Here is a 461373-nt window from a genome sequence, read left to right as displayed (position 1 = left end):
GGACTGCCTGAAAACCAAACTGATTATGCAGGTGCATGACGAATTGGTGTTGGAAGTACCCGAAGCCGAACTGGATTTAGTCAAAGAAAAACTGCCGCAGATTATGGCAAAAGTGGACGAAGGGATGTTGAACGTGCCGCTGGTGGCGGAAGTAGGCGTGGGTATGAATTGGGAAGAGGCGCATTGATAAATTATGAATTTATTATTTTGAATAAGAAAGAATTTTTATATGAATGTCTTATTATATGTGGTTATTTATCCTATTTTAGCAATTGCATTATTTTTTATATCAAATTGGTTGGGTAAACATTCTTACTCTCTTGGCTATCATAAAATTGATTTTATCGTAGATAGAGAGGACTCTGCTGCTTTTAATTTTTCTCTAAAGGTACTGACTCCAGCAATTTTTATTATTTTAATATCTGCAATTTTTTATGGTTTTCAATGGGATAGATTTACAGAAAATATTTATCTAATTACGATTTACTCTGTTTTATTAAGATTGTTTATTAATTTGTTTATGGGTAGACTGCATATCCTAGATTGGAAGCTGCAGATATTTTATGCAATCACTATTAGTAGTGTTAGTTATTTTGTATATATGAAGTTAATCTTGCCTAAAAAGCCATTAATCCCAGATTTTAATACTATTTCTAATGAGTTATGGATAATAATTGGTCTATTTATATTTAATATTATAAATAAAATTGAATTGTCTGAAACTAAGAAAAAAGAAAGAATCTCGAAATATATAGCTATTAAATATAAGAATTTCAGTTCCTTGTATGATAAATGCATTCAATCTAATCTTGAAGATGGCTTAGAAAATATTTATAAAAAGGTAGAGATTGCAAAAGAATGGGATACAAACAATAATGATTTTAGAATTAATAATCTTAAGTTTCTTCAATTGGTTGTTTATTCTATAATGATATTTGAAGATTTTAATAGACCAAAGAATGCTAGATTGATTGAAAATTTTGTAGCTAAGCATAGCCCTAGGGAAATAACGCTAGGTATCATGCAGGTGAAAACAGATAAATTAATCACTGATGAACAAAGTATATCGTTAGGTATTGATAAAATAATAAATTCATTTTATGGATATTTAGTTGAATATGCTCAATCAGATTATAACTATTCTAGAGACTGTATAGATTTAATATTAGAAGACTATAATTTGGGTGAGGAATATTCTGGCTCTGTAAAAAATATATGTGATATTTTATCAATAAAAATTCACCAGAAAGACTTTATTTATATATGGTTTGATAATTTAAAGGCTTCAATTTATGAAGAGGGATGATGAGTAAATGTTAGGCCAATAGCCAGTAGCCTCAGATTCAAGAATCTAATCTGTAAACCGAAACCCAAAACCCAAAAACCTCCCAAGGTCGTCTGGAAACTCGAAAATCAGGTTTTCAGACGACCTTTTTATATTCTTTCCACTTCCTGTATTATTCATATTGGTTTAAACACTCTTTCTTGAAAGGTATAAATAATGTCGCCCACTTTAAAATCTGTTCTGACCGCCGGTTTGCTCCTTCTTGGATTTCAAGCCACTGCCCAAGATATTCCGCAAGCGTTTCAAGGAAAATGGGCCGGGAAGTATGAAGGGAAGGTTTCGCCCAAACATGTAAGGGCTTTATGTGCCATGGGTTATGATGAAAACGCTGCTATAGATAATGTCTATGTGTCGGAAGATAGCGGCTTTTATATTGAAATAGATAAAAAATCAATTGAATTAAACGGTTGGGAATGGGGCGCGAAATATACGAAACTGAATTATCGAATTTATTCGCCCGATAAAATTGCAGGTACGGCACGCGTTCGGGAAGAGGAGCCGGAGCAAGGTACGCAGATTTATAACGATAATTTTGAGTTTTCGTTAAACCGAGGCGTGCTGACGCAAAGATTCCGTGATTACTCGACGGACGGCTCAGGCAAAAAAGTTTGGCGGACGCGTACGCTGATGCGTTGCAAATAATATTCGGTAAATCATTGCTTATCTGTTGATGTATTCATGATACATAAAGGAAACATGCTTAAGGCCATCTGAAAATCCTTAAACATTTTCAGACGGCCTTTTTTATGCCGATTCTTTATATTCTATTTGCCGTATGCTTTTATTCTCGGCCTTTTGTCTCTTTTTTTCATGAATAATGTTGCCGGTGTTACAATCGGCATATTCTTATTGTTATCAAACAGGTGTTTTATGCAGTTTTTCGGCCTGCTTATTCCTATTATTATCGGCTATTTTGCTGATGAGATGTTCACCGGCGTGATTATTGGGTCATTGTTTTGGCTGGTTGCTTGGTCAATCGCCAAACAACGCCAAGAAGAGCGTTTGGCTGAATCTGCTACGTCAGGCGACAGGATGCAAAAGCTGGAGCAGGAAATCGAGCTGCTGAAACAGCGTTTGTCGGTGTTGGAGCATGAGGCTGTCCGTGATGAGGCGAAGGTAGGGCAGGGGGTTGAGGTTCGGCCTGTTGCCGATGTTCAGACGGCCTCTGAGCCGCTTCATGTTCGGGTTGAGCCTGAGGCGGAAGCTGCGCCTGTTAAGCAGAAGATTGAAGAGGCGTTTGCTCCTTCTTTTTCTATACCTATTGATCCTGTTTCTGCCAAGGCTTCTGCTTCGCCTGAGCCTGTTGTGGAATCGGAAGTTATTGAAGCGGTTGCTGCTGAACAAGAAGAGCTGCCTAAAGAGGAGGCTGTTGTTGCTTCGATGCCGTCTGAAAGCGAAGAAGCGCCATCGCGTCAATTCGTTATCCATAAAAATCAAGCGGAGGATAGTGGGTACAAGTTTTCCGACAATCCGATTGTCGCTTGGTTCTTGCGTGGCAATCCGTTGTTGAAAACCGGTATTGTGGTGCTGTTCCTCGGCTTGGCGTTTTTGTTGCGCTATGCCTCCGAGCGGGTTCATGTGCCGGTGGAGCTGCGTTATCTGACGGTGGCAGGCGCGGGTTTGGCGGCGGTGGTCGGCGGCTGGAAGCTGCAAAGCCGTAAGCGTGAATATGGCTTAGTGTTGCAGGGTTTCGGCGTGGCAGTCATGTATTTGACGGCCTTGGCGGCGTTGAAGCTGCATCCGCTGCTGCCTGTGTCGGTCGTGTTCGGGCTGATGGTGGCGATGGTTGTGCTGATGGCGTGGCTGGCGGTAAGGCAGAATGCGCAGATTATGGCGCAGGTTGCTTTAATCGGCGGTATGGCCGCGCCTTTGCTGACTTCAGACGGCAGCGGCAATTATTTGGTGCTGTTTTCTTATCTTGCCCTACTCAATGCCGGTGTGGCGGCGATTGCGTGGTTTAAGGCATGGCGTCCGCTGAACCTGACGGGTTTTGCCGCTACTTTTGCCATTGCCGCGCTGTGGGGCATGCGAAGTTATACGCCGCAACATTTTGCCACTACCGAGCCTTTCTTGATTTACCACTGGCTGCTCTATACCTTTATCGCGTATCTGTTCGCACGCCGTAAGTTGACGGAAAACAGTGAAGACAGCGTTACGCCGATTGCCGACAATGCGACTTTGGAGGAGATTGGCAACAGCATTTATACACACGGCCTGCGTGTGCATGTCCTCGACCATACTTTATTGTTTGGCACGATGGCGGCGGCGTTCGGCCTGCAATACCGCATGGTGGAGCATTGGCCGTCTGCAGATGCGCTTTCTGCATTGGGTTTTGCCACTGTGTACGGACTGGCGGCGCTGCTGCTGAAACGTCAGCAGGGGCTGTATATTTTGCGTCAGGCGTTTTTTGCTTTGGCGGTGTTGTTCCTTACTATTGCCGTTCCGCTTTATTTTGAACCGAGCAATACGGTCATTTTGTGGAGTGCAGAATCCGCATTGGTTTATTTCTTCGGTCTGCGCCAACAGCGTCCGCATATCCGTTTGGGTGCGCTGATTGTTTATCTCTTGGCGGCACTGATTCAGCTGGGCAATTATCAGGGCTTTGGCACCGATACCGTTCTGGAAGGGCAGTGGTTTACGACGGTTGTGGTGTTGCTTGGCGGAGCGGCGATTTACTTGCTGTGGTATTTCTCGCGTCGCGAAGGTTCGGCGCAATGGGAAAAATCCGTTCAGACGGCCGTGTTGTCTGCCGCCTTGCTGTACATCTCTATTTTGCCTTTGCTCTTCTTGGCCAACCGCGGCAGCATTGTTGCCCTTTCCGCTTTGGCGGCAGCGTGGGCATTCTGCCGGCGCAAACACGAGCCGAATGTGTTTATCACTTTTGTCTTGGGCAATGTATTGTTCGCCCTGTTGTTGCAAAGCAGCATTATTTATGAATCCAAAGGCTTCCTGACCCATCTGTACCTTATTGCCGCTACGCCTTTGCTGTTTGCGGCTGCCTACGCGCTGCAATATCCGCGCGTGCCGGTTGCAAGCGAAAAGCTGGAAGGAAACGAGGTTTACTTTGCGAAGGTTGCAGGCTGGATCATCCTGCTTACCGCGTTGGCGACAGGCAGCTACGCCCTTTATATGCAATGGACAGGCGAGGAAACCCTGTTTACCCAGTTGTGGCTGTGGCCGATATTTGCCGGCCTGCTGCTGTTTGCCAAACGTCTGAAATGGGAAGAGCTTCTGCAAACCAATTTGGCATTCTTGCCATTGTTTGGCCTGCATTTCCTCTCCTACCATACCGAGCATGCGGTGACAGCCGCCGCAGCCTTGCCGCTTGTGGCCGCTACCGTATTGAACTTCATCATTCTGAACAACTATCCGCGCCATGATCTGTCTTGGTTGCACAAACTCAATATCACGATACTTGGCGTGCTGTGGACGCTTTGGACGGCGCTGTATGTCGGCGAGCGTTTTTATGGCGTTTGGGCGCAGCTCTCGTGGCTTGTCGTGCCTTTGGCGATGTGGATTGTTTTCCATACGCAGCGCCACCGCGAATTTTTCAGACGGCATCAAGCCATTTATCAGCATTTTGCTATGCCGTTGTGCGCCCTTGCTGCTGCTTGTTGGATGCTGTGGACCAACTTCTCCACGCCGTTCCAACCTTCGCCGTTGCCGTATATTCCCGTGCTCAATCCGGTGGAACTCGCATGCGCCGGTATGCTTTGGTTTGCTCTGAAATCCCTGCCCGAAGCCTTGCCGCCCGAGCTTCGCCGTACCACAGCGACCACTGTCGCCGCCTTGGCATTTATGCTGATCAGCGCAGGCGTGATGCGCGTATGGCATTTCTATGACGGCATTACTTGGCGTCTCGACATCATGCTCCAATCCTTCGGCCTGCAAGCCAGCCTCTCCGTCGTTTGGGCAGTAACCGCCATCATCTTGATGGTACTTGGCAACCGCCGCAAACAGCGTTCCTACTGGATGACAGGCGCGACGCTGATGGGCATCGTGGTCGTCAAACTTTTCCTGATCGAGCTTTCCAACAGCGGCGGTATCGAGCGCATTGCCTCCTTCATCATCGTCGGCTTGCTGCTGCTTTTGGTCGGCTGGTTTGCTCCTGTTCCGCCCAAAGCAGAGAATGATGGCGAACCTAAAGCCTGATCATTAATCTCCAAAAGAAAAAGGCCGTCTGAGAAAGCAGCGTTATCTGTTTTCAGACGGCCTTTATTTTTTAGAAGGTACAATCTGCTTTGTTCTGGCATGTCTAATTGTATTGGGTTATGATGCCTTTTAATATGTAAATGGATAAACCGTGGCCGTCTGAAAAAAGAAAACGGGTGCACCCCGAATACCTGCATACCACGCATGATGCGCCCGACAGACTAGCCATGGATGGACACATAAAGATAAAAACCGCTACCGGAGGAGATAGAAAATGCCTAACCGCAATGAGCTTCCCTTAATTTATTCTTGTTCCGGATGTTCAGATGTGGCGCAGCTGGCCAACAACACAGCCGTGGCGCTCGACCATGCCGGAGAATTTGAAATGTCGTGCATTTCCGGCGTAGGCGGCAAAGTCGCGCCGTTGGTACGCAAAGCGCAGTCCGGACGGCCGATGTTGGTTATTGACGGCTGTCATCTGCATTGCGCTAAATCGTGTTTGGAAAATGTGGGCGTTGAAATCCCGGAAGGACATCATGTGAAACTATACGAACTGGGCTACAAAAAACGCTTTGGCAAAAGCTATGACGAAGCTACGGTAGAAGAAGTTTATCAATATGTTTTGACGAAGAAGAGCGATGTATTGAGCAGTTAATAACTTTTAATAACAAAGAATTTAATCAAGAGGAAACAATCCATGGAACAATTATTTATTCCCGGCAGTATTATTGCCGATTATTTTTATCTCGGCCTTTTCCTGCTGGTTGTCGCGTCTTTGATTGCGGGCTATGTCGATGCTATTGCGGGCGGAGCAGGGCTGATTTTGATTCCCGCATTTTTGATGGTAGGTTTACCGCCTCAGGTCGCGTTGGCACAGGAAAAATTGGTGAGTACCATCGGTACGGTGGCTGCGATTAAAAACTTTATGAAGAGCAGTTCGATCGTATGGCATATTGTGCCGGTTGGTATTGTTGCGGCTTTAATTGGGGCATTTGTCGGTGCAAAAGTCATTTTGATTCTTCCGGTGGAAACCATCAATTACATTATTCTTGCGTTTTTGCCCATAGGCTTGCTGGCAACTTTGTTCAAAGGCGTTTTGCTGAAAAAAGAAGACGAGCGTGGCGAGATAAAAAAATCCGTTATCGCCGTATTTTTAACTTGTCTGATTGTTGGTTTTTATGATGGTTTTTTCGGACCGGGCACGGGCAGTATTTTCATCATTGCTTTGTTTGTCATTAACAAATTGTCGTTGTTGCAGGCTTCGGCTACTTCCAAAATTTTCAATTTTGCTTCTAATATCGGGGCATTTGTTGCCTTCTTGATAGCAGGGAAAATGGCGTTCCTAATCGGAATCCCGATGATCTTGGCAAATTTGTTGGGCAATCATTTTGGCAGCCTCCATGCTATAAATTCAAACGGGGAAGTTATTCGTAAGGTTTTGGTCGTAACGGTTTTGCTGATTATCGTTTCAATGGCATATAAGGCTTTTTCGGCTTGATAGGTAGATGTTAATAAAAGGCCGTTTGAAAAATTTTCAGACGGCCTTTATCATTCCAAGCCTTCTAATTTCTACATCTCTTCCAATTTCGCAAACTTGGTATCCAGCTCTTTTACGCCCTGTTTGCCGAAGTTGATGGTCAGTCGGGCGGATTCGCCTTTGTCCACGGCATCGATGATGACGCCGGTGCCGAATTTGGCGTGGCGGACGTTTTGGCCGATGCGGAAGCCTGCGTAGGTTTGCGGCTGTTTGAAGTCTTCAATGATTTTGTCTTTGAATGTGGCGGTTTGGCGCGTGTTGCCGTAGCTGTCGTAGGCCGGTTTTTTGACGGACAGGTAGTGCAATACTTCGGGCGGGATTTCTTCGACGAAGCGGGAGACAATGCCGAATTGGGTTTGTCCGCGCAGCATGCGTTGTTGCGCCATGGTGATGTAGAGGCGTTTGCGGGCGCGGGTGATGGCGACGTACATGAGGCGGCGTTCTTCTTCGAGGCCGCCGCGTTCGGCAAGGCTCATTTCGCTGGGGAAGCGGCCTTCTTCCATGCCGGTGAGGAAGACGGCGTTGAATTCCAAGCCTTTGGCGGCGTGGACGGTCATGAGTTGGACGGCTTTTTCGCCTGCGCCTGCTTGGTTTTCGCCGGATTCGAGGGCGGCGTTGCTTAGGAAGGCGAGGATGGGGAAGGCGGGGTCGTCTGAAATGTTGTCGGGCAGGATTTCGAAGTTGCTGTCTTCGGGTTTGAACTCAATGGCGGCGTTGACGAGTTCGTCGAGGTTGTCGAGGCGGTCTTGGTTGCCGCCTTTTTGGGTTTTGTAGTGTTCGGTCAGTCCGCTGTCTTTGAGGATGCCGACGATGATTTCGTGCAGGGGCAGTTGTCCGACTTGGTTGCGCAGGGCTTCGATGAGGCGGACGAAGGCGGCGACTTTGGCGGTTTTTGCGCCGGCGTTGCAGGCTGCCTGCCAAAGGGTGATGCCTTGTTCGTTTGAGGCCGTCTGAAGGTTTTCGACGGTGCGTGCGCCGATGCCGCGCGGCGGGAAGTTGATGACGCGCAAGAGGGCGTTGTCGTCGTCGGGGTTGACGGCAAGGCGCAGGTAGGCGAGCGCGTGTTTGATTTCTTGGCGTTCGTAAAAGCGCAGTCCGCCGTAGATTTTGTAGGGGATGCCGCTGCGGAACAGGCTTTGTTCGATGACGCGGGATTGGGCGTTGCTGCGGTAGAGGACGGCGATTTCGTCCAAATCCCAGCCTTCGCGTTCAAGGGCTTTGGTTTCGTCCACGATGAATTGGGCTTCTTCGAGGTCGGTAAAGGCGGAGTAGTAGCGGATTTTGTCGCCTGCTTCGGCGTCGGTGCGCAGGTTTTTGCCGAGGCGTTCGTCGTTGTTTTCGATGACGGCGTTGGCGGCGGCGAGAATGTTGCCGACGGAGCGGTAGTTTTGTTCGAGTTTGACGGGCGCGTCGATGTGGAATTCTTCCATTAGCGCGGTCATGTTGCCGACGTTTGCGCCGCGGAAGCGGTAGATGCTTTGGTCGTCGTCGCCGACGGCAAAGACGGCGGCGTGGTTGCCGGCAATCAGTTTCAGCCATGCGTATTGCAGCTTGTTGGTGTCTTGGAACTCGTCAACCAGAATGTGGTTGAAGCGGTTTTGGTAGTGCTGGCGCAGGATTTCGTTGCTTTGCAGCATTTCGTAGCTGCGGAGCATGAGTTCGGCGAAATCGACCACGCCTTCGCGTTGGCAGATTTTGTCGTATTCGGCGTAGCACTCAATCATGCGGCGTGTGTGCGGATCGGGCGCGCTCAAGACGGAAGCGCGCAAGCCGGATTCTTTTTGTGCGTTGATAAAGCCTTGCAGCGAACGCGGCGCGATGATTTCTTCGGCGATGTTGAGGCTTTTGAGCAGGCGTTTGATCAGGGAAAGCTGGTCGCCACTGTCGAGGATTTGAAAGGAAGAGGGCAGGCCTGCGTCGCGGTGGTGCAGGCGCAAAAAGCGGTGGCACAGGCCGTGGAACGTGCCGAGCCACATGGCGCGGACGTTGACGGGAATCATCGCGCCCAAACGGGTCTGCATTTCTTTGGCGGCTTTGTTGGTAAACGTTACCGCCATAATGCTGTGTACGCTGGCTTGTCCGCTTTGCAAAAGCCAGGCGATACGCGTGGTCAGCACGCGCGTTTTGCCGCTGCCCGCGCCTGCCAAAACGAGGGCGGATTGCGGCGGCCAGGTTACGGCGGAGAGTTGTTCGGGGTTTAAGCCTTGCAGGAGGTTGGGGGCGGATTCGTTGGGAAACATGAAAAGGACGTCTGAAAATAAATGGGAATGCGATATTTTAAAGGAAATACAAAAGGCCGTCTGAAAAGATGTTTCAGACGGCCTTTGTGTTGGAAGCCGATTAGAACGGACGTACTTCCAAACCGAACATACGGCGCGCGGTGTTCAGCATTTGGCAGCTGAAGCCCCACTCGTTGTCGTACCATGCGAACACTTTAACCATTTTTCCTGCGGTGACTTTGGTCAGCGTAGAGTCAAATGTGCTGGCTTGGGTAGTGTGGTTGAAATCCATAGAAACCAGCGGCAGGGTATTGTAGGCCAATACGCCTTTCAGACGGCCTTCTTCGGACGCGGCTTTCATCAGCGCGTTGATTTCTTCGGCAGAAGTGTCGCGGCCTGCTTGGAAGCTCAGGTCAACCAGGGAAACGTTGACGGTCGGTACGCGGATGGCGAGGCCGTCGAGTTTGCCTTTCAGGTCCGGCAATACCAAACCGACGGCTTTTGCAGCACCGGTTTTGGTCGGAATCATGTTTTCCACGCCACTACGCGCACGGCGCAGGTCTTTGTGGCGTACGTCGGTTACGGTTTGGTCGTTGGTCAGCGCGTGGATGGTGGTCATCACGCCGTTTACGATACCGATGTTTTCGTTCAACACTTTGGCAACAGGTGCCAGGCAGTTGGTGGTACAAGACGCGTTGGAGATAACGGTCATGTCGTCGGTAATCACGTCGTCGTTTACGCCGTAAACGATGGTTGCGTCAACGTCATCGCCGCCGGGAGCGGAAATCAGCACTTTTTTCGCGCCGCTTTCCAAGTGGATTTTGGCTTTCTCTTTGCTGGTGAACGCACCGGTACATTCCATTACCAGGTCAACGCCCAATTCGCCCCATGGCAATTCGGCCGGGTTGCGGGTAGAGAAGTAAGGGATTTTTTTACCGTCGATGATGAGGTGTTTCTCATCGTGGGAAACTTCAGAGTTGAAGCGGCCGTGAACAGTGTCAAATTTGGTCAAGTGAGCATTGGTTTCGATGCTGCCGCTGGCATTGATGGCAACGATGTCGAGTTGGTCTTGCAGTTTGTAGTCAAAAATAGCGCGCACTACTTGGCGGCCGATACGGCCGTAGCCGTTGATGGCAACTTTGATACCCATGGCTTTTCCTCTTCTTTTGGGTTTGGGTTGTGGAGTGAATGGTGGCAATTATAGCAAAAATGTAGTGCTGTGTAATTAATGTTTTATTGAAATTTTTAGGTTTGATTATTTTTGATTGTAGATGATTAGAGTAGAAATACAGGTTTAAATTTATTGTTATTGTATATTTTTTGAAATTTTATTTTTTATTAATTCTGTTTTTAGTGTTTTATGCTCGTTTTAAATCATGGTAATGAAGAAAACGGGAAGAGGCGGATTGTTTTTGTTTATATTAAACAGAATTTGAGTGTGGCTTTTGATTACAACATACAACAGTGTAATTTTCAGACGGCCCGGGTTTGATGGAGCAAAAGTAAAAGGCCGTCTGAACATTTTTGATGACATGGAATTTAAACGTCTTGGATTCCTGCTCTTCCTTGCCGGATAAGGGGGCGGTTTTTAGCAAAGGGGAAATGGTCGGAGCAAGGGAGGGGGAAAACGGAGGGGTTGTGCGGTGTTTGGGGTTATATAAATTAAGTGTATGAAGGTTTTAGTCGTAGTGTATGAAGATTTTGCTTGTGATTTAAATTCAATACTGACTTGCCAACAGTGTTAAATTTTTTTACGATAAGGTCAGATTATGTTTGCATGGCCATAAGCGGTGCATCCTCTATACCGGATATTATCCTTGTCCGAATATCTACTTTAACCGACCGGCTTGTCCGGCCTGATTCCTAAATATATACGCGCAAGGCTGAACGGCCTTGGCGACACTCGACTTTTAAGAGGTTCATCGTGTCAAATTCTCAATCCAGCGAACGCGCGACGTTTAGCAGTCGCCGCGCCTTTATGTTTGCTGCCATCGGCTCGGCCGTGGGCTTAGGCAACATTTGGCGATTCCCTTACATCGCTTTCGACAACGGCGGCGGTGCTTTCATCCTCCCTTACTTGGTTGCGCTGTTGACGGCAGGTATTCCACTGTTGCTGCTCGACTATGCCATCGGCCACCGTTACCGCGGTTCGCCTCCTTTGGCTTTCCGTCGCCTCGGCCGTTTGTTTGAGCCGATGGGTTGGTGGAACTTCCTGACCAACGTCATCATCTGTATCTACTACGCCGTGATTGTCGGCTGGGCGGCAAGCTATGCCTATTATTCTTTGACTTCGGCATGGGGTGCGGATCCGCAGACCTTCTTCTTCAAAGACTTCCTGCAAATGGCCGATGCCAAAGACTTGGGTTTGGATTTTGTCGGCAAAGTTGCCGGCCCGCTGATTGCCGTCTGGGTGTTTACGCTGGCGATTATGGCTTTGGGCGTACAAAAAGGCGTGGCCGGTGCATCCACATTCTTCATGCCTTTGTTGGTGGTGATGTTTGTCATCATGGTGGGCATTGCCCTGACTCTGCCGGGTGCGGCAAAAGGTTTGGACGCTTTGTTTACGCCTGACTGGAGCCGTTTGGCAGATCCGAAAGTCTGGGTAGCCGCATATGGCCAGATTTTCTTCTCGCTCTCCATCTGCTTCGGCATTATGATTACTTATTCTTCTTACCTGAAGAAAAAAACCGATTTGGGCGGCACAGGCTTGGTTGTCGGCTTTGCCAACAGCAGCTTTGAGTTGCTCGCCGGTATCGGCGTATTCGCAGCATTGGGCTTTATGGCGCACGCGGCAGGCAAGGAAGTCAGCGAAGTGGCATCCAGCGGTATCGGCTTGGCGTTTATCGCGTTCCCGACCATCATCAACCAAGCCCCTATGGGCGCGTTGATCGGCGTGTTGTTCTTTGGCTCGCTGGTGTTTGCCGGTGTAACTTCCATGATTTCCATCGTTGAAGTGATTGTGGCTGCAATTCAAGACAAAATGAACATCGGCCGTGTCAGCGCAACGTTGATTGCAGGCGTGCCAATGGCGATTATTTCTACCTTGCTGTTCGGTACGACCACCGGCCTGCCTGTGTTGGACGTATTGGATAAATTCATCAATACCTACGGCATTGTGGCTTCTGGTTTTGTTTACGTTCTGGCGATTGTCCTGTTGCACAAGCTGCCGGAACTGCGCAATCACTTGAACGCGCTGTCTTCTATCCGTGTCGGTAAAGTTTGGACTGCCAGCGTGGTGGTTACCGTCGCTATGCTCGGCTATATGCTTTATCAAGATACCGCCGGCCTCTTAAAAGAGAATTACAGCGGCTATCCTGACAGCTTCCTCAATATCTTCGGTTGGGGCATGGTCGGCGCTCTCTTGGTATTGTCTGTCCTGCTATCGTTCTTGCCGTGGAAACATGGTCAGAACTTCAACGTCAAAGACGAACATGAACACGAACGTGAAGGAGACGAATAATGAGTACTTCAGCCATTATTATGATGCTTGTCGCATTGATCGTCATTTGGGGCGGATTCATCGTCTCCGTCCTGCGCCTGCCTAAAGAATAAGGTTTGAGCAAATGAAAAGGCCGTCTGAAATTTAAATTTCAGACGGCCTTTCCCGTTAAAAATGGTAAAACGGCCTAAAAAAGAGTAGAATATGCACCGTTTACAACTCTGTGCCTCTCAGTAGGCTTGAATTATGGACCTTCCCAGTTCGCCTTTGAACTTCCCATCTGATACACAACAACAATAATCATCCCGCCGAAATGCCTTCCCGCGTCCGGCGGGCGGAGCATTTATGAGCATCGAACAAACCCCTCCGAATCTCGACAATACCCCCGACAATGATGTGGTAGAAGACCGCATTTCTGACGATCGCATCTCTGACGATATCGACCGCATCCACGCCTTATGCGAAATCCTCGAGCCGTCCTTTGAACAAATCGAAGCCGGTGTGCCGATTGAAGACGAAAGCCTGCGCGACAAGTTTACCGAGCTGACCGTCCTCTTGGCCGAGTTACACCCTGCCGACGTGGCCGCCGTCTTGGAATCCCTGCCACCGCGCGAGCGTAACATCGTTTGGCTTTTGGTTGCTCCTGAAGACGACGGCGAAGTCTTGCTGGAAGTATCCGACTCCGTGCGCGAAATGCTGATCGAGTCCATGGACAAAGACGAGCTGTTGGCCGCCGTCGATGATTTGGACGCAGACGAATTGGCAGAACTGGCAGACGACTTGCCGCACCAAGTGGTGTACGAAGCACTGCAAACGCGTGATGAAGAAGAGCGCGAGCAGGTCAAAGCGGCGATGTCTTACGCAGACAACCAAGTCGGCGCGATTATGGACTTTGAATTGGTCAGCATCCGCGCCGATGTGACGTGTGAGGTCGTGTTGCGTTACTTGCGCCGTTTCGACAGCCTGCCCGACCATACCGACAAGATTTTCGTGGTCGATGAAAACGATGTGTTGCAAGGCGTGCTGCCCATTCGCAAACTCTTGGTCGCCGACCCTGAAGACATGGTGGCAGACGTGATGGCCACCGAAGTCGTGCGCTTCCGTCCGGAAGACGACGTGGAAGAAGCGGCGCAGGCGTTTGAACGTTATGACTTGGTAACTGCGCCGGTTGTCGATGAAAACAAAAAGCTGATCGGCAGGATCACCATTGACGAAATGGTGGACGTGATCCGTGAAGAATCGGAAGCGGATATGTTGAACATGGCGGGTTTGCAGGAAGAGGAAGACTTGTTCGCGCCCGTCTGGGATTCGGTGAAAAACCGCTGGATGTGGCTCGCCATCAACCTGTGTACCGCCTTTATCGCCAGCCGCGTGATTGGTGCATTTGAAGGCAGTATCGAGAAAATCGTCGCACTGGCCGCACTGATGCCCATCGTCGCCGGTATCGGCGGCAACTCCGGCAACCAAACCATCACCATGATCGTCCGCGCCATGGCGATGGGGCAAATGACCAGCACACAGGCAGGCCGCCTGTTGAAAAAAGAAATCGGCGTTGCCCTCGTCAACGGCATTATTTGGGGCACGGTAATGGGCGTGATTTCATGGCTGCTCTATGGCAACATCGGCATCGGTTTGGTCATGGTGGCCGCGATGACCTTGAACCTTTTGCTTGCCGCAACCGTCGGCGTCCTTATCCCCGTCATGATGGACAAAGCCGGACGCGACCCGGCATTGGGCAGCTCAGTGCTGATTACCGCGGTAACCGACTCCGGCGGCTTCCTGATTTTCTTGGGATTGGCGACTGTATTCCTGTTGTAATAGGAAAAAAGGACGTGTTCGATACGTCCTTTTCAAACCGTTTAAAAGGCCGTCTGAAAACAAATATTATTCAGACGGCCTTTCTGATAATATAACAACGAATTATTCCTTTCGGAGCCGTCATGACCTTCCCGCCACTCAAATCCCCCCTGAAATTTTACGCCGTCGTTCCCACTGCCGACTGGGTCGAGCGCATGGTCAAAGCAGGTGCCGACACGGTGCAACTGCGTTGCAAAACCTTGCATGGCGACGAGTTGAAACGCGAAATCGAACGTTGCGTCGCAGCCTGCCAAAACAGTGCAACCCAGCTTTTCATCAACGACCACTGGCGTGAAGCGATTGCCGCAGGTGCATACGGCGTACATCTCGGGCAGGAGGATATGGACACCGCCGACCTCGCCGCTATCGCCGCCGCTGGTTTGCGCTTGGGTTTGAGTACGCACTCCGTCGCCGAACTCGACCGCGCTTTGTCCGTACACCCCAGCTATGTGGCCAGCGGCGCGATTTTCCCGACTACGACCAAACAAATGCCCACCGCCCCGCAAGGTTTGGACAAACTGCGCGAATACGTCAGACAGGCACGCGGCACGCCCGTCGTTGCCATTGGCGGCATCGATTTGAACAATGCCGAAGATGTGCTGGCCACCGGCGTTTCCTCACTCGCCGTCGTCCGCGCCGTGACCGAAGCGGAAAATCCCGAAGCGGTGGTTAAAGCGTTTCAGGCTTTGTGGAATGAATAAGGCCGTCTGAAAATAAGAAGTCTGACAAGAGGAGCAAACATCATGAAGATTATATTGAACAATGAAACCATCACATTAAACGGCACAACCGTTGCCGACCTCATCGCTCAAACCGCGCCGCAAAAACCGTTTGCCGTAGCGGTGAATACCGGATTTGTCGCCAAAGGCGCGTATGCGGAAACGGTTTTGAACGAAAACGACAAAGTGGACATTGTTCGCCCCGTAGTCGGCGGATAAGCGTTTTGTAATCAACAGGTTGGGCATTCGCCCCCGAATTTTGCCTGTTTGAATATCGGGCAGGGTTGCCCGATTGCCTTATGCTTAAAATCTAAAAAACAATACAAAGGAATCCATCATGTTTACCCTATATGGAGAAACTTTCCCTTCACGGCTGCTGCTTGGTACGGCTGCTTATCCGACGCCGGAAATCCTCAAGCAGTCTGTCCAAATCGCGCAACCGGCGATGATTACCGTTTCATTGCGTCGTGCCGGCAGCGGCGGCGAAGCGCACGGGCAGGGTTTTTGGTCGTTGTTGGAGGAAATGGGCGTGCCTGTGTTGCCCAATACCGCAGGCTGTCAAAGCGTGCAAGAAGCTGTGACCACTGCGCAAATGGCGCGTGAAGTGTTTGATACTGATTGGATCAAGCTCGAGCTCATCGGCGATGATGACACGTTGCAGCCCGATGTATTCCAACTGGTCGAAGCGGCGGAAATCCTGATTAAAGACGGCTTCAAAGTGCTGCCTTATTGCACCGAGGATTTGATTGCCTGCCGCCGACTGCTTGACGCAGGCTGTCAGGCGTTGATGCCGTGGGCGGCACCGATTGGCACGGGTCTGGGCGCGGTTCATGCTTATGCGCTGAAAGTCCTGCGCGAACGCCTGCCCGACACGCCGTTGATTATTGATGCGGGTTTGGGTTTGCCTTCGCAGGCGGCGCAAGTGATGGAATGGGGCTTTGACGGCGTGCTGCTGAATACCGCCGTTTCCCGCAGCGGCGATCCGGTCAATATGGCACGCGCTTTTGCGCTTGCGGTCGAGTCGGGCCGTCTGGCTTATGAGGCGGAACCTGTGGAGGCGCGTGAGAAAGCGCGCGCCAGTACGCCGACGGTGGGTCAGCCTTTCTGGCATTCGGCAGAATATTGATAAACATTAGGGCGTGTCGAACACGCCCTTTTTTGTTGGTGAAAACTTGATTTCAGGTTGAACAGAATGTTCAGACGGCCTTGGCCAAAAGCTGTCTCAATGGCTTTAAGATTTGCCATGCCTGCGCTTTGAGTTGCGGCTGCATCAGCAGGCGGGCGGGATGGGGAATGACGAAATGCGGCCGCTCTGCGCACAATTCGTTCATCAACCCGATCATGTCGGGGCTGTCAAAGATTTTGCCGAGAAATAAGACTGCGCGCGCTTGCGAAGCGGTCAGCTCGTTTTGCATTTCGGCAAGCTCGGAGCGGATGTGTTCGGCATCGGGCAGGGCGGTAAACACAGGCGCGGTTTTAACCCATGCGGTTTTATGCGCTTGCTCGGGCTTGAGGCCGATGGCGGCGAGGATATTATCGAGAAGCATGCCGACGTCGCCGCTAAACAGCGTACCGTGCAGGCTGTCTTCGGTGGACGGGCAAATGCTGACCACCATGATTTCAGACGACCTGATGGTTACGTCAAGACGGGGCAGATTGTCTGAATGCGCGGCTTTTTCTGTTTTTGCCGTTGTTTCGGCAATGGCTTTGGGTGCTGCTTCGGGAACGCGGACAGCAGGTTTAGCCGTTTGCGCAGTGGCAATGGCGGCAGTGCGTGCTTGATGTGCACCAGCCGATAAAGTACGCACGGCTTGCGCGGTATCGGCAGCAATGGCTTTGGGGCGGACGGGTGCGGCTGCGGCTTGAGGTGCGGCATGGATGATTTTGGCGTTTTGGTTCAGCCACATCGGGCCCAAGCCCAAGGCTTCGTGCAGGTGCAGGTAGCGGCTGCTTAACATGATTTCTCCATCAATACGGCGTCTTCGCTGCCACCGTCGGGCAGGGCGTAGTAGTTTTTGCGGCGGCCGCAGGTTTGGAAGCCGTGTTTGCGGTAGAGCTGTTGCGCGGTTTCATTGCTTGCGCGGACTTCGAGCAGCAATCGGGTTGCGCCTTGCTGTTGCACTGCGTTTTGCCAGTGTTGCAACAGGACGGACGCAATGCCTTGGCGGCGGTATTCGGGCGCGACGGCAATCAGGTGCAGCTCGGATTCGTCAAACACGGTTTGCCACACGATAAAGCCGGTAATTTGGTGGTCTGCCTGGCTGAGCCAAACGCTGTCAGGATGGTGTTGAACGGCTGATTCAAACTGCTGCGCCGTCCACGGCGAAGGATTGCCTTGGGCGTCGATGGCGGCAAGGGTGGGGCAGTCGGCAAGTACGGCTGGACGCAGGTTCACGGTTTGGCCTTTTGTTGGGCTTGCTCTTGCGCGGTCAGGGCAATTTTGTTGCGGACGTAGAGCAGCTCGGCGTGTGCCGCGTCAGTAGCAAGATAGTGGCTGCTGCGGGCAAGTTTAAGATAGTCGGTGGCGGTCGGCATATCGGCTTGACCGTCAAAAGGCGGTTTGTCGGCGAGGGCAAAGGCGTTACCGATGCCGCCGCTAGGCGTTTTGCCTTCGGGCGTGGCAATAGAGGCGGCTTTGCCAACCGTGTAATCGCTCAAGCGGACGTGGTTTTGCGTATCAAACCATGCGTAGAACACTTCGCCCATGCGCGCATCGGTGGCCGCCAGTACGCAACTGGATGGCGGCAGCAGCGAAGCGGTGGCATCGAGGCAGGGAATGCCGATCATGGGCGTGTCAAACGGCGTGGCCAAACCTTGTGCAACCGCCGCGCCGATACGCAGGCCGGTAAATGCGCCGGGGCCTTGTGCATAAACGATGCAGCCCAAATCGGCGGCAGTAATGCCTGCTTCTTTAAAGAGGCGCTCGATTTGCGGCAGGATTTGTTCGGATTGCTTGGTGCCGACGTTTTCGTGAAACAGGCGGATTTCGCCTTGATGTTCCAATGCAATGGACAGAAAGGATGTGCTGGTGTCGATGGCAAGAGTCGGGCGGTTGTCGGTTGGCATGGTGTTTGTCCGTGTTATGTTCGGGCGCTATGGTGGTAGTGGAAAAAAGGTCGTCTGAAATATTATATTTTCAGACGACCTTTTTCTTATTTTAAAGATTTTTTGGTCAGTAGAATACCCAATCCGACTGTATGTGCGTAGTTAAATATGGCTGCTATAAAGAGTTTATCCATATTGTTATCCTCCTTTCTACTCGATATTGGAGTTGCTAATAAGCTATTTTCGATAAATTTCCCCATGATGATGGATACTGAAAATAATAAAACGAAGCTTAATCCTTCTTCTGTATAAATCAGATTTATTTTACTAACCTCAATGTTGCCTATTGATCAAAAAACCCTTAAAAATTCTTGGTATTATAGCAGAAATTGCACCATAATACAAATGGTTTTTAAGTTTGAGTGAGAAAGTTTAATAAGCTGTGTAAGTAGCAAAGAGGAACAAAGCACTCGGGCGGCGCTTGGGTAAAAATGCCGTTTGCTGCAAAGCTATTCGATAAGTGAACCAAGGTTTCAGGCCGTCTGAAAACGTTTCAGACGGCCTTGTTTTATTTGTCGAGTTTCAATAAAGGCGAACCTGCTTTTTCAACGGCGCGGCGGTAGGCTTCATGCGCTTCGATGCGTTGTAAATAAGTGCGGATATTGGGGTAGTCGGCAAAATCGAAGCGGTCGGCTGCGGCTTGCAGCGGATAGCTCATCATGATGTCGGCACCACTGAGGCTGTTGCCGACCAACCATTTGCGGTTTTCCAATTCGCTGTTGATGTGGGCAAGATGCAGCGCGGCTTGCGGATGGATAAAGCTGCTTTTGATGCTGCCGCTGATTTTGCGGGCAATCGGTTTGACGAAAAACGGCATGGGCGCGCTTTCAATCCGGCGGAACACCAGTCCGAGCAGTAATAACGGCATCAGCGAACCTTCTGCATAATGCAGCCAGCGTTGATATTGCCAGTATTCGCGGCTGCCGCGTTCGGGCATCAGACGGCCGTTGCCGTAGGTTTGAATCAGATAGTCGGTAATCGCGCCGCTTTCCGCCAAGATAAAGCCGTCATCGTCCAATAAAGGCGATTTGCCCAAGGGATGGATGGCTTTGAGTTCGTCAGGGGCGAGCAAAGTGTCGGGATGACGGCGGTAGGTTTGCAGGTGGTAGGGCGTACCGAGGATTTCAAGCAGCCAAACAATGCGCAGGGCGCGGGATTGGTCTAGCGAATGCAGGGTAATCATGAGGGGCTTTAAATATCGGTTTGTTTGAGGCCGTCTATGCTGATTTGGCAGGCATCGGCGTATTTTTGTAGGGTTTTGGCCGGTAATTTGGCGAACACTTCGGGGCGGAAATGCCGACGCAGCTGCCATTTCCATACGCCTGCCGCCATGGCCAAGCCGGTTTCATCATAACGGCAGCGGAACATATGGTAGTACAGCGGCGAATATTCGCCTTTTTCGACGGCTTCGCGCGCGGCCTGCGTTTGGGCATCGAGTTCGCACACTGCCATTTCGGTGGCGTAGGCTTCGTCCTGCCAACCGTTGCTGGTGGCCGCTTCGTAGTGGCCGTCGCGGGTGCCGTAGATGACTTTACGGTGGCCGTGGTAGCTGGTGCTGTTGTCTTGAGGGATGTCGTCAATCTTCATTCAGACGGCCTTTACTGCTTCCAAAAGCATGAAACATGTTGAAAAACGGCCGCTTTCCGGAACGTAACACAGGATTTTTTGGCCGTGTTCGATGGGGAAAGTGCGCAAAAATTCTTCAAGGATGATGTAAATCGAGGCCGAACCCGTGTTGCCCTTGCTGTGCAGATTGGTAAACCATTTTTCCTGCGGAATGTCGAAGCCGATATTTTTCAGGCCGTCTGAAAGGCGGTCGCGGAAAAAGCCGGAAGAGTAGTGTGGCAGGAACCAATCGATTTCTTCGGCGCGGATGCCGTGTTTGGCGGCGATTTGGGAGAGGGGTTTTTCCACTGTATAGCGGACGATATTTTCGTTCAGCAGTTTGACGTCTTGTTTGACCGCCATCAGGCTGTGGCGGCGGCCGTAATCGGCATCGGCGTGTTTCCAGCCTTCAAATACGCCGTCGCGGAATTCTGCGCCGGCATACATGCAGGGCGGCATTTCGTTGGCGTAGGAAAGCAGGTCTATCCAATGGATTTTCAGGCTGAGGCCGTCTGAATTGGGGCGGTCGGACAGATACACCGCGCCTGCGCCGTCAGACAGCATCCAGCGCAAAAAGTCTTTTTCAAACCCGATTTCGGGGGACGCGTTTTCCAGTTTTTTATGGTCGGTTTCGCTTTGGAACACTTCGCCGCGCATGACCGCCGAGGCGTTTTCGGAAGCAACGGAAACTGCATGTGCGTGTTCGCCGGTGCGCACAGCGTTGTAGGCGTGTTTCATCGCCGCCATACCTGCCGCGCATACGCCTGCCATGCTGAACACTTCGCAAGGCGGCATATCCAGCAAACCATGCACCATCACGCCGTGTCCGGGCATGGTTTGGTCGGGATAGGAAGTGGCGCACGCTAGGCTGCCGATGGCTTCGGCAGGAACGCCTTGGGCAAATAAGCCATTGACCGCTTCGGCAGCTAACTCGGCATTGGTATGCGTCGTGCGTCGGCTTTCGGGGTCGATGGCGTAATGGCGCGACAAAATGCCGTTGGAACGCAAAATCATACGGCGCACGCGTGAAGGCACATCGCCTGCCATGCCGAGGACGGCTTCCATTTCGTCATTACCGACGGGGGCATTGGGCAAGAAGGCAGAAACGCGGTTGAGATAAACGTCTTTGAGTGTGTTATTCGATGTCATGATGTGTTTGTCAAAATAATCAACCGATAAACCGCGCCGCGTAGTCGCAGCTTGCAGTCAACGGGATGTGGTGTGTTTCGGCGTATTCCATCAGCGCGCTCACCAGCAGTTTGGCAATGCCGCGATGACGGAAGTTGGGCGAGACCACGGTATGGTTTATGTCCCAGCCGCCGTTGTGTTCGGTATAGCTGATGTAGCCTGCTTCCAAACCGTCAATATCGATTTGAAAGCGACGGCGTTCGGGGTAGTGGATAACTTCGGGCATGGAGTGCTTTCTGTATTTGAGGCCGTCTGAAAAGCAAGACTGTCGTCGGCCGTTGCTGCAAAACATTTTGGTCGTTTTCAGACGGCCTCTGCCAACGTCGGTGCGGCTTCCGGCGTCAAGCCTTAACCGCTTTGGCGAGTGCCGAAGCTGTCAGCATCTGCGTGCCGAACCAGCCCCAATAAATGCGGTGGTGCTTGATTTTGCCGCCTTCCAGTCGCATCACTTCCAAAATATCCACCTGATCGCCGTCGGGCGTCTGGCGCGGGTATTCCCACACCAGCGTATCGCCCGCAACGAAATAGCGGCCGTCCCGATACCAGCGCACCAAATCGTTGGGACGGCGGCGCGTACCTTCCTGTAAAAAACGCAGGATTTCGGCCTTGCCGCACAGGATGCCGCTGTCGGTATTCATAATTGCGGGCACCAGCGGGCTTTCAAATACGGCGTCGTCGGCATACAGCGCAATCAGCGCGTCGGTGTCGCGGTTTTTGGCATATTCGTGCCAGTCGCGGTAAATGCGTTCAAAATCGTCCATATACAGTCTCCTTACAGGTTGCCGCCCGCAATCCGATTCATCCGCCGGAAGGTTGGCCGTAATAATCCGCCAGTTTTTTCAGACGGCCTTTGAGCAGCGGATGCAGCAGTTTTTTCAAAATCACGCTGACAGGTAAAACCACCAAAATCATCGCCAATAAAAATACGATGTAGAAGCACAGCAGCGCACGGCGCAAAAGCGGGGAAATATGGCCTGCCGCCATCAAAAGCTTGCCCCAGACGAAGAAGCTGCGACCGGCAGCGCGTTCACTGAAAATCAGTTTTTCATTGACTGCCACTGCGCCCATGTTTTGAAACAGGGTTTCGTCCAAAGGTTGTTGGTTCAATAGTGTATCGCGCAATTTCGTACCAAACCGCGCCGCATCCGCCAATTCTTCTTCAGCAATGCCGGCGGAGGGCAGAGAGCGGAAATAGCGCTTGTCGCCGGTCAGCATCCATGCGGGCGTGGTAATGAAACTAGCCGCGCTGTTGCAGGCATCGATTTTTACGATGTTGCCGATGAGTTTGGCGCCGTTTTGTTTCAGCAAAGATTTCATTTTTTCCTGCGCGCCCAGCCACATATTGCGGCAGCCGATAAGCGTGATGACCGGTTTGCCGTCCAGCAGCCGGCGCGTTTCTTCACGTTGCAAAAAGGCGGTCATCGGTTGCGAAGGAGAGAGGAACCAAACGGTGTAGGCAATGACCACCACATCGTAATCTTCGGATGGAATTTGCGGCGGCAGAATCGGGGCGGGTTTTAAATGGACGGTTTCAGGAAAGGTATCGAAAAAACGCCAAAACGGCCACGGAAACGGAAATGCCTGCTCCGGTACGATATTGACGCAATCGACCTGTACGCCAGCTGTTTGCAACGGCGCGGCAAAATTTCGCGCCAGGCTGGAGAGCTGCCCCGTTTGCGAGTAATGCACAATCAGCACTTTTTTCATTATCTTCCCTGCAATGAGTAAGTTATGGTTGGTTTGGACGGTATTATATAGTAAACCGACCGGCCTTGAACTTTATTCATATTCAGTATGTTCGCGTAGGTTTCAGCCGATTCGGATGGAAGCGCCGTATTCTGTCGGAATGGGGCGGTAAAGCGGATTTTTATGCCATGCCAACATGAACAAAGGCCGTCTGAAAATTTTCAGACGGCCTTGTGTGGAAATCGGGACGCATGGTCTGGAACGGGATTTGCGCTTAAAGCATACGTTCAAATCGTATAGATAAAAAAATAACCGCTTCAAGGCGGTTGGTGGTGGCCAGAGGCGGAATCGAACCGCCGACACACGGATTTTCAATCCGTTGCTCTACCAACTGAGCTATCTGGCCTTCGCATGTTTCGTTGCGAGATGTGAATTAAACCAAATTTCGTTGCCTTGTGCAAGCGTTTGTAGGCTTTATTTTTGAGGCGGTAAATTAAGATTTTGTTTTGTATTGAATTATTTTTCGTTTTAATTGGCGGTTTTTAGGTTTGCCGGTTTGATTTTCAGACGGCCTAAGATACAATCGGCTTTTTTGCTTTGGATTTATGCCATGCTGTATGTGTTTGTTCGTGATATGTGGGATGTTCTGCGTTTGCGCTATCGTTCGCCGGAGACGTATTTGTATTCGCCTTTGGTGATGGCGGCGGTGTTGCTGCTGTTGGGCGTGGTAAACGCGGCCAGCATGTCGCCTTTGTTTGGCAGTGGCGCGGCGGCAGTGTGCCTGTCGGTGATTTTGGTGATTGTGAAATGGTTGGTGTTGAGCCGCTCGATGCGCAAGGTGCTGCATTATTACGGTGCGCCCCAGCTGCCTTTGTGGGGCTTTATTTTGGTGTCTGAGGCTTTGCTACTGCCGCTGTTGCTGGTGTTGTATGTGCCGGCGTTGGCTGCGTTTGCGCTGCTGTGGCAGGCTTGGGTTTTTGTGGTGCAGGTACGCGGTTTGATGTGGATGGGAAATGCAACGGTAGGCCGTGTTTTGGTGGGCTATCTGTTGTATGGTATCGGCGTGCTGTGTGTGGGTACGGTGATTTTGATGCTGTTTATTGCCGCCGGTTGGTTGGACATGGAAACGTTGAATCAAAACCTGCAGGTGTTGATGTCCGCCCGTAAATAATCAATGGAAATTGGAAGGCCGTCTGAAATGTTCAGACGGCCTTTGTTTTATGTGTTTGTTTCGTGGTCTTGCAGGATTTTTTGATAGACGGGGTCGGGGAGGTAGCGGCCTATCATGTCGCGCCAGCCTTGTGGGCCGACCAAGCCTTTGACCATGGTGGAGGACACTTCGGCTATTTCGCGCGGCGGCATCAGGAAGACGGTGGAGATTTCGGGGGCGATGTCGCTGTTGATGTAGCGCATCGAGCGTTCGTATTCGTAGTCGGCGGAGGAACGGATGCCGCGGACGATGAAATTGGCGTTGGCTTCGCGGGCGTAATCGACCAAAAAGCGGTTTTCAAACACGCTGATGCGGACGTTGGGGAAGGGGTGGGTAATGGCATCGAGCATAGCGCGGCGTTCTTCTATGGTGTAGGTGTTGCGCTTTTCTGGATTGGTGCCGATGGCGACGATGAGTTCGTCAAAGAGGGATTGGGCTTCCTGTATCATCCACAGGTGGCCGAGGGTGGGAGGGTCGAAGCTGCCTGCGTACACGGCACGGCGCGGAGTGGTCGTGGTCATTTGGGGTTGGGAATGGGGTTTGTGTGGCGTTCAGGATAGGGGAGTTTGCCGGTGATGTCAAAAATCAAAAAGGCCGTCTGAAATTTCAGACGGCCTTTGCGGCTTTATCAGTCGTCACCGCTAATAGAGATGAGGATTCTCAAGAGGCTGCTGAAAATGTTGTAGATGGAGATGAAGATGGTCAGCGCTGCGCTGATGTGGCTGTCTTCACCGCCGTCGATAACGGTACGCACCTGCCACATAATCATCAGGGAACTGAAGACAACGAAGCCGGCCGCGATGGTCAGGCTCAGGGCAGGGATGTTGAGGAAGATGTTGGCCACAACGGCAATCATGAGTACGATCGCACCGGCACCGAGGAAGCTGCCGAGTTTGTTCATGTTCATTGTGGTGCGGCGTGCCATAGCGGACATGGTGAAGAATACACCGGCGGTCATGGCGGCGGCCGTACCGACGATTTGCGCGCCGTTGTTAATCGCTAAGGCGTATTGCAACATAGGGCTGATGGCAAGGCCCATGCCGAAAGTGAAGATCATCAACAGGACTACGCCGACGTTGCTGTAACGGTTTTTCTCGATCAGGAAGGTCATGCCGTAGAAGAAGCCGAAGAAGGCGGCCAGGGCAACATAGTATGAACCGAACATGGCGAAAATGTTAAAGCCTGTTTTGGCGGAAAAGAACGCGCCGGCAACGGCAGGAATGAAAGACAGGCCGAGCAGGCGGTAGGTTTTTTGCAGGACGGTATTTTTGGCAACCGAGCCTTGCGAGGTATAGTCGTAAACGTCGTTTTGCATGGCGTTTGCTCCAGTGTGGATTGGAAATGAATGAAATTTGGATTTTAACAGAGAATCATGGGTTTGTATGATTTATCTGTTCTATTTGCCTAATATGCGGGGCAATCGGGAATTTTAAAGGCCGTCTGAAAATCGGGTTTCAGACGGCCTTGGTGTTTAATGCTTATTTAGTAGGCTCTTGCGGAACATAGCCTTGTACGGCATCTGCGCCGTCGCCGAAGAAGTATTGTTCCATCTGCTGAGCGAGGTATTCGCGTGCGCGCGGATCGGCAAGACTTAAGCGGTTTTCGTTGATCAGCATGGTTTGGTGACGGGTCCAAGCCATCCATGCTTCTTGGGAAACGTTTTCAAAAATGCGTTTGCCCAATTCGTTGGGCAGCGGCGGAAATTTCATGCCTTCGGCTTCTTTGCCGAGTTTGACGCAGTGAACCATACGGGTCATGGCGGTTTCCTTATGTGGGGGTTGTAAAGGTTGGTATTTTAGCCGATTGCACGGATAGGGGAAAGCGTGGGTTTCAGACGGCCTGAAACCTTGCTATGATGGTCTTTTCTGTTTATTCAGGCAAAGATTATGAACCGCCTCGATACTGCTCGCCGTTATTCTCTTTTTCTCGCCCGCAACCTTGATTCCGGCAAACTCAAGCCCGAAATCTTCCTGCCCATGCTGGACAAGGTGTTGACTGAATCTGATTTTCAAGCTTTTGCCGATTGGGACAAAATCCGCGCGGAAGAAAACGAGGAAGAATTGGCGCGGCAGTTGCGCGAGTTGCGCCGTTATGTCGTGTCGCAGATTATCGTGCGCGATATCAACCGCATCAGCGATTTGAACGAAGTAACCCGCACGATTACGCTATTTGCCGATTTTGCCGTCAATACCGCATTGGACTTTTCCTACGCCTATTATCAGGACATGTACGGCACGCCGATCGGGCGTTATACCAAATCGCCGCAACATTTGAGCGTGGTGGCGATGGGCAAGGCGGGCGGCTATGAGTTGAACGTGTCTTCCGACATCGATTTGATTTTCATCTATCCCGAATCGGGCGACACCGACGGCAGGCGCGAACGGGGCAATCAGGAGTTTTTCACCAAAGTCGGGCAGAAACTGATTGCGCTGCTGAACGACATTACCGCCGACGGACAGGTGTTCCGCGTCGATATGCGGCTGCGGCCGGACGGCGATTCGGGCGCGCTGGTATTAAGCGAAACCGCGCTGGAGCAATACCTGATTACGCAGGGGCGCGAATGGGAACGCTACGCGTGGTGCAAAGGCCGTGTAGTTACGCCGTATCCGAACGACATCAAATCGCTGGTGCGCCCTTTCGTATTCCGCAAATATCTGGATTACAGCGCGTATGAAGCAATGCGCAACCTGCACCGCCAAATCCGCAGCGAGGTCAGCAAAAAAGGCATGGCGGACAACATCAAACTCGGCGCGGGCGGCATCCGCGAAGTCGAATTTATCGCCCAGATTTTTCAGATGATACGCGGCGGCCAAATGCGTGCGCTGCAATTGAAAGGCACGCAGGAAACGCTGAAGAAACTTGCCGAACTGGGCATCATGCCGTCTGAAAACGTTGAAACCCTGCTTGCCGCCTACCGCTTCCTGCGCGATGTCGAACACCGCCTGCAATACTGGGACGACCAGCAAACCCAAACCCTGCCCACCTCGCCCGAACAGCAGCAACTGCTCGCCGAAAGCATGGGGTTCGACAGCTACGCCGCCTTTTCAGACGACCTCAACGTTCATCGAAACAAAGTCAATCAGTTGTTCAACGAAATTTTGAGCGAACCCGAAGAGCAAACACAGGACAACAGCGAATGGCAATGGGCATGGCAGGATAAACCCGACGAAGAAGAGCGGCAAGGCCGTCTGAAAGAACACGGGTTCGATGCCGAAACCATCGCCGCAAGGCTCGACCAAATCCGAAACGGCCATAAATACCGCCATCTTTCCGTACACGCCCAGCCGCGTTTTGACGCGATTGTGCCGTTGTTGGTACAGGCGGCGGCCGAGCAACCTAATCCGACCGATACATTAATGCGGCTGTTTGACTTCCTCGAAAACATCAGCCGCCGCTCCGCCTATCTCGCTTTCCTCAACGAACATCCGCAAACCTTGGCGCAACTGGCAGAGATTATGAGCCAAAGCTCATGGGTGGCGGCGTATCTGAGCAAATATCCGATTCTGCTGGACGAACTCATCAGCGCGCAGCTTTTGGATACCGCGTTCGACTGGCAAACCCTCGCCGCCGCCCTTTCAAACGACCTCAAAGCCTGCGGCGGCGACACCGAAGCGCAAATGGACACACTGCGCCATTTCCAACATGCCCAAGTCTTCCGCCTCGCCGTTCAGGACCTTGCCGGATTGTGGACGGTAGAATCACTTTCCGACCAGCTCTCCGCCTTGGCCGACACCATCCTCGCCGCCGCCCTGCCGTGCGTGTGGGCGGATATGCCCAAAAAACACCGCGACACGCCGCAATTCGCCATCATCGGCTACGGCAAACTGGGCGGTAAAGAGCTCAGCTATTCCTCCGACCTTGATTTGGTCTATCTTTATGACGACCCACACTCCGACGCAGGCGACGTATACAGCCGCCTCGCCCGCCGCCTGACCAACTGGCTTTCCGCCGCCACCGGCGCAGGCAGCCTCTACGAAACCGACCTGCGCCTGCGCCCCAACGGCGACGCCGGCTTCCTCGCCCACAGCATCGCCGCCTTCGAAAAATACCAGCGCGAAAACGCATGGACGTGGGAACACCAATCCCTCACCCGCGCCCGCTTCATCTGCGGCACACCCGGAATTCAGACGGCCTTCGACCGCATCCGCACCGAAATCCTCACCGCCGAGCGCGACCAAACCGCCTTGGCAGACGAAATCATCGAAATGCGCGAAAAAATGTTCCCCACCCATCCGCCGGTTGACAGCAACGTCAAATACGCGCGCGGCGGCGTGGTTGACGTCGAATTTATCGTCCAATACCTCATCCTTGTCCATGCCCGCCGATATCCGCAACTCTTGGACAACTACGGCAACATCGCCCTGTTGAACATCGCCGCCGACTGCGGCCTCATCGACAAAACCCTCGCAGAACAAAGCCGCACCGCCTACCGCTTCTACCGCCAGCAGCAACACAATACCAAACTGCGCGATGCCAAAAAAACCGAAGTAACGGACGAATTGCTGACCCACTACGGCAATGTGCGAAAACTATGGCAGGAAGTATTCGGAGCAGAAGTGAAGTTCGGATAAGTAGCCATTTATCCGATTAAGGCATACTTTCGGACAAAAAAAATGTTGTTTGGTGAACCTAATAAAAAGGCCGTCTGAAACTTTTCAGACGGCCTTTTATGGTATTTATTCTTCTTCCTCTTCCTGTTCTGCCTCTGCAGGTTTTTCAAGGAAGTTGCCTGCCAACCACAGTAAAGCGCCACTCCGTAATGCCTGCTTTAATCCATAGGGCGGTATCTTCGACCCATTCGTAAATCCAGGCCAAAACTTTTGGTACCGCGTTCATATAATTCAAACCGAATGCCAAATCGATCGCAAATCTTTTCCGCTGTTCTTGAAAGAATGCGAATTTCGGTTTAACTTCGGCATACCGTCTCAACGGTTTAAAATCCTGCGGGATTGGTGTCGAATTTAGAGCTAATCTACGTTAGCCCCAAATATTTTGGAGAATGGCTATTTGTCCAAAACTTTAGCATTGACTAACAAGCGCACCGCTGTACCTTCATAACGCTGGTTCAACCACGCCTGTAAGCGTTCGTGATCTTTGGCAGGCAGAGGCTCCTTAAATTCGAGCGAGACCACGACAATATCGTTACTTATGTCTGCCTGTTTGTTTTGACTGCTTTCAGGCTGCTCCTGTGTAGTGGGTGCCGTTTGCGCTTTCTCCCAAACCAAGCCACGTCCGACAACGATTTTTTCCGCTTCCGGATATTGGGCTTTTAATTCCTTGAGTACCGCAGCATCGTCAGCACCGGCAGTTTTACCTGCAAGCACGGTATCTATGTAGGCTTGTTGCTCTTTCAACTCATTTTGCTGCTGCGCCGAGTTGTTTCGGCTTGCCAGCAATTCTTCGATTTTAGCATCGTCCCCTCCCGCATAGACCACGTTGACCTTCGGCGCTTTCACACCTGACACTTCAAGGCTCTTCACCAATAAGGCAGAAATTTTCTCAGCATTGCCCGTTCCGTTGACAATCAGACCGACCATATTTTCTCTGTGGTTCAAAATCTTACGCAGCACGAAAAAACCTTCCTGTTGCTGTGCGGTGGCAATGGCGGAATTGGCTTTGGTGTTGAAGATCTCCTGACGCACCAGTCCTGATGCCATATAGCCGCTCGGAATCATCACAGCCAGTACGACGGCGGTAATAATGATACTTTGCAACCGGCGTTTAGATTCCGTTACCAACCCCCTGCGCGGCAGCTTGAGCAGCTTGGAAAACAACAAGGTCGAAAAAGCGATGAACACGCAGTTGATGGCAAACAGATAAAAAGCGCCGAAAAAATATTGCCAGTTGCCATGAGCCAGTCCGTAGCCCGCGGTACACAGTGGCGGCATCAATGCGGTCGCAATCGCCACACCCGGTATGGCATTGCCTCCTTCTTTTCGGGTCTGCGCCACAATGCCCGCACTACCGCCGAAGAAGGCAATCAACACATCCCAAAGAGTCGGCTGAGTACGCGCCAAAAGCTCACTTTGCGCCTCTTTAAGCGGGGTTAACAGGAAATACAACGTAGCGGTAATCAAGCTGATGACGACAAATATAATAATATTGCGTGCCGCTTGGCGGATCAGCGTAGTATCGCCGACCGCCAAACCATAACCCATACCGACTATCGGCCCCATCAACGGCGAAATCAACATTGCGCCGATCACTACCGCCGTGCTGTTGACATTCAGACCGATACTCGCCACAGCAATGGCAAATATCAATACCCACATATTGGTTCCGGACACCCGAGTATTGGCACGAATGACGGAATCGATTTTGTCAGGATGAGCTTGGTCATGTGCAAGATTGAACACATCTTGCAACTTGGTCATGGCAACGTTGTCTGCTACTTCCTGTTTTTTACTATTTTCTTGTTCTAGTTCTTGCATGTTCTTACCTTTATGCCGAGGATAAATAAAGTACTGCCCAAGCTTTTCATCATTATTCCTTATAAAATCAAATGGGTGCATCAAAGCCAATCAACAGGTGCAATGAAGCTGAGTGAATGTGAATATGTCAAAAGATGACATTATAGTAGGTTTTATGTAAGGAAGATTTTTTGTTTACGTAGTACTGATTTAGCTTAAGCATGATTTGCAAAAACTGTTCTCATTTTCTGTCGATATTGTGATACAGCAAAACAAGTTCTAAAATATGCTGCTTATTTAGATATTAAAAACAAGGAGAAACTGATGTCTAAGGTTGCGGTACTCGGTGGTGGTCTTTCTGGCCGTCTGATGGCGTTCCAATTGGCAGAACAGGATATTTCGGTCGAGTTGTTTGAGAAAGGTGAACGCAACGGCGAACAAGCCGCCGCTTATGTTGCCGCGGCCATGTTGGCGCCGTCTGCAGAAGCGGTGGAGGCAACGCCCGAAGTCATTCGTTTGGGCAAACAAAGTATTGCGCTTTGGCGCGCGATTGTCGGCCGTCTGAATACGCCGGTGATGATGCAGGAAAACGGCAGCCTGATTGTTTGGCACACGCAGGACAAGCCGCTTTCTGCCGAGTTTGCCCGTCATTTGAAGCGCGGCGGCGTGGCAGAACATGAAACCATACGTTGGAACGCGGATGAAATCGCGGCAAACGAGCCGCAACTGGCCGGGAGGTTTTCAGACGGCCTGTATCTGCCGACGGAAGGGCAGTTGGACGGACGTCAAGTATTGAATGCGCTTGCCGATGCTTTGGAATCAATGAATGTGGCGTGCCATTGGTCGTGCGAACGCGAAGTCGAAGATTTGGCGGCGCAATACGATTGGGTCATCGACTGCCGCGGTTATGGTGCAAAGAGCGCGTGGAACAGGCCGTCTGAAAGCGTTTTGCGCGGCATACGCGGCGAAGTGGCACGCGTTTACGCACCCGAAATCGAGTTGTCCCGCCCCGTGCGTCTGCTGCATCCGCGCTATCCTTTGTATATCGCGCCGAAGGAAAACCATATTTTTGTGATTGGTGCGACCCAAATCGAAAGCGAAAGCCAAGCGCCGGCCAGCGTGCGTTCCGGTTTGGAACTTTTGTCCGCACTGTATGCCGTGCATCCGGCATTTGGCGAGGCAAACCTTTTGGAACTGGCCACCGGCTTGCGCCCGACTTTAAACCACCACAACCCCGAAATCCGCTTCAACCGCGAACGTCGCCTGATTGAAGTCAACGGCCTGTTCCGCCACGGTTTTATGATTTCTCCTGCTGTTACCGGTGCGGCCGTGCGTTTGGCCGGTGCGCTGTTTGCCGGAAGCGACATTCCCGAATCAGACGAAATCAGCGGCTTGCAGTATATCCGCGCCGCAAATTGAAGCCGTGGCGGACGTTGTGCTTGAAAATCGGGCAAATTGTTTGTGAAAGACAGCCACAGGCCGTCTGAAAATGATAAAATCGCCGTCAATTCAATTAACCTTGCGTCTGAAAACCGCATGATGCCGTATTCAGACGCCAAACCAATTTCCTATTTAACGATAAGCACATGACAACCCAAACCCTTTTAATCGAACTTCTCACTGAAGAACTCCCGCCAAAAGCCCTGAATAATTTAGGCAACCACTTCGCCGCTTCTGTTGCCGAAGGCTTGGAAAAAGCGCAACTGATTGACGGCGAAGCCGAATTTACCGCCTACGCCTCGCCGCGCCGTTTGGCCGTTCAAATCAAAAACGTGAAAGCCGTTCAAGCCGATCAGAAAATCGTGAAAAAAGGCCCTGCCGTGGCGAATGCCATGAAAGACGGTGCGCCGACCAAAGCTTTGGAAGGTTTCGCGCGTGGTGCTGGGGCGAAAATCGAAGACTTGACCATCGTCCACGACGGCAAGCAGGATGTGTACGCCTACGAATACGTCCAAACCGGCAAACCGTTGGGTGAACTTTTGGAAGACATTATCAATCAAGCGGTTAAGAAACTGCCGATTCCGAAAGTGATGCGTTGGGGCAGCAGCACGTTTACCTTCGTGCGTCCCGTCCACGGGCTGATTGTGCTGCACGGCAGCAACATCGTAAACGTCAGCGTTTTGGGTCTGCAAAGTGGCAATCAAACCTTGGGACACCGCTTCCTTTCCAACGGAGAAATCGCCATTGAAAACGCCGACAGCTACGCCGCACAAATGCTCGAGCAAGGCAAAGTCGTCGCTTCGTTTACCGAGCGCAAAGCCGCCATTCAGACGGCCTTAAACGAGCAGGCAGGTCGTCTGAAAGCCACCGTAGCCGCCGATGAAGCCCTGTTGGACGAAGTTACCGCGCTGGTCGAATACCCCGTTGTTTTGGAAGCCGGTTTTGAAGAACATTTCCTCGCTGTGCCGCAAGAATGCTTGATTCTGACCATGCAGCAAAACCAAAAATACTTCCCGCTGCTCGACCAAAACGGCAAGCTGATGAACCGCTTCCTGTTGGTCTCCAACCTGCAAACCGAAGACCCGTCGCACATCATCCAGGGCAATGAACGCGTTTTGCGCGCACGCTTGTCTGATGCCGAGTTCTTCTACAAACAAGACCAAAAAGCGACTTTGGAAAGCCGCCTGCCCAAACTGGCGAACGTGGTGTACCACAACAAAATCGGTTCGCAAGCCGAACGCATCGAACGCCTGCAAAGCATCGCCGCCCACATTGCGAAAGCTTTGGACGCGGACGCTGCTGCAGCCGAACGCGCCGCGCGTTTGGCGAAAGCCGACTTGGTTACCGAAATGGTCGGCGAGTTCCCCGAACTGCAAGGCACGATGGGCAAATACTATGCCCGCTTGGACGGCGAAACCAAAGAAATCGCCGAAGCCGTCGAGCAGCACTACCAGCCGCGCTTTGCCGGCGATAGGCTACCTGAAAGTAAAACCGCCACTGCCGTTGCGCTGGCTGATAAACTGGAAACCTTGGTCGGCATTTGGGGCATCGGTCTGATTCCGACCGGCGACAAAGACCCCTACGCCCTGCGCCGCGCCGCCTTGGGTATCCTGCGGATGCTGATGCAGTATGGCTTGGACGTGAACGAGCTGATTCAGACGACCTTCGACAGCTTCCCCAAAGGTTTGCTCAACGAGAAAACGCCGTCTGAAACCACCGACTTCATGCAGGCGCGCCTTGCCGTATTGCTACAAAACGACTATCCGCAAGACATCGTTGCCGCCGTACTCGCCAAACAGCCGAGCCGTTTGGACGATTTGACCGCCAAACTGCAAGCCGTTGCCGCGTTCAAACAACTGCCCGAAGCCGCCGCGCTCGCTGCCGCCAACAAACGCGTGCAAAACCTGCTGAAAAAAGCCGATACCGCGTTGGGCGAAGTCAATGAAAGCCTGCTGCAACAGGACGAAGAAAAAGCCCTGTATGCCGCCGCACAAGGCTTGCAGCCGAAAATCGCCGCCGCTGTTGCCGATGGCAATTTTCAGACGGCCTTGTCCGAACTGGCTTCCGTCAAACCGCAAGTCGATGCCTTCTTCGACGGCGTAATGGTGATGGCGGAAGACCCCGCCGTAAAACAAAACCGTTTGAACTTGCTGAACCGCTTGGCAGAACAAATGAACGCAGTTGCCGACATTGCGCTCTTGAGCGAATAAGGCCGCGTTTTAGTTGACCCTTTTTTCAGGCTGCCCGATGTTTCAGGCAGCCTGAAGTTTTTCGGGCGTATCCCTTGCGTGGCGTTCAAGGGTATAATTCGGCAGATTTGTCGCACGACAAATCGCGCACATAAACAATTTCCCACATTCAAGAGGCAGATTATGAATATCCCAGCCATCCGAACCGCACTCGATGCCGTATTGATTCCCCATACAATGCGCACCTTAGGCAGCGAAAAAGCCGTTACACTCCTTGAAGAACGTTCAGACGGCCTGCATATCGGCCTGAAATTCGCGTTCCCAGTTGCCCATATTGCCGCAGACATTGCTAACGCCCTCCAAGAAGCCGTCATTTCGCATACCGGCGATACCCACATTCACTTGAGTATCGATACCGAAATCGGTACGCATAAAGTTCAACCCGGCGTAGCAACCATCAAAGGCGTGAAAAACATCATCGCTGTTGCATCGGGCAAAGGCGGCGTCGGCAAATCAACGACCACAGCCAACCTTGCCACCGCAATGGCCAGAATGGGCGCGCGCGTCGGCGTACTTGATGCCGACCTGTACGGCCCAAGCCAGCCCACCATGCTCGGCGTGCAAGACCGCAAACCCGATCAACAAAACAAAAAACTCATTCCCGTTGAAGCCGAAAGCGGCATTCAAGTGATGTCCATCGGTTTCCTGGTCGATACCGACCAAGCCGTCGTTTGGCGCGGCCCGATGGTCAGCCAAGCCTTGCAACAGCTGATGTTCCAAAGCGAGTGGGATAATGTCGATTATCTCTTCATCGACCTGCCGCCCGGTACCGGCGATATCCAATTGACCCTGTCGCAAAAAATCCCCGTAACCGGCTCCGTTGTCGTCACCACGCCGCAAGACATCGCCCTGATTGATGCACGCAAAGCCGTGGATATGTTCAACAAAGTCAATATCCCGATTTTGGGTGTTTTGGAAAATATGTCTGTCCATATCTGCTCCAACTGCGGCCATGCCGAAGCAATCTTTGGCGCAGAAGGCGGTAAAAACCTGGCAGAGCGTTTGAACGTACCATTGCTCGGCCAGCTTCCGTTGAGCCTGCCTGTACGCGAAGCCATGGACAGCGGTACATCTTCGGCCTTATTTGAAAACAACCAAACCATCGCCGACATCTACACCGAAGCCGCCTTCCAAATTGCACTGGCCATTGCCGATAAAGGCAAAGACTTCAGCAGCCGCTTCCCGAAAATCGTCGTCGAATAAAAAAGTTTAAAAAAGGTGTTGACAGCTGTGTGCACTATCTCTATAATGCACAGCTTATCGGGTCGTTAGCTCAGTCGGTAGAGCAGCGGACTTTTAATCCGTTGGTCGAGCGTTCGAATCGCTCACGACCCACCAAATATAAAAACCTGCTTTGAAAAAAGCAGGTTTTTTTACGTTTGGATTTTAGGATTTTGTTGAAAATATTTTGTTATTGAAACAATCCATAGCACATCAAGCATCAGGTCGTCTGAAAATATCTTTCAGACGGCCTGAAGTTTTATAGGAATGGTTTTGAGAAATAAGTTTGTCTACCTAGGGCAGACAAACGTTTAAAACCTTACCTGCGTCTGCAACTGCCTACGATAAACCAATACGGCAGCAGTCAGCGTGGCACAAGAGAATGCTGACAGTAAAAGCAGATAACGGCCGATTCCGTCCAGTCCGCTGCGGTTGAGCAGCAGTTCTTGAAAAGCCTTTAAGCCCCAAGCCATTGGGGAAATCCAAGTGAGTTGCTGCATGGTTTCGGGCATGACGTGGGCGGGTACCATAATGCCACCGATTGCCGCCATCAGGATGATGCCGCCGCCGCCGAGGACGACGGCGTGTTCGGTGGATTTGGCGCAGACGCTGACCAAAAGCGCGTAGCCGAGTGCGGCGGCGCTGACGGCGGCGGACAGCAGCGCGTAGGGAACAAGGCTGCCGTTGAGTATGAGGGCGGGCACGCCGATTTCGGGCAGCAGGTAACGGCCGAGCAGCAGCATTCCGACAAACTGAAGCTGGTTAATCAGGAAATAGGGGACGAGTTTGGCGGCAATCAGACCGGATGCGGAGGCGCGGGCGAGACGCAGGCGGGTGATGGTGTTGGTCTGGCGTTCCAGCGCCATGACGTTCGACAGCGGTATCATGATGAAAAACATACCGAAAATCAGCCATGCGGGTACGCTGTGCTGTACGGCGTTGGGTTTTTCCACCGTGCCGCTGCCTGCGCTCAGATAGTGTTCTTCCAGCATTTTTTTATCTAAAAAGGTTTGCACTGCGGCGAATTGTTCGTCGTTTTTTTCATCGACTTTTTTCTGGATGTCTTTGCGGATGGAACGGGGCAGTTTTTTATTGTCGATTTTGATGCCGTCGTTGCTGTCGAAATAGGCGTCCAGCCGCGTTTGGGTGTAATGCTGCTGCAAAACGCCTTTGACCGCCGCCAGCCATGAAGGCTCGGTATCGGGCGGTACATAGATTTGCAAGGCTTTGTTGTCGGCGATTTTGCCGGAAGCGGGGTTCGGGTTGTGCAGCACCAGTTGGAAACGCTTGTCGTGCAGGCCGTTTTGCGCGTCGGTCAGTTTTTCAGACGACATCCGCGTAACATGAATCTGCTCTTTTTCCAGCGCGGCGGCCAGCGCGGTATTGACGTTGTCGTCTGCCGCGCCGACCAGCGCGATGCGGCTGTCGGTGTGCGGATCTTGGTCGCGGCTCAGCGCCAACGACATAATCAGCATGAAGGCGATGGGCATCACAAACAACACGGCCAAACCGTGCAGGTCGCGGCAGAGCAGTTTGAGTTCTTTGAGGAGGGAAGAGGTTGTCATTGTGGATTTTGCTTATCTGTTGCTGGCTCGTCTTTGCGCAGGAAATCAAGGTAAAACGTTTCCAGCGAACCGTGTCCCTGCTGGAAGTAGCGGATTTTCGCTCCGCTTTCTTGCAGGGCGGCGTAAACGGCGGCGGCATCGTATGTGGTTTCCATCATGCCGTGGCTGTCCACTCGCTTAGCACCCAAAGCGGCCAGCGTTTGAGGCGGTAGCGGCGGTTCGACGGTAAAGCGCACGACACCGGTTTGCGTGCTTAAAAGCTCGTCCAAACCGCCGTGATACACCAGTTTGCCATGTTGCAGCAGCGCGATTTTGCCGCAAAGCTGTTCGATTTCCGACAGATAGTGCGAGGTGTAAACCACCGTTACCCCTTGCCGCGTCAAATCCGCCACGCTGTCGAGGATAAAGCGGCGCGACTGCGGGTCGATGCCGACCGTGATTTCGTCAAGGAATACCAGTTGCGGCGTGTTAATCAGACCGATGGCAAAATTCAGACGACGTTTAAGCCCGCCCGAAAGATGCTTCGCCGCCTTGTTTTTGTGGGCGGTCAGGTCGGTCTGTTCCAACAGCGCGTTCAGACGACCTTTGCCGCGCACTTTGTAAAGTGAGGCGAAAAACAGCAGATTGTCCCACACCGAAAGCTGCGGATAAAACGCAAAATCCTGCGGCACCAAACCGATTTTCTGCCGCTCGCTGCGGCTCAACAGGCGCAACGGTTTACCGTCAAACAAAATTTCGCCCTGCCGTACTTCCTGCAAGCCTGCCAAAAGCGACATCAGCGTTGTTTTCCCCGCACCGTTGTGGCCGAGCAGCCCCAAACATTCGCCGTCGGCAATATCGAACGACACATTGTCCAGCGCGGCAGTTTCGGCTTTGGGATAACGGTGGGAGAGGGATTGGATTTGAATCATGGTTTCAGACGACCTTTTCGAGTGATATTTATAGCGCAGCATCCCACAAATAACGGCGCTGGAATTTGCCGTCCTTAAATATAAAGCAGACATCGAAAGGATTGCCGTCCGAACCTTGTCTGCCGAACAGATAAAGTGTCTTATCGCTGTCGCGGTAATAGGCTTCCCATTTTTCATACACATTGCTGCCGCGTGCAGTGGCGGCAAAATCGGGCGAGAACAGTCCTTGCAGTTCGGCAGCGGGAACCGCTTGACCGTTTAGCGTGATGCGTTCAAGCGCGAACACGCTTTTCGGAATGTCGTAGTCTGTACCATAGAAAGGTTTGCCTCGATAGAGCTGCGCGGTGTATTTGTCTTTGTTGATACCCGAGAAATCACTGCGTTTAGGGTGGATGCGGCGGGCAACGATATGTACCTTTTGTCCGTTGCCGGACAAAGTCAGCGTATCGTCGCGACCGGATTGTTCGCGCAGGCGGACGAAGTTTTTGTCGGAGGCGGGAAATATCAGACGGCTGTAATGGATGAAACCGTAGTCTTCTGCGGCAGGTTGTTGCAGCTGGGCAGTACAGAAACTCAGGCTGCCTTCACCGCCGTCACCCAAACATTCCAACGGTGTGCCGTTGGGAATTTTTGCCAAGACTTTGGCATTCAAATTTGGGCTTTTGCGCAAGTTGGTGTGTCCGTCGGCATCATGCACCAAGGCAAAGCCGTTTGGCGGCGCGGCATGGGTTAAGGCGGAACACAATAATAAGACAGTAGCTAGGTAACGCATTTTTAATTTCTTTTAGTTTTCAGACGGCCTGAATGTCAAAATAATCCACGGTAGATTAATCGGGATCGAATAAATCCTGATTATTTCAATAATCCGCGCCACAATGCTTCTTCATTATCCGCAATTTTGCGCAGAAATTCGGCAATGTTGCGGCAACCGTTTTCGGATGGTTTTTTGCACTGTTTCACGCATATTGCTGCGAATTGACGCCATTGGTCGCCGATGGCGGTCATTTGTTCTGAGGCCGTCTGAAATGCAGGTTCGTTGCAGATATGGGCGGCCTGTTCGAGGAAGTAGGCGTAGATGTAGCGGAAACCTGCGCCGCCGGTGCCGATTTCTTCCTGCATCCGTACCAAATGGCCGAGAAACAGTTTTTGGTATTTTGCATTTCGTTTAGTGGGCAGGGCTTCGATGTTTTTTGCCAACGTGCGGATGCCTTTTACGCCGGCGAAAAAAACAGGCGGGAGCATTTGTTTGGCGTTTTTGCGGATGGCTTTGCGGATGATGGCGGGCAAGTCGGCCTGAACTTTTTCAGACGACCTGTCGTTTTCCAGCGTGTACATCATGCCTTTTGCCGCCAATACACCTTTGGCGAAGCGCGCCCGCTGCAAATCTTCGGCGGCGCAGCGCTGCACGGTTTCAAATACGGGGTCGCTGATCAGGTAGTCGCCGCCGTCTTTGCCGTATACCAAGAGATTGTGTGCGTTGAAATGGAAACGCATTTGCGGTGGGAAATACGGCAGCCAGAATACGGAGGTCTGCAAACCCGCCAGCTTGCCCGATGAAAGCGCGGCATCCAGCGCGTCTTGTCCCTTTTGGGCATTGGAAAATTTGCGGACGGACAATTTCAGCCCCAATGCCTTGCAGGTGTTTTTGATGATGCCGCGCGGTGCGATGCGGTAGGAAACCAGCGGCATGCCGTTTAATTTGATCAGCGGCATCCAGACAAATGTCAGTGCGTGGGCAATACCGAAAATCATGGCTTCGTCTAAATTGTGGCCATGGTATTTGAGCAGGGTGGACATCACACCGCTTTCGCAATGGGCGGTATGCTGGTGTGGAAATTCTTGTGTGGTCATAAAGTTATTGGTTTTCGTGCAATGTTTTCAGACGGCCTGATGCGGTCGGAATGGGTTTGTTATTTTGGAAATCAGCGGGCTTCTTTGACCGCTTCCTGCTCAGCTTTGTAGCGGCGCAGAAACTCGATGGCAGCGGCTTTTTCGGCTTCGTTGCCGTATTTGGCATCACGTTGGGCGCGGCGCAGTTCAGCGCGTTCTTTGGCTTCTTCGATTTGGCGCGCTTTGAAGTCTTCGCGGTTGTCGGAGGAGACGAGTTTGTCCTGCTGCGATTGCGCTTTGGCCATGGCTTTGGCAATCAAATCCATGGGGTTGAATGCGGCGCTTGGTGCGGCTGTTTGGGTTTGTGCCTGTGCGGCCTGTTTGGCTTTGACGGCGGCTTCGCGTTGCGCCAGCAGGGCTTTGCGTTCGGCATCATCGCGCTGTTTGCGCGCGGTATGGCGTTCAAAACGGCTTTGCGCGTGTTCGGCGGCGGCAAAGCGGGGTTCGGCAGAGGTGCTGAAACGGCGTGCAGACGGCAGGAAGGGCTGCGATACGGGAACCATGTCGATGCAGTCGACGGGGCAGGGGGGAACGCATAAGCCGCAGCCGGTGCATTCTTCGCTGATGACGGTGTGCATCAGTTTGGATGCGCCCATAATGGCATCGACAGGGCAGGCGCGGATGCAGGCGGTACAGCCGATGCAGACGGCTTCGTCAATCAGGGCTACGGCTTTGATTTGTGTTTTTGCCGGCGCGAGGTAGGGCTTGCCCAATAGGTCGGCAATGTCTTTCATGACGGTTTCCCCACCCGGCGCGCACAGGTTTACCGGCGCTTCTCCTGCCGACAGGGCACGCGCATAGGGTAAGCAGCCTTCATAGCCGCACTCACGGCATTGGGTTTGCGGCAATAGGTGGCTGATGCTTTGGATGGGAATGGTCATCATGGATAGTCAAAATCGAAAAGGCGCATTATATCAGATTGTTGCGTTTGTTTTGGCGAAACCCGCTTTGCTTATTTTAGCGAAACTCTCCACGCTCGTTTTGGTAAACTCGTTACAATCGTTTTGGCGAAACTCGCTACACTCATTTTCAGACGGCCTGAGTCGGGTTTACGTTATAATTTTGAAATGGATTTATTCGGGTAATTAGGAATGACGGCTACACTTTGCCCCTGTCAGTCGGGGCGTGTTTATACGGAATGTTGCGCACCATTTCATGCGCGTGAGGCGGCGGCCTCGACGGCGGAAGAGTTGATGCGTTCGCGTTACAGTGCGTATGTTTTGCAGGAAATCGACTATATCGTGGACACGACTGTCCCTGAGCAGCAGAATTTGTTGGACAAGCAGGATTTGGCGGTATGGAGTAAGCAGACGCAGTGGTCGGGATTGAAGGTTGTCCGTCATGTGCCGTTTGGCAAGCTGCATGCTTTGGTCGAGTTTGAGGCGTATTTTGAAGAGAACGGGCAAACTGAGTGCCATCATGAATTGTCGGCATTTGTGAAAATAGATGGGCGTTGGTACTTTATTGATCCGACCGTTGCTTTGCCGACGATGAAACAGCCTTGTTTGTGCGGTTCGGGCAAAAAGTTTAAGGCGTGTTGCGGACAGTTTTTCAAATAGTAGTGTAAACAGGCCGTCTGAACGTTCAGACGGCCTGAGCGGTTTTTGCAGATAAAAAAAACCATTCATACTAAGGGAGAAGTATGAATGGCCAATACATTGCGGGAAAACGTCTTACTTGCTGCACCGCCCAAAAGGGATGAAAGAGCGGTGTTGTGTCAGCGATTAGTATTCTACCGTTTTTAGTATTAAATGCTGTTAAGAAGTGAAATAATTTCAATAAGTTGCGAGATAATCGTGATTTTTTGAAGATAAACGGTATTTTTACTGATTTTCTCGAATCCATTTCACCCATTGTTGAAACAGTTCAGGTTGCAATGCGGCGATGACGGAACGCTTGAATACATGTTCGCCGCTCCAAAAATCGTCGCCTTCCAAAGTGGTCAGGCAGCCGCCGGCTTCTTCAAAAATCAATGCGCCGGCAGCGTAGTCCCAAAGCTTTTGTCCGCCGTGGATGTAAATATCGTAGCGGCCGCTGGCAAGGTAGCACCAGTCGAGCGTGCTGCTGCCCATGCTGCGGATTGTGCCGAATGGGGCAAGGGTATTCATGCGGCTGGCGAGTTTGCCCGAACGCAGGTATTTGATTTCTACGCCGGCAATGGATTCGTTGAGTTTTTTGTTTTCGGAGCGCAGCGGTAGCGGCGTACCGTTGAGGAATGCGCCTTTGCCGCGTTCGGCATAGAAACATTCGCCGCTGACCGGATTGTAAATCACGCCCAATTCGGCGTGGCCGTTTTTAACCAGTGCGACGGATACGGCAAAATGCGGCAAACCGTTGACGAAGTTGTTTGTGCCGTCGATAGGGTCGACAATCCACAGGCCGTCTGAATGTTCGTTCCACAAACGGGTTTGCTCCTGAACGCTCATCTCCTCGCCCAACATCGGACAATCCTCCAATAAGGGCAGGGCGGCGGCAAAAGCGGTTTGTGCGGCCAAATCTGCTTCACTCAAAACCGAGCCGTCTTCCTTGCGTCGTGACGGCGTGTTCAGAAAACGCGGCATGACTTCGGTTTGGGCGATGTGGCGGACGACTTTCTGTAAACGGTATAGCACGGCGTATCCTTGTTTTTTGCAGTTTTGCGTGACAGTGGATTAAAATTCGGGAAGTTTTCAAATTATAGTGGATGAAATCAAAATCAGGCAGGCAAGTGTATGTCGTCGTCGTGTTTCAATTTCGTTCACGAAAGTTCAAATTATATACATGAATAAAGCAGGAAACCATGCCCCGATTTTATGTTGATTTTGCCTTAAGCCCCGACAGCGTGGTCGAATTGCCCGATAATGTGGTGCGCCATTTGAATGTATTGCGCGTGAAAAACACGGAAGAAATCGTATTGTTCAACGGCAATGGCAAGGCATATCCGGCTTTGCCCGAAGTTTTAGAAAAACGCCGCGCCAGCGTGCGGATTTTGCGTGAAGAGGCAACGGACAATGAATCGCCGCTGAACATTACGTTGGTACAGGCGGTATCCGCCGCCGAGCGCATGGATTTCACTTTACAGAAAAGCGTGGAATTGGGCGTGGCAGAAATTCGTCCTGTCATCAGCGAACGCTGTGTCGTCCGCTTGAGCGGCGAACGTGCAGAAAAGCGGGTAGCGCGTTGGCAGGAAATCGTCGTTTCGGCGTGTGAACAAAGCGGCCGCAATATTGTGCCGAAGGTTTTGCCGCTGACGACTTATGCACAGGCTCTGCAACAGTTGCCGCAGGAAACAACCAAACTGTTAATGAGCTTGAACCGCGCACAAAAACTGAGCGATGTTCGGCCGCAATCCGGCAAAGTCGTGTTTATGGTCGGCCCGGAAGGCGGCTGGACGGAGAAGGAAGAGCAGCAGGCATTTGATGCCGGTTTTCAATCCGTTACGCTTGGCAAACGGGTGTTGCGTACCGAAACCGCCTCACTTGCGACCATTGCCACCATGCAGACGCTTTGGGGCGATTTTGCATAAAGTTCAGGCCGTCTGAAAACGAGCGTAGCGAGTTTCGCTAAAATGAGCTGTTGCTTCAAGAGATAAAAATGGGGGTTTAAAAAATGTCTTACACCTTTACACTGGCCGAGCACGAGCTGGAAGCGGAATTGAAAAAGTTAATCGTGCAAGAGGCCGATAAGGCCGATGATGTGGATATGGATGATTTTACCGACGATGCACTTTTGTTTGGCGATGACAGTCCGGTCAGTTTGGATTCGCTTGATGCGCTGCAAATCAGCGTTGCCTTGCAACAGTATTTCCAAGTGCGCCTGCAGGGCGACCGGATGGTGCGCAAACATATGATGTGCGTACGCGATTTGGCGGCGTTTATCCGTGCGGAGCATGGCGCGTGAGTTGGGTTTGCGGTACGGTGGCCACTTCTGCCTTGAATCCGCAAACGGATTTCAGACGGCCTGATGCGGTGTCTTATACGTTTTTAAACCAACCGCAGCAGGCTGCTTATTTTCGTGCATTCGCAGGCGACAGTTTGGGGCGGAAGGAATTTGCGGATATTGCCGAACAACATTTGCGCCGAGCCGCCGAAAATGCAGGCTGGCCGTCTGAAAGCTGGCATGATGCGCCGGTGTTTATCGGTTCCAGTTCCTATTCCATCTCCGAATATGAAAACCGCCATTTTGCGGGCAATAGGGCGGTAGAAGAACACAATCTGCTTTATCTTGCCGAAGATTTGCGCCGGCGCAGCGGCAATCGGCAGATTTTCAGTTTCGCTACTGCCTGCACTTCATCTGCCCACGCGCTGATTCAGGCGGATAATTGTTTGCGCGACGGGGCGGAGCGTGCCTTTGTGCTTGGTATTGAAAACCTCAACCGGCTGACTTTGCTGCATTTTCACAGTTTGGGTTTGCTGGCCGAACAGTATTGGCCTTTTGGCAGAAACGGTTTGATTTTAGGCGAAGGTGTTGCCGCACTTGCCTTATCTTCCGCTGCTCCCGAATCTTCTTCAGGCCGTCTGAAACTTATCGGACACGCCGCCAATACAGGCAATGACCTGATTCAAAGCAATGGCCAAGCGCAAGAGCAGGTAATGCGCCGTGCGTTAGATATTGCAGGCATCGCTCCTGAAAGTATTGTAGCCGTTAAAACACACGGTATCGGTACGGCTGACAGCGATGCCGCCGAATTGGCCGCACTGGAAAATATATTCGGTACACTGCCGCCTTTGATGGCGTTCAAGCCGCAAATCGGGCACACGCTTGGCGCAACGGCAGCCCTTGAAACAGCCCTGCTTTTATCCGCTTTAAAACAAGGCAGAAGCAACGATTATCAGGGGCGGGAAATTTGTTTTTCCGAATGTGCAGCTTCACAAAAAGGCGGCTTTTTCTGTTTGGCCAATCAGTTTGGTTTTGGCGGCAGCAACACATCTTTGGTATGGCAATGGCAACCGTAAATCCTAATATCCGTATTACCGCCGCCGTGCGTTTTGATACTGATGCCGGCACCGGCGGTAAAATCCTCAAACAAACCTTAAAGCAGCAAAGCGGTATAGATACCCGCCGCCTCAGCCGCTTGAGTTTGATTGCCGCGCTTGGTGCAGGGCAGTTAAAGGAACAAAGCGAAATCCGTTCTGATTGCGCTGTTTTTCTCGGTACACCATTTTCTTCGCCATCCGTATTTGAAAAAATGGCAGACAATGTGCTGAATCATCACGCCGCGATGCCGTTTGACTTTATCGCCAATCTGCACAACTCTCCCGTTTTTCATGCCGCGCAAGCGTTAGGCACGCATGGTGCAACTTTGGTCGTGGCTGCTGACAACAATGTGGATACCTGCTTTCATCCATTATTGCTGGCGATGCAGTCTGTGCAAAATGGCGGACAAGCTGCGGTTGGCTGGGCATATGAACATCAAGCAGCTCATGCCGATACCCATGAAGGCAGTATTTGGATGTTGCTTGAAGCCGGTGCAGAGCAGGGTGTTCCCATTGTGTTGAATGATGAAGTGATGCAGGCTGATAGGCCGTCTGAAAAGCCGCAATATTATTGGCAAAATATCGCCGATTGGATAGAAGAAGTAATGGCGCACGAGGGTAGGAGTGTGAAGAAATATACTTTGGCGTGATCGGCAAATGATTTTAGAGAAAGTATTTGTCTTTTGAATAAATAAGGTTTATGTCATTAAAAAGGCCGTCTGAAAATATTTTCAGACGGCCTTTTTGTATCAAAAACCAATCAACGAGACATCTCACCTTGAATAGCGCGGATATTCGCTTTACGGGCGTTGATGGTACGGGTCAGCTGTTGGATTTTAATCTGCTCGCCTTTTTGTTTGGCCGCATTCAGCTGTGTTTGAAGGCGGGTAATAGCGGCCTGTTCATTGCGTACTTCGGTCTGCAATATCTGTTTGCGGGTTTCTTTAGGGCTTGGCTTAGGAGCCGGCGTAACCACAGGTGCAGTACGGATAACAGGGGCTTTGTATTTGCTGTATGAAGAACTGCGTGATTTGTTCTGACGGTTGCGCAGGGTAATATTAAGGCGCGGATTGGCGGCTTCGGCTGTGTTGGTCACGCTGGTAATCGGTACATTCGGCAGAATTTTGATATCGCTGTCATTATTTCCTTTATCCAGCAAAATGTCAGCTGCCGGTTTGTATGCTTGAGGGAAAGGTGTTGGGACAGTGGTTTTGCCATGTTCTACCGGAGCGGAAGTTGCCGGCGTGCTTGGTTCGGCCGAAGCTGTGGCAATAGGTTTGGCTGCTTGTTCTTCAGATGCGAGGACAACGGCTGTTTTAGTACGGCTGACCTTAGCTTTGCGTCGAGAGGAGGTTTTGGCATAAGTTTTGCCTTTACGCTTAGTCTCGACTTTGGCAGGTGTTTTATCGAGCACTTCATCCTGAGCTGTTACCGCTTGGTTATTTTGGGTAGTTGAAGTTTGCGGCTGAGCTGCCGAGTTCTGAATAATCTCTTGTGGAATTTGGATTGCAGGTACAACAGGTTGAACAGCTGGTGTTTCATTAATAATAGCAATGCCGTCTGAAACTGTTTTCTCGGTAGAAGCAGTAGGTTGGGCTTGTGCGGCAAGCATTACAGGAACAACACTGTTTTCTGTTTGGGTCGCACTAGACTGAGTTTGTACGACAGGAGTTGTATTGCGGACAGTAGTGTCAGCAACATAGTTTTCAGCTTTTATTGTGGGCGGCGCTTCCAGAGTAGGCGTATTGTTGGGAACGATTACGCTGTCCGCAATGGCTTTGTCGGCTGCAACGGTAGGTTGGATTTGTGCTGCGAGCGTTGGAGGAACAATAGTGTTGTCCTCTTGAGCAGCAGTCGTCTGCGTTTGTACGACAGGAGTTGTGTTGTGGACAGTAGTATCAACAACATAGTTTTCAGGTTTTGCAACGGCTGGTGTTTCCAAAACAGGCGTATTGTTGGAAACGATTACGCTGTCTGCAATGGTTTTATTCGTAGGCACAGCTTGTCGAGTTTGTGCCATCGGAATGGAAATAGGTGCGGGAACACCGTATTCATTTCGAGTAACAACGACTGGGGTTTGTACCGCAGGCGTTGCTTGAGAAGTATGAACGTAGTCAGCGGCAGATGCTTTAAATTCTGTTGTTTGTACCGTTTTTAAAACCGGAGTGTCGCCTGGAATCGCAACGACGCTGTTTTCTGTTACATTGTTTGTTTCAACTATGCGACAGGCGTCATTGATCTGATATGAAGCATAAACAGTAATGCCTTCAACATTGCAGACATACTCGGCAGCGTTGGCGGCGGCGGGGAGGGTCAGGCTGAGGGCAATGGCGGTTTTGCAGAAAAACGGTTTCATAAAGGCAATAGAATCAGGTTGTTTGTTTAAAGTGTAATTATACTATGTACACTGTCAGCATCCGCCAACTTATTTTTAGGCGGTGTAAAACTGTGGTTGGAAGGTTGAAAATTGGAATAAAAGGTCTTAAGGCCGTCTGAAACTTGTCATATAAAGTTTCAGACGGCCTTTGCTGTCATTGAGTATTAAGCGTTCAACAGGCTTTCGTCCAATGTCAGCTCTTCGTTTTTATTGACGGCGACTTTGCGTGCCAAAACGTTTTGGGCAATTTCGTGTGCTTCGGCAAGCGAGTGCATCATATAGGTACCGCATTGGTATTCGTTCAACTCGGGGATTTTGCTTTGGTCTTGAACGGTCAAAACATCCTGCATTGAAGCGAGCCATGCGTCGGCCACTTTTTGCTCGTCGGGCGTACCGATGAGGCTCATGTAGAAACCGGTGCGGCAGCCCATCGGGGAAATATCGATGATTTCAACGCCGTTGCCGTTTAAGTGGTCGCGCATAAAGCCTGCGAACAGGTGTTCCAGCGTATGAATGCCTTTTTCGGGCAGGATTTCTTTGTTGGGAATGCAGAAACGCAGGTCAAACACGGTAATGGTGTCGCCTTTGGGCGTGGTCATGGTTTTTGCCACGCGTACGGCAGGGGCGTGCATACGGGTGTGGTCGACTTTGAAACTGTCTAGTAGGGGCATTTGGGTATCCTTTGAGGTAAATAGATTTTTAGCTAGAGATATTTGAAGACTGAATCACAATTCTGCAATCTCAACTGCTTCGCCCGAAGCCGCACTCAGTGCTTCGTTTAAAACGTCGTAGAAATCGCGGCTGTCGCGCGTTGCCAGCCATTTGCCGTTTTGCTCGGCGAAATGGTAGCCGCCGCTTTTGGCGGCAATCCACAATTCTTGGTTGGGCGTGTGGCGGTTGACGATGATTTGCGTGCCGTTTTCGGCTTCGATGGTCAGGACGTTTCCGGCAAACTGGCAGTCGAAATCCCAGCCGTTTTCGTCGATTTGGTCTTCGATGTGTTCGAACAATTCTTCGCTCATGCGGATGAATTCGCTTTCGGTCATCATGGCTTTTTGTGTGGTTTTTGTTTAAGATACCGAATCTTGCCACATTCGTAATGATGAAGAAAGTTTTACTGATGAAATACGGCGTATTTTTTGCAGCGGCAACGGCTCTGCTGCTCTCTGCCTGCGGCTACAAAGGCGATCTCTACCTGCCCAAAGAAGGCGACAAGGCGCACTTCGGCGTGATTCAAACCGGCTTGAAATTCGATACGGCCAAAGAACCGACCACTCAAACCAACGATTAAAAAAGACTTCACAAACATGACTTTATTCTGCGAACAACTCCCTTATACACACCTTGCCGAAGAGTTTGGCACGCCGCTTTATGTGTACAGCAAATCTGCGCTGACCGAGGCATTTGAAAACTACCAAACCGCATTTGCCGCTTTAAATCCGCTTGTCTGCTACGCAGTGAAAGCGAATGGCAACCTGAGCATCATCAAGCACTTTGCTTCTTTGGGGAGCGGTTTTGACATTGTGTCCGGCGGTGAGTTGGCACGTGTTTTAGCGGCAGGCGGCGATGCGGCGAAAACGATTTTTTCCGGTGTGGGTAAGAGTGAAGCAGAAATCGAGTTTGCGCTGAATGCAGGCGTGAAATGCTTCAATATGGAGAGCATTCCCGAAATTGACCGTATTCAGAAAGTTGCCACGCGCTTGGGTAAGGTCGCTCCGGTTTCCCTGCGCGTCAACCCCGATGTCGACGCCAAAACCCACCCTTATATCTCCACCGGCCTGAAAGCCAACAAATTCGGTATTGCCTATGCCGATGCGCTTGAGGCCTATCGTCATGCTTCCCGACAAAGCCATTTGAAAATTGTCGGTATCGACTGCCATATCGGCTCACAACTGACCGACCTCAGCCCGCTTGTCGAAGCCTGCGAACGTATCTTGGCCTTGGTTGACCAATTGGCAGCCGAAGGCATTGTGTTGGAACACTTGGACTTGGGCGGCGGTGTCGGCATTGTTTACCAAGATGAAAATGTGCCTGATTTGGGTGCGTATGCCAAAGAAGTTCAAAAACTGATCGGTACACGCCGTCTGAAACTGGTTCTCGAGCCCGGCCGCAGTTTGGTCGGCAATGCAGGTGCGTTGTTGACGCGCGTCGAATTCGTCAAACATGGCGAAGAGAAAAACTTTGTGATGGTCGATGCGGCGATGAACGATTTGATGCGTCCGGCGCTTTATGATGCCTATCATCACATCGAAGCGGTCGAAACCAAAGACATTGAGCCATTGACGGCCAATATCGTCGGCCCGATTTGCGAAACCGGCGACTTCCTCGGCAAAGACCGCACCATCGCCTGCGAAGAAGGGGATTTGCTGCTTATCCGCAGCGCCGGTGCGTATGGCTCAAGCATGGCGAGCAACTACAACACGCGCAACCGTGCGGCGGAAGTATTGGTTGACGGCAACGAATGCAAACTTATTCGCCAACGTGAAACCATCGAGCAGCAAATGGCCAACGAATTGGCTTGTTTGTAAGGTTTGATTGTTTAAAAGGTCGTCTGAAAGCTTGATAGACTTTCAGACGGCCTTTGTTATGAAAGAAAAGGGCATGTATCCAACACGCCCTTTTTTAGCTGATCAATAATGCGGCGGAATCTCATCGCGCAGGCTGTACGGTTCGCGTTCGCCGTTTGCGCCTTTGTCCTGCATCCGTTGATACAGAAGCCGCAGCTGGCCTTGTTGCAAATCCAAAGCCTGCTGCATCTTGGCGATGGTGTCGTTCAGACTGCCGATTAAATCTTCCTGCAAGGCCGTCTGAATTTCCAGCTCCGTGACGCGGTGTTCCAATTCCCGAATATCGCTCATATTACAGCACCATTGCGGCAATCCAGCCGGCAGCCATCAGCGGGATATTGTAGTGGATAAAAGTCGGGATAACCGAATCGCGGATGTGGTCGTGCTGACCGTCGGCGTTCAAACCCATGGTCGGGCCGAGCGTCGAGTCGGAAGCAGGAGAGCCAGCATCGCCCAGCGCACCGGCCGTGCCGACGATGGCGACGGTCGCCATAGGAGAGAAGCCCAAGCTCATGCACAAAGGCACATAAATCGCGGTAATAATCGGCAAAGTTGAGAAAGACGAGCCGATGCCCATGGTCACCAGCAAGCCGACGCACAACATGGTCAATGCGGCCATGCCTTTATTACCGCCGAACAAAGCCATGCTGTGTTCGACCAAAGGCTGAATCTCGCCAGTTGCGTTCATTACGGCGGCGAAACCTTGAGCCGCAATCATAATAAAGCCGACCATCGCCATCATTTTAATGCCTTCGCCGAACACATCGCTGGCGGCGGAGCGGTTCATCACGCCCAACATCATAAACACGGCAAAGCCCAACATGGCGCCCAATACCAGCGAACCATCGTACAAAAGCTGAATGGCAAAACACACGGCAATCGCCACGGCCGCCACCAAGCTGCGATAGGTTGACGGCTCTTGTTGTTGCACTGCCGCACGGTTGTCTTCCGTGTCGGTGGTATTGTTTTGATAAATACGCGGTTTGCGATAGTGCAAAAAGGCCAGCAGCAAGCCGAATACCATGCCCAAAGCCGGAATCGCCATTGCGTGCATCACATTAATGCCGCTGGTGTCCATGCCTGCCGAGCGGATATTGCCCAACATGATGTCGTTCAAGAAGATGGCGCCGAAACCGTAAGGCAGGAACATATAAGTCGTTACCAAGCCAAACGTAATCACACAGGCCACCAAGCGGCGGTCGAGTTTCAAACGGTTGAACACCAACAGCAGCGGCGGAATAATCATCGGGATAAACGCGATATGAATCGGCACAACGTTTTGGCTCATCACGCCCATGCACAAAATAATCGCCAGCAGCAGCCATTTGACCGCGCCTTCGCCTTTCGCATTGCCTTTGCCGCCGTTGAGCTTGCGGATAATCACGCCGGCGAGCTGTTGCGGTAGACCGGAATGCGTGATGGCCATGGCAAACGCACCGAGCATGGCATAAGACAGTGCGATTTGCGCCCCGCCTTTCAAGCCTTCGTTAAAAACAGGAATAATCCCTTGCTGCACCACATCGCCAGCCGCGTTGGTTACATTCTCCAAAGGCATACCGGCCACCAAGCCGCCGATAAAAGCGCCGACAGCCAAGCTGAGCACCACATGCACGCGCGATAAAGACAGCACAAGCATGATGATGACCGCAATTACAACCGCATTCATATCGTTCTCCGTTGTTCAGACGGCCTGTTATGTAAAAACAGGCAATCATCTGTTTACATATTACAAATAAACATCATAACCCAAGCATGAAGCCTTTGCAAAAAACGGCAGGCCGTCTGAAAACCAGATTATCGACTTTCAGACGGCCTGAAGTGATGTCTTGTATAACGGTTCAATAGGGTATGCGGTTTATCGCTGAGATTAAGATATTCAAAAATAGCCAAAAAACGCGCGCTTCCTATTCTTTGCATATTGTATAAATGTTAAAATCGACATAATGCTCTATTTGGGGTTTGTCGCTGAAACTCAAGCAGTTATTTATAAAATCTAATTCGATAATACACAAATAAAGGAAAGAAGTTATGGATATTCTGACGCGGCTGCACAATCTGCCGCCTTCCCGCTTCCATTACAAACTTTTAGTGTTGGTCGGTATAGGCTGGTTGTTTGATGCCATGGATACAGGCTTGGTGTCGTTTGTATTGCCGGCTTTGGGCAAAGATTGGGCGCTGGCTCCGGCGCAGTTGGGCTGGATTGTCAGCATTGCCTTTGTCGGCATGGCTTTGGGCGCGGTATTCAGCGGCTGGTTGGCAGACAGGTTCGGACGGAAAACCGTTTTTGCCGGCACGATGGTGGTGTACAGCATTGCCACAGGTTTGTGCGCGCTTGCGCCTGATTTGACGGTGTTGCTGGTGTGCCGCTTTTTTGTCGGCGTCGGCTTAGGCGGCCAACTGCCCGTCGCCGTGTCGCTGGTCAGCGAATATGCGCCGCCGAAAGTACGCGGCCGTTTTATTGTGTTGCTGGAAAGCTTTTGGGGCTTGGGCTGGCTCTCGGCCGCGCTGGTGTCTTATTTCTTTATTCCACAAACCGGCTGGCACAGCGCATTTTTATTCGGCGCCTTGCCCCTGTTTTATGTGCCGTTGGTGTTAAAGTTTGTTCCCGAATCCGTGCCTTACCTGCTTTCCCGCGGCAAAACCAACGAAGCGCACCGTTTGGTATCCGCGCTGGAAATACAATCGGGCATCACGCCGCCGACAGAAGCCGTTGCCGCCCCAGCCACCCCGCGCGAACGCATCCGCTTCGTCCAACTTTGGCAACATCCGTTTGCACGGCGTACGCTGATGTTGTGGCTGGTTTGGTTCGGCATCGTGTTTTCGTATTACGGTATTTTCACTTGGTTGCCCAAACTGCTGGTCGAGCAGGGCAATACCGTGGTCAAAACCTTTGAATATGTGCTGGTGATGATTGTTGCGCAACTGCCCGGCTATATTGCCGCCGCGGCTTTGGTGGAAAGAATCGGTCGCAAAGCAACGCTGGCAGGCTTTCTGGCCGCTTGCGCCGTGTGCGCATGGTTTTTCGGGCAAAGCACAACTGCGGCCGAAGTCATGATCTGGGGCAGCCTGATGTCCTTCTTCAACTTGGGTGCATGGGGCGTTTTGTACACCTACACCCCCGAACTCTACCCCTTGCGCTTCCGTGCCTTCGCATCCGGCTGGGCAGGCGCCATCGGCCGCGTCGGCGGCATACTCGCGCCCATGGTAGTGGCGGCAATGGTGGGCAACAGCGGCGGCTTCGGCAATATCTTTATGATGTTTGCACTGGTTATGCTGCTGATTGTGGCGGTAATCTTGGTATTGGGTGAAGAAACCAAAGGCCGTACGCTGGAAGACATCAGTCAATAAAAGGCAGACATAAAACAAAGGCCGTCTGAAAAATATTTTCAGACGGCCTTTGTTTTATTTTGATTATGTAATTTTAATACATTGGTTTTCTGTTCTTATTTTAATATGCGGGGAAAGCGACCAAGAATGGACGTCTTTGGTTGCTTTAGGATAAAATCATTATACTTCAATAAATTAAAATGAATAAATGATAAAGATGCTGTCTGAAAAGTTCAATTATGGTTTGTGATGTAGGTCAAAGCAGAATGTAACTAAATTACTTATAGTTATCGTAGTGAAAATTTATTGACCTTATTGCCACCTTTTATTAAGGAGATACACCATGAACGCATCAGCCGACAACGTCGTCAGCCCAGCCGTAGCCGAGGTAAACAGCCTGGTTGAAAAGGGTTTGCGCTCGTTGGACGAGTTTCGCAAGCTGAATCAGGAGCAGATTGATTATATCGTTGCCAAAGCCTCCATTGCTGCGCTGGACAAACATGGTGTACTCGCCATGCACGCGGTCGAAGAAACGGGACGCGGTGTATTTGAAGATAAGGCGACCAAAAACCTGTTTGCCTGCGAAAACGTCGTGCGCCGCCTGCGCGATTTGAAAACCGTGGGCGTCATCAGTGAAGACGATGTAACCGGCATCACCGAAATCGCCGATCCGGTCGGGGTCGTCTGCGGTATCGTGCCGACCACCAATCCGACTTCCACCACCATTTTCAAATCCCTGATTGCACTGAAAATCCGCAATCCGATTATTTTCTCGTTCCACCCTTCCGCCCAGCAGTGTTCCGCCCACGCCGCCCAAATCGTGCGCGATGCCGCGATTGCCGCCGGCGCGCCGGAAAACTGTATCCAGTGGATTGAAAAACCGTCTATGGAAGGCACTTCCGCGCTGATGAAGCATCCGGGCGTGGCGACGATTTTGGCGACCGGTGGCAATGCGATGGTGGAAGCCGCTTATTCCTGCGGCAAACCCGCGCTCGGCGTCGGGGCGGGCAACGTGCCTGCCTATGTTGAAAAAACGGCAAACATCCAACAGGCGGCACACGACATCGTGATGTCCAAAGCGTTCGACAACGGCATGATTTGCGCCAGCGAACAAGCCGTCATTGCCGACAAAGAGATTTATAAAGAGCTGGTCGAAGAGTTCAAATCCTACGGTGTGTACTTCGCCAACAAAAAAGAAAAAGCCATGCTCGAAGACTTCATCTTCGGCGTTACGGCAAACTGCGCCAACTGCGGCGGCGCGAAACTCAATGCTGCCGTGGTGGGCAAACCGGCGGCGTGGATTGCCGAACAGGCTGGGTTTAAAGTTCCCGAAAAAACCAACATCATCATCGCCGAATGCCGCGAAGTCGGCCCCAACGAGCCGCTGACCCGCGAAAAACTCTCGCCCGTACTGGCAATGCTCAAAGCCGATTCCACCGAACAAGGCTTGCAGTTTGCCGAACAAATGGTCGCCTTTGACGGCTTGGGACACTCCGCCGCCATCCATACCGCTGATCAAGAATTGGCAAAAACCTTCGGCACCCGTGTCAAAGCCCTGCGCGTGATTTGGAACTCGCCTTCCACTTTCGGCGGCATCGGCGACGTGTACAACGCCTTCCTGCCGTCCCTGACCTTGGGCTGCGGCTCTTACGGCAAAAACTCCGTCGGTGGCAACGTCAGCGCAGTCAACCTGTTAAACATCAAAAAAGTAGGCCGTCGGAGAAACAACATGCAATGGTTCAAAGTACCCGCCAAAATCTATTTCGAGCGTGATTCCATCCAATACCTGCAAGACATGAAAGACTGCGAAAAAGTCATGATTGTAACCGACCGTTCGATGGTCGATTTGGGCTTCGTCGATAAAGTGACCCACCAGCTCCACTAACGCAAAAACAAAGTAACCATCCAGCTTTTCACCGATGTCGAAGCCGATCCGAGCGTTCAAACCGTCTATAAAGGCACGGATTTGATGCGCAGCTTCCAGCCCGACACCATCATCGCGCTGGGCGGCGGCTCGCCGATGGACGCGGCAAAAGCCATGTGGCTCTTCTACGAATAGCCCTAAGTCGACTTTGAAGACCTCGTCCAAAAATTCATGGACATCCGCAAACGCGCCTTCCGCTTCCCTGAATTGGGCCGCAAAGCCAAATTCATCGGCATCCCCACCACATCGGGAACAGGCTCCGAAGTAACCCCGTTTACCGTCATCAGCGACGGCGACAAAAAATACCCCATCGCCGACTACTCGCTGACCCCGACCATCGCCATCGTCGATCCCGCGTTTACCATGACCGTCCCCGCCGGCGTAACCGCCGACACCGGTCTGGACGTACTGACCCATGCCGTAGAAGCATACGTTTCCGTGCTCGCCAACGACTTTACCGACGGCCTAGCCCTGCAAGCCATCAAGCTCGTGTTCCAATACCTCGAACGCTCCTACAAACACGGTGCGTCCGATCCCGAAGCGCGCGAGCATATGCACAATGCCTCCACCATCGCAGGCATGGCGTTTGCCAACGCGTTCTTAGGTATCAACCACTCGATGGCACACAAAATCGGCGGCAAATATCACGTTCCGCACGGCCGCGCCAACGCCATCCTGCTGCCGCACGTCATCCGCTACAACGGCACGCGTCCGCAGAAAACCGCCACCTGGCCGAAGTACAACTACTACAAAGCCGACCTGAAATATCAGGAAATCGCCCGTACTTTAGGCCTGCCATGCAGCACACCGGCAGAAGGCGTCGAATCCTTCGCCCGCGCTTGTCATGAACTGGCGGTCAATGTTGGCATCAAAATGTCGTTGAAAGAGCAGGGCATCGATGAGAAAACCTTCCTCGACGGCAGAAAAGAGCTGGCCATGATGTCTTTTGAAGACCAATGTACCCCGGCCAACCCACGCCTCGCTATGGTAGCCGATATGGAAGAAATCCTGACCAAGGCCTATTACGGCGCATAAAATCGGGCAGTTAAAAAGGCCGTCTGAAACCTGAATATAGGGTTTCAGACGGCCTTTTTTTATTCGGCTAAACCTTGTTTTTATCAAAGCAAAGGTTTTCATTTGAATACGATGGTTCAAAAAATATCTTTATGATTTTGATTTAATTGAAAACCTTACGTTTAAATAAAATAACGGTTGGGCTTGAAAGCCAAAATAAAAGGCCGTCTGAAAACCAAGTTTCAAACGGCCTTTATTCGTATGGCTAAACCTTAAAAGCGATTTAGACGACGATATTCACCAAGCGTCCGGGAACGACGATGATTTTCTTCGCAGGCTTGCCTTCCATGAATTTTACTGCGCCTTCGTTGGCAAGGGCGGCTGCTTCGAGGTCGGCTTTGGATGCGTCGGCGGCGACGGTGATTTTGCCGCGCAGTTTGCCGTTGACTTGAACCATGACTTCGATTTCGGATTTGACCAAGGCGGCTTCGTCGACTGTCGGCCAGCCTGCTTCCCACAGTTTCGCGCTGTTCAATTCGCTCCACAGGGTTTCGCAGATGTGCGGCACAATCGGCCACAACAGGCGTACGGCGGCTTCCAATACTTCTTGGACGACGGCGCGGCCTTGTTCGCTGCTGGTGTCGGTTTTGTCGTATTGGTTGAGCAGTTCCATCACGGCGGCGATGGCGGTGTTGAACTGTTGGCGGCGGCCGTAGTCGTCGCTGACTTTGGCGATGGTAGAGTGCAGTTTGTGGCGCAGGTCTTTGAGTTCTTTAGACAAACCGTCTTGGCTGCCTGCAAACGCTTTGACTGCTTCGCCTTGCTTCAAGTATTCGTAAACGGTACGCCACAGGCGGCGCAGGAAGCGGTGTGCGCCTTCGACACCGCTGTCGCTCCATTCGAGGGACTGTTCGGGCGGTGCGGCGAACATCATGAACAGGCGGGCGGTGTCCGCGCCGTAGGCGTTGATCAGTTCTTGCGGATCGACGCCGTTGTTTTTGGACTTAGACATTTTTTCCGTGCCGCTGATGACGACAGGCTGGCCGTCGGCTTTAAGGACGGCTGAAACGGGGCGGCCTTTGTCGTCGAAAGTCAGCTCGACATCGGCAGGGTTGATCCAGTCTTTGCTGCCGTTGGCGTTTTCGCGGTAGTAGGTTTCGCAGACGACCATGCCTTGCGTGAGCAGGCGTTCGAACGGTTCGTCCACGCTGACCAAACCTTCGTCGCGCATCAGTTTGGTGAAGAAACGCGCGTACAAGAGGTGCAGAATCGCGTGTTCGATACCGCCGATGTATTGGTCGACCGCGCCCCAGTATTTCGCGGCTTCAGCCGATACCATGCCTTCTGCGAACTTGGGCGACATGTAGCGGAAGAAATACCAGCTCGATTCCATGAAGGTGTCCATGGTGTCGGTTTCGCGTTTTGCCGCGCCGCCGCATGATGGGCAGGTGGTTTCGTAAAACTCGGGCATTTTTGCCAAAGGCGAACCCATGCCGTCGGGTACGACGTTTTCGGGCAGGACGACGGGCAGTTGGTCGGCTGGGACGGGTACGTCGCCGCATTTTTCGCAATGGACGATGGGAATCGGGCAGCCCCAGTAGCGTTGGCGCGAAATGCCCCAGTCGCGCAGGCGGTATTGGGTTTTCGGTTCGCCTGCATCTTGGCTTTGCAGCTTGGCGGCGATGGCGTCGAAGGCCGTCTGAAAATTCATGCCGTCCAAGTCGCCGCTGTTGACCAATACGCCGTTTTCTTTGTCGCCGTACCATTCTTGCCATTGGTTTGCGTCGAATGCGTTGTCGCCGACGGCAATAACTTGTTTTTTCGGCAGATTGTATTTGGTGGCGAACTCGAAATCGCGTTCGTCGTGCGCCGGTACCGCCATCACCGCGCCATCGCCGTAGCCCCACAATACATAGTTGGCAATCCACACTTCCAGCTTGTCGCCGTTGAGCGGGTTGACGACGTAGCGGCCGGTCGGCACGCCTTTTTTCTCCATCGTCGCCATGTCGGCTTCGGCAACCGAGCCGGCTTTGCATTCGGCGATAAATGCCTGCAATTCGGGTTTGTCGGCGGCTGCGGCGGTTGCCAGCGGATGCTCGGCGGCAACAGCAACATAAGTCGCACCCATTAGCGTGTCGGGACGGGTGGTATAAACTTGCAGGAATTTCGCGTAATCGCCTTCCAAGCCTTGTTTGCTGTCGTCTGAAACAGCAAAGCGCACGGTCATACCGCGAGATTTGCCGATCCAGTTGCGCTGCATGGTTTTGACTTGTTCCGGCCAGTGTTCCAGCTTGTCCAAATCATTGAGCAGCTCTTCGGCGTAATCGGTGATTTTGAAGTAATACATCGGGATTTCGCGTTTTTCGATCAACGCGCCCGAACGCCAGCCGCGACCGTCGATGACTTGCTCGTTGGCAAGGACGGTTTGGTCGACCGGGTCCCAGTTTACCGTGCCGTTTTTGCGATAGACGATGCCTTTTTCAAACAGCTTGGTAAACAGCCATTGTTCCCAGCGGTAGTATTCGGGTTTGCAGGTGGCGACTTCGCGCTCCCAGTCAATTGCAAAACCCAGGCTTTTGAGCTGGGTTTTCATGTATTCGATGTTGTCGTAAGTCCATGCGGCAGGGGCGACGTTGTTTTTCATCGCCGCATTTTCCGCAGGCATACCGAACGCGTCCCAACCCATAGGCTGCATGACGTTGAAGCCGTTTAAAAGTTTGAAGCGGCTTAATACGTCGCCGATGGTGTAGTTGCGCACATGCCCCATGTGCAGCTTGCCACTGGGGTAGGGGAACATGGAGAGGCAGTAGTATTTGGGTTTGGAAGCGTCTTCGGAGACGTTGAAAATACGGGCGTCGTCCCATTTTTTCTGCGCCGCAGGCTCGATGGCGGCGGGTTGATATTGTTCTTGCATGATGTTTCGCTTTATACAAAGGCGTTGGAAAATAAAATCAAACGCAGATTATAGCGGATTCAGAAGCGGATTGCTTGTGTCGTAACATCATGTCAAACCGCTTTGGCATTGTTGTTTCCCGTTTGTTTTGATATGGAAGAATGCAAACAATCAAAAGGCCGTCTGAAAACAGGGTTTCAGACGGCCTGAGTATGAAAGGTTAACGGTAAGTCTGGCAACGGACGGCTTCTTCCTTGCAGAACATTTCCGCGTGCTGGCGGCGGCATTGCTGAATCACATCCAAGCGTGCGCGGCCGCGGTTGACGTTCTCGGCACGGAAGGTGTCGGTAAATGCCGACAACGTACACACGTGAACTTCGTTGTTTCTGCGTGCGGAACGCTCGTCCAAACGCTCGCTCAGTAGGCGGTTTACTTGGGCAGTCAGTTCGGCCACCTGACGCTCCAGTGCCGCAATGCGTTCGCTGTCGGAAGGCGTGGCTTGGACAGCGGCCGCCATCAGCATCAGGCATAAAAAGGAAGCGGTTTTTTTCATCATGGAGGAAAACCTTTCTAGTATAAAACAGCGGTATAGGGTCAAATATTCTTTCACTTTAAGGCCATTATCATGCTTTGACAAGGCGAGGGAGGCCGTCTGAAACAAAATTTTCAGACGGCCTTAAAAATATCGACTTGAGTTTTTTACCTTCCGCCCACATATCCGACCCAGTTCAAACTTATTCAAAACACTATCAAAATTATGAGTACCCAAGATTATTACGAAACCCTTGGTGTTGCCCGCAGCGCTAGCGACGATGAAATCAAAAAAGCCTACCGCAAGCTGGCAATGAAATACCATCCCGACCGCAATCCTGACAACAAAGAAGCGGAAGAAAAATTTAAAGAAGTCCAAAAAGCTTACGATACCTTGTCTGACAAGGAAAAACGTACCATGTACGACCAATACGGTCATGCCGCGTTTGAACAGGGCGCAGGTGCAGGCGGATTCGGTGGCTTTGGCGGTTTCGGTGGCGCGCAAGGCTTCGATTTTTCCGATATTTTCAGCCAAATGTTCGGCGGTGGCGGCAGCGCAGGCGGCCGTCAGCCGGATTACAGCGGCGCGGACTTGCAGGTCGGCATAGAGATTTCGCTTGAAGAAGCCGCCAAAGGCGTGAAAAAACGCATCAACATTCCGACTTATGAAGAATGTGATGTCTGCCACGGTTCAGGTGCCAAACCGGGCACGTCCGCATCGACTTGTTCGACCTGTCACGGCTCAGGTACGGTACACGTCCGCCAAGCCATTTTCCAAATGCAGCAGACTTGTCCGACTTGTCACGGTACAGGCAAAGAAATCAAAGATCCTTGCGTCAAATGCCGTGGCGAAGGCCGCACCAAGACCAGCAAAACGGTTGAAGTCAACATTCCGGCAGGCATCGACGACGGTCAACGCATCCGCTTGAGCGGCGAGGGCGAGCCGGGTCAACACGGCGCACCGGCAGGCGATTTGTACGTCAATGTCCGCGTAAGACAGCACAAAATCTTCGAACGCAACGGCTTGGATCTGCATTGCGAACTGCCGATCAGCTTTGCCATTGCCGCATTGGGTGGCGAAGTCGAAGTGCCGACGTTGGACGGTAAAGTCAAACTGCACATTCCGAAAGAAACGCAAACTGGCCGCCGTATGCGCGTGAAAGGCAAAGGCATCAAGTCTCTGCGCTCCAGCTCAACCGGCGATTTGTACTGCCACATTTTGGTCGAAACGCCGGTCAACTTGACCGATCGTCAGAAAGAGTTGTTGGAAGAATTTGAAAAAATCTCCTCCGGTCTCAATCTCAGCCAAACCCCACGCAAAAAATCGTTTTGGGAAAAAGTGGGCGAAAAAGTAGGCGATTTGTTCTCCGATAATTAATCGCTGTAGAAAGGCCGTCTGAAACCTGTTACATTGGGTTTCAGACGGCCTTTTGTTTTTCTTTTTGTTGCTTCAAGCCATGGTTTACCTTACAATGCGTGCTTCACTCTTACGGGAGTAGCCATTCGGCGCAATGCCGAAACTGTTGTCAACATAATCGGCTTGTGCGGCCGTGGCAGCGGTATCTTCTCTGCTTTATCGGAAGACAGGCAAGACGTAAGCGTTGTCCATACCCTTGCGGGCGGTATGCACAGCGCTTTTTGTTTGCCCGCTTTTCGGTTGAGTATCTTAAATCATGGAAGCTTTTTTCTCCTCGACACTGGGCGTTGCCATTGCCGAAATCGGCGATAAAACGCAATTACTGGCGCTCTTTTTGGCAGCACGTTTTGCCCACAAAAACGCGATTGTTGCCGGTATCTTTATTGCAACCCTGTTGAACCATCTTGTTTCAGCCGCACTTGGTGTCTGGCTGGCATCCGCTATTTCGCCCGAAGTCATGAAATGGGTGGTCGGCGGCAGCTTTATTGCGGTTGGATTATGGCTGCTGTTGCCGGACAAAGACGAAGACCCTGACAGCAAGTGGCTGAAATACGGCGCATTTACGGCAACGGTCGTCCTGTTTTTCTTGGCGGAAATCGGCGATAAAACGCAAATTGCAACAGTTCTTTTGGCGGCAAAATACCAATCTATCCTGCTGGTCGTGGTCGGCAGTATTGCCGGTTTGATGATTGCTTCTGTGCCTGCCGTGTATTTGGGCGAAATGCTGATGCGCAAAATTCCGGCCAAAGCAGTGCGCATTGCTGCGTGTATCTTGTTCTGCCTGCTGGGTATTTTGACCCTGCTTGGCGACGGTATTGTGTTGAAGGCCGTCTGAAATGTGGGACATTGTTTTTGAGCACAAAGACTTTGTGGTCATCAATAAGCCTTGCGGCGTATCGGTGCACAGCGAATCGGAAGAGGATGTTTGCCTGACTGCTTCGCTGGCGCAGCAGCTCGGCGTTGAACGCGTGTGGTTGGTTCACCGTTTGGATAAAGCCACTAGCGGCTTATTGCTGTTTGCGTTAAACCGCGACAGCGCGGCGGCTTTGTCGGCACAGTTTGCCGAGAAAACCGTGCGTAAAATTTATTTGGCACTCGGTACGCACAAGCCGGCGAAAAAGCAGGGCTGGGTGAAAGGCGGTATGGCTCGTTCGCGGCACGGTACATGGAAGCTGACGCGTGACGAGGATAATTTTGCCGTTACCCGTTTCAGCAGCCAAAGCTTGAAGCCCGGTTTGCGCCTGTTTGTGTTGCAACCGTTTACCGGCAAAACCCATCAGCTGCGCGTGGCCATGAAAAGCATAGGCAGTCCGATTTTGGGCGATACGCTGTATGGTGGCGATGAGGCGGAACATCTGTTTCTGCACGCTTGGCGTTTGGTTTTCGACTATCGCGGCGAGCATTTCGATATTCGGGTTGCTCCTGATAAAACATGGCCGTCTGAAATCGATTTGTCGGCGTGTTTGGGTTCGGATGAGTCCGAATAGAAGCAGTGGAGTTTTTGTGTATATTAAAAAAAGGCCGTCTGAAAATTGTTCAGACGGCCTTTTGATTGTTTCAAGTTTACATTTCCAATTCGCTTAAGCCTGGCAAGTCGGCAAAACAGCGGTCGTGAGTAATTTGGCAGAAGTTGTCCAGATAGCCTTTGTTGGCATCTTCCGTACGAATGGCGGCATAAAGTTTGCTTTGCAGGCCGTCTGAAGTGATTTTGCGGTGGACGACGTAGCCTTTTTCCAAATACGGCATAACCGTCCAGTAAGGCAGGGCGGCGATGCCGCGTTTGCTGGCAACCAGTTGGATGATGGCAATGGTCAGTTCGCTGTGGCGGCGCGGCGGATTAATGCCTTTGGGCAACAGCACTTTTTTGGGCAAATCCAGCATTTCGTCGGGGACGGGATAAGTAATCAGGGTTTCGTCGATAAAGTCTTCCGCTTCCCAAACGTCTTTGTCGGCAAGCGGGTGGTCTTCTGCGCAGATGCCGACCATTTCATAGGCAAACAGAGGGTGGTAGCTGATACCGTTGATCGGCTCGGCTTCGGAAACGATGGCAAGGTCGGCACGGTGTTGTAGCAGCAGCCCGACCGGATCGGCTTGGAAGCCGGAAACGATGTCCAATTCAACTTGCGGCCATAACGGGCGGAACTCGCCCATGGCAGGCATCAGCCAGTCAAAGCAGGTGTGGCATTCGACGGCAAGCCTGAGTTCGCCGGCTTCGCCTTCGATAATCCGCACCAAATCACGTTCGGCGGCGGCAACCTGCGGCAACAGCTCGCGCGCCAGTTGCAGCAGGCGCATACCGGCCGGAGTGAAGCGCAAAGGTGTGGATTTACGTTCAAACAACGGCGTTTCGTAATAATTTTCCAAGGTGCGGATTTGGTGCGACAGGGCGGATTGGGTCAGGAAAACTCGTTTGGCGGCAAGGGAAACGCTGCCGGTTTCTTCTAAAGCCAGCAAGGTTTTAAGATGACGCAATTCGATAATAGAGTCCATGTGTTTTCAGACGGTCTGTGGGTAAGGTGGCGTATATTAAAATAATTCATGATGATGTGTAAATAATTAATGTTGGGAATGATTGCTGAAATCGGAATGTAAGAATTTGAGGCATAAACAGATTTTGCGGTTAGAATGCGAAGCTGTTTTTGAAGATAGATATAAGGAGCGGAATATGGCTTTACGCCGCGAAATTCTGGCTTGGTGCGATGAGACATTGCAGGTCGGGCTGTTTAAGGACTATGCGCCCAATGGTTTGCAGGTCGAAGGCAAAGAAGAAATTGCCAAAATCGCCACTTCGGTTACCGCCAGCAAAGCTGCAATCGATTTTGCCGTAGAGCAGGGGGCGGATCTGCTTTTGGTTCACCACGGCATGTTTTGGAAAAGCGAGCCTGTCACGATTACCGGTTGGAAAAAAGCACGAATTGAAACCTTGCTGCACCACCAAATCAATATGGCGGGTTACCACCTGCCGCTGGACGCGCACCCGCAACTGGGCAATAACGCACAGTTGGCCAAGAAACTCGATTGGGTACTCGAAAAACAATTCGGCGAGCAAAATCTGTTGAATATAGGCCGTCTGAAAACCACGCAAACATTGGCGCAGTTGTCTGAACGCATTGAGGCGGTATTCGGCCGCAAGCCGACCGTTATCGGCGATTTTGAACGCGAAATCAAACGTATTGTCTGGTGCAGCGGCGGTGCGCAGGGATTTTTTCAGACGGCCGTAGACGAAGGTGTCGATGCGTATCTGACCGGTGAAATTTCTGAAGCGCAATATCATCTTGCCAATGAAACAGGTGTGGCATTTATCAGCGCCGGCCACCACGCGACAGAACGTTACGGCGTACGCGCCTTAGGCGATGCCGTGGCAGAAAAATTCGGTATCGAAGTGGTTCACTTTGATGAAAACAACCCTGCCTGAGTATTGAGCAATATCATAAAACTTTACCTTATTTTAAATAATGCTTTGAGTATTACAACAAACTAGGTAGAATTACGCTGTTTAATGGCTCGGTATTCCCAAAATTTTAGGACGACTGAATAATGGATAATCAAGAAATCAACAACGGTCGCCGCCGTTTTCTGACACTGGCTACTTGCGGTGCAGGCGGTGTGGCGGCTCTGGGCGTAGCTACGCCTTTCGTGGCCAGCTTCTTCCCATCGGAGAAAGCTAAGGCTGCCGGTGCTGCTGTCGAAGTAGATGTCAGCAAAATCGAAGCAGGCCAAATGCTGACTGCCGAATGGCAGGGTAAACCGATTTGGCTGGTCAACCGCACAGATCAACAGCTCAAAGACTTGAAAAGTTTGGATGGTGCAGTTACAGACCCTAATTCCGAAGTGGATCAGCAACCGGAATACGCTAAAAACGAGCACCGTTCGATCAAGCCGAACCTCCTCGTCGCTATCGGTATCTGTACCCACTTGGGTTGCTCCCCAACTTACCGTCCCGATATTGCTCCCGCCGACTTGGGCGCAGACTGGAAAGGCGGTTTCTTCTGCCCTTGCCACGGTTCGAAATTCGACATTGCAGGCCGAGTATACAAAGGTGTTCCTGCACCGACCAACTTGGTTGTACCGCCTTACAAATATCTGAGCGATACAACTGTTTTGGTGGGCGAAGACTAAAAATAAGGAACGATAATTATGGCAAACCAAACCAATAGCAAAGCAAAAGCATTGTTAGGCTGGATGGATGATCGCTTCCCTCTGTCTAAAATGTGGAATGAGCATTTGGCTCAATACTATGCGCCGAAGAACTTCAACTTCTGGTACTACTTCGGCTCTTTAGCTCTGCTCGTCCTTGTAATTCAAATCGTCAGCGGTATTTTCCTGACCATGAACTACAAACCGGACGGCAACCTTAACGCCTACCATCTGCCTGCTGCCTTTACCGCAGTAGAGTACATCATGCGCGACGTGTCCGGCGGCTGGATTATCCGCTACATGCACTCCACAGGCGCATCTTTCTTCTTCATCGTCGTTTATCTGCACATGTTCCGTGGTCTGATTTACGGCTCGTACAAAAAACCTCGTGAATTGGTGTGGATTTTCGGTTCCCTGATTTTCTTGGCATTGATGGCAGAAGCCTTTATGGGTTACCTGTTGCCTTGGGGTCAAATGTCCTTCTGGGGTGCGCAGGTAATTATTAACCTGTTCTCCGCCATCCCTGTTATCGGTCCTGATTTGTCCACTTGGATTCGTGGTGACTTCAACGTTTCCGACGTTACTCTGAACCGCTTCTTCGCCCTGCACGTTATCGCAGTACCTCTGGTATTGCTCGGCTTGGTCGTGGCTCACATCATCGCCCTGCACGAAGTGGGTTCTAACAACCCTGATGGCGTTGAAATCAAGAAAAACAAAGACGAAAACGGTATCCCACGCGATGGTATTCCATTCCATCCTTACTACACCGTTAAAGACATCTTGGGCGTCGTTGTATTCCTGATTGTCTTCTGTTCTGTGTTGTTCTTTGCACCTGAAGGCGGCGGCTACTTCCTTGAAGCACCAAACTTCGATGCCGCGAATGCGCTGAAAACACCTCCGCACATTGCGCCGGTATGGTACTTCACTCCGTTCTACGCAATTCTGCGTGCGATTCCTTCCTTTGCCGGTACTCAGGTATGGGGCGTAATCGGTATGGGTGCAGCAGTTGTACTGATCGCCTTGTTGCCTTGGTTGGATAAAGGCGAGGTTAAATCTGTCCGCTATCGCGGCCCAATCTTCAAAACTGCGTTGGTTCTGTTCATTATTGCCTTCATCGGTTTGGGTATTTTGGGTGCAATGGTAGCAACTGATACTCGTACTTTGGTTGCACGTATCCTGTCTTTCGTCTACTTTGCATTCTTCTTGGGTATGCCGTTCTATACCAAACTGGATACCAACAAACCAGTTCCTGAACGCGTAACCATGAGCACTACTAAACAAAAAATTATGTTCTTTGTTTATGTCGGTATTACCGTTGTTGGTGCTTACTTGTTTGCAACCAATATCTGATGAGGGCAGCGAAAATGAAACAAACTCTGAAAAACTGGTTTGCTGCCTTATTGCTGGCAGTGCCTATGAGTGCAGCCGTCGCCAGCGGCGGCCATGCAAACTATGAAAAAGTCGATATCGACCTGCGTGACCAAGTCAGCCTGCAGCACGGTGCGCAAATCTTTACAAACTACTGTTTGTCTTGCCACTCTGCAAGCGGTATGCGCTTCAACCGTCTGAAAGACATCGGTTTGACTGAAGATGAAATCAAGAAAAACCTGATGTTTACAACAGACAACGTTGGTGATGTCATGGTAGCGGCAATGGATCCGAAAGATGCCTCCAAATGGTTGGGTGCGCCTCCGCCGGATTTGACCCTGATTGCCCGTTCTAAAGGTGCAGACTATCTGTACGCCTATATGCGCGGCTTCTATAAAGACCCAACTCGTCCGACCGGTTGGAACAATACTGTTTTGGCCGGTGCGAGTATGCCTCACCCATTGTGGGATCAACAAGGTGTTCAAGCCGTTGAGTTGGATGCCAAAGGTCAGCCCGTTATGATTAAAGACGAGCATGGTAACCTGACTCCTAAGTTGTATTGGGAATCTACCGGTCTGCACAGCCGTCGCCTGCCTAACGGTAAAGTAATCCAAAAAGAGTACGATACTTATGTACGCGACTTGGTGAACTACTTGGTGTACATGGGTGAGCCTGCTCAGTTGCAACGCCACCGCATCGGCTACATGGTTCTGGCATTCCTGTTTGCGGTAATGCTGCCATTGGCTTACTTCCTGAAAAAAGAATTCTGGAAAGACGTTCACTAATTCTTTTGAATCAAAAAGGCAAACCTGTTTCAGGTTTGCCTTTTTTGTTTGTGAAATTGGTTTATGCAAAAATAATGTAAATTTTAAAATTACTCAATATAAACAATATGATATGTTAAATTTCTGGATTAAGTGTTTGAAATTATGTATAATTCTGTCTGAATTTTTATAAGGCTTAAGGCCGTCTGAAAAGATTTATCAGGAGTAAAAAATTATGATGACATTGTATTCAGGTATTACTTGTCCATTCAGCCAGCGCTGCCGTTTTGTGCTGTACGAAAAAGGTATGGATTTTGAAATCAAAGATGTGGACGTGTTCAATAAACCTGAAGACTTGGCTTTGATGAATCCGTATAACCAAGTACCGGTTCTGGTTGAGCGTGATTTGATTTTGCACGAATCAAACATTATCAACGAATACATTGACGAGCGTTTCCCTCATCCTCAGTTGATGCCGGGCGATCCTGTTATGCGCGGTCGCGGCCGTTTGGTACTGTACCGTATGGAAAAAGAATTGTTCAGCTTGGTGCAAGTGCTGGAAAACCCTGAATCTACCAATAAAGAACAAGCTAAAGCACGTGAAGCCATTGGCAATGGTTTGACACTGTTGGCGCCGTCTTTTACTAAAAATAAATACATCTTGGGCGATGACTTTTCTATGATTGATGTTGCTTTGTCTCCGCTGTTGTGGCGTTTGGACTATTACGACATCAAACTGGGTAAATCTGCTGCGCCTTTGTTGAAGTACGCTGAACGTATTTTCCAACGCGAAGCCTTTATTGAAGCATTAACGCCGGCTGAAAAAGCCATGCGCCGCTAAAGGACGAACCTATGGCAACTTCAACCAAACCGTATTTGTTGCGTGCTTTGTATGAGTGGTGCTTGGATAATAACCAAACACCGCACATCGTGGCTTGGGTAAATGAACATACCCGTGTGCCGATGCAGTATGTGCGCGATAATGAAATTGTTTTAAATATTGGTCCTACCGCCAGCCATAACTTGAATATCGACAACGAATGGGTCAATTTCTCTGCCCGTTTTTCCGGCGTAGCGCACGAGATTTGGATTCCGGTCGGTCATATTGTCAGTATATTTGGTCGCGAAAGTGGAGAGGGTATGGGTTTTGAGGTAGAACCATATCAGCCTGCTTCTGTTGAAGCTGCGGTGGCCGAAGATACAAAAGCTGAATCTGCGGAAGAAAAACCGAAAAAAGTATTGAAGCTTGTGAAGTAATTAAAAGATAAAAGGCCGTCTGAAATGTTTCAGACGGCCTTTATTGATTAGTTATTGAAATGGCAAAATTAATGAGCAATCAGTTATTAATTAAGCCAAACAAAAAAGCCCTTGTATTTAACAAGAGCTTTTTTGTTTAGTGGTGGAGGTAAGCGGGATCGAACCGCTGACCTCTTGCATGCCATGCAAGCGCTCTACCAACTGAGCTATACCCCCGAAATTTGGTGGCGAATCAGGGATTCGAACCCCGGACACAAGGATTATGATTCCTCTGCTCTAACCGACTGAGCTAATTCGCCGTTTCGTGAAGTCGCTATTATAGTTTTTTTTGAATATTTGGCAAGCGCTAATTTTGATTTTTTTTATTTCTTATTGTTTTTAAAAAATAAAAAGTAGATTGTTAGGTTATAGCTTATGGCAAATATCTCCGTGGCTGAAGCCTGTCCAATCGATATCAATGTCTTTGCCAAAAGCGATGACTTTAAAAAGTTCGCCCATTTCGTGCTGATGTATCAGTTTTTGTACTGCGGCGGCGGCTTGGATATATTCAACCGAATCCGGGCTGCCGATTTGTGCTAGCAGATCGGTGATGCCGAGATTGAGCAGGAAATAAGATTGGGGCAGGTAGCCGATTAAGTCTAAACCTGATTCCGTGCCGGCGCGTGCAATATCGGTGAAATTGACGTGCGCAGTCAAATCGGTCAGGCCGATATTGAAAAATGGGTCGTGGATAGTGTGGTGGCGATAGTGGCCGATGAATGTGCCTTCCTTGCGTTGCGGATGGTAATACTGAGCGGCATCGAAGCCGTAATCGATAAATATCATGCCGCCGCGCTGCAATTTGGCGGCCAGGGTTTGGATAAAGGCATATTGTGCAGGATGCAGCTCGCTTGTGTATGAGGGAAGGGGAGGGAAGTATAAGGCGGCTGTTTGCGTAAGTTCGGCTTGTACCAATGGTCTGATGGCTTCGATTAGCCCGTCATTCTCTAAACTGACGCCGATTTGTTGAAACCTTTCCTCTTGATAAATCAAGCGTTCCACCGGCATGGCATCCAATACTTCGTTGCCGATGATGATGCCGTCAAAGTGTTCTGGTAATGCGGTAAGGTGGATGACTTTTGCTGCTGCTTCGGGAGATGTGTGCTCAATAATATGTTGGCGTTGTCTCTCTGCAAGTTCTGCTGATAACTCAATAATATAGTAATGATTCAGGCCGTCTGAAAGGTCTTGCAAGAGTGTGGCAGCGAGATGACCTGTGCCTGCACCAAATTCGTAGATATTGCCTGCTGTTTGCGGCAGTAATTCGGTAAGTTGTTTGGCAAGGGTTTGTCCGAATAGGGGGGAAAGGGTGGGGGCGGTAATGAAGTCGCCGTCCGTACCGATTTTATGACTGCCTCCGCTGTAATAGCCGTATTGAGGTGTGTAAAGGGCAAGCTCCATAAAACGGGAGAAGGATATCCAGTTTTGATGTTGTTCAATTTCGTTTTTTATGAGCTTGGTCAGGTGTGTTGAAGAGGCTTGTGCATCAGTGGAAGGGAGGGGGAGTTGTGGCTTCATGACTGTTAGATAATGTAAAAAATTTGAATTTGTTTGTATATTATAGCCCCTTGTGAGAGGGGTGGTAATCGGGTATAAAAATACTATATGTAGTATTTTAAAAAAGCAAATAATACTAAATATAGTATTTTATGCTATATGAAATAACCGGCATATCAATTTGTCATGCATTTTTGTATATATAACCTATTGAATTTTAAGTATTTAGTGTTTCATTTCGGATAAAGGGTTGATTTGACCTGATTGCCAAAATTTCTTATAGTGTCGGTTAGTGGGGCATAGTGGGTGAAAGTGGTTACTTTTTCCTAAAAAGTGTTCCGTAGGAGTGAAAACGAAATATTTTAGGAAGGTGGGATTTTTAATCCCACTCTAGTTTTATTTTAATTGAATTTGGGGTGTGATGTGTTTGGCGGTGCTCATGAGTTGAGTATGGACAGTAAAGGGCGGTTGGCGATTCCTGCCAAATTCCGCGATATTTTGCTGCGCCGTTATACGCCTGCAATTGTGGTTACTCTGGATTCTCGAAAAAAATTATTGATGTACCCCGAGCCCGTTTGGGAAGAAAAAGCCGAGCAGATTTTGAAGTTGAAAGTGGCCGGCAATGAGTCTTTGCAACGGTATCAGAATTTACTGCTGCACAATGCGGAGATTTTGGAATGGGACAGCGCCGGACGCGTTTTGATTCCGGCCAATCTGCGCAAACGCGTGGATTTTGAAAAAGAAGTTACTTTGGTTGGCCGTGCAAACCGTATGGAGTTGTGGGGTCGCGAACATTGGGAAGAGGAAATGAATCAGGCTTTGGATATTGATCCTGATGAGTTGGCTTTCCAATTGAGTCAAACGGATTTGCAATTGTGAGTAAAGTTGAAAATTATCAGCATGTTACTGTCTTGTTGCATGAGGCGGTGGATGCGTTGGCAATCCGTGAAGACGGGATTTATGTGGACGGTACGTTCGGTAGGGGAGGGCATTCCCGGCTGATTTTGTCGCGTTTGGGTGAGCAGGGTCGTTTGATTGTTTTTGATAAAGACCCCGAGGCGATTGCGGTAGCTAATGAATTGGCAAAGCAAGATAAGCGCGTCAGTGTCGTACACAATGGTTTTGAAACATTTCAGACGGCCTTGGATGAATTAGGCATCGATAAGATTGATGGTGCGCTTTTTGATTTGGGGATTTCGTCGCCGCAAATTGACGATGGCAGCCGCGGATTCAGTTTCCGCTTTGATGCGCCGTTGGATATGCGGATGGATCCGACTCGCGGGATGTCTGCGGCAGAATGGATTGCAACTGCATCCGAACAGGATTTACACGAGGTAATTAAGAATTATGGTGAAGAGCGGTTTAGTCGCCAGATTGCGCGCGCCATTGTTGCGCAACGCGAGGAGAGTCCCATCGATACAACCCGCAAGCTGGCGCAGCTTGTGGCGCAAAACGTCCGTACTCGTGAGCGCGGACAAGACCCTGCAACGCGCACCTTCCAGGCAGTTCGCATCTTTATTAACCGCGAGCTCGAAGAGGTAGAGGCAGTTTTGCCGCAGGTTGCAGGCCGTCTGAAAGAGGGTGGACGCTTGGCTGTCATTGCGTTCCATTCGCTGGAAGACAGAATTGTGAAGCAGTTTATTAAAAAATATTCGCAACATGCGCCATTGCCCCGTTGGGCGGTGCTTAAGGAAGCGGATTTACCTCAGCCGCCTTTGAAGGCTGTAGGCAAAGCAATCAAACCGGGTTCGACCGAGACTGAAGCCAATCCGCGTGCGCGCAGTGCAGTTTTGCGTGTGGCGGAACGAAGCAGTGGCGAATTTTTGGTTATTGAGTAGGGGATGGCGTCTGAACGCTGTCGTAAGAGATAGTCCTGTTGACAGGCCGTCTGAAAGTTTGAGATGGGTAAGTTGAATATTTTATTGCTGGTTTTGGTGACGGTCTCAGCCTTTGCCGTAGTATTTAAGCAAAACCAGTCCCGTTTGCATTTTATCGAGTTGGATAAGGCACAAAAACGGGAAATTCAGTTGGAACAGGATTACGCGCGCTTGAAATTGGAGCAAGCAAGATTGGCAAACCACAAACTGATTAAAGTGGCGGCCGAAAAGCAACATCTGCTTCCACCGGGTGCGCATAATACGGCTATGCTGGAACGCAAAAAATAAGAATATAGAGCCTTGCATTAGTGCAAGATTTACGGGATTTGATGGCTCACTGAGCAGCTAAGTCATGAGAAGTTCAACATGTTAATTAAGAACGAATATAAACCTCAAATGCTGTCTGGAACAACAAAAACGAAAAAGCCGCTGACAAGTAACGGGCGAATCGGTTTGGTGCTGGGCGCTGTTGCGCTGGCATTTACCGGTCTGTTGGTACGCGGGGTTTATCTGCAAACCAGTCAGCATGAGTTTTTGAAAAATCAGGGCGACCAACGTTTTGTGCGTACGCTTCCGCTGCCGGCATCACGCGGTATGATTACCGACCGCAATGGCGCCACATTGGCTTTGAGTGCGCCTACCGAATCATTGTATGCCATGCCTTCCGGTATGGAAGAAATGCCGACTGCAGAACAATTAGAAAAACTGTCGGCCTTTGCCGATGTGCCTGTTGAAGTTTTGAAAAATAAATTGTCTAAAAAAGACAAAGGCTTTATCTACCTGAAACGTCAACTCAGCTACGAGAAAGCAGAAGAAATCAAAGCATTGGGCATTAAAGGCATCGCATTCCAAAAAGAATTGAAACGCCATTACCCGATGGGCAATCTGTTTGCGCACGTTATCGGTTTTACCAATATCGACGGCAAAGGTCAGGAGGGCTTGGAGCTTTCCCGTGAAGACAGCCTGCGCGGTGAGGATGGTGCGAAAGTCGTATTGCGCGATAATAAAGGCAATATCGTTGACAGTCTCGACTCTCCACGCAACAGCGTGCCTAAAAACGGCCAAGACATGATTTTGTCTTTGGATCAGCGTATTCAAACGCTGGCTTATGACGAGTTGAACAAGGCTGTGGCTTATCACAAAGCCAAAGCGGGTGCGGTTGTGGTATTGGATGCGCAAACCGGCGAGATTTTGGCTTTGGTCAACAGCCCGGCTTACGATCCGAATCAACCGGGTCAGGCCAATAGCGAACAGCGCCGCAACCGCGCCGTAACCGATATGATTGAACCTGGTTCTGCCATGAAGCCGTTTACCATTGCCAAAGCATTGGATTCAGGCAAAGTGGATGCAACCGATACGTTCAACACCCTGCCTTACAAAATCGGTCCGGCTACCGTACAAGATACCCACGTTTATCCTACTTTGGATGTGCGCGGCATTATGCAAAAATCTTCCAACGTCGGTACCAGTAAACTTTCTGCCATGTTTACGCCTAAAGAAATGTACGATTTCTATCACGATTTAGGTGTGGGCGTGCGTATGCACTCAGGCTTTCCTGGCGAGACTGCAGGTTTGTTGAGAAGCTGGCGCAGATGGCAAAAAATCGAACAGGCAACCATGTCTTTCGGTTATGGTCTGCAATTAAGCTTATTGCAATTGGCGCGAGCCTATACTGTCTTGACCCATGACGGCGAATTGTTGCCGGTAAGTTTTGAAAAACAAGCGGTTGCCCCTAAAGGCAAGCGCGTCATCAAAGCCTCTACTGCGAAAAAAGTGCGCGAGTTGATGGTTTCCGTTACTGAAGCCGGCGGTACCGGTACTGCCGGTGCTGTGGATGGTTTCGACGTAGGTGCGAAAACCGGTACGGCGCGTAAACTGGTCAATGGCCGCTATGTGGACAACAAACACGTCGGTACGTTTATCGGCTTTGCTCCGGCTAAAAATCCACGCGTGATCGTGGCCGTTACCATCGACGAACCGACTGCCAACGGCTATTACGGCGGCGTGGTTGCTGGTCCCGTATTCAAAGAAGTCATGAGCGGAAGTTTGAACATCTTGGGCGTTTCCCCGACCAAGCCTTTAAGTAATACCGCTACTGTCAAAGTACCGTCATAATCCAAACAATCAAAGAGATATTGTTTATGTTCAGCAAGTTAACCCCCTTGGCTGAAACCAACTTTCCGCCTCTGCTGTGTGAAAACGCAGCAGGGCGTTTGTTGCATTCAGACAGCCGTCAAATTAAACAAGGTGATATTTTCGTTGCCTGTCAGGGCGAATATACGGACGGCCGCAGTTATATCCCCGCAGCCATTGCCAACGGCGCGGCTTTTGTTTTTTGGGACGACGACGGCAAATTCGCGTGGAATCCCGAATGGAAAGTCCCCAATCAAGGCATCAAAGATTTGAAACACCGTGCCGGCATGTTGGCGGCGCAAGTTTATGGCAATGTTTCAGACGACCTCAAAGTCTGGGGCGTAACCGGCACCAACGGCAAAACCTCCATCACACAATGGCTGGCGCAAGCCACCGATTTGTTGGGAGAAAAAACCGCCATTATCGGCACGGTCGGCAACGGCTTTTGGGGCGCATTGGAAGAAACCACGCACACCACCCCCGCTCCCGTCGATGTCCAAACCCTGCTCTACCGTTTCCGTCAACAAGGCGCAACAGCCGCCGCGATGGAAGTCTCCAGCCACGGTCTTGACCAGTCGCGCGTCAACGGCGTGCCATTCCGCAGCGCAATCTTCACCAACCTCACCCGAGACCACCTCGACTACCACGGCACGATGGAAGCCTATGGTGCCATCAAGTCGCGCCTGTTTTACTGGCACGGCTTGAAACACGCCATTATCAACGTGGATGACGAATACGGCGCAGAACTCATAGGCCGTCTGAAAAAAGACTGCCCCGATTTGGCCGTTTACGGCTACGGCTTCAGCGAACACGCAGACATCCGCATTGTTCATTTCACAGCCTCTTCAGACGGCATGGAAGCCGTATTTCAAACGCCGTGGGGCGAAGGCCGCTGCCGCACGCGCTTGCTCGGACGGTTCAACGCGCAAAACCTCGCCGCCTGCGTTACCTTGCTGTGTGCCAACGGTTATGCACTCAATAACGTTTTGGAAGTGCTGGCAAAAATCCGTCCTGCTTCAGGCCGCATGGATTGCATTATGAACAGCGGCAAACCTTTGGTCGTTGTCGATTATGCACACACGCCGGATGCACTGGAAAAAGCACTCTCTACTTTGCAGGAAATCAAACCGCAGGGCGCGGCCTTATGGTGCGTATTTGGTTGCGGCGGCAATCGAGACCGTGGCAAACGCCCATTGATGGGTGCGGCAGCAGTTCAGGGTGCCGATAAAGTGGTGGTTACCAGCGATAACCCGCGCTTGGAAAATCCGCAAGACATCATCAGCGATATTTTGCCTGCCGTACCCGCGCCCGAATACGTCGAAGCCGACCGCGCCGCAGCTATCCGTTACGCAGTCGAACGCGCCGCCACGAACGACATCATTCTGATTGCCGGTAAAGGGCATGAAAACTATCAGGATGTACAAGGCGTGAAGCACCATTTCTCCGATTTTGAAATCGCAGAAAAAGCATTGGCAGAGCGCGGTTAAGCCATATCGTAAATTTTCAGACGGCCCGAAACCTTAAGGCCGTCTGAAAAAGATTTAAACATATACAATAAAAGCAATACGACACACGCATTACGGCACGTCAGCCATTAAACCCATCACAGTTGTTTGTTTCAGAAGACTTTTTAACAAGGCCGTCTGAACAACAAGGAGACCGATTTGATGCTGAAAATGCCGATAAAAACCTTATTAATCAGTGCAGCCGTAGTTTTATTCGCAGGCTGTACAACCAAACAACTTCCGCGTCCTACTGCAGAAATCGAGCAGTTGAGGGCGCAACAGCCTCCGGTCGAGCAAAGCCTGCCGAATCCTGTTAAAGGCAAGCGTTTTGACGACACTTGGGGCGCGGCGCGCAGTCAGGGGCGCAGGCATGAAGGTGTGGATATTTTTGCTAAGAAAAATACGCCGATACGCAGTACGACGCCCGGTATCGTAACCAAAATTGGGCGCAACCGATTGGGCGGTAAAGTTATCGGTATCCAAGGGCCGGGTGCGTGGCATTACTATGCCCACCTGAATAAATTTGCCCGTATCCGTCTGTATGAACGAGTAAAAGAAGGGCAGGTCATCGGCTATGTCGGTAAAACCGGCAACGCTAGAACCACACCGGCCCACCTGCATTACGGCGTGTATCTGCCGAGCGGCGCGGTGAATCCGTATCCGCTGATTAATCAGAGCAGATAGGCCGTCTGAACAAGATTTGAGAGTATGAACGCAAAGAAATTGGTTAAGGCAACGAATATCGTCGGTATGGTGGCAGTCGTGCTGCTGGTGTACTGGGTGTTCGCGCTGATATTGATTCAAGTTTTCGGACTCAAGGTGTTCCGCGAACACATTACAGAAATTTTCTTGATGAGTATTCTGGGGATTTTTGCTGTGATGGGCGGTACGCTGATGCTGAACATCATGTTGAATCTGACCCGTATTGCCGAGCGAGGACAAGAGGAAGAAAGCAAAGGCGGCCGGAAAACCTTATATTTGTTGTTGGCAGTATTTCCTTTGTTGGCGGCATTGTTGTTCGGTGGCAATTACCTGACAATTCAACAAAAACGCGACATCTTAATCCAATCGTCGGTGCGTATCGTCAAAGACAATCCTGTTCAAATAGATGCGTTGGCTGATTACCGTTTTGACTTGGCGTATATCAGAAAAACGTCGGAAATCCTGGATTTGATGGCTAAAGACAATTCGTCTTTTAAGTCTGCCGTGATTATCGTGCCGGATAAGATCGACAACAAACCGGTTTATCTGGCTTTTTCAGCCGACTCCTCCCGTCTTACCCTGAGTGACGAAGTCGTGCCTGCCACCAATCAGAATGCAGAAGGTAGCGATAATTTTGTCGTGAATCGAAATGGTGAGAAAGTAGCAGTCAAGAAAACGGACTATGTCTATTCCCCGGATTTGAAGGAGCGCGAATACCTGCAAAAAGTATTTGCCAGACAAACCCAGGAAATGCGCTATGAAGCGGAAGACGGTCATTACAGCCTCTGCCACCCTTATCGTAAAAACGGTAAAACCATCATCTTGTGTTTCTCCGATTATCAAGAGTATGGAAAAATCGGTAGTTGAGTGTGGGAAAATCGGTTTCAATAGTACAGGAATACGTCAAGTGAATGATTTACAAGAATTATTGCTGAATAAGTATGTAGAGATTTTAAACAAACCGGAACATCAGAACTTGTTGCGTGCAATTAGCAATAAAGACAATAAATTATCCAATATCCATTTGGGCTTTGTCCCTGAGCATTATGAAAGCGCAGAACATAAAATTCTGATTGTCGGTCGAGAAACACGAAGTTGGTACGATAGCAAGAAATTTGATGAATATCATGCCGAAAATGTAAGGCAACTGATGTCGTTAAGCAAAGATTTTATTTGGCGGAATTTGACTGGGGATTTAAAAAGAAACACAAAAGGAGCAACATTTTTCAATTTCGTCCGTAACGTTGCTAAGCGAAGTGGGAATGAAGGCATCTTGTGGGCTAATATTTTTGCGGTGGACTATAAAACTAAACATCCTAAGCATTCGGATTGGTTCGAAGATATAAAAACACTTTCCTGTAAATTGTTACGTGCCCAAATTGAAATTTTAAAGCCACAGATTATTCTTTTCGTAAGCGGAGACGGCGGCGTAGCGGCGCGGAGGGAGTGCTTTCCTGATTTGTCCGGCTCGGGTCAAGGCATAAACGGCTTGAATAAGGGAAAACTGGAGAAATTTTCTTTTGAAGGTGATAAGGAAATAATATGTTACCGAGCACCTCATCCCAGTACCAGAAATCGAGAAGGAAGGCGCGCTTTAAAGGTGCTCGTCGAAGAGTTGCTGCCTTCTGCCAAAGTGTAAAATGCCTTTGCAACAAAATGTCTGTTTGAAAAAAACAAACGAAAGAAACCATGAAACCACTAGACTTAAATTTCATCTGTCAAACTCTCGGCCTTCCAATGCCGTCTGAAAATCAACCCGTTTCTCGTATTGTTACAGACAGCCGTGATATTCAAGAAGGCGACGTATTTTTCGCGCTTGCCGGTGAGCGCTTTGACGCGCATGACTTTGTTGAAGATGTGTTGGCAGCGGGGGCAACGGCGGTTGTGGTGTCGCGCGAAGATTGTGCGGCTTTGAAAGGCGCGTTGAAGGTTGATGATACGCTTGTGGCTTTGCAAAAACTGGCGAAGGCGTGGCGTGAAAATGTGAATCCGTTTGTCTTTGGTATTACCGGCTCTTCCGGCAAGACGACGGTTAAAGAGATGTTGGCCGGCGTATTGCGTCATCGATTTGGTGATGAAGCTGTGTTGGCGACTACCGGCAATTTCAACAACCATATCGGCTTACCACTGACTTTGTTGAAGTTGAACGAAAAACACCGCTATGCCGTCATTGAAATGGGTATGAACCATTTTGGCGAATTATCTTTGCTGACCAGAATCGCCGGTCCGAATGTTGCTTTGGTCAATAACGCTTTGCGCGCGCATGTCGGTTGCGGTTTTGATGGTGTCGGCGATATTGCCAAAGCCAAAAGTGAAATCTACGAAGGCTTGCTTTCAGACGGCATTGCACTGATTCCGTGCGAAGATGCCAACATCGCTACATTTGAAGCTGCTACTGCACAATTAAACGCTCAGACTTTCGGCGTTGCCAGTGGCGATATCCATGCGGAAAATATTGAGTTGAAACCGTTGTCTTGCGAATTTAATTTGGTGCGTGGCAATGAACGTGTTGCCGTGGTATTGCCAGTCCCCGGCCGTCACAATGTGCATAATGCCGTAGCGACGGCGGCTCTGGCTTTGGCGGCAGGTTTGAGTCTTGCCGAAGTTTCAGACGGCCTGAAAAATTTCAGCAATATCAAAGGCCGTCTGAATATCAAGCAAGGCATTAAAGATGCAACTTTGATTGACGATACTTATAATGCCAACCCCGACAGCATGAAAGCCGCCATTGATGTACTCGCCGCTATGCCCGCGCCGCGTATTTTTGTGATGGGCGACATGGGCGAATTGGGTGAGGATGAGGCCGCAGCCATGCACGCCGAAGTTGGCGCGTATGCACGGGATAAAGGCATCGAGGCCGCATATTTTGTCGGCGACAACAGCGTTGAAGCGGCAGAAACATTTGGCGCGGAAGGTTTGTGGTTTGCAGACAAAGATCCGCTGATTCAAGTGTTGAGCCACAATTTGCCTGAACGCGCTACTGTATTGGTCAAAGGCTCGCGCTTTATGAAGATGGAAGAAGTGGTCGAAGCGTTGGTAGCAACAACCGCGTAAAAGGCCGTCTGAAATATGAAAAAGATTTTTCTATTGGCTGGTTTGCTGATTGCCGCGTTTTATGCTGGAATGAAAGTACAGGCATTTATTTATGAAGATACCTGCTTGGACTTGGGCGGCGGAAAGAATCCTGGAAACTATCCGATTTGCGTGGTAGAGAAATAATCTTACTCAACAAGGCCGTCTGCAATTTCAGACGGCATACCGATTTATTTTTAATTGGGCAATAAGCCCACTGTAACAACAAAAACAAAAAAGGAAGCCCCATGTTTTTATGGCTCGCACATTTCAGTAACTGGTTAACCGGTCTGAATATTTTTCAATACACCACATTCCGTGCCGTGATGGCTGCGCTGACTGCGCTGGTATTTTCATTATTGTTGGGTCCGTGGACCATCCGCAAGCTGACTGCGCTTAAAGTCGGTCAAGCCGTCCGTACTGACGGCCCTCAAACCCACCTGATCAAAAACGGTACGCCAACCATGGGCGGCTCGCTGATTTTGACCGCCATTACCGTGTCCACAATCTTGTGGGGCAACTGGGCAAATCCTTATATCTGGATTCTCTTAGGCGTCCTGCTTGCTACCGGCGCACTCGGTTTTTACGACGACTGGCGCAAAGTGGTTTATAAAGACCCTAACGGCGTGTCTGCCAAATTCAAAATGGTGTGGCAGTCCAGCGTTGCCATCATCGCCGGTTTGGCATTGTTCTACCTTGCGACAAACTCTGCCAACAATATCCTGATTGTTCCCTTCTTCAAACAAGTTGCCTTGCCGCTTGGCGTAGTCGGCTTCTTGGTATTGTCCTACCTGACCATCGTCGGCACATCCAATGCCGTTAACCTGACCGACGGTTTGGACGGTTTGGCCGCATTCCCCGTTGTACTTGTCGCCGCCGGCCTTGCCATCTTTGCTTATGCCAGCGGCCATTCACAATTTGCCCAATACCTGCAATTGCCTTACGTTGCCGGTGCAAACGAAGTGGTGATTTTCTGTACCGCCATGTGTGGCGCCTGTCTCGGCTTTTTGTGGTTTAACGCCTATCCGGCACAAGTCTTTATGGGCGACGTCGGCGCGCTCGCGCTTGGTGCAGCGCTCGGTACCGTTGCCGTCATCATACGCCAAGAATTTGTCCTCGTCATCATGGGCGGCCTGTTTGTTGTTGAAGCCATTTCCGTTATGTTGCAAGTCGGTTGGTACAAACGCACCAAAAAACGCATCTTCCTGATGGCGCCGATTCATCACCATTACGAACAAAAAGGCTGGAAAGAAACCCAAGTCGTCGTCCGCTTCTGGATTATCACCATCGTCTTGGTGCTGATTGGTTTGAGTACCCTCAAAATCCGCTGAACCTATGCCGTCTGAACACCTTTCAGACGGCATTTGAACGCGCAATAAACCTGCGGCGGCAATCTGTCCCGTCCTATCGTTAACCGCGGCTGAAAAACCGCCTCTCACCGAAATAGGAGAGAAAACATGAAACAGACAGTCAAATGGCTTGCAGCCGCCCTGATTGCCTTGGGCTTGAACCAAGCAGTGTGGGCGGATAGCGTACCGAATTTTCAGGAAACGCTCCAAGCTGCGAAGCAAGGGAATGTCGATGCCCAATATAATTTGGGCGTGATGTATGCCATCGGGCAAGACGTCCCTCAAGACGATGCACAGGCAGTGCAGTGGTATCGCAAGGCGGCAGAACAAGGGGATGCCCAAGCCCAAGTTAATTTGGGCCTGATGTATGAACAAGGGCAAGGCGTCCGTCAAGACTATGCCGAAGCGTTCAGATGGTATCGTAAGGCAGCGGAGCAGGGATTAGTCCAAGCCCAATATAATTTGGGTGATATGTATAACCAAGGGCGAGGCGTCCGTCAAGACTATGCCGAAGCGTTCAGATGGTATCGTAAGGCAGCGGAGCAGGGATTAGTCCAAGCCCAAACCGATTTGGGCAATGGGTATGCACAAGGGCAAGGCGTCCGTCAAGACTATGCACAGGCGGTGCAGTGGTATCGCAAGGCGGCAGAACAAGGGTATGCTGGTGCCCAAGTTAATTTGGGCCTGATGTATGAACAAGGGCAAGGCGTCCGTCAAGACTATGCACAGGCAGTGCAGTGGTATCGTAGGGCTGCAGAACAAGGGTATGCTGGTGCCCAAGTTAATTTGGGCCTGATGTATGAACAAGGGCAAGGCGTCCGTCAAGACTATGCACAGGCAGTGCAGTGGTATCGTAGGGCTGCAGAACAAGGGAATGCCGATGCCCAAGTTAATTTGGGTCTGATGTATGCCAACGGGCAAGGAGTCCGTCAAGACTATACACAGGCGGTGCAGTGGTGTCGTAGGGCTGCAGAACAAGGGCATGCTGGTGCCCAATTCAATTTGGGTGTGATGTATGCCGAAGGACGCGGCGTGCGCCAAGACCTTGCGCTCGCTCAAGAATGGTTTGGTAAGGCTTGTCAAAACGGAGACCAAGACGGCTGCGACATTTACCAACGCCTGAAGGCAGGTTATTGAACAGCCCGCGATGCCGTCTGAAAGCGGCTTGAGCAGGAGCGGACATCTTCCTACTCAATATGATTTGTTTTAGGACAAAACCAAAATGACTTTTCAAAATAAAAAAATCCTCGTTGCCGGACTTGGCGGTACGGGTATTTCCATGATTGCCTATCTGCGCAAAAACGGTGCGGAGGTTGCTGCTTATGATGCGGAGCTGAAAGCCGAGCGTGTATTGCAAATCGGTAAGATGTTTGACGGGCTGGTGTTTTACACAGGCCGTCTGAAAGATGCGCTGGACAACGGTTTCGATATTCTGGCGCTCAGCCCCGGTATCAGCGAGCGTCAGCCGGATATCGAGGCGTTCAAGCAAAACGGCGGACGCGTGTTGGGCGACATTGAATTGCTGGCGGACATTGTGAACCGCCGCGGCGACAAGGTGATTGCGATTACCGGCAGCAACGGCAAAACCACGGTAACGAGCCTGGTCGGCTATCTCTGCATCAAGTGCGGGCTGGATACTGTCATCGCTGGCAATATCGGCACGCCGGTTTTGGAGGCAGAATTGCAGCGTGAAGGCAAAAAGGCGGACGTGTGGGTGTTGGAGCTTTCCAGCTTCCAACTGGAAAACACCGAAAGCCTGCGCCCGACTGCGGCGACGGTGCTGAACATTTCCGAAGACCATCTCGACCGCTACGACAACCTGCTCGATTACGCACATACCAAGGATAAGATTTTCCGTGGCGATGGCGTGCAGGTTTTGAATGCGGACGATGCGTTCTGCCGCGCGATGAAGCGTGCCGGACGCGAGGTAAAATGGTTTTCGTTGGAACATAAAGCCGATTTTTGGTTGGAACATGAGACAGGCCGCCTAAAACAAGGCAATGAAGATTTGATTGCCACGCAAGATATCCCGCTGCAAGGTCTGCACAACGCCGCCAACGTCATGGCTGCCGTTGCCTTGTGTGAAGCCGTCGGTTTGCCGCGCGAAGCATTGCTCGAACACGTCAAAACCTTCCAAGGCCTGCCGCACCGCGTCGAAAAAATCGGCGAGAAAAATGGCGTGGTGTTCATCGATGACAGCAAAGGTACGAACGTCGGCGCGACCGCCGCCGCGATTGCCGGTTTGCAAAATCCGCTCTTCGTGATTTTGGGCGGCATGGGCAAAGGGCAGGACTTCACGCCCCTGCGCGACGCGCTTGCCGGCAAGGCAAAAGGCGTGTTCCTGATTGGCGTCGATGCGCCGCAAATCCGCCGCGATTTGGACGGCTGCGGTCTGAATATGACCAACTGCGCCACTTTGGAAGAAGCAGTTCAGACGGCATACGCCCAAGCCGAAGCGGGCGATATTGTGTTGCTCAGCCCTGCCTGTGCGAGCTTTGATATGTTCAAAGGCTATGCACACCGTTCGGAAGTGTTTATCGAAGCGTTCAAAGCTTTGTAAGGCCGTCTGAAAGATGAAAGTCGGGTTGAAAATCGGCTTGGCGACAGTCGTACTTTTGGCTGTCGCTGCTTCGGTGTTTTGGTTTGTCGCGCCGATTCGTTCCACGACAACCGTTACTATGCCAAGCGAAACGCCGTTGCCTGAAGATGCAGTTATCGACAGATTGGTTGTGCATAAAAGCAAACGCACTATGTCGGCGTACTCGCAAGGCAGGCTGCTGAAAACCTATCCCATTTCGTTGGGCAAGCAACCGGTCGGGCATAAACAGTTTGAAGGCGACGGCAAAACGCCCGAAGGAAAATACCGCATCAATGAACGTAATCCCAACAGCGGCTACCATAAAAACCTCGGCGTTTCCTACCCTAACGAAGCCGACAAAGCCTACGCGGCGGCACAAGGCAAAAGCCCGGGCAGGCTGATTAAAATCCACGGCATCAAAAACGGCTGGGGTTCTATCGGCAAAAGGCATCTGCAAAGAGACTGGACCGACGGCTGCATCGCGGTAACGGACGAGGAAATCGACGAACTCTACCGCAGCGTGAAACACAACGCGGAAATTGAGATTTTGCCGTAAGCCTTGTGCGCCATCGCCTCAAAGGTCGTCTGAAAACGTCAAGGCGGTTTCAGACGACCTTTTTACAGCAGCGGCAAACTTGTTCCTTTCCTTTATCCGGTGTGACTGTTTCTTAAAAATTGCCTATGCGGGCAAACGGCGAGGCGGCGGGCAGTCATGCCTGACCGACAAAACGTGTGTTGATCAATCCGAAAGGAAAACCCATGAATTTTCAAGACTACATCCGTTACGATGCCGTCGGTTTGGCAGAGCTGATCCGCAAAAAAGAAGTGTCCGCCGATGAAGTGTTGCAGGCTGCTTTAAACCGCTTGGACGAAGTCAATCCCAAGCTCAATCTGTTGGCGCACGATTTGCGCGAACGCGCGGCGGCGTGGCAGGGGTCGTCTGAAAATGCCGATACGCCGCTGGCGGGCGTGCCGTTTTTGCTCAAAGACCTGCTGGCGGATTGGGAAGGCGCGCCGACATGGTCGGGTTCGCGCATGATGCAGCATTACATTGCCAAGCAAAACAGCGATTTGACTCAAGCCTATCTCGATGCGGGGCTGCGCGTATTCGGCAAAACCACCACGCCCGAATGGGGCGCGTATGCCGTTACCGAAACCGAAATTTACGGCATCACGCGCAATCCGTGGCATTTGGATTACACCGCGGGCGGCAGCAGCGGCGGCGCGGCTGCGGCAGTGGCTTCGGGCGTCGTACCCGCAGCACACGGCAGCGACGGCGGCGGTTCCATCCGCTTACCCGCGCACAACTGCGGCGTGTTCGGGTTGAAACCCACGCGCGGCCGCAGCAGTTACGCGCCGAACGCATCGGAAGCGTGGCAAGGCTTGGTATGCGACCATGTCTTGACCCGCAGCGTGCGCGACAGCGCGGTTTTGCTGGACATCGCCGCCCGAACCCAAGAGCGCGCCCTGTATGCCTGCCCGCCGCCGCCCGAAAACGGTTTTGCAGACAGCCTGAAACAAGAAACAGGTCGTCTGAAAATCGCTTTTTGGAAACAGACATGGTTTGGCGGCGGCAACGACGAAGGCACGGAAGCCGCGTTCGCCCATAGTTTGAAACTGATGCAAGATGCGGGACACGAATTGGAAGAAGCCACGCCCGATTTTGCGCCACCCGAACAGCTCAACCGCGCCGCCCGCGTCATCGTCATGGGCGAAACGGCAAAACTGTTCTACCAATATCAATACGAAACCGGACAAAAACTGCCGCACCGCCTGCTTGAGCCGACAACGTGGGCAATGATTGTGCAGGGTCGGCAAATCAGCGCGGGCGAAATGGCATGGGCGCGCGACGTGATGTTGGCGCAGGAACGTGCCACCAAAGCATTTTTTACGCGCTACGATGTGTTGATGACGCCCGTCTGCCCGCGAACCACGCCGAAAATCGGCGAGATGATGCCGCCGCCCGTCGCACAAAAAGCCATGCGCCTGCTGTGCGGCACGCTGCGCTTGGGTTTCCTGTTGAAAAACAACCTGTTTTTGGAAAAAGAAGCCACTGCCGCGCTGCAATACGTCGGCTATACGTCGCCGCTGAACATGAGCGGCAACCCCGCCATGAGCGTGCCGCTTTACCGGCATCACGGGCTGCCCGTCGGTACCCAGTTCGCCGCCGCACACGGGCGCGAAGACACGCTGCTTAGCCTCGCCGCGCAGTTGGAACAGATACAGCCGTGGGCGGAAATACCGCAGTTGGCTTAGGGTTTGCATTGGATAAAAAGCGGTCTGTATCAGTAAAACGGATTGCATCCTCTATAACAAACTGAAGGAATTTTGTCTTGTCTTTCTACCAACGCTATCTGAACGGCGAATACAGCCAAGTTTATGCCGACATCGCCCGATTGCGGCAAAAAGCCTTTCAACCCGAAGCAGCAGCGGAAATCAATTGCTTGCTTACCGAAACTTTTCGGCGTGTGCTGCACAACGCGCATATCGTCGCGGACACCTTGCCGCAGTTCGGCTATCGGTTCAACCAATGGCGCGATAACGTGATTATGCCGCCCCTGCCTGATGCGGACGAACATATCCGCCGCCTTGTCCAAGCTGTGCAGCCTGTCGGTTTCATTCCCCTTTCGCTGCAATACTTCTACCGGATTGTCGGCGAAATCAACTTTATCTGGAACTATGACGAATATCCTGAAATTATGTGGGAATATGCCGACCCTTTGTGTGTGTACGGCATAGATTTTGTTTTGGAAGAGGTGGAAAACGAAGATAACGAGTGGCTGGAGTGTACCCGAGAATTGCTTGCGGAAAACCCAAAATGCCCGATTGGTTTGCCATTCTCGCCCGATGATTACCACAAAGACAATGTAAGCGGCAGCAGTGCTTATGAAATCGCATTAAGCACCAAGCCAAGTGTGGATGGTAAAGTGCTGTACGCTCCGCAAAATACGCAATTTATCGCGTATCTTCGCCACATTTTCGCCAATGGCGGTTTTGGCAGCGAAGTGGATGCGCCCGAATTTCAAGACTATCTGCAAACCGTATTGCCCAAATTGCTGCCGTTTTAAAGGTAGCCTATAAGGTCGTCTGAAAACATAAAAACGTTTTCAGACGACCTTTTTTGCGTTTGTGATGGGTAGGGGAGGGCGCAAAGAACGCCGGAATCCGACTGTCTTTAAAGAATCTGAATTGTTGCTTTGGCAAGAAACCTTTAGAATGACGTTTTTCTGATTCACGATATTTTTTCAGACGACCTCCGATGTTCCGATTAGGCGGAGGGTCGTCTGAACGCTTTGTTCTGGGGCGGATTTTTTTTCGTCTGCCCGCATACGGATGTTTGTTCATGATTAGTCTTTCCAAACTTCTCGACCGCCCGATTTCTTTGGACGGTCGGAAATTCGATGTGTCACTGTTGTGGATGGTTATTTTGATGACCGCCTTCAGCTTGGTAATGATTTATTCTGCGTCGATTGCCTATGCCGCGTCGGAAGGCGGCAATCAATTTTCTTTTGTCAGCAAGCAGGCGATGTTTGTCGGCGCGAGTGTGTTGGGCTGTCTCGGGCTGTCGCTGTTGAGCATGAGTTTTTGGCGGAAAATCATTCCGTTTTATTTTGCTTTTTCTGCGATTTTGCTGGTGGTGGTGTTGTTTGTCGGCCGTGAAATCAACGGGGCGACGCGTTGGATTCATATCGGGCCGGTCAATCTTCAGCCGACCGAGTTGTTCAAACTGGCGACGGTTTTGTATTTGTCCAGCCTGTTTACGCGACGCGAGGAAGTGTTGCGCAGTATGGACTCTTTGGGTTTGAAACCGCTGTTTGTCGGTTTGTTCAATGCTTTCCTGTGTCCGTTCAGCAAGGAAGCGCGTCAGAAAACTTGGCAGAAGCTGAAGAAGTTTAAAAACATCCTGCTGCCTATCGTGATGATTGCGCTGGGTTTGGTTTTTGTGATGGCGCAACCTGATTTCGGCTCGTTTGTCGTGATTGTGTCGATTACGATGGGTATGCTGTTTTTGGCGGGTTTCCCTTGGAAATATTTTGCCGTATTGGTACTGAGCGTGCTGGCGGGGATGGGTGTGATGATTTTGGCGGCACCCTACCGTATGGCGCGGGTTTCCGCATTTTTGGATCCTTGGGGTGACCCTTTGGGTAAAGGCTATCAGTTGACGCATTCGTTGATGGCGATTGCGCGCGGCGAATGGTTCGGTCAGGGTTTGGGTGCGAGTTTGGAAAAACGCTTCTACCTGCCTGAGGCGCATACCGACTTTATCTTTGCCGTTATCGGCGAAGAATTCGGGTTTGTCGGGATGTGTATTTTGGTGTTCTGCTACGGCTGGCTGGTGATGCGTGCGTTCTCCATCGGTAAGCAGGCGCGTGATTCCGGACTGATGTTCAGCGCGTATGTCGCCAACGGCATCGGTATTTGGATAGGTATTCAAAGTTTCTTCAATATCGGTGTCAATATCGGTATCCTGCCCACCAAAGGTCTGACTTTGCCGTTGATGTCTTACGGCGGTTCGGCGGTTGCCGTTATGCTGGTGTGCGTTACCTTATTGTTGCGTATCGATTATGAAAACCGCAAAAAAATGCGCGGTTACCAAGTGGAGTAAATCATGGGCAGTAAAACTTTCATGTTGATGGCGGGCGGCACCGGCGGCCATATTTTCCCTGCGCTGGCGGTGGCAGATTCATTGCGCGCGCGCGGCCATCATGTGATTTGGCTGGGCAGCGAAGGCTCGATGGAAGAGCGCATCGTGCCGCAATACGACATCCTGCTTGAAACGCTGGCGATTAAAGGCGTGCGCGGCAACGGCATCAAACGCAAGCTGATGCTGCCGTTTACTTTGTATAAAACCGTCCGCGAAGCGCAGCGGATTATCCGCAAACACCGCGTCGAGTGCGTCATCGGTTTCGGCGGTTTTGTTACTTTCCCCGGCGGCTTGGCGGCAAAAATTTCCGGTGTGCCGATTGTGATTCATGAGCAAAACGCCGTAGCCGGTTTATCCAACCGCCAACTGTCGCGTTGGGCAAAACGTGTTTTGTACGCTTTCCCTAAAGCCTTTCAACATGAAGGCGGATTGGTGGGTAACCCTGTCCGTGCCGATATTGCGGCATTGCCTGTTCCTGAAGAACGCTTTGAAAACCGTCAAGGCCGTCTGAAAGTTTTGGTGGTGGGCGGTAGTTTGGGTGCGGATGTGTTGAACAAAACCGTTCCGCAGGCTTTGGCATTGTTGCCTGAGTCTGCCCGTCCGCAAATGTATCATCAGTCCGGCCGCAATAAATTGGGTAACTTGCAGGCGGATTACGATGCGTTGGGTGTGCAGGCCGAGTGCGTCGAATTTATTACCGATATGGTATCTGCCTACCGTGATGCCGATTTGGTGATTTGCCGTGCCGGTGCGCTGACAATTGCCGAGCTGACGGCTGCCGGTTTGGGTGCATTGCTGGTGCCGTATCCGTATGCAGTGGACGACCACCAAACAGCCAATGCGCGCTTTATGGTGCAGGCCGAAGCTGGTTTGCTGTTGCCTCAAACTCAACTGACGGCAGAAAAACTGGCCGAAATCCTTGGCGGCTTGAACCATGAAAAATGCCTGAAATGGGCAAAAAATGCCCGTACGTTGGCGTTGCCGCACAGTGCGGACGATGTGGCGGAAGCCGCCATCGCGTGTACGGCATGATGACATAATGTGATGAACGAAACAGAGGTAGTCTGAAAACCAAGAAACGGGTTTCAGACGATCTTTTTGCAACTTGGCAGCCTTATTGTGCGGGAGTATGATGTAAATAGGAATTTCTCTCATTGGAGGCTGCCATGTCTGCAAAAATCTCTCCCGAAACCGTTTCTGTCCTGTCCAGTACCATGCTGATTCCCCTGTGGGCAAAGGCCGTAGAGCAGGGTAGGGCGCAGCCGCTTTTGCGTGATGACGAAGCCGTGCGGATGTTGGACAAGATTGACTACGACTTCGGCAAGTTTGCCAAAGCCAAAGCATCGCAGGTCGGCTGTTGCGGGCGGGCGAAGCTGTTGGACGATATGACCCGGCACTTTATCGCCGAACATCCCGATGCCGTCGTCGTGCAAATCGGCGCGGGGCTGGATGCGCGTTACGAACGCTTGGGCAAGCCGCGCATTACCACTTGGTATGATTTGGATTTGCCGGAAGTGATTGAAGTGCGGCGCATGCTGCTGCCTGAATCGGACAATCATTATCTGGGCGCGTCCATGTTTGACGAAGCGTGGATGAACACCGTCGCAGCGCACGGCAAACCCGTGTTGCTCGTGATCGAAGGCGTGTTGATGTATTTCGAAGAAACGCAGGTGCAGGACTTTTTCAAACAGGTTGCCCGCCGTCTGCCGCACGCCCAACTTGCCTTCGACACTATCCCCAAAGCCTACATCGGACAAAGCAAACACCACGACGCGCTCGGTAAAATGGACAAACCGCCCGAGTTCCGCTGGGCGATAAGCGGAGTGGACGACATTTTGCGGCTGATGCCGGGTGTGGAAATTATTGAAGAAGCCGGTTTGAGCAGCGTCTGCAAACCGCGTTATCCGTGGCTTTTGCGCCTTTTGTATGCGACCGCGTGGGGACGGCGTAAACTGGATATGCGCTTGATGAGGATACAAGTGCCATCCAGTTGATAAGCACGAGGTCGTCTGAAAACGGTTTTCAGACGACCTTATATTTTGTTTTTGCTGGTGTTTTGGTAGCTGAAATCAAGTTTAAAAATAGGCAAAATAGCAAAGATTCACCGCCAAGTGCCGCCCCTTTTTTACCCATATTGCAACCAATGTGAAATCCTGTATGCCAAAACATCTTTAATTTACAAGAAAACTATGGCGCAGAAGCGGATAGCCCTTTAAAATAACGCCTTTACGCATCGAAAATCCACCGGAACGCAACATTATGATGAAAAATCGAGTCACCAACATCCATTTTGTCGGTATCGGCGGCGTCGGCATGAGCGGTATCGCCGAAGTTTTACACAATTTGGGCTTTAAAGTTTCCGGTTCGGATCAGGCGCGCAATGCCGTTACCGAGCATTTGAGCAGCTTGGGTATTCAAGTTTATCCCGGTCATACCGCCGAACACGTCAATGGTGCGGATGTCGTCGTTACCTCTACCGCCGTCAAAAAAGATAATCCTGAAGTTGTTGCCGCCTTGGAACAGCAGATTCCCGTGATTCCGCGCGCGCTGATGTTGGCAGAATTGATGCGCTTTCGTGACGGCATCGCCATTGCCGGTACGCACGGCAAAACCACGACCACCAGTCTGACCGCCTCCATCCTCGGTGCGGCAGGTCTCGACCCCACTTTCGTGATCGGCGGCAAACTCAATGCCGCAGGTACCAATGCCCGTTTGGGCAAAGGCGAATACATCGTCGCCGAAGCCGACGAGTCCGATGCGTCCTTCCTGCATCTGACCCCGATTATGTCCGTCGTCACCAATATCGACGAAGACCACATGGATACCTACGGACACAGCGTTGAAAAACTGCATCAAGCGTTTGTCGATTTCATCCACCGTATGCCTTTCTACGGCAAAGCGTTTTTGTGTATCGACAGCGAACATGTCCGCGCGATTTTGCCCAAAGTGAGCAAACCTTACGCCACTTACGGCTTAGACGATACCGCCGATATTTACGCGACCGACATCGAAAGCGTCGGCGCGCAAATGAAATTTACCGTTCATGTTCAAATGAAAGGACATGAACAAGCGCCGTTTGAAGTCGTGTTGAACATGCCTGGCAGACACAACGTCCTCAATGCCTTGGCAGCCATCGGCGTGGCTCTGGAAGTCGGCGCATCCGTCGAAGCGATTCAGCGCGGCTTGCTTGGTTTCGAAGGCGTCGGACGCCGTTTCCAAAAATACGGCGAAATCAAGTTGCCCAACGGCGGAACCGCGCTTTTGGTGGACGATTATGGACACCATCCTGTCGAAATGGCGGCGACCCTCTCCGCCGCACGCGGCGCGTATCCGGAAAAACGTTTGGTGCTTGCCTTCCAGCCGCACCGCTATACTCGCACACGCGATTTGTTTGAAGACTTTACCAAAGTCCTCAATACCGTTGATGCGCTGGTGTTGACCGAAGTTTATGCCGCAGGCGAAGAGCCGATTGCCGCAGCCGATTCCCGCGCCTTGGCGCGCGCCATCCGCGTATTGGGTAAACTTGAGCCGATTTACTGCGAAAACGTGGCCGACTTGCCCGAAATGCTGCTGAACGTTTTGCAGGATGGCGATGTCGTTCTGAATATGGGTGCCGGCAGCATTAACCGCGTTCCGTCTGCATTGGTGGAATTGTCGAAACAATCATAATAAACAGGCATATTGGCCTTTGAGGACAGATAGGTCGTCTGAACAATATTCAGACGGCCTGTATCAGTATTTAAGAAAGTGGAAATTATGCAGAATTTTGGCAAAGTGGCCGTGTTGATGGGTGGCTTCTCCAGCGAGCGCGAAGTTTCGCTGGACAGCGGCGCCGCTATTTTAGCTGCCTTGAAAAGCAAAGGCGTCGATGCCCATGCGTTCGACCCTAAAGAAACCCCGTTGTCTGAATTGAAAATACAAGGTTTTCAGACGGCCTTCAATATTCTGCACGGCACTTTCGGCGAAGATGGCGCGATTCAAGGCGCGTTGGAACTGATGGGTATTCCTTACACCGGCAGCGGCGTGGCCGCTTCCGCGCTGGGTATGGACAAATACCGCTGCAAACTGATTTGGCAGGCCGTGGGTTTGCCTGTTCCTGAGTTTGCTGTATTGCATGACGACAGCGACTTTGATGCTGTTGAAGAAAAATTGGGCCTGCCGATGTTTGTGAAACCTGCCGCAGAAGGCAGCAGCGTCGGCGTGGTAAAAGTAAAAGAAAAAGGCTGTCTGAAAAGCGTTTATGAAGAATTGAAACACTTGCAGGGCGAAATCATTGCCGAACGCTTTATCGGCGGTGGCGAGTATTCTTGCCCGGTATTGAACGGCAAAGGCTTGCCGAGCATTCATATTATTCCGGCTACTGAGTTTTACGACTACGAAGCCAAATATAACCGCGACGATACAGTTTATCAATGCCCGTCGGAAGATTTGAGCGAGGCGGAGGAAAACCTGATGCGCGAACTGGCCGTACGTGGCGCGCAGGCGATTGGTGCGGACGGTTGTTCGCGCGTGGACTTCCTAAAAGATACGGACGGTAAGCTGTATCTTTTGGAAATCAATACCTTGCCTGGCATGACCAGCCACAGTTTGGTGCCAAAATCTGCAGCCCATACCGGCGTAGATTTTGCTGATTTATGTATTGAGATTTTGAAGACCGCTCATGTGGGATGATGCAGGCGCACTGGGTCGGCTGACCCGCCGGCTATTGGTGCTGATGACCTTTCTACTGATAGGTTCGGGCATAGCTTGGCTTTACAATTCAAAATATTTCCCTGTGAAACAGATTGCCATTCAGGGTAAGCTGAAATATGCTTCCAACAAAGAATTGCAAACTGTTGCACGAGAGCATATCAGGGGTAATATGTTCCGCGCCGATATTGATTCGGCGCAGGCCGCTTTTCAGGAGTTGCCTTGGATTGACTCGGCAATGGTACGCCGCCGTTTTCCGGAAACAGTGGAAATTATCCTGACCGAGCGCGTACCGGTTGCGCATTGGCGCGCTGGCGGCTTGGTCGACAGTAAGGGCAATGTGTTTGCCGCAAGCCTGAAACAGGACCTGCCTATATTTGAAGGGCAGCAGGGGACAGGCAAAGACATGGTCAAACATTATGCGGACTTTTCCGGTATTTTGAGTCCGTTGAAACTGACCATCAAAGAATTGATCTACACGCCGCGGTCGGCATGGCTGCTTGTATTGAACAACGGCATTACCGTGCGCTTGGGGCGTGAAAACGAAATCAAACGTTTGCAGCAGTTTGCCCAGATTTGGCCATCGCTGCTGCGTAAAAAACAAAGTCGTATCGAGTATGTCGATATGCGTTATAAGGATGGTTTTTCAGTCCGTTACAGGCCGTCTGAAAACCCTTCCGACAGTGAATAGCCGATTAGACGTGAAGCAATCTTGTTTCAAAAATAATCAAACCGTCAGTCAGACAACATAGCGAACGAGCAATTATGGAACAACAACAAAATAAATATATTAGTGCCTTAGACATTGGTACGTCCAAGGTCATCGCCTTAATCGGCGAGATTCGGGAAGATAACGAAATCCACATTGTTGGCTTGGGTCAAAGCCCTTCACGCGGCCTGCGTGCAGGTATGGTGACCAATATTGACGCCACTGCGCAAGCCATTCGTCAGGCGGTAGAAGATGCCGAATTGATGGCAGATACCAAAATTTCCCACGTCGTCACCGGTATTGCCGGTAACCATATCCGCAGCCTGAATTCACAAGGCGTGGTCAAAATTAAAGATGGCGAAGTATCGCAAGCCGACATCGATCGTGCCATCGAAACGGCCAAAGCCATCAATATTCCGCCTGATCATAATATCTTGCATACCGTGGTTCAAGAGTACATCATCGACAACCAGCCAGGCGTGAAAGAGCCTATCGGCATGAGCGGCGTGCGTTTGGATACCCGTGTACACATCATTACCGGTGCGAACACTGCTTTGCAAAATATCCAAAAATGTATCCAACGCTGCGGCCTGCAAATGGATCAAATCATGCTTCAGCCTTTGGCAAGCGGTCACGCCGTTTTGACTGAAGACGAAAAAGATTTGGGCGTGTGCGTCATCGATATCGGTGGCGGTACAACCGACATCGCGGTTTATACCAATGGCGCAATCCGCCATACCGCGGTTATTCCCGTTGCCGGCGATTTGATTACCAAAGACTTGGCGCAAGCCTTGCGTACACCGCACAGTGCAGCCGAGTACATCAAAATCCATTACGGTGCCGCGATTCCGACTATGGACGGCTTGGATGAAATGATTGAAGTTCCTAGCGTTGGCGACCGTCAATCGCGTCAAATTTCACGCCGTGTATTGGCTGAAATCATCGGCCCACGCGTAGAAGAAATTTTGGAATTGACGCTGAACGAATTGCGCCGCTCCGGCTTCCCTGAAGAAGTGCTGACTTCAGGTATCGTTTTGACCGGTGGTGCTTCTATGTTGACCGGTATTGTTGAGTTGGCGGAAGAAGTATTCAACCTGCCGGCGCGTATCGGTGTTCCACAAGAAATGGGCGGCGTATCTGAGCGTATCCGCAATCCACGCTATTCAACCGCCATCGGTCTTTTGCAGGCGGCAAGAGGGGAGGAAGACGGTGCGCCGGTGACAGGTGCCATTGTGGTTCATGATCAGGCTGAAAAAATCAGTCTGTGGGCAAGAATAATGAAATTCGTTAAAGACAATTTCTGATAAAAGTTTTCAGGGCGGACTGTGTAGCAACCGTTTGTCCTGAATATTTAAGTGGAATTAAACGGTTTTAAATAATTGTCAAGTGGATAATTTAAAACTTGTATATTTTCTGTTAAAAAATGTAGTAAAAATATAACGCCGACAGCCGAATGGTAAGAAGATTTTTGCCAGTATCTGGATACTTCTTATATAATACGGATAATAAGTTATTTTTGAACCGTCCTTATAAAGCGGGGCGCGGAGGATTATTGAATGGAATTTGTTTACGACGTAGCAGAATCAGCAACGAGCCCTGCTGTTATTAAAGTTATCGGTTTGGGCGGCGGCGGCTGTAATGCCATTAATAACATGGTTGCCAACACTATTCATGGTGTTGAGTTCATCAGTGCCAATACCGATGCGCAATCATTGGCTAAAAACAATGCGGCTAAACGCATTCAATTGGGTACAAACCTAACTCGCGGTTTGGGTGCCGGTGCAAATCCTGAAATTGGTCGCGCCGCTGCTCAAGAAGATCGCGAAGCCATCGAAGATGCCATCCGCGGTGCAAACATGCTGTTCATCACTACCGGTATGGGTGGCGGCACAGGTACCGGCTCTGCTCCTGTCGTGGCTGAAATCGCTAAAGAAATGGGTATCCTGACCGTTGCGGTTGTAACCCGTCCGTTTGCTTATGAAGGCAAGCGCGTACATATCGCTCAAGCAGGTTTGGAACAGCTCAAAGAGCGCGTCGATTCCCTGATTATTATTCCGAATGACAAATTGATGACTGCCTTGGGCGAAGACGTGACCATGCGTGAAGCTTTCCGTGCAGCAGACAATGTACTGCGTGACGCAGTTGCCGGTATTTCCGAAGTGGTGACTTGCCCTAGCGACATGATCAACTTGGACTTCGCCGACGTGAAAACCGTGATGAGCAATCGCGGTATCGCCATGATGGGTTCAGGTTTCGCGCAAGGTATCGACCGTGCCCGTTTGGCTACCGATCAAGCTATCTCCAGCCCACTCTTGGATAACGTTACTTTGGATGGCGCACGCGGTGTATTGGTAAACATTACCACTGCTCCTGGCTGCCTGAAAATGTCTGAGTTCAACGAGATTATGCGTATAGTCAACCAAAATGCACACCCTGAAGTGGAATGCAAATTTGGTGCTGCCGAAGACGAGAGTATGAGCGAAGACGCTATCCGTATTACCATCATTGCTACTGGCTTGAAAGAAAACGGTACTGACAACCAACTGCGCGCTGCTGCCCGTACCCAACAATTGGTACGCGGTGCGGCAGAAGTGCCTCAAGCTCAAAGCCAAAGCAGTGCTGAAAGTTTGGTTCGTACCAACCGCAATATCCGTTCTATGAATCTGACTGCGGCTGATTTCAGCAACCAGTCTGTACTGGATGACTTTGAAATTCCGGCTATCTTGCGCCGTCAGCAACATACTTCTGATAAATAATCAGGATCATGCATGAAAAGACCTGCCTTAAAGGCGGGTCTTTTTTATTAGCAGAATAAACTTAAGGCCGTCTGAAAGTTTTCAGACGGCCTTAAGTTTTCAAATAAAGCAAATAACAAACTTACCCTTTATTTAGGATCTGTTTGTTTTCGCCCTCACGACGCAACTCTTTGGGCAAGACAAATACAATGCTTTCTTCTGCGCCTTCTCCTTCGCGTATGGTCTCATGTCCCCAATCTTGAATGGTTTGTAAGACTTCTCGAACCAAGACTTCGGGCGCAGATGCACCGGCAGTTACACCGACCTTGGTTTTGTTTTCAAACCATTCTTTTTTCAGATAGGAGGCATTATCGACCATATAGGCATCAACTCCGCGCAATGCGGCTACTTCTCGCAAGCGGTTGCTGTTGGAAGAGTTGGGCGAGCCGACAACAATTACGATATCGCATTCTTCAGCCAATTCTTTAACAGCAGTTTGGCGGTTGGTTGTGGCGTAGCAGATGTCTTCTTTGTGCGGATTGCGGATATTGGGAAAGCGTTGGTTTAAAGCTGCAATGATGTCTTTGGTTTCGTCTATCGATAAAGTGGTTTGGCTGACGTAGGCAAGTTTGTCAGGATTTTTGACGTTCAGTCCGGCTACATCTTCCACTGTCTCAACCAGAAACATTTTGCCCGGAGGTAATTGTCCCATCGTGCCTTCTACTTCGACGTGGCCTTTGTGGCCAATCATGATAATTTCGTAATCTTGCTCATCGAGGCGGGCTACTTCTTTATGGACTTTGGTTACCAGAGGGCAGGTGGCATCAAAAACGCGGAAACCACGTTGCGCCGCTTCTTCCTGTACGGCTTTAGATACGCCGTGAGCCGAGTAAATCAGTGTGGCACCCTTTGGGACATCCGCCAAGTTATCGACAAATACGGCACCTTTTGCCCGCAGATTGTCGACGACGAATTTGTTGTGAACGACCTCATGGCGGACGTAAATAGGCGCGCCGAATTCTTCGAGTGCACGTTCAACAATGCTGATGGCACGGTCAACACCGGCACAGAAGCCGCGGGGATTGGCAAGGATAATGGTTTTTTGAGTCATGTGTGTTCCGTTTTCAGACGGCCTTTGTGTCGTTTGAAGGTGTTTTTTTGTGCAGCAAACCGTCTATTACCAAGCAAACTGCGCCAACGCAGATAAAGCTGTCGGCAATGTTAAATGCAGGGTAGAACCAGTTTTGCCAATAGAAAAGCAGAAAATCGACAACGTGGCCGTGAATCAGACGGTCAACCACATTGCCAATCGCGCCGCCGATAATCATGGCAGCCCCTAGTTTGCCCCAGCGGCCAAACTCATCACGCAAAATGGCACGGGCTAAATACAAGCTGATAACGACGGCCAGACCTAAAAAGAAGAATTTCTGCCAGCCGCCTTGGTCGGCCAAAAAGCTGAATGCCGCGCCTGGATTATAGGCAAGGGTCAGGTCAAAGAAGCCTGGAATGATATTGAGGCGTTCGCCTTCGGTAAAGTGTTTCAAGATTTCCCATTTGCTCAGTTGGTCAAGAATGATGGCAACGAGGGAAAGTAAGAAAAAGGGAATTTTTGCAGAAGAGGATGAACTCATGTTTTCAGACGGCTTATGTAACAAAGGGTTTATTTTACCTGAAAGCAGGCTGGAAGTGTTTACGATGGCATTGACGTCAAGGCCGTCTGAAAATAGAAACGCCGCCACTTGAATGTATCAAAGGGCGGCGTGGTAAGCATGTGCGGGTTTATTGGTTTTTAAGCAATGGGAAGCCCAGTTTCTCGCGACTTTCAACGAATTTTTGAGCAACGATGCGGCTCAGTGCACGAATGCGGCCGATGTAGGTTGCGCGTTCGGTAACAGAAATGGCGCCGCGTGCATCCAAGAGGTTGAACGTATGGCCGGCTTTGAGTACAAGCTCGTAAGCAGGCAGGGCAAGACTGGTGTCTTCAACTGCAAGTAGGCGTTTGGCTTGTTCTTCATAGTCGTTGAATTGGCGCAAGAGCCAATCGGCATCGCTGTATTCGAAATTGTAGGTGGATTGTTCGACTTCGTTTTGATGATAAACGTCGCCGTAAGTGACGATGTTGCCATCAAGAGTTTTTGCCCAAACGAGGTCGTACACATTTTCCACGCCTTGCAGATACATGGCAAGGCGCTCGATACCGTAGGTGATTTCGCCGAGTACAGGGGAGCAGTCGATACCGCCGACTTGTTGGAAGTAGGTGAATTGGGTTACTTCCATGCCGTTGAGCCAAACTTCCCAGCCCAAGCCCCAAGCGCCGAGCGTAGGGTTTTCCCAGTCGTCTTCGACAAAACGGATGTCGTGTACTTTAGGGTCGATACCCAATTCGCGCAGGGAGTCGAGATAGAGGTCTTGAATATTGGCTGGTGCAGGTTTGAGCGCAACTTGGAATTGATAGTAGTGTTGTAGGCGGTTGGGGTTGTCGCCATAGCGGCCGTCTTTGGGGCGGCGGCTGGGTTGAACGTAAGCGGCAAACCAAGGCTCTGGGCCTAACGCGCGCAGGCAGGTGGCTGGATGCGAAGTACCGGCACCGACTTCCATATCGAAAGGTTGGATAACGGTACAGCCTTTGTCTGCCCAGTAGTTTTGTAATTTGAAAATAATTTGTTGGAAGGTGAGCATGGTGGATGGAATAGATTGGAATAAAGAGGGTATTTTACTGTTTTGAGCCTGTTTTGGATAGGCTGAAGGAAGCAGCGCAGTTTATTTGCCGTCCAACAGGTCTGAAAAGGGGTCGTCTTCCGAAGAAACGGTGTATTTTTCTTGTGCCCATTCGCCTAAATCAATGAGTTTGCACCGTTTGCTGCAGAAAGGGCGGTAGGGGCTGTCGGTGTTCCAAACAACTTCTTTGTGGCAGGTCGGACATTTTACAACAGGAGCGGTCATGCAGTTTCTTTCAGTGATTGTGCAATGGATTGATAGTATTGATGCAAGCGGGCAACCTTGATTTTTGCTTCTTCCATGTTATGGGTATTGTCCAATACATCGTCGGCATGCAGCAGTCTGTCACATCGAGAAGCTTGGGTAGCCATGATTTGACGCGTTTGTTCTTTTGAAAAACCATTGCGTTGATGTACGCGTTCGATTTGGACGGACTCTGGAACATCTACAACCAAAATGCGGTCAGTCTCCGCTTTAAATGCCGGATTCTCAATCAAAAGCGGTACATCGACAATGCCGTAGGCGGATGAGGCAAGTTGTTGTTTCTGCTGCTGTATTTTGTTTAAGATTAATGGCAGAAGCAGGTTTTCCAGTTGTTTTTTGGATTGAGGCCGTCTGAAAACTTCTTCCCGTAAAGCCATACGATTCAGACGGCCTTCACTGTCAAAAACCTCATCGCCGAAAAGCTGGCGGATGGCAGGAAGGGCTTCACCGTTTTCAGCGGTCAGTGAACGGCTGATGGCATCGGCATCGATAATGGGTGCGCCAAGTTCGGCAAACATTTGGGCAATAGATGATTTACCGCTACCGATACCGCCGGTCAAGCCTATCCATAATGTCATTATCGGAATCCTGATTGTACGAGCCACCATTGTACCAGTTGGGTAATAGGTGCATTGGCAACCAAAATAATCCATCCTGCTACAGCAAGGCTGGGACCAAAAGCAAAATATTGACCTTTACCGACGCGGGCAATGAGTGCGCCCACCAGTCCGACTAAGGCAGCCATGAAGATCAGAACAGGCAAGATATCTACGCCCAGCCATGCCCCGAGCGCGGCCAAAAGTTTGAAGTCGCCATTGCCCATGCCGATTTTACCGGTCAGAAGTTTATAGACGGCGCATAAAGTATAAAGGCTCATATAGCCTGCGATTGCGCCTAAAACGGCTGAATGCAGGGGTACGAATGTGTCATTCAGATTAAACAGCAGGCCGATCCAGATTAGGGGCTGAGTCAGGCTGTCGGGTAAATATTGTGTATCGGCATCAATAAAGGTCAGCGCAATCAATATGGCAGTCAAAATTAATCCGCCAATAGTTGTACATGACCAGCCGTATTGCCACGCGACAATACCGAATAAGACACTTGTCAGCAGCTCAATCAGCGGATAGCGTATGCCGATAGCGGTTTTGCAGGAGTGGCATTTCCCGCCCAGTAAAACATAGCTGAGGATGGGGATGTTTTGCCAAGGTTTGACTGGGTTTTTGCATTTTGGGCAGCGTGAATTCGGTTTGCACAGATTAAATGGCTGTTTTTCTTCATCTGTCAGCTTGATGCCCAAATGCTCTTTAGAAAATTGTGTCCATTCGCGTTCCATCATTATCGGCGTGCGATAAATGACAACGTTTAGAAAGCTGCCAATCAGCAATCCTAAAATAACGGCTAAAGGAATGGCGAATGGCGCAAGAACGGAGAGGGCGTCGATGGCAGAGTAAATACTATCAAGCATATCAACCTACGACATTACCCAAGTTAAACAGCGGCAGATACATGGCAATCAGCAAGATACCGATGAGCGAACCCAATACCACCATGATGATAGACTCCATCAAGTGAGACAATCGGGAGACGGAGTTGTCTACTTCATCTTCGTAGAATTCGGCAGCTTTGTTCAGCATATCGTCCAAAGAGCCTGACTCTTCGCCGATGGCCGCCATTTGGATCACCATATTGGGGAACATATCCGTACTTTGCATACTGGATGTCAGCGACAGACCTTGGGTTACCTTGGCGCGGATGTCTTGAGTGGCTTCTTCATAGAGAATATTGCCGGATGCGCCTGCAACTGAATCTAATACTTCCACCAAAGGAACGCCGGCTGCGAAGAGGGTGGAAGTCGTACGCGCCCAACGGGCAATGGTTGCTTTACGGACGATGGCGCCAAAAACAGGGAGTCTCAAAATCAGAGCATCGATTCGTTTTTGGAAGGTAGGCGATTTTTCATGGAGTTTGTACAGGCCGAAGGCGGAAACAATCAAAAGGATGATCATAATCCAGCCATAGTCGACGAATAAATCGGACAAGCTCATGACGAGTTGGGTAAGGCTTGGCAGCTCTGCCCCCATATTGGCATAAACTTCTTTAAAGGCAGGCAGTACAAACATCATCATAATGAAGATAAGCGCAATTGCCACCACGATAATGGCAATCGGGTAGGTCAGTGCGGTTTTAACCTTTTTCTTAATGGCTTGCGTTTTTTCTTTATAGACAGCCAGTTTGTCCAATAGGCTTTCCAGTACGCCGCCGGACTCGCCTGCGCTAACCAGATTACAATAAAAGCGGTCGAAATATTTTGGATATTTGGAGAACGATTTACCCAATGCGCTACCTTGTTCGACATCGGAGCGAACCTGCATCAGCATTTCGGTCATGCTCGGATTGGAGTGGCCGCGCGCAACGATTTCAAAAGCCTGCATCAGCGGTAAGCCTGCCTTCATCATCGTTGCCAGTTGGCGGGTGAACACTGTAATGTCTTCTTGGGTAATACGGCGTTTGCGTGCGGTTTTAACTTTGCTGATACGCAAAGGACGAATGCCTCTGCGTTGGAGTTTCTTGCGTGCTTCTTCTTCGTCTTTGGCAACTACTTCACCATGGACAAGACGTTCGGTCTCGGTATTTTTTCCTTCAAAAGTAAAACGCTTGCCTTTGCTTCTTGAGCCGAACAGACTTCTTTTTTGCTCTGCTTGAGCCATGTGTTATCCCTTGTTAGTAAGAAATAAAGCGGACTGTTTCCCCGTGCCGCTTTATTTTAATTTTCGAAAATATGGCAGTTTAGTCATTGGTATGAGCAGTCACTTCTTCCAACGAGGTCAGGCCTTGCATGACTTTCATGAGGCCGGCGCGACGCAAGTCTACCATGCCTTCCTGATAGGCCATGTTCATGATATCAACTTCTGTACCGTTGTTCATAATGACTTTTTGCATTTCATCGCTGACCGGCATGACTTCATAAATACCGACGCGGCCTTTAAAGCCTTTGCCGCGGCAGCTGTCGCAGCCAACCGGGCGGTAGAGTTTCCAATCTTGAGCCAAGTCCGTATCGGTAAAGCCGGCTTTTTTCAATGCCGGAACCGGAGGGCGTTCAACTTCGCGTTTGCAGTTTGGACACAGTCTGCGCAACAGCCTTTGCGCCATAATCAGGCTGACCGAGCTGGCGATATTGAAAGGCGCTACGCCCATGTTCAAAAGGCGGGACAGCGTGGCCGGTGCATTATTGGTATGCAGGGTCGAGAAAACCATGTGGCCGGTTTGGGCGGCTTTAATGGCGATGTCGGCGGTTTCCAAGTCTCGGATCTCACCGACCATAATAATATCAGGATCTTGGCGCAAGAAGGATCGGAGTGCGGCAGCAAAGGTCAGACCTTGTTTCTCATTGACGTTGACTTGGTTGACGCCCGGCAGGTTAATCTCGGCCGGATCCTCGGCCGTCGAAATGTTCACATCTTCCGTGTTCAAAATACTCAGGCAGGTATAGAGTGAAACGGTTTTGCCCGAACCTGTCGGACCGGTAACCAACACCATGCCGTAAGGGCGGTTGATGGCCTCAAGCAGCATTTCTTTTTGGAAAGGCTCTAAGCCGAGCTGGTCGATATTGAGCGATGTACCATCGGAATTTAGGATACGCATTACCACTTTTTCGCCAAACAACGTCGGCAATGTGCTGACACGGAAGTCAATCGGACGGCCGTGTTTATGGAAGGCAATTTGAATTCTGCCGTCTTGCGGAATACGTTTTTCGGAAATATCCAAACGCGCCATCACTTTGATGCGCGATGCCAACTGGCCGCGCACGGCGACAGGAGGCTGTACGACTTCACGCAATTGTCCGTCCACGCGGAAACGAACGCGCGCCATTTGCTCGTAGAATTCAAAGTGGATATCCGATGCGCCCGCGTTCAGGGCATCGGATAAGGTTTTATGGATGAAGCGGGGGATTGGACCATCTTCAGCTTCTTCATTGTCGATATAAAGCGATTGCGATTGCTGCGTTGCTTCATGTTCGTCGTTGATTTCTTTCAGAATGGTGGTCGAACGTTGACCTAGCCATTCCAGCAATGAGCTGAGCTGGTCGTCTGGAACTACTACCAAGTCGACACTTAAACCTGAAGCAAAAGCAATTTTTTGAAATTTTTGGATTTGGGTCGGATCGGATACGGCGAAATAAACCTTGCGTCCGCGTTTGAAAATCGGAATGCAACGGTTTTGCACCATTTGCTCTTCCGTCAGAATGTCGCTGACTACATTATTGCGCGGGTAGTAGCGCAAATCCAAAAGGGGATAGCTGAATACGCGCGCAACCAACTCTCCCAAAGCTTTAGGGGAGATGATGCCGTCTGAAAACAGGTTGGGCAGGATTTCTTTGCCCGATTGTAAAAGGCTGTTGTAATGTTCCGCTTGTTGATTTGAGATGGTCTGGCTTTGAACCAAAACACGCAATAATCCGACACTCATTTTATTTTCCGTTTCTTGTGCAGTTTTCCCTTTAATTTAGAGGAAAGCCGTATTATTTTATCATTATTATGATTAAAGCATATGTTTAATTATGCAAATCTGCTTAAGTTGCAAAGACATGCTTCTGCTTTAATTGTATTTTTATTTCAGACGGCCATTATAAAGCAAGGAGAATAGGCGTTAAACTCGATATTTTTGGATTATGATGAAAAAACAACAATTTTGTCGTATGAATCCAATCAATAACGAAATTATATTTCATGTTGCTATTACTTGTTTGGAGATGGCAGAAAAGGTTGTTTTGATGGACAGACGGTTGGAATTTGAAATATGAAAAGGCCATCTGAAACTGAGCAATCAGGTTTCAGACGGCCTTTTAGCTATTTAAATCCGATAGGATTGATTAGGCTTTGTTTTTCAACCGTCCATGCAACTCCTGCACACTGTACACGCCCAAGTGGTCGCGGCTTTTTGCGCCTTCGCTCATGGCTTCGCCGCCGGCGATGGTGGTGTATTGCGGCACGCGTTGGGTGAGGGAGGTGCGGCGGATGCTGTGGCTGTCGGCGATGGATTGTGCCGAGCTGCTGACGGTGTTGACCACCAGCGCGATTTCGCCGTTTTTAATCGCATCCACGATGTGCGGGCGGCCTTCCTGTACTTTGTTCACCGCCTGCACGATGATGCCGTGCTCTTTCAGGTATTCGGCGGTGCCACGTGTGGCGCAGACGCCGTAACCTAAGGCTTGGAAGTTTTGCGCGGTTTTGACGATGAGCGGTTTGTCTTCGTCGCGCACGGCGAGGAAGATTTTGCCGGTCGGGTTCAGGCGTTCGCCTGCGCCGAGTTGGGCTTTGTAGTAGGCTTCGCCGAAGCTCGCGCCCACGCCCATCACTTCGCCGGTGGAGCGCATTTCCGGGCCGAGGATGGTGTCCACGCCGGGGAATTTGATGAAGGGGAACACGGCTTCTTTAACGGCATAGAAATCGGGAACAACTTCTTTTTCCACGCCTTGCTCTTGCAGGGAAATGCCCGCCATGCAGCGTGCGCCGACTTTGGCGAGCGGCACGCCGGTGGCTTTGGAGACGAAGGGGACGGTACGGCTGGCGCGCGGGTTCACTTCCAACACGAACACCACGCCGTCCTGCACGGCAAACTGTACGTTCATCAGGCCGACCACACCCAGCGCGTAGGCCATGGCTTTGGTTTGGCGGCGGATTTCGTCTTGGATTTCTTCGCTGAGCGAGTAAGGCGGCAGCGAGCAGCCGGAGTCGCCGGAGTGGATGCCTGCCTGCTCGACGTGCTGCATGATGCCGCCGATAACGACGTCTTTGCCGTCTGAAACGCAGTCTACATCGACTTCAATCGCGTTGTTCAGGAAGAAGTCGAGCAACACGGGGCTGTCTTCGGAAACTTGCACGGCTTCGCGCATGTATTTTTGCAGCTCTTCGGCGGAGTGGACGACCTGCATGGCGCGGCCGCCGAGGACGTAAGACGGGCGCACGACCAGCGGATAGCCGATTTCTTCGGCTTTGACGAGCGCTTCTTCTTCGTTGTGGGCGATGCGGTTGGGCGGTTGGCGCAGGCCTAAGTCGTTCAACACTTTTTGGAAGCGTTCGCGGTCTTCGGCGGCGTCGATGCTGTCGGCGGATGTGCCGATGATGTTCACGCCGTTTTCAACCAGCGCGTTGGCGAGTTTGAGCGGGGTTTGACCGCCGTAATGCACAATCACGCCCCACGGGTTTTCGGTGCGGACGATTTCCAACACGTCTTCCAGCGTAAGCGGCTCGAAATACAGGCGGTCGCTGGTGTCGAAGTCGGTGGACACGGTTTCGGGGTTACAGTTGACCATGATGGTTTCAAAGCCCGATTCGCGCAGGGCGAGCGCGGCGTGAACGCAGCAGTAGTCAAACTCGATGCCCTGACCGATACGGTTCGGGCCGCCGCCGAGAATCATCACTTTTTTACGCTCGGAAGGGCGCGCTTCGCATTCCTCTTCGTAAGTGGAATAGAGGTAAGCGGTTTCGGTGGCGAATTCGGCAGCGCAGGTATCGACGCGTTTATAGACGGGATGCAGGTTCAGCGCGTAGCGGTGTTCGCGCACTTCTTTTTCTTTTACGCCCAAAAGCTGCGCGATACGTTTGTCGGAGAAGCCTTTGCGTTTCAAACGGCGTAGGGCGGCGAAATCCAAATCTTGCAGGCAGCCTGCACTTACCTGCTGCTCTTCTTTCACCAAGTCTGCGATTTGCGCCAAGAACCAAGGATCGATGGCGCAGATTTCGTGGATTTCTTCCAGCGTGAAGCCCGCGCGGAACGCGTCTGCCACAAACAGCATACGCTCAGGACCGGGGTTCGCCAGTTCGCGGCGAATTTCCGCTTTGTCTTCGCTGCGCGGATTGAAGCCGCACAAGCCAGTTTCCAAGCCGCGCAAGGCTTTTTGGAAGCTTTCCTGAATGGTGCGGCCCATCGCCATCACTTCGCCCACCGATTTCATCTGCGTGGTCAGGCGGTCGTCTGCGGCAGGGAATTTTTCAAACGCAAAACGCGGGATTTTGGTTACGACATAGTCGATGGAAGGCTCGAACGACGCAGGAGTACGGCCGCCTGTAATGTCGTTGCGCAACTCGTCCAGCGTAAAGCCGACAGCCAGTTTCGCCGCCACTTTCGCAATCGGGAAGCCCGTCGCTTTGGAAGCCAGCGCAGACGAACGGCTCACGCGCGGGTTCATCTCAATCACAATCATCTCGCCGTTTTCAGGGTTCACCGCAAACTGCACGTTCGAGCCGCCCGTGTCCACGCCGATTTCGCGCAATACCGCTAAGCTTGCATTGCGCATGATTTGGTATTCTTTGTCCGTCAGCGTTTGCGCCGGCGCAACCGTAATCGAGTCGCCCGTATGCACGCCCATCGGGTCGAAGTTTTCAATCGAGCAGATGATGATGCAGTTGTCGGCCTTATCGCGCACCACTTCCATTTCGTACTCTTTCCAGCCGAGAACGGACTGCTCAATCAGCAGCTCATGCGTGGGCGACGCATCGAAACCGCGTTCGCAAATCGCCAAAAACTCGTCTTTATTGTAGGCAATACCGCCGCCCGAACCGCCCATGGTGAAAGACGGACGAATCAGCGTCGGGAAGCCGACCTGTTCTTGCGCCGCCAAGGCTTCGTTCATCGTGTGGCAGACAAAAGATTTCGGGCAGGAGAGACCGATTTTTTCCATCGCTTCCTTAAAGCGGCCACGGTCTTCCGCCTTGTCGATGGCGTCTTCCGTCGCGCCGATCAGCTCAACATTGTATTTCGCCAGCACGCCGTTGCGCGCCAAATCCAGCGCACAGTTCAGCGCGGTCTGGCCGCCCATCGTGGGCAGAATCGCATCGGGCCGCTCCTTGGCGATAATCTTCTCCACCGTCTGCCACATAATCGGCTCGATGTAGGTAACATCCGCCATTTCAGGGTCGGTCATAATCGTGGCGGGGTTGGAATTCACCAGAATGACTTTATAGCCTTCTTCACGCAAAGCCTTACAGGCCTGTGCGCCGGAATAGTCAAATTCGCAGGCCTGACCGATAACGATAGGGCCGGCGCCGATGATAAGGATGGATTTTAGGTCGGTACGTTTGGGCATGGGGTGGGTCTCTTTAGGTTGGTTATTCAATATTTATAAGTGGTTTCAATCCGATAAATATATTCTTTGTCGTCAATCCAAACTGTAAACAATTCGTTTGGCTGTATTTTTTTCTCGCCTAAATTAGTATGCCAAATTTCAGTATCGCAGGAACCAAAATTAAATTCACTGGCATCTTTATCTAAAATGAAAGGATAAGTATTTTGTGCTTGTTTATGTTCTCCAAACCATCGTCCTTCAATAATTTTATTATTTTCTAATGCAGTCAGAATAATAAATTTATCTTCATTTTGAGGGCTGGCATTATCCAGCCAAACAGCAGTAATTCTTGAAAATTCCATTTCTCTATCCACAAATATTGAATGACAGAAAGCAAGCGTAGGTTGGGTTGAAAACCCAACACAAACCGCTTAATCATCTAAAAACGTTGGGGTTGGCAACCCAACCTACCTTTGGGGTGTCTGAAATTGATTCTCCATTTTCCCTGCAATCTCAACCCACCGCGTGCGTGCCTTGCGGAACACACCCTACCGATGGGTTCAAAGGCCATCTGAAAAAACGCTTGCGGCGTTTGCTCCACCTGCCTTGCGATAAAGGCTACCTGAAAAATTCCTGCCGTTGATATTTCGGGCATTCTTTTTCAGACGACCTTTTACGTTTTTATTTTGCACATGCCGTCTGAAAACTTCCTTAAAAGCTGGTGAAGAATGTAATCAAGCCCAAAATGATACCGGGGGCGTTTGCCAGCATGACGGGGTAGTCGCGTTTTTCTTTCAAAAAGCCGTAGGCAACCCATAATGTGCAGTTGATGGCGGCGACGAGGGGTTGCAGCGGCGAGCCGGGGTTGCCCGCGAGGTTGTTTTGGATTTGCGGGATATAGGAAACGTACATACCTACGGCGGTCAGGGTGGCGACGACGGAGAGTACGCGCATTTGTTTTTCAGTCATGCTTTTCCTTTCTGATTTGAGGGGTTGGTTTTTCAGACGACGTTTTGTGTTGAGGGGTCGTCTGAATTTTTGTTTTTTATGTTTTGATTTTTATCGGGTTTCAGACGACCTTTGTTGAGTTGAGAGGTCGTCTGAAAAGGCGGTTTATTGTTTTGCCGCTTTCATATTGTCAATGAATTTGTCAAACAGATAGCCGACATCCTGCGGGCCGGGGCTGGCTTCGGGGTGGCCTTGGAAGCAGAACACGGGTTTGTCGGTCAGCTCGATGCCTTGCAAGGTATTGTCGAACAAGGATTTGTGGGTAATGCGTGCGTTGGCGGGCAGGGTGTCGGCATCGACGGCGAAGCCGTGGTTTTGGCTGGTAATGACGACTTTGCCGCTATCCAAATCTTGCACAGGGTGGTTTGCGCCGTGATGGCTGAAGCGCATTTTCAGGGTTTTTGCGCCGATGGCGAGGCTGATGAGCTGGTGTCCCAAGCAAATGCCGAAAATCGGTTTGCCGCTTTCCATCAGTTTTTGTACGGCTTCGATGGCGTAGGTGCAAGGCTCGGGGTCGCCGGGACCGTTGGATAGAAATACGCCGTCAGGATTGAGTGCCAATACGTCTTCCGCGCCGGTTTGCGCCGGAACGACGGTCAGGCGGCAGCCGCGTGCGGCGAGCATACGCAGGATGTTGGTTTTTACGCCGAAATCGTAGGCGACAACGTGGTAAGGCTGTTCGGCAGGGGTAACGAAACCTTTGCCCAATTCCCATTCGCCTTCGGTCCATTCGTAAGTTTCTGTGCAGGAAACTTCTTTTGCCAAGTCTTTGCCGACCATGCTGCCGAATGCGGCGATGAGTTCTTGTGCTTTTTCAACGGTGGCATTTGCACCGGTCAGAATCGCGCCGCCTTGTGCGCCTTTTTCGCGCAGCAGCGTGGTCAGGCGGCGGGTGTCGATGTCGGCGATGGCGACGGTTTTATTGCGTACCAAATAGTCGTGCAGGCTTTCGGAGGCACGGAAGTTGCTGTGCAAGAGCGGCAGGTCGCGGATAATCAAACCTGCGGCGTAAACGCTGCGGCTTTCTTCATCTTCGGCGTTGGTACCGGTATTGCCGATGTGTGGATAGGTAAGGGTAACGATTTGTTTGCAGTAGGAAGGGTCGGTCAGGATTTCCTGATAGCCGGTCATGGAAGTGTTGAACACGACTTCGCCAGAAGTCGAACCTTCGTAACCGATTGATGTGCCGTGAAATACGCTGCCGTCAGCGAGAACGAGAAGAGCCGGAGTGGTCATGATGGAATCCTGTTTGCCTGATGATGGTCGGTTCGAAAAAAATGGGTCAGGCCGTCTGAAAAATAAAAATTGTTTACAAAAAAGACAGCCTTCGGAAATCTCGGCTAAAAAAAAACACGCTCCGCAGCTTTGATTTTGCTGTGTAACGTGCTTTTTCAGACATAGCTGCCTATGCCGTAGAAGCAATGCATTCTACGTCAAAAAGCCATATCGTTCAAGCTGTGTTTTGGCAACGGATTTTCCCTTTACAATCATGAAGTCTGTTTCATTTTCGCCATTGTTCGCCACATTAGACAAAAAAACAGCCCGAACCCCACATAAATGACATCGTAAATGTTAGAATCGCATTCCGAGAAAATAAAAACAACGTCATCATCCGTTAACCGACGATTTTATGAAAAAAGAACGCATTATGAAAAACAAATCTTCACGTTGCCCCGGCTCCATCCGTCCGATGATTTACAACATCGCCTCCGCGCTCGCCTTGATGAGCGGGGTGGCAAATGCCGCAGCAGGCGAGTTCGCCAAAGTCCCACTGTATCTGCAAACTGAATCTAAAATTAATAAACAGCCCGAAGTTAAACACAACATTATGCTGTTTATTGATGATTCAGGTAGTATGGATGAATATATTGGCAGTAAAACCCGTATTCAGATTACAAAGGATGCGTTAAGTAAAGTTTTGGAGGAACATGGTAGTACATTTAACTGGGCATTGCAGACTTTAAATAATAGCGGTGGGAGCGATACTCCTGATGACAAAGGATTTACCATGCCGGCAACTGAGATTGCCAAGAGGGTAAAAAGTATTAAGGCCAAAGGAGGTACGCCGACTACCTCGCGTTATTTCGAGTTGGTCAGTCAAATTGTGATGCCGAATGTGAAATACCGTTGCCAGAAATCATATGTGGTTTTGATGTCTGACGGTGATGCCAATTTGAGCTGTGGTTTGGATAATACAGGATACAAATGGCCTAAGTCTGATTTTAAATATGGGGATTTAAGCCGCTATTCGGATTATTATCGACGAAATATTTCTCTGGAAGAACCAAAGTATAGAGAAGCATATAATTATTTTGGGTATAGGCAGGCGGGTTCTTGTCAGAAGCGGGAATTGGGGGCATATGATACCTCTTGGGATATAGATGATGGCTTAGCTTTCTTCAGTAAAAAACTTGCAGAGCAGGATTTTAAAACCGACGGAACGGATGCTGCAGGTAAAAGCTGGAACGGCGATCCTAAAGATCCTGCGGATTACAGCAAACAACTGGTGCAGACCTTTACCGTAGGCTTCGGGCAAGGTATTTCGCCCTCAGGAAAGAGGTATTTGCAGCTGGCTGCCAGCCGCCCCGAGTATTATTATGAGGCAGATAAACCCGAAAGTTTGTCGAAGGTATTTAACGACATTGTAGAGCAGATTAAATCTGGCACGAAAAATGTGGGTTACGACGATGTTGGTGCGACCGCGCCTGCAACGACCAGCAGCAGCCTGCCTGAGATGTCGGCAGTTATCGGTTTGAAAACAAACTCTTGGAGTAGCCAGATTATTTTCCAAAGATTAGGGAAGGATGGTCGTCGTAGTGAAGAATTGAAGCTGTACCCGTCGTTTGCAAACCGTAAAACCCTGATTAATACGGGTTCAAGTACTTATTTTATTAATAATATTCCCAATAATACTTTAAACAATGCCTATTTTGATATTGCAGATGCAGCTAATGGTAAAAATTCGGATGAATGGCGTGATTTGCTGAATTGGACGGGGCGTATCGGTGATGATAAATCAATACAAGATAAATCAAAAAACACACCGTACAGTCAAGTTTACCGTATTCGGGAAGGTGATCAGCGTGATTTGGGCGATATTTTGGACGGTTCGGTTGCTGCTGTCGGTAAGGACAAGTATAAAGTTGGCAACGATACGATCAAGCGTCAGAAATATATGGTTGCGGCTGCGAATGACGGCATGGTGCATTTGTTCCAAACCTCGTCAGATGCAAATCATCCGTATGAACTGAAAGTCAGCTACATCCCTTCGACAATGGAGCGGGATGTCGCAGATGGTAATAATGTGAAGACGGTTACTTTGGCAAAAGTTTTGAAAAATATTGCCAAAGACAGCTATACGTCGTCTATTACCAATCATGAATATATGGTTAACGGCGGATTTACCTTGCGTCAGACTTCTGAAAATGATACTCAGCGCGTATTTATGTTTGGTGCGATGGGTCAGGGTGGTCGTGGTGCCTATGCCCTGAATATCGGCGGTAATGTAGATAAAGCTACCAAAACAGGTTTGGATGTCACTGATACCGAGTGGAATAAAACAGTTCCATTGTTTGAAACCATCAAAGGTGAGAAAAACACATTGGGCTATACCATTGGTACGCCGCAAATTGGGCGTGTCTCGGTCAGCAGACCTGCCGATAACGGACGTGTAGATATAAAAGAAAACATTCGCTATGCAGGTTTTCTTGCCAGCGGTTATCGTGTTGAAGATAAAGCCGATACGAAAAATGAAACAGCATTGTATGTATATGAAATGCTAGGTAAGGAAGTTGGTACAGGCGATAAGCGTGGTAACGGTACAGGTAAAGCACCGGGCGATTTGTTGAAAAAAATCGAAGTTCAAGACGGTGTAGGCGGTCTGTCCACGCCGACCCTTGTGGACACTGATTTTGATGGTGTAATTGATGTTGCGTATGCGGGCGACCGTGGAGGCAATATGTATCGTTTTGACCTGCGCGGCGAAAAACCGGACAACTGGAAGGTTGTTAAAATCTTTACGGGTTCACCCAGCAAACCGATTACCTCCGCACCTGCCGTTTCACGCCGCAGAGCAAACGAATATGTCGTGATTTTCGGTACGGGCAGTGAGATTTATCAAAATGATCTGACCAATAAAGACAAGCAATCTATTTACGGTATTTATGAAGATTTGACACCGAATCAGACCGTAACCGCTGCTTCCGAAAGTGATTTGCAGCAACAAGAGTTTCGTCCTGAAGAAAAAGGAAAAGAAGGCTATATTTATCTAACTAACAACCAGGTTGCCAAAACCCAAAAAGGTTGGAAAATCGATTTGCGTGATGGTGAACGGGTAAACGTCAAACCGACTATGATCTTGCGTACTGCTGTTGTGACTGTGCGTCGCTATGATTCTGTTACAGAGGAAAAATCTGCAGGTGCCGATGTTTGTTTACCAGCAAGTACGAGCGTGAAAACTGCAGCAAAAACTTCGTTCATTGGTGTGAATGCTGATAATGGAGGTGCATTGAACGCACGCAGCGCGCGTTTTACGCCTGATACCGTTATTCGGAAGCTGGACGGCTTTGGTATGCAATACGCCAATGGTTTGACTCAGGATGGGGTTATCAACTTTACCTTCCTCAATCCGAGCAAATTGGATGATTCCCCTGTGACCGCAGACGGGGATTCAGGTGGTACGGGTACGGATAAAGAGCTTTCTGTTACGTCGAGTACGCCAAATAACAAATGCTTCTCCAATAAAGTAACCCGCAGCCTACTGTTAAATAAGGGTGAGTCTCTGGCAGTTGAGGGTGGTCGTATCTGTGGTTTGAAACGTATCAGCTGGCGCGAGCTGTTTTTCTGATTGGTTCGTGCAAACGAATGAAGACCAAGAGGTCGTCTGAAGCTTGGAAACAGGTTTTCAGACGACCTTTGTTTTATAGTGGATTAACTTTAAACCAGTACGGTATTGCCTCGCCTTGCCATACTATCTGAGACCTTTGCAAAAAAGCCTTTCCCCCAACAGCCGAAACCCAAACACAGATTTTCGGCTGTTTCCCTCCCCAAATCACTCCTGATTTTACCCAAATGCCCCCTTAATCCCCCTTGGATACCTGATTAATCAGGCATCCGGCCGCCTTTTAGGCGGCAACAGGCACACTTAGCCTGTTGGCCGCTTTCAATAGGTTCAAACACATCGCCTTCAGATGGCTTTGCGCACTCACTTTAATCAGCCCGAAATAGGCTGCCCGGGCGTAGCGGAATTTACGGTGCAGCGTACCGAAGCTTTGTTCGACCACATAACGGGTTTTCGACAAATATCGGTTACGTTTGGTTTGCGCTTCCGTCAGCGGACGGTTGCGGTGGGCTTTGCGCATAATGCCGTCTAACAACCGATGGTCTTCCAGATGTTGCCGGTTTTCCGCGCTGTCATAGCCTTTATCGGCATAGACGGTCGTACCTTCGGCTATCCCTTCCAGCAAAGGTGACAGGTGGTTGCACTCATGGGTATTGGCGGGGGTGATGTGCAGTTTCTCGATATAGCCTTCTGCATCGGTACGGGTATGTTGTTTGTAACCGAGTCTGTAGAGGCCGTTTTTCTTTATCCAACGAGCATCGCTGTCTTTACTCGGTGTGGTTTGGCCGCTGACTTGTCCTTCTTCATCGACTTCTATGGCCTGGCGCTGTTTACTGCCGGCGGTCTGAATAATGGTGGCGTCAATGACGGCGGCGGATGCTTTCTCTACTTTTAAGCCTTTTTCGGTCAGTTGGCAGTTGATCAGTTCCAATAATTCGGACAGGGTGTCGTCTTGCGCCAGCCAGTTGCGGTAGCGGCATAAGGTGCTGTAATCGGGGATGCCCAGTTCGTCAAAACGGTAAAACAGGTTGAAATCGATGCGGGTGATGAGGCTGTGCTCGAGTTCGGGATCGGAGAGGCTGTGCCATTGTCCGAGCAGGACGGCTTTGAACATGGACAACAGGGGATAGGCGGGACGGCCGCGGTGGTCTCGGAGGTAACGGGTTCTTTGACGATTCAGGTACTGTTCGATCGGTTGCCAATCAATCACTTGATCCAACTTCAATAGTGGGAAGCGGTCGATGTGTTTGGCGATTATGGCTTGGGCGGTTTGCTGGAAGAAGGTACTCATGGGAAATCCCCTAAATGTCTTGGTGGGAATTTAGGGGATTTTTGGAGAATTTTGCAAAGGTCTCAGGCTGTCTGAAAATATCTTTTCAGACGGCCTTTGATTTAAAGAGAGCCAATCAAGGAGCGCATTGTTAGATGCTGTTTTTAATGATTTTCCTCAGGGTGGACAGTTGTCGGCGGCTGACAGGCAACGGAGTTGGAATATCGAGAATTTTAGCACCCCATGTGGATGCGTATTCGTCGTTTTCGTCATCGTCCAGTCGAATCAGGCTGTCGAGGGTGTGGCGGAAGACGAGGGCATTGCGGTGGATGCGGATGACTTTATCGCCCAGCAATTCTTCCCAGTAAACCAATGTTTTCGGTAATTCGTAGCTGTGGCCGTCGCCGGTAAACAGATAGACGGTTTTGTGTTCCGCCATCAGGTAACGCGCCTGTTGCCATGGGATTTCAACCATGCGTTCGCGGTTGTACACTTTGAAATGGGTGAAACTGTCTGCTTTTTCGCGGTTTTTCTCGATGATGCGGTCAAGCGCGGTTTGCAGGCGGGTCATTTTGATTGGTTTGAGCAGATAGTCTGCGGCAGCCAGCTCAAACGCGCGCAGGGCGTGTTCTTCATAGGCTGTGGTGAATACAATTTCCGGCTGGCGCTTGGCGGTACGCTTAATGCGTTCGACAAACTCGAGACCGTCGATTTCCGGCATGCCGATGTCGGCAAAGACGATGTCGACTTCGTGGACGCTCAGCCACTCCAATGCTGGCATGGCATGGTGAAAGACGTTGAGCAGTACGACATTGCACTCTTCCAATAATACACGTAAGCGTTCTGCTGCTAATACTTCGTCTTCTACAATAATGGCACTTGGCATAGCGGTATTCTTTTTGTTGTATCGTGGGAGATCTGCCGCGTTTTGTCATCCTCAATAACGCGTCAGCCGTATGTTGTTACAACCTTGAAATTATCAGTTTGTGACAATTTTAGGAAATTTTCAAAATATACATGATTTTTCGCTTCTTGGGCATGGTTTGGGATGAATCGGAAGATTACTTACATAATTTTATGAAATATTGTAATACCTAGAGTAATTTTGTTGTAATCGTGCTAATTCAGTCTGTGATAATGGACGATTTTGGGATTTTGTCCATTTGCCAGTGTACCACCGCCCAATCAAGCAATTCCTGCGGACGGTTCACGGTAGGTGCATCGGGTAGGTTGAGGTAGGTTAGGACTTGGCGTAGGAGTTGTTCTTTTTGATTCAAATCCAAAGCCGGGGCAAGGGTTTGTTTCGACCATTTTTGTCCTTGATTGTTGGTCAATAGGGGAAGGTGGGCGTAGGCCGGTGTGGGAACGCCGAGGCATTGTTGCAGATAGATTTGGCGCGGCGTGGAAACGAGCAAGTCCTGACCGCGGACAATATGCGTTATGCCTTGATCGGCATCGTCGGCAACCACGGCAAGCTGATATGCCCAATAGCCGTCGGCACGAAGCAGGACAAAATCGCCGATATCGTGTGCCAGATTTTGTGCGTAATGTCCGACAATGCCGTCTGAAAAACCGATCACGCGATCGGGAACTTGAATGCGCCATGCCGGAGTTTTGTTTTGCGTGTCGGGTCTTTGCTGAGGATTGCGGCAACGGCCGTTATATACAAATCCGTCTGCGCCATGTGTTGCCGCCGCCTGCCAGTCTTTGCGGCTGCAATAGCAGGGATACACCAGCCCGGCTGCTTTGAGGCGGTTGAGGGTGTCTTGATACAGGTCGTAACGGCGGTTTTGATAGGCGACTTCGCCATCCCACTCAAAACCGAAAGCTTCGAGCGTGCGCAAAATGTCGGCAGCGGCGCCGGGCATTTCGCGCGGGGGGTCAAGGTCTTCAATGCGGACCAGCCATTTGCCCTGATGAGCGCGCGCGTCGGCATAGGAAGCGACGGCGGTCAGCAGCGAGCCGATGTGGAGCAGCCCGGTCGGGCTGGGGGCAAAACGTCCTGTGTACATATCTGGTACAGCCCCTTTATTTAAGACTATTAATCAAAGCCATTATCTCATCTTTATTCAGTTCCATCCCGAGCTCTTCAAGCAAGGTTAAATCATATAGGGCATTATATTGCTCTTCGGTAGCTGAATCATCCATAAGAGCAGGCGAGAAAAAATCAAAGGCTCTATCTGCAATTCTCTCATTACTTGCATTTCTACTAACCAGTTTCGTCAATTCTGTATATTTTGAAAAGTTTATGGAAAAATAAAACAGCGAAAAAGTTTTGGTTTCGCTGTTTTTGATTTAATTAGCACTGATAATCTTCAAATTCCCACGAAAAAAAACGAAGTAAATAAGTCAATGACTTTTCCCAAGTTTCTTTTGAACATTCTTTAAGAATTTTCTCAATTTCCGATTTAATAACAGAATGATTAAATTCATTCATAATCATCATACCCGCTCCCCATTTAACCCTTTGATTTTGGAAACAATTATGCAAAATCCATTTAGGAGAGCATATGCGAACAGAAAATATATCTGCAGCATCACTATCATCAGTTCCTATGTCTAAATCAATTCCCACACAAAAATTGTCTTTGATTTCGGGAACGAAATCTTCAAAGGCACAATCGTAAAGATTGATGGCTTTCAATTCTAGGTTAATCATTTTATATTCAATAGTATGGGGAGATACCGGATCCTTAAAAATCAGATCTGAATAAATTTCATTGGGTGAAATGATTTCGAGTGCTTTTGCCATGATTCTATTTCCTTTTGTGTTGGTGGGTAAAGTCGTGCATTAACTTCTTGTTGATTAATATTTTTAGGGCGAATCCTTGATATGCCGCACTGTGTCCGGTCAAAAGGGCGATGCCGTCTGAAAGCCTTTCAGATGGCATCGGGGATGAAAAGTTTAAACCAACGGTGCGAGCAGTTTTTCAAACGCTTCTTCAAACTGTTTCAAACCGTCTTCCTGCAAACGCGCCGCCAAGGTTTCGACATCTATGCCGAGCGCGGCAATTTCGGCGAGCCGCGCCCGTGCTTCGTCCGCGCCTTCGGTCAGCGTGGCTTTGGCCGTGCCGTGGTCGATAAAGGCTTTAAGTGTGGCATCGGGAACGGTGTTGACGGTATGGGCGCCAATCAGGCTGTCAACGTATAAAGTGTCAGGATAGGCAGGGTTTTTCACGCCGGTGGATGCCCATAAAAGTTGCACGCGGTTGGCACCTTTTTCGGTAAGTGCGGCAAATTCGCTGCTGCCGAAGTATTGCGCCCAATCTTGATAGGCGGCTTTGGCCAGCGCGATGGCGACTTTGCCTTTGAGGTGGTCGGGCAGGGTGGCATCCAATGCGGCATCGACACGGGAAATAAAGAAGCTGGCGACAACTTGGATATGGGAAACGTCGTGTCCCGCTTCCAAACGTTTGGCAATGCCGCGCGTGTAGGCCGCATAGGCTTTGAGGGTTTGGGCGCGGGAGAAAAGCAGGGTCAGGTTGACGCTGATGCCGTCTGAAACGAGGGTTTCAAGCGCTTCGATGCCTTCGTCGGTTGCCGGTACTTTAATCATGGCATTTTTACGGCCGATGGCGGCGTGCAGGCGGCGCGCTTCTTCAACCGTACCTTGCGCGTCTTTGGACAATTCAGGCGAAACTTCGAGGCTGACGAAGCCGGTTTTGCCGCCGGTGGATTCGTGTTCGGCAAGGCATACGTCGCAAGCGGCTTGCACATCGGCAACCGCCATGGTTTCGTAGCGTTGTTTCGGGGTTAGGTCTTGTTGTTTGAGCGCGGCTACTTCATCGGCGTACAGCGCGTCTCCGGCAAAGGCTTTTTGGAAAATGGCAGGATTGGAAGTTACGCCACACACACCTTGTTTCAGCATTTCTGCCAACTCGCCGCTTTGTACCAGCGAACGGGAGAGATTGTCCAACCAGATTTGTTGTCCTAATGCTTTAACGTCCGATAAAATAGTCATCTCAGATTCCTTTTACATAATAGGTTTGTTTGTGAAGTGGCGGTAATGCTACGCCGATTCGATGAATTTGAACAGTTTACGGCTGATTAATTTGGGCAAAACAAACCTAAATTCAAGCACGAAAGGTAGCTTTGATGGCGGAAAACACACTTTATCTCGACTGGGCGCGTGATGTATTGAATACGGAAGCCGAAGGTTTGCGTGAAATTGCGGCGGCGTTGGACGACAACTTTGTCCGTGCGGCAGAAGCGTTGTTGCACTGCAAGGGCAGGGTTGTAATTGCCGGCATGGGTAAGTCCGGACACATCGGCCGCAAAATGGCGGCGACCATGGCTTCCACCGGCACGCCTGCGTTTTTCGTCCATCCTGCCGAAGCGGCGCACGGCGATTTGGGCATGATTGTCGATAACGATGTCGTGGTTGCCATTTCCAATTCCGGCGAAAGCGACGAAATTGCGGCGATTATTCCAGCGTTGAAACGCAAAAACATCACGCTTATTTGTATCACTGCCCATCCGACTTCGACCATGGCGCGCCATGCCGATATCCATATTACCGCGGCGGTTTCCAAAGAAGCCTGTCCGCTCGGCCTTGCGCCGACTTCCAGTACGACCGCCGTGATGGCCTTGGGCGATGCTCTGGCGGTGGTATTGCTGCAGGCGCGTGCGTTTACGCCGGATGATTTTGCTTTAAGCCATCCGGCCGGCAGTTTGGGCAAACGCCTGCTGCTGCGCGTGGCGGATATTATGCACAAAGACGAAGCTCTGCCTGCCGTTTTGTTGGGTACACCGTTGAAAGAGGCCATTGTCCGCATGAGTGAAAAAGGTTTGGGCATGTTGGCGGTAACCGATGCCGAAGGCCGTCTGAAAGGCGTATTTACCGATGGCGACTTGCGCCGTCTGTTTCAAGAACGCGACAGCTTTGCCGGTTTGAAAGTGGACGACATTATGCACGCTTCGCCGAAAACCATCTCTGCCGACCGCCTTGCCACCGAAGCTTTGAAAGCCATGCAAAGCGGCCATGTGAACGGTTTGCTGGTGGTCGAAGAAAACGGCGTGCTGATTGGTGCGCTGAACATGCACGATTTATTGATGGCACGAATTGTCTGAAACGACGGCAAAAACGTTTTCAGACGGCCTTATGCTAGAATAGGCCGTCTGAAATAAGGAAACCTTATGCAAAACCTCTCTTCCGACCTGCAACAACGCGCTTTAGGTATCAAACTGCTGATACTGGATGTGGACGGCGTTTTGACCGACGGCCGCATTTTTATCCGCGACAACGGCGAAGAAATCAAATCGTTCCACACTTTGGACGGACACGGTTTGAAAATGCTTCAGGCCAGCGGCGTGCAAACGGCGATTATTACCGGCCGCGATGCGCCTTCCGTCGGTATCCGCGTGAAGCAGCTCGGCATCAACTATTACTTCAAAGGCATTCACGACAAACGTGCCGCCTACGCCCAATTACGCGAACAGGCAGGTGTGGAGGAGCATGAGTGCGCCTTTGTCGGCGACGATGTCGTCGATTTGCCTGTGATGGTGCGTTGCGGATTGGCGGTCGCCGTCCCTGAAGCGCATTGGTTTACGTTGCAATACGCCCATTATGTAACCCGACGTTCCGGCGGCGCAGGCGCGGTGCGTGAAGTGTGCGATTTGATTATGCAGGCGCAAGGTACGCTTGAACCTGCTTTGAAAGAGTATGTACGATGAAAATCAGATGGCGTTACGGAATCGCCTTTCCGCTGGTGTTGGCCGTTTCACTTGGCGCACTGGCGGCGTGGCTCGGCCGCATCAGCGAAGTGCAAGTCGAAGAAGTCGTCCTCAATCCGAATGAGCCGCAATATTCGATGAAAGGCATCAACGGCAAACGTTTTGACCAAGAAGGCCGTCTGAAAGAAAACCTGAGCGCGGTCGATGCCGTCCAATATCCGAATAGCGCGGACGTGCATTTGGACAAACCACATCTTTCGTTTTACCGAGACGGCAGCCTGTTGTACGAAGTCGGCAGCGACAAGGCCGCGTACAATATTCAAAATAAGAAAGTCGTTTTTGAACAGAATGTCGTCTTAAACAAAGCGGCAGATGCCAAGCGTTTGGCCGGCATCGTCAAAACCGAACGTTTGAATGTCGATACCGAAGCGCAATACGCCCATACCGACAGCCCCGTTACTTTCCAATACGGACAGTCCGGCGGTCAGGCAAACGGCATGACTTATGACCACAAAACCGGTTTGCTGAATTTCCCTTCCAAAGTGAAAGCCACAATTTATGATACAAAAAATTTGTAAAACCTTAGCCTTTGTTACCGTTTTTGCCGCCAGCCCGGCCTTTGCCCTGCAAAGCGACAGCAAGCAGTCGATTCAAATCGAAGCCGACCAAGGCTCGCTTGACCAAAACAACCAAAGCACTACCTTTTCCGGCAACGTCATCATCAAACAAGGCACGCTCAATATCCGTGCCGGCAGCGTGACCGTTTCGCGCAACGACAAAAGCGAGCAGTTGATGAAAGCCACCGGCTCGCCCGTCAAATTCAGCCAAGAGTTGGACGGCGGCAAAGGCGTGGTCAACGGCCAAGCCAATACCGTCACGTATTCTTCCGCAGCCAGTCTGGTTACCCTGACCGGCAATGCCAAAGTACAGCGCGGCGGCGATGTGGCCGAAGGTGCGGTCATTACTTACAACACCAAAACCGAGGTTTACACCATCAACGGCAGCGCCAAATCCGGTGTGAAATCCGCCGCCAAATCCGGCCGCGTCAGCGTTGTCATCCGGCCGTCCAGCACGCAGAAAAATAAATAAGAAAACACACGAACAAGGCCGTCTGAAAAAGGTTCAGACGGCCTGAGGTCAATATCGAAAGTCAACAGAATATGAGCGCAAACAACAGCCGTCTTGTGGTTCAAAACCTGCAAAAAAGTTTCAAAAAACGCCAAGTCGTCAAAAGCTTCTCCCTTGAAATCGAAAGCGGCGAAGTCATCGGCCTGCTCGGCCCCAACGGCGCGGGTAAGACCACCAGCTTTTACATGATTGTCGGCCTGATTGCCGCCGATGCAGGCAGCGTGATGCTGGACGGACAAGAGTTGCGCCACCTGCCTATTCACGAACGCGCCCGGCTCGGCGTCGGCTATCTGCCGCAGGAAGCCTCGATTTTCCGCAAAATGACCGTGGAACAAAATATCCGCGCCATTTTGGAAATCAGCATGAAGGACAAAAGCCGCATCGATGCCGAACTTGAAAAACTGTTGGCCGATTTGAACATCGAGCGCCTGCGCAACAACCCTGCGCCGTCGTTGTCCGGTGGCGAACGCCGCCGTGTCGAAATCGCGCGCGTGTTGGCCATGCAGCCGCGTTTCATTTTGTTGGACGAACCTTTTGCCGGCGTTGACCCGATTGCCGTCATCGATATTCAGAAAATTATCGAGTTCCTCAAATCACGCGGTATCGGCGTATTGATTACTGACCACAACGTGCGCGAAACCCTCAGCATCTGCGACCGTGCCTATATCATCAGCGACGGTACTGTACTGGCTTCAGGCAAGCCGGATGATTTGGTCAATAATGAACAAGTCCGTTCGGTTTACTTGGGTGAAAATTTCAAATATTGAATGCATATTTGACGGTAATCGTAAAACCGATTTCACACGAGGCTCTCATTTCAATTGAGGGTAGCTATAAATATTGAAATAATTACTAAGAATACAAATATAATACCGATAACCTAGTTTTTCAGACGGCCCTCCGTACAAAGGCCGTCTGAAAAACTATCCATACACTTCGAAAAAACACTATGTCTTCACTCGTCCTTAAACTCAAACAGACCCAGCAGCTCAACCAGCGGCTGCAGCAGTCTTTGCGCATCTTGCAGATGTCGGGTCTTGAGCTTGAGCGCGAAGTGGAAGACTGGTTGTTAGACAATCCTCTGCTTGAGCGTCCGGAAACCGAAGAGTTTGCCGATAGCGGGCTCAACCGTGCCGTTACCATGCCGCGTGCAGGTCAGCAGTTGAGCGGCGACGATGCCGAAGATATTTGGAGCAACATCGCTGAAGAAGAGGATTTCAAACGCTATCTGCATGCCCAAGTGTGCGAGCATCCGCTCTCGCAAGTGGAAGCGGCTTATGTTCACGTCTTGATTGATTTTTTGGACGAACAAGGCTACCTCACCGACAGTCTCGAAGAAATTATCGATCACACGCCGTTAGAATGGATGCTGGAAGAAGAGGCCCTGCAAAATGCGTTAGATGTATTGCAAACCTTTGATCCCCCCGGCGTGGCGGCGGCGGATTTGACCGAGTCGCTCATGCTGCAGTTAATGCGTTTGCCGGCTTCTCCTGCCCGACAAATGGCCGCGCATTTGGTGCAAAGTTCGCTTCAAGACTTAGGCAAAAACCGCAAACAAAATGTTCTGCGTTTCCGCAAACTCTATCCCGATACCGACAGCGAAACCATAGAAGCCGCGTTCGATATGATTGCCGAGCTCAATCCCTATCCGGCCTACGGTTTCGCCTCTGCCACGCCCACGCCTTATATTCAGCCTGACGTTTGGGTCAAAGAGGGCAAGGATGGCTGGGAAGTCATCAGCAACGAGGCGGCTTGGCCGAAGTTGCGGCTTAATCAGGAATATTGCGACCTGATGAAATCAGCGGAAGAGGGTGCACCGGAGTGGAAGGAAAAAATTAACGAAGCCAAGCAGCGTATTGATTCTTTGGAGCTGCGTAAAAGCACGGTCCTCCGCCTTACCGAGTATATCGTCAAAAATCAGGAAGATTTTTTCATCTTCGGAGAAATCGGCCTGTCGCCAATGCTGATGAAAGATGCCGCTGCCGAATTGGGTTTGGCGGAAAGTACCATCTCGCGCGCCGCCAATCAGAAATATTTGTCTTGCCCGCGCGGCCTGTTTGCGTTACGCTATTTCTTCACACAGGCAGTGAATGCTGATGATGACGGCGAAGGGTTCAGCCAAGGAGCAATCAAAGCCGTATTGAGCCAGCTGATTGAAAGTGAAGACAGCAGCAAACCTTATTCGGACGAGACCCTCGTCAAATTATTAAAACAACGCGGCATTGAAATCGCCAGACGTACAGTTGCAAAATATAGAGAATCATTAGACATACCACCGGCACACAAACGAAAATTTACCGAGTAGATATATTCCGATCCGTTTTGACGGACTAATCAACCGAAGGAGCTGTATCATGAATCTGAAAATCACCGGTCTGAATTTTGATGTTACCGAAGCCATCAAAAACTATGTTTCCGATAAGTTGGCACGAATCAATCGCCACGCCGACAACATCATCTCTGTGACCATTACGCTCTCGGTGGAAAAAGTCAATCAAAAAGCCGAAGCCGATGCGCATCTGGCAGGTAAAGATTTGCACGTTGAAGCGATTGAACAGGATATGTACGCCGCGATTGATGTTTTGATGGACAAACTCGACCGCGCCGTTTTGAAACATAAAGAAAAAAGCGGTGATGTCCGCAGTACTGTCAAACCTGAAGCAGAATAAAATTTTTGTATGATAAAGGCCGTCTGAACATTCAGACGGCCTTTTGTTTTACTAGATGTTTTAGACTGGCAATCTAGTTACTCACTTTTTCGCCATTCCATGGTGCCACTTTAAACAGCAGCAACATGCCCGGTATGCCCAAAGCAAAACACAGCCAGTAGAAATTAAAGTAACCCATCGCTTCAATCAGATAACCTGCCGAAGCATTGATAAATGTACGTGGAACGGCTGACAGGCTGGTAAAGAGGGCTAATTGAGTGGCCGTAAATGCTGGATTGGTTTCACGAGCCATATAGGCAACAAATGCTGCTGTACCTAAACCGACACCCGCTGCTTCTGCACCAATCACGGCTGCAAGCATCATTTGCTCTGTCAGTGTGATGGTTTCAAACTTGCCAAAATTTGCCAACCAGGCAAAGCCTAGAATCGTTACCCATTGCGCCACGCCGAAAACCCATAATGCCCTATTGATACCAAGTTTCAACATCCAAATACCGCCTACAATACCGGCAATGACAGCAGGCCACAGGCCGGCATTTTTGGCAATGAGGCCGATGTCGGTTTTGCTGAAGCCCATGTCCAGATAAAACGGTGTAGCCAAAGAAGTGGCCATGCTGTCGCCCAGTTTGTAGAGAAAGATAAACAGTAATACCAAGATGGCCTGTTTGATTCCTTTGCGGGAGAAGAACTCACTGAAAGGGTCAGAGACTGTTTGGGTAAATGTACGCGACACAGATGGTGGAATGTCAGGCTCTTTAGCTAAAAATAAGGTCATTAGCAGACCGGGCAGCATAAATAGTGCAGTAATGATGAATACGTTGTGCCAAGGCATCAAGTCGGCCAAAATCAAGCTGAGTGAGCCAGGTACCAAAGCAGCAATACGGTAGGCATTGACGTGGATGGAGTTGCCCAAGCCTAATTCTTCATCTGACAAAATTTCGCGGCGAAATGCATCCAATACAATATCTTGGCTGGCAGAGAAAAAGGCGACCACCAACGATAAGCCCATAATTACATATAAATGCTGAGCAGGATTTAGGAAGGCGTAAATGAGCAAGGTCAGCAGTAAACCAATTTGCGTAACCAGCATCCAACCGCGTCGCCGTCCTAAAAAAGGTAATCTGACCAAATCAATGACGGGAGACCAGATAAATTTCCAAGTGAAAGGCAGCCCGATAAGTGCCATCAGGCCGATGGTTTTCAAATCGACATGTTCGCTGCGCAACCATGCCGGAATCAGGTTGATCAGAAAATAAAGCGGCAGCCCCGAAGTGAAGCCTGTAAAGATACAAATCAGCATACTGCGCGAGAAAATCTTGCGCCAAGTGCTGGTTTGGGGTGCGGTGGTCATAGTGGAATCAATAAAAAAGGAAAAAGGATATTGTAGCAAAGATGGGGGATATGGCGAATGAGCTTCTGCTATCTTTATTGAATAAAGGCCGTCTGAAACTTTGACCAATTAAGTTTCAGACGGCCTTTTGTTGGAACAACTGGTTTGGCGGGCAACGGAGACTTCAGGACGGAAGAAGGGTTGCTTGGGTGTATTCATAAAATTGAAGTTAAGAAAGTTTCAGACGATCCCTAGAGATCGTTTGAACGATGAGAAATATCAGTGGTAATTTGTGCCGTCAGTGTAGCCGTTTCCTGATTTGTCCACAGCAAAAGCAGAAATCGGACCGACCGTTACTGTCCCTTTAGGCTGAGTTTCTTGGTAATACTCATATGCTGCAACACCCATACCAGTTGCAGCACCAACAGCAGCACCAATTGTGCCACCGACCATAATAGCTGGTCCGGCAGGAATACTGCCAAAAGCTATACCGACACCCAGACCGATACCTGCACCAATTGATCCTCCTATTTATGCACCATTTGCTCCTCCTTGAAGGATTCTCTCTCCTAAGCCTCCTCCATAAATTAGTTCCAGATCCTAAATGGATAGTTCAATCATGTTATTTTTCCTTTTCAAAAAAATTAGACGTAGAATATTGAGTCAATACACCCAATATGGAAAAAATAATAATAAATCATAAAATCAACATTATCTTCTTGGTAGCTTTCATAAATAAAAACGATCGGTATTGATATACAAATTAAAATATACAGGTACTTTGAAATTACCAGTAACTTATACACAAATTTTGATTTCATAGCCTAGTCTTTCATTTGAATAAAATCTACCCTAATCAACTTTCCAACCAACTTCCTAACTTCTTCATGCTTTCCCTGATTGAAGTTAACCAGTAGATTTTTCAACAATATGTATATTATGTTAAATAATAAATGGTAATTGTCACATTCAAATATTAAGGATAACCTACTTTGAAACTATATCGCTTTGATGCGTAATTCTATAAAAAAACATTGAATTTTCATGTTTTCTATTTATCCAGTATTTTGGAGTTGATAAGTGAGAGCAAAAAACTTTGGAAATCTACGATTCTCCTTCCAACACCTCATCATTTCTCTAGAGAATTTAGGCAAAGGCGATATTGATAACTCATTTCATTAAATGGAACCAAATGAGAATGATTTATTTATAAAATCCTTTTAAATTAATGGGTTACAATAAAAATTAATAAAATAAAATTGACTATTCTCAATAAAATGAGTAAAATTCATCCGCAAATACAAATTTTGTATTGTGATACATCTATTAACCGTATTAAGAAAAGGAGTTAGTTATGCTAAGTAAGTCAATTACAGCAAAATTAAACGAACAAATTAATCTCGAGTTGTATTCATCAAATGTCTATTTGCAAATGAGTGCATGGTGCCATAAACATGGTTATGAAGGCGCTGCAGCATTTTTACTTCGTCATGCCGATGAAGAATTGGAACATATGCAAAAGTTGTTTACTTATGTGAGCGAAACCAGTGGAATGCCTTTGTTAGGTAAAATTGACGCCCCTAAACACGATTACGCTTCATTAAAAGAAGTTTTTGAAACAACACTTGAACACGAAAAACTAGTGACATCTAAAATTAATGAGTTAGTTGAGAGTACTTTTGCAGAAAAGGATTACTCTACTTTTAACTTCTTACAATGGTATGTAGCTGAACAGCATGAAGAAGAAAAATTATTTAACAGTATTGTTGATAAATTCAAACTTCTTGGTGAAAGTGGTACAGCGCTCTACTACATTGATCGTGAATTAAAAACTTTATAAGAATAGGAGAAATAAAATGTTATCAAATAGCGTGATTAAACTATTAAATGATCAAATGAATTTAGAGTTTTATTCTTCTAACTTATATTTACAAATGAGCGCCTGGTGCGAACAACAAGGTTTCGAAGGAGCTGCAAAATTTTTATCAGAGCATGCGGCTGAGGAAATGCAGCATATGCGTAAACTCTTCACTTATTTAAATGAGACCGGCGCATTGGCTATCATCACACAAATTGATGAACCACCTCATCAATTTTCATCATTGAAACAAGTACTTGAATTAACTTATGAACATGAAAAGTTAATTACCTCTAAAATCAATGAATTAGTTGGTAGAACTTTTGAAGAGAAAGACTACTCTGCCTTTAACTTCTTACAATGGTATGTGGCTGAACAACATGAAGAAGAAAAATTATTCAGTGGAATTTTGGATAAATTAAATCTTCTTGGTGAAGATGGTAAAGGTTTGTTCTTAGTTGATAAAGATTTAGGCGCATTAACAACAAACAACTAATCAAGTCTGATGAAAAAGGCTAAGTCATTATCGATTTAGCCTTTTTTTATATCAAAATCTAGCTACTTTTGTCTAAAAGTGCGGTGCTTTAACGGTTCATTCTTACCGCCGATTAGGTTTTGAAATGCCCGTAAGACAGGCAGATATGCTTGTCTTACGGGCATTTTATTTTCAGACGGCCTTCGATCTTGCGTTGCAGTTGCGGTAGAAGGCGATCAGACCGTTGGTGGAGCTGTCGTGTGCAGGCGTGCCGCGTTCGAGTTCGGGTTCGATGGTTTTGGCCAGCTCTTTACCGTATTCCACGCCCCATTGGTCGAAGGGGTTGATACGCCAAATCACGCCTTGAACGAAAGTACGATGTTCGTAAGCAGCCATCAGCATGCCGAGGTTGAAAGGCGTCAGGCTGTCGATGAGTAGGCTGTTGCTCGGACGGTTGCCGGGGAATTCTTTTTGCGGTGCAAGGCGGTCGCGTTCGTCTTGGGGTAGGGCAGCCAATTCGATTTGCACTTCGTCTAAGGTTTTGCCTTTCATCAGCGCTTCGGCTTGGGCGAAGGCATTGGCAACGGTAAAGCGGTGTTGGCGGTGGTTGCCGTAGACTGTGGTCATGGGGACGATGAAGTCGACGGGAATCAGACGCGTGCCTTGGTGCAGAAGCTGGAAGTAGGCATGTTGGCAGTTGACGCCTTCATCGCCGAAGACAATGCCGCCAGTGGTGCAGGAAACGGGTTGGCCGTCTGAAGTACGCTGTTTGCCGAGGCTTTCCATATCGAGCTGGTTGAGCCATGGTGTGAAGAGGCGCATGTTGTGGCTGTATGGGACAACGGTTTGGCCGTCTGAATGTTGGAAGTTGTTGTACCAAACATTGATGAGCGCCATCAGGACGGGAATGTTGCGGCGGAATGGTGTTTCAAAGAAATGGGTATCCATCGCGTGTGCGCCGGCCAGCATTTTGCGGAATGCTTTTTCTCCGACGGCAACCATCAGCGGTAGGCCGATAGGCGACCAGACGGAATAGCGGCCGCCGACCCAGTCGGACATGGCGAAGACTTTGTCGGGGGAGATACCGAAGTTTTGGGCTGCGGCCACATCGGCGGAAATGGCACAGAAGTGTCGGTAGATGCCGGAATCAGGCAAACCTGCATCGCGGTACCAAGTACGCGCAGCGTAGGCATTGAGCAGGGTTTCCGGTGTGCGGAACGATTTGCTGGCAATGCTGAATACGGTGGTTTCGGGGTTGAGGCCGAGAAGGGTTTGGGTCAGGTCGGCATCATCGGAGTTGCTGACAAAGTGGACGCGGATGTTTTGCCAATAGGGTTGCAGCGCCTGTGTGGCCATGCGCGGACCCAAATCGGAGCCGCCGATACCGATGTGAACCAAGTCGGTAATCGCTTTACCGGTAATGCCTGCGTGCGTGCCGTCTAAAAGTTGGCGTGCGAACTCGAGTGCGCGGTTGAGTTCGTGATGAACATTGGGCACGATGTTTTCGCCGTCAACGTAAACAGGTTTGGCATTGGCAGGCAGGCGCAGGGCAGTGTGGAGGACGGCGCGGTGTTCGCTGGTGTTGATTTTTTCACCGCTGCTCATGGCCTGCATATATTGTGGCAAATCGGCTGCTTCGGCCAGTTGGCACAATAAATCTAGGGTGTTTTCATCTAGACGGTTTTTGCTGTAATCAAATAACAAACCGTGCAGAATTTCGTGCATATTGTTGAAACGTTCGGCATCTGCGGCGAAGCGTTCGCGCAGGGTAACGTGTTGAGTATCGGCATGATGGGCTTCCAAGGCCTGCCATGCGTCTGAGTATGCGGACATCTCGTTTCCTTAGTATGTAACGGTAAACAAGCAGGGTATCTATTTTCTGCTTTTTGTAGTTGTTTGTAGTTTAACAAATTTGGACAACTTTTGGGAGGTGGTAGGGGCGGTTTTGTTTAAGAAATGTATGCAAAATGCAATATAAACGGTTGATTATCATCAAGTTTCTGTAAAAAGGGGGGTATGACACCGATGTCTGCTGTGTTATTCTGTGTAACATTATTGAAATCTTGTCGGGGCGGTCCGTAAGATGGCTACAATTTATGATGTCGCTGCTTATGCCGGGGTATCTCCCAAGACGGTCAGTCGGGTGATTAACAGCGATGCGCCGGTCAGTGAGAAAACCCGTTCCAAAGTAGAAACAGCGATTGCTGCTTTGGGCTATATCCCGTCTTCTGCGGCACGGATTATGCGGTCACACCGTTCCGGATTGGTCGGTCTGATTACCGGCGCCATTTCGCGGACAGGCGAGAGTACGGGCGGACACGGCATACCGGATATGTTCTTGATTAAGGGCATTCAGCAGGAGATTCGCGCACAAGGCAAGATTTTGATGATTGCCGACATCGACAACAAGCTGGGGCAGCCCGGTCAGATGGAGCCGCTGATTCGTACCTTTATGGAGCATCGTGCTGAGGGGATTTTATATGTGGCAGGTTTCCATCAGGAAGTATTGCTGCCGGAAGTGCCCAACCGTTGTCCGATGGTGTTGGTCAACTGTTTTGATTCAGTGGGTACGCCGGCGGTTTTGCCGGATGATGAAGCAGGGCAGTATGGCTTGGTGCGCCGGATTATCCAAAGCGGACACAAACGGATTGCTTATGTGACTTTGCAGCCGGGCGTGGAAGTGACGAGATTGAGATTGGCCGGATACCGCCGTGCTTTGGCTGATGCGGATATTATCTTTGATCCTGATTTGGTGCAAACTGGTTATCCTGACTTCAGCAACGACAGCGGGTCTTTGATTTCGGCTATTTTGAAGCTACTGTCTTTGCCGCTTCCGCCGACGGTAATTTGCTGTGGCAACGATGAAATGGCAGTACGAGTGTATGAGATTTTGAGGACGCGCGGCGTGCGAGTTCCCGAGCAAGTTTCGGTTGCCGGCTATGATAACCACAGCGCGATTGCGGAGACGCTGTTTCCGCCGTTGACCAGTACCGAGTTGCCGTATCTGCGCATGGGCGCGATGGCGGCGGATTTGCTGTTTCAACACATTGAACACCCGACCGGTGCGGTTCGGCCAGTCAAGGTCGTTGGGGAAACCATCTGGTGTCAGTCTGTGATTAATAAATAGTTTCAGACGGCCTGAAAATAATAAGCTTTAAACAACACAAACACACATCAAAATAAGATTCATGCAAACGGTCAAAATAAAGGTCGTCTGAAAACGGAGTTGCCTCAGTAAAAAGGGCAGCCCAAATATAATAAAAGCGTCATACTGCTGAAATTGGAGTTTGTTGTTTCCATAGTTTATTACCCAGGAGTAGCCTTCCTATGAAAATCTCCCCACAAGTGGCGATGACACTTCGCCAGATTATGCTGATGAACTTCGGTTTCTTCGGTATTCAATATAGCTTCGGGTTGCAGCAAACTGCGATTAATCCGATTTTCAGCTTTCTTAATCCAGATCCCAGTATATTGCCTTACCTTAATATGGCCGGCCCGGTTACTGGCTTAATCGTACAACCTATTATTGGTGCAATGAGCGACCGAACATGGGTACCGGGATTGGGGCGCCGCCGTCCGTATTTCTTAATTGGTGCGATCGGTTGCAGTTTATGCTTAGTTCTTGTATCCGCACGTTACCGCCTTGTGGATGGCTGTATTGCTGCTGTGGCTCTTGGACATCAGTAACAACACCGCAATGGAACCTTTCCGTGCATTTATTGCCGATACGGTTCCTGAAAATCAGCAATCCACCGGTTTCTTGATGCAGTCTGTGTTTACCGGTTTGGGTATTACCCTTGCTAACATTTCTCTTTATCTCCTTAAACAAGTTGGTTGGTTGAACCAAACTTCTGAAGTGGGTATTCCTTATTGGGTATTCGGCTCATTCTATATTGGTGCGGTTTGCTCTATTGGTTCTGTCCTAGTAACTGTATTAACTACTCCTGAACGTGAACCTTCACCTCAAGAAATGGCAGCAATTAAAGCTCAACCAAAAGGTCCTGTTCATGCCGTCAAAGAGATCTTTAGTGCCATCAAAGAAATGCCCAAACCTTTGTGGCAGCTTGCTTCAGTTTATCTTTTCCAATGGTATGCACTTTTTATTTATTGGCAATATATTTCACACAGTCTTGTTAAATTTGTTTGGGATTCCACCTCTGCTGATAAGGTTGCTTATCAGGAGGCTGTTGCATGGACCGGTTTGGTAAACGGTTTCTACAACGTTGTAACCTTTATCTCCGCCTTCGGCCTGATGTGGATGGTGCGCAAATATGCCGCCAAATATGTTCACGCCTTTGCCGTAACCCTTGCCGCGCTGGCCTTGCTCACCATTCCGCACATCGGCAACAAATACCTGATGTTTGCCCCGATGATTGGTTTCGGTGTCGGTTGGGCAAGTATGATGGGCGTGCCGTTTATGATTGTGGTCGGTTCTATTCCGAAAGAACGTTACGGCGTGTACATGGGTATTGTGAACATGATGATTGTGATTCCAATGCTGATTGAAACCGTATCTTTCGGCTGGGTGTACAAAACCTTCTTGGGTTCAAACCCTGCCAACGCGATGACGTTTGCCGGTGTTTTCCTCGCCATTGCCGCCGCGTTGACCTTAACCATTAAAACTGCGGCTAAACCGGCTACTACAGAATAACGAAGTTTTGATTTAAAACCAAAATGAAAAGGCCGTCTGAAACATGAAATGGTTTCAGACGGCCTTTTTTGTCGAAACGGATTCCATTTGCTGACCTGATTCGGTAAGCCTTATTGTCGCTGCACTACCGTTCATCACTCAAATTGGCTATGACTACCGATTTTGCTTTACAATATCCTTCTTTAATTTATTTCGTTTTACCATCCTGATGACAGAACACATTTCCGCTCCAAGCCCATCTCCTATCGGCGAAGACTACCTGCTGTTAGGTCAGTACGCCGAACGCGCCTATCTCGAATACGCCATGAGCGTGGTCAAAGGCCGCGCGCTGCCTGAAGTTTCAGACGGCCAAAAGCCCGTACAGCGGCGCATTTTGTTTGCCATGCGCGATATGGGTTTGACGGCGGGGGCGAAGCCGGTGAAATCGGCGCGCGTGGTCGGCGAAATTTTGGGTAAATACCACCCGCACGGCGACAGTTCCGCCTATGAGGCGATGGTGCGGATGGCGCAGGATTTTACCTTGCGCTATCCCTTAATCGACGGCATCGGCAACTTCGGTTCGCGCGACGGCGACGGGGCGGCGGCGATGCGTTACACCGAAGCGCGGCTGACGCCGATTGCAGAATTGTTGTTGTCCGAAATCAATCAGGGGACGGTGGATTTTGTGCCGAACTACGACGGCGCATTTGACGAACCGCTGCATCTGCCCGCCCGCCTGCCTATGGTGCTGCTCAACGGCGCGTCGGGCATTGCAGTGGGCATGGCAACCGAAATTCCGTCGCACAATTTGAACGAAGTGACGCAGGCGGCGATTGCGTTGTTGAAAAAGCCGACGCTGGAAACCGCCGACCTGATGCAATATATTCCCGCGCCCGATTTTGCCGGCGGCGGTCAAATCATCACGCCGGCGGACGAATTGCGCCGGATTTACGAAACTGGCAAAGGCAGCGTGCGCGTGCGTGCGCGTTACGAAATCGAGAAGCTGGCGCGCGGACAATGGCGCGTGATTGTGACCGAGCTGCCGCCGAACGCCAATTCTGCCAAAATCCTTGCCGAAATCGAAGAGCAGACCAACCCGAAACCGAAAGCGGGCAAAAAGCAGCTCAACCAAGACCAGCTCAATACCAAAAAGCTGATGCTGGATTTAATCGACCGCGTGCGCGACGAGTCCGACGGCGAACATCCCGTGCGACTGGTGTTCGAGCCGAAATCCAGTCGCATCGATACGGATACCTTCATCAACACGCTGATGGCGCAGACTTCGCTGGAAGGCAATGTGTCGATGAACTTGGTGATGATGGGTTTGGACAACCGCCCCGCGCAGAAAAATCTGAAAACGATTTTGCAGGAATGGCTGGATTTCCGCGTCGTGACTGTAACACGCCGTCTGAAATTCCGTTTGAACCAAGTGGAAAAACGGCTGCACATTCTCGAAGGCCGTCTGAAAGTCTTTCTGCATATCGACGAAGTGATTAAAGTCATCCGCGAATCGGACGACCCGAAAACTGATTTGATGGCGGCGTTCGGGCTGACCGAAATCCAAGCCGAAGACATTTTGGAAATCCGCCTGCGCCAGTTGGCGCGTTTGGAAGGTTTCAAACTCGAAAAAGAATTGAACGAGTTGCGCGAAGAACAAGGCCGTCTGAATATCCTTTTGGGCGACGAGAACGAAAAACGCAAGCTGATTATCAAAGAGATGCAGGCGGACATGAAGCAGTTTGGCGACGCGCGCCGCACGCTGGTGGAAGAAGCCGGACGCGCCGTGCTGACGCAAACCACCGCCGACGAACCCATCACGCTGATTCTGTCGGAAAAAGGCTGGATACGCAGCCGTGCCGGGCACAACCTTGATTTGAGCCAAACCGCCTTCAAAGAAGGCGACCGACTCAAACAAACCCTTGAAGGCCGCACCGTTTTACCCGTCGTCATCCTGGATTCATTGGGCAGGACCTACACCCTCGATGCCGCCGAAATCCCCGGCGGACGCGGCGACGGCGTGCCGGTTTCATCCTTAATCGAGCTGCAAAACGGCGCAAAACCCGTTGCCATGCTCACCGGCCAGCCCGAACAGCACTACCTACTCTCAGGCAGTGGCGGCTACGGCTTCATCGCCAAACTGGGCGATATGGTTGGACGCGTGAAAGCAGGCAAAGTGGTGATGACCGTGGACAGCGGCGAAACCGTCCTGCCGCCCGTTGCCGTCTATGCTTCTTCACTGATTAATCCCGACTGCAAAGTCGTACTGGCCAGCAGCGACCACCGTCTCTTGGCGTTTTCCATCGGCGAGCTCAAAGTCATGCCTAAAGGCCGCGGTTTGCAGCTGATATCGTTGGCCGAGGGTGCATCTTTGGAACACATTATGGTGACGACCTCTCCTGAGTTTACCGTTGTATCGGTCGGCCGACGCGGTGCAGAATATCAGGAAAAACTGCGTATTGCCGATATTGACGGCAAACGCGGTAAAAAAGGCAAGGTATTGGAAATCTCAGGCCATCTGAAAAGTTTGTCCTGAAACAAGAACAAATATATCTAAATAAATTAAATTTATACGGCATTGCATGATAATAAAAAAGGTTCACTTATGAACAGAGCCAATCTTCAAGAACTGGGTAATCTGAGGGAGCGGATTCCCGGTGTAATCAACATTGCCCGAATAGCCATCGTCTTACCGCTTTTGGTTTTGCACGCGTTCAGCAGCTACACAGGCGGCAACCTGATTGGCGTTTCGTTGCCGGACGTTGCGTTTTATATCTGGGTAACGCTGTATTTCTTCCTGATTATGCTCTCCGTGTTCCGTCCGGGCTGGCAGTGGCAGTCTTTGGATTTGCCCAATGCCAGCGCCGTGGTCGACATCACCATGATGATGGTTTTGGTGTATATCTCCGGCGGTACGGCTTCCGGTTTCGGGATTTTGGTTTTGCCGTTTGTTGCTACGTCGTGTCTGCTCAGTTATGGCCATTATCCCATGCTGTATGCAGGTTATACGGCAATGTTGTTTATTTTGAACCTGTTTTTAGACGGCAGTATGCGTTTCGATTCGTTTAATTGGGACGCGAAATCAATGGCGAATTCTTTGATGCTGATCGGCGCAGGCTATCTGGTGGCAATGTTGACATCGTTTGCCGCCCGTTATTTGGAGCAGGCTACAGAGTCCGCCAGCCGCCATCAACTGGCATACCGCCGTATCAGCGGCTTGAACCATTTGGTTTTGAACCGCGTTCAGGAAGCGGTTGTGGTGATTGATGCGACCCAACGCGTGTGGCTGTTTAACAAGCAGGCAAAAATCTATTTCCCCAGTCTGATTATCGATCAGCAGGAAATCGTGTTTGGCGAACTGGTCGCACGCTGGCAGCGTCAACCCGACAAACCTTTTGAAACCGATATCCATATTTTCCAACACGCCATGCACGTCCGTGCCGTTCCGCTGATTCAGGAGCAAACCGAGCTGCTGATGTTGTACGTCCGCTCATTGCGTGAAGTGGCTGCGGAGGCCATGTCCACCAAGCTGACTTCGCTCGGACAGTTGACTGCCAACCTTGCCCACGAAATCCGCAACCCGATGTCCGCCATCCGTCATGCCAGCGATTTGTTGCAAGAGGGCAATGAGGCAGACGCGCTCAAGGCCAAGCTCTACAACATCATCGACAGCAATATCCAACGCATCGACAAGATGTTGGAAGACGTATCCCTGTTTAACAAACGAGACAACATCAGCCGCCAGCCGATTAATCTGATGAAATTCTGGTTGGAGTTCAAGCAGGAATTTACCTTGAACAATCCCGATGCCATCGGCTGTCTGCGCATGAATATGGACGGCAACAATCTGACCGTATTGGTCGATCCTATGCACTTGCAGCAAGTGATGTGGAACTTGTGCAACAATGCGTGGCGACACAGCCGTCAGGACGAAAACGCCATTACCGTCCTTATCCGCCCTAGCGGCAGGATGCATATTTCCATCGTAGTGGCGGACAACGGCAAAGGCGTGCCGCCCGATGTACGAAATCATTTATTCGAGCCGTTTTACACTACCGAAAAACAAGGCACCGGCTTGGGGCTTTACGTCGCACGCGAGTTGGCACACGCCAATATGGGGCAGCTGCATTATCACCCTGAAATGAACGGGTTTGAATTGATTTTACCGAAGGAGCAGGCGCGGGATGAATAAATTGCAAGAGCCGGTTTTGGTTGTCGATGACGAGGCAGACATCCGCGACCTGATGGAAATGACCCTGATGAAAATGGGTCTGCGCGTCGATACTGCGGCTGGTGTTGAAGAAGCCAAAGACAAGCTGGGCAACAACGATTATTCGCTGGTGCTGACCGATATGCGTATGCCCGACGGCTCCGGCCTCGAGGTTGTCCAATACATCGACGAGTTGATGCTCGACACACCCGTCGCCGTGATTACGGCCTTCGGCAATGCCGACCAAGCCGTTGAAGCCTTGAAAGCAGGGGCGTTTGATTATCTGCAAAAACCGATTACGCTGTCGCAGTTGCGATCATTGGTTAAATCGGCAGTATCGGTTTCAGACAATACTGCCGAACCCACGCCGTCTGAAAAAGTCAAATCGCAGCCTGCGCCAGTTTCTGCCGCCCTGTATAAACCCGAACCTCAGCCGGCCAAGCCTGTTGTTACGCCTCCTAAGAGCGTACAGAGTGAATTTAACCGGCCTTTGACTGTTCCGGAAGGACTCAATTCCTTAAAAGAGCGTTTTTCGGCCAGTAACATCAATCCTGCTCTGCAACAAGACGCACCTATATTGGAAGGCGAGGACGATATGCCGCGCCTGTTGGGCACCTCGCCGCAAATGGTCGAAGTGCGCCACCTGATTCGCAGATTGGCCCACAGCCTTGTTCCCGTTTATATCTCCGGCGAGTCCGGTACGGGTAAAGAGCAGGCGGCGCGCACGATTCACGAACTGTCCGACCGTGCCGACAAACCGTTTATTGCCGTCAACTGCGGTGCCATTCCTGAAAACCTGATGGAAAGCGAATTTTTCGGTTACAAAAAAGGCAGCTTTACTGGCGCGGATCAAGACCGTTTAGGTTTTTTCCAACATGCTGACGGCGGCACTTTGTTCCTTGACGAAGTTGCCGATTTGCCCCTTGCCATGCAGGTTAAACTCCTGCGCGCCATTCAAGAAAAAGCCGTGCGCCGTATCGGCGATGCGCGGGAAACTCCTGTGGATGTGCGCATTATTTGTGCAACCCATAAAAACCTCGAAGCCTTGGTTGAAAGCGGCGCATTCCGTCAGGACTTGTATTACCGCCTCAACGTAGTCACCCTGCACATGCCGCCTTTGCGCGAAATGCGCGAAGACTTGGGCGCGCTGATTTTGTATCTGCTATACAAACACCGTCACGGCAATCAAACCTACAAACTCAGCCCGAAAGCCCAAGAAGCCCTGTTGCATTACAGCTATCCCGGCAACTTCCGCGAGTTGGAAAACATCCTCGAACGCGCCGTCGCACTGACGGTCGGCCAAGTGATACAAGTGGATGACTTGCAGATTCAAAACGCCCCACAGGTTAAGGCTGAACGCAGCGGCTTCTCTTTTGACGATATTGCCGAACCTGACGCACGCGAAACTACACTCAATCACAGCCCGATTCCGCCGTTTGATCCGCGGACCATGCAGATACAGGATTACCTCGACCAAGTGGAACGCAGCATCATCGAGCAGGCTTTGCAGCAAACCCGTTACAACCGTACCCAAGCCGCCAAACTTTTGGGCATCAGCTTCCGCTCTATGCGCTACCGCATGGAACGCTTGGACATCAATTAAAACGTTCAGACGGCCTGAGCTTTCAAGGCCGTCTGAAACATAAGCCTTATGTACAAGATTTATTTTGACGAAACTTCATCTACCGAACTTCGCAGCCTTGCCGCGCCTTTCGGGCTGACCGTTATCGACCGGCAGCCTGAAGAAGGCAGTTTCCTTATCGCTGACGAAAGCGGAATCAGCTTGTGCCGCGCCGGTGAAAAAGGCCGTGTCCGCGTTGATTTTGATGGCGGTGCCGCCCATTATCGGCGTACTAAAGGTGGAGGCGAGTTGATTGCCAAAGCCGTTAACCACACTACGCAACCGACTGTCTGGGACGCTACCGGCGGACTGGGGCGCGACAGTTTTGTGCTTGCCTCGTTGGGTTTGAAGGTACACACTTTTGAACAAAATCCCGCCGTTGCCTGTCTACTTTCAGACGGCCTTAATAGGGCAGGGCAAAGTGAAGAGACACGGGAAATTGTCCAACGCATTACTTTGCACTTCGGCAATGCCATTGATTTAATGCAGGAATTGGCAACGCAAAACGGCAGACCCGATGTAGTGTACCTCGACCCGATGTATCCGGAACGCCGCAAAACCGCCGCCATGAAAAAAGAAATGGCTTACTTTCACGACTTGGTCGGCGCAGCTCAAGACGAAGCCGAGTTGTTGGACGCTGCATTGAATACCGCCAAAAAGCGCATTGTCGTCAAACGTCCGCGCTTGGGCGAATTTCTCGACGGGCGCAAACCTGCTTATCAATACACAGGCAAAAGCACGCGTTTTGACGTTTACCTTCCGACAAGGCCGTCTGAAGACTAGAAGCAAACTTGCAACATATCAAAAGAAACCGCCGGCGTTATCAGCGCGGCGGCAAAGTGTGATATAAATACCCTTTCCCAAACTTCATTGGAGCAAACTATCATGGAATTAGTATTCATCCGTCACGGACAAAGCGAATGGAACGCGAAAAACCTTTTCACCGGCTGGCGCGACGTCAAGCTGAGCGAGCAAGGTTTGGCAGAAGCCGCGGCAGCAGGTAAAAAGCTGAAAGAGAAGGGCTATGAGTTCGACATCGCCTTTACCTCCGTTCTGACCCGTGCCATCAAAACCTGTAACATCGTTTTGGAAGAATCCGACCAACTGTTTGTTCCACAAATCAAATCATGGCGCCTGAACGAGCGCCACTACGGCCAGCTGCAAGGTATGGATAAAAAACAAACCGCAGAAAAATACGGCGACGAGCAAGTCCACATCTGGCGCCGCAGCTACGACACCCTGCCTCCGCTGCTGGATCCTAAAGATCTTCACTCCGCCCACAACGACCGCCGCTATGCCAACCTGCCTAGCGATGTCGTACCTGATGGCGAAAACCTCAAAGTTACCCTCGAGCGCGTCCTGCCTTTCTGGGAAGACCAAATCGCTCCGGCCATCTTGAGCGGCAAACGTGTATTGGTTGCGGCACACGGCAACTCCCTGCGCGCTTTGGCCAAACACATCGAGGGCATTTCCGACGAAGATATCATGGGCTTGGAAATCCCAACCGGTCAGCCGCTGGTGTACAAATTGGATGAAAACCTGAAAGTGATTGAAAAATTCTACCTGTAAGGTAAAGGGAAAAAGGACGTGTTGGACACGTCCTTTTTTATATTTGTCTGTTTTGAGGCCGTCTGAAGGCAGTTGATGGCGGGCGACATGAAAAAAGGACGCGTAAAGCGTCCTTTATGGAGATTAAACCCTGTATTACTGGTTTTTCTCGATGATTTCTTTGAGGTGGGGCATAGGGCTGTAACCGCTTTGGCTGCGGCCGTTAGGGAAGACCACGGTCGGCGTGCCGTTGAAGCCGAATTGTTCGCCCAATGAAGTGGTTTCTGCAACAGGGTTTTCGCAGTTTGCTTTGCCGCTTGGGAGTTTGCCTTTGCGCATCCAGTCGATCCATGCCTGAGTCGGATTAGGTTGACACCACAACAGCTCGGCTTTGCGTGCGGCATCAGGGTGCAGGCTTGGAATCGGCATCATGAAGGTATAAATCGTGATGTCGGTCATTTTTTCAAACTCATGCTCCAAGCGTTTGCAGTACGGGCAGTCCGGATCGGAGAAAACAGCGACTTTCAGTTTGCCGTTGCCGCGTACTTCTTTGATGGCTTTGTCCAAAGGCAGGGAAGCGAAGTCGATTTTGTTCAAATCGGCGGCGCGTTCTTCAGTCAGGCTTTGGCGCGTGTTGACGTTGATGAGGTCGCCAACGAGCATATAGTCGCCTTTGGCATCGGTATAGATGATTTGTTTGCCGCTGACGACAACTTCGTAAATGCCTTTAATCGGTGTTTCATTGACGCTCAAAACTTTCAAATCTTGGGCGGCATAGACTTTTTCCAAACGCGCTTTCAAAGAAGCAGCAACGGATTTGTCGGCAGGCGCTTCCGCTTTGGCAGCAGGGGCAGGCGCCGCGTTGGCATTGGATACGGCAGGTTGACCGCATGCCAACAAAGGAAGGACGGTAAACGGTGTTAAGATCTTGATTAACTTGGTTTTCATGCGAGAGACTTGCGTGTGTTGAAAGTAAGGCATTGTATCAAACCTCTGTCATGTCTGCATTGTACTCAGGCTCAAATTATCGTCTGAAAATAGCTTTCGGCTGTTAAAATACGAAAAAATAATTTGATTGTTTGTATGTTCTATCACCGTATTGCCGTAAACGTGCCGCTTTCAGACGGCCTTTTGACTTATTCCCATTCCGAGCCGCTGCCGCAGGGAGCACGGGTGCTTGTGCCTTTTCGCAACAAGACCGTGGTCGGGATTGTGTGGGAAACGGATATTGCGCCCGATATGGATGCGGCGCGGATTTTGAGTATTCAGACGACCTTTTCAGACGAGCCGCCGCTGCCTGAAAACTGGCGTGATTTGCTCTCGTTTACGTCGCGTTATTACCACTATCCGACGGGGCAGGCGGTGTTTGCCGCGCTGCCGCAGGGTTTGAAGGAAACGCGTGCGGTGGAAATGCCGCAGCCGCCGTTGTTTTACGCGCTGAACGAAGCGGGCAGGGCGCAAACGCCGCCGCCGGCGCGGTTTAACAAAAAAGCGGCTTTGTGGGATGCGCTGCTGTCGGGCGGGATGACGATGGCGGCGTTGAAGCAGGTGAACGCGCAGGCGGCGAAGTTAATCGAAGATTGGACGGAACAGGATTGGATTGAAACGACGGAAGCGGCGAAACCTGTATTGAGGTCGTACCACGGGCAGGCTTCGCACTCTGAATTTGTATTAAACGCCGACCAGCAGAAGGCTTCCGATGAAATTCAGACGGCCTTTGGTAAATTTCAGCCGTTTTTGCTGTACGGCATCACCGGCAGCGGCAAGACCGAAGTGTATTTCGATGCGATAGCGAAAGTGTTGGCGCAGGGGCGGCAGGTGTTGTTTCTGTTGCCCGAAATCAACCTCACGCCGCAGCTTTTGAAGCGGGTGGAAGACCGTTTTGCCGACGTGCCGACCGCCGTGTTGCACAGCCAGATGGCGGCAGGCAAGCGCACGCAGGATTATCTGCGCGCGATGTTGGGGCAGGCGCAATTAGTCATCGGCACGCGGCTGGCGGTGTTCACGCCGATGGATGATGTCGGGCTGATTGTGGTCGATGAGGAACACGACGGCTCGTTCAAACAAGACAACGAATTGCGCTACCACGCCCGCGATTTGGCGGTGTGGCGGGCGAAGCAGAGCGGTTGCCCCGTCGTGCTGGGCAGTGCCACGCCCAGCTTGGAGAGCTGGCACAAGGCGCAAAGCGGCGCGTACCGCCTGCTGCAACTGACCGAGCGCGCCCATGCCGCCGCGCAACTGCCGCAAGTGGAGATCCTCAACGTAGGTCGTCTGAAACTCGACAACGGCTTCTCGCCGCAAGCCTTGCAGCTTTTGAAACAGAACTTTGAAGCGGGCGGCATGTCGCTGGTGTACCTCAACCGGCGCGGCTTCGCGCCCGCGCTGTTTTGCGGCGACTGTGGCCATACCTTCGGCTGTCCGAACTGTTCCGCCAAAATGGTGTTGCACCAACGCGCCCGCCAACTGCGCTGCCACCACTGCGACCACCGCGAACCCATCCCGTTCAAATGTCCCGACTGCGGCAACCAAGACCTGACCGCCGTCGGACACGGCACGCAGCGCGTCGAAGAAACCCTGCGCGCCTTCCTGCCTAAGGCAGCCGTCGTCCGTGTCGACAGGGATAGCACGGCGCACAAAAACGATTGGGCGGATTTGTACCGCCGCATCGCCGACAACGAAATCGACATTCTGGTCGGCACGCAGATGCTCGCCAAAGGTCATGATTTTGCGCGGCTCAACCTTGTTATTGTGTTGAATGCCGACGGCAGCCTGTACAGCGCGGACTTTCGCGCGCCGGAAAGGCTGTTCGCCGAGCTGATACAGGTGTCCGGCAGGGCGGGGCGCGCCGACAAACCGGGCAAGGTGCTGATACAGACCCAACTGCCCGAACATCCCGTCTTCGCCGCCGTCAAAGCGCAGGACTACGCCGTGTTTGCCGAAAACGAATTGAACGAACGGCAAATGTTCGCCATGCCGCCCTTCGGTTTTCAGACCGCCATTCGCGCCGACGCGCCGCGTGTTGCCGATGCGATGGAATTTCTCAACGCCGCCAAAGAAACCCTCGCCCCGCTTTTGCCCGAAAGCGTCTCCCAGTTTGGCGCCGCCCCCATGCTGATGGTGCGCCTCGCCGAACGCGAACGCGCGCAAGTTTTCCTCGAATCGACATCCCGACAAGATTTGCACCGCGCCGTGAGTTTGTGGGTGCAGGTGTTGCAGCAAAACCGCGACGGCAAAATCAGATGGTCGGTGGATGTTGATGTGCAAGAGGCTTGATTGAAATGGTTCAATCAATAAGGAAATAAAAGGCCGTCTGAAAATCTGTTTTTCAGACGGCCTTAAGTTTTGAAATCAGTTTAGAAGAATTTTGCAGCGATATAGCCGAGTGCAAGCAGGCTCAAAACGGCGAATACGATAGCCATTGTAAGCAGAAACCGTGTTTTCTTCCTCGCTGCAAGTGCGGCCAGCTCAGGATTTTGGCCTAACTCTTTGCGTAATTGGGATTCCAATTCGGCACGGATTTTTTTGCGCAGTTTTTTCTCTTCCTGCTCACGTTCATATTTGAGCTTGTGGGCAATTTCGGTTTGTTTTTTATGCTCGAAAGAGATTCTTTCCTGCCATTCAATGCGCTTGCGCTGGATGGCAAGCTCATTTTTTTCTGTCAAATCAAAGTGGCAGGTTTTACATTCCTGTGAATCTAGTTCGTCAATAATCGTCATGCAGACGGGGCATTGGATAGGGTCGGGAGTGTTGACTGCCAATACGGCTTCTTCTTCAACCGCTTCCAATTCCATAGCCTGACGGACGATCACGTCCAAACCCAAATAGCCGAAGTAATGCTGCGCATTTTCTCGCTCGTCTTGGGTGCATTTCTCGGCCACAATGGCTTGCGGACGCTCGGCCAAGGCTTGAATCAGGCTCTCAACTTCGTTTTCGGGCAGGTTTTCATACAGGCAGGCATGGATGCGCTCCCTATCTGTGTTCGGCGGATAGGAAACGTATACGTCGAAAAATTTTTCTTGTTTGCTCATTGATATCCCATGAGTATTTCGACTGCGTCAACCAAATGGGTTTGGCCTAAGGTTTTGTTATTGTGTTTGAGCTGTCTTGGCTTATGATACGAGCCAGAACAGAGGCTGCAGTCTCAGGCAGACCAAGTACGGTTTGCCTTTGTGTCGTTAATCGGCTGGACAATAATTTTTTATTTATATGGAAATATGCATGTCCAATGTTATGTCTATTGCAGAGTAAATATTCACGCCCGATATTATAAGGTAAATCTAAAATTGTTTAAAATAAATTCACACAAAAGGCCGTCTGAAGATACAGATGGCCTGTTTTTTGTGGCAAAAACGGACTGTTTATACGGAGAAGGACGAACCGCAACCGCAAGTTGTCTCTGCATTCGGATTGCGGATGACGAATTGAGAACCTTGCAGGCTTTCAGTGTAGTCGATTTCCGCACCAACCAGATATTGGTAGCTCATCGGGTCAACCAAGAACGTCAGGCCGTTTTTCTGGATTTCAAAATCGTCGTCGTTTTTGATTTCATCAAAGGTAAAACCATATTGGAAGCCGGAGCAACCGCCGCCGTTGACGAATACGCGCAATTTCAAATCGGGATTGTTCTCTTCGGCAATCAGGTCGGCAACTTTGGTGCAGCAGCTGTCAGTAAAGATAATAGGGCTTTCGTCTGACATGATGTGATTCCTTTTATATGAATATTTTTACTATTGTCGCGCAAACCGTTAGTCAAGGCAAGTTTGTGCAGACAGGGTCTGCCAGCTTACATGGAGGGCATGGCAGAAATTTCAAGCATCAGTATGTCAGATTTAGATACTTCTGCCAAACCATTCGACACGGCCGATGATGGCAACGTCGTCGGTTGGGTTTTTCAAGTCGATTTCAAAAGTAGGGTAGGCTTCGTTGGCAGAAATGACGTTGACGATGCCGCCGGGTATCAATTGCAGGCGTTTGACCAAAAGGTTTTCATTAAGGCGCAAAACATAGAGGCCGTCGCGCGGCGTGGTTTGGCCGTGGTTGATGAGGATGGTGTCGCCATCATTCAGCACGCCTTCCATCGAGTCGCCTTTGACTGAGATAACGGAAAGGTTTTTGATATCGCGCGTTACATAATTTTCAATCCAATAACGTCGGAACGCCATAGCGAACATCGGCTGTTCGTCGCCGACGAGCTGCCCGTGTCCGGCCGCGGCTTGGATGTCGTAACGCGGTACGAAGACAAATTCGTCTATATCGACAGGGTTGCCCAGTGTGTCGGTTGCCGTGGCTTTTGGGGCTTCGGAATCGGGGAAGGGGAAACCTTCGCCTGTCAAAAGCCAGTCTATGCTACAGCCTTTAAGTTGTTTGATTTTTTTTAGCGTTTCCGATTTCGGCAGGCCGCCTTCGTTCCAGATACGGCTGAATCCGGCGATGGTCATATCGATGTCGGCGGCAATTTTGGCTTGGCGGGCTTCATCTTTCCATAAGAAAGCCAGGCGGTCTTTAAAGGTATCCATGTTTATGCCTTTATGGAGGTATGTTTTTTATATAGTTTGGACGATTTGAGTGTATTTTACCTTAGTTTTTATAAAATTGTAAGAAAAAAATTACTTCATCTAAGAAAAAGTATTGCATATTCTATTTTTTCTTAGTATTATTCGTTTTGTCTTAGATAAATCGATATTTCTAATTTTCTATTCGATTTTTCTTAGTTTAATTTTATTTGGTTTAGTTTTTCTGATTTAAACCTGCTATATGATTATGATGAGAGGTGTGAAATGACTCGTTCGCGTAAAAATACTTTTTGGGTGCTGCTGGCGTTGGTGCTGGGTTTTTTTGCTCTGCCTTTCGGATCTTCGGAGGCGCATGAGGCAGAAGGTAATCTGACGGCTTCGGAATGCGAACGCTTGGGCAGCTTGAGTCTGGATCAGATGGACGGCAGGCTGCTGGCTTTTGCCAAAGAATGCGATATGGTGGAGGCTACCCACGATTGGGAGCAACAGTACGGCAACTTGAATGAAGAAGAAATGCTTGCCGGCGTGGTGTATGAGTAATGTTTGTGAATGAATCGATAAAGGCCGTCTGAACGATCAAAGTTTCAGACGGCCTTGTGTTTTCAATAATGATGGCTTAAGGCATCAATGGTGCATTAGTCAGGCCGGTGGTTTCGGGTAGGTCGAACATGATGTTCATATTCTGCACGGCTTGACCGGCTGCGCCTTTAACCAAGTTGTCGATGACGGAAAGAACAATCCACACATCGTCTTGATCGGGCGCTTTTTGAACGCTGATACGGCAGAGGTTGGCGCCGCGCACGCTGCGGGTTTCAGGGGTCGAACCTGAAGGCAAAATATCGACAAAAGGACTGTCGCGGTAGTATTCGCGCAGCAAGGTTTCAGGATCAGTATGTTCTTGCAGGTGCAGATACAGGGTGGCGTGCATGCCGCGTATCATCGGAACAAGGTGTGGCACGAAAATTAGGCCGTCTGAAACATGGTCTTGCAGTCCGGACAGGGTTTGTCGGATTTCAGGCAAATGGCGGTGGCCTCCGACACCATAGGCTTTGAAGTTGTCGCCTGCTTCGCACAATAGGGCGTGGGTGCTGGCTTTGCGGCCTGCACCGGAAACACCGGATTTACAGTCGGCAATCAGAGGAGCGTTGGCTTTCAGACAGCCAGCCTGAAGCAGCGGCAATAAGGGCAGGGAAACGCAGGTAGGGTAACAACCTGGATTGGCCACCAGCATGGTTTTAGCGATGTCGTCTTTGTGAAGTTCGCACAAACCGTACACTGCTTGGGAAACGAGTTGCGGCGCGGCATGGGTCATTTTGTACCATTTTTCCCATGTGGGGATGTCGCGGATGCGGAAGTCGGCAGACAGGTCAATCACGCGTATGCCTTTTTCCACAAGGGCCGGTGCTTCTTTCATGGCTACGCCGTTGGGTGTAGCGAAGAACACGAGGTCGCAACGGTCAAGTCCGGCATCCTCGGGCGTTTGGAATGAAAGGTCGTGAATGCCGCGCAGGCTGGGGAAGTAGTCGGCAACCGCAATACCGGCTTCGCTTCGGCTGGTGACGGCCGTGACTTCTGTGTTGGGGTGGCTGCTGAGCAGACGTAACAATTCAACGCCTGTGTAACCGGTTGCACCGACGATACCAATTTTAATTTTTGTGGTCATGGTGTGGCTCTTTTGTAGGGGTAACAATGCGTTTGATTATATAGTAATTAATTGCCGTCGGTCAGCGGTGCTTGTGCCAAGCTTTGCAATAGAGGGTTAAACAGGCCGTCTGAAATATGGCATGAATAATATTCGAGAGCAGGTTTCAGACGGCCTGGAAGTTTGGGAAAACGTGGTTTGCGGTTTTATTTGACTATGGCTTTGAGATTAGTGTTTTTTATTTATAGTCAATCTCTTATAAAGATTATAGGCCTCATGTTTTTAAAACCTTGTATATTCCGTCTTTATCCTATTCATACAAATACAAAATAAAAACGCAAAAAAATGCCCCCGGGTTGGAGAACCGGAGGCAAGTATCCAAGGAGTAGCTCTCATCAATAAGAACTAGTTACTTTGTACTATATCTCTTGTTGGGATTGAAAGCAAGTGCTTTGCACATTTTAACATTTAAATAATTTTTTCATTCAAATTCAGAAAGCTATCAAACAGTGCTTGAATCTTGGGTTGGTGGCTGATGCCGATGACCAAAGTATCGGGCAAATGTTGCTTGAGGGTCTGCATCAACATCAGGGCGGATTCATCATCGAGCTGGTTGGTGGCTTCATCTAGGAACAGGATTTGCGGTTTGTGCAGCAGTGCGCGAGCGAGGCTGAGGCGTTGCTGCTCTCCGCCGGAAAGGATGCCGTGCCATTCGTGTGAAGTGTCCAAATCGTTCATCAATGTGCGCAACCGACCCGTGGGGCTGCTTAAGCCTACTTGTTCCAAAATGGTTTGAATCAAATGGTCGTCTTGGCAGGCCGTATAGGGATAGCTGACAGTTTGACGCAATGTGTCCGCAGGCAGGTAAGGGCGTTGCGGGAAAAACAGGCGGCTACCTTCGAGGGAAAAACTGCCGTGGTAATACGGCCATAAACCGGCAAGCACGCGAAGCAGCGTGGATTTGCCGATGCCGCTTCTGCCTTCAAGCAATACCCATTCCGGAGAATGGGCTTGGAGGTGAATATCAGTAAGCAGAGGGCTACCGGTTTGGGTGTGGACGGTAAGGTTTTGCAGGACGACCTTGCCGCTATGATGCGGCAAAGCTGCTTGGTGGGACTGAAGGGAGGGGCTTTTTTGTTCTGCTTGTTCCAAGGCCGTCTGAAAACCGGAGAGGCGTTCGACGACTGCCGCCCATTCGATGAGGCGGCGGTAGGAGTCGGTAAACCAGCCGAAGCTGTCTTGGACGCGGGCAAACGATGTGCGGGTCTGCATCATGTCGCCGAAGGTCATGGTTTTGGCGAGGTACATGGGCAAGGTGGCGAGGATGGGGATGAAGATACTGATGCGGACATAGGTCGCCCAGAAGGTTTCTTGGCGGAATTCGCAGTTGGTGAGCCGCCGCCAGTTGTCGCGGATGCGGAGGTAGCGTTGTTTCAGACGACCTGTTTCGGCTTCGCTGCCGTTGTAGAAGGCGATTTGTTCGGCGTGGTCGCGCACGCGCAGGAGGGCGGCGCGGTAGTCGGCTTCGCGGTGTTGGCGGTCGATGTTGAGGTTTTTGAGTTTGCGGCCGACGAGGTGGGCGATGATGGTGCTGAAGATGGAATAAATCAGTGCAACCCAAACAAGATAGCCGTAAACAGTAATGCTGTATCCGCCGATGTTGAAAGTCTGTACGCCGGAGAGCGTCCACAATACGGCGACGAACGCGCTGAATTTGGCAATATTATTGATGAAGGAGCGAAACAGTCCGATGCTTTTGTCGGCGAGGAGGTAGATGTCTTCGGCGATACGTTGGTCGGGGTTGTCCGGTTCGCCGGTCAGGCGCAGGCGGTAGTGTTTGTGGCCTTCGAGCCAGTTTTTTTGAAATTGCTCGGTCAGGTGGGTACGCCAACGGAAGATGAGGCGTTTTTGCAGCCAGTCGCCGCAGACGATACAGCCGATAACCATCGCCATATAGCCGAGGTATTCGACAATGAGCGAAGGCATAGATGCGCCGTCAAACGCGGCCAGCGCGTCGTAGAAGCGTTTGTCCCATGCGGCAATCCAAACGCTGATGGTGATGGAGAATAGAGTAAACCCTATCAAAACGGCGAGCATCAGCCATTGGAGGCGGCCGTGTGCCCCTGACCAAAAAGGGCGGGCAAGGTAAAAGAATTTTTTGAGGATGTTCATGGATGGTGTGTTGGTACAAATAACGGGAGGTCGTCTGAAAATCTGCATTGGCGGGGTAACGGTATCAGACACGCTATCCGAAACTTTTGTTTCCTGATGGGTTTTAGACGATTGTTTGCAGATGTTCAAATGAAAATACCGATGCTGTCATGTCGGTATGAACGGGCATGACGACAGGGGCAAGAGGTCGTCTGAAAGCCGGATTGTGTTTTCAGACGACCTCGCTTCATACAACGGCTACATCTTCCACTTGAAGTTCAAGGTCACATTGCGCGGCTGTCCGTAGAAATGTCCTTGGTAGGTAGCGCGGTGGGCATAGCTTTCGTAATAGCGTTTGTCGGTCAGGTTGTCGACTTTCAGGCTGAGCTTGGTGTATTTGGAGGGTTCGTATTGTACGGCTGCATGCCAAACGGCGTAACCGCCCAAATATTGTTTCTCTCCGTTCACTACAATCGGGCTGGATTTGCTTTGGACGTTCACACCTCCGCCCACCGTCCATTTGTGCGCCGCACCGGGCAGGCGGTACAGGGTATTGAGGCGGAAGATATGTCGGGGCGTGTGCTGGCTGAAATCGACCCCTCGACCGTTGCGCTCTGCGGTACGCTCGGCAGCGGTGGAGGTATAACGCCTTTTGTTGAAGGTATAGCCCGCAAAAATCTGCCAGTCGTCGGTGATGTTGCCGGCAATTTCGGCATCAATACCGCGGCTTTCCATGCGTACAGGCGTGTAGATGGCGCGGTCGCCGCGTACCCAAGGACGGATATTGCCCGTTGCGAGGTCTTTACCCAACCATGTATCTGTGGGTTGGTTGTGTTTTTCGGTTTGAAACAAGGCGAGGGTGGTGTTCAATTTATTGTTGTTCCACGCGCCTTTCCAGCCGATTTCGTAGCTGTTGCCCATTACAGGCGGCAAGAGCTTGTCATTGATGTCGTAATAATCGCCCGAGTATTTGAAAATGCTGGTGTAACTTGCATATAGGTTTTGTTGCGGGGTGATGTCGTAGGTAATGCCTGCGTAGGGGATGAAACGGCCTTTTTTATAGTGGCTGTCGGGGGTTTTCATCCATGACAGATATTGTGATTGCCGCCAGCGGCTGTAACTTGTACCGAGCAGGATGTGCCATTTGTCGGCAATGTTCAGGCGGGTGGCTATGGTCGCCGTGTGGGTGTCGGGAACGGTTTTACGAATTTCGAGATTGCGGGCCGTGTTCCAATCAGGTTTGGCAATTTCATCACCCGTCCAAGAAAAAACAGGATAGTTGCCATCTTTCAAGGGTGTGCCTCTCCACATATTATCGAATTTTTCTTTGGTGTATTCATAGCCCGCGTAAAACTCATGTTCGCGGCCGAACCAATCAAATTTTCCTTCTAAATCGCTTTGCACAGTCCATTGACTGTTGTTGCGGTCGCTTCTGCCGGTATAACCGTCACTCAATGTGCCTGCGGGCGAAATATTTTGCCGCTGCGGGACGTAACCATATTCGGTAACGGATTTGTTGCGGCGGTAATCAACGGAAGTGGTCAGATTCCAACGATCGCCGAAATAGTGCTTCCATTCGGCGAATATATTGGCTTTTTTGTAATCCGCACGATTCCAGTTCGCACCCAAATAGCTGTCGCGCGGCAATCGTAGGTCGCTGCCGTCGGGATTGGCGGGTAGCCCGAACAGGGAAGGTACATCTTTTTCACGGTGGTACATCGCACTCAACGTCAGCATATCGTTTTCCCCGACTTGCTTGTCGATAACGCCGTAAATGATCCCTTTATTGCCGTCGCTGTTTTTACGCCAGCTTTTGTTTTTTTCAAGTACGGCAACCGCGCGCCCGCGCAAGCCATTGTCGCGGCTGAGGAATCCCGATACATCGGCGGAAGAGCGCAGCGTGCCGAAGCGGTCGGCGGTTGCATCAAATTCAAGCAGCGGCGCAGCGGTCGGGCGTTTGCGGATGGCGTTGATGGTGCCGCCCGGCTCGCTTTGCGCTTTACGCAGACCTGTTGCTCCGCGCACGACTTCGATGCGGTCGTAAAGCGCAGTGTCGGTCAGTTGTTTGGCATCGTGCGGATTGTTGCCGCACATGGTACAGACAGTCGAATTGACACCGTCTTCGCTGATCTGCGCGATGTCGAAGCCTCTGGATTGAAAGCGGGTTTGGAAACCCTGTTTGTAAATATTCAGCCCCGTGGTGGTTTTCAATGCGTCTTCCAGCGTGGTCGCGCCCGAATCGTCCATTTGTTTGCGCGTAATGACGCTGACGGATTGCGGCGTGTCTTTGGGGGAGATCGGCAGGCCGGTGGCGGTGGACATGACCGGCACGGTATAACTGTCGCGCGAAGCAGTACGGCTTTGTCCGGTTACGTTAACGGTGGGCAGGTCAGCATGTTCCGTCTGTTCGGTGGTTTGGGCGGAAAGTTGCAGCGGGACGGCGGCAAGCAGATACGCATAACGAATCGGATGGTTCATTGCAGCTCCTTCAGGTGGGAGTTAAGAGGTTTTTATGGAAAAAGGGGTCGTCTGAAAACTCAAACGGCAGTTTTCAGACGACCCCTTACTTTACAACGATGGCAATTGTTCCCTGTCTGTCAGGAGCAGGTCGGGTAGATTGCTGAATATGACTTAATTATTGTTTTTTTAATTTTGCTACCGCAGACGGACTACATCTTCCACTTCAGGCTGAACACGGCGTTGCGCGGTTCGCCGTAGAAGCTGCCGCTGTTGGCGGCACGGCTGTATTGGTTTTCGTAGTAGCGTTTGTCGGTCAGGTTGTTGACTGCCAGCCCCAGTTGCAGGTTTTTGCTCGGGCGGTATTGGACGTTGGTGTTCCAAATGGTGTAGCCGCCTTGCTTGATGGAACCGTAGGAATTGGCGGTTTTGCTGCTGCTCTTTACCCCCAACCCGACCGTCCATTTGCCGTCATCAATCGGCAGGATATAGCTGGTGTAGAGGCGGAACATATGTTTCGGCGTATGGCTGCTGAAGTTGTAGCCTTTTCGGCGAGATTCAACATTGCCGGTAACGCTGCTGCGGTTGGTGCTGCGGTTGAAGGTGTAGCCTGCGTAAACTTGCCAACGGTCGGTCAGGCTGCCGGAAATTTCGGCGTCCAAGCCGCGGCTGCTTTGGTTGAGCGGTTCCCAATAGGCGTGCGGTTTGGCATTGACGCGTTGGTTGTTGTTGTCTTTGTCGGTGCGGTAGAGGGCGACTGAGGTGTTCAGACGGCCTTCGTTCCATTCGCCTTTCCAGCCGAGTTCGTAGTTGCGTCCCATAATTGGAGGCAGCAGGTTGTCGTTGTAGTCGCGGTTCATCGTTTGTTTGAAGATGGATGTATAGGCAGCGTAAACGCTTTGTTTAGGCGTGATGTCGTAAGTGATGCCGGCATAGGGGATGAAGCGGTTGCGTTTGAGCGAGTCTGATGAACCTGCTACCCCGTCTTTGAGGTTGCGATCCCAATAGAAGTCGCGTTTCCAGCTGGTATAGCGTCCGCCTGCGATGATGTGCAGTTTGTCGGTAGGATTGATGCGCGCGCCCAAACCAAAGGCATGGGTAGTATAACGGCCGTCACCGCCACGGGCTTTGGCTGTGGCGGAATCCCAATCGGGTTTGGCTTTTTCGCTGCCGTTAAAGGCATCTGCGTCATAGGTACTGCTGTCATCAAACCAGCGGTTGCTTGAGTTCACGTTCTCTTTGGAATAGCTGTGCATGAAGAAGAGGTCGTGATTTTGGCCGAAAGCAAAGATGCGGCCGGTCAGGTTGTTTTGGAAAGTGAACTGGCGGTTGCCTGCATCGTAACGGTCGAAGCTGTATGTGGTCCCCAGGCCGTCTGTACCTATGCCGTTACCTGTGCCGCCCAGCGTGTAATATTCTTTTGAACTGGTGTTCTTGCGCCAGTCCAACTTGCTGCTCAGTTTCCAGTTGTCGTTGAAATAATGTTCAAACTCGGTAAAAAGATTGTATTTTTTCAGGCGGGCTTCGTTCCAATCCGCACCCAGATAGCGGCTGCGTTTCCACTCTTTGCCGTCTGCACGCATAGGCAGGCCGTCCGGATCGGGTGTTTCGTTTTGGTTGAGATAGCTTGCGCCCCAGGTAAGTTTGCTGTTGTCGCCAATGTCTTTGTCCATCACACCATACAGAAGGATGTTGCGGCCGCCGGATTGGTCTTTGAAGGTTTTGTTGCCGCCGACCGAGCCGACAAAGCGTCCGCGCAGGCCGTGTTCTTGGCTTAAAGTGCCGGATGCATCAAAAACGCTGTTTACTTTGCCCCATGAGTTTGCCATCAAATCGGCGGAAAGCTGGCGTTTTGCAGTCGGCTTTTTGCGGACGGCGTTTACCGTGCCGCCGGGTTCGTTGTTTGCCTGTGTCAAACCTGCCGCACCGCGCACCACTTCAATGTGGTCGTACATGGCCATATCGGTTGCACTGGTCGGGTCACCGGCCGGGCCGCCTAAGCCGAATCCGCCGGGAGAGCCGAGTTGCGTGGCAATGCCGTCTTCTTCAAACTGTTCGATAAAATAGCCACGCGACATGAAATGCGTGCGTCCGCCGCTTTTGAAAACATTGATACCCGTAGCGTTTTGCAATGCACCTTCTAAGTCGGTAATGCCCTGGTCTTCAATTTGTTTTTTAGTAATGACGCTGACAGATTGGGGAATTTCCCGCGGAGAGAGCACCAGCCCCGTGGTTGAGCGCAGGGCGGATACTGTGTAGCTGTTTTGACTTTCAGTGCGCAAACTTTTGTTTTTACCCACTACGGTAACTTGTTCCACTTCAGCCTGTTGTACCTCTTCGGCAGCTTGTGCGGCTTGGGGTAATGCAGCAAGGCAGAGGGCAAGTGTGCTTAGTTTGAATAGTTTCTTAGAATGATGCATTTTATGAGGTCCTTGATAAAGAAAGGTCTGTTTGTTTTTAAATATTGGCAGCAATATCTGTTTAAATTGAGCCGTTATTTTTTATAAGCCGTTTTGTTTTAAAAATTAAATATAAATCCTAGAATCATTTTATTTGATTCAATTTTAATATTGTCAAACCATCGGGTCAAAAAAAGGTTGCCATCGGAAAGGGAGCCGTTGGCAACGAATGGAGGTGGGAATGCAATGAAAGCTAGATATAAGGGGTAGTGCCAAACTAGCCATAAAGAACTATATCGAAACTGTAAGAAAAAGCAACAACAAGTTATCTGTTGCTTGCAAAGTTTTTTAAACAGCTTGTCCTAAATCAAATTTTTGAGTCATGACTTGTTTAGTTGATGCAGGGATTGGTATTGGTAGCTCTAGTTGAATTGTTTACAGGCCGTCTGAAAATTGCCGGGGTTGTTCGGCTATAATGCTGTTTTGGTTTTTTAAGGCCTTTGCAAAAATACGGTTTCGTTGTTTTAGGCTGAATGTGTACCCGATATGTTTGTAAAGGTCTTAGGGTATGAGGAGAATGAGATGAAGAAAGTTTTGGTGTTGCAACATGGGGATTTGGGCGCTTGCGACTGGTCGGCATTTGGCAGTTTGGTGTCTGCGCCATCAGGGAAGTCGGTGTTGCGTGTGCCGGTTGATGATGATTTTGAATTGACGGACGATATGCGTGCGGCGTTGATTGCGCAGCAGATAGATGGTGCGGTGTTGCCGGATGTGGCTTTTGCTGATTTGGGACTGATTGTCAGCGATATGGATTCGACGCTGATTACGATTGAGTGCGTGGATGAGATTGCGGCCGGTGTCGGGCTGAAAGATCAGGTGGCAGAGATTACGGAGCAGTCGATGCGCGGCGAGCTGGACTTTGAGCAGTCTTTGCGTAAGCGTGTGGCTTTGCTAGCCGGTTTGGACGAGCGCGTGTTGGAAGAGGTGTACGAGAATGTGTTACAGCTATCGCCGGGCGCGGAATTTTTGTTGGAAGAGTGCAAACGGAATGATGTGAAGTTTATGCTGGTGTCGGGCGGATTTACGTTTTTTACGGAACGTCTGCAACAACGCTTGGGCTTGGATTTCCATTTTGCGAATGTGTTGGAAGTGGAAAACGGCAAGCTGACAGGCCGTCTGAAAGGGCGGATTATCGATGCGCAGGCTAAGACGGATTTGTTGCGTGAATACCGTGAGCGTCTGGGTTTGGCTTCGTGGCAGGTGGTGGCGATGGGTGATGGTGCGAACGATATTCCGATGATATTGGAAGCTGGATTCGGCATTGCTTATCGGGCGAAACCGAAAACCGAAGCGAATGCGGATGCGTGTGTGCGCTTTGGTGGTTTGGAGCGGATACGCGGTTGGTTTGCGTAAACCGTTTGAGGGTGTTTGTCAGTCAGGCCGTCTGAACAATCGAGAAACCGGTTTTCAGACGGCCTGATGTTTTATAAGGCGATAAAACGGTAGCCTTCGGCATCAACTTCGAGAATGGAGGCGTAATTATCGCGCCAGTCGCCGAGTACAATGCGGGTGTAATCGGCGTTGCGATGAATGTTTTCGCGGTGGGTATGACCGTGGATGAGCAGGGGCGTGTGGAAGCGTTGGACGGTTTCGTGGGTAAAGGCTGGATTGACGTCCATGATGTCGGCGGTTTTGTGTTGTTTGTCCTGTTTGCTTTGCTTGCGGATTTTGGTGGCGATGTTCAGTCGGAGCGTGAGCGGCAGGAGCAGGAACAGGCGTTGCAGCCATTTTTGATGGACGGTACGGCGGAATTTTTGATAAGAATGGTCGTCGATGCAGAGGGTGTCGCCGTGACAGAGCAGGGTGGGTGTGCCGAACAGGTCGATAACGGCGTACTCGGGCAGTAAGGTCATGCCGGTATCGCGGGTGAAGGCTTTGCCGATAAGGAAGTCGCGGTTGCCATGGATAAAATAGCAGGCAATGCCGCGCTCGGTCAGGCTGCGGATGGTTTGTTTGATGGTTTGAACCAAAGGGCTGTTTTCGTCATCGCCGATCCAAAAATCGAAAAGGTCGCCAAGAATGTATACGGCTTGGGCGTGAACGGCTTTTTCTTGGATAAATTTTTGGAAGAGTGCGGTCAGCTGAGGATGGGAGTCGCTCAGGTGCAAATCGGCGATGAAGTAAATCGGCATGATGATGTGGGGCGTATGGGAAGGGTTTTATTATAACTTGGGTTGTCGCGTTTGGATTTGGGCTTGGTATTTTTCGTTTGTAATGCAGTGATTTTATTGTTTTGATTTGGTGTGATAAAGGCCGTCTGAAACATTTTTTCAGACGGCCTTTGTGGTTTATTGGGCTTTGCCCTGATAGGTGATTTGTTTCAGCGTCTCTTCTTGGTACAAGTCGCTGATGGGGACGGTATAGAAGAATTCGTTGCTGCGGACAAAGCGGTTGACCAAGTCTTTGTCGAGATGGAGGGCGTGGTGCCGCAGTTTGTTTAGGCCTTTGAATATCATGGTGCTCCAACGCATATAGCCGTCTGAATTGGGGCGGATGTCGTTCATGGCATCAAGGGCGAGCAGTTTGCGGTTTTGTTCCTCTTTGTCCAAAGGATGGGAATAGATGCTTTGGAAGTAGAACGGTTGCTCGGAGGGCGGCGGCAGGCTGAGGGAAGACCCTACTTTGCCGATAGGGAAGTCGTCGCTCAGATAATGTATGGTGTGCAAAAACAGATTGCCGCGGCGGTAATCGATTTTGCGCAGGGCTTCGATGGCGGCCAGCGCAGTATGTTGGTGGTCGGGATGCGCATCGATATTGGGGGACGGCGTCACGATAATATCCGGCTGGAACGTTTCTATCAGATAGCCGAGGTTGTCCACCAAGCTGGTCCAAGTCGAGCCGGGCTTGAGGTGTTTCGCCAATGGGGAGGTATTGGCACGGCGGAAAATATCGACGTCGGCCGTATCGATTTTGGTCGATTTAATCTCTTTTTCCGGATTTTGGCGCATGGCGGTCAATGTGCTGTCGAAGTAGCCCAGTTGCAGGATGTTTTCAGACGGCACGCCGGCCAAAAGGGGGACGGTCAGGCTGTTCCAAACACGCATCCGGCCTTTTTGCAGATATTGGGCCTGAGTGTCGCAGTCGCATTTGCCGTAAAGATTACCATAGTGGAAGCTGCCGCCTTCGCTGGCAGTTAAAGTGCAGATCATTGAATTGGCGGCGTGTTTTTCGTACAAACCGTATGCGCTTAATTCGGCATCGTCAGCATGAGGCGCGAGGACAAGGATTTTTTTGCCGTTGAGGTTTTCACGCGGATAAACAGAGAGTTCGATTTCTTGATCGGGCAAGGATAGGTATTTGCCTTCCAAGCGGATGGTTTTGTCGTTGTCAGAGAAGGTATCACTCAGATTGATATAGCGCACGCCTTTTGCGCCGTATTCGAAATATTGCTTCCATTTTCCCTTAGATGAAATGGTTTCAACAAAAGGCAATACCAGCAATCCTGCCCAAGTGGATTTGATACGGAGTTTGGCAATAACGGTATCTTGCCCGCTGATAGTGGCGGGCAAAGTCAGGCTGCCACCCTTGAGGGTAGCATGCGCGGTAGAGGGGAGGGAGGGATAGTTATAGTCTTGGTGTGTGTTGTAGGCAAACTGTTTTTTATGAATAATTGAAGTAATAATAAACAAAGAAACAAAAAAAGTCAGTATCAGCCCCGTTAGTATTAGAAACATAGTCAGGTTCCTTTATTGTATAACAGCTATGATATTGCTTGCGAAGCCTATTTGTTTGTTTTTATTATAAACGGTTAATTTTCACACTCTAACGTCATTAAAGTAAACGTTTAAAATAAAACAGTTTGCGGTTGATTATATATATAAACGACCAAAATGTAGAAAGGCCGTCTGAAAAATTTGAAAGAAATTTCAAATTTTTCAGACGGCCTTGATATTTTAAAGGTTAAGCCGGTAAATTATGCTTCTTTTGTTTCAACTGCTTTCTGACGCAGGCGCAGGCTCAATTCGCGCAGCTGTTTGTCGTCCACCGCATTTGGCGCGTTGGTCAGCAGACATTGGGCGCGTTGGGTTTTCGGGAAGGCAATCACGTCGCGGATGGATTCGGCGCCGGTCATCAGTGTCACCAGACGGTCAAGGCCGAATGCCAAACCGCCGTGCGGAGGCGCGCCGAATTTCAGGTTGTCCAAGAGGAAGCCGAATTTTTCCTGTTGCTCTTCGGGGCTGATTTTCAGCGCGGCAAATACTTTCTCTTGTACGTCTGCGCGGTGGATACGGATAGAGCCGCCGCCGATTTCCCAGCCGTTCAATACCATGTCGTAGGCACGGGCCAAACAGTTTGCAGGGTCGGAAACCATCAGGTCTTCGTGACCTTCTTTAGGCGCGGTAAACGGATGGTGTACGGCAACGTAGCGGTCGGCGTCTTCGTCGTATTCGAACATCGGGAAATCGACAACCCACAAAGGTTTCCATTCGTCCACGAAGTAGCCGTTTTCCGCGCCGTGTTCCAAACCGACTTTGATACGCAAAGCGCCGATGGCTTCGTTCACGACTTTGGTTTTGTCTGCGCCGAAGAAGATGATGTCGCCGTTTTGCGCGCCAGTACGCTCAATGATTTCTTTCAGGGCGTTTTCAGACAGGAATTTCACGATTGGAGATTGCAGGCCGCTGTCTTCGCCGTTGGAAAGGTTGCTGACATCGTTCACTTTGATGTACGCCAAACCTTTCGCGCCGTAGATGCCGACAAATTTGGTGTATTCGTCGATTTCTTTGCGGCTGAATTTCGCGCCGTTAGGTACGCGCAGGGCAACCACGCGGCCGCCTTTCATGTCGGCTGCGCCACGGAAGACTTTGAATTCTTCCGTTTTCATCAGGTCGGTCAGCTCGGTGAATTTCAGGTTGATGCGCATATCGGGTTTGTCGGAGCCGTAGTAGAACATGGCTTCGGAGTAAGGCATACGCGGGAAATCGCCCAAGTCCACGCCCAGCGCGTCTTGGAAGACTTGTTTTGCCATGCCTTCGGTGATGTCCATGATTTCATCCTCGTTCAAGAACGAGGTTTCCAAGTCGATTTGGGTGAATTCGGGCTGGCGGTCGGCACGCAGGTCTTCGTCGCGGAAGCACTTGGTGATTTGGTAGTAACGGTCGAAACCTGCCACCATCAACAGTTGTTTGAACAATTGCGGCGATTGCGGCAGAGCGAAAAACTCGCCCGGATGAACGCGGCTCGGCACGAGATAGTCGCGCGCGCCTTCAGGCGTGGAGCGGGTCAGCATCGGGGTTTCGATGTCGATGAAGCCTTGCGCATCCAGATAACGGCGAACACCCATAGCGACTTGATAACGCAGGCGCAGGTTGCGCTGCATCACCGGACGGCGCAGGTCGATAACGCGGTTGGTCAGGCGAACGTTTTCGCTGATGTTTTCATCGTCGATTTGGAACGGAGGCGTAGCGGCGGCGTTCAACACTTCGATTTCTTTGGCAAGGATTTCGATTTTGCCGGAAATCATTTTGTCGTTGGTCGTGCCTTCGGGACGGTTGCGCACGCGGCCGGTAATGCTCAAAACGTATTCGTTGCGGGCGGAATCGGCAGTGGCAAACGCTCCGGGCGTGTCGGGGTCAATCACGACTTGGACGATGCCTTCGCGGTCGCGCAGGTCGATAAAAATCACACCACCGTGGTCGCGTCGGCGGTGTACCCAGCCTTTGACGGTAACGGTTTGGTCTAAGTATTGCTCGCTGATAAGGCCGCAATAGTTGGTACGCATAAAATCACCTTTTTATATTGTTCAATTTGAAAAAGAAGGAAAGGCCGTCTGAAAAAAGAAGACCTTAATTGTTATGTTTGGTATCACCGTCTTCAGACGGTTTTTGGGCGGGTAGGGCTTTAACCGGTAAGTCGTCCGGCATCACCATGCCCAGCGAAATTACATATTTCAATGCCTGATCCACACTCATGTCCAGCTCGCGAACGTCGCTTTTTTTAACCATGATGTAATAGCCGCCGGTCGGGTTGGGCGTGGTTGGGACGTAAACGGAAATATAGTCGTCATCTTGCGGCAGGCTGCCTTTGAGTTTGTCGGGGATATGGCCGGAAACAAAGGCTATCGTCCAAATGCCCGGTTGCGGAAAGGGAACCAGTACGGGGGTTTTGAACGAGCGGCTGCTGTCGGAGAGCAGGGATTCGGAAACTTTTTTAACGCTGGAGTAGATGGATTTGACGACGGGAATGCGTCCCAAAAGGCTGTCCCACGCGCCGAGAATCCGTCTGCCTAAAACGTTGGCGGCAAATACGCCGGTAACGAACAAGACGATGGTGGCGGCAACAATGCCCAAACCGGGTATGTTGAATCCCCAGAAATGCTGGGGCTGCCAGCTTTCCGGCAATAGGCTGATCAGCCTGTCGGCGGCGGATATGATGTAGGTCATCGCCCAGATGGTTACGGCAATCGGCAACCAAACCAGTACGCCTGTAATCAGGTATTTCTTTAAAGCCTTGGCGATTTTTCCGCTTTCGGCTGCGGCTTCTGTCATCTTTGTTTCATTCCGGCAAGTTTTGCCCAAACTTTGCATTATACGCGTTTGGACGCTAGGAAACGAGTATTTTAAACGAATGGCTTGTTTTGTTGTTTCAGACGGCCGCCTTGATTGCACAGGCCGTCTGAAACAATATGGAGGAATTAGATACCGTCCCAGTCGTTGAACATCAGGCCGAAGCCGATGCCGTTTTGTTTGTGGTTGTAGTCAATCAGGCTTTCGCCGTAGCCGTGGAAACCGCGGACAACGCCTTTGAGTTTGCCTTTAATTGGGAAGGTATAAGCAGCTTCAACGGCACCGCGTCCGCTTTTCGGGTTGTAACGCAGGACGGAATAAACATTTTGTTTGTCATTGAGGCGGTATTGGACTTTCAAGTCGCCGTAGCCCATGTATTTGTTGATGTCCGGATTGTCGTCGTCATCTCCTTTTTGGTCGAAGGCGCGCATCCAAACTCTAGGAATAACGGTCAGCTTGCCCCATTCCATGCCAGACATGGCGTAAACGCGGTTCCATGAGCGGGATTCGGGGCGGCTTTGACCGTTGGACTGGTGAACAAAACCTGCGCCAACCATGCGCAGTTTGCCGCCGAAAGGCAGGTCTGCTTTAACAGGTTGGGTAATGAAGATTTCAGGCTCGTAGTCGGTGTTGCGGAACGGAGCGGATTTGCGGCCTTGGTTGAAGATTTGCCAGTCGGATTTTTGGGTATAGCCAAACCATACGTCGGCACGGGTTTTGAATAAATCTTCGGCAATCTTGCTTTTGAAGGAAACCTGCATTTTGGTTTCGAGGCGTTTCTGCTCGCTGAATTTTTCCTGTGTGGTTACGCCGCGACTGGGGGATTCCGGGTAGTAGTTGGGGCTGCTGTTGTACCAAACGGGCATGAGGTACATAGGATTATGCTCGCGTACGCTCAACAGGCCGCGTGTGTCGTTTTTATCCAAATCGTACATCAGGCTTAAAGGCGCGTAGCTGTCGGCAGTTTCGCTTAATACTTCGTCTGAAATATTCGGATGGATAGGGTTGTCGAATACGATGGCCGCTTCTTTTTTCTCAATGCTCTTGCGGACGCTTTGTTCGAGGTCAACCGGTGTTTTGGCGGTTTCGGTTTGCGCTTGCGGCAGTGGGGATTGAGGGGGGAGTTGCGCCGAGTAGATGTTGTCGTAACACGCCAAACGGGTGGCGTTGTCTTGAATGGTGGTGCAGTGTAGGGCGGCAGTATCGGCGGCGGCCAGTGGGGCGGCGGCAATGAATCCGATACTTAGGGAATGTTTCAACATCTTGTTCATAAGAGTTTCCGTTGTTTTTCAGACGGCCTGATGAAAGGGTAAATGGTTTTATTTAGTCGGTTTGAAGTGTGAATACGGCAATGCCCCTGAAAGGCAAGACCTCAGGGGCATCGTATCAGCTCGATTATCCTGCTTTGATTGTCAGGATTTCCGGCATCTGCGTCAGTATTAAGCCAAAGCTTTTACTTTAGCAGACAGACGGCTTTTATGACGGGCTGCTTTGTTTTTGTGGAATACGCCTTTGTCAGCGATACGGTCGATGACTTTAACGGATTCTTGGTAAACTGCTTGAGCAGCAGCTTTGTCGCCGGCTTCAACTGCTTTCAACACTTTTTTCACAGCGGTACGGAATGCAGTACGCAGGCTGGCGTTGTGGGCGCGTTGTTTAACCGACTGGCGGGCACGTTTGCGGGCTTGTGCGCTGTTTGCCATATTGAATATCTCCTGAAAAATAAATTCTGTAAACGCGCAATTTTAAAGACAGATTTCCTTGTGTGCAAGCTTTTTCTCTATAAACGCGCGCAAATCAGCCGTATTTTGCCCAAAAACGACAGCCGGTGCAACGCTTTTGGGAAAAAGATGATGTTGCTTTGCCTTATTTCAATAAAAATCAGATGGATATTGCTTTTCGTTTGCTTACGTTTCCATTACAATAGCCTAACTCTGCGCCGGGGTGTTTATGGGGTGCAGGGTTTCTTATTTATTGACATTAACCACTCTTTCATCAGGAATCTACCCGTATGAAAAAATCTGTATTAGCCGTATTGGCCGCATTGTCTCTGGCCGCGTGCGGCGGTGGCGAGAAAAAAGCCGAGCAACCTCAAGCAGGCAGCGCGCCTGCTGCCAATGCCGAGGCAGCCGCTACCGATACTTTGAATATTTACAACTGGTCAAACTACGTTGACGAAAGTACAGTCGAAGACTTCAAAAAAGCCAACAATTTGAAGCTGACTTACGATTTGTATGAAAACAACGAAACGCTGGAAGCCAAAATGCTGACCGGCAAATCCGGCTATGACTTGGTTGTGCCCGGTATTGCCTTCCTGCCGCGCCAAATTGAGGCAGGCGCATACCAAAAAATCAATAAGGATCTGATTCCGAACTATAAAAACATCGACCCTGAATTGCTGAAGATGTTGGAAACCGCCGACCCGGGCAATCAATACGCCGTGCCTTACTTCTCCGGCGTGAACACTTTGGCGATTACGGCGAAGGGTAAAGAGCTTTTGGGCGGCAAGCTGCCTGAAAACGGCTGGGATTTGCTGTTCAAACCTGAATACACCAACAAGCTAAAATCTTGCGGCATCGCTTTGTGGGATACCCCTAGCGAAATGTTCCCAATCTTGTTGAACTACTTGGGTAAAGATCCTAAAGGCTCGAATCCTGAAGATTTGAAAGCGGCGGCGGAAGTTTTGAAAACCATCCGTCCTGACGTGAAACGTTTCAGCCCTTCCATCATTGACGAATTGGCGCGCGGCGACATCTGCTTGGCGGCAGGTAACGGCGGCGACTTGAACTTGGCCAAAGCGCGTTCTGAAGAAGTGAAAAACAATGTCGGCATCGAAGTGTTGACTCCGAAAGGCATGGGCTTCTGGATCGAATCTTGGCTGATTCCGGCCGATGCGAAAAACGTCGTCAATGCCCACAAGTACATCAACTACACGCTGGATCCCGAAGTGGCTGCGAAAAACGGTATCGCCGTAACCTTCGCGCCGGCCAGCAAACCTGCACGCGAAAAAATGCCTGCCGAGCTGGTAAATACACGTTCTATTTTCCCGAACGAGCAAGACATGAAAGACGGTTTCGTCATGCCTCAAATGAGCGCAGATGCAAAAAAACTGTCTGTCAACTTGTGGCAGAAAATCAAAGTCGGTTCAAATTAATATTGAGCTGATTGTTTGAAGCGAAGGCCGTCTGAAATTTTTCAGACGGCCTTTTTTGATTTCCCAATCTTTATCGTTTCAAAGCCAAAGTCAATACGCCTGCGGTTACCAAGCCTAAACCTATCCACTCCTGCGTGCTTGGCCGTTCGTCTAAGAAAACGACGGCCATCAGGGCGACTAAGACCAGGCTGAATTTGTCGACGGGTGCGACTTGCGAGGCGTTGCCCAGTTGCAGGGCTTTGAAGTAGGAGAGCCAAGAAGCGCCGGTGGCGAGGCCGGATAGGATGAGGAATGTCCAGTTACGGCCGGTAAAGCCGTTCACGCCCTGCCATTTGCCGGTGTAGGTTAAAAACAATACCAAAGCGGCGAGGATGACCAAGGTGCGGATAAAGGTGGCGAAATCCGAATCTATGCCCTGTAAACCCATTTTGGCGAAAATGGCGGTCAATGAGGCGAAGCCTGCCGATGCCAATGCCCAAAACAGCCATGCGTTGCTGCTCATGTTTTATTCCTTTGTTTTAAATTGTTGACAATATGAATCCGCTTGTTGATGAAATATCGAAATTTTCACTGCGGTTTGTCTTTGGAAAACGCTATAATAGAACTAATATTCTTTTTCTTCCAGCTGTCTTTAATTGTATTGTTTCAGACGGCCTTTCCCTCTCTCAATAAAGGAAAATCATGAGCTTCAAAACCGATGCTGAAATTGCCCAGTCTTCCACCATGCGCCCGATTGATGAAATTGCCGCCAAGCTGGGTTTGAACGTTGACAACATTGAGCCCTATGGTCATTACAAAGCCAAAATCAATCCTGCCGAAGCATTCAAGCTGCCGCAAAAACAAGGCCGTCTGATTTTGGTTACCGCCATTAATCCGACTCCTGCGGGTGAGGGTAAAACCACTGTAACCATCGGTTTGGCGGACGCATTGCGCCATATCGGCAAAGACTCGGTTATCGCTCTGCGCGAGCCTTCTTTGGGTCCGGTGTTCGGCGTTAAAGGCGGCGCGGCGGGCGGCGGCTATGCCCAAGTTTTGCCGATGGAAGACATCAATCTGCACTTTACCGGCGACTTCCACGCCATCGGTGCGGCGAATAACTTGCTTGCCGCCATGCTCGACAACCATATCTACCAAGGCAATGAGTTGAACATCGATCCGAAACGTGTGCTGTGGCGTCGCGTGGTCGATATGAACGATCGTCAGTTGCGCAACATCATCGATGGTATGGGCAAACCTGTTGACGGCGTGATGCGCCCTGACGGCTTTGACATTACCGTTGCTTCCGAAGTGATGGCGGTATTCTGTCTTGCCAAAGACATCAGCGATTTGAAAGAGCGTTTGGGCAACATCCTTGTTGCCTATGCCAAAGATGGCAGCCCTGTTTATGCCAAAGACTTGAAAGCGAATGGCGCGATGGCGGCATTGCTCAAAGATGCGATTAAGCCTAACTTGGTGCAAACCATTGAAGGCACTCCGGCCTTTGTACACGGTGGCCCGTTCGCCAACATCGCCCACGGCTGTAACTCTGTAACGGCCACCCGTTTGGCGAAACACCTTGCCGATTATGCCGTAACCGAAGCAGGCTTCGGCGCGGATTTGGGCGCGGAAAAATTCTGCGACATCAAATGCCGCCTTGCCGGCTTGAAACCCGACGCAGCCGTCGTCGTCGCCACCGTCCGCGCTTTGAAATACAACGGTGGCGTGGAGCGTGCCAACCTCGGCGAAGAAAACCTCGACGCTTTGGCAAAAGGCCTGCCTAATCTGCTGAAACACATTTCCAACCTGAAAAACGTATTCGGCCTGCCTGTGGTGGTTGCCATCAACCGCTTCGTGTCCGACTCCGATACCGAGTTGGCCATGATTGAAAAAGCCTGCGCGGAACACGGCGTCGAAGTTTCTTTGACCGAAGTCTGGGGCAAAGGTGGCGCGGGTGGTGCAGACTTGGCGCATAAAGTCGTCAACGCCATCGAAAATCAACCGAATAACTTTGGCTTTGCCTATGATGTTGAATTGAGCATTAAAGACAAAATCCGTGCGATTGCCCAAAAAGTATACGGCGCGGAAGATGTCGATTTCAGCGCGGAAGCGTCTGCCGAAATCGCTTCACTGGAAAAACTGGGCTTGGACAAAATGCCGGTCTGCATGGCGAAAACCCAATATTCTTTGAGCGACAACGCCAAACTCTTGGGCTGCCCAGAAGGCTTCCGCATTACCGTGCGCGGCATTACCGTTTCTTCCGGTGCGGGCTTCATTGTTGCGTTGTGCGGCAATATGATGAAGATGCCGGGTCTGCCGAAAGTTCCGGCTGCCGAGAAAATTGATGTGGACGCAGAAGGCGTGATTCACGGCTTGTTCTGATTTAGATTGAAATTGAAATAGATAAAGGCCGTCTGAAACCTTGGTTTCAGACGGCCTTTTATGATTTAAGTGAATTTCAACCGGCTTTTTAAGAAATTGAAGAACTTGTCTATCATGCCAAACAACGTATTGCGGTCTTCGCCAAACAATGAAATGCTGCGGTCTTTGCTTATTCTGTCATAAGCGGCAAAAATGGTTTTCAGCTCTTCAGTGGTTAAACGCAGTTGCTTTTCATGCAAGATTCGGCTTAAGAGGGTGACTTCTACTGGGTTTAATTCAGGGAAAAGGTGGCTGAACCACAATTCCATGGTGTATTGGACGGATCGGTTGATTTTGTCTTTTTTTTTGCTTTCTTGAGCTGTGTGTATCCTATAAGACAACAAAGACTCGGGCAGGTTGGCAAAGGTTTTGCCATGTAGGGCGCATTGCACCCACATATGGAAATCGGGCGCGGTTTCTGTCGCGGTGTAGTTTATCTCAAGGTTTTTAATGCTGTCGTGCCGCCACATGGTGGTGGGGTTGAACATGTTTTGGGCGGCAAAGGAGAGAAGGGCTTTAATGTCTTTGTCGAGCAGGGGGAGGTCGCTTAAAATGGGTTCTCTTCCGGTTTGGTCGTTGAAAAAGATGGTGGCTTGGCTGCCGACAATATCGATTTCGGGATGGCTGTCTAAAAACTGAATCTGTTTTTCAAAACGATCCAAGGCGCAAATATCGTCCGCATCCATTCGTGCCACATATTCGACCTCTACGTCTTTGAGCATATCCATGGCAAATTGGCAGGCAAACGGTTCGCCCCCTGTTTTCCGGAAGATGGAAAACCTGCAAACGTGAATCTTTAGCTGCGTAAGCTTCGAGGATTTCGCCGGTTTTATCTGTTGAAGCATCGTTGATGGCGATGACGAAAAAGTTGCGGAATGTTTGATTCAATACCGAATCCAAGCATTCGGGCAAATAAGCTTCGGCACAATAGGTCGGCAAAATAACGGCGAGTTTCATATTTGTTTTGATGTGTTTTGATGTGTGGTCGGTAGAAGATTTTACTATAAATTTCCCAAAAACTAAGGCCGTCTGAAACCTTATTGCCAAGTTTTCAGACGGCCTTAGTGTGAATCCGAGATACGGATTATTTAACGATTTGGTTCAATTCGCCTTTGGCGTATTTGGTTGCCATTTTTTCCAAAGAAATCGGTTTGATTTTGCCGGCTTGGCCTTCGCAACCGAATGCGAGGTAGCGGTCAAGACAGATTTGTTTCATGGCTTCGACGGTTTTGCTCAAGTATTTGCGCGGGTCGAATTCGGATGGGTTTTCTGCCATGAAGCGGCGGATGGCACCGGTAGAGGCGAGACGCAAGTCGGTGTCGATGTTGACTTTGCGCACACCGTGTTTGATGCCTTCGACGATTTCTTCAACCGGTACGCCGTAGGTTTCACCGATTTTGCCGCCGTGTTCGTTGATGACTTTCAGCCATTCTTGCGGAACGGAGCTGGAGCCGTGCATCACGATGTGGGTGTTCGGCAGGGCTTGGTGGATTTCTTTGATGCGGTCGATACGCAATACATCGCCTGTGGGCGGACGGGTAAATTTGTATGCGCCGTGGCTGGTGCCGACGGCAATAGCCAATGCGTCAACGCCGGTATCTTTAACGAAACGTACGGCATCTTCAACGCTGGTCAGCATTTGGTCGTGGGAAAGTTTGCCCACTGCGCCGATGCCGTCTTCCTCGCCGGCTTCGCCGGTTTCCAGGTTGCCCAATACGCCGATTTCGCCTTCAACGGACACGCCGCAAGCATGGGAGAAGTTAACGACGGTACGGGTGGCGTTGACGTTGTATTCGTAAGAAGAAGGGGTTTTGCCGTCTTCCATCAGCGAGCCGTCCATCATTACGGAGGAGAAGCCCAGTTGGATGGAGCGTTGGCACACGTCAGGAGATGCGCCGTGGTCTTGGTGCATTACGACAGGGATGTGCGGGAATTCTTCGACTGCTGCCAAAATCAGATGGCGCAGGAATGGGGCACCTGCGTATTTGCGTGCGCCTGCGGATGCTTGAACGATAACGGGGGCGTTGACTTGGTCGGCCGCCTCCATGATGGCGCGCATCTGTTCGAGGTTGTTAACGTTGAATGCGGGCAGACCGTAGCTGTTTTCGGCTGCATGGTCCAATAATTGGCGCATGGATACGAGTGCCATGAGGAGCTCCTGAGGTAGTGAAGGGTAAATTTATCCGATAAATTATAATGTTTTTTGAAATGAAAGACTACAAGCTGTTACATTGTTTTTATATATTAACGAACAGGGTCTCGGTTTATAATGGCGTAGTATTGAAAACGGGTGTGCAAAATGGATAGGATTTCGGTGACCGCATGTGATAAGCCTTTGTTTCAGACGGCCTTGACGGTGCAGGTGGGCGATGTGAACTATGGCGGCCATCTGGCGAACGATGCGGTGTTGCGTTTGTGCCATGAAGTGCGGATGCGTTGGCTGGCGACGCTGGGTTGGAGCGAAATGGATGCCGGAGGGGCAGGCCTGATTATGGCGGATGCGGCGGTGCAGTATTTGGCGCAAGGTCATCATGGTGATGAGCTATCGGTGGAAATGGGGGCGGCGGGTGTAGCCGGTGTGGGCTTTTCTTTGTTGTACCGTATCCGCAGGATTTCAGACGGCCTTGTGCTGGCGAAAGTGCAGACAGGCATGGTGTGTTTCGATTATGGCAAGCAACGAGTTTGCCGTTTGCCTTCGGCATTGAAAACGGCGTTGGAGGCCGTCTGAAATGGCGGAATCAAACCATTTTGCGCTCCATTTTGAACGCTATCTGAAAACCTTGCTGCAACAAGGTAAGTCGGAGCATACCGTTTCCGCTTATCGGCGCGATTTGAGTGAATTGATGCGCCTGTTGCCCGATAATCTTGAAAATGGCCTGCCGACGCGCCGCGATTTTGTGGCGGTATTGAAAAAGCTGTCGCAAAAGGGCTTGAGCGAAAGCAGCTTGGCGCGGAAATTGTCGGTGTGGCGGCAGTATTGCAGTTGGCTGGTGCAGATAGAAGTCATGGAAAGCGACCCGACATTTAATATGAAAGCGCCGCGCCTGCCCGAACGCCTGCCTAAAGCGCTGCCGCAAGAACCTTTAAACCATATCCTTGACCATGCACCGGTTGATGACGAGTTGGATGTACGCGATAAGGCCATGTTTGAATTGATGTATGGCAGCGGTTTGCGCCTGAGCGAGATACAAGGTTTGAATCTGGACGGTATCGTCTTGGACGAAGGCTGGGTCAGTGTGAGGGGTAAAGGCGGCAAGCAGCGGCAAGTGCCTTTGGTGGCTAAAAGCATTGCGGCATTGCGCGATTATTTGGCGGTGCGTATTGCCAAAGAGGGCGAACAGGCCTTGTTTACCAATAAAAACGGCGGCAGGCTGGGGCAACGTCAAATCCAAAAACGCCTGCAGGCGTGGGCAGTGCGCGTGGGCAGTGCCAGCCATATCTCGCCGCACATGATGCGCCACAGCTATGCAACCCATCTTTTGCAGGCATCGGGCGATATCCGCGCTGTGCAGGAATTGTTGGGACACAGCAATCTTTCTGCTACGCAAGTTTATACAAAGCTGGATTTCGACCATTTGGCGCGCGTTTATGATGAAGCGCACCCAAGGGCGAAACGGAAAAAATAATTTGGTTTGAGTCAGGCCGTCTGAAAGAATGTTTTCAGACGGCCTGATGTTTTATGGATAAAAAATACAGATGATTTGAAACCATTTGAATTTTTATCGGTCTGATGAGGTTTCAATATTAGTCTGATGTGCGGATGGCATAAAGATTGTAAGAGGCGATGGTTTTTGCAATACCGTTTATCTTTTCAGATGACCGCTTGTTTGATAATATTAGTAATGAGAGCTAATATCATATTATGATATGCAGCCTTTAAAACAGCAGGTCTATAAACTTTCTATATAAGCATTAATGCTTATTTTGACTGTAAAACGACTTGCAAACGGGAATTGTTGCTATTAACATAACGGAATTATGGATAAAAAACGAATTTTAACTCCAGCCGTCGTGACTTCCGTTGCGTTGATTCACGTCGGTTTGGTTGCACTTTTATGGCACGCGCACAAACCGCCTCCTGTCGAAATGGCGAATATTGAATTTGTCGATTTGGGCGATTTCGGCGGTGGCGACGGTAGCCCTGAAGGCGAAGGCGCACCTGCCGCCCCCGAGCCTACCCCCGAACAACCAAAACCCAAGCCGAAGCCCAAACCTAAACCTGTCGAGCCGCCCAAACCTGTTATCAAACCTGTGGTAACGAAAAAGGAAAAAGCGGATATCGTACAGCAAAAGGAAAAACCGAAACCTATCGAGAAACCTAAGCCCGAGCCTAAGCCGGAACCTAAACCAGAGCCGAAGCCCGAGCCAAAACCTGAACCAAAACCAGAGCCGAAGGCAGAACCTAAACCATCTCCCAAAGCATCTGAATACTCAGGCAGCAAAACCGGGCCGAATACTGCTGAAAACGGTAAAGGCAACGGCGAAGGCAAAGCCTTGGGCGGAGAAGGAAAAGGCAACGGCGGCGGTACGAAAGGTACAGGCAGCGGCCGTGGTGAAGGCAGCGGATCCGGCAGCGGTGGTGCGAAAGGCGAACATGGTTCCGGTACCGGTGGCGGAGGTGGTGGCAGCGGTACAGGTGCCGGCAGCAGTAAAGGCAATCCTGCAAAAGGAACCTGCCATATTCCAAGACCTCCGTACCCTTCACTATCCACTGAAAATGGTGAAGAAGGCTTGGTTGTTTTGAAAGTCTTGGTTGGTCCCGGCGGTAAAGTGGATTCAATTAGTGTGAATAAATCAAGTGGTTATAGTCGTCTGGATAATGCAGCGCGTAAAGCCGTTAAAGATGGTAGCTGTAATGCAAGCGTTTGGACTGAATTTAAAGTACCTGTCAAATTCACGCTCGAATAAGTATCTAGGCCTAAGCTGATTGATTGGAAAATATATGCTGTTGGGAAATAATTTTAAATGACCCGATAGAAATTTTAATTTTATTTTTAACTTGGAAAAATTATGGATTTAAGTTTAGTTTTCAAATCAGGTGATGTGGTACTGATTGGTGTATTTGTCCTGATGTTGTTGATGAGTGTGGTGACTTGGAGCGTCATTGTGATTCGCTGCATCAAATACCGCAAAGCGAAAAAAGGCAATGCACAGGTAAAAGAGTTGATGCTGAATGCGTTTACGCTGGCTGATGCTGTACAAAAAGCCAAAGCGGTAGAAGCACCGATGAGCCGTGTTGCAGATGAATCTCTGCGCGCATACCAAAACTACCGTCAAACGACAAGCAAATCGCTGATTGACGAATTGCCTTTGAATGAATACTTGGTCGTTCACATCCGTAACAGTTTGACCCAAACCATGCGTCAGTTTGACTACGGTATGACCGCTTTGGCCTCTATCGGTGCAACCGCTCCGTTTATCGGCCTGTTGGGTACGGTTTGGGGTATTTACCATGCCCTGATCGGCATCAGCGAAAGCGGCCAAATGAGCATTGCTGCGGTAGCCGGTCCGATTGGCGAAGCTTTGGTATCGACTGCTGTCGGCCTGTTTGTGGCGATTCCGGCCGTATTGGCGTACAACTTCCTCAATCGCGGTACAAAAACCATCGCGCAAGATATGGATGCATTTGCACATGACCTGCATGTCCGCCTTCTGAACCAAAAGGATTAAACCATGGCTTTCGGATCAATGAATTCCGGCGATGATGCGCCGATGTCGGATATCAACGTTACACCTTTGGTGGACGTGATGCTGGTGTTGCTGATTGTATTTATGATTACCATGCCGGTACTGACCCACTCGATTCCTTTGGAGTTGCCGACTGCTTCGGAAAAAGCGGCAAAAGAGGACAAGCAGCAGCCTAAAGATCCTTTGCGTTTGAGCATTGATGCCAATGGTGCTTATGTCGTTGGCGGTGATTCGGATGCCAAAGTGGATTTGGCAACGGTAACCGCCAAGCTGAAAGAGGCCAAAGCGAAAAACGAAGATGTGATTGTGGCGATTGCGGCGGATAAAGCGGTTGAATACGATTACGTCAACCAAGCCCTGCAAGCGGCACGCGAAGCCGGTATCAGTAAAATCGGTTTTGTAACGGAAACCAAAGCGCAATAATCTTTTGAACACAGTAAAGGCCGTCTGAAATTTGAGTAAAGTTTCAGACGGCCTTTTGTTGTATTTGGTAACTATATGTCCAGGCTGTATAATTAGCGGATTAAATTCAATAATGACAATACAGGAACCGCCATGACAGAAACCATCGAACGCGACAGTATGCAATACGATGTCGTGATTGTCGGCGCAGGCCCGTCGGGTTTGTCCGCCGCCATCAAACTCAAGCAGCTTGCCGAAAAGAATGGACGCGAAATCAGCGTTTGTGTGGTGGAGAAAGGTTCGGAGGCCGGTGCCCACTCGCTTGCCGGTGCTATCATCGATCCGATTTCTTTGAATGAGCTGATTCCTGATTGGAAAGAAAAAGGCGCGCCGCTGACACGCACAGTGACGAAAGACAGGGTTGTGTTCCTGACCAAGAAAAAAGCGTTCAACCTGCCGATTACCCCTAATTTCGACAACCATGCGAACTACATTGCCAGCTTGGGCGAAGTTGTCCGCTGGTTGGCAGAGCAGGCGGAAAATTTAGGCGTGGAAATTTATCCGGGCTTTGCCGCTGCCGAAGTGCTTTATCACGAAGACGGTTCGGTCAAAGGCATTGCGACCGGCAATATGGGCGTGGGTAAAGACGGCAAACCGACCGATTCATTCCAGCTAGGCATGGAGCTTTGGGCGCAGCAAACCATATTTGCCGAAGGCTGTCGCGGCTCGCTTTCCAAGCAAGTCATTGAACAATTCAAGCTCGACCAAAACAGCGAACCGCAAACTTACGGCCTGGGCATTAAAGAAATTTGGGAAGTGCCGTCTGAAAAACATCAGCCCGGTTTGGTCATGCACAGCGCAGGCTGGCCGTTGGACAGCAAAACCTACGGCGGCTCGTTTATTTATCACTTTGACGAAAATAAAGTCGCTGTAGGCTTTGTGGTCGGTTTGGATTATCAAAACCCTTATTTGTCGCCGTTTGAAGAGTTCCAACGTTTCAAAACCCATCCTGAAATCCGCAAAACCTTTGAAGGCGGCCGCCGTATCGCTTATGGTGCGCGTTCGCTGATTGAAGGCGGTTTGCAAAGCCTACCGAAACTCTCGTTTAAAGGCGGCGTTTTGGTCGGCGATGCCGCAGGTTTCCTGAATATGCCGCGCATCAAAGGCATCCATACGGCCATGAAATCCGCCATGCTTGCCGCAGAAGCCGTATTTCCTTTGTTGGAAAACCTCGAAGAAGTGGAAAGCTTCGACAGCGGTAAAGAGGCTACCGATTATCAGCAACGCTTTGAACAAAGCTGGCTGTATCAAGAGCTTTATGCCGCACGCAATGTCCGTCCGTCATTCAAATGGGGCGTTTACCTCGGCTCCGTCTATACCGGTATCGACCAGATGATTTTCAGAGGCAAAGCCCCTTGGACTTTGAAACATCACGGCAAAGACAACGAGCAGCTCAAAAAAGCAGCCGAATGCAAGCCGATTGACTATCCGAAGCCTGATGGCGTATTGACCTTCGACCGTTTGAGCAGCGTTTTTCTTGCCAACCTTGCGCACGAAGAAAACCAGCCCGACCATTTGGTGCTGAAAAATCCGCAGGTCATGATAGAAGTAAACTACAAAGAATACGCCTCGCCTGAAACCCGCTATTGTCCGGCCGGCGTATATGAAATTGTCGAAGAAAACGGCACTCCGCGTCTACAAATCAACGCCGCCAACTGCGTTCACTGCAAAACGTGCGACATCAAAGACCCGACGCAAAACATCACTTGGATTTGTCCCGAAGGCGCGAGCGGACCGAATTACGGCGGAATGTAATTTACTGTTTTAAAGTCAAAACCTAAAGGCCGTCTGAAAAGTTTCAGACGGCCTCTATCCTATTATTTCATCAATGGAAGCATTATGAACACGCACATTTGGCAGGCAGGCCGATTTGAAATTGCCTTAGACAAACCAAAAATCATGGGCATCGTCAATCTGACCCCCGATTCATTTTCCGATGGCGGCACCTATTCGCAAAATGTCCAAATAGCATTGGCACATGCCGAGCAGCTGCTGAAAGACGGTGCGGATATTCTTGATATCGGCGGCGAATCTACCCGTCCGGGTTCGGATGATGTTTCTCTCGAAGAAGAATGGGCCAGGGTGCAGCCGGTTTTGGCGGAAGTGGGCAAGTGGAATGTTCCCGTCAGCTTGGATACGCGCCGTACGGTGATCATGGAAAAAGCCTTGGCGCAAGGCGGCGTCGATATTATCAACGATGTTGCCGCATTGAGTGATGAAGGTGCAGTCGCATTGCTGGCGCAACAGCCGAAGACGGGCGTGTGTCTCATGCACATGCAGGGTTTGCCCAAAACCATGCAGCTGAATCCGCAATATCAAGATGTCGTCGAAGAAGTCGCGCGTTATTTAAAAGCACGCGCGACAGAATGCGTTCAAGCAGGCATTGCCCCTGAACGCATTACGCTAGACCCCGGCTTCGGTTTCGGCAAAAACCTGCAACACAACATCACCCTGATAAAACATTTGCCTGAGTTGATGGACGCAACCGGATTTCCCCTTCTGATCGGCGTATCGCGCAAACGTATGATTGGCGAACTGACAGGCGAACAAGATGCCGCCAAACGCGTACACGGCAGCGTCGCAGCCGCTTTGGCCACAGTGGCTAGAGGCGCGAAAATCATCCGTGTTCACGATGTCAAAGCAACATCGGACGCTTTGAAAGTTTGGGAAGCATTGGGCGTATCGGCATAATGCCCGAATAGAAAACCAACAGGCCGTCTGAAACATTTGCCCGGCATCTTGAACAAGCAACAAGTTATGCTATAATCCGCATCTACTCTTGACGGGTCTGTAGCTCAGGGGTTAGAGCAGGGGACTCATAATCCCTTGGTCGTGGGTTCGAAACCCACCGGACCCACCAAATATTAAAAATGCCCGAGGCTTTTGGCTTCGGGCATTTTTGTATTTATTGGTTTGTGAAGGGTTGGAATATAATGTGAACAACAGCATAAAAATCAACCTATAAAATGGATACAAAAGGTTAAAGCATATTTAGGTAATGCTTTTTTAGGCCGAAATGGGCTTATCACATTGACATCTTTATAGTTGTTGAGGGTAAATTTGATTTTGATTATCAGCCGCCTGAGCCGGGATTGGTATATAACGTTCCCAATTTTGTATTGGAAAAAGACCGTTACGTTGATTGGGAAGATACTTGGCGTACTTTTTAATTAGGAAATAAGTAAATGGCGAGCAGTTACTTTTTGCTTGCTCTGGTCGATATCTTTCTATTATTTTAAAATTAACAATGCTGTTTGAAAATCTTAATTTCAGACGGCATTTTTTATTTTTCCGAGTAATACCACCCTCTATATTGAGAGGCTGATGATTATTTTGATATAGCCGGACTGTTTTTCAGACGGCCTGAAGACTTAATCAACCATTCTGCGTATTTCGTTGATCGGGATACGCGGGGTATAGAGTATGTCGTAGGTTGGTTTGTCCAAAAGATCTTGCAGGGAGTATTGATCTAAATGGTTGAAGAAGGCTTTGATGGCGCCGGTAATGATGCCGGTCAGTCGGCAGGATGGGGTAATGAGGCATTCGTTGTTATCGCCCATGCATTCGACAACCTGCATCGGCTCAAGATGGCGGACGACTGCGCCGATGTTGATTTTTTCTGGAACATCCGCCAAGCGCAAACCGCCACCTTTGCCGCGCACGCTGACCAGAAATCCGCCTTTGACTAATGAGGTAACCACTTTCATCAAATGGCTTTTGGAAATATTGTAAGTCTCGGCAATGGTGCTGATATTGACAAGGGTGTCATCATTGATGGCGGTATAAACCAATACGCGCAATCCGTAATCGGTATGTTGGGTCAGATACATGGCTGGCTCTTTAGATATTTTTATTATATGTCAAAAGCGTAGTACTTGGAGAGGGGCCGTTTGACTTTATGTGGGGTTGGGTTTCATAATATCTGAAACATTTGAATTAATCCAGTTTGATAGACTGTTGCCATTATAACGAACTTATGAAACCCTTGAAACGCCACCCTGCATTAATAGAACTTTCCCGTGAGCATCATGGCTCGCTGTCGTTGTGCGTCCGTCTCCTGCGTACGCCAGAGCAAAGCCATCAAGCGGAGCTGGATCCTCATTTTGCGGAGCTTGAGCCACATTTTTTGGAAGAGGAAACTATGTTTGCGCCGTATTGGGATAAGGTTGATCCGGCGTTGAGGCAGCGTTTTGAAGGTGATCATGCCAAGCTGCGTGCGATGATGGCTCATCCTGAATATATGAATGAATCATGGAATAAGGATTTTGCGGTGACTTTGCGCGATCATGCGCGTTTTGAGGAACGCGAGCTTTTTCCTGCGATTGAACCTTTTTTGCCTTTGCCTGAGAATGTGTAATAGGGAAGGGAATCAATGGCCGTCTGAAAAGTTTCAGACGGCCTCTGTTGCTGTTTTATAATGATATAAAAATTGAAGGAACCACTATGAACGATTTGTTCAAACATCCTGTATGGGCAATGGCCTTCCGCCCGTTTTATTCGTTGGCGGCTTTGTATGGCGCATTGTCTATATTGCTTTGGGGCTTCGGCTATCAGGGTACGCCTGAATTGCCGGGTTTGTATTGGCATGCCCATGAAATGATTTGGGGCTACGCCGGATTGGTTGTCATTGCATTCTTGCTGACCGCGGTGGCAACTTGGACTGGCCAGCCGCCTACACGTGGTAAAGCGTTGGCAGGTTTGACTGCATTTTGGCTGCTTGCGCGTTTGTGTGCGTTTATTCCCGGCTGGGGTGCTACGGCAAGCGGTATATTCGGTACGATCTTTTTCTGGTATGGCGCGGTGTGTATGGCTTTGCCGGTAATCCGTTCTCAAAACAAGCGCAACTATGTTGCCGTATTTGCTATTTTTGTTTTGGGCGGTACCCATTTCGCGTTCCATATGAAAATGCAGCCGTTTGATGCCATTGCGCTAATGACCGGTCTGCAATCCGGTTTGATTATGGTGGCCGGTTTTATCGGTTTGATCGGTATGCGGATTATCTCGTTCTTTACGTCCAAACGTTTGAACGTACCGCAAATTCCCAGCCCTCAATGGGTAGCGCACGCATCGCTTTGGCTGCCTATGCTGGCTGCCATGATGATGGCTCATAACATATTGCCGGAATTGGCTGCTTTGTTCTCTTTTGCTGCCGGTGTGATTTTTACCGTGCAGGTGTACCGCTGGTGGTATAAAGCCGTACTGAAAGAGCCTATGCTTTGGATTTTGTTTGCCGGCTATCTGTTTACAGGCTTGGGCTTGATTGCTGTCGGTATTTCTTATTGGATTTCAAGTTTCCTGAATTTGGGCGTACACCTTATCGGCGTTGGCGGTATCGGCGTGCTGACTTTGGGCATGATGGCACGAACTGCGCTTGGCCATACCGGCAACTCTATTTATCCGCCGCCTAAAGTGGTTCCTGTCGCCTTTTGGCTGATGATTGCCGCAACGGTTATCCGTGTTTTGGCTACCTTTGTGAGCGGTACGGCATACATACACAGTATCCGTTGCTCCGCCGCCTTGTTTGCCGTATCTCTGCTGTTGTATGCATGGAAATATATTCCTTGGCTGATCCGTCCGCGTTCGGATGGTCGTCCGGGTTAATGGTTTGGCAAAATGAAAAGGCCGTCTGAAAAGTTTCAGACGGCCTTTATTTATTGATAACAAAAAAGCCTTTCAAAGTATGAAAGGCTTTTATTGAAACTATGGCCTCGCCAACAGGAATCGAACCTGTATTTTACGCTTAGGAGGCATACGTTCTATCCGTTGAACTATGGCGAGGCGTTAAAGGAGGGGATTTTAAACCTTTCCGGCAACAAAAGACAATAAGCCGGCGGCAATCAGAGGGCCGACCGGAATACCGCCGACAAAGGCAACACCGATGACTGTGCCGATTAATAATCCGGTTACCAAAACAGGCTGTTCGCTCATCAATGGAACGCCGCGTCCGGCAAGCCAAGCGACGAAGATGCCGATAAGGACGGCGGCAATCATTTTGAAATTGAGAAACTCGGACAGCGGCGGAATCTGTATTTTGCCAGAAACCAGCGGACTCAATACGCCGATGGTCAGTATAATGATGCCCACTTGCAAGCCGTGTTTTTCCACGAAGGGAATGTATTGTGACAAAGCGGTTTGCTGCATCAACAATAAGACGGCCGCCGAAATCGTAATCGAGTTGTTGTTGCTGACAACGCCTAAAAAAATCAGGGTAACCAGAAACAAAGGGACAAAGCTGAAATTCATTGGATTAATATACTCGGGCCAAGGATTCTTTTGCCAGTTGGATCATGGCTTCTTTGACTTCGCTGTCAGGCAACACGTTCAATGAAGCGATGGCTTTGTCGACGGCTTTTTTTGCCTCGGAAATCGAATACGGCAAAGCGTCTGAGTTGACGACATAGTCGTGGATTTTTTCAAAATAACTGCGGTCGGCATTTTCCAAAGCGTGGCGCACATCGTTTGCTGCCTGCTCGGAACCGTTTCTCATCAGGTAAATCAATGGCAGGGTAGGTTTGCCTTCTGCCAAATCGTCACCGACGTTTTTGCCGATTTCTTCGGTTTCGCCAGAATAGTCCAATACATCGTCAATGATTTGGAAAGCCGTACCGACATACATGCCGTAGTCTTTCAAGGCTTGCTCGTGTTCAGGGGAAGCCTTGCCCAAAATTGCGCCGACTTGCGCGGCCGCTTCAAACAGTTTTGCTGTTTTGTATTGGATAACTTGGACGTATTGCTCTTCGGTAATATCCGTATTGCCGATGTTCATCAGCTGCATGACTTCGCCTTCGGCGATGATGTTGGTCGCGTCTGCCATCACTTCCAAAATACGCATGCTGCCCGAACCAACCATCAGTTGGAAAGCGCGTGTATATAGGAAGTCGCCGACCAAAACAGCCGCCGCGTTGCCGAAGAGGTTGTTTGCCGTTTTACGGCCGCGGCGCAACTCGCTTTCATCGACGACATCGTCGTGCAGGAGGGTGGAGGTGTGGATGAATTCCACCATTGCTGCCAGCGAGTACAGTTTTTCATCGTCATGCCCGACTGCTTTGCCTGCCAAAATGGTAATAATCGGACGCAGGCGCTTACCGCCCGCGCTGATGATGTATGTGCCGATTTGCGAAATTAGTGCAACATCGGATTGAACAGCTTGGTTGATGACCGCATTAACTTTGGCAAGGTCATCGGGCAGGTGGCGTTGGAAGTAAGGCAGGTTTTCGAGCATAAAACATTCTCTGTTGATAAAAAGGAGCGGGGCTCCAATGAATCTGTTTAAACCCGTACATTCGGTCGGGGTAATAACGTTGCATTTAAAGATATCAGCAATCCAGCGCGTGATTATATCAGTTAAAAAGCATGCAACATATCTTTCAGACGGCCTTTTCACTTGTAAATAAAATAAATTTTGACAAAACAGGCAAATAGAAATAGAATAGCTCGTTTCGCACATGGTGTGCGGAAAGTTAACCTAATTCTCATGGAGTTGAGTATGTACGCGGTCGTAAAAACCGGCGGTAAACAATATAAAGTTTCCGTTGGCGAAAAATTGAAAGTAGAACAGATACCAGCCGAACTCGACAGCCAAATCGAACTGACTGAAGTTTTGATGATTGCTGACGGCGAATCTGTAAAAGTAGGCTCACCTTTTATCGAAGGCGCAAAAGTAACAGCTAAAGTCGTTGCTCATGGTCGTGGCGAGAAAGTACGCATTTTCAAAATGCGTCGTCGCAAACACTACCAAAAACGCCAAGGCCATCGCCAAAATTTCACCCAAATCGAAATCGTGGCAATCGCCTAATTTCAAGTAAGTTCAGGAGTATTACAAATGGCAAGTAAAAAAGCAGGCGGTAGCACCCGCAACGGTCGCGATTCAGAAGCCAAACGCTTGGGCGTTAAAGCCTACGGCAACGAGCTGATTCCGGCAGGCTCTATCATCGTTCGTCAACGTGGTACTAAATTCCACGCAGGTGACAACGTAGGCATGGGCAAAGACCACACTTTGTTTGCTAAAGTCGACGGTTACGTTGAATTCAAAACCAAAGGCGCGCTGAACCGTAAAACCGTCAGCATCCGTCCTTACACCGGTTCTGAAGAATAATCGTTTTACGATTGAAAGCCGCATTCCTTTTCGGAATGCGGTTTTTGTTTGTCAGACTATTTTGTCTGTTGGATAAAATCTGTATGTCGTGAAGCTTGATTTATATTAAGGTCAAAGTAAAAACGTGCTTACAATCGATAGTCTTTGTTTTATTCTATCGACTCTTTCTATACAATCTATTAAATGCCTTTGATTTACCCTCCTGTAGCTAAACACAGTAAACTTAAGGCCGTCTGAAAAAATCCGTATCAGTTGAATACAAGGAATTCCTCCCATGAGCTTACACAGTGATATTCTCGTCGTCGGCGCAGGCCCTGCCGGATTAAGTTTTGCCGCAGAGTTGGCCGGAAGCAGTTTGAACATAACCCTGATTGAAAGAAGTCCTTTAGAAGTGTTGCAAAATCCGCCGTATGACGGCCGTGAAATCGCACTGACGCATCTGTCGCGTGAAATCATGCAGCGATTGGGGATGTGGGATTTGATTCCAAAAGACGAAATTTATCCTTTGCGCGATGCTAAAGTGTTGAACGGTCATTCCGATTACCAGCTCCACTTCCCGCAACCGACTCAGGCGCGCGGCGAGCCTGCGGACTGCTTGGGCTATTTGATCTCCAACCACAATATCCGCAAAGCCGCTTATGAAGTCGTGTCCAAATTGGACAACGTCAAAATCCTGACCGGCACCAATGTTAAAGAAGTTAAAACTTCTGACAATGAGGCGCAAGTTATTTTGGAAAGCGGCGAAGTATTGACCGGCCGTCTGTTGTTGGCCGCCGATAGTCGCTTCTCGCAAACGCGCCGTCAACTGGGCATTTCTTCAGATATGCACGATTACAGCCGCACCATGTTTGTGTGCCGCATGAAGCATACTCTGTCCAACCTGCATACCGCATATGAATGCTTCCACTACGGCCGCACCATTGCGTTACTGCCTTTGGAAGAACACTTGACCAATACCGTGATTACGGTGGACAGCGATAAAGCCGAAACGATTAAAAACATGTCGCCGGAAGAATTGGCAGCCAGCGTGAAAGAGCAACTCAAAGGCCGTTTGGGCGATATGGAATTGGTCAGCACTATTCACAATTATCCTTTGGTCGGTATGATTGCCCAACGTTTCTATGGCAAACGCAGCGCATTAATCGGCGATGCCGCAGTCGGTATGCATCCGGTTACTGCGCACGGTTTCAACTTGGGTCTGGCAAGTGCCGATCTTTTGGCTAAATTGGTGCTCGAAGCCGAGCAACGCGGTCAGGATATTGGTGCGAAGAGTCTGCTGGAAAAATACAGCACCAAGCATATGTTCCATGCCCATCCGATTTACCACGGCACTAATATGCTGCTGAAACTCTTTACCAATGAAACTGCTCCGGCGAAACTGCTGCGCGGTTTGGTATTGCGTGCAAGTAATAACTTCCCACCGCTGAAAAAACTGATTACCAAACAATTGACCGGTTAATTGTTTAAAACATAAAAGGCCGTCTGAACGATTAAAGTTTCAGACGGCCTTGTTTTTTATCTACTGCTTATTTGGCTAAAACTGATTCGGGCATTTCTTGACGGACGTTTAAGGAAGTCAGCTTTTTGGTCAAGATGCTCAATACGATGCCGTAGGCAGGCAGGAAGAAGAGGGTGCAGATGGCGAGTTTGAACAGATAATCGACAAATGCGATGCCCTGCCAGTTTGCCGCCATAAATTCATCGTTGCTCGCATAAAAGGCAACGGCGAAAAACACCAGCGTGTCCAAAGCGTTGCCGACAACGGTGGAAGCAGTAGGGGCAATCCACCATGATTTCAGACGGCGTAATCTGTTGAACACAAAAATATCGAGGATTTGCCCGAGCGCATAGGCGGAAAAGCTGGCCAATGCGATACGGCCGACGAAGGTGTTAAATTCAGTTAAAGATGCCCAGCCTGTCCAGTTGCCCTCATGAAAGAGGACGGAGAAGACGTAAGAGAGCAGCAGGGCAGGGAACATCACCCAAAAAATAATCCGTCTCGCCAACGGTGCGCCGAAAATGCGCACGGTCAGGTCGGTAGCGAGGAAGATAAAGGGAAAGGAAAATGCGCCCCAAGTGGTAAAGATACCGAAAATTTGAAAGGGGAACTGCACCAGATAGTTGCTGGCGGCAATAATAAAAATATGGAAAAGCACCAGCCAGAAGAGCGCTTTCTTCTGCTGTGCGGCGGTAAATTCGTACATGGAAATCTTTCGGAGTTTTTCAGACGGCATGAGGCCTTGCGAGACCGTGCAATAGAGAAAGTCTTGCAATGAAAAGGGCGTTAGGCCGTCTGAATAGGATTATTGTGCATCGTGCTCAAACAGGCGTTTGCGTGCCAAAGCTTCAAACTCTGTGCCTGCTTTGCCGTAGTTGGCAAACGGGTGAATGGCGATGCCGCCGCGCGGTGTGAATTCGCCGAATACTTCGATGTATTTCGGATCCATCAGGGCGATGAGGTCTTTCATGATGATGTTGACGCAGTCTTCATGGAAGTCGCCGTGGTTGCGGAAGCTGAAGAGATAGAGTTTCAGGGATTTGCTTTCCACCATTTTGATATGGGGGATGTAGCGGATGTAGATGGTGGCAAAGTCGGGCTGGCCGGTCATCGGGCAGAGGCTGGTGAACTCGGGGCAGACGAATTTGACGAAATAGTCGTTGTCGGGATGTTTGTTGTCGAACGCTTCCAAAATTTCAGGCGCGTATTCGCTCGGGTATTGGGTTTTCTGGTTGCCCAAAAGGGAGATGCCTTGCAGCTCTTCGTTGTTGCGGGACATGAGGTTTCCTTAGTTTTTTAATGTGGGAGGTTTTCGAACCACGGGGTGCGGATTGTAATATAAATTGCATGGCTTGTGCGGATTTTATAGCGATGAATCAGCAAGATAGGTTTCAGACGGCCTGTTTTGTATTTTATGAAACCTGTTTTCCGCTTTACAATAGCAGCCAATCAACAGGCCGTCTGAAAGTATTTGTATGTCTTTAGCCCAACCCAAACGTATTCTGATCATCAAATTGCGCCATCATAGCGATGTGCTTTTGAGCACGCCGGTGGTCGATGCGCTGAAAACCCGTTTCCCCGATTGCGAAATCGATATGCTGGTGTATGCCGGTACGGGGCAGCTGATTGCCGATAATCCGCAGATTGCGCAGATTTTTACCATTGATCGAAATTGGAAGAAGCTGGGTGTACTCAAGCAGTTGGCGTGTGAGAAAAATCTTTTGTCTAAGCTAAAGGTGCGCGATTATGACTGGGCTTTCAACCTGTCCGACCAATGGCGCGCGGCAATAATCGCCAAACTGTGCGCCCGTTGCAGCGTGGGTTTGGACTGCATCAAGCGCGACGGTTTCTGGTGGCGTTTCTGTCATGATTTTATCAACCATGAGCTTGATACCAGCCATCATATCGTTGAAAACCAGTTGAATATCCTCGCGCCGCTTATCCAGCCGGAAGACGTGGCCGATGCGAAGGTACGCCTTTGGGTGGCACAAGATGCAAGGGAAAGCATGCGGCAGAAATTGCGTGAGCAGGGTTGGAGCGGCGAAGATTATGTGTTGCTGCACCCGGGTGCGCGTTGGCATTTCAAATGTTGGGAAGACGGCAAAAACGCCGCTATCGTACAGCTTCTGCTCAACAGCGGACAGAATGTCGTATTGACTGCTTCTCACAACACTGTCGAGCAATACATGCTTCAGGAAATTATAGGCCGTCTGAATATTCCGGAAGGCAGAAAAGTATATGTGCTGTCCGGATGCTTGAGTCTGCGTGAATTGGCCGCGGCCATTGAGGGCGCCAAGCTGTTTGTCGGTGTCGATTCCGCACCGATGCACATCGCCGCAGCTTTGGATAAACCGCAAATCGCTTTGTTTGGCGCGTCATGGGTGGATAAATGGCGTCCGTATTCCGAGCAGGCGGAAGTCATTTATGCCGGCGATTATGCCGAACTGCCTCACCCTGATAGTATCGACACCAACGATCCGACACGTCTGTTGAAAGCGATTCCGTTGCAGGATGTATGGGACAAAATTTCTGCCAAATTGGAGGCATTGGAGGCTTAACACCGCTTACCACGATCCATTAAACGTTTTAGCTTTGCGCCAAAATGCCCATTTGGAACGGCGGCCGATTTCCAGCGTGCCGCCGTTTTCGCCGTCTGTAGCAATGCACACGGTTTTCAGACGGCCTGAAGCGAGTGCGTCCCATAAAGGCGCAAACCAACGGGTTTCCCAGCTTTCCAAAATATCTTTGTATGCCCAAACATCGCCTGTCTGTAAGGTGGAAACCAAGTCGTCCAAAAAGATAAGGCCGTCTGAAACCGCATTGCCTGTTTCTTGAACCATCTCAAACCAAGCCTTCAAATCATACGGCGCATCGAGTTTGGGCGTATCCGAAAAACGCGCCCATGCGCTGTCTGAAGCGACGATATCCGCAGACTGTGTACCGTCCGCATCATTCCACAGCCACAAACCGTTGATTTCCGGCAATCCTTGTTGTTCACGCGCTTGGTTAATCGGATGCGTGTGGAGAAACATTTGGATTTCCGTCTGCATGGCCAACCAAGACACCGCATCCTTGCCGTGCGCCTGACCGTCCATTTCCGGCTGCCCGCACACATCCAAAACACATTCTGCGCCCCAATCTTCAATCTTCGGCATACTGAGCAGCCACATACTTTCGCAAAGCGGCTCGAATTGCCAATCTTTAGCTTGATAAAACGCCGACAAATCCGCACATAACCGTTGCGCCTCCTCTTTTTGGATGCCGATAAACTCGCCGCTGATAATGTTGACATGGTGCATGCCCATCTGTTGCCAAACCGGAGAGGCAAAAGCGGCTGTGCGGTTTGGGCTTGTGTGGCGTAAACGTTGCACTTGGGTAATGAGGCTGCCGCTCCACAAATGGCGGCCGTAAAATTCAGACGGCCTGAGTGTTTCTTTGCGTAATATGCCGTAACGCAAAAGACGGTTAAAAGCAGGTAAGGCAAACGCAGGAACGGATTCGTCGGCAAAACGGTTGAGCGAGGGGAGGGCGAGGGTCAGCTTCATAAGCGCAAATAGATAGGAAAACCGTTATTTTACGCGACAAATGATGTGTTTCGGAACCTTGCCTTTACACCCTGAAAAAGAGCCGTTCAGACGGCCGGTTTGGAAAAAACGGGCTGTCATGCTAGAATGCGTGGCGTAAATTTCAGAAAAACAGGGTGTAAATCAACACAATAGCCCTGATAATAACGTCAATCTCAAACACGACCTCATTCATTCCGAATGAAAACCTGATTTTCAGATCGGAAAAAAGACTCAAAGTCCTTTATCCCCAAAACTGTTTAAACCAGCAGGCGGTCGCAGCAGGCCGGATGTGCCGGCATTCTGCAAACTTTAAAAAAACAGACCGCCCCATTAAGGATAACGCGTGATTAAAAACAAATATTCCACTCGATTCAAAGCAACCCTCTTAGCGTTTCTGCTGCCGGCTTCAGGCATCATGACCGCATACGCCATTACCGACCCTCAACCAGCACATACCGATTTCAAAGTCGAGCGTATTTCCGAAGAGCTGCCTGCCGTTTATGTGGAAACCAATACCTATCAATCCAGCTATTGGGTGCAAGAAGTTGTCCAAGCCGGCGACTCTTTGGCAGACGTTTTGACGCGCATGGGTGTCAACCAAGAAGACATCAAGCAAATCATGGCGAAAAACAATGCCAACCTCGACATGAAAAACCTGCGGACCAACCAATCCGTCAATATCCGCATCGACTCTTCAGGCCAAGTGACCGACGTTCAATTCTTTACCGATGAAGAATTGGAACGCAACTTGGTGGCTTTGGAAAAAGTCAAAGGCAAATGGCGCATTTCCAATGCTGAAATCGACATGAAAACCATGCCGACCCTGCGTTCCGTGCAAATCCGCACATCCGCCATCGGCGATATGCTCCGTGCTGAAATCCCTTCCGAGGTGTATATCCAGCTCAAAGAAATCTTTGCCGATTCATTCAATATGAGCGACTTGGGCGAAGGCGATACCGTGCGTCTTTTGTACAACAGCATGTATTTCCGCGGCCAGCAAATGGCGGTCGGCGATATTTTGGCGGCTGAAGTGGTTAAAGACGGCAAAACCTACCAAGCCTATTATTACAGCCAAGGCAAAGGCGACGAAGAAAGCGGTAGCTACTACGACCAAAACGGTAAGTCCCTGCAACAAAAAGAAGGCTTTAATACCGAGCCTGTTGCGTACACGCGCATTTCTTCCCCGTTCGGCTACCGTGTCCACCCAGTCCTGCATACCGTCCGTATGCACACCGGTATCGACTATGCTGCGCCGACCGGTACGCCGATTAAGGCCGCTGCCGACGGTGAAGTGATTTTCAAAGGTTGGAAAGGCGGCTACGGCAATACCGTGATGATCCGCCATGCCAACGGTGTGGAAACCCTGTACGGCCACATGAGCGCGTTCAGCCCTGCCGACGGCAGAGTCCGTGCCGGCGAAGTGATTGGTTTTGTGGGTACAACCGGCCGTTCGACCGGCCCACACCTGCACTACGAAGCACGCGTCAACGGCCAGCCGGTCAATCCGACTACCGTCGCTCTGCCGACGCCGAAATTGACCCCGACCAATATGGCCGCGTTCCGCAAACAGCAAAAAGATGCCAGCACGATGTTGTCTGCCATCCGCTCTTTGCCGGTTTCCGTAGCGCAGTTGGATTAAATAAGATAAAGGCCGTCTGAATAAGGTTTCTTTCAGACGGCCTTTCCTATTAAAATCGATACCCTCATCAAGCCCACGTTTACTCAGAGAAAACTTATGTCTGCTTATCAGCCCATTATCCAATCCCTGCTTGATACCGACCTGTACAAATTCACCATGCTGCAAGTCGTGTTGCACCAATTCCCGCAAACCCACAGCCTCTACGAATTCCGTTGCCGCAACAAAGAGATGGTGTATCCGCTGGCCGATATTCAAGAAGACTTGGAACGCGAACTTGACTCCCTGTGCCAGCTGCGCTTTACCCATGACGAACTCGACTATCTGCGCAGCCTGCGCTTTATCAAAAGCGACTTTGTCGATTATCTCGAACTTTTCCAACTCCAACGCCGCTTCGTTCAAGTCAGTCCTGACGATCAAGGCCGTCTGAACATCCGCATCGAAGGCCCGATGATACAGGCGATGTTCTTCGAGATTTTCATTCTTGCCATCGTCAACGAACTCTATTTCCGCCGCTTGGAAACGCCTGCCGTCATCGAAGAAGGCGAGCGCCGTTTGCAGGCCAAAGCGCAACAGCTAAAAGAAATTGCGGCTACACAAAATCCAAATGATCCGCCGTTTCTTATTTCCGATTTCGGCACGCGCCGTCGCTACACCCTCGCATGGCAGGAACACGTTATCCGCACCTTGCTGGAAGCTGCTCCCGATATCGTGCGTGGTACCAGCAACGTTTATCTGGCCAAAAAACTCGGCATCACACCCATCGGCACCATGGCGCACGAGTTCCTCCAAGCCTTCCAAGCCTTGGACGTACGTTTGCGCAATTTCCAAAAAGCCGCGCTGGAAAGCTGGGTACACGAATACCGCGGCGACCTCGGTATCGCCCTGACCGACGTGGTCGGCATGGATGCCTTCTTGCGCGACTTCGACCTGTACTTCGCCAAACTCTTCGACGGCCTGCGCCACGATAGCGGCGATCCTTATGTTTGGGGCGATAAAGCCTACGAGCATTACAAAAAACTCAAAATCGACAGCCGCACCAAAATGCTGACCTTTTCAGACGGCCTCGATATTGAGCGTTCATGGGCGTTGCACCAATACTTCAAAGACCGTTTCAAAACCAGTTTCGGTATCGGTACCAACCTGACCAACGACTTGGGACACACACCTTTAAACATTGTTTTGAAACTTGTCGAGTGTAACGGCCAATCCGTCGCCAAGCTCTCCGACTCCCCGGGCAAAACCATGACCACCAACAACACCTTCCTCGCTTACCTGCGCCAAGTGTTTGACGTACCGGAGCCGGAAGAGAAAGCCTAAAAAAACAAAGGCCGTCTGAAATGTTCAGACGGCCTTTTAAATTAATCCATATCGCTTTCAGGTAATTCTGCCGAACCCATGCGGCGCAGGATGATATTGGTTTTGTTGTGCATCCGTTTGCTCTTAGGGTGGTCTGCGTAAAACAGCGGAGCAGGAACGCGTGCCGTAAGCTTGGCGGCTTGTTGGCGGGTGAGGGCGGAGGCAGGTTTTTTGTAGAAATACTGGGATGCCGCTTCCGCGCCGAATACGCCGTAGTGCCATTCGATTGAGTTCAGATACAGCTCAAAAATGCGGTCTTTGTCGGTAACCGCTTCCATCATCGCCGTAATCGCCGCTTCTTCGCCTTTGCGGATGTAGCTGCGGCTTTCGTTGAGAAACAGGTTTTTCGCCAGTTGCTGGCTGATGGTCGAACCGCCGGCTTTGACTTCGCCGCTTTGTTTATTGCGTTTCATGGCGTATTTGATGCCGTTCCAGTCAAAGCCGCTGTGTTCGGCAAAGTTGGCGTCTTCGGAAGCAATCAGGGCTTTTTTGAGGTTGACGGAAATTTGGTCGTAAGGCACCCAGCGGTAATCCAGCTCGACATCGCGGCCTTCTTTTGCAAACTGGCTCATGCGCATGGACATGAAGGCGGTTTTGCTGGGCGCGACGGCGCGGTAGGTAATGATGTTGCCGTACACATAAGCGTTGAAGAAAATGAAGATGCCGATGGGCAGGGCAATCAGCCATTTGATGATGCGGAACATGGTTACAGGGCTTTCATGTATTCGATAACGGGGCGGATATCGGGTGTAAATCCGCGCCAAATATGGTAGGAGGCGGCAGCCTGACCGACCAGCATGCCCAGGCCGTCTGAAACTTCGGCCGCGCCATTACTTTGGGCAAAGTTCAAAAACGCCTGTGCCGCTTCGCTGTAAACCATATCGTAGGCAAGGCGGCAGTTGCGGAAAATTTCAGGGCTGACGGCAGGAAGCTGACCGCTCAAGCCGCCGGACGTGCCGTTGATGATGATATCAAAACCGCCGTTCAAATCCGCCATCGGGACGGCTTCAATGCCGAAAAGCTGCGCCAATTCCTCGGCTTTGGCGTGGGTACGGTTGGTAATGACGATACGGGCAGGGCGGTGTTCTTTCAAAACTGGAATCACGCCGCGCACCGCGCCGCCTGCGCCCAAAAGCAAAATGGTTTTGCCTTCGATGGCAATGTTTTTGACCTGCGTGATGTCGTTGGCCAAACCGATACCGTCGGTGTTGTCGCCGCGTATTCTGCCGTCTTCCAACCACACCAGCGTATTGACCGCGCCGGCAGCCAAAGCGCGGTCGGAATGCTCGTCCGCCAGCGCAAAAGCTTCCTGCTTGAACGGAACGGTTACATTCGCACCTTGCCCGCCCTCGGCACGAAACGCCGCAACAGCCTCGGCAAAACCGCCGATTTCGGCACAAATGCGCCCATATGTGATGGCCACGCCTTCCTGCAGCGCAAACTGCTGATGGATTTGCGGCGATTTGCTGTGTGCGACGGGATTACCGAAAACGGCGTAACGCGGAGTGTTGTTCATAAAACGGGTCTGAAAAAACAAAAGAAAAGAGTGCTTATTATAGCGGTCTTTATGTTAAGAAAGCGTAATGTAAAATTGTTGACAATTAAACAGTCTGAAACTATATTTCATTGCGTAAAAACGGGTGCCCTGATGTATTTCAGACGGCCTTACCGTGGTAGAATAACAACTTAAACCCATTCCCTCAGGAGCTGAAGATGTCCATCAAAGACGCTGTAAAACTGATTGAAGAAAGCGAAGCCCGCTTCGTAGATTTGCGCTTTACCGATACCAAAGGCAAGCAGCACCACTTTACCATCCCCACCCGCATCGTCCTCGACGATCCCGAAGAATGGTTCGAAAACGGTCAAGCGTTTGACGGTTCGTCCATCGGCGGTTGGAAAGGTATTCAGGCTTCAGATATGCAGTTGCGTCCCGATGCGTCTACAGCCTTCGTCGATCCTTTCTACGACGATACCACCGTTGTCTTTACCTGCGATGTCATCGATCCGGCCGACGGCCAAGGCTATGACCGCGATCCTCGCTCTATCGCACGTCGCGCCGAAGCTTACTTGAAATCTTCCGGTATCGGCGACACCGCCTATTTCGGTCCCGAGCCTGAATTCTTCGTTTTTGACGGCGTAGAATTTGAAACCGATATGCACAAAACCCGTTACGAAATCACTTCCGAAAGCGGTGCATGGTCAAGCGGCCTGCACATGGACGGTCAAAACACCGGCCACCGTCCGACCGTCAAAGGCGGTTACGCACCTGTTGCGCCGATTGACTGCGGCCAAGACCTGCGTTCTGCCATGGTCAATGTTTTGGAAGAACTCGGCATCGAAGTGGAAGTCCATCACGCCGAAGTCGGTACCGGCAGCCAAATGGAAATCGGTACCCGTTTCGCCACTTTGGTTAAACGTGCCGACCAAACCCAAGACATGAAATATGTGATTCAAAACGTTGCCCACAACTTCGGTAAAACCGCCACCTTCATGCCTAAACCCATCATGGGCGACAACGGCAGCGGTATGCACGTTCACCAATCCATTTGGAAAGACGGTCAAAACCTGTTCTCAGGCGACGGCTATGCCGGTTTGTCCGATACCGCCCTTTATTACATCGGCGGCATCATCAAACATGCCAAAGCACTGAACGCGATTACCAATCCGTCCACCAACTCCTACAAACGCCTCGTGCCGCACTTTGAAGCGCCGACCAAACTGGCATATTCCGCCAAAAACCGTTCCGCTTCCATCCGCATTCCGTCTGTGAACAGCAGCAAAGCACGCCGTATCGAAGCGCGTTTCCCTGATCCGACCGCCAACCCATACTTGGCATTTGCCGCTTTGTTGATGGCCGGTTTGGACGGTATTCAAAACAAAATCCATCCGGGCGACCCTGCCGATAAAAACCTGTACGACCTGCCTCCGGAAGAAGATGCATTGGTGCCTACCGTTTGCGCTTCTTTGGAAGAAGCACTGGCCGCCCTCAAAGCCGACCACGAATTCCTCCTGCGCGGCGGCGTGTTCAGCAAAGACTGGATCGACAGCTACATTGCCTTTAAAGAGGAAGATGTCCGCCGTATCCGCATGGCGCCGCATCCGCTGGAATTTGAAATGTATTACAGCCTGTAAAACAGCTGAGGCATTTTAAATAGGAAATCAAAGGCCGTTTGAAACTGGATTTAAAGTTTCAGACGGCCTTTAGGCTTGGAATAGATAGGGCGATTGAATTAGGTATGATAGCGAGCAGCAATGAATCATGCCGTTTGAAGCCTTTATGGAATCGTTGCCTTGTGTTAAATTGTACTAACGGAATCATTTAATCAAAAAGGTTGGGCAAAATGAATAAGATAATTGGTTTGGCCATTGCTGCGGTATTTGGTTTGAGCGCGTGCAGTAATTTAGATCACAAAACCGCACACGAGGTAATGTCGATTTCCAATGACCGTATTTTAAAAGAAGACCGCAGCTTTAACATCACAGGCAGCTCTCGAATATATATCAGCCCATTGGCTGAAGCTGTATTGGCAGATGAAAAGGTGGAAAAGAAAGCCGAAGCGAAAGCAAAGGATGCCAAAGCCAAAGAGGGGGAGGCGGCATCCTCTATGAAGGTTGCTCAAGAAGACGACGCTGCTTTGAAGCAGGAGTTTTCTGAACGAGAAGAGGCTGAGTTCCGCAATGCAATGCTTGATGCCTTGCCGGATGGCAATATCGCACAAGTTGCCGTTGATTATCTGGATAAATATCCTGCCATATCCAGTTACATGGAAGGGGTTCATCTGAATTATGAGTCGGCAGTTGATTTGTCAACGCGTCAATTTGAGATGATTCCTGAATTGGTCATCAACAACCACAATGAAAAACTTAGTATCAAACTTCCTATGAAGTTAGATGCGGAAAAATGGGAAATTTATGTTGATCTGCCTGCCAGCGTGTCTGCCATTGTTAATGTGTACACTGATGAGAAAATCGGCAAACGTTTGATTAAAGAACCTTTAAAAGTGAGTTTGAAAGAAATCGGTGATTCGAAACACATGCCTTTTGATCATATTGCAGAGGCGGGAGTACGTGCTTTTTTGAGTGCCAATAAGGCTATGCCTGCCGATGCATATGTATTTAAAGAAATGGATGCCTTTGGTAAGGCAAACCATGCACGCTATCGTGTACGTCATGTCATGAAACCGGAGTATGATTCTGTCGTAATGAAGGCAATGGCTAAGGCTTTTGATGAAGAATTGTCGAAATTACAGAAAACGCCTCAACCAGGGTCAACAGAAGAAGATTATAAAAATGCGCGGGAATTTTTCAGTATGTCTGTCAACATAAGTGATAACCAGCCACTTAGCTTCCAGCGGATATTCGGTAACAATCTTGTTGTCGACTATTATCTCGACCGCAAAGGCCGCATGTTGGCTTCCCGCATGTATATGCAAATCAACGGCACACATAAGGCCATTAATATTATCGGCGACAGTGTGTACAGCAATTACGGCAAACCAGTCTTCAAATTGAATCCGCAAGGTAAGGGCATTACTTGGAAAGAGCTGAAAGAGTTTTTCAGTTCGAATAAAAAAGAAGACGATTAAAGCCTCAGGCCGTCTGAAAGGATATTTTCTGTTTTCAGACGGCATGTTTGATAAGGAAAACCATGTTTGCAAATTTTGATTTAGGCGTATTTCTGCTGGCAGTATTGCCCGTGTTGTTGGCCATTACCGTGCGCGAAGTGGCACGCGGTTATACGGCGCGGTATTGGGGCGACCATACCGGCGAGCAGTTTGGGCGTTTGACCCTCAATCCGCTGCCGCATATCGATCCTGTCGGTACGATTGTCGTGCCGCTGGTGTGTCTGATGATAGGCAGTTTTCTGTTCGGCTGGGCGCGTCCTATGCCCATCGATTCGCGCAATTTCCGCGATCCGCGCCGTGCGTGGCGTTGGGTGTCGATTTCAGGTCCGATTGCCAATCTGATTTTGGCGTTCTTTTGGGGCTTTGTCGTCGTATTTTCCGCGTATGTGCCTGAGTCTTATCAAGCGCCATTGGTGCAGATGGCTGGTTACGGCGTGATGGTGAACTCGATTTGGGTCGCGTTCAGCCTGATTCCGATTTTGCCTTGGGACGGCGGTATTTTTATCGATACCTTTCTCAACGCCAAACAGTCCATGCAGTTCCGTAAAATCGAGCCATACGGCACATGGATTATCCTGATCCTGTTGTTTACCGGCCTGCTGGCCAAACTGATTTGGCCGATTATCGCCATGATTCAGGCCGCAGTGCAGATGGTTGTTATGCTGTTTATTTAAATATTGTGGCTGAAAAGGCCGTCTGAAACTCAGTTCCAGACGGCCTTTTTCATTGTGCAACATGTAAATACGATTGGAAAAATTGCTTAAGAATTGTACAATTTCAGCCCTTTCAACTTGGCGCACACATCATGCACATCGGCGGCTATTTCATTGACAACCCCATCGCACTTGCCCCTATGGCAGGCATTACGGACAAACCGTTCCGCCGGATTTGCCGCGAGTTTGGCGCAGGGTGGGCGGTATGCGAAATGCTGACCAGCGATCCGAGCTTGCGCCATACCAAAAAAACCTTGCGCCGCAGCGATTTTGAAGGCGAGGGTGGAGTTGTGGCCGTGCAGATTGCCGGCAGCGATCCGCAGCAGATGGCAGAAGCCGCACGTTACAACATCGGCTTAGGTGCGCAGGTGATTGACATCAATATGGGCTGCCCGGCCAAAAAAGTCTGCAACGTGCAGGCAGGCAGTGCGTTGATGCAAAACGAGCCTTTAGTTGCCGAAATCTTGGAAGCCGTTGTCAACGCGGTGGACGTACCCGTTACCCTCAAAACCCGTTTGGGCTGGCACGACGAACATCAAAACTTGCCGACCATCGCCAAAATTGCCGAAGAATCAGGCATTGCAGCCCTTGCCATCCACGGACGCACGCGCACGCAGATGTACAAAGGCGAAGCGCGTTACGAACTGATTGCCGAAACCAAAGGCCGTCTGAACATTCCCGTTTGGGTCAACGGCGATATTACTTCGCCGCAAAAAGCCGCCGCCGTCCTCAAACAAACCGTTGCCGACGGCATCATGATAGGGCGCGGCGCACAAGGCAGGCCGTGGCTTTTCCGTGATTTAAAACATTACGCCGAACACGGCGTTTTACCGCCGGCCTTGAGCTTGGCAGAATGCAACGCCACCATTTTGAACCACATCCGCGCCATGCATGAATTTTATGGCGAAATTGCCGGCGTGCGCATCGCCCGCAAACACATCGGCTGGTATATCGATGAAATGCCCGACGGCGAACAAACATGCGGGGAAATCAACCGCTTGGATAGCGCCGCGGCACAATACGACACCCTTGCCGCCTATCTTGAGACGCTTTTAGAGAAAACCGACCGTTGGGTATGCCACTATCGGGAAGGCTAAAGAGTTTCAGACGGCCTTATCATTTAAAAACAAATCCAAAGAAAGACATCACGATGAATCAAACGACGACTGACATTGCGCAATGTATTGAACAAAACTTACGACAATACTTCAAAGACTTGGATGGTACGGAACCTTGCGGCGTGTACGATATGGTGTTGCACCAAGTCGAAAAACCGATGCTGATTTGCGTGATGGAACAATGCGGCGGCAACCAATCTAAAGCGGCGGTTATTTTGGGGTTAAACCGCAATACCTTGCGCAAAAAGCTGCAGCAGCATGGTTTGTTGTAATAGGGAGGATAGGACGGACATTTCTGCCTGCCTATAATGAAAGAACCGGCCATGTCATTTATCCATTAGTTAGATATTTTTGGATTTGCTGACACAATCAAAATAAAAACAGCTTGAAAAGGCTTCAGGCCGTCTGAAAGCCAGAGAAGAAACGATTAATTTTTTACCATGAGTTGAACCATGCTTTACCAAATACTCGCACTGTTAATCTGGGGCAGCTCGTTTATCGCTGCCAAGTATTCCTACGAGATGCTCGACCCGACGCTGATGGTTGAGGCGCGGCTGTTGATTGCCGCGTTGATGGTGCTGCCGTCGTGCCGCCGTCATTTAGGTAGGATTCCGCGGAGCGAATGGAAGCCGTTGTTGTGGATTTCCTTTGTCAACTACGTTGTCGTTTTGATGCTCCAGTTTATCGGTTTGAAATATACATCCGCTGCCAGCGCGGTTACCATGGTGGGGTTGGAGCCTTTACTGGTGGTCTTTGTCGGTCATTTCTTCTTCAACGACAAAGCCAAACTTTACCACTGGATTTGCTGCGCGGTGGCGTTTGCCGGCGTGGGCATGATGGTAATGGGCGGTGCAGAAGAGGGCGGTACGATTGACTGGTTCGGCTGTCTGTTGATTTTGCTTGCGGGATTGGGTTTTGCAGGCGTGATACGTCCGAGCCAGCAGATGATTGCCCGTATCGGTGCGCCCGCATTTACCGCAGCTTCCATGGCGGTGGCGGCGGTGTTGTGTCTGCCGTTTTCGCTGGTGTTGGCAGACAGCTATCAAATCAACTGGTCATGGGGCGGTACGCTATCGATTTTGTATATGGGGATTGGCTGTAGTTGGCTTGCCTATCTGTTGTGGAACAAAGGCATGAACACAGTCCCTGCCAACGTCTCCGGTCTGCTGATTTCGCTTGAGCCTGTCATTGGCGTTATCATGGCGGTGTTAATTTTGGGCGAACATTTAAGTGCTATGTCTGCGATGGGCATTACCGTCGTTATTGTGTCCACTTTTGTCGCCGGTATGTTGGCGCATGTCAGCAACAAACACAAGAATGCCGTCTGAAAACGGTTTCAGACGGCCTGAAGTAAGCAGTATCTTTTTTCAATAAGACATTTGGGGAAAATTTCTATGAAACGCATTATCTCTCTGCTTTTGCTCGCCTGCCCTGTCTTGGCGTCGGCTGCACCCGATAGCGACAAAGCCGCCGTACAGGCCGTCATTGCCAAGTATTACAACCGACCGCTTGCCGCGCACAAATGCCAGCTTACCGAGCCGCCGAAAGACAGTGAGACAGCATCTGACAATATTATGTATTGCATGAAACCTGTTGCCGACCATACCGTAACGCGCAACGGCAAAGTCACGCGCTATGTGTTGTACACAGGTTTTGCCTACGATATGCAACAAAAAGTAAAACAGGACGCGCATGCTTCTTCGGGTCTGGCAGAATTGTTTATTTTGGAGAAAGCAGACGGTAAGTGGGCAATCAAACAACATGGAAGCGATGAAATTGGCGCATGGGGGGATGTGCCGGAGAATAAGGATTGGCGGTTTGTCCAGATGGGTGAGCAAAACTGGGGCTACACTGTCGAATCAGGTTATACAGGTCAGGGTGAAACGACAACCGGAGAAAATTTCCTGTTTACCGATAATAGCAACCGTGTCCGTAAAAGCTTAATTATCAACGGTAACGATAACGGCGCATATTACGGCAATTGCGATGAATATAAAGGGCGTGAAAAACGAAACTGCAAAGACAGATATACCAGTCTGGAAGCCAAAATCGCTTTTGACAAAAGCCGTCCTGCCGTATCCGGCGTATGGGCGTTGACTGCAAAACTCAGCGGCGTATCAGGAAAGAAAAATTATAAAAATCAAAAATATATTTTCCCTTATAACGGCAAAACCCACGTCGCCCCCAAAAATTATCCCTTAGGCGGACAATAGTTCTCTTAAAAAGCGCTTTTATCAAACCATTACTACCTCAAGTCAAATTCCGTGAAAGAAACGCATAAACTTTGGGCCGCACTCATCATTACCGGCATTATCGGCGGCATGGTCGGCATTGTATTAACTGAAATCATGCATACGATTCAACATCTTGCCTATGGTTATGGTTCAGACGGCCTATACGTTTCATTCCGCGAGGGCGTATCGCAGGCAAGTCCTGCGCGGCGTATCGGCGTGATGACCTTTTGCGGCGTGGTGGTCGGTTTGGGGTGGTGCTTGCTCAAACGCTACGGCAGGCCGCAACCGAGCATTAAAGCCGTGGTTAAAAATCCGCTTGCCGGCTTTCCGTTGTTTGAAACCGTCAGCCATGCCCTGTTGCAAATCATTACCGTCGGGCTTGGCTCGCCGCTCGGCCGTGAAGTTGCACCGCGCGAAATGACCGCCGCCTTTGCTTCAGTCGGTGTCAACCGTTTCGGGTTGAGCGAAGATGATGCAAGGCTGGTTATTGCCTGCGCTTCGGGTGCAGGTTTGGCGGCTGTGTATAACGTACCGCTCGCGTCCACACTTTTCATCCTCGAAGTCATGCTGGGCTTGTGGACGCAGCAAGCCGTCGCCGCCGCATTGCTGACTTCAGTCATCGCCACCGCCGTCGCGCGCATCGGTTTGGGCGACGTGCAGCAATATCATCCGACCAACCTTTCCATCAACACCTCATTACTTTGGTTTTCCGCCATCATCGGCCCGATACTGGGCGCAACCGCCGTCTTTTTCCAGCGTACCGCCCAAAAGTTTCCCCTCATTAAACGCGACAATGTCAAAATCATTCCCTTGGCTGTCTGTATGTTTGCACTCATCGGCGTAATTTCCATTTGGTTTCCCGAAATTTTGGGCAACGGCAAAGCAGGCAACCAACTGACCTTTGGCGGCTTGACCGACTGGCAACACAGCCTTGAGCTGACCGCCGTCAAATGGCTGGTTGTCTTAATGGCGCTGGCGGCAGGCGCATACGGCGGCCTGATTACCCCGTCCATGATGCTCGGTAGTACCATCGCCTTTGCCGCTGCCGCCGCGTGGAACAGTGTTTTTCCTGAAATGTCCTCTGAAAGCGCGGCCATTGTCGGCGCCGCCGTTTTCCTCGGTGTTTCCCTCAAAATGCCCCTGACCGCCATAGCCTTTATTTTGGAGCTAACCTACGCCCCCGTTGCCTTACTCATGCCATTATGCACAGGCATGGTAGGCGCAGTATGGGTAGCAAAGAAAATGGGATTTAAATAGGCAAAAGCAAAAGGCCGTCTGAAACCAAGTTTCAGACGGCCTTTTACAATAAAATTGTTAACAATATTTGCAAAAACCTACTGCCAAAAATGCGAAACTGGGGGATAATACCGCCCTGAAAATTCATCTCATACTGATTAAACCTTCAACAAAGGAAATCCAAATGTCTTCCATCAAACGCGCCCTGATCAGCCTATCCGACAAGACAGGCGCAGTCGAATTTGCCCAAACCTTGACCAAGCTCGGTGTTGAAATCCTCTCTACCGGAGGTACAGCAAAGCTCTTGGCTGATGCAGGCGTTCCCGTTATCGAAGTTGCCGACTATACCGGCTTCCCCGAAATGCTCGACGGCCGCGTGAAAACGCTGCACCCGAAAATCCACGGCGGTATTTTGGGTCGGCGCGATTTGGGCGAACACGTCGCCAAGATGGAAGAGCACGGCATTGGCAACATCGACCTCGTGTGCGTCAACCTCTACCCCTTCGCCGCCACCATCGCCAAACCAAACTGCACGCTGGAAGACGCGATTGAAAACATCGACATCGGCGGCCCGACCATGGTGCGCTCTGCCGCGAAAAACTGGAAACACGTCGCCATCGTTACCGATACCGCCGATTTCCCGGCCATCGCCGCCGAAATGGAAGCCAACGGCGGCGCATTGAGCGACAAAACCCGTTTCAACCTCTCACGCAAAGCATTCAGCCATACCGCCCAATACGACGGCATGATTTCCAACTACCTGACCTCGCTTTCAGACGACGTCTTGAGCGGCCAGCCCCAAATCGGCGAATTCCCGAGCCAGTTCAACCAAAGCTGGATTAAAGTGCAAGACATGCGCTACGGCGAAAACCCGCACCAACGCGCCGCGTTCTACCGCGATATTTGCCCCGCAGCAGGCAGCCTTTCCGCCTACCAACAACTGCAAGGCAAAGAATTGTCGTACAACAACATCGCCGATGCCGATGCCGCTTGGGAAGCTGTCAAATCCTTTGACGCGCCGGCCTGCGTGATCGTGAAACACGCCAATCCGTGCGGCGTAGCCATCGCCTCCAATACCTTGGATGCCTATAAACTCGCCTACGCTACCGACACCACCAGCGCATTCGGCGGCATCATCGCCTTCAACCGCGAAGTGGATGGCGAAACCGTCAAACAAATTACCGACAACCAATTTATGGAAGTCCTGATGGCGCCGAAGTTTACCGCAGAAGCCCTCGAAATCGCCGCCGCCAAGAAAAACGTGCGCGTATTGGAAGTGCCGCTTGAAGCAGGTGCCAACCGCTTTGAACTCAAACGCGTCGGCGGCGGACTATTGGTACAAACCCCCGACATCCACCGCATCATCCGCGCCGATTTGAAAGTCGTCTCCAAACGCCAACCGACCGAGCAGGAATGGAACGATTTGCTGTTCGTCTGGAACGTCGCCAAATACGTCAAATCCAACGCCATCGTGTTCGGCAAAGGCGGTCAAACCTACGGCATCGGCGCAGGCCAAATGAGCCGCGTGGACAGCACCCGCATCGCCGCCCGAAAAGCGCAGGACGCAGGTTTAGACTTAAACGGCGCATGCGCCGCCTCCGATGCCTTCTTCCCATTCCGCGACGGCGTGGACGTCATCGCCGAACAGGGCATCAAAGCCATCATCCATCCGGCAGGCTCCATGCGCGACCAAGAAGTCTTTGACGCAGCGGACGAACACGGTATCGCTATGGTGGTAACCGGCATTCGCCATTTCCGCCACTAATAAGCTGATATAAAATAAAGGCCGTCTGAAAACAAAGTTTCAATATCGTGAAACCCGTTTTCAGACGGCCTTCTTCAATCATCAAACAATTTAGCGGTCTAACTGTAAATCAGGATAAAACAACCAAGCCCCAGCCAGTCGGATTAATACGGCAACACAACGTCGCCCAAGCCTAAAACTAACCCACTCAGAGAAAAAATATGAAACACATCCTCCTCATCCTAACCCTCGCCACACTCACCGCCTGCGCCTTCAGCCATACCGGCGGCTACGGCTATGCCGGCAACAACGGCGCTTCCGCAGGCGTGACCCAAACATTCCGTTGGTAAGGCCGCCTGAAAACAACACAGTTTCTACAATAGAAAACAAACAAATCCCAAACGTAAAGGCAAGTTTTACACTTGCCTTTTTAATCTTATCTATCGGCTCAATAGCGCATAAATTCGTATCATTTATTCACCATTTATATGTTAAAAAACGTTAAAGGCCGTCTGAAAACAGGCTATGCAAAGCTTTTACACGTTTTAAATCAACTTTCAATACAAAATTCATTAATTATCTAAATAAAAGCCGACATCCAAATCTATCACTAAAATATCCTATTCGTATAATATTTAATAATCATTTCTGTTTAAAAATATTAAGTGAAATCATATTGTTATAAAAGCGTTTAAAAAGCAACAAGTAAATCTAACCGGCATGACCGTTGAAGTCGAAAAAATAACACTTTATCGGAAGAGTCAATTTACGAAACCAAAAGCATATAAAATTTGAGTCAGGATTCCGAATGCATTGAAAGAAGCTAACAAAAAGTGACTTGTTAAGAAACAAGCTGACAAAAAAACGGCACATCGTTTCCCAAACTTCACAAGCTTCCCAAAATGTATCAGCATAAAATCCCATAAAACAGGCTTTTAGCTGTTATTCGGCCGAATGGAGACTTTGGGCACGGGAATTGCATACGAGAGATTACGACGTAAAACCGCATAAAGGGGAGACTCTGAAGTGCGGCATATATATGGACAAGCAGTTTATGGTCGAGCAACACGTCCCAAAAGAAATCAAACCCCTTACAGGAAAATCGATATGAATAAAGTCTTTAAAGTTATTTGGAACCACTCGACCCAGACATGGACTGCGGTTTCTGAAATCAGCCATGCACACGGCAAAAAATCCGCTTCCGACAAGCGTAAAGCCGTAGCTGCTGTAGTTGCAGTGGCAGGTGCCTTAATGGCTTCTAGTGCTGCTCAAGCAGGTGCAGAATTGGGTGGTGGTAGCGCAACAGGTACAAATGCAGTTGCGGTTGGAGCGGCCTCAAAAGCAACCGGTACAGCCTCTTTTGCTGGTGGTACATCAGCTAATGCTGCTGGTGTAAGCTCTGTTGCGGTCGGTGGTTCTATGACTGCGGCTGAAGCTGCTCAAGCAGTTGGTAATAACTCTATTGCAGTAGGTTTTAAATCAAGTGCTTCTCAAACTGCTGACATTGCAGTAGGTTATAACGCTAAAGCTAATGGTACTTCTACTGGTTCTGATGGCGACGGCGTAGTAAATAATGCCGGTTCTGCAATGGCGATTGGTACCGACTCTCAAGCAACCGGTATCGTAGCAACTGCCATCGGTCAACGTTCTCAAGCCCTGGCAAACGGCGCGGTAGCATTGGGTGGCGACGCTCAAGCCAAACAAGGTTCTGACGTAGCAATCGGTCGCGGTTCTGTAGCCGACGGTATTTCTGCTTCTGCATTCGGTCCTGCTGCTCAAGCAACTGGTAAATACGCAGTGGCTTTGGGCGTACAAAGCCAAGCCACTTCAGAACAAGCCATCGCATTGGGTCGCCTCTCTCAAGCTAACGGCAAGTTTGCAACTGCTCTGGGTAACGGTGCTCAAGCAACAGCCCAAAACACTCTGGCTTTGGGTACAGAAGCTAAATCTACTATCGAAAACAGCGTAGCCCTGGGTAACGGCTCTACAACCAGCGCATTCGTACCTACTAACACTGCTACTGTTGGCAGCTACACTTACAGCGGCTTCGCAGGCGCAACCAGCGGCTTGGGCAACGGTGCAGTATTGTCTGTAGGTTCTGCAGGTAACGAACGTCAAATCCAAAACGTTGCCGCAGGTCGTATCAATGCAACTTCTACCGATGCAATCAACGGCTCTCAATTGTTTGCCGTAGCAAACCGCATCGAAAACCTGAATCCGTTTGTATTCTCAGGCCACAATGGCAGCGGTAGCTCACCTGCTGAAGGTACATTCAAATACAATCCAAATTCAACAAACAATCCTCTGAAACTGATCGCTGGTCACGGTTTGACAATGACCTCAAACGGCACTAACGAATACACCCTGAGCGTAGTAGGTGGTGGTGCTAAAGGCGAAAAAGGTGACACCGGCGCTACTGGCGCAACCGGCGAAAAAGGTGAAAAAGGTGAAAAAGGTGACACCGGCGCTACTGGCGCAACCGGCGAAAAAGGTGATACCGGCGCCGCTGGCGAAAAAGGTGACACTGGCGCAGCCGGCGCTAAAGGCGACAAAGGCGACAAAGGCGACAAAGGCGACAAAGGCGACAAAGGCGACAAAGGCGACAAAGGCGACAAAGGCGACAAAGGCGACAAAGGCGACAAAGGCGACAAAGGTGACAAAGGCGACAAAGGTGACAAAGGCGACAAAGGTGACCAAGGTGTAGCCGGCGCTACTGGCGCAACCGGCGACAAAGGCGAAAAAGGTGATACCGGCGCTACTGGCGCAACTGGTGCTACTGGCGCTACTGGCGCTACCGGTGCAACTGGTGCTACTGGTGCTACCGGCGCTACCGGCGCAACTGGTGCTACCGGCGCAACTGGTGCTACCGGCGCAACCGGTGCTAAAGGCGATACCGGTGCTACTGGTGCTAAAGGTGATACCGGTGCTACTGGTGCTAAAGGTGATACCGGTGCAACCGGCGACAAAGGCGAAAAAGGTGACACCGGCGTAACCGGCGCAACTGGTGCTAAAGGCGATACCGGTGCTACTGGTGCAACTGGTGCAACTGGTGCAACTGGTGCTACTGGTGCTACTGGTGCTACTGGTGCTAAAGGTGATACCGGTGCTACTGGTGCCAAAGGTGATACCGGTGCTACTGGTGCAACTGGTGCTACCGGTGCTACCGGTGCTAAAGGTGATACCGGTGCAACTGGTGCTACCGGCGCAACCGGCGCAACTGGCGCTACCGGCGCAACTGGTGCTACCGGCGCAACCGGTGCTAAAGGTGATACTGGTGCTACTGGTGCTAAAGGTGATACCGGTGCAACTGGTGCTACCGGCGCAACCGGCGCAACTGGCGCTACCGGCGCAACTGGTGCTACTGGCGCAACCGGCGCAACTGGTGCAACTGGCGCAACTGGTGCTAAAGGTGATACCGGTGCTACCGGTGCTACCGGCGCAACTGGTGCTACTGGCGCAACTGGTGCTAAAGGTGATACCGGTGCAACTGGTGCTAAAGGCGATACCGGTGCAACTGGTGCTACCGGTGCTACCGGCGCAACTGGTGCTACCGGTGCAACTGGTGCTAAAGGCGATACCGGTGCTACTGGCGCTACCGGTGCTACTGGCGCTACCGGTGCTACTGGCGCAACTGGTGCTACTGGCGCAACTGGTGCTACTGGCGCAACTGGTGCTACCGGCGCAACCGGCGCAACTGGTGCAACTGGTGCAACTGGCGCAACTGGTGCTAAAGGTGATACCGGTGCTACCGGTGCTACCGGCGCTACTGGCGCAACTGGTGCTAAAGGTGATACCGGTGCAACTGGTGCTAAAGGCGATACCGGTGCTAAAGGCGATACCGGTGCTAAAGGCGATACCGGTGCTACCGGCGCAACTGGTGCTACCGGTGCTACCGGTGCTAAAGGTGATACCGGTGCTAAAGGCGATACCGGCGCAACTGGTGCTAAAGGCGATACTGGTGCAACTGGTGCTAAAGGCGATACCGGTGCTACCGGTGCAACTGGTGCTACCGGTGCTACCGGTGCTAAAGGTGATACCGGTGCTAAAGGCGATACCGGCGCAACTGGTGCTAAAGGCGATACTGGTGCAACTGGTGCTAAAGGCGATACCGGTGCTACCGGTGCAACTGGTGCTAAAGGCGATACCGGTGCTAAAGGTGATACCGGTGCTAAAGGTGATACCGGTGCTACTGGCGACAAAGGTGAAAAAGGTGACACCGGCGTAACCGGTGCAACTGGTGCTAAAGGCGATACCGGTGCAACTGGTGCTAAAGGCGATACCGGTGCTACTGGTGCTAAAGGCGATACCGGTGCTACTGGCGCTACCGGTGCTACCGGTGCAACCGGTGCAACTGGTGCTAAAGGCGATACCGGTGCTACTGGCGCTACCGGTGCTACTGGCGCTACCGGTGCTACTGGCGCAACTGGTGCTACTGGCGCAACTGGTGCTACCGGCGCAACTGGCGCAACCGGCGCTACTGGCGCAACTGGTGCTACTGGTGCAACCGGCGCAACTGGCGCAACTGGCGCAACTGGTGCAACTGGTGCAACTGGTGCAACTGGCGCAACTGGCGCAACTGGTGCTAAAGGTGATACCGGTGCTACCGGTGCTACCGGTGCTACCGGCGCAACTGGTGCTACTGGCGCAACTGGTGCTAAAGGTGATACCGGTGCAACTGGTGCTACTGGCGCAACCGGCGCAACTGGCGCAACCGGCGCAACTGGCGCAACCGGCGCTACCGGCGCAACTGGCGCAACCGGCGCAACTGGCGCAACCGGCGCAACTGGCGCAACTGGTGCTACCGGTGCTACTGGCGCTACTGGCGCAACTGGTGCTACTGGCGCAACTGGCGCTACCGGTGCAACTGGTGCTAAAGGCGATACCGGTGCAACTGGTGCTAAAGGCGATACCGGTGCTACTGGTGCTAAAGGCGATACCGGTGCTACTGGCGCTACCGGTGCTACCGGTGCTACCGGTGCTACCGGCGCAACTGGTGCTACCGGTGCAACTGGTGCTAAAGGCGATACCGGTGCTACTGGTGCAACTGGTGCCAAAGGTGATACCGGTGAAAACGGTAAGTCTGCTGAAGGTAAAGTTGAGCGTGATGAAGCTAAAGGTACTTCTACCATTACTATCAACAACTTCGATAAAGACGGTAAAGTCATCTCTACTACTACCGCAACCGTGAAAGACGGTAAAGACGGTAAAGATGCTGATGGCACCTTCGGTCTGGTTGACGAGACTGGTACTACTGACGGCTCTATCTCCAAAAAACTGAATAACACTATTCAGATTAAAGGTGATGCGGGTACTAAAGTTCAAGTATTTGACAAAGCAACCGGTAAGACTTCAGAGAAAGAAGTTCAAAACATCTTCGTTAAGAAAGACGGCGATGCGCTGAAAGCCAGCTTGAACCCTGATCTGACCGTTAACAGTGTTACTACTAATGAACTGAAGGCAGGTCCTGTAACCATCAACAAAGATGGTATCGATGCCGGCAACACTACTATTAAAAATGTTGCTCCAGGTAAGAACGGTACCGATGCGGTTAACGTTGACCAGCTGAACCAAAAATTCGGCGATGTGAACAGCAGTGTGAACAAGGTTGACAACAACGCCCGCGCAGGTGTGGCTCAAGCTCTGGCTACTGCCGGTCTGCCACAAGCTTACTTGCCAGGTAAGAGCATGCTGGCTATCGGTGGCAGTCACTACCGCGGTGAAACCGGTTACGCTGTCGGCCTCTCTAGCATTTCCGATGGTGGTCACTGGATCATCAAAGGTACTGCTTCCGGCAACTCACGTGGTCACTTCGGTGCTACCGTAGCAGTTGGTTACCAATGGTAATCTGACTTTCAGACGGCCTGAAAAGGCCGTCTGAAAAGACGAAGTAAAGTAAATGCGGCCTAATTTAGGTCGCATTTTTTTATGCTTAGATTATGTGTTGGTTTTATTCGATGAATTAATCGTTATAGTAGCTAAAGAGAAATGAATATATCTTTAGCAATCTGTTGCAATGTAAAAGGCCGTCTTAAACATCATTTGATGTTTCAGACGGCCTTTCATTTATTCACACTATACGCCATTAATCCCAAATATTTGCGCGTTCTACTTCTTTCCATGCGTCTAGAATCAGGCTGCCGTCGTTGTCTTTTAGCAAGGTGGCATCTGAGAGCATACGGCGCCAAGTGCGGGCATTTTTTAGGCCGTGCATTAAGCCTAGTGCATGGCGGACGATATGGCGTAGGATGGTACCGCGCTCTGAGGCGATTTGTTCGCGGCTGTATGCGTATAGCCAAGCTGCTAAATCTGCGTATTGGATTGGTGCGTGTGTGTTGTTGTAAAACAGTGCATCCCAATCGCGCATCAGCATCGGATTGTGATAAGCCTCGCGCCCGATCATGACGCCGTCGACAAATTTCAGATGTTCGGCGATTTCTTCATTGGTGGTGATGCCGCCGTTAATCAAAATTTCTAAGTCGGGGAACTCTTGTTTCAAACGGTAGACGTATTCATATTTGAGTGGCGGAACTTCACGGTTTTCTTTCGGGGATAAACCGTCCAGCCAAGCATTACGCGCATGGACGATAAATGTGCGGCAGGCTGTTTTTTCACGAAGCGTGCCTACAAAATCTGCCACGACTTGATATTCTGTTTGTCTATCTACGCCGATGCGGTGTTTGACTGTTACCGGAATTTCAACTACATCCTGCATCGCGTTCAAACAATCTGCCACCAAATCTACATCATTCATCAGGCAAGCGCCGAAAGCGCCTTTTTGTACGCGTGGGCTGGGGCAGCCGCAATTTAGGTTGACTTCATTATAGCCATATGTCTCAGCCGCTTTGGCAGCGATTGCCAAGTCATGCGGATCTGAGCCGCCAAGCTGTAAAGCTACCGGTTGCTCGCCTTCGTTGAAACTCAAGAAGCGGTCTTTATCTCCGTAAACCACCGCGCCTGAATTGACCATTTCGCTATAAAGCCAAGCATTGCGTGTAATTTGTCGCGCCATAAAGCGATAGTGTCTGTCTGTCCAATCGAGCATGGGTGCGACAGACAAGCGGCGGGAAGGCAGGGAAGAAGCAGACATTGAGATGACTTTCAAACAAAATAACGCATTATATAGTGTATTAAATTGACTTTCGATATCGGCCGGTAAATCAAAATGATATATAAGGTATCACTGGGTGCAGCTGTGTTGTAGCTGAGGCTAAATCCATTCATAGTGGTGGAAATCCAATATTCAGACGGCCAAATAAGTTTTAAAATGTCAAACAACAAACCATTAGAATGATAAGGAAAAAAAACATGGCACAATTTTTCGCCATCCATCCCGATAATCCCCAAGACCGCCTCATCAAACAAGCCGCCGATATTGTCCGCAGTGGCGGCGTTATCGTTTACCCTACGGATTCCTGCTATGCGCTAGGTTGCAAACTCGGCGACAAAAACGCGATGGAGCGCATTCTCACGATTCGCAAAATCGATCAAAAACACCATCTGACCCTGATGTGTGCCGATTTGAGCGAATTGGGTACTTACGCCAAAGTAGATAATGCCCAATTCCGCCAGCTTAAAGCAGCTACGCCCGGCAGCTACACCTTTATCCTGCAGGCAACCAAAGAAGTACCGAATCGCACGCTTCACCCCAAGCGCAAAACCATCGGCCTGCGTGTTCCCGATAACGCCACCGCCTTGGCACTTTTGCAAGAGTTGGGTGAACCTATTTTAAGTTGCACCCTCATGCTGCCCGAAGACGACGAGCCATTGACCGATCCATACGAAATCCGAGACCGTCTTGAGCATGCTGTTGATTTGGTTATTGATGGCGGCTGGTGCGGTACTGAGCCGACGACGGTTATCGATATGACCGATGGTACTGAGCTGATTCGTCAAGGCAAGGGCGATATTGCCGTATTCGGCTTGTAAAACCATTTGTAGAAACTAGTAGCGTTGTTTACAGTATTTCCAGGAGAATACTGAAACATGAACATGCACAAAAACACCCGTCTCACCCCGCACCACCGCCAAGCCATTTGGCTGGCCTACACGCAGGGGAAGGAAAGCGTAACCTCCCTGGCACGCCGCTACCAAGTCAGCCGCGTCACCATTTACCGCGCACTTAAAGCCGCAAGGGGCAGACTGCTCAAACCCCAAACCAGTACCAACAACCGTTTCAAACAGGCAAAGTACGGAATGAAACGCCTGGCCAAGGTAGAACGCGGCATTCAGGAAAAACTCAAAAGGCAGGCCAAACGCTACAATAAATCCTACCCCGGAGAGCTGGTACATCTCGACACCGAACGGCTGCCGCTGCTCAAAGGACAGAAAGCCACCGGCAAACGAGTTTACCTGTTTGTCGCCATCGACGATTTCTCAAGGGAGCTATACGCCGCCATTTTGCCAGACAAAACCGCAGACAGTGCCGCCAAGTTTCTGACTGGACACCTGATTGATCCCTGCCCATACCTGATTGAGTGCGTTTACTCCGACAACGGTACGGAATATAAAGGCTCGGCCAACCATGCTTTCGGTGTAGCCTGTTATGAGAACGGGATTGGTCAAAAGTTTACCCGGATTGCCCGTCCGCAGACCAACGGTAAGGCGGAACGGGTTATCCGCACCCTGATGGAGATGTGGCATGAGAAACAGTTGTTTGACAGTCCGGAACACCGGCGAAAGGAGTTGTGCCGCTTTGTTAATTTCTATAACACTGTGAAGCCGCACCGCAGTTTGAACGGCGATACGCCGTTTGAGGTTTTGCAGGCTTATTTTTCTCAACCTGTGGTGTAAACAACGCAACGTTTTCCTACAGCCTGTTTTATGCAGGCTCTTTTTTTATTCTTATTCACTATCCTCAACGAAAATTAATTTAAGCGTTGATATATAAAAAGGCCGTCTGAAACCAATCGGTTTCAGACGGCCTTTAGTCTATCTATCCTTATTGCCAAATTACAATAAGGTTAACAGACAAGCTTTATTTTTCATTCAGAATCTTACCGACAATCTCGCCCACATCTTTGGACAAACCTTCTTGTGCATGGATGCGTTGCAACTCTTTGGTCATAACGGCTTTGCGGTTGGCTTCCAATTTGTTGCAGATGTTGAAAGCCTGCACCAATCGGGCGGCAACTTGCGGATTAAAGCGGTCGATTTCCATCACTTTATCAGCAACAAAACGGTATCCACTACCATCTTCTGCATGGAAGTGCGGAATATTACGACTGAAGCTCATCAATAAAGAACGGGCCTTATTTGGATTTTCAATACTGAACTTAGGATGATTCAAGGCCGTCTGAACTTGCTGTAAAGTATCTTTGCGGCGACTTGAGGCAATCAGAGCAAAATATTTGTCCATTACCAAAGCATCATCGGCAAATTTATCGGCAAATTGTGTCAACAAACGATCGCGGATTTCGCTTTCATTGCTGTTAATTGCGGATAAGATACCCCATTCGTGGGTCATGTTTTGCGCCATTGCTTCGTAATTCTCCGCAACGTGTTCGATATGCGCAGCGTCAGCACGAAGGATAAATGCCCTGCAAGCATTACGCAAAGTACGCCATCCGGCCAATTCCGGACTGTATTCATAACGAACAGCGGCATCAGCTTGGTTTTCTTGCTCGGCAGCTTGACGGTTCAGTTCGCGCCATTGAGGCAGGAACTTGACGGCAACGGCATTGAGCAAGGCTTCACGCGCCTGATGAACCTGAATCGGATCAATATTTTCTTCTTCCGCCCATACATCGGTTTCAGACGGCATTTGCAGCAAAATGGCACGGAATGCCGGATCAAAGTCACCGGAAACCACTAAAGCCCAAGCGTCCATCAATGCTTTGTGTTCCGGCAAAGGTCGGCCTTCCGCCAATGCCTGACGGTTGGCGTTAATGGCGCGATGATACAGGGTTTGAGCAGCCTCCCAACGGGCAAACTCATTTTCATCTGCCGCCAGTAAAGTGGCCAATTCTTGCTCGCTGTACGGATAGTTCAGGGTAACCGGTGCAGAGAAGTCACGCAGCAAAGATGGGATAACCGGCTCATTAACGCCGCCCAACACAAAAGTCTGCTCGGCCTCGGTCAATACCAAAACCGCCTCTTTCACCCGTTTGCCTTGATATTCAAACTCAACCGCTTCGCCTTTTTCGTTCAGCAAACCGGTTTTAACCGGAATCATCATCGGCTGTTTGTCCGCCATATCGGGCGTGGCCGGAATAGTTTGTTTGATGGTCAATTCAAACGCACCATCTTTCAGACGGCCTTGAGCATCTAAAACCGGCGTACCGGCTTGGCTGTACCACAAGGCGAACTGATCAAGATTGATACCGTTTGCGTCTGCCATTGCGGCACGGAAATCATCACAAGTCACAGCCTGTCCGTCGTGGCGTTGGAAATACAACTTCATGCCTTTTTGGAAGCCCTCTTCCCCGAGCAAGGTGTGATACATACGCACTACTTCCGCACCTTTTTCATAGACGGTCATGGTGTAGAAGTTGTTCATCTCTTCATAGCTGGCCGGGCGAACAGGATGCGCAGTCGGGCCCGCATCTTCAGGGAATTGGAACAGGCGCAGCATACGGACATTGTCGATACGGCGTACCACGCGGCTGGCTCGGTCGCCGGAAAACTCTTGATCGCGGAATACGGTCAAACCTTCTTTCAGCGACAATTGGAACCAATCGCGGCAGGTCACGCGGTTGCCCGTCCAGTTGTGGAAATATTCGTGGCCGACAACAGATTCGATGCCTTCAAAGTCGGTATCGGTCGCGGTACGGCTGTTGGCCAGCACAAACTTGGTGTTGAAAATATTCAAACCTTTGTTTTCCATCGCACCCATATTGAAATCGCCCACGGCAACGACCATGAAAATATCCAAGTCGTATTCCAAACCGAAGCGTGTCTCGTCCCATTTCATCGCATTTTTCAACGATTCCACGGCAAAACCGACTTTAGGTTTGTCTGTCTCCGTGGTGTAAAACTCGATTTTGACCTTACGGCCGCTCATGGTCGTAAAATAATCTTCCGTTACCGCCAAATCGCCTGCCACCAAAGCAAAGAGATAGCTCGGTTTGGCAAACGGGTCTTCCCATTTCACCCAATGACGGCCGTCTGAAAACTCGCCGCCATCGATTTTATTGCCGTTAGACAGCAACACAGGATAGCGTTTTTTATCTGCAACGATAGTGGTGGTAAATTTAGACATGACATCCGGACGGTCGATGTAAAACGTAATTTTGCGGAAACCTTCCGGTTCGCATTGGGTAAACAGGTTACCGCCGGAAGCATACAGACCCATCAGCGATTTGTTCTCAGCCGGTAGAATTTCAGTTTCCACTTCCAGCGTAAAGTTTTCAGACGGCACGCCGGCAATCGTCAGTTTTTCGTCTTCCAACACATAATCTACGGCCCGGCCGTTTACTTTCACAGACAGCAGTTTTGCCGATCCATCCAATACCAATGGCTCTCCTGCTCTTTCAGGTTGAACGGTCAGACTGGATTTGACGATGGTTTGCGGTTCTAAAATATCGAAATGCAGGTCGGTTTTCAGAATACGGTACGCTGGCGCGGCGTAGTCTTTCAAATAATGGATGGTTTTGCTCATTTGTTCTCTTTCAGAGTCATGCGGTAAATAGATGAAGCATATCGTTTCAGATAGTCTAAATTCAAGTGTTTTCAGAAAAAAAGGCCGTCTGAAACCTAAAATTTCAGACGGCCTCCCTATTCAGGCAGTAAATCTAGTTGCCTGTCATTGCCAACTTACCACTTATACAGCGCACCGACACCGACACCGACATGACCGTCGGTATTGGCCGAGAAGTTGCCTTTGACAATCCAGTTGCCGCCGTCACTCATCGCAGATACGCCGATAGCCATGGCAGACTGACCGCCGTAGTAGCCGCTGCCGACACCGATACCGGTCTCACCCGGACTGGTTACTTGCGGAATCGAGCCTTGGGCAATCGCACCGGCCACACCCGCGTAGGCTTTCTTACCTACTTGGTTGATGTTGTTTTGCAATTCGTTGCCCAAACCAATCAACTGGTTCACGTTTGCCGCGTCTGTACCGTCTTTACCCGGAGCCACATTGGTAATGCGTTGGCCGCCGTTGTTCAGACCGACAGGAGACAGTTTGACTTGGTTGTTCGGATTGTTTTCAGTTGGTGCAGCGATGGTTACGCCATCGTTGTTGACCACGGTGTTGCCTGCGGTCAGACCGTCTTTGTTCAACGCAACTTTATCGCCGACTTTCATGCCGTCGTTATTCATTACAGTATCGCCTGCTTTGAAGGTATCGGCATTCACTGTCTTCACGCTAATCTCGTCAGCCAACTTCAGTTGAGCACCACCGGCTACGGTTTCGCTGATGATGTTGCTGTCGCCTTTGACATTGATGGTGTCGCCCAATGCATAGTTGTTGCTGCCGGTCGTACCGCCGAAGTTGATGCCTTTGGCGATAGTCGCAGCGTTGTTGGCTACGTTTTGGTTGGTTGCGTACAACTGGCTGCCGTTGACAGCATCTTTGCTGTTGGCGTTGATGTCGCCATCCGCTACGTTGGTTACTTTGTTGCCTGCATTGTCCAAACCGTCTTTAGTCAGGTTTACCTTACCTGCTTTCAAGCCGTCTTTGTTCAATGCAACATCATCACCAACTTTCACACCATCATTATTAACAGTAGTATCACCGGCTTTCACGCTGTCAACGTCCAAGTCTTTATCGGTAGCAACTTCATAAACAGTCTGACCTTTGTCACCTGTTTTTTCAGTCACAACGATGTTCTTACCTTGAACGACTTCAGTTTTAGATGCCGTCGCAGCTTGTTTCAGTTGAGAAACATTAACCGCATCGGTGTCATCCGTACCGGCCGCAACGTTGGTAATCTTGTTGCCGCCATTGTTCAAGCCAGCTTTGGTCAGGTTCACATCGCCTGCTTTCAAGCCGTCTTTGTTCAATGCAACATCATCGCCGACTTTTACACCGTCATTATTCATCACGGTATCACCTGCGGTAACGCTGTCAACTTTCAGGTTTTTATCGGTAGCCACTTTGTAAATGGTTTGGCCATTGGCGCCGACATTCTGAGTAACAACAATGTTATCGCCTTGAACGACTTCGGTCTTAGCCGCAGCCGCAGCTTTGTTCAACTGAGCAACATTCACCGCATCAGTATCATCGGTACCGGCTGCAACGTTGGTAATCTTGTTGCCGCCGTTGTTCAAGCCGGCTTTAGTCAGGTTGACATCACCAACTTTCACGCCATCAGTATTGACGGTGGTATCGCCGGCTTTCACGCTGTCAACTGCCAAGTCTTTAGCCAATTTGACTTCCAACTTATCAGAGCCATTCGCTACAACACCGATATTGCCGTCTGAAAGTTTGGCTGCATCGGTTTGACCGCCAACAATATTCAGCTTCGTACCCGGTTTGCGTTCAACGTCTTTGCCACTGTCGCCGCCGAAAGTCAAAGGCAGATTGGCAGTTGCATTAACGGCTTTAATTGCATCGTGGATGTTGTTCTCACCAGTACCGCCAATATCGGTCATGCTGATGTTGCCGCCGTTATTGGCCGCATTGCCACCCAATACATTCACCAACTGATCTTGAGCCGCATTCAGTTGCTCTTCAGTCGCCGCACGTTTGCCTTGGGCAAAGTCGCTGCCGCCCAAAGTCGTATTACTCAAGCCGCTGACTTCGCCTTTATCGCCATCGATTTTCACCGGAGCCGCTTGACCGACATTCAATACATCGGCCAGTTTCAGCTGTGCACCACCGGCTACGGTTTCGCTGATGATGTTGCTGTCGCCTTTGACATTGATGGTGTCGCCCAATGCGTAGTTTTTGCTGCCGGTCGTACCGCCGAAGTTGATGCCTTTGGCGATATTGGCGGCGTTGTTGGCTACGTTTTGGTTGGTCGCAAACAGTTGGCTGCCGTTCACGGCATCGGTACTGGTCGCGTTAACCGCACCTGCAGCGACGTTACCCAAGGTTACCGGGCCGCCTGTGCCCACCAGATTCACTTTGTTGCTCGGCGTAGTGGCCGGAGTGCCCGCTGTGTCAACATAGGTCATCGGGGTATCGAACTTAACCGTTGTTACACCGCCAGTGCTGCTGACGTTGGCTACGGTACCTTGGCCGTTAACAAAATTAACGGTATCGCCATGGGTGACAAAATCTTCGTCAACCCCGTTGCCTTGTACGGTGAAGCCGGCGTTCAATACGTCGTTGACGGTGGCGGCGTTGTGGCCTTTGTTGGCAGACAAGGTGGTGCGGTCGTTACCGGTCGGGTTGGTAACGGCTGCAGCGGTATCGGCCAGATTGTCCTTCACGTTGGCCAAGGTGGTCGGTGCGGTTGTGCTGCCGGCCGCATTCTGCAGGCTGGTAATCACATCCGCTGCTGCAACTTGGTTACCTGCACCGTTGGGTGCATCGTAGAAGTTGCCGTCGGTGTGTTTGTACACCTTGGTGCCGTCGGCTTTGGTGTATGCAACCGGGGCTTGGGCACTCTGTACCACGGATTGGGCGTCTACAGCATAGGTGTAGGTCTGGTTGCCGTTGCCGTCAACATTTTGTTGCACCGTCAATCCGTTTCCTGCAGCCAGGGTCAGGGTGCTGCCTGATTTGGCTGTAGTGGCAGCGGGTGTACCTACGGTGTTGCCGCCGGCAGTGATGTTGAAACCACTGTTGTTGATGGCGTTAACCACATCCTGCGCGGTGGCGACTTGGTTGGTATTACCGGTTGTGGCGGCTTTGCCGTCCGTGCCGGTAGTAATGGCGGCAGTATCTGCGGACACGGTATAGGTAGTGCTGCCATCCCCATTAAGTGTCGGTGTGCCTACAGAGATACCATTGCCAGCAGCCACGATGGTTTTGGCGGCGGCGGCCTTATTTGCCACAACCTGCAATTGGTCTTCAGTAGCAGCGCGACCACTCACCGGCGTACCGGTCCAAGTTTTGTTGGTCAGGCCGGTAACCGTACCGGCAGTGCCGTCGACAGTAACCGGGCTGCCGCCGCTAGCCGGACCAACGGTAATGCTGTCGGCCAGTTTAAAGCCGATTTGGTTGTTGGTAACCGTGGTCTTGATATTGGCATCGCCGGCATATTTGACGGTTTCGCCCAGTTTTACGGTGTCGTCTGCACCGCTGTCGGCTCCGATCTTGAAGCCGGCGTCTTTCAAATCGGTCACGGCAGTATTGATGGCAGTATTGATTGCGGTATTAACTGCACCGCCAGTTACGGCACTGTTGTCGCCTGCCGCAACGTTGCCGCTGGTCAGGTTGGTAATCTTGCCGTTGTTACCCATATCAATGTTTTTGCCGTTGGTGCTAATACCGTTACCGTTGATGACCGGGCCGTTGTTAATTGTCAAGCTGTCGGCAGTCAGGTTAGGTTTGGTGGCAATGGTAATGTCTTTACCGTTGTTGGTTATGGCAATGTTGGTACCATCTTTAAACCCTACCGTATCATTCGGCTTGATGGTTTCCGCAGCACCGCTGTTCACTTGGAATTTCCAACCGGCGTTGGCCGCATTGGTGCGTGCATTCAGCGCAGTCAATGCGTCGCCTACGTTGCTGTAGTTCGTTGGCGTACCAGTGGCATTGGCCAGGGTGTAGGTCGGCGCGCTAATGCTGCCATCGGCCTGAACTGCCGATCCGCCGCCCAAGTGGGTAGCTGTGGAATTGGCAGTTTTGTACAACTGGCTGCCGTTCACGGCATCGGTACTGGTCGCGTTAACCGCACCTGCAGCGACGTTACCCAAGGTTACCGGGCCGCCTGTGCCCACCAGATTCACTTTGTTGCTCGGCGTAGTGGCCGGAGTGCCCGCTGTGTCAACATAGGTCATCGGGGTATCGAACTTAACCGTTGTTACACCGCCAGTGCTGCTGACGTTGGCTACGGTACCTTGGCCGTTAACAAAATTAACGGTATCGCCATGGGTGACAAAATCTTCGTCAACCCCGTTGCCTTGTACGGTGAAGCCGGCGTTCAATACGTCGTTGACGGTGGCGGCGTTGTGGCCTTTGTTGGCAGACAAGGTGGTGCGGTCGTTACCGGTCGGGTTGGTAACGGCTGCAGCGGTATCGGCCAGATTGTCCTTCACGTTGGCCAAGGTGGTCGGTGCGGTTGTGCTGCCGGCCGCATTCTGCAGGCTGGTAATCACATCCGCTGCTGCAACTTGGTTACCTGCACCGTTGGGTGCATCGTAGAAGTTGCCGTCGGTGTGTTTGTACACCTTGGTGCCGTCGGCTTTGGTGTATGCAACCGGAGCTTGGTCCTGCAAAGCAGCCTGCACCGCTTTCAGCTGCGATACGTTCACGGCATCGGTATCGGCCGAACCTGCAGCCAAATTGGTCAGGCGGCGGTACATTTTGCTACCGGACATAAAATGGCTTGTGTCCCCGCCCAGCGAAACTTCGCCATATTTAACCCCGGCTTCGTTGATGTCGCCGGCAATGACGGAAGTTGCGTTCGGTTTGTAGGCGGCGGCGGTCAAATCCGCATCGCCTGCAGTGGAAAGCGAACCCAATGCCACGTTGAAGTTGGTATCGTTTTTAACCCTCGCGCTATCGCCCAATGCTAGGTTGTTATTGAGGCGGTTGGGCAGGCCGGGGATGAGTGCCGTGCCGTTGCCGGTATCCGCGCCGGAGCCGACGGCCGTACCGCCGTTCTTAGCGGTGGCAGCCGCGCCGATGGCGATGCCGCCCGCTCCGGTGGCGCCGCTGACTTCGGCAGCCGCACCGATGGCGATCGAGCCGTTACCTTGAGCGATCGTTCCGCTACCGATGGCGACAGCATCATTATCTTGCGCACTTGCACCCACGCCGGCAGCCAATGCGTTAAGACCAGTCGCGCCGTCATTATTGAAATTGCCACCGTGTGCGCCGCCACCGTCGTTCACGCTGTAATAGTGGGTTGCAGAACTGTTGACCTGATTGGTTACAGCTTTCAACTGATCTTCCGTGGCTGCACGTCCGCTGACAATGCCGGCAGGATTCCAAGTTTTGTTTGTCAGACCGGTAACCGTACCGGCAGTGCCGTCGACAGTAACCGGGCTGCCGCCGCTAGCCGGACCAACGGTAATGCTGTCGGCCAGTTTAAAGCCGATTTGGTTGTTGGTAACCGTGGTCTTGATATTGGCATCGCCGGCATATTTGACGGTTTCGCCCAGTTTTACGGTGTCGTCTGCACCGCTGTCGGCTCCGATCTTGAAGCCGGCGTCTTTCAAATCGGTCACGGCAGTATTGATGGCAGTATTGATTGCGGTATTAACTGCACCGCCAGTTACGGCACTGTTGTCGCCTGCCGCAACGTTGCCGCTGGTCAGGTTGGTAATCTTGCCGTTGTTACCCATATCAATGTTTTTGCCGTTGGTGCTAATACCGTTACCGTTGATGACCGGGCCGTTGTTAATTGTCAAGCTGTCGGCAGTCAGGTTAGGTTTGGTGGCAATGGTAATGTCTTTACCGTTGTTGGTTATGGCAATGTTGGTACCATCTTTAAACCCTACCGTATCATTCGGCTTGATGGTTTCCGCAGCACCGCTGTTCACTTGGAATTTCCAACCGGCGTTGGCCGCATTGGTGCGTGCATTCAGCGCAGTCAATGCGTCGCCTACGTTGCTGTAGTTCGTTGGCGTACCAGTGGCATTGGCCAGGGTGTAGGTCGGCGCGCTAATGCTGCCATCGGCCTGAACTGCCGATCCGCCGCCCAAGTGGGTAGCTGTGGAATTGGCAGTTTTGTACAACTGGCTGCCGTTCACGGCATCGGTACTGGTCGCGTTAACCGCACCTGCAGCGACGTTACCCAAGGTTACCGGGCCGCCTGTGCCCACCAGATTCACTTTGTTGCTCGGCGTAGTGGCCGGAGTGCCCGCTGTGTCAACATAGGTCATCGGGGTATCGAACTTAACCGTTGTTACACCGCCAGTGCTGCTGACGTTGGCTACGGTACCTTGGCCGTTAACAAAATTAACGGTATCGCCATGGGTGACAAAATCTTCGTCAACCCCGTTGCCTTGTACGGTGAAGCCGGCGTTCAATACGTCGTTGACGGTGGCGGCGTTGTGGCCTTTGTTGGCAGACAAGGTGGTGCGGTCGTTACCGGTCGGGTTGGTAACGGCTGCAGCGGTATCGGCCAGATTGTCCTTCACGTTGGCCAAGGTGGTCGGTGCGGTTGTGCTGCCGGCCGCATTCTGCAGGCTGGTAATCACATCCGCTGCTGCAACTTGGTTACCTGCACCGTTGGGTGCATCGTAGAAGTTGCCGTCGGTGTGTTTGTACACCTTGGTGCCGTCGGCTTTGGTGTATGCAACCGGAGCTTGGTCCTGCAAAGCAGCCTGCACCGCTTTCAGCTGCGATACGTTCACGGCATCGGTATCGGCCGAACCTGCAGCCAAATTGGTCAGGCGGCGGTACATTTTGCTACCGGACATAAAATGGCTTGTGTCCCCGCCCAGCGAAACTTCGCCATATTTAACCCCGGCTTCGTTGATGTCGCCGGCAATGACGGAAGTTGCGTTCGGTTTGTAGGCGGCGGCGGTCAAATCCGCATCGCCTGCAGTGGAAAGCGAACCCAATGCCACGTTGAAGTTGGTATCGTTTTTAACCCTCGCGCTATCGCCCAATGCTAGGTTGTTATTGAGGCGGTTGGGCAGGCCGGGGATGAGTGCCGTGCCGTTGCCGGTATCCGCGCCGGAGCCGACGGCCGTACCGCCGTTCTTAGCGGTGGCAGCCGCGCCGATGGCGATGCCGCCCGCTCCGGTGGCGCCGCTGACTTCGGCAGCCGCACCGATGGCGATCGAGCCGTTACCTTGAGCGATCGTTCCGCTACCGATGGCGACAGCATCATTATCTTGCGCACTTGCACCCACGCCGGCAGCCAATGCGTTAAGACCAGTCGCGCCGTCATTATTGAAATTGCCACCGTGTGCGCCGCCACCGTCGTTCACGCTGTAATAGTGGGTTGCAGAACTGTTGACCTGATTGGTTACAGCTTTCAACTGATCTTCCGTGGCTGCACGTCCGCTGACAATGCCGGCAGGATTCCAAGTTTTGTTTGTCAGACCGGTAACCGTACCGGCAGTGCCGTCGACAGTAACCGGGCTGCCGCCGCTAGCCGGACCAACGGTAATGCTGTCGGCCAGTTTAAAGCCGATTTGGTTGTTGGTAACCGTGGTCTTGATATTGGCATCGCCGGCATATTTGACGGTTTCGCCCAGTTTTACGGTGTCGTCTGCACCGCTGTCGGCTCCGATCTTGAAGCCGGCGTCTTTCAAATCGGTCACGGCAGTATTGATGGCAGTATTGATTGCGGTATTAACTGCACCGCCAGTTACGGCACTGTTGTCGCCTGCCGCAACGTTGCCGCTGGTCAGGTTGGTGATCTTGTTGCCGCCGTTATCCAGGCCACTGGTGGTTAGTCTTACGGGGGAACTGCCTGCGGCTGCCGGAGTTATAGTGACACCGCTGCCATTGGTAACAGTTTTATTGCCAGCCGCATCAGTGGCAGTCACGCTGGTTACGCTCAAATTCTCGGCAGTGGCAAAAGTAAAATCCGCACCACTCTGTGATAGAGCGATGTTTTTACCCGCCTGCAATTTAACGGTACTGCCATTATTTACTTTGGTTGTAGCTGCACCAGTAACGGAGCCGCCAGCAACCGAACCACCCTGCACATTAAAGCCACTCTTGCTCACGGCAGTATTGATGGCAGTGGCCACGCTACCTGCAGTGGCAGCTTTATTCGCATCCGCAGCAGCGGGTGCGTTGACTTGGCCGGTTGCAGCGTTGCTGGTCAGGGGAACGGCTGCACCGCCGCCTGTGGCGTTGATTTTAACGGTGGTCACACCCGCGCCGTCGGTCGATACTTCGGTAGTGGTATTTGTACCATCAATAAATTTGAGAGTATTGCCAGGCTTGACGTTTTGCGTCGTACCAGTAGTTGCGGCTACCTGAAAACCGCCACCCACATTATTCAAACGGCTGTTCAATACGTTCAGCGCATCGCCGACGTTGTTTTTGCTAACCACATTACCATTAGCATCAGTCAAGCTGTAGGTGGGAGCGGTAAACGTACCGTCTGGTTTCAATACCGCGCCGCCGCCCAAATTAGCGGCCACTCCTTTACCGATATTGCCAACAACGTTTTGGGTAGCATGAAGCTGGCTACCGTTAATCGCATCGGCGGAAGCAGCCGAAACTTCGCCCGCACCTACCTGTTTGATTTGACGGTTACCAACGGTCACAGAACTATTGGCGGAATCGCCGACATATGTATAGTTCAGTCCGTTTACATTTTTCGTTCCAGACTGGTTGGTAGCAGCAACGGCAGTCGTACCTGAACCCAAGGCAACAGAATTGGCCACGGCGGCGCTGGCTTCTGAACCAATGGCAACACCCTTGGCAGCTGCCTGAGAGCTACGACCGAATGCGATGGAGTCTTTCGCCTGCGCGTTGGCACTACGACCAATAGCCAGCGCATCCTCGCCTGCGGCGTTGGCATTGTTACCCAAAGCCACAGTTTGTGCCGCATTCGCACGAGCGGAAGTACCGATGGCTACGGAATAATATCCGGAAGACTCCACACTGTTACCGACAGCCACGCTCTGCTGTCCATTGGCCTTGGCGGCCGAGCCGATACCAACAGCCATAGCAGCTTTGGTTTCCACGTCATTACCGATAGCAACGGAATTCGATTGACTATTGGCAGCCTGCAAAGTATTGCCGCTACCAATGCGGATGCTGTTGTTGCCCGCAGCACGGTCACCCAAGCCGATAATGCCGCTATTTACATCCAAACGGCCACCGAGCGAAAGGTGTTTGCTACCCGCGCCACCCGCATCGCCATGGAACAGAGCACGGTTGGTTTGACTGGCTGCATCCGTCGGGCTGCATTTATTCCGAAAAGCATTTGCATTCGGCATACTGCCGCCGCTGGACTGCCCGGCCGCCCATTCCAAGTTGTTATTAGACAGAAAGAACAGCGCGTTTCTTCTTGCTGATTCATCGCTGGTAACGATACATCCGTCATCATTACCGTCATTGATAAAAATACCCGGCCCGGCGTTGGCATAACCTGCAGTCATCATCAGCGCGGAAACCAATGCGGTACAAACGAAACGGGAAGATTTCAACCCCAAGCTGCCCAATGTGGCAGGCTCGGCAGAAACCCGTCCGGAAGAAGATTTTCCCTTGGCCTTGGCATTTTCCTGAACAGCAGTCCAAGTGTTGGTGCACGCATTCCAAATAACGCGATAGGCTTTATTCATTGTTATGCTCCATTATTTAGTTGTATAGAGTGATCGAAATTGCAACCTACCCACTTACCTGCACGAACCATTCGGCCCGTAAGTACAAGAATTTCGTTTTACGAGGCAAACATGGGGGTAAAATTTCCCCATTTTATCTTTATTTTGAAAATATTCCAGCCCCCCCCTGTTGATGTACGGAGAAATGTATCGCTTTTTTGCAACAGTAGAGGGAGTCCACCAGAATAAAGCAACCTGCAGGAGAAAAGGCAGGTATCCCATGTCTTGGACTCCCAAGTTTCTATAGCCATTCAGGTTTACTCTCTAAAGAGGGTGCGGCCTGATTCATGAAATTCTTTTAAAAACAGCATGCATCTGGTTTTTGCGTACAATATGCCGCACCAAAATCATTGGGAGAGTTGATATACAGCCTGCTATCTTGTTGCTTAGCGTATATTCGCACCCAGGTCTCTTTCAGCTGACCGTAGTTGACGACGTCGGTATCGTCGGTACCGGCGGCTACGTTGGTCACTTTGTTGCCGGCGTTGTTCAAACCGTCTTTGGTCAGTTTGACATCGCCTGCTTTAACGCCGTCCTGGGTCAATGCGACATCGTCGCCTACTTTCACTCCGTCGTTGTTCACGGTGGTATCGCCGGCTTTGACGCTGTCTATTACCAGGTCTTTTTTCAGCTTGACGGTCACTGTATCGCCCTGGGCTGCGGTGGTGATGTTGTCGTCGCCGGCAACGGTCACGGTGGAGCCCAGTTTTTCGACATTGGTGCTGCCGCTGTCGCCGTTGAAGGTCAGGCCTTTGCTGTCAACGGCGGTTTTGGCGTCCACGCCTTTTTGGATGTCGGCTTTGGTGCTTTGAGCGAGATCGATACTGTAATTAGTTGTGACTGCACCATCGGCTGCAGTTGTAATATTAGAGGTCAGATTCAAAGCATTGGAAACTTGTACCGTTGCTTTATCTGCGCTGACGGTATAAGTGGTTTCTTTGCCTGAAGTTGTTTTATTGACATGCGTGTTGCTGCCTGCCGCTACCTTGGTTGTGGTTTTGGCATTATTGATGGCATTGGCTACATCGCCGGCAGTCGCTACACCGGCAGTCGGTGCGGACACTGTACCATTATTATCGACAGACAATGTGCCTTGAGTGACGTTGATTTGAACTTTTGATGCATTCTCGCCATCGGTAACTGCAACGGTCGTCAAGTTGCCATTAGCGTAGTTGACCGTACCGTTGTTATTGATGCGGGATTTGTCTGTACCGTTTTGTTGGATATTATGTCCAACATTATTCATGACTGTGTACAGTTGGCTACCATTAACTGCATCGGTCGAAGTTGCGGCAACATTCTGGATTTGGCGCTCATTGCCTGCGCTGCCTACAGAAACCGCGCCTGTTTTAGAAGATGAAGAAGCAGCATAGCTGACATTGGTCGCAGCGCCGCTATCGTTTTTGAATGAGGCATTTTTAGCTGTTGCATCAAAATTATTGGCCGCGCCGACAGCACCATTGCCCAAAGCGACAGAGTCTTGAACAGAAGCAGTAGTACCGTTACCCAAAGCAACAGCATTGACGCCTGTAACATTTGCCTGATTACCGATAGCGACACCATTTGTGGCTGCGCTTGTTGTAGATGCAGATGGGCCAATGGCAATTGAGTTTGCACCTTTCGCACCATCGTTATTCCAGTTTTTGGTGCCGTCAGTACTGCCATCAGTTGACTTAACAGAGAAATAACGAATGCGTTCGAGCGCACTCAATACACCATAAAGCTGTGAGCCGTTGATCGCATCAGTAGAAGTAGCAGAAATATCGCCAGGAGCTACGTTGATAATTTGACGTTCGTAACCTTGAGAACCGACAGACACAACATCACCGGCATCGGTATGTAGAAACTAGTAGCGTTGTTTACAGTATTTCCAGGAGAATACTGAAACATGAACATGCACAAAAACACCCGTCTCACCCCGCACCACCGCCAAGCCATTTGGCTGGCCTACACGCAGGAAAAGGAAAGCGTCACCTCCCTGGCACGCCGCTACCAAGTCTGCCGCGTCACCATTTACCGCGCACTTAAAGCCGCAAGGGGCAGACTGCTCAAACCCCAAACCAGTACCAACAACCGTTTCAAACAGGCAAAGTACGGAATGAAACGCCTGGCCAAGGTAGAACGCGGCATTCAGGAAAAACTCAAAAGGCAGGCCAAACGCTACAATAAATCCTACCCCGGAGAGCTGGTACATCTCGATACCAAACGGCTGCCGCTGCTCAAAGGGCAGAAAGCCACCGATAATCGGGATTACCTGTTTGTCGCCATCGACGATTTCTCAAGGGAGCTATACTCCGCCATTTTGCCGGACAAAACTGCAGACAGTGCCGCCAAGTTTCTGACTGGACACCTGATTGATCCCTGTCCATACCTGATTGAGTGCGTTTACTCCGACAACGGTACGGAATATAAAGGCTCGGCCAACCATGCTTTCGGTGTAGCCTGTTATGAGAACGGGATTGGTCAAAAGTTTACCCGGGTTGCCCGTCCGCAGACCAACGGTAAGGCGGAACGGGTTATCCGCACCCTGATGGAGATGTGGCATGGGAAACAGTTGTTTGACAGTCCGGAACACTGGCGAAAGGAGTTGTGCCGCTTTGTTAATTTCTATAACACTGTGAAGCCGCACCGCAGTTTGAACGGCGATACGCCGTTTGAGGTCTTGCAGGCTTCATTCTCAACCTGTGGTGTAAACAACGCAACGTTTTCCTACAGGTTATGGCTTAAGAAAACAAATTTTTCTCTTGTTTTAGGCGTATTTTGTTGGGAAACGTTGTTTTTTGCAGACAGAGTAGGTATGGAAAATAGTCGTTTATTTCGTAATATGTTTTTTTAAAAGGAAATTTTAGGAGAATCATAAAAGACGGCATTGAGGTTGGAGTTTAAATGTCGTTTATATTGTCTTCAGACGGCCTTGTTGAGTGAGATTTATAGTGTATTGGGTTTTAAAATTATAAAAACCTGCCTGAGTAATCAGGCAGGTTTCATTTGTTTGAAAGACAGATTAGTTTTTGTCTTGGTCAACCAGTTTGTTTTTAGCGATCCAAGGCATCATAGAACGCAGTTGTGCGCCAACTTTTTCGATTTGGTGGTCGGCAGTCAGGCGGCGGCGGGCAGTCATGCTGGCGTAGTTGACGGCACCTTCTTGGATGAACATTTTGGCGTATTCGCCGGTTTGGATGCGTTTCAAGGCGTTGCGCATGGCCTCGCGCGATTTATCGTTGATAACTTCCACGCCGGTAACGTATTCGCCGTACTCCGCGTTGTTGGAAATGGAGTAGTTCATGTTGGCGATGCCGCCTTCGTAAATCAGGTCAACGATGAGCTTCATTTCGTGCAGACACTCGAAATAGGCCATTTCGGGCGCGTAGCCTGCTTCGGTCAGGGTTTCGAAGCCGGTTTTAATCAACTCGACCACACCGCCGCACAATACGGCTTGTTCGCCGAAGAGGTCGGTTTCGGTTTCTTCGCGGAAGTTGGTTTCGATTACGCCGCCTTTAGTGCCGCCGTTGGCTGCTGCGTAAGACAGGGCGATGTCTTTGGCTTTGCCACTTTTATCTTGGTAAACGGCGATCAGGGAAGGTACGCCGCCGCCTTTCAGGAATTCGCTGCGTACGGTGTGGCCGGGGCCTTTAGGGGCGATCATGATAACGTCGAGGTCGGCGCGAGGTACGATTTGGTTGTAGTGTACGTTGAAGCCGTGGGCAAACGCCAATACTGCACCTTCTTTCAAGTTAGGCTCGATTTCGTTTTTGTATACGATAGGTTGGTTTTCGTCAGGCAACAGAATCATTACAACGTCGGCTGCTTTGGTTGCTTCAGCAACGGTGCGCACGTCGTGGCCGGCTGCTTCGGCTTTTTTCCAAGAGCCGCCTTGGCGCAGACCGATTACGACATTTACGCCGGAATCTTTCAGGTTTGCTGCGTGTGCGTGACCTTGTGAACCGTAACCGATGATGGCAACGGTTTTGCCTTTGATCAGAGAAAGGTCAGCGTCTTTATCGTAATAAACTTGCATTTTATTTCCTTAGTGTAAGAGGGTTCCGGATAATCCGGGTTGAGTTAAAAGTAATAGGGGTTTAAGCGGGGACTTGGTTCATCAAGACGATTTCCAATGCTTCGGTTTTTCCTTCGATGGATTTGACGAAGTTTTGGAAATGTTCGCTGGCATTGTGTTCGTCAATAGCTGCTTGGGATTTCCAGCTTTCTACGAATACGAAACGGTTGGGTTTGCCGATTTCTTGGTGCAGGTCGTAGCTGATGTTGCCTTCTTCTGCACGGCTGGCTTTGACCAAGTCTTTAAACTGGGCAGCCAGAGCCTCGGTGTATTCGGGTTTGACGGTAACTAATGCAACGATTTGGATGCTTGACATATTTGTCTCCTACTGTTTTTCAGACGGCCTTTGTAGAAAGTAAAAGGCCGTCTGAACGATACAGCGTTAAATTTTCAAAATACGCTCGCCACGACCGATACCGGCTGCGCCTGTGCGTACGGTTTCCAAAATTTGAGCACGACCGACTGTTTCGAGGAAAGAGTCGAGTTTTTCGGTAGAACCTGTGATTTCGATGGTGTAGCTGCGGTCTGTTACGTCAATGACGCTGCCACGGTAGATTTCGGTCAATCGCAGGAATTCGTCACGGTCTTTACCTACGGCGCGGACTTTTACCAACATCAGCTCGCGTTCGACAAAACGGCTTTCGTTCAAATCGACCACTTTGATAACTTCAATCAGTTTGTTGAGCTGTTTGGTGATTTGCTCGATAACGTGTTCGTCGCCATGGGTAACGATGGTCATGCGAGACAAGGTTTTGTCTTCGGTTGGTGCAACAGCCAAGGAGTCGATATTGTAATCGCGTGCGGAGAACAAACCTACCACACGGCTCATCGCACCTGATTCGTTTTCCATCAGAATAGATAAGATATGTCGCATTTTTCTCTCCTTACGCTGACAATGTTTCGCGCATATGCGGCGGCAGAACCATCTCGTCCAAGCCTTTGCCGTTGCCGACCATGGGCAGCACGTTTTGTTTCTTGTCGGTCAAGAAGTCCATAAATACCAAACGGTCTTTTTGTTTGACTGCTTCCAAAAGCGCGCCTTCAACATCGGATTTTTTGTCCACACGGATGCCAATGTGTCCGTATGCTTCAGCCAGTTTGACGAAATCGGGCAGGGAATCGAAATAGGTTTCCGATTCGCGGTTGCCGTAATACAGTTCCTGCCATTGGCGAACCATGCCGAGATAGCCGTTGTTCAGGGTAACGACGTTCACCGGAACGCGGTATTGGAAGCAGGTGGACAGCTCTTGGATGTTCATCTGAATCGAGCCTTCGCCGGTGATACAGAATACATCTTGATCAGGAGCAGCCAGTTTCGCACCGATGGCATATGGCAAGCCGACGCCCATTGTGCCTAAACCGCCGGAATTGAGCCATTGGCGAGGACGCTCGAATGGGTAATATTGGGCGGTAAACATTTGGTGTTGACCGACGTCGGAAGTGATGATGGCAGAATTATTGGTGATTTCGGCCAGTTTTTGAATGACGTATTGCGGTTTGATGATTTCGCTTTCATTATCAAACCACAGGCAGTTGCGCGAACGCCATTCTTCAATGCTTTTCCACCATTTATCCAATGAGTCGGCTGCAGGTGCAGATTCTTGTTTGCCCCACAATTGAATCATTTCGGACAATACGTTTTTCACGTCGCCGACAATCGGGATATCCACTTTGACGCGTTTGGCAATGCTGGACGGGTCAACGTCAATATGAATAATTTTTTTGGCTTTTTCAAAGAATTTGGACGGTACGGAAATCACGCGGTCATCAAAGCGCGCACCGATTGCCAGTACAACGTCTGCATTCTGCATGGCGAGGTTGGCTTCGTAAGTGCCGTGCATACCCAGCATGCCCAAGAATTGGCGGTCGCTGGAAGGGTATGCACCCAAGCCCATCAATGTACCGGTACAAGGAGCGCCGATCATGCGGACGAATTTGGTCATTTCCTCAGAGGCATTGCCCAAAACCACACCGCCGCCAAAGTAAACAATAGGGCGTTTGGCGGAAGCCAGCATTTGTACGGCTTTTTTGATTTGACCGATGTGGCCTTGTACAACCGGTTGGTAAGAGCGGATGAAGATGTCTTCTTGCGGATAGCTGAATTTAGCCATTGCTTGGGTGACATCTTTAGGAACATCGACAACAACGGGACCCGGACGGCCGCTTGCGGCGATTTGGAAAGCTTTTTTGATGGTGTCTGCCAACTCAGCGATATTGGTTACCAAGAAATTGTGTTTGACACAAGGGCGGGTAATGCCGACTGTATCCACTTCTTGGAATGCGTCTGTCCCGATGAGGGAGTTGCCCACCTGGCCGCTGATGACTACTAACGGAATGGAGTCGCTGTAAGCGGTGGCGATGCCGGTCAGCGCATTGGTTACGCCTGGGCCGGAAGTTACCAAAGCAACGCCGACTTTGCCGCTGACACGGGCATAGGCATCTGCCGCATGTACGGCTGCCTGCTCGTGGCGAACCAGGATGTGCTTGAATTTATTGAGTTGGAAAAGGGCATCGTAGATTTCGATAACCGCGCCGCCCGGATAGCCGAATACATACTCGACACCTTCGGCTTTGAGACTTTGCACGATGATTTGTGCGCCAGATAATTGCATATTGACCTCTTTTATATGGTTTCAAACCAATAGGAACAATCCGCCTCACCACAGCACCTGTAATGCAATTCCACCAAGCAGCGATTTAGGGTACGCGCACTGAGGGAATACGATGACAGTCAGACTATCCAAGCAATTGGGAAGAAACACAGAGTTTGTGAAAAAGAGTAGAAACGATAACGCAATCCGACTGTACAAGCAAGACAAAATCTTTCATCTTTTAACGTTTAAGGAATAAAAATAGATTATCTTTTGATTTTAAAGAAATAAAAAAACAGTTTTATTGAGTTTGATGTGGGTGGATTGTTGACAGTTTGAGTAAGGAGAAGGTTTTTGCAAATGATAAATAGCAAAAAACCTCTTGACTGAATCAAGAGGTTTTTTTAATTTGGTGCCCAGGGTCGGACTCGAACCGACACACCTTGCGGCGGGGGATTTTGAGTCCCCTGCGTCTACCAATTTCGCCACCTGGGCTAGCGAAGAAGTGGTCATTATAGCGAGTTCTCGAATCTTGTAAAGCAGTAATTGAAAAAAAATTGGATTATTTTTATATTTGTTTGATTTTTAATGAATTAAACTTTTTGCGTTTGATGACTATCTAAATGGAAGGCAGATTTTTAAAACAAAAAAAGCAGTATTTATCTGCAAAAAGGGCTATATTTAATGTGTCAAACGCGTTAATATGAAGATGTTTTGTTTTTATATCGGCCGGGCAGTTATTTGGCCGCACTTATTTGTTTGAAACGGTTTTGGAGAAAATTTATGCTTTCCGTTACACGAACTTTCCTACTCAGTGCTTTTGCGTTGGCTGCTCTAGCTGCTTGTCAGCCTAAAGAGGAGGCCAAAGAGGCTTCTTCGACACCTGCCGCTTCTGCTGCGCCTGCTGCTTCCGGTGAGTCTGCACCCAAAGTGCAAGCGCGTGGTACCGATATGCGCAAAGAAGACATTGGCGGCGATTTCACATTGACCGATGGCGACGGCAAACCTTTCAGCCTGAGCGATTTGAAAGGCAAAGTGGTCATCCTGTCTTTCGGTTATACCCACTGTCCTGACGTATGCCCAACCGAGTTGCTGACTTACAGCGACACGTTGAAACAATTGGGCGATCAGGCTAAAGACGTGAAAGTAGTATTTGTCAGCATCGACCCGGAGCGCGATACGCCTGAAGTAATCGGCAAATACGCCAAACAGTTCCACCCTGATTTTATCGGCCTGACGGCTACCGGCGATCAAAGCCTGCCTGTCATCAAACAGCAATACCGTGTGGTATCGGCTAAAGTCAACCAAAAAGAAGACAGCGAAAACTATTTGGTCGACCACTCTTCAGGCGCATATTTGATTGATAAAAACGGTGAAGTGGCGATTTTCTCGCCTTATGGCAGCGAGCCGGAAACGATTGCGGCTGATGTGAAAACTTTATTGTAAAACCGTAGTTGGGGCCGTCTGAAATGGGTTGTGGATTTCAGACGGCCTTCTTGTTTTTGATACGGCAAAGGAGAAGAACAAAATGACCGACACACTTTTAACGGTTGCTTTATCCAAGGGGCGAATTTTTGAGGAAACCCTACCGCTGTTGGCCGCCGCCGGTATTGTGCCTGCGGAAGAGCCAGAAAAATCGCGTAAGCTGATTATTGGTACGAATCATGACAATATCCGTTTGGTGATTGTGCGCGCGACCGATGTGCCGACTTATGTGCAATATGGTGCGGCGGATTTCGGTATTGCCGGTAAGGATGTGTTGATCGAGCATGGCGGAGATGGCCTGTATCAACCTTTGGATTTGCACATCGCCTCATGCCGCATGATGGTTGCAGTTAAAAAAGGTTTTGATTACGCCGCCGCTTCCAAACCCGGCAGCCGCTTGCGGATTGCCACCAAATATCCCGACATCGCCGCCGAACACTTTGCCGACAAGGGTGTGCATGTGGACATCATCAAACTGTACGGTTCGATGGAGCTTGCGCCTTTGGTCGGTTTGAGTGATGCGATTGTCGATTTGGTTTCCAGCGGCAATACATTGAAGGCCAATGGTTTGGAAGCTGTGGAACATGTGGCTGATATTTCCAGCCGCTTGGTGGTCAACAAAGCGGCGTTGAAAACCAAATATGCGCTGTTGAATCCGATTATTCAGGCATTTGAAAATGCCGCTAAGGCCGTCTGAAAAGTTTTTGGCAAAAACTGTCTGCCAACCCAGTTTGAAAGCCCCGTCATGATGCAAAGCAAACCGACACTCGATACAATTCTTTCCCATCGTTCCATCCGCAGGTTTACTTCCGAGCCGATTGCTGATGAAATCCTCGATACGCTGGTTCGCGCCGGACAACAGGCTTCGACTTCCAATAATCTACAATGCGTTTCCATCATCCGCGTATCCGACCTTGCGCTGAGGCAGGGGATACATGAAGCGGCAGGAAGCGCACCTTATATTGTCCATTGTGCGGAATTTTTATTGTTTTGCATCGATTTTTCCAAACACAAGGCAATGTTTCCCGATGCGCAAATTGATTGGGCGGAAGTAACCCTGATTGGTGCGGTCGATGCAGGCATTATGGCGCAAAACGTATTGCTTGCCGCCGAATCGCTTGGGTTGGGCGGCGTGTATATCGGCGCGTTGCGCAATAATGCGAAAAAAGTGTCGGATGTGTTGAACCTGCCGGATTATTGCGTGCCTTTGGTGGGATTGTGCCTCGGTTATCCTGACCAAGACCCGCCGCTCAAACCGCGCCTACCTAAGGAAATGGTCTATGCCGAAAACGCTTGTCCGAGCCTGAATGCCGAGGCGGTTGAAGCCTATAATCAGGCAGTAGCGGATTATTATGAATTACGCAAGGGCAGCCCGATTCCTTGGAAAGAATCCCTGGCCAAAACCTTGGGTAATCCTGTGCGGCCGCATATGTTGGCGTTTTTGCAGAAAAAAGGTTTTTTGAAAAGATAATGTTCAGACGGCCTGTGTGTGGTTGAGGCCGTCTGAAAACAATAGGAACGAAACAAGGAAGAGAGCAAACCATGAAGAAACTCGACACCCAATTCCCTGATTTTCAAGCCGAACTCAAAGCATTACTCGCTTTTGAAACCGCGCAAAACCCTGAAATCGACCGTATTGTTGCCGATATCTGCGCCGATGTTCAAAAACGCGGCGATGCGGCGCTGATTGAATACACCAACCGTTTTGACGGTACATCCGCTCAAACCATCGATGATTTAATCCTGACGCAAGACGATTTGCAGTCTGCGTTTGAGCGTTTGCCCGAAAACATTCAGACGGCCTTGAAAACGGCCGCGCGACGTGTGGAAAGCTACCATAAACACCAAAAAATGGAGTCGTGGACTTACGAAGACGAAGACGGCACGCTTTTGGGCCAACAGATTACGCCGCTTGACCGTGTCGGTATTTATGTTCCGGGCGGTAAAGCCGCTTATCCGAGTTCCGTCATCATGAACGCCATGCCTGCCCATGTTGCCGGCGTGAAAGAAATCATCATGGTCGTTCCCACTCCGAAAGGCGAGCGCAACGATATTGTGTTGGCGGCTGCTTTTGTGGCCGGTGTAACCAAAGTATTTACGGTCGGCGGTGCGCAGGCGGTTGCGGCTTTGGCTTATGGTACGGAATCGGTGCCTCAAGTCGATAAGATTACCGGCCCGGGCAATGCTTTTGTCGCTGCGGCAAAACGACGCGTGTTCGGCGTGGTCGGCATCGATATGGTGGCAGGGCCGTCTGAAATTTTGGTGATTGCCGATGGTACGACGCCTGCCGATTGGGTGGCCATGGATTTGTTCAGTCAGGCGGAACACGATGAAATTGCACAAGCGATTTTGATTGGTACTTCTCAAGCGTATTTGGACGAAGTTCAGACGGCCATGAACCGCTTGATTGAAACCATGCCGCGCCGTGCGATTATTGAAGCTTCATTGGGCAACCGAGGCGCAATGATTTTGGCTAAAGATTTGGACGAAGCCTGCGAAATCGCCAACTATATTTCTCCCGAACACTTAGAACTGTCGGTCGAAAATCCGCAAGAGTGGGCGAAAAAAATCCGCCACGCCGGTGCTATTTTCATGGGACGCTATACCAGTGAAAGCCTTGGCGACTATTGCGCAGGGCCCAACCACGTTTTACCGACCAGCCGCACGGCGCGTTTCTCTTCTCCTTTGGGAACATATGACTTCCAAAAACGCTCCAGTCTGATTCAGGTTTCAGAACAAGGGGCGCAGAAGTTGGGCAAAACCGCCAGCGTGTTGGCGCATGGCGAAAGCTTGACCGCGCACGCCAGAGCGGCTGAGTTCCGTTTGAAAGACTGAGTGAAACGTTGAAGTCGTAAGAAATCAAAAAAGGGCATCTAAACAGATGCCCTTTTTATTGTGATGAAGATTTTAGCTGAGAAGGTATCAGGCCGTCTGAAAACAGGTTTAACGGTTTTTCAGCCAGTCATTACGCATTTGTGCGGCTTCTTCAAAATAGCGGTAAAGCTCGGTTTTATTGCCGTCTGAAAGGAGCTGTTCCAATTTGGATAATTGTTCTTTTAAATCACTGGTCAGTTTGAGCAGAGCAGGGCGGTTGGCCATGCAGATGTCTGTCCAAACGGCAGGATGGCTGGAGGCAATGCGGGTAAAGTCGCGAAAGCCGGTGGCGGCATAGGGGAGGTAGTCTTTGCCGTGCGGATGGTCAACCAAAGCGTGGACATAGGCAAAGGCGGCCAAGTGCGGCAAGTGGGAAACGGCGGCAAAAATATTGTCGTGTTCTTCGGCGCTCATGGTGGAAATTTGCGAACCAACTGCCTGCCACAGGCTTTTCAGCCGTCTCAGGCCGTCTGAAGCCTCTTGGCCGTGTGGCGTAATGATAAGGCGGCTGTTTTGAAACAAACCGCAACGCGCGGATTTTGCTCCGCTTTGATCCGATCCAGCTATCGGGTGGGCAGCAAAACATTGCGGCAGGCGGTCGGATAAGTGGGTGCGGAAGGCATTGAGTGCCGATTGTTTGGTGCTGCCGACATCGGAAACGCAGGCAGTGTCTTTTAAGAAGGGCTTGATGTCGCGGCATACGTCAGGCAGGACGGAGACAGGCGTGGCAATCAAAACCAAATCGGCATTGCTAATGCTTTCGGCGCAAATATTCGGATAGGCATGGTCAATGATGCCGCATTCGAGTGCGTAATTGAGGTTGTCGGCATTGGTATCGATACCGGTAACGGTTTGCACCAGTCCCAAGCGTTTGAGGTCGAGCATGAACGATCCGCCGATTAAACCGACGCCGATAAGGGTGATATGGGGAAAAAAGGCGGAAGTGTTCATGGTTTGAATCCGGTACAAGTGGAAAAGCTTATTTTAATCCGTTATGGAGGCCGTCTGAAAGTTGTCATCAAGGTTTCAGACGGCCTTTTTATGGTCGAATTTTCATGATTTAGGCATAGAAAACCCCGTTTAGTAGGAGCATGTAACCGATTATCAGATTTTCATACACTAAAATAATCATCTGAATCAGTATAACGTCTTAAAGTAAGTGATTGGTATCTTAAAGTAAATTATTACATCATATTTTATTTTGATTGATATCGAATAAAATAATTCACTCAGAAAGAAGGAATTTATGAGTTTTTCACAAACCGAATTAGTCAACGCAATGCGTTTGCTTTCTACCCGTCTGCCGCAGTTTCCAGAGCAGCAAAACCAAGTATCCCGCATGTTGCGCATTGTAACCGAACGTTTGAGCAGCCATTTGAACGAAAACCTGAAAGCGTTCGGCATCAATGAAAACCTGTGGTTTTCCCTGATGGCGGTTTACGTCAGCCCAAACAGCGAAATCCTGCCTTCGCGCTTGAGCGACCTGATGGACTTGACGCGCACCAGTGCGACACGCCTGTCGGACGATATGGTTGGGCGCGGCTGGGTAGAGCGTTATATCAATCAAAAAGACCGCCGTCAGATTGTGCTAAAATTGACCCCTTCAGGTGAGACCTTCATCCACGAAGTATGGCCGCAAATTGCCCGTCAGAGCGGCCAGGCGTGGGAAGATTTCACGAAAGAGGATTATGATACGCTGCAACACCTATTAGGTAAACTGTTGAACCGTTTGGGCAATTAACAACAGACGGCCTGATGGTCTGCGGCAGGCACACATAAACGGAGTCTGTATGAAATTAGGTTTGGTCAAATCAAGCGTATGCGTTGCCGCTGTTTCGCTGTTGGCGGCATGTGCGCCGTTCGGTAAACAGTCGCCTTTGGATGAGACAACAGCCTATCCGCTGCCGCAAGGCCAATCTGCCGCTACTGCCCAAGACGGCTGGTGGATGAAGCTGAAAGATAAAAAATTAAACAATTTGATTGCTTCCGCGATTCAGACGTCTACCAATCTGCGTGTCGTCAAGGCAAGGTTTGAGCAGGCTCAGGCGCAGCTGGGCGTTGTAGGAGCCGCAAACAAACCGCAAGTCGGCTTGGGTGTAACTGGTATTGGTACCTATGTTTCATCCAAACCTCAAGCCGGTATGGTCGATACCGACCATACATTGGTTTTGGCGAACGCAGCCTTACAAGGCAGTTTGGTTTTCGACTTTTGGGGTAAAAACCGAGAGCAGATTCAAGCTGTTTTAGGAAAAAGCAGGGCTGCAGTGTATGAAGCGCATCATATCCGCACCGAGTTGGCTCACGCCGTTGCCGCCCAATATTTTGCGTGGCAGATGGCGACAGAACAACTGGCTTTGCTGGATACGCGCATAGAGCTGGCGGATAAGGCATTGAAACTGATGCAACAACGCGTTAAAGCGCAGTTGGCTCCAGCCGATGCCTTGCACTCTTTGGAAATGGCGCAACAACAATTGCAGCTTGAAAAATCGGCATGGACTCAGAAAAATGAGAAAATCCGCAACAGCCTGGCTGTATTGACCGGCCGTGTACCGGGCGCATTGAATGGACAGGTTCCGGAAAAAATGGCGGCTGTGCCGTCATTGCCGGTTAACCGTATCGAAGCGGATTTACTGGCGGCACGCCCCGATATCGCAGCGCAAAAAGCCTTGCTTGAAGAGAAATGGCATATTGTCAAATCGACCGAAGCAGAGTTTTACCCGAATATCGAGTTAAAAGTTTTGGCGGGTATGACGCACATTGATGCGTTCAATCTGATTCGCGGACGAACCTCCGGTATGTTGGGCATCGTTCCGGCTTTGAATCTGCCATTATTTACTTCCGGGGCGCTGCAATCGAAATTGGCGGGCAAACGTGCCCAATATAACGAGCAGGTTGCCGTGTATGACCAAACCGTTTTGAACGCCATGCGTTCGGCGGCAGATGCCGTAGTCGACTATCAAAGCCTGAAAAGCCGACAAGATACTTGGAATAAGATGGTCAATATCGCGGATAAATCTGTACAAAATGCGAAAGGACGTGTTCGTGCAGGTTTGGATAACGGCTTGACCGCTTTGCAAAAACAAGACGAAGCTGCGCGTACAAAAATGTCTGCGGTTCAATACCATGCAGAATATCTGACAGCTTGGAGTGACCTCAATGCCCAGTTGGGCGGAGGCTTTCAATTAAATAAGAAATAAATGTTTTATCAAAACGTAGGCCGTCTGAAAGTAATTTCAGACGGCCTTTTGCTTACCTTATTTACATTTGCTACCGGAAGAAATTATTGTAATGAATAGAGTGTAACTATAGAATATGACCCTTTAGCGCGTTAAACGCGCGTATTGGGGACTGATGGTATAAGTCAGCGCCCAGCAAGACAATAATATCGTTATCACATGTGCAGAATTAAAGTTGGGACTTATGGATACTCAATCAGAAAAAAATAATGTCCAAAAAGAACCGGAAGTAGCCGCTTCCGGCGCTAAAACGCATCGCAAACGCAATTTGGTTATCGTTACGCTTCTATTCCTTATTGCGGCAGCAGGAGTTGCTTTGGCGTATTTCCTGTTTTGGCAGCATGAAGAAGAAACGGAAGATGCTTATGTGGCCGGTCATTTGGTGATGATTACGCCGCAGGTGAACGGCACGGTGCGCAAAGTCATGTATGACGATACGGATGTCGTGAAAAAAGGCGATGTGTTGGTGGCTTTGGACGACAGCGATTTTCAGCTGGCATACGATCGCGCGCAAAATGAATTGATTCAGGCCATCCGTCAAAACAAGCAGCAAGCTGCGGTCAATTCTAAAGCCAAAGCGCAAGTGTTGTTGCGCAAAGCCGATTTGGCCCGTGCACAAGCCGATTTGCGCCGCCGTGAATCTTTGGCGGGTACGGAAGCGGTTTCCGGCGAAGAACTCAGCCATGCCCGCGCCGCTGTGGTTCAGGCTCAGGCTGCAGTGAAAGCGGTTGAGGCGGAAGAAGTTTCTGCTCAGGCAGCGTTGGGCAACAATATTCCTCTGCGCCAACAACCGGCAGTTCAAACGGCCATCAGCCACATCAAAGACGCCTGGCTGAATCTGCAACGTACGCAAATCCGTTCGCCGATTAGCGGCCAAATTGCCAAACGCAATGTCCAAGTCGGCCAGCGTATCGTACAAGGTACGCCGATGATGGCCGTTGTGCCTCTGTCTGAATTGTGGGTGGATGCCAACTTTAAAGAATCGCAACTGCGCAAAATGAAAATCGGCCAGCCTGTTGAAATGACAGCCGATTTGTACGGAAGTAAAGTAGTTTACCATGGCAAGGTAATGGGCTTGTCGGCCGGTACGGGCAGTGCGTTCTCATTACTGCCGGCGCAAAACGCAACGGGCAACTGGATTAAAGTTGTGCAACGTGTGCCGGTGCGTATCAGTTTGGATGCCAAAGAATTGCAACAAAATCCGCTCCGTGTCGGTTTGTCGATGACTGTTAAAGTTGATATTGCCGAGAAGGGCAGCGGTAAAGCCATGACTGCCGAAGCGGAACGAAATACTGCATTGCCGGAAACAGAAAGTGTGGATTGGAAAGCCGCCGATGCTTTAGTCGATAAAATCTTCGAGCAATACGCAAAATAATCTTTTCAGACGGCCTGAGTCTTTTATTGAAGGCTCAGGCCGTCTGAAATATTGATTCTCTTCAACCGACCGCTTTGGCGGTTGTCTTATAGTTTATAAATATGAATTATCCGCCGTTACAAGGGTTTAAGCTGGTGTTGGCAACTTTGGCGCTCAGCTTGGCCGTATTTATGGAAGTCTTGGACAGCACCATCGCCAACGTCGCCGTGCCTGTTATTGCAGGGGATTTGGGTGCGGCTACCACGCAGGGGACTTGGGTGATTACCTCATTTGCCGTAGCCAATGCCATTTCCGTTCCTCTGACAGGTTTTTTGGCCAAGCGGTTTGGCGAGGTCAAAATCTTTATCGCCGCTGTGATCGGGTTTGTCGTAACGTCATGGCTGTGTGGCATTGCGCATAATCTTCAAGCCTTGGTTTTTTTCCGTGTATTGCAAGGCTTCATCGCCGGACCATTGATTCCCTTGTCACAAAGCCTGTTGATGGCTTCCTATCCGCCTGAAAAACGAACATTGGCACTGGCCTTATGGGCGATGACCGTCGTTGTTGCTCCTGTATTGGGGCCGATTTTGGGTGGTTGGATCTCGGACAACTGGCATTGGGGATGGATTTTCTTTATCAATATCCCGATCGGGATTTTGTCTGCAACTATTTCTTGGAAGCAGCTTAGACACAGGGAAACTGAAATCGTCAGGGCGCCAATCGATTATGTTGGGCTGGTGTTGATGATTGTCGGTATCGGCGCATTGCAAATGATGCTTGATAGAGGCAAGGAATTGGACTGGTTTGCCTCGGGAGAGATTATCGTTTTGGGCGTTACCGCTTTGGTGTTCCTAACATATTTTATTGTTTGGGAGCTGGGCGAGAAATACCCGATTGTCGATTTGTCATTGTTTAAAAATAGAAACTTCACAATAGGCGTCGTTGCTACATCGTTGGGCTTTATGGTCTATATGGGCACATTGACCCTGCTGCCTTTAGTGCTGCAATCAAATCTTGGTTATACCGCTACTTGGGCAGGTTTGGCTGCTGCACCGGTGGGCTTCCTGCCGATTATTCTGTCGCCGATTATCGGTAAGTTCGGGAATCGAGTCGATATGCGCCTGTTTGTCAGTGCCAGCTTCTTGGTATTTGCCTACACATTCCATTGGCGCACCGATTTCTATGCCGGAATGGATATGAGCAACGTCGTATGGCCGCAGTTTTGGCAGGGTTTAGGCGTAGCCATGTTCTTCCTACCTCTGACCAGTATCACCTTGTCGCATATGAAAGGCAATCAAATTGCCTCGGCCAGTAGCCTGTCTAACTTTTTGCGGGTCTTTATGGGCGGTGTCGGAGTGTCCGTTGTCAGCACCATGTGGGAACGGCGCGAAGCTCTGCACCATACTCAACTGACCGAACATGTTAATTTATTGTCCTCAATCAGCAACCAATCTATTCAAGGCATGATGGCCAATGGTCTGAGCAAGGAACAGGCTTTGGAGGCGATAAATAGTACCATTTCCCAGCAAGGCTTTATTATTGGCTCAAATGAAATCTTTTTGGCAGGCAGTATCATATTCATCAGCATGATCCCCATTATTTGGTTGGCAAGACCTCCGTTTAGCGGTTCCGGCGGGGGAGGGCATTAGATAAAAGGCCGTCTGAATTCCAGACGGCCTTTTATCTATATATTATTTAAGACTCAATAATAGATCTCTAAATGCATTTGGATCTTTAATAAACGTCATTTCTCCTGATTGAGGGAAATGGAAATCGAGCAGGCGAGATACCCAGAAACGAATACATCCGGCTCTTTGTGCAGTAGGAAAATACGCGCGTTCTTCATCAGATAATGGACGTACGCTTTCATAGCCGTGGATAAAGGCATCATAAAGGACAGGGTCTAACTTGTTATCAGCTGTTCGTGCCCAATCGTTAACCGCAATTGCCAGGTCGTACATGAAATTACCGTTACAGGCATAATAGAAATCGATAAAGCCGGAAACTTCATCTCCATTAAGCAATACGTTGTCCTTAAATAAATCGGCATGGATAATACCGGAGGGCAAATGCTCTCCTAGATTTTCATCTAAAGCAGCAATTTCAGATTGAAGTAGTGCGGCATCCTCAGAATCTAAAACAGGCAGCAATTGAGTGCAGGCATCGCGCCACCAGTCATCATAACGAGGATTTTTCATTTTTAAAGGAAAGTCTTGGCCGGCTAAATGCATTTTGGCCAGCATAGCACCGGTATGGAAGCATTGAGCTTCAGTTGGCCAGCCAGTATCAGAACCATTCAAACAAGTAACCAAACAAGCCGGTTTTCCGGCCAAAATAGAATGCAGTCCGCCATCTTTACGAGCAATCGGAGCAGCGCAGGCAACACCATTCAGACTCAAATGCTGGTTGAGTTCTAAAAAGAAAGGCAGTTCATCTGATTTTAAAACCTCAAAAACAGTCAATACATAACGACCGGTTGAAGTAGTCAAGAAATAATTACTATTAGTAATTCCTTGAGCAATCCCCTGCAAAGAAACAAAATCTCCCAAATCATATTGCAGTAGGAAATCACGCATTTGAGCGTCGGAAACACTGGTATAGACAGACATAGCAAACTCGAGGCTGATATAAAAAATCAAGGAAACATCATACCAAAAAACAAGCGCCAACAATATAAATTAAAGCGAGGGTTAAATTCAAAAGGCCGTCTGAAAGAGCATTTCAGACGGCCTTTGTTTCGTGTATTTTTTTGTATGTATGGATAGTGTAGAAAGTTTGATAGTGTTTTTATCAAATAAAAACCCTGTTAAAACAGGGAAGTGGTTAAATTTCTAGAAATAATTTTGCGAAAGGTGTTGACTGGTTTTGTTGTGAGGCGTATAGTTCGGTTCTTCGCTGCTGACGCGGTGAAGAAAACGAAGCAGACAGTATAACACAGCTGGTTGAAATTTTCGATAATTTTAGTTGACATTTGCTAAATGTACTGTATAATTCGATTTGCTCTTTAAAAAACAGATTACCGATAAGTGTGAGTGCATTAGGCCTCACACTGTTTGAAAGACAGACAAGATGATGTTTTAGACATTGTCCTGTCGGTTTCTTTGAAGCAGACCAGAAGTTATAAGTTAGAGATTGAACATAAGAGTTTGATCCTGGCTCAGATTGAACGCTGGCGGCATGCTTTACACATGCAAGTCGGACGGCAGCACAGAGAAGCTTGCTTCTTGGGTGGCGAGTGGCGAACGGGTGAGTAATATATCGGAACGTACCGAGTAATGGGGGATAACTAATCGAAAGATTAGCTAATACCGCATATTCTCTGAGGAGGAAAGCAGGGGACCTTCGGGCCTTGCGTTATTCGAGCGGCCGATATCTGATTAGCTAGTTGGTGGGGTAAAGGCCTACCAAGGCGACGATCAGTAGCGGGTCTGAGAGGATGATCCGCCACACTGGGACTGAGACACGGCCCAGACTCCTACGGGAGGCAGCAGTGGGGAATTTTGGACAATGGGCGCAAGCCTGATCCAGCCATGCCGCGTGTCTGAAGAAGGCCTTCGGGTTGTAAAGGACTTTTGTCAGGGAAGAAAAGGATAGGGTTAATACCCCTGTCTGATGACGGTACCTGAAGAATAAGCACCGGCTAACTACGTGCCAGCAGCCGCGGTAATACGTAGGGTGCGAGCGTTAATCGGAATTACTGGGCGTAAAGCGAGCGCAGACGGTTACTTAAGCAGGATGTGAAATCCCCGGGCTCAACCTGGGAACTGCGTTCTGAACTGGGTGACTAGAGTGTGTCAGAGGGAGGTAGAATTCCACGTGTAGCAGTGAAATGCGTAGAGATGTGGAGGAATACCGATGGCGAAGGCAGCCTCCTGGGATAACACTGACGTTCATGCTCGAAAGCGTGGGTAGCAAACAGGATTAGATACCCTGGTAGTCCACGCCCTAAACGATGTCAATTAGCTGTTGGGCAACTTGATTGCTTAGTAGCGTAGCTAACGCGTGAAATTGACCGCCTGGGGAGTACGGTCGCAAGATTAAAACTCAAAGGAATTGACGGGGACCCGCACAAGCGGTGGATGATGTGGATTAATTCGATGCAACGCGAAGAACCTTACCTGGTCTTGACATGTACGGAATCCTCCAGAGACGGAGGAGTGCCTTCGGGAGCCGTAACACAGGTGCTGCATGGCTGTCGTCAGCTCGTGTCGTGAGATGTTGGGTTAAGTCCCGCAACGAGCGCAACCCTTGTCATTAGTTGCCATCATTTAGTTGGGCACTCTAATGAGACTGCCGGTGACAAGCCGGAGGAAGGTGGGGATGACGTCAAGTCCTCATGGCCCTTATGACCAGGGCTTCACACGTCATACAATGGTCGGTACAGAGGGTAGCCAAGCCGCGAGGTGGAGCCAATCTCACAAAACCGATCGTAGTCCGGATTGCACTCTGCAACTCGAGTGCATGAAGTCGGAATCGCTAGTAATCGCAGGTCAGCATACTGCGGTGAATACGTTCCCGGGTCTTGTACACACCGCCCGTCACACCATGGGAGTGGGGGATACCAGAAGTAGGTAGGGTAACCGCAAGGAGCCCGCTTACCACGGTATGCTTCATGACTGGGGTGAAGTCGTAACAAGGTAGCCGTAGGGGAACCTGCGGCTGGATCACCTCCTTTCTAGAGAAAGAGGAGGTCTGATGCATTCACACTTATCGGTAAACTGTAAAAGATGCGGAAGAGAAAAGCTTGAGTGAAGACAAGATTCGCTTAAGAAGAGAATCCGGGTTTGTAGCTCAGCTGGTTAGAGCACACGCTTGATAAGCGTGGGGTCGGAGGTTCAAGTCCTCCCAGACCCACCAAGAACGGGGGCATAGCTCAGTTGGTAGAGCACCTGCTTTGCAAGCAGGGGGTCATCGGTTCGATCCCGTTTGCCTCCACCAAGAACTTTACAAATCAAAGGAAGCCTGCTATACTTAGCAGCTTATTTTGATTTGCGAAGTGAAATATCGACGCATCGATCTTTAACAAATTGGAAAGCCGAAATCAACAAACAAAGACAATGAGTTTGTTTTGATTTTTTGTTCTTTGCAAAGGATAAAAAATCTCTCGCAAGAGAAAAGAAAACAAACACAGTATTTGGGTGATGATTGTATCGACTTAATCCTGAAACACAAAAGGCAGGATTAAGACACAACAAAGCAGTAAGCTTTATCAAAGTAGGAATTTCAAGTTTGCTTCCCTAGTCAACGGGTAGGTAAACGAAGTCAAAGAGGTTCTTGAAATGATAGAGTCAAGTGAATAAGTGCATCAGGTGGATGCCTTGGCGATGATAGGCGACGAAGGACGTGTAAGCCTGCGAAAAGCGCGGGGGAGCTGGCAATAAAGCTATGATCCCGCGATGTCCGAATGGGGAAACCCACCTCTTAGGAGGTATCCTTATCTGAATACATAGGATAAGCGAAGCGAACCCGGAGAACTGAACCATCTAAGTACCCGGAGGAAAAGAAATCAACCGAGATTCCGCAAGTAGTGGCGAGCGAACGCGGAGGAGCCTGTACGTGATAACTGTCGAGATAGAAGAACAAGCTGGGAAGCTTGACCATAGTGGGTGATAGTCCCGTATTCGAAATCTCAATAGTGGTACTAAGCGTACGAAAAGTAGGGCGGGACACGTGAAATCCTGTCTGAATATGGGGGGACCATCCTCCAAGGCTAAATACTCATCATCGACCGATAGTGAACCAGTACCGTGAGGGAAAGGCGAAAAGAACCCCGGGAGGGGAGTGAAATAGAACCTGAAACCTGATGCATACAAACAGTGGGAGCACCCTTGTGGTGTGACTGCGTACCTTTTGTATAATGGGTCAACGACTTACATTCAGTAGCGAGCTTAACCGAATAGGGGAGGCGTAGGGAAACCGAGTCTTAATAGGGCGAACAGTTGCTGGGTGTAGACCCGAAACCGAGTGATCTATCCATGGCCAGGTTGAAGGTGCCGTAACAGGTACTGGAGGACCGAACCCACGCATGTTGCAAAATGCGGGGATGAGCTGTGGATAGGGGTGAAAGGCTAAACAAACTCGGAGATAGCTGGTTCTCCCCGAAAACTATTTAGGTAGTGCCTCGAGCAAGACACTGATGGGGGTAAAGCACTGTTATGGCTAGGGGGTTATTGCAACTTACCAACCCATGGCAAACTAAGAATACCATCAAGTGGTTCCTCGGGAGACAGACAGCGGGTGCTAACGTCCGTTGTCAAGAGGGAAACAACCCAGACCGCCAGCTAAGGTCCCAAATGATAGATTAAGTGGTAAACGAAGTGGGAAGGCCCAGACAGCCAGGATGTTGGCTTAGAAGCAGCCATCATTTAAAGAAAGCGTAATAGCTCACTGGTCGAGTCGTCCTGCGCGGAAGATGTAACGGGGCTCAAATCTATAACCGAAGCTGCGGATGCCAGTTTACTGGCATGGTAGGGGAGCGTTCTGTAGGCCGATGAAGGTGCATTGTAAAGTGTGCTGGAGGTATCAGAAGTGCGAATGTTGACATGAGTAGCGATAAAGCGGGTGAAAAGCCCGCTCGCCGAAAGCCCAAGGTTTCCTACGCAACGTTCATCGGCGTAGGGTGAGTCGGCCCCTAAGGCGAGGCAGAAATGCGTAGTCGATGGGAAACAGGTTAATATTCCTGTACTTGATTCAAATGCGATGTGGGGACGGAGAAGGTTAGGTTAGCAAGCTGTTGGAATAGCTTGTTTAAGCCGGTAGGTGGAAGACTTAGGCAAATCCGGGTCTTCTTAACACCGAGAAGTGATGACGAGTGTCTACGGACATGAAGTAACCGATACCACGCTTCCAGGAAAAGCCACTAAGCTTCAGTTTGAATCGAACCGTACCGCAAACCGACACAGGTGGGCAGGATGAGAATTCTAAGGCGCTTGAGAGAACTCAGGAGAAGGAACTCGGCAAATTGATACCGTAACTTCGGGAGAAGGTATGCCCTCTAAGGTTAAGGACTTGCTCCGTAAGCCCTGGAGGGTCGCAGAGAATAGGTGGCTGCGACTGTTTATTAAAAACACAGCACTCTGCTAACACGAAAGTGGACGTATAGGGTGTGACGCCTGCCCGGTGCTGGAAGGTTAATTGAAGATGTGCAAGCATCGGATCGAAGCCCCAGTAAACGGCGGCCGTAACTATAACGGTCCTAAGGTAGCGAAATTCCTTGTCGGGTAAGTTCCGACCCGCACGAATGGCGTAACGATGGCCACACTGTCTCCTCCTGAGACTCAGCGAAGTTGAAGTGGTTGTGAAGATGCAATCTACCCGCTGCTAGACGGAAAGACCCCGTGAACCTTTACTGTAGCTTTGCATTGGACTTTGAAGTCACTTGTGTAGGATAGGTGGGAGGCTTTGAAGCAGAGACGCCAGTCTCTGTGGAGCCGTCCTTGAAATACCACCCTGGTGTCTTTGAGGTTCTAACCCAGACCCGTAATCCGGGTCGGGGACCGTGCATGGTAGGCAGTTTGACTGGGGCGGTCTCCTCCCAAAGAGTAACGGAGGAGTTCGAAGGTTACCTAGGTCCGGTCGGAAATCGGACTGATAGTGCAATGGCAAAAGGTAGCTTAACTGCGAGACCGACAAGTCGAGCAGGTGCGAAAGCAGGACATAGTGATCCGGTGGTTCTGTATGGAAGGGCCATCGCTCAACGGATAAAAGGTACTCCGGGGATAACAGGCTGATTCCGCCCAAGAGTTCATATCGACGGCGGAGTTTGGCACCTCGATGTCGGCTCATCACATCCTGGGGCTGTAGTCGGTCCCAAGGGTATGGCTGTTCGCCATTTAAAGTGGTACGTGAGCTGGGTTTAAAACGTCGTGAGACAGTTTGGTCCCTATCTGCAGTGGGCGTTGGAAGTTTGACGGGGGCTGCTCCTAGTACGAGAGGACCGGAGTGGACGAACCTCTGGTGTACCGGTTGTAACGCCAGTTGCATAGCCGGGTAGCTAAGTTCGGAAGAGATAAGCGCTGAAAGCATCTAAGCGCGAAACTCGCCTGAAGATGAGACTTCCCTTGTGGTTTAACCACACTAAAGAGTCGTTCGAGACCAGGACGTTGATAGGTGGGGTGTGGAAGCGCGGTAACGCGTGAAGCTAACCCATACTAATTGCTCGTGAGGCTTGACTCTATCATTTGAAGAACTTCAAAAGATAAAAGCTTACTGACTGATTCAGTCATCACCAAATAATTGATTAAGGCTTTACCGATTTGTAACAGTTTAAGTTTGGCGGCCATAGCGAGTTGGTCCCACGCCTTCCCATCCCGAACAGGACCGTGAAACGACTCAGCGCCGATGATAGTGTGGTTCTTCCATGTGAAAGTAGGTCACCGCCAAACACCCATTCCGAAGCCCCCGACTGATGTCGGGGGCTTTTTACATACCTGTCGGTTCTATCGGTTTGGCGATAGGTGATGGGGTAAGGGTGCAAGAATATTGATGAATCGATACCTATTGAGTGTTCGTGCATTCTTGGTATTTGGATTATGTGTAGGAAAACGTTGCGTTGTTTACACCACAGGTTGAGAATGAAGCCTGCAAGACCTCAAACGGCGTATCGCCGTTCAAACTGCGGTGCGGCTTCACAGTGTTATAGAAATTAACAAAGCGGCACAACTCCTTTCGCCGGTGTTCCGGACTGTCAAACAACTGTTTCCCATGCCACATCTCCATCAGGGTGCGGATAACCCGTTCCGCCTTACCGTTGGTCTGCGGACGGGCAACCCGGGTAAACTTTTGACCAATCCCGTTCTCATAACAGGCTACACCGAAAGCATGGTTGGCCGAGCCTTTATATTCCGTACCGTTGTCGGAGTAAACGCACTCAATCAGGTATGGACAGGGATCAATCAGGTGTCCAGTCAGAAACTTGGCGGCACTGTCTGCAGTTTTGTCCGGCAAAATGGCGGAGTATAGCTCCCTTGAGAAATCGTCGATGGCGACAAACAGGTAATCCCGATTATCGGTGGCTTTCTGCCCTTTGAGCAGCGGCAGCCGTTTGGTATCGAGATGTACCAGCTCTCCGGGGTAGGATTTATTGTAGCGTTTGGCCTGCCTTTTGAGTTTTTCCTGAATGCCGCGTTCTACCTTGGCCAGGCGTTTCATTCCGTACTTTGCCTGTTTGAAACGGTTGTTGGTACTGGTTTGGGGTTTGAGCAGTCTGCCCCTTGCGGCTTTAAGTGCGCGGTAAATGGTGACGCGGCAGACTTGGTAGCGGCGTGCCAGGGAGGTGACGCTTTCCTTTTCCTGCGTGTAGGCCAGCCAAATGGCTTGGCGGTGGTGCGGGGTGAGACGGGTGTTTTTGTGCATGTTCATGTTTCAGTATTCTCCTGGAAATACTGTAAACAACGCTACTAGTTTCTACAGATATGTATGATTACCCTGTTGTTATTCTTGAACAAAAGTACCGAGATTTACGGTTAACTGTTTGGAATATTTGAAATCAAACGATATTTGCGTTAATATGGCGTAAGCATTTATGTGGGTATGGGCTGTTGCCCTATCTGCGTATGTGACAGTGTTTACCGCTTGGAATAAAACCATTCTGTAGACTTCCTGACTGATTCAATCAAACACGTTATGGGAAAAAATCTGATGAAGAAATTTTTATTTGGTGCATTTGCCGCCGTCTGTGCGGCGTTCTCTTTGGCTGCCGTGAACATCAATACCGCGTCTTCTGCCGAACTGGAGGCCTTGCCGGGTATCGGCCCGGCTAAGGCGAAATCGATTGTGGAATACCGTCAGAAGAACGGTGCGTTCAAATCGGTGGAGGAGCTGAAAAACGTGAAGGGCATCGGTGATGCGGTGCTGAACAAGTTGAAGGCGGAGGCGACGGTTTCTTCTGCCGCGCCTAAGGCCGCCCAGCCTGCCGTGAAAAAATAAGCCTGATGGTTAACTGCCGTATATGCCGCCCCGAGGCCGAACCGCTTGCCGGTTCGGGTTGACGGGCGGCTTTGTATGGGGCCGGGAATGAAGACCTGGACAAATGGAGACTTTACATTGGGTAAAGGGATAAATGGATAGCCTCTTGTCGGATGAGGATATAAAAGATAAAGGGAATAAAGAGATGTACTTAAATGTATTTGATGGAAAACGGAATAGGGCAACTGTGCAGAGGGGCTACTCTTTGATACAGCTGTTGGTGGTGATGTTGTTGGTTTCGATATTGGCGACGTAGGATATTAGGCCGTCTGAAAGATACTTAAGATTAGTTTTCAGACGGCCTTGTTGTAAGATGAGATTTGATATTGGCGTACTTTTTTAAATACAGATAAAATCCCTGCTAATTATTTATAACGATATTTTTTTAGGATACACAGTGCTTGCTTTGGATTATTGTCATCAAAAGGCTGCAGAAAGCCATTCCAGTTTTTTATCCGGCTTTCGTTTTTTATCGCTAGAAAAACGGAATGCGATCACTGTTTTATACGCTTTTTGTCGCGACCTAGATGATGTGGTTGATGGCTGTACCGATCCAAATGTAGCTCAGATAACGTTGAATTGGTGGCGTAGTGATTTGGAGAAAATCTTTAACAATGAGATGCCGGAGCATCCTGTTCATCAGGCTTTAAAAGATATTCGGGTAAATTTTGACTTGCCGAAGAATGAATTTGAAGCTTTGATTGATGGTATGCAGATGGATTTGGAGCAGGCTCGTTATGGTAGTTTTGATGAATTAAAGCTGTATTGCCACCGTGTTGCCGGAGTGGTAGGGCGTCTTATTGCGCGAATTTTAGGTTTTTCCAATCCGAAAACTTTGGAATATGCGGACAAGATGGGCTTGGCTTTGCAGTTGACGAACATTATTCGCGATGTGGGCGAAGATGCGCGGCAGGGAAGAATTTATCTGCCTATAGAGGAAATGCAGAAGTTTGACGTACCTGCCAACGTAATTATGCAGTGCAAACCGACAGACAATTTTGCAAAATTGATGCAATTTCAAGTGAATAGGGCGCGTGAAACTTATCGTGAAGCGATGTTACTTCTGCCGGCTGAAGATAAGAAATCTCAAAAAGTCGGCCTGATTATGGCGACTATTTATTATACGTTGTTGAATGAAATTGACCGTGATGGTGCGCAAAATGTGTTGACTTATAAAATTGCGATTCCTTCTCCCCGTAAAAAACGTATTGCTTTGAAAACTTGGCTGTTTGGATTTAAACCATGAATACGAAGCGTCCAAAAATTGCTGTGATTGGTGCCGGTTGGGCAGGTTTGTCTGCGGCGGTTTCCCTGATTCATCGAGCCGATATTTCTTTGTTTGAGGCCGGGAGACAGGCTGGCGGTAAGGCGCGTGCCTTGTCCGGGAAAGATGATGGATTCAGCTTTTTGGATAATGGGCAGCATATCTTGTTGGGTGCGTATCATGGTGTTCAAACTTTGATGCAACATATTGGTGTTCAACCCGAGTCTGCCTTTTTACGCCAGCCTTTGCGATGGTACATCCATGAAGGATTACAGTTTCAGACGGCCTCTCTGCCTGCGCCTTGGCATTTGCTTGTCGGTATCCTGCGTGCAAAAAATCTTTCTTTTTCATTGAAAATCAAATTGCTGTCGGATATGTCGGCATTGCAACGTTGGGCAGCTCATCATAAAACCGATTTGACGGTTGCAAAGTGGTTGAGAACACGAAATGTTCCTCGCAGCTTACTTGGCCAATTTTGGCAACCTTTGGTCTGGGGTGCTTTAAATACGCCGTTAGAACAGGCATCGTTACGCATTTTATGCAATGTATTGAATGATAGCGTGTGGTCTGAAAAGGAGAACAGTGATTATCTTTTGCCTAAGCAGGATTTAGGGCGGATCGTAGCCGAACCGGCTCTGGCTTTCCTGCACAAGCATGGCGCAAAGATACATCTTGAAACCCGTGTTTCCCATTTAAACCATCATATTGATGGACGAATTGAAATCAATGGCGAAGTATTTGATGCGGTTGTTTTGGCTGTTGCGCCATATCATGTTGACGCGCTTTTGCCTGAAGATACGCCTGACTATATTCAGACGGCCTATCAATCGTTTCACTACCATGCGATTACTACGGTTTATTTGCGTTATGCCCAAGAAGTCAAACTGCCGGCACCTTTAACCGGGTTTTCTGATGGTACGGCGCAATGGGTGTTGCATCGGGGAGCGTTGGGTTTACCGGATAATGAAGTCGCGGTTGTCATCAGCGTTTCCGATTGCACCGAAGCTTGGAAGGATAAAGATTTGGCCGAGAAAATTCATGCGGACATTAAGCGGGTTTGTCCGGATTTGGATAAGCCCGAAGCCGTACGCATTATTACGGAAAAACGCGCGACTACGGCGGCAACGGTTGATTTTGTACAACCTGATTTCTCATGGTTGCACCATCGCCGTATTTATCCGGCCGGTGACTATCTTCATCCGCGCTATCCGGCAACATTGGAGGCTGCTGTTCAGTCTGGCTTTGCAGCGGCTGAAAAGCTTATGCTGGATTTGAGGGTTGAATAAACTGAGGCCGTCTGAATGTTCAGACGGCCTTTTTGACTTTACAAAACTTACCAAGCCGATACAATATCCGAAACCATAAAGTTCAAGGAAAAGGCATGACGACATTAGCGAACAAAACCATCTTGATTACCGGTGCATCCCAAGGCTTGGGCGAGCAAGTTGCCAAAGCCTATGCGGCTGCCGGAGCGACTGTCATTTTGGTGGCGCGTCATCAAAAGCGTTTGGAAAAAGTATATGATGCCATTGTGGCTGCGGGCAGCCCCGAGCCGTTTGCCATCTGCTTTGATTTGATGAGCGCGGAGGAGAAAGAGTTTAAGCAATTCGCGGAAACTATTGATGAAGCAACCGGCGGAAAATTGGATGGTGTGGTTCATTGTGCCAGCTATTTCTATGCCTTGTCGCCATTGGACTTCCAAACCGTATCGGAATGGGTCAACCAATACCGTATCAATACCGTTGCGCCTATGGGCTTGACCCGTGCGCTGTTCCCATTGTTGAAGCAATCCGAAGACGCTTCTGTAATTTTTGTTGGCGAAAGCCACGGCGAAAAACCGCAAGCCTATTGGGGCGGTTTCGGTGCCTCCAAAGCCGCGCTTAATTATTTGTGTAAAGTGGCCGCGGACGAGTGGGAACGTTTTGACAACGTGCGTGCCAATGTTTTGGTGCCGGGCGCCATCAATTCGCCGCAACGTATTAAATCGCATCCGGGCGAATCGAAAAGCGAACGTAAAAACTACGAAGATGTCCTGCCGCAATTTATTTGGTGGGCAAGCCAAGAGAGCAGGGGGCGGACAGGTGAAATCGTCTATCTGTAAATATACCTGCTCAGAGTGGTTTGAAAACATTAGGCCGTCTGAAATTTATATTTTCAGACGGCCTTTAACTTATTGAGTTTTATATCTAAATAATGTTGAAGTTTGATGTTTGACGTGTTAACAGACAAACATTAAGCTGGCACAAAATTAGATATGGTAATCTAAGTTATAGTTATATTGGATAAATATGACGGAATTTGACTTTATCAGACAATATTTGCAGCGACAAAAATCGGAAGGTCTGATTTTGGGCATAGGGGACGATGCCGCTATTATTCGCCCAAGTAACGGATTTGATTTATGTTTTAGCGCTGATATGTTGGTCAAAGGCAGACATTTTTTTGAAGATGTTTTACCCGAAGATTTGGCATGGAAAATGCTTGCAGTAAATTTATCCGATATGGCCGCTATGGGTGCTAAGCCACGTTGGGTGTTGCTCAGTGCTGCGTTGCCTGAATTGAATCAAGATTGGCTCAAACGCTTTTGCGATAGCTTTTTTGCTTTGGCTGTGCGTTTTGATACGGTGTTGATTGGTGGCGATACCACCAAAGGCGATTTGGTCTTTAATGTAACGATAGTAGGTGAAGTTCCGACAGGGCGTGCCTTGCGGCGGGATGCGGCCGAAGTTGGAGACGATATTTGGGTATCGGGTCGGTTGGGTTTGGCTGCCGCTGCTTTGAACAAACATCTGGGGCATTATCAATTGCCGTCTGAAATCATGGCGGTTTGCGATGATAAATTGCTCCGTCCGGAACCGCGCGTTTCATTGGGGCAGGCATTGTTGCCGTTTGCCCATGCTGCGCAAGATGTTTCAGACGGCCTGGCTCAAGATGTGGGGCATATTTTAAAAGCCTCTGCTGTCGGGGCGGAAATATTTGCCAATTGTGTGCCGTCGTTGCCTGAATTGAAAAACGTTTTGTCGCGCGAACAATGGTTGTCGGCAGTATTGGCCGGCGGCGATGATTACGAACTGATTTTTACTGCTGCTCCAGAAGACAGGGAACGTGTTTGTCAGGCAGCGGAACAAAGTGGCGTACCGGTCGCCCGAATTGGTAAAATTACCGACTCAGGCCGTCTGAATATTTTAGATGCCGAAGGCGGCGTATTGGAACTGACTTCTTTAGGATTTGATCATTTTGGCTGAACGTAAACCTACTTTTTCTTGGCTGTTGCAAAAACCATTGTGTTTTTTAGGATTCGGTTTCGGCAGCGGTTTGTCGCCGGTTGCGCCGGGTACGGCCGGAACGCTGGCAGCATTACCTCTGGCTTTTGTATTGTGCCTGTTGGGCATAGACGGCTGGATATTGCTTTTATTGTGTATTGCCTTGTTTTTTTGGGGTATCCGCATTTGCGGTTATACCGAGCGGGAACTGGGCATTCAGGATTACGGCGGTATCGTCTGGGATGAAATTGTCGCAATGCTGTTGGTGCTGTCGCTGATTCCGTTTAAATGGAGCTGGTGGCTGGCGGCTTTTGTTATTTTCCGCTTGTTTGATGCGTTGAAACCATGGCCGATAAAATGGTTTGACCAACGGATTCATGGAGGTTTAGGCATTATGCTTGATGATTTGATTGCGGCTGTGATGACCTTGATGGTCTTGGGCCTGTTTTATTGGATTGCGTGATGCGTTTTAAGTGTTTCGACCCTTTGCAAAAATAGGGCGGGCACGCCGGAATTATCCGGATTGAAATAAAATAAATACCATACGGGGTAAACAATTATGAATGAAATCGAGATTAACGTGGAGCCGCGTTATATGGCCGGTCAGAGCGACGTCTATCGTGACCGCTATGCCTTCAATTATCTGATTACCATCTGCAACCGCAGTGATAAAATCATTACTTTGCGTCAGCGTTTTTGGGAAATTACCGACGGACACGGTGAGACAGAGCAGGTCGGTCATGCCGGCCTGATTGAAGAGCAACCTGTTTTGTACCCGGGCGAAGCCTATGAGTACCACAGCGGTTCGCAAATCAGCACGCCTTGGGGCAGTATCGAAGGTGCGTATGAGTTTGAAGACAGTATCGGCAAACGTTTCGTTATCGGGGTGCCGAAGCTTGAATTCAAAGCAGGCTTTACGTTGCAATAGGCCGTCTGAAAAATGAAAAACCGGAACATTTCGCATGTTCCGGTTTTGTTTTTTCAGACGGCCTTATCAGTCTTTGCAAGGCTGTACCAATACCCACGGCGCCACGACGACCGCCCACATTTCCTGCTTATCCGCTAAAAATGTGCGCGCCATATCATCGCTGACGGCACCGAATTTGCCTTGTTCCATCCATTGTTTCAATGGTGCGGCTTCATCTTCGGCAACATGGCGGGCGACGGCAATCAAATCCAAATCAGGCGCAACATAGACGGCGGCACCGCGTGCGAAGTGGGGTTGCAGCTCTTCCCATGAAATGCGGGCGGTTTCGGTATTGAGTTTTTCGTTTAAGAGTGGAATAGACATAGGACAATCATCAAATAAAAAACGGATTGTAACCGATATTCGGCCTTTTGCCCGATGCCGTCTGAAAACGAAAGAAATTTACAGGGTTAACGTTATACAGTATCATTTTAATGTTTTAATTTTCTTTCAGACGGCCTGTAGTCCGTATTCGGGCAAAGGCGGTTTTAGGCTTATGAATTCTGTATTGTTGACCGGATTGCTGCAAAGGCTGCTGATTGCGCTTGTCGCATTGGCGGCGTTGTGGGCTGTATATTTTTGGGCGGTATCGCCATGAGTATCGTGGTGGAAAATCTGACGGTCAGCTATCAACGCAGGCCGGTGGTGCACCATGTCGATATGGTGTTTGAAGATGGCAAGATGTGGACGATTTTCGGGCCGAACGGCGCGGGCAAATCGACTTTGCTCAAAGCCATTATGGGCTTGCAGAAGACGGATACGGGCAGCGTGCGCTATGAAAATATGGCGCGCAAGGATATTGCCTATCTGCCGCAGCAGTCGGACATTGACCGCAGCCAGCCGATGACGGTGTTTGAACTGGCAGCGATGGGGCTGTGGTATGAAATCGGCTTTTTCGGACGCGTGAACGCGGTGCAGAAAAAGCGCGTGATGGCGGCTTTGGAACGCGTAGAAATGCAGGATTTTGCCACGCGCCAAATCGCGCACTTGTCCAATGGCCAGTTCCAACGCGTATTGTTTGCGCGGATGCTGGTGCAGAATGCCAAATTTTTGTTGCTGGACGAACCGTTTAATGCGGTGGATGCGCGTACGACTTATGCGCTGTTGGAAGTTTTGCGCCAATGCCATCAGGACGGTCAGGCTGTGATTGCCGTGTTGCATGATTACGAGCAGGTAAGGGCATATTTTGCCAACACGCTGCTTTTGGCGCGTGAAAAAGTGACTGCCGGTGCGACGGAAAATGTGTTGACCGATGAATTTTTGGCACAGGCAAACCGAATGATGCAGAAACAGGAAGCGGCCGATTGGTGTGCGGTTTAATGGACAAGGCCGTCTGAAAATAAGTGTTTTTCAGACGGCCTAAGGCTTTCAGAGATTAATAAAAAAGCGATAAAACATGGATTTATATGATTTGGTCGTTGCGCCGTTTGCCGAATTTGACTTTATGCGCTATGCCCTGGCGTCGATTTTCTGCCTGGCATTGAGCGCGGCGCCCGTCGGTGTGTTTTTGGTGATGCGCCGCATGAGTTTGGTGGGCGATGCCTTGAGCCATGCGGTTTTGCCTGGTGCGGCCATTGGCTATATGTTTGCCGGTTTGAGTTTGCCTGCGATGAGCGTCGGCGGTTTTGCGGCCGGTTTGCTGATGGCTTTGTTGGCAGGTTTGGTCAGCCGGTTTACTTCATTGAAAGAAGACGCGAACTTTGCCGCATTTTATTTGAGCAGCCTTGCCATCGGCGTGGTTTTGGTCAGCAAAAACGGCAGCAGCGTCGATTTGCTGCATTTGCTGTTTGGCTCGGTGTTGGCGGTGGATATTCCGGCTTTGCAGCTGATTGCCGTTTCCGCGAGTGTTACTATTTTGCTGATGGCGGTGATGTTCCGCCCGCTGGTGTTGGAAAGTATAGATCCTTTGTTCCTCAAGGCTGTCGGCGGGAAGGGCGGCTTTTGGCATGTGTTGTTTTTGGTGCTGGTCGTGATGAATCTGGTTGCCGGTTTTCAGGCATTGGGTACGCTGATGTCAGTCGGCTTGATGATGTTGCCGGCGATTACCGCCAGACTGTGGGCGAAAAGCATGGGTTGGCTGATGATTTTGTCTGTCGCATTGGCTTTGCTTTGCGGCTTGGCAGGACTGTTGTTTTCCTACCATATCGAAATCCCGTCCGGCCCTGCGATTATTTTATGCTGCGGCACGCTTTACCTGATTTCCGTCGTGTTCGGTTGGGAGGGCGGCATTTTGGCAAAATGGCTGCGCCGCAAGAAACACCGCACGGCATAATTTTTCAGACGGCCGCTTGAATAATCAGGCGGTCTGTCTTATGATGATGTTAATGTTACGTTATATCACTGGAGAGAATATGAAACATTGGAAACTCGGCATTGTTGCCGCATTATTGACCGGTGCCGCTTATGCCGCTCCGCTGCCTGTTGTCACCAGCTTCAGCATTTTGGGCGATGTGGCCAAACAGATTGGTGGCGACCGTGTGGCCGTTCAAAGCTTGGTCGGTGCCAACCAAGACAGTCATGCCTACCACATGACCAGTGGCGACATCAAAAAAATCCGCAGTGCTAAATTGGTATTGCTCAACGGCTTGGGCTTGGAAGCCGCCGATGTGCAGCGCGCAGTCAAACAGAGCAAAGTTCCTTTTGCCGAAGCGACCAAAGGCATTCAGGCTTTGAAAGCAGAAGAGGGCGGCCATCATCATGACCACGATCACGAAGGCCATCATCACGATCACGGTGAGTTTGACCCGCACGTTTGGACCGACCCCGTCCTGATGGGCACTTATGCGCAAAACGTTGCCAATGCTTTGATTCAAGCCGACCCTGAAGGCAAAACCTACTATCAGCAACGTTTGGGCAACTATCAAATGCAGCTGAAAAAATTGCACAGCGATGCGCAGGCTGCCTTTAATGCCGTGCCTGCCGCCAAGCGTAAAGTCTTGACCGGACACGATGCGTTCTCTTACATGGGTAAACGCTACAATATTGAATTTATCGCCCCACAAGGCGTGAGCAGTGAGGCCGAGCCGTCTGCCAAACAAGTGGCTTCCATCATCCGCCAAATCAAACGCGAGGGCATTAAGGCCGTCTTTACTGAAAACATCAAAGACACGCGTATGATTGACCGTATTGCCAAAGAAACCGGCGTCAATGTCAGCGGACGTTTGTATTCCGATGCATTGGGTGGCGCACCGGCCAATAGTTACATCGGCATGTATCGCTACAATGTCAAAGTTTTGACCGATGCCATGAAAAAATAAAGCGGTTTAAGGATAGAGGCCGTCTGAAACCTTAAAAACAAGGTTTCAGACGGCCTTTTATATGCTTATTTTTAAAATAAACCGTCAAATTTAAAGTATAAAAATAAAATTTATGCTATTAAAAATTTAATTATCAAAAATTCATGCTAATTTGCTTAGTAAGTACGCACCATCCGTGCGAATTGCTTATCGGCTGTCTGCCGGCCACTCACGGCTTGACTTCACCCTGTTACAATTCGGCATCTTCACGTTTCTTAATATTACATCATGAGCAACCATTCATCTTGGTCATCCAAAATCGGCTTTGTGCTTGCTGCGGCAGGCTCGGCCATCGGTTTGGGTGCAATTTGGAAATTCCCTTATACGGCCGGTACAAATGGCGGCGCCGTATTTTTTCTTTTGTTTTTGATTTTTACGATTTTGGTGGCTTTACCGGTTCAATTGGCCGAGTTTTACATCGGCCGCACGGGCGGTAAAAATGCCATCGATTCTTTCAAAGCATTGCGCCCGGATTCGCAGTGGCCGTGGGTCGGCCGCATGGGCGTGGCCGCGTGTTTTATTTTGCTGTCGTTTTACAGCGTGGTCGGCGGCTGGGTATTGAACTACGTCGTACACAGCTTTACCGGCGAAATTCATGCCGGTGCAGATTTTGAAGCCTTGTTCGGCAAAACGATTTCTTCGCCGTTTGGCTCGCTGTTTTACCAAGGTTTGTTCATGCTGATTACCATTTGGGTGGTCAAAGGCGGCGTTTCAGACGGCATTGAAAAGGCAAACCGCGTGTTGATGCCGGGTTTGTTTATCCTCTTTATTGCATTGGCTATCCGTTCGCTGACCTTACCCGGCGCAATGGAGGGCGTGGCATTCTTGTTGAAACCGGATTGGTCGTATTTGAAGCCCGGCACGATGCTGACTGCTTTGGGGCAGGCATTTTTTGCGTTGAGTATCGGCGTGTCCGCGATGATTACCTATGCTTCGTATTTGGGTAAAGATCAGGATATGTTCCGTTCCGGCCATATGATTATGTGGATGAACCTGTTTGTTTCCCTGCTGGCCGGTTTGGTGATTTTCCCTGCGGTATTTGCCTTCGGTTTTGAACCCGGTCAAGGCCCTGGTTTGATTTTTGTCGTATTGCCTGCGGTATTCATGAAAATGCCGATGGGTACATATTTGTTTGCCGTGTTTATGCTGTTGGTTGTCTTTGCAACACTGACTTCCGCGTTTTCCATGCTGGAAACCGTCATCGCGGCAACCATCCGCCAAGACGAGAAAAAGCGCAGCAGCCATGCTTGGATAATCGGTATTGCGATTTTTGTGGTCGGCATTCCTTCAGCGCTGTCTTTTGGCGTATGGAGCGATTTTAAAATTTTCGGCAAAACCATTTTTGACTTGTGGGATTTTGTCATTTCTGCCGTCATTATGCCGATTGGCGCGTTAAGCGTTGCCGTGTTTACAGCATGGATTCAGGACAAACAGTCTGTCCTGCGCGATGCAGGCATGGGTAGCACCATTCCGAAAAACCTGCTTTGTGTGTGGCTGGGCGTGTTGCGCTATCTTGCGCCGATTGCGATTATTGTCGTGTTCATCAACTCTTTGGGTTTGATTTAATCCGATAGTGAACAAACAGTCCGGCGTTGCATTGCTTCGCCGGACTGTTTGTTTAAAAATATCATTAAAAAATATCAAGGCCGTCTGAAAGCCGATATAAATCAGTTTTCAGACGGCCTTTTTATATACACGCGAGGCTGATTAGAACTTAGCTTGCAGTCTCAGCCATGCAGTACGGCCGGGTTCGTTCACGCGCATGGTTTGAGTACCGGCAGACGGGTCGCCACCACGGCTGACGAATTCAGCATAGGTTTTGTTGAACACGTTGTCCACGCCGCCTTGCAATGTGGCGTATTTGCTGAATTTCCAACCGGCGTTGAGCGAGAGTACGCCAAAGCCCGAAGAAGCGCCGATGTCTTGGCCGACGATATTGCCTTGGCCTTTACTGTAACGGTTTTGTTTGGCCACGACGCGCCATAATGCGCCCGCGCTGAATTTGCCGTTGTCAAAGGCGAGGGTATTGTTCCACTCGAGCGGCGGCGTTTGTGCCAAAGGTTTGCCGTCGGTACGGTTTTTGCCGTGGGTGTAGGCGAGGCTGGTGCCGACTTCCCAGTTAGGCGCAAATGTCCATTTGACTTCGGCTTCGCCGCCAAAGCGTGAAGCGTTGATGTTGCGCACGCCGAAATTCATGCCTTGGCGCTCCATCATGATGAAGTCTTTGATGTCGCTGCCGAATACGGATACGGAAGCGTGGAGGTTAGGACGTTTCCAGATTACACCTGCATCGATTTGGCGGTTTTGCTCTGCGCGGATGGCTTTGTTTTCAGACTGCAGGCGTTCCCAGTAGTCAGGTGCGCGTTCGGCAATACCGAAGCCGGCATAGTATTTCAGGCCGTTGTCCGTATTTCTTTCCCAGCGCAGGAAGCCTGAGTTCAAATTGAATTTTTGATGTTTCAAAACGGGGTCGGTCACGCGCGCGGTATCGTAATGTGCTTTGACTTGGTCATGGCGCAAACCTGCTACCCAGCGTTGATTGTCGGTTTGCTGCCAAGAGGCTTCGGTGAAAATGCCCCATTGTTTGAAACTTTGGTTGGGCATGTAAGGCTTGTGGCTGTAGCCGTCGCCGCCACGCTCCATGCGTGCGACGTGGACGTCGTCCAGATAGTCCAAACCGGTTTGCAGGTTGAGCTTGTCCCAGTCGAAAGTGGCTTTCAGACGGCCTGTATCGGTATTGCGTTTAGGGTTGTTGGCATTTTTAATCTGCTTGCCGGCACGGTCGTAGATGGTACGCAGGCTGTATGTGTCCATCACGTGGTCGATTTCGCTTTTACCGTAGCGCAGTTCCAACTCGCTGAACCATGGGGTAAGGTTGCGTTGGGTAAAACGGATGTTCCACGCATCACGGTCGAATTTGCTGCCGTCCATCATGCGGTCGGCGTAGGCAACCTTGGCCCTGCTGCGCTCGTATGTACCGGCAATGGTGGTGTTTTCTGTCGGGGTAACACCCAGTTGCAACATTTGGCTGTCGCGTTTGAAGTTGGAATGAATGCGATTGCCGTCGCCGTCTTTGTAATCGTCGGCTTCGTTATGGGAGATATTGGTACGGACATAGCCGTATTTGCCGCCGAACTCAGCTTCCAGCGAGCCGTCAAGGCGGTCATTGCTGCCTGCTGTCAGGGTGGCGTTAATGTTATAAGGTTTTTCAGTGAAATCAGGATCTTTACGGATAAATTGCACCGAGCCGCTAACCAAGCCCATACCTTGGGTAACGGTTTGCGGGCCTTTGGTGACCACGACTTGATCAAATGAATTTGGGTGGATATAGGCAGTTGGCGGATCCATGCGCATACCGCAACCGCCATAAATAAACTGGTCGTCGGCATTGACGGAGAGGCGCGAGCCACCCAAGCCACGGAACAGCGGATCGCCCGAGCTGCCGCCTTTGCGGATGATGCTCATATTAGGCACGGATTGTAAAAGGTCTGCCCCGTCACCGGCAGGGAGGGGTTGCAAAGCAGCTTTGGGGTTGAAAGTAACGCGGTTGGCTTTTTCTTGTTGTGTGCCGGTAACGGTGACAGGGGAAAGGGTAACTGTTTCTTCAGGTACAGGGTCAGTATCTGCCCATGCTTGAGATACGGCTAAGACGATAGGCAAGATAAGTAATGGTGGGTATTTCATGTGGTTTCTCTCTATTATTAAGTGTCATGTCGAGTAATACTTAAGCAGTATATACAAAGTTTAGTAAAATTAAAACATACTGTTTTTAACTTATATCAATATTTATCATTTTATTTGCATGTTTTGCTGGTTCGTGATTTGGTTATACCAGTGATGGTAAAATTTGATTCTTCTTAAGCAGTTAATGAAAAATGCTAATATAGTTTTAAACTTGATTATTGGGAATTTCATTAATTTAATTATTTAACTAAAAGCAAGAAGATATTTGGTATAGAAAGCGTCATTTGCTTATGATTTTCTATTGATGTTGCGATTTGATAACATTTCTTGACGAAAAAATAGGGGATTGATTAGAATGGGCGGCCAATTGGTCAATCCAATTTATGGCCGTCTGAATAAAACTGTCCTTCAATCATCAGGAATACAACATGACGAAATTGGTTCGTCCGCAAAAAATCAGCGATCAGGTTTTAGCCGTTTTGGAAGAACGTATCGCTACCGGCATTTATGAAGAAGGCAGTAAATTGCCTCCCGAACGTACGCTTGCGGAAGAATTCGGCGTATCGCGTCCGTCGGTCAGGGTGGCATTGAATATCTTGATTGCCAAGCAGGTTTTGGAAGCGCGGCAGGGCGATGGCTATTATGTTTCCGTCAAGCCGCAGCAGGATTTTTTACAAAGCTGGCAGGAGTTGCTCGGCAAACATACCAATTGGGAAACAGACGTATTCGATTTCAGCTGTCACGTTGAAGGCTGTATGGCGGCGCTGGCTGCCGAAAGACGGACTGACGCCGATTTGAAACGCATTGACTTCTGGCGGCAGAAGTTCGAGACGGCCTGCGAAAGCGGAAACTTGGAGCATCAAGCCGAGGCAGACGTCAGCTTCCATCAAACCATTGCCGATGCCGCACACAATATCCTATTCAGTCATCTTTCCAGCAGCCTGCTCAAAATGCTTTATCAGCAAACACGCAGCGGCATTATCTATATCCATCAAACCGAAGACCCGCGCCCGACATTGATTGCCCAGCACCGCGCTATTTTTGAAGCCGTTGCCCAGGCTAAGCCGACGGAGGCTGCAAAAGCGGCCAAGCTGCACTTGAATTATGTCGCCCGCCGCATTTTGCAGGACAGGGAATATCAAAGCCGCAGCGAGCATGCGGATGTATTGGCGCAAAATGATTTGAAACGGGTAGATTGGTAGCGTTTAAAAATAATCAGGCCGTCTGAATTTTTCAGACGGCCTTGATTTTGCAAATAAGACCTTTTAGTGCCACAATCTTCATCATTCTGTCTGAAAACAAAGGAAGCACTATGTACCGTCATGTCGAGTATTATCCGGGCGACCCGATTTTGAGTTTGGTTGAAACCTTCAAACGCGACGAGCGTCCTGAAAAAGTCAATTTGAGCATAGGCATTTATTTTGATGACGAAGGCAAAATGCCGGTTTTGGAATCTGTCCGCCGGGCAGCAGCAGAGCGTGCGGCCGTACCGCGCCCCTCTCCTTATCTGCCGATGGAAGGTTTGGACACTTATCGAAGCGCGGTTCAGCGTTTGTTGTTTGGCAAGGATAATCCGGCATTGGCAGAAGGGCGTGTTGCGACCGTACAGACTTTAGGCGGCTCGGGGGCGTTGAAAGTCGGTGCCGACTTTTTGCACCGTTGGTTCCCCGATGTAAAAGCCTATGTCAGCGATCCGACTTGGGATAACCATAAAGGCATTTTTGAAGGCGCCGGTTTTGAAGTGGGGACGTATCCTTATTACAACCCTGAAACCGTCGGCGTAAAATTTGAAGAAATGACAGCGTTTTTCAAAACATTGCCGGAAAACAGCGTCTTGATTTTGCATCCATGCTGTCAAAACCCGACCGGCGTAGATATGTCGCAAGCGCAATGGGATGAGGTGTTGGACATCATCAAAACGCACAAGCTGATTCCGTTTATGGATATTGCCTATCAAGGTTTCGGCGAGGATTTGGACAGCGATGCGTATGCAATCCGTAAAGCCGTCGAAATGGGTCTGCCTTTGTTTGTCAGCAACTCTTTCTCGAAAAATCTGTCGCTGTACGGCGAGCGCGTCGGCGGTTTGAGCGTAGTATGCCCCAATAAGGAAGAAGCAGAGCTGGTGTTCGGACAGTTGAAATTTACTGTCCGCCGCATTTATTCCAGCCCTGCCGCGCATGGTGCATATATTGCGTCTGATGTGATGAACAGTGATGATTTGCGCGCTTTGTGGGAAAATGAGGTTTACGCCATGCGCGACCGCATCCGTGCCATGCGTCAGAAACTTTATGATGTTTTGACGGCAAAAATCCCCAATCGCGATTTCAGCTATTTCATCAAACAGCGCGGTATGTTCAGCTATACAGGCCTGACCGTAGAGCAGGTACACCGCCTGCGTGACGAGTTTGCCGTTTATCTGCTGGATTCGGGCAGGATGTGTGTGGCCGGTTTGAATGCATCGAATATCGATTATGTGGCCGAGGCATTCGCCAAAGTGTTGCAATAGCCGTTCAATCTGAAATTGAATGTAGTTTTATTTGAAGTAAATCAAAAGGCCGTCTGAAAAATTTTCATCTTTCAGACGGCCTCTTTATAATTGGCGCACCCAACAGGGATCGAACCTGTGACCTCCAGCTTCGGAAACTGACACTCTTCCAACTGAGCTATGGGTGCGGAAGCCGTAAGGTTAACGCATATTGGCTTTATTGGCAAAGTTTATCTTGAAAGTGTCTGAAAGTGGCATTGGCGGTCACTTTTTTGTATGGCTGGAATAATCAATTAACTACAAAGGCTTATAGATTTCAGACGGCCTTTTTGAGGATTTTTGCGTATCTTTTTCTCAAGATGGATTGGAAAGCCTTTGCGAATTCAGTATAATCCAGCAAAATATTGTTAATTGCGTTTAACACATAAACTATAACTTACAGCACAACCTAACCTAACGGCGAGGCCTACCAAATGAAACAACTCCGCGACCACAAAGCCCAAGGCTCTGCATTGTTCACCCTTGTGAGCGGTATCGTTATTGTTATTGCAGTGATTTTCTTCCTGATCAAATTGGCAGGAAGCGGTTCATTCGGCGATGTTAACGAAACAACCGAAGCTGCGACTCAAACCCGTATCCAGCCAGTCGGCCAACTCAAACTGGGCGACGGCATCCCTGTCGGCGAACGTCAAGGCGACCAGATTTTCAACAAAATCTGTATCCAATGTCACGCGGCGGACAGCATTGTTCCTAACGCGCCTAAATTTGAAAACAAAGGCGATTGGGCTCCTCGTATCGCCCAAGGTTTTGATACCTTGTTCCAACACGCTTTGAACGGTTTCAACGCAATGCCTGCCAAAGGTGGTGCGGCTGATTTGACCGACCAAGAATTGAAACGCGTGATTACTTATATGGCCAACAAAGCCGGCGGTACTTTCCCTGATCCTGATGCTGCGGCCCCTGCCGATGCCGCTGCTTCCGGTGAAGCTGCTTCAGCTCCAGCGGCTGATGCTGCGGCTCCTGCCGATGCTCCTAAAGCAGATGCTGCCAAAGCTGAAGACAAAGGCGCAGCTGCCAGTGGTGTAGACGGTAAAAAAGTTTACGAAGCCAGCTGCCAAGCATGTCACGGCGGTGCGGTTCCCGGTGTTCCTCATGTAGGTAAAAAAGAAGACTGGGCTCCTCGTATCAAACAAGGTAAAGATACCCTGCACAAACATGCAATCGAAGGCTTTAACGCCATGCCTGCCAAAGGCGGTAACGGCAGCCTGAGCGACGATGAAGTGAAAGCTGCAGTTGATTACATGGCTAATCAATCTGGTGCTAAATTCTAAAATTTGACTTTAAATCTCGAATAGAAAGCGCATTCTGCATAGGATGCGCTTTTTTCGTGCAGGAAGGCCTGATCTTGCTATAATACGTAAGTAGTAGATTATGGTTTGTCTGAAAGATTCAGACGGCCTTCAAACACAATATTCTTTTAAAGAAGTTCAACCATATTCACATACGACAAAACAATCACGGAGTTATCTCATGGCAAAAAAATATTTCGGTACTGACGGTGTACGCGGCGAAGTCGGTCAATTCCCTATCAATCCTGATTTTGTCTTGAAATTGGGTTATGCGGCAGGTCAGGTTTTGGTACAGCACGAAGGTGAAATTAAACCGACCGTTTTAATCGGTAAAGACACGCGTATTTCAGGCTATATGCTGGAAGCCGCTCTGATTGCCGGCTTTACTGCCGCCGGTGTCAATGTTATTCAAACCGGCCCTTTGCCAACCCCGGGCGTAGCGTATCTGACCCGTGCTTTACGTTTGTCTGCCGGTGTGATGATTTCTGCTTCCCATAACGTTTATTCCGACAACGGCATTAAATTCTTTGCCGAAGGCGGTGTGAAGTTGAGCGATGAAATCGAGTTGGAAATTGAAGCCAAAATCGATGAAGAAATGAAAACCCAGCCGTCCGGCCGTTTGGGCCGTGCACGCCGGATTAATGGTGCGGATGACCGCTATATCGAGTTTTGTAAATCCACTTTCCCAAGTCATTTGGACTTGCGCGGTCTGAAATTGGTGGTCGATACCGCCAATGGTGCAGGCTATGCAGTTGCGCCTAAAGTATTCCACGAATTAGGCGCGCAAGTGGTCAGCATCGGTGATGAGCCAAACGGCTATAACATTAATGAGAAATGTGGTGCGACCCATCCGAAAGCTTTGCAAGCGGCTGTGTTGCAAAATGAAGCCGATTACGGCATTGCCTTGGATGGCGATGGCGACCGTTTGATGATGGTTGATCGCAATGGCAAAGTGTATGACGGCGACAGCCTGATTTATGTGATTGCCAAAGCGCGCGCGCACGAAGGCGTGGAAATCGGCGGCGTGGTGGGTACAGTGATGACCAATATGGCGATGGAAATTGCTTTGAAAGAGCAGGGCGTTGATTTCTGCCGCGCCAAAGTGGGCGACCGCTATGTGTTGGAACAGCTCCACCAACGCGGTTGGCTGATTGGCGGTGAAGCCAGCGGCCATATTTTGTGCATGGACAAACACAATACCGGCGACGGCATCATTTCCGCGCTGCAAGTTTTGGCGGCATTGCAAACCTTGAATCAAGACCTTGCCACCGTCTGCGCCGATTGGCAGCCGTATCCGCAAACCATGATTAACGTCCGCATCAAAAAAGGCCAAAACTGGCAGGACGCTTCCAAAGAGGCTTTGGCTGAAGTGGAAAAAGAACTCGAAGGCAAAGGCCGTGTGGTCTTGCGTGCATCCGGTACCGAGCCTGTCGTGCGTGTGATGGTGGAAGCCAAGCAGGCAGACTGGGCGAAAAAAGGCGCAGAAAAAATTGCCGCTGCCATTCAAGGTCAAAAGTAACAGTGTGTTTGATGTTGAATTGAACTAAATAAAAGGCCGTCTGTTGTTCAGACGGCCTTTGTATTTCATTAGAAGCTTAGTTGCTCAAAACATCAACGCCTTTAGGAGGCGTGAATTTGAACATACCGCTGGAAAGGTTAGGCTTGGTGTTCAAACCGCTGAAGCTGATGCTGGTTTGGTTGCCGAAGCTGTCTTTCAACTGCATGGCGGCGAGGTTGTCGCCTTTGAAGCCGATGCGGATGTATTGATAGCCGGCGTTGTTTTTCTTAGGCGTAGCCAAAACGTAGTCGATACCGTTGGCAGAACCGTCTTCTTTCAGCGTGTAGCTGCTGTCCAATGCGGTTTTGTTGGAGAGGATGGCGGCAGGGCTGTCGCCGATGGTTTGGTCTTGTGAGGACTTGGTTACTTGCGCCAAATCTACGTCATAGAGCCAAATGGTTTTGCCGTCGCCAACAATGGTTTGTTTGTAGGGTTTGGTGTATTCCCATTTGAACAAGCCCGGGCGCAGGATTTTGAATGTACCGTGTGTGGTTTGGGTTTTCTTTTTGCTGTGAACGGTTTGGCTGAAGTTGCCGCTGATACCGTCGGCGTCATTATTGAATTTTTTCAGGGCGTCCACTGCGCCGGCTTGTGCAAAGCCGATGGCTGAAGAAAGCAGCGCGGCAGCGGTCAGGGTGAACAGTCGGGTAGTTTTCATGTTTTGGTTCCTTGTTCGGAGAGATGGGTTCAGTATAGACGTTATGGTGTAACAGGCAAGGGGCTGAATGGGGGGTTTAATTTGTGTAAATATGAAAAATCCAATCAAGTGACTGAAATAATTTCATTTCTTCAGACGGCCTGCATTTGGTTTTGACGTTTTTTTAATGAAGCACACAATGGTTTGGTGTGGTATTTAATGTCATTTTACGGAAAGCGTGAAATTATAGTCTTTCTGTTTGCTTTTTAAAACGGTTATAATATTTGTCTTTTTAAAACAATGGTTTTGTATGTATCTGAATCCTTATCCTTTATTGGAACAGGCTTTGCTGTCGGACAATCCGGATGAAAAGGGAAGATTGACGCAGGCCTTGTTTGCGCAGTTGGGCGAGGCGGAAGGTTTGACTATTGAGGAGTCAAAACCTGTGGATTGCCGTTTTGCCGGACATCCGTCCCGCCCGCGTTTGGTTGCGCCATCAGAAGTAACGCCGCGCAAGATGAATACGATCGAAGGCTATGCAGCCATGCTGCACGCGATTGCGCACATTGAATTTAATGCGATTAATCTGGCTTTAGATGCGGCGTATCGTTTTCGCAATATGCCGTTTCAGTTTGTACGCGATTGGGTAAGGGTGGCGAAAGAAGAAGTGTTTCACTTCGGCTTGATGCGTGGCCGTCTGAACAGCTTGGGCTACGATTACGGCGATTTTGAAGCGCACGGGCATTTATGGGATATGGCGTATAAAACTGCTTACGATCCCTTGTTGCGCATGGCTTTGGTGCCGCGGGTGTTAGAGGCGCGCGGTTTGGATGTCACGCCTGGTATTCGTGCAAAAGTGGCGCAACGTGGCGATATGGAAACCTGCGATGTACTGGATATTATTTATCGCGATGAAGTGGGGCATGTCGCCATCGGCAATCATTGGTATCAGCATCTTTGCCGTGAACGCGGTTTGGAACCGGTTGCCTTGTTCCGCAGCCTGATTGCGCATTACGATATGTTTATCTTCCGCGGCTACGTCAATATCGAAGCACGGGAACGCGCAGGATTCAGCCGTTTCGAGCTGGATATGTTGGAAGATTTTGAGAAAAGTTTGAAACAGGATAAAAAGGCCGTCTGAAACGGTAAAATCATCATGGCACATCATCACGATCATTCGCACGCGCATACGCATACCGCCAATAAGCAGGTATTGCGTATTTCCTTTTTCGTCATTGCAGGATTTATGCTGGTTGAGGCGGTCGGCGGCTGGCTGACCAACTCTTTGGCCCTGCTTTCCGATGCGGGGCATATGTTCAGCGATGCGTTTTCGCTGGGCGTGGCATTGTGGGCATTCAAACTTGGCGAGAAACAGACCACGCTGCAAAAAACATTTGGCTATAAGCGTTTTGAAATTTTGACAGCGATGTTTAACGGATTGTCGCTGGTGTTGATTGCGGCGATGATTTTTTATGAAGCAGTCAAACGATTGTTTTATCCGCCGGAAATTTTGACGGGCGGCATGTTGGTGGTCAGTATCATTGGATTGTTGGTCAATATCGGCGTGGCCGTTTATATGTTGAAGAATGGTGATACTGAAGAAAACGTCAATATGCGCGGCGCGTATCTGCATGTAATCAGCGATTTATTCGGCTCGATAGGGGCGATTGTCGCAGCGGTACTGATGATGGCGTATGGCTGGCAATGGGCGGATACGGTTGCCAGCGTATTGGTGGCGGCTTTGGTAGGGCGCAGTGGCTGGAAGCTGTTTAAACAGACTTTGCACATTTTGATGGAAGGTGCGCCGGAAAACATCCATACCGATGAGTTGCTCAGCGTTATCCGCAATACGGAGGGCGTAAAATCTGTTCACGACTTGCATGTTTGGACGATTACCAGCAATATCCACGTTTTGTCCTGCCATATTGTTGTCGATGGCAGTATGACGGTTGCAGAGTCCGAACAAATCGTCTATCGCATCGAACATGAATTGGCGCATCACAACATCGGGCATTGTACGATTCAGATTGAAAGTGAACAGCATCCGCATAAAGATGAAGTTTTGTGTTCGCAAGAAATGCACGAACATCATAATGAATAATGAGGAAAAAAATGGATAAGAAACAATTAGAGGCAGATTTTCATCATGCCATGTTAGAAATTTATGATTTGGCAAAGAAATTACCGACACCTTATAGGGCTACGCGGTTTAAGCAAATGGTAGATGAGATGGGTGGTAAGGCTGCAGCCGATAAATTACTGGCTTCGCCAGATATTAGCCAAGGATTGCATGATCTATACTTATACGGCCAAGAAAAAGGATTAAAAATCAGCATGGAGTATTTAATTCTCCAAGAACGATGGTCACCGTTGTTTACAGAAGAACAGAAAAGCATTGCACGTAAAAAATTAAAGCAATGCGGTTTGGATGTTTAAAAATTCATCATCACCATTAACCATATTCAGGCCGTCTGAAACTTGTTGGATTGTTCAGACGGCCTTCTAAAATCATCAAAGGAACACTTATGACCCAAGCCGTATTATTCGACCTTGACGGCACGCTTGCCGATACTGCACTTGATTTGGGTGGCGCGCTCAACACGGTATTGCGCCGACACGGTTTGCCAGAAAAAAGCATGGATGAAATCCGTCCACAGGCTAGCCATGGTGCGAGCGGTTTGCTTAAACTTGGTGCAGGTATTACGCCCGACCATCCGGACTATATGCAATGGCGCAAAGAGTTTTTGGACGAATACAGCCGCTGCTATGCCGACCAAACCATCTTGTTCGACGGCGTAAACGAAATGTTGGAAGCCTTAGTTCAACGCGGTATCCAATGGGGCATTATCACCAACAAGCCTATGCGTTTTACCGATGTCCTCGTGCCTAAGCTCGGGTTTACCGTACCTCCCGCCGTGATTGTCAGCGGCGATACTTGCGATGAACCCAAGCCCAGCGTGAAGCCTATGTTTTATGCGTGCGAACAGATTGGCGTTGAGGCGCAGCGATGTTTTTATGTCGGCGATGCCGAGCGCGATATGCAGGCAGGCAAAAATGCAGGCATGACGACCGTGCTGGCCGATTGGGGCTATATTTCTGCCGAAGACCAAACCGAAAACTGGCTTGCCGATTTCCGTATTGCCACGCCTTTGGATTTGTTGGCAATCTTGCGTTAAAACCCTGTAATAATCCGTTTTCAGACGGCCTGAAACGGCGTAAAATCGTACTAAGTTTGTATTTTTTCAACCGTTTTACTACTTGTAAAGAGAAAAATCATGTTCTTCAAGCATATCGAAGCTGCTCCTGCTGATCCGATTTTAGGTTTGGGCGAGGCGTTTAAAGCTGAAGCCCGTCCGGAGAAAGTCAATCTCGGTATCGGCGTGTACAAAGATGCATCCGGCGCGACGCCTATTGTCAAAGCCGTCAAAGAGGCTGAAAAACGCCTGTTGGAAAGCGAAACAACTAAAAACTACCTGACCATCGACGGCGTTGCCGACTACAACGAGCAAACCCAAATTCTGCTGTTTGGCAAAGACCACGAAATCATTGCCAGCCGTCGCGCTAAAACAGCGCAAAGCCTTGGCGGTACAGGCGCATTGCGTATTGCCGCCGAGTTTACCAAACGTCAGTTGAACGCGCAAACCATCTGGATTTCCAATCCGACTTGGCCAAACCACAACGCCATCGCCAAAGCGGTCGGCATCCAAGATAAACCTTATCGCTACTATGATGCCGCCAAACACGGTTTGGATTGGGACGGTATGATTGAAGACTTGAGCCAAGCGCAAAAAGGCGACATCGTCCTGCTGCACGGCTGCTGCCACAACCCTACCGGCATCGACCCTACGCCCGAACAATGGGAAACTTTGGCAAAACTTTCTGCCGAAAAAGGCTGGTTGCCATTGTTTGACTTTGCCTACCAAGGTTTCGGCAATGGTTTGGAAGAAGATGCCTACGGCTTGCGCGTGTTCTTGAAACACAATACAGAATTGTTGATTGCCAGCTCTTATTCTAAAAACTTCGGTATGTACAACGAGCGCGTCGGCGCGTTCACTTTGGTGGCCGAAGATGAAGAAACAGCAGCCCGCGCTCACAGCCAAGTCAAAACCATCATCCGTACCTTGTATTCCAACCCTGCTTCACACGGTGCGAACACCATTGCGCTGGTGTTGAAAAATGATGATTTGAAAGCACAATGGATTGCCGAACTCGATGAAATGCGCGGCCGCATCAAAGCCATGCGCCAAAAATTTGTCGAGCTGCTCAAGGTCAAAGGTGCAACCCAAGACTTTGATTTCATTATCGAACAAAACGGTATGTTCTCTTTCAGCGGTCTGACTCCTGAACAAGTCGACCGTTTGAAAAACGAGTTTGCCATTTATGCCGTCCGTTCCGGCCGCATTAATGTTGCAGGCATTACCGATGACAATATCGACTACCTGTGCGAAAGCATTGTGAAAGTCTTGTAATTGTCGAATTAAAGGCAAAGGCCGTCTGAATCATTCAGACGGCCTTTATTTTTGACTGTGGTGGTTTATCCGGCCACTGCGTTCATTCCCCAATAAATCATGGCATAGCGCAGCAGTTTGCCTGTAATCAGAATAATGGCGCAATGCAAAGCATTGAGCCTGAGCCAGCCTGCGGCAAGGGGGAGGGCATCGCCGATAATCGGCAGCCATGCAAATAATAGCGGCCAAATCCCCCATCGTTTTATACGCGCCAATACTTTTTTAGACGGCCTTCTCTTGGCCGGAAACATTCTGCCCATGTAATACGAAACCATACTGCCCAAGCCATTTGCCAAACCGGCACACAAACATGCGCCGAGGGCATGTTGCGGATATTGGTACACAAATGCGGCGTATGCCGCCTCGGATGTACCCGGAAGTAGTGTGGCCGAAGTGAAGGCAGAAGCAATCAGGGCAAGGTAAGCGTAAAGAGGGGGCATGTTTTGAGTTGCATCAAGTGATATTGTAAAAAAGAAATAGCAAGGTTTAAAAGGAGATTATGCCTATATTTTTCAAAACATAAAAATATAAAACCAATATTATTAGTTTTTTTAAAATTAAACGGCTAAAGGTGATGTAGTCAGATGTCGGAAAATAGTTTTCAAAGTGATGAAATATCAGTATGATACTATCGGCTGTTAATGAGTGTTAAGTTTAATGAACTGCTTTCGCTCATTTTTAGCAAGTCTTAACAAAACGAAAGGCAAATCATGTCTGCGCATTCACAACAAAATCATACTCCTGCGCTGGTCGTCTTGACCACACTCTTCTTCATGATGGGTTTCATTACCTGCATGAACGATATTTTGATTCCGCATCTGAAAGATATTTTCGAGCTGACTTATGTTCAGGCGATGCTAATTCAGTTCTGCTTCTTTACCGCTTACGCAATTATGTCGATTCCTATGGGTTATTTGGTCGGCAAAATCGGCTATAAAAACGGCGTGATCGGCGGTTTCTTATTGACTGCTATCGGTTGTCTGTTGTTCTATCCTGCCGCCGGCAGCCATTCTTATCCTACTTTCTTGGGTGCGCTGTTCATTTTGGCTTCAGGTGTAACGCTGTTGCAAGTAGCGGGTAACCCTTATGTGACTTTGCTGTCCAAACCAGGTAAAGAATCTGCAACACTGACTTTGGTTCAGGCATTCAACTCCTTGGGTACGACCATTGCTCCGCAAATCGGCGCATTCCTGATTTTGGCTGATGCGACACAGACTGTCAGCAAAGCCGAGCAAATTTCTTCTGTTCAAATTCCATATTTGGGTTTTGCCGGTTTGCTGATTATTTTGGCTGTGTTTGTCAAAATGATTCGTCTGCCTGACGCAAACAAAATTGCTGAAGAAGAGAGTGAACACAACCATGATGGTAAACACAGCGTATGGCAATACCGTCATTTGGTTTTTGGTGCGGCCGGTATTTTCTGTTATGTCGGTGCGGAAGTATCCATCGGTTCTTTATTGGTCAGCGTGTTGGGCTATCTGAAAGGTTTGGACCACGCATCTGCCGCGAAATATTTGTCGTTCTACTGGGGCGGCGCGATGGTCGGCCGTTTCTTAGGCTCTGCCATCATGGCGAAAATTGCGCCTAACCGCTATTTGGCATTTAACGCTACCGCTGCTGTTGCCTTGTTGGGCGTTGCTATGTTGGCAGGTAAAGCCAGTGCGGATATTGCGATGTGGGCATTGTTGGCTATCGGCTTCTTCAACTCGATCATGTTCCCAACGATTTTCTCTTTGGCAACCAAAGGTCTGGGCCGATTCACCAGCAGCGCTTCCGGCGTATTGTGTACTGCGATTGTCGGCGGTGCGATTGTACCTGTGGTACAAGGTTGGGCAGCAGATACTTACGGCCTGATGATTTCTTTCGTTGTATCAGCGATTTGTTATGTCTATATTGTCTTCTTTGCTATAAAAGGCTACAAAGCTGACGGATAATTCATCATGATAAAAGGCCGTCTGAAACCCTATGGGATTTCAGACGGCCTTTTTACTTTGTGGCATAATGATTTAAATGACAGGAGGAAAAAATGGCCAAAATCATTTTGCTGCATGGCTTGCACATGCATTCATGGGTAATGAAACCGCTGGCGTATTTGCTGGAACAAGAAGGTTTTGAAGTGGCGCTGTTCGATTATTACAGTGTTTTACATTCGATGAACCGACATGTTGAAGGTTTGGCGCGATGGATTGATGAGAACCATGCTGATGAAACGCTGCACTTTGTCGGCCATAGTTTGGGCGGGTTGGTCTTACGCAATTTTTCGGCGGCATATCCGGATAAAGTCAGCGGCCGTATCGTTACTATGGGTACGCCGCATCAAGGCAGCCGTGCCGCGCAGCGTGTGTTCAATATGGGTTTGCAAAAGCCGGTATTGGGCGGCTCTTACAAAGGCGCATTGGATGGTAGCATGCCTGAATTGCCCGAGGGTGTTGAGTTGGGCAGTATTGCCGGCAATAAACCGTATGGACTGGGCCGTGTTTTAGGTTTGCATGGTGAACATGATGGCACGGTTTTGGTCAGAGAAACGCATTGTCCGAATATGCGCGATCATGTTGTTTTGCCTGTCAGCCATAGCGGTATGTTGTTTAACCGTAAAACGGTCGGGCAAGTGGTGGCATTTTTGCATGATGGATGTTTTAAAAAGCAATAAAATTTCATTTATTTAAATTTAACAGTATTAAATGTTAATAATTTAATATATTTTAAAGAAAGTGTCGCAGTTTTGCTGGGGCTGTTTTTATAAAATAACAGGCAGGCCGTCTGAAAATCGGGTTTCAGACGGCCTGTTATGCTAAAATCTGTTAAATACTTATTAGAAAGGCAAAGAACAATGTTTGCTTTCAAATCCTTACTTAATATGCCACGCTTTGAGGCCATCGCTGTGGCCTTGGCTTTGGTGGCGGCAATGGGTTATACGATTATTTCGCTTGAATGGCTGCCGCATATGTCGATTGTGACGGCGATTGTGGTCTTGCTGTTGTACGGTTTGATGCGCGGCTTGAAATATCAAGACATGCAAAACGGTATGATAGGCGCGGTCGGGCAGGGTATGGGCGCGATTTATCTGTTTTTCTTTATCGGCCTGATGGTCAGCGCGCTGATGATGAGCGGTGCGATTCCGACGTTGATGTATTACGGTTTCGGATTGATTTCGCCGACTTATTTTTATTTCTCGGCGTTTGCGCTCTGCTCGATCATCGGTATTTCAATCGGCAGTAGTTTGACGACTTGTGCGACTGTCGGCGTGGCATTTATGGGTATGGCGGCTGCGTTTCATGCCGATATGGCGATGACGGCAGGTGCGATTGTGTCGGGTGCGTTCTTTGGCGATAAAATGTCGCCACTTTCCGATACGACCGGTATTTCCGCTTCGATTGTCGGCATTGATTTGTTCGAACACATCAAAAACATGATGTACACCACTGTGCCTGCGTGGTTGATCAGTGCGGCGTTGATGTTGTGGCTCTTGCCCAATGTTGCCGCGCATGACATGAATAGCGTCGAAGCTTTCCGCGCGCAATTGGAAGCAACCGGTTTGGTGCATGCCTATTCGCTGATTCCGTTTGCCTTGCTGGTTGTCCTTGCCCTGATGCGCGTGAATGCTATTGTGGCCATGTTGTTTACCGTTATAGTGGCGCTGATTGTGACTTACTTCCACAGTACGCCTGATTTGAAACAGCTGGGCGCGTGGTTTTACAGCGGATACAAACTCGAAGGCGAAGCATTTAAAGACATTGCCCGTTTGATTTCTCGCGGCGGCTTGGAAAGCATGTTCTTTACGCAAACCATCGTGATACTCGGCATGAGCTTGGGCGGCCTGTTGTTCAGCATTGGTGTGATTCCGTCTTTGCTGGAAGCCATTCGTGCGTTCCTGACCAATGCCGGACGCGCTACTTTCAGCGTGGCCATGACATCGGTCGGCGTCAACTTCCTGATTGGCGAGCAATATTTGAGTATCCTGCTTTCCGGCGAAACCTTTAAGCCGGTTTATGACAAGCTTGGTCTGCATTCGCGCAACCTTGCCCGTACGCTGGAAGATGCGGGTACGGTCATCAACCCATTGGTGCCTTGGAGCGTCTGCGGCGTATTTATCAGCCATGCCTTGGGCGTGCCTGTTTGGGAATACCTGCCTTATGCCTTCTTCTGCTACTTGAGCTTGGCTCTGACGCTGGTGTTCGGCTGGACAGGACTGACTTTGAGTAAGAAGTAAACCGCATTTAAAATAGCAATGCTTTTATGCAACAAGACCGTCTGAAAACAATTTCAGACGGTCTTGTTTACTTGAAGTAGCCGTATCAGCATGATTTCACTATAATTGCTGCGCCAATAAAAAAATAATCCAAACAATGAACAAACAAATCCGCCAAGAAATTTTCGAGCGTTTCCGCGCTGCCAATCCTCATCCGACTACCGAGTTAAATTTTAGCTCGCCGTTTGAGCTGCTGATTGCCGTTTTATTGTCTGCACAAGCGACTGATGTCGGCGTGAACAAAGCGACTGCCAAACTCTTTCCCGTTGCCAATACGCCGCAAGCCATGTTGGATTTGGGGCTGGACGGCGTGATGGAATACACCAAAACCATAGGCCTCTACAAAACCAAATCCAAACACATCATGCAGACTTGCCGTATTTTGCTGGAAAAATACAACGGCGAAGTGCCTGCTGACCGCGAGGCTTTGGAATCTTTGCCCGGTGTTGGCCGTAAAACAGCCAATGTGGTGCTGAATACTGCATTCGGGCAACCTGTTATGGCGGTCGATACCCATATTTTCCGTGTTTCCAACCGTACTAAAATTGCTCCGGGCAAGGATGTGCGCGAAGTTGAAGACAAACTGATGCGCTTTATTCCCAAAGAATTTTTGATGGATGCCCATCACTGGTTGATTTTGCATGGCCGCTATACGTGCAAGGCTTTAAAACCGCAATGCAGCAAATGCCTGATTAACGATTTGTGCGAATATCCGGCAAAAATGTAAATAAAAACATAAAAAAAGGCCGTCTGAATTTCAGACGGCCTTTGATTTGGCTACGATTAGTCGGCAACTGCCATCAGGCTGGCATTACCACCGGCAGCGGTAGTATTGATACTGCAAGAGATTTCTTCAAATACTTGCAGGATGTCCAGACCTTGTTCGGAAGGCAGAATGCGGATGAGCGCACCGTCGTGGCCGGCCAACTCTTGTTTGCGCTCGCTGCTCAAAGGCTCGATGGCGGCAACATGGCTGATGCCTGCGTTTTCAGGTTTGCTGTTGACTTGCAACAAACCGTCCAAATCGGCAGAGTAGGCAACCAGTGGGCTGTTTGGCTCAACAACGGTTTGAATGCCTGCGGCAGCCAGCTCGGTCAGGGCAGAGAAGGCTTGCAACAGAGTACCGCCGTGTACCCAAACGTGTTTCGGAGAGCGCCAGCTCAATGAGTTGCGTTCGCCGGTCGGGCCGACCAATACGGTTTCGGCTTTGCGCAGCGTGCGAACTCGTGCGTGACCCAAAGCTGCGGCTGCAGTTTTCTTCTCTTCTGCATCAAACGGCAGTTTGTGAACCAGAGTTTCCAAACGTTTGAGCGCGTCTTCATCTGCTTGGCCGATACGGCTAAGGGTTGGTGCAACCCATTCAGGAGTGCGAACCAAACGTTGCAGATAGAATGGACCGCCCGCTTTAGGACCGGTACCAGACAAGCCGTGACCGCCGAAAGGTTGTACGCCGACAACGGCACCGACGATGTTGCGGTTAACGTAGATGTTACCGGCTTCGATACGGTCGCGGATGTGTTCGACAGTACCTTCGATACGGCTGTGTACACCGCTGGTCAAAGCATAGCCTTTGGCATTGATTTGGTCGATGAGTTGATCCAATTCGCTGGCGCGGTAGCGGACAACGTGCAATACAGGACCGAACACTTCGCGTTGCAACTCGTTCAAGTTGTTCAATTCAAACAGGATTGGACGAACGAAAGTAGAGTTGTTGCTATCAACGTCGGCAGCAGTTTTGATTTCGTGGTAAGCCTTCGCTACGCCTTTCATTCGGTTGATGTGGGCCAACAGGTTTTGTTGGGCTTCAGCATCGATGACAGGGCCGATGTCTGTGGTCAGTTGGGTCGGTTTGCCGACAACCAATTCGTCCATTGCGCCTTTGATGATGTTGACCATTTTATCGGCAACATCTTCTTGAACGCACAAGATACGAAGAGCAGAACAACGTTGGCCCGCGCTGTCGAAGGCAGAGTTCAATACGTCGAGGCAGACTTGTTCCGGCAGGGCGGTAGAGTCCACGATCATCGCGTTTTGACCACCGGTCTCGGCAATCAGGACAGGGTTGTCGTCGCGTTTAGACAGCGCTTTGTTAATCAGGCGCGCTACTTCGGTAGAACCGGTGAAGATCACGCCGCCAATACGGGTATCGCCGGTCAGGGCGGAGCCGACATCGCCTGCACCGAGTACGAGTTGCAGCGCAGAAGTCGTAATACCGGCTTGATGCATCAGGGAAACTGCGTAAGTAGCAATCAGGCTGGTTTGTTCGGCAGGTTTGGCGATAACGGTGTTGCCGGCTGCCAATGCAGAAACCACTTCGCCGGTAAAGATGGCCAATGGGAAGTTCCATGGGCTGATGGCAACGATTGCGCCGACAGCTTTGGCATCTTTAGGCAGGGTGTTTTCAGCTTCGTTGGCATAGTAGCGGCAGAAGTCAACGGCTTCGCGTACTTCGGCAACGGCGTTGTTTAAGGTTTTACCGGCTTCGCGGACGGCCAGCATCATCAATGCAGGCGTGTGTTGTTCCAACAGGTCGGCAAAACGGCGCAGGCAGTCGGCGCGTTCTGAAGCAGGTTTGGCGCTCCACTCAGGCAGGGCGGCAACGGCGGCACCAATTGCTTCTTGAGCCAATGCGGCATCGGCAAAGCTGACGGTACCGACAACATCGTTGTGGTCTGCAGGGTTGCGGACAGGTTGTGCTTCACCTACGTTACGCGCTTCGCCATTGACGATGGAAGCGGCATGGAAGTCTTCGGAAGAAGCTTGGTTGAGTTTTTCTTGCAGGTTTTGCAATACGGTTTCGTTGCTGAAATCTACGCCTTGAGAGTTCAGACGGTCTTTGCCATACAAATTGCGTGGCAGAGGCAATGCCGGATGCAGATGGATACCTTGTTCGGCGATGGTGTCGAACGGGCTCTTAATCAGGCGGTCGATGCTGATGTTTTCGTCAACGATTTGGTTCACGAAAGAAGAGTTCGCACCGTTTTCCAACAGGCGGCGTACCAAGTAGGCAAGCAGGGTTTCGTGTGTGCCGACCGGGGCATACACGCGTACGCGGCGGCCTAAGTTTTGCGGGCCGACTACTTGGTCGTACAGGGTTTCGCCCATGCCGTGCAGACATTGGTGTTCAAAGTCTTTGCCTTTACCCATTTGGTAGATTGCGCCCAAAGTGTAGGCGTTGTGGGTGGCAAATTGTGGGAACACGGCATCTTGCGCATCCAAGAGTTTGCGTGCGCAGGCGAGGTAGGAGATGTCGGTGTGGACTTTACGGGTGTAAGTCGGATAGCCTTCCATGCCGTCTACTTGGGCCCATTTTACTTCGCTGTCCCAGTATGCGCCTTTAACCAAACGGATCATCAGTTTTTGGTTGTTGCGGCGAGCCAGGTCGATCAGATAGTCGATAACGAACGGGCAACGTTTTTGGTAGGCCTGAACAACGAAACCGATACCTTTGTAGCCGGCCAAGTCAGGGTCGGAAACCAAAGCTTCCATCAAGTCCAAAGACAATTCGAGACGGTTGGCTTCTTCGGCGTCGATGTTGATACCGATATCGTATTTTTTACCCAAAAGGAACAATTCTTTCAGGCGTGGCAACAGTTCGCTCATAACGCGTTCGTGTTGGGCGCGTGAGTAGCGAGGATGGATAGCGGAAAGTTTAACGGAAATACCGTTGCCTTCGTAAACACCTTGTCCTGCGGCATCTTTGCCGATGGCGTGAATGGCTTGAACGTAGTCGTTGTAGTAGCGGTTGGCATCTTCTTCGGTGTATGCGGCTTCACCCAACATATCGAAAGAGAAGCGGTAACCCATTTTCTCGCGCTCTTTACCGTTTTGCAGAGCTTCTTCAATGGTTTGGCCGGTTACGAATTGTTTGCCCAACAGGCGCATTGCGTAGTTCACACCTTGACGGATCAGAGGCGCGCCACCTTTGCTGATTATGCGGCTCAGGGCAGAACCCATGTTTTTTTCAGAAGTGTTGGTGGTCAGTTTGCCGGTAATCAACAGACCCCATGCAGCCGCGTTAACGAAGAGGGAAGGGCTGTTGTTCAAGTGGCTTTTCCAGTTGCCTTCGGAGATTTTGTCGGCAATCAGGCGGTCACGGGTTGCATTGTCCGGAATACGCAGCAGAGCCTCGGCCAGACACATCAGTGCAACACCTTCTTCACTGGAGAGAGAGAACTCGTGCATCAAGGCATCTACGCCACTTGCTTTGGTGCGGCTGGAGCGGACTTGAGTAACCAAACGACGGGCAAGCTCGGAGGCGGCATTGCGCTCTTCGTCGGTCATCTGTGCACGTTGCAACATATCCTGAACGGCCTCGATTTCATCACGGCGGTAGGCATCGGTTACAGCTTGACGCAGAGGAGTTTGTGTTGGAAAAGCGAAGTTAAACATTATTTATGTTCTCCAAAGGTTTTTTTCATGGTTTCAGACGGCCTGAATTAAGACTGCTAAAATAGGCATTCTGAAGGATAGTAATATCGTAATAAAATTATGATGCGGATACAAGATGCATCCGCATAAATTGCTGTTTTTTCTGATAAGGCTCAGATTATTTTGAAACAGTTTATTTCGTAAAGACGGCCTGCACGGAATCATGCAGGCCGTCTGAAAACGTCTTATTTAGAGGCGCGGTATTCTGCGTCTGCTTTTTCGAAACGTTCTTGCAATTCGCGTGACGGTTGTTTGTCGATCAGGGAGACCAAAACAATCACGAGAGTACAAATGATGAAGCCGGGAACGATTTCATAAACGGTAGAGAAGCCTGTTTCTTGTGCAGCCAAAGCAGGTTTTTTAATCCACTCAGCCCAAACAACCACAGTCAGCGCACCAGCAATCATGCCGGAGAGTGCACCGTAGGCAGTAATGCGTTTCCACAAAACAGACAGGATAACAACCGGACCGAATGCAGCACCAAAGCCGGCCCATGCGTAAGCTACCAAGCCCAATACTTTGCTTTCAGGGTCAGAAGCAATCAGGATGGAAATCACGGCAATCGCCAATACCATTACGCGGCCAATCCATACCAATTCAGTTTGTTGGGCGTTTTTACGCAGGAAGCCTTTGTAGAAGTCTTCGGTAATCGCGCTGGAGCAAACCAACAATTGGCAAGACAGGGTGGACATTACGGCGGCGAGAATTGCGCTCAAGATAATACCGGCAATCCAAGGGTTGAAAAGCAGGGTAGCCAAAGCGATGAAGATACGTTCGTGGTTGCCGTTCATTTCGTCAACGTGGGCAGGGTTGGCGCCGAAGTAAGCGATACCGAAGTAGCCGACAGCCACAGCACCGGCCATACACAGAATCATCCAAGTCATACCGATACGGCGTGCAGAAACCAGAGATTTAGCGCTTTCGGCAGCCATGAAACGGGCCAAAATGTGTGGTTGACCGAAATAGCCCAAGCCCCAAGCGGCGGTAGAGATAATGCCGATGAAAGTAGTACCGGCAAACAGGCTGCCGTATTCTTTACCGGTAGAGGCGGCAACTTGTTGGATGGCAGCATTCATTTGATCTGCACCGCCCAAACCCAAGTACACCATGATAGGAGTCAGTACCAATGCAAAAATCATCAAAGAAGCTTGCAGGGTATCGGTCCAGCTTACGGCCAAGAAACCGCCCAAGAAAGTGTAGGCGATGGTAGCGCCGGCACCCAGCCACATGGCTTGAGTGTAAGACAGATCGTGGAACAGGCTTTGGAACAGGGTAGCACCGGCTACGATGCCTGAAGCACAGTAAATAGTGAAGAAGAACAAGATAATCAGTGCAGAAACCACTTTCATCAAGTGACCGCCGGCACCGAAGCGGTGGAAGAAGTAATCAGGAAGCGTCAGCGCGTTGTTGGCGTATTCGGTATGTACGCGCAGACGGCCTGCGACCAAAAGCCAGTTGAGGTATGCACCCACAATCAGACCAATGGCAATCCAAGCTTCATTCAAACCGCTCAGGTAAATGGCACCCGGCAAGCCCATCAAAAGCCAACCTGACATATCGGAAGCACCGGCAGACATCGCGGTCACGAACGGACCCAAGCTGCGGCCGCCGAGAATGTAGTCGTCGAAGTTGCGTGTTGAAAAATAGGCGGCGAGGCCGATCAGTAATACGGCGACCAAATAGATCGCGAAAGTGATATACATGGGATTCATGTACTTATTCCTCATCTAACTTATAAATACGGGTTTTGAAATTGCAAGCAATTCGTACCCAAACTTTTTTCTAATAAAAATACAGCTTAAAAATCCTGTTTTTCACGAGAGAGTCAGGATAAATTATTTTCAAATACAATAGGATATGTAACCAATCCGCATTAAATTGTAAATAATTAAATTCAGAATACAGTAAATTTTTTGTTTTGCAAAGCACGGAACACGGGCTTTATGAAAAATCGTAGCGCTTTTGAGGGGAAGTCATTTGAAAACAAAAGATTGCAAAAATTATCTTAAATTGGAGAAAAGGAAAGACAATGAAACTATCTTTCCTATAAATGAAACGTTACGCAGAGAGAAAGCGTAATTATGCGACACTAAAAGGCGTTTTCAGACGGCCTGATAACGGCACTACCCCGTATTTCTGATGAATACGGGGTAGCGAGTCAGCTTGAACTAAATAGAAAAATCATCTTTTAACAAATGTTTATAAGCGAAGAGATAGAAAGCGGCAACAAAAGACGATCCGCCGAGGACATTGCCCAAGAAGACGGGAATCATATTGTAGAAAAATTGACCCCAGCTGACATTTGCGCCCGCCCAAATACCGGCCGGAATGATGAACATATTGGCGACAAAGTGTTGGAAACCGATTAACACGAAGATCATGACCGGAAACCAAGTTGCCAAAATGCGGCCTGAAGTATGGCGTGAGCCGAAATAGAACCAAATACCCATGCACACCATCCAGTTACATGCGATAGCGGAGACGAATGCACGGCCAAAGTCCATATTAACTTTTGCTTCCGCGATGGCAATGGTTTTCGTCGCAGCCGCTCCCTCTGCCAGGCCGACATAGTGGCCGAGGAAATAGGCCATGGCAACGGCGCCTGCCAGATTGCCCAAGCTGACGATGAGCCAGTTGCGTACCAGTTTGTAGGTGCTGACGCGGCCGGTCAGTCTGCCCAAAGCCATAATCATCATATTGCCTGTTGCCAGCTCACCGCCGCCGATTAAGATACAAATCAGCGCAATCGGGAACACGGACGCACCCAAAAGGGCGGCCAGGCCGTTCCATTCGGCAGGAATGCCGCTGATGACGCGCAGGCAGGCAAGATAGCCGAAGCCGACATAGCCGCCACCTAAAAAACTCAAAATCACCAACATTTTGATGCTGAACTCAGACTTGGCGCAGCTCTTGCCGATGGCTTCCTGCAAAATCTCGTGAGGGTACAAATCTCGTGTATCCATGAGGCTCCCTTAAATTGGAAATATCTTGTTTATCATGAGAATAATAAGTTTGCCTGAGAATGATGCCGGTAGGAAATAACGACTGGTTGTAAGAATAGAAGAGGGGGTTATATATTGAAGCGGTTAAGGCTGCGGCTGACTTTTTAAGAAAGATAAGTTGAGGTGTTGAGATATTGGTGTGTTAAAAACTTAAAAGGCCGTCTGAAAAAGTTGCTTTCAGACGGCCTTGGGATTTGCTTGGTGCGTTAGAACTACAAGCGCGTTACGCTTAAAACGCCTTTAATGTCGCCCAAGCTGGCTAATACGCGCGGCAGGTCGTTGACTTGGCGGACTTCAAGGGTAAAGCGCATACTGGCTTCCAAATCGCGCGATTGGGTTTGCACCGCGGTAACGTTGAGTTTATGACGCGCCAGTGCATCCGAAACGTCGCGAAGCAAACCGGAGCGGTCTTGGGCGCGGATTTCAACATCGACGGCAAACACTTGTCCTTCTTGCAAGGCTGCCCAGCTTGCATTCAAGACTTTTTCAGGAGACTGTTCGGCAAGGTGGCGGAAAGAAGGGCAGGTATTGCGGTGGACGGAAATGCCGCGGTCGCGCGTAACGAAACCGATAATGTCATCCGGAGGTGCCGGTTTGCAGCATTTGGCAAGCGTGGTCATTAGGCCGTCTTCGCCGTCAATCAAAATGCCGTTTTTGCCGCCTTTTTTGATTTTAGACTGCTTGACGATATTGGTTTCATCAATCGGCACAGGAGGCGGTTCATTCAGCGCGCCGCAGGCTTTATGGATGGCGCGGTTGGAAACTTCGCCCTGACCGATGGCCGTATAGAGTTCGTCGGTTTTTTTGAAGCCGAGTTTTTCAGCCAATGCTTGCAGATTGGGTTTGGGGAAGATTTTTGACAACTGCTTGTCTAACTGGGCACGGCCTTCTTCGCGCACGGTATCCGCATTTTGCTGGCGGATGTAGGCACGGATTTTACTGATGGCGCGGTTGGATTTGACCCAGCCTTCGTAGAGCCAGTTGACGGAAGGGTTTCCCTCTTTGGCGGTAATGATTTCAACGCGTTGTCCGTTTTCCAAAGGTGTGGACAGCGGTACGATTTGTCCTTCAACTTTTGCGCCGCGACAACGGTCGCCCACGCTGCTGTGCAAGGCATAGGCAAAGTCGATAGGAGTAGCGCCCGTAGGCAGGGAGAGGACCTTGCCGTGTGGGGTCAAAACGTAAATCGTGTCGTTGAACAGCTCGGTTTTAAAGGCGGCGGCAAGGTCTTCCTTGCCGCTTTCGGCCATGTTTTCGCGCCAGTCTAAGAGTTGGCGCAACCAAGCGATTTTTTGTTCGTAAGCGGAATCGCCCTTGCCGCCTTCTTTATAACGCCAGTGGGCGGCAACACCGAATTCGTTGAATTGGTGCATGTCGAAGGTGCGGATTTGGACTTCCACGCCTTTGTCCTCCGGGCCGACGATGACGGTGTGCAAACTTTTATAGCCGTTGCCTTTCGGGTTTGCGATATAGTCGTCGAACTCGCCCGGAATCGGCTGCCAGAGGCTGTGGACAATGCCCAACGTGGTGTAACACTCGGGAATGGTGTCCACCAAAATCCGTACGGCGCGGATGTCGAACAGGCCGTCGAAAGTGAGCTTTTTCTTTACCATTTTTTTGCAAATGGAGTAGATGTGCTTCGGTCTTCCGGCAACTTCAAAATGAATATTGTATTTTTTCAGTTCCGTACGCAGGATATTGAGGAAGTTTTCGATGTATTCGAGGCGTTCGGTGCGTTTTTCGTCCAAAAGCAGGGCAATTTCGCGGTATTTTTCCGGCTCTTGATGACGGAAGCCCAAATCTTCGAGCTGCCATTTGAGTTGCCACACGCCCAAGCGGTTGGCGAGCGGGGCAAAAATGTCGAGGGTTTCTTTGGCAACGGCGCGCTTTTCAGGATTGTCGGGAACGTTGCTTAAGAATTGGAGGGTACGCGTGCGCATCGCCAGTTTGATCAGGACAACGCGGATGTCGGTGACCATCGCCAACAGCATTTTGCGCATGGTTTCGGCCTGTTGGCCGCGTTCTTCCGGCGTGGCAAGGCTGTCCACGCGTGCGAATTGGGTCAGTTTCTGTACTTCATCCACGCCTTTGACCAGCTCGCAAACGGTACTGTTGCAGCGTTCGGTAACCAATTCGCGCCAAGTGGGAACGTATTTGCCGATGTCGGACAAAATCGTGGCGGCCACGGCATCGGGCAAGAGGTCGAGTTCGCTGACGATTTGCATCGAGCCGAGGAAATGTTCCAGCAATGGTTCGCCGTAAGTCGTTAGGGCATTGGCAGGATAATGTTCTTTAGCTAAGTCAAAGGCCGTCTGAATCAGGTTTTTATCGGAATCGGGCAGCGCGGCAACATAGCCGTCGAACCAAGCGAGGAGGCCTTCCAGCGTTGCACTCGATGTTTGGGGCGTTTGGCGAATAGTGGTCATGGCGTGCGTTTTTTTCTTTGTGATAAAAACGTTGCTATTGTAACAGTTTATTGCCGGCAGCCCTAGATTTGTATGCGAATGTGGCATTATGTTTCAGGACACCTTGTTTCAGACGGCTTTGGGTGTTATGGTTAACCGTTTTGAAATTTTAAGGAGTATTTCGATGAAACTGTATATTTACGACCATTGCCCGTTTTGCGTCCGTGCGCGGATGATTTACGGCTTGCGCGATGTGGCGGTGGAAGAGGTTGTTTTGGCAAACGATGACGAAGCTACGCCGATTGGCATGATTGGTTCAAAACAAGTGCCGATTCTGCAAAAAGAAGATGGTTCGTTTATGGGCGAGAGTTTGGATATTGTCCGTTACATCGATCAAGGCCGTCTGAAAGAAACGGTTCGTCCCGAGGTTCAGGCTTGGTTGGACAAAGTGGGCGAATACAATAACAAATTGGTACAGCCGCGCATGGTCAAAATCAGCCTGCCCGAATTTGAGACCGATGAAGCAAAAAAATACTTTATCGACAAAAAAGAGAAAAGTATCGGCAATTTCGAGACTAATCTGAACAAAACGGCGCAATATCTGGAGCGTCTGCATCAAGACTTGGCCGAACTGGAAGCGCTGGTGTGCGAAGGCGAGGGCTTGGGCGGTGAAATCAGTTTGGAAGATATCCTGACTTTCCCTATTTTGCGCAACCTGACCGTTGTGCGCGGTATTCAATGGCCGCAAAAAGTGATGGATTATTTGTTGGCGATGAGCGAGCGTTCCGGCGTGGCTTTGTATTTTGACCGTGCGTTGTAATGAGTGTTTGAAACATGAAAAAGGCCGTCTGAAAGTTTTTCAGACGGCCTTTGGGTTTAATAGGCGATCATATCGGCAACCTGTGACAAGCCGTTTTCCAACGATTCGAGCATGGCGGTATAGCCGTCGCCTTGTTGCGGCGTGACGGCGTTAAACGGTTTGCTGCGTCCGTCCGGCCATTGTGCATAACCACTGATGGTGGTCTGCCCCTGATAGCTGCCTTGGAAGGCTTCGATATAGACTTTCAGGGTTTGGCTGTTTTGGCTGCGTGAAGCAGGCACGAAGGTGCGATGCGGATTGAGGCGGTTGAGCTTGTTGCTGAGGTTTGCTGCCAACGCGTCATCGAGCGGTGCCGCCCAAAGGTGGTTTTTCGCCAGATTCACATGATAGGCATCGGTTTGGTAAACGAGGCCGCCGTTGGCAAGCGGTTCGGCAAGGTTGACTTTAACCGCAATTTCGCTGCCATGCGTAGCAGGTCGGATGTACTGGCTGTCGGGCAGAACGAAATATTGTGTGCTTTGCGCAGTACCGCAGGCGGCAAGCGTCAGGGCGGCGGCAATCGGGAAGAGGCGCATTATCGGCTTCCTTTCGGGATAGGGTCTTTGCTGCTGTTGTTGAAAATCAGCGCGTTGGGTTTTTCTTTCAAAGTATTAATCACGGGTTGAACGTCTTTTAAGGTTTTGTCCAAACTTTGCAGCGTATTTTGTACGTCGCCGTAGATAGGCGATTGAGGCGATACGCCTTGCAGGGTTTGACGCAATTCTTTCAGGGTTTGGTTCAACTCGTTCGGAATGTTTTGTGTTTGTGGTTTGCCGACCAGTTTGTCGATAGAGCTTAGGGCGGCATTGGCAGATTTGAGTGTGGACTTGAGCTCGGCAAGCGAACCGTTCAAGCCGGCAACGGTTTTATCCAATGGCAGGTTGTTGAACTTGTCTAACAAATCGGCCACTTTTGCCTGCAAATCGTCCAAACCGCCGCCTTGGGTTGCGATAACGGTATCGCCTGCATAAACGGTATGCGGTCGCAGCTTAGGCGAGGCGGAAGGCTGATCGTTCAACTCAATCATTTTGCTGCCGGTCAGCAGGTTGTTGCTGGAGATGGTGGCAGTCAGGCCTTTGTTTAAGGCCGTCTGAAATTGTTGTTTCCAATGCTCTTTGCTTTGTTCGTCCGCATTGATTTCCAAACGGGAAGGCTCGATGCGGATGCGTACGGGAATCCAGCCGTTTTCAAACAAGTGCAGGCTGTCGTTGCGGTCGAAATAAGGGACATCGGAAACCACGCCGACATTTAGGCCTTTGTATTCGACAGGTGAACCGGCAGACAGGCCGCGTACGGATTGTTTGAAAAACGCGGTGTAGTACAGCGAGCGGTCGTCAGGCAGGTTGGCGACTTCGCTGCGGCTGTCGTAAAGCGTGAAGCTGTCTTCGCTTTTAACGTTTTTGCTGTCGCTTGTTTTGGGCGAGTCAAAGGAAATCGCGCCGGACAGCAGGGCAGGCAGAGGGGCGGAATTGAGTTTGACACCGCTGCCCGTGGTTTCGATATTGATGCCGCTCTCCAGCCAGAAACGGCTGGCGGAATTAATCAGTTTGTCGTTAGGGCTTTGGATGAAGATAGTGTAATGCACGCTTTGGTCGGACGGGTCGAAATGTGCGCTTTCTACTTGGCCGACCATAAAGTTTTCATACAAAACAGGGCTGCTGACGTTGAGGATGCGGTCGTTTTTGCCGATCAAATTCAGGCGCAGGCCGCTTTGACCGATTGCAGCAATCGGTGGAATGTCTTGAACGACAAATATGTCTTTGGTTTCTTGGCTTTTGCCCGGTGTAAATGCAATATATGAGCCGGAAAGCAAGGTTCCCAAGCCGGTAACGCCGCTTTGGTCGATACGCGGTTTGACTACCCAAAATTGGGTATCGCTGCGGATAAGGTTTTTGGCGTCGGCGCTGAGTTGGGCGGTGACTTCCACGCCTTTTTGGTCGTCGCGCAATTTGATGCGGGTAACGCGTCCGACATCGACGTTCAACACCTTAATAACGGTGTTGTTGACCTCGATGCCTTCGGCGCTGTCCATCAACAGCGTAACGACAGGGCCGCGGTTGCGGATGTCTTTAACCAAAAGCCAGCCGCCGGCAATCAGCGCAATCAGCGGAATCAGCCACACGACGGATGTGAAGACATTGGTTTTCTTGACACGCGCCGGGGCGTGATAATTGGGTGAAGAATCGTGTTTTCTCATTGTGTTAAGGTCTGGTCAGAATCAAGGCCGTCTGAAAGCTGTTGTTGCTTGTCCCAAATCAGACGGGGATCGAAATAATAGGCCGAAAGCATGGTCAAAATAACGACCAGGCAGAAGTAAATCGTCGCACCACCCGGTACAACGCGCGCCATATTGGTGTGGAACGAACTCATCAAAATGATAATCACAAAAATATCAATCATCGACCAGCGGCCGATGGATTCGGTAATCCGATACAAAACCGACATCTTGTCCGCGCTCATCACAGGTTTGAAGTATGCGGAATAAATCAAAACCGCCATCGCAATAATCTTCAAAACCGGCACCATAATACTGGCACTAAAGATAATCACGGCAATCAATCGGTCGCCGTCGTCCCACATATAAACAATGCCGTTGAAAATCGTGTTGATCTCCAAGGCCGTCGGGTTGGACGAAATCATAATCGGCAGGATGTTGGCAGGGAAATACAGGATAAACGCCGCGACTAAAAACGCCAGAGAAATGCTCAGGCTTTTCGGGCGGCGGCGGTATAAGTCCGCACCGCATACGCCGCAAGGCTGCTCGTCTTTATTGCGGAAATACAGGCAACGGCTGCAACAGATTTTGTCTTCAGTGGCCGTCTGAACCGCATGGCCGCCGGTTAAACGGTGAATCTTATAATAAACCCAATGCTGCGGAATCGATACCGAAGTCCGAATCAGCATGACCGACAACGGAAACATCAGATAAAACGCCGAGCCGAATTCTACCGTAGCAACGGACGAGAGCTTGATATACGCCACCAGAGTGGAAATAAAAAACACATCCACCATAATCCAATGACGCAGCCGCACCAATACACGCGTTGCAAAGCGCAGCGCAGGGTAGGCCTTTTCGCGTATCAAAGCCGTATAAACATAAAGGCAGAGCAGTAAAAACAGTAAGGGCGCGCCGAAGGTGAGGATAAACATCACTTCTGCCAGAAAACCATAATCCAGCGAAATCAAAAGCCGCATCATTTGCGGCAACGACAAAATCGATGTCACGCCGAACAAATCGACGCGGATATACACCATATTGTACGCGAATGCCATCAGAATCAAGGTTGTCAGCGCATAGGCAATCGGCGCGATATACGGATTGTTTTCCACCTCCACGATTTCGTGGTTGCACACCGGACAATGCGCTTCCTGCCCCTGACGCAGGCGCGGAATATCCATACGGCAGCCGCAATCCGGGCATTCCACCGTATGTGCAGGCAGCGTCGCATCAGGAAGATAAGACTTGTAGCGCCACCAGCGATGGTAGGCAGGAATCCGTTTCATGGTTCGGCAGGGGGTAAAGAAGGTGCAAAGAGTGTCGCATTATAAAGGAAAACAGAAGGATAGCCCAAATTTAGGTCGATATTGGATTGAATGGCGGCTGTTTAATAAAGTTTGGGCCGTCTGAAAAGTTTGAAAAGACTTCAGAAGGTTATTGCTATGGGCCGTTAAATTTTATTAATAGGTCTTGGTTTTGTTTATTGTCATTAGTATAAAAATAATATATATTCTTATTCCTGAAAAACGCGATGAGACTTGTAGATTTGTGGAAGGTGTGCGGTCAATGAACCTGAAGCAGGTTAAGAGTTATCTTCTTTGTTTTTAAAACGATTCTTTTAAAATTAGACGGTATTTTTAACCATAAAGGCCGTCTGAAACCATTAGTCCCTTATTCAAAGGAAACATCATGAGTGAGACCCAAGAGCTGACTTTCGCCAAACGCTTGAAAGAGCAAACCACGACAACGCACGACAGCGTTGATAACCTGGTTATGTCCGTTCAACCTTTTTCTAGCAAAGAAAACTACATCAAATTCTTGAAACTTCAATCTGTTTTCCATAAGGCTGTTGACCATATCTATAAAGATGCCGAATTGAACAAAGCCATTCCTGAACTTGAATACATGGCACGTTACGATGCCGTGACTCAAGACTTGAAAGACTTGGGCGAAGAGCCTTACAAATTTGACAAAGAATTGCCACACGAAACCGGCAATAAAGCCATCGGCTGGCTGTATTGCGCCGAAGGTTCTAATTTGGGCGCAGCATTCTTGTTCAAACACGCTCAAAAACTTGAATACAACGGCGAATTCGGCGCACGCCACCTGGCTCCGCATCCAAACGGCCGCGGCAAACACTGGCGCGCTTTTGTCGAGCATCTGAACGCTTTGAACTTGACTCCTGAAGCCGAGGCGGAAGCCATTCAAGGTGCGCGCGAAGCATTTGCTTTCTATAAAGTGATTTTGCGCGAAACCTTCGGTTTGCCGGCAGGTGCAGAAGCGCCTGAAGGTATGACACCGCACAGACTCTAAAAAATAATTAAATCAAACAGACAAGGTCTCGGCGTAGATGTTTGCAGGGGCCTTTAATTACACTACAAAGTTTTGTTTGAACGGGTTGCTGTCTTATACCTACTCAGATTTGATTCTCCTTTAAAAATTCCATTCACCACCTAATGACCATTGATGAATATTACGCATTGCATATGGTGCATTGCTACGGATGTGACTATAACTATAATTCAAAGTAGGGGTAATGCCTTTATAAGATAATTTGTTGTGGCTAAGGTTGATAGAGAGGGAACGCTCTCGGTTGCGTTGTGGCTCGGTACCGAATGCCATAATGCCTTTATAGCGACGGTTGGCAAATGAAGCGGTAAGTCTGCTGTTAAGCCCGCCTAAAACCTGCCATTGCTGTATCCAACCTATATTGAAACCGTTGCGGTGGTAGGCCGCATTGTTGACAGTATTACGTATGTTTTTGTTTTCAGGAACAAAGCGGTTGTATTGCCAACCGCCGAACAGGGTCGTACTGCCGAAACGGCGCGCTAGGGAAAGATAAGTACTGTCGTGCCAACCATCGTTGCGCAGTGCACGATCAGTTTCCCGATAGTTTTGGCGGTAGCGCTCCAGTGAGTAATAAAGTTGTGTTGCGTTACCGAGATTGACCATATGCGAAAGCTGTACGCCAACCCCGTGTGCCAGCATATACGGCGCGGCGCGACGGTTATTTTCTTTTTTGCTGTCAAACTCGCTGCTGCCTGCCAACTGTGCCTGATAAAACGGTAAAACGCTGATGGTTTGTTTGCCATCCTTGCGCTGCCATCCCAAATAAGCCCTGCCGAACGCATCGTCGTAAGCCGATTGACGGTCGAAAAAATAGCTTGTGCCGCTGAGGTTGGTACGGAATTTGATGGCGTGATGCCCATACAATGGGGTGAGTTTTTCGGTGTTCAATTCGTAATTCAAGCCGTTGGCACTGACAGGTAAGGTAACACTGCATGCGGTTTGCCCCCTTGTTTCGATGCAATAACGCGGAGCAGCGTTGTTGGCATTATCGTTATGCACGGGGCTGATTCCGCCAGACCATTTCCATTCTGTCTGCCGTTTAACGGCTTCTTGAAAACGTTTGACATTTTCCAAAACGGGGGCAGGTATATCGCGTTGCGCGGCATGACGAAAATGCATCGTTGCCTCACCCAAACGATGGTCCTGAAACTCTGCAGCTGCCAAATCCAATAATATGCGGTCGTCTGAAACGTCAGATTCATAAAGGGTACGATAACGTTCGACCGCTTCGGAATTTCGTCCTTTCAACTTTGCTAGCAAAGCATCGGCACGCGCAATCAGTTTGGGATTGTGGTTGGGCTGTTTGCGGTAAAGGGCAACAAGCGAGGAAACCAGATCTGCGCTATTGCCGTTAAGTGCTTGAACTAACGCGTCCTCAAGAATATGCGGGTTTGACGCTAAAAAATCATCGTTAATCAGAGTCGGTCTGCCTATATTCTCATTCTTTTCAGGCGACCTTTCTTCCTCAGATAAAATATCTAACCATTGTTTCTGTTGTACTTGTACAGCAGTATTCTGAGAAGAAATATTCTGCCGAACACCCTTTTCGGGAAATTCAGCAAAGACTGCTGACGGCAATAGGTAGCACAAAGAAGCTGAGACAATTTTTTGTTTTATTTTTAGCATTTAAAGTCATCCGAAATATATGTATATATTGCAGGGCAAACCGTTTCTAATAAGGGATTTGCTCTTATCATAAAACTGCCTGAGGCATCTCAGGTAATTTTATTTTTGCATAAAAAATACAGATTCGTATTTAGATTTATTATTATAACGGCAAATTTACGAAATATATATAACTTATTTATTTTTATAGGATTATAAATTACGTAAATATATTTAACAGAGAGAGGATAGCATAAAGATTCACCCTAACTACTGATAGAGAAAATATTGGTATTGCTAAAATAAAATATTTATTACACAATATTTCATATTATTAGTAATACTTATCATTATTGTATTTGAGAAGCTTGTATTTAGAGAGATTGGTTATGAAAATTAATGTATTTATAGTACCCATTGCAACTACCTTTATTTTGACTGCATGTGCAGGTGGAGGTGCATCTGAACCCAAAGTTCCCGTTGCTATTCCGACAGCGCAACCTATCGCCAATGTTAAGCTGAGCGATGAAAGCAGTGCGATACAGACCATCAATACCCTTTCCGGAAAAGGAGGCAGCCTGCATGAAGCGGAGCTCGAAGTAAAAACATCATGGGGCAGCTATACCGATAAGCAATATGTCTATCAAACCCCTTCAGGCAACTATTACAACATCAGCTCATATTCCGACCCGATTGTCCCCTCCTACTCCAGCCCGTCTTATGCCCTGCGTACCCGCCACGAAGGCCAACCTTTATCTGAAGGTGGCAAACTGTTTGTCTGTTGCAGTAGTTCGGGACAGTTCACCTACGCGCCCGCAACCAAACATGATCACCTCAAATTCGGCGCATGGATAAGTTCAGACGGCACGGCAGACCTGTTCGTCGGCGGTAAACCTGTTGGCACGGCGAAACCGTCTTATTACACTCCGTCAGACAGTACTGTGGCAAAAGGCAAGACCACATACGAAGTTTGGGCAGTCCGCGTCCGCAACGGCAATATCGTTACCTCAACCTACGATCCGGGCAAATCCTCCGGGTCGTCTGAAAAAACCGCTCCCAAACTTTCACTGCTGACAGCCAATTTCAACACCAACAAACTCGGCGGCACGATTTTAGGTAATGCGGATTACGGTCCGGACGTCGTAATGAAAGATGTGGGCATTAACGGCGTTGATTTCTCAGGCACTGCCGAATCTGACGGTAAAAACGGCAAAGTCGAAGGAAAATTCTTCGGTCAGTTTAAAGGCGGCGATAAAACAGAAGTCAGCATAGGCGGCAAAGTTACCTTCGATGCTGACAAATCGTTAGATACTGTATTTGGCGGCGTAGAAAATTCATCAGACCGCAATACGACAGATACAAGCTTGACACCTGTCAGCCAGTAACTGCACATCAAGCATTCCAATAATAGATAATCAATATATATTAAGAGGCAAAAAATGTCCTTCCATTTTAAACCTGTACTGCTGGCAGCTATTGTCAGCCAAACTTTCCCTGCCTTAGCGGCCGATCCTATTCCTCAAGCTTATCAGGAGTTGAATGAAGTCAAAGTCATTGGCGGCCGCAAAGTACAAAAACTCGGTGAAGAGAAAATCCGCCGTCAGGCTTTGGATAAACAAATGGTCTCCGATGAAAGCGACTTGGTGCGTTACGATCCGGGCATCAGCGTCGTTGAAGGCGGGCGCTCAGGTTCTAACGGTTTTACCATACGCGGTGTCGATAAAGACCGCGTTGCCATCAACGTGGACGGACTGGCACAAGCAGAAAGCAGGTCGTCTGAAGCATTCCAAGAGTTGTTCGGCGCATACGGCAACTTCAATGCCAACCGCAACACTTCCGAACCCGAAAATTTCTCGGAAGTAACCCTCACCAAAGGTGCGGACTCGCTCAAATCCGGCAGCGGTGCATTGGGCGGTGCCGTCAACTATAAAACCAAATCCGCAAGCGACTATGTTTCCGAAGAAAAGCCCTACCATTTGGGCATTAAAGGCGGCTATATCGGACGCAACAGCCAGAAATTCAGCAGCATAACCGCCGCAGGAACTTGGCTGGGTCTGGATGCATTGATGGTTTATACCCGCCGTTTCGGTAAAGAAACCAAAAACAACAGCGACGCTGCCGATACCGACATCACCGACAACAAACAAAGCTGGGGGCCGAATGTCGGCAGAACCAACTACGGCAGCCGTGGTGTGGCTCGTAGTAAACCTGATCCTCAAGACTGGGAAAATAAAAGCACTCTGTTTAAACTGGGTTACAACTTTAACGATCAAAACCGTATCGGCTGGATTTACGAAGATTCACGCACCGACCGCACGACGACCGAATTGTCCAATATGTGGGCGGCAAACTGGAAAGGCGAGGCATTGGGCGATACCCGTTCCCGTCAAGATATTTCCTACCGCAAACGCATCGGTTTCGAATACAAAAACCAACTTGACAAAGGACCATGGGACAACCTTAACCTGCGTTACGACCGTCAAACCATCGACATGAGTACCTGGACTTGGGACTTGCCGACCGATTACGCCAGCAACGGGGTCAACAGCGACGTATACCATATGTTCCGCAACATCCGTCAAAAGACCATACAATATGGTGCCGATGCCGAAAAACAAATCGACTTCTCCAAATCGGTATGGGCAATGCAATACGGATTGGGTGGTTCACAAAACGACAACGGCAATAGAGATCATAGCTATTGGGTACGCCTATACGACCCGAAATATCAAACGTCCAACAACCAAGAATTGACTATGCTGGTCGAAAGCTCCTCCAAAAACCGTTTTGCCTACTGGAACAACACCTTCCAATTCGGCGACAGCAGCCAATACCGCCTCAATGCCGGGGTTCGTTACGACAACAGCAGCAGCAAAGCCAAGGACAACCCCAACTATACCCCTGCCATCCGCGGTCAAATCCCCTATCTTGGCAGCGAGCGTAAACACAGCGGTTTCAGCTACGGCTTAGGATTAGACTGGAAATTTACTCCACATTTGAATCTTCTGGCGAAATACAGTACAGGCTTCCGCGCGCCGACTTCGGACGAAACCTGGCTATTGTTCCCGCATCCTGACTTCTACCTTAAAGCAAACCCTAACCTTAAGGCAGAAACCGCCAAAAACTTCGAGCTGGGACTTGCCGGCAGTGGCAAAGCCGGAAACTTTAAACTCTCCGGCTTCCAAACCCGCTACCGCAACTTTATCGAGCTGACCTACATGGGCGTGTCCTCAGACAACCCCAACAGCCCTAATTATGCGCCGATTTCCGACGGTACCGCATTGGTCAGCTCACCCGTTTGGCAAAACCAAAACCGTTCCTCCGCATGGGTGAAAGGTTTGGAATTTAACGGCACATGGAACCTCGACAGCATCGGTTTGCCGCAAGGTACGCACGCAGGTGTCAATGTCAGCTACATCAAAGGCAAAGCCAAACAGACCAACGAACAGGAAACCCCGATTAACGCACTTTCGCCGTGGTCTGCTGTTTACAATCTGGGCTACGACGCTCCTTCCAAACGCTGGGGTATCAATGCGTACCTGACACACACTGCAGCTAAAAAACCGTCTGACACCGTTCACAGCAGTGATGATTTGAACAACCCATGGCCGTTTGCCAAACATAGCAAAGCCTATACGCTTTTCGACCTGACAGGCTACGTCAACTTGGGCAAATACTTCACTGTGCGCGCCGGTGCGTACAACATCGGCAACAAAAAATACTACACTTGGGAATCGTTGCGCAGCATCCGCGAATTCGGTACAGTCAACCGCGTTGACAACAAAACCCATGCCGGTATAGAACGCTTCACCTCCCCCGGCAGAAGCTACAACTTCACGCTTGAAGCCAAGTTCTAAGGTAATTAGAACAGAAAGGAAGGTTGGTACAGCTACAGCACCACCAACGGCGTTGACCGCGATGGCAAAGGCTTAGATCGCTACCGTGCCCCAGGTCGCAACTATGCCGTGTCTTTGGAATGGAAATTCTAAGCAGTTAACGGATAGCTAAAGGCCGTCTGAAAGTTTTAATGACTTTCAGACGGCCTTTTTTATTTACAGCGAAATCCTTAATCGGATAACAACGGTTGCTGCCGAACAATCGCGCGGATGATGGCGCGGTTGGGGTGTAGCGTGGTTCTCAGCCTTTGCGATAGCGGATGCGGCAAGCCGAGTATTTCGGCTGCGATGGCGGCGGCGCAGATGGGGGCTGTCGCCAGTCCGCGTGTGCCGTGTGCCGTATTGATGTAGGCATTGGGCAGGTAAGGGCAGGGGATATTGTCGAGTCGGTAGTTTTTGTCCAATGCCAGCTTGGCGTAGGCGGACTGCATGGCGGCGATGTCGCCTAGTGCGCCGACAACGGGCAAGTGGTCGAGGCTGTCGCAACGTAGGGCGGCATGGCCTTGTGTGTTTGGAAGGCCGTCTGAAAACGAATCTTGCTCAAACAGGGATTGTGCCAATGGCGGATTGAGCTGGTGCAGGGCGGCGCGGTTTTTGGTTTCTTCCTGCGGATACCAAGTTTCATCGTTGCTGTTGAGCACAAATGTCGCGCCATAGCAGTGGCGGCCTTGCCAGCTCGGACTGATGTAGCTTTCGCCGGAAATGGCGCAACGCAGTTTTTGTGAAAACGGGCTGGCGGGCACAACGCCGGTTTGGCCGCGGATTTGGCGGAAAGGCAGGGCGGAGACATTGGTGTCGGCGGTAGTCGGGCTGTGCGCGCCCATACAGTAAACAATATGGCTGGCATTGAAATGCGCGTCCGGCGTGTGTGCCGTCCATTGTGCGCCGTCATGCGATACGGCGGTCAGCGGTGAGTGTTCGTGCAACTCAATCAGCGGATGATTCAATAAGGTATGCACGACAGCGGGCGGATTCAGCCATACGCCTTGCGGCCAGTAAAGGCCGTCTGAAAATACGTCTATGCCTGCGATGGACTCAGCCTCTTCGGCAGATACGCTGCGGTAGAGGTGTTTATGCTGGTGTTGCAAACCCAAGGCCTGATTGCGTTTGCGTTCACTGTCATCAAAATTCAAATGCAATACGCCGTCGCCGCCCCATACGTCGGAGTCGGGCAGCAAGTCTTCCAATAATCGGCGCGTGTAGCCGTAGCCTGTCAGCAGCAGCTCGGTTTGTTCGGTATCGTGTGGCGAGATTTTGGCGTAGAGCAAGCCTTGGCGGTTGCCGCTGCCTGCCTGCGCCGCTTTACCGGCCTCCAAAACCGTAACGCGTACGCCGTACTCAGCCAGTTTGCGCGCGGTCGCTGCGCCGGCAATGCCTGCGCCGATGATCAGGACGTGTTCGGGCGCGGCTTGATGTTCGGGCCGTCTGAACCAAGGTTTTAGAGGAACAGGGGCGGATTGGGGTATGGCTTCGGTTTGCCATTGGATATGATGGAAATGTTCGTGTAAGCGGTCGGCACGGTGTGGCGGAACCAGCCAGAGATGCATATCAGGCAATAGGTTTTCTAAAACGTTGACGCTGTTGAACTGAAGACATTTCATGGCTTGAGCGAGACGCTTGTTCAAACGGCCTTCAAGCTCGGAGGGATGATTTGACAGCGGAAAATCGGGAATACGGTTTTCAGGCAGGCAGACAATCAAATAAAGCGGTACGGTATGTTGTTCGATTGCGCGGCAAAGGGTAGCAAGGGAAGGCGTGGTGTTCCAAGCAAGGTAGGTCATGATGAAGGGCCGTCTGAAAAAAGAGGCTTTATTGTAACGCGGTTTGCGCGGATAGAATATCCGAACGGGTTTTGAGAGAATCGCATGATATTTTGATTTCCAATTGATTTTCATACAGGAATTTTATGCGCCGTCTTTTGTTGTGTCTTCTCGCTTCCGGCTTGCCCATCGCTTGCTCGTCCGTGCCGCCGAATAACGGCAGCAAAGCCGTTCGGTCCGAACGTTGGGCAACCCCCGTCAAACACGATGCTAACCTTTATCGTATCGACGACAAGCTTTACCGCAGCGAGCAGCCTGTTGCCGAAGATAGCGAAGCCATCGTCAAACTGGGCATTCAAAGCGTGATCAACTTGCGCTTTTTCGACCGCAACGATGACGACCATTTGAAAGCGTATGGTTTGACCTTGCTAAACCGTCCGTTGCTGTCATGGAGCATTAAGCCGAAAGAGATTGCGGAAATCCTATACCTGATTGAAAAACAACAGCAAAACGGCGCAGTGCTTATCCATTGTTATCACGGCGCAGACCGTACCGGTTTGATTGCCGGAATGTACCGCATCATTTATCAAGGCTGGCCGGTGGAAGAAGCAAAAGCCGAAATGCAACATGGGCCTTACGGTTATCACAGCATTTGGAAAAACATTGCCAACCTGTTTACCGAAGAGAAAGTCAAACAGGTTAAAATGCATTTGGAAGCTTTGCGCAAACGCGGTTAATACCAAGATTTAAATCATAAAAGGCCGTCTGAAAGAACAAATCTTTCAGACGGCCTTTTAAATGGCAGATTGCTTAAATCACAAAATCCGTAGTCGATAATTGAATGTTTTGATCCATATCGGCAGACGGGGTTTTGGACGAGCGGCCAACCGGTTTGGCCGGTACGCCGACAACGGTAATCGAAGACGGTACATCGGCAACCACCACGCTGCCTGCGCCGATTTTGGCGTTTTCGCCGATGCGGATGTTGCCCAAAATTGAGGCATTCGCACCAATCATCACGCCATCGCCGATTTTCGGGTGGCGGTCGCCGCTTTCTTTGCCCGAACCGCCCAGCGTTACGCCGTGGAGGATGGAAATATTGTTGCCCAAGACGGCGGTTTCGCCGGCCACAAAACCGGTGGCATGGTCGAGCATCAGGCCGTGACCGAAACGGGCGGCCGGGTGGATATCGACACCGAAGACTTCCGACATGCGGTTTTGCAGGAAATACGCCAGCGTTTTACGGCCGTTTTGATAGAGCCAGTGGTTGATGCGGTGTGCCTGTACGGCATGGAAACCTTTGAAATATAAAAGCGGCAGCGAATATTCATCACAAGCCGGGTCGCGCTCGTAAATGGCTTTCAAGTCGGCCTCAACACATTTGCTGATACGGGTGTCCACGCTCAAAGCCTGCTGATAGATTTCAAACAGCGCGCGCACATCCATAATCGGACTGCCGAGCTTGCTGGAAAGATGGTAGGCAAGTACCGAATCGAGCGAATCGTGGCGCAACACGGTTTGATGCAGGAAGCTTGCCAGCATCGGTTCGGCCGCGGCTGCAGCTTCGGTTTCTTCGCGGATGGTGTGCCACAGATTAAAATCGGTTGAATTCAAATGGTCTTTTTTCATATTCGAGGCCGTCTGAAGAATAAAATCAGGTGGCTATCTTACCGTTTTCCAACGTCTTTTAACAAGGCATTTGATAATCGACGTTCAAATGCTTGAAGTTTTTTCAGACGGCCTTATATATGGGTCATTGAATGCTAACACTCTAAAAGGATGTCAGAAATGACGGATCGTAACGAACAACACCAAAACGAAGCCGAGGAAGCGGCAGTCGTAGAAACTGCTGAAGCAGTTGAAACCGAACAAGCCGAAGTACAAGCCGAGCCGACTTACGAAGATCTGCAGGCGCGTATTGCCGAGTTGGAAGGTCAGCTCAAAGACAGCGAGCTGCGCGGTTTGGCAAACGAGCAAAACCTGCGCCGCCGCCATCAGCAAGAAATTGCCGATACCCATAAATTCGCCGGACAAAAATTTGCAGCCGAAATGCTGCCTGTCAAAGACTATCTTGAAATGGCGCTGCTCGACCAAAGCGGTAATTTCGATGCCTTGAAAATGGGCGTGCAAATGACTTTGAACGAATTGCAAAAAGCGTTTGATGCCACCCATATTAAAGAAATCAATCCTCAGGCAGGCGAGAAACTTGACCCGCATTACCACCAAGCCATGCAGGCAGTGGTCAGCGAGCAAGAGCCGAACACCATCGTCAGCGTGATGAAAAAAGGCTACACATTATCCGACCGCGTCCTACGTCCTGCGATGGTTGTCGTGGCGAAAAAAGAAGATTGAAGGCACCGCTTGATAAAGTTTATCAAGCATAAAATTTTCAGACGGCCTTATCCGGTTTCAAAGCCCGATGTTCCGCTATTGGAAAATCATTCCGATAAACCGGAATCGGAAAATTAAAGCCGGCCGTCTGGAAAAAGAATAAACGGCTTGTGGATAAATAAATCAAGTACTTGAATTTAATTTGAAAAAAAATTCAAATTAAGCCTTGAAAAAAAATGAAGCAACCTTATTTACAAGCCATCGGAACGAAATGTTCCACAGGATTATTAATTAAGAAAAGTTTATTAGGAGCAACATAATATGGCAAAAGTAATCGGTATTGACTTAGGTACAACTAACTCTTGTTTGGCCATTTCTGAAAACGGTCAAACCAAAGTGATCGAAAATGCAGAAGGTGCACGCACCACTCCTTCCGTTATCGCTTATCTGGACGGTGGCGAAGTCCTCGTTGGCGCACCCGCCAAACGCCAAGCGGTAACCAACGCTAAAAACACCATCTACGCTGTAAAACGTTTGATCGGTCATAAATTTGAAGACAAAGAAGTTCAACGCGACATCGAATCCATGCCTTTCGAAATCATCAAGGCCAACAACGGCGACGCATGGGTGAAAGCGCAAGGCAAAGAGCTGTCTCCGCCGCAAGTTTCCGCAGAAGTCCTGCGTAAAATGAAAGAAGCCGCCGAAGCTTACTTGGGCGAAAAAGTAACCGAAGCCGTGATTACCGTTCCGGCCTACTTCAACGACAGCCAACGTCAAGCCACCAAAGACGCAGGCCGCATCGCAGGTTTGGAAGTAAAACGTATCATCAACGAACCAACCGCAGCCGCTTTGGCATTCGGTATGGACAAAGGCGACAACAAAGACCGCAAAGTAGCCGTATATGACTTGGGTGGCGGTACTTTTGATATCTCTATCATCGAAATTGCCAACCTCGACGGCGACAAACAGTTTGAAGTATTGGCTACCAACGGCGATACTTTCTTGGGCGGTGAAGACTTCGACCAACGCTTGATCGACTACATCATTGATGAGTTCAAAAAAGAACAAGGCATTGATTTGAAACAAGACGTAATGGCTCTGCAACGTCTGAAAGAAGCTGCCGAAAAAGCCAAAATCGAATTGTCCAGCGGTCAGCAAACTGAAATCAACCTGCCATACATCACTATGGACGCAACAGGTCCTAAACACTTGGCCATGAAAATTACCCGTGCCAAATTTGAAAGCCTGGTTGAAGACTTGATCCAACGTTCTATCGAGCCTTGTAAAGTCGCATTGAAAGATGCCGGCTTGAGCACCAGTGACATTGACGACGTGATTTTGGTCGGCGGTCAAAGCCGTATGCCGAAAGTACAAGAAGCCGTTAAAGCCTTCTTCGGTAAAGAGCCTCGTAAAGACGTGAACCCTGACGAAGCTGTTGCCGTAGGTGCAGCGATTCAAGGCGAAGTATTGAGCGGCGGCCGTAGCGACGTATTGCTGCTGGACGTAACTCCTCTGTCTTTGGGTATCGAAACCATGGGCGGCGTGATGACCAAGCTGATTCAAAAGAACACTACTATTCCGACTAAAGCGTCTCAAGTGTTCTCTACTGCCGAAGACAACCAAAGCGCAGTAACCATCCACGTACTGCAAGGCGAACGCGAACGTGCTTCTGCCAACAAATCTTTGGGTCAGTTCAATTTGGGCGACATCGCACCTGCACCACGCGGTATGCCACAAATTGAAGTTACTTTCGACATCGATGCCAACGGTATCTTGCACGTTTCTGCCAAAGACAAAGGTACCGGCAAAGCGGCCAACATCACCATCCAAGGTTCTTCAGGTTTGAGCGAAGAAGAAATCGAACGCATGGTGAAAGATGCCGAAGCCAACGCTGAAGAAGATAAAAAACTGACTGAATTGGTCGCTTCCCGCAACCAAGCCGAAGCCCTGATTCACTCTGTGAAAAAATCTCTGACTGACTACGGCGACAAACTCGACGCTGCCGAGAAAGAAAAAATCGAAGCTGCGTTGAAAGAAGCTGAAGAAGCAGTTAAAGGCGACGACAAAGCCGCTATCGATGCCAAAGCCGAAGCTTTGGGTGCAGCCAGCCAAAAATTGGGCGAAATGGTTTACGCTCAAGCACAAGCCGAAGCGCAAGCAGGCGAGGGCGCACAAGCCGAGTCTTCTGCTAAGAAAGACGACGACATCGTAGATGCCGACTTTGAAGAAGTAAAAGACGACAAAAAATAATTGATGCCGTCTGAAAAAAGCGTGAATCGAAAGGTTCGCGCTTTTTGTCGTTTGGGAAATGTGTAAAGACGCTTTGTTGAAATTGACGGTAAACTTTCAAAAGCTTGCTACATTATCGTGTTGCCATACTTCTATTGCCGAATTTTGAATAGATTTCGCCGAGTGCTGACAGCAGCTGACAGTCAAAGCCATTAATATTTGTCCATCGCTTGAGTACGAATAAATTCTTATTTTTACCTCAAATCAACCCCTTGAAAGAAGATAAATATGAAAAAACTGATTCAAATGACCTCTTTGATGGTTGCTGCTGCCGGTTTGGTATTGGCTTCAGTCGCTTCTGCACACGGTAAATACGAAATGCATCCGAAACAAGAACGTATGCACAAAAAAGCCAAACCGCAAAAAATGAAAAAACCTGCACCTAAAGCCAAACACCACGCAACCAAGCCCAAACATCATCAAGAGCATCGCCACGACCATCATTAAGATGAATCCTCAACAATAAATAAGGCCGTCTGAAACCCAAACATCAGGTTTCAGACGGCCTTCGGTTTATCTGTCAAATAGAGTTTTGCCGTTTTTCTTGTGCCAAACGGGTCGGCTCCAACCAGGCAATGTTTCTTTCTGCCAACGCATCGCGCCAATAATCCAGTTTGGTATCCAAATCTTCAGAGAAACTGTCTTGATTCAAAAGTTGAATGATAACGCCGCCGTCCGTCGCTTCGGCCAAACGGCTGATTTGACGCAAAATGCCGCGGTCGGGAACAGTTTGCGTGCGTACGCCGATGAGAAGTTGCGCCGGAGTTTGTTTCAATTCGGCTTCTAATTGTTCCAAATCTTTTCTGCCGGCGGCCACGCCTTTATTTATCCATTCTTGTGCCAAAACGCCGGAAAACCAAAGCGGCTCAGGCCATTCCGTTTCCAGTGTAACTGCCCATTTGGGCGCATTATTCAGCGTAATTTTAGATGAAACAGGGATGATGTTTTCCTGAAAATCATCGGCATCGACAATTTTCGTTTGCCATGTGCGGAGGATGTTTTGATAGTACGGCTGATTCAAATCCAAACGTTCGCGAAGGGTTTTTAAAGTAATCTTGCAAGCCAGCCAAGCAAGCAAGCGCGGCAGAATGCCATAACAGATAATGCTGCCGATGAGTAAACCCGCCCAAGCGCGTGCATCTTCGATATGATTGTTCAGACGGCCTGCAATTACGGCCTGACTGTCGGGAACAGGAAAGCCCAAACGTTCCGGCAGCCATGACAAAGCCTCAACCGTTTTCACCAATGCCGTATTACTTAAAAGCGTGCTTTCCCAGTTGAATGTATATTGACGTACCAAAAGCAGCAGCAAAACAGAAACCAACATTCCCGACAGCGTGTATAGCCATAGGCCGTGCGAAGTTGCACCAATCAGCCAACGCGTTTGCGGTTTGCGCCATTCATCCACATAAAGCCGCAAAATTGCCTGATTGACAGGATCTTTGCCTCGGAACCAAGTTGCCGGACTGCTGATAAAGTGCACATTTTTCAAACGCAGGAATAAAGTCGCCAGCCACACCAGCATCATGATTGTATTCATGCCCAAAATCCCGGCCAAGACCAGAAAAAAGTTCAGCCCCTGATTGTCCATCAAAAGATAAGTGCTGGAAAAACCGACCGTAAACAACAATGTCGCCGCAACAATCCAAAGCCAAAACGAGCCTGTCTCCACCTGTTGCAACACATATTTTAAATGCTGGTCGCGGTCAATGATTTGGGCGCGGCGTATCAGTTTTTCCTCGTTGCCGCCATCAATATGCTGCAACGCTTCCGTCGCCTGCACAGGATCTCCCGGAAAAATATAGGCACGTTCTTCAAGGATACGGACCAATTCGACAAGTTTTTGCGATGGATTCAACATAAATGATAGGCCGTCTGAAAGATACAATGGAAACAGCTGTAAAAGCAGTTTCGATTTTGAATGGGTGTATAGTGGAATAGATGTAAAAAAAGCAGCCCGAAAGCTGCTCATTTTGAGTGACGGAGAGACTCGAACTAAAGGATTAATGCATTGTTTTATATTATGAAAATAATCAAGCAATGCAAATATACCCCCAAACAACCCCCCATCTTGCAAAGGTCAAAAAATTATTTAGCAGTCTAATGCCGGTTATTATAACTTTTTTTGGGGCGTGTTGTTATTTGAGTGAGTAGGCCGGCGGCTTCCCGCTCAAATTTAAACCGCTATATATATACAAAATGCACTGGTTACTCTGGTTACCTGGTTACCAGTCCCTAAAAATCCTTATAAATCAACGATAATGCGGTAACCAGTTATGTCCTTGTCATTGGTTACCAGTGCCGGTTAAGTGGTTACCCGCCGTTTTTTGCTTTCTTTTTATGGACTCGCAAAATTCAAGGGACTACATTATTACGCGCGCGCGTATTGGTATCGAAATTATTTATTCTTCGCTTGCCTTTTTGGTAGATATGGCGGAAATAGGGCATAATTGCGCTGTAAGCGTGTTTTGTTGATTGGGTAGGGGTAGGTATAGGTAATGGGTTGAATGGCTCTAATTTTTGAGATTTATAGGCTTCCTGTCGATTTTATGCTTTCTTGGTTGGTCTGCCTGAATGTTTAGACGTAAAAAAGCCCGCCATTATCGGTAATAGCGGGCTTGCTCTTGGTTATTCGTCAAAGTCGGGCGGGGCTTCTCCCATCAAAACATAGAATCGGCTTGCAACGCCGTTGCGTTTGCGCTGGTGTTGCCATCTGCCGTTGTCGGCTTTTTTTAACCATTGGCGATCATGTAGGACTTCACACGCTTTACGCGGGCTATATCCCTTACAGACTTCATCTTCAAAGACTACGGGGATTATCCAATACTCATCTATGCTTCCCTCTTGTTTCCGATAACCTGTGTGATTTTGGTTTGTGGTTTGGGCGTTCCAGTCTGAAAAGCGCATAGATAGGGCGTTAACGTCCATGAAAGCGATTACTTGCTCAATAATTCGGCGGTCTTCGCGGTTTCCTGTGCCGTTTTCTTCAAGCCATTCATTGAAACACTGCTTTACTCCTGCCTCTCCTGCTCCTTGTCTCATGCCGGTAATAGGCGCGGCATATTCCAAGACAGCGGCCAAGAGGGCAAAGCGGCGGGCAATTCTTCGCGCCTGTCCTTCCATTGGCGGCAAGGCTTCAAGGAATTGGTCGCGGCGGGCTTCTACGGCTTGGGCGGCGGCTTCTTTTCCGTCTTTGAGGATTTGACGGATAAGGGCGCGCCCTGCTGTTCCTCGCTGCTTGGCTGTGGCTTGGTTGATATGCTCCGACAGTTTTGCGCCATCTGTGAAGCCGTGCAACGTGTCGTAAATGCCGTATCTTGCCATTGCCTGTATATCAGGTAACCTAACATGATTACCCGCTTTCCATTGGGCGCGGTCTCCTATCAAGCTCTCTGGGTTTATTTCGCCGGTTGAAAGTATCAGATTGCGCCATGTTTTCTGCCTACGGTTGCCGCCATCTTTCGCCCCTTGTGTTTTTGATACGCCGTTGATTACGCTATAAACCATTTGCGGGATTTTTCGCGGGTCGGCTGTTTGGCCGATTTCATCTAACACCAGCAAGCCATCATTACGGGCTAAAGCTAAATTCTGCAAGCCAAGCGGTGTAGTATCCCAATTTCCTTTAGTGGTTTCAGGGTCGCCCCATACGCTCAAGGCAAGCCGCGCGGCGGTTGTTTTGCCTCTTGATGAATCGCCCGCCAAATGGAAACCGCCTCCCTCTTCGTTCAAAAGTGCCAAGAATGGCGCGGCCATGCTTAAACCTAGTGCCAGGCATAGGCGGCTATTGTTTTCTGCGTATCGCGCGGCCTGCTCCTGCCATTCCTTGAGGCTGCCTTTTTCTGTGTAACCGTCTTTTTGGCTGGTGTCTCCGTTGTATAGAATGTTTGTGCCGTCTGCGTTAACGGCTTCCCCGCCTGCCAGTATGTAGGCTTCCCCGTTCCAGCCGGCGCGGTCGGTAATGGTAAAGGCTGCCGGGCTTCCCTCTTTCTGCAAATAGTCTGCCAGCTTTTCCCTTTTTACCCGCCCGCTCATGATGGTTAATCCGTAACTCTGCAAACGCTGCCAGCCTTGAACTGTGCCGATTTCCGCTTGTGGCAGGGCGGCGGTCTTTTGTTGGCGTGTGATTTTGTCTTTAAACTTGATAATCCGATAATACGCGCCGTCGTTGTCCTGCCCCGTGCCGATAATGTCGATAGGGTCAGAAAGGAATTGCGGCTCTGCTTCGATAATATCTCCGTCTTTGTCGGTTCTAACGTTTACCCACCATACGCCCCGATTGTCGATTTCAAAGTGAGGGCGCGGGCGGAATGGCTCGATATTCTCAAGGTTGTAGTCTTTGGTGCTTTCCTGCTTTGCTGTTTCGGTATTTTTCATGCTGTCTGTCCTCCGAAATGATTGTCTGATCGCTTTTTCTCGTTCAGTTCGTCCAGTGCGTCATAGCCTGGCGTTTCACTCTGCCATATGCTCGCCTTGATTCCCTGCTTAATGGCTCGCATTGCCAAGTCATAAGCAGCTCTGTAACCAACGGGGCGGGGCGTGTCGTTATCGGCAATAATCGCAATTTCTTTTATACCGTTCAAAAAGTGAAAATTTGCCATGCTGTTTGCGCTCAAGGCCGCGTATAAGCCCCAATCGTAAGCCTTGTACAATTCACGGGCGGCAAGGGCGGTTTCTATTCCCTCTGCAATGACAAGACGGCCATTTTCAGGAATCGGGAACAAGTGGACGGCTTGCCCTGAAATGCTGCCTTGCTTACGGTTTCGCATTTTCTTGGCCGGTAATGCTTCGCCCGTTCCAGGGTGTTTGATTGCCAGTTTCTGATAGCGCGGGGCGTGTAGTCCGTCCTCTCCGCATGGTTTGTCATAGCTAGGCTGTAAATAGGTCAGGTGTAAGCCTTGTAGCTCCTCGTCCATATCGCGGATAGCGCAAACCATACACGGGAAACTGCCAAGCAAAAGCGGCTTATCTTCTCCTGTTGTCCAATAGTCTTTTTCAGGTAGAAAACGGACGTTTTCGGGTAAATGCGCCATGTCCAAACCGCGTGATTTCAGATACTGGATAACAGGGGAATCAGGGCGGATAGGTTCTGTGCTTCTCCATAATGCGGCCAGTTTCTCGATTTGGTCTTTTTCGGGGCGTGGCTGCGCTTGTGGGCGTTTTGGCGGTATCGGCAAGGGGTCTGTATTGTCCATGCCTAAAACGCCTGAAACCTGCTTTAAGGCCGTCTGAAAGTCGCATTGCAAATAGTGCATTACCAAGCCTAAACCATCGCCCGCGCCGTTGTTGTAATGGCTGCAAATGAATGTGCCGTTTCCGTCTTTGTCGTCATATCTGAAACGGTCTTTCCCTCCACACGCGGGGCAGGGCTGGTGTTTGTTTTTCAGGTATCGCGGGTCTATGCCGATAGCGGCGTGGATTTCCTGCCAGCGGTATTGCGCGGCGGCTCTGATTTCTTTGCATGTCGGTTTCATTTTCCTACCTCCTCGAATCTGTCCATAGCTTCGCGGGCTATGGCTGATACGGTATGAATCGCCTTTTTTTGGCTTGCTCCGTCATTCACAATCAGCAAGATAGTGCTTACAACGTCCACCGCTGCGATTGCCTTTTCTTTGCTGTTTAGTTGGTTTGCCAGTTTCTCCGTGATGGTTTTCATTGCTCTGCCTCCTCTGATACTGGCTCTAAAACAATTCCGGCGGTTGGGTCTGTTTCCCATATCGCGGGCGTTTCCTGCTCTAGTTGCTCCGTGTCGGCGTGGGCGGGCTGGTTACAGGCTCGGACTACCAAAGCCAAAAGCAACACCCAAAACACCAGCAAGGCGCGGTTAAGATACCGGCGGAAACGGTCGGATTTATTGGTCTGTTTCATGGTTTTATCCTTTGCTCTGCCTCCAGTATTTCAAAACACGAATCTAATAAAATCAATATGTTATGAAAACACTGGGGCGAAGTTTGCCCTATGCCGTCTGAAATAGGCGGCATGGCGGTTTAGGTTTTACGGGGTTTGGGGTTTATTTCGCGCCGCGTGTTTGGCTGTGGATTTGGCTGGAGATTTCGTCATTCAAATTCGCTGCCGTTTCAAACAGGCTGAAAGGGTGAAGCTCTGCCAGCGTCTCTACCTCGTTCTTGGCGGCTTTGATGAGTTTTCGGACGGTTAAAGAGAAGGTTTGTTGGTCGATAGCCATATCGGTCAGGATTTCGGCTGCGTCTAGGATGGCGGCAAGGTTTTCGGCGGCGCGGTCTGCGTAAAAGCAGGCGTCTGCTGCGTTGTTTGCCAGCTCGCGAGGAATGGTTACCGTTTGGGCTTGATTTTGAATGGTTTGGATTTGGGTAGAAATGGAAGATTGCATTTGAAATGCTCCTAGTTGTTTTGAGATTTGAGAATGCCCGAAAAGGGGGCGGTGCTCTCTCCTGCAACTAGTCAGGCGTGGCCGTTACCGTTACCACACACCGCCATAAACTTTGATATGCCGTCCAAAGCCTGTGAATAGGCTTCAAACGCCATAAGAGAAAATGGCGATAAAAAAATCCCGCAAGCCGTGCGGAATTTCGGCTAGTTGTTTTAGAGAGAGACTTAATTCTGCTTCTCAAAGCTCAATCTGTCAAATGGTTTTTTACAGGATTGGGCGATTTAACATTAGATTCTGTCCAATGCTGTAATAAGAATGACGGCATAGCACGTCTTGTCAGTGTCCTTACCTGTAACGGCGGCAATGTCTGCAAGTGTTACCGCCTCCCATTTGCCCCTATGTGTCTTAAGGGCTAAGTCCAAAATTGCCTTTTTCTCTTCCTCTGTGAGTGATTCCACAATCGAAGATACATAACTTTTCGGCTTTTCCTGTATTTCCGCCTCTGCCTTGATTTCCGCTTTATCCACTAATAAGCCAAGCATTTTTGCCTTGCCCATCGTGGCCGATACTGCCGCGCTGCTTTGCGGTGTAGGGGCTGCCAGTGCCGCCGCCCGTGCCTGCTCCAGTTCGTGTAACAGATCGTCCACCGTTACCGCATGGCGTTGCCGTGCCTCTGCCTTGAGGCCATCTACCATCGCGGAAATATCGGGGTCTTGAAGCAGCTTATAGGCTTCATTCGTTACCGTTTCGGGCTTCATGTTGTCGGCGTTGTAGGCTTGCCGGTATGCTTCGCTTGCATTACCCGTTTCTACATACAGGCGGGCAAATTGTTCTTGCTTTGGTGTCATGTCCTTACTCCTTTCAAAAAGCCGCCCAATAGCTTTTTTCTGCTTTTAGGCGGCTGTTTGGGTGTTGCTACTTCAAGCTATTGGAAACCGCTTCTTTTTCTTTCTCCATGTCTTCTGTGATGTCGAAAATAGCGTTTTCATTTCCGCCCGTGTAGTCCATCATGTTGAAGAAGCCGGGCAAACGTAAATCAATGATTCGATTCGGCATAGATTCCCCATAGGTCGGACAATCAGGCCGCAAACCGTTTTCATGAAGACTCGTTCTCATTTCAACGGCGGCCTTACCGATTCCTGCCAGTTTCGCGGCGGCTTTGGCATAGGCGCGGGCGGCCTCCAAATATTCAGGCAAGTGGGTCTCTTCAATACCGGCAATAAACATTTCATAGCGGGAAACGGCCAGCAAATTGCGAAGCTCTGAAATGCGGTTCAGATGTTGGCGGCGGTCACTAAACAGGCTTTCCAACAGTTCTTTTTGTACTTCTAGCACATCGGCGGCGCGGTCTGCCTCTTCTCGTTTGGCGGCAATCTCTGAATCAAGCTCTTTGGCTTCTTCGGTGTTTGTGGGTTTGCCCATTTTCAATAAATTGGCAAATATGCCTTTGCGCTTGCTTCTCAGCCCCGCAAATTCATTGATTACCGCTTCCGCCTCTGAAACACCGGCTTCCGCCGCTTCAATTTGGGCGGTCAGTTCACTGCATTTGTCCTCTTCTTCTTTTAGTAACTTTTGACGGGTCTCAAAGGCTGTTTTGATAAATTCAATATTCATATCTAAAGCTCCTGATTTAATTGATTAATACAAACCGTCCACGCTTCACGGTTTCGCCGAATTGGTTTGTTACTTCTTCCATCACGGTTATGATTTCATGCCCCGCTCTGCGAAGCTCCATAATGCGTGAGTTATAGCCAAGTATGCCCATCTGTGCCAGCTCATGATGTAACGCTCCCTTTTCTCAATCGGGCTAAAATGCGCTCTCTTTGGCTTGGCGTTTTAGGCTTGTGGTTGGTATAATCAGTTTTCATCAGATTTTTCCTCCGTGCCGTCTGAATAGCCCTCTATTCAGGCGGTTTTATTTTGTCTAAAGGGATAGATTCCCGCTGATTCTTCGCGCGTGCGCGTATTGCTCAGAAAACTCCTACTCTTCACGTTTGGCGGCCAGTTTGTTGAGATACTCTTCAATCTCACTGGAAAGCCAGCCAGTAATGTTGTCTGAAAGTTTGATAGGCTTAGGAAAATCAGGGCGGTGATGGCGGCTCTTAGGGTTTGCCCAATTCCAGATAGTCGCTCGTGAAACGCCCATAACGCGGGCGGTATCGTTTACTCGTAATACAGTATTCATATGCTTTGCCTTTCTTAGTCGGGGTTATATGACAGGTAAAATAATAGCCGCCTCTGTGGGCGGCTGTATCGGCAAAAATTACAATGTCGTATTGAATTTTTGCTGTGCATATAACTATAATTTAAGACTAAAACTTGCTCCGCATATTTCATACGGGGAACATGAAAATTTGCGGTTACTTATTTAGTTCATTTCTAATTGCTTTAAGCGATTTGATGTATCTGTTAATAGTATCATCTGAAACTAACTCGTCATTCATTAAGTTGGCTAATTCAGTTATTGCAGAAACTGGTGACCGTGAACTTAAATGCTTATCCAGTTTAAGCAGGCTGCCTGTAACTCGTTTTGCTGTAACGTTTTTTGTGTCTTGTTGCTTTAATACAATCTCTAACAAATTAGGGGCAATTAAATATTCCTCTGCTTCATTTTCTTCTTGTTGTAGGTATTGTTCTTTCAGCCTCCTTAAAATCCCAATGCCTGACCCGGTAATTCCTTGTTGTTGTAAATAACGTTTCAGTATATCTCGTTGTTTTAATAACTCTATTTGATGTTTTTGCAGATATTTGGCTGCTCTCTTCGCTTCGGCTGTTGTTATGGTTGGTTCAAATTCATTCTGTGCCATCACTAGAATTGAACTTAAAACCGTTCTAGCAGACATTCCATCAAACCACTGGCAATCTAGCAGATTTACATAACGCCAATTCCTACCTCGTGAATCGGTAGGATGTGCAAACCATTCATTAGCTAAATCCCTTATAAATTCTTCAAGCGATTTCCCTTTATTTTGATGTTCTGTTTTCCAAAATTTGACTGCTTTTTTATGATAAATTTTAAAATGTGGAAGTTCCCCAAAGTGTTTAAAAACCTTACATTCTATGATTTCACGCCAAAATTTATCAAATTTCTTAGCTTCTTCTAAAAGTACAGCAAATAGGGCTTCTTCTGTATTAATTTCTTCTCCGTCTAAGTCTTTTCTAAAAGATATACCAGACACCCTAATGATATTATCAAGACAGCCTAAAAACTCTACATAATCTGATTTATCAATCATTTTCTTTGCTCCATCGGTGTAATGTGTGGGCGACTATTTCAAACATTCTTAAAAGGGTTTAAAAGCTTCACGCCTCTATACTCAAATCTACCGGCTGCCGTTTCGTGTTGATCCGTGCCGGTGTCTCAAGCTCTATGTTTCCAACGTCCAGGCGGTCAAACGAAAGCAAAACATCTAATGCACTGTATTTCATAGGGTTAATTTCTTTCTGTATAAAATGGTAACCAGTGGTAACCAGTTGGTAACCAGTAAATTTACGTTAACTGGTTACCGCTTTTTCTTTGTATTTATATTTATATTCATATAGTTATATTTGTTAAATTTTGTGGTAACCAGTGTAACCAGTATATTTACTCACGCGCATAGGGAATTTTTAATCTGCCTTGTCTTTTTGAATCATCTGTAATGCCTGGTTGTATCGCTCCCGCAAATAGTCGCTATACCATTGCATAAACTCGATACGCTGGGGCATATAATCGGCTTGGTAGGCGTATGAATCCTTTATCTTGTTTTCTTCAACGTGGGCAAGCTGTATTTCGATTGCGCCCCCGTTAAAGTTGTTCTCATAAAGCAGACTACTTGCTACTGCTCTGAAGCCATGCGGCGTTGCTCTGCCTTTATAGCCTAGTTTCTCGTTAATGATCTTGCCTAGCGTGTTCTCGCTGATATGGCGGTTTACGTTGGTTCTACTTGGAAACATAAACCGGCTATGCCCTGTCAGGGTGTGTAACTCTTGAAGTAGCTCTATCGCCCAATCAGAAAGAGGAACACATAAAGCGGGCTTTGGCTTCATCTTTTCGTGCTTCATTCTTTCGGCGGGGATAATCCAACGCTTGTTTTTAAAGTCCACTTCTTGCCATTGGCCGCCGCGTAATTCGTTATTTCTCACAAACACCAGCATAACCAGCATGATGGCAATTTTGTTTTGCCGCTCTATATTGTTTGCCAGTATCAGGCGGCGGTAAAACTCCGGCAATTCTTCACGGGGTAGGGCGGGCTTGTGTTTGGTGGGTAAATTAGGAATGTGATTTTTCAACAGGCGGGCGGGGTTGTTTTCTGATATTTCCAACATGGCAGAATAATCAAAAACCGCCCCGATCCAGCCCCTGATTTTATCGGCGGTATCAGTAACGCCCCTTGTCATAATGTCATCTAGCAGGTTCTTGATATGGATTACCTTGATTTCATTAACGGGCATTTCTCCAATGACTGGGAAAACGTCATTTTCTAAATAACGCATGATCCGCTCTGCGTGATGTTCTTTCCAGCGTGGCAAATTGTCCTTGTGCCATTGCTTGGCTAAATGCTCAAAAGTATTTAACAAGGCGGCTTGTTGGGCTGCTTTGGCTTCCTGTTTGGCTTTGCTGGGGTCTTGCCCTTGTGCAATCATGCGGCGGGCGTTTTCGGCGGCTTGGCGGGCTTCTACCAATGAGAAAGCAGGATATTTCCCGATAGTGAGTGTTTTCTCTTTACCGGCGAAACGGTATTTCAGGCGGAATACTTTTCCGCCCGCTGGGGTAACTTCAAGATATAGGCCGCCCCCGTCAAATAACTTGGCTTTCTTTCCAGTATCAGACGGCTTGGCAGCTTTGATTTGGCGGTCGTTCAGGGGCATTGGGGGTATGTTTTTAGGGGGTATTGATAGATTCCCCGAATCATACCCCCATCTTTTGCTTTATTCAATTATATGGCATTGGGGGTATTTAGACACTTGGCAAGGGGTATATTGACCTGAAAGCCTTGCCAGTATTGAATCTTGATTACTGTGTTAGATTTGATTAGACAAAAAAATAACCCCTGAAAGGGGTTGAGTGGTGCGGACGGAGAGACTCGAACTCTCACACCTTGCGGCGCCAGAACCTAAATCTGGTGCGTCTACCAATTTCGCCACGTCCGCACTAATTTGAATCGTGGATTATACACAAGATTAATGGGGGCGCAAAGTCTTGTTTGCTTGAATTTTTCGGTTTATCCCTTATATAATGTTTTATTCCGGCCGTCTGAAAGCAGGGTTTGTTTTCAGACGGCCTCAACTTTACTATTGGTGAGGAAGGGCAGATGCCTGCTTTATTGATTAAAGATTTTTTGCAGACGCAAGGTTTGAAGTTGCCGGCGGATGAGATACATGTTGCTTATTTGACTGCCCAGACTGTGATTAAAATGGGCAATGCTTCGGTTGAGCGTTCGATTTTGTGGCCGTCTGAAGACGGTTGGCAGTTGGCGGATTATGTTGATGCCGAACATGAATTGTTGCTGAAACAGATTTTTATGGCTTTGGATTCAGTTGCCGAGCGCACTGAGCATTTGAAAAGCGCAGCGGTTTATACAGCATTTCCGAAAGATGGCGCGTTGTCGCTGGTTCGACTGAGCCGTTGGGGCATGCCATTGGAAAATGTGATTCCAATCGACGAGCAGGCCGGACAGGCTTTTTTGGCTGTGCGTACGGCGCAAAGCGGTTGGATGAATGTTTGTCAGAATGTGGCGTATTGGCAGGAAATTGGTGAATTGTCGACCGAACGCAATCATCCCGGTTTGAGTCAGATTTCTGTTCCTGTCTGTATGCCCAGCGGTGCGGTTTTGGGTGTGGTACATGCTGAGTTTGATGTCAAAGACGGCGCGCCTGACGAAGTATTGGTGGCTTGGATTGCCCTTGCCTTGGCTCTGTCGGATTCTTTGAAAAATCTGTTGGGCGTGGCTGAAAACGAGGAAGCGGAAAATGAGTAACGCCTTAAAGTTTGTTGCGTCATGCCGTTTGCCTACGGAATGGGGCGAATTTACCATGCACGGCTTTGAAGAAGAGGGCGGTCAGGAACATGTCGCATTGACAATGGGCGATGTTTCAGACGGCCTGCCTGTGTTGTCGCGTATTCATTCCGAGTGCTTGACCGGCGATGCTTTATTTTCGGTAAAATGTGATTGCGGTCCTCAGTTGCAAGCGGCGATGCAGGCTGTTCAGAAAGAAGGGCGTGGCGTTATCGTATATTTGCGCCAAGAAGGCAGGGGCATTGGTTTGATAAACAAAATCCGTGCGTATCGTCTGCAAGATCAAGGTTTGGATACGGTTGAGGCTAATGTAGCGCTTGGCCTTCCTGTTGATGCTCGCGACTTCACTTTGGCCAAGCAGATTTATGATTATCTGCATATTCGTGAAGTTAGGTTGTTGACCAATAATCCTGAAAAAATCCAAACGTTGAAAGATTCCGGCATTAATGTGGTCGAACGGATTGCATTACATGTCGGCGAAAATGTGGAAAATGAACGTTATCTGCATACTAAAGCGGATAAATTGGGACATTTGATTTTCGATTAATGGATAGGCATAACAGTGTTGTTTGCGGTTAAATAAAATATTCTATATTCTTTCAATGAGATATATTTTTATTTAAATAAAAACCTTGCGCATGGTCTGATTTTTTGATTTAATGTCGGCTTATCGGGTGATTAGCTCAGTTGGTAGAGCGTCTGCCTTACAAGCAGAATGTCGGCGGTTCGACTCCGTCATCACCCACCAAGTTTCCTTTCATTGTCCCTGACAATGGATGCGCGGTGGTAGCTCAGTTGGTTAGAGTACCGGCCTGTCACGCCGGGGGTCGCGGGTTCGAGCCCCGTCCGCCGCGCCATTATTTAAAAAGCACTGATTATATCAGTGCTTTTTATTTGTCTTAAAGATACAATTAAGTGGCAAAAATAGAAACAGGTAAGTAACAGGATATTGAAAGTTAAATACTGTTTAACCTTAATTTCTGATGATTTTAAAAAAAGGCCGTCTGAAACTTTTAAAGTTTCAGACGGCCTTTAGTCTATTGAAACAATGGATTAAATATCCAATTCTGCCGTATCACCTTCTTTTTCCATCCATGCGCGGCGGGCAGCGGCTTCGCCTTTGCCCATCAGTTTGACGAAGATGTCGCGTGTTTCGTCATCCGCGCCTTCGGGGATTTGTACCTGCAACAGGCGGCGGGTGTCGGGGTGCATGGTGGTGTCTTTGAGCTGGTCGGGGTTCATCTCGCCTAAGCCTTTGAAACGGCTGATGGAATAGGCGGTTTCTTTGACGCCTTCTTTTTGCAGCCGCTCCAAGATGCTGTCGAGTTCGTTTTGGTCGAGGGCGTAGAATTTGCGGGCGGGTTTGCTTTTGCCTTGTGCGTTGACATCGACGCGGAACAGCGGCGGCTGGGCGACGTAGATGTGTCCGTCGGCGACCAGTTTCGGGAAGTGGCGGTAGAACAGGGTCAGCAGTAAAACTTGAATATGAGAGCCGTCCACGTCGGCATCGGACAGGATGGCGATTTTGCCGTAGCGCAGGCCGCTTAAGTCGGGATTGTCGTTGATGCCGTGCGGATCGACGCCGATGGCGACGGAAATGTCGTGGATTTCGGCGTTGCCGAAGAGTTGGTCGGGGTGGACTTCGAAGCTGTTGAGCACTTTGCCGCGCAGGGGCAGGATGGCTTGGGTGGCTTTGTCGCGGGCGAGTTTGGCGGAGCCGCCGGCGGAGTCGCCTTCGACGAGGAAGAGTTCGTTTTCACGGATGTCTTCGCTTTCGCAGTCGGTCAGTTTGCCGGGCAGGACGGCGACACCGCTGCCTTTTTTCTTTTCGATTTTTTTAACCGAACGCATCCGCGCTTGTGCCTGACGGATGGCGAGTTCGGCGATTTTTTTGCCGAAGTCCACGTTTTGGTTCAGCCACAATTCCAAAGGATCACCCGATACGGCGGCAACGAGTTTCAGCGCGTCGCGGTTGGTCAGTTTGTCTTTGGTCTGACCTTGAAATTGCGGATCGAGGACACGGGCGGAGAGGACGAAGGCGGTTTTGCCGAACACGTCGTCGCTTTGCACTTTCACGCCGCGCGGTAAGAGGTTGTGCAGGTTGATGAAGTTGTTGACGGCGTTGAACACGGCTTGTTTCAAGCCTGCTTCGTGCGTGCCGCCCAGCGGGGTGGGGATGAGGTTGACGTAGCTTTCGTTGGCGCACGAGCCTTCTTCCAGCCAAGTCAGGGCAAACGCAGCACCTTCGCCGATGCTGAAATCGCCGTTGTGGTCGTCTGAAATGTAGTTTTCGCAGGAAAACAGCGGTACGGCTTCCTGCGCGTCGGCAATCAGGTCGGTCAGATAGCTTTTCAGACCGTCGGGGTAATGCCAAGTTTGGGTGTGCGCTTCGTCTTCGCCTTTGACCGGGCGGGTCAGGGAAACGCGCACGCCCGGCAGTAGCACGGCCTTAGCGCGCAGCAGGCGTTCGAGTTCGGGAATGCTGTAATTCGGGCTTTCAAAATATTTGCCGTCCGGCCAGACGCGTACTTCGGTGCCGCTGTCTTTGACGGCGCATTTGCCCACTTCCGCCAACGGTTCGACCACGTCGCCGCCGGCAAACACGATGCGGTGGATTTTGCCTTCGCGTTTGACGGTTACCTCAAGGCGGGTGGAGAGGGCGTTGGTGACGGACACGCCCACGCCGTGCAGGCCGCCTGAAAAGGCATACGCGCTGCCACCGTCTTTTTTGTTGAACTTGCCGCCTGCGTGCAGACGGGTAAACACGAGTTCAACCACGGGCACGCCTTCGACAGGGTGCAGCCCGACGGGAATGCCGCGTCCGTTGTCGTGTACGGAAAGCGAACCGTCGTCGTGGATGCGTACGTCGATTTCAGTGGCGAAGCCGCCCAACGCCTCGTCCGCCGCGTTGTCGATGACTTCCTGACAGATATGGGTCGGGCTATCGGTACGGGTGTACATGCCGGGACGTTCTTTGACCGGCTCCAAGCCTTTGAGGACGGTAATGCTGGATTCGCTGTATTGATTGTTTTTAGCCATAGGAATAATGTAAAGGCCGTCTGAAAGGATGAAAAACAACGCTTTCAGACGACCTGAAAGCGTTTGGGTTATAGGTTTTCTATTGGATTGCGACGGATAAAGTCTTCATAGCTTTCTATGCCGCGCAAGAAACGGGAGAGTTCGGTCAATGCGTCCAAATACACGCCGCGCTTGAAGTCGATGACTTCGTCAACCGGCGCCCAGTATTGGTGCCAGCGCCAGCCGTCAAATTCAGGATGATGGCAGGCGCGGAGGTTGACGTCGCTGTCGCGGCCGACCAAGCGCAAAAGATACCAAATCTGTTTTTGTCCGCGATACGAACCGCGCCATTCACGGCGCACCCAATGACTGGGAACGTCATAACGCAACCAGTCGCGCGTACGGCCAACGATTTTGATGTGTTGCGGCAACAGGCCGACTTCTTCGTACAATTCGCGGTACATGGCGGTCTCAGGACTTTCACCCGGCTTGATGCCGCCTTGCGGAAACTGCCATGAATGTTCGCGTACGCGTTTGCCCCAAAAGACTTCGTTACGTTCGTTAATCAGGATAATACCGACATTGGGGCGATAGCCTTCTCTGTCTAACACGGTGTCGCCCTTCATTAAATTCAATCGTGCAATTTTCCCACAAATTGGGCGGTTTTGACAAATCTTGAGGCCGTCTGAATAAGCCCACAGTTTTTTCCAGACGGCATGAAACTGTTTCTGAAAAAATGTTGTTTATGAATAAAACCATAGCTTCAGGCCGTCTGAAAAATGAAATTTTTTTCCGCTTTAAGGTCTTGCATTCAAAAGCTTTTTGCCGTTTAATGCAAACCTTGCTGAATCAAGGGCAAAGGACACATGCCGGCCGCCCCCACAGTTTCCCTTTTGTAAGTGGCATCCGCCACCGCTGCAATATTTTTACCCCCCGAACAAAAGGTCTGAAACCATGAAAAAATCTTTGATGGCGGCGGCAATCTTGAGCCTCGTCTTGACTGCGTGTAGCGGTGGAAAAGAAACCGCCGCAGAATCTTCCGCATCTCAAACTCAAACTTCTTCCTCTCAAACGGATAAACTCAATATCTACAACTGGTCGGATTATGTTGATCCGGCTACGCTGTCTGCGTTTGAAAAAAATACGAATATCAATGTCCGCTACGATTACTACGACAGCAACGAAGCACTGGAAGCCAAGCTGCTGACCGGCAAGTCGGGTTATGACCTGGTTGCACCTTCTATTGCTAATGTCGGCCGTCAGATTAAAGCCGGCGCGTATCAAAAAATCGACAAATCGAAAATTCCCGATTACGCCAACATCGATCCTGATTTGTTAAAAATGATGGAAACCGTCGATCCGGGCAACGAATATGCCGTCCCTTATTTTTGGGGCATCAATACGCTGGCGATTAACAAACAGCAGGTTCAAAAGGCTTTGGGTACGGACAAGCTGCCTGAAAACGAATGGGATTTGGTGTTCAATCCTGAATACACCCAAAAATTGAAAACCTGCGGCATCAGCTATTTTGACAGCGCCATCGAGCAGATTCCTTTGGCTTTGCATTATTTGGGCAAAGATCCGAACAGCGAAAACCCTGATGACATCAAAGCTGCTGTTGAAATGATGAAAAAAGTGCGTCCCGATATCAAACGCTTTACTTCGTCCGGCTATATCGACGATATGGCGGCCGGTAATCTTTGCGTATCGGTAGGCTACGGCGGCGACCTCAATATTGCCAAAACCCGTGCCAAAGAGGCTGGAAACGGCGTCGAAGTCGAAGTATTGGCGCCGAAAAGCGGCGTTGGTATTTGGGTGGATTCGCTGATGATTCCGCGTGATGCGCAAAATGTGGCCAATGCACACAAATACATCAATCACACGCTCAATCCGGAAACAGCGGCTAAAAACGGCAACTATGTGACTTATGCTCCGGCCAGCCGTCCGGCGCGTGATTTGATGGATGAAAAGTACACATCCGATACATCGATTTTCCCGAATAAAGAATTGATGGAAAAAAGTTTCATCGTTTCGCCTAAGTCAACCGATGCGAGCAAACTCAGCGTTCGCCTGTGGCAGGGTTTGAAAGCAGGACGATAATTAAAATTGAAATTTGAATACTCAGGCCGTCTGAAACAGTTTTTCAGACGGCCTGAGTGTTATAATTGTCAACACTTTTCAAATATCCTATCAGGAGAAACAGCGTTATGAACAATTCAGTCATCACCGTCATCGGCAAAGACCGTGTGGGCATTGTGTACGACGTTTCCAAAATTTTAGCGGAAAACCAAATCAATATTCTCAACATCAGCCAACAGCTAATGGACGATTTTTTTACCATGATTATTTTGGTGGATACTTCAAAATGCACCAAATCGCGTCAAGAGGTTTTGGATTTGTTTGCGGAAGAGAGCAAAAAACTCGCGCTTGATATCCGCATGCAAAACGAAGAAATTTTCCAAGCCATGCACCGTATTTAAGTCGGAGGGAGAGCCATGAGTATTCAATCCGGCGAGATTTTAGAAACCGTCAAAATGGTGGCCGACCAGAATTTTGACGTGCGCACCATTACCATCGGCATTGATTTACACGACTGTATCAGCAGCGATATCAATGTGTTGAACCAAAACATTTACAATAAAATCACTACAGTCGGCAAAGACTTGGTGGCGACGGCAAAATATCTGTCTGCCAAATACGGCGTACCGATTGTGAATCAGCGTATTTCCGTTACGCCGATTGCCCAAATCGCGGCGGCCACCCATGCTGATTCTTACGTCAGCGTGGCGCAAACTTTGGATAAAGCTGCCAAAGCCATCGGCGTGTCCTTTATCGGCGGCTTTTCCGCGTTAGTGCAAAAAGGCATGTCTCCTTCGGACGAAGTGCTGATCCGTTCCATTCCTGAAGCAATGAAAACCACCGATATCGTGTGCAGCTCCATCAATATCGGCAGCACGCGTGCCGGTATCAATATGGATGCGGTCAAGCTGGCAGGCGAAACCATCAAACGCACGGCTGAAATCACGCCCGAAGGTTTCAGCTGCGCCAAAATCGTCGTGTTTTGCAATGCAGTGGAAGACAACCCGTTTATGGCGGGCGCGTTTCACGGTTCGGGCGAAGCGGATGCCGTTATCAATGTCGGCGTTTCCGGCCCGGGTGTCGTAAAAGCCGCGTTGGAAAATTCAGATGCAACGACATTGACCGAAGTTGCGGAAGTAGTGAAGAAAACTGCTTTCAAAATTACCCGCGTGGGCGAACTCATCGGCCGCGAAGCTTCAAAAATGCTGAATATCCCATTCGGTATTCTCGACTTGTCGTTGGCACCAACCCCTGCCGTCGGCGACTCGGTGGCGCGCATTCTTGAAGAAATGGGCTTGAGCGTCTGCGGTACGCACGGCACGACGGCGGCTTTGGCATTGCTGAATGATGCCGTGAAAAAAGGCGGCATGATGGCTTCCAGCGCGGTCGGTGGTTTGAGCGGTGCGTTTATTCCTGTTTCGGAAGACGAGGGCATGATTGCGGCTGCTGAAGCCGGTGTGCTGACGCTGGACAAACTCGAAGCCATGACTGCCGTCTGCTCCGTTGGTTTGGACATGATTGCCGTCCCCGGCGATACGCCTGCTCATACCATTTCCGGCATCATCGCCGACGAAGCCGCCATCGGTATGATCAACAGCAAAACCACTGCCGTGCGCATTATTCCGGTAACCGGCAAAACCGTCGGCGATAGCGTTGAGTTCGGCGGCCTGTTGGGCTACGCGCCTGTAATGCCGGTCAAAGAAGGTTCGTGCGAAGTGTTTGTCAACCGAGGCGGCAGAATCCCGGCTCCGGTTCAATCGATGAAAAACTGATTGGATTGATGAATAAAAAAAGGCCGTCTGAAATTGATTTTCAGACGGCCTTTTATGTTCACAGGCTGATTATTTGAACATATTTTTAATAATGCCCATTACGCTGCGGGAAATGGCGTTGGTTACTTGGCGGTTGATTTGGCTGCCGATGGCATCGGCAACGTTGTAGCCCAAACCTTGGCCAGATTTTTTACGTCCGCCGCTCAAGCCGCCGATCAGTCCGCCGAGGATGCCTGGATCGGCATTGGCAGCTTCTTTTTCAGCGGCTTTTTGTGCTTTTTCCTGCTTTTTGGCGGCATTTTCGGCTTCTTTTTCAGCGGCTGCTTGACTGTCTGCTTCGGCCAATGCTTCAAAAGCGGAGTAGTTGTCCACCATGTCTTTATAGGTTGGATACAAATCGTCGTTTTGGAACAAACGGTTGCGCTCTTCTGCGGCAAGCGGGGTCAGGGCGGATTGCGGCGGCAGGATGAGGGCGCGTTCTACCGGCTCAGGCATACCTTTTTCATCAAGGAAGGAAACGAGGGCTTCGCCGACGCCCAGTTCGGCAATCGCTTCGGCAACTTTGATATTTGGGTTGCTGCGGAATGTTTCGGCAGCAGCTTTGACTGCTTTTTGGTCGCGCGGTGTGAAGGCGCGCAGGGCATGTTGTACGCGGTTACCCAGTTGGCCGAGAATGGTATCGGGCAAGTCAAGCGGGTTTTGGGTGACGAAATATACGCCCACGCCTTTGGAACGGATCAGGCGCACGACTTGTTCGATTTGTTCGACCAGCGCATTGGCGGCATTGTCGAACATCAAATGCGCTTCGTCGAAGAACATCACGAATTTTGGTTTGTCCAAATCGCCGACTTCGGGCAGGGTTTCAAACAATTCTGCCAGCATCCACAGCAAAAACGCGCTGTACATACGCGGCGAGCGCATCAGTTTTTCGGAGTTAAGGATGTTGATGATGCCTTTGCCGTTGTCGGTTTGCATCCAGTCTTGCAGGTTGAGGGAAGGTTCGCCGAAGAATTTTTCTGCGCCTTCGTTTTCCAAAGTCAGCAGTTGGCGTTGAATCGCGCCGATACTGGCGGCAGAAACGTTGCCGTATTGCGTGCGGTATTCCGAAGCGTGGTCGGAAACGTGTTTCAACATGCTGCGCAGGTCTTTTAAGTCCAGAATGTGCCAGCCTCTGTCGTCGGCAACTTTAAACACGAGGTTGAGCAGGCCTTCTTGCGTGTCGTTCAGATTCATCAGGCGGGCCAAAAGCATAGGGCCCATTTCTGAAACGGTGACGCGTACGGGAATACCGGTTTCGCCGTAAACATCCCAAAAGCGCACGGGGAAATTTTGCAGCCATTGCTCGCCCAAATCAAACTCGGCAATGCGTTCGCCCACTTTGCCGCTGTTGGCACCGGCTTGCGCGATGCCCGACAAATCGCCTTTGACATCGACCAAGAATACAGGGACGCCTTCGCTGCTGAAGGCTTCTGCCATACGGCGCAGGGTAACGGTTTTACCCGTACCGGTCGCACCGGCAATCAAGCCGTGGCGGTTGGCCATTTTGCCTTGGATTTCGAGCGTTTTCCCGCCGGCACGCGCAATTTGAAATGTAGTCATGATTATTCCTTAGAATCCGTGATGTGAAACAATTTGTTGTCTTAAAAAACAAGCATTTTAACGTTTGCGGCGTGGGGATTCAACCAAGCAAAGTTTCAGACGGCCTTAAGTTTTGCAAAGGTTTTTTTTGCAGTGATTGGACAAGGTTGAAATCTGCTATAATTCCATCCAATCCGCAACCGTCTGACAAGGCGGTTGTTTTCTTTGTTTTTTGAATATTTTTTACGAAAGCGAAAGTCGGAATGACTGCACAACAAGCCCCTTTGGGCGAAAAAACCATGGCCGTGCTGATGGCGATGTTGGTCGCGCTGATGCCGTTTTCTGTCGATGCTTATCTGCCTGCGATTCCCGAAATGGCGAAGTCGCTGGGTTCGGACATCCACCGCATTGAGCAAAGCCTGAGCTTTTTTATGTTTGGCGTGGCGTTTGGTCAGGTGGTCGGCGGTTCGATTTCGGATATTAAAGGCCGCAAACCTGTCGCCTTGGTGGGCTTGAGCATTTACTTTGCCGCCGTTGTCGGTTTGACGATGGTGAATAATGTCGAGCAGCTGTTAAACTTGCGTGCTTTGCAGGCGTTTGGTGCGGGGATGACCGTGGTGATTTCCGGCGCGATGGTGCGCGATTATTATTCCGGACGCAAAGCCGCGCAGATGTTTGCCTTAATCGGTATCATTCTGATGATTGTGCCATTGATGGCGCCGATGATTGGTGCAGGCTTGCAGAATTTGGGCGGCTGGCGCATGATTTTTGGCTTTCTGGCCTGCTATTCGCTGCTGCTTTGGGGTTTGATGTGGTATTTCCTGCCCAAGCCGCACCAAAAAGGCAAAATCAGTATGGACGTGTTCGGTGTGGTGGCAGGCAGGTTTAAACGTGTTTTGAGAACGCGCGCTGCAATGGGCTATCTGTTTTTCCAAGCTTTCAGTTTTGGTTCGATGTTTGCCTTTTTGACCGAATCGTCGTTTGTGTACCAACATCTGTATCATGTTTCACCAAACCAATACGCTTGGATATTTGCGCTTAATATCATTACCATGATGTCGTTTAACCGCGTTACCGCATGGCGTTTGAAAACCGGTACGCATCCGCAAAATATCCTCAAATGGGGCATTATCGTCCAATTTGCCGCCAATCTGCTGATGGTGGTTTTAGTGTTGTCGCTGTCTCTGCCGCCTTTGTGGGCTTTGGTGCCATGCGTGATGTTTTCAGTCGGTACGCAAGGCTTGGTCGGAGCGAACACTCAAGCCTGCTTTATGAGCTATTTCAGCGCAGAGGGCGGCAGTGCAAATGCCGTTTTAGGCGTGTTCCAATCCCTTATCGGCGCATCGGTCGGCATGGCAACGACTTGGCTGCACAATGGTTCCGCCTTGGTGATGGCCGGTATGATGTTGAGCTCTACCGTGTGCGGTATCGTGCTGTTGTGGGTTTGCTCGCATCAGGCTTGGATGGAAAACGATAAAAAAGAATATGTTTAACCTTCAGGTCGTCTGAAAAACGGTTTCAGACGGCCCCAACTTTATATTGAAGAAATTAACCATGAGTACCAGCAAACAACGCCCCATCGGCGTATTCGATTCCGGCGTCGGCGGCTTGACCAACGTCCGCGCCCTGATGGAACGCCTGCCGATGGAAAACATCATCTATTTCGGCGATACCGCACGCGTTCCCTACGGCACCAAATCCCGCGCCACCATCGAAACCTTCGCCATGCAGATTGTCGATTTCCTGCTGGAAAACGATGTCAAAGCACTGGTTATCGCGTGCAACACCATCGCCGCCGTTGCCGGACAGAAAATCCGTCAAAAAGCAGGCAATATGCCCGTATTGGACGTCATCTCCGCCGGTGCAGAAGCCGCTTTGCAAACTACCAAAAATAATCGAATCGGCATTATCGCGACCAATACCACCGTCAACAGCAATGCCTACGCGCGCGCCATCCATTCAAAAAACAACGACACGCTGGTGCGCACACAAGCCGCGCCCCTGCTTGTGCCATTGGTAGAAGAGGGCTGGCTCGATCACGAAGTCACCCGCCTGACCGTGCGCGAATACCTGAAGCCACTCTTGGCTGATGATATCGATACGCTGGTGTTGGGTTGTACCCACTTCCCACTGCTCAAACCGCTTATCGGCCGCGAAGCACAAAACGTCACCTTGGTCGATTCCGCCATCACCACCGCCGAAGCCACCGCCAAAGCCTTGGCGCAAGCAGGTTTACTGAATACAGAAAACGACAACCCGGATTACCGCTTCTACGTCAGTGACATCCCCCTGCGCTTCCGCACCATCGGTGAACGCTTCCTGGGCAGAAGTATGGAACAGATTGAGATGGTAACGTTGGGTTGATTAGAAATATTAAAGGCCGTCTGAAAGGTAAAAATAAGGTTAAAGTCGGCGAAATTCATAACGAAGAAGACGCGATTAAAGAAATCGCCAAACTCGAAAAAGCCATGCAGCAGGCGGCTAGGGATTTGCAGTTTGAAGAGGCGGCTGTGTTGAGGGATAGGATTAGGGGGATTAAGGAGAATTTATTTTTTTAAATTAAGTATTGTTTTTTTAATGACGTATTCTTATATTCTGAGAGCGAATCTAAAAGTCGCTTTTTAACCAATACTTGTGAAAGGCTCATCATGACCAATGAAGAAATCAAAAATATTTTAGCAACATCTACCCAAAATGAATGGAATGTAGATGATGACTCAGGTACTTTTTCCTACAAAGATGATTTAAACCTTCAAATTATTCGGACACCTTACGAAAATTGGACTCCTTTTAATGAAGAATGGGCTACTAAGCATCCAGATTCATCTGCAGAAAAAGTGGATTATGTCGTGAAATATCGAGATGCTGTTGTGGCGAGAGAATCTTTAATTTCTGTTGACGGTCATCGTGCTGAATTACCAATGCCTAAAAGTGCAACAGATTTAAGGGTGTTAGCAAGTAAAGTTAATTTTGCCAAGATTGTAACTACTGGTGGGGATAGAATTGATGAATATCTCACCCGTTCAGGATTACAGAAAGTTCAATCATATTAAAATCAGCAAGCGTAGCAAGCCGTAGCCTGCATCTCCACCAACCGCGTGCGTGGCTGTGCCACACACCTTACCTGCGGCGGCACAAACTTTAAAACCGAGGTGTAGGGTGTGTGCGGTACGCACGCACGCGTTGTCTGTCGTTCTCACCATTGTTTCAAACTTTCAGAAGACCTCAAACGTCGTCTGGAAACTTTTAGAATAAAGGCCGTCTGGAATCCAGTTTTCAGACGGCCTTTTTACTTCCTTAGTATTTTACCTGCCCGACTGCGCCCACACGTTTTGCAGGTAGGCGTAGGTCAGCTCGGCGGTGCCGGAGACCAGTGCGATGTCGCTGCCCAAGTCTTCGGCTTTGCCCACGCCGATGGGCAAGGCGCCGGCGGCTTTGATGGCGGCAACGCCGGCGGCGGCGTCTTCGATGCCGATGCAGCAGCGGATGTCCGCGCCCACGCCCTCGGCGGCGGCGAGGAAGATGTCGGGGGCGGGTTTGGAATGCGCGACGGCGGCAGGGTCGGCGACGGCGTCGAAGAAGTGGGTCAACCCCATGCGTTCGAGCAGGAACGGGCCGTTTTTACTGGCGGACGCGAGGGCGATTTTTTTGCCGTTTGCTTTCAATGCTTCCAGTAGGGGCAAAATGCCGGGGTACACGTCTTCGGGTTTGACTGCCTGAATCATCTCGACGTAGTTGTCGTTTTTGCGGCGGGTCAGTTCGGCGAACTCGGCTTCACCGACGGTTTTGCCGCCGTGCGCGAGGATGCGTTTGAGCGAATCGTCGCGCGATACGCCTTTGAGCTGTTCGTTAAACTTGCGGTCGATGCTGATGCCCAGTTCTTCGGCAAGCTTTTTCCATGCGCGGTAGTGGTATTCGGCGGTGTCAGTGATGACACCGTCGAGGTCAAAGAGCACTGCGGTAAAAGTCATTTTGCACCTCCTTATTTTTCCAACGCAACGGTGTGGCTGCCGTTAAGCGTGATGTCTTTGCCGTACACCTGCAAATCGAGCGGCTCGCCTTTGAGCAGGGTGAAGACCACGTTTTCTTTGCCGACGGCGACTTTAATCAGACGGCCGCGGTAGTTGATATGGAAGGCGTAGCCTGTCCACGCACTCGGCAGGAACGGTGCGAAGCTGAGTTTGCCGCCCCAGGTTTTCATTTGGGCGAAACCTTGGACGATGGCAAGCCACGAGCCGGTCATGGAGGTGATGTGCAGGCCGTCTTCGGTGTCGTTGTTGTAGTTGTCCAAGTCTAGGCGGGCGGTGCGCTGGTACATTTCCACGGCTTTTTCTTCTTTGCCCAGTTCGGCGGCAAGGATGGCGTGGATACACGGCGACAACGAGCTTTCATGCACGGTCATCGGTTCGTAGAAGTCGAAGTTGCGGCGTTTTTCGTCGATATTGAAACGGTCGCCGAAGAAGTAGATGCCTTGCAAGACGTCCGCCTGTTTGATGAAGGGCGAACGCAGGATTTTGTCCCACGACCATTTCTGGTTGAGCGGCAAATCGTCGGGCGAAAGCGCGGACACGGGGCGGATGTCTTTGTCGAGGAAGCCGTCGTGCTGCACGAATACGCCGAGTTCTTCGTCATGCGGACGGTACATATTGGCGCTGATGTCCGCCCATTTTTCCAGCTCGGCGGCACTCACGTTCAAATCCGGACGCGGATATTTCGCCAAGGCTTCGCGGGTGTAGTCCAATACCCATGCGGCGAGGGTGTTGGTGTACCAGTTGTTGTTGATGTTGTTTTCGTATTCGTTCGGGCCGGTTACGCCGTGAATCATGTATTTGCCGTTGCGTTTGGAGAAGTGGACGCGGTCCGCCCAGAAGCGGGACACTTCGACCAAGACTTCCAAGCCTTCTTTGGCAAGATAGCTTTCATCGCCGGTGTAGTTGGTGTAGTTGTAGATGGCGTAAGGAATCGCGCCGTTGCGGTGGATTTCCTCGAAGGTGATTTCCCATTCGTTGTGGCATTCGATGCCTGTAAACGTCACCATCGGATAAAGTGCGCCCGCCAAGCCCTGTTCGCGCGCGTTGTGCTGCGCCTGCGGCAGTTGGTTGCGGCGGTATTGCAGCAGGTTGCGGGTAACTTCGGGTTCAGCCAGTGCAAGATAGAGCGGCACGGCATAGGCTTCGGTGTCCCAATAGGTCGCGCCGCCGTATTTTTCGCCGGTAAAGCCTTTGGGGCCGATGTTCAGACGCGCGTCTTCGCCGTAGTAGGTGGAGAACAGTTGGAACAGGTTGAAGCGGATGCCCTGCTGCGCTTCGTCGCTGCCTTCGATGACCACGTCGGCGATTTCCCAACGGTGCAGCCAGCCTGCTTTGTGCGCGTCCAGCAAGGTTTCGAACACAACGCCTGCGACTTTTTCCGATAAGGCGCGGCCTGCGGCTTTCACTGCTTCCAAGCCCTGATAATCGCGGCTAGTGGTAATAATCACGCGTTTTTCAAAGGTTTCGGGCGTACCGCCGACTTCGGCTTCAAAAGAATTAGAAACTTGCCAGTCGGTTTGGCTGCGGCAGAGGGCTTTAAAGCTGCCGGCGAAGGTTTGCTCGGCGTTAACGATAAATTGTTCCACGCCGAAAGGGTTGGCGACGGTTTGGGTGGCAATGTAGGAGAGGCCGTCTGAAACGCCTTTGTCTAATACCTGCCAGAATTTTTCTTCGTAGTTGGAGTCTTCGTTTTTCACGTCGGCGTCGATGATGGAATCGATGCGGACTTGGTGGGTTTTGCCGTCAACAGATACGGCTTCCCAGCGGATAACCGCCAGCTCTTTTTGCGCGACGGACAGGAATTTGCACACATCGAAACGCACGCCGAATACGGTGAACGAGCGGCGCAACACGCCGTGCTGCATATCGAGTTCGACGGAGAAGTTGGTAACGTCGTTTTTCGCCAAGTCCACTTCCTGTCCGTCAACAAAGATTTTGACTTTGCTGAAATTAAGTGCGTTGATGGCTTTGCCGAAATATTTAGGATAGCCGTTTTTCCACCAGCCGACGCGGGTTTTGTCGGGGAACCACACGCCCGCGATGTAGGTGCCCAAGTGGCTGTCGGCGGAGTAGGTTTCCTCAAAGCTGCCGCGCATACCCATATAGCCGTTGCCCAAACTGGTCAGGCTCTCTTGCAGCCGTTTGTGTTCTTTTTCCAGTTTTGCCGAACGCAGCGTCCAAGGGCTGATTTCCATGATTCTTGTATACATTTATGAAGCTCCTGTTATTAAAATTGTAAGTTCGGCAAAGGTTTCAGACGGCCTTTGCCGATGGTATGGATGGATTATTCGCGGTGGGTCTCTTTAATCAGACATACTGAGAAGGCTCCCAGCAGCAAGACTGCGCCTGCAACCAAGAACATGGTTGCCTGATGGCTGCCCAGCATAGGGAAGAGGATAAAGCTCAGCAGGGAGGCGACGATTTGAGGCATACAGATAGAGCCATTAAACAGACCCAAATAAGTACCCATGTGTTTGCCGGAGAGGGCATTGGTTACAATCGTCAAAGGATAGGTAATGATACCTGCCCACGCGATGCCGATTAAGGTATAAGACAGGATCAGTGCGTATTGATCGTGGATGAAGAAGATAGAGAAGAAACCGAGCGCGCCTAAAGCTAAGCAACCGAAATAACCGACTTTATGGTATTGATTCGGTACTTTTGCCAGAATAAACGAGCAGATAACGGCAGCAATGGATTGTACCGCCGCCAAAACGCCGTACCAGTTGCCCGCTTCCTGATAGCCTACGGAAGAGGCATCGGTTGTCTGCCAAACGTTTTCTGCAATCGCGCCTGCCGAGTAAGTCCACATATATTGGAAGGCGAACCAGCAGAAGAATTGCACCAAAGTGACTGTCCAAAACGCTTTAGGTGCAGTTTTTAAGAGTTCGAACCAGTTGGCTTTTTCCTGATTTGCGGCTACGTCGATGCCGTGGTAGCGAGCGTAGGTTTCCGGATCATACTCTTTGACTTTGAAGATGGTGAACGCGCTGGTAATCACCAGCAACGCCGCGCCCACATAAAACGCCACGACCACGGTCTGCGGCACGACGCCTTTTTCTGCCGTGTTTTCTAAGCCGATATAGGCAAAGACGAATGGCAAGATGGCGGCAACGACTGCGCCTGTATTGGCTAAGAAACTTTGAATGCCGTAGGCGTAGCCTTTCTGCTCCTCGTTGACCATGTCGCCGACCATCATCTTAAACGGCTGCATCGCCATATTCGACGATACGTCCAACAGCGCAATCATCAGCGCGCCGAACGACAAGGCCGCCAGCGACGCATAGCCGAAGCCGAAGCTGCCCGAGTTTGGCATCAAAATCATCACGATGACCGCAATCAGCGTGCCGTAAAGCAGATACGGCAGACGGCGGCCGCCCAGGCGCGGATTCCAAGTGCGGTCGGAGTAATGGCCGACAATCGGCTGCACCAGCATCCCCGCCAACGGCGGCAGGATAAAGAACCAGCCGAGGCTGTGCGGGTCGGCGCCGAGCGTCTGGAAGATGCGGCTCATCTGCGAGCTTTGCAGGGTAAAGGCCGTCTGAACGCCGAGATAGCCGAAGCTCAGCATCCAAATCGTACTTTTTGCCAGTGACGGCAAACCTTGTTTTGCTGTTTTTTGCGTATGTTCCGACATGAGGTAAATCCTTTTTTTAAAAAGTATTTTTATTGAGAAATCTGAAATGTTCCTTGGTGTGGTGTTCTCTGTCGTTATTGTTTGTGTGCGTGCTTTCAAGGATATAGGTGCATTTTATGAAGCGCGCCGGATATTGGCAATGCCAGTTCAAGGATAAACTGGCTTAAATCAAATTTTCTGCGGTTTGGCATTGATACCGTCGGGCAATGAGGGTATCGGTTCGGCTCGGTGTATATTTTGATGCTTATTTCTATTTTCAGACGGCATTTGAACAAGCAAGTATTTGGGCAATAGGTTAAAATGGGCCGTCTGAAATTTGTTTGACGGAAACGAGAAAACCATGTCCCAACAATACGTCTATTCTATGCTGCGCGTGAGCAAGGTGGTGCCGCCGCAGAAAACCATCATTAAAGATATTTCCCTTTCCTTTTTCCCCGGCGCGAAAATCGGTTTGCTCGGTTTGAACGGCGCGGGTAAGTCCACCGTGCTGCGGATTATGGCGGGTGTGGATAAGGAATTTGAGGGCGAAGCCGTGCCGATGGGCGGCATTAAAATCGGCTATCTGCCGCAAGAGCCGGAGCTTGATCCTGAGAAAACCGTGCGCGAGGAAGTGGAAAGCGGTTTGGGTGAAGTGGCCGCCGCGCAGAAACGTTTGGAAGAAGTGTATGCCGAGTACGCCAATCCCGATGCGGATTTTGACGCACTGGCGGAAGAACAGGGCCGCTTGGAAGCGATTATTGCGGCAGGTTCGTCAACCGGCGGCGGTGCGGAGCACGAATTGGAAATCGCCGCCGATGCGCTGCGCCTGCCGGAATGGGATGCCAAAATCGGCAATCTGTCCGGAGGTGAAAAACGCCGCGTTGCCTTGTGCAAACTCTTGTTGAGCAAGCCCGATATGCTTTTGCTGGACGAGCCGACCAACCACTTGGACGCGGAATCTGTCGAATGGCTGGAGCAATTCTTGGTGCGCTTCCCCGGCACAGTCGTTGCGGTAACGCACGACCGCTATTTCCTCGACAATGCTGCCGAATGGATTTTGGAACTCGACCGCGGACACGGTATCCCGTGGAAAGGCAATTACTCGTCTTGGCTGGAGCAGAAAGAAAAACGCTTGGAAAACGAGGCGAAATCCGAAGCTGCGCGCGTGAAAGCGATGAAGCAGGAGTTGGAATGGGTACGCCAAAATGCCAAGGGCCGTCAAGCCAAGTCCAAAGCGCGTCTGGCGCGTTTCGAGGAAATGAGCAACTACGAATACCAAAAACGCAATGAAACGCAGGAAATCTTCATTCCTGTCGCCGAGCGTTTGGGTAATGAAGTAATTGAATTTGTGAATGTTTCCAAATCGTTTGGCGATAAAGTGCTGATTGACGATTTGAGCTTCAAAGTACCTGCGGGCGCGATTGTCGGCATCATCGGTCCGAACGGCGCAGGTAAATCGACGCTGTTCAAAATGATTTCGGGTAAAGAGCAGCCTGATTCCGGCGAAGTGAAAATCGGCCAAACCGTGAAAATGAGCTTGATCGACCAAAGCCGTGAAGGTTTGCAAAACGACAAAACCGTGTTCGACAACATTGCCGAAGGCCGCGACATTTTGCAGGTTGGGCAATTTGAAATTCCCGCCCGCCAGTATTTGGGACGCTTTAACTTCAAAGGCAGCGACCAAAGCAAAATCGCAGGTCAATTGTCTGGCGGCGAACGTGGCCGTCTGCACTTGGCAAAAACTTTGTTGAGCGGCGGCAATGTATTGCTGTTGGACGAACCGTCTAACGACCTCGACGTGGAAACCCTGCGCGCGTTGGAAGACGCGTTGCTGGAATTTGCCGGTAGTGTGATGGTGATTTCGCACGACCGTTGGTTCCTCGACCGCATCGCTACGCATATTCTGGCTTGTGAAGGCGACTCTAAATGGGTGTTCTTTGACGGCAACTATCAGGAATACGAAGCCGACAAGAAACGCCGTTTGGGCGAAGAGGGTGCGAAACCGAAACGTATCCGTTATAAACCGGTAACACGTTAATTAGGTTTGAACCAAAAGGCCGTCTGAAACTTTTAATGTTTCAGACGGCCTTTTATTTTTGATGTTTATGATTGTTTTCTTAATTGCGGATGGTTTTCCAATGTATCAATGATGATTTCAATCATGCGGGGGGCAGTTTGCGCCAAATCGAAGCCTTGACCTGAAGAAAGCCAGCGCCAAATCAAGCCGTCTAATGAAGACTTGATGAAGATGACCGCCATATCGGTATCCAAATTATCCGCCAACGCTTTTTGTTGTACCGCATCAGTCAGGACAGCAACGATTTTTTCACGCCATAGTGATTGGTGTTTTTTAGCGATGGCAATGACTGCCTCGTTTTGCTCGGTGTGTTCGCATTTTAAAAACAAAATGCTGTGGAATTTATAGTGAAGCTCGTTGTGTTGCAGGCGCTCGAAGAAACGGGTCAGGGTCAGTCGGAAGCTTGACCAAGCCTGTTCGTTATTGTTGTTCGAGTCTTCTTTTATGCAGCTTTCGATGTCATCGCAAATCCGTTGGAACAGGGCGTCAAACAAATCTTCTTTGTTTTTGAAATGCCAATACAGCGCGCCGCGCGTTACGCCTGCGGCTTGGGCGATTTCGTTAAGCGAGGTGCGGGCAATGCCTTTCTGATAAAACGTATCCAATGCGGCAAGCATGAGATATTCTTTGGTTTTTAAAGCTTCGGTTTTGGTTCTTCTCATAGTTGTTTTGTAGGAAATGTAAATTTATGGTTCGGATTATAAAAAATTACTTCTGAACATGCAAGAATGTATGTATAATTTGATTTAGTACTTGATAGTGTTTCTCAACACTATATAATCAGCCTGTTTTTCATAAAAACAGGCAATTTCTGCTTGTGAAATATGAGATTAAAGTAATCAATTTTTAATTAGTCAAACCATTATTTATCATAGAGATAGGAAAATTATGGCTCTTTATGCTTCTAAAATGATGCGTGTTGCGGCAATTGCAGCAGCTACTGCGTTGGCGCTTTCCGCTTGCGGCAAAGGCGATGAAAAAGCAGCCGGCCAACAGGCGCAAGGCAGTCAGCAACAGCAAAAACAACCTGCGCCTGAAGTGCGCGTGGTCACTGTACATCCGGAAACCGTTGCATTGACAACCGAGTTGCCGGGCCGTCTGGAATCATTGCGTACTGCGGAAATTCGCGCCCAAGTCGGCGGTATTCTGCAAAAACGCCTGTTCCAAGAGGGCAGCTATGTGCAAGCCGGTCAACCTTTGTACCAAATCGACAGCTCATCTTATGAAGCAAATTTAGAAAGCGCACGCGCCCAGTTGGCGAGTGCGCAAGCTACTTTGGCCAAAGCGAATGCCGACCTGGCCCGCTACAAACCGCTGGTTGCCGCCGATGCCATCAGCCAACAAGAATATGATGCGGCCGTAACGGCCAAGCGCTCAGCAGAAGCAGGCGTCAAATCCGCTCAAGCAGCCATCAAATCTGCCGGTATCAGCCTGAGCCGCTCCCGCATTACTGCGCCGATTTCCGGCTTCATCGGTCAATCTAAAGTTTCTGAAGGTACGCTGCTGAATTCCGGCGATACCACTGTTTTGGCCACCATTCAACAAACCAATCCGATGTATGTCAACGTTACCCAGTCTGCGAGTGAGGTCATGAAACTGCGTCAACAGGTTGCCGAAGGCAAATTGTTGGCGGCAAACGGCGCGATTGCAGTGGATATCAAATTTGACGACGGTACGGTTTACCCTGAAAAAGGCCGTCTGCTGTTTGCAGATCCGACTGTCAACGAAACGACCGGTCAAATTACTTTGCGCGCTGCCATTCCTAACGACAGAAATATCTTGATGCCGGGCTTGTATGTGCGCGTGTTGATGGAACAAGTTGCAGTGGATAATGCATTTGTAGTTCCGCAACAAGCCGTTACCCGTGGTTCGCAAGATACGGTGATGGTGGTGAATGACAAGAGCGAAATGGAAGCGCGTGTCGTGACCGTAGCCCAACAGCAAGGTACCAACTGGGTTATTACAGACGGCCTGAAAGACGGCGACAAAGTGATTGTTGAAGGCATCAGCATTGCCGCTATGTCGGGTGCTAAACAGGTAACGCCGAAAGAATGGACGCCGCCTGCAAACGCTGCGGCGGCAACACCGGCAGTTTCAGACGGCCAGGCTGCATCCGAGGCCAAGCCTGAAGCTAAAGCTGCATCTGAAGCCAAATAAGGAACGCGTGAATGTCTAAGTTTTTTATTGACCGCCCCATCTTTGCATGGGTTATTGCGATTTTTATCATCGCAGCGGGTATTTTCGGCATTCAAAAACTGCCGATTTCCCAATATCCGTCCGTTGCAGCGCCGACCATTACTTTGACCGCTACTTATCCGGGCGCTTCTGCTCAGGTAATGGAAGACAGCGTGCTGGCCGTTATCGAACGCAATATGTACGGTGTGGAAGGTTTGGACTATATGACGACTTCTGCCAACTCCAGCGGCAGCGGCAGCGTCAGTCTGACGTTTACACCGGAAACCAATGAAGATTTGGCACAAGTAGACGTACAGAACAAACTGTCTGAAGTATTGTCCACATTACCCTCTACCGTACAACAATATGGTGTAACCGTATCTAAGGCGCGTTCCAACTTCTTGCAAGTGGTCATGCTTTCCTCTGAAAAGCAATCCACTGAAGAGATGAATGACTATGCGCAACGCAATATCGTTCCTGAATTGCAACGTATCGATGGCGTGGGTCAGGTTCGATTGTTTGGTGCGCAACGCGCTATGCGTATTTGGGTTGACCCGAAAAAACTGCAAAACTACAACCTGTCTTTTGCAACGGTAACCAATGCGCTTGCGACACAAAATATTCAAATTTCTGCAGGCTCTATCGGTTCTCTGCCTGCTGTGCCGGGACAGACTATTTCGGCAACCGTTACAGCGCAAGGTCAGCTGAGCACTGCTGAAGAGTTCGGCAACATCATTTTGGTATCCAATACTGACGGCTCAAATGTCTATCTGAAAGACGTTGCCAAAGTCAGCTTGGGTATGCAGGACTATTCTTCTTCCACCCGCTTGAACGGCGTGAACACCACCGGTATGGCAGTGATGCTGTCTAACAGCGGTAACGCTTTGGCAACGGCGACTGCCGTGAAAGAAAAAATGGCGGTTTTGCAGAAGTATTTTCCAGACGGCATGAGCTGGAAAGTTCCTTACGATACTTCCAAATTTGTGGAAATTTCGATTGAGAAAGTGATCCATACACTTTTGGAAGCCATCGTATTGGTATTCTTGGTGATGTATCTCTTCCTGCAAAACATCCGCTATACGTTGATTCCGACCATTGTTGTGCCGATTTCCCTGTTGGGCGGTTTTGCCTTCATCTCATACATGGGTATGTCGATTAACGTATTGACCATGTTTGCGATGGTATTGGTGATCGGTATTGTGGTCGATGACGCGATTGTGGTTGTTGAAAACGTTGAGCGTATTATGGCGAGCGAAGGTCTGTCGCCTAAGGCTGCAACTAAAAAAGCGATGAGTCAGATTTCCGGTGCGGTGATTGGTATTACTGCCGTGTTGATGTCTGTATTTGTGCCGCTGGCAATGTTTAGCGGTGCAACTGGTAACATTTACAAACAGTTTGCCCTGACTATGGCGGCATCGATCGGCTTCTCCGCATTTCTTGCCTTGACGCTGACTCCGGCATTGTGTGCCACCATGCTCAAACCGATTCAGAAGGGACATCACGAAGAGAAAAAAGGTTTCTTCGGTTGGTTTAACAAGAAATTCGACAACTGGACACACGGCTACGAAGGCTGGGCAGCCAAAATCTTGCGCAAGACTTTGCGCATGATGGTTGTCTATATTGGTTTGACTGTTGTGGGCGTATTCCTGTTTATGCGTCTGCCGACTTCCTTCTTGCCGTCTGAAGACCAAGGTAACTTGATGTTGAGCGTACAATTGCCTGCCGGTGCGACCAAAGAGCGTACTGATGCAACTTTGGCTCAAATCACTCAACTGGCAAAATCTATACCTGAGATTGAGAACATTATTACCGTTTCCGGTTTCAGTTTTTCAGGCTCCGGTCAAAACATGGCTTTGGGCTTTGTTATTCTGAAAGACTGGAGCGAACGTACTGCTCCGGGCAGCGATGCAACTTCTATTTCCGGTAAGTTGACCGGCATGATGATGGCTACGCTGAAAGACGGTTTCGGTTTGGCGATTGTGCCTCCAGCCATTATGGAATTGGGTACAGGCTCCGGCTTGACGATTTATCTGCAAGACCGTAACAACAGCGGCCATGCTGCATTGTTGGCCAAACGCAATGAGCTGATTGACAAAATGCGCAAAAGCGGTTTGTTTAACCCAAGTACCGTTCGTGCGAGCGGTTTGGAAGATGCGCCGCAGTTGAAAATCGACATCAACCGTTCCGCAGCAGCCGCACAAGGTATTTCGTTCTCTGATATCCGTACTGCTTTGGCTTCTGCTTTGGGTTCGTCTTATGTAAACGACTTCCCGAATCAAGGCCGTCTGCAACGCGTGATGGTACAAGCTGATGCGAGTGCCCGTATGCAGCCTGCCGATATTCTGAACCTGACCGTGCCGAACAAATCCGGCGTTGCTGTACCGCTTTCTACCATTGCTACTGTTTCTTGGGTAAACGGTATGGAACAAAGCGTCCGCTTCAATGGTTATCCTGCAATGGAGCTTTCCGGTTCGCCTGTTAATGGCGTATCTTCCGGTCAGGCCATGGCTGCGGTACAGCAAATGGTTGATGACATGGGCGGCGGTTACAGTCTGGAATGGGGCGGTCAGTCTCGTGAAGAGGCCAAAGGCAGCTCGCAAACGGTCATGTTGTACGCATTGGCCGCTGCCGCTGTATTCTTGGTATTGGCTGCCTTGTACGAAAGCTGGTCTATCCCGTTGGCGGTTATCCTTGTGATTCCGTTGGGCTTGATTGGCGCGGCATTGGGCGTGACCGGCCGCAACATGTTTGAAGCATTGCTGGGCAGTATTCCGGCATACGCCAACGATATCTACTTCCAAGTCGGTTTCGTTACGGTGATGGGTTTAAGTGCGAAAAACGCGATTTTGATTATCGAGTTTGCCAAAGACCTGCAAGCGCAAGGTAAGAGCGCGCTTGAAGCTGCACTTGCCGCCGCACACTTGCGTTTCCGCCCGATTATCATGACTTCGTTCGCCTTCATCTTGGGTGTGGTACCGCTCTATGTTGCCAGCGGTGCCAGCTCCGCCAGTCAACGTGCGATTGGTACGACTGTGTTCTGGGGTATGTTGATCGGTACGATTCTGTCTGTGTTCCTTGTGCCTTTGTTCTATGTGGTTGTGCGCAAATTCTTTAAAGAAACTGCACACGAGCATGAGATGGCCGCCAAACACGCCGCTGAAGCCGGCATGATTGAAGACGGTAAACACGATTCAGACAAGCACTAAAGCAAAGGCCGTCTGAAAATTTTCAGACGGCCTCAAAATGCTAAAGGATTCTAAAATGAAGAAGATTACATTCAAACCTGTACTGACCGCCGTTGCCGCCGCCGTGGCTTTGTCGGCCTGTACTATGATGCCGAAATATGAGCAGCCTCAAGTTGCCGTTGCCGATACGTTTAAATACGACACCGTTGACGACGGTATCCGTGCCGCTGAATTGGGTTGGCAAGATTACTTTGCTGATCCTCGCCTTCACCGCCTGATTGACATCGCATTGGAACGCAATACCGATTTGCGTACAGCTGCGCTGAATGCGGAAATCTACCGCAAACAGTACATGATTGCGCGTAATAACTTGTTGCCAACCGTTAATGCCAGCGGTACAGGTTCGCGTCAAGGCAGCTTGAGCGGCGGCAGCGTCAGCAGCCAATACAGCGTGGGTTTGGGCGCAGCCTCTTATGAACTTGACCTCTTCGGCCGTGTCCGCAGTACCAGTGAAGCCGCGTTGCAAGGTTATTTCAATGTGGCCGCAAACCGCGATGCCGCCCATTTGACCCTGATTTCTACCGTTGCCAAAGCCTACTTTAACGAACGCTACGCGGAAGAAACCATGGCATTGGCACAACGTGTGTTGCAAACCCGTGAAGCGACTTACAAGCTCTCGCAATTACGCCATAAGGCCGGCGTGATTTCCGCCGTTGATTTGCGCCAACAGGAAGCGCTGATTGAATCAGCCAAAGCCGATTACGCATCCGCGGTGAAAAACCGCGAGCAAGCGCGCAATTCCTTGGCTATGTTGATTAATCAACCCTTGCCCGAAGACCTGCCTGCCGGTCTGCCTTTGAGCAAGCAGTTCAAAATGACCAAACTGCCTGCCGGTTTGAGTTCGGAAGTATTGCTCAACCGTCCGGATATCCGTGCAGCCGAACACGCGCTCAAACAAGCCAATGCCAATATCGGCGCGGCACGGGCGGCGTTTTTCCCACGCATCAGTCTGACCGGTTCGGTCGGTACAGCTTCCGGCGAGTTGAGCGGCCTGTTTAAGAGCGGTACGGGTATTTGGGCTTTTGCACCGTCCATCACCCTGCCTATCTTTGACTGGGGTACAAACAAAGCCAATCTTGACGTAGCCAAACTGCGCCAACAGGCACAAATCGTTGCTTATGAAACCGCTGTTCAATCCGCATTTAAAGACGTTTCCAATGCGTTGGTTGCACGTGAACAGCTGGATAAAAGCTATGCCGCTTTGAGCAAACAAAGCCGTGCCTACAACGACAGCCTGCGCCTCATCAGCCTGCGCTACAAACATGGCGTATCCAGTGCATTAGATTTGCTGGATGCCGAGCGTAGCAGTTATAGCGCGGATACTGCTCTTTTGGCTAATCAGCTGACCCGTTTGGAAAATCTTGCCGACTTGTATAAAGCACTTGGTGGCGGTTTGAAACGCGAAACCAAAGCTGCTGAATAAGTATTTGCCTGCTAAGATTAAAAGGCCGTCTGAAACATTTGGATTTCAGACGGCCTTTTTGTTATGCGGCAATTCTAAGCTTTTAATTTCTCGCTTAAAGTGGCGACATAGGCTGCGCGTTCGTTACGGCTGGCTTCGGGCTGGTGTGTGTTGAGTGAAGACCATTTGCGGTTGCTGCGCGCTTTGTTAAGTTCGCTTGGCAATTTGGCCGCATTCCATGGCGCTTTGCGTTCTTTTAGCTCGATATGCGATTGAGCCGCATGGCCGCGCGTTTGCAAGATGTGCAACAAATCCAGTGCGCGTGCGGCGAGCAGGGTAAGGGTTTCCGGATCGGTATGCAGGGTTTGTCGGCCGTTGATTTTATCGGTGATGTCTTGGGCATTGGGCAAAATACCGCCCAATAGTCCGCCGATGGCTGTACCCAAACCAAGCGAGCCGCCAAGCGTGGCAATGTCCAAGCCTAAACCGATGAGCGCGCCTGCGGTTGCGCCGGTACCGGTACGGATGCCGTAATGTTTGAGCAACTCGCTGTCAAACGGGTCTTGTTTGAAGGCTTTGGGCATCCATGTGCTGTCGCTGCCGACTTCGTCGTGATAGAAGCGGTAAAGTGTGAATAGGCGTTGTTGCATTTGCCGCTCAAGTTGGCGGATTTCCGATTGCATGACTTCCAAAGTCGGGGCAGGGTCGTCGTTTTCGGCAATTTCTTGGGTGAATGCGGCGACATCCAGCAGAAAATCGGCAATTTCACGGCGCGCTTCCGTATCCAGCCGTTGCCACTCGCGACGGCGCATATTGATGAGGCGGTCGAGGATGTCGCGCTTAGGTAACATGGTGGCAAGGTTTTCCCACAATCGGATTTCGCCTTCAAAGTCGAACGCAACGGTATCGAAACCGGCGTAAACATGCAGATTTCTGCGGGCGAGCATATTGGTCCAAGCGGTCAGGTCTTGATTTTGGGTGAAGTTGAACACGGGCATGATGGGCTTGGCGGACCAAGACAAAATGGTTAGCTCGTCTTTGTATTTGTCGAGGACGGGTTCCCGCGCATCGATAACGTAAATGGCCATATCGCTTTGCATGACTTGGCGCAGCACTTTGGCTTCTTGGTTGAACTCGTGATGCGCCTCATGATTGCTGAGGAACTGCTGGATGCGCTCAATGCCGTCATCGCGTGCGGATGTATGGGTTTCCAGCCAGTCCAACACGCCGCCGGCATCTTCAAGGCCGGGGGTGTCGTAGAGGTAAACCAAGCTGTCGTCGCCGTCGTTGATAAGGGCTTCTTCGACATGGCGCGTGGTGGATGGCGCGTTTTTTACTTCGCCGAAGGTACTGTCGCGCAAAAGCGTACGTAAGAGCGAGGTTTTGCCTGTGTTGGTATGGCCGACAACGGCAAGGGAAAGTGGGGTGGTCATGGTCTTTGGCTTGGGTTGATATGGACGATGAATGTGTGAGTATGGAGCCGTTTATCTTTAGTGGCAATATATGTTTCAGACGGCCCTAAATTCCTTTTATATATGGGTGAAAATAGCAAGAAAAAGAGGGGAGTAGCGGATTTGTTGTTTTTTAGCAAAATACTTGAAAATAGATAGGAAAACGGTTGACAGGCGGGTAGAAGGCTAGGATAATTCGCGCCGTTGAGTTGCTTGATGCAGCTTGATTTTTCTCCTCTATTTCTCCTTTGTAGACTTGGCGCATATCGAAACGGTATGCGCATTTTTTTATCTGTATTGAAATATGATTACATTTAAAATTTGTAAATCGAACAATTAAGAAACTTTACAAGAAAAATACTTGCGCGGTTGAATATCTTGTTGCATAATTCGTTTCGTTAGCTGGTTCGAGTAGTCAGTTAATAGTTTCTCCTCTATTTCTCCTTTGTAGACTTGGCACGCATTCTGTCGAATGTGTGCATTTTTTTTGCCTATTTAAAATAAAGGCCGTCTGAATGTTGTAATCTTTCAGACGGCCTTTATTTGTTGAATAGAATTAGATGTCTAATACTACTTCTTCTTTGACTTCTTCCATGACAACATAGCTGCGACTTTCGGACGCGGCCGGCAGTTGCAGCAGGATATTGCCGAGCATATCGCGATAGGCGGACATATTGGGCAGACGGACTTTGATAAGGTAGTCGTATTCGCCGGAGACCAAGTGGCATTCTAGAATTTGCGGAATCTTCAGCACTTCGCGTTTGAAGTCTTCAAAAATATTGCCGGATTTGGAGCGCAGTTTCAGCTCGACAAAGACCAAAAGGCTTTGACCTAGAGCATGGGGATTCAGATGGGCGTGATAGCCGGTAATAAGGTTGTCGCGTTCCAAGCGGCGGACGCGTTCGGTTACCGGTGTGGTGGAGAGGCCGACTTTTTCAGCCAATTCGGTCATGGGGATACGTGCGTTTTGTTGTAGGAGCTTGAGAATTTTTAAGTCGGTTTTGTCGAGTTCTTTCATGGCCTTGATGTCTGTCGTTTTCATTTGGATTGAATCATAACCTTAAAACAGCCTGAGAAGAAGCATAAATGCCTAAAAGTGCGCATGAGGTCTAAATTATGAATAGATTATTCTTGTGTATTTCATGGAATCCTGTGTAGTTTTTGACCTATAATATTTACTTCAAAGTAATAGGGCAGGCCGTCTGAAACGGAATGCCGATAAGAGGAATACATTATGCGTCCGCTCAATGCGCAAATCCGTTTGGATAATTTACGTCAAAATTATCGTTTTCTCAAAGAGTTGCACGGCAATAAATTGCTGGCTGTGATTAAGGCCGATGCTTACGGGCATGGTGCGGTCAGATGTGCACACGCGTTGGCGGATATTGCCGACGGCTTTGCGGTGGCAACGGTAGATGAAGGCGTGGAGTTGCGTCAAAACGGCATTAAAAATCCGATTGTTTTGTTGGAAGGTGTATTTGAGGCTGCGGAGTATGCGGATGTTGACCGTTATGATTTGTGGCCGGCAATCGGCAGCCAATGGCAGCTGGAGGCGTTTATGCATCATGAGTGGCAACGTCCGACAACCGTATGGCTGAAAATGGACTCGGGTATGCACCGTGCCGGTTTCTTTCCGCATAACTATGCTGCGGCCTATACTGCATTGAAACAATCCGAATCGGTTGAAAACATTGTGAAATTCAGCCATTTTGCCTGCGCGGACGAGCCGGAAAACGGCATGACCGAAATGCAGCTTGAAGCGTTTGATTTGGCATGTGAAGGTTTGGAAGGCGAAGAGAGCTTGGCCAATTCCGCCGCGATTTTGAACGTGCCTGAAGCGCGGCGCGATTGGGGACGTGCCGGTCTGGCCTTATATGGTATTTCGCCTTTCGGCGGCGTGGATGAGCGTTTGAAACCAGTTATGCGTCTGACTTCCCGCGTTTTCGGCGAGCGTGTGTTGCAACCGCATTCTCCGATTGGCTACGGCGCAACGTTCTACACCAGCAAATCTACCCGTGTCGGTTTGATTGCCTGCGGCTATGCCGACGGTTATCCGCGTCGTGCTTCCACTAATTCCCCTGTGGCGGTGGATGGCAAACGCAGCCGTATTATCGGCAGGGTATCTATGGATATGATTACGGTTGAGCTGGAAGCCTCGAAAGAGGGCTTGGGCGCGGAAGTAGAGCTTTGGGGCGATGTGATTAATATCAATGAAGTTTCCGAAATTGCCGGTATGATTCCGTACGAAATCCTCTGCAATATCAAACGTGCGAAGTTTACTTATATCGAGTAAGCAGTAAAAGATCAGGCCGTCTGAAATGTGTTTTCAGACGGCCTTTTTGTTATCTGCAATTAAAACGATTCGTCAGCGCGTAAATAACGCCATTTTCCCGGCGGCAGTCTGCCGAGTTTGACCTTGCCCATACGGATGCGTTTCAAACCGACGACACGCAGGCCGACCAGTTCGCACATGCGGCGGATTTGACGTTTTTTGCCTTGTCGCAAAATAAAGCGCAACTGGTCTTCGTTTTGCCATTCGACTTTGGCGTGGCGCAATTTTTCTCCGTCCAAACTCAAGCCGTGGTTGAGCAGGGCGAGGCCTTTGTCGTCCAGTTTGCCGCGGACGCGGACAAGGTATTCTTTTTCGCTGCTGCTGTTTTCGCCAATCAGTTGTTTGGCGATGCGGCCATCTTGGGTGAGCACCAATAATCCGACAGAGTCAATATCCAGGCGGCCGGCAGGAGCTAAGCCGAATTTGTGCTTTTCGCTGAAAGGGATACGGCTGTCGTCGCCTTCCCAATGGTTGTCGGCGGTAATGAGTTCGGCGGCAGATTTATAGCCTTTTTCTGCCTGCGCACTGACGTAGCCGACGGGTTTGTTCAGAAGGATGGTGACGCGCGCGGCTTGTTTTTCATGAGCTTGTTTGTTGAGGTCAATGCGGTCACGCTCGGTGACTTTTTGACCAAGTACGGCGGTTTGGCCGTTGACTTTGACCCAGCCTTGCTCGATGTAGCTGTCTGCCTCACGGCGCGAGCATAAACCTAATTGTGCCATGCGTTTGGAGAGACGCATGGTTTCGGAATCGTTGTTTTGCATGATATGGCAATATAGAGAAATGGGAATGTCGGATTATAGCATTGACCGTTTGTCAGGCCGTCTGAAAACTGAAGATTTGGGTTTTCAGACGGCCTTTCACTTGCGATATGTTAAGAAATTTTTAGTTATAAAGTAAAAACTAAAGGGTGTATTGTCTGTTTGTGTTAACCTTACGAACGAACTAATCATTTTGTTTTCTGTTGAATTTGGGTTGAAATGACATTTCACTCATGAAATCATGAAGACTATAATGATTAGTCGTTCTGAAGCGCATTAAGGCAGTTTGTCGCTAAAGCAAGCCTTTGTGCATCACGTTTTAAGGATAAATCAATGAAATCGCTCAAATCATTTTTGATCTGGGGTATTGTGGTTCTGGTAGGCTTGGCCTCCTTTACCACTTTAGCTCTCAGCCGTGGCGAGCAGGTCAGTGCGATTTGGATGGTTACGGCCGCCATTTCGGTATACTGCATTGCCTACCGTTTTTACAGTCTTTACATTGCCAACCGTGTGATGCAGCTTGATCCTAACCGTCTGACTCCGGCAGAACGCCATAATGACGGCTTGGACTATGTTCCCACACATAAAGGCGTACTGTTCGGCCACCACTTTGCCGCTATTGCCGGCGCAGGCCCTTTGGTTGGTCCTGTATTGGCAGCGCAAATGGGTTATCTGCCCGGTACTTTGTGGATTATCTTCGGCGTGGTATTTGCCGGTGCCGTACAGGATATGATGGTACTGTTTGTTTCTATGCGCCGTGATGGTAAGTCTTTGGGCGATATCGTTAAACAAGAACTCGGTACCGTCCCAGGCGTGATTGCATCCATCGGTATTTTGATGATTATGGTCATCATTATGGCGGTGTTGGCGCTGATCGTTGTAAAAGCATTGGTTCACAGCCCTTGGGGTACGTTCACCATCGCAGCGACTATGCCGATTGCCCTGTTTATGGGTATCTACACCCGTTATATCCGTCCGGGCAAAATTGGCGAAATTTCCATCGTCGGCTTTATCTTGTTGATGTTGGCCGTGATTTACGGTGAAGATGTTGCCCACAGCTCCTTTGGTCACTGGTTCGACCTTGACGGCATTCAGCTGACTTGGGCGATTATGATTTACGGTTTCGTGGCTTCCGTATTGCCGGTTTGGCTCTTGCTGACTCCGCGTGACTATCTGTCTACCTTCCTGAAAATCGGTACGATTGCAGCTTTGGCTTTGGGTATCGTTATTGTTAACCCGACTCTGCAAATGCCTGCAGTTACCCACTTTATCGATGGTTCCGGTCCGGTATTCTCCGGTGCATTGTTCCCATTCTTGTTCATTACCATTGCTTGTGGTGCGGTTTCAGGCTTCCATGCGCTGATTTCTTCCGGTACCACACCAAAAATGCTGGAAAACGAAACCCACGTCCGCATGATCGGTTACGGCGGCATGATTATGGAAAGCTTTGTGGCCATTATGGCTCTGGCTGCCGCCGCTTCGCTTGATCCAGGCGTGTACTTCGCGATGAACAGCCCGGCCGCGCTAATTGGTACAGATGCCAACACAGCTGCCGAAGTTATTACCACTAAACTGAACTTCCCTGTTGATGCTGCAACCTTGTTGCACACTGCTAAAGAAGTGGGCGAAAACACCATTCTGTCTCGTGCAGGTGGCGCACCAACCCTCGCAGTCGGTATGGCACACATCATGAGTCGTCTGATTCCGGGTGAAGCCATGATGGCGTTCTGGTATCACTTTGCCTTGCTGTTTGAAGCCTTGTTCATCTTGACCGCGGTTGACGCCGGTACACGCGTTGCCCGTTTCATGATTCAAGACCTGGGCAGTATCTTCTACAAACCATTTGGTAACACCGACTCTATCCCTGCCAACTTGGTTGCAACATTCTTGGCTGTGGCATTGTGGGGTTACTTCCTCTATACCGGCGTAACCGATCCTCTGGGTGGTATCAACTCGCTCTGGCCGTTGTTCGGTATTGCCAACCAAATGCTCGCAGGCGTAGCGTTGATTATGTGTACCGTTGTATTGGTGAAAATGAAACGCGACCGCTATGTTTGGGTAACCTTGGTTCCTGCTGTCGGCGTATTGTTTGTGACCTGCTATGCCGGTTTGCAAAAACTGTTCCACAGCGACCCACGCGTCAGCTTCTTGGCTCACGCAGGCAAATACCGCGATGCCTTGGCTTCAGGCAAAGTCCTTGCTCCAGCTAAAGACATTGGCGAAATGTCACAAATCATCTTCAACGACCAAATCAATGCCGGTCTGACCGCTTTGTTCCTGGCAGTTGTCGTGATTGTCGCCGTATACGGTTTCCATACTGCCATGAAAGCCCGCAAAGTCGGCTGGCCAACTGCTAAAGAAATTCCAGCAGTGTACCGCGACGGTAAACAGCCGGAGGCTCAGAATGAAGCATAAGCTTGCATCTTGGTGGAAAACCATCAAGCTGACAGCAAACTTGATGGCCGGTGTTCCAGATTATGAAAACTACGTTGCCCGCCAGCGCAGACATAATCCCAACGCGCCGGTCATGACTGAGCTGCAATTTCAAGACTACTGCCGCAAACGCCGTTGCGGCGGCAACGGCGGACGCTGTTGTTAATTAAGGCATAAAAAGGCCGTCTGAAAATACTTTCAGACGGCCTTTCATTATAGAATATCAATAAACATCAAAAACTTTTTTTGTCATCAATATTTAATCGAACAACTTGTCGATATTTACTCTTCTTCGAGTAGTACCAGCGGACGCTGTATTTTTCTGAGTTCTTCCACCTCGTCTAACAGCCGCATAATCAGCCCCAATGCGGGAATGCCGGCCTCAAAATCACGGCTTAAGCGTTGTGCGCGACGGATGCGGGCAAGATGAAAACCACTGAAGGTGCTTTTTTCGGGCGCGCCATCGATGCTGATGATGTCTTCTGCTATAAGTTCCAACAGCCAATCGCGACGGCAGCGGCTGGCGGCAACGATTTCTTCAAAAGTAAGGGTAATATCGGAGGACTGAATCATAATTTATCCTTTCTCTTATGCTTGTTTCGCGGCAAAGTGTTCGGCCAATTTTTCCCATGCGGCACGGTCGGCTTCGCTCTCTACTGGCGGAACATTAATGCGGATATTAAGATAAAGGTCTCCGGCTTCTTTTGCAGGAATACCTTTGCCTTTAAGGCGGATGCTTTTACCGCTTTGGCTGTTGGCAGGCAGATTGACCTGTAAGCGGCCTGAAGCGGTAGGGACGATGATTTTGCCGCCCAATACGGCTTCCCAAGGTTTGACATCTATTGTTTGATATACGTCTTTCCTGTTTTTGACATATAAATCAGGTTGGTCGTGGAACTTGATTTTTAAGTACAAGTCACCGTTTTCCCCACCGTTGTATCCCGGCAAACCTTGACCGGCCAAACGGATTTGTTGGCCTTCTGCAATACCTTTGGGAATTTTGACGTTGAGGGTTTTATTTTGATAAACCGCACGTCCGTGTTCGTCTAGAGTCGGCACATTCAAAGTCATGCTACGTTCTGCACCGACATACGCTGCGTAAATATCAATACTCAATTCAGCATGTTGATCCTCGCCTTTTATTGGGCCGTAGGGTTGCTCGGAACGATTGTGGGATTGGCGGAATGATGAAAACAGATCTTCAAAATTGAAGTCTCCCGCTCCGAACGGCTCGCCTTCATGACGTTCATAGCGGAAGCCACCACCATTGAATCCATTGCCAAAAGGATTGCTTCCTTGACCAAACGGATTGCCTCTGGTGCTGCGTCCGTAAGGATTAGCCAACATTTCATCGTATTCAGCCCGCTTTTCTTTGTCGGAAAGCGTTTCGTAGGCACGGTTGATTTCTACCGTACGTTCGGCTGCGTCAGGTTCTTTGCTGACATCGGGGTGGTATTTGCGCACCAGTTTTCGGTAGGCTTTTTTGATTTCGGCCTCATCCGCATCTTTGGCAACGCCCAGTATTTCATAATAGTTTTTTTCTGCCATGTTATTCCTTTGACTGCTCATATACAAAATTCTTATGGTGTTAATAATTGAGGGTAGGTATTCTAAAATCAAGGGCGTTGGAAATAAAATTCTCTATTTCTGACAATGATTAATGGATAATTTATTTCTTTGTTCCTAGAGAAATAGAAAATATATAGGCCGTCTGAAATACGGTTTTTCAGACGGCCTTTATCAAATTGGGGTTTTATTTATCTTGAGCGTTTTTTTGTTCGCGGACCACCCATTGGGCAATATCTGAACCCAATACTTTAGAAGTGCGGTTCAAGACGGCGCAAGAGCTTTTATAAGCGCCAAACATGCCGCCGGAAGAGTTGCGGGTGAAGGTTTTTTTATTAACTTGTTTGCCGTCAACATACAAAGCGGCTGAAACCGCCATACCTTTGGCGTGACCGATAAAGGCATTGCCTGCGCTCATAGCGGAAGTAATGGCGATATCTGCGTATGTGCCTTGTTTTTTACCGTCACGGACAATAGTTACATCACTTTTGGCTGCAGTTTCTTGCAAGGATTTGGACATAATGCTGCCCACTTCTAAACATTCGGAAACGATACGGGTATCGATTTCTTCTTTGTCGCGGTAAGGAATGCTTTCATCAATATGAACATCTGCGCTGGCAAATGCAGAAGCAAATAAGAATGCGGTTGCAAGGATGCGGTTAGGAGACATAGTAGGGTACCTAAAATAGAATGTTAAAAAGAGTTGTCATTGTATAACGGCGTTTTCACTCAATCAACATAAGTTAAGTTGGTCAATACTTTGTTGAAATGAGTGTTATGGTGAGACAAATCAAAAGGCCGTCTGAAATAATTTTGTTTCAGACGGCCTTTTGATTGAGGTATTAATTTGTTCTGGTCAAGTAAGGCAGGGGATCGACTGCTTTGCCGTTTAGACGTACTTCAAAATGCAGTTTGACGCTGTCTGAATCGCTGTTGCCCATGGTGGCGATAACTTGGCCTGCTTGGACTTTTTGATCTTTTTGTACCAAAAGCGTGTCGTTGTGAGCGTAGGCGGTAATGGTGTAGTCATTGTGGCTGATCAAAATCAGCTTGCCATAGCCGCGGACTTCTTCGCCAACGTAGATGACGGTACCGGCTGCGGCGGAGCGGATTTGTTGGCCTTGTGTGCCTGCAATATCTATGCCTTTGCTGGTGGTGCCGTTGTAGCGTTGGATAATGGAGGATGAAGCGTTATCGGTCGGCCATTGCAGGTTCAATCGGTTGATCGGGGTAACGGCAGTGGTTTGACGTTGCTGTGTTGCAGTGCTGCGTGAGGCAACATGACGGCGAACGCGTAATACTTGGCCGACCTCGATTTGTGAGGCGTTGGGAAGGTTATTCCAGGCAACCAGTGTGTTGACATTTTGTCCGTAGCGTTTGGCGATTTGGGTCAGGGTATCGCCAGGGCGGACTTTGTGGTAGCCGTCAGGTACGGCGCGGTTGGAAGAGGTATTGTTGCCGGCGCAGGCTGCTAAGACGGCAATGGTGCTGATGAGTGCCAGACGTTTCAAGGCTGTCTGAAAGGTGGAAATAAAGTTTGTATTCATGGGATATTTCAAAATGTATCGTTATGCTGCGTATGATAGATAGGAAGAGTGGAAAAAGGTTCACTCAAAAGACACGGGATAAAATACAGAAAGGCAGTATATTAACATTGAAAATTTGTGGATATGGCGGCATATTTTTTTATCATTTTGATGATAAAGGATTTTTTCGATAAGGTAAAAGAAAGTGAAAGTTTTTTCAGACGGCATTGAATAAGGCAATAAAAATCCCCTGCCGGGATAAATGGGCAGGGGATTTTTGTCTCATTGAACTTATTTATTCAATTCGTTAGCCAGATACAGCCAGGTTTCAATGACGGTATCAGGGTTGAGCGATACGCTTTCGATACCTTCTTCAACCAGCCATTTGGCAAAGTCCGGATGGTCTGATGGGCCTTGACCGCAAATGCCGACGTATTTGTTTTGTTTGCGGCAAGCAGAGATTGCCAAGTGCAACATCACTTTAACGGCAGGGTTGCGCTCGTCGAAGGAGTCAGATACCAAACCGCTGTCACGGTCGAGGCCGAGGGTCAGCTGGGTCATGTCGTTAGAACCGATGGAGAAGCCGTCGAAGTATTGCAGGAATTGTTCTGCCAATACAGCGTTGCTTGGCAACTCGCACATCATGATCAGGCGCAGGCCGTTTTTGCCGCGTTCCAAACCGTTTTCTTTCAGGGCTTTAACAACAGCTTCTGCTTCACCCAAAGTACGGACGAATGGAATCATGATTTCGACGTTGGTCAAACCCATTTCATCGCGAACACGTTTCAAGGCTTTGCACTCGAGTGCGAAGCAGTCTTTGAAGTTATCGGCTACATAACGCGCTGCACCACGGAAGCCCAACATTGGGTTTTCTTCGTGCGGTTCGTAGATGCTACCACCCACCAAGTTAGCGTACTCGTTGGATTTGAAGTCAGACATACGAACGATGGTTTTGCGTGGATAAACCGAAGCAGCCAAAGTTGCCACACCTTCCGCAATTTTATCGACATAGAAGTCGACAGGAGAAGCGTAGCCAGCGATGCGGTGGGTAATTTCCGCTTTCAACTCGTCGTCTTGTTTGTCAAATTCCAACAAGGCTTTAGGGTGGATACCGATTTGACGGTTGATGATGAATTCCATACGCGCCAAGCCGATACCTTCGCTAGGCAGGTTGGCGAAGCTGAATGCCAATTCAGGGTTACCAACGTTCATCATCACTTTTACAGGCGCTTTAGGCATGTTGTCCAAAGCAACATCGGTAATTTGTACGTCCAGCAAGCTGGAGTAGATGAAGCCGGTATCGCCTTCGGCACAAGATACGGTCACTTCTTGGCCTTCAGACAGCAGATCGGTAGCGTCACCACAACCTACAACAGCCGGAATACCCAATTCACGCGCGATAATCGCTGCGTGGCAGGTACGGCCGCCACGGTTGGTCACGATGGCAGAAGCACGTTTCATTACCGGTTCCCAATCCGGGTCGGTCATGTCGGTAACGAGTACGTCTCCTGCTTCAACGGAATCCATCTCGGAAGCATCTTTCACCAAGCGAACTTTACCTTGACCAACTTTTTGACCGATGGCACGACCTTCGCACAAGACAACTTTTTCGCCGTTGATAGAGAAGCGGCGCAGGTTGCGGCTGCTGTCTTCTTGAGATTTCACGGTTTCAGGGCGTGCTTGCAGGATGTAGAGTTTGCCATCCAAGCCGTCGCGGCCCCATTCGATGTCCATTGGGCGGCCGTAGTGTTTTTCGATGGTCAGCGCGTAATGAGCCAACTCGGTTACTTCGGCGTCGGTAATGGAGAAGCGTTGACGGTCTTCTGCAGGTACATCAACGTTGGTTACAGATTTACCGGCTTCGGCTTTGTCGGTAAAGATCATTTTGATTTGTTTCGAACCCATGGTTTTGCGCAGGATAGCCGGTTTGCCTGCTTTCAAAGTAGGTTTGAATACATAGAATTCGTCAGGGTTTACCGCGCCTTGTACGACGTTTTCGCCCAAACCGTAAGAAGAGGTAACGAAAACGACTTGGTCGTAACCGGATTCGGTATCGATGGTAAACATCACACCGGAAGCACCGCTGTCAGAACGCACCATGCGTTGTACGCCGGCAGAAAGGGCAACGATGTCGTGTTCGAAGCCTTTGTGGACACGGTAAGAAATGGCACGGTCGTTGTACAGGGAAGCGAATACATGGCGCATTGCTTCTTTAACGTTATCCAAGCCGTTGATGTTCAGGAAGGTTTCTTGTTGGCCGGCGAAAGAAGCGTCCGGCAAGTCTTCTGCTGTTGCGGAAGAACGTACGGCAACGGAGATGTCCGCACCGCCGGCATCGGCAACCATTTTGTTCCAAGCTGTTTCGATTTCAGCATCCAGCTGCTCAGGGAACGGAGTATCCAAAATCCATTGGCGGATTTCTTTACCCACGCGTGCCAATTCGGCAACGTCTTCAACATCCAGTTGTTTCAGGGCTTCGGAAATACGCTCGCTCAGACCATTGTGAGCCAGGAAAGCACGATAAGCTTCGGCTGTGGTTGCAAAACCGCCGGGAACGCGCACGCCTTTTTCAGTCAGTTGGCTGATCATTTCGCCCAAAGAGGCATTTTTACCGCCCACTCGCTCAACGTCAGTCATACGCAGGTTTTCAAACCAAATAACGTAGTTTTCGGCCATTTGTGTGTCCAATCCAATCCAAAAATGTTAAAAAAGAAACAAATCCGCCTGCTTATTGTAGCCATTCGTTTGATGGCTGTCATGTGTTTTATCTTTTTAAAAATCACAAATTCGTCTGTGATATTGTGCTTTTTAGGCGTGTAGCCTTCTGAAATATGAATATCAGATTCATGTTTTTACGTGTTATCTTCTTGTTAAATATGGAAAACAAAATAAGTTAATAAATTTAAGAATCGAAATTTATTTTACAAATGTGGAATATAATTCCAATAAATCTAAAAAAAATAAAATTTTATTCTAATTTAAAATTTGTTCAAATTTGTTGTAATCCTGTGTAATCTACCGGGAATCGCTTTATTGCAAAGGCTGTAACTGCTATGATTGCCGTCTGAAATGTTACCCTCAGAAGGATTCACTATGACTGCTCCACGCCAAGTCTTCTATATTTCCGACCGCACCGGTCTGACCGCCGAAAATATCGGTGAAGCCCTGTTGAACCAATTCGGCAATGTCGAGTTCAAGCGCCATGTTTATCCATTTATCGATACGTCTGAAAAAGCGTTGGCCGTAGTGGATGAAGTCAATAAGACAGCCGAACAGTTTGGCGATCGTCCGATTGCTTTTGTCAGCGTGGTAAATGATGAAATCCGTGAAATCATCAAAAAATCCAATGCATTCCATATTGATTTCTTTGAAACGTTCTTGGGTTTGCTGGAAAAAGAATTGAATGTTGAAGCAACGATTGCTGAGCGAGGCCATCATAGTATCGGCAATACCAAGCGTTATGATGCGCGTATGGAAGCAGTGAACTTCTCGCTCAGTCATGATGACGGCGTCAGCGATAAAAACCTGCAGGAAGCGGATGTGATTTTGATGGGCGTGTCCCGTTCGGGTAAAACGCCGACCTGTCTTTATTTGGCTCTGCAATACGGTATTCGCGCCGCAAACTATCCATTGATTCCCGATGACTTGGAATCAACCGATTTGCCGCGTATGGTCAAACCTTATAAAGATAAGCTGTTCGGCTTGACCATTCAGCCTGAGCGTCTGCAGGCTATCCGTCAGGAGCGTCGTCCTAATTCGACCTATGCCAAAATCGATACTTGCCGCAGCGAGATTGCCGATGCGCAAAATATGTTCAAGCGCCACGGAGTGCCGTTTACCAATACAACGGATAAATCTGTGGAAGAACTCGCCGTTCATATCTTGCAGGCTTGCAAGCTGAAACGCCGTTTCTAAATGAAATGATAAAAGGCCGTCTGAAATTTCAGATGGCCTTTTTTTATTTGGTATATTAGGTTTTAGGCAGGGTAACACCGGTTTGACCCATGTATTTGCCGTTGCGGTCTTTGTATGAAGTTTCGCAGACTTCATCGCTTTCAAAGAACAAGACTTGAGCCACGCCTTCGCCTGCATAAATTTTGGCAGGCAGGGGGGTGGTGTTGGAAAACTCAAGCGTAACGTAGCCTTCCCACTCAGGCTCGAACGGGGTAACGTTGACGATAATGCCGCAGCGAGCGTAAGTGGACTTGCCCAGGCAGACGGTCAGGACGTTGCGCGGAATGCGGAAATATTCGACTGTGCGCGCCAGTGCAAAGGAGTTGGGCGGAATGATGCAGCAGTCATCTTCGACTGTAACGAAGTTTTTTGGGTCGAAATTTTTTGGGTCGACGATGGTGCTGTTGATATTGGTGAAGATTTTAAATTCGTTGGCACAACGGATGTCGTAGCCGTAGCTGGATGTGCCATAGGAAATGATGCGTTGGCCGTTGGCCTCTTTGATTTGGTTGGGCTCGAACGGCTCAATCATGCCGTGTTCTTCGGCCATGCGGCGTATCCATTTGTCGGATTTAATGCTCATGGTGGTTGTCCTGGGGTAAGGGTTGTTTGGAAATTCTTTAAAATCAACACAACAGCCTTTAGACAGGCTTGTTAATTGATGTTTCAGACGGCCTGAAATATGGGTAAGGCCGTCTGAAAGGCTGTTTATTTGGTTTTGGAAGTAGATTTCTTAGGTAGTTTGACTTCTTTAATCATACCGTCTTCGCATTTCATGATGAAGACGGGTGTGCCGTTTTGAGAAGCGGTAAAGTTTCCGTGCGCCTTGCCTTTTTTGAACATGCCTTCCAGTGTCATATTGCGTAATTTGGCGCTGTTGGAGAAGAAAGGTTCGATAAAGGTTTCGCGGTTGCCGGAAACGGTATATGCGCCTTTGCCGTCAAATTTGCCGTTTTTAAATGAGCCGACATAGCTGCGGCCGTCTTGGCATTTCCATGTGCCTTTACCGGACGGTTTACCGTCTTTGCCGACATCGCCATCATAAGCGCAACCTTTTTCCTGATAAGGATTGATGGTTTCGGCAATAGCAGGCGTACCCAGCATGAAGGCGATGGGGAGTAGGGCGAGGTATTTCATCATTATTATTCCTTTTTGCAGGCGGTTTCAGACGGCCTGATATTGGGATTCAAAAGTCAGCAGGGTTTCAGCAATACGGCATGGCAATATGGCTAAAGCGTGTTCGCGCATGGCCGTAGGGATGCCGTAGTAGGCTTCGGCAATACTGCCGGTAATGGCTGCCAAGGTATCGCTGTCACCGCCCAGGGAAACTGCCAGTCGGATGGCGTGTTCAAAATCATCGCTTTCAAGAAAGGCGGTAATCGCTTGAGGTACGGTTTCCTGACAGCTTTCGTTGAAATGATAATGCGGGCGGATTTGGTCGCAACTTTGGCTTAAGTCATAGCCGAATTGTCGTGTAATGTTTTCTTTGATTTGCGCTTTGCCCATGCCGGTACGCGCCCAAAAGATGGCGGCGGCTACGGCTTGTGCGCCTTTAATGCCTTCCGGGTGGTTGTGCGTCACGATGGCGGATTGTTTGGCAAAATGCAGGGTTTCTTCCAATGTGGCAAATGCCCAACCAACGGCCGAAACACGCATGGCCGAGCCGTTGCCCCAGCTATTATAAGGTTCTGGATCTTCCCATTCTATCCATTGTGAGAAGCGGCCGCCATATGCGCCTTTAGGACTGGGATATGCCCTACACCAGCCTTGCAAAATAGAGGCCAAATTATCGTTACAACCTTGTAAAACCCAATCGGCAATGGCAACAGTGCAAATCGTGTCATCGGTAAAGTTGCTGTCGGGGCTGAAAATGTCAAAATCGGTGTGACGATAGTTGTCAAACTCAAATCTTGATCCGGCAATATCGCCAATGACTGCGCCCAACATCATGACATCCTTTCTGATACTTCATTTATATTTCAGACGGCCTTTGATATTTCCCAATCAAAAAGGCCGTCTGAAAAATTACTCTTGCCAGCCGCCCAAATAAGAAACCAGTTCTTCCAACATGGTGCTGATGGCTTCGGTCATCAGGATTTGCGAGGCAAAGGCAAGGCTGGCGGCATCGTCGCCGTTGCTTTCGGCTTCTTCTTGCAATACGTCCAGATACTGGATACGTTTGAGGGTAAAGTCTTGGGTGAGGATGAACGCAATTTGTTCGCGCCATACCAAGCCCAGTTGGGTAACGGTTTTGCCGTTTTTGACGTGTTGTACCACTTCATCGGCAGTTAGGTCTTGTTTGGAAACTTTGACGACCGGAACAACATCACCCACGCCTTTGAGTTCGCAATCGCAGTCCAATTCAAAACCGCCTTCGCAGTGACCTTGCAGCAGCCAGCTGGTCATCAGGGAAGAGGGCGATTGTTTGGTATTGGGCAGGGTTGCTTCCAAACCGCCCAAGGCTTCGCGCAGTTTGGTCAGGATATTTTCCGCTTTTGCAGATGCGGCATTGTTGACCAAAAGATAACCATGACGCGTGTCAAAAATCGCCTGTGTGCGGCTGCTACGCGTAAAGGCACGGGGCAGCAGGTCGTCAGTAATCTGTTCTTTCAGCTCTTGTTTTTCCTTACGGCCGACATTGCGCGCTTCGTTGTTTTGGATTTCCAAAACCTTTTCATCCAAAATATCGCGGATGACGCCGGCAGGCAGGACTTTTTCTTCTTTTTTCAGAGCAACGCGCCAAGTGTAATCGGCAGGGAAAACCAGCTCGGGCGAAAAGGAAACAGGCGTGGCAAAGCCTTCGCTAAACCAGTCCAAACCCTGACAATGGGCAAATTCGGATTGCGCCAATTTGTCAGAAAGGACTTCCAATTCGGGCAACTTGTCTTTGTTGAGCGGATAAAAACTGATTTGCTTAAACCACATGGCGAGTTTTCCTTTTATTAAAACCGGCATTATACAGGGAAAATAACATACGGAAATCGGCAGCATCTTTAAAAATGCAGTAAAGGCGTTGACAGAAGAAAAGGCTTTCTGTATAGTTCGCGCTTCGGTTACGCGCCCATCGTCTAGAGGCCTAGGACACTGCCCTTTCACGGCGGCAACCGGGGTTCGAATCCCCGTGGGCGTGCCAAAATTCTTAAAAAACGCTCCTGCTTTTTGCAGGGGCGTTTTTTGTTTTCAGACGGCCTGTCGCTGTGAAAATATCTTTAAATTGGTTTACAATAATGCCATTCTGAATCTTAACGAGAGAAAACAATGTTAGACATCCAATTGCTCCGCAGCAATACCGCCGCAGTTGCCGAACGTTTGGCCGCCCGCGGTTACGAGTTTGATACCGCGCGTTTTAACGCTTTGGAAGAACAACGCAAAGCCGTTCAAGTGAAAACAGAAGAGTTGCAGGCTTCTCGCAACAGTATTTCCAAGCAGATCGGTGCGTTGAAAGGCCAAGGCAAACACGAAGAGGCTCAAGCTGCGATGGATCAGGTTGCTCAAATCAAGGCGGATTTGGAGCAGGCCGCTGCTGATTTGGATGCCGTTCAGAAGGAATTGGACGCATGGTTGTTGAGTATTCCCAACCTGCCTCACGAAAGCGTGCCCGTCGGTAAAGACGAAACCGAAAACGTCGAAGTCCGCAAAGTCGGCACGCCGCGCGAATTTGACTTTGAAATCAAAGACCATGTTGATTTGGGCGAGCCTTTGGGCTTGGATTTTGAAGGCGGCGCGAAACTTTCCGGCGCGCGCTTTACCGTGATGAAAGGCCAAATCGCCCGTCTGCACCGCGCACTGGCGCAATTCATGCTCGATACGCACACGCTGAAACACGGCTATACCGAGCATTACACGCCTTATATTGTGGATGACACTACCCTGCAAGGCACAGGCCAACTGCCTAAATTTGCAGAAGATTTGTTCCACGTTACCCGCGGCGGCGACGAGAGCAAGAAAACGCAATATCTGATTCCGACCGCTGAAGTAACGCTGACCAATACCGTTGCCGACAGCATCGTGGCCGGCAGCGATTTGCCGTTGAAATTGACTGCGCATTCCCCATGTTTCCGTTCCGAAGCGGGCGCATACGGTAAAGACGTGCGCGGTTTGATTCGCCAACACCAATTCGACAAAGTGGAAATGGTGCAAATCGTTCATCCGGAAAAATCATACGAAGCGCTGGAAGAAATGGTCGGACACGCTGAAAATATTTTGAAAGCGTTGGAACTGCCATACCGTGTGATTACTTTGTGTACCGGCGACATGGGTTTCGGCGCAACCAAGACCTACGACTTGGAAGTTTGGGTTCCTGCGCAAAATACTTACCGCGAAATTTCCAGCTGCTCCAACTGCGAAGATTTCCAAGCTCGTCGCATGAAAGCGCGTTTCAAAGATGAAAACGGTAAAAACCGTTTGGTGCATACTTTGAACGGCTCAGGCTTGGCTGTCGGCCGTACTTTGGTGGCGGTTTTGGAAAACCATCAAAACGCCGACGGCAGCATTAATGTTCCTGCTGCGTTGCAACCTTATATGGGCGGCGTGACCAAATTGGAAATAAAATAATCGCTGTTTAAAAGAAAAAGGCCGTCTGAAACTTGGTTTCAGACGGCCTTTTATATGATTGAACAATTATTTGTTGTGCTGACGGAAATATTCCCATTCTTCAACGACTTTACCGTCAGGCAAGTGGCACACGCCGTATTCGCCACCGTCTTTAGCTTTTTTGATTTTGGATTTGCCGCCTTGTTTGAGGCAGAATTCGGAAGCCGGATTGGCCATGCCGATAGGAGATTCTTGTTTTTCAGAAGCGGAGCAGGCGGCTAAAGCAGTTGCGGCAGCGAGACTGAGGATAACGGATTTGATCATGGCGTGTCTTTCATTTGAAGGATAAAAACAAGCGGATTATAGGGGGGTGCTTGCGTTTAATTGAGTTAACCAGATTAAAGGCCGTCTGAAAAATTTTCAGACGGCCTTTAGTTTAAGAAGTCAAACCGGATTATTTGGCTGCTTCGGTTTTTTCGCCTTCTTTAGCAAAGTATTTGGCGTAAATTTTGTCGTATTCGCCACTTTCGCGTACTTTTTTCAGCGCATCGTTCAACATTTTGATGGTTGCTTCGTCGCCTTTGCGTGCAGCGATACCGTAGTTTTCGATGGTGAAGTCAGGCAGGGAGATGAAATCCAAGCCTTTAGTCGGGTTGTTTTTCACATAGTTGGCAATGACTGCGCTGTCGCTGACTACGGAATCCAGACCGCCGTTTTCCAATTCTTTAATAATCAGAGGAACGCTTTCAAAGCGGGCGATTTTCGGATTGTCGTTGCCCAAGAGTTTGGAAACGGAGAAGTCGCCGGTGTAGCCGGTTACCACGCCGACTTTGGCCATGTTTTTCAGGTCTTCGGAAGAGGCCACTTTTTTGCCTTTTGGAACGAGGACAACTTGGGTGATTTCAAAGTATGGATCGCTGAAGAGCATGCTTTGTTTGCGATCGTCAGTGATGGTTACGCCGGACATAACGATGTCCACGTCGCCGTTGTTCAGAGAAGGGAAGAGGCTTTCCCATGGCTGGTGTTTGAATTCGACTTTGAAGTTGCCGGCTTTAGCCATGGCGTTCATCAAGTCAACGTCAAAACCTTCCACTTTGCCTGCAGAATCCAAAGATTCAAATGGGGCAAACTCGGCATTGGAGCCGACACGGTACACTTTATCGGCAGGAGCAGAGGCATTATTGCTTTGACCGCCGCAGGCAGTCAGGGCAAGGGCGGAACAAGCGAGGGCAGTGGCCAGCCATTTTTTCATGTTCATGATATGTGCTTTCTTAATAAAATGTTAACGGATAAAATCTTAGTTTAGCATAATTTTGTGAACAAACTAGCTGAAATTAGTGGTCTTTTTCTCGGAAAAATGCGTAGGTTACGTCATGGAAGAGGTCGGTGTGCGGGCTGTCTTCGTAGCTTAATTCCGCCAACGCGTCTTCAAAGGCAAGCTGGATGGATTCTACGGCATCGTTGGCCATGTCGGAGGGTAGGGAGCGGATGAGGCCTTTGAGTGCGGTGGCGAGGACGTGGTTTTGCATACGCAAAGCGTCGTTGGCCTCTTCCAGATATTCGAGGCGTTGTTCGATGCTACTCATGATGTATCCTTGGGTATTAAATAAAATAGTGATTATATAGCGAATTAATATTAAAATGTGACGCTTGTGCCGGCTTGCCGGATATGTCCAACCATCGGCCGTATTTCAAGTGATTTTAGGCTTGAATGCGGTTCACAATAAAAATGAAAAAACGAGATTATTATGGAAAACAACCGTCTTGACCCCACATCCCTCGAGGAAGAAGACCTGAATTGGGAAAAACGCCTGGAAAGATTGCGTCAGGCACGACAATTTAATACCGTGCCGACTCATGCGCCATTGGTCAAAAAATCGAACGAAGCTGTCGATGCCGCGTCCAAAACCGCGCCTAAAAAAGAATATAAGTTGGATGCTGACAATCGTGAAAAAGTATTGGAAGAGTATTTGTACCGTTGGCAGTTGGAGCACAATACTGCTTTGGCTGACGAGGGCGAAGCAGTGGAAACCGATGCGATGGTGGTTTTGCAGGACAACTGGTTGAGCGCGCAATCGGCATTGCAGGCTGCGGCTTCAGAGCGTCATATCGAATCAACGCGTACCGTCAGACTGAATCCGAAATCAGGTGCGGTAGATTTTGATGTGCCTGAAGTGGAAGAAACTAAAAAACCGGAAAATGATGATGCGGAAGCGGCTGAAGAGGCGGTTTCAGACGGCCTTGAACAAGAACCGGCCATCAATGTCCATATCAATGTATTGAACCCGCAAGCGATTGGCCGTCGGGAAGTATTCTGCGTTTCTGAAAAAGAGTTGACCGAGCGCCTGATTAAGCGTTTGCGCCCCCATGTGGCCGATGCAGTCAATGGCATGATTCGGATTGCCGTGCAAAAACAAATGGCCTTGTTCACTTACCAGTTGCAGCAAATGCTGAACGAGCAGGCACCGGGCTTGGTGGAGGATGTGTTGGAACACAACGTCAAACGTATTTTGGACGATATGAAGACTGAAATGAAATATCGCCGTTGAGTATCCAGGCCGTCTGAAAATTTTAGACGGCTTTTGGCATAAATTTCCCTTAAAATATTACGAAGCGTGTATAATAGCGGCTCACGTTTTCGTGATAAATATCCTTTCTAAATAGTTGATATGCCCGATGCAGAATCGGGCATTTTTTTTGAGATTGTTATGAATAAAAATAAAATCATTGTATTGCTGATTGCTTTGGTTGTCGTATTTGCCTATAACAAAATGCAAAACAAGCAGCCGGTACAATCGCAGAATCAGCAGAAAATAGAAGCCGTTCAAAAACAAAATAATGCGGGCAAAAAGAATGCTGATACAGTTCAGCAGCAAATCGGTTCGGACAAAGAATCAGCCGAAGCAGTTTTGAAACAGGCGTTTGAAAACGAACAAAGCGATATTCAGGTTGAGGGCGAGGGCACGGTATGGAAAACCCTGCCGGATGACAACAAAGGCACGCGCCATCAACGTTTTATCTTGAAACTTTCCAGCGGTCAAACGCTTTTGGTGGCACACAATATCGACCTTGCCGATAAGATTAAGGGTTTGAAAAAAGGCGATAAAGTAGCATTTTACGGCGAATACGAATGGTCGGAGCAGGGCGGTGTTATCCATTGGACGCACCATGACCCGTCAGGTCGGCATACTGACGGCTGGTTGAAACACGATGGCCGCCTTTATCAGTAAAAACGGTTTTCCTGTTTTTTCAGACGGCCCGAAACACGGCCTTCGGCTTGAAAGATGGTAGAAATCGGCGCAAAATGTTAACAAGTTAAACAGACGGAAAATATTGTTCCGTCCATTGGAATACACAGTAGATTGGAGAATAAATGAGCAAAAAACTTCATCCGCAAACGCTTGCCATCCGTAGTGGCAAAGAGCAAACCGAATATTATGAACACAATCAGGCTCTGTTTTTGACCAGCAGCTTCATGTGGGAAAACGCCCAACACGCCGCCGATTTGTTTTCCAAAAAAATCAAAGGTTTTACCTATACCCGTACCGCCAACCCGACCATCGCCGCCTTTGAGAAACGCATTGCTGCATTGGAAGGCGCAGAGCGCGCGGTAGCCACTTCGACCGGTATGTCTGCGGTTCAGGCCGCGTTCTTTACCTTCTTGCAAGCCGGTGATCATGTTATTTCCAGCCGCAGTCTGTTTGGTACGACTGTCGGTTTTATCAATAATATCGTAACTAAGTTCGGCATCGAGGTCAGCCATGTATCGCCGGTTGATGTAGATGAATGGAAAGCGGCAATCAAGCCCAATACCAAACTGTTTTTCTTGGAAACCCCGTCCAACCCTTTGGGCGAAGTTGCCGACTTGGAAGCGTTGGCAGAACTGGCACACAGTATCGGCGCGCTTTTGGTGGTGGACAACAGCCTCTTGTCGCCAGCCGGTTCGCAGCCTTTGAAATACGGTGCGGATATTTCCGTGTCTTCCGCAACCAAAGCGATTGACGGTCACGGCCGCGTGATGGGTGGTGTGTTAGCCGGTTCGGAAGAATTGATGACGCAAGTGGCCGTATATTGCAACTCTTGCGGTTTGGCGATGTCTCCGTTTAACGCATGGCAGCTGTTGAGCGGCGTGGAAACCCTGTCGCTGCGTATGGAAAAACAGTTTGATAATGCGTTAAAAATCGCCCAATGGCTGCAACAACAGCCGCAAGTCCAAGCCGTGTACTACACCGGTTTGCCCGACCATCCGCAAGCTGAACTGATCCGTAAACAGCAAACCGGCGGCGGCATCGTCATCGGCTTTGAAGTTGCAGACCAAGAAACGGCATGGAAAATCGTGGATGGCGTAGAACTCTTTTCCCGTACTGCCAACCTCGGCGACGTGCGCTCAACCATCACCCACCCGTGGACAACGACCCACGGCCGTATGCAGCCTGAAGAAAAACTTGCTGCCAATATCCGCCCGGGCTTGGTGCGCCTGTCTGTCGGCTTGGAATACGTTGACGATTTGATTGAAGATTTGAAGCAAGTCTTGAACAAATAAGTTTAAAAAAGATATTTCAGACGGCCTGTTGCGATAAGGCCGTCTGAAGTTTATGAACACACATCTGAATCATACAAGGAAAGAATATGACTGAAGCAGAATTTGCCTCATGGGCAATGAAAATCCTACTGAGCGGCCTGATTATCTTTTTGGGCTTTATTGTTTGGAACTTGGGTAAAGAATCCAAAGCCGGCAAATTCGGTATCGCCATGCTCTTCTTGGTTTTGGGCTTGGGTGTGTTTGGATTCGTATTTAAAGAGTTGCTGATTAGCTTTTTGGTATTGCCGAAGTAAGCAGAAAGTTTACAGATAGAACAAGGCCGTCTGAAAAATGTTCAGACGGCCTTTTGATTTGATGGTTTAAATGACGCCCAATTCTTGCAAGCCGCGCAATACGCCGTCTTCATCAACACTTGGACAGACGAATTGTGCGGCCGCTTTGGCTGCTTCTTCGCCATTGCCCATAGCAACACCAAAGCCGACGGTTGACAGCATTTCCAAGTCGTTGAAGCTGTCGCCGAATGCCATTACTTTACTCATATCAATGCCCAGTTTTTCCACTGCATGTGCGATGCCCCGTGCTTTTGAACCTTCTTTGCGCAGCAGGTCTACAGCATATTCATGCCAGCGGGCGAATTTGAAGCCGTGTTGCTGGGTCAGCGGTTGCAGGATTTTTTCTTCTTCCTTGTCCACAAAGACCAACATTTGATAAACAGGTTGTTTGCGGAAATATTCTTTGTCCGTCAGGAAGTTGGGCAGGATATGCGATAAGCCTTCGACAACGCGCGGAGAATGGGAGGAAACGGCAATTTCTTGGTTGTTGACGAATGCGTAGTCTATTTTATGTTGTTCAAGCAGGTTGATGGCGGTTTCGATGTCGGCAATGTCCAAAGGGTAGCTTTGCAGGGGTTCGCCGCGAAAGGAAATATATTGGCCGTTGATTGTAACGAGCATGTCGATACCGCATTCTTGAATCAAGGCTTTGACTTTGGCGGGAATGGCGGCTTCAGGACGGCCGGTGGCAATGGCAGTCAAAATGCCTTTGGCTTTTAATGCGCGCATGGCTTGGGCAACCGAAGGACGCAGGGTATCTGTGTATTTTCGGTAGAGGGTGTCGTCGATGTCAAAGAAGATGATTTCAGGGTTGTTCATGATTTACTCGTTGGGTTGGGTATACACAGCTTTCATTGAAAATTGTGTGAACAGCTTGTGTATAAATTGGTTTAGTATTTGATTGCTATTATAAAAATAAGTTCTGATTAAAATTTAGGCAGATTTTTATTTGGGGAATAAAGCGGCAAATTATTCACAATAGGCCGTCTGAAAATTTGGTTTTCAGACGGCCTTGTTTTAAGCAATCAAACGGATATTTTCTTTGTCTTGCCTGAATTTGTTTTTAATCACGAGAGGCAGGCTGCTGTCGAAATACCAGCCGCCATCAGGCAATGCCAACGCGCCGCCGGCGCAGAGCAGGGTAATGCTGTTTCCGGTCAGGGGATCGGTTTCGGTAATTTCAATTTCGTGCGCTTTGCCCCAATCGGTTACGGGGAGTAGGGCGGCAAGCTCGGTAATGCGTTGGTTTTGATGTTTGATACCGTTTAGCTGGCGGCAGTTGCCATTGCATTTTCCGACGGCCTCGACAGGGCAGGGTTCGCCTTTTGCGTAGCTGGTCGGCAAAATGTTGAGCGAATCTGGGCAGAGTCTGTGTTCTTGCGACCATTGCATCAAAGCGCGTTTGGCTGCTTTTTTATGGGCAAACAAACCGTAAGGGCGCCAATTTTTGGTGCCGCTGTTTAACAAGACGATGCGTGCTTGAAGGCTGCCGTGTTCGTCAGCGATAAAGCGGACGGTAGAAAACGATGTGGACTTTTCAGACGGCATCAGTTGGTATTCCTGCATGGTCTGGGCTTTGAGCCATAATGTATGGAGCTGTCCGACTGCCGGAATAAAACGGATGGAGGCTGCGGCTTTAATGTGCGGCGGTAGTTTTTTGCTGTGCAGCAGGGTGGCGGTTTCACTGTATGCGCGTTCGTGTGCTTCAATGGCTTGGGCTTTGCCGAAATGGTCAAACCAAACCAATACGCCGTAACTGTCGGGCAGGGCATAGAGCTGTTGTGCGAGCGAATCAGGCAGCCAAGTGGGTAGCATTTTCGGATTCATCAATACTCGGACATGTTCGTCCCATTGTTGATGATTTTTTTCTGCCAGACTTAATTCGAGATAATCACACAATGCGGCAACATCGGTCATGGCGCGGTGGCGGTTGGCCGTCTGAATGCCGGTGCGTTCGATAATGCTGTCGAGGCTGTGTTTGTAAAACTCAGGATAGAGACGGCGAGACAGCTGCACCGTACAGAGCGAGGGTGCGGCAAAGTCAGTATGGATACGGGCAAACTCGTGGCGCAGGAAGGTGTAGTCAAAGCGGCTGTTGTGGGCAACAACTACTGCCCCTTGCAACAGCGGCAACAAATCGGCTGCAATATTGGCAAAGACAGGCGCGTTTTTCACCGTTTCATCATGAATCCCGGTCAGTCTGGCAACGAATTCGGGAATGCTGCGGCAAGGATTGACCAATTGCTCGTAATGTGTGGCGCGTCCTTGCTCAAAACGAACAAGGGCGACTTCCGTTATCCTGTCCTGATAGAAATTTCCACCGGTCGTCTCCAAATCCACCACGACCACAGGCCGTCCTAAACGGGAAAATGCTTCGGATAAGAGCGGCCAGCGTGCGAAATCTGACATTTTATTCTCTGTAAATTCAATAGCAAATGCGCATTTTACACGCTGTCTGAAAGTTTTCCAAATAAAACGCTTGACAGTAAATAGCCCTCTCTTTATAATACAAATCTTTCTTGATGCACCCGTAGCTCAGTTGGATAGAGTATCTGGCTACGAACCAGAGGGTCGGGCGTTCGAATCGCTCCGGGTGCGCCACAGAAAATCTCCGCGCCCATCGTCTAGCGGTTAGGACATCGCCCTTTCACGGCGGTAACCGGGGTTCGATTCCCCGTGGGCGTGCCAGTTACTTTAAAATAAGCCATCACTAAAGAATAGTGATGGCTTATTTTTTCACATTTACATATTTAAAAGTTTATAGTTATTTAATTTTTTAAATAACTTTCTTAGCTGTTCAGACGGCCTTTGCCTATTCTTCTGCCCAAGGTGTCGTAGCTGTACGTCCAAGTTTCTTTCGTGCCGTCTTCTTTGAAGATCTTCACCGTAACCAGTTGGTCATGCAAATCGTAGAAGTAGTTTTGTACTTCGCCGTTTGCCAGTTTGCGGTGGATCAGGTTGCTGAAACTGTCGTAGTAATAGCTGCTGCCGTTGTATTCTTTAAGGTGGTTGTCGGGTATATGAGGGTCGTTTTGTGAATTAGGCTCCAATTTTTTGGGAAAGATAGGTTGACCCATTAGGGCTTGCCTCTATTCCAGCACCATCTTCTCTTTCTGGCTTTTCAGATGCCCAAAGCGCCAAGCTTTGGGTGTAAATTCACGATTAGATAACTGCATAAGAAAGCAGCCAACAAATACACTACCTCTTCTGTGACCGAATTGGTATCTCAAGAGAAATGACCAACTGTGAAGGTAACTTCCGGTTTGTTTTGGGAATTATTATGACTGGAGCAAACTAAAAAGAGAAACTGACACATCTGGAATTGCTCTTAAACCATTCCGATTATGCATTACAACTTTTTCAGGTATTATGAGTTATGGCATTAAGGCCGAGACCTTTGCAAAATCCCCCAAAATCCCCTAAATTCCCACCAAGACATTTAGGGGATTTTCCATGAGCACCTTCTTCCAGCAAACCGCACAAGCCATGATTGCCAAACACATCGACCGCTTCCCACTATTGAAATTGGATCAAGTGATTGATTGGCAGCCGATCGAACAATACCTGAAGAAGTTATAATGCAGCCCCGTTTCGAGGTCGGCGTATTGGTTTTGCAATCGGAAGGGTTGGTGCGCCGTTCCCGTTACGTTCGTTTCACTCTTCAGTTTGCCCCAACCGTAATAATCCCCGAACCAAACCAGGTTGCCGTCTTTATCGGTCATCTCTCTTGGAATGCCGATTTGGTCGCAGTGGAAGTAGTGGGTTTCCTGTTTGCTTTCGCCTTCTTCGTTGGTCCGGTTGTGTACCTGTGCCAAAGGTCCGTAGCTGTCGGGGTCGGTGTAGATATAGGTATACCTGCCGTCCGGATGGACTTCTTGCAGTAAATGGCTGCCGTCCCAAACGAATCCGGTTTCCTCTTCGAGGCCGTCTGAAACTTCTTCGTCTTTCAGACGACCTTTGCCTATCCTTCTGCCTAAAGCGTCGTAGGTGTAGGACCACGTTTCTTTCGTACCGTCTTTTTTAAAGATTTCCGCTTTAACCAGTTGGTCATGCAGATCGTAGAAGTAGTTTTGTACTTCGCCGTCGGCCAGTTCGCGGTGGATCAGGTTGCCGAAGTGGTCGTAGTAATAGCTGTTGCCGTTGTAGGTTTTCAGGCGGTTGTCGGTGATGGTAGGGCTATTGTTATCGGACAGGATATTGTGCGCAGGGTCGAAGGCGAACAGTTCGCTGCCGGCTTGGGTAATCCGGCCTAGTTTGTCGTACTCGAACTGCGTCGTCCCCGTCCGTTGGTCGGTACTGTGGGTCAGGTTGCCGGTACGGTCGTAGCCGTAGCTGCGTTTGACGGCATAAGCCGATGTTACTGCGTTTTTCGCTGTCTCGGTCTGCGTCAGCTCGTTGAGTGCGGCAATTTGCCTTTTCAGACGGCCTAAGGGATCGAGTTCGTAACGGCTGGCAAGTTTACCCTGTGTGCGGTAGATTTCGCGGTGCAGCCGATCGCGTTCGATGTCGGAGATGACTTCGTCGTCTAGGCTGATTTGGTGCAGGTGGCCGCTGCCGTAATACAGGTAGTTGATCTGTCTGCCGTCGGGCAGGACGGTGGCGGTACGGTTGCCGTTGAAGTCGTAGTGGTAGCGGATGCTTTCGGTAACGGGCAGGTACAGCATGTCGTACTGCGCATCGCGCCAGTCGGTTTCGGGCAAACCGTTTCGGGCGTTTTCTTCTTTGGACGGTACTTTCCATTGGTGCTGGCCGATGAGTTGGCCGTTGCCGTTGTAGTCGAAGCAGGTAATGCTTTGGCTGTTGGCGGCGCGGACGAGGTTGCCGTCAAAGTCGTATTGGTAAACGGTTTCCTGAACCTTGTCGTTATCGCGGGCGAGTGTGTGGATTAAGCGTCCCAATACATCTCGTTTGAACTCGGTAATCCGCAGCGGGGTTTGGCTGTCGAGGCCGTCTGAAAGCGGGGCGGCATCTTTTTTAGCAACGGGTTGTCCGCCCAGTTGCGCCATCAGTTTGGCGGCAAGGGTGGCATCATCGCCGTATTCACGCTGTTCGATTAGTTCGTTGCCGGCGTTGTAGCGGTAGTCGGTCAGTTTATGGTCGAAGCCGCTTTCGGCAATCAATCGGTCAAGGACGTCGTAGGCAAAGCGGTAGCGCGCACCGTTTTCATTGATGAGGCCGACCAGGCGGCGGGCTTTGTCGTAGTGGTAGCCGAAGGTATGGCCCAAGGCATTGGTGCGTCGGGTCGGCAGACCGTCTTGGCCGTATTCGTAGGCGGTTTTGGCTTAGATTGTTAGAGAAAAAATATTTCAGACGACCTCGAAAAAGGCTCGAGGTCGTCTGAAAAGCAGAAACAGCATGATTACCGTACCCAAGCTACGGCGGAATTTGAGGTTTCATGTGGGCTACGACTTGTTGTTGGGTCTCGACCCAACCGACTACTGTTTGATTCAAAGAGGTTCAGTTATTTTTTAGCTTTAATCACGCGTGCTACGGTTTGCTTTCTTTTTTTAAGGGTCCTACCCAACCTATGGCTACTATTTTTTATAGTATTTTGAAAAAATAAAAATATCCAAGTACATAATGCCACCATAAGAATTAAATTAAATAATGAATACATTATTCTACCTAATCCAAATGAAGGAAAATACATATCTCTCTTCCAGCCACAATTCCCATTGAATAAGCAATCATATAAATCATATAAATCCCAAATTAATACACAAAATACACAAAGCAAATCTTTATTTTTAAGAAAGAAATTATACATATGAGAATTACCTATTTTACATATTCAAACTATAGTCGGTTAAAATAAAAATGAGACAAGGCGGCGAGCCGCAAGGCGTACAGGTAGTATGTCAAGGCGAGCCAACGCCGTATCATTGCAATTTTAATCGACTATATAGTAAATTAAATTTAAATTAGGACAAAGCGACGAGCTGCAGACAGTACAGATATTACGGCAAGACGAGGCAACGCTGTACTGGTTTAAATTTGATTCACTATATTCTCAACAATTTTACTTTTAATTTTTTCAGTTATAAATCCTTTGGTTTCCTGCCATAACACACTTCTTAAATTAGCTTTAGCCTTTGTAACTCGCTTCGCTCTTGTCCGTTTTGCTGTACGAGAAATTTTTTTCATCTCACACTTCCAAAGTTTTGCACGTTTAAGTCCTTTATATGCGGCGTTAACTTTTTTTGCGGGGTTAATAAGTCCAGGTATTTCACCTAGCCAATCGCCTGTCTTATAAGCAGTTGATTCTGTGACTCCGCCGCTTATACCAAATAATTGTCGAGCTTTTTTAGTAATTCCCATTGAAATGTTGTCTCCAAACCCAGCAGCACCATCAACAAGCCATTGTGGCAAGGGATCGCCAAAACTCCATAAACCAAAAATATCTACCCAATTTTGCGCATTAGGAGCAAACTTGTATAAATTTTCTCCACCTTCCAACCCAATTGGATCCTGATTCACAAACCGCCCCGCATCCGGCTCATAATACCTGAAGAAGTTGTAATGCAGCCCCGTCTCACGGTCGGCATACTGGTTCTGCAGGCGGAAGGGTTGGTATGCGCTATCCGTTACCTTGGTTTCCTCTTTCAGACGACCCCAGCCGGTGTAGTTGCCGAGCCATAAGAGGTTGCCGTCCTTATCGGTCATCTCTCTTGGGATGCCGATTTGGTCGCAGTGGAAGTAGCGGGTTTGTTGGCGGTTTTCGCCTTCTGCGGTTGTCCAATTGCGGACTTGTGCGAGCGGTTCATAGCTGCTCGGATCGGTGTAGATATAGGTATATCTGCCATCAGAATGGACTTCTTGCAGCAAATGGCTGCCGTCCCAAACAAAGCGGGTTTGGTTTTCGAGGCCGTTCCCGCTTAAATCATGCGGGAATGACGTTTCTGAAACTTCTTCGTTTTTCAGACGACCTTTGCCTATCCTTCTGCCCAAGGCGTCGTAGCTGTACGCCCAAGTTTCTTTACTGCCGTCTTTTTTGAAGATTTCGGCTTTCACCAGTTGGTCATGCAGGTCGTAGAAATAGTTCTGCACTTCGCCGTCGGCCAGTTCGCGGTGGATCAGGTTGCCGAGGCCGTCGTAGTAATAGCTGTTGCCGTTGTAGGTTTTCAGGCGGTTGTCGGGGACGGTAGGGCTATTGTTGTCAGACAGAATATTGTGCGCGGGGTCGAAGGCGAACCGTTCGCTGCCCGCTTGGGTAATCCTGCCCAGTTTGTCGTACTCGAACCGGGTCGTGCCCGTCCGCTGGTCGGTGCTGTGGGTCAGGTTGCCGGTGCGGTTGTAGCCGTAGCTGCGTTTGACCGCGGTTTGGCCATAGCCCGCCGCTACTTTGGTTTTGCCTTTACCGCCTTCCGTCAAATCATTGAGGGTGGCGATTTGTTTTTTCAGACGACCTAGGGGATCGAGTTCGTAACGGCTGGCGAGTTTACCCTGTATGCGGTAGATTTCGCGGTGCAGCTTATCGCGCTCGATGTCGGTGATGATTTCGTCGTCGAGGCTGATTTAGATGTTTTGTTGTAGTTGAAGCCGATAAGAGATGATACATAGGGAAAGGTCGTCTGAAGGTTATTTCAGACGACCTTGATATTTTGTTGGGTCTCGACCCAACCTACGCTTTCTGAAGATTAATTTCAGACGATTTCGCGGTTTTATTAGGTCTCGATACGATCTACGATTAGTTAATAAGCTTCTGCTTTATTTTTTAAAACTGGAAAATAGCTTGTATTTCTATAAAAAATAACTACTTCATCGCTGTTTATAGATTTTCCTAAAATAATGATAACGCCATTGTTTTTAAATAGAGCTATTTCATTTTTATGTTTTTCCAAAAACTTTTTTTGATCTTCAAAGGTGGTTTCTCCTCTAGAAAAAGCTTCAAATTCAGATGGATTATATTCTTCATAAGGAGAGTATATATCCTTAAATTCTTGTTTTATTATGTCGAAATCTACGCTCTTTAGTCCGAAAATTAAAACATTCTGTAGGATATTAGTTGATTCATCAAACTGTAAAAACGCCGTTAAATTATTAGAAACGGATAAGGCGTATGTGTTTGGCATTGGTATTTCTTTTTTTCCATAACTAATGTAAGAACTATCTGCCTTTATTAATTGAGGATATTTGGATAGCGCTTCATTAACAGTAATTTTGCCTATAGTTAATCCAAATGGGGCAACTTCTTTTTGAGAGGGGTGAGTGACATTTGTCAAGAATGCATACTTCTTATTTTTAATTAATGATTTTTCATCTAGATTGTTATCTGTAGGGTAGCAAGAAACTATTGATATTAAAAATAATGTTAAGTATATTACCTTCTTTATACATGAATGAATCATTAAGTTTACTCCTTTATTTATTACACAATGAATATGTTGTACATCTACCTACACTAGCACCGCCACCGCCACCAAATAAAATATTTGCATTAAAGGTATTACTTGCAGCTTGCCCACGAGTAGGATCTGAAGTACATACACCACCTCCAGCTCCGCCTACTGGGGTCGCTACACTACCATTGACGCATGTTGAATTTGACCACCCAGTAGAAACGTTGCTTGCGCTATATGAGTATTCTCCCCCTAACGTTAAACGTTCTGCAGCTCCTGTTTCTCCACAGATAGTCGCTGCTAAACATTTACCTGTTGTTCCGTCTGGAAAATTATTGTGTATCACAGATAAACGACCGCTACCTCCTACAGCCCCTTGTCCTTCTGCAACTATACTTAATGTGTGTGAAGAGGCTGGTAGAGTTTTTGGATGATTTGCCATGGCTGCTGCTAGTGCTTTATGATATTCAGCTTGAACACCTGGAGAATTTCCATAATCTCGAAGTAGTTGAAAACCATCCAATCCTAAAGGATCTATCCAGCTTTGTATTGAATTACCAAATCTATATATATTCTCCCCACCCAACAACCCAATCGGATCCTGATTAACAAACCGCCCCGCATCAGGCTCATAATACCTGAAGAAGTTGTAATGCAGCCCCGTCTCACGGTCGCAATACTGGTTCTGTAAACGGAAGGGCTGGTATGCGCTATTCGTTACCTTGGTTTCCTCTTTCAGACGGCCCCAGCTGGTATAGTTGCCGAACCACAACAAATTGCCGTCCTTGTCGGTCATCTCCCTAGGGATGCCGATTTGGTCGCAGTGGAAGTAGTGGGTCTGTTGACGGTTTTCGCCGCCTTCGGTTGTCCAGTTATGTACCTGTGCCAAGAGTTCGTAGCTTTCGGGATCGGTGTAGATATATGTATACCTGCCGTCCGGTTGGACTTCCTGTAAGAGGTGGCTGCCGTCCCAAACGAATCCGGTTTCCTCTTCGAGGTCGTCTGAAACTTCTTCGTTTTTCAGACGGCCTTTGCCTATCCTTCTGCCCAAGGCGTCGTAGGTGTACGCCCAAGTTTCTTTCATGCCGTCTTTTTTGAAGATTTCGGCTTTAACCAGTTGGTCGTGCAGATCGTAGAAATAGTTCTGCACTTCGCCGTCGGCCAGTTCGCGGTGGATCAGGTTGCCGAGCTCGTCGTAGTAATAGGTCGTGCCGTTGTAGGTTTTCAGGCGGTTGTCGGTGATGGGATTGAGGTCGGCTGAAAGCGGCACGGTCGTTTTGCCCTCTCCCCGACCCTCTCCCACGGGAGAGGGGGCAGGGTACGGTTTGACCTTTTCCGTCGGAATGTCGAGGATATTGTGCGCGGGGTCGAAGGCGAACAGTTCGTTGCCGGCTTGGGTAATCCGGCCTAGTTTGTCGTACTCGAAATGCGTCGTTCCCGTCCGCTGGTCGGTGCTGTGGGTCAGGTTGCCGGTACGGTCGTAGCCGTAGCTGCGTTTGACTGCATAAGCCGATGTTACAGTGTTCTTATCTGTCTCGGTCTGCGTCAGGTCGTTAAGTGCGGCGATTTGCCTTTTCAGACGACCCAGGGGATCGAGTTCGTAGCGGCTGGCGAGTTTACCCTGTGTGCGGAAGATTTCGCGGTGCAGCTGATCGCGTTCGATGTCGGTGATGACTTCGTCGTCGAGGCTGATTTGGTGCAGGTGGCCGCTGCCGTAATACAGATAGTTGATCTGTCTGCCGTCGGGCAGGACGGTGGCGGTGCGGTTGCCGTTGAAGTCGTAGTGGTAGCGGACGGTTTCGGTAACGGGCAGGTACAGCATGTCGTACTGCGCATCGCGCCAGTCGGTTTCGGGCAAACCGTTTTGGGCGTTTTCTTCTTTGGACGGCACTTTCCATTGGTGCTGGCCGATGATTTGACCGTTGCCGTTGTAGTCGAAGCAGGTGATGCTTTGGCGGTTGGCGGCGCGGACGAGGTTGCCGTTCGGGTCGTATTGGTAAGCGGTTTCCTGAACCTTGTCGTTATCGCGGGCAAGGGTGTGGATCAGCCGTCCCAATACATCTCGTTTGAACTCGGTAATCCGCAGCGGGGTTTGGCTGTCGAGGCCGTCTGAAAGCGGGGCGGCATCTTTTTTAGCAACGGGTTGCCCGCCCAGTTGCGCCATCAGTTTGGCGGCAAGGGTGGCATCATCGCCGTATTCGCGCTGTTCAATTAGTTCGTTACCGGCATTATAGCGGTAGCCGGTCAGTTTATGGTCGAAGCCGCTTTCGGCAATCAATCGGTCGAGGACGTCGTAGGCAAAGCGGTAGCGCGCACCGTTTTCATTGGTGAGGCCGACCAGGCGGCGGGCTTTGTCGTAGTGGTAGCCGAAGGTATGGCCCAGCGCATTGGTGCGCCGGGTCGGCAGACCGTCTTGGCCGTATTCGTAGGAAGTGGTATGGCCTTCGCCGTCGGTATGGGTTTTTAAACGACCTGCGGCATCGTAGCCGAAGGTCTCTTTGCTGCCGTCGGGATAGAGGGCAAGGGTAAGGTTTTGATTGGCGTCGTAGTGGTATTCGGTATGCTGTCCCAGCGCATCGGTAATACGCGCCAACTGTCCTTCGGGAGTGTAAGAGAGTTTGGTTTCGTAACCCGAGCAGTCGGTAATCCGGTCGGGCTGATGGTTTTCGTTATAGTGGTAGGCGGTACTGCTGCCGTTCGGATCGGTCACCGACAGCAACAGACCGTTGCCGGCATATTCGAAACGGGTGATGTGTTTCAGCGGGTCGGTATGGGTCAGCAGGTTGCCCGCTTCGTCGTAGGTATAGCCGTGATAACGGCTTTCGGCATCGCTTTTACGGATCAGACGGTAGTTGTCGTCATAGTCGAAATGCAGGATGACGCCGTCCGGACGGGTAATGCTTTCCACCTGGCCCTCGTTGCTGTACTGATAACGGGTAACGCGCCCCATTGCATCGGTATGGCTGAGCAGACGGCCCAAGTCGTCGCGTTCCATCAGGTTGGTGCTGCCGTCGGCAAACACCCGTTTGGTCAACTCGTTGTTGTAGTCGTAATGGTATTGCTCGGTACGGCCCAATACGTCGGTTACCTCGGTATAACCTTCGTGATAGGTAAAACGCCATTCCTCGCCCAAGGAAGTCCGGTTGCGTAACACTTTGCCGGTCGGGGTGTAATGGTCGTATTCGTATTCCGATACCAATCCGGCTGCATCGGTGTGCGACACCATCAGATTGTTCTTATAGCCGAAGCTGCGTTTGACCTTGCCGTCGCGGCCGATAACGCGGACTAAGTCACCACTGCCGTTGTATTCATAGCGAACCAGCGGGCTGCCGACCCGGACCGCTTCGCCAAAGGCAGGCAAACCCTCCAACAGCGATACCGACAGCAGCCGCATTTTAGGCGATTGCTCATCGGCTACATTGCCAAAGTTCAGCGAGAATACCCGTCCGTTGCCGTCAATAATGTATTGCGGCAGACCGGTCAGCGGATGATAAATGAAACGCTGATGGTTGCCGTTGGCGTCTTCTACCGCGACCAAAGGGAAGAGGGTGGAATCTTCGTCCGAACCGTCTTCAGCGACCACCAAAGGCGCAAAACGCAACGCTATCGAACCGTCCAGCGACGCAATGACATAATGGCCGTCCGGGTTTTTACTGAACCAAATCTGTTCGCTTTCGAACAATACCGGTTCTTCATCATCTTCATCCACTTCCGGCAAAGGGAACAAACGGCCTTGATCGTCGATATAGGCCAATCCCGCCGCATCGCGGATGATGCGTTGGCAGCCCGGTACGCTCCAACCCTCGCCGAGCCAGCCGGTACCGTCTTGGTCGGAATAATAGCTGCGGCTCCATACCAGCGGCAAAATGCCTTCAAAGGCAAAGTCGGTTTCACCGGTTAGAAACTTCAAACCGTGTATCGGATTCACCGGCCGACCGGCACCCACTGCACCCTTACAGGACAGACAGGTTTTAGGGGGGAGTCTTTTGCTGAACTTGCCGTTCATATGGAACATATCGCCGGTGCGCACGATATAGCGTTTACGGATTTTAACCGAGGAAGAATGGCGCATAGGCCATGCCGGTTTGGTGGCGGTGCGGCTCTTTACCCCTTTACGGCCCGGAAGGGCGATTTCATCGCCATAAGTCTTGTCCGTCTTACTGGCTTTAAAGACAAAAGCAGGCTTGCGGTTGAGGCGTACGTCTTTGGCGACGGTTTGGGCACCGCCGAGGTCGGCAAAGAGTGGGAAGGGAATGGGCGGAACGGAAGGGGGAGCGGGTGGTGGCGGCCAACAGAAATCGGGGACGGTAAAGACAACGCGGAACTTGCTGCTTTTACGGGCGATTTTATTGACGGCCATGGCGGCTTGCTCCTGTTGGGGGATGGGGTCGTCTGAAAAGCAGAACCCGTGTGTATGCGTACCGCACGCACCCTACGTCGGGATTGGAGGTTTTATAGGGAATACGGCTTGCTACACTTGTAAAAGCATAAGATTCGAAACCTAATTAATTTTGTATAGTTTGAAAATTTTTTTAAGTTTATATATAAGTTTGTATAAAAGAAATATATTTATAAAAAAACTAATTGATCCGTAGGCAAAGTGTATTATTCTTCGATAAAAGATATTATCAATAGTAGGATTCAGATTTAGTCCTAAATGAGTAATAATATCTTCTTCAATAATTGACCATGGAAGTGTTATAGTAATATTAATTAATTCCAAAATCCAAGGGTTTATTATAAATAAAATTATATATATAAATAAATATAATAAAAAAATACTTATATATTTATAAATTTTCATAATATCACCTATGATTTTTAGACGTTTTTTTAATTGTTTTATCGAGGGATGGTGGGTTTTGGCAAGTATTAGTATCATTTTCTGGTCCATAGTGTTGTGAAATTGCCTTTTCAAGCCCCCAACGTTTTATAGAAGAAGAATTAGGATCATGTTGGATATTTTTAGATGTATTCACAAGAGTGTCATCACACCTTACCATACAGTTATATTTTTCTAATCCTGAACATGAGAATTGTTCCCTACACTTAGCATAACAAATATCATGTTGCCTGCAAGCCGTATCCAATACTCCCATTGGTTCAGCATAATAACCGTTATTGTCTCGAAGCTTACTGTATTGCTCTTCTCTCCCCCCTGTCCAGTCTGGTCCACACCAATTCCCATGATATTTAAACCAACCTAATGTATCTATCCATTTCGTAGTATTTGGTGCAAACGCATAAAAATTACTCCCCCCAAACAACCCAATCGGATCCTGATTCACAAACCGACCCACATCAGGTTCATAATACCTGAAGAAGTTATAGTGCAACCCAGTTTCAAGGTCGGCGTACTGGTTTTGCAGGCGGAAGGGCTGGTAAGCGCTATCCGTTACCTTGGTTTCTTCTTTCAGACGACCCCAGCCGGTGTAGTTGCCGAGCCATAAGAGGTTGCCGTCCTTATCGGTCATCTCTCTTGGAATGCCGATTTGGTCGCAGTGGAAGTAGTGGGTTTCTTGGCAGCTTTCGCCTTCTTCGTTGGTCCGGTTATGTACCTGTGCCAAGGGTTCGTAGCTGTCGGGATTGGTGTAGATATAGGTATACCTGCCGTCCGGTTGGATTTCCTGTAAGAGGTGGCTGCCGTCCCAAACGAATCCGGTGGCATCTTCGAGGCTACCTGAAACTTCTCCGTCTTTCAGACGGCCTTTTCCTATCCTTCTGCCCAAGGCGTCGTAGCTGTACGCCCAAGTTTCTTTACTGCCGTCTTTTTTGAAGATTTCGGCTTTAACCAGTTGGTCGTGCAGGTCGTAGAAGTAGTTTTGTACTTCGCCGTCGGCCAGTTCGCGGTGGATCAGGTTGCCGAAGTGGTCGTAGTAATAGCTGTTGCCGTTGTAGGTTTTCAGGCGGTTGTCGGTGATGGTAGGGCTATTGTTATCGGACAGGATATTGTGCGCAGGGTCGAAGGCGAACAGTTCGCTGCCGGCTTGGGTAATCCGGCCTAGTTTGTCGTACTCGAAATGCGTCGTTCCCGTCCGCTGGTCGGTGCTGTGGGTCAGGTTGCCGGTACGGTCGTAGCCGTAGCTGCGTTTGACTGCATAAGCCGATGTTACAGTGTTCTTATCTGTCTCGGTCTGCGTCAGGTCGTTAAGTGCGGCGATTTGCCTTTTCAGACGACCCAGGGGATCGAGTTCGTAACGGCTGGCGAGTTTACCCTGTGTGCGGAAGATTTCGCGGTGCAGCTGATCGCGTTCGATGTCGGTGATGACTTCGTCGTCGAGGCTGATTTGGTGCAGGTGGCCGCTGCCGTAATACAGGTAGTTGATTTGTCTGCCGTCGGGCAGGACGGTGGCGGTACGGTTGCCGTTGAAGTCGTAGTGGTAGCGGACGGTTTCGGTAACGGGCAGGTACAGCATGTCGTACTGCGCATCGCGCCAGTCGGTTTCGGGCAAACCGTTTCGGGCGTTTTCTTCTTTGGACGGCACTTTCCATTGGTGCTGGCCGATGATTTGACCGTTGCCGTTGTAGTCAAAGCAGGTAATGCTTTGGCTGTTGGCGACACGGACGAGGTTGCCGTCAAAGTCGTATTGGTAAACGGTTTCCTGAACCTTGTCGTTATCGCGGGCGAGTGTGTGGATTAAGCGTCCCAATACATCTCGTTTGAACTCGGTAATCCGCAGCGGGGTTTGGCTGTCGAGGCCGTCTGAAAGCGGGGCGGCATCTTTTTTAGCAACGGGTTGCCCGCCCAGTTGCGCCATCAGTTTGGCGGCAAGGGTGGCATCATCGCCGTATTCGCGCTGTTCAATTAGTTCGTTACCGGCATTATAGCGGTAGCCGGTCAGTTTATGGTCGAAGCCGCTTTCGGCAATCAATCGGTCGAGGACGTCGTAGGCAAAGCGGTAGCGCGCACCGTTTTCATTGGTGAGGCCGACCAGGCGGCGGGCTTTGTCGTAGTGGTAGCCGAAGGTATGGCCCAGCGCATTGGTGCGCCGGGTCGGCAGACCGTCTTGGCCGTATTCGTAGGAAGTGGTATGGCCTTCGCCGTCGGTATGGGTTTTTAAACGACCTGCGGCATCGTAGCCGAAGGTCTCTTTGCTGCCGTCGGGATAGAGGGCAAGGGTAAGGTTTTGATTGGCGTCGTAGTGGTATTCGGTATGCTGTCCCAGCGCATCGGTAATACGCGCCAACTGTCCTTCGGGAGTGTAAGAGAGTTTGGTTTCGTAACCCGAGCAGTCGGTAATCCGGTCGGGCTGATGGTTTTCGTTATAGTGGTAGGCGGTACTGCTGCCGTTCGGATCGGTCACCGACAGCAACAGACCGTTGCCGGCATATTCGAAACGGGTGATGTGTTTCAGCGGGTCGGTATGGGTCAGCAGGTTGCCCGCTTCGTCGTAGGTATAGCCGTGATAACGGCTTTCGGCATCGCTTTTACGGATCAGACGGTAGTTGTCGTCATAGTCGAAATGCAGGATGACGCCGTCCGGACGGGTAATGCTTTCCACCTGGCCCTCGTTGCTGTACTGATAACGGGTAACGCGCCCCATTGCATCGGTATGGCTGAGCAGACGGCCCAAGTCGTCGCGTTCCATCAGGTTGGTGCTGCCGTCGGCAAACACCCGTTTGGTCAACTCGTTGTTGTAGTCGTAATGGTATTGCTCGGTACGGCCCAATACGTCGGTTACCTCGGTATAACCTTCGTGATAGGTAAAACGCCATTCCTCGCCCAAGGAAGTCCGGTTGCGTAACACTTTGCCGGTCGGGGTGTAATGGTCGTATTCGTATTCCGATACCAATCCGGCTGCATCGGTGTGCGACACCATCAGATTGTTCTTATAGCCGAAGCTGCGTTTGACCTTGCCGTCGCGGCCGATAACGCGGACTAAGTCACCACTGCCGTTGTATTCATAGCGAACCAGCGGGCTGCCGACCCGGACCGCTTCGCCAAAGGCAGGCAAACCCTCCAACAGCGATACCGACAGCAGCCGCATTTTAGGCGATTGCTCATCGGCTACATTGCCAAAGTTCAGCGAGAATACCCGTCCGTTGCCGTCAATAATGTATTGCGGCAGACCGGTCAGCGGATGATAAATGAAACGCTGATGGTTGCCGTTGGCGTCTTCTACCGCGACCAAAGGGAAGAGGGTGGAATCTTCGTCCGAACCGTCTTCAGCGACCACCAAAGGCGCAAAACGCAACGCTATCGAACCGTCCAGCGACGCAATGACATAATGGCCGTCCGGGTTTTTACTGAACCAAATCTGTTCGCTTTCGAACAATACCGGTTCTTCATCATCTTCATCCACTTCCGGCAAAGGGAACAAACGGCCTTGATCGTCGATATAGGCCAATCCCGCCGCATCGCGGATGATGCGTTGGCAGCCCGGTACGCTCCAACCCTCGCCGAGCCAGCCGGTACCGTCTTGGTCGGAATAATAGCTGCGGCTCCATACCAGCGGCAAAATGCCTTCAAAGGCAAAGTCGGTTTCACCGGTTAGAAACTTCAAACCGTGTATCGGATTCACCGGCCGACCGGCACCCACTGCACCCTTACAGGACAGACAGGTTTTAGGGGGGAGTCTTTTGCTGAACTTGCCGTTCATATGGAACATATCGCCGGTGCGCACGATATAGCGTTTACGGATTTTAACCGAGGAAGAATGGCGCATAGGCCATGCCGGTTTGGTGGCGGTGCGGCTCTTTACCCCTTTACGGCCCGGAAGGGCGATTTCATCGCCATAAGTCTTGTCCGTCTTACTGGCTTTAAAGACAAAAGCAGGCTTGCGGTTGAGGCGTACGTCTTTGGCGACGGTTTGGGCACCGCCGAGGTCGGCAAAGAGTGGGAAGGGAATGGGCGGAACGGAAGGGGGAGCGGGTGGTGGCGGCCAACAGAAATCGGGGACGGTAAAGACAACGCGGAACTTGCTGCTTTTACGGGCGATTTTATTGACGGCCATGGGGTGCTCCTGTTGTGAAGATAGAGGCCGTCTGAAAAGTTGGCTGCAATTAGTTGGGAATCAGACGGCCTTTTGGTTGTTTACGCGAATGCCGCAAGAGAAGGCGGTATCGGGATAAATTTGTCTTGTGAAGTGCGGCATGCAGCTGCGGCTGCAATTTGTTCTGCCCGTTCATGTCGAGCAATAAACCTGAGTTGACATGCAGAAATTTCCAGCTCTTCTGCAAAAGAAGTCCGGTATGCACAGTCAATGCGGCGTTGTTCTATATCAACGAGTACGGTATCTAATACCATGTCTTTACACAAAGACATATTAGATGCGGTATGGGCATGTACAAATACAGTCTCTACCGGCAGTTCGACAGTAAAGTACTGATTGGGTGCTTGAAAGGAATGTACCATGCCGGTAAATCCCAGTGTATAGATATGGTTAGGCTTTAGATGCGGCAACTGAAGGGAAGGATGAGCACCGTTCCAATAAGCCATAGAAAAATCTTCCGGCAATAAAGGTGCACGGTTAGCTATCCATTCAGCATCGGCAGTACCTGAATGTCGTGCCCGTTGTGCAAAATAACGAGGCATAAAGCCGAATCCTTCGGGAGCAACATTTTCAGCAGGATCTCGTATCGGATGGTTTGGGTCATAAATCTGGTGAGCCTTTAATATCCGTTTGAATCCATTTTGTTTGAGTTGGGATTTGGGATAATAACCAATACCGACAGGATTTTGCTGATGCCCTTCATGATCGTCTTCAACTGCACCACCGCCAAAGGCAAATTCATAGCGGATAGGTAAGGAGAGAATGGGATCTGGTTCGCTTAGAGACCATCCTGCTATCTCTCTTACCCAGTAGCGCTCGCCAGTAAGAGCCAGACTCTTTTGATAATCGCCAATACTCACCGCTACGGCAAGTTGCCGAGCGGGAGTATCATTAGGTGCATAGGCGATTGCATTGATCACTAAATCAGTTTTAGGTTTATAAAGGCAAAAGTCGCTTTCAAACTGAGTTGAAGTTTGAGATGGTTCACCGTAAAAAGTATCTGCAAATGTAAGAGGCGTCTGCGTTTGGGCAAACTCAAGTACAGTTTTTCCTGTTACGGGATCGATTTCAAACTCATAACTGACTTTAGCAACTACAACATCATATGTTCGATCTAACTGGTCGATGTTTTTAAATTGCTGCGTATGAAAGCAGGTAAAGTTCTCCAATTCGAACATTGATATACCTTTTCTTTTAGTTGATATCGACTTTTTTGCCGTCCATATCTACTACACTAGTGCCAACGATTTTAACTTTTTTACTAACGATAGAGATTTTATTTTTATCTATTACAATCATAGAGTTGCCTACTTGAAGGGTAATTTTGCTCCCTGCAGATAAGGTAATTTTATTGCCGGCATTAAGGCCAATATTTAAGCCTGCATTAAGCCCCATAACCAGGCCAACACTATGCATTTCAGCACCAACAACGTTGGTCATCCAACCACCTCCGACATTTAGCATATAGCCAGCCCCAATGTTGGTCATTTGTCCAATGCCAACGTTGCTCATACCATTTAGGCTGACAGTTTCCTGCTTATTACCACCAATACTACTAACTTCGTTAGATACAATGGTCTTGTTACGATTGGCGCCAACGGTCAACGCTTGATTTTTGCCAATAGAAATGTTTTGATCCAAGCCCACCGTCAAAGCCTGATTTTTTCCGATGCCAATGTTTTCATCGAGGCCAACAGAATGGGTTCGATTTTTAGCGACAGAAACGCTTTGATCTTTACCCACAGAAGTACTTTGGTTTTGGCCGACACTAATGCTTTGGTTTTGGGTAATACTGGAAGTTTCGTTTTGGCCGACTGATTTAGTACGGTTTTGGGTAATTGAGGCAGTTTCGTTTTTTTGAACAGTTTTAGCTCGATCACCTACTACTGTTACAGTTTCGTTATTACCAATTGTAGTGGTTCGGTCGTTGTTGACGTTGCGGGTTTCATTGTTCTTAACAAGTGAGGTCAAGTCTTTCTGTGCCTGGAAGTTGACCATTTCAGACCCAGCAGTATCATTGAACATCAGTTCGTTAAAGTTGGCTAATGGAGAGTTAAAACTTTTACTCTTGATACCAGATTGCTTGGCTGCAGCAGGAAATCCCCATGGTGGCGACATTGCACTGTTATACAGACGGCCTAATACAATAGGTCGATCAGCATCGCCATTAATAAAATCAACCAGTACTTCTTCACCAATGCGTGGTGTATTAATAGAGCCATAGCCAGCACCAGCAGAGCCCTGAGTTACTCGTACCCAGTTGGAACTGTTTTCATCCATTTTTCCATAGCGATCCCAGTGGAACTGGACTTTAATATCGCCATATTCATTGGTGTAGACCTCTTCACCTGCAGGTCCTGTTACCGTAGCTGCTTGTGTTCCTAAAACTTTTGGCTTGGGAGTTTTAAGAGGAGGGCGGTATGGATAAGATTTAGGTAATACGCGGAATGAGATTCTAAATTTGCCAATACGGTCTCCAGACGTATAGCCTGCCTCTTCGAAATCATAATCAGCTTTTAGAATAGTATATTCGGTATTGGAAGATGCATGAGGGTGTTTGCTCAGGATAAACGTATAACCTGGAGCAAGTGTTAGTGCAGTACCTGAGCCAGTAATAATCTTGGTTTGGCTTTTCAAATCTTCACTACGAACCTGACTGTAATTTTGTGCTTCTGCCACATCACTAAAACCTGTGTAGAAGTCATAGTGTTCCATAGATACCGAATTAAAGTCATGAACTGAATCTGAAGACATCATCGGAACTTTGGCATTTTTATAATTGTATTCTTGAGTAACAAATTGACTAGATTTTAAAGCATCTCGTTCTTCCCAAATATCAATATAGGCGATATTTGGCGCCCCCGGTGCAGTATTTCGAGAATGGTAGGGGATATTAGGAGATGAAATAGCTTCTAAAACACCGACATCATCAGTAATAACCAGCTCATGTGAACCGTTACTGTGGGCAAAATAATAGTAGATACCTTCTTGTTCAAATAGGCGGTTTAAGAAATCAAAGCTATTTTCTTGATACTGAACACAAAAGCCTCTTGTTCGATACCCTTTTTGACATTTTATCTGGTATGGGAATCCGAATGGTGCTAAGACTTCATTAGCGATATCTAATACGGACTTATCAACGAAAACTCTGCTGTCCGTATTTTGAGTGAGGTACCACATGAATGGACGAGTGGTACAGGTATAGGCATGATAACCTTCTTCATCCTCATCTTCTCCAATGTAGCCAAAATCGGTAACTAGACCATTTAGATAACGAGGATTACTTGCTTCGGTATCAATTTCCAATGTTACAGACTGACCAATAATATCTTTGCCTTGCAAGTTTGGGTTTTGAGAGACCAATGTAATATTGAACTCAAACAGATTTGAAACGGATTCTGTTCCAAGCATTTTTTTGAATAATAGTTGTGATCCCAAAGGCGTATGAGCAACGATAGTTCTATTCATTTAGGGAAACTCCTTGTCAATCTTAAACCAATATTCCGGGTACAAGTATTTTTATCCTATATTTTAAATAGGGATAAAATATGTGAAAGTAATATTCTAGACAATATTATTTACATCGTTATTGAGACTTTTAAATACACTGAAAATTCCTTAATTTACTTAAATTAAAGGGATTAAAGGCAGTAGAAGTAGTAAATTCAAGTACAAGATTTTTTCCTTTAATATTGTATTCGACAACGGTGGTATTTCCTGTTTGGCGAATAATTTTACCTTTTTCAATAAGGCGGAAGATTGACCAAGGCCCAGTTGAACTAATACCTGCGCTGTTGATTTGGGGAGAGGAGATATCTATTTTAGCTAAAGCATTTTCACTCTTTGATGGCCAAGTAAAGGTTACAGGATTTACAGGACCATGGCTGTATACATAGCTTTTCCCTGCATATGAGATATTTACACTTTCTAAACTAGTATCAAGAATCAAAACTTTAACTGAGAAGTCAAATGTAGGAGTTTCTGAGCCTTTATCAAAATATCCTTGTCGGATGTCTTCTATATCATTTAGTTTTGCAAAACGATCTTTAAAAGCATCATTTTTAGCAGTTAAAGTTTCCAGTTTTTCTGAGCGTGCCAATACAGCAGCTTCACCAGTCAAGTTTGTAAATTTACTGTAGATACCATTGGGACCAAATATACTGGCGAAACTCTCTAATGCAACATTGTCCTCCGACCCTTTATCGAAAGGGTATCCTTGTTGATGTATTTCTTGGCAACTATTAGTTAATGTAGCTATTTGTTTTTCTAAAGTAGACAAAAGCTTTTCATCAACAATTTTGTTAGTGTTTTTCAGAATAATTTCAGAAAAGTTATCTAACATTTGGCGAAAGGGAGGTGGCAGTCTATTTACTTCAGCCTTGTATTTTACGAAAGGATCATCAGGTGGTAAGTCCACTCCTTTTTCTACAGCAACATTAACAGCAACTAAATAAACATATAAATCATTTATAGCTTCTGTGACATTGTTAATAGCAGGAGGTTGATCATTTGTGATTTCAGTTAATGTATGGAAATCTGCAAAAGCATCATCGACTGGAGTTGCTTGTTTTAAAGCAACTAATTCATTTTTCACATTATTCCCCTCTTCACTCTCTAAGAGTTTTGAGAGTCCTGCTCTATTTAACCAATCGGTAATTTTGCTTCCAGCTTTTTCTGTTATTCGTTTGTCAATGGTTAAAGTCGTATTATCACTAATTCCTTTAATAATATTGACTAAAGGTGAGTTCTTTTCAGATAGCAGTTTGGCAATTTGAGTACTCTCTCGTGATGACTTTGGTGTTACTAATGACAAATCAGATAAATAACTATTCCAAACTTTAATGTAATTACTGAAATAGATTCTTTGGGCATCGGAAAGAACAGATGCTTTACTTTGGCCTAAAGAAGCATAGTTACCTAATACCCAGTTGTCTTCATTAAAAAACTGCTCTGCAGATTTAACCATGGCAGGTAAAACTTTAGTAATGTAGGCTTCTTTGGTATAAATAAAGTTAATAGGTTCTTTTAAAGCCCCACCAGTCTTACGTCGGAATAGCAAGTGACTTTGCACACCACCCATACTTGAAAAAGATACAGGTGTAACTCCTTCTTTTCCTGAGAGAGTAACTGTGTTTATAGTATCTTCTAATACCATGGTTGCAATGTCTCTTTGTGCAATTTCCTGTCTACGACGTTCTACTAATTCTTCGTCATAGGGAACACTTGGTGTAATGCTTTGTTTTGAAAGAATCTGATTCAGAGCTTTTTCAACAGATTTTTTTTGTTGGTCACTCATGCCTGATGATTCTGTTTTAGACAAATTGGACATTAACCAGTTTTGCATAAAAGCAGCATCAAAATGTTCTTTGTGGAACATCATAAGATAAGCTTTTAATGCATCATAGCTATTAATATTATTAGAACCATTAGCTGTGCGTAGAAGTTCATCCAACTTATAGCTGATTAATGGCATTACGTTGTCTTGAAGAATTCTATAATAGGCTGACTCCCCAACATCTTTCATTTGGCTACCTTGATAAAGACCCATACGATAGCTGAGCGGAGGGGATAATAAATCTGGAATTTCTTTACTGGTAGTTGTATCTCTAACTTGTTCAGCAAATGTTACAGCCTTAAGTAAATCAGGGCTGTCTGTATATTTTTTTACATCTAAAGCTAAGTCAGTTGCTTTTTGATCAACCTGTTCAAGATATGATTGGTTATTTGAGTAACTATTCAGCATCATTGTTAAACATGCAATTACTACAGTTGCAATAGCTCCAATACCTAGCCAATACAAGATTTGTTTTTTGACGAACCAAGATTTATTCTCGCCAGCTAAATTTGCCTCGCTAAGAATAACGTCAGCAAAGAGTCTATTTAAGAAAAAGCTATGTTCGTTATTCTGAGTAGAGGCCTGGTTTGAATCCAAGTATTTTTTAGATAATTGGAAATCACTTTGCAAACCTTCCAGTATAGGGTTGAGATGTTGTCCTGTTTGTGTCGCACTTGAAAAATAAACACCTCTCCATGCGATAGGTTGCTCAAATTTTGAAGATTTAGACAGCTCTTTAAATAGAGAAAGTACTGCTTGATTAAGGCGCTCAAACTCCTCTGGGAATGCAAAAGCTGCAGCTTTATCTTCAGTAGATTCTAATTGATGAACTGTGCCCAACATAGAGGAGTGTAATTTATCTACAATATCTGCTAAGGCATTAGAAGCAGTAGCGATAGGAGTCTCCATTCCTTCTGTATTAGATAGAGGAATTCCTAAATATTGATTTCTTTGTTCTTCAGTTAGATGGTCAAAGAATTCATTAAAACCATGCAATAAATCCAGTTTGGTTATCATAAGATAAACTGGGAAATGTATACCTAATTTAGTATGCATTTCATGGATTCTTTTACGCAGTTCTACTGAGATTTCTGTTATGTTGGTTTTCCCGCCCAACAAATCATCTACACCTACAGTAACCAATACTCCATTTATTGGCTGTTTAGGTCGGTAACGTTGTAGCAGCGTTACAAACTCTTCCCAGTCACTAGAGTCTTTACTGCTATGATTGTCATGTAAAGATAATCTACCAGCTGTATCGAGAAATACTATTTCATCCGACAGAAACCAATCACAATCTCGTGTACCTGCTAGGCCACTTACAGATGTCCCTAAAGTGCTCTCTAAAGGGAAGTTAAGACCAGAGCGTTTGAGTGCAGTTGTTTTACCAGATCCTGCTGCCCCTAGGACAACATACCATGGCATTTGGTAGAGGTATTGACCTTCTTCTAGTCTAGCCAACAAACTGTTTTTAGATTTAGAAAATTTAGCATTTTTTAATACTTTGTCCATTTCAGCAAACTGGCGGCTCATAGAGCTAACATCATTTGCACTTTTTAAAATAGGCTCTTGGGCTGCTCGAATTTCTTTCAATAAAGCAGCATTTCGTCGAGATTCACGATATTGGCGAAATATGGCTTTAGCCAACCAAATACCAATAATAATAGCACACACTGCAAAACGAATAGTTTTGCTTACTAAAGGGCGAACTTCACCTATGGAGATCAATGGTCCAATAAACCATACTAATATAATCAGGCCGGTAATACCCAACATCACCCATAAAGAGCGAGAACCTAGAAAATAAATAATTTTTTTCATGTCTATTTTTTCCGTATCAATCTAAAATAGATTATTGTGTGCTTACACTACCGTTTGGTTGAGAATTGGGGGTATCGTTTTTTATTTCAACTGTGCTACCTAGTTTGGGTCCAGTTCCTGTAGTAAATAATGTAATTTCAACTCTTCGGTTTTTAGCTCTGTTTTCCAAAGTATCGTTTGGTGCAACAGGATCGGTAGATCCTCGTCCTTCAGAACGGATGCGTGTTCCGCCATTTTTAACGTAATTCAATAAAATTTCTTTTACTGCATCTGCCCGAGCCTGTGATAAATGCCAATTAGATGGAAAATTTAAACTCTGAATTGGCTGATTATCAGTGTATCCCGTAACAATAATTTGTCCTTCTACACTATCTAGGGCCTGACTAACTGCAGCTAAAACAGGATAATATTGGTCTTGGATTTGCGCAGAGCCGGATTCAAATAAGCCATCACCTAAAATAGTAACAGTACTTCTGTCTTGAAAATCTTCTACAGATACTAATTTCCTAGCAATCTCATTTTCCAACAAAGGCCGTAGTCGGACTGTATTTTGTGCATCCTGTTGTTTGGTTATTGCTGAAGGAAGTTTGAGGCTGTTCACTTTTATGCTGGCGGTATTGAATTTATCACCTAATGACCATTGCATTGTAAAATAGCCTATCCCCAATGCAACAGCTCCTAATACGCCAACTACCCATAAAGGAATAGCAAGTCTGCGTTTTCTTTGAATATTATTTGTAATAATCGGGTTATGTTTAAAAAGATTAACAGTTTGGTCAGGTCGCTTACTGTGAATTAAGGCAAGTAAGTCTCTTTTAATTTTATCGATCTCAAGTTCCCCATTGTTTAGAACCTGGTACTTACCTTTGTAACCAAATTGCAGGCATAAATACATAAACTCTAATAAATTAATATTTTTATCAGAATCTTGTTTCAAATTTTGAATGATTTCAAAAAAACGTTCTCCACCCCAAGTTTCATCATAAAAAGATACTAATAAGCTATTCTTTGACCAAGTTTCATCAGCCCAGCCGGCACGGACTGCTAATTCATCTACAAATGTACAAAGACAGTATTTTGCAGCCTGAATAGCATCATATTTAGCTCCATTTTTTTCAGCATTCTCTTCAAAATTATTAATTAAGAGAGAGAATTTATTAATTAGGCTGTCAGTAGATAATTGACTAGTAGTTTGTTGCATAGAGTTAGCCAAGATAAAAACAGGTTTAGCAGCTTCAATTAAAGGGTTATAAACATTTACTGCGTTGTTTGCAGTATTATTCTGGTTATTCATAATGAAATTCCAAATTAAATCAAATTAACTTAAAGACTTAATCGCCCAAAACTCAACATCTAAATTAGGGAAATTACCAGCTAAATGGAAAGCCATACCTGAGGAAGTATCAAACATATCCCATAATTCATGTTTTTTATCTAATTCAAAATAAACATAACCACTATGGTATGGTAATTCTCTTGGTGCCACGGATAACGCATGAACTTTAATTCCAGGTAAATGGTAAGCAACCAATTCCTTAACTTTTTCTACAGTACCTATTTTTACTACACTTGGAATTTTTTGGCGCAAGGCTTCGTTGGGCATATCAGCTTTGATGGCTAAGACAAATGAAGCTTTATCCAGTAAGCTTTGATCAGGAGTTTGAGCAACTCGAGTTGCTTCATCACGCAAATCTAGTGGAATTCTAATTGCTCTTTGTTCAAGAACAATAGACAGTGATTTGCGCAAGTTAAAAAATAATTTACCAAAACATGATGCTAGATCATTGTGTTCATAAATAGGAATATCACCTACCTTACGTGAAGGAAGGAAAGTCATTAAATCAGCACATAATTTTGATAAGTTGACAAATAATTGTTCTGGATGAGTTTGGCGAGCGCCTTCATTTTCATGATGCAAATAAGCCAAGTACCGATTGATAGTTTGAAGCATCATAAAGTCCATTACTTCAACAGAACCTCCGGTATTCGGATCGTTTACGGCGTTAGCTAGACTATTGCTTTTTTGCATTAATAAGCCATATATTTCCGAAATATAAGCTTTTAGGTGGTGTTGCTTTTGGCTTCCTAGGGAAGGAGGAATATATGATTCGTCTAGAATGATTTCAAAGTCTGCTGAACTGGATCGGATAACTGCAATAGGAAGGGCGGTTTGATTGCTAGTTAAATCATTTTCTAAAATCAATGTGGGATTAAGATCTGCTAATGTAATTTGGCGACCGTCTAATTCGGAGTTAGTTGTATCTGCAAGGGTTTTCTCAAATGCTTTATATCGGTAAGAGTTAGCAGAAGAGTTTTGATTTAGAAAGTCAATCTCATTATTGACAGACGATGGCAGAGTAATAGCTAAGCAAACTTTGGTATCTTTTATGTTTGCAGGTACTTTTAAGCTTAAATTTTCAAGTTGTTTTTGGGAAAACACAAATATAGAGCCATCAGGAAAAATACCTTCTGCTTCACGAATACCGAGCACACCACGTTTGAGGCCGTCTGAATTCAGTACTAAAGATGAAAATCCCCAAAAATAACCTTCTTTAGAAACAGCAAGTTGACGTAATCCTGACTCAAGATAACGTTCAAATTGCTGGAAATGCTGAGGAGTAATAAAGATTCCTTCTGACCAAACTACTTTTGCTTCAATTGCCATGTATTCAACCTCAAATTATTTATATATAAGCATTTATTCCTCACGCAAAATACCTTTGCTAAGGTCACTATTGTTCTTGCGAGTTTCCCCATTTTCTTTGATGAGCTGATTATCAGGATGGCGCTCTTTATATTCTTTCAGCATTTCTTGCATCTCTGATTTCGATAATTGATACAATTCATTTTTCCCAATATTCACGTAGAAATAGTGTTTACCAAACTGATACCATCGTTGTTTTTGTTTTAATAAAATCAATCTCCATTGACTATTGTCCAAATCACGATAACTGGCAACAACACCTAAATATTTCAGGTGGGAATCCATTTTGATAGGTAATACAGTAACTGTATCAGGGTGTAACATGAATTGGTTTTGTTGAATTAATTTATCACCTAAAGTTTCTTTAGCATTATTAGTAAGATCAAAATAGTTTGCTTTTTTAAATTCACCATCAGATGACAGTTGATACAAATCCAATCTGATAGGGGAGGGTTGATCAACTAAATTTGGATTGACATCGGGAGAAACTATAATTTGGACATCAATTTTTTCTCCACTTTCGTCAGATTCTTTTGGCGGTTTATGGTTGGACGCACATGCGCTTACCATCAAAGATATCATTGCAAATGATATATATTTTATCAGTTTTCCATGCATTTTGGTTACCTAGATACATCAATAGTGATTGTATTTAATGATAGAAATTTTAAATTAATCGACAGCCTAGACTTTAGGAGCTAGTTGGTCTATGACTGTCGATCGAATACTAAGATTTCTTATTTTACTTAGAATTATAAAGTATTTTTCTTTCTAAGTTTATATTTATATTGGTAATTGAAGTCATGATTACTCGCGTCAATATTTATGCTCAAAACTTGTTTTCCCTGTGTTGCACAAGTAAGTAGTTCTTGGCTGATTTGTGGTAGAACCGTATTGGTAAGAATCGCATCGATCATGCGGCCACCTGATTCAACTTCTGTACAACGTGAAGTGATTAGTTTTAACACTTCAGGGGTATAGTGTAGGTCGATGCCATGATTATCTTTAATGCGTTTTACGATACGATTTAATTGCAATTCAACAATTTTTGAAAGCATATTATCGGATAGCGGATAGTAAGGAATAATTTGCATCCGGCCTAATAAAGCAGCTGGGAAAGTTTTCAGCAGGGGAGTACGCAGGGCTTTAGTTAGGCCTTCTGGGGTAGGTAACATTTCGGGGTCATCACACATATCCATAATTAAATCTGTACCAACGTTGGTGGTAAGAATGATAATGGTATTTTTAAAGTCGATATAGCGACCCTCACCATCTTCCATCCAGCCTTTGTCGAATACTTGGAAAAAGATTTCATGCACATCTGGATGTGCTTTTTCTACTTCATCGAGCAAGACAACACTGTAAGGTTTGCGACGTACAGCTTCAGTCAATACGCCACCTTCACCATAGCCAACATAACCTGGAGGAGCTCCTTTCAAAGTGGATACAGTATGAGCTTCTTGATATTCACTCATGTTGATGGTAATTACATTTTGTTCACCACCATATAATGTATCGGCTAGAGCTAGAGCAGTTTCTGTTTTACCTACACCGGAAGGACCTGCAAGCATGAAAACACCAATAGGCTTGTTGGGATTGTCTAGATTTGCGCGTGAAGTTTGAATACGGCGGGCAATCGCATCCAAACCGTGGCGTTGGCCGATGATGCGTTTATTTAAGGTGTCAGCAAGTTGTAATACAGCCTCTACTTCGTCTTTCACCATTTTTCCGACAGGGATTCCTGTCCAGTCTGCTACAACGTCAGCAACTGTCCGACTGTCTACTAACGGCATAACTAGAGGTTGGACATCTTGCAGTTTTTTCAATTTAGTAACCAGCTCTTTTTGGCGGGCGCGCAACTGTTTGTTTTCTTCATCGGTTGTTTTTTGTTCAACCTGCATGATTTGTTCACGTACAGCTAATAGCTCTGCAACCAAGTCTGCTTCAGATTTCCATCTGTCTTCTAATTTTTTCAGACGGCTTTCAACCTCAGTTAATTCTTTACCAATATTTGTGATCCGAGCTTCAGAGTCGAAACTGAGTTTCTTCTCACGTTCTAAATTTGCTTGCTCAAGTTTTAATGCTTCTAACTTCTTGCGTAGATATTCAATACTGCCAGGCACAGCATGTTGGCTGACTGCAACACGTGCGCAGGCAGTATCAATCAAGCCGACAGCTTTATCAGGGAGCTGACGTGCTGGAATATAGCGGTGGGAAAGTTTTACAGCAGCCTGGATTGCTTCATCAAGAATGATCACATTATGGTGTTTTTCTAGAGAAGCATTCAATGCTCTAAGCATGTTGATGGCTTTTTCTTCATCGGGTTCATCTACTTGTACAACTTGGAAGCGCCGAGTTAGGGCAGGATCTTTTTCAAAATATTTTTTGTATTCTGCCCATGTGGTTGCACCAATAGTACGAAGTTTGCCACGAGCTAATGCAGGTTTGAGTAAGTTGGCAGCATCACCAGTACCGGCAGCGCCACCAGCACCAATTAAAGTATGGATTTCGTCGATGAATAGCACGATTGGGGTTGGACTGGATTCTACTTCGTCCATAACTGCTCGGAGGCGTGATTCAAATTCTCCGCTAACACTGGCACCAGCTTTGAGTAAGCCGATATCCAATAGAATTAATTGAACGTCTTTCAATCCAGGAGGGACATCCCCGGCAGCTAAACGTAATGCCAAAGCTTCAACCACAGCAGTCTTACCAACACCGGCTTCACCTGTAAGAATTGGGTTGTTTTGACGGCGACGCATTAGGATGTCAATCATTTGTCTGATTTCAGTGTCTCGGCCTGTGATTGGATCTATTTCGCCATTTTTAGCCTTTTCGGTAAGGTTGCTGCCGTATTTAGCTAAGGCACTTTCTTTGTGAGTAGCATTAGGCTCAGAAGATAAGGCATTCTGGGTAACATCAAGATTTTCTTCAGAGTTAGCAGTAATAGCAATAATATTGTTTGCCAATGTTTCCGGTTTGATTTTCAGGAATTCAGATGAAATATTGGCCAAAATACCCTGCAAAGTCTTATTTTGCAGCATGGTATAGAAAATATGAGCTGTACGGATTTTGTCTGTACCAAATTTTAGTGAACTGTATGTCCAAGTTTGTTCGACAAGGGTTTGGATATGTTCGGAGAAGTCAATAACGGCAGTAGCACCAACAGGCAGTTTTTCTACTGCAGCCAATACATCTTTTCGTACTTTGGCTTCATCTAAGTTAAACTGATTTATCAGGTAGAAGATATCTGTTTTTTCAGTTTGAAGTAGAGAGTGTAGCCAGTGTACTAATTCAACATAGCTGTTTTCTCGAAGACGACAGAAGGTATAGGCATTTTCCAAAGTTTTATATAAGGTAGTATTTAATTTACCAAATAATACACTGCGGCTGATGTTTGACATAAGACGTCCTTAATTAAATTATTTCAAATATGTCCAAAATAGTTTTCTAAAGCTTTTATCGACGATGGCCGTCTAAAAAAAGCCGATTAATGATTGCTGACAATCAAGTCTTCTGCATTTCGGGAAACATTCCCCAGCCAAGTTGATAAGCCGAGTCGAGTGTTTCCTCCTAAATCCATCAGTGGAACTTCTTTTTGCATCAGAATAGGTTGGATATCCCATTCATATTCTTCTGCGGCAAATAAACGAACCCATTCTTGTAAACGGGCTGTATTAATACCGTCTTTAAAGAATGATTGGTAGGCTGACAGCGTAAGTGGGCCAATAATAATTCGAAATTTACTTTGCACATCATAGAGTTTGTCACCTAGTAGTAAACCGTCACCAAGTGTGTAGTTGCCCATAATCCCAATTTGCGTTTTCTCTTCTTCAACTTCGACCCAGTACCCTACGTTAGTTTGAATGTTAACGGGAACTTGGAAATAGCGAGTGAGCAGTTGTTGCAGGTTGACTGCAGATCGGCTTTGTTTTATCAATAGACCGGAAAAATAGCGTTTAGCAAATTCGTGGATTAAACCTTTGTGATATGTGGTCGGAATATTAAGGCCATTAAAACTGGCAATGTATTTTCCGAAGCGGTCTTCAGCATTTTTATCTAAAGATGTAATGCTTTGGGCATTTGCCCACGCTCGATAGAATAAGATAGCCAGGCGGTGTTGCAACATATTTGCAAAACCGGTCCATGCCCGGTCACCGTGTTGATGTTGGCGTTCATAAGCATACTCGGTTAAATGTAGAGGTAGTGGGCCAGATGGGCCAAACAGACCAAATCCATTAATGGAAATTTCTACATAATGTGGTGATAAGGTTACCGATTGGAGATTGCGTGGGGCAAAAGTAAGCGAAGGATTTTGGCGGATCCTTATTTTCTCCATTTTTGGGCTAATAGCTTTGCCTAATATTTGCCCACTAGTAATAAATTTAACGGACTCAAGCTGGCGCAAGAGTGAAAAATAATCATACTTATACGGTTGAGAGGAAACTTTATTTAAAAAGACTGTAAGTTTTTCATCCCAAGCATTGTCTAATGAGTCACCAAAATCTGTTTTAGGGTTAACTGGACTCATATAATCATTCTCTCCCCAATTTCAGACGGCCAAGTAGCAATATGACCTTGCTGGAGCGTATCAATTCGCAGTTGTACAAATGAGTTAATAGACACCAAGCGTCGGAAATAATGGTTTAAAACTGATCCAAATAGGAAAGGATGAACGCCGCCTAATTGAGCTTCATCCAGTGTAACGGTAATGTTGATTCCTCTGATAGGGGCTGCAACTCCATAATGACGGACTACTTTGTTAATAATTGAGGTTTCAACTCGTGTAATTGATTCAATCTGTTTTTTCAGTAAATCGCTTTCAGAAGAAACAAATACTGTTAAAAGCTCTTTCAAAGCAACAGGTGCATCTTCTTTATCAGTATTCAAAAGAGATAGGTAATTTAAGCTCAATTGATTTAAAAATGACCAAAGTGTCCTATCTTCACTTACTGCTTCTTGAGGCCTTGTTAATTTAGAAATCAGTTTAATCGATTTGACTGGCAAAAATCCCTCAATAAGAAAGTCAGATTCTCCGTCTCGAGGCATGATTAGAGGCAAATCTCTGCTTGTACACCAAGCATCGACAGAAAGGTGTTGTATGTTTGAATTAAAGGCGTAATTCTGATTATTAGCAAGAGATAAAAATACCTCACTACCTAAATAGGAAGAGCGAAAACCATTTTTAGCTGAGTTTTCGGATGGTACTCTATCAGCACGACGAGCAGAAAAATAAGCATGTTGAGTTTGGGCCTCAGGAAAGAGGCCTATATCCGGTGCTTTGTACATCGGTGAAAATACTACGGTTTGAAGGTTGTTAGTATCAAAGCCTTTTACTTGCTCGATAGCGTAGACTTCATAATTCAGGGGCTGAGTACGGTCGATAACGACATGGTGCTCCTGATCTTGAATATTTACCGGGAAGCGTGAGCTTTTTTTTCTGAATAAGTTAACGACTGGTACGGCATTTACAGAAAAATCATCCACACTGATCAGCTCAGTTAATTCAGGTATTTTATTACTGAATAAAAATGAAAGACTAAAATAGCGTTTACGATAAGTAATAATTTTTTTATTGACTCCCTTATCGTTTACGATTTCCTCTAAATGTTCAGGTACTTTAGGTAAATGTCCTTTTTTCTCGGCTTGTTGGACGGCTTGTTTAATATTTTTTTGAGAAACAAATAGAAACTTTTCTGGTAGGCGTGAATACTCCTGCATAATTCGGAATGCACTCACCGATTTATCTAGATTAAATGATAAGGCTTCATCTTCTCGAAAACCACGATGTTCTGGTGTAGTAGGCAATGGGTAAAACCATTGTTTTGGATTTTCGTAACTGTGGCAAACAACACCCAAGCATTCAGAAGCCAATAGAAACAGCAATGAAGAGGATTTGGAAAGTTCTGTACCTAAAAATATAGATAATTCATCTGGCAACATCTCTGAACATGCGCCTGGTACGCTCAATGAAAAATCCAAACGTAAGGCAGATTGTACTTTCTTACCAGGGGATTTTTTGAGCGCAGGGAGTGTGTTTGGCAAATAACCTATTGAGTCAGTGTATTTGGCTTTTTCAATACGAAGTGGCAAAATTTCAGTAGTTTTAGTTACAGAAAATGGACAACTGACTTTAAATTCGTCAATGGGCAGAGACCTTAATATTTTGCCTCGTTCTAGTAGATTGATCACATCAGCGTTATATTGACTGGTAGGTTCTAAATTGACGATAGCTGCAGCCGGTTTTTGATTGATGAAGTCAGGATAAACAACTTCTAAGATTCTTTGGACAAAACGAGGATACTCCGCATCCAGTTTAAGTTGGGTGCGTGCGGTAAGAAAGCTTACCCCTTCCAAGAGTCTTTCAACATAGGGGTCAGGAATATCAGTTGTATCTAAGGCTAATCTTGAGGCTATCTTAGGATATTGGGCTGCAAACTCTTTACCCATTTCCTTTAGAAAAGTTAGCTCTTTGTTGTAGTAAGACAGTAATTTATTATTCAAGCCCCATTTCCCCCATCTAATAAGTCAAACAATCCTGTTTCAACATCCATACTGGTTCGTAGCAAGAATTCTTTAGGATAAGGATTGAGTTTCAGGTAACCTTTAATTTCAATAATAAGTTTATTGTGTAAAGCATCGCCATCATCGTCTGAGGTATTTACGATCACTTGCAAAGTCTTATTTTCAAGACGCGGTTCAAAATCGAGGATAGCTTGTTTGATGTTCTGTTCCACATCTTGCCATTCAATATCGGAAAAATTAACACCAGAAAGGGGAGGGATACCGTAATTTAATGTAGAAGAACGTACATTTTCAGTCAGGCCAATCCCCATAGTTTCTGCTTGCATGTTGCATGTATTCAGTAAATAAAGAATATCACGCAGTACGGCTTGCCGATATTGATCAAGATTAATGACCCGATCGGAGCGTGCCTCTTTTTTTCTGCGTGGCTCTTCATCTGTTAGTCTGTCAAATAAAGAGGGTAACAGTTGATTTTTGAATTGCGACATGTTTAATTGTTGAGTTTGAAAGATAGATAGATTTTAATTATTTTGTTCAAATCTAATATTACGAATATCTAAAAGGCCAAAATTATGGTTGTCGGTATACAAAGTTTTTTGACCAATCCCTGTAAAGAGTTGCTCTGCTATTTCTATCCAGTCAGTTTGTGAACACTTCATTAGCAGATCTGACCATGCTGTTTCTTCCCCAGGCATAACAGCATAACGAGCGGGGCTGATACATTGAATACATTCACCATTTGTAAATTTGATTTCAGACGGCCTCCAAATGATGTCCAGTAAGGAACTTGGAGTCTTGAAAGAAATATTTTCAATAGAATCCCATGTTTGCCAGTAGTAGTGACCTTGATAGAAATATTCATAAACGAAGGCAGTACGTACGTCTCCATCAATAATCCAGTCACTATCAATCTCGGAAACTGATTTATCTGCTAAAAGGTAAGTAATATGTACGGGGGAGCCTTCTATATTCTCAGATAGCACAGTATAATCATCGACAAGGGATTTGTTTTGCTGTTCTGAAACATGGGCAACTAAAGAGAGTTGCTTTTGAAGAATATCAAGTTTGCTTGCGTGTAGTTCTAGTGTTTTTGGTTTTTGTTGGGCTTCCAAAACTGCCTGACGCCGCATTTCAGCAGAAATATTTTCAATAAGATAAAGCATTAAAGGTTTTTGGGCATGAGGAAACAGTTTTTGATATTGTCCAATCTGTTTTAAAGCCTGTCCCCATTTTGCGCACAGACACTGATATTGAATCAGCGCTAAACGATGTTCTTGATTGTCAGGATTTGAACGCACAAGCTCAATCATGTCCGATAATTTAGTTTTCAAATCCATTTCAATAATTCCTTATTTATTTAAAAGAATAGCAACTACAGCTAGAACTAATTTTTCAGTAAATAATGCCGTCTAAAAAGTAAAGTCATTATGTATGAAGCCTGACTTAAAAATGCCTTTTAAGTCAGGCTTCTTTAATGAAATCTACATATCAATTATGCAGATTTATTTTCTTTGATATTGAAGGCCATTTGAACTTCAGCACCTTTAGAACCTTTATCGGTTTGTTCCCAATATTGGTTTTTCACTTTTGCAGCTTGGAATGAATAACGCATTTTCAGCGCATCATTGTCTTGTACACCAATGAATTTCACACCGGTTACCAAGACATCTTCCAATGTGGTGCGTGAGTATTCAATTTGCTCACCACCAGCTTTGCAAACAGAAATTTCTACTTTGCTCAAGTGTTGGCCGGTAGCGCAGTTTTTCAGAATGGTTGGAGCTGCTTTATCGATAGCGGCAACTACGGTCAAGTCATTGAAATTGACTTTACCGGCACCACCGCCACCGCCGCTAGTCATTGAACCAGGTTGCTCTGCACCCCAGTCAAAACTTTCGATGTTAGTCCAGTCTTTGTGGTTAGAATCTTTTGATTCGCCATTTACACCTTCGACTTTCATGAACATATCAATAGCCATTTTTTACTCTCCTAGTTAAAAAATACAAGCGATTTAACAACAGGGCACTAAATATACCCAACTAAATAAACTAAGCCTGACTATTCTTGTTTAGTCGAAGGCAATTTGGAAACTAAGCGTAGAGAAACGGTAAGTCCCTCAAGTTGATAATGAGGACGCAGGAAGAACTTAGAAGTGTAGTATCCTGGATTATCTTCTACTTCTTCTACAACTACCTCTGCAGCAGCCAATGGCTTACGGGCTTTTGTTTCTTGGGTGGAGTTAGCGGGGTCTCCATCTACATAATTCATAATCCATTCGTTCAACCAACGTTCCATGTCATCACGTTCACGGAATGAGCCAACTTTGTCGCGAACAATACATTTTAAGTAGTGTGCGAAACGGCAACATGCGAATAAGTAAGGCAAGCGAGCAGACAAACGTGCATTGGCAGTAGCATCTGGATCATAATATTCAGATGGTTTATGCAAAGATTGTGCACCGATAAATGCAGCTAAATCTGTGTTCTTACGATGAATTAATGGCATAAAGCCCAATGCAGCCAGCTCTGCCTCACGGCGGTCGCTAATGGCAATTTCTGTTGGGCATTTCATGTCTACACCGCCATCATCGGTTGGGAATGTGTGGCAGGGAAGATTTTCAACGATACCGCCTGATTCTACGCCACGAATGGCAGTGCACCAGCCATAGTATTTAAATGAACGGTTAATATTTACTGCCATTGCATAAGCTGCATTGGCCCAAGTATATTTGTTATGATCCGCACCCTCTGTCTCTTCCTCGAAGTCAAATTCATCTACGGGGTTTGTCGTGGCACCATAAGGCAGACGAGACAGGAAACGAGGCAAAGCTAAGCCGATATAACGAGAGTCTTCGGATTCACGCAGGCTTCGCCATGGAGCGTATTCCGCATTTTGGAAGATTTTGCTCAGGTCGCGCGGATTAGCTAATTCTTGCCAAGATTCCATTTGCATTAGCTTGGGAGATGCACCTGCAATAAATGGGCAGTGCGCAGCCGCGGCAATCTTTTCAAGGCTATTGAGCATTTCTACATCAGGGGCAGAATGATCAAAATAATAGTCACCAACTAAGCAACCAAAAGGTTCGCCACCGAATTGGCCGTACTCTTCCTCATATATGCGTTTAAAGAGTGGGCTTTGATCCCAGGCTGTACCTTTAAAGCGTTTTAAGTTACGAGCAACTTCTTTTTTGGAAATAGGCAATACTTTGATTTTTAACAAAGTATCTGTTTCAGTGTTTGTTACTAAATGATGTAGGCCGCGCCATTCACCTTCAAGTTTTTGAAAATCCTCATGATGCAAGATCAAGTTGATTTGTTCAGAAAGCTTTCTATCAAGTTCGGCAATAATTGCTTCAATAGTTTGATAGGTATCATCTGAAATGGTCACGGCATTTTGTAGGGCTTGCTGAGCCAATGTTGCGACTGCATTAGTTACAGCGCTTTTAGCTTCTTCCGTTTTAGGTTTGAATTCTTTTTGAAGCAGCTGTTCAAATTCATTGGTTGCAAACACATGTTGCGAACTTCCATTTCCTAGGGTATCTAATTGTTTTTCAGCCATGATTTACTTTCACTTCTAGTTTTATTAGAGACTATTATTCATCTTTGGATGTTGATTTAGGTGCAGCTGCAAGACTTTTTAGCAATTCGCTATCCCCTAAGACTTTTCCAATTAATTCTTCAGCCCCACTTTTACCATCCATATATGAGAGTAAATTAGATAGTTCAGTACGCGCCTGTAAAAGTTCATTTAGAGGTGCTACTTTTTTAGCTATTGCCGCTGGTGAGAAGTCATCCATGCTTTCCAATTCGAGTTCTACATTCAAATTCCCTTCACCTGTCAATGTATTTTTTACGTTGAAGGCAACGCGAGGTTTAAGGGCTTTCATGCGTTCATCGAAATTGTCTACATCAATTTCTAAGAATTTTCGTTCAGCCAATTCAGGTAAGGGCTCAACAGGTTTGCCAACCAAATCGGCCATAATACCCATAACGAAAGGCAGTTCGATTTTTTTCTCTGAACCATACAATTCTACGTCATACTCAATTTGCACGCGAGGAGCTCGATTACGGGCAATAAACTTTTGACCTGATGATTTATTTCGTGACATGGTTATAACCTTAGGATGATTAATAATGTTGTTGTATTTATTAAAAAAATTTTACTAAATCGTGGATGAGGTATGCTAGGTTCATGAGTTTACTGTATCTTCATCCGGTTTGCCAATTAAAACTTCTAAATTGGCAATACTTTCTGGGCTAATATCTTTCATGATGTCATAAAAATTCATATTCATTTGTCGTTGTACCCTGCGGATAAACAGTGGTGCAGGGTGGCTGGGTTCAAGAGTTTCAAAATAAATGCAGATTTTCTCTAAAGCTAAATCAACATCAGCACGATTTTTAATATTCAAACGGCGCCATGCATCGGCCTCTTGAATAGATTGTTCTTGTGTAATAGTTGAGCTGTTAGTTTCAGAGGGTAACTCTGACTGTTCTGTCTGTTGTACTGAGGGAGTACTCCCATCATTATAGTTGATGGCTTTGTGAATTAGGGTAAGAGGTTTCTGAATAACATCAAAATCAAGTGAGTGTTCATCCTGTAAATTAGACGAGAAAATGCGTTGGATGTCTTTCAGACAGTCCAATGCCTGAATTAATGCGGTCAATTCAGGTTTCCCCGTATCGGCATTCACCCTAATATCGAGCATTAACCGTTCTTTACCTCCCGGATAATTTTGTGGATCATTCCCTTGTAAGATAGAAACAGCTTCTTTTACAGTAATTGGCTGTTGGGTTAACCCATTTATCAATAATTTAGATGAAAGAATTTCTTTTATGATGCCATCAAGTGTGGTAAAGGAGCTAAGGGCATTAATCCTGTAAAATGGATCAAATTCACCGTCTTCATCCTCTAGTTTAGGATAAATGGATTCCCAATACAGGTCTATATTAGCTTTGATTGCTTCGCAACCAGCACAGAACCCTACGAGTCCATGTTTGGCTGTAAGCGCCTGTGTATAGTAGGCTAGGACATGCAAATCCTTAGATTCAGCTAGCAATTGATTGCATAACTTTTCTACCGTTGCCCAATCAGCTTCTTCTGCCGAAATAATCGTGTCACCATACTGTTGTTCTGGTTTGCCTTCAGCTACGCTTTGTAGTTCTAAAAAGCGGCTATCGTATTCGATATTTACACCTTCGGGACTGTCGATAGAGATAGGTTCGTCCCATCGAGGAAATGTGTTCATCTACTTATGATCCAAATAACTTATTAAACAGTGAGCATGAGGGGAGGCCTTCATGTTTTATGTGGTCACCGCTTTCAATTTCTTGCCAAAAACTACCAATGCCGTCTGAATCAGATAAAAAGTTGTGAAAGGATTCAGAGAGGATAGGGTTCCTTGTTGTATCACTACTGTAAAAATTTTCGATACAACATTTCCCTTCTTTTAATATCTCGTGAAAGGAATTTTTTTTCTTTAAAAGAGAAAAAAGAGAATCAAGTGATTCAGAAATAGAGCTAGGTTTATAAAATAACACAAATGGATATTTTCTGCCAATTTTATCAGAACTACCAGTAGTTATGCCTGTATAAATAAGACCATCAGGTAATTTGATACAAAATAGCCAAATTTGCAAAGGGGAATATGTTTTTCGAGTGAATGAAATTAATTTGTTTTGGCCGGAACATCGGTTAAACCAGTTATCCCAAAAGAATCTATCGTTAGTCTGAAGATTCTCGGAGAAAATAAAATCACGTGATTGATTCAGTTTGCCAAAAAAATAGACTTCATTTTGCTTAAGCATAAGTAGTCATCACAAGAGAAGAGGTTTTAGATTCCCAAGTTGCTAATTAGATACAACTGCTAAACTCGTACTCTAGCATAATTCGATGTATTGATAAATATAAATTTAAACCGCTTGAAATAATAACCTAAGAAATGTAAATAATCTTTTAAAATATGCGTTTACCATATGAAAAATGAATAATTAAGTTTATCAAATACTGTTTTATTTATAGCTTATTGTTTGTTATAATTTTTGCAAAATAATGTGTTCAAAGTCCTCAGAAAGTAATTGAGGTTCCTTGTTTTGAGGTTTCTACTTGTAGATTAATTAGGATTTCGACGGAGTAATCGCATGTCCTCTTCCGGTAACACCATAGGTATTCTTGTTCCTCAACCTTCTGCACCTGCTATGGTGTCTCAAGGTTCTGCCAATCCGCCAGAGCCGCTGACTAATGCGGCCGGGCCGGTAGATGTGATAGAGATGGTGGCCGATGTGGCCTCTAGTGCCCTTTCTTTGGTTGCTCCTGACTCTGCTGCAGCTAATGTGGCTGATACTGTATCTGATGTAGTTTCGCTCGCTTCAATGGTTCCAGGTTTGCCTAGTATTAGGCTACCTTCTCGAAAAATGGTTAGTGGTTTCGGTGGGGGTAGTGGAGCAGGTTCTGATGGTGGGGTGGTTACTTCTGGTCATGGTCACTGCATACCCTGTAAGGTTGCTGCAGCTATCGGTAACCCTGTTAATGCTGTACTTGGTATCAAAGTCCTATTTGACGATACAGAGACCGACTTTGCTTTCGATTCCCCGCTTCCCCTTGTTTGGCAGCGCAGCTATTATTCCGACCAAATCGGCAACGGCTGGCTGGGACAAGGTTGGTCGCTGCCGTTCTCTATGCGTCTTGCCCGTACTGCCGACGGATTCCTTTATATTGATGAGCAGGGCAGGGAAATTCCGTTGCCGGATATTAGCGATGAAGCGGACAAGCCTTATTCCGCAGATGACGAAGATGAAGACGATTTATATGAAGAAGAGGCTGCACCGCGACCTGCTTCTGCTGAAGAAGACCCCTACGGTCTAGATGACGCCTATTTCGATCCTTACGAACAAATCTTCTTTTCTCAGATTTCAGACGACCTCTACCAAATCGCCTCTCCCGACGGCGGCGCACGGCTGCTGTTTGCCGAAGTCGATTCCGGTTGCGGCATTTACCAACTGGTCGCCCAACTTGACCGCAACGGCCGCCATATCCGCCTCTGCTACGACGACAACGGACTGCCGCACAGCATTTACGACGGCAGCGGCCGACACTTCCAACCCGTATTCTCCTCCATCCGTCTGCACGACAACGATCCCGACTTCGACCCGGCCGGGGAGCGGGACGTCTTCGTTTCCGAAGACGAGCGTTTCTACGTCAACCGCCTCACCTCCGTCACCTTCAACGGCAAGGAACTGGTGCGCTACGACTACGACGGCTACGGCGATTTGACCGCCGTTTACGGACGCGACGGCAAAAAACTGCGCGGTTTCGCTTACCGCAACCACATCATGGTCGAACACAGTCAGCCCGACGGACTGGTGTCCCGCTACGAATACGACCGTTACGACACCGACGGCAAAGTGCTCAAAAGCAGCAACAACCTCGGCGAAGAATGGACGTTCGCCTACCGCAAAGACCATACCGTCGTTACCGACGCATTGGGACGGACGGAAGTGTACGGTTTCGACGAAAACCGGGAACTCGTCTACCGCATCGACGCCGACGGACAGCGCAGCGACAGCGAACGCGACAGCTACGGCCGCATTACCGTAGAGCGCGACCCGCTCGGACGCGAAACCCGCTATCTCTACGATACCGAAGGCAACGTCATCGCCATCACCGCGCCGGACGGCAGCAGCACCCAAATCGACTACCACGAAACCCTCAACCTGCCGGTTGCCGTCAACGATCCCGCAGGCAGGATTACCGCCTACGATTACGACAAACGTGGCAACCTCATCAGTATCACCGACCCCGCCGGTTACACCACCAGCTACGGCTACAACGCCCAATGGCTGCCCGAAACCATTACCGACGCCTTAGGCAAAACCCGACGCCTACAATACGACACCCTCGACCAACTCGTCAGCTTTACCGACTGTACCGGCGAAACCACCCGTTTCGGTTACACCGAATACGGCGATCTCGAAACCGTTACCGATGCGCTGGGCCATACCACCCGCCACCACTACGACGCAGCGGGCAACCCGGTCCGTACCGACTACCCCGACGGCAGTCACGAAACCTTCGAATACGACCGCCTCAACCGTCTGACCGCCCACATCGACGGACTCGGTGCCAAAACCGCCTACGAACTCGCAGTGGACGGACTGCCGCTCAAACGCACCAACGCGCTGGGCCATACCTTCGCCTACGCCTACGACAAAGCCCGCCGTCTGACCGTCCTCACCAACGAAAACGGCGAAACCTACCGTCTCGATTACGACCCGACCGACAACCTGATCCAAGAAACCGGTTGGGACGGCAAAATCACCGCCTACGGCTACGATGCCGCCGGACAACTGGTGCAACAGACCGAATACGGTCAAAGCAATCATGAAGGTCGTCTGAAAGAGCGTCCCGAGACTTGGCACATCCACCATTTCAAACGCAACATCCTCGGCCAACTGATCGAAAAACAAAGCCGCAAAGTGTCCCACAAAAACGGACAAAGCAAAGACGAAGGCATCAGCCGCACCCGTTTCGAATATGACCCCATTACCGGCAACCTGACCAAAGCCCGCAACCATCACAGCAGCGTCGAACTCGCCTACGACGAACTCAACCGCCTCATCGGCGAAACCACCGTCCACAACGGCCAAAGCGCCACCGTAGGCTACCGATACGACCCGTTGGGCAACCGCATCCGCACCATCCTGCCCGACGGCCGCCCTATCGATTACCTGTACTACGGCAGCGGACACCTGCACCAAATCAGCCTTAACGGCGAAGTCGTCAGCGACATCGAACGCGACAAACTGCACCGCGAAATCCAAAGGACGCAGGGCAACATCAGCAGTCTGTACGACTACGACCCCATGGGTCGTCTGAAAAGCCAGCGTACCGTCCGGAGCGGCACACAAACGCTTCACGGCAAACAAAACCCGCTGGCCGGCGGCGCCGTCAACCGCCGCTACGCCTACGACAAAGCCAGCAACCTGATTCAAAGCGCCGACCAAAGAAGCGGCGTCCTTAATTACGTCTACGACAAAATCGGACGCATTCAGGAAGCCCGCAACAGCCAAACCGGCCGCAGCGAAACCTTCGCCTTCGACCCCGCCCACAACATCCTCGACATCCCGACATCTACTCCCTCTCCCGTGGGAGAAGGCCGGGGAGAGGGCAAAACGACCGCCCCGATTTCAGACGACCCTAAAACTCAAGGTCGTATGAAATCACCTGCCAACCCCAACCTTACCGGCGGCAACCGCCTCAAAGAATACAACGGCATCGAATACACCTACGACGCACTGGGCAACCTGATCTACCGCCAGCTGCCCAATGGCGAAAACCAATATTACCAATACGACCTCGAAAACCAACTCGTCCGCGCCGAAATCAAAAAGCCCGCCGGCAATACCGAGATTTGGGAATACGCCTACGACCCGTTCGGCAGAAGGCTTTCCAAAGAGCGTCAAGACAAACTTGCCTGGACGAGTACCGATCCGAAACGGACCCACTTCGTCTGGGACGGCAGCCGCTTATTGCAGGAGTACACCTACAAAGGCTGCTACACCTATATCTACACCGACCAAGATAGCTACGAACCGCTGGCGCAAATCTTTGACAACACCAAAGACGACAAACAATACCTCGCCTATTTCCACAACGACCAAATCGGCATACCTAAAGAGATGACCGACATTCACGGCAATCTGTTATGGTACGGCGAATATACCGCCTGGGGTCGTCTGAAAAAGGACGAGCGGGTTTATAAGAACGCACATCAGCCGTTCAGATTGCAGAACCAATACTTCGATGAAGAGACGGGGCTGCATTACAATCTGATGCGGTATTACGAGCCTGAGGTCGGGCGGTTTGTGAATCAGGATCCTATCTTACTATTAGGTGGGAGCAATTTGTATAGTTTTGCTTCTAATACAAATGCTTGGTTTGATCCATTGGGTTTGAAGAAAAAACGGAATAAGAAGCCTAGAAGAATTATTCCATATGATGACATTATGGATGATGTTGATAAGTGGTCACTTGTTCCTGTTAGCCAAAGACAAAAATGTTTGATTAAGGATAAACTACCTAGTGCAAAACAAAGAAGCGTCCGACAAAATCGCATGATGCGTAAAGACTTTTCTCGAAGAGAAAAAAGCTTAATACGAGAGTGGGAACGTGAAACAGGGCATACATGGCCTGCAGGAGCTACTCCTCATCATATAATTCCACTTAAAAATGGTGGTTCAAATACATGGTGGAATCTAACTCCTGTGAAACACCCTCATAATGCAACTATACACGGTACTGGGTCTGCCCTACGAACACATTTGCCATATAGCACCCCAACAGGAATAATTAACCAGATTGTTCCTAGATAATAGATATAAAAATTGAATGAAGGATATTAATTTATGGATAATTTCAAAAAAATTCTTGTGGATATACAAGATTTAATCAAATCTAGTAATGGAAACTTAATTAATTATGGAAAATCAAATTTTATTTTTAAAAAAAGATATGATGTTTCTTTAAATGAGATAAATGATTTTGAAAAAAAATATAAAGTCAAATTCCCTAATATATATAGAGAATTTCTTCTAACAGTAGGATCTTGTACTTTGTTTCAAGATGAGTCACTACCTGGATTCGATTTTTTAGCTCCTAACGAACTTTATGATTGGTCACAACAAGTTTTTGAAGGAACTGATTGTAATTTATTCCCTAATATCTTAATTACAATTTCCATTCCAAGAACTGGCGAGCAAGCTGGTTTCCTTCTTACAAAAGAAAATGAAAATTTTGGTGTTTTTTTTCCTGATATTCCTCCTGAAGAGTGGGAAGAGGATACTGAATTTGAAAAATTTGAAGACTGGCTAGAAAACTTGATGAAAGAAAAACTAGAGGAAATTTAAAAAATTTTGAATAATCAATTTTAAAAATATTTATCATTTAGCAAATCTAACAAAAATAACACCATGCCGTCTGAAAACACTATCCTAAACCTTTTCAGACGGCCTTTCTCGTTCTTTAACAATTCAACTTCTCACTACCGTTCACGGACGCGACGGCAAAAAACTGCGCGGTTTCGCCTACCGCAACCACATCATGGTCGAACACAGCCAGCCCGACGGACTGGTGTCCCGCTACGAATACGACCGTTACGACACCGACGGCAAAGTGCTCAAAAGCAGCAACAACCTCGGCGAAGAATGGACGTTCGCCTACCGCAAAGACCATACCGTCGTTACCGACGCATTGGGACGGACGGAAGTGTACGGTTTCGACGAAAACCGGGAACTCGTCTACCGCATCGACGCCGACGGACAGCGCAGCGACAGCGAACGCGACAGCTACGGCCGCATTACCGTAGAGCGCGACCCGCTCGGACGCGAAACCCGCTATCTCTACGATACCGAAGGCAACGTCATCGCCATCACCGCGCCGGACGGCAGCAGCACCCAAATCGACTACCACGAAACCCTCAACCTGCCGGTTGCCGTCAACGATCCCGCAGGCAGGATTACCGCCTACGATTACGACAAACGTGGCAACCTCATCAGTATCACCGACCCCGCCGGTTACACCACCAGCTACGGCTACAACGCCCAATGGCTGCCCGAAACCATTACCGACGCCTTAGGCAAAACCCGACGCCTACAATACGACACCCTCGACCAACTCGTCAGCTTTACCGACTGTACCGGCGAAACCACCCGTTTCGGTTACACCGAATACGGCGATCTCGAAACCGTTACCGATGCGCTGGGCCATACCACCCGCCACCACTACGACGCAGCGGGCAACCCGGTCCGTACCGACTACCCCGACGGCAGTCACGAAACCTTCGAATACGACCGCCTCAACCGTCTGACCGCCCACATCGACGGACTCGGTGCCAAAACCGCCTACGAACTCGCAGTGGACGGACTGCCGCTCAAACGCACCAACGCGCTGGGCCATACCTTCGCCTACGCCTACGACAAAGCCCGCCGTCTGACCGTCCTCACCAACGAAAACGGCGAAACCTACCGTCTCGATTACGACCCGACCGACAACCTGATCCAAGAAACCGGTTGGGACGGCAAAATCACCGCCTACGGCTACGATGCCGCCGGACAACTGGTGCAACAGACCGAATACGGTCAAAGCAATCATGAAGGTCGTCTGAAAGAGCGTCCCGAGACTTGGCACATCCACCATTTCAAACGCAACATCCTCGGCCAACTGATCGAAAAACAAAGCCGCAAAGTGTCCCACAAAAACGGACAAAGCAAAGACGAAGGCATCAGCCGCACCCGTTTCGAATATGACCCCATTACCGGCAACCTGACCAAAGCCCGCAACCATCACAGCAGCGTCGAACTCGCCTACGACGAACTCAACCGCCTCATCGGCGAAACCACCGTCCACAACGGCCAAAGCGCCACCGTAGGCTACCGATACGACCCGTTGGGCAACCGCATCCGCACCATCCTGCCCGACGGCCGCCCTATCGATTACCTGTACTACGGCAGCGGACACCTGCACCAAATCAGCCTTAACGGCGAAGTCGTCAGCGACATCGAACGCGACAAACTGCACCGCGAAATCCAAAGGACGCAGGGCAACATCAGCAGTCTGTACGACTACGACCCCATGGGTCGTCTGAAAAGCCAGCGTACCGTCCGGAGCGGCACACAAACGCTTCACGGCAAACAAAACCCGCTGGCCGGCGGCGCCGTCAACCGCCGCTACGCCTACGACAAAGCCGGCAACCTGATTCAAAGCGCCGACCAAAGAAGCGGCGTCCTTAATTACGTCTACGACAAAATCGGACGCATTCAGGAAGCCCGCAACAGCCAAACCGGCCGCAGCGAAACCTTCGCCTTCGATCCCGCCCACAACATCCTTTCCAACAAAACGGCAGAAGGAAAGGGCAAAGGCAACAACATCAGCAGCGGCAACCGCCTAGAATCATACAACGGCATCGAATATACCTACGACGCACTGGGCAACCTGATCTACCGCCAGCTACCCGACGGCGAAAACCAGTATTACCAATACGATCTCGAAAACCAACTCGTCCGCGCCGAAATCAAAAAGCCCGCCGGCAATACCGAAATTTGGACATACGCCTACGACCCGTTCGGCAGACGGCTTTCTAAAGAACGCCAAGACAAACTTGCCTGGACGAGTACCGACCCGAAACGCACCCACTTCGTTTGGGACGGAACGCGATTACTTCAGGAGTACACCTACAAAGGCAACTACACCTATATCTATACCGACCAAGACAGCTACGAACCGCTGGCTCAAATCTTTGACAATGCCAAAGACGGCAAGCAATACCTCGCCTATTTCCACAACGACCAAATCGGCATACCAAGGGAGATGACCGACATCCACGGCAATCTCTTATGGTACGGCGAATACACAGCTTGGGGTCGTCTGAAAAAGGATGAACGCGTCTATCGGAACGCGCATCAGCCGTTCAGATTGCAAAACCAATACTTCGATGAAGAGACCGGGCTGCATTACAATCTGATGCGCTATTACGAGCCTGAGGCCGGGCGGTTTGTGAATCAGGACCCGATTGGGTTGTTGGGTGGTAGTAACCTTTATCGGTTTGCACCTAATGCGCAAGGATGGACTGATCCCTCTGGTTTTATAGCTATGGCATTAGTTTTCTTACCAGAAATAGGTGCTGCTTTAACTGCTTTAGGGCAAGCTGCACTAACAGCAATTGGCATTGGAGCAGTTTTAAGTCTAAGTGGTGATACTTCAAAAGAGAAAAGTCAGGCTAAAGCACAGGTAAAGGCAGGCGCTTGTCATGGAAACTGTAAAAGTTCAAAAAAGCCTCAGCACGGATATAAAATTTACGATAAAAGAACAGGGCAAATAATGGAATATGGTATTAGCGGGCAAACTAGAACAAAGGCAGATTACTTTAAAACAGAAAATAATTCGCCGAGGATTCGAAGTAAATTGAGGGTTAAGTATGGTGGCGATCCTAATTATGCAGGCTCGGTAATGATTGATGGACTACCAAATAGAGAAGCAGCTTTAGCGTGGGAAAAGGCTCAAGTAAGGGCTTATAGAGCTGCTAATAATGGAGCGAGACCTCCTAAACAGTACAGACCTTAAAGTGAAAGTGAAATTATGATTAACGAAATTTGTTTATACTTTCAAAACGATGAAAGAATTTCTGAATTTAATCAAGAAACCTTTGCTATTCCGGAGCTTTATCTTATTTCAATACCTAAGTTTGATTCCAAAAAGGTGATTAAATGTAATATTTTCTTATGGGAGAATGGTCCATTTCCGCCCAAAGAAAAAATATTGGGGAGTGCTGATTCTTATCAGCTTTTTGACTTCAAAAAGTATACCTCTCTATCAGAAAAAGATAAGAAAATCATGCAGTTAAATGTTGTTCATCAAGGAATGCTTGATATTGCGTCTGATTACAATTGGTCGAGAGAGCCATTGGAGACTGCTTACCAAACCTGTTTAACGTCTGATTTAACATTTAAAAAGCAAATAAAAAAGCGGAAACTTAGCCCCAATAGGAAACAATATCTCTCCTTATGGGCATATTGTGATCTTTACCATTTTAAAATTAGTTGGACAGTATCTGATAAAAAAGGGGAAATAGTTAAGCAGGGTACGTTGCTGACAGAACAACCATCTTATATCGATATATGGTGTAGCTTGAATTTCCGTTGGATAGATGACGAACATTTTATTGTTGAGTCCAATTACAAAGGATTGATTTCAGATACTTGGGAAGTTGATATTTCGAATGGTGCAGTCCTAGCAACTTGCTGGTTTTAGCCTGTGTGAAACTTCCAATTTTGACGTGGCGTGTGTAGCAAGCCGTAGCCCGCACAAAACCTTCAGTCCTGACGTAGGATATGTGCAGTACGCACGCACGCGGTTTCCGCTTTTCAGACAACCTCACTATCTTCTTTGAGGTCGTCTGAAATATTGGTTCTTTAACAATCTCATTAACAGTTAACATAGAGGTCGTCTGAAAACCAACTTTCAGACGACCTCTACCAAATCGCCTCACCCGAAGGCGGCGCACGGCTGCTGTTTGCCGAAGTCGATTTTGGCTACGGCGATTTGACCGCCGTTTACGGACGCGACGGCAAAAAAACTGCGCGGTTTCGCCTACCGCAACCACATCATGGTCGAACACAGCCACCCCGTCGGACTGGATCCCCACATAAATTCTGCAATCAAATATTTGTCATAATTCTCTAAAAGCACTTATTATTACATATCTAATAATCATAATTTAAGGGAAAACGTTCATGGCGTGGCGGTTTATGTTGCCTGCTTGGGTGGTGGGTGTAGTGCTTTCGTTTGCGTTGCCGTTTGTACCGCCATGGTGGGCTTGGTTGTCTGTAATCATTGGCGTGCTTGCGTTGTGTCGAAGATTTGCTGTAGCTTGGTTGGTGCTGGCCGTCTGTGTAGGCATGGTGTTTGGAGTGTGGCAGACCGGGCTGGTTTTGGCTGGTCAATGGCCTGTGGGGGAGGCGGCGGCTAAAGTTTTGACGGTTGAAGTGGCGGATATGTCGCGTGATGATGGTCGGCGTGTGCAGTTTGCGGCAAGGGCTTGGGATGAACGTGGGCAGGAATTTGATTTGATATTGTCGGATTATCAGCGGCGTGATTGGGCGGTGGGCAGTCGGTGGTCTGTACCGGTGCGGGTAAAGCCGGTGATCGGTGAAGTGAATGTGCGCGGTTTGAACCGTGAAACATGGGCTTTGGCCAATGGTATCGATGGCATGGGTACTTTGGGGCGCGACAGAAAACTCGTGCGGCAAGGTGGCGGTTTCGGTTTGGCTAATATGCGTGATGCGGTAAGCCGGAGTTGGCAGAGAACAGGGGATAAGTATCCTGAGTTTTCAGACGGCATAGGGCTGATGCGTGCTTTGAGTATTGGCGAGCAGTCGGCATTGCGGCCGCCTTTGTGGCAGGCATTCCGTCCTTTGGGGCTGACGCACTTGGTCAGTATTTCGGGCTTGCATGTGACGATGGTGGCAGTATTGTTTGCCTGGCTGATTAAGCGAATTTTCCGTTCTTTACCGTGGATTCCGGCGAAACCGCGTGTGTGGATATTGGCCGGCGGTGTTGCCGGTGCTTTGTTTTATGCGCTTTTGGCCGGTTTTTCTGTGCCGACGCAACGCAGTGTGTTGATGTTGGCTGCGTTTGCATGGGCATGGTGGCGCGGCAGTGGCGGCTCGGGCTGGACGGCGTGGTGGCAGGCTTTGGCCGTTGTTTTGTTGTTGGACCCGTTGGCTGTATTGGCCGTGGGAACTTGGCTGTCATTCGGTTTGGTTGCTGCTTTGATTTGGGCTTCATCAGGCCGTCTGAAAGAGTCGGGCTGGAGTTTGGCTGTACGGGGGCAATGGGCAGCGACGGTATTGTCAGTGGTATTGCTGGGCTATTTGTTTGCTTCGTTACCTTTGCTCAGTCCGTTGGTTAATGCGCTGGCTATTCCTTGGTTTTCTTGGGTGTTGACGCCGTTGGCTTTGCTGGGTTCGGTTTTCCCGTTTGAGCTTGTTCAGTTGGTAGCGGCATTTTTGGCGGAATATACTTTACGCGGTTTGGTATGGCTGGCTACGGTATCGCCTGAATTTGCCGTCGCAGCAGCGCCTGTGCTTTTGCTGGTGTTGGCGATGATGGCGGCTTTGCTGTTATTGTTGCCTAAAGGCATGGGCTTGAAACCTTGGGCATGTTTGGTTTTATTGGGTTTTGTGTTTTACCGTCCTGCCAAGTTGGAGGAGGGGGTGGCAAGAGTTACGGTGATGGATGCAGGGCAAGGTTTGTCGGTATTGATACAAACGCGTAACCGCAATCTTTTGTTTGATACGGGAACGGAACAAGTGGCGCAAACAGGTATTGTGCCGAGTTTGAACGCTATGGGTGTGCGCCGTTTGGACAGCTTGATTTTGTCGCACCATGATATTGACCATGACGGCGGTTTTCAGAGTGTAGCGGCTGTCGGTACCGATAAATTGCTTGCCGGACAACCTGAGTTTTATCCGAATGCAGAGTTTTGCCAAGAAGACAAATGGCGATGGGACGGCGTAGATTTCGAGTTGCTCAGGCCGTCTGAAAATACGGGCAAGGAAGATAACGACCAAAGCTGCGTATTGCGTGTCGTGGCAAACGGCAAAGCCTTGTTGATAACCGGAGATTTGGGTGTGAAAGGCGAGGCCGGTTTGATTGAGAAATACGGCAATGCGCTGTATAGCCAAGTGTTGATATTGGGACATCACGGCAGCAGCACGGCTTCGTCAGGCAGCTTTTTGCATACGGTTTCGCCACAATATGCCGTGGCATCCAGCGGCTATGCCAATGCCTACAAACATCCGACCGTTGCCGTACAAAATCGTGTCCGCGCGCACGGCATTACTTTATTGAGAACGGATTTGTCAGGCGCGTTGGTATTTGCTTTGGGACAGGGCGATATATTTCAAGGCCGTCTGAAAAAGGATAAGTTTTATTGGCAGAAGAAACCGTTTGAGTAAAAAGGATCAAAGGTCGTCTGAAAGATTTTTCAGACGGCCTTAATATTTTTTATTAACGGGCATTATCCAAATTTTGTGTGAATCCAATTGTGGATAGTTTGGTTTGATATTTGATAATAAAGAATAAATTAATTTTGATGAAAAAATAGGCAGTTTAAAAATAGGGTAATAATCACAAAGTTATGAGTAATTATCGGCTGATGTTTGTTTTAAAGTTTAAGGCCGTCTGAACCTGATATTTCATGTTCAGACGGCCTTAAACTTATATAATATCCGACCTATCTGTTTAAAAAGGCAATCCCCATGAACACCATACGCACCAAAATTTGCGGCATTACCCGACCTGAAGACGCGCTGGCCGCTGCCGAATTGGGCGCGGATGCCATCGGGCTGGTGTTTTACGCCAAGAGTAAACGGGCAGTGAGTATTGAGCAGGCGCAGGCGGTTGTGAAAAACCTGTCGCCGTTTGTATCGGTGGTGGCCTTGTTTGTGAATGAAAACGAGCAAACCATCCGCGAGATTTTGCGTCAGGTGCCGATAGATGTGATTCAGTTTCACGGCGATGAAGACGATGATTTTTGCCGTCGGTTTGACCGCCCGTATTTGAAGGCTGTGCGCGTACAGTCCGCTGCCGATATTCAGACGGCCTGTGCCAAATTCCCGAATGCCCGCGCTTTGCTGTTTGATGCTTATCATCCGACCGAATACGGCGGTACGGGACAAAGTTTCGACTGGACCATGTTGCATGGCAATATCGGCAAACCGTGGATACTTGCCGGCGGATTGACGGCGGAAAACGTTGCCGAAGCGGTAAAAATCAGTGGCGCGGCGGCGGTGGATGTGTCCGGCGGCGTGGAAATCTCCGGCGGGATTAAGAGCAGGGAGAAAATGGCGGCGTTTATTCAGGCAGTAAAGGCCGTCTGAAAATTTGTTTGAATGAAAAGTAACCGGAATACAGATATGCAAGAGCCAATCGTCGAGTCCCACCCTTTCGCAGCCTTGCTGCCGCCGCAGGCAACGGTCATGATGATGGGGACGTTTCCGCCTAAAGAAGAAAAACACGCGATGCAGTTTCATTATCCGAATTTTCAAAACGATATGTGGCGTGTGTATGGGCTGGTGTTTTTCGGCGATGCGGCGCATTTTCAAAAGCAAGGCGAAAAAGCGTTTGATGCCGATAAAATCAAAGCGTTTTTGAGTGAGGAGGGGATTGCATCCTGTCCGACCGTATTGAAGGCAATACGCGAACATGGCAATGCTTCGGATAAGTTTTTAAAAGTGATAGAAACCGTCGATTTGGCAGCAGTATTGGCACAAATGCCCGAGTGCCGCCATCTTTGCACCACCGGCGGCAAGGCAACCGAAGTTTTGTTGGAGATTCAAGGCAGCGGCATGAAAATGCTGAAGACAGGAGAAACAGTGCCGTTTCCTTATGCTGGACGTGATTTAACCCTGACGCGCCTGCCTTCGACTTCGCGTGCCTATCCTTTGAGTTTAGCGAAAAAAGCGGCGGCATATCGGGCTTTTTTTGAAATGGCTGGATTGACTGTTTTTCAGGAGTAGGGCGATGGATCGTTATGACATTTCTTTAATGACGTTTATGGCTTTGTGGTGGCTTTTTAATGTCGTCTCAGTGTGGCTGAAGGCCAAACAATGGCACATCAAGGTATTGTTGGGCGGAACGCTTTTGTATGTGATACAAATATCTGCAGTCATTATGTCTGTTAAGGGCCTTAATTGGATATTTTTGAACGTAAGCACTATAAATACCAATGAGTTGATTATTGCTTTACTGGTGCTTAACTTTCTGGGTTGTTGGTTACTGGCGCTGTGGCTCGGAATGTTGGCATTAAAAATATGCTTGAGAAACAAAAGCGAAGAAAAACATATTGCGCCGCCGTTGGATACGGCATTGGTTGCAACATCGAGCTGTACGCTATTGTTCCTATTTTGTCTGCTGATATTATTATTCAATTAGTTGCCGACAAGATGAATGGAAAACGGCTATAATTGCTGACAATTTTTACTTTCAGACGGCCTTGTACTGAATCAGGCCGTCTGAAACCATAAAACGAATAAGGAAAAAATCCCATGAAAAATTATCACGCTCCCGACGAGAACGGCTTTTTCGGCGAACACGGCGGCCTGTATGTTTCCGAAACCCTGATTCCGGCTTTGCAAGAATTGGCAGAAGCCTATAAAGCAGCGAAAGAAGATCCTTCATTTTGGGAAGAGTTCCGCCATGATTTGAAACACTATGTCGGCCGCCCCAGCCCTGTTTACCATGCCGCGCGATTGTCCGAGCATTTGGGCGGCGCGCAAATCTGGCTGAAGCGTGAAGATTTGAACCACACCGGCGCGCACAAAGTCAACAACACCATCGGTCAGGCATTACTCGCCCGCCGTATGGGCAAAAAACGCGTGATTGCCGAGACCGGCGCGGGTCAGCACGGCGTGGCTTCTGCTACCGTCGCCGCACGCTTCGGCATGACTTGCGACGTGTACATGGGTGCGGACGATATCCAACGTCAAATGCCCAACGTGTTCCGCATGAAATTATTGGGTGCGAACGTGGTCAGCGTGGACAGCGGCAGCCGCACGCTGAAAGACGCGATGAACGAAGCCATGCGTGAATGGGTGGCACGTGTGGACGATACGTTCTACATCATCGGCACTGCCGCAGGTCCTGCGCCGTATCCGGAAATGGTACGCGATTTCCAATGCGTGATCGGCAATGAAGCCAAAGAACAAATGTTGGAAGCCATCGGCCGCCAACCTGATGTTGCCGTTGCCTGCGTGGGCGGCGGCTCGAACGCCATCGGACTGTTCCACCCGTATATCGGCGAAGAAAACGTGCGCCTCGTCGGCGTGGAAGCCGGCGGTTTGGGCGTGGACACCCCCGACCACGCCGCACCGATTACCAGCAAAGCCCCCATCGGCGTACTGCACGGCTTCCGCAGCTACCTGATGCAGGACGAAAACGGCCAAGTCTTGGGGACGCACTCCGTTTCCGCAGGCCTGGACTACCCCGGCATCGGCCCGGAACACAGCCACCTGAACGACATCAAGCGCGTCGAATACACCGTCGCCAAAGACGACGAAGCACTCGAAGCCTTTGATTTGCTCTGCCGTTTTGAGGGCATTATTCCTGCGCTGGAGTCCAGCCACGCCCTCGCATGGGCAGTCGCCAACGCGCCGAAAATGGGCAAAGAGCAAGTGATTCTGGTCAACCTGTCCGGCCGCGGCGACAAAGACATTAATACAGTGGCGAAACTCAAAGGCATTGAGTTGTAAGCCTTATTGATTGAGCAGTAAAGGCCGTCTGAAAAAGCTGGATTTCAGTCTTTCAGACGGCCTTTGTTTCCATAATGATTCAGCGTAGTATTTTATCCGCGCAAACTCTATCAAGTGTCGGCGGCTAAGGAAATTTATCCTTCCAAACCGATCTTGTACGCTTTCTAAACCAATTATTCAAGTTATCCATCACCATGAAACATTTAGCAATCCATCTAAAACTATTGGGCATGGCGGCGTTTTGGGGCGCATCTTGGCCGATGGGGCGGATGCTGGGACAGGCGCTGCCGCCTTTAACGGGCGGTATGCTGCGCTTTTTGACGGCGGCAATCTTGCTTTTGGGCTGGCTGTTTGCACGGTATCGGTTGCGTACTTTGGCAGTTTTGTCGCGCAAACAATGGCTTGGATTGGCACTGGCGGCGACATTCGGCGTATTTGGTTTTACCGTATTGTCTATGCTGGGTTTGCAGCGGATTCCTGCTTCAAGGGCGACAGTGTTGGTCACGTTCAATCCTGTGCTGACGATGTTTTTTGCGGCTTTGTTGTTTGGCGAGAAACTCAACGGCAAGATTGTGTCGGGCATGTTGTTGGCAGTGGCAGGCTCGATATGGGCGGTCACACATGGCGAGATTGCGGCGTTTTTGTCGGGCGGCGGCATAGGGTGGGGCGAAGTGCTGGTGTTTTGCAGCCTTTGCTGCTTGGTTACTTATACGATGATAGGCAGGGCGGTGTTGCGGGGGATTGATGCGCTGACTGTCACCGTGGCCACCGCTTGGCTGGGTGCAATGATGTTGCTGCCGCCTGCGTTGATTTCAGACGGCCTGCCGTTTGGTATGCTTGCCGAAATGGACGGCAGGGGCTGGTTTGCTTTGATTGGCCTGTCTGTCGGGGCAACGGTCTTGAGCTATGCGTGGTATTTTGAAGGCGTGAAGACTTTGGGCGCAGGCAGCGCAGCGGCGTACATTACTTTGGTGCCGGTATTCGGCATTTTGTGTTCCGCTTGGTTTTTGGGCGAAGCATTGCATGTTTCCTTGGTTGCCGGCTGTTTGGCGGCGGTGGTCGGATTGGCGTTGATGCAGTACGGAAGACGTGCCGTCTGAAATAGGAAATATGTTATATAATAATGAGACTAATCAAACCATTGTTTTAAACATGTCTGAACATTCCTCCCTGCTCGATTTCGACCGCGCCCATCTGCTCCATCCCTATACATCCATGACCGACCCGTTGCCTGTTTATCCGGTTCGCCGTGCGGAGGGCGTGCATATCGAATTGGCGGACGGCACGCGGCTGATTGACGGGATGTCGTCTTGGTGGTGTGCGATACACGGCTATAATCATCCTGTTTTGAATCAGGCGGTTGAGGCGCAGATTAAGCAAATGTCGCATGTGATGTTCGGCGGTTTGACGCACGAGCCGGCGGTGGAGCTGGGCAAGTTGTTGGTCGGGATTTTACCGCAGGGACTGGATCGTATTTTTTATGCAGATTCGGGTTCGGTTTCGGTGGAAGTCGCGCTGAAAATGGCGGTGCAATACCAGCAGGCGCGGGGTTTGACGGCGAAGCAGAATATTGCGACGGTGCGGCGTGGGTATCATGGCGATACTTGGAACGCGATGTCCGTTTGCGATCCGGAAACGGGGATGCACCATATTTTCGGCAGCGCGTTGCCGCAGCGTTATTTTGTCGATAATCCGAAAAGCCGTTTTGACGATGAATGGGACGAGGCGGATTTGCAGCCTGTCCGCGCCTTGTTTGAAGCGCATCATGCGGATATCGCCGCCTTTATTTTGGAACCGGTCGTGCAAGGTGCGGGCGGCATGTATTTTTATCATCCGCAGTATCTTCGCAGTTTGCGCGATTTGTGCGACGAATTTGATATCGTGTTGATTTTTGACGAAATTGCCACTGGATTCGGGCGCACGGGCAAGATGTTTGCCTGTGAACACGCGGGTGTTGTGCCGGATATTATGTGTATCGGCAAGGGTTTGAGCGGCGGCTATATGACGCTGGCGGCGGCAATCACTTCGCAAAAAGTCACCGAAACGATTTCGCGCGGCGAAGCGGGCGTGTTTATGCACGGCCCGACGTTTATGGCAAACCCGCTGGCGTGTGCCGTTGCCTGCGCTTCGGTCAAGCTGCTTTTGTCCCAAGATTGGCAGGCAAATATCCGCCGCATCGAAAGCATTCTAAAAGGCCGTTTGAAAGCCGCATGGGACATTCGCGGCGTGAAAGAGGTGCGCGTTTTGGGTACTATTGGGGTGATTGAGTTGGAAAAAGGCGTGGATATGGCGCGTTTTCAAGCGGACTGCGTGGCGCAGGGAATTTGGGTGCGTCCATTCGGCAGGCTGGTGTACCTCATGCCGCCCTACATTATTTCAGACGACCTCTTAACCGAACTTGCCGACAAAACCGTACGAATCTTGAAGGAACACAGCAAATGAAAGGCGTTTACTTCGTCAGCGGCATAGACACGGACATCGGCAAAACCGTCGCCACCGGCGTATTGGCAAAACAATTGTTGCAGCAGGGCAAAAGCGTGATCACGCAAAAGCCCGTGCAAACCGGTTGCCAAAACATCGCCGATGACATCGCCGTCCACCGCAAAATCATGGGCATACCCATGCAGGAAGCCGACAAACAAGGGCTGACCATGCCCGAAATCTTCAGCTATCCGGCTTCGCCCCACCTTGCTGCCCGACTGGACGGCAGGGATTTGGACTTGGAGAAAATCCGTACCGCCACGCAAGAATTGGTGGCGCAATACGAAATCGTGTTGGTTGAAGGTGCAGGCGGATTGATGGTGCCACTGACGGAAAATCTGTTAACCATTGATTATATTCAGCAACAGGCTTATCCCGTCATCCTCGTTACCAGCGGACGGCTCGGCAGCATCAACCACACCCTACTCAGCTTCGCCGCGCTCAAACAATACGGCATCCAGTTGCACAGCCTAATTTTCAACCATATTCACGATAGCAAAGATGAAACCATTGCCGGCGATACCTTGGAATATCTTAAAGGCTGTCTGAAAGATGAGTTTCCCGAAGCCCAATGGCAAGAGTTGGCCAAAACAGAGGTGTCAGATGGAGCTTGATATACCGCGCGGCACGCTTTGTTCACATGCCGAAGCTTCAAGTCTTTTGCCGTCTAAGGCCGGACATCTACTGACCGTTTCTTCGCTAACCGCCGCTTTACGCGCTTCTGGTAAGGATTTTTCAGTCGAGCCTGTGTATTTGGGTTTGACGAAGGGGGCGGACAATAGCGATGAAATCTTTGTGCGCGATGTTTTGCTCAAACTGGACGGTGAAACAGTGATACAAGCCAGAAGCGCGTGCCGGCCGGATAGCCGTCTATGGACAGAATTATTGGATTGCGGAACGCAGCCTTTGGGTGAGCGCCTGTTTGACGGTACATTGCCGTTGAAGCGTTCGGATTTTGAGTTTCTTCGTTTTGAAGATTCCGACCATCCATCTTTCAGACGGCCTGTTACCGCGCGCCGTTCGTATTTCGATTGGAACGGCGAAACATTGGAATTAACAGAATATTTCTTATTGAAATTAATAGATTTATACCGCTAAGGCCGTCTGAAAATAAAACCAATCACCGATGTTTGTCATAATTCTGTTATAATACAATAAATTAAATTGTTAAGATCTGTTTAATTTCAGACGGCAATAAATTATAATAAGAGCTAAGGCTCTAAAAAAGCCTTTTCTTTCGAATTGACATATAAACAACGACACATTACATCAATGAACATAAGGCGATTTTTCCTACAAATTCTACCGCGTTACGCTGTCGGGCGGATGGTGATATACGCCAAGCTGATGCGCGTCGACAAACCCATTGGTACACTGCTTTTGCTGTGGCCGACTTATTGGGCATTGTGGATTGCGTCTAAAGGCGTTCCCGACGCGGATATTTTTATTGCCTTTACCGCAGGCACATTTTTGATGCGCAGCGCAGGTTGCGTCGTGAATGACTTTGCCGACCGCAATTTTGACGGCGCAGTAGAGCGTACCAAAAACCGCCCGTTTGCCAAAGGTTTGGTTTCCAAAACCGAAGCTCTGCTTTTAACCGTCATGCTGTGTCTGATGGCGGCTTTGTGCTTGGTGCCGCTCAACCGTTTTACTTGGCTGATGAGCCTTCCGGCCTTGTTCTTGGCCGTCACATATCCCTTTACCAAACGCTTTTTCCCGTTGCCGCAGTTTTATTTGGGGCTGGCATTTTCGTTCGGCATTCCCATGGCCTTTGCCGCCGTACAAGACCGAGTGCCTCCCGAAGCATGGCTGATGTTTACCGCCAATGCCTTATGGACGCTGGCTTACGACACGATTTATGCCATGGCGGACAAAGAAGACGATTTGAAAATCGGCATTAAAACTTCGGCAATCACATTTGGCCATCACGACATTACGGCCTCTATGCTTTGCCATTTTTGGTTTACCGTATTGATGGCGGTGTTGGGTATTAAAATCGGCGCAACTTGGCCTTATTGGCTGGTATTGCCAGTAACCGTTTATTGGCAGTATCAGCAGTATGCCGCCATCCGTACGCGCGACCGCCAGTTGTGTTTCCAAACGTTTTTGGCCAACAACCGCATCGGTTTGGCGTGGTTTTGCGGATTGGTCTGCCATTATTTCTAGTTGTTTTTGGTTTCCAAACTGTTTTAAAAAACTAGGTTGAGGCCGTCTGAAAAAAGGGAAAAGGGGGATGCCGGACATACCCCTTTTCATTTGAAGTATAGTTTGGCTAGTGATAGGATTTTTATTTTAAATTCTATATAAACAAATAGTTGGATTATTTTTGGCTCGTTAAAAAATATCAAAAACAACATGGAAAATGTTAGCAGGGCGAGTGTAAATTACGCCTTCAGGATTGAGATTTGCACCGACAATCGGTACAATCCCATTGTTTTGCGACATTTAAAAGAGATACACATGAGCCTGATCGGCGAAATTTTACCTTTGTCCCATATCGTTTTGGATTTGGAAGTCAGCAGCAAAAAGCGTCTGTTTGAAGAGGCCGCACAGCTGCTGGAGAATGAAGCAGAATTACCGAATACCAACGTGTTCGACTGCCTGTTTGCCCGTGAAAAACTTGGTTCGACCGGTTTGGGGCAGGGGGTGGCGATTCCTCACGGCCGTCACGCATGCGTGAAAAAAGCCACCGGTGCTTTTATCCGCACCAAAGAGCCGGTTGCCTTTGATGCGCCCGACGGCAAACCCGTTTCCCTGATTTTCATCCTGCTTGTGCCTGAAAACGCTACCGGCGAACATTTGGAAGTCTTGTCCAAACTTGCCGGCAGATTCTCTCAAAAAGCCATCCGTGAAGCGTTGATGGCCGCTACTTCTGCCGAAGAAGTACGTACACTCCTGAGCGAAGAGTAATTCATGCCCAGCATATCTGTCCGCCGCCTGTTTTCCGACAATCAGCACAAACTCGAACTTGCTTGGGCTGCCGGTAATTCCGGCGCGGACAACCGTATCGGTGTCGAAGCCGATAAACCCGTCTTGGCCTTGGTCGGCCACTTAAACTTTATCCATCCCAACCAAATTCAAGTTGTCGGCGTAGCTGAGGCCGAATATTTGCGCCGCTTGGAAACGGGCGAACTCAACTATGATTTCGGCGAGCTTTTCGATATTCCCATGTCTTTGGTTATCGTCGCCAACGGCTTGCCGGTTTCGCCCAAATTGCGCGATTATTGCCATACCAACAGTATCCCCTTGCTGACTTCCAAGCAGGAAAGTCCGCACCTGATGGACGTTTTGCGGATTTATCTGCAACGTACATTGGCTACTTCCACCATCAAGCACGGCGTATTTTTGGATGTATTTGAAGTGGGCGTACTCATTACCGGACAATCCGGCTTGGGTAAGAGCGAATTGGCATTGGAGCTGATTTCGCGCGGCCACAGCCTGATTGCCGATGATGCGGTCGAACTTTTCCGTACCGGCCCGGAAATGCTGGAAGGCCGTTGTCCGCCTATGCTGCGTGATTTCCTCGAAGTACGCGGTTTGGGCATACTCAATATCCGCCATATTTTTGGCGAAACCTCTATCCGTCCGAAAAAAATCCTCCAGCTGATTATTAATTTGGTTCCGGCCGACGACGGATACATGAAACAACTCGATCGATTGAGCATCCGTACCGAAACAGCATCTATCCTCAACGTCAGCGTCCGTTCCGTTACCCTGCCTGTTGCAATCGGTCGAAACTTAGCAGTATTGGTTGAAGCTGCAGTGCGCAATTACATCCTTCAATTGCGCGGTAAAGACAGTACCAAAGAATTCCTCGAACGCCATCAAACACAACTCAAAGAAAACGAACAAAATCATGAAAATCGTCCTGATTAGCGGCCTATCCGGCTCAGGAAAATCCGTAGCCCTCAAACAACTCGAAGATTCAGGCTTTTATTGCGTTGATAATCTGCCTTTGGAAATGTTGCCTTCGTTGGTGTTGTACCATATTGAACGCGGCGAAGAAACCCAGCTTGGTGTCAGCGTTGATATTCGTTCCGGTATCAATATCCAAGAAGCTCAAGAGCAAATCCAATATTTGCGTGACGAAGGACATCAGGTCGAAGTCCTCTTTGTTGAAGCAGAAGAGGGCGTGTTGGTTCGCCGCTTCTCAGAAACCCGTCGCGGACATCCTTTGTCCGGTCAAAACCTGACTTTGTTGGAAAGCCTGCAAAAAGAACGCGAGTGGCTCTTCCCGCTTAGAGACATCGCATATTGCATCGATACGTCCAAAATGAACGCGCAGCAGCTGCGTTATGCTGTGCAACAGTGGCTCAACATTGAACGTGTCGGTTTGCTGGTCATTCTTGAATCCTTTGGTTTCAAATACGGCGTTCCCAACAATGCCGACTTTATGTTTGACATGCGCAGCCTGCCCAATCCGTATTACGATCCGGAATTACGCCCCTTTACCGGCATGGACAAGCCTATTCAAGATTATTTGGGCCAGCAGCCGTTGGCTCAAGAAATGGTTGATGACATCGACCATTTTATTAGCCGCTGGCTGCCGCGCCTGCAACAAGAGAGCCGCAGTTATGTAACGATTGCCATCGGTTGTACCGGCGGTCAGCACCGCTCCGTCTATGTTGTGGAAAAACTGGCCGAACGCCTTAAAGGCCGTTACGAACTACTTGTCCGCCACCGTCAGGCACAAAGCTTGGCAGGACGCTAACTTGCCGTTTCAGACGGCCTCAAAGGAAGAAACCATGAAAAAAATCAGTCTGACCGCATTATCCCTGCTTATCTTGACCGCCTGTGCAACAGAACCTGTCACTGCTTACCGTTGGCACCGTACCGGCGCGAGCGAAGCTGAAGTTTCCCGCCAAATCAATACCTGCAAATCACAAGGCAAACGTGGCGATACATCCAAAACGTTTGAGCAATGTATGGATGAAGCAGGTTATTACAGCTACGAGCATGGTAACCTCTAAATCCTGATTGACCGATTATCCAAATACCGAGGCCGTCTGAAAAACAATGATTTTTCAGACGGCCTCAGATACGAATAGAAAGAATAAAAAGACATGGCTATCCAATGGTTTCCCGGCCACATGAACAAGGCAAAAAAAGCCATTGCCGAACGCATTAAAAGCGTTGATATGGTGATTGAGATGCTGGACGCGCGTATGCCTGCTTCCAGCGAAAACCCTTTGCTTGCCCAGTTGTCCAAAGGTAAGCCCAAACTCAAAATCTTAAACAAGCAAGACCTTGCCGATCCCGAGCGCACTAAAGTTTGGCTCGAACACTACAACAGCCGCCAAGATACCCGCGCGATTGCGCTTGATTCTTCCGAAACTGGCGCGCATGGCAAAATTACCCAAGCCTGCCGCGCCATGATTCCGCATCGCCAAGGTATCGAGAAGCCGCTGCGTGTCCTGATTTGCGGTATTCCCAACGTCGGCAAATCCACCTTGATTAACGGCATGATTGGCAAAAAATCTGCCAAAACCGGTAATGAACCCGGTATTACCAAAGCCGAACAGCGCCTTTTTCTTGCCGACGATTTCTGGCTTTACGATACCCCCGGTATGTTGTGGCCGAAAATTATTGTTGAAGAAGGCGGCTACAACCTTGCGGCCGGCGGTGCAGTCGGACGCAACGCGCTGGACGAAGAAGAAGTGGCGCTTGAGCTTTTGGATTACCTCCGCCGCCATTATCTGGCCCTGTTGCAAGAGCGCTATCAAGCCGACAAAGATCCAAGCAGCCATTGGGACGATACTTCTTGGCTGGAGTGGATTGCCAAGAAACGCGGTGCGGTTTTGAGCGGCGGACGGGTCAACTACCAAAAGGCCGCTGAAAATATCCTGACCGATTTCCGCGAAGGCAAAATCGGCAGAATTACGCTGGAAACGCCAAACCAATGGGAAACTTGGCTGAAAAAAGCCAGACAGAAAGAGGCCGAACTTAAAGCCATTCGCGAAGCCAGAAAGGCGGAACGAAAAGGGCAACAGTCTTCTGCCGAGTAATATAAAAGGCCGTCTGAAATCTATTTTCAGACGGCCTTTTGTAGGAATAGACAATTTAGAGGGCGGTACGGCTGAAGCTGTCCAAGGTTTTATCGGTTTGGATTTGGTTGAACTGCATGATGGTTTTGTCGCCTTGCTTTTCGTCCAATTCGATTTTTCGTACCAGCGTATCGCCGTTGATTTCGATACGGTTGAAGATCTGACGGGTAATGGCGGTTTTCGGAGTTAAGGTCAACGTCCATTTTTTTTCGTTGCCGTTTAATTTCAAATCAAATTGTTTTTCCAAGCCTTGGGTATTGCCGCCCAAAAGGTCGAGGAAGAGTTTGATTTGGCGGCTTTGACCGTTGAGCTTGCTGGCGTTTGGGTTGACCCATTGGCTGCCGTTCCATTGCATGATGCCGTCTGAACGCACGCGCAGGGTGGTTTCAAATGGTTTTTGCATTTTCCAGAGCAGGCCTTTTTGTGGGACAAGGGTAAAGCTGCCGCTGGTGGTCATGGGTTTGCTGAGGGATTTGAGCTGGCGTTGTTGGACAAAATTGCCTTGTACGTTTTGCGGTTTTTGCAGGGTTTGTGCCAATTCGGCAGGGGAAAATGCCCACAAAGCCGGAGCGCTGATGAGGAGAGTAAGAGAAAGAATGGTTTTTTTCATTGTGTTTCCATAAGGTTTGAGGCCGTCTGAAAGTTCAGACGGCCTTTTATTGCTTTAATTATAAGGCTGACAAGGCCTGATTAAAGGTTGCGCTTGGACGCATCGCTTGCGCGGCTTTTTCAGGATTGGCTGCGTAGTAGCCGCCGATGTCGACCGCTTTGCCTTGTACGGCAGAGAGTTCTTCAACGATTTTGGCTTCGTCGGCAGTCAAAGCGGCTGCCAATGGCGCAAATGCGGCTTTCAGTTCGGCATCTTTGTCTTGCGCTGCCAATTCTTGCGCCCAGTAGAGGGTGAGGTAGAAATGGCTGCCGCGGTTGTCGAGTTCGCCTGCTTTGCGTTTAGGCGATTTGTCGTTCAACAGCAGTTTTTCGGTGGCGGCATCCAGTGTGTCGGCGAGGACTTGGGCTTTGGCGTTGCCGGTTTTTTGCGCCAGATGTTCAAACGATACGGCAAGCGCGAGGAATTCGCCCAAAGAGTCCCAACGTAGGTGGTTTTCTTCGAGGAATTGTTGGACGTGTTTCGGTGCGGAGCCGCCCGCGCCGGTTTCAAACATACCGCCGCCATTCATCAATGGAACGATAGACAGCATTTTCGCGCTGGTGCCGAGTTCCAAAATCGGGAACAGGTCGGTCAGATAATCGCGCAGGACGTTACCGGTTACGGAAATGGTGTCTTCGCCGTTTTTCAGACGACCCAAGCTGAACTTGGCGGCTTCTTCGGGGGCGAGAACGCGGATGTCGAGGCCGTCGGTATCCAGTTCGGCAAGGTAGGCTTTGACTTTGGCGAGCAGGCTTTTATCGTGCGGACGGTTTTCGTCGAGCCAGAACACGGCGGGCGTGTTGCTCAGACGGGCGCGGTTGACGGCGAGTTGTACCCAGTCTTTAACCGGAGCGTCTTTGGTTTGGCACATGCGCCAGATGTCGCCGGCTTCAACATCGTGTTGCATCAGGACATTACCTGCTGCATCAATGACTTGAACTTGGCCGTCGGCTTCGATTTCAAAAGTTTTGTTGTGTGAACCGTATTCTTCGGCGGCTTGCGCCATCAGACCGACGTTAGGAACGGTACCCATGGTTGTCGGGTCAAACGCGCCGTGTTCGCGGCAGAAATCGATGGTTGCTTGGTAAACGCCGGCGTAGCTGCTGTCAGGAATCACGGCTTTGGTGTCTTGCGCTTTGCCGTCTTTGTTCCACATACGGCCGGAATTGCGGATCATCGCGGGCATAGAAGCATCGACGATGACATCGCTAGGAACGTGCAGGTTGGTGATGCCTTTGTCGGAATCAACCATGGCTAAATCAGGGTTGGCGGCGTAAACGGCGGCGATTTCGGCTTCGACGGCGGCGCGGGTGTCCGCATCCAGTTTATCCAGATTGGCAAGCAGGTTGCCGAAGCCGTTGTTGACGTTGACACCTGCGGCAGCCAGTTTGTCGCCGAATTTTTCAAATACAGGCGCAAAGAACACTTTGACGGCGTGTCCGAAGATAATCGGGTCGGACACTTTCATCATGGTGGCTTTCATGTGCAGCGAGAACAATACGCCTTTTGCTTTCGCGTCTTTCACTTGTTCGGCAAGGAAGGCGAGCAAGGCTTTTTTGCTCATCACGGTCGCGTCGATGATTTCGCCGGCTTTCAGGGCAACAGGCTCGCGCAGCTCTTTTTTGTTGCCTTGTTTGTCGGTGAATACGATGGATACGGAAGTCGCTTCAGGTACGGTAACGGATTGTTCGTTATGGAAAAAGTCGCCGCTTTGCATGGTGGCAACGTGGGTTTTGGAGTCTTTCGTCCATGCGCCCATGCTGTGCGGATGTTTTTTCGCAAAGTTTTTCACTGCCTTAGGCGCGCGGCGGTCGGAGTTGCCTTCACGCAGGACAGGGTTTACCGCGCTGCCTTTGATGCGGTCGTAGCGTTCGCGTACGGTTTTTTCTTCATCGGTTTGAGGGTCGGCAGGATAGTCGGGAACGGCAAAGCCTTTAGACTGCAATTCTTTAATCGCGGCGGTCAGTTGCGGTACGGATGCGCTGATGTTCGGCAGTTTGATTACGTTTGCATCGGGTTGTTTCACCAGTTCGCCCAATTCGGCAAGCGCATCAGGTACGCGTTGCGCTTCGGTCAGGTATTCTGGAAACGCCGCCAAAATACGGCCGGAGAGAGAGATGTCGCTGGTTTTGACATCAATATCGGCGTGGCGGGTAAACGCCTGCACGATTGGCAACAGGGATTGGGTGGCCAATGCAGGAGCTTCGTCGGTGTAGGTATAGATAATGGTGGATTTAGTCATGGGATTATTCTCTATGTAGGTTAAGTTTTTCTTTTCAGGCACATCGCGAGATGAAACGTGCTAAGCCTATTATGGCATATTTCGGCGGATTTGGTTGTTGTTTTGATGTTATTGTTTTTTTAAGTTGCGGAAAAGAAAAAGGCCGTCTGAAAAGACGACCTAAATATTAAGGACTTATCCGATAATCAAAACGGCATTGCTGCCGCCGAAGGCAAATGACGAGCTGGCGGCAATGCGTTTTTCAGACGGCCAGCGGCTGTTTTCGTCGGTCAAAGCGATGTTGGGCAGCCCGGAATCAGGTACTTTGTCCCATTGTTGCGGCGGCAGTTTGCCTTCCGGATTGTATTGGCAGTTGGCCATCAACCAGGCAAACGCGGCTTCGATCGCACCGGCTGCGCCCAAGGTATGGCCGGTGGACGGCTTGGTTGAGGTGCAAAGGGTGTGGCTGCCAAATACTTCGGCAACGGCTCGGCTTTCCATGCTGTCGTTGTGTTGCGTTCCGGTGCCGTGCAGATTGATCCAGCCGATATCTTCCGCTTTCAAACCGGCTTTATCCAAAGCGGCCTGAAAGGATTGGGCTGCACCCAAACCGTCGGGGCGGGGCGAAGACATATGGTAGGCATCGCTGCTTGCACCATAGCCCAGCAACTGCATTTCGCCGTCAAAATCTGCATCGCGCGTCATTACGAAAAATGCGGCCGCTTCGCCGATATTGATGCCGTTGCGGTTGGCAGAAAAGGGCTTGGCGATGCCGTCTGAAAGCACCTCCAAAGAGGCAAAACCATTAATCGTCAGCGCCGAAAGCGTATCTGCGCCGCCGCAAATTACGGCATCACACAATCCGGCACGAAGCAGTCGGGCTGCGCTGATGAGGGCGCGTGCGCCGGAAGTGCAGGCGGTGGAGACGGTATAGCGCAAGCCGTCCAAACCGTAAACTTGGGCAATAAATTCGGAGGGCGAAGCCATGGTGTGTTGCAGCTGTTTGAACGGAACATCCGTCCATTCACCACCTTGGACAACGTGTTGGAACAAGGGGATATTTTCGTCTGCGCCACTGGTGGACGTACCGGTAACGACAGCGACCCTTTCTTTGCCGTAACGGGCAATGGCCGTCTGAATCAGCCCGTCTATTTGCGAAAGCGCGTGCAGGATAAGCTGGTTGTTGCGGCTGCGATGCGCTTCGGAGATGCTGTCGGGCAGAGGCATCAGGGTTTCTTTGACTGCACCGAAAGCATGCGTTTTGCCTTTTACCCATTGGTCTGAAAAAGTCAGGGGCGTGTTTTCAGACGGCCTAAGTAAGGCATCGGCATGAACTTGCAAGCCGCTGCCCAATGCGCTGGTCAGTGCCGGACGGCTGAGATAAACAGGAGTATTCATGAATTAGTCTTCTGCAATCGGGCTGACCGTCCAGAAAGTTTGGTCGGGGAAGCCGATAAGGAATTGTTCGGAATGGTGGGCGACACACCACAAATCACGCTCGCGATAGCTGAATACCGCGCCTTTGCCGTCTGGACAGAAGCCTTGATGGGCGGCATTTTGTTGACGGGCTTCAGGGTAAAGCGTGGCGGCGTGTTCGGCGGCCAAAAGCGGTAATAGGGCGGCAAACAGTCGGCGCGAACTGGCATTAGGCATCACAAAGCCGTCATTTTTCCAACCTTTGGTGCTGACTGATTGACGCGATACCGGCGCACCCAGTGCATCTGTTTGGACAAAGCGGATGCCGTCTGAATGAGGCTCGATTGCCAAGAGATTGGTTTGAACGGTTTGCCCCGCCGCATTGGTCTGCTCGAGTTTGAACCATTGGCCTTCTTTGGAAAGCGGCGGCAGCGTTTGCGGATGGGGGAGCGAGGTTGCGCATGCGGAAAGTAGCAGTGCAGCAAGCAAAGGAATAAATCGCATAAGGTTTTATCTATCGGTCAAAATATTTAATGGCGTGGATGAAGTTTCAGACGGCCTGTTCTGTTTTCGGGTTTGGCCGTCTGAAAGGCATTCGTCCTTATTCTACCTTCAAATCGCCCACCAATGCGGCAAGTGTGGACAAGCGTTGCTCGGATTTTTCCACGAATGGATTGTCCGTATCCCAAGCGTAGCCTGCCAGAATAGATGAAATCATGCGGCTGATTTCAGGGCTGCGGTTGGGCGCATAGATGGCGTTTTGGAAGCGGAAATCGTACCAACCGTTTACATAAGTGCGGAATGCGTTCACGCCGATCATCAGTTGGTCGGCAAATTCGGTTTGCCAATCTGCGGCTTCGCCTTTGAGTTGTTTGCCCAGTAAATCGGCAGCCAGTTTGGCAGAGTGCAAGGCAATGGTCACACCGGAGGAGAAGACGGGGTCGAGGAATTCGGCGGCGTTGCCTAAAAGGGCGAAGTGTTTGCCGTATAAGGTTTTTACGTTGGCGGAGTAGCCTTGGATAGAGCGGAATGGGAAGTCGTTTTCCCAAACGGCTTTATCTAAAATTTCCGCCAGCATCGGGCATTCGTACACAAATTTTTTCAACACGGCTTCTGATTCGCCGGCCAGTTTGTCGGGCGTGCCGACAACGCCGATGGAGCAGCGGTTGTCGCCGAAAGGAATCAGCCAAATCCAGACATCGCGATGTTCAGGATGCGTGTTGATCAGGATTTTGTTGCGGTCGAATTTCGGGCTGGTGATGTTGTCGTCGATATGCGTGAAGTGGGCTTGGCGCGGAGGCAGCTCGGACGGGCTTTCCAAGTCCAAAAGGCGGGGCAGGACGCGACCGTAACCGCTGGCATCTAAAACAAATTTGGCGGTCAGTTCATAGTTTTCACCTGTATCGGTCGCAACGCTCAAACGTGCCACATCGCCGCTGTTGTCAAACGCGGTTACGCCGTGTCCGAAGCGGACATCGACGCCTTGTTTTGCCGCTTCATCAATCAGGATTTTGTCGAAGATGCCACGGCGCACTTGATAAATGGTGCCGGGGCCGTCTGAAAATTTTTCAGTAAAGTTGAAATCTGTGTAACGGCTGCCCCATGAAAACGCAGCACCGTCTTTAAATTGAAAGCTGGGTTCGGCATGCACTGCATCGGCAAAACCGGCTTCTTCCAACATTTCCATGCAATGCGGCAACAGGCTTTCGCCGATGACAAAGCGCGGGAAATGTTGTTTTTCCAATACGCAAACTTTAAAGCCTTGTTTGTTCAGCAAAGCGGAAGCAACCGAACCTGAAGGGCCTGCGCCGATAACGGCAACGTCAAATTCTACAGACATTTGAAAATACCTTTGATTTTAATGATAAAAAAATGTTTAAACTAGCGTCTGAAGTTTTTCAGACGGCCTCTTACAACGTGACGATAGAAGTCGAAACAAAATATCGCTTCAATTTCAATCGTCTTCATCTTTTATCTAATTTTTCAACAATGTGCCTGCCAGCCAAATATTGAATGCCACGCCGATGGTAACCGTCATGCCGAACGCGGCAACGGCGGGTGTGCTGCTGATGGCGAGCAGGGCAAAGGAAATGGCTGTCGTCGCGGCGGCAAGCAACATGCCGCCTAATTTTGCCGGGGCGCTGTGGTGTGCAGTAGCGGCATAAACGGCATAGTCCACGCCGATGGCGGACACTAAAAGCAGGCCGAACATGGCAAACAGGCTGACGGGAATGCCTGCCAAACCGAGTACGGCAACGGTGCAGATGGCCGCGGCCAGCGGCACGGCAAGGATTTTGCTACCGCGTTTGAAACCGAACATTTTCCACAAGAGCAGCCATGCCAACGCATAGGAAGCCAGTTTCAACCATGCGGCCTGATTGCGCGTGTGGTGGAAAAGCTCGTTTAAGTGGGCGCGTTTGTCTGCCCAGTGTACGCCGGAGACGTGTTGAGCTACGGCGCGTACGGCGGCTTCATCGGTCATGCCGTTCAAACGAACGACGGCAGCAAAACGGCCTGGTTCCACTTCGCCCAAATACAAGGAACGCCAAGCTTCTGCCAAATCGGTATTTAGGCCGTCTGAAAGCGACAATGGTTGCGTATCGGCGGCTTGCAGCAGGGCATTGCGCACGGTTTTGCGCGGAATACCGATTTCTGTGAGCGGTTTCCAGCTGTCAGGCAATTTGGTCAATTCACGCAGGCGGTTTTGCAGTTTTTGCTGTTCTGTTGTCGGCAGGATGAATTGGTCGGGCGATTGGATACCGGACAGTTTGCCTTGCGCGATTAAGGGCTGCAGTGTGCGGCCGAGTTCGGCGGTTTTCTTCAACAGGGCATCTTCGCTTTGTGCTTCGGCCACCAAATATTTGCCGCCAAAATCCGTGCCGCTCAACTGGCCAATTTGTTGTACTTCGGTCAACATCGCGGTCGGCATATTGACCCATTGGCGGATGTCGTCACGCCAGTCGCTGCGCCACAGTCCGACTGCCAGCAAAATTCCGCCTACGATTAACCAGCCGCGTTTGTGCAGGCGGTTTTTCAGACGGCCTGACAAGGAATAGAGCTTTTCGGTTAATGCAGTAAAAGGCACGGTTTTGGCTCGGTAGCGGCGAAACAGCGGCGGCAGCCATAAAACGGTGGCACCAAACGCGCCAAATAAAGCGAAGCCTGAAAATACCGCAGTTTGGCGTAATACAGGTAAAGGAGTGAACCACAGCAGTGCGTAGCCCAAGACGGTAATCGTCAGGCTGACGGCAAAACTCGGCAAGACATGTTTCATTGCCGATTCAGCCTGCCAAACGGTCTTTTCAGACGGCCCGAATACCGACGGAGCAAGCCAGTGCAACGGGAAATCCACCAACATACCCACCAGGCTGGTGCCGATGACGATGGTCAGGATATGCACTTCGCCGAAGGTTAATAACGCAACCGCCAATCCGGTCAACATACCGGCTGCCAGTGGCAAGGACAGCAAAAATACCCGGCCGCTGCGGAAGACCCACAATAGCAGCGCAAAGGTTAGCCCAAGCCCGACCATACTCATCAGTCGACTTTCTTTTTCTGCGGCTGCTTTGGATACGGCGGCGAACAATGCGCCACCTGCGCTTAAGGTTTCCGCGCCGTTTTCCGAAGCAATTTGACGGCTTTGCGCCATCAGCGGCAAGAGGGCATCGTTGCCGGAAAATTGATCGCCGCCGGCGAGCCGTCCGCGCAAGAATACCCAAGTTTTGCCTTTGTCTTCGGCAAACAGCATGCCGTTGTCCATGTCCCACTGCAAACGGCTTTGCGGATTGGCTTTGTCGGCAACAAAGCGTCCGAAGCCCAGCCAGTCTTGTTCTAAAGACAAAGGGGAGGGGGCAGCAAACGGATTGGCCACGGCTTCTGCACGCGCTTGAAAATAGGCTTGCGGCTGCTCAAACAGCAGGCGTATTTCGTCTTGCGGCAAAACCGCCAAGCTCAGCTTCTGCATATCCGCCCGTACTTTGTCCAAATTCGGCGTCATGCTGCTGTCGACTTGTTCAAATATGCCGCTTTTGCGCCATGCGTCGGCAATTTGTGAGGCCGTCTGAAAAGCGGTTTCGGCATCGGTACTGCCTGCAAGCAAAATGACTTGTGAATTGAGCTGCGCTTCTGCGGCTTTATCCGCGGCCGTCAGTAAGGCATCAGGTTGCTGCTCGCTTGGCAATAACGCGGTCAAATCGGTTTGGATACGCGCTTGTGAAGCAAAGGCATAAACCAAAAACAGAGTAAGAAACAGGATAAGGGTAGTATAGAGGCGGTTTAGGAGGCGAAGATTCATCGTTCAGACGGCCTTTTGCAAATGCTGCTGTTGGGGTGTGGAATAAGTAAAAGTGCAGTAAATTAAATCAGATTATTATTATTTTGTCAGTTGTTAGATAGTTTGCCGGTCGGTTAAATCATTGGGCTTGAGCGAACCGAAAAACTGCCATTGCAGGGCGATGGCTTTTCCCTTCCAAACGCAGGCAAGTGCCATCGTATCCGCCAAAATCACGCTTGTGCCGTGCCAATCGGTTTGCTTTCCAGCGCGTAAACCGACGAGTTGCCCTGAATCGAAAACATAGCCGACCGATTTCATGTCTGACGGGAAATCCAAATTCGCCGCTTTAATCAATGCTTCCTTGAAACACCACAATCGGTAAAACGTTTCAGACGGCCAGTTTGCCGTTTCCAAAAAGTCTTGTTCTTCCTGCGTGCAGACCAAAGACGACAGCTCTTTGAAATCACGCGGGCGGATAAATTCGATATCGACACCGGCTGTTAAGGGATGAGGCGCACACAATAAAGCGGCAAAGCCTTGGCTGTGGCTCAGCGATACAGTCGCTAAATCGGTTTGCTGTTTTAACGCGCGGCTGACTTGCCAGTCTTGACGCTGCGCCAGTTGCGGCGTGGCAGCCAAACGTTGGGAATCGGCTGCGTTTAGAGACGCATGGTCGTAGCAGGCGGCAAAAGACGGATCGGCCAGCAGGCAGTGAAGGGGTGTTGTATCCATAAAATAGAAAAATGCCAAACTTCATATTGAAGTCCGGCATTTTTGACATTGCTTAGTGGAAGCTGCCTTTCAAAACCACACGGCTGTTGAATGTAGCGATGTGGCATTCGTATTCGTTACCGCCTTTGGTTACTTTGTCAAAGTAGCTAACCAGATGAACGGATTTGGCTTTTTTACGAAGTGCAGTGCTTTGGAAGCGTTTAACCGCGCTCAGGAATGCGCGTTGGCAGGTTTCATCAGGAGTTTTGCCGACTGAGTTGGAGATTTGACGGGAAGTCAAAGTCGCGCCGGACGTACTGCCGTAGTGAACGCGGATGCTAGGATTCAAAGCGGATTTGGCTTCGGCAGAGTTCAAAGCCACATCGACTTTACACATATAGATATCGTTTTGACCTTTGCCATTGACTTTATGGCCTTCACCCATGCTGCGGCAGGCAGAACCGGCTGCAGTTGTTTTTTGAGTAGAAGTTTGAGAGGAGGAAGTAGATGGTTGGGAATTGCCGGATTGTGAGCAGGCGGCAAGCATCAGGGCGGATACGGCAACCAAAGCAGAAAAACGTAACATACGAACTCCTTTGTAATAATGGGCGTAGAAAAAGTTTACAGAAAGCAGAATCATTTTAACATATATGAAAGAAGTATAAAAATAGGGTTATGCAAAAAAATATTATATTTTTATTTAAATGATTTCATGGCGTTAAGAAAGTTTGAGGCGGTAATGCTTGACGAAGGAAGGGAGAAAGCGTATATTGCGGTCTTCCTTAGGAGTAATGGCTGAGAGGCTGAAGGCACTTCCCTGCTAAGGAAGCATGTGGGGTCAACCTGCATCGAGGGTTCGAATCCCTCTTACTCCGCCAAATATGAAAGACACCGTTTATACGGTGTCTTTTTTATTATCCGGAATTTCTTGAAATCCAAGGCCGTCTGAAAGTGTGAAATGAACGATTTGATTATTCTAAACAAGCCTTATGGCGTGATTTGCCAGTTTGCTGCACATGAAAAACATCAGTGTCTTAAGGATTTTGTCGAGAAACCGGGATTTTATCCAGCCGGACGTTTGGATACGGACAGCGAGGGTTTGCTGCTGCTGACCAATAATGGCCGTTTGCAGGCGCAGATTGCCGACCCGAAATTTAAGCAGATTAAAACTTATTGGGCGCAGGTGGAGGGTTCTCCAGATGAAGCTAAATTGGATTTATTGCGCCGTGGCGTAGATTTGGGCGATTTTGTCACCCGTCCGGCAGAGGTCAGGGTATTGGAAGAAGGCGAAGCGGATGTTTTATGGCCGCGCGTGCCGCCGATTCGCGTGCGCAAGTCCGTGCCTGATTTTTGGGTGGAAATCAAAATTTCGGAAGGGAAAAACCGCCAAGTGCGAAGAATGACGGCGAAAGCAGGCTTTCCATGTTTACGCTTGGTCCGTGTGGCAATAGGTCGTCTGAATCTGTTTGATTTGAATTTGGAATTGGGACAATGGCAGTTTGCGCCGCATCGTCCTTAAATAGGATGAATAAAGGCCGTCTGAAATATTCAGACGGCCTTTTGTTATGGAAAAATCAATGATGTGAATGACCGATTTGGAAGGTTAAAGTAGTGTAGTTTGCCTGTTTTTGGCACACACTTTGATCAGGGAAATCGGCTTTGTGTTCTACGCTGGCCTTCCAGAAACCTTGGCGTAATGGAATGATGCTGACTTCGCCTTTGTCATCGGTGGTATCGGAGAAAGCTTGGGCTTCGGTTTTATGGGTTTTGCTGCGGTCGCTGGTGTCGAAGCCGTCAAATGTAGCGGTAACGGTGGCGTTAGGCAGCGGCTCGCCATTGAAGAGGACGCGGACTTTGAAGCGTTCGCCGACGTGGACGTTGGCAGGGTTGTCCAAAGGTACGATTTCCAAATGTTGGCTGACTTGCTTGGTGATGATGGCAGTATCTGCGCTTTCATGGCCGACATTGACGATGTTTTTACCGAACATACGGGTTTGTTCGCAATAGCTTGCATCAGGCATTTCTTTGATGCTTGCCTGCTTCCAACCCGCGCTGTTTTTTGACCAGAAAGTCGGTTGGTATTCGGCGGTTACCAAGTAGCTGCCGTCTTTAACGGGCAATTTGCTGCGGTATTGGTAATTGTATGTGCCTTTTTGAATCATGTTTTCTTTGCCTTTTTCAGTCACCAGTTGCATGGGTTTGCTGAAAATGTGCAGGCGGTCTTTGGCGATCGGCTCAAGCTCAGGGAATTCGCCATAGCCTAATTCGGCTTCAAGGTATTCGCCGCCATGTGTGTGGGCGGTTTCAACCCAAACGCGATGGGCGTGTGCGGCAGTACTGAACAGGAAGGCGGATGCGATAAGCAAAGCGGTTTTTTTCAAGATTTCTCTCCGATTTTCGATGTGTAGAAAAGATAGAATAAATCGTTCGTTATAATATAACAAAATTATTTAAATTTAAAGAGAGGCCGTCTGAAAGTTTTCAGACGGCCTTTTAGATGATTGTTTTTTGAGGCGGATTATCGAAACGGTTTAGTCCCCGTCACGACAAACGTCAATCGCTTCCTGCAAACTGCTGACGCCGTAGATTTTCAGGTTTGGAAACTCTTTGGCATTGCGCGGCATATTGGCTTTGGGGACGATGGCGCGTTTGAAACCGAGTTTTTCCGCTTCTTTGAGCCGCTCTTGTCCGCGTGCGATGGGGCGGACTTCGCCGCTTAAGCCGATTTCGCCGAATGCGACCATTTTTTCGGGCAGCGGGCGGTTGCGGAAGCTGGAGAGCATGGCGAGGATGACGGCAAGGTCGGCGGCGGGTTCGCCGATTTTGACGCCGCCGACGGCGTTGAGGAACACGTCTTGGTCGAAGCAGGCGATGCCGCCGTGTCGGTTGAGGACGGCGAGCAGCATGGCGAGGCGGTTTTGTTCGAGGCCGACGGTGAGTCGTTTGGGGGTGAAACCGTGTGCATCATCGACCAATGCCTGAATTTCGACCAAAAGTGGGCGGCTGCCTTCTTGTGTAACCAAAACGCACGAGCCGGGCGTGTCGTCGCGGTAGCTGGCGAGGAAAATGGCGGACGGGTTGGACACGCCTTTCAAACCGTTTTCGGTCATGGCGAATACGCCCAGTTCGTTTGCCGCGCCGAAACGGTTTTTGATGGCACGTATCATGCGGTAGTTGGAATGTTGGTCGCCCTCGAAATACAGCACGGTATCGACCATGTGTTCCAGCACGCGCGGGCCGGCAATCGCGCCGTCTTTGGTAACGTGTCCGACCAGTATCATGGCGATGCCCATCTGTTTCGCCATGCGTGTCAGTTGGGCGGCACATTCGCGTACCTGCGACACGGAGCCGGGGGCGGAGGTGATTTGGTCGGAATACATGGTTTGGATGGAGTCAATGACGACGACTTCGGGTTGATGCTGTTTCAAGGCCGTCTGAATCGCTTCCATGCGGATTTCGGCAAGCAGGTTCACGCCTTCGGTGGGCAGTTCCAAACGCTGCGCGCGTAGGGCGACCTGTTGGGCGGATTCTTCGCCGGAAACGTACAGCACTTTGCGGCTTTGCGCCATTTTGGCGATGGTTTGCAACAGCAGCGTGGATTTGCCGATGCCGGGGTCGCCGCCGAGCAGGATAACCGCACCGTCGACCAAACCGCCGCCCAATACGCGGTCGAGTTCGCCCATGCCGGTCGGATTGCGCGGCACTTCGGTGGCGGTCACGGCGGAGAGGGACTGGACGGTCGAAGTATCCGCCGCCCAAGATTGGAAGCGGGCATTTTTCGGTTCGGGCGCGGCAAGGCTTTCCTGAAGCGTGTTCCACTCGCCGCAATGCGTGCATTTGCCCTGCCATTTCGGGGAGGTGCCACCGCATTCGGTGCATTGGTAGATGGTTTTGGGGGCTTTTGCCATGGTGTTTTCCCTGTGGAATATTTGATGTGTGAAAAGGTCGTCTGAAAACAATCATATCGTTTTCAGACGACCTTTTTTATTGAGAAATAACAGGTTTATTTTTTGCTGTCTTTATCTGCATCTTTTTTCGGTGCAGGTTTTTTCGCTGCTAAGCCCAAAGATTTTTGCCATTCGGCTGGATTTTTCACCAAGTCCAAGGCTTTACGGAGCTGATCGTCTTTGGCCGGATTTGGAATGCGGCGGCTGGAGATGTCTTCGTCTTTGTCTTTTTTGGACTTGTCTTTATCGGCTTTGGTTTCTGTGTTGGCAGGTGTTTCAGTGCTGCTGTTGACGTCTTGGCCGCCCAGCGGATTGCCGATATGGCCGACCAAATCGGCTTCGCGGCTTTCAAAGGTGCGGTCTTTGTCTTTGACTTCAACGTCAGGAACAATGCCTTGCGCCTGAATCGAGCGATCGTTTGGCGTGTAGTAAAGGGCAGTGGTCAGTTTGACTGCGCTGCCGCCGGAAAGCGGAATCAGGGTTTGCACTGAGCCTTTACCGAAACTTTGTGTGCCGACGACGACGGCGCGTTTGTGGTCTTGCAATGCGCCGGCAACGATTTCGGAAGCGGAGGCAGAGCCTGCGTTAATCAGGACGGTCATAGGAATGGTTTTCAGCTCGGCAGGCAATCCGGCCAACGGGTCTTTGCCGCTGGTGGTGATATAGTCTTCGGCAGTTGCTTTGAGAACCATGCCTTCTTTTTTGTTGCGGCCTTTAGTGCTGACAACGGTGACGTCAGGTTGTAAGAAGGCTGCGGATACGCCGACTGCGCCATTGAGCAGGCCGCCCGGGTCGTCGCGCAAGTCGAGGATGATGCCTTTGAGCGGACCTTTGTTTTCTTTGACAAGGGCTTGTGCGGCTTCATTCAGCGCGGCAACGGTGCGTTCTTGGAATTGGGAGACGCGGATGTAGCCGTAGCCTTTTTCAAGCAGGTGATGGCGTACGCTTTTGACTTTGATGATGGCGCGGGTCAGGTTGACGACGATGGGTTTGTCGGCATTTTTGCGTGAAAGGGTCAGGGTGATTTTGGTACCCGGTTTGCCGCGCATTTTTTTGACGGCTTCGCTGACGGTCAGGCCGCGCGTAGAGGTATTGTCGATTTTGACGATGAAGTCGCCGCTTTTCACGCCGGCGCGTTCTGCCGGAGTATCTTCAATCGGGGCAACGACTTTGACGAAGCCGTCTTCTTGTCCGATTTCCATGCCCAGACCGCCGAATTCGCCGCTGGTGGATTCTTTCATTTCGGCATAGCCTTTTTTGTCCATATACTCGGAATGCGGATCGAGATCGGACACCATGCCTTTCATTGCGCCTTCAAAGAGCTCGGCGTCGGGTTTGTCTTGGTAATAATTGGCTTTGATTTGGCCGTACACTTCTGCCATGGTGCGGATGGTTTGCACGGGCAGGGCCTCGTTGTCTTTTTTGTCTTTTTCGGCGGCAAAACTTTGTACACTCAGACTGAGGGCGATGCCGCTAAATGCGCCGAGAGTGTAGATTGCAACTTTTTTCAAAGTGGATTTTGTTGACATTCGTTTGACTTTCTTTTTGTGTACAGTAAGCAAAGTGGTTTTTGTTTTCTCTGAACCCGTTGACTTTATGTGATTTAAACGCTTGGAACAATAAGTTTAAGGTAAAAGTTTGTTGTTTAATGTGCTGAACAGGCGTGAAAATCGTGTTTTATTGTAGTTTATGATGAAAATTCAGGCGGCCTGAAGGGGAAAGCCCACTCAGGCCGTCTGAAACATCAGTTAATCCATGAAAGCGGATTCATGACTTGTCCGTTGTAGCGGACTTCAAGGTAAAGGCCGGTTTCGCCCGACGGCAAAGTGCCGCTGGTGCCAATCTTGCTGCCGGCATTGACGGCGTAGTTTTGGGCGATGTCGATTTCGTTCAGGCCGGAGTAAATGCTGACATAGCCGTCGCCGTGGTCGAGGACGACTACTTTGCTGTAGCCTTCAAGTTCGCCGGCAAAAGTAACCGTGCCTGAGGCAATGCTGCTGACCGGAGTAGGAACGGTATTGTAGAACACGCCTTTCCAAACTTCGCCATCGCCGCGGTCTTGACCGAATAGGCCTGCCAGTGTGCCGTTGACCGGTTTTTTCAGACGGCCTTGCATACGGCTGAAGCTGTTGGCGTTGCTGACGGTAAAGCCTTGGGTGTTCGGGGCTTGCAGTTTCATGTCTTCGTCAGTCAGCGTGGACATGGCGGCGCGTTCGGCTTCGGCTTTTTGTTGGGCGGCAGCTTGCTCTTTGCGGGCTTTTTCAGCGGCAGCCAAACGGGCTTTGGCGGCTTTTTTACGCGCTTCGGCTTCGGCTTTGCGTTGCTCGGCTTTGCGTTTTTCCAAATCTTTCAAGAGATTGTTGAGGCGTTGCTCGTTTTCTCTGTGGTTGATTTTCTTTTGCGCTTCTTTGGCCATTTGCGCGTTTTGACGGCGGCTTTCGGCTTGTTCGGCGGTATTGGTCACGCCTTGTTGACGCAACGAAGCTTGGATATTGGCTTGCAGTTTTTTCAGGTAAGCCAATTCATTGTTGATTTTTTGTTCTTGCGCCGCCAGCTCTTTCTGTTGTTTTTCCAAGTCTCTCATAACTTGGTCGTTGGCGTTGTTGATATAACGTGTGTAACGCAGGAAGCGGGTTTTTTGACCGGCATCGGCGTTTTTCAGAAAGAGGGCGACCGCGTTGGGCTGACTGTTTTTATAGTTGCCGGACACAAAGCGCGAAATTTGGGCACGCGTGTTGGAAACTTCGGCTTTTAACTGGTTGGCATCGGCATTGAGTTTTTGGAATTTTTCCCAAGCGTCGCGTTGTTTGCGGTTGATGCCGGAGAGGTTGTTGCGTGTTTGTTGCAGCTGTTTGAGCGTGGCATTAACATGGATAATGAAACCCTCGTTGCGTTTGGCAAGGGATTTTTTGGTTTCCATATCGTTGGCGGCGGCAGTTACGGCTGCTTTGAACTCGTTGTCGGCTGAAGAAGTGGCTTTATGCTCAACTTTAGGCTCGGCTTTTTTGTTTTGCTCTTTGGTTTTTGTGTCTTTTTTAGCGTCTTTTTTGTCTTCAACAGCTTTGTTCGCAGGCTCTTTGGCTTCTTTAGCGTCGGCCTTTTTGTCTTCGGCTGCTTTTTTTACGGGCTCTTTGGTTTTTTTGCCGTCTTTTTTATCCTCGGCCGCTTTTTTAGCAGGCTCTTTAGCTTTGGTTTCCTTCGTGTCTGCTTTTTTTACGGGTTCTTTGGCTTTGCTGTCTTTTTTATCTTCAACAGGTTTCTTGTCTTGTTCTTTGGCATTGCCGGATTTTGCGGCTGCGGCTTTTTTGTCTTTTGCCGTTTCTTTAGGCTCTTCGGTTTTGCGGTTGGTCTTTTTATTGTCTGCAGCGGCTTCGGCGGTTTTAGCCGTTTTGTTTTTGGCTGAAGCGCGTTCGTTTTTGTCGGCGGTTTCCTTCTCTTTGGAGGCTTTGGCTTTAACCGCTTTTTTGTCTTCCTCTTTTTCTTTTACCGCTTGTTTTTTTGAGGTTTCTTTTTTGACATCTGCCTTGGCGGCTTCTTTCTCTTTTTTCACGGGCGCAGCCTTTTTGACGGTAGCCGCTTTTTCTTTCGGCGCGTCTTTGGCAGCATAGGTTGGCAGGGAGAAACTGAGCAACAGGGCGAGAATGAGGGGTTTGTAACGCATGGTTCGATCTTGCTATCAAAGTAGGAACAATAGGACGGATTATACTGTCTGTCAGGCCGTCTGAAAATAATATCGGGTTGCAATATGGACGAACGGTCTTATATAGTAACGATAGAGTGGGCGGACGGGGTTTAGTCTGCCTGGAAACTGACAGTCTGCATCGACAGGATATTATGAAAAAATATTTATTAGTAGTGTTGGGCGCCATGGTTTTGGCGGCTTGCGGTAACGATACCGATAAAATCGGACGCGCCAGTACGGTGTTTCATATGCTGGGTAAAAACGACCGTATTGAAGTGGAAGGTTTTGACGATCCTGATGTGCAGGGGGTTGCCTGTTATATTTCGTACGCGAAAAAAGGCGGTTTGAAAGAAACGGTCAATCTGGAAGAAGATGCCAGCGACGCATCGGTTTCCTGCGTGCAAAGTGCGGAAGTCATCCGTTATAACGAGTCTGCGGTTTTGAAACCGCGGCAAGTGTTCAAACGCAGCGCCAGCATAGCATTTAAGAGCCAGCAGATTATCCGCTATTACGACCCGAAACGTAAGTCTTTCGCTTATTTGGTGTACAGCGATAAAATCGTTCAAGGCTCGCCGAAAAACTCTTTGAGCGCGGTATCGTGTTTTGCCCATGCGAAAACCGATACGCCGGTACCGGCAGGCGGTGCGGTTTACGGTGCGTGCGTGGTGGACGCGCCGGTTGCCGACGGACAAAAATAATAAAATCAGCTTATAGATTAAAAGAATATGAATTTAGCCAACCATTTCCTGATTGCCATACCTCATATGGACGATCCGTTTTTTACGGATACGGTTATTTATGTGTGCGAACACGATGAAGAAGGTGCGCTGGGCATCATCATCAACAAGCCTTCGCCGATTACCATGGACATGATTTTCGCCGCCGCAGATCGCAATATCCCGTTGCGCCTGCAACATGAAAACGTGATGATGGGCGGGCCGGTTCAGATTGAGCGCGGCTATGTCGTGCATACGCCGATCGGCCGCTGGCAAAACAGCATGGTGGTAACCGATAACGTCGCGCTGACTTCTTCGCGCGATGTGATTGAAAACCTGTCTAAAGAAGGTGCGGTTGATAAGGCTTTGATCAGCATTGGTTATTCAAAATGGGGTAAAGGGCAGTTGGAACGCGAGCTGGCAGAAAATGTTTGGCTGACCGTCCCTGCGGACGAGCATATTCTGTTTGATGTGCCTTACGAACTCCGTTATGCCGCCGCTTTTGAAAAATTGGGCATCAATCCGAACGCCTTGGTTTCAGGAGTCGGCCATGCCTGATGCACCTAAAGGCACGGTTTTGGCCTTTGATTTCGGCGAGGCACGTATCGGCGTGGCGCAGGGTGATGCCGAGTTGGGCATGACCCATCCGCTGGCGACGGTAACCGGCAACAGCAATGATGAAAAATTCGAGGCCATTGCCAAGCTGGTCAAAGAATGGCAGCCCAAGTATTTTGTGGTCGGACTGCCGACACATACCGACGGAACGGAGCATGAGTTGACCCGTTTGAGCCGCAAGTTTGGCCGCCGTTTGCAGGGACGTTTTAACTTGCCGGTTTATTGGGTGGACGAAAGGATGTCTTCCCTATACGCGGAAAGCTTGCTTGCTGAAGCCCAAGTATTTGGCCGAAAACAAAAATCCGTACTTGACCAAGTAGCGGCGCAGGCGATTTTGCAAGGGTTTTTTGAAGGTGGCGCGGCCGAGTATTTCAATGGCCGCGAAGAATAGCATTATTCATTATAAAGGCCGTCTGAAACCGGGTTTCAGACGGCCTTTGTTTTGTTACGGCTTTGGGATAAAAGAAGTTTAGTTTGGTTAAGCCTGATTTTTTCAGTACAAATTTTGCTACACTCCGTTTTCTTTTTTTAGACACAAATACAAGGAAAAAGTCATGGCACTCATGGATAATCTTTTGAATGCGGCTACTCAAATGTTGGGTGGCAACAGCGAAAACGGCGCACAAGGTTCTCTGACCGATATGGCGATGGATTTGGTGAAACAGCAAGGCGGCGTGGGCAACTTGATCAACCAACTGCAACAAGGCGGTTTGGGCGATGCCCTAAGCAGCTGGGTTTCCAACCAATCCAGCAACCTGCCTGTGTCCGGTAGCGACCTGCAAAATGCTTTGGGCAGCGATACGGTAAACCAAATCGCGCAAAAATTCGGCGTGGATGCCGGTCAAGCAGGCGATTTGTTGGCAAAAGTATTGCCTGACTTGGTCGATAAAGCCACGCCTAACGGCACGGCTCAAGATGCGGATGGCTTCGGCTTGGACGACATCGCTTCTATGCTGCTGAAAAACTTTATGAAATAATGAGTTGAATCATTTGATAAGGCCGTCTGAATCCGTTCAGACGGCCTTATAACTTTTGGTTCGCGGCAAATAACCAATAAGTCTTTTTCTGATGGAGAAGGATGGCTTATGATGGGCACTTCATTTCACCAGATAAGAAGGTTATACACATGTCCCGCTTGACCATACACACAGTTGAAACCGCTCCCGAAGCTGCTAAACCACGCATTGAAGCCGTATTGAAAAACAACGGCTTTATTCCTAACCTGATTGGCGTTTTGGCCAATGCGCCTGAAGCTTTGGCGTTTTATCAAGAAGTTGGCAAGCTGAATGCGGCCAACAGCCTGACTGACGGCGAAGTCGAGGTTGTCCAAATCATCGCCGCCCGTACTAACGAATGCGGTTTCTGCGTTGCCGGCCACACCAAACTGGCTACCCTGAAAAAACTGCTGTCCGAACAATCCATCAAAGCCGCCCGCGCATTGGCTGCAGGCGAGTTTGACGATGCCAAACTGGGTGCTTTGGCGACATTCACCCAAGCCGTTATGGCGAAAAAAGGTGCGGTATCCGATGACGAGCTGAAAGCGTTCTTTGATGCAGGCTACAACCAACAGCAAGCCGTTGAAGTCGTCATGGGCGTTGCTTTGGCAACCTTGTGCAACTACGTCAACAACCTTGCCAAAACTGAAATCAACCCTGAATTGCAGGCATTTGCCTAATTTCATCAAAGGCCGTCTGAAAATTCAGACGGCCTTTTAGTAAAAAGCAAGGGATATCCTTGTTGCCAAGAATAATTCATGAGTAGAACCATCTACGCTTCAAACCTTATTCAGAGGAAAAAATCATGACACGCGAAGCTTTACTGAACAATGTTGCCGCACTCGTTAAAAGCAAGCTGAAACCATTGGTGGACGACATCGACCGCAAAGGCCTGTACCCGAAAGAATTTATGCTGGAATTGGGCAAAATCGGCGGTTTTGCCGCGACCGGTACGGTTGAAGAAGGCGGTAACGGTTTGGGTTTGGCAACGCAAATCGCCGTATTGCGCGAAATCGGTAAAGAATGCGGCGCGACTTCGTTCAGCGCATGGTGTCAGGCAGCTTGCGCGTGGTATCTGCATCAATCCCCCAACCAAGCGGTTAAAGACAAATATCTTGCCGATATTCTGCAGGGCAAAGTCTTGGCCGGTACGGGTATGTCCAATACCGTCAAACACCTTGCCGGTATCGAAAAACACAATCTGCAAGCCGAACGTGTCGAAGGCGGCTACAAAGTCAACGGCGCTTTGCCTTGGGTATCCAATATCGGCGAAGACCATATTTGGGCGAATACTGCCCAAGTCGGCGACAGCTATGTGATGTTTATTACCGGTGGCCAATGGGAAGGCGTGACCCTGCAAGATTGCCCTGAGTTTTGCGGTTTGGAAGGCACGCGCACTTACAGCCTGAATTTTAAAGACGTGTTTATTCCCGATGAAGATGTGATTGCTACGCCTGAGCAGTTCCAGTCTTATATTCCAACCATTAAAGCCGGTTTCATCTTGCTGCAAATAGGTATCGGCGCCGGTGTGATTGACGGTGCGCTTGACATTATCCGCATAGCCAATGTAGTGAACGCGGAAGTGAACGCTTACCTCGACCACAGCTACGATGATTTGAAAGCCGCGTTGGACGGTGCATGGGCGGAAACCGAACGCCTTGCCGATGATGCGTGGAACAATAAACCTGATACGCTGGCAACCTTGAAACTGCGTGAAGCCGCTGCCGTGTTGGCACTGAACGCCACTCAATCTGCCGCATTGCATGCAGGCGCGAAAGGTTATCTGATGCGCAGTCCGGCGCAACGCCGCGTCCGCGAGGCCATGTTTGTTGCCATCGTAACACCGGCCATCAAACACCTGCGTAAAGAAATCGCCGCTTTGGAAGCAGCGCAATAAATTCAAAATATCAACAATAAAACACACGAAAGGCCGTCTGAAAACACGGTTTCAGACGGCCTTTTAAAATAGAAGGAACACAAAATGGCTCAATATATGTGCGGCCCTTGCGGCTGGATTTACGACGAAGACCTCGGCGACCCCGAGCACGGCCTGCCTGCCGGAACCAAGTTTGAGGATATTCCCGACGACTGGAAATGCCCTGAGTGCGGCGTAGGCAAAGAAGATTTTTATCTGTTGGATTTCGTGATATAACTTGGTTGATTTAAAAAGGCCGTCTGAAATTTCAGACGGCCTTTGTTTTATCGGCGGTATAAAGCAACCATGGTTTCAGCCGCTTTAACGCAGCTTTCCACATCGGCAACCAAAGCGATGCGGACGTAGCCTTCGCCCGGATTGCCTTGTTCGGTATCGCGGGCGAGGAAGCGGCCGGGCAACACTTGGATAGCGGCTTTCTGCCACAGGTTGCGCGTAAATGCCAAGTCGTCGCCATCGGGAACTTTCAGCCAAATGTAGAACGACGCGTCAGGCAGTTTGACATCGAATGCCTGTTGCAAAATAGGGATGACGCGGTCGAATTTTTCTTGGTAGAGACGGCGGTTGTCAATGACGTGTTCTTCATCGTTCCAAGCGGCAATGCTGGCGCGTTGGACGGGAATGCTCATCGCGCTGCCGTGGTAGGTGCGGTAGAGCAGGAAGTTTTTGAGCAACTCGGCATCGCCTGCGACAAAGCCGGAACGCAAACCGGGGACATTGGAGCGTTTGGACAGGCTGGTGAACATAATAATGTTGCGCGTGCCGCGTCCTAATTGCGCCGCAGCCTGCAGGCCGCCGATTGGTTTGTTGCCGTCAAAATAGATTTCGGAATAGCATTCGTCAGAGGCAATAACGAAGCCGTATTTGTCTTGCAAATCAAAAATTTCTTTCCAGTCTTCTAATTGCAGGACGCTGCCGCTCGGGTTGTTGGGCGAGCAGACGATCAGGACTTTGGTGCGTTGCCATACGTCTTCGGGCAGGCTGCTCCAATCGGGGTTGAAGCTGGGTGCTGGACAGTTGGCAAAATGGATTTCGCCGCCGCCCAAAATAGTCGCGCCTTCGTAAATTTGATAGAACGGGTTGGGGCTGATAACGACCGGTTTGGGGCCGTCTGAAGCCGGATTTAAAACGGTTTGGATAAAAGAGAACAGAGCTTCCCGGCTGCCCAATACAGGCAGGATTTCATTGTCGGGGTTGAGGCTCAAACCATCATAACGGCGGGCAACCCATTCGGCGCAGGTTTGGCGCAGTTCGGGCAGGCCGGCAGTCAGCGGATATTTTTCCAGTTCGTGCAGAGAGGCGGTCAGCGCATCTGTAATGACTTTGGGCGTCGGGTGTTTCGGCTCGCCGATTTGCAGATGAATGGGCGTTACGCCTTCGGGTGCATCAATGCCTTGCATAGCTTCACGCAGGCGGGCGAAAGGATAGGGTTTAAGATGGTTCAATAATGGGTTCATGATGTTTCTGCTGATAAATTCAGGCAATAATCTTAGCATTTTTTAGATGGATTGGGACAAAAAGGCCGTCTGAAAACAGGGTTTAAATGTTTTTCAGACGGCCTTTTGAGTGTTGATGCGTTTATTTGGCAGGGACGGCGGGCAGTGAACCGTTCAAGAGATAATGAATGGTTTCTTGAACCGTGCGGATGGCATTGCCAAACGGCAGCGGGTCTTTACCGCGGAAAAACAGGCCTTTATCAACTTCGCCGCGGAATGCTGCGGAAAGTTGGATGTCGATACAGAATTGACCGGCTTTGGCTAAACCGTCGCGCAAACCGCAGCTGGTCAGGCAGTTCAGGCCTTGTGTGCAACGGCGCGGATCGTTTTTGGCATTGGCTTGCAATTTGGCCTCGCGTTTGATGTAGCTGTCGAGGAATTTGGTGCGCACGCCGCGAGCAGGCAAACCGGCAACAGACATGAATTCAACCACTTGTTCGGTTTCCGCACCGGTCAGCGTTTTTTTGAAGTTGATGTGGGCATCGCCTTCTTCGGTCACGGCAAACGCGGTACCGATTTGGACGGCGGACGCACCCCAGTTTTTCAAGGCTGTTTTGACTTTTTCAAAGTTTGCCATGCCGCCTGCGAGTATCAACGGGATTTTTTCGCTTTCCAAGCCCAAGTTTTTGAATACTTCAAACGTTTCTTCAATAACGCGTTTGAACTCGAATTTAGCATCGTTCACACCGTCAACGGTCGCCGCGCCCAAATGGCCGGCTGCGTGGGCTGGGTGTTCGATAACGATGGCATCGGGCAAGATGCCTTTTTTCATCCAACGTTTCAAAACGATGTTGATACCGCGTGATTCGGACAAAATAGGGAAAAGGGCGACATCTTTGTGGTAGCCCTCGGCCATTTCCGGCAAGTCCAAAGGCAAACCTGCACCCATCACAATCGCGTCTGCACCGGATTCGCAGGCCTGACGGACGTAGGCGGCATGGTCTTTGACGGCTTTCATGACGTTGACGGCGATCATGCCTTTGCCTTCTGAATCGGCTTTGGCTTTTTTGATTTCACGGTCAAGCGCGATGCAGTTGAGGCGGGTGTATTTTTCTTCGCTGGAATCGATTTTTGATTCGGCCAGCAAATCTTCGTGCAAGTGGCGCAAATCGACGCTGGCAATCGTACCCACGCCGTTTTCGCGCGCAACCGCGCTGGAGAGTTTTGATGCGGAAACGCCTACGCCCATACCGCCTTGTACGACGGGGATCAGTGATTTGCCACGGATAATCAATGGGTCAAAGTTGTTTTGCATGGATGCTCCTTCATAGATTCTGGATAGTGCCGTCTGAAATCCTATGAAATGGATTGGATAACGGGCTGATGTGTATATAAATAAGTGTGTTTTTCGCCGCCGTTTTTCAGACGGCATGAGGCGTGTTTTTAAAATTTTAGGGATTATACTCTAAGTCAGTGTAAAAATTAGAGTATTAATATAGTCTTTTTAAAGGAAAAATTGAAAAGTCTTGTTAATAAAAGAATAAATTTTATGGTGGATTGGATTAAGAAGGAGAAATTGCAAACAAAATCTACAAAGAAAAAGGCCGTCTGAAATTTCAGACGGCCTTAAGTATGGGAATCAGACAGATGTCGGATTACATTTGTTTTTTAGCGGCGTCAATGGCGTGTTGGTCGGGGTTGATCAAGATTTCAACGCGGCGGTTTTGTGCGCGGCCTTCAACAGTAGCGTTGGAGGAGATGGGTTGACGGGAGCCGTAACCGAAAGTGCTCAAACGGGTGCTGCTTACGCCGCGAGATTGCAGGAAGGCGGCAACAGATTCGGCGCGGTTGCGAGACAATGGCTCGTTGATGGCGTCGTTACCGGTGTTGTCGGTGTGGCCGTTGATGGTCAAAGTCGTGTCAGGATATTGAACCAAAGTTTGCGCAGCGGCAGACAAGGCACTTTGAGCTTGACCGCTCAGGGCGGCGCTGCCGGTAGCGAAGGTTACGTTTTCAGGCATAACCAGTTTGATTTGGTTGCCTTGACGTTCAACTTCGATGTTGGTGTTGGCCAGGCTTTGACGCAGTTTTTTCTCTTGGTAGTCCATGTAACCGCCGATACCGGCACCTACTGCACCACAAGCCAATGCGGAGTTACGCGCGCCTTTACCACCATGGGTCAGCGCACCAACGATGCCGCAAACAGCCGCACCGCCCAAACCGTACATAGCGGTTTTGCTGGCGGATTGTTGACCGGTAGCAGGATCGGTCACACAGCCGGTGAGTGCCAAAGGAATTGCAGTAGCAATAACGGTCAGGGGTTTCAAGAATTTCATGTCGTATCCTCTTTTTAGATGACGGATCGGGCCGTCTGAAAAAATGAATAAAAACCGCGTGGGTCATTACGAATTAATGATACCGAATATCCGAAACGCAAAAGAATGGGTTTAACCCGATATTACGCAAATATTTGCCAGTTAACATAATACTGAAACATTTCTGCATTTGTCTGACCGTTTGGCCACTTTGTCGCCAGATAAAAAGCAGGTTTCTTTACGATTTCTTCCGTTTTTCCTTTTTACGGCGATACCAGCTGACAAATGCCCATTTCAATCTGACTTTGACATCGTATCCCACCGAGCCTGCGCCCAGTATGAACAAAACGGCGGAGACGGGCAGGGCGAAATGATGGCCGACCAAATGATAACCCCATACGCCAACGATGCCGCCCAGTAAAAACGACAGCATTAGGCCGCTTAAAAGCCACATTTTGGGTTTGTTGACGCGGACGTGAGGCAGGCGCGGATGATGTTGCTTGGAATAATAAAGTGCGCGTGAAATTTCAATGCCCAAATCGGTTGCCGTGCCGGTCATGTGGGTGGAGCGGATGGCGGAGCCGGACAAAAGCGTAATGACGGTATTGTGCATGCCCATGATAAAGCACAATAAAAATAATGCTAAAGACGGCATGATGAAATTCGGGCCGCCAAAATCCCATTCCATCGCGGCAATGCCGAACAAGCCGAAAATCAACAGATAAACCGCTTCCAGCCACATGGAAAATCCAAAGCTGCCACGGAAACGCATTTGCTGCGTCCACAAAATCACCCAGCCCGAATGTGCGGCTCCGGCAACAAAACATAACACGCTGATTGTGGCAATAATGGCCACACTCCACTCTTGAAGATACAAAACATCTGCCAACAGCGACATTGAGCCGGTAACGTGGGAGGTATAACGTGAGAATGCGAAGTAACCGCCGGCATTAATCGCTCCGGCAAGAAAGGCCATGATGTAGCCCAGCCGTCTGAAACGGGCATCGGAAATATTGTGTTCGTGCAGATACGGGCGATCCGCCTGCCAAAACGGCGGTGTGTGTTGCCTGTGGTGGCGCAATCGGTAGGAGTGGGGCGGTTTGTCAGCGTTCATTGAGTGGGTTTGTAGTTAAACATTCATACAGAGTGTATTTTATATGCAACTGCCTGCTGCCAAAAACAAATAATATAAAGTGTCCCCAAGTTGCCACACTTGCCCATTACACAATGAGGGCGTACATTAATAGCTATACATAAGTATAAGGAAACATTCAATGAATCCTATCCGTCTGACCTTATTGTTTGGCGCCGTTGCATTGCTGGCCGCCTGCGCCACCACGCCCGAGCAAAAAGCCGCACGCGCCCAAGCGCAGAAACGCTATGAGCAGGATCTTCAAGTACATCTTGCCGCCCAATGCGATCAGGAAACTGCCGCGCTGATCCGCCGCAAATTTGACGAAGAAGGCAAACCCGGTGCCGCAACTGCAGAACAAAAAGCTTTCCGACTCAAATATATCGACAAAGTTTCCGATCCGATGTTCCAAGCCTGCTACAAAATGGCATGGCAAAACTATATTTCCCAAGAACAGCTGCGCGAAGCCCGCTACTATCGCTATTACGATGATTGGGGCTATCCGTTTGGCCGTTATCCTTGGTGGTGGTAAGGTATTAACAAACTTTAGGGCCGTCTGAAAGCATATATTTATTGGTTTCAGACGGCCTAAGGTTTATTGAAACGGCAATAACGTTTACAATAGCCGCCTATTCAAACACAATACCCACCACCCATGAACATCTGGCTTGGACAGCGACACGCGCCCAAATTTCCGCAAGGAGCCGCCGTAACCATCGGCAACTTCGACGGCGTACACCTCGGGCACAAACACATTCTACAAAAACTCAAACGAGAGGCAGACCAGCGCGGTCTGCCTGTTGTCGTTGTTGTTTTTGAGCCTCAGCCCAAAGAATTTTTTGCACGCAAAGCCGGGAAAAAGCTGCCTTACCGCATCAGTCCGCTGCGTACCAAATTGCGCCTTTTGCGTGAAACCGGCTGCGTGGATGCCGTTTGGGTCTTGCGTTTTAACCAAGCTTTCTCCGATATGAGCGCGCAAGCGTTTATCGACCAGCTTTTGCGCCAAACACTCAACACGCGTTATCTGCTGATTGGCGACGATTTCCGTTTCGGTGCCGGCCGTGAAGGTTGTTTTGAACTCTTGGCACAACAGCCCGATATGCAAACCGAGCGCACGCCGCCCGTTATTGTTGAAGACATCCGCACCAGCAGTACCGCCGTCCGCCAAGCCCTTTCAGACGGCAGGTTGGAATATGCCAAAAAACTGTTGGGCCATGATTATGTGTTGAGCGGAAAGGTCAAACACGGACAAAAACTCGGCCGCACCATCAACGCGCCTACCGCCAATGTCCAACTTCCTCCGTATCATTATGCGCTAAGCGGCGTATTTGTCGTTGAAGCAGACGGCACATTCGGCACGCGCCGAGGCGTTGCCAGCTTTGGTTTTAATCCCACTGTCAGCAACAACCGCTCGCAAAAGCTGGAAGTCCATCTGTTCGATTTCAACGGCGATTTGTACGGCCAGCGTATCTTCGTCCGCTTCCTGCACAAACTGCGTGATGAGAAAAAATTTGAGAGTATCGAAGCATTGAAAACCCAAATTTTGCAAGATATGGAAGATGCGAAGGTTTGGGAAGCATAGAAACGCTTCTAGATGCTTATAAAATCAAGACAATTGGGCTACAATAAGTCCTTTGAATTTTTTCAGACGACCTGTTCTTTTCAAAATGAGCAATCAGGCCGTCTGAAACCGAAATACCGCAACAATAGAGATCAAAAAATGACCGATTACAGTAAAACCGTAAACCTGCTCGAGAGCCCGTTTCCAATGCGCGGCAATCTTGCCAAGCGCGAGCCTGCATGGCTGAAAAGCTGGTACGAGCAAAAACGCTACCAAAAACTGCGCGAAATCGCCAAAGGCCGTCCGAAATTCATTCTGCACGACGGTCCTCCGTATGCCAACGGCGACATCCACATCGGTCATGCCGTCAATAAAATTCTCAAAGACATCATTATCCGCAGCAAAACCCAAGCCGGTTTTGACGCGCCTTATGTACCGGGTTGGGACTGCCACGGTTTGCCTATCGAAGTAATGGTAGAAAAACTGCACGGCAAAGATATGCCTAAAGCCCGTTTCCGCGAATTGTGCCGCGAATACGCCGCCGAACAGATTGCCCGTCAGAAAAAAGACTTTATCCGCTTGGGCGTGTTGGGCGACTGGGACAATCCTTACCTGACCATGGATTTCAAAACCGAAGCCGATACCGTGCGTATGCTCGGTGAAATCTACAAATCCGGCTATCTTTACCGCGGCGCTAAACCGGTTCAGTTCTGCTTGGACTGCGGCTCTTCGCTGGCTGAAGCGGAAGTGGAATACAAAGACAAAGTATCGCCTGCGATTGACGTTGCCTATCCGTTTAAAGACACCGCCACGCTTGCCACCGCATTTGGTTTGGCAAGTATCGAAGGCAAAGCGTTTGCCGTTATTTGGACAACCACGCCTTGGACTTTGCCTGCGAGCCAAGCTGTTTCAGCTGGCGCAGACGTGGTGTATCAACTGATTGATACGCCTAAAGGCAAATTGGTGTTGGCCAAAGATTTGGCAGAAGACGCGCTCAAACGTTACGGTTTTTCAGACGGCATTGCTATTCTCGCCGAAACCACAGGCGACAAGCTGGAAAACCTGCATATGAATCATCCGTTCCTCGAACGCGATATTCCCATGCTCAACGGCGACCATGTGACCACCGATGCCGGTACCGGTTTGGTGCATACTGCGCCTGCGCATGGTCTGGAAGACTACGCTGTCTGCAATAAATACGGCATCGAGCTTTACAACCCTGTCAACGCCGAAGGCAAATACATCAGCGAAACGCCGCGTGTTGCCGGCATGAGCGTTTGGGAAGCTAATCCCGTTATCCTGCAATGGCTGGAAGAGACCGGAAACCTTTTGGCAAGCAGCAAAATCGAACACAGCTACGCACACTGCTGGCGTCACAAAACGCCGTTGATTTACCGTGCGACCGGCCAATGGTTTGTCGGTATGGACAAAGCAGGTACCGATGGTAAAACCTTGCGCGACAAAGCCATCAAAGCCGTGGACGATACCGAGTTTTTCCCGTCTTGGGGTCGTGCGCGCCTCGAAGCCATGATTGAAGGTCGCCCCGACTGGGTGGTTTCACGCCAACGCTATTGGGGCACGCCGATGACTTTCTTTGTTCACAAAGAAACGGGCGAGCTGCATCCGAACTCTGCCGAACTTTTGGAAAAAGTTGCCCAAAAAATCGAAGAAAAAGGCATCGAAGCATGGTTCTCTCTCGATAAGAGTGAACTCTTGAGCGCGGAAGATTGTGAAAATTACGACAAACTTTCCGACACGATGGACGTGTGGTTCGACTCCGGCTCGACCCATTACTCCGTCTTGAAACAACGCGAAGAATTGGAATGGCCGGCTGACTTGTACCTCGAAGGCAGCGACCAACACCGCGGCTGGTTCCAATCGTCCATGCTGACCGGCTGTGCTTCATCAATGGGTCGCGCGCCATACAAACAGCTGCTGACCCACGGTTTCGTGGTTGACCAAAACGGCCGCAAAATGTCGAAATCCATCGGCAATGTCGTTGCACCGCAAGAAGTTTACAATGAATTCGGCGCAGACATCCTGCGTCTGTGGGCGGCATCCACCGATTACAGTGGCGAATTGGCGATTTCCAAAGAAATCCTCAAACGCGTAACTGAAAGCTACCGCCGTATCCGCAATACTTTGAGCTTCCTGTTTGCCAACCTCAGCGACTTCAATCCTATTGAAGATGCCGTGCAACAGGCAGACATGGTGGAAATCGACCGCTACGCCGTGGTATTGGCACGTCAGCTGCAAGAGCGTCTGGCAGGCGATTACTATCCGCGCTATGCCTTCCATTTTGCTGTAAAAGACATTGTTTCTTTCTGTTCGGAAGACTTGGGCGCGTTCTACCTCGATATCTTGAAAGATCGCCTCTACACCACCAAAGCAGACAGCCATGCACGCCGCAGCGCGCAAACTGCCCTGTATCACATCACGCGCAGTCTGGTTCTGCTGATTGCTCCAATTTTGTGCTTCACCGGCGAGGAAGCATGGGACATCATCGGTGGCGGCGAAGAAGACAGCGTCCTCTTCCACGCATGGCATGAGTTCCCATCTATCAATGAAAAAGCCGAAGCCGAATTGGTGAAAAAATGGACGGCAATCCGCGAAGCACGCGAAGCAGTAACTGCCGCCATCGAGCCTCTGCGTACGGATAAAACCGTCGGCTCTTCATTGCAAGCCGAAGCCGAAATTACGGCTCCGGAAGAAATTGCCGATTATCTGAACACTTTGGGCGAAGAATTGCGTTTTGCTTTGCTGGTGTCTAAAGCTGAAGTGAAAGTAGGTGATGAACTTGCTGTAACCGCTAAAGCCAGTGATGGTGAAAAATGCGAACGCTGCTGGCACTACACCCACGATGTGGGCGCAGTTGCAGGCCATGAAACCATCTGTAAACGTTGTGCAGACAACGTTGACGGTAAAGGCGAAGACAGACATTACGCTTAATTGTTTGGTCTAAGATAAAGGCCGTCTGAAAACTTTGAAAATAGGTTTTCAGACGGCCTTTGTTTATTGAATCTGTTTCGTATAGCGAATAGATTTTGAAGGGTAATTGGGATTTGTAGTTTTGATCAATAGAGATAGTCAGTATGTGCATAGTGGATTTGACGCATATTGAAAAATATATTCTCGTAGAAAGTACTTTTCAAAGGGTCTTACTTATCCATGGAGTATGGACGTATTTTGAACCTTTAAGTAGCCTCATATTTACGTTTTTATCCTTAAAAGGAAACTATATTCCTTATTCGTTTTATCCAATATAAAAGGCCGTCTGAAACAAGTTTTCAGACGGCCTTCAACTATTCTATCGCTAAGTAGAAATTAGCGTGCAGAGCAAGAAGTTTCTACTTTGTTGCCGTATGGGTCAGTGAAGCCGAAGAATGCTTCGCTGCCTTTTTGATGCCATTCAGCGCCTTTGCCGAACAGGCCTTGGTTGGCAACATAGCGTTCACCTGAACCTGCAACGGCAGAAGACAGGGTGGCAACTTTGTCGTCCAGACGCAGTTCAACTTGGTTGGTGCTCAGGTTGCGGACTTGTACAGACAGGCCGTTTTCGCAGCTGAATGATTGAACACGGTCATGGTTGTGCATGTCATGATGTTGGTGGCCATGTTCGTGTGCATGATTGTGCTCATGATGTTGACCATAGTCATGGCGATGGGCTTCAGGTGCGGCACAGGCAGCGAGGCTCATGGCGGTGGCAATTGCAAGCAGGGCTTTTACTTTCATTTTTGACTCCTATGGTCAGTGTTGAAGGAAGAATGTAGCGGCATGTTATAAATATCTTTATGGCTTCACAATAGGGATAACCATTATTTACTTTTTCTTCCTGTTTCCGGGAGTATGGCAGGATTCTTTGTAGTTTTGATATGAATGATTAATGCCGTTTGAAAAAAGCCGCACTTGCGCTAGAGGTAAACGAAAGTGCGGAAAATTCAGAGAGTTACATTGAAAGAAGGATAGGACAGCTTAACGCTGGCGTGCTTTAAAACGGGGATTGCTCTTGCAAATGACGTACATTTTGCCTTTTCGGCGGACAATTTGGCAGTCGCGGTGTCGTTTTTTTGCAGTTTTCAGGGATGAGAGGACTTGCATCATTTATCCTTTCTGAAAGAAGACATCATGGATTGGTAACGTTGGTTGAACTTGCTGGCGCGGCCTTCGACATTGACATTGCGTTGTTTGCCTGTGTATACGGGGTGGGACGCGGAAGAGGTATCAAGAGAGAAGAGGGGATACTCTACTCCGTCTTTCCAAACCATAGTTTTTCCGTGGGTATTGGCACATGAACGGATGAGCCATCCTTGGTCTGCACCGCTGTCGTAAAACAGGACGGTACGATAGTTGTCTGGGTGGATATCGGGTTTCATTTCTTTCTCCAGTTATTGTTATGGTATAACATTATACTCTTAGAAAAAGAGCAGGCAAGTGTTTTTTGGTTTTTCTTTATCACGGGGGTGCGGCATTTTGATAAAATATGCTGTTTCAGACGGCCTTTTTTTCATGAGGCCGTCTGAATATTTTGTTTTCTGATGATAGGGATATGATGGATTTGTATAAGGGTTTCAGATTGGGTGGTGCGGTAAGCAAGGTTGTGCCGATTATCCATGTATTGTCCAAGCTGGGGCTGTTGTTTTCACTGCTGTTGGCTGTGCCGACACTGATGTCGTATTTTTATCACGACAGCGCGTTTTTCGTGTTTGCCTACACGGCTTTGACGGTATTGTTGGTGTCGTGCGTTACTTGGGTGCTGACTTTGCGTTTTAACCGTGAATTGCGGCCGCGTGACGGATTTACCCTGGTATTGATGCTGTGGTTGGCCTTTGCCATCGTAGCGGCGATGCCGATTTATTTCTATATGCCGTCCATGAGTTTCACTGATGCGTTTTTTGAAGCGATGTCGGGGCTGACGACAACGGGGGCAACAGTGATTTCCGGCTTGGATACGCTGGCACCGTCGGTGAATTTTTGGCGGCACATGCTCAACTGGCTCGGCGGTATGGGTATTATCGTGCTGGCTGTGGCGATTTTGCCGATGTTGGGCGTGGGGGGGACGCAGCTTTTCAAAGCGGAAATTCCGGGTATGGATAAGGAAAGCAAGATGGCTCCCCGTATTTCGCAAGTGGCCAAACGGCTGTGGTTTGCTTATGCGCTGACAACTGCTGCCGCCTTTGTATCCTTGCATATTGCCGGCATGGGCTGGTTTGATGCCTTGTGCCATGCGATGTCGGCAGTGGCCTTGGGCGGTTTTTCGACACATGATGACAGCGTTGCCTATTTTGATTCTGTGGCAGTCGAATGGACATTGATGTTTTTTACTGTCTGGGGCGGTATCAATTTCGCCAGCCACTTTACTGCGCTGGGCAACCGCTCTTTGCAGGTGTATTGGAAAGATGAAGAATGCCGTTCCATGTTGTTGGTTTTGTCGGGCAGTATTTTGATTTCGGCATTGTATTTATGGCAGCAGGACGTTTATCAAAGCCTTGGCGAAGCTTTGCGCTTTGTCAGCTTCAACTTTGTGTCCATCGGATTGGCCAGCGGTTTCTCCAATGCAGACTTTGCTCAATGGCCGCTGATTGTGTCGTTGTGGATGTTTTTTCTGTCGAACGTATTGGCAAGTTCAGGCTCTATGGGGGGCGGTATTAAAAACGTGCGTGCGTTGGTGTTGTTCAAATTCAGCTTGCGTGAAATGTTGATTTTGCTGCACCCGCGTGCGGTTCGTACGGTAAAGGTCAACAACCGCTCCATTCCGGATCGTATGGCGCTGACCGTCATGTCGTTCATCTTTATTTACTTTATGACGGTCATCGTATTCAGCTTTTTACTGATGGCGGCAGGCTTGGACTTTTTATCCGCCTTTACGGCAGTCATTGCCTGTATTACTAATGCAGGGCCGGGTTTGGGGGCAGTTGGTCCGTCGCATAATTACGCCGCGCTGAGCGATGTACAGAAGTGGCTGTGTACGGCGGTGATGTTGTTGGGACGTTTGGAGATTTTTACCGTTCTGATTTTGCTGACTCCGGCATATTGGAAGAAATAAGTTTGAGAAAAAGGCCGTCTGAAATTTCAGACGGCCTTTTCATAATGGCTGGGCTTAAGCGTATTGCTTGAGCAATTCTTTGAATTGTTCGCCAGTTTCAGGGTGTTTCAAACCGTAAGCCACGGTTGCTTCAAGGTAACCTAATTTGCTGCCGCAGTCGTAGCGTTTGCCATCAAACGCATGAGCTAAAACAAACTCATGGTCGAGCAGGCGGGCGATACCGTCTGTCAGTTGGATTTCGTTACCGGCGCCGCGGGGCAGGTTGGACAACAAGTCAAAAATACGCGGAGTCAGGATATAGCGGCCGACAACAGCAAGGTTGGAAGGCGCTTCTTCCGGTTTGGGTTTTTCAACGATGTTGATAATACGCTGATAGCTTTTCAGTTTTTCAACTTCAACGATACCGTAAGAGCTTGTTTGAGAAGGATCAACGGTTTCAACACCTAAAATGCTGTTACCGCTTTGGTTGTACACATCAACCATCTGTTTCAACGCGCCTTTAGGCGTGTCAATCAAATCGTCTGCCAAAATAACGGCAAAAGGCTCGTTACCAACGGCAGCCTGCGCGCACAATACGGCATGACCCAAACCCAATGCTTCAGTTTGACGGATGTACATGCAGGTAATGTTGGGAGGCAGGATATCGCGAACGTGCTCCAACAGTTTGTCTTTTTGACGCAATTCCAATTCGGTTTCCAACTCGTATGCTTTGTCGAAGTGGTCTTCGATACTGCGTTTATTACGGCCGGTGATAAACACCATTTCGGTACAGCCGGCTTCAACCGCTTCTTCAACTGCATATTGAATTAGAGGTTTGTCCACAATAGGCAGCATTTCTTTGGGGCTGGCTTTGGTCGCAGGCAAGAAACGGGTGCCCATACCGGCAACGGGGAAGACGCATTTTTTAATGGGTTTCATATTGGTATCCTATTTTGTCTGAGGGATTAGCCCCCGAAAGTGTAATTGTGTGTAACGATAATACCACATGATAAAGTATCAGGCGGCTCGAAAAAGACTGTATATATTGTCTTATCCCAGCAACGTCAGTAATTCTTCTTCGCTTAATACAGCCACGCCCAAAGTTTGGGCTTTTTCCAATTTACTGCCTGCAGCTTCTCCGGCGACAACATAGTCGGTTTTTTTAGATACGCTGCCGGAAACTTTACCGCCTGCAGCCTCAATCATGGCTTGGGCTTGTTCTCGTTTTAGCGTGGGTAAAGTCCCTGTTAATACAAAGGTTTTACCTGCTACTGCCTCATTAATGCCGTCTGAAATAGTTTCATTTTGAAGCTCAGGCAGCTTTTGATCAAAGAAAGTTTTCATATTTTCAAGCAGGGCTGCGTTTTGCGGTTTACTGCGCCATGTTTGCCAATCGGCAGGCAACGCTTTGTCGCTTTGCAAGCCTTCTATGCTTTGTCCGGCAAGTTCCCACAAGGCCAATGCTTTGGTTTCGCTGATTTTAAAATCAGGCAGGCGGGCAATCCAGCGTTGCGGTTCGGCATGGCGCAACGGCGGGATAGTGACAGCCTGGCTTTGCGGGGCAACACCTACAGCCAGCAGCTCGTCTATCATCGCCTGTTGTGCTTCTTGGGCAAAAAAGTGAGCGATGGAGCGGGCAACCACCGTGCCGATATCAGGCAGGCAGGCGAGGATGGGTTCGGGTGCATGGCGGACGTTTTCCAGTGTGCCGAATGCCTGTGCCAGCGTTTTGGCGGTGCGTTCGCCGACGTGACGGATGCCGAGGGCAAAAAGGAAGCGGGCAAGTTCGGGTGTTTTGCTGGCTTCTATGCCTGCAAGGATGTTTTCCGCCCATTTGGTCGGCTGTTTTTTAATGTTTTTGGCAAGCAGAGTATTACCGATCTCGCTTTTAAAGTCTTCAACCTCACTGTTTGATGGTTCTTCCTCATTAGCCGATGCTTTATCCGCTGTTTCCTTCATTTTTTGCAGGGTTGGAATATCGAGGCGGTAGAGGTCGGCGAAATGACGAACCAAATCTTGTGCGACCAGCTGCTCGATTTGTTTTTGACCAAGTCCGTCGATATCCATGGCTTTGCGTGAGGCAAAGTGGATTAAACCTTGCGCGCGTTGTGCCTGGCAAAGCATACCGCCACTGCATCGGGCAACCGCTTCGCCTTCTTCGCGTTCGATTTCGCTGTGACAGATAGGGCAATGGGTGGGCAGGCGGTAGGGTTTGTGAAGCGGTTCGGATCGGGTTTCAGAAGGTGTTTCAGCAAACAAATCGTCTTGCAGGCCGTCTGAAACGGAAATCTTGGTCTCCTGCATTGGGCGGCGTTCAAAAATCACGCGCACCACCTCGGGAATCACATCTCCTGCGCGGCGCACGACAACTGTATCGCCAACGCGTACATCTTTGCGCGATACTTCGTCCTGATTGTGCAGGGTGGCGTTGGTAACGGTAACGCCGCCGACGAATACAGGTTGCAGGCGGGCGACGGGGGTTACTGCGCCGGTGCGCCCGATTTGTACATCAATGGCTTCGACAATGGTCAATGCTTCTTCAGCAGGAAATTTGTGGGCAATGGCCCAACGTGGCGCGCGTGAGATGAAGCCCAGTTTTTCTTGTTGTGCCAGACTGTTGACTTTGACCACCATGCCGTCGATTTCGTAAGGCAGGGTAGGGCGTTTTTGCTGCATTTGCTCGTAAAATGCCAATACTTCGTCGATATTTGGGAAACAGCCGAAATTACCATCAGGCAGGCTGAAGCCAAGATCTTTACAGTAGCTCAGCTCTTGCAGGTGTTCTTCTGCGATAAAACCGCCTTGTTGTCGGGCAATGGAATAGGGGAAGAAATGCAGTTTGCGCTGTGCCGTAATGCGTGAATCAAGTTGGCGCAGACTGCCGGCGGCGGCATTGCGCGGGTTGGCGAAAGGTTTTTGTCCGTTTTCAGCCTGTCGTGCGTTTAAGGCGGCAAAATCGGCTTTGAGCATCAGGACTTCGCCGCGTATTTCGATAAGCTCGGGAATATTTTCTCCATGCAGGCGCAGGGGGATGTTGGATACGGTTTTGACGTTTTGGGTAACGTCTTCACCTGTTGTGCCGTCGCCACGGGTTGCCGCTTGAGTCAATATGCCGTCGCGGTACAGCAGGCTGATGGCCAGACCGTCAAATTTAGGCTCGATAACGTATTCCGGTTTTTCTCCATTTAAACCGCCACGAACGCGCTCATCAAAAGCGTACATTTCGGCATGGTCAAACACGCCGTTTTCATCTTGTGGCGAGAAGGCGTTGGTTAGTGACAACATAGGTACTTCATGACGCACTTC

382 protein-coding genes, 17 tRNA genes, 3 rRNA genes, 9 pseudogenes and 1 riboswitch (2 of these 412 cut by a window edge) are annotated in these 461373 nt (G+C 49.3%); of the genes and pseudogenes, 221 read left to right on the top strand and 190 right to left on the bottom strand.

What is annotated here, in order from left to right; genetic code table 11:
* The 6 genes from polA to FAH66_RS07765 all read left to right on the top strand — a co-directional run.
* Positions 1-187, top strand: partial view of a DNA polymerase I gene (polA, locus tag FAH66_RS07790; protein WP_137041234.1) — the 3' end only. It extends 2621 nt beyond the left edge of the window; 187 of the gene's 2808 nt are visible here — the last part of the coding sequence; the start codon falls outside the window, past its left edge; it ends in the stop codon at positions 185-187.
* A gap of 42 nt (positions 188-229) precedes the next feature.
* On the top strand, positions 230-1306 hold the full coding sequence (locus FAH66_RS07785) for a hypothetical protein (RefSeq protein ID WP_137041233.1): 1077 nt from the start codon (positions 230-232) through the stop codon (positions 1304-1306).
* A gap of 195 nt (positions 1307-1501) precedes the next feature.
* Positions 1502-1987: a hypothetical protein gene (locus FAH66_RS07780; protein WP_137041232.1), complete on the top strand. Its 486-nt coding sequence runs from the start codon at positions 1502-1504 to the stop codon at positions 1985-1987.
* Positions 1988-2215: 228 nt separating this feature from the next.
* Positions 2216-5497 carry a DUF2339 domain-containing protein gene (locus tag FAH66_RS07775; RefSeq protein ID WP_137041231.1) on the top strand — a complete coding sequence of 1094 codons (3282 nt, stop codon included), beginning with the start codon at positions 2216-2218 and terminating at the stop codon, positions 5495-5497.
* Between the two features lie 274 nt (positions 5498-5771).
* A complete protein-coding gene (locus tag FAH66_RS07770; RefSeq protein ID WP_107768672.1) occupies positions 5772-6152 on the top strand; it encodes a putative zinc-binding protein in 381 nt (126 codons plus the stop codon).
* A 42-nt stretch (positions 6153-6194) separates the two neighbouring features.
* Positions 6195-6995 carry a sulfite exporter TauE/SafE family protein gene (locus FAH66_RS07765; RefSeq protein WP_070459741.1) on the top strand — a complete coding sequence of 267 codons (801 nt, stop codon included), beginning with the start codon at positions 6195-6197 and terminating at the stop codon, positions 6993-6995.
* A gap of 71 nt (positions 6996-7066) precedes the next feature.
* Here FAH66_RS07765 and uvrD read toward each other — a convergent pair whose 3' ends face one another.
* Both uvrD and gap read right to left on the bottom strand, forming a co-directional pair.
* Positions 7067-9274, bottom strand: coding sequence for a DNA helicase II (gene uvrD, locus FAH66_RS07760; protein ID WP_137041230.1), 2208 nt, complete (start codon positions 9272-9274; stop codon positions 7067-7069).
* Between the two features lie 100 nt (positions 9275-9374).
* The gene (gap, locus tag FAH66_RS07755; protein WP_003682614.1) at positions 9375-10403 is read right to left on the bottom strand and encodes a type I glyceraldehyde-3-phosphate dehydrogenase; all 1029 of its coding nucleotides are present in this window, start codon (positions 10401-10403) and stop codon (positions 9375-9377) included.
* Positions 10404-11231: 828 nt separating this feature from the next.
* On the opposite strand from gap, the gene FAH66_RS07750 reads away from it, so the two are divergent.
* The 6 genes from FAH66_RS07750 (at position 11232) to FAH66_RS07725 (ending at position 16394) form a co-directional block, all read left to right on the top strand.
* On the top strand, positions 11232-12713 hold the full coding sequence (locus tag FAH66_RS07750) for a sodium-dependent transporter (RefSeq protein WP_070749761.1): 1482 nt from the start codon (positions 11232-11234) through the stop codon (positions 12711-12713).
* Positions 12713-12805, top strand: a complete 93-nt coding sequence (locus FAH66_RS07745; RefSeq protein WP_036472778.1) for a methionine/alanine import family NSS transporter small subunit — start codon at positions 12713-12715, stop codon at positions 12803-12805. The genes FAH66_RS07750 and FAH66_RS07745 overlap by 1 nt, the downstream gene beginning before the upstream one ends.
* A 232-nt stretch (positions 12806-13037) precedes the next feature.
* Complete coding sequence (gene mgtE, locus FAH66_RS07740) at positions 13038-14510, top strand: magnesium transporter (RefSeq protein WP_137041229.1); 1473 nt, start codon at positions 13038-13040, stop codon at positions 14508-14510.
* A 122-nt stretch (positions 14511-14632) separates the two neighbouring features.
* Positions 14633-15250: a thiamine phosphate synthase gene (gene thiE, locus FAH66_RS07735; protein WP_137041228.1), complete on the top strand. Its 618-nt coding sequence runs from the start codon at positions 14633-14635 to the stop codon at positions 15248-15250.
* A gap of 42 nt (positions 15251-15292) precedes the next feature.
* Entirely contained in the window at positions 15293-15487 is a 195-nt protein-coding gene (gene thiS / locus FAH66_RS07730) for a sulfur carrier protein ThiS (RefSeq protein ID WP_137041227.1), read from the top strand.
* 118 nt (positions 15488-15605) lie between these two features.
* A complete protein-coding gene (locus tag FAH66_RS07725; RefSeq protein WP_049332237.1) occupies positions 15606-16394 on the top strand; it encodes a thiazole synthase in 789 nt (262 codons plus the stop codon).
* A gap of 70 nt (positions 16395-16464) precedes the next feature.
* Here FAH66_RS07725 and FAH66_RS07720 read toward each other — a convergent pair whose 3' ends face one another.
* From FAH66_RS07720 to FAH66_RS07670, 11 genes are all read right to left on the bottom strand, one after another.
* Positions 16465-17226 carry a uracil-DNA glycosylase family protein gene (locus tag FAH66_RS07720; protein WP_137041226.1) on the bottom strand — a complete coding sequence of 254 codons (762 nt, stop codon included), beginning with the start codon at positions 17224-17226 and terminating at the stop codon, positions 16465-16467.
* On the bottom strand, positions 17220-17663 hold the full coding sequence (gene rimI / locus FAH66_RS07715; RefSeq protein WP_137041225.1) for a ribosomal protein S18-alanine N-acetyltransferase: 444 nt from the start codon (positions 17661-17663) through the stop codon (positions 17220-17222). Before rimI ends, FAH66_RS07720 begins: the two co-directional genes overlap by 7 nt.
* On the bottom strand, positions 17660-18334 hold the full coding sequence (tsaB, locus tag FAH66_RS07710; RefSeq protein WP_137041224.1) for a tRNA (adenosine(37)-N6)-threonylcarbamoyltransferase complex dimerization subunit type 1 TsaB: 675 nt from the start codon (positions 18332-18334) through the stop codon (positions 17660-17662). The genes rimI and tsaB overlap by 4 nt, the downstream gene beginning before the upstream one ends.
* Positions 18335-18881: 547 nt before the next feature.
* Positions 18882-19556, bottom strand: coding sequence for a glutathione S-transferase family protein (locus FAH66_RS07705; protein WP_137041223.1), 675 nt, complete (start codon positions 19554-19556; stop codon positions 18882-18884).
* Between the two features lie 8 nt (positions 19557-19564).
* A complete protein-coding gene (locus tag FAH66_RS07700; RefSeq protein WP_137041222.1) occupies positions 19565-19960 on the bottom strand; it encodes a DarG family dialkylresorcinol biosynthesis protein in 396 nt (131 codons plus the stop codon).
* Positions 19961-21127, bottom strand: coding sequence for a beta-ketoacyl-ACP synthase III (locus FAH66_RS07695; RefSeq protein WP_070749770.1), 1167 nt, complete (start codon positions 21125-21127; stop codon positions 19961-19963). It lies immediately after the preceding gene.
* A 19-nt stretch (positions 21128-21146) separates the two neighbouring features.
* The gene (locus FAH66_RS07690; protein ID WP_137041221.1) at positions 21147-21392 is read right to left on the bottom strand and encodes a GNAT family N-acetyltransferase; all 246 of its coding nucleotides are present in this window, start codon (positions 21390-21392) and stop codon (positions 21147-21149) included.
* 115 nt (positions 21393-21507) lie between these two features.
* The gene (locus FAH66_RS07685; RefSeq protein ID WP_049351226.1) at positions 21508-21927 is read right to left on the bottom strand and encodes a nuclear transport factor 2 family protein; all 420 of its coding nucleotides are present in this window, start codon (positions 21925-21927) and stop codon (positions 21508-21510) included.
* Positions 21928-21964: 37 nt separating this feature from the next.
* Positions 21965-22873 carry a dialkylrecorsinol condensing enzyme gene (locus FAH66_RS07680; RefSeq protein ID WP_137041220.1) on the bottom strand — a complete coding sequence of 303 codons (909 nt, stop codon included), beginning with the start codon at positions 22871-22873 and terminating at the stop codon, positions 21965-21967.
* A gap of 102 nt (positions 22874-22975) precedes the next feature.
* Positions 22976-23173 carry a hypothetical protein gene (locus tag FAH66_RS07675; protein ID WP_137041219.1) on the bottom strand — a complete coding sequence of 66 codons (198 nt, stop codon included), beginning with the start codon at positions 23171-23173 and terminating at the stop codon, positions 22976-22978.
* A 9-nt stretch (positions 23174-23182) separates the two neighbouring features.
* Positions 23183-23258, bottom strand: a tRNA-Phe gene (locus tag FAH66_RS07670).
* 204 nt (positions 23259-23462) lie between these two features.
* On the opposite strand from FAH66_RS07670, the gene FAH66_RS07665 reads away from it, so the two are divergent.
* Positions 23463-24023, top strand: a complete 561-nt coding sequence (locus FAH66_RS07665; RefSeq protein WP_137041622.1) for a hypothetical protein — start codon at positions 23463-23465, stop codon at positions 24021-24023.
* A 47-nt stretch (positions 24024-24070) separates the two neighbouring features.
* On the opposite strand, the gene coaD is transcribed toward FAH66_RS07665, so the two are convergent.
* The 3 genes from coaD to FAH66_RS07650 all read right to left on the bottom strand — a co-directional run bounded on the left by coaD (position 24071) and on the right by FAH66_RS07650 (position 25819).
* Positions 24071-24583 (bottom strand): pantetheine-phosphate adenylyltransferase, encoded by a 513-nt coding sequence (gene coaD, locus FAH66_RS07660; RefSeq protein ID WP_137041218.1) that lies wholly within the window; start codon positions 24581-24583, stop codon positions 24071-24073.
* A gap of 107 nt (positions 24584-24690) precedes the next feature.
* Positions 24691-25377, bottom strand: a complete 687-nt coding sequence (locus tag FAH66_RS07655; protein ID WP_137041217.1) for a Bax inhibitor-1 family protein — start codon at positions 25375-25377, stop codon at positions 24691-24693.
* A gap of 163 nt (positions 25378-25540) precedes the next feature.
* A complete protein-coding gene (locus FAH66_RS07650) occupies positions 25541-25819 on the bottom strand; it encodes an oxidative damage protection protein (protein ID WP_049328453.1) in 279 nt (92 codons plus the stop codon).
* A gap of 129 nt (positions 25820-25948) precedes the next feature.
* Here FAH66_RS07650 and glnE point away from each other — a divergent pair, with 129 nt between their 5' ends.
* Both glnE and FAH66_RS11085 read left to right on the top strand, forming a co-directional pair.
* A complete protein-coding gene (gene glnE, locus FAH66_RS07645) occupies positions 25949-28633 on the top strand; it encodes a bifunctional [glutamate--ammonia ligase]-adenylyl-L-tyrosine phosphorylase/[glutamate--ammonia-ligase] adenylyltransferase (protein WP_137041216.1) in 2685 nt (894 codons plus the stop codon).
* A 229-nt stretch (positions 28634-28862) separates the two neighbouring features.
* Positions 28863-29027, top strand: a pseudogene (locus FAH66_RS11085) (IS1595 family transposase); the annotation flags it as partial.
* A gap of 38 nt (positions 29028-29065) precedes the next feature.
* On the opposite strand, the gene FAH66_RS07635 reads toward FAH66_RS11085, so the two are convergent.
* Positions 29066-30493, bottom strand: coding sequence for a TIGR00341 family protein (locus tag FAH66_RS07635; protein ID WP_049351622.1), 1428 nt, complete (start codon positions 30491-30493; stop codon positions 29066-29068).
* A gap of 303 nt (positions 30494-30796) precedes the next feature.
* On the opposite strand from FAH66_RS07635, the gene FAH66_RS07630 reads away from it, so the two are divergent.
* The 4 genes from FAH66_RS07630 to FAH66_RS07615 all read left to right on the top strand — a co-directional run bounded on the left by FAH66_RS07630 (position 30797) and on the right by FAH66_RS07615 (position 35499).
* Positions 30797-31891: an FAD-dependent oxidoreductase gene (locus FAH66_RS07630; protein WP_137041215.1), complete on the top strand. Its 1095-nt coding sequence runs from the start codon at positions 30797-30799 to the stop codon at positions 31889-31891.
* Between the two features lie 167 nt (positions 31892-32058).
* Complete coding sequence (gene glyS / locus FAH66_RS07625) at positions 32059-34122, top strand: glycine--tRNA ligase subunit beta (protein WP_137041214.1); 2064 nt, start codon at positions 32059-32061, stop codon at positions 34120-34122.
* A gap of 162 nt (positions 34123-34284) precedes the next feature.
* Positions 34285-35364: an iron-sulfur cluster carrier protein ApbC gene (gene apbC, locus FAH66_RS07620; protein ID WP_137041213.1), complete on the top strand. Its 1080-nt coding sequence runs from the start codon at positions 34285-34287 to the stop codon at positions 35362-35364.
* Positions 35365-35423: 59 nt separating this feature from the next.
* Positions 35424-35499: transfer RNA gene (locus tag FAH66_RS07615), tRNA-Lys, on the top strand.
* A 194-nt stretch (positions 35500-35693) separates the two neighbouring features.
* On the opposite strand, the gene FAH66_RS07610 is transcribed toward FAH66_RS07615, so the two are convergent.
* From FAH66_RS07610 to FAH66_RS07590, 5 genes are all read right to left on the bottom strand, one after another.
* Positions 35694-36947: an ABC transporter permease gene (locus tag FAH66_RS07610; protein WP_137041212.1), complete on the bottom strand. Its 1254-nt coding sequence runs from the start codon at positions 36945-36947 to the stop codon at positions 35694-35696.
* The gene (locus FAH66_RS07605; RefSeq protein WP_137041211.1) at positions 36944-37858 is read right to left on the bottom strand and encodes an ABC transporter ATP-binding protein; all 915 of its coding nucleotides are present in this window, start codon (positions 37856-37858) and stop codon (positions 36944-36946) included. Before FAH66_RS07605 ends, FAH66_RS07610 begins: the two co-directional genes overlap by 4 nt.
* A 28-nt stretch (positions 37859-37886) precedes the next feature.
* A complete protein-coding gene (locus tag FAH66_RS07600) occupies positions 37887-38630 on the bottom strand; it encodes an SH3 domain-containing protein (protein ID WP_137041210.1) in 744 nt (247 codons plus the stop codon).
* Between the two features lie 80 nt (positions 38631-38710).
* A complete protein-coding gene (darH, locus tag FAH66_RS07595; RefSeq protein ID WP_137041209.1) occupies positions 38711-39709 on the bottom strand; it encodes a BtrH-related acyltransferase DarH in 999 nt (332 codons plus the stop codon).
* Positions 39710-39780: 71 nt separating this feature from the next.
* A complete protein-coding gene (locus tag FAH66_RS07590) occupies positions 39781-40629 on the bottom strand; it encodes an RnfABCDGE type electron transport complex subunit B (protein WP_208648101.1) in 849 nt (282 codons plus the stop codon).
* Between the two features lie 210 nt (positions 40630-40839).
* Between FAH66_RS07590 and FAH66_RS07580 the strand changes: the two genes are divergently transcribed.
* A complete protein-coding gene (locus FAH66_RS07580) occupies positions 40840-41307 on the top strand; it encodes a YchJ family protein (RefSeq protein WP_137041206.1) in 468 nt (155 codons plus the stop codon).
* Between the two features lie 264 nt (positions 41308-41571).
* Here FAH66_RS07580 and FAH66_RS07575 read toward each other — a convergent pair whose 3' ends face one another.
* Entirely contained in the window at positions 41572-42360 is a 789-nt protein-coding gene (locus FAH66_RS07575; protein ID WP_003684681.1) for an inositol monophosphatase family protein, read from the bottom strand.
* 167 nt (positions 42361-42527) lie between these two features.
* Here FAH66_RS07575 and FAH66_RS07570 point away from each other — a divergent pair, with 167 nt between their 5' ends.
* The 4 genes from FAH66_RS07570 to FAH66_RS07555 all read left to right on the top strand — a co-directional run bounded on the left by FAH66_RS07570 (position 42528) and on the right by FAH66_RS07555 (position 45353).
* On the top strand, positions 42528-43253 hold the full coding sequence (locus FAH66_RS07570; RefSeq protein ID WP_137041205.1) for a 16S rRNA (uracil(1498)-N(3))-methyltransferase: 726 nt from the start codon (positions 42528-42530) through the stop codon (positions 43251-43253).
* A gap of 83 nt (positions 43254-43336) precedes the next feature.
* Entirely contained in the window at positions 43337-43627 is a 291-nt protein-coding gene (locus FAH66_RS07565; protein WP_137041204.1) for an acyl carrier protein, read from the top strand.
* Positions 43624-44682 (top strand): beta-ketoacyl synthase N-terminal-like domain-containing protein, encoded by a 1059-nt coding sequence (locus tag FAH66_RS07560; protein WP_137041203.1) that lies wholly within the window; start codon positions 43624-43626, stop codon positions 44680-44682. The genes FAH66_RS07565 and FAH66_RS07560 overlap by 4 nt, the downstream gene beginning before the upstream one ends.
* Positions 44664-45353, top strand: coding sequence for a hypothetical protein (locus tag FAH66_RS07555; protein ID WP_049328427.1), 690 nt, complete (start codon positions 44664-44666; stop codon positions 45351-45353). Before FAH66_RS07560 ends, FAH66_RS07555 begins: the two co-directional genes overlap by 19 nt.
* Before the next feature lie 110 nt (positions 45354-45463).
* On the opposite strand, the gene FAH66_RS07550 is transcribed toward FAH66_RS07555, so the two are convergent.
* From FAH66_RS07550 to cyaY, 3 genes are all read right to left on the bottom strand, one after another.
* Positions 45464-47059, bottom strand: coding sequence for a hypothetical protein (locus FAH66_RS07550; RefSeq protein WP_137041202.1), 1596 nt, complete (start codon positions 47057-47059; stop codon positions 45464-45466).
* A gap of 185 nt (positions 47060-47244) precedes the next feature.
* A complete protein-coding gene (gene luxS / locus FAH66_RS07545; protein ID WP_049328425.1) occupies positions 47245-47751 on the bottom strand; it encodes an S-ribosylhomocysteine lyase in 507 nt (168 codons plus the stop codon).
* Positions 47752-47805: 54 nt separating this feature from the next.
* Entirely contained in the window at positions 47806-48129 is a 324-nt protein-coding gene (cyaY, locus tag FAH66_RS07540; RefSeq protein WP_049328424.1) for an iron donor protein CyaY, read from the bottom strand.
* Positions 48130-48200: 71 nt separating this feature from the next.
* Here cyaY and lptM point away from each other — a divergent pair, with 71 nt between their 5' ends.
* Positions 48201-48371: an LPS translocon maturation chaperone LptM gene (gene lptM / locus FAH66_RS07535; protein WP_137041621.1), complete on the top strand. Its 171-nt coding sequence runs from the start codon at positions 48201-48203 to the stop codon at positions 48369-48371.
* A gap of 16 nt (positions 48372-48387) precedes the next feature.
* Positions 48388-49608: a diaminopimelate decarboxylase gene (gene lysA / locus FAH66_RS07530; RefSeq protein WP_137041201.1), complete on the top strand. Its 1221-nt coding sequence runs from the start codon at positions 48388-48390 to the stop codon at positions 49606-49608.
* Positions 49609-49710: 102 nt separating this feature from the next.
* On the opposite strand, the gene FAH66_RS07525 is transcribed toward lysA, so the two are convergent.
* Both FAH66_RS07525 and FAH66_RS07520 read right to left on the bottom strand, forming a co-directional pair.
* Entirely contained in the window at positions 49711-49938 is a 228-nt protein-coding gene (locus FAH66_RS07525) for a SlyX family protein (protein ID WP_049350873.1), read from the bottom strand.
* A gap of 1 nt (position 49939) precedes the next feature.
* Positions 49940-51313 carry a Na+/H+ antiporter family protein gene (locus FAH66_RS07520; RefSeq protein WP_137041200.1) on the bottom strand — a complete coding sequence of 458 codons (1374 nt, stop codon included), beginning with the start codon at positions 51311-51313 and terminating at the stop codon, positions 49940-49942.
* A 362-nt stretch (positions 51314-51675) separates the two neighbouring features.
* Between FAH66_RS07520 and FAH66_RS07515 the strand changes: the two genes are divergently transcribed.
* The 4 genes and pseudogenes from FAH66_RS07515 to FAH66_RS11250 all read left to right on the top strand — a co-directional run bounded on the left by FAH66_RS07515 (position 51676) and on the right by FAH66_RS11250 (position 55933).
* Complete coding sequence (locus tag FAH66_RS07515; protein ID WP_137041199.1) at positions 51676-52995, top strand: MFS transporter; 1320 nt, start codon at positions 51676-51678, stop codon at positions 52993-52995.
* Positions 52996-53317: 322 nt separating this feature from the next.
* A complete protein-coding gene (locus FAH66_RS11150; RefSeq protein WP_279638368.1) occupies positions 53318-54859 on the top strand; it encodes an aldehyde dehydrogenase family protein in 1542 nt (513 codons plus the stop codon).
* Positions 54860-54877: 18 nt separating this feature from the next.
* Positions 54878-55192: pseudogene (locus FAH66_RS11255) on the top strand (iron-containing alcohol dehydrogenase); the annotation flags it as partial.
* 69 nt (positions 55193-55261) lie between these two features.
* A complete protein-coding gene (locus FAH66_RS11250; protein ID WP_443678135.1) occupies positions 55262-55933 on the top strand; it encodes a bifunctional acetaldehyde-CoA/alcohol dehydrogenase in 672 nt (223 codons plus the stop codon).
* Positions 55934-56195: 262 nt separating this feature from the next.
* On the opposite strand, the gene leuS is transcribed toward FAH66_RS11250, so the two are convergent.
* Together leuS and FAH66_RS07500 are read right to left on the bottom strand one after the other, a co-directional pair.
* A complete protein-coding gene (gene leuS / locus FAH66_RS07505; protein ID WP_137041198.1) occupies positions 56196-58826 on the bottom strand; it encodes a leucine--tRNA ligase in 2631 nt (876 codons plus the stop codon).
* Positions 58827-59025: 199 nt separating this feature from the next.
* A complete protein-coding gene (locus FAH66_RS07500; protein ID WP_137041197.1) occupies positions 59026-59361 on the bottom strand; it encodes a hypothetical protein in 336 nt (111 codons plus the stop codon).
* Between the two features lie 201 nt (positions 59362-59562).
* Here FAH66_RS07500 and dnaJ point away from each other — a divergent pair, with 201 nt between their 5' ends.
* From dnaJ to FAH66_RS07485, 3 genes are all read left to right on the top strand, one after another.
* Complete coding sequence (gene dnaJ, locus FAH66_RS07495; RefSeq protein ID WP_003685849.1) at positions 59563-60714, top strand: molecular chaperone DnaJ; 1152 nt, start codon at positions 59563-59565, stop codon at positions 60712-60714.
* A gap of 295 nt (positions 60715-61009) precedes the next feature.
* On the top strand, positions 61010-61588 hold the full coding sequence (locus tag FAH66_RS07490; RefSeq protein ID WP_003748247.1) for a TMEM165/GDT1 family protein: 579 nt from the start codon (positions 61010-61012) through the stop codon (positions 61586-61588).
* Between the two features lies 1 nt (position 61589).
* A complete protein-coding gene (locus FAH66_RS07485) occupies positions 61590-62240 on the top strand; it encodes a TIGR01621 family pseudouridine synthase (RefSeq protein ID WP_137041196.1) in 651 nt (216 codons plus the stop codon).
* A gap of 76 nt (positions 62241-62316) precedes the next feature.
* Here the strand turns inward: FAH66_RS07485 and FAH66_RS07480 are convergent, their stop codons facing one another.
* Positions 62317-63243, bottom strand: coding sequence for a LysR family transcriptional regulator (locus FAH66_RS07480; RefSeq protein ID WP_137041195.1), 927 nt, complete (start codon positions 63241-63243; stop codon positions 62317-62319).
* 175 nt (positions 63244-63418) lie between these two features.
* On the opposite strand from FAH66_RS07480, the gene FAH66_RS07475 reads away from it, so the two are divergent.
* The 6 genes from FAH66_RS07475 (at position 63419) to FAH66_RS07450 (ending at position 68279) form a co-directional block, all read left to right on the top strand.
* Positions 63419-64168: a Nif3-like dinuclear metal center hexameric protein gene (locus FAH66_RS07475; protein WP_137041194.1), complete on the top strand. Its 750-nt coding sequence runs from the start codon at positions 63419-63421 to the stop codon at positions 64166-64168.
* A gap of 122 nt (positions 64169-64290) precedes the next feature.
* Complete coding sequence (gene petA, locus FAH66_RS07470; protein ID WP_003685865.1) at positions 64291-64872, top strand: ubiquinol-cytochrome c reductase iron-sulfur subunit; 582 nt, start codon at positions 64291-64293, stop codon at positions 64870-64872.
* A gap of 18 nt (positions 64873-64890) precedes the next feature.
* Complete coding sequence (locus FAH66_RS07465; protein WP_049328413.1) at positions 64891-66240, top strand: cytochrome b; 1350 nt, start codon at positions 64891-64893, stop codon at positions 66238-66240.
* 14 nt (positions 66241-66254) lie between these two features.
* Positions 66255-67043, top strand: coding sequence for a cytochrome c1 (locus FAH66_RS07460; RefSeq protein WP_208648070.1), 789 nt, complete (start codon positions 66255-66257; stop codon positions 67041-67043).
* Between the two features lie 214 nt (positions 67044-67257).
* Complete coding sequence (locus FAH66_RS07455) at positions 67258-67863, top strand: glutathione S-transferase N-terminal domain-containing protein (RefSeq protein WP_039861850.1); 606 nt, start codon at positions 67258-67260, stop codon at positions 67861-67863.
* A gap of 11 nt (positions 67864-67874) precedes the next feature.
* Positions 67875-68279: a ClpXP protease specificity-enhancing factor gene (locus FAH66_RS07450; RefSeq protein ID WP_137041192.1), complete on the top strand. Its 405-nt coding sequence runs from the start codon at positions 67875-67877 to the stop codon at positions 68277-68279.
* Positions 68280-68419: 140 nt separating this feature from the next.
* Here FAH66_RS07450 and FAH66_RS07445 read toward each other — a convergent pair.
* The 3 genes from FAH66_RS07445 to FAH66_RS07435 form a co-directional block, all read right to left on the bottom strand.
* A tRNA-Ala gene (locus FAH66_RS07445) sits at positions 68420-68495 on the bottom strand.
* 6 nt (positions 68496-68501) lie between these two features.
* A tRNA-Met gene (locus FAH66_RS07440) sits at positions 68502-68578 on the bottom strand.
* 106 nt (positions 68579-68684) lie between these two features.
* Entirely contained in the window at positions 68685-69836 is a 1152-nt protein-coding gene (locus FAH66_RS07435; protein ID WP_137041191.1) for a class I SAM-dependent methyltransferase, read from the bottom strand.
* A 402-nt stretch (positions 69837-70238) separates the two neighbouring features.
* Here FAH66_RS07435 and mraZ point away from each other — a divergent pair, with 402 nt between their 5' ends.
* The 24 genes from mraZ to ftsZ all read left to right on the top strand — a co-directional run bounded on the left by mraZ (position 70239) and on the right by ftsZ (position 95830).
* Positions 70239-70694: a division/cell wall cluster transcriptional repressor MraZ gene (gene mraZ, locus FAH66_RS07430; protein ID WP_003748265.1), complete on the top strand. Its 456-nt coding sequence runs from the start codon at positions 70239-70241 to the stop codon at positions 70692-70694.
* A complete protein-coding gene (gene rsmH, locus FAH66_RS07425) occupies positions 70691-71653 on the top strand; it encodes a 16S rRNA (cytosine(1402)-N(4))-methyltransferase RsmH (RefSeq protein WP_137041190.1) in 963 nt (320 codons plus the stop codon). Before mraZ ends, rsmH begins: the two co-directional genes overlap by 4 nt.
* 63 nt (positions 71654-71716) lie before the next feature.
* The gene (gene ftsL, locus FAH66_RS07420) at positions 71717-71980 is read left to right on the top strand and encodes a cell division protein FtsL (RefSeq protein WP_003681879.1); all 264 of its coding nucleotides are present in this window, start codon (positions 71717-71719) and stop codon (positions 71978-71980) included.
* Between the two features lie 78 nt (positions 71981-72058).
* A complete protein-coding gene (penA, locus tag FAH66_RS07415; protein WP_036473127.1) occupies positions 72059-73807 on the top strand; it encodes a peptidoglycan D,D-transpeptidase PBP2 in 1749 nt (582 codons plus the stop codon).
* Between the two features lie 26 nt (positions 73808-73833).
* Complete coding sequence (locus FAH66_RS07410) at positions 73834-75312, top strand: UDP-N-acetylmuramoyl-L-alanyl-D-glutamate--2,6-diaminopimelate ligase (RefSeq protein ID WP_137041189.1); 1479 nt, start codon at positions 73834-73836, stop codon at positions 75310-75312.
* Between the two features lie 180 nt (positions 75313-75492).
* Complete coding sequence (locus tag FAH66_RS07405) at positions 75493-76014, top strand: M23 family metallopeptidase (protein WP_003685925.1); 522 nt, start codon at positions 75493-75495, stop codon at positions 76012-76014.
* Between the two features lie 24 nt (positions 76015-76038).
* The gene (locus tag FAH66_RS07400) at positions 76039-76899 is read left to right on the top strand and encodes a peptidase (protein ID WP_137041188.1); all 861 of its coding nucleotides are present in this window, start codon (positions 76039-76041) and stop codon (positions 76897-76899) included.
* A 40-nt stretch (positions 76900-76939) separates the two neighbouring features.
* Positions 76940-77671, top strand: coding sequence for a uracil-DNA glycosylase family protein (locus FAH66_RS07395; protein WP_003685898.1), 732 nt, complete (start codon positions 76940-76942; stop codon positions 77669-77671).
* A gap of 50 nt (positions 77672-77721) precedes the next feature.
* On the top strand, positions 77722-79086 hold the full coding sequence (locus FAH66_RS07390; RefSeq protein WP_137041187.1) for a UDP-N-acetylmuramoyl-tripeptide--D-alanyl-D-alanine ligase: 1365 nt from the start codon (positions 77722-77724) through the stop codon (positions 79084-79086).
* A gap of 15 nt (positions 79087-79101) precedes the next feature.
* Positions 79102-79251, top strand: coding sequence for a hypothetical protein (locus FAH66_RS10840; RefSeq protein WP_003685853.1), 150 nt, complete (start codon positions 79102-79104; stop codon positions 79249-79251).
* A 101-nt stretch (positions 79252-79352) separates the two neighbouring features.
* Positions 79353-80435: a phospho-N-acetylmuramoyl-pentapeptide-transferase gene (gene mraY, locus FAH66_RS07385; protein WP_003685861.1), complete on the top strand. Its 1083-nt coding sequence runs from the start codon at positions 79353-79355 to the stop codon at positions 80433-80435.
* Positions 80436-80561: 126 nt separating this feature from the next.
* A complete protein-coding gene (locus FAH66_RS07380; RefSeq protein WP_137041186.1) occupies positions 80562-81590 on the top strand; it encodes an SEL1-like repeat protein in 1029 nt (342 codons plus the stop codon).
* An 85-nt stretch (positions 81591-81675) separates the two neighbouring features.
* Positions 81676-83013 (top strand): UDP-N-acetylmuramoyl-L-alanine--D-glutamate ligase, encoded by a 1338-nt coding sequence (murD, locus tag FAH66_RS07375; protein ID WP_137041185.1) that lies wholly within the window; start codon positions 81676-81678, stop codon positions 83011-83013.
* A 13-nt stretch (positions 83014-83026) separates the two neighbouring features.
* Positions 83027-83587 carry a L,D-transpeptidase family protein gene (locus FAH66_RS07370; protein ID WP_137041184.1) on the top strand — a complete coding sequence of 187 codons (561 nt, stop codon included), beginning with the start codon at positions 83027-83029 and terminating at the stop codon, positions 83585-83587.
* Between the two features lie 203 nt (positions 83588-83790).
* Positions 83791-85287 carry an amidase gene (locus FAH66_RS07365; RefSeq protein WP_137041183.1) on the top strand — a complete coding sequence of 499 codons (1497 nt, stop codon included), beginning with the start codon at positions 83791-83793 and terminating at the stop codon, positions 85285-85287.
* 77 nt (positions 85288-85364) lie between these two features.
* Positions 85365-86099, top strand: a complete 735-nt coding sequence (locus FAH66_RS07360) for a hypothetical protein (protein ID WP_137041182.1) — start codon at positions 85365-85367, stop codon at positions 86097-86099.
* A gap of 275 nt (positions 86100-86374) precedes the next feature.
* Positions 86375-87637 (top strand): FtsW/RodA/SpoVE family cell cycle protein, encoded by a 1263-nt coding sequence (locus FAH66_RS07355; RefSeq protein WP_137041181.1) that lies wholly within the window; start codon positions 86375-86377, stop codon positions 87635-87637.
* A 3-nt stretch (positions 87638-87640) separates the two neighbouring features.
* A complete protein-coding gene (gene murG / locus FAH66_RS07350) occupies positions 87641-88708 on the top strand; it encodes an undecaprenyldiphospho-muramoylpentapeptide beta-N-acetylglucosaminyltransferase (protein ID WP_137041180.1) in 1068 nt (355 codons plus the stop codon).
* Between the two features lie 134 nt (positions 88709-88842).
* Positions 88843-89670, top strand: a complete 828-nt coding sequence (locus FAH66_RS07345) for a class I SAM-dependent methyltransferase (RefSeq protein WP_137041179.1) — start codon at positions 88843-88845, stop codon at positions 89668-89670.
* Positions 89671-89935: 265 nt separating this feature from the next.
* Positions 89936-91345: a UDP-N-acetylmuramate--L-alanine ligase gene (gene murC, locus FAH66_RS07340; RefSeq protein WP_167480327.1), complete on the top strand. Its 1410-nt coding sequence runs from the start codon at positions 89936-89938 to the stop codon at positions 91343-91345.
* 87 nt (positions 91346-91432) lie between these two features.
* Entirely contained in the window at positions 91433-92347 is a 915-nt protein-coding gene (locus FAH66_RS07335; RefSeq protein ID WP_137041178.1) for a D-alanine--D-alanine ligase, read from the top strand.
* Positions 92337-93056, top strand: coding sequence for a cell division protein FtsQ/DivIB (locus FAH66_RS07330; protein ID WP_137041177.1), 720 nt, complete (start codon positions 92337-92339; stop codon positions 93054-93056). The genes FAH66_RS07335 and FAH66_RS07330 overlap by 11 nt, the downstream gene beginning before the upstream one ends.
* 74 nt (positions 93057-93130) lie before the next feature.
* Positions 93131-94378, top strand: coding sequence for a cell division protein FtsA (gene ftsA / locus FAH66_RS07325; protein ID WP_137041176.1), 1248 nt, complete (start codon positions 93131-93133; stop codon positions 94376-94378).
* Positions 94379-94630: 252 nt separating this feature from the next.
* Positions 94631-95830, top strand: coding sequence for a cell division protein FtsZ (gene ftsZ, locus FAH66_RS07320; protein ID WP_049351718.1), 1200 nt, complete (start codon positions 94631-94633; stop codon positions 95828-95830).
* A gap of 121 nt (positions 95831-95951) precedes the next feature.
* Here the strand turns inward: ftsZ and ispH are convergent, their stop codons facing one another.
* From ispH to carA, 12 genes are all read right to left on the bottom strand, one after another.
* Complete coding sequence (ispH, locus tag FAH66_RS07315; protein ID WP_137041175.1) at positions 95952-96920, bottom strand: 4-hydroxy-3-methylbut-2-enyl diphosphate reductase; 969 nt, start codon at positions 96918-96920, stop codon at positions 95952-95954.
* Between the two features lie 13 nt (positions 96921-96933).
* Positions 96934-97440 carry a signal peptidase II gene (gene lspA / locus FAH66_RS07310; protein WP_070633008.1) on the bottom strand — a complete coding sequence of 169 codons (507 nt, stop codon included), beginning with the start codon at positions 97438-97440 and terminating at the stop codon, positions 96934-96936.
* Positions 97441-97588: 148 nt separating this feature from the next.
* On the bottom strand, positions 97589-98488 hold the full coding sequence (glyQ, locus tag FAH66_RS07305) for a glycine--tRNA ligase subunit alpha (RefSeq protein ID WP_003685919.1): 900 nt from the start codon (positions 98486-98488) through the stop codon (positions 97589-97591).
* Between the two features lie 81 nt (positions 98489-98569).
* A complete protein-coding gene (yacG, locus tag FAH66_RS07300; RefSeq protein WP_003682475.1) occupies positions 98570-98752 on the bottom strand; it encodes a DNA gyrase inhibitor YacG in 183 nt (60 codons plus the stop codon).
* Positions 98749-99369, bottom strand: a complete 621-nt coding sequence (gene coaE, locus FAH66_RS07295) for a dephospho-CoA kinase (protein ID WP_137041174.1) — start codon at positions 99367-99369, stop codon at positions 98749-98751. Before coaE ends, yacG begins: the two co-directional genes overlap by 4 nt.
* Complete coding sequence (locus tag FAH66_RS07290; protein ID WP_137041173.1) at positions 99369-100256, bottom strand: prepilin peptidase; 888 nt, start codon at positions 100254-100256, stop codon at positions 99369-99371. The genes coaE and FAH66_RS07290 overlap by 1 nt, the downstream gene beginning before the upstream one ends.
* 1 nt (position 100257) lies before the next feature.
* Positions 100258-101499, bottom strand: coding sequence for a type II secretion system F family protein (locus tag FAH66_RS07285; protein ID WP_137041172.1), 1242 nt, complete (start codon positions 101497-101499; stop codon positions 100258-100260).
* A 79-nt stretch (positions 101500-101578) separates the two neighbouring features.
* Positions 101579-103258, bottom strand: coding sequence for a type IV-A pilus assembly ATPase PilB (pilB, locus tag FAH66_RS07280; protein ID WP_003685901.1), 1680 nt, complete (start codon positions 103256-103258; stop codon positions 101579-101581).
* Between the two features lie 403 nt (positions 103259-103661).
* Entirely contained in the window at positions 103662-106877 is a 3216-nt protein-coding gene (gene carB / locus FAH66_RS07275) for a carbamoyl-phosphate synthase large subunit (RefSeq protein WP_137041171.1), read from the bottom strand.
* A 26-nt stretch (positions 106878-106903) separates the two neighbouring features.
* Positions 106904-107218 (bottom strand): hypothetical protein, encoded by a 315-nt coding sequence (locus FAH66_RS07270; RefSeq protein ID WP_080613331.1) that lies wholly within the window; start codon positions 107216-107218, stop codon positions 106904-106906.
* Positions 107219-107567: 349 nt separating this feature from the next.
* Positions 107568-107825, bottom strand: a complete 258-nt coding sequence (locus FAH66_RS07260) for a SemiSWEET family transporter (protein WP_070613328.1) — start codon at positions 107823-107825, stop codon at positions 107568-107570.
* Between the two features lie 144 nt (positions 107826-107969).
* The gene (carA, locus tag FAH66_RS07255; RefSeq protein ID WP_137041169.1) at positions 107970-109100 is read right to left on the bottom strand and encodes a glutamine-hydrolyzing carbamoyl-phosphate synthase small subunit; all 1131 of its coding nucleotides are present in this window, start codon (positions 109098-109100) and stop codon (positions 107970-107972) included.
* A gap of 394 nt (positions 109101-109494) precedes the next feature.
* On the opposite strand from carA, the gene pilC reads away from it, so the two are divergent.
* Positions 109495-112710 (top strand): PilC family type IV pilus tip adhesin, encoded by a 3216-nt coding sequence (gene pilC / locus FAH66_RS07250; RefSeq protein ID WP_137041168.1) that lies wholly within the window; start codon positions 109495-109497, stop codon positions 112708-112710.
* A gap of 277 nt (positions 112711-112987) precedes the next feature.
* Here the strand turns inward: pilC and FAH66_RS07240 are convergent, their stop codons facing one another.
* The 6 genes and pseudogenes from FAH66_RS07240 to tal all read right to left on the bottom strand — a co-directional run bounded on the left by FAH66_RS07240 (position 112988) and on the right by tal (position 117935).
* The gene (locus FAH66_RS07240; protein ID WP_137041167.1) at positions 112988-113995 is read right to left on the bottom strand and encodes an IS5 family transposase; all 1008 of its coding nucleotides are present in this window, start codon (positions 113993-113995) and stop codon (positions 112988-112990) included.
* 130 nt (positions 113996-114125) lie between these two features.
* Positions 114126-114860, bottom strand: a complete 735-nt coding sequence (locus tag FAH66_RS07230) for a LytR/AlgR family response regulator transcription factor (RefSeq protein WP_003686784.1) — start codon at positions 114858-114860, stop codon at positions 114126-114128.
* 238 nt (positions 114861-115098) lie between these two features.
* A complete protein-coding gene (gene gluQRS / locus FAH66_RS07225) occupies positions 115099-115986 on the bottom strand; it encodes a tRNA glutamyl-Q(34) synthetase GluQRS (protein ID WP_137041166.1) in 888 nt (295 codons plus the stop codon).
* Between the two features lie 16 nt (positions 115987-116002).
* Positions 116003-116209, bottom strand: a pseudogene (locus tag FAH66_RS07220) (hypothetical protein); the annotation flags it as partial.
* A gap of 64 nt (positions 116210-116273) precedes the next feature.
* A complete protein-coding gene (locus FAH66_RS07215; protein ID WP_002221979.1) occupies positions 116274-116633 on the bottom strand; it encodes an immunity 8 family protein in 360 nt (119 codons plus the stop codon).
* A 246-nt stretch (positions 116634-116879) separates the two neighbouring features.
* Positions 116880-117935, bottom strand: a complete 1056-nt coding sequence (gene tal / locus FAH66_RS07210; RefSeq protein ID WP_137041165.1) for a transaldolase — start codon at positions 117933-117935, stop codon at positions 116880-116882.
* Positions 117936-118069: 134 nt separating this feature from the next.
* Here tal and FAH66_RS07205 point away from each other — a divergent pair, with 134 nt between their 5' ends.
* From FAH66_RS07205 to hpf, 7 genes are all read left to right on the top strand, one after another.
* A complete protein-coding gene (locus FAH66_RS07205; RefSeq protein ID WP_049328826.1) occupies positions 118070-119044 on the top strand; it encodes a KpsF/GutQ family sugar-phosphate isomerase in 975 nt (324 codons plus the stop codon).
* A 66-nt stretch (positions 119045-119110) separates the two neighbouring features.
* A complete protein-coding gene (locus FAH66_RS07200; RefSeq protein ID WP_003686818.1) occupies positions 119111-119647 on the top strand; it encodes a KdsC family phosphatase in 537 nt (178 codons plus the stop codon).
* Positions 119644-120225, top strand: coding sequence for an LPS export ABC transporter periplasmic protein LptC (gene lptC, locus FAH66_RS07195; protein WP_003686789.1), 582 nt, complete (start codon positions 119644-119646; stop codon positions 120223-120225). The genes FAH66_RS07200 and lptC overlap by 4 nt, the downstream gene beginning before the upstream one ends.
* A complete protein-coding gene (gene lptA, locus FAH66_RS07190; RefSeq protein ID WP_137041164.1) occupies positions 120206-120736 on the top strand; it encodes a lipopolysaccharide transport periplasmic protein LptA in 531 nt (176 codons plus the stop codon). The genes lptC and lptA overlap by 20 nt, the downstream gene beginning before the upstream one ends.
* A 71-nt stretch (positions 120737-120807) precedes the next feature.
* Positions 120808-121542: an LPS export ABC transporter ATP-binding protein gene (lptB, locus tag FAH66_RS07185; RefSeq protein WP_003679854.1), complete on the top strand. Its 735-nt coding sequence runs from the start codon at positions 120808-120810 to the stop codon at positions 121540-121542.
* 182 nt (positions 121543-121724) lie between these two features.
* Entirely contained in the window at positions 121725-123080 is a 1356-nt protein-coding gene (rpoN, locus tag FAH66_RS07180) for an RNA polymerase factor sigma-54 (RefSeq protein WP_137041163.1), read from the top strand.
* 49 nt (positions 123081-123129) lie between these two features.
* Positions 123130-123444, top strand: a complete 315-nt coding sequence (gene hpf, locus FAH66_RS07175; protein ID WP_003686778.1) for a ribosome hibernation-promoting factor, HPF/YfiA family — start codon at positions 123130-123132, stop codon at positions 123442-123444.
* Positions 123445-123517: 73 nt separating this feature from the next.
* Here hpf and FAH66_RS07170 read toward each other — a convergent pair whose 3' ends face one another.
* Positions 123518-124795 (bottom strand): AmpG family muropeptide MFS transporter, encoded by a 1278-nt coding sequence (locus FAH66_RS07170; RefSeq protein ID WP_244284899.1) that lies wholly within the window; start codon positions 124793-124795, stop codon positions 123518-123520.
* Positions 124796-125053: 258 nt separating this feature from the next.
* Positions 125054-125227 carry a hypothetical protein gene (locus tag FAH66_RS11080; RefSeq protein ID WP_224783520.1) on the bottom strand — a complete coding sequence of 58 codons (174 nt, stop codon included), beginning with the start codon at positions 125225-125227 and terminating at the stop codon, positions 125054-125056.
* Between the two features lie 901 nt (positions 125228-126128).
* Between FAH66_RS11080 and ftnA (FAH66_RS07150) the strand changes: the two genes are divergently transcribed.
* Positions 126129-126614 carry a non-heme ferritin gene (ftnA, locus tag FAH66_RS07150; RefSeq protein WP_003686837.1) on the top strand — a complete coding sequence of 162 codons (486 nt, stop codon included), beginning with the start codon at positions 126129-126131 and terminating at the stop codon, positions 126612-126614.
* A gap of 16 nt (positions 126615-126630) precedes the next feature.
* The gene (ftnA, locus tag FAH66_RS07145; protein ID WP_003686798.1) at positions 126631-127128 is read left to right on the top strand and encodes a non-heme ferritin; all 498 of its coding nucleotides are present in this window, start codon (positions 126631-126633) and stop codon (positions 127126-127128) included.
* Between the two features lie 171 nt (positions 127129-127299).
* Here the strand turns inward: ftnA (FAH66_RS07145) and pgi are convergent, their stop codons facing one another.
* Positions 127300-128940, bottom strand: coding sequence for a glucose-6-phosphate isomerase (pgi, locus tag FAH66_RS07140; protein ID WP_137041162.1), 1641 nt, complete (start codon positions 128938-128940; stop codon positions 127300-127302).
* 250 nt (positions 128941-129190) lie between these two features.
* Here pgi and FAH66_RS07135 point away from each other — a divergent pair, with 250 nt between their 5' ends.
* From FAH66_RS07135 to FAH66_RS07105, 7 genes and pseudogenes are all read left to right on the top strand, one after another.
* A complete protein-coding gene (locus FAH66_RS07135; RefSeq protein ID WP_137041161.1) occupies positions 129191-130234 on the top strand; it encodes a LacI family DNA-binding transcriptional regulator in 1044 nt (347 codons plus the stop codon).
* 200 nt (positions 130235-130434) lie between these two features.
* A pseudogene (locus FAH66_RS07130) lies at positions 130435-131758 on the top strand (MFS transporter).
* Positions 131759-131966: 208 nt separating this feature from the next.
* Positions 131967-134270: a DNA topoisomerase IV subunit A gene (gene parC / locus FAH66_RS07125; RefSeq protein WP_137041160.1), complete on the top strand. Its 2304-nt coding sequence runs from the start codon at positions 131967-131969 to the stop codon at positions 134268-134270.
* Between the two features lie 69 nt (positions 134271-134339).
* Positions 134340-135926: a two-component system sensor histidine kinase NtrB gene (locus tag FAH66_RS07120; protein WP_070748451.1), complete on the top strand. Its 1587-nt coding sequence runs from the start codon at positions 134340-134342 to the stop codon at positions 135924-135926.
* On the top strand, positions 135919-137547 hold the full coding sequence (locus FAH66_RS07115) for a sigma-54-dependent transcriptional regulator (RefSeq protein ID WP_137041159.1): 1629 nt from the start codon (positions 135919-135921) through the stop codon (positions 137545-137547). The genes FAH66_RS07120 and FAH66_RS07115 overlap by 8 nt, the downstream gene beginning before the upstream one ends.
* Before the next feature lie 48 nt (positions 137548-137595).
* The gene (locus tag FAH66_RS07110; RefSeq protein WP_137041158.1) at positions 137596-138348 is read left to right on the top strand and encodes a class I SAM-dependent methyltransferase; all 753 of its coding nucleotides are present in this window, start codon (positions 137596-137598) and stop codon (positions 138346-138348) included.
* Between the two features lie 102 nt (positions 138349-138450).
* Positions 138451-139134: a 2,3-diphosphoglycerate-dependent phosphoglycerate mutase gene (locus FAH66_RS07105; protein ID WP_137041157.1), complete on the top strand. Its 684-nt coding sequence runs from the start codon at positions 138451-138453 to the stop codon at positions 139132-139134.
* A gap of 135 nt (positions 139135-139269) precedes the next feature.
* Here the strand turns inward: FAH66_RS07105 and FAH66_RS07100 are convergent, their stop codons facing one another.
* The gene (locus tag FAH66_RS07100) at positions 139270-140061 is read right to left on the bottom strand and encodes a DsbC family protein (protein WP_137041156.1); all 792 of its coding nucleotides are present in this window, start codon (positions 140059-140061) and stop codon (positions 139270-139272) included.
* Positions 140062-140196: 135 nt separating this feature from the next.
* Here FAH66_RS07100 and FAH66_RS07095 point away from each other — a divergent pair, with 135 nt between their 5' ends.
* A complete protein-coding gene (locus FAH66_RS07095) occupies positions 140197-142386 on the top strand; it encodes a primosomal protein N' (RefSeq protein ID WP_137041155.1) in 2190 nt (729 codons plus the stop codon).
* An 80-nt stretch (positions 142387-142466) separates the two neighbouring features.
* Here FAH66_RS07095 and FAH66_RS07090 read toward each other — a convergent pair whose 3' ends face one another.
* The 3 genes from FAH66_RS07090 to FAH66_RS07080 all read right to left on the bottom strand — a co-directional run bounded on the left by FAH66_RS07090 (position 142467) and on the right by FAH66_RS07080 (position 144629).
* A complete protein-coding gene (locus FAH66_RS07090) occupies positions 142467-143141 on the bottom strand; it encodes a hypothetical protein (protein ID WP_003686803.1) in 675 nt (224 codons plus the stop codon).
* Between the two features lie 330 nt (positions 143142-143471).
* Entirely contained in the window at positions 143472-143810 is a 339-nt protein-coding gene (gene erpA / locus FAH66_RS07085) for an iron-sulfur cluster insertion protein ErpA (protein ID WP_003680162.1), read from the bottom strand.
* Between the two features lie 132 nt (positions 143811-143942).
* Positions 143943-144629, bottom strand: a complete 687-nt coding sequence (locus FAH66_RS07080) for a S24 family peptidase (RefSeq protein ID WP_137041154.1) — start codon at positions 144627-144629, stop codon at positions 143943-143945.
* 261 nt (positions 144630-144890) lie between these two features.
* Between FAH66_RS07080 and FAH66_RS07075 the strand changes: the two genes are divergently transcribed.
* On the top strand, positions 144891-145166 hold the full coding sequence (locus tag FAH66_RS07075) for a hypothetical protein (protein WP_070630573.1): 276 nt from the start codon (positions 144891-144893) through the stop codon (positions 145164-145166).
* 76 nt (positions 145167-145242) lie between these two features.
* On the opposite strand, the gene argC is transcribed toward FAH66_RS07075, so the two are convergent.
* The 4 genes from argC to FAH66_RS07055 all read right to left on the bottom strand — a co-directional run bounded on the left by argC (position 145243) and on the right by FAH66_RS07055 (position 153296).
* Positions 145243-146289: an N-acetyl-gamma-glutamyl-phosphate reductase gene (argC, locus tag FAH66_RS07070; protein WP_137041153.1), complete on the bottom strand. Its 1047-nt coding sequence runs from the start codon at positions 146287-146289 to the stop codon at positions 145243-145245.
* Between the two features lie 447 nt (positions 146290-146736).
* Positions 146737-148440, bottom strand: a complete 1704-nt coding sequence (locus tag FAH66_RS07065; protein ID WP_137041152.1) for an ABC transporter ATP-binding protein/permease — start codon at positions 148438-148440, stop codon at positions 146737-146739.
* A gap of 237 nt (positions 148441-148677) precedes the next feature.
* Entirely contained in the window at positions 148678-150897 is a 2220-nt protein-coding gene (locus FAH66_RS07060; protein ID WP_137041151.1) for a TonB-dependent siderophore receptor, read from the bottom strand.
* Positions 150898-151088: 191 nt separating this feature from the next.
* Positions 151089-153296 (bottom strand): TonB-dependent siderophore receptor, encoded by a 2208-nt coding sequence (locus FAH66_RS07055; protein ID WP_137041150.1) that lies wholly within the window; start codon positions 153294-153296, stop codon positions 151089-151091.
* 561 nt (positions 153297-153857) lie between these two features.
* Here FAH66_RS07055 and serB point away from each other — a divergent pair.
* Entirely contained in the window at positions 153858-154688 is an 831-nt protein-coding gene (gene serB / locus FAH66_RS07050) for a phosphoserine phosphatase SerB (protein ID WP_244284897.1), read from the top strand.
* A gap of 71 nt (positions 154689-154759) precedes the next feature.
* Here the strand turns inward: serB and lpxH are convergent, their stop codons facing one another.
* The 6 genes from lpxH to rpsT form a co-directional block, all read right to left on the bottom strand.
* Positions 154760-155470, bottom strand: coding sequence for a UDP-2,3-diacylglucosamine diphosphatase (gene lpxH / locus FAH66_RS07045; protein WP_425271372.1), 711 nt, complete (start codon positions 155468-155470; stop codon positions 154760-154762).
* 153 nt (positions 155471-155623) lie between these two features.
* Entirely contained in the window at positions 155624-157009 is a 1386-nt protein-coding gene (locus FAH66_RS07040) for a PIG-L deacetylase family protein (RefSeq protein WP_137041147.1), read from the bottom strand.
* Between the two features lie 239 nt (positions 157010-157248).
* On the bottom strand, positions 157249-159057 hold the full coding sequence (gene aspS, locus FAH66_RS07035; protein WP_137041146.1) for an aspartate--tRNA ligase: 1809 nt from the start codon (positions 159055-159057) through the stop codon (positions 157249-157251).
* 64 nt (positions 159058-159121) lie between these two features.
* Positions 159122-159823 carry a DUF502 domain-containing protein gene (locus tag FAH66_RS07030; RefSeq protein WP_137041145.1) on the bottom strand — a complete coding sequence of 234 codons (702 nt, stop codon included), beginning with the start codon at positions 159821-159823 and terminating at the stop codon, positions 159122-159124.
* Positions 159824-159969: 146 nt separating this feature from the next.
* Positions 159970-161112: a phospholipase A gene (locus FAH66_RS07025; RefSeq protein WP_137041144.1), complete on the bottom strand. Its 1143-nt coding sequence runs from the start codon at positions 161110-161112 to the stop codon at positions 159970-159972.
* Between the two features lie 168 nt (positions 161113-161280).
* Positions 161281-161544 carry a 30S ribosomal protein S20 gene (gene rpsT / locus FAH66_RS07020; RefSeq protein WP_002212556.1) on the bottom strand — a complete coding sequence of 88 codons (264 nt, stop codon included), beginning with the start codon at positions 161542-161544 and terminating at the stop codon, positions 161281-161283.
* Positions 161545-161852: 308 nt separating this feature from the next.
* Between rpsT and FAH66_RS07015 the strand changes: the two genes are divergently transcribed.
* Positions 161853-162995 carry an extracellular solute-binding protein gene (locus tag FAH66_RS07015; protein WP_137041143.1) on the top strand — a complete coding sequence of 381 codons (1143 nt, stop codon included), beginning with the start codon at positions 161853-161855 and terminating at the stop codon, positions 162993-162995.
* 70 nt (positions 162996-163065) lie between these two features.
* On the opposite strand, the gene FAH66_RS07010 is transcribed toward FAH66_RS07015, so the two are convergent.
* Positions 163066-163497 carry an EamA family transporter gene (locus FAH66_RS07010; protein WP_137041142.1) on the bottom strand — a complete coding sequence of 144 codons (432 nt, stop codon included), beginning with the start codon at positions 163495-163497 and terminating at the stop codon, positions 163066-163068.
* A gap of 179 nt (positions 163498-163676) precedes the next feature.
* Between FAH66_RS07010 and FAH66_RS07000 the strand changes: the two genes are divergently transcribed.
* Positions 163677-165353, top strand: coding sequence for a formate--tetrahydrofolate ligase (locus FAH66_RS07000; RefSeq protein ID WP_137041141.1), 1677 nt, complete (start codon positions 163677-163679; stop codon positions 165351-165353).
* Positions 165354-165418: 65 nt separating this feature from the next.
* On the opposite strand, the gene FAH66_RS06995 is transcribed toward FAH66_RS07000, so the two are convergent.
* The 3 genes from FAH66_RS06995 to fba all read right to left on the bottom strand — a co-directional run bounded on the left by FAH66_RS06995 (position 165419) and on the right by fba (position 167541).
* On the bottom strand, positions 165419-166120 hold the full coding sequence (locus FAH66_RS06995) for a glycosyltransferase (protein WP_244284895.1): 702 nt from the start codon (positions 166118-166120) through the stop codon (positions 165419-165421).
* Complete coding sequence (locus tag FAH66_RS11070; protein ID WP_244284893.1) at positions 166041-166349, bottom strand: glycosyltransferase family 2 protein; 309 nt, start codon at positions 166347-166349, stop codon at positions 166041-166043. The genes FAH66_RS06995 and FAH66_RS11070 overlap by 80 nt, the downstream gene beginning before the upstream one ends.
* Positions 166350-166476: 127 nt before the next feature.
* Positions 166477-167541 carry a class II fructose-bisphosphate aldolase gene (gene fba / locus FAH66_RS06990; RefSeq protein ID WP_137041140.1) on the bottom strand — a complete coding sequence of 355 codons (1065 nt, stop codon included), beginning with the start codon at positions 167539-167541 and terminating at the stop codon, positions 166477-166479.
* Positions 167542-167691: 150 nt separating this feature from the next.
* On the opposite strand from fba, the gene FAH66_RS06985 reads away from it, so the two are divergent.
* From FAH66_RS06985 to FAH66_RS06950, 8 genes are all read left to right on the top strand, one after another.
* Positions 167692-168120, top strand: coding sequence for an acyl-CoA thioesterase (locus FAH66_RS06985; protein ID WP_137041139.1), 429 nt, complete (start codon positions 167692-167694; stop codon positions 168118-168120).
* 1 nt (position 168121) lies between these two features.
* Positions 168122-169018, top strand: coding sequence for a tyrosine recombinase XerC (locus FAH66_RS06980; protein WP_137041138.1), 897 nt, complete (start codon positions 168122-168124; stop codon positions 169016-169018).
* A gap of 352 nt (positions 169019-169370) precedes the next feature.
* Entirely contained in the window at positions 169371-170300 is a 930-nt protein-coding gene (locus tag FAH66_RS06975) for an energy transducer TonB (protein ID WP_137041137.1), read from the top strand.
* 102 nt (positions 170301-170402) lie between these two features.
* The gene (locus FAH66_RS06970) at positions 170403-171062 is read left to right on the top strand and encodes a MotA/TolQ/ExbB proton channel family protein (RefSeq protein ID WP_003686817.1); all 660 of its coding nucleotides are present in this window, start codon (positions 170403-170405) and stop codon (positions 171060-171062) included.
* A 3-nt stretch (positions 171063-171065) separates the two neighbouring features.
* Positions 171066-171503 carry an ExbD/TolR family protein gene (locus FAH66_RS06965; RefSeq protein ID WP_049351128.1) on the top strand — a complete coding sequence of 146 codons (438 nt, stop codon included), beginning with the start codon at positions 171066-171068 and terminating at the stop codon, positions 171501-171503.
* A gap of 132 nt (positions 171504-171635) precedes the next feature.
* Positions 171636-173297: an electron transfer flavoprotein-ubiquinone oxidoreductase gene (locus tag FAH66_RS06960; RefSeq protein ID WP_137041136.1), complete on the top strand. Its 1662-nt coding sequence runs from the start codon at positions 171636-171638 to the stop codon at positions 173295-173297.
* An 84-nt stretch (positions 173298-173381) separates the two neighbouring features.
* A complete protein-coding gene (gene folP, locus FAH66_RS06955; RefSeq protein WP_137041135.1) occupies positions 173382-174233 on the top strand; it encodes a dihydropteroate synthase in 852 nt (283 codons plus the stop codon).
* A gap of 93 nt (positions 174234-174326) precedes the next feature.
* Positions 174327-174402, top strand: a tRNA-Ile gene (locus FAH66_RS06950).
* 511 nt (positions 174403-174913) lie between these two features.
* Here the strand turns inward: FAH66_RS06950 and FAH66_RS06945 are convergent.
* The gene (locus tag FAH66_RS06945) at positions 174914-175372 is read right to left on the bottom strand and encodes an RrF2 family transcriptional regulator (protein ID WP_049328858.1); all 459 of its coding nucleotides are present in this window, start codon (positions 175370-175372) and stop codon (positions 174914-174916) included.
* A gap of 146 nt (positions 175373-175518) precedes the next feature.
* Between FAH66_RS06945 and FAH66_RS06940 the strand changes: the two genes are divergently transcribed.
* Both FAH66_RS06940 and FAH66_RS06935 read left to right on the top strand, forming a co-directional pair.
* Entirely contained in the window at positions 175519-175899 is a 381-nt protein-coding gene (locus FAH66_RS06940) for a hemerythrin domain-containing protein (RefSeq protein ID WP_137041134.1), read from the top strand.
* 86 nt (positions 175900-175985) lie between these two features.
* A complete protein-coding gene (locus FAH66_RS06935; protein WP_137041133.1) occupies positions 175986-177143 on the top strand; it encodes an NnrS family protein in 1158 nt (385 codons plus the stop codon).
* 102 nt (positions 177144-177245) lie between these two features.
* Here FAH66_RS06935 and FAH66_RS06930 read toward each other — a convergent pair.
* From FAH66_RS06930 to ispB, 3 genes are all read right to left on the bottom strand, one after another.
* A tRNA-Arg gene (locus tag FAH66_RS06930) sits at positions 177246-177320 on the bottom strand.
* Between the two features lie 18 nt (positions 177321-177338).
* Positions 177339-177785: a DUF441 domain-containing protein gene (locus FAH66_RS06925; protein ID WP_063076159.1), complete on the bottom strand. Its 447-nt coding sequence runs from the start codon at positions 177783-177785 to the stop codon at positions 177339-177341.
* Between the two features lie 4 nt (positions 177786-177789).
* The gene (ispB, locus tag FAH66_RS06920; RefSeq protein ID WP_137041132.1) at positions 177790-178764 is read right to left on the bottom strand and encodes an octaprenyl diphosphate synthase; all 975 of its coding nucleotides are present in this window, start codon (positions 178762-178764) and stop codon (positions 177790-177792) included.
* 264 nt (positions 178765-179028) lie between these two features.
* Here ispB and rplU point away from each other — a divergent pair, with 264 nt between their 5' ends.
* From rplU to ubiM, 3 genes are all read left to right on the top strand, one after another.
* The gene (gene rplU / locus FAH66_RS06915; RefSeq protein ID WP_137041131.1) at positions 179029-179337 is read left to right on the top strand and encodes a 50S ribosomal protein L21; all 309 of its coding nucleotides are present in this window, start codon (positions 179029-179031) and stop codon (positions 179335-179337) included.
* Positions 179338-179364: 27 nt separating this feature from the next.
* On the top strand, positions 179365-179637 hold the full coding sequence (gene rpmA / locus FAH66_RS06910) for a 50S ribosomal protein L27 (RefSeq protein WP_002212328.1): 273 nt from the start codon (positions 179365-179367) through the stop codon (positions 179635-179637).
* A gap of 274 nt (positions 179638-179911) precedes the next feature.
* On the top strand, positions 179912-181096 hold the full coding sequence (gene ubiM / locus FAH66_RS06905) for a 5-demethoxyubiquinol-8 5-hydroxylase UbiM (RefSeq protein WP_137041130.1): 1185 nt from the start codon (positions 179912-179914) through the stop codon (positions 181094-181096).
* A 67-nt stretch (positions 181097-181163) separates the two neighbouring features.
* On the opposite strand, the gene FAH66_RS06900 is transcribed toward ubiM, so the two are convergent.
* Both FAH66_RS06900 and queF read right to left on the bottom strand, forming a co-directional pair.
* Entirely contained in the window at positions 181164-181841 is a 678-nt protein-coding gene (locus tag FAH66_RS06900) for a 7-cyano-7-deazaguanine/7-aminomethyl-7-deazaguanine transporter (RefSeq protein WP_137041129.1), read from the bottom strand.
* Positions 181842-181940: 99 nt separating this feature from the next.
* Complete coding sequence (queF, locus tag FAH66_RS06895) at positions 181941-182414, bottom strand: preQ(1) synthase (RefSeq protein ID WP_003748427.1); 474 nt, start codon at positions 182412-182414, stop codon at positions 181941-181943.
* 3 nt (positions 182415-182417) lie between these two features.
* A riboswitch (PreQ1 riboswitch) is annotated at positions 182418-182462 on the bottom strand.
* 148 nt (positions 182463-182610) lie between these two features.
* Between queF and rfaQ the strand changes: the two genes are divergently transcribed.
* Positions 182611-183693 (top strand): putative lipopolysaccharide heptosyltransferase III, encoded by a 1083-nt coding sequence (gene rfaQ / locus FAH66_RS06890; protein ID WP_137041128.1) that lies wholly within the window; start codon positions 182611-182613, stop codon positions 183691-183693.
* A gap of 6 nt (positions 183694-183699) precedes the next feature.
* Here the strand turns inward: rfaQ and FAH66_RS06885 are convergent, their stop codons facing one another.
* Positions 183700-184680, bottom strand: coding sequence for a hypothetical protein (locus tag FAH66_RS06885; protein ID WP_137041127.1), 981 nt, complete (start codon positions 184678-184680; stop codon positions 183700-183702).
* A 364-nt stretch (positions 184681-185044) separates the two neighbouring features.
* Between FAH66_RS06885 and FAH66_RS06880 the strand changes: the two genes are divergently transcribed.
* Together FAH66_RS06880 and pncB are read left to right on the top strand one after the other, a co-directional pair.
* Positions 185045-186340, top strand: a complete 1296-nt coding sequence (locus FAH66_RS06880) for a M23 family metallopeptidase (protein ID WP_137041126.1) — start codon at positions 185045-185047, stop codon at positions 186338-186340.
* Positions 186341-186436: 96 nt separating this feature from the next.
* On the top strand, positions 186437-187657 hold the full coding sequence (pncB, locus tag FAH66_RS06875; protein WP_070589398.1) for a nicotinate phosphoribosyltransferase: 1221 nt from the start codon (positions 186437-186439) through the stop codon (positions 187655-187657).
* A 41-nt stretch (positions 187658-187698) separates the two neighbouring features.
* Here the strand turns inward: pncB and mtgA are convergent, their stop codons facing one another.
* Positions 187699-188400 carry a monofunctional biosynthetic peptidoglycan transglycosylase gene (mtgA, locus tag FAH66_RS06870; protein ID WP_003684244.1) on the bottom strand — a complete coding sequence of 234 codons (702 nt, stop codon included), beginning with the start codon at positions 188398-188400 and terminating at the stop codon, positions 187699-187701.
* Between the two features lie 2 nt (positions 188401-188402).
* The gene (aroE, locus tag FAH66_RS06865) at positions 188403-189212 is read right to left on the bottom strand and encodes a shikimate dehydrogenase (RefSeq protein ID WP_137041125.1); all 810 of its coding nucleotides are present in this window, start codon (positions 189210-189212) and stop codon (positions 188403-188405) included.
* 197 nt (positions 189213-189409) lie between these two features.
* Between aroE and glnA the strand changes: the two genes are divergently transcribed.
* From glnA to FAH66_RS06815, 11 genes are all read left to right on the top strand, one after another.
* Positions 189410-190828: a type I glutamate--ammonia ligase gene (gene glnA / locus FAH66_RS06860; RefSeq protein ID WP_137041124.1), complete on the top strand. Its 1419-nt coding sequence runs from the start codon at positions 189410-189412 to the stop codon at positions 190826-190828.
* Between the two features lie 209 nt (positions 190829-191037).
* Positions 191038-192282 (top strand): hypothetical protein, encoded by a 1245-nt coding sequence (locus FAH66_RS06855; protein ID WP_003684274.1) that lies wholly within the window; start codon positions 191038-191040, stop codon positions 192280-192282.
* A gap of 62 nt (positions 192283-192344) precedes the next feature.
* Positions 192345-192995, top strand: coding sequence for a site-2 protease family protein (locus FAH66_RS06850; RefSeq protein ID WP_049328871.1), 651 nt, complete (start codon positions 192345-192347; stop codon positions 192993-192995).
* Between the two features lie 131 nt (positions 192996-193126).
* On the top strand, positions 193127-194131 hold the full coding sequence (gene dusB / locus FAH66_RS06845; RefSeq protein ID WP_137041123.1) for a tRNA dihydrouridine synthase DusB: 1005 nt from the start codon (positions 193127-193129) through the stop codon (positions 194129-194131).
* A gap of 53 nt (positions 194132-194184) precedes the next feature.
* The gene (locus FAH66_RS06840) at positions 194185-194424 is read left to right on the top strand and encodes a Fis family transcriptional regulator (RefSeq protein ID WP_049351145.1); all 240 of its coding nucleotides are present in this window, start codon (positions 194185-194187) and stop codon (positions 194422-194424) included.
* A gap of 180 nt (positions 194425-194604) precedes the next feature.
* Entirely contained in the window at positions 194605-195480 is an 876-nt protein-coding gene (locus tag FAH66_RS06835; RefSeq protein ID WP_137041122.1) for a DMT family transporter, read from the top strand.
* 66 nt (positions 195481-195546) lie between these two features.
* On the top strand, positions 195547-196365 hold the full coding sequence (locus tag FAH66_RS06830) for a hypothetical protein (RefSeq protein WP_137041121.1): 819 nt from the start codon (positions 195547-195549) through the stop codon (positions 196363-196365).
* Between the two features lie 108 nt (positions 196366-196473).
* The gene (locus tag FAH66_RS06825; protein ID WP_208648099.1) at positions 196474-197643 is read left to right on the top strand and encodes a chloride channel protein; all 1170 of its coding nucleotides are present in this window, start codon (positions 196474-196476) and stop codon (positions 197641-197643) included.
* A 163-nt stretch (positions 197644-197806) separates the two neighbouring features.
* Entirely contained in the window at positions 197807-199387 is a 1581-nt protein-coding gene (gene purH, locus FAH66_RS06820) for a bifunctional phosphoribosylaminoimidazolecarboxamide formyltransferase/IMP cyclohydrolase (RefSeq protein WP_137041120.1), read from the top strand.
* A 200-nt stretch (positions 199388-199587) separates the two neighbouring features.
* Positions 199588-199716, top strand: coding sequence for a hypothetical protein (locus tag FAH66_RS11140; RefSeq protein ID WP_003684264.1), 129 nt, complete (start codon positions 199588-199590; stop codon positions 199714-199716).
* 757 nt (positions 199717-200473) lie between these two features.
* On the top strand, positions 200474-205210 hold the full coding sequence (locus FAH66_RS06815; RefSeq protein ID WP_137041119.1) for an ESPR-type extended signal peptide-containing protein: 4737 nt from the start codon (positions 200474-200476) through the stop codon (positions 205208-205210).
* A 238-nt stretch (positions 205211-205448) separates the two neighbouring features.
* On the opposite strand, the gene dusA is transcribed toward FAH66_RS06815, so the two are convergent.
* On the bottom strand, positions 205449-206453 hold the full coding sequence (gene dusA, locus FAH66_RS06810; protein WP_167480324.1) for a tRNA dihydrouridine(20/20a) synthase DusA: 1005 nt from the start codon (positions 206451-206453) through the stop codon (positions 205449-205451).
* A gap of 218 nt (positions 206454-206671) precedes the next feature.
* Here dusA and FAH66_RS06800 point away from each other — a divergent pair, with 218 nt between their 5' ends.
* Positions 206672-207292 carry an L-threonylcarbamoyladenylate synthase gene (locus tag FAH66_RS06800; RefSeq protein WP_003680049.1) on the top strand — a complete coding sequence of 207 codons (621 nt, stop codon included), beginning with the start codon at positions 206672-206674 and terminating at the stop codon, positions 207290-207292.
* Between the two features lie 57 nt (positions 207293-207349).
* The gene (locus FAH66_RS06795; RefSeq protein WP_137041117.1) at positions 207350-208156 is read left to right on the top strand and encodes an integrase core domain-containing protein; all 807 of its coding nucleotides are present in this window, start codon (positions 207350-207352) and stop codon (positions 208154-208156) included.
* Positions 208157-208340: 184 nt separating this feature from the next.
* Here the strand turns inward: FAH66_RS06795 and pepN are convergent, their stop codons facing one another.
* The 3 genes from pepN to FAH66_RS06750 form a co-directional block, all read right to left on the bottom strand.
* Entirely contained in the window at positions 208341-210962 is a 2622-nt protein-coding gene (pepN, locus tag FAH66_RS06790) for an aminopeptidase N (protein ID WP_137041116.1), read from the bottom strand.
* Between the two features lie 155 nt (positions 210963-211117).
* Complete coding sequence (locus FAH66_RS10830; RefSeq protein WP_167480323.1) at positions 211118-220624, bottom strand: YadA-like family protein; 9507 nt, start codon at positions 220622-220624, stop codon at positions 211118-211120.
* Between the two features lie 337 nt (positions 220625-220961).
* Positions 220962-222482, bottom strand: a complete 1521-nt coding sequence (locus FAH66_RS06750; RefSeq protein WP_137041115.1) for a hypothetical protein — start codon at positions 222480-222482, stop codon at positions 220962-220964.
* Positions 222483-222551: 69 nt separating this feature from the next.
* Between FAH66_RS06750 and FAH66_RS06745 the strand changes: the two are divergent.
* Positions 222552-223376, top strand: a pseudogene (locus FAH66_RS06745) (integrase core domain-containing protein); the annotation flags it as partial.
* Between the two features lie 291 nt (positions 223377-223667).
* Here FAH66_RS06745 and ilvC read toward each other — a convergent pair.
* The 5 genes from ilvC to FAH66_RS06720 form a co-directional block, all read right to left on the bottom strand.
* On the bottom strand, positions 223668-224681 hold the full coding sequence (gene ilvC / locus FAH66_RS06740) for a ketol-acid reductoisomerase (RefSeq protein ID WP_003680040.1): 1014 nt from the start codon (positions 224679-224681) through the stop codon (positions 223668-223670).
* Between the two features lie 61 nt (positions 224682-224742).
* Complete coding sequence (locus FAH66_RS06735; RefSeq protein WP_049329574.1) at positions 224743-225036, bottom strand: putative quinol monooxygenase; 294 nt, start codon at positions 225034-225036, stop codon at positions 224743-224745.
* Between the two features lie 66 nt (positions 225037-225102).
* The gene (ilvN, locus tag FAH66_RS06730; protein WP_003685820.1) at positions 225103-225594 is read right to left on the bottom strand and encodes an acetolactate synthase small subunit; all 492 of its coding nucleotides are present in this window, start codon (positions 225592-225594) and stop codon (positions 225103-225105) included.
* A gap of 10 nt (positions 225595-225604) precedes the next feature.
* Positions 225605-227332, bottom strand: coding sequence for a biosynthetic-type acetolactate synthase large subunit (ilvB, locus tag FAH66_RS06725; RefSeq protein ID WP_049329575.1), 1728 nt, complete (start codon positions 227330-227332; stop codon positions 225605-225607).
* A gap of 389 nt (positions 227333-227721) precedes the next feature.
* Positions 227722-227806 (bottom strand) — tRNA-Leu (locus tag FAH66_RS06720).
* A 288-nt stretch (positions 227807-228094) separates the two neighbouring features.
* Between FAH66_RS06720 and FAH66_RS06715 the strand changes: the two genes are divergently transcribed.
* The 4 genes from FAH66_RS06715 (at position 228095) to hisD (ending at position 231631) form a co-directional block, all read left to right on the top strand.
* Complete coding sequence (locus FAH66_RS06715; RefSeq protein ID WP_137041114.1) at positions 228095-228757, top strand: SCO family protein; 663 nt, start codon at positions 228095-228097, stop codon at positions 228755-228757.
* Positions 228758-228839: 82 nt separating this feature from the next.
* Complete coding sequence (gene hisG / locus FAH66_RS06710) at positions 228840-229493, top strand: ATP phosphoribosyltransferase (RefSeq protein WP_070814280.1); 654 nt, start codon at positions 228840-228842, stop codon at positions 229491-229493.
* Positions 229494-229541: 48 nt separating this feature from the next.
* Positions 229542-230267, top strand: a complete 726-nt coding sequence (gene nfsA / locus FAH66_RS06705; RefSeq protein WP_137041113.1) for an oxygen-insensitive NADPH nitroreductase — start codon at positions 229542-229544, stop codon at positions 230265-230267.
* A 71-nt stretch (positions 230268-230338) separates the two neighbouring features.
* On the top strand, positions 230339-231631 hold the full coding sequence (hisD, locus tag FAH66_RS06700; RefSeq protein WP_137041112.1) for a histidinol dehydrogenase: 1293 nt from the start codon (positions 230339-230341) through the stop codon (positions 231629-231631).
* Positions 231632-231739: 108 nt separating this feature from the next.
* On the opposite strand, the gene FAH66_RS06695 is transcribed toward hisD, so the two are convergent.
* Positions 231740-232621 (bottom strand): prephenate dehydrogenase, encoded by an 882-nt coding sequence (locus FAH66_RS06695; protein WP_003685796.1) that lies wholly within the window; start codon positions 232619-232621, stop codon positions 231740-231742.
* 295 nt (positions 232622-232916) lie between these two features.
* Here FAH66_RS06695 and FAH66_RS06690 point away from each other — a divergent pair, with 295 nt between their 5' ends.
* From FAH66_RS06690 to FAH66_RS06675, 4 genes are all read left to right on the top strand, one after another.
* Positions 232917-233411 carry a MarR family transcriptional regulator gene (locus FAH66_RS06690; RefSeq protein WP_070630393.1) on the top strand — a complete coding sequence of 165 codons (495 nt, stop codon included), beginning with the start codon at positions 232917-232919 and terminating at the stop codon, positions 233409-233411.
* A 49-nt stretch (positions 233412-233460) separates the two neighbouring features.
* A complete protein-coding gene (locus FAH66_RS06685) occupies positions 233461-234867 on the top strand; it encodes an efflux transporter outer membrane subunit (protein WP_137041111.1) in 1407 nt (468 codons plus the stop codon).
* Positions 234868-235090: 223 nt separating this feature from the next.
* A complete protein-coding gene (locus FAH66_RS06680; RefSeq protein ID WP_070748287.1) occupies positions 235091-236281 on the top strand; it encodes an HlyD/EmrA/EmrK family protein in 1191 nt (396 codons plus the stop codon).
* A 101-nt stretch (positions 236282-236382) separates the two neighbouring features.
* Entirely contained in the window at positions 236383-237909 is a 1527-nt protein-coding gene (locus FAH66_RS06675; protein WP_137041110.1) for a DHA2 family efflux MFS transporter permease subunit, read from the top strand.
* Positions 237910-237951: 42 nt separating this feature from the next.
* Here the strand turns inward: FAH66_RS06675 and thrB are convergent, their stop codons facing one another.
* The gene (gene thrB, locus FAH66_RS06670) at positions 237952-238869 is read right to left on the bottom strand and encodes a homoserine kinase (RefSeq protein WP_137041109.1); all 918 of its coding nucleotides are present in this window, start codon (positions 238867-238869) and stop codon (positions 237952-237954) included.
* Positions 238870-239394: 525 nt separating this feature from the next.
* Here thrB and FAH66_RS06665 point away from each other — a divergent pair.
* The 5 genes from FAH66_RS06665 to rrf all read left to right on the top strand — a co-directional run bounded on the left by FAH66_RS06665 (position 239395) and on the right by rrf (position 244644).
* A 16S ribosomal RNA gene (locus tag FAH66_RS06665) occupies positions 239395-240935 on the top strand.
* Between the two features lie 105 nt (positions 240936-241040).
* Positions 241041-241117, top strand: a tRNA-Ile gene (locus FAH66_RS06660).
* Between the two features lie 5 nt (positions 241118-241122).
* Positions 241123-241198: transfer RNA gene (locus tag FAH66_RS06655), tRNA-Ala, on the top strand.
* Positions 241199-241546: 348 nt separating this feature from the next.
* Positions 241547-244435, top strand: a 23S ribosomal RNA gene (locus tag FAH66_RS06650).
* A gap of 95 nt (positions 244436-244530) precedes the next feature.
* A 5S ribosomal RNA gene (rrf, locus tag FAH66_RS06645) occupies positions 244531-244644 on the top strand.
* The 16S, 23S and 5S rRNA genes sit together here with 2 tRNA genes alongside, the layout of an rRNA operon.
* 145 nt (positions 244645-244789) lie before the next feature.
* Here the strand turns inward: rrf and FAH66_RS06640 are convergent.
* Positions 244790-245620 carry an integrase core domain-containing protein gene (locus FAH66_RS06640; protein WP_137041108.1) on the bottom strand — a complete coding sequence of 277 codons (831 nt, stop codon included), beginning with the start codon at positions 245618-245620 and terminating at the stop codon, positions 244790-244792.
* A 279-nt stretch (positions 245621-245899) separates the two neighbouring features.
* On the opposite strand from FAH66_RS06640, the gene FAH66_RS06635 reads away from it, so the two are divergent.
* The 7 genes from FAH66_RS06635 (at position 245900) to apaG (ending at position 251681) form a co-directional block, all read left to right on the top strand.
* Entirely contained in the window at positions 245900-246187 is a 288-nt protein-coding gene (locus tag FAH66_RS06635) for a ComEA family DNA-binding protein (protein WP_036472233.1), read from the top strand.
* A 436-nt stretch (positions 246188-246623) separates the two neighbouring features.
* A complete protein-coding gene (gene hpnD, locus FAH66_RS06625; RefSeq protein WP_137041107.1) occupies positions 246624-247472 on the top strand; it encodes a presqualene diphosphate synthase HpnD in 849 nt (282 codons plus the stop codon).
* Positions 247469-248776 carry a hydroxysqualene dehydroxylase HpnE gene (hpnE, locus tag FAH66_RS06620; protein ID WP_137041106.1) on the top strand — a complete coding sequence of 436 codons (1308 nt, stop codon included), beginning with the start codon at positions 247469-247471 and terminating at the stop codon, positions 248774-248776. Before hpnD ends, hpnE begins: the two co-directional genes overlap by 4 nt.
* Positions 248777-248871: 95 nt before the next feature.
* Positions 248872-249591 (top strand): SDR family oxidoreductase, encoded by a 720-nt coding sequence (locus FAH66_RS06615; RefSeq protein ID WP_137041105.1) that lies wholly within the window; start codon positions 248872-248874, stop codon positions 249589-249591.
* A 187-nt stretch (positions 249592-249778) separates the two neighbouring features.
* A complete protein-coding gene (gene thiL, locus FAH66_RS06610) occupies positions 249779-250735 on the top strand; it encodes a thiamine-phosphate kinase (RefSeq protein ID WP_137041104.1) in 957 nt (318 codons plus the stop codon).
* On the top strand, positions 250728-251216 hold the full coding sequence (locus tag FAH66_RS06605) for a phosphatidylglycerophosphatase A family protein (RefSeq protein ID WP_167480322.1): 489 nt from the start codon (positions 250728-250730) through the stop codon (positions 251214-251216). The genes thiL and FAH66_RS06605 overlap by 8 nt, the downstream gene beginning before the upstream one ends.
* Before the next feature lie 96 nt (positions 251217-251312).
* Positions 251313-251681 carry a Co2+/Mg2+ efflux protein ApaG gene (gene apaG / locus FAH66_RS06600; RefSeq protein ID WP_137041102.1) on the top strand — a complete coding sequence of 123 codons (369 nt, stop codon included), beginning with the start codon at positions 251313-251315 and terminating at the stop codon, positions 251679-251681.
* 66 nt (positions 251682-251747) lie between these two features.
* Here apaG and FAH66_RS06595 read toward each other — a convergent pair whose 3' ends face one another.
* Entirely contained in the window at positions 251748-252044 is a 297-nt protein-coding gene (locus FAH66_RS06595; RefSeq protein ID WP_049323125.1) for a DUF2288 domain-containing protein, read from the bottom strand.
* A 270-nt stretch (positions 252045-252314) separates the two neighbouring features.
* Here FAH66_RS06595 and FAH66_RS06585 point away from each other — a divergent pair, with 270 nt between their 5' ends.
* The 4 genes from FAH66_RS06585 to FAH66_RS06570 all read left to right on the top strand — a co-directional run bounded on the left by FAH66_RS06585 (position 252315) and on the right by FAH66_RS06570 (position 256582).
* Positions 252315-253040 carry a metal ABC transporter ATP-binding protein gene (locus FAH66_RS06585; protein ID WP_208648098.1) on the top strand — a complete coding sequence of 242 codons (726 nt, stop codon included), beginning with the start codon at positions 252315-252317 and terminating at the stop codon, positions 253038-253040.
* Between the two features lie 76 nt (positions 253041-253116).
* Positions 253117-253992: a metal ABC transporter permease gene (locus tag FAH66_RS06580; RefSeq protein ID WP_003685375.1), complete on the top strand. Its 876-nt coding sequence runs from the start codon at positions 253117-253119 to the stop codon at positions 253990-253992.
* A 79-nt stretch (positions 253993-254071) separates the two neighbouring features.
* Positions 254072-254977: a metal ABC transporter solute-binding protein, Zn/Mn family gene (locus FAH66_RS06575; RefSeq protein WP_049336292.1), complete on the top strand. Its 906-nt coding sequence runs from the start codon at positions 254072-254074 to the stop codon at positions 254975-254977.
* Positions 254978-255244: 267 nt separating this feature from the next.
* Positions 255245-256582, top strand: a complete 1338-nt coding sequence (locus FAH66_RS06570) for a sodium-dependent transporter (RefSeq protein WP_137041099.1) — start codon at positions 255245-255247, stop codon at positions 256580-256582.
* A 141-nt stretch (positions 256583-256723) separates the two neighbouring features.
* On the opposite strand, the gene FAH66_RS06565 is transcribed toward FAH66_RS06570, so the two are convergent.
* Positions 256724-258700, bottom strand: a complete 1977-nt coding sequence (locus FAH66_RS06565) for a TonB-dependent copper receptor (RefSeq protein WP_137041098.1) — start codon at positions 258698-258700, stop codon at positions 256724-256726.
* 428 nt (positions 258701-259128) lie between these two features.
* Between FAH66_RS06565 and FAH66_RS06560 the strand changes: the two genes are divergently transcribed.
* Together FAH66_RS06560 and FAH66_RS06555 are read left to right on the top strand one after the other, a co-directional pair.
* Positions 259129-259902, top strand: coding sequence for a FadR/GntR family transcriptional regulator (locus FAH66_RS06560; RefSeq protein WP_137041097.1), 774 nt, complete (start codon positions 259129-259131; stop codon positions 259900-259902).
* Between the two features lie 110 nt (positions 259903-260012).
* The gene (locus FAH66_RS06555; protein ID WP_137041096.1) at positions 260013-261206 is read left to right on the top strand and encodes an amino acid aminotransferase; all 1194 of its coding nucleotides are present in this window, start codon (positions 260013-260015) and stop codon (positions 261204-261206) included.
* A gap of 91 nt (positions 261207-261297) precedes the next feature.
* Here the strand turns inward: FAH66_RS06555 and FAH66_RS06550 are convergent.
* A tRNA-Arg gene (locus FAH66_RS06550) sits at positions 261298-261373 on the bottom strand.
* A 285-nt stretch (positions 261374-261658) separates the two neighbouring features.
* Here FAH66_RS06550 and FAH66_RS06545 point away from each other — a divergent pair.
* Together FAH66_RS06545 and glmM are read left to right on the top strand one after the other, a co-directional pair.
* Positions 261659-262516: a c-type cytochrome gene (locus FAH66_RS06545; RefSeq protein ID WP_137041095.1), complete on the top strand. Its 858-nt coding sequence runs from the start codon at positions 261659-261661 to the stop codon at positions 262514-262516.
* Between the two features lie 199 nt (positions 262517-262715).
* The gene (gene glmM / locus FAH66_RS06540; RefSeq protein WP_137041094.1) at positions 262716-264053 is read left to right on the top strand and encodes a phosphoglucosamine mutase; all 1338 of its coding nucleotides are present in this window, start codon (positions 262716-262718) and stop codon (positions 264051-264053) included.
* A gap of 76 nt (positions 264054-264129) precedes the next feature.
* Here glmM and lolA read toward each other — a convergent pair whose 3' ends face one another.
* Positions 264130-264750: an outer membrane lipoprotein periplasmic chaperone LolA gene (gene lolA, locus FAH66_RS06535; RefSeq protein ID WP_003682545.1), complete on the bottom strand. Its 621-nt coding sequence runs from the start codon at positions 264748-264750 to the stop codon at positions 264130-264132.
* Positions 264751-265039: 289 nt separating this feature from the next.
* On the opposite strand from lolA, the gene FAH66_RS06530 reads away from it, so the two are divergent.
* From FAH66_RS06530 to FAH66_RS06510, 5 genes are all read left to right on the top strand, one after another.
* A complete protein-coding gene (locus FAH66_RS06530) occupies positions 265040-265870 on the top strand; it encodes a ferritin-like domain-containing protein (RefSeq protein ID WP_137041093.1) in 831 nt (276 codons plus the stop codon).
* A 15-nt stretch (positions 265871-265885) separates the two neighbouring features.
* Positions 265886-266830: a cation diffusion facilitator family transporter gene (locus FAH66_RS06525; RefSeq protein WP_137041092.1), complete on the top strand. Its 945-nt coding sequence runs from the start codon at positions 265886-265888 to the stop codon at positions 266828-266830.
* A gap of 11 nt (positions 266831-266841) precedes the next feature.
* Positions 266842-267165, top strand: a complete 324-nt coding sequence (locus FAH66_RS06520; RefSeq protein WP_070588091.1) for a hypothetical protein — start codon at positions 266842-266844, stop codon at positions 267163-267165.
* A gap of 89 nt (positions 267166-267254) precedes the next feature.
* Positions 267255-267905, top strand: a complete 651-nt coding sequence (locus FAH66_RS06515) for an HAD family hydrolase (RefSeq protein ID WP_049352777.1) — start codon at positions 267255-267257, stop codon at positions 267903-267905.
* 99 nt (positions 267906-268004) lie between these two features.
* Positions 268005-269198, top strand: a complete 1194-nt coding sequence (locus tag FAH66_RS06510; RefSeq protein WP_137041091.1) for an amino acid aminotransferase — start codon at positions 268005-268007, stop codon at positions 269196-269198.
* Between the two features lie 65 nt (positions 269199-269263).
* On the opposite strand, the gene FAH66_RS06505 is transcribed toward FAH66_RS06510, so the two are convergent.
* Complete coding sequence (locus FAH66_RS06505; RefSeq protein ID WP_137041090.1) at positions 269264-269677, bottom strand: YqaA family protein; 414 nt, start codon at positions 269675-269677, stop codon at positions 269264-269266.
* Between the two features lie 270 nt (positions 269678-269947).
* Here FAH66_RS06505 and FAH66_RS06500 point away from each other — a divergent pair, with 270 nt between their 5' ends.
* From FAH66_RS06500 to nth, 4 genes are all read left to right on the top strand, one after another.
* Positions 269948-271171: a sugar MFS transporter gene (locus FAH66_RS06500; RefSeq protein ID WP_137041089.1), complete on the top strand. Its 1224-nt coding sequence runs from the start codon at positions 269948-269950 to the stop codon at positions 271169-271171.
* A 92-nt stretch (positions 271172-271263) separates the two neighbouring features.
* Positions 271264-271887 carry an alpha/beta fold hydrolase gene (locus tag FAH66_RS06495; RefSeq protein ID WP_137041088.1) on the top strand — a complete coding sequence of 208 codons (624 nt, stop codon included), beginning with the start codon at positions 271264-271266 and terminating at the stop codon, positions 271885-271887.
* Between the two features lie 180 nt (positions 271888-272067).
* Positions 272068-273447 (top strand): Na+/H+ antiporter NhaC, encoded by a 1380-nt coding sequence (gene nhaC, locus FAH66_RS06485; RefSeq protein WP_137041086.1) that lies wholly within the window; start codon positions 272068-272070, stop codon positions 273445-273447.
* A 136-nt stretch (positions 273448-273583) separates the two neighbouring features.
* Complete coding sequence (gene nth, locus FAH66_RS06480; RefSeq protein ID WP_003685196.1) at positions 273584-274213, top strand: endonuclease III; 630 nt, start codon at positions 273584-273586, stop codon at positions 274211-274213.
* A gap of 56 nt (positions 274214-274269) precedes the next feature.
* Here nth and putA read toward each other — a convergent pair whose 3' ends face one another.
* The 4 genes from putA to FAH66_RS06455 all read right to left on the bottom strand — a co-directional run bounded on the left by putA (position 274270) and on the right by FAH66_RS06455 (position 283345).
* Positions 274270-277878, bottom strand: a complete 3609-nt coding sequence (gene putA / locus FAH66_RS06475) for a bifunctional proline dehydrogenase/L-glutamate gamma-semialdehyde dehydrogenase PutA (RefSeq protein ID WP_137041085.1) — start codon at positions 277876-277878, stop codon at positions 274270-274272.
* Between the two features lie 224 nt (positions 277879-278102).
* On the bottom strand, positions 278103-279629 hold the full coding sequence (gene putP / locus FAH66_RS06470) for a sodium/proline symporter PutP (protein ID WP_137041084.1): 1527 nt from the start codon (positions 279627-279629) through the stop codon (positions 278103-278105).
* Between the two features lie 456 nt (positions 279630-280085).
* The gene (locus tag FAH66_RS06465) at positions 280086-280880 is read right to left on the bottom strand and encodes a formate/nitrite transporter family protein (protein ID WP_137041083.1); all 795 of its coding nucleotides are present in this window, start codon (positions 280878-280880) and stop codon (positions 280086-280088) included.
* A gap of 251 nt (positions 280881-281131) precedes the next feature.
* A complete protein-coding gene (locus tag FAH66_RS06455) occupies positions 281132-283345 on the bottom strand; it encodes a RelA/SpoT family protein (protein ID WP_137041082.1) in 2214 nt (737 codons plus the stop codon).
* A gap of 88 nt (positions 283346-283433) precedes the next feature.
* Here FAH66_RS06455 and grxB point away from each other — a divergent pair, with 88 nt between their 5' ends.
* A complete protein-coding gene (gene grxB, locus FAH66_RS06450; RefSeq protein WP_137041081.1) occupies positions 283434-284144 on the top strand; it encodes a glutaredoxin 2 in 711 nt (236 codons plus the stop codon).
* Between the two features lie 56 nt (positions 284145-284200).
* Here grxB and FAH66_RS06445 read toward each other — a convergent pair whose 3' ends face one another.
* Genes FAH66_RS06445 through FAH66_RS06435 form a run of 3 tightly spaced genes read right to left on the bottom strand, consistent with a single transcriptional unit; the run spans position 284201 to position 287687 of the window.
* On the bottom strand, positions 284201-284719 hold the full coding sequence (locus FAH66_RS06445) for a PqiC family protein (protein WP_137041080.1): 519 nt from the start codon (positions 284717-284719) through the stop codon (positions 284201-284203).
* Complete coding sequence (gene pqiB, locus FAH66_RS06440) at positions 284719-286380, bottom strand: intermembrane transport protein PqiB (protein ID WP_137041079.1); 1662 nt, start codon at positions 286378-286380, stop codon at positions 284719-284721. The genes FAH66_RS06445 and pqiB overlap by 1 nt, the downstream gene beginning before the upstream one ends.
* Positions 286377-287687, bottom strand: a complete 1311-nt coding sequence (locus FAH66_RS06435; protein ID WP_137041078.1) for a paraquat-inducible protein A — start codon at positions 287685-287687, stop codon at positions 286377-286379. The genes pqiB and FAH66_RS06435 overlap by 4 nt, the downstream gene beginning before the upstream one ends.
* Positions 287688-288090: 403 nt before the next feature.
* Here FAH66_RS06435 and FAH66_RS06430 point away from each other — a divergent pair, with 403 nt between their 5' ends.
* Positions 288091-288714 (top strand): biliverdin-producing heme oxygenase, encoded by a 624-nt coding sequence (locus FAH66_RS06430; protein WP_137041077.1) that lies wholly within the window; start codon positions 288091-288093, stop codon positions 288712-288714.
* Between the two features lie 120 nt (positions 288715-288834).
* Here the strand turns inward: FAH66_RS06430 and FAH66_RS06425 are convergent, their stop codons facing one another.
* Positions 288835-290376, bottom strand: coding sequence for a surface lipoprotein assembly modifier (locus FAH66_RS06425; protein ID WP_137041076.1), 1542 nt, complete (start codon positions 290374-290376; stop codon positions 288835-288837).
* Between the two features lie 368 nt (positions 290377-290744).
* Between FAH66_RS06425 and FAH66_RS06420 the strand changes: the two genes are divergently transcribed.
* Positions 290745-291740, top strand: coding sequence for a Slam-dependent surface lipoprotein (locus tag FAH66_RS06420; protein ID WP_137041075.1), 996 nt, complete (start codon positions 290745-290747; stop codon positions 291738-291740).
* Positions 291741-291794: 54 nt separating this feature from the next.
* Positions 291795-294212 carry a TonB-dependent hemoglobin/transferrin/lactoferrin family receptor gene (locus FAH66_RS06415; protein WP_137041074.1) on the top strand — a complete coding sequence of 806 codons (2418 nt, stop codon included), beginning with the start codon at positions 291795-291797 and terminating at the stop codon, positions 294210-294212.
* Positions 294213-294421: 209 nt separating this feature from the next.
* Here the strand turns inward: FAH66_RS06415 and mnmC1 are convergent, their stop codons facing one another.
* Positions 294422-296032, bottom strand: a complete 1611-nt coding sequence (gene mnmC1 / locus FAH66_RS06410; RefSeq protein ID WP_167480321.1) for an FAD-dependent 5-carboxymethylaminomethyl-2-thiouridine(34) oxidoreductase MnmC1 — start codon at positions 296030-296032, stop codon at positions 294422-294424.
* Positions 296033-296157: 125 nt separating this feature from the next.
* Here mnmC1 and FAH66_RS06405 point away from each other — a divergent pair, with 125 nt between their 5' ends.
* A complete protein-coding gene (locus FAH66_RS06405; RefSeq protein ID WP_137041072.1) occupies positions 296158-296748 on the top strand; it encodes a tyrosine-protein phosphatase in 591 nt (196 codons plus the stop codon).
* 73 nt (positions 296749-296821) lie between these two features.
* Here FAH66_RS06405 and cysE read toward each other — a convergent pair whose 3' ends face one another.
* Positions 296822-297640 (bottom strand): serine O-acetyltransferase, encoded by an 819-nt coding sequence (gene cysE, locus FAH66_RS06400; RefSeq protein WP_049329088.1) that lies wholly within the window; start codon positions 297638-297640, stop codon positions 296822-296824.
* A gap of 150 nt (positions 297641-297790) precedes the next feature.
* Between cysE and grpE the strand changes: the two genes are divergently transcribed.
* The 3 genes from grpE (at position 297791) to FAH66_RS06385 (ending at position 301078) form a co-directional block, all read left to right on the top strand.
* On the top strand, positions 297791-298363 hold the full coding sequence (gene grpE, locus FAH66_RS06395; protein WP_049352744.1) for a nucleotide exchange factor GrpE: 573 nt from the start codon (positions 297791-297793) through the stop codon (positions 298361-298363).
* 300 nt (positions 298364-298663) lie between these two features.
* Entirely contained in the window at positions 298664-300592 is a 1929-nt protein-coding gene (gene dnaK, locus FAH66_RS06390) for a molecular chaperone DnaK (RefSeq protein WP_063076263.1), read from the top strand.
* Between the two features lie 267 nt (positions 300593-300859).
* Positions 300860-301078: a hypothetical protein gene (locus FAH66_RS06385; protein ID WP_003684970.1), complete on the top strand. Its 219-nt coding sequence runs from the start codon at positions 300860-300862 to the stop codon at positions 301076-301078.
* Between the two features lie 73 nt (positions 301079-301151).
* Here the strand turns inward: FAH66_RS06385 and FAH66_RS06380 are convergent, their stop codons facing one another.
* The 13 genes and pseudogenes from FAH66_RS06380 to FAH66_RS06320 form a co-directional block, all read right to left on the bottom strand.
* The gene (locus FAH66_RS06380; protein WP_137041071.1) at positions 301152-302492 is read right to left on the bottom strand and encodes a DUF2868 domain-containing protein; all 1341 of its coding nucleotides are present in this window, start codon (positions 302490-302492) and stop codon (positions 301152-301154) included.
* Between the two features lie 767 nt (positions 302493-303259).
* Positions 303260-305005 (bottom strand): DUF927 domain-containing protein, encoded by a 1746-nt coding sequence (locus FAH66_RS06375; protein WP_137041070.1) that lies wholly within the window; start codon positions 305003-305005, stop codon positions 303260-303262.
* Positions 305002-306102: a DUF7146 domain-containing protein gene (locus FAH66_RS06370; RefSeq protein ID WP_137041069.1), complete on the bottom strand. Its 1101-nt coding sequence runs from the start codon at positions 306100-306102 to the stop codon at positions 305002-305004. The genes FAH66_RS06375 and FAH66_RS06370 overlap by 4 nt, the downstream gene beginning before the upstream one ends.
* Positions 306099-306284, bottom strand: a complete 186-nt coding sequence (locus tag FAH66_RS06365; protein ID WP_137041068.1) for a polyribonucleotide nucleotidyltransferase — start codon at positions 306282-306284, stop codon at positions 306099-306101. The genes FAH66_RS06370 and FAH66_RS06365 overlap by 4 nt, the downstream gene beginning before the upstream one ends.
* Positions 306281-306496, bottom strand: coding sequence for a hypothetical protein (locus FAH66_RS06360; RefSeq protein ID WP_049351938.1), 216 nt, complete (start codon positions 306494-306496; stop codon positions 306281-306283). The genes FAH66_RS06365 and FAH66_RS06360 overlap by 4 nt, the downstream gene beginning before the upstream one ends.
* Before the next feature lie 142 nt (positions 306497-306638).
* Positions 306639-306977: a hypothetical protein gene (locus tag FAH66_RS06355; protein ID WP_137041067.1), complete on the bottom strand. Its 339-nt coding sequence runs from the start codon at positions 306975-306977 to the stop codon at positions 306639-306641.
* Positions 306978-307264: 287 nt separating this feature from the next.
* Positions 307265-307825: a terminase small subunit gene (locus tag FAH66_RS06350; RefSeq protein WP_137041066.1), complete on the bottom strand. Its 561-nt coding sequence runs from the start codon at positions 307823-307825 to the stop codon at positions 307265-307267.
* Between the two features lie 67 nt (positions 307826-307892).
* The gene (locus FAH66_RS06345) at positions 307893-308591 is read right to left on the bottom strand and encodes a hypothetical protein (protein WP_137041065.1); all 699 of its coding nucleotides are present in this window, start codon (positions 308589-308591) and stop codon (positions 307893-307895) included.
* A 16-nt stretch (positions 308592-308607) separates the two neighbouring features.
* A pseudogene (locus FAH66_RS11220) lies at positions 308608-308845 on the bottom strand (helix-turn-helix domain-containing protein).
* A gap of 113 nt (positions 308846-308958) precedes the next feature.
* The gene (locus FAH66_RS06335; RefSeq protein ID WP_107738008.1) at positions 308959-309162 is read right to left on the bottom strand and encodes a helix-turn-helix transcriptional regulator; all 204 of its coding nucleotides are present in this window, start codon (positions 309160-309162) and stop codon (positions 308959-308961) included.
* 175 nt (positions 309163-309337) lie between these two features.
* Positions 309338-310213 (bottom strand): hypothetical protein, encoded by an 876-nt coding sequence (locus FAH66_RS06330; RefSeq protein ID WP_137041064.1) that lies wholly within the window; start codon positions 310211-310213, stop codon positions 309338-309340.
* 373 nt (positions 310214-310586) lie between these two features.
* Positions 310587-311828 (bottom strand): tyrosine-type recombinase/integrase, encoded by a 1242-nt coding sequence (locus FAH66_RS06325; RefSeq protein ID WP_137041063.1) that lies wholly within the window; start codon positions 311826-311828, stop codon positions 310587-310589.
* A gap of 197 nt (positions 311829-312025) precedes the next feature.
* A tRNA-Leu gene (locus FAH66_RS06320) sits at positions 312026-312110 on the bottom strand.
* A gap of 161 nt (positions 312111-312271) precedes the next feature.
* Between FAH66_RS06320 and FAH66_RS06315 the strand changes: the two genes are divergently transcribed.
* The 4 genes from FAH66_RS06315 to FAH66_RS06300 all read left to right on the top strand — a co-directional run bounded on the left by FAH66_RS06315 (position 312272) and on the right by FAH66_RS06300 (position 313833).
* Positions 312272-312937 (top strand): hypothetical protein, encoded by a 666-nt coding sequence (locus FAH66_RS06315; RefSeq protein WP_167480320.1) that lies wholly within the window; start codon positions 312272-312274, stop codon positions 312935-312937.
* Entirely contained in the window at positions 312930-313523 is a 594-nt protein-coding gene (gene ribA / locus FAH66_RS06310) for a GTP cyclohydrolase II (protein ID WP_003685106.1), read from the top strand. The genes FAH66_RS06315 and ribA overlap by 8 nt, the downstream gene beginning before the upstream one ends.
* Positions 313524-313648: 125 nt before the next feature.
* Positions 313649-313724 (top strand) — tRNA-Val (locus tag FAH66_RS06305).
* A gap of 32 nt (positions 313725-313756) precedes the next feature.
* Positions 313757-313833, top strand: a tRNA-Asp gene (locus FAH66_RS06300).
* Between the two features lie 196 nt (positions 313834-314029).
* Here FAH66_RS06300 and parE read toward each other — a convergent pair.
* Both parE and FAH66_RS06290 read right to left on the bottom strand, forming a co-directional pair.
* Positions 314030-316015, bottom strand: coding sequence for a DNA topoisomerase IV subunit B (gene parE / locus FAH66_RS06295; RefSeq protein WP_137041061.1), 1986 nt, complete (start codon positions 316013-316015; stop codon positions 314030-314032).
* Positions 316016-316083: 68 nt separating this feature from the next.
* Entirely contained in the window at positions 316084-316620 is a 537-nt protein-coding gene (locus FAH66_RS06290; protein WP_004520487.1) for an RNA pyrophosphohydrolase, read from the bottom strand.
* Between the two features lie 119 nt (positions 316621-316739).
* On the opposite strand from FAH66_RS06290, the gene FAH66_RS06285 reads away from it, so the two are divergent.
* The 4 genes from FAH66_RS06285 to FAH66_RS06270 all read left to right on the top strand — a co-directional run bounded on the left by FAH66_RS06285 (position 316740) and on the right by FAH66_RS06270 (position 319845).
* Positions 316740-316952: a hypothetical protein gene (locus FAH66_RS06285; RefSeq protein ID WP_244284886.1), complete on the top strand. Its 213-nt coding sequence runs from the start codon at positions 316740-316742 to the stop codon at positions 316950-316952.
* Positions 316949-318094 carry a polyamine ABC transporter substrate-binding protein gene (locus tag FAH66_RS06280; RefSeq protein WP_137041059.1) on the top strand — a complete coding sequence of 382 codons (1146 nt, stop codon included), beginning with the start codon at positions 316949-316951 and terminating at the stop codon, positions 318092-318094. Before FAH66_RS06285 ends, FAH66_RS06280 begins: the two co-directional genes overlap by 4 nt.
* A gap of 107 nt (positions 318095-318201) precedes the next feature.
* Positions 318202-318474, top strand: a complete 273-nt coding sequence (locus FAH66_RS06275) for an ACT domain-containing protein (RefSeq protein ID WP_003680574.1) — start codon at positions 318202-318204, stop codon at positions 318472-318474.
* Positions 318475-318489: 15 nt separating this feature from the next.
* The gene (locus FAH66_RS06270) at positions 318490-319845 is read left to right on the top strand and encodes a PFL family protein (protein WP_137041058.1); all 1356 of its coding nucleotides are present in this window, start codon (positions 318490-318492) and stop codon (positions 319843-319845) included.
* 69 nt (positions 319846-319914) lie between these two features.
* Here FAH66_RS06270 and FAH66_RS06265 read toward each other — a convergent pair whose 3' ends face one another.
* Entirely contained in the window at positions 319915-321444 is a 1530-nt protein-coding gene (locus FAH66_RS06265) for a helicase HerA-like domain-containing protein (RefSeq protein ID WP_137041057.1), read from the bottom strand.
* A gap of 242 nt (positions 321445-321686) precedes the next feature.
* On the opposite strand from FAH66_RS06265, the gene FAH66_RS06260 reads away from it, so the two are divergent.
* The 4 genes and pseudogenes from FAH66_RS06260 (at position 321687) to FAH66_RS06245 (ending at position 324476) form a co-directional block, all read left to right on the top strand.
* On the top strand, positions 321687-322916 hold the full coding sequence (locus tag FAH66_RS06260) for a multidrug effflux MFS transporter (protein WP_137041056.1): 1230 nt from the start codon (positions 321687-321689) through the stop codon (positions 322914-322916).
* A gap of 61 nt (positions 322917-322977) precedes the next feature.
* On the top strand, positions 322978-323787 hold the full coding sequence (murI, locus tag FAH66_RS06255) for a glutamate racemase (RefSeq protein WP_049331752.1): 810 nt from the start codon (positions 322978-322980) through the stop codon (positions 323785-323787).
* An 11-nt stretch (positions 323788-323798) separates the two neighbouring features.
* Positions 323799-323981: pseudogene (locus tag FAH66_RS06250) on the top strand (UvrB/UvrC motif-containing protein); the annotation flags it as partial.
* Between the two features lie 90 nt (positions 323982-324071).
* Complete coding sequence (locus FAH66_RS06245) at positions 324072-324476, top strand: hypothetical protein (protein ID WP_137041055.1); 405 nt, start codon at positions 324072-324074, stop codon at positions 324474-324476.
* Here the strand turns inward: FAH66_RS06245 and FAH66_RS10825 are convergent.
* The 4 genes from FAH66_RS10825 to FAH66_RS06230 all read right to left on the bottom strand — a co-directional run bounded on the left by FAH66_RS10825 (position 324468) and on the right by FAH66_RS06230 (position 329091).
* A complete protein-coding gene (locus FAH66_RS10825) occupies positions 324468-324626 on the bottom strand; it encodes a hypothetical protein (protein ID WP_167480319.1) in 159 nt (52 codons plus the stop codon). The two genes, FAH66_RS06245 and FAH66_RS10825, sit on opposite strands and share 9 nt — an antisense overlap.
* Positions 324627-324728: 102 nt before the next feature.
* Positions 324729-325394: a beta-phosphoglucomutase gene (gene pgmB / locus FAH66_RS06240; RefSeq protein WP_137041054.1), complete on the bottom strand. Its 666-nt coding sequence runs from the start codon at positions 325392-325394 to the stop codon at positions 324729-324731.
* A gap of 11 nt (positions 325395-325405) precedes the next feature.
* Positions 325406-327664, bottom strand: a complete 2259-nt coding sequence (locus tag FAH66_RS06235; protein WP_137041053.1) for a glycoside hydrolase family 65 protein — start codon at positions 327662-327664, stop codon at positions 325406-325408.
* 74 nt (positions 327665-327738) lie between these two features.
* Positions 327739-329091 (bottom strand): SLC45 family MFS transporter, encoded by a 1353-nt coding sequence (locus tag FAH66_RS06230; RefSeq protein WP_137041052.1) that lies wholly within the window; start codon positions 329089-329091, stop codon positions 327739-327741.
* 340 nt (positions 329092-329431) lie between these two features.
* Here FAH66_RS06230 and ettA point away from each other — a divergent pair, with 340 nt between their 5' ends.
* Positions 329432-331108 carry an energy-dependent translational throttle protein EttA gene (gene ettA, locus FAH66_RS06225; RefSeq protein WP_107769254.1) on the top strand — a complete coding sequence of 559 codons (1677 nt, stop codon included), beginning with the start codon at positions 329432-329434 and terminating at the stop codon, positions 331106-331108.
* 65 nt (positions 331109-331173) lie between these two features.
* Here ettA and mtrR read toward each other — a convergent pair whose 3' ends face one another.
* Positions 331174-331809, bottom strand: coding sequence for a multidrug efflux system transcriptional repressor MtrR (gene mtrR / locus FAH66_RS06220; protein ID WP_137041051.1), 636 nt, complete (start codon positions 331807-331809; stop codon positions 331174-331176).
* 226 nt (positions 331810-332035) lie between these two features.
* Between mtrR and FAH66_RS06215 the strand changes: the two genes are divergently transcribed.
* From FAH66_RS06215 to FAH66_RS06205, 3 genes are read left to right on the top strand one after another with little or no spacing between them, the layout of a single operon-like run.
* Complete coding sequence (locus FAH66_RS06215) at positions 332036-333304, top strand: efflux RND transporter periplasmic adaptor subunit (RefSeq protein ID WP_003685286.1); 1269 nt, start codon at positions 332036-332038, stop codon at positions 333302-333304.
* Between the two features lie 11 nt (positions 333305-333315).
* A complete protein-coding gene (locus tag FAH66_RS06210; RefSeq protein WP_137041050.1) occupies positions 333316-336528 on the top strand; it encodes an efflux RND transporter permease subunit in 3213 nt (1070 codons plus the stop codon).
* Positions 336529-336583: 55 nt separating this feature from the next.
* Positions 336584-337990: an efflux transporter outer membrane subunit gene (locus tag FAH66_RS06205; RefSeq protein ID WP_137041049.1), complete on the top strand. Its 1407-nt coding sequence runs from the start codon at positions 336584-336586 to the stop codon at positions 337988-337990.
* 74 nt (positions 337991-338064) lie between these two features.
* On the opposite strand, the gene FAH66_RS06200 is transcribed toward FAH66_RS06205, so the two are convergent.
* A complete protein-coding gene (locus FAH66_RS06200; RefSeq protein WP_137041048.1) occupies positions 338065-339402 on the bottom strand; it encodes a GTPase/DUF3482 domain-containing protein in 1338 nt (445 codons plus the stop codon).
* A gap of 574 nt (positions 339403-339976) precedes the next feature.
* Entirely contained in the window at positions 339977-340438 is a 462-nt protein-coding gene (locus FAH66_RS06195) for a winged helix-turn-helix transcriptional regulator (protein WP_079453694.1), read from the bottom strand.
* Positions 340439-340654: 216 nt separating this feature from the next.
* Between FAH66_RS06195 and alr the strand changes: the two genes are divergently transcribed.
* The gene (gene alr / locus FAH66_RS06190; RefSeq protein WP_137041047.1) at positions 340655-341713 is read left to right on the top strand and encodes an alanine racemase; all 1059 of its coding nucleotides are present in this window, start codon (positions 340655-340657) and stop codon (positions 341711-341713) included.
* A gap of 59 nt (positions 341714-341772) precedes the next feature.
* Here alr and FAH66_RS06185 read toward each other — a convergent pair whose 3' ends face one another.
* Complete coding sequence (locus FAH66_RS06185; protein ID WP_137041046.1) at positions 341773-342516, bottom strand: pseudouridine synthase; 744 nt, start codon at positions 342514-342516, stop codon at positions 341773-341775.
* A gap of 330 nt (positions 342517-342846) precedes the next feature.
* On the opposite strand from FAH66_RS06185, the gene FAH66_RS06180 reads away from it, so the two are divergent.
* Positions 342847-344928, top strand: coding sequence for a carbon starvation CstA family protein (locus FAH66_RS06180; RefSeq protein WP_137041045.1), 2082 nt, complete (start codon positions 342847-342849; stop codon positions 344926-344928).
* Positions 344918-345112 carry a YbdD/YjiX family protein gene (locus FAH66_RS06175; RefSeq protein ID WP_036493904.1) on the top strand — a complete coding sequence of 65 codons (195 nt, stop codon included), beginning with the start codon at positions 344918-344920 and terminating at the stop codon, positions 345110-345112. The genes FAH66_RS06180 and FAH66_RS06175 overlap by 11 nt, the downstream gene beginning before the upstream one ends.
* 116 nt (positions 345113-345228) lie before the next feature.
* Here FAH66_RS06175 and FAH66_RS06170 read toward each other — a convergent pair whose 3' ends face one another.
* The 5 genes from FAH66_RS06170 to ppsA form a co-directional block, all read right to left on the bottom strand.
* Complete coding sequence (locus FAH66_RS06170; RefSeq protein ID WP_003685006.1) at positions 345229-345519, bottom strand: chaperone modulator CbpM; 291 nt, start codon at positions 345517-345519, stop codon at positions 345229-345231.
* Positions 345520-345534: 15 nt separating this feature from the next.
* Positions 345535-346494, bottom strand: coding sequence for a DnaJ C-terminal domain-containing protein (locus FAH66_RS06165; protein ID WP_137041044.1), 960 nt, complete (start codon positions 346492-346494; stop codon positions 345535-345537).
* Positions 346495-346699: 205 nt separating this feature from the next.
* Complete coding sequence (locus FAH66_RS06160; protein ID WP_137041043.1) at positions 346700-347182, bottom strand: hypothetical protein; 483 nt, start codon at positions 347180-347182, stop codon at positions 346700-346702.
* Positions 347183-347354: 172 nt separating this feature from the next.
* A complete protein-coding gene (locus FAH66_RS06155) occupies positions 347355-348059 on the bottom strand; it encodes a peptidoglycan DD-metalloendopeptidase family protein (RefSeq protein ID WP_137041042.1) in 705 nt (234 codons plus the stop codon).
* 270 nt (positions 348060-348329) lie between these two features.
* Positions 348330-350714, bottom strand: coding sequence for a phosphoenolpyruvate synthase (gene ppsA, locus FAH66_RS06150; protein WP_137041041.1), 2385 nt, complete (start codon positions 350712-350714; stop codon positions 348330-348332).
* Between the two features lie 417 nt (positions 350715-351131).
* Between ppsA and ppsR the strand changes: the two genes are divergently transcribed.
* A complete protein-coding gene (gene ppsR / locus FAH66_RS06145; protein WP_137041040.1) occupies positions 351132-351953 on the top strand; it encodes a posphoenolpyruvate synthetase regulatory kinase/phosphorylase PpsR in 822 nt (273 codons plus the stop codon).
* A gap of 55 nt (positions 351954-352008) precedes the next feature.
* Here the strand turns inward: ppsR and dcd are convergent, their stop codons facing one another.
* The 4 genes from dcd to FAH66_RS06125 form a co-directional block, all read right to left on the bottom strand.
* The gene (gene dcd, locus FAH66_RS06140) at positions 352009-352575 is read right to left on the bottom strand and encodes a dCTP deaminase (RefSeq protein WP_003680541.1); all 567 of its coding nucleotides are present in this window, start codon (positions 352573-352575) and stop codon (positions 352009-352011) included.
* 125 nt (positions 352576-352700) lie between these two features.
* Entirely contained in the window at positions 352701-353132 is a 432-nt protein-coding gene (locus tag FAH66_RS06135; RefSeq protein ID WP_137041039.1) for an MORN repeat-containing protein, read from the bottom strand.
* 24 nt (positions 353133-353156) lie between these two features.
* Positions 353157-353939 carry an ADP-ribosylglycohydrolase family protein gene (locus FAH66_RS06130; RefSeq protein ID WP_137041615.1) on the bottom strand — a complete coding sequence of 261 codons (783 nt, stop codon included), beginning with the start codon at positions 353937-353939 and terminating at the stop codon, positions 353157-353159.
* 78 nt (positions 353940-354017) lie between these two features.
* Positions 354018-354917: a recombination-associated protein RdgC gene (locus tag FAH66_RS06125; protein WP_137041038.1), complete on the bottom strand. Its 900-nt coding sequence runs from the start codon at positions 354915-354917 to the stop codon at positions 354018-354020.
* Positions 354918-355049: 132 nt separating this feature from the next.
* On the opposite strand from FAH66_RS06125, the gene FAH66_RS06120 reads away from it, so the two are divergent.
* Positions 355050-355125, top strand: a tRNA-Glu gene (locus FAH66_RS06120).
* A 125-nt stretch (positions 355126-355250) separates the two neighbouring features.
* Complete coding sequence (gene serS / locus FAH66_RS06115; protein WP_137041037.1) at positions 355251-356546, top strand: serine--tRNA ligase; 1296 nt, start codon at positions 355251-355253, stop codon at positions 356544-356546.
* A gap of 66 nt (positions 356547-356612) precedes the next feature.
* Here the strand turns inward: serS and FAH66_RS06110 are convergent, their stop codons facing one another.
* The 3 genes from FAH66_RS06110 to FAH66_RS06100 form a co-directional block, all read right to left on the bottom strand.
* Positions 356613-356849, bottom strand: coding sequence for a putative hemolysin (locus tag FAH66_RS06110; RefSeq protein ID WP_137041036.1), 237 nt, complete (start codon positions 356847-356849; stop codon positions 356613-356615).
* 130 nt (positions 356850-356979) lie between these two features.
* A complete protein-coding gene (locus tag FAH66_RS06105) occupies positions 356980-357783 on the bottom strand; it encodes a basic amino acid ABC transporter substrate-binding protein (RefSeq protein ID WP_049347925.1) in 804 nt (267 codons plus the stop codon).
* Positions 357784-357859: 76 nt separating this feature from the next.
* Positions 357860-358111 (bottom strand): NGO1151 family protein, encoded by a 252-nt coding sequence (locus tag FAH66_RS06100; protein ID WP_003680526.1) that lies wholly within the window; start codon positions 358109-358111, stop codon positions 357860-357862.
* Between the two features lie 162 nt (positions 358112-358273).
* Here FAH66_RS06100 and FAH66_RS06095 point away from each other — a divergent pair, with 162 nt between their 5' ends.
* From FAH66_RS06095 to FAH66_RS06080, 4 genes are all read left to right on the top strand, one after another.
* Positions 358274-359074 carry a hypothetical protein gene (locus FAH66_RS06095; protein ID WP_137041035.1) on the top strand — a complete coding sequence of 267 codons (801 nt, stop codon included), beginning with the start codon at positions 358274-358276 and terminating at the stop codon, positions 359072-359074.
* A 120-nt stretch (positions 359075-359194) separates the two neighbouring features.
* Complete coding sequence (locus FAH66_RS06090) at positions 359195-359755, top strand: DUF3465 domain-containing protein (protein WP_137041034.1); 561 nt, start codon at positions 359195-359197, stop codon at positions 359753-359755.
* 143 nt (positions 359756-359898) lie between these two features.
* Positions 359899-361068, top strand: coding sequence for an O-succinylhomoserine sulfhydrylase (metZ, locus tag FAH66_RS06085; protein WP_137041033.1), 1170 nt, complete (start codon positions 359899-359901; stop codon positions 361066-361068).
* Between the two features lie 86 nt (positions 361069-361154).
* Positions 361155-361361, top strand: coding sequence for a DUF2788 domain-containing protein (locus FAH66_RS06080; RefSeq protein ID WP_003680520.1), 207 nt, complete (start codon positions 361155-361157; stop codon positions 361359-361361).
* A 66-nt stretch (positions 361362-361427) separates the two neighbouring features.
* Here FAH66_RS06080 and FAH66_RS06075 read toward each other — a convergent pair whose 3' ends face one another.
* Both FAH66_RS06075 and FAH66_RS06070 read right to left on the bottom strand, forming a co-directional pair.
* A complete protein-coding gene (locus tag FAH66_RS06075) occupies positions 361428-362219 on the bottom strand; it encodes a Cof-type HAD-IIB family hydrolase (protein WP_137041032.1) in 792 nt (263 codons plus the stop codon).
* A 198-nt stretch (positions 362220-362417) separates the two neighbouring features.
* Entirely contained in the window at positions 362418-363809 is a 1392-nt protein-coding gene (locus FAH66_RS06070; protein ID WP_137041031.1) for a 3'-5' exonuclease family protein, read from the bottom strand.
* Positions 363810-363924: 115 nt separating this feature from the next.
* Between FAH66_RS06070 and FAH66_RS06065 the strand changes: the two genes are divergently transcribed.
* Together FAH66_RS06065 and FAH66_RS06060 are read left to right on the top strand one after the other, a co-directional pair.
* A tRNA-Arg gene (locus FAH66_RS06065) sits at positions 363925-364001 on the top strand.
* A 12-nt stretch (positions 364002-364013) separates the two neighbouring features.
* Positions 364014-364088 (top strand) — tRNA-Glu (locus FAH66_RS06060).
* Between the two features lie 101 nt (positions 364089-364189).
* Here the strand turns inward: FAH66_RS06060 and FAH66_RS06055 are convergent.
* On the bottom strand, positions 364190-364477 hold the full coding sequence (locus FAH66_RS06055; RefSeq protein WP_137041030.1) for a hypothetical protein: 288 nt from the start codon (positions 364475-364477) through the stop codon (positions 364190-364192).
* A gap of 376 nt (positions 364478-364853) precedes the next feature.
* Here FAH66_RS06055 and FAH66_RS11215 point away from each other — a divergent pair.
* Positions 364854-364973, top strand: a pseudogene (locus tag FAH66_RS11215) (IS5/IS1182 family transposase); the annotation flags it as partial.
* On the opposite strand, the gene FAH66_RS06040 reads toward FAH66_RS11215, so the two are convergent.
* The 21 genes and pseudogenes from FAH66_RS06040 to FAH66_RS05925 all read right to left on the bottom strand — a co-directional run bounded on the left by FAH66_RS06040 (position 364931) and on the right by FAH66_RS05925 (position 400921).
* Positions 364931-366406, bottom strand: a complete 1476-nt coding sequence (locus FAH66_RS06040; protein ID WP_425271371.1) for an RHS domain-containing protein — start codon at positions 366404-366406, stop codon at positions 364931-364933. The pseudogene FAH66_RS11215 and the gene FAH66_RS06040 overlap by 43 nt on opposite strands.
* 1372 nt (positions 366407-367778) lie before the next feature.
* A pseudogene (locus FAH66_RS06025) lies at positions 367779-368915 on the bottom strand (RHS repeat-associated core domain-containing protein); the annotation flags it as partial.
* A 176-nt stretch (positions 368916-369091) separates the two neighbouring features.
* On the bottom strand, positions 369092-369748 hold the full coding sequence (locus FAH66_RS06020) for a hypothetical protein (RefSeq protein ID WP_137041029.1): 657 nt from the start codon (positions 369746-369748) through the stop codon (positions 369092-369094).
* A gap of 13 nt (positions 369749-369761) precedes the next feature.
* A complete protein-coding gene (locus FAH66_RS06015) occupies positions 369762-374099 on the bottom strand; it encodes a DUF6531 domain-containing protein (protein ID WP_137041028.1) in 4338 nt (1445 codons plus the stop codon).
* Positions 374100-374547: 448 nt separating this feature from the next.
* On the bottom strand, positions 374548-378693 hold the full coding sequence (locus FAH66_RS11055) for a DUF6531 domain-containing protein (RefSeq protein ID WP_137041026.1): 4146 nt from the start codon (positions 378691-378693) through the stop codon (positions 374548-374550).
* 80 nt (positions 378694-378773) lie between these two features.
* Positions 378774-379910, bottom strand: a complete 1137-nt coding sequence (locus FAH66_RS06000; protein WP_137041025.1) for a DUF2169 family type VI secretion system accessory protein — start codon at positions 379908-379910, stop codon at positions 378774-378776.
* 16 nt (positions 379911-379926) lie between these two features.
* A complete protein-coding gene (locus FAH66_RS05995) occupies positions 379927-382200 on the bottom strand; it encodes a type VI secretion system Vgr family protein (RefSeq protein WP_137041024.1) in 2274 nt (757 codons plus the stop codon).
* Positions 382201-382330: 130 nt separating this feature from the next.
* On the bottom strand, positions 382331-385888 hold the full coding sequence (tssM, locus tag FAH66_RS05990) for a type VI secretion system membrane subunit TssM (RefSeq protein ID WP_137041023.1): 3558 nt from the start codon (positions 385886-385888) through the stop codon (positions 382331-382333).
* 31 nt (positions 385889-385919) lie between these two features.
* Positions 385920-387182, bottom strand: a complete 1263-nt coding sequence (gene tssL / locus FAH66_RS05985; protein ID WP_137041022.1) for a type VI secretion system protein TssL, long form — start codon at positions 387180-387182, stop codon at positions 385920-385922.
* Between the two features lie 24 nt (positions 387183-387206).
* On the bottom strand, positions 387207-388553 hold the full coding sequence (tssK, locus tag FAH66_RS05980) for a type VI secretion system baseplate subunit TssK (RefSeq protein ID WP_137041021.1): 1347 nt from the start codon (positions 388551-388553) through the stop codon (positions 387207-387209).
* Positions 388554-388586: 33 nt separating this feature from the next.
* Positions 388587-389210, bottom strand: coding sequence for a type VI secretion system lipoprotein TssJ (gene tssJ / locus FAH66_RS05975; RefSeq protein WP_137041020.1), 624 nt, complete (start codon positions 389208-389210; stop codon positions 388587-388589).
* 134 nt (positions 389211-389344) lie between these two features.
* Positions 389345-391996, bottom strand: coding sequence for a type VI secretion system ATPase TssH (tssH, locus tag FAH66_RS05970; RefSeq protein ID WP_137041019.1), 2652 nt, complete (start codon positions 391994-391996; stop codon positions 389345-389347).
* Between the two features lie 86 nt (positions 391997-392082).
* Entirely contained in the window at positions 392083-393123 is a 1041-nt protein-coding gene (tssG, locus tag FAH66_RS05965; RefSeq protein WP_137041018.1) for a type VI secretion system baseplate subunit TssG, read from the bottom strand.
* Entirely contained in the window at positions 393120-395096 is a 1977-nt protein-coding gene (locus FAH66_RS05960) for a type VI secretion system baseplate subunit TssF (RefSeq protein ID WP_137041017.1), read from the bottom strand. The genes tssG and FAH66_RS05960 overlap by 4 nt, the downstream gene beginning before the upstream one ends.
* Positions 395093-395605 (bottom strand): type VI secretion system baseplate subunit TssE, encoded by a 513-nt coding sequence (tssE, locus tag FAH66_RS05955; RefSeq protein WP_137041016.1) that lies wholly within the window; start codon positions 395603-395605, stop codon positions 395093-395095. The genes FAH66_RS05960 and tssE overlap by 4 nt, the downstream gene beginning before the upstream one ends.
* A 33-nt stretch (positions 395606-395638) precedes the next feature.
* Complete coding sequence (locus tag FAH66_RS05950; protein ID WP_137041015.1) at positions 395639-396454, bottom strand: type VI secretion system accessory protein TagJ; 816 nt, start codon at positions 396452-396454, stop codon at positions 395639-395641.
* A 155-nt stretch (positions 396455-396609) separates the two neighbouring features.
* Positions 396610-397092 carry an Hcp family type VI secretion system effector gene (locus FAH66_RS05945; RefSeq protein ID WP_003761730.1) on the bottom strand — a complete coding sequence of 161 codons (483 nt, stop codon included), beginning with the start codon at positions 397090-397092 and terminating at the stop codon, positions 396610-396612.
* Positions 397093-397172: 80 nt separating this feature from the next.
* Positions 397173-398672 (bottom strand): type VI secretion system contractile sheath large subunit, encoded by a 1500-nt coding sequence (gene tssC / locus FAH66_RS05940; RefSeq protein WP_137041014.1) that lies wholly within the window; start codon positions 398670-398672, stop codon positions 397173-397175.
* Between the two features lie 34 nt (positions 398673-398706).
* Positions 398707-399222: a type VI secretion system contractile sheath small subunit gene (gene tssB, locus FAH66_RS05935; RefSeq protein WP_137041013.1), complete on the bottom strand. Its 516-nt coding sequence runs from the start codon at positions 399220-399222 to the stop codon at positions 398707-398709.
* 81 nt (positions 399223-399303) lie between these two features.
* Positions 399304-400362, bottom strand: a complete 1059-nt coding sequence (tssA, locus tag FAH66_RS05930) for a type VI secretion system protein TssA (RefSeq protein WP_137041012.1) — start codon at positions 400360-400362, stop codon at positions 399304-399306.
* A gap of 4 nt (positions 400363-400366) precedes the next feature.
* A complete protein-coding gene (locus tag FAH66_RS05925) occupies positions 400367-400921 on the bottom strand; it encodes a TagF domain-containing protein (protein ID WP_137041011.1) in 555 nt (184 codons plus the stop codon).
* A gap of 333 nt (positions 400922-401254) precedes the next feature.
* Here FAH66_RS05925 and FAH66_RS05920 point away from each other — a divergent pair, with 333 nt between their 5' ends.
* The 19 genes from FAH66_RS05920 (at position 401255) to ylqF (ending at position 424404) form a co-directional block, all read left to right on the top strand.
* Positions 401255-405484, top strand: coding sequence for a DUF6531 domain-containing protein (locus FAH66_RS05920; protein WP_244284879.1), 4230 nt, complete (start codon positions 401255-401257; stop codon positions 405482-405484).
* Between the two features lie 33 nt (positions 405485-405517).
* A complete protein-coding gene (locus tag FAH66_RS05915) occupies positions 405518-406018 on the top strand; it encodes an SMI1/KNR4 family protein (RefSeq protein WP_137041010.1) in 501 nt (166 codons plus the stop codon).
* A 193-nt stretch (positions 406019-406211) separates the two neighbouring features.
* Positions 406212-409229: an RHS repeat-associated core domain-containing protein gene (locus FAH66_RS11050; protein WP_137041009.1), complete on the top strand. Its 3018-nt coding sequence runs from the start codon at positions 406212-406214 to the stop codon at positions 409227-409229.
* A 15-nt stretch (positions 409230-409244) separates the two neighbouring features.
* On the top strand, positions 409245-409916 hold the full coding sequence (locus tag FAH66_RS05905; protein ID WP_049344263.1) for a hypothetical protein: 672 nt from the start codon (positions 409245-409247) through the stop codon (positions 409914-409916).
* Positions 409917-410398: 482 nt separating this feature from the next.
* A complete protein-coding gene (locus tag FAH66_RS05890; RefSeq protein ID WP_137041007.1) occupies positions 410399-412624 on the top strand; it encodes a DNA internalization-related competence protein ComEC/Rec2 in 2226 nt (741 codons plus the stop codon).
* A gap of 303 nt (positions 412625-412927) precedes the next feature.
* Positions 412928-413548 carry a phosphoribosylanthranilate isomerase gene (locus FAH66_RS05885; protein WP_137041006.1) on the top strand — a complete coding sequence of 207 codons (621 nt, stop codon included), beginning with the start codon at positions 412928-412930 and terminating at the stop codon, positions 413546-413548.
* A gap of 36 nt (positions 413549-413584) precedes the next feature.
* Positions 413585-414187, top strand: a complete 603-nt coding sequence (locus FAH66_RS05880) for a DNA glycosylase (protein ID WP_137041005.1) — start codon at positions 413585-413587, stop codon at positions 414185-414187.
* Positions 414188-414191: 4 nt separating this feature from the next.
* Positions 414192-414602: a hypothetical protein gene (locus FAH66_RS05875; RefSeq protein ID WP_137041004.1), complete on the top strand. Its 411-nt coding sequence runs from the start codon at positions 414192-414194 to the stop codon at positions 414600-414602.
* Positions 414603-414715: 113 nt separating this feature from the next.
* Positions 414716-415918 carry a tryptophan synthase subunit beta gene (gene trpB / locus FAH66_RS05870; protein WP_137041003.1) on the top strand — a complete coding sequence of 401 codons (1203 nt, stop codon included), beginning with the start codon at positions 414716-414718 and terminating at the stop codon, positions 415916-415918.
* Between the two features lie 194 nt (positions 415919-416112).
* Entirely contained in the window at positions 416113-417018 is a 906-nt protein-coding gene (locus FAH66_RS05865) for a DMT family transporter (protein ID WP_137041002.1), read from the top strand.
* Between the two features lie 52 nt (positions 417019-417070).
* Complete coding sequence (gene bioA / locus FAH66_RS05860) at positions 417071-418360, top strand: adenosylmethionine--8-amino-7-oxononanoate transaminase (protein WP_137041001.1); 1290 nt, start codon at positions 417071-417073, stop codon at positions 418358-418360.
* A complete protein-coding gene (gene bioD, locus FAH66_RS05855; protein WP_137041000.1) occupies positions 418357-419013 on the top strand; it encodes a dethiobiotin synthase in 657 nt (218 codons plus the stop codon). Before bioA ends, bioD begins: the two co-directional genes overlap by 4 nt.
* Positions 419003-419497 carry a chorismate--pyruvate lyase family protein gene (locus FAH66_RS05850; protein ID WP_137040999.1) on the top strand — a complete coding sequence of 165 codons (495 nt, stop codon included), beginning with the start codon at positions 419003-419005 and terminating at the stop codon, positions 419495-419497. The genes bioD and FAH66_RS05850 overlap by 11 nt, the downstream gene beginning before the upstream one ends.
* Positions 419498-419725: 228 nt before the next feature.
* Positions 419726-420565 carry a 4-hydroxybenzoate octaprenyltransferase gene (gene ubiA, locus FAH66_RS05845; protein WP_372340633.1) on the top strand — a complete coding sequence of 280 codons (840 nt, stop codon included), beginning with the start codon at positions 419726-419728 and terminating at the stop codon, positions 420563-420565.
* A gap of 294 nt (positions 420566-420859) precedes the next feature.
* Positions 420860-421309 (top strand): PTS IIA-like nitrogen regulatory protein PtsN, encoded by a 450-nt coding sequence (ptsN, locus tag FAH66_RS05840; protein WP_003680500.1) that lies wholly within the window; start codon positions 420860-420862, stop codon positions 421307-421309.
* A 3-nt stretch (positions 421310-421312) separates the two neighbouring features.
* Positions 421313-422275, top strand: coding sequence for an HPr(Ser) kinase/phosphatase (gene hprK, locus FAH66_RS05835; RefSeq protein WP_003685274.1), 963 nt, complete (start codon positions 421313-421315; stop codon positions 422273-422275).
* Positions 422256-423110 carry an RNase adapter RapZ gene (rapZ, locus tag FAH66_RS05830; protein WP_070748172.1) on the top strand — a complete coding sequence of 285 codons (855 nt, stop codon included), beginning with the start codon at positions 422256-422258 and terminating at the stop codon, positions 423108-423110. The genes hprK and rapZ overlap by 20 nt, the downstream gene beginning before the upstream one ends.
* 34 nt (positions 423111-423144) lie before the next feature.
* Positions 423145-423369: a protocatechuate 3,4-dioxygenase gene (locus tag FAH66_RS05825; RefSeq protein ID WP_070748174.1), complete on the top strand. Its 225-nt coding sequence runs from the start codon at positions 423145-423147 to the stop codon at positions 423367-423369.
* A gap of 93 nt (positions 423370-423462) precedes the next feature.
* Entirely contained in the window at positions 423463-424404 is a 942-nt protein-coding gene (ylqF, locus tag FAH66_RS05820; protein WP_137040997.1) for a ribosome biogenesis GTPase YlqF, read from the top strand.
* Between the two features lie 55 nt (positions 424405-424459).
* On the opposite strand, the gene FAH66_RS05815 is transcribed toward ylqF, so the two are convergent.
* The 8 genes from FAH66_RS05815 to FAH66_RS05780 all read right to left on the bottom strand — a co-directional run bounded on the left by FAH66_RS05815 (position 424460) and on the right by FAH66_RS05780 (position 434299).
* Positions 424460-425053 (bottom strand): LolA family protein, encoded by a 594-nt coding sequence (locus FAH66_RS05815; RefSeq protein ID WP_003685091.1) that lies wholly within the window; start codon positions 425051-425053, stop codon positions 424460-424462.
* 58 nt (positions 425054-425111) lie between these two features.
* Entirely contained in the window at positions 425112-427334 is a 2223-nt protein-coding gene (locus tag FAH66_RS05810; protein WP_137040996.1) for an NADP-dependent isocitrate dehydrogenase, read from the bottom strand.
* A gap of 174 nt (positions 427335-427508) precedes the next feature.
* On the bottom strand, positions 427509-428711 hold the full coding sequence (locus tag FAH66_RS05805) for a beta-ketoacyl-ACP synthase (RefSeq protein WP_137040995.1): 1203 nt from the start codon (positions 428709-428711) through the stop codon (positions 427509-427511).
* A gap of 3 nt (positions 428712-428714) precedes the next feature.
* Entirely contained in the window at positions 428715-429233 is a 519-nt protein-coding gene (locus tag FAH66_RS05800) for a hypothetical protein (protein ID WP_137040994.1), read from the bottom strand.
* 97 nt (positions 429234-429330) lie between these two features.
* Positions 429331-430569, bottom strand: coding sequence for an NAD(P)/FAD-dependent oxidoreductase (locus FAH66_RS05795; RefSeq protein WP_137040993.1), 1239 nt, complete (start codon positions 430567-430569; stop codon positions 429331-429333).
* A 135-nt stretch (positions 430570-430704) separates the two neighbouring features.
* On the bottom strand, positions 430705-433023 hold the full coding sequence (locus FAH66_RS05790; protein WP_137040992.1) for an MMPL family transporter: 2319 nt from the start codon (positions 433021-433023) through the stop codon (positions 430705-430707).
* A 93-nt stretch (positions 433024-433116) separates the two neighbouring features.
* Positions 433117-433734: a 4'-phosphopantetheinyl transferase family protein gene (locus tag FAH66_RS05785; RefSeq protein ID WP_137040991.1), complete on the bottom strand. Its 618-nt coding sequence runs from the start codon at positions 433732-433734 to the stop codon at positions 433117-433119.
* A 52-nt stretch (positions 433735-433786) separates the two neighbouring features.
* Positions 433787-434299, bottom strand: a complete 513-nt coding sequence (locus FAH66_RS05780; RefSeq protein ID WP_003685285.1) for a hypothetical protein — start codon at positions 434297-434299, stop codon at positions 433787-433789.
* Positions 434300-434498: 199 nt separating this feature from the next.
* On the opposite strand from FAH66_RS05780, the gene FAH66_RS05775 reads away from it, so the two are divergent.
* Both FAH66_RS05775 and FAH66_RS05770 read left to right on the top strand, forming a co-directional pair.
* Positions 434499-434591 (top strand) — tRNA-Ser (locus FAH66_RS05775).
* A gap of 80 nt (positions 434592-434671) precedes the next feature.
* Positions 434672-435232 (top strand): pseudouridine synthase, encoded by a 561-nt coding sequence (locus FAH66_RS05770; protein WP_137040990.1) that lies wholly within the window; start codon positions 434672-434674, stop codon positions 435230-435232.
* 55 nt (positions 435233-435287) lie between these two features.
* On the opposite strand, the gene FAH66_RS05765 is transcribed toward FAH66_RS05770, so the two are convergent.
* From FAH66_RS05765 to FAH66_RS05750, 4 genes are all read right to left on the bottom strand, one after another.
* Positions 435288-436094 carry a DUF4198 domain-containing protein gene (locus FAH66_RS05765; RefSeq protein ID WP_137040989.1) on the bottom strand — a complete coding sequence of 269 codons (807 nt, stop codon included), beginning with the start codon at positions 436092-436094 and terminating at the stop codon, positions 435288-435290.
* Positions 436095-436244: 150 nt separating this feature from the next.
* Positions 436245-437621, bottom strand: coding sequence for a DNA repair protein RadA (gene radA / locus FAH66_RS05760; RefSeq protein WP_137040988.1), 1377 nt, complete (start codon positions 437619-437621; stop codon positions 436245-436247).
* Positions 437622-437716: 95 nt separating this feature from the next.
* Positions 437717-439189 (bottom strand): S41 family peptidase, encoded by a 1473-nt coding sequence (locus FAH66_RS05755; RefSeq protein WP_137040987.1) that lies wholly within the window; start codon positions 439187-439189, stop codon positions 437717-437719.
* A 215-nt stretch (positions 439190-439404) separates the two neighbouring features.
* Positions 439405-441321: a peptidoglycan DD-metalloendopeptidase family protein gene (locus FAH66_RS05750; protein ID WP_137040986.1), complete on the bottom strand. Its 1917-nt coding sequence runs from the start codon at positions 441319-441321 to the stop codon at positions 439405-439407.
* 173 nt (positions 441322-441494) lie between these two features.
* On the opposite strand from FAH66_RS05750, the gene FAH66_RS05745 reads away from it, so the two are divergent.
* The 7 genes from FAH66_RS05745 to FAH66_RS05715 all read left to right on the top strand — a co-directional run bounded on the left by FAH66_RS05745 (position 441495) and on the right by FAH66_RS05715 (position 445820).
* Entirely contained in the window at positions 441495-442040 is a 546-nt protein-coding gene (locus FAH66_RS05745) for a CreA family protein (protein WP_137040985.1), read from the top strand.
* Positions 442041-442067: 27 nt separating this feature from the next.
* Positions 442068-442616, top strand: coding sequence for a YqgE/AlgH family protein (locus FAH66_RS05740; RefSeq protein ID WP_137040984.1), 549 nt, complete (start codon positions 442068-442070; stop codon positions 442614-442616).
* A complete protein-coding gene (gene ruvX, locus FAH66_RS05735) occupies positions 442609-443064 on the top strand; it encodes a Holliday junction resolvase RuvX (protein ID WP_070748196.1) in 456 nt (151 codons plus the stop codon). The genes FAH66_RS05740 and ruvX overlap by 8 nt, the downstream gene beginning before the upstream one ends.
* A gap of 163 nt (positions 443065-443227) precedes the next feature.
* Positions 443228-443650 carry a YidB family protein gene (locus FAH66_RS05730; RefSeq protein WP_003684921.1) on the top strand — a complete coding sequence of 141 codons (423 nt, stop codon included), beginning with the start codon at positions 443228-443230 and terminating at the stop codon, positions 443648-443650.
* Positions 443651-443799: 149 nt separating this feature from the next.
* Positions 443800-444348 carry a carboxymuconolactone decarboxylase family protein gene (locus FAH66_RS05725; protein WP_003685141.1) on the top strand — a complete coding sequence of 183 codons (549 nt, stop codon included), beginning with the start codon at positions 443800-443802 and terminating at the stop codon, positions 444346-444348.
* Positions 444349-444473: 125 nt separating this feature from the next.
* Entirely contained in the window at positions 444474-445565 is a 1092-nt protein-coding gene (locus FAH66_RS05720) for an acyl-CoA dehydrogenase family protein (protein WP_137040983.1), read from the top strand.
* 84 nt (positions 445566-445649) lie between these two features.
* The gene (locus tag FAH66_RS05715) at positions 445650-445820 is read left to right on the top strand and encodes a rubredoxin (protein WP_003680460.1); all 171 of its coding nucleotides are present in this window, start codon (positions 445650-445652) and stop codon (positions 445818-445820) included.
* Positions 445821-445867: 47 nt separating this feature from the next.
* Here the strand turns inward: FAH66_RS05715 and dapC are convergent, their stop codons facing one another.
* From dapC to FAH66_RS05695, 4 genes are all read right to left on the bottom strand, one after another.
* Positions 445868-447058 carry a succinyldiaminopimelate transaminase gene (gene dapC / locus FAH66_RS05710; RefSeq protein WP_137040982.1) on the bottom strand — a complete coding sequence of 397 codons (1191 nt, stop codon included), beginning with the start codon at positions 447056-447058 and terminating at the stop codon, positions 445868-445870.
* A gap of 121 nt (positions 447059-447179) precedes the next feature.
* Positions 447180-448352, bottom strand: coding sequence for an NAD(P)H-dependent flavin oxidoreductase (locus tag FAH66_RS05705; protein ID WP_137040981.1), 1173 nt, complete (start codon positions 448350-448352; stop codon positions 447180-447182).
* A gap of 340 nt (positions 448353-448692) precedes the next feature.
* On the bottom strand, positions 448693-449373 hold the full coding sequence (locus tag FAH66_RS05700; RefSeq protein ID WP_137040980.1) for a YiaD family glycine zipper/OmpA-like lipoprotein: 681 nt from the start codon (positions 449371-449373) through the stop codon (positions 448693-448695).
* Positions 449374-449590: 217 nt separating this feature from the next.
* Positions 449591-450466 carry a YoaK family protein gene (locus tag FAH66_RS05695; protein WP_137040979.1) on the bottom strand — a complete coding sequence of 292 codons (876 nt, stop codon included), beginning with the start codon at positions 450464-450466 and terminating at the stop codon, positions 449591-449593.
* A 160-nt stretch (positions 450467-450626) separates the two neighbouring features.
* Here FAH66_RS05695 and FAH66_RS05690 point away from each other — a divergent pair, with 160 nt between their 5' ends.
* The 3 genes from FAH66_RS05690 (at position 450627) to ileS (ending at position 454994) form a co-directional block, all read left to right on the top strand.
* Complete coding sequence (locus tag FAH66_RS05690) at positions 450627-451016, top strand: hypothetical protein (RefSeq protein WP_137040978.1); 390 nt, start codon at positions 450627-450629, stop codon at positions 451014-451016.
* 123 nt (positions 451017-451139) lie between these two features.
* Positions 451140-452066 (top strand): bifunctional riboflavin kinase/FAD synthetase, encoded by a 927-nt coding sequence (ribF, locus tag FAH66_RS05685; protein WP_137040977.1) that lies wholly within the window; start codon positions 451140-451142, stop codon positions 452064-452066.
* A 138-nt stretch (positions 452067-452204) separates the two neighbouring features.
* The gene (gene ileS, locus FAH66_RS05680; RefSeq protein ID WP_137040976.1) at positions 452205-454994 is read left to right on the top strand and encodes an isoleucine--tRNA ligase; all 2790 of its coding nucleotides are present in this window, start codon (positions 452205-452207) and stop codon (positions 454992-454994) included.
* 375 nt (positions 454995-455369) lie between these two features.
* On the opposite strand, the gene FAH66_RS05675 is transcribed toward ileS, so the two are convergent.
* The 3 genes from FAH66_RS05675 to FAH66_RS05665 all read right to left on the bottom strand — a co-directional run bounded on the left by FAH66_RS05675 (position 455370) and on the right by FAH66_RS05665 (position 456418).
* Positions 455370-455777 carry an MliC family protein gene (locus FAH66_RS05675; RefSeq protein WP_137040975.1) on the bottom strand — a complete coding sequence of 136 codons (408 nt, stop codon included), beginning with the start codon at positions 455775-455777 and terminating at the stop codon, positions 455370-455372.
* 240 nt (positions 455778-456017) lie between these two features.
* A complete protein-coding gene (gene ykgO / locus FAH66_RS05670; protein WP_070630500.1) occupies positions 456018-456143 on the bottom strand; it encodes a type B 50S ribosomal protein L36 in 126 nt (41 codons plus the stop codon).
* On the bottom strand, positions 456143-456418 hold the full coding sequence (locus FAH66_RS05665; protein WP_004464264.1) for a type B 50S ribosomal protein L31: 276 nt from the start codon (positions 456416-456418) through the stop codon (positions 456143-456145). Before FAH66_RS05665 ends, ykgO begins: the two co-directional genes overlap by 1 nt.
* A 173-nt stretch (positions 456419-456591) precedes the next feature.
* Between FAH66_RS05665 and FAH66_RS05660 the strand changes: the two genes are divergently transcribed.
* The gene (locus FAH66_RS05660) at positions 456592-458088 is read left to right on the top strand and encodes a TrkH family potassium uptake protein (protein WP_137040974.1); all 1497 of its coding nucleotides are present in this window, start codon (positions 456592-456594) and stop codon (positions 458086-458088) included.
* Positions 458089-458142: 54 nt separating this feature from the next.
* Here FAH66_RS05660 and galU read toward each other — a convergent pair whose 3' ends face one another.
* Positions 458143-459006: a UTP--glucose-1-phosphate uridylyltransferase GalU gene (gene galU, locus FAH66_RS05655; RefSeq protein WP_137040973.1), complete on the bottom strand. Its 864-nt coding sequence runs from the start codon at positions 459004-459006 to the stop codon at positions 458143-458145.
* A gap of 111 nt (positions 459007-459117) precedes the next feature.
* Positions 459118-461373: the 3' portion of an NAD-dependent DNA ligase LigA gene (gene ligA, locus FAH66_RS05650; protein WP_137040972.1), read on the bottom strand. It continues 213 nt past the right edge of the window; 2256 of the gene's 2469 nt are visible here — the last part of the coding sequence; its start codon lies off the right edge, out of view; the stop codon is at positions 459118-459120.

The organism is Neisseria subflava (assembly GCF_005221305.1).
Classification (GTDB): Bacteria; Pseudomonadota; Gammaproteobacteria; order Burkholderiales; family Neisseriaceae; genus Neisseria; species Neisseria subflava.
The sequence above is the reverse complement of the archived record's forward strand: the minus strand, read 5'-3'. Positions and strand labels throughout refer to the sequence as shown.

Bases quoted from the DNA above. Each gene is read 5' to 3' on its own strand.
- FAH66_RS07785 (WP_137041233.1), top strand. From the start codon at position 230: ATGAATGTCTTATTATATGTGGTTATTTATCCTATTTTAGCAATTGCA.
- FAH66_RS07780 (WP_137041232.1), top strand. From the start codon at position 1,502: ATGTCGCCCACTTTAAAATCTGTTCTGACCGCCGGTTTGCTCCTTCTT.
- FAH66_RS07775 (WP_137041231.1), top strand. From the start codon at position 2,216: ATGCAGTTTTTCGGCCTGCTTATTCCTATTATTATCGGCTATTTTGCT.
- FAH66_RS07770 (WP_107768672.1), top strand. From the start codon at position 5,772: ATGCCTAACCGCAATGAGCTTCCCTTAATTTATTCTTGTTCCGGATGT.
- FAH66_RS07765 (WP_070459741.1), top strand. From the start codon at position 6,195: ATGGAACAATTATTTATTCCCGGCAGTATTATTGCCGATTATTTTTAT.
- uvrD (WP_137041230.1), bottom strand. From the start codon at position 9,274: ATGTTTCCCAACGAATCCGCCCCCAACCTCCTGCAAGGCTTAAACCCC.
- gap (WP_003682614.1), bottom strand. From the start codon at position 10,403: ATGGGTATCAAAGTTGCCATCAACGGCTACGGCCGTATCGGCCGCCAA.
- FAH66_RS07750 (WP_070749761.1), top strand. From the start codon at position 11,232: ATGTTTGCTGCCATCGGCTCGGCCGTGGGCTTAGGCAACATTTGGCGA.
- FAH66_RS07745 (WP_036472778.1), top strand. From the start codon at position 12,713: ATGAGTACTTCAGCCATTATTATGATGCTTGTCGCATTGATCGTCATT.
- mgtE (WP_137041229.1), top strand. From the start codon at position 13,038: ATGAGCATCGAACAAACCCCTCCGAATCTCGACAATACCCCCGACAAT.
- thiE (WP_137041228.1), top strand. From the start codon at position 14,633: ATGACCTTCCCGCCACTCAAATCCCCCCTGAAATTTTACGCCGTCGTT.
- thiS (WP_137041227.1), top strand. From the start codon at position 15,293: ATGAAGATTATATTGAACAATGAAACCATCACATTAAACGGCACAACC.
- FAH66_RS07725 (WP_049332237.1), top strand. From the start codon at position 15,606: ATGTTTACCCTATATGGAGAAACTTTCCCTTCACGGCTGCTGCTTGGT.
- FAH66_RS07720 (WP_137041226.1), bottom strand. From the start codon at position 17,226: ATGTTAAGCAGCCGCTACCTGCACCTGCACGAAGCCTTGGGCTTGGGC.
- tsaB (WP_137041224.1), bottom strand. From the start codon at position 18,334: ATGCCAACCGACAACCGCCCGACTCTTGCCATCGACACCAGCACATCC.
- FAH66_RS07705 (WP_137041223.1), bottom strand. From the start codon at position 19,556: ATGATTACCCTGCATTCGCTAGACCAATCCCGCGCCCTGCGCATTGTT.
- FAH66_RS07700 (WP_137041222.1), bottom strand. From the start codon at position 19,960: ATGAAGATTGACGACATCCCTCAAGACAACAGCACCAGCTACCACGGC.
- FAH66_RS07695 (WP_070749770.1), bottom strand. From the start codon at position 21,127: ATGACATCGAATAACACACTCAAAGACGTTTATCTCAACCGCGTTTCT.
- FAH66_RS07690 (WP_137041221.1), bottom strand. From the start codon at position 21,392: ATGCCCGAAGTTATCCACTACCCCGAACGCCGTCGCTTTCAAATCGAT.
- FAH66_RS07685 (WP_049351226.1), bottom strand. From the start codon at position 21,927: ATGGACGATTTTGAACGCATTTACCGCGACTGGCACGAATATGCCAAA.
- FAH66_RS07680 (WP_137041220.1), bottom strand. From the start codon at position 22,873: ATGAAAAAAGTGCTGATTGTGCATTACTCGCAAACGGGGCAGCTCTCC.
- FAH66_RS07665 (WP_137041622.1), top strand. From the start codon at position 23,463: ATGCTGTATGTGTTTGTTCGTGATATGTGGGATGTTCTGCGTTTGCGC.
- coaD (WP_137041218.1), bottom strand. From the start codon at position 24,583: ATGACCACGACCACTCCGCGCCGTGCCGTGTACGCAGGCAGCTTCGAC.
- FAH66_RS07655 (WP_137041217.1), bottom strand. From the start codon at position 25,377: ATGCAAAACGACGTTTACGACTATACCTCGCAAGGCTCGGTTGCCAAA.
- FAH66_RS07650 (WP_049328453.1), bottom strand. From the start codon at position 25,819: ATGACCCGTATGGTTCACTGCGTCAAACTCGGCAAAGAAGCCGAAGGC.
- glnE (WP_137041216.1), top strand. From the start codon at position 25,949: ATGAACCGCCTCGATACTGCTCGCCGTTATTCTCTTTTTCTCGCCCGC.
- FAH66_RS07635 (WP_049351622.1), bottom strand. From the start codon at position 30,493: ATGCAAGAACTAGAACAAGAAAATAGTAAAAAACAGGAAGTAGCAGAC.
- FAH66_RS07630 (WP_137041215.1), top strand. From the start codon at position 30,797: ATGTCTAAGGTTGCGGTACTCGGTGGTGGTCTTTCTGGCCGTCTGATG.
- glyS (WP_137041214.1), top strand. From the start codon at position 32,059: ATGACAACCCAAACCCTTTTAATCGAACTTCTCACTGAAGAACTCCCG.
- apbC (WP_137041213.1), top strand. From the start codon at position 34,285: ATGAATATCCCAGCCATCCGAACCGCACTCGATGCCGTATTGATTCCC.
- FAH66_RS07610 (WP_137041212.1), bottom strand. From the start codon at position 36,947: ATGACAACCTCTTCCCTCCTCAAAGAACTCAAACTGCTCTGCCGCGAC.
- FAH66_RS07605 (WP_137041211.1), bottom strand. From the start codon at position 37,858: ATGATTCAAATCCAATCCCTCTCCCACCGTTATCCCAAAGCCGAAACT.
- FAH66_RS07600 (WP_137041210.1), bottom strand. From the start codon at position 38,630: ATGCGTTACCTAGCTACTGTCTTATTATTGTGTTCCGCCTTAACCCAT.
- darH (WP_137041209.1), bottom strand. From the start codon at position 39,709: ATGACCACACAAGAATTTCCACACCAGCATACCGCCCATTGCGAAAGC.
- FAH66_RS07590 (WP_208648101.1), bottom strand. From the start codon at position 40,629: ATGACCATTCCCATCCAAAGCATCAGCCACCTATTGCCGCAAACCCAA.
- FAH66_RS07580 (WP_137041206.1), top strand. From the start codon at position 40,840: ATGACGGCTACACTTTGCCCCTGTCAGTCGGGGCGTGTTTATACGGAA.
- FAH66_RS07570 (WP_137041205.1), top strand. From the start codon at position 42,528: ATGCCCCGATTTTATGTTGATTTTGCCTTAAGCCCCGACAGCGTGGTC.
- FAH66_RS07565 (WP_137041204.1), top strand. From the start codon at position 43,337: ATGTCTTACACCTTTACACTGGCCGAGCACGAGCTGGAAGCGGAATTG.
- FAH66_RS07555 (WP_049328427.1), top strand. From the start codon at position 44,664: ATGGCAATGGCAACCGTAAATCCTAATATCCGTATTACCGCCGCCGTG.
- FAH66_RS07550 (WP_137041202.1), bottom strand. From the start codon at position 47,059: ATGAAACCGTTTTTCTGCAAAACCGCCATTGCCCTCAGCCTGACCCTC.
- luxS (WP_049328425.1), bottom strand. From the start codon at position 47,751: ATGCCCCTACTAGACAGTTTCAAAGTCGACCACACCCGTATGCACGCC.
- cyaY (WP_049328424.1), bottom strand. From the start codon at position 48,129: ATGATGACCGAAAGCGAATTCATCCGCATGAGCGAAGAATTGTTCGAA.
- lptM (WP_137041621.1), top strand. From the start codon at position 48,201: ATGAAATACGGCGTATTTTTTGCAGCGGCAACGGCTCTGCTGCTCTCT.
- lysA (WP_137041201.1), top strand. From the start codon at position 48,388: ATGACTTTATTCTGCGAACAACTCCCTTATACACACCTTGCCGAAGAG.
- FAH66_RS07525 (WP_049350873.1), bottom strand. From the start codon at position 49,938: ATGAGCGATATTCGGGAATTGGAACACCGCGTCACGGAGCTGGAAATT.
- FAH66_RS07520 (WP_137041200.1), bottom strand. From the start codon at position 51,313: ATGAATGCGGTTGTAATTGCGGTCATCATCATGCTTGTGCTGTCTTTA.
- FAH66_RS07515 (WP_137041199.1), top strand. From the start codon at position 51,676: ATGGATATTCTGACGCGGCTGCACAATCTGCCGCCTTCCCGCTTCCAT.
- FAH66_RS11150 (WP_279638368.1), top strand. From the start codon at position 53,318: ATGAACGCATCAGCCGACAACGTCGTCAGCCCAGCCGTAGCCGAGGTA.
- FAH66_RS11250 (WP_443678135.1), top strand. From the start codon at position 55,262: ATGACCGTCCCCGCCGGCGTAACCGCCGACACCGGTCTGGACGTACTG.
- leuS (WP_137041198.1), bottom strand. From the start codon at position 58,826: ATGCAAGAACAATATCAACCCGCCGCCATCGAGCCTGCGGCGCAGAAA.
- FAH66_RS07500 (WP_137041197.1), bottom strand. From the start codon at position 59,361: ATGATGAAAAAAACCGCTTCCTTTTTATGCCTGATGCTGATGGCGGCC.
- dnaJ (WP_003685849.1), top strand. From the start codon at position 59,563: ATGAGTACCCAAGATTATTACGAAACCCTTGGTGTTGCCCGCAGCGCT.
- FAH66_RS07490 (WP_003748247.1), top strand. From the start codon at position 61,010: ATGGAAGCTTTTTTCTCCTCGACACTGGGCGTTGCCATTGCCGAAATC.
- FAH66_RS07485 (WP_137041196.1), top strand. From the start codon at position 61,590: ATGTGGGACATTGTTTTTGAGCACAAAGACTTTGTGGTCATCAATAAG.
- FAH66_RS07480 (WP_137041195.1), bottom strand. From the start codon at position 63,243: ATGGACTCTATTATCGAATTGCGTCATCTTAAAACCTTGCTGGCTTTA.
- FAH66_RS07475 (WP_137041194.1), top strand. From the start codon at position 63,419: ATGGCTTTACGCCGCGAAATTCTGGCTTGGTGCGATGAGACATTGCAG.
- petA (WP_003685865.1), top strand. From the start codon at position 64,291: ATGGATAATCAAGAAATCAACAACGGTCGCCGCCGTTTTCTGACACTG.
- FAH66_RS07465 (WP_049328413.1), top strand. From the start codon at position 64,891: ATGGCAAACCAAACCAATAGCAAAGCAAAAGCATTGTTAGGCTGGATG.
- FAH66_RS07460 (WP_208648070.1), top strand. From the start codon at position 66,255: ATGAAACAAACTCTGAAAAACTGGTTTGCTGCCTTATTGCTGGCAGTG.
- FAH66_RS07455 (WP_039861850.1), top strand. From the start codon at position 67,258: ATGATGACATTGTATTCAGGTATTACTTGTCCATTCAGCCAGCGCTGC.
- FAH66_RS07450 (WP_137041192.1), top strand. From the start codon at position 67,875: ATGGCAACTTCAACCAAACCGTATTTGTTGCGTGCTTTGTATGAGTGG.
- FAH66_RS07435 (WP_137041191.1), bottom strand. From the start codon at position 69,836: ATGAAGCCACAACTCCCCCTCCCTTCCACTGATGCACAAGCCTCTTCA.
- ftsL (WP_003681879.1), top strand. From the start codon at position 71,717: ATGGGTAAGTTGAATATTTTATTGCTGGTTTTGGTGACGGTCTCAGCC.
- penA (WP_036473127.1), top strand. From the start codon at position 72,059: ATGTTAATTAAGAACGAATATAAACCTCAAATGCTGTCTGGAACAACA.
- FAH66_RS07410 (WP_137041189.1), top strand. From the start codon at position 73,834: ATGTTCAGCAAGTTAACCCCCTTGGCTGAAACCAACTTTCCGCCTCTG.
- FAH66_RS07405 (WP_003685925.1), top strand. From the start codon at position 75,493: ATGCTGAAAATGCCGATAAAAACCTTATTAATCAGTGCAGCCGTAGTT.
- FAH66_RS07400 (WP_137041188.1), top strand. From the start codon at position 76,039: ATGAACGCAAAGAAATTGGTTAAGGCAACGAATATCGTCGGTATGGTG.
- FAH66_RS07390 (WP_137041187.1), top strand. From the start codon at position 77,722: ATGAAACCACTAGACTTAAATTTCATCTGTCAAACTCTCGGCCTTCCA.
- FAH66_RS10840 (WP_003685853.1), top strand. From the start codon at position 79,102: ATGAAAAAGATTTTTCTATTGGCTGGTTTGCTGATTGCCGCGTTTTAT.
- mraY (WP_003685861.1), top strand. From the start codon at position 79,353: ATGTTTTTATGGCTCGCACATTTCAGTAACTGGTTAACCGGTCTGAAT.
- FAH66_RS07380 (WP_137041186.1), top strand. From the start codon at position 80,562: ATGAAACAGACAGTCAAATGGCTTGCAGCCGCCCTGATTGCCTTGGGC.
- murD (WP_137041185.1), top strand. From the start codon at position 81,676: ATGACTTTTCAAAATAAAAAAATCCTCGTTGCCGGACTTGGCGGTACG.
- FAH66_RS07370 (WP_137041184.1), top strand. From the start codon at position 83,027: ATGAAAGTCGGGTTGAAAATCGGCTTGGCGACAGTCGTACTTTTGGCT.
- FAH66_RS07365 (WP_137041183.1), top strand. From the start codon at position 83,791: ATGAATTTTCAAGACTACATCCGTTACGATGCCGTCGGTTTGGCAGAG.
- FAH66_RS07355 (WP_137041181.1), top strand. From the start codon at position 86,375: ATGATTAGTCTTTCCAAACTTCTCGACCGCCCGATTTCTTTGGACGGT.
- murG (WP_137041180.1), top strand. From the start codon at position 87,641: ATGGGCAGTAAAACTTTCATGTTGATGGCGGGCGGCACCGGCGGCCAT.
- FAH66_RS07345 (WP_137041179.1), top strand. From the start codon at position 88,843: ATGTCTGCAAAAATCTCTCCCGAAACCGTTTCTGTCCTGTCCAGTACC.
- murC (WP_167480327.1), top strand. From the start codon at position 89,936: ATGATGAAAAATCGAGTCACCAACATCCATTTTGTCGGTATCGGCGGC.
- FAH66_RS07335 (WP_137041178.1), top strand. From the start codon at position 91,433: ATGCAGAATTTTGGCAAAGTGGCCGTGTTGATGGGTGGCTTCTCCAGC.
- FAH66_RS07330 (WP_137041177.1), top strand. From the start codon at position 92,337: ATGTGGGATGATGCAGGCGCACTGGGTCGGCTGACCCGCCGGCTATTG.
- ftsA (WP_137041176.1), top strand. From the start codon at position 93,131: ATGGAACAACAACAAAATAAATATATTAGTGCCTTAGACATTGGTACG.
- ftsZ (WP_049351718.1), top strand. From the start codon at position 94,631: ATGGAATTTGTTTACGACGTAGCAGAATCAGCAACGAGCCCTGCTGTT.
- ispH (WP_137041175.1), bottom strand. From the start codon at position 96,920: ATGACTCAAAAAACCATTATCCTTGCCAATCCCCGCGGCTTCTGTGCC.
- lspA (WP_070633008.1), bottom strand. From the start codon at position 97,440: ATGAGTTCATCCTCTTCTGCAAAAATTCCCTTTTTCTTACTTTCCCTC.
- glyQ (WP_003685919.1), bottom strand. From the start codon at position 98,488: ATGCTCACCTTCCAACAAATTATTTTCAAATTACAAAACTACTGGGCA.
- yacG (WP_003682475.1), bottom strand. From the start codon at position 98,752: ATGACCGCTCCTGTTGTAAAATGTCCGACCTGCCACAAAGAAGTTGTT.
- coaE (WP_137041174.1), bottom strand. From the start codon at position 99,369: ATGACATTATGGATAGGCTTGACCGGCGGTATCGGTAGCGGTAAATCA.
- FAH66_RS07290 (WP_137041173.1), bottom strand. From the start codon at position 100,256: ATGCTTGATAGTATTTACTCTGCCATCGACGCCCTCTCCGTTCTTGCG.
- FAH66_RS07285 (WP_137041172.1), bottom strand. From the start codon at position 101,499: ATGGCTCAAGCAGAGCAAAAAAGAAGTCTGTTCGGCTCAAGAAGCAAA.
- pilB (WP_003685901.1), bottom strand. From the start codon at position 103,258: ATGAGTGTCGGATTATTGCGTGTTTTGGTTCAAAGCCAGACCATCTCA.
- carB (WP_137041171.1), bottom strand. From the start codon at position 106,877: ATGCCCAAACGTACCGACCTAAAATCCATCCTTATCATCGGCGCCGGC.
- FAH66_RS07270 (WP_080613331.1), bottom strand. From the start codon at position 107,218: ATGGAATTTTCAAGAATTACTGCTGTTTGGCTGGATAATGCCAGCCCT.
- FAH66_RS07260 (WP_070613328.1), bottom strand. From the start codon at position 107,825: ATGACTGAAAAACAAATGCGCGTACTCTCCGTCGTCGCCACCCTGACC.
- carA (WP_137041169.1), bottom strand. From the start codon at position 109,100: ATGACCACTCCGGCTCTTCTCGTTCTCGCTGACGGCAGCGTATTTCAC.
- pilC (WP_137041168.1), top strand. From the start codon at position 109,495: ATGAAAAAAGAACGCATTATGAAAAACAAATCTTCACGTTGCCCCGGC.
- FAH66_RS07240 (WP_137041167.1), bottom strand. From the start codon at position 113,995: ATGAGTACCTTCTTCCAGCAAACCGCCCAAGCCATAATCGCCAAACAC.
- FAH66_RS07230 (WP_003686784.1), bottom strand. From the start codon at position 114,860: ATGCCAAGTGCCATTATTGTAGAAGACGAAGTATTAGCAGCAGAACGC.
- gluQRS (WP_137041166.1), bottom strand. From the start codon at position 115,986: ATGTACACAGGACGTTTTGCCCCCAGCCCGACCGGGCTGCTCCACATC.
- FAH66_RS07215 (WP_002221979.1), bottom strand. From the start codon at position 116,633: ATGATTAACCTAGAATTGAAAGCCATCAATCTTTACGATTGTGCCTTT.
- tal (WP_137041165.1), bottom strand. From the start codon at position 117,935: ATGACTATTTTATCGGACGTTAAAGCATTAGGACAACAAATCTGGTTG.
- FAH66_RS07205 (WP_049328826.1), top strand. From the start codon at position 118,070: ATGGCGGAAAACACACTTTATCTCGACTGGGCGCGTGATGTATTGAAT.
- FAH66_RS07200 (WP_003686818.1), top strand. From the start codon at position 119,111: ATGCAAAACCTCTCTTCCGACCTGCAACAACGCGCTTTAGGTATCAAA.
- lptC (WP_003686789.1), top strand. From the start codon at position 119,644: ATGAAAATCAGATGGCGTTACGGAATCGCCTTTCCGCTGGTGTTGGCC.
- lptA (WP_137041164.1), top strand. From the start codon at position 120,206: ATGATACAAAAAATTTGTAAAACCTTAGCCTTTGTTACCGTTTTTGCC.
- lptB (WP_003679854.1), top strand. From the start codon at position 120,808: ATGAGCGCAAACAACAGCCGTCTTGTGGTTCAAAACCTGCAAAAAAGT.
- rpoN (WP_137041163.1), top strand. From the start codon at position 121,725: ATGTCTTCACTCGTCCTTAAACTCAAACAGACCCAGCAGCTCAACCAG.
- hpf (WP_003686778.1), top strand. From the start codon at position 123,130: ATGAATCTGAAAATCACCGGTCTGAATTTTGATGTTACCGAAGCCATC.
- FAH66_RS07170 (WP_244284899.1), bottom strand. From the start codon at position 124,795: ATGACCACCGCACCCCAAACCAGCACTTGGCGCAAGATTTTCTCGCGC.
- FAH66_RS11080 (WP_224783520.1), bottom strand. From the start codon at position 125,227: ATGGTCGGTGGCACAATTGGTGCTGCTGTTGGTGCTGCAACTGGTATG.
- ftnA (WP_003686837.1), top strand. From the start codon at position 126,129: ATGCTAAGTAAGTCAATTACAGCAAAATTAAACGAACAAATTAATCTC.
- ftnA (WP_003686798.1), top strand. From the start codon at position 126,631: ATGTTATCAAATAGCGTGATTAAACTATTAAATGATCAAATGAATTTA.
- pgi (WP_137041162.1), bottom strand. From the start codon at position 128,940: ATGTCCGCATACTCAGACGCATGGCAGGCCTTGGAAGCCCATCATGCC.
- FAH66_RS07135 (WP_137041161.1), top strand. From the start codon at position 129,191: ATGGCTACAATTTATGATGTCGCTGCTTATGCCGGGGTATCTCCCAAG.
- parC (WP_137041160.1), top strand. From the start codon at position 131,967: ATGACAGAACACATTTCCGCTCCAAGCCCATCTCCTATCGGCGAAGAC.
- FAH66_RS07120 (WP_070748451.1), top strand. From the start codon at position 134,340: ATGAACAGAGCCAATCTTCAAGAACTGGGTAATCTGAGGGAGCGGATT.
- FAH66_RS07115 (WP_137041159.1), top strand. From the start codon at position 135,919: ATGAATAAATTGCAAGAGCCGGTTTTGGTTGTCGATGACGAGGCAGAC.
- FAH66_RS07110 (WP_137041158.1), top strand. From the start codon at position 137,596: ATGTACAAGATTTATTTTGACGAAACTTCATCTACCGAACTTCGCAGC.
- FAH66_RS07105 (WP_137041157.1), top strand. From the start codon at position 138,451: ATGGAATTAGTATTCATCCGTCACGGACAAAGCGAATGGAACGCGAAA.
- FAH66_RS07100 (WP_137041156.1), bottom strand. From the start codon at position 140,061: ATGAAAACCAAGTTAATCAAGATCTTAACACCGTTTACCGTCCTTCCT.
- FAH66_RS07095 (WP_137041155.1), top strand. From the start codon at position 140,197: ATGTTCTATCACCGTATTGCCGTAAACGTGCCGCTTTCAGACGGCCTT.
- FAH66_RS07090 (WP_003686803.1), bottom strand. From the start codon at position 143,141: ATGAGCAAACAAGAAAAATTTTTCGACGTATACGTTTCCTATCCGCCG.
- erpA (WP_003680162.1), bottom strand. From the start codon at position 143,810: ATGTCAGACGAAAGCCCTATTATCTTTACTGACAGCTGCTGCACCAAA.
- FAH66_RS07080 (WP_137041154.1), bottom strand. From the start codon at position 144,629: ATGGATACCTTTAAAGACCGCCTGGCTTTCTTATGGAAAGATGAAGCC.
- FAH66_RS07075 (WP_070630573.1), top strand. From the start codon at position 144,891: ATGACTCGTTCGCGTAAAAATACTTTTTGGGTGCTGCTGGCGTTGGTG.
- argC (WP_137041153.1), bottom strand. From the start codon at position 146,289: ATGACCACAAAAATTAAAATTGGTATCGTCGGTGCAACCGGTTACACA.
- FAH66_RS07065 (WP_137041152.1), bottom strand. From the start codon at position 148,440: ATGAACATCCTCAAAAAATTCTTTTACCTTGCCCGCCCTTTTTGGTCA.
- FAH66_RS07060 (WP_137041151.1), bottom strand. From the start codon at position 150,897: ATGAACCATCCGATTCGTTATGCGTATCTGCTTGCCGCCGTCCCGCTG.
- FAH66_RS07055 (WP_137041150.1), bottom strand. From the start codon at position 153,296: ATGCATCATTCTAAGAAACTATTCAAACTAAGCACACTTGCCCTCTGC.
- serB (WP_244284897.1), top strand. From the start codon at position 153,858: ATGAAGAAAGTTTTGGTGTTGCAACATGGGGATTTGGGCGCTTGCGAC.
- FAH66_RS07040 (WP_137041147.1), bottom strand. From the start codon at position 157,009: ATGTTTCTAATACTAACGGGGCTGATACTGACTTTTTTTGTTTCTTTG.
- aspS (WP_137041146.1), bottom strand. From the start codon at position 159,057: ATGCGTACCAACTATTGCGGCCTTATCAGCGAGCAATACTTAGACCAA.
- FAH66_RS07030 (WP_137041145.1), bottom strand. From the start codon at position 159,823: ATGACAGAAGCCGCAGCCGAAAGCGGAAAAATCGCCAAGGCTTTAAAG.
- FAH66_RS07025 (WP_137041144.1), bottom strand. From the start codon at position 161,112: ATGAACAAGATGTTGAAACATTCCCTAAGTATCGGATTCATTGCCGCC.
- rpsT (WP_002212556.1), bottom strand. From the start codon at position 161,544: ATGGCAAACAGCGCACAAGCCCGCAAACGTGCCCGCCAGTCGGTTAAA.
- FAH66_RS07015 (WP_137041143.1), top strand. From the start codon at position 161,853: ATGAAAAAATCTGTATTAGCCGTATTGGCCGCATTGTCTCTGGCCGCG.
- FAH66_RS07010 (WP_137041142.1), bottom strand. From the start codon at position 163,497: ATGAGCAGCAACGCATGGCTGTTTTGGGCATTGGCATCGGCAGGCTTC.
- FAH66_RS07000 (WP_137041141.1), top strand. From the start codon at position 163,677: ATGAGCTTCAAAACCGATGCTGAAATTGCCCAGTCTTCCACCATGCGC.
- FAH66_RS06995 (WP_244284895.1), bottom strand. From the start codon at position 166,120: ATGGATATGCTCAAAGACGTAGAGGTCGAATATGTGGCACGAATGGAT.
- FAH66_RS11070 (WP_244284893.1), bottom strand. From the start codon at position 166,349: ATGAAACTCGCCGTTATTTTGCCGACCTATTGTGCCGAAGCTTATTTG.
- fba (WP_137041140.1), bottom strand. From the start codon at position 167,541: ATGGCACTCGTATCCATGCGCCAATTATTGGACCATGCAGCCGAAAAC.
- FAH66_RS06985 (WP_137041139.1), top strand. From the start codon at position 167,692: ATGGATAGGATTTCGGTGACCGCATGTGATAAGCCTTTGTTTCAGACG.
- FAH66_RS06980 (WP_137041138.1), top strand. From the start codon at position 168,122: ATGGCGGAATCAAACCATTTTGCGCTCCATTTTGAACGCTATCTGAAA.
- FAH66_RS06975 (WP_137041137.1), top strand. From the start codon at position 169,371: ATGGATAAAAAACGAATTTTAACTCCAGCCGTCGTGACTTCCGTTGCG.
- FAH66_RS06970 (WP_003686817.1), top strand. From the start codon at position 170,403: ATGGATTTAAGTTTAGTTTTCAAATCAGGTGATGTGGTACTGATTGGT.
- FAH66_RS06965 (WP_049351128.1), top strand. From the start codon at position 171,066: ATGGCTTTCGGATCAATGAATTCCGGCGATGATGCGCCGATGTCGGAT.
- FAH66_RS06960 (WP_137041136.1), top strand. From the start codon at position 171,636: ATGACAGAAACCATCGAACGCGACAGTATGCAATACGATGTCGTGATT.
- folP (WP_137041135.1), top strand. From the start codon at position 173,382: ATGAACACGCACATTTGGCAGGCAGGCCGATTTGAAATTGCCTTAGAC.
- FAH66_RS06945 (WP_049328858.1), bottom strand. From the start codon at position 175,372: ATGTATCTGACCCAACATACCGATTACGGATTGCGCGTATTGGTTTAT.
- FAH66_RS06940 (WP_137041134.1), top strand. From the start codon at position 175,519: ATGAAACCCTTGAAACGCCACCCTGCATTAATAGAACTTTCCCGTGAG.
- FAH66_RS06935 (WP_137041133.1), top strand. From the start codon at position 175,986: ATGAACGATTTGTTCAAACATCCTGTATGGGCAATGGCCTTCCGCCCG.
- FAH66_RS06925 (WP_063076159.1), bottom strand. From the start codon at position 177,785: ATGAATTTCAGCTTTGTCCCTTTGTTTCTGGTTACCCTGATTTTTTTA.
- ispB (WP_137041132.1), bottom strand. From the start codon at position 178,764: ATGCTCGAAAACCTGCCTTACTTCCAACGCCACCTGCCCGATGACCTT.
- rplU (WP_137041131.1), top strand. From the start codon at position 179,029: ATGTACGCGGTCGTAAAAACCGGCGGTAAACAATATAAAGTTTCCGTT.
- rpmA (WP_002212328.1), top strand. From the start codon at position 179,365: ATGGCAAGTAAAAAAGCAGGCGGTAGCACCCGCAACGGTCGCGATTCA.
- ubiM (WP_137041130.1), top strand. From the start codon at position 179,912: ATGAGCTTACACAGTGATATTCTCGTCGTCGGCGCAGGCCCTGCCGGA.
- FAH66_RS06900 (WP_137041129.1), bottom strand. From the start codon at position 181,841: ATGTACGAATTTACCGCCGCACAGCAGAAGAAAGCGCTCTTCTGGCTG.
- queF (WP_003748427.1), bottom strand. From the start codon at position 182,414: ATGTCCCGCAACAACGAAGAGCTGCAAGGCATCTCCCTTTTGGGCAAC.
- rfaQ (WP_137041128.1), top strand. From the start codon at position 182,611: ATGTCTTTAGCCCAACCCAAACGTATTCTGATCATCAAATTGCGCCAT.
- FAH66_RS06885 (WP_137041127.1), bottom strand. From the start codon at position 184,680: ATGAAGCTGACCCTCGCCCTCCCCTCGCTCAACCGTTTTGCCGACGAA.
- pncB (WP_070589398.1), top strand. From the start codon at position 186,437: ATGTCTGCTTATCAGCCCATTATCCAATCCCTGCTTGATACCGACCTG.
- mtgA (WP_003684244.1), bottom strand. From the start codon at position 188,400: ATGTTCCGCATCATCAAATGGCTGATTGCCCTGCCCATCGGCATCTTC.
- aroE (WP_137041125.1), bottom strand. From the start codon at position 189,212: ATGAACAACACTCCGCGTTACGCCGTTTTCGGTAATCCCGTCGCACAC.
- glnA (WP_137041124.1), top strand. From the start codon at position 189,410: ATGTCCATCAAAGACGCTGTAAAACTGATTGAAGAAAGCGAAGCCCGC.
- FAH66_RS06855 (WP_003684274.1), top strand. From the start codon at position 191,038: ATGAATAAGATAATTGGTTTGGCCATTGCTGCGGTATTTGGTTTGAGC.
- FAH66_RS06850 (WP_049328871.1), top strand. From the start codon at position 192,345: ATGTTTGCAAATTTTGATTTAGGCGTATTTCTGCTGGCAGTATTGCCC.
- dusB (WP_137041123.1), top strand. From the start codon at position 193,127: ATGCACATCGGCGGCTATTTCATTGACAACCCCATCGCACTTGCCCCT.
- FAH66_RS06840 (WP_049351145.1), top strand. From the start codon at position 194,185: ATGAATCAAACGACGACTGACATTGCGCAATGTATTGAACAAAACTTA.
- FAH66_RS06835 (WP_137041122.1), top strand. From the start codon at position 194,605: ATGCTTTACCAAATACTCGCACTGTTAATCTGGGGCAGCTCGTTTATC.
- FAH66_RS06830 (WP_137041121.1), top strand. From the start codon at position 195,547: ATGAAACGCATTATCTCTCTGCTTTTGCTCGCCTGCCCTGTCTTGGCG.
- FAH66_RS06825 (WP_208648099.1), top strand. From the start codon at position 196,474: ATGGTCGGCATTGTATTAACTGAAATCATGCATACGATTCAACATCTT.
- purH (WP_137041120.1), top strand. From the start codon at position 197,807: ATGTCTTCCATCAAACGCGCCCTGATCAGCCTATCCGACAAGACAGGC.
- FAH66_RS11140 (WP_003684264.1), top strand. From the start codon at position 199,588: ATGAAACACATCCTCCTCATCCTAACCCTCGCCACACTCACCGCCTGC.
- FAH66_RS06815 (WP_137041119.1), top strand. From the start codon at position 200,474: ATGAATAAAGTCTTTAAAGTTATTTGGAACCACTCGACCCAGACATGG.
- dusA (WP_167480324.1), bottom strand. From the start codon at position 206,453: ATGTCTGCTTCTTCCCTGCCTTCCCGCCGCTTGTCTGTCGCACCCATG.
- FAH66_RS06800 (WP_003680049.1), top strand. From the start codon at position 206,672: ATGGCACAATTTTTCGCCATCCATCCCGATAATCCCCAAGACCGCCTC.
- FAH66_RS06795 (WP_137041117.1), top strand. From the start codon at position 207,350: ATGAACATGCACAAAAACACCCGTCTCACCCCGCACCACCGCCAAGCC.
- pepN (WP_137041116.1), bottom strand. From the start codon at position 210,962: ATGAGCAAAACCATCCATTATTTGAAAGACTACGCCGCGCCAGCGTAC.
- FAH66_RS10830 (WP_167480323.1), bottom strand. From the start codon at position 220,624: ATGAATAAAGCCTATCGCGTTATTTGGAATGCGTGCACCAACACTTGG.
- ilvC (WP_003680040.1), bottom strand. From the start codon at position 224,681: ATGCAAGTTTATTACGATAAAGACGCTGACCTTTCTCTGATCAAAGGC.
- FAH66_RS06735 (WP_049329574.1), bottom strand. From the start codon at position 225,036: ATGTCAAGCATCCAAATCGTTGCATTAGTTACCGTCAAACCCGAATAC.
- ilvN (WP_003685820.1), bottom strand. From the start codon at position 225,594: ATGCGACATATCTTATCTATTCTGATGGAAAACGAATCAGGTGCGATG.
- ilvB (WP_049329575.1), bottom strand. From the start codon at position 227,332: ATGCAATTATCTGGCGCACAAATCATCGTGCAAAGTCTCAAAGCCGAA.
- FAH66_RS06715 (WP_137041114.1), top strand. From the start codon at position 228,095: ATGCTTTCCGTTACACGAACTTTCCTACTCAGTGCTTTTGCGTTGGCT.
- hisG (WP_070814280.1), top strand. From the start codon at position 228,840: ATGACCGACACACTTTTAACGGTTGCTTTATCCAAGGGGCGAATTTTT.
- nfsA (WP_137041113.1), top strand. From the start codon at position 229,542: ATGATGCAAAGCAAACCGACACTCGATACAATTCTTTCCCATCGTTCC.
- hisD (WP_137041112.1), top strand. From the start codon at position 230,339: ATGAAGAAACTCGACACCCAATTCCCTGATTTTCAAGCCGAACTCAAA.
- FAH66_RS06695 (WP_003685796.1), bottom strand. From the start codon at position 232,621: ATGAACACTTCCGCCTTTTTTCCCCATATCACCCTTATCGGCGTCGGT.
- FAH66_RS06690 (WP_070630393.1), top strand. From the start codon at position 232,917: ATGAGTTTTTCACAAACCGAATTAGTCAACGCAATGCGTTTGCTTTCT.
- FAH66_RS06685 (WP_137041111.1), top strand. From the start codon at position 233,461: ATGAAATTAGGTTTGGTCAAATCAAGCGTATGCGTTGCCGCTGTTTCG.
- FAH66_RS06680 (WP_070748287.1), top strand. From the start codon at position 235,091: ATGGATACTCAATCAGAAAAAAATAATGTCCAAAAAGAACCGGAAGTA.
- FAH66_RS06675 (WP_137041110.1), top strand. From the start codon at position 236,383: ATGAATTATCCGCCGTTACAAGGGTTTAAGCTGGTGTTGGCAACTTTG.
- thrB (WP_137041109.1), bottom strand. From the start codon at position 238,869: ATGTCTGTCTATACCAGTGTTTCCGACGCTCAAATGCGTGATTTCCTA.
- FAH66_RS06640 (WP_137041108.1), bottom strand. From the start codon at position 245,620: ATGAACATGCACAAAAACACCCGTCTCACCCCGCACCACCGCCAAGCC.
- FAH66_RS06635 (WP_036472233.1), top strand. From the start codon at position 245,900: ATGAAGAAATTTTTATTTGGTGCATTTGCCGCCGTCTGTGCGGCGTTC.
- hpnE (WP_137041106.1), top strand. From the start codon at position 247,469: ATGAATACGAAGCGTCCAAAAATTGCTGTGATTGGTGCCGGTTGGGCA.
- FAH66_RS06615 (WP_137041105.1), top strand. From the start codon at position 248,872: ATGACGACATTAGCGAACAAAACCATCTTGATTACCGGTGCATCCCAA.
- thiL (WP_137041104.1), top strand. From the start codon at position 249,779: ATGACGGAATTTGACTTTATCAGACAATATTTGCAGCGACAAAAATCG.
- apaG (WP_137041102.1), top strand. From the start codon at position 251,313: ATGAATGAAATCGAGATTAACGTGGAGCCGCGTTATATGGCCGGTCAG.
- FAH66_RS06595 (WP_049323125.1), bottom strand. From the start codon at position 252,044: ATGTCTATTCCACTCTTAAACGAAAAACTCAATACCGAAACCGCCCGC.
- FAH66_RS06585 (WP_208648098.1), top strand. From the start codon at position 252,315: ATGAGTATCGTGGTGGAAAATCTGACGGTCAGCTATCAACGCAGGCCG.
- FAH66_RS06580 (WP_003685375.1), top strand. From the start codon at position 253,117: ATGGATTTATATGATTTGGTCGTTGCGCCGTTTGCCGAATTTGACTTT.
- FAH66_RS06575 (WP_049336292.1), top strand. From the start codon at position 254,072: ATGAAACATTGGAAACTCGGCATTGTTGCCGCATTATTGACCGGTGCC.
- FAH66_RS06570 (WP_137041099.1), top strand. From the start codon at position 255,245: ATGAGCAACCATTCATCTTGGTCATCCAAAATCGGCTTTGTGCTTGCT.
- FAH66_RS06565 (WP_137041098.1), bottom strand. From the start codon at position 258,700: ATGAAATACCCACCATTACTTATCTTGCCTATCGTCTTAGCCGTATCT.
- FAH66_RS06560 (WP_137041097.1), top strand. From the start codon at position 259,129: ATGACGAAATTGGTTCGTCCGCAAAAAATCAGCGATCAGGTTTTAGCC.
- FAH66_RS06555 (WP_137041096.1), top strand. From the start codon at position 260,013: ATGTACCGTCATGTCGAGTATTATCCGGGCGACCCGATTTTGAGTTTG.
- FAH66_RS06545 (WP_137041095.1), top strand. From the start codon at position 261,659: ATGAAACAACTCCGCGACCACAAAGCCCAAGGCTCTGCATTGTTCACC.
- glmM (WP_137041094.1), top strand. From the start codon at position 262,716: ATGGCAAAAAAATATTTCGGTACTGACGGTGTACGCGGCGAAGTCGGT.
- lolA (WP_003682545.1), bottom strand. From the start codon at position 264,750: ATGAAAACTACCCGACTGTTCACCCTGACCGCTGCCGCGCTGCTTTCT.
- FAH66_RS06530 (WP_137041093.1), top strand. From the start codon at position 265,040: ATGTATCTGAATCCTTATCCTTTATTGGAACAGGCTTTGCTGTCGGAC.
- FAH66_RS06525 (WP_137041092.1), top strand. From the start codon at position 265,886: ATGGCACATCATCACGATCATTCGCACGCGCATACGCATACCGCCAAT.
- FAH66_RS06520 (WP_070588091.1), top strand. From the start codon at position 266,842: ATGGATAAGAAACAATTAGAGGCAGATTTTCATCATGCCATGTTAGAA.
- FAH66_RS06515 (WP_049352777.1), top strand. From the start codon at position 267,255: ATGACCCAAGCCGTATTATTCGACCTTGACGGCACGCTTGCCGATACT.
- FAH66_RS06510 (WP_137041091.1), top strand. From the start codon at position 268,005: ATGTTCTTCAAGCATATCGAAGCTGCTCCTGCTGATCCGATTTTAGGT.
- FAH66_RS06505 (WP_137041090.1), bottom strand. From the start codon at position 269,677: ATGCCCCCTCTTTACGCTTACCTTGCCCTGATTGCTTCTGCCTTCACT.
- FAH66_RS06500 (WP_137041089.1), top strand. From the start codon at position 269,948: ATGTCTGCGCATTCACAACAAAATCATACTCCTGCGCTGGTCGTCTTG.
- FAH66_RS06495 (WP_137041088.1), top strand. From the start codon at position 271,264: ATGGCCAAAATCATTTTGCTGCATGGCTTGCACATGCATTCATGGGTA.
- nhaC (WP_137041086.1), top strand. From the start codon at position 272,068: ATGTTTGCTTTCAAATCCTTACTTAATATGCCACGCTTTGAGGCCATC.
- nth (WP_003685196.1), top strand. From the start codon at position 273,584: ATGAACAAACAAATCCGCCAAGAAATTTTCGAGCGTTTCCGCGCTGCC.
- putA (WP_137041085.1), bottom strand. From the start codon at position 277,878: ATGTTTAACTTCGCTTTTCCAACACAAACTCCTCTGCGTCAAGCTGTA.
- putP (WP_137041084.1), bottom strand. From the start codon at position 279,629: ATGAATCCCATGTATATCACTTTCGCGATCTATTTGGTCGCCGTATTA.
- FAH66_RS06465 (WP_137041083.1), bottom strand. From the start codon at position 280,880: ATGGATACACGAGATTTGTACCCTCACGAGATTTTGCAGGAAGCCATC.
- FAH66_RS06455 (WP_137041082.1), bottom strand. From the start codon at position 283,345: ATGACCACTATTCGCCAAACGCCCCAAACATCGAGTGCAACGCTGGAA.
- grxB (WP_137041081.1), top strand. From the start codon at position 283,434: ATGTTTCAGGACACCTTGTTTCAGACGGCTTTGGGTGTTATGGTTAAC.
- FAH66_RS06445 (WP_137041080.1), bottom strand. From the start codon at position 284,719: ATGCGCCTCTTCCCGATTGCCGCCGCCCTGACGCTTGCCGCCTGCGGT.
- pqiB (WP_137041079.1), bottom strand. From the start codon at position 286,380: ATGAGAAAACACGATTCTTCACCCAATTATCACGCCCCGGCGCGTGTC.
- FAH66_RS06435 (WP_137041078.1), bottom strand. From the start codon at position 287,687: ATGAAACGGATTCCTGCCTACCATCGCTGGTGGCGCTACAAGTCTTAT.
- FAH66_RS06430 (WP_137041077.1), top strand. From the start codon at position 288,091: ATGAGTGAGACCCAAGAGCTGACTTTCGCCAAACGCTTGAAAGAGCAA.
- FAH66_RS06425 (WP_137041076.1), bottom strand. From the start codon at position 290,376: ATGCTAAAAATAAAACAAAAAATTGTCTCAGCTTCTTTGTGCTACCTA.
- FAH66_RS06420 (WP_137041075.1), top strand. From the start codon at position 290,745: ATGAAAATTAATGTATTTATAGTACCCATTGCAACTACCTTTATTTTG.
- FAH66_RS06415 (WP_137041074.1), top strand. From the start codon at position 291,795: ATGTCCTTCCATTTTAAACCTGTACTGCTGGCAGCTATTGTCAGCCAA.
- mnmC1 (WP_167480321.1), bottom strand. From the start codon at position 296,032: ATGACCTACCTTGCTTGGAACACCACGCCTTCCCTTGCTACCCTTTGC.
- FAH66_RS06405 (WP_137041072.1), top strand. From the start codon at position 296,158: ATGCGCCGTCTTTTGTTGTGTCTTCTCGCTTCCGGCTTGCCCATCGCT.
- cysE (WP_049329088.1), bottom strand. From the start codon at position 297,640: ATGAAAAAAGACCATTTGAATTCAACCGATTTTAATCTGTGGCACACC.
- grpE (WP_049352744.1), top strand. From the start codon at position 297,791: ATGTCAGAAATGACGGATCGTAACGAACAACACCAAAACGAAGCCGAG.
- dnaK (WP_063076263.1), top strand. From the start codon at position 298,664: ATGGCAAAAGTAATCGGTATTGACTTAGGTACAACTAACTCTTGTTTG.
- FAH66_RS06385 (WP_003684970.1), top strand. From the start codon at position 300,860: ATGAAAAAACTGATTCAAATGACCTCTTTGATGGTTGCTGCTGCCGGT.
- FAH66_RS06380 (WP_137041071.1), bottom strand. From the start codon at position 302,492: ATGTTGAATCCATCGCAAAAACTTGTCGAATTGGTCCGTATCCTTGAA.
- FAH66_RS06375 (WP_137041070.1), bottom strand. From the start codon at position 305,005: ATGAAAAATACCGAAACAGCAAAGCAGGAAAGCACCAAAGACTACAAC.
- FAH66_RS06370 (WP_137041069.1), bottom strand. From the start codon at position 306,102: ATGAAACCGACATGCAAAGAAATCAGAGCCGCCGCGCAATACCGCTGG.
- FAH66_RS06365 (WP_137041068.1), bottom strand. From the start codon at position 306,284: ATGAAAACCATCACGGAGAAACTGGCAAACCAACTAAACAGCAAAGAA.
- FAH66_RS06360 (WP_049351938.1), bottom strand. From the start codon at position 306,496: ATGAAACAGACCAATAAATCCGACCGTTTCCGCCGGTATCTTAACCGC.
- FAH66_RS06355 (WP_137041067.1), bottom strand. From the start codon at position 306,977: ATGCAATCTTCCATTTCTACCCAAATCCAAACCATTCAAAATCAAGCC.
- FAH66_RS06350 (WP_137041066.1), bottom strand. From the start codon at position 307,825: ATGACACCAAAGCAAGAACAATTTGCCCGCCTGTATGTAGAAACGGGT.
- FAH66_RS06345 (WP_137041065.1), bottom strand. From the start codon at position 308,591: ATGAATATTGAATTTATCAAAACAGCCTTTGAGACCCGTCAAAAGTTA.
- FAH66_RS06335 (WP_107738008.1), bottom strand. From the start codon at position 309,162: ATGAATACTGTATTACGAGTAAACGATACCGCCCGCGTTATGGGCGTT.
- FAH66_RS06330 (WP_137041064.1), bottom strand. From the start codon at position 310,213: ATGATTGATAAATCAGATTATGTAGAGTTTTTAGGCTGTCTTGATAAT.
- FAH66_RS06325 (WP_137041063.1), bottom strand. From the start codon at position 311,828: ATGCCCCTGAACGACCGCCAAATCAAAGCTGCCAAGCCGTCTGATACT.
- FAH66_RS06315 (WP_167480320.1), top strand. From the start codon at position 312,272: ATGCCTGCTTTATTGATTAAAGATTTTTTGCAGACGCAAGGTTTGAAG.
- ribA (WP_003685106.1), top strand. From the start codon at position 312,930: ATGAGTAACGCCTTAAAGTTTGTTGCGTCATGCCGTTTGCCTACGGAA.
- parE (WP_137041061.1), bottom strand. From the start codon at position 316,015: ATGGCTAAAAACAATCAATACAGCGAATCCAGCATTACCGTCCTCAAA.
- FAH66_RS06290 (WP_004520487.1), bottom strand. From the start codon at position 316,620: ATGAAGGGCGACACCGTGTTAGACAGAGAAGGCTATCGCCCCAATGTC.
- FAH66_RS06285 (WP_244284886.1), top strand. From the start codon at position 316,740: ATGAATAAAACCATAGCTTCAGGCCGTCTGAAAAATGAAATTTTTTTC.
- FAH66_RS06280 (WP_137041059.1), top strand. From the start codon at position 316,949: ATGAAAAAATCTTTGATGGCGGCGGCAATCTTGAGCCTCGTCTTGACT.
- FAH66_RS06275 (WP_003680574.1), top strand. From the start codon at position 318,202: ATGAACAATTCAGTCATCACCGTCATCGGCAAAGACCGTGTGGGCATT.
- FAH66_RS06270 (WP_137041058.1), top strand. From the start codon at position 318,490: ATGAGTATTCAATCCGGCGAGATTTTAGAAACCGTCAAAATGGTGGCC.
- FAH66_RS06265 (WP_137041057.1), bottom strand. From the start codon at position 321,444: ATGACTACATTTCAAATTGCGCGTGCCGGCGGGAAAACGCTCGAAATC.
- FAH66_RS06260 (WP_137041056.1), top strand. From the start codon at position 321,687: ATGACTGCACAACAAGCCCCTTTGGGCGAAAAAACCATGGCCGTGCTG.
- murI (WP_049331752.1), top strand. From the start codon at position 322,978: ATGAGTACCAGCAAACAACGCCCCATCGGCGTATTCGATTCCGGCGTC.
- FAH66_RS06245 (WP_137041055.1), top strand. From the start codon at position 324,072: ATGACCAATGAAGAAATCAAAAATATTTTAGCAACATCTACCCAAAAT.
- FAH66_RS10825 (WP_167480319.1), bottom strand. From the start codon at position 324,626: ATGGTGAGAACGACAGACAACGCGTGCGTGCGTACCGCACACACCCTA.
- pgmB (WP_137041054.1), bottom strand. From the start codon at position 325,394: ATGACTTTTACCGCAGTGCTCTTTGACCTCGACGGTGTCATCACTGAC.
- FAH66_RS06235 (WP_137041053.1), bottom strand. From the start codon at position 327,664: ATGTATACAAGAATCATGGAAATCAGCCCTTGGACGCTGCGTTCGGCA.
- FAH66_RS06230 (WP_137041052.1), bottom strand. From the start codon at position 329,091: ATGTCGGAACATACGCAAAAAACAGCAAAACAAGGTTTGCCGTCACTG.
- ettA (WP_107769254.1), top strand. From the start codon at position 329,432: ATGTCCCAACAATACGTCTATTCTATGCTGCGCGTGAGCAAGGTGGTG.
- mtrR (WP_137041051.1), bottom strand. From the start codon at position 331,809: ATGAGAAGAACCAAAACCGAAGCTTTAAAAACCAAAGAATATCTCATG.
- FAH66_RS06215 (WP_003685286.1), top strand. From the start codon at position 332,036: ATGGCTCTTTATGCTTCTAAAATGATGCGTGTTGCGGCAATTGCAGCA.
- FAH66_RS06210 (WP_137041050.1), top strand. From the start codon at position 333,316: ATGTCTAAGTTTTTTATTGACCGCCCCATCTTTGCATGGGTTATTGCG.
- FAH66_RS06205 (WP_137041049.1), top strand. From the start codon at position 336,584: ATGAAGAAGATTACATTCAAACCTGTACTGACCGCCGTTGCCGCCGCC.
- FAH66_RS06200 (WP_137041048.1), bottom strand. From the start codon at position 339,402: ATGACCACCCCACTTTCCCTTGCCGTTGTCGGCCATACCAACACAGGC.
- FAH66_RS06195 (WP_079453694.1), bottom strand. From the start codon at position 340,438: ATGAAAGAACTCGACAAAACCGACTTAAAAATTCTCAAGCTCCTACAA.
- alr (WP_137041047.1), top strand. From the start codon at position 340,655: ATGCGTCCGCTCAATGCGCAAATCCGTTTGGATAATTTACGTCAAAAT.
- FAH66_RS06185 (WP_137041046.1), bottom strand. From the start codon at position 342,516: ATGCAAAACAACGATTCCGAAACCATGCGTCTCTCCAAACGCATGGCA.
- FAH66_RS06180 (WP_137041045.1), top strand. From the start codon at position 342,847: ATGAAATCGCTCAAATCATTTTTGATCTGGGGTATTGTGGTTCTGGTA.
- FAH66_RS06175 (WP_036493904.1), top strand. From the start codon at position 344,918: ATGAAGCATAAGCTTGCATCTTGGTGGAAAACCATCAAGCTGACAGCA.
- FAH66_RS06170 (WP_003685006.1), bottom strand. From the start codon at position 345,519: ATGATTCAGTCCTCCGATATTACCCTTACTTTTGAAGAAATCGTTGCC.
- FAH66_RS06165 (WP_137041044.1), bottom strand. From the start codon at position 346,494: ATGGCAGAAAAAAACTATTATGAAATACTGGGCGTTGCCAAAGATGCG.
- FAH66_RS06160 (WP_137041043.1), bottom strand. From the start codon at position 347,182: ATGTCTCCTAACCGCATCCTTGCAACCGCATTCTTATTTGCTTCTGCA.
- FAH66_RS06155 (WP_137041042.1), bottom strand. From the start codon at position 348,059: ATGAATACAAACTTTATTTCCACCTTTCAGACAGCCTTGAAACGTCTG.
- ppsA (WP_137041041.1), bottom strand. From the start codon at position 350,714: ATGGCCGAAAACTACGTTATTTGGTTTGAAAACCTGCGTATGACTGAC.
- ppsR (WP_137041040.1), top strand. From the start codon at position 351,132: ATGACTGCTCCACGCCAAGTCTTCTATATTTCCGACCGCACCGGTCTG.
- dcd (WP_003680541.1), bottom strand. From the start codon at position 352,575: ATGAGCATTAAATCCGACAAATGGATACGCCGCATGGCCGAAGAACAC.
- FAH66_RS06135 (WP_137041039.1), bottom strand. From the start codon at position 353,132: ATGATGAAATACCTCGCCCTACTCCCCATCGCCTTCATGCTGGGTACG.
- FAH66_RS06130 (WP_137041615.1), bottom strand. From the start codon at position 353,939: ATGTTGGGCGCAGTCATTGGCGATATTGCCGGATCAAGATTTGAGTTT.
- FAH66_RS06125 (WP_137041038.1), bottom strand. From the start codon at position 354,917: ATGTGGTTTAAGCAAATCAGTTTTTATCCGCTCAACAAAGACAAGTTG.
- serS (WP_137041037.1), top strand. From the start codon at position 355,251: ATGTTAGACATCCAATTGCTCCGCAGCAATACCGCCGCAGTTGCCGAA.
- FAH66_RS06110 (WP_137041036.1), bottom strand. From the start codon at position 356,849: ATGATCAAATCCGTTATCCTCAGTCTCGCTGCCGCAACTGCTTTAGCC.
- FAH66_RS06105 (WP_049347925.1), bottom strand. From the start codon at position 357,783: ATGAACATGAAAAAATGGCTGGCCACTGCCCTCGCTTGTTCCGCCCTT.
- FAH66_RS06100 (WP_003680526.1), bottom strand. From the start codon at position 358,111: ATGAGTAGCATCGAACAACGCCTCGAATATCTGGAAGAGGCCAACGAC.
- FAH66_RS06095 (WP_137041035.1), top strand. From the start codon at position 358,274: ATGGAAAACAACCGTCTTGACCCCACATCCCTCGAGGAAGAAGACCTG.
- FAH66_RS06090 (WP_137041034.1), top strand. From the start codon at position 359,195: ATGCCCGATGCAGAATCGGGCATTTTTTTTGAGATTGTTATGAATAAA.
- metZ (WP_137041033.1), top strand. From the start codon at position 359,899: ATGAGCAAAAAACTTCATCCGCAAACGCTTGCCATCCGTAGTGGCAAA.
- FAH66_RS06080 (WP_003680520.1), top strand. From the start codon at position 361,155: ATGACTGAAGCAGAATTTGCCTCATGGGCAATGAAAATCCTACTGAGC.
- FAH66_RS06075 (WP_137041032.1), bottom strand. From the start codon at position 362,219: ATGAACAACCCTGAAATCATCTTCTTTGACATCGACGACACCCTCTAC.
- FAH66_RS06070 (WP_137041031.1), bottom strand. From the start codon at position 363,809: ATGTCAGATTTCGCACGCTGGCCGCTCTTATCCGAAGCATTTTCCCGT.
- FAH66_RS06055 (WP_137041030.1), bottom strand. From the start codon at position 364,477: ATGGGTCAACCTATCTTTCCCAAAAAATTGGAGCCTAATTCACAAAAC.
- FAH66_RS06040 (WP_425271371.1), bottom strand. From the start codon at position 366,406: ATGGCGCAACTGGGCGGACAACCCGTTGCTAAAAAAGATGCCGCCCCG.
- FAH66_RS06020 (WP_137041029.1), bottom strand. From the start codon at position 369,748: ATGATTCATTCATGTATAAAGAAGGTAATATACTTAACATTATTTTTA.
- FAH66_RS06015 (WP_137041028.1), bottom strand. From the start codon at position 374,099: ATGGCCGTCAATAAAATCGCCCGTAAAAGCAGCAAGTTCCGCGTTGTC.
- FAH66_RS11055 (WP_137041026.1), bottom strand. From the start codon at position 378,693: ATGGCCGTCAATAAAATCGCCCGTAAAAGCAGCAAGTTCCGCGTTGTC.
- FAH66_RS06000 (WP_137041025.1), bottom strand. From the start codon at position 379,910: ATGTTCGAATTGGAGAACTTTACCTGCTTTCATACGCAGCAATTTAAA.
- FAH66_RS05995 (WP_137041024.1), bottom strand. From the start codon at position 382,200: ATGAATAGAACTATCGTTGCTCATACGCCTTTGGGATCACAACTATTA.
- tssM (WP_137041023.1), bottom strand. From the start codon at position 385,888: ATGAAAAAAATTATTTATTTTCTAGGTTCTCGCTCTTTATGGGTGATG.
- tssL (WP_137041022.1), bottom strand. From the start codon at position 387,182: ATGAATAACCAGAATAATACTGCAAACAACGCAGTAAATGTTTATAAC.
- tssK (WP_137041021.1), bottom strand. From the start codon at position 388,553: ATGGCAATTGAAGCAAAAGTAGTTTGGTCAGAAGGAATCTTTATTACT.
- tssJ (WP_137041020.1), bottom strand. From the start codon at position 389,210: ATGCATGGAAAACTGATAAAATATATATCATTTGCAATGATATCTTTG.
- tssH (WP_137041019.1), bottom strand. From the start codon at position 391,996: ATGTCAAACATCAGCCGCAGTGTATTATTTGGTAAATTAAATACTACC.
- tssG (WP_137041018.1), bottom strand. From the start codon at position 393,123: ATGAGTCCAGTTAACCCTAAAACAGATTTTGGTGACTCATTAGACAAT.
- tssE (WP_137041016.1), bottom strand. From the start codon at position 395,605: ATGTCGCAATTCAAAAATCAACTGTTACCCTCTTTATTTGACAGACTA.
- FAH66_RS05950 (WP_137041015.1), bottom strand. From the start codon at position 396,454: ATGGATTTGAAAACTAAATTATCGGACATGATTGAGCTTGTGCGTTCA.
- FAH66_RS05945 (WP_003761730.1), bottom strand. From the start codon at position 397,092: ATGGCTATTGATATGTTCATGAAAGTCGAAGGTGTAAATGGCGAATCA.
- tssC (WP_137041014.1), bottom strand. From the start codon at position 398,672: ATGGCTGAAAAACAATTAGATACCCTAGGAAATGGAAGTTCGCAACAT.
- tssB (WP_137041013.1), bottom strand. From the start codon at position 399,222: ATGTCACGAAATAAATCATCAGGTCAAAAGTTTATTGCCCGTAATCGA.
- tssA (WP_137041012.1), bottom strand. From the start codon at position 400,362: ATGAACACATTTCCTCGATGGGACGAACCTATCTCTATCGACAGTCCC.
- FAH66_RS05925 (WP_137041011.1), bottom strand. From the start codon at position 400,921: ATGCTTAAGCAAAATGAAGTCTATTTTTTTGGCAAACTGAATCAATCA.
- FAH66_RS05920 (WP_244284879.1), top strand. From the start codon at position 401,255: ATGTCCTCTTCCGGTAACACCATAGGTATTCTTGTTCCTCAACCTTCT.
- FAH66_RS05915 (WP_137041010.1), top strand. From the start codon at position 405,518: ATGGATAATTTCAAAAAAATTCTTGTGGATATACAAGATTTAATCAAA.
- FAH66_RS11050 (WP_137041009.1), top strand. From the start codon at position 406,212: ATGGTCGAACACAGCCAGCCCGACGGACTGGTGTCCCGCTACGAATAC.
- FAH66_RS05905 (WP_049344263.1), top strand. From the start codon at position 409,245: ATGATTAACGAAATTTGTTTATACTTTCAAAACGATGAAAGAATTTCT.
- FAH66_RS05890 (WP_137041007.1), top strand. From the start codon at position 410,399: ATGGCGTGGCGGTTTATGTTGCCTGCTTGGGTGGTGGGTGTAGTGCTT.
- FAH66_RS05885 (WP_137041006.1), top strand. From the start codon at position 412,928: ATGAACACCATACGCACCAAAATTTGCGGCATTACCCGACCTGAAGAC.
- FAH66_RS05880 (WP_137041005.1), top strand. From the start codon at position 413,585: ATGCAAGAGCCAATCGTCGAGTCCCACCCTTTCGCAGCCTTGCTGCCG.
- FAH66_RS05875 (WP_137041004.1), top strand. From the start codon at position 414,192: ATGGATCGTTATGACATTTCTTTAATGACGTTTATGGCTTTGTGGTGG.
- trpB (WP_137041003.1), top strand. From the start codon at position 414,716: ATGAAAAATTATCACGCTCCCGACGAGAACGGCTTTTTCGGCGAACAC.
- FAH66_RS05865 (WP_137041002.1), top strand. From the start codon at position 416,113: ATGAAACATTTAGCAATCCATCTAAAACTATTGGGCATGGCGGCGTTT.
- bioA (WP_137041001.1), top strand. From the start codon at position 417,071: ATGTCTGAACATTCCTCCCTGCTCGATTTCGACCGCGCCCATCTGCTC.
- bioD (WP_137041000.1), top strand. From the start codon at position 418,357: ATGAAAGGCGTTTACTTCGTCAGCGGCATAGACACGGACATCGGCAAA.
- FAH66_RS05850 (WP_137040999.1), top strand. From the start codon at position 419,003: ATGGAGCTTGATATACCGCGCGGCACGCTTTGTTCACATGCCGAAGCT.
- ubiA (WP_372340633.1), top strand. From the start codon at position 419,726: ATGGTGATATACGCCAAGCTGATGCGCGTCGACAAACCCATTGGTACA.
- ptsN (WP_003680500.1), top strand. From the start codon at position 420,860: ATGAGCCTGATCGGCGAAATTTTACCTTTGTCCCATATCGTTTTGGAT.
- hprK (WP_003685274.1), top strand. From the start codon at position 421,313: ATGCCCAGCATATCTGTCCGCCGCCTGTTTTCCGACAATCAGCACAAA.
- rapZ (WP_070748172.1), top strand. From the start codon at position 422,256: ATGAAAATCGTCCTGATTAGCGGCCTATCCGGCTCAGGAAAATCCGTA.
- FAH66_RS05825 (WP_070748174.1), top strand. From the start codon at position 423,145: ATGAAAAAAATCAGTCTGACCGCATTATCCCTGCTTATCTTGACCGCC.
- ylqF (WP_137040997.1), top strand. From the start codon at position 423,463: ATGGCTATCCAATGGTTTCCCGGCCACATGAACAAGGCAAAAAAAGCC.
- FAH66_RS05815 (WP_003685091.1), bottom strand. From the start codon at position 425,053: ATGAAAAAAACCATTCTTTCTCTTACTCTCCTCATCAGCGCTCCGGCT.
- FAH66_RS05810 (WP_137040996.1), bottom strand. From the start codon at position 427,334: ATGACTAAATCCACCATTATCTATACCTACACCGACGAAGCTCCTGCA.
- FAH66_RS05805 (WP_137040995.1), bottom strand. From the start codon at position 428,711: ATGAATACTCCTGTTTATCTCAGCCGTCCGGCACTGACCAGCGCATTG.
- FAH66_RS05800 (WP_137040994.1), bottom strand. From the start codon at position 429,233: ATGCGATTTATTCCTTTGCTTGCTGCACTGCTACTTTCCGCATGCGCA.
- FAH66_RS05795 (WP_137040993.1), bottom strand. From the start codon at position 430,569: ATGTCTGTAGAATTTGACGTTGCCGTTATCGGCGCAGGCCCTTCAGGT.
- FAH66_RS05790 (WP_137040992.1), bottom strand. From the start codon at position 433,023: ATGAATCTTCGCCTCCTAAACCGCCTCTATACTACCCTTATCCTGTTT.
- FAH66_RS05785 (WP_137040991.1), bottom strand. From the start codon at position 433,734: ATGGATACAACACCCCTTCACTGCCTGCTGGCCGATCCGTCTTTTGCC.
- FAH66_RS05780 (WP_003685285.1), bottom strand. From the start codon at position 434,299: ATGTTACGTTTTTCTGCTTTGGTTGCCGTATCCGCCCTGATGCTTGCC.
- FAH66_RS05770 (WP_137040990.1), top strand. From the start codon at position 434,672: ATGAACGATTTGATTATTCTAAACAAGCCTTATGGCGTGATTTGCCAG.
- radA (WP_137040988.1), bottom strand. From the start codon at position 437,621: ATGGCAAAAGCCCCCAAAACCATCTACCAATGCACCGAATGCGGTGGC.
- FAH66_RS05755 (WP_137040987.1), bottom strand. From the start codon at position 439,189: ATGTCAACAAAATCCACTTTGAAAAAAGTTGCAATCTACACTCTCGGC.
- FAH66_RS05750 (WP_137040986.1), bottom strand. From the start codon at position 441,321: ATGCGTTACAAACCCCTCATTCTCGCCCTGTTGCTCAGTTTCTCCCTG.
- FAH66_RS05745 (WP_137040985.1), top strand. From the start codon at position 441,495: ATGAAAAAATATTTATTAGTAGTGTTGGGCGCCATGGTTTTGGCGGCT.
- FAH66_RS05740 (WP_137040984.1), top strand. From the start codon at position 442,068: ATGAATTTAGCCAACCATTTCCTGATTGCCATACCTCATATGGACGAT.
- ruvX (WP_070748196.1), top strand. From the start codon at position 442,609: ATGCCTGATGCACCTAAAGGCACGGTTTTGGCCTTTGATTTCGGCGAG.
- FAH66_RS05730 (WP_003684921.1), top strand. From the start codon at position 443,228: ATGGCACTCATGGATAATCTTTTGAATGCGGCTACTCAAATGTTGGGT.
- FAH66_RS05725 (WP_003685141.1), top strand. From the start codon at position 443,800: ATGTCCCGCTTGACCATACACACAGTTGAAACCGCTCCCGAAGCTGCT.
- FAH66_RS05720 (WP_137040983.1), top strand. From the start codon at position 444,474: ATGACACGCGAAGCTTTACTGAACAATGTTGCCGCACTCGTTAAAAGC.
- FAH66_RS05715 (WP_003680460.1), top strand. From the start codon at position 445,650: ATGGCTCAATATATGTGCGGCCCTTGCGGCTGGATTTACGACGAAGAC.
- dapC (WP_137040982.1), bottom strand. From the start codon at position 447,058: ATGAACCCATTATTGAACCATCTTAAACCCTATCCTTTCGCCCGCCTG.
- FAH66_RS05705 (WP_137040981.1), bottom strand. From the start codon at position 448,352: ATGCAAAACAACTTTGACCCATTGATTATCCGTGGCAAATCACTGATC.
- FAH66_RS05700 (WP_137040980.1), bottom strand. From the start codon at position 449,373: ATGAAATTCTTGAAACCCCTGACCGTTATTGCTACTGCAATTCCTTTG.
- FAH66_RS05695 (WP_137040979.1), bottom strand. From the start codon at position 450,466: ATGAACGCTGACAAACCGCCCCACTCCTACCGATTGCGCCACCACAGG.
- FAH66_RS05690 (WP_137040978.1), top strand. From the start codon at position 450,627: ATGAATCCTATCCGTCTGACCTTATTGTTTGGCGCCGTTGCATTGCTG.
- ribF (WP_137040977.1), top strand. From the start codon at position 451,140: ATGAACATCTGGCTTGGACAGCGACACGCGCCCAAATTTCCGCAAGGA.
- ileS (WP_137040976.1), top strand. From the start codon at position 452,205: ATGACCGATTACAGTAAAACCGTAAACCTGCTCGAGAGCCCGTTTCCA.
- FAH66_RS05675 (WP_137040975.1), bottom strand. From the start codon at position 455,777: ATGAAAGTAAAAGCCCTGCTTGCAATTGCCACCGCCATGAGCCTCGCT.
- ykgO (WP_070630500.1), bottom strand. From the start codon at position 456,143: ATGCAAGTCCTCTCATCCCTGAAAACTGCAAAAAAACGACACCGCGAC.
- FAH66_RS05665 (WP_004464264.1), bottom strand. From the start codon at position 456,418: ATGAAACCCGATATCCACCCAGACAACTATCGTACCGTCCTGTTTTAC.
- FAH66_RS05660 (WP_137040974.1), top strand. From the start codon at position 456,592: ATGATGGATTTGTATAAGGGTTTCAGATTGGGTGGTGCGGTAAGCAAG.
- galU (WP_137040973.1), bottom strand. From the start codon at position 459,006: ATGAAACCCATTAAAAAATGCGTCTTCCCCGTTGCCGGTATGGGCACC.